Source organism: Janthinobacterium darwini (assembly GCF_051380905.1).
Lineage (GTDB): Bacteria > Pseudomonadota > Gammaproteobacteria > Burkholderiales > Burkholderiaceae_D > Janthinobacterium.
Genome location: NZ_JBNYXX010000001.1, coordinates 56,673 through 513,777, shown reverse-complemented (window position 1 = coordinate 513,777; position 457,105 = coordinate 56,673). Strand labels below are relative to the sequence as shown.

The window sequence follows — 457,105 nt, the reverse complement described above, 5'->3', positions numbered from 1 at the left end:
GAGCAAATGCAGCGAGAGGAAGACACAGATGCGGTCGCTGCCGCTGCCGATACGCGACATCAGGTCGCCCGTGCGCTTGCCGCCGAAAAATTCCAGCGACAGTTTCATCAGGTGTTCATACGTGGCCGAGCGCAAGTCAGCGCCCATGCGTTCGGACACCAGGGCCAGCACATAAGTCTTGCCCCAGCCCAGCAGCCAGGCCAGCAGGGCCGAGCCCAGCAAGCCGCTCATGTAGTACACCACCAGCCACGGGTCGATATGCTTGCCGTTTTGATACGGGATCAGCACATTATCCATCAGCGGCGCCGTCAGGTAAGGCGGAATCATGTGCGCGGCAGTGCTCAGCAACATCAGCATGAAGCCCAGGGCCAGCTGGCCACGGTAGGGATGGGCAAAGCGCCACAGACGGAACAGGGTCCAGGTCGATGGCGGCGTGTACAGTACCTTGGCACAGATCGGGCATTCTTCCTGCTCAGGCTCCAGAGGCGCCTTGCAGCTGGGACACACTTCCTGCTCCGCTTCCAGCACGGGCTGGCCCGTCAGGTGGCTGTCGAGGCGCTCGACGAACTGTTCCAGCACGCGGATCGCGTGCAGGTTCTGTCCCAAAGTGAAGCGCCACGAGGCCAGGCGGCCGTGGTCGTCGAACAATTCCAGGTGCCCGACACCGGCGTGGTCGTGGTGCGTCAGGCGCAATCCAGGGCGGAAAGACCAGCTTTTCCAGGCGGTATCGCCCGGTGAACGGGCCAGCAAACGCTTCTCGGTGACAACAATTATGCCTTTTGTGAAACGTAATCGCGCATCGAGGTCAACCTCAACGCTACTTAAAACGTTCTCCCCTGGAGAAAGGTTGCTCTCCACCTCCGCCAGCCAGTGTTCCGGCAGCGAGGTGAGGGGAATAGTTGTTGCAGGAACACTCAGTTCAGTTGTCATCGTAAAGCATACTCCGGCTCGAGGCCAAGCCCTTCAGGGCGGGATTTTGGGGATGGGGCAGACGCCCGATCAATGTTTGTGTACTGCGCGATGGCGAGGTAGATGCACCAGTGGCAATTTCCTGTATTGTATCGAATGGATGCCTGCCGGTAAGGATTGGATGGCAAAACGGAGCAAAAAATGACTGGCCGTCGCAGGAAGTGCCAGGCAGGCGCGGCGCTTTTGCAACGCGGCCCGAGTACAGGGGCAAGTATACAACAGCTCGTTGTTGCGCAAATGCTCCAGCTTGGCCCGGAGTCGGTATCTTTATAACAAGTAAGGCAACAATTAGTAACAATTAGAATGACAACACCAGCAGAATACGAGAAGCAAACGCGACAAAAGACCGCTAAAAGTGGCACACTGCGCATACCCGGGATAAAGAACCAAGCAAGAGCCTGAAAAGACTCTGTAGAGCCAACATAAAGTATCTGGCGCCCAGACGCCTGGCTTGTTATCAAGAAACCACTTACATGATCAAGAAGAAGAACATCGAATTTGCCCGCGTCACCCACTTGCGCGGCCCCAACATCTGGACGTATCGCCCGGTGATTGAAGCCTGGGTCGACATCGGCGAACTGGAAGATTATCCATCCAATACCCTGCCCGGCCTGTACGAGCGCCTGGTAGCGTGGCTGCCCGGCATGATCGAGCACCGCTGCGGCGTGGGCGAACGGGGCGGCTTTTTCGAGCGCCTGCGCGAAGGCACGTGGTCGGCCCACATCCTCGAACACGTGGTGCTGGAACTGCAAAACCTGGCAGGCATGCGCACGGGCTTCGGCCAGACGCGCTCGACCAGCCAGCGCGGCGTCTACAAGATGGCCTTCCGCACGCGCGAAGAACACGTGGGCCGCGCCGCCCTGGCCGCCGCGCGCGAACTGCTGATGGCCGCCATCAACGATGAAGCCTACGACCTGGAAGCGGCCTTGGCGCCCCTGCGCGACATGGTCGACTCGCGCTGCCTGGGCCCGAGCACGGCCAGCATCGTCGATGCGGCCACCGAGCGCCGCATCCCTTCGCTGCGCCTGAATGACGGCAACCTGGTGCAACTGGGCCACGGCGCCGCGCAGCGCCGCATCTGGACGGCCGAAACGGACCGCACCAGCGCGATCGCCGAAGGCATCGCCAGCGACAAGGACCTGACCAAATTCCTGCTCAAATCGTGCGGCGTGCGCGTGCCCGAAGGCAGCCTGGTGCGCAGCGCCGAGGCGGCCTGGGAAGAAGCGCAAGACATCGGCGTGCCTGTCGTGGTGAAGCCGTATGACGGCAACCATGGCCGCGGCGTGTCGCTCAACCTGATGACAGAAGCCGACGTGAAAGCGGCCTACGAACTGGCCGCGCGCAAGGGCGACAGCGCGGCCGTGCTGGTGGAAAGCTTCATCACGGGCGACGAACACCGTCTGCTCGTCGTCGGCAACAAGCTGATCGCGGCCGCCAAGGGCGAGTCCCTGTGGGTCGATGGCGACGGCGTCTCCAGCGTACTGGAACTGGTGAACACGCAGATCAATATCGATCCGCGCCGCGGCGAAGGCGAAGACTTCCCGCTGGGCACCGTCAAGCCGCATGAATCGGGCGAAATCGTGCTGGAGCTGCAACGCCAGGGCATGACCGCCCTGTCCGTGCCGCAGGCGGGCCAGAAAGTGCTGATCCAGCCGAACGGCAACGTGGCCATCGACGTCACGGACGACGTGCACCCCTCCGTCGTGCATGCAGCCCTGCTGGCAGCCAGAGTCGTGGGCCTCGATATCGCCGGCATCGACCTGGTCACCACCGACATCACGCGTCCGCTGGAAGAGCAGCGCGGCGCCATCATCGAAGTCAATGCCAGCCCTGGCTTGCTGGCGCACATCAAGCCGGGCGTAGGCCAGCCCCGCCCTGTGGGCGCGGCCATCGTCGACCACCTGTTCGCGCCCGAGGAAACGGGCCGCATTCCGCTGATCGGCGTGACGGGCACGCGCGGCGCCAGCCTGATCGTGCGCATGCTGTGCAAACTGCTCAACCTGTCGGGCCTGCACACGGGCGCCGTCTGCAGCGAAGGCATGTACCTGGACCAGCGCCGTGTCGTCAGCAGCGATTGCGTGAACTGGGACGCGGGCCAGCGCCTGCTGCTTAACCGCACCGTGCAGACGGCCCTGTTCGAGAGCAATCCGCGCATGATCCTGGCCGAAGGCCTGGCCTACGACAAATGCCAGATCGGCATCGTCACCGACATGGGCAGCCTCGATAGCGTCAAGGATTTCGACGTGCTCGACGAAGCAGGCCTGTACAAGGCAGTGCGCAGCCAGGTCGACGTAGTCGTGCCAACGGGCGTGGCCGTGCTCAATGCCGCCAACGCGCACGTGTTGGAACTGGCCGAACTGTGCGATGGCAGCGTGACCCTGTATGCGCAGGATGGCAGCTTGCCGGCCATCGCGGCGCAGCTGGCCGCCGGCCAGCGTGCCGTGTTCGTGCGCGGCAACCACATCGTGCTGGCCGAAGGCGGCAGCGAAACGGTCTTGCTGTGCCTGGACTTGCTGAAACCGGCCACGGCCGGCAATGTCGATAGCGTGCTGGCCGTCGCGGCGGCAGCCTGGGCCCTGAACCTGCCCGTCGACCTTATCTGCGCGGGCTTACGCACCTTCGACGCGGCACCCGGCTGCATCGGGAATTAAGACAGCACTCAAGCCCGGCCAGGACGGCCGGGCCCACAAGAACACAACAGGATTACGGTTTAATTATGGAAGTATCTCGCGTACGGGCCTTGCGGGGCCCTAACATCTGGAGCCACGACACTGCCGTGGAAGCCATTGTTTCCTGCACCACGCAGGAACTCGACATCGCCCAGCTGCCAGGCTTCGAAGCCCGCCTGCGCGCGCGCTTTCCGCAACTGAGCCCGCTGCAACCGCTGGGCAACTACAACGCCGCGCCGATGGCGCAGGTGCTGGAACTGGCGGCGCTGGGCCTGCAGGCGCAAGCCGGCTGCCCCGTCACCTTCAGCCGCACCACGCCGACCCTGGAAACGGGTATCTTCCAGGTCGTCGTCGAATACTCGGAAGAAGCCGTCGGCCGCCTGGCCCTGGAACTGGCGCAACAGCTGTGCCGCGCAGGGCTCGACGATGCACCGTTCGACCTGGCCGGCGCCCTGCACCAGTTACAGGAACTCGATGAAGACGTGCGCCTGGGCCCCTCCACCGGCGCCATCGTCAACGCCGCCGTGGCCCGCAACATCCCGTTCCGCCGCCTGACCGAAGGCAGCCTCGTGACGTTCGGCTGGGGCAGCAAGCAGCGCAAGATCCAGGCTGCCGAAATGGACGGTACCAGCGCCATTGCCGAAGCCATCGCGCAAGACAAGGAACTGACGAAAAAACTGCTCGATTCGGCCGGCGTGCCGGTGCCGCAAGGCCGAGTCGCCGTCGACGCCGACGACGCCTGGGCCGCCGCCTGCGAGATCGGCTTGCCGGTCGTCGTCAAGCCTAAGGATGGCAACCAGGGCAAGGGCGTGACCGTCAATGTCACCACGCGCGAACAACTGACGGCCGGCTTCCTCGCGGCGCAGGAATTCCGCGACGACATCCTCGTCGAGCGCTATCTGCCGGGCCACGATTTCCGCTTGCTCGTCATCGGCAACAAGATGGTGGCAGCAGCCCGCCGCGACCCGCCGCAAGTCGTGGGCGACGGCCAGCACACGGTGCGCGAACTGGTTGACCAGGTCAACCTGGACCCGCGCCGCGGCAGCGGCCACGCCACCTCGCTGACGAAAATCCGCTTCGACGACATCGCCCTGGCCAGCCTGGCCAAGCAGGGCTATGTGGCCGAATCCGTGCCGCCCGTGGGCCAGCGCGTGATTTTGCGCAACAACGCCAACCTGTCGACGGGCGGCTCGGCCACCGACGTTACCGTCGACGTGCACCCGGAAGTGGCGGCGCGCGCCGTCGCGGCCGCGCACATGGTGGGCCTGGACATCTGCGGCGTGGACGTCGTCTCCGAGAGCATCTTGAAACCGCTGGAAGAGCAAAATGCAGGTATCGTCGAGGTGAACGCCGCGCCGGGCTTGCGCATGCACCTGGCGCCGTCGTTCGGCAAGCCGCGCCCCGTAGGTGAAGCCATCATCGCCGCCATGTTCGCCGAGGGCGACGATGGCCGCATTCCCGTTGTCGCCGTCACCGGCACCAACGGCAAGACCACCACCGTGCGCCTGATCGCCCACCTGCTCACCACCTCCGGCCTGCGCACGGGCATGACCAACACCGATGGCGTGTACATCGAAGGACGCCAGATCGACAGCGGCGACTGCAGCGGTCCGCGCAGCGCGCGCAACGTGCTGCTGCACCCTGACGTGGACGCGGCCGTGTTCGAGACGGCGCGCGGCGGCATGCTGCGCGAAGGCCTGGCGTTTGACCGCTGCCAGGTCGCCGTGGTGACGAATATCGGCGCGGGCGACCACCTGGGACTGAACTACATCACCACCGTGGAAGACCTGGCGGTGCTGAAACGGGTGATCGTGCAGAACGTGGCCGACAGCGGCGTAGCCGTCCTGAACGCCACCGACCCTGCCGTGGCGCGCATGGCCAAGAATTGCAGCGGCACGGTGACCTTCTTCGCCGCCGACAAGACGCACCCCGTGATGGCCACGCACCGCGCGCAAGGCAACCGCGTGGTGTACGTGGAAGACGGCAAACTGGTCGCCGCCCAAGGCAAGGAACGCCATGAAATCGCCCTGTCGCAAGTGCCGATCACGCGCAACGGCGCCATCGGCTTCCAGGTCGACAACGTCATGGCTTCTCTGGCCGCCGCCTGGGCCGTCGGCCTGGACTGGAAAACCATCGCGCTGGGCCTGAAAACCTTTGCCAATGAAGCCGACAATGCGCCGGGCCGCTTCAATGTGTTTGACTACAAGGGCGCCACCCTGATCGCCGACTACGGCCACAATCCGGACGCCATCCTGGCGCTGGTACAAGCCGTCGAAAGCATGCCGGCCAAGCGCCGCCTTGTCGTCATCAGCGGCGCCGGCGACCGCCGCGACGAAGACATCCGCCAGCAGACGGAAATCCTCGGCGCCGCCTTCGACGACGTGCTGCTGTACCAGGACCAATGCCAGCGCGGCCGCGCCGACGGCGAAGTGGTGGCCTTGCTGCGCCAGGGCTTGAACGGCGCCAAGCGCACCAGCCATATCGATGAAATCAACGGCGAATTCGTCGCCATCGACAAGGCCCTGGCGCGCTTGAACGAAGGCGATCTGTGCCTGATCCTGATCGACCAGGTGGAAGAAGCGCTGGCGCACATCGCCAAGCGCGTCGCCGAAGCGTAAGCGCAGCCTCACGGCATGCAAGGGCGGCCTGCGGGCCGCCCTTTTTATTGCCTTGTGAAATCTATCCGGCAGTGGAGTGATCTGGCACAAAGTGGCGCCGCCGGCGCGCTTTTATGCTGGCAGCCTGACTAGCGAACCCGGCGGGGACAGCATGCGTGATGCACAGCAGGTCGATGCACAGTTATTTCAACCCGACATCCCGGTGCGGCTTGACATGCGCACGGCGGCACTGGTCGAGCATGCACTGGCCTTGCAGGAAATGGCTGGCACGGGCGCCGCCGCCCTGTTCCTGCATTGCCACGACGTGCCGCTGCCCACCGCCTTGCGTGTGCTGACGACGGGACCGCGCCGCCAACCGGCCGGGCCGCACCTGTTTGCCCGCCTGCGTCCGCGCACGGCTGCCCTGGTGCAAAGCTAGCAGCTACCGGCGCGCTGACGAATCCTGTACCATCGCCGCAAGCTATTAATCTGAGGCACGACGATGCAGGCAGCGACACCCCACGACCCCTATGCGGCACTGATGGCCCTGATCAAGGCGCGCCATGCGGAGCTGAGTCCGCAATTCCAGGCCGGCGCCCGCTACCTGGCCGACCATCCGGACGAGGTGGCCGTGTCATCGATGCGCAGCATTGCCGCACGTGCCCAGGTGCAGTCGGCCGCCCTGGTGCGCCTGGCGCAGCAACTGGGATTTGCCGGCTGGCCGGAACTCAAAGCCATCTTCGTGGAGCGCCTGCGCGCGGGGCCAAGCGGCTACGCGGCAAAGGCCGGTGCGCTGGCCGGCAAAGAAGGGAAAGTGCGCGACCTGGTCACCGAAGTGTTCACGGTGCAGCAGCGCAACCTGGCCGCCACGGAAAGCGCCAACCACGCCGCACTGAACGCGGCCGCCAATCTGCTGCAGGCGGCGCCCCGCGTGCACGTGGCCGGCTTTCGCGCCGCCCACCCTATCGCGTATACCCTGCACTACCTGTACCGGCTGCTGCGCCCCAGCGTACAGCTGCTGAGCGGCCAGGGCGGCACCCTGGAAATGGACTTGCGCGCCCTGCAGGCGGGTGAAGCCGTCGTCGTCGTCAGCTTCGCGCCGTATTCCAGCGAAGCGCTGCTGGTGGCGCAGATGGCGCGCCAGGCCGGCTGCCAGGTGCTCGCCATCAGCGACAGCGCCATGTCGCCGCTGGCCCTGCAGGCCGACGCCAGCATCGTCATCGCCGTCGACAGCCCCTCGTTCTTCCCCTCCATCGTGGCCGGCGTCGCGGCCGTGGAAAGCCTGGTGGAATTGCTGGTGTCGCGCGGCGGGCCGGATGCCGTCACGGCCATCGGCGCGGCGGAAAGCCAGTTGCGGGCGCTGGGTGCTTACGCAAAAACATCAACTGATGTAATTTCATAAAAAATACATCGAACGTTGCAATTCGGTGCGGCGCATCCTATAATCGGCCCTCTCCCCTTGCCGATAAGAAAGCGATGCCATGAGCCATGTCTTCCACCGCAGCTTGAGTAGCAGCTATCCCGTCGCCATTGGCGGCGATGGCCCTTACCTGATCGATGCGGATGGCAAGCGCTACCTGGACGCCTGCGGCGGCGCGGCCGTGTCTTGCCTCGGCCATTCGGATGCAGCCGTGATCGCCGCCGTGCAGCAGCAGATTGCCAGCATGGCGTACGCGCACAGCTCCTTCTTTACCAGCGAACCGATGGAGCAGCTGGCCGATTTCCTCGTCGCCCGGGCACCAGCCGACATCGACAGCGCGTATTTCGTCTCGGGCGGCTCGGAAGCGGTGGAAAGCGCGCTCAAACTGGCGCGCCAGTATTTCGTCGAGCGGGGCCAGCCGCAACGCCGCCACATCATCGCGCGCCGCCAGAGCTACCACGGCAACACCCTGGGCGCCCTGGCCACGGGTGGCAACGCCTGGCGCCGCCAGCAGTTCGAGCCGCTGCTAGTCGACGTGATGCATGTGTCGCCATGCTACGCCTGGCGCGACCAGCGAGCCCATGAAACGGATGCTGACTACGTTGCGCGCCTGGGCCAGGAACTGGAAGACAATATCGCCGCACTGGGCGCGGACAAGGTCATGGCCTTCATCGCCGAACCCGTCGTCGGCGCCACGGCCGGCGCCCTGCCCGCCGTCACCGGCTACTTCCAGCGCATGCGCGAGATCTGCCAGCGCCACGGCATACTCCTGATCCTCGACGAAGTCATGTGCGGCATGGGACGCACGGGCAGCCTGTTCGCCTGCGAGCAGGAAGGCATCACGGCCGACCTGATCTGCGTCGCCAAGGGCCTGGGCGCCGGCTACCAGCCCATCGGCGCCGTCATGGTATCCAAAGACATCCGCGACACCCTCCGCGCCGGCACGGGCTTCTTCCAGCACGGCCACACCTATATCGGCCACGCCACCGCCTGCGCCGCCGCCCTGGCCGTGCAGCGGCAAATCGAGGAACGCGATTTGCTGGCCAACGTGCGCGCCATGGGCGACTTGCTGCAAGAGCGGTTGCGCCAGCGCTTCGACGACCATGCGCACGTGGGCGACATCCGTGGCCGCGGCCTGTTCCTGGGCCTGGAACTGGTGCAGGAGCGCGCCAGCAAGCAGCCATTCGACCCGGCCCGCCGCCTGCACGCGCGCATCAAGGCGCACGCCATGCAAGACGGACTGATGTGCTACCCCATGGGCGGCACCATCGACGGCCAGCACGGCGACCACATCCTGCTGGCGCCGCCCTACATCATCAACGCCAGCCATGTCGATGAAATCGTCGACAAGCTGGGCGCGGCTATCGACGCCAGTCTGCGCTAACCGCGCCCGCTGTAGCCCACCGTGGACATGAGGCTGGCGCCGCAGCTGGTCTTGTGCCCGTCAAACGCCACGGGCACGCCATCGATCAGTACCTGCGGATCGCCCTCGGCGATCACGCAGCGCACATGACCTTTTATCGGACAAACGCAAGGGTCGCCCTTGCGCGCCACGGCCACGCCCAGCACCGTACTGTTCGGTGCCGCGCCCACCACCTTGCCACCATGGCTGGTGGGGTCGTTCAAGCGAATCACGCCACGCATGTTTTTCTCCCTGGATAACTAAAGCACTTCATTGCGAAAACCCCTGGTAATACTCGCGCGCATCGTGGCGCAAGCCCCACCAGGGCAAATACGCATGGTTGCCGCCGCGCGCGCGGAACCACGGCTTGTCGGGCCGGATCGGCCGCACGACGGCGGGCGGCGCCACCACCAGCGCCACGGGAGCAAGCAGGTCGCTGGTGCCGGCCACCAGCACGGGCTTGCCGAAATGGTGCGCATAGGCGATGCCCAGCGCCACGTTCGTCAGGGCCGTGCCGGCGCCCGTCTCGCCCAGCACGGCGGTCAAATTGAAGCTTTGCTTGAGGAAATCGAATTCCGGCAATTGCAGGGTGAGCGTCTGCGCCAGCGCACCTAGGCGTTCAGACGAGTCCTGGTGCGTATTGCCGGCGTCATGGATGAGATAGCCGATGTCGGTATCGGGCCTGTTCGCCTTTGCGGCGGCATCCTCGATGGCCGCCGTCCACGCCTTCACCAGGCGCGGCGGTTCGCCCTTTTTGACTTCAAAATCGGCGACCTGTTTGGTACTCGGATACCCGAGCCACGCCAGTGGCGCCCGCTCCGACTTGTAGTCGGGACCGGCAAGCACCAGCAAGACAAGGTTCTCGTTGATCTGCCGGTCCAGGGGCCGGCTGGGCGCATCCCAGTTCATGGCCCAGACGGTTTCCTTGGGATGGGTTTGCAGGTAATCGAGCGCGGCGGAAAGTGAAGTAAAACCGGCGTTGGGACCGCCCATGGTGACGCGGACCTCGGGGAGCGTAGAACGCGTCCAGAGTGTAGGGAAGTTTGGGTTGCCGATGGTAAAGGTACGACGAACATAGTCCTGCACGAAGGCTCCAGCATCCGTCGGGTCGAGTTTCCCTTCAGGAATGGCGTATTCAATATGAATGCCAGCCAATTCACGCCAGCGTGAACGATTCTCGGCCGAATGAACGTTATAAAAGTATTCGGGGTCGGAATAGTAAATGTCGTGGAATAGATTCATAATTTCGCGAATATATTTTCGATGATAGCCACGAAATGTTTCTTCACCTTCATTACCTGCGACAACAGGTGACACAGCCTGCAAACTGGAGTACTTTTTGGAATTCGCCTTGACCATGTCATCGTCAGAGTTTGGCTGCACCAGTCCTAAAGTCCACAGCAACTGCCATTGAGTAGGATAGTCACGTCGCTGTAACGGATTCAGCCATTGGACGCCTACCACCTGCGCCATATAAGGTTGTTTTTCCGCTTCGGATATTGCTGTGACAGCATTTGACGACGTTGTAACGTTTGAACGCAAACGCACACAGGCCGCTAGGAAAATCAACGCCAGAAAAACCATCAATGCATACAGAAAAAAGGATTTCATCATATAGAATTCTCCATTTTTAATACATATTTTGAATAGCGGCATCTGATTCATGACTAGAAAAAACAAGCAACGCAAAGTCACCCATGAGCGCGCTCACCTGACGTTGGATTGAGGTGCCGTGGCGGATTTTCACGTTTGTCGATTATTGAACTCGGCATGCAAGTTGGACCGCCCTCACACCGCGCCCAATCGCTTATCGTTAATTCGTCGATAGTGGCACTTGCAAAATACTGTTCAAAAGCCTTTGCAGAATCTGTTTCATCCAACCACTTCACCAACCTCCAATCCGCCGCCACCCTCAACCTGCGCAGCGCCTCCGGCTTGATACGGCACACGCCCACCGCCACGTCATATGCGAGCGCCCGCTCTGCGTGCATGGGGTTGGTCAGGATGGTGGAATGGTCGGTGGCATAGGCGCCGGCCTGGCCGGACATCATTTCGCCGATGCGCGTGCTGCGCCACTGCTGGTAGTCGGCGTCAGGCGTGGCGTTGGGCATTTCCTGCTGCACTTTTTGGCCCGCGGGACTTTTGCCTTCCCGTACCGCTTGCGCGCGTATCACTGCGCGCTGCTCGAACCGCAGACGCGCCTCGTCGTCGGCCGTGCCCCTGGCAATGTCCATGCGTTTGGCCTCGTCTTTTGCCGCCTGCCCCTGCAAGCCGCCGGGCGGGATGGCATGATCGGCAAGATAATCGTCGCCGGCAGTACGTTGTTTGCCCGCTTGGCGCGATTCGCCGGGCGGATCGTAGCCCTCGTCGAATTCATCGCTTTTCTGGCCAAAGCGCAAGGACTGCGGCTTGAAGGGCAGCAGCAAGTCGGGCGCGTTCAGTTCGATTTTCCAGTCTTTGTGGGGCGAAGCATTGCAGGGACTGCGGGCCAAGCCCGTTGCCACGATAAACAAGGGCGCAAACCCGACCGTCAGGATGGTGGAAAAGCGACTCTCCTGGCTGGCCTCGACGCCCTGTTTGATGGAATACATCGCAAATTTCTGCGCCGGAAACCAGAAGTCCTTGCCGTCCGGCGCAGGCTTGCGCCAGTGATCGCTCCAGTAGTGATAGCTGCCCTGCTTGCCCACCTCGAATCCCTGGGCAAACACGCGCTGCACGCACACGCCTGCGGCCTCGGTGGCAGCCAGCTCGCCGCCGTCCTTGCTGTCCTTGGCCAGCGAACCCGACAGACCGCGCCAGCCGATGCCCTCGATGGCGACGGACGACACCACCACATCGTGCGGATTGCAATAGATGGTTACCCTGCCATACGATGATTTCTTGCCGCCGCGCGCGGCGCCGGCAATCCCGTATTGCTCGCGGTCCGCCGCAGCCGAAAAACCGTGCTGCACGTTCGCCATGCAGCGGTCGATTTCCTCGTCTGTCTGCGCCTCGCCCAAGCTGGCGCGCTGGCGGATGATGGCAAAGAAATTTTTCAAGGTGGCTATGCGCGCCTGCACCGTCACCCTGCCCGTGCTGCCGTCCGCCGCGCGTAGATTGCTGGCCACCCAGTTCTCGGCGCTATTGCGTTTCGCCAGGCTGTACGGGGAATTGCAAATGACATAGTTGTCGGCCACGCAGGGAAAGCTGTTCTTCACCTTGGGCAGGCGCGCGCCGAGAAAAGCCGCCGCCATCGCCACCATCGTGCCCTGGCTGTGGCAGACGATGGTGACCGGTACGTCGGCCTGCTGTTGGCGGATGGACTCGACCAGCCTGGCCAGACGATAGGCGGCCAGCACGAAATACGGGCGCGGCGGACAGCTGTACACTTGCCGTTCCGAAAAGGGATTCATGTGCTGGATGGTGTTCCACAAAAATAGATCCTCGCTCAGCCCTTCCTTCCACAAGTCCGCCAGCGCGCTGCAGCCATTGGCAAACGGCCCGCCGCCCCAGTAATCCTGTTCGTTCAGGTAGATGCCCTTGCCGTATTTTTGCAGTTCCTCGCCCGAAGCCTTGTAGCCCCAGCGAAAACGGATCACGGGAGAAAAAGTGCCGGCATCGCGGATCAAGGTATCGGCCGACATTTCTGGATGGAGAAAGCCTTCGGCCGTGATCTCGGCGCCATAATTGACCGCCTTCAGTTCGCCGCCCTCCACGCCACGGTGGTGCATATGATGGCAGGAACGTTTGAGGCGCTCGTTGAGGCCGTTGCACAGCCCCTCTTCGGCTGCCGCGTACCACTCGCCATCGGAATTAACGCCGTGCACGAAAATAATGACGCCGGGCAGCGGCAACTGCTGCTGCACTTCATAATCGCTGATCTGGAAATTGGCGTTGCAGGAAAACTGGCCGAGGATATCGATGTCAGGGTCGTCGCACAGCGGAGGGTGGGGGTCAAACAGCATGGTGTGCTCTCCAATGTCGGGGGTCAGGAACGGCGGCGGAAGAAAAATCCCTTCAGCCGCTGCAGGTGATCGGTCGCCACCTTCGGCCCGCGCCCGTCGGCACCGGTGACACCCGTCAGCGGACTGTCGCCTTCGCGCTCGATGTGCACTTCCACGCCCTCGACGGGCAAGCCATCGGTGGGACGCAGCAAGCGCGGCACGCGCCCCAAATCGCCGTCGCCGAAGGTGGGAAGTTCCGCCTTCATGCTGGCCGGGCCGTTCCAGTGGTGGCCGTTGGTCTTCACCGTCAGGGCGCCCGGACCGCCCAGTTCCACAGCGCCGCCGGACAGTTTCAGGTAGGCGCCGCCCGCCGTCATGAAGGTGATTTCATCCTGCGCCACGCCGACCAGGCGCGTGCCGGCCGTCAGGCGGATCTCCTTGGCGGCATCCGCCTGCAGCAAGTCGTGCTGGCTTTGCAGCAAAAACTTGCCGAAGTGGGCCACCTGCACGATGCCGTCCTTGTGCGCGAACAGGGAAATTCCCTTGCCCGCGTTGACGTTGCAGCGCTGGGCCGCGCTCAGTTGCAGATGCTGCTGGGCCACCAGGTCAATGTTCGTGCCCGCATTGCCGGCGATGGTCCTGGGCGTGCTCAGTGCCACGCCCTCGGGTGCCGCGATGCTGACGGCGGGCTGGTCGGCCGCAATGGCCGCTCCCAGCGCCTTGCTGCCGGCCGCGTCCAGCGCCAGCGCCTGGTGCTGCGCGGCAAACTCGCCCAGGGAACTAAATAATTCCAGGCATTCCTGCATCACGGCGGCATGTTCGCTGCTATCGAGTTGCTTGCCGCTGGCGCCCAGCTGTTTCCAGGCCGAGATCAACAGCGAGCGGGCCGTGCGAACGCTGCCGCTGGCGTCGCTGCGCAATTCAAAGCCGTCGCCGCGCTGCAGCCCTGCACCGTCGCTGCGCGGCTCGGTCAGATAGCCGAGGTTCAATTGCGTGGCCGCCTGATCGCTGGCCAGCTGCGCGCTGATTTGCGACGGCGTGTCGTCAAAGCACAGCTGGTTGCCGCGCCCACCCCGCACTTCGCGGCTGCGCATGCCGGACAGATAACGGTTGCCCGGCAAGGCGCCGCGGCTGCTCAAGCCGGGCGGCACGCCCACGGCGTTGTACAGCTGGCCGACGATGATGGGCCGGTCCGGGTCGCCGCCGAGAAAATCGATCAGCACTTCCGCGCCGATGCGTGGCAAGCTCAAGGTGCCGCATTGTTTGCCGCTGCCCGGCCCATTGCCGGTCCAGCTGGATGCCACGCGCACCCAGGCCGAGTCGCGCTCCGTATCGGAGGCGCCGGAACCGTTGGCATGCGCGTGGTCCGGCGCGCGCGTGGAGCCAAAACGCACCTTGACACGTCCCAACGCATCGCAATGCATTTCCTCGCCGGCCGGCCCGACGACCAGCGCGCTTTGCAGGCGGACGACGGGAAAATCGCTGCGCGGATCGAAGGCAGGCACGATGGCGATGCCGCGCCGCACGCAGGTAAAACGGTTACGGTAGCGCAAGGCCGGCTGGCCATCGGCGCCCGTGCCTTGCGCCAGGCCGGCATCGCACTGCCAGCCGCTCTGTGCAAACAAGCGCCCGACCCGGGCATCCAGGCCTGTCGGCAAGTTATTGCTGGCCGCAACGCTCAAGGCCGTGATGACGAAACTGCGCTCGGCCACAGGGTGGCTATCGATGTCGGCATGCCCTTCCAGGCTGAACCACTGGCCCGCGCAAAAGTCGCGCACGCAGCCTTCCCCCTGGAAACACTTGCTGCCCATATCGTGACGCGCCATCGCCAGCTGGCCCAATTGCCGCAATTCGTCATTGCTGCCAGCGGCCAGCGGAGGCTCCACGATATAGTCGTCGAGACTGGCCGCCAGACGATTGCCATGACCGCCCTGATCCACGCCGCCGAGGGACTGCGTGACCATGAACTGCGGGCTGTGCGGGTGGCCATCGTCCCAGCTGTAGCGCTCGGACTTTCCGGGCTGCAATCGGCGCACGGCGCTCCAGGCCGTCACAGCATCCCTTTCCTCGGTGGCGTCATCTCGGTGATAGCGCACCATGCCGGCCGCGTTTTGCGCCAGGCGGCTGGCGTCATCAAACAACAGCAGGGTATGTACGGGCACGTCCGAAGCGTTCGCGCTGGCTGGCGCTCCCGCCTGGAAACACCAGGCAATGCTGCGGCGCCTGAGCAGGCGGCGGATAAAGGCAGCATCGGATTCATTGTGCTGCATCGTGAATTCGCGCACGGGCAAGCTGCGCGCCGCCAGCGCCGCATCGATGGCGAGATCCAGGCTGGCGGCGAGTACGCCATTGCCCTACCGCCACTCGTCAAACAGCAACTGCACGATCTGCAATTCGTGCTTGTTGCGAAACACGCGCGTGTTAATGCGCTTTTCCAGCAGCGCCAGGCCGTCGCGCAGCACCAGCTGATAAGTGGCCAGGCCGCCGTCGGTCTGCCCGGCACACGCTTCGGCGACGATGCCGCAGACCCTGCGCAAATGCCCCTGGTCGGTAACGATCTGCAATTCGGCCGGCACGGCGATGAACTGTTTCAGCGGCAGATGCGCCTCGGTGGCCACGCATAGGATGCGGTACTCAATCGCGCCGCAGATGGCCTCGCTGCCGCTGATGCGCTGCGGTAGCAAGACATCCTCATTGATGCCTTCCGGGTAAGCGAGGCGCAGTCGCAGAGCGCGGTTGTCGGCAGTCAAGGCTTTGTCCACGGCCAGCCATTGCGCGAAGTCTTCCATGGTTTTCTTCCTTCCAGCATTTATCGGGGTACAGCATTTACGGCAGTTTCAGGCGGAACCATCGAATCGAATGTCGTAAAGCATGTCGTCACGGTCAGGGGTCGGCAACTTGTCGACCAAAAAAGCATCCTCGGACAGGCAGGCGCCCATGCCCAGGACGCAGGTGCGCACGTCTTCCCGGCGCAGCACCAGGCGTATTTCAAAACTCATGCCAGGCAAGCCAAACAGCGCCAGCATCTGGCGCAGGGCCAGCGCGCCTGTCCGGCCGGGCAAGAAATCCTCGTAGACATGGCGCGCCAGCGGCCCCAGCACCAGGCGCACGCGCAAGTCGGCGCGCCGGCAGCGCTCGCCCAGCATGGCGCCCTTCCCTAGTCTGGCATGCGCGGAGGCCAGCAAGGTACGCTCCTGTGGCGCGCGCCGGAACCAGGCGCCAACAAAACGCTGCAAGCGCACGGGCACGCCGAAATACTCGGCCAGCACCGCCTGCATCACGTCGGCCGCCACGGGCCGATGCCGCAGCAAGGCCGCATAATGGGCCAGCACATGCGCAGGCAAACCATCGTCCTGCCTGGCCACCTCGGCAGGCCAGGCACCCGCGAGGGCCAGTTGCAAGGGCAGGAAATCGCCGCCGTCGGCGTCTTGCTGGCATTCGATGCGGTAGCGGGCCCAGGCCTGGTAAAACAGGACCAGCGCGCGGTGCGACAGCGTATCGAGCCAGGCCCGGGGACCTCCATCGCCCGTTTGCCGCTCGTGGTGGGCGAGCGTGTCCGTATAATGCAGCGGCAAGTTGCCATACACGCCCAGGAAACCCAGCATCGCCGCTCGCACATGCACTTGCATATCGCCGTCCGCCTGCGGCTCCAGCCAGAGCTGTTCGATTTCGCCCGGCGCAAATGACAGCGACGCGCTGCCATGCAGGCGCAGGCAATCCTCAAACACCTGCTCCTGCGAAATGCCCTGCTGCATCAGCCAGGCAGACAGCAGGCGCACCGCCTGAAAGAAGCCTGTGCCGGACGGATCGGCCAGCAGGCGCGCGACTACACCAGCGTCTGGTTTCCATTGCGTGGCAGGCAGCACAGCAACTCCTTTCCAGTCTTTTGCGACAAGACGATCAGGCGGGTAAACGATGCCAGGTGCACATACAGCCCGAGAAAGCGTTCGATGACTTGGGCAAAGGCATGCAAGCCGCTGCCGACAAAGGCTTCTTCGTCGACGGACAGCAGGACGTCGATGCCGAAGACCAGGCTGCCGCCCGCCTCATCGTGCAGCCAGGTACTGGCGGCGCGCTGGCGCAGTCCGGTCATGCCCGCGATCTGGCGCGCGGCACTGGCCGAACCCGGCAAGTTGTACAACTCGAGTATTTGCTTGAAGAGCGGCAAGCCCTGTTCATTCAGCGACTGATGGTTCAAGGATAATTGCGCGATCAAGCGCCAATGCGACGCCGCACCCACAGGAAAACGGCACGGCGCGCCGGGTTTGCGCAGCATGCGCACCGGCAAGGCGCTGGCGACGCCGTCATGGTGCAAATCACCCGCGGCATTGCCGAACACCAAACGACTTGGCAAATCACGGTTGCTGCAGGTCATCATGATGGAGACCGTTTGCGTCGCGTCGCGCAGCGGCTGCATGGCGCCGTCGACAAAGGCGATGCGCATGTCGTAACCGGGATTGGTCAGCGCCATGTCTTCGTCGCGCCGCATCACCCAGTAGCGCCCCTGGCGCCCGCCCGCTTCGCCATGGCGCATGGAATAGAAAGGGTGAAACGCATCGAGTGCGCCACCGCTCTCCGTTTCACTGAGGACATGCACGCTATCGACCTTGTAAATATCGTAGCAATGCGCCTGCCGCACCGATGGCAGCAGCACATGCTCGGCGCTCGCGTGCGTCAGGCGAATGGGATTGGCCGCCTGGCGGAACAGGTTGACGACGGGAGTGCATCCCGTCAGCAGATGCCTGGCGGACAGGGGCCGCAGGATGCGCGCGATATCTGCATCGGCCTGTACGTCGGCCAGCAGCAGGTGTACGGTGCAGCGCCGGCAGGCTGGGGGCAGGCGCTGCTGCAGCGCGGCCAGGTCCAGGTCGACGAAATTGAATTTATCCGGAAAGGCAAACCATTCGCCCAGCAGACGGTAGGCGGGGTGCGAGGCAGCCATGGCCGGCATCAAGGCATCCTCGGCGGCAAAGCCGACCGGATGCAAGGGCACTGCGTCCAGCGCATGCCAGACGCCATCGACTTCCACATAGGCACAACGCGCAAGCAGGAACAGGCTGTCGCGCAAAGTGGCGCAAAAGGAAGGCTCGCCGTCGAGGAACAGGCGCAGCGCCGGCAGCGGCAGCCTGTCCAGAGTGGACGTGGCGCCCGTCGCTTCGAGCGTGATGCTGATCGCCGCCCCCAGATCCGGTGGCAGGCGCACTGCGGGCGGCGCCGCCACGATGGACTGGAAGCGCACCTCAGCCAGACGCAGCGGCGCCACAACGACATCGTAGGCGGTGGTGAACTTGCAGGCAACGCCCTGATGTTCCGCAGCATGCATGACCGTGCCGCGCGCAATGGTGGCCAGCTCGCTCACCGTGGCAGCGTCGTTATCGATGCGGGCAATGGCGCAGGCAGGAAACGGGCGCAAATAATGAGGAAAGTTCACTTCCAGCAAGGTTTCGCTGAAGGTGCCGAAGCCATCGGCCAGCCGCTTGGCCGTGCGCGCATTGAACATGGCAAACGCCTGCAGCATGCGCGCCAAGTGCGGATCGTGGGTGCTGCCCAGGTCACCGCCCACGATGCCCAACGCGCCGGCGATGGCCGGATAGCGCCGGGCAAACGCCTGATTGTGCGCATGCAAGGCGCCCAGTTCGCGCTCGTAATATTGCAGCAACTCATCCATGCCCGCTCCCATCGCCTGATCAGCACATGCCGAGACAGCCCCATCTGCATTATTGAGGAAGCGCGAAAGAGGAATGTGAGTTTGAACAATATTGCGCGCATGCGTCGGCAAGAAATGTTATTCCGGCGCTGGTACAGCACTTTTGTTCACTCCTTGTCAATATTAATTGACTTATTCTAAACAATAGTTTTAAATCAGGAAGTTACTCAAAATCAATCATCTTGAGCATGCAGCCATCGCATTGAGCCTCTCGATGCTGGATGCCCACGCTGATGCACTCTGAAGCCAAGGTATATGGAACTGCTCGACCCCCTGCGTCAGACCCCGTCGCAAGACGACACTATCAGCGGGCACTACGAAGTGCGCCGCTTGCTGGGCGAAGGCGGTTTCGGCCATGTATTCGAAGCCTGGGATGCCAAGCTGTGCCGCAGCGTGGCGCTGAAGCGGCTGAAACCGCAAGCCGACGTGCTGCATCCGGAAAAACTCATCAATGAAGCGCGCCTGGCCGCCTCGCTCAAGCATGCGGCCTTCGTGCGCATCTTCGCCATCGAGGGCCAGGGCACGAGCCAGTCCATCGTCATGGAACTGGTCGAAGGCCAGACCCTGGGCCAGTTCATGCACAGCGGCAAGGCCGACCTGCAGGCGGCGCTCGACATCGCCTACCAGATCGCCGACGCGATGGACGAGGCGCACGCCATGGACCTGGTCCACGGCGACCTGAAACCGTCGAACCTGATGCTGGAGGCAAGCGGCAAGGTGCGCATCCTCGACTTCGGCCTGGCCCGCCACATCGACCCGCAAGCGACGCAAACGACCACCCTGTGCGACTTGCAGGGCACGATCGCCTACATGGCGCCCGAACGCCTGATGGGCCGCCTGCCCGACACGCGCGGCGACGTGTATGCCTTGGGCGCCATGCTGTACGAAATGCTGGCCGGCCAGCGCCACTTCGCCCACCTGAACGGCCTGGCCCTGGCCGCCGCCCACATGCAGGCGACGGAAGCGTGGCCCGATCTGCCCGACTCCGTCCCGCCCGCCATCAACGCCCTAGTGCGCGCGATGACGGCGCACGACCCGGCCGAACGGCCACGCACCATGCGCGATGTGCGCGAGGCGATCGGAAGGCGAGACGGGGAAGCAGCGACATTGACGCCACCGATCGTAGCGGTGCCATCAGGAGAGGTGGCACCCACGTTGTCCATTCGCCTGCCGATACCGCGCAAGCGCACCTTGCAAACGGGTGCAGCGGTCGTCCTGCTGACGGTGGTAGCGGCTTGGCAATGGCCAACTATAGTGCCCACTTTAAAGTCTTTTGTCACCGGAGAAGAAGCGCCGGATCCATATTCCGAAATTGCCAGCATCGCGTCTGGAATGAAGGCGTTGCGTGCATTTGATCGTGATAGCAGCCAAAAGCAGGCGATCGAAGATTTCAGCACCGTACTTAAACACAATCCTGAACATGCAGCTGCCAATGCAGGCCTGTCGCTGGCTTTCACGCTACGCTATATGGGTACCAGCCGCGACGAAACCTGGTTGCAACGCGCGGATGTCGCTGCGAAACAGGCATTGACTACAGACGACCAATTAGCTTTGGCCCATGTGGCGCAGGCATGGGTTCTTGAACACCATGGCGAACGTGCGCAAGCACTGCAAGAGATCACCACCGCATTGAATCTGGACCCAAGCAATGCACTCGGCATGTACGGCAAGGCGCGCTTGCTTATCCAAGCACAAAAATTTGACTTGGCGCGGGAGGTAATCGATAAGGCTCTCACACTTTATCCCAAAGATACCCCTTTCATTTCGATGCTGGGCAGAATGCACTACAACCTCGGCAATTACACCGAAGCTGAAAAACTGTTTCGAACGGTGATAGAGATGACTCCTCAGGTGGCGGAGACATATGCCCAGCTCAGCGCCACGCTTGAACGCCTGAATCGTAGCGATGAGGCCCTGCATGTTCTGCAACAGGGACTGCAAGTGCATCCCGACTGGGAGCTATACACCAACCTGGGCAACGCTCTGTTTAATCGGGGCGACTATCTGGGGGCGGTACAGGCATTTAAAAATGCCGTATCGGAAAACAAAGGCAATCCTGGCAACTACCTGCTATGGGCAAACCTGGCAGATGCTCAACGCTGGGTTCCCGGCCAGCTTGAGTTGTCGCGCGACTCATATCGTCGTGCGATCACTTTGATTAAAGTCGTCCTGAAACGCATGCCTGACGACCCGAAAGCCCACTCGCGCCTCGCGCTGTATTCAGCCTATGCGGGCTTGCGAGACGATGCGCTGGAGCACTTAGCACAAGCAATCCGGCTTGCTCCCACCTTGCCAGATACGTTTTTCAGGGCGACGCTAACCTATGAGCTGACAGGTAGGCGCAACGAAGCGATCGCAACACTAAGACAGGCCATAGCGCTTGGCTACCCTCTCAACCTGATCGAATCTTCCCCTGATCTGTTGACACTCCGGCGAGATGCTCGCTACCAGAAGCTACTTATTGACATGGAAAGAAAGCAGAAAACATGACGTACGAAAAACCCTGGATGAAGTTATCTATCCACTTTGATGCAGACCAGATCACCAACCAACTCGACTATGCATTTACGTCCTGCGACGGCAGCGCTGACCCGCGCCACGGCCCCTACATGGGTGGAGTACACTTCCAGCAGGGCCAACACGTTTATCTGGAAGTCAATTGCTGTGGCAGCAAAGACAGTGGTTTCACATCCTTCCAGATTGTTGATTGTTGCCTAATCAGCGTACCTCAGCTGACCCAAATCGGCCCCGATGTCCCTACACGCTACTCCCTGCCATCACCCTTCCTGCAATCGATCGGCGCCACGTATCAGGTGCCATTGGATTTCGAGTCCCATTTATTACCGCCTGATCCAGCCCTGCCCGATCTACGCCGCATTCGCCAAGAGTGGAAACACAATCTTGACGTCGGCCAGAGCAAGGGTCGCTGGGAACTCTCGTTCGTATTGACAGTACGCATCATCCGCGGCGAACAAGACTTGCCAGAATTGCGCGTATTCAGTTTTGATCCTGAGGCTTCGGTAGGTGGGCGAGTCGAGATGTAATCTCTACAGTCCCAGACAAACGATTTGCCTCCAGCCGTGAGTGAATATCGAATAACGGCAATTCAGGTTCAGAAAATCTGGGGCGTACGACGGCAACAGCTACTGGACCTAAGCCTGAAGCCCGTCAATATGCAAACTTTCAGTTCTACCATCAGCTAGATACCCGAAGCCGCGCCCCCTCCACCGGCGCGGCTTTTTCACATCCGCACGCAATACGCCGCCCCGCCTGCCGAAAGCGGTAAAATGACGGCCTTGGACTCAAGCATCGCCTGACAGCGCGGCCTTGAACGCACACAGCACCGCCCACAGCCCGGCAGGCACGCATTCCCTGCCGCCGGACCAACGACAAAGAACACATGACCACCGTCCCAAAAGAAATCAACGCCGCCGCGGCAAAGAAAAATTCGGCTGAAAAGCTCACGCCAATGATGCAGCAATATTTAGGCATCAAGGAAAATCACCCGACGATGCTGGTCTTCTACCGCATGGGCGATTTCTACGAGCTGTTTTTTGAGGATGCAGAAAAAGCCTCGCGCCTGCTGGGCATTACCCTGACGGCACGCGGGGTGGCCAGTGGCAACCCGATTAAAATGTGCGGCGTGCCGTTTCATTCGCTCGATGGCTACTTGGCCAAGCTGGTCAAGCTGGGCGAGTCGGTGGCCATTTGCGAGCAGATCGGCGATCCGGCCACCAGCAAGGGCCCAGTCGAGCGCAAGGTCATGCGCGTGGTCACGCCCGGTACGCTGACCGATGCGGACTTGCTGCCAGAGAAGGCCGAGCGCCCGCTGCTGGCCATGTGCAGCATCACGCAACGCAAGACGGTCACCACGGGCCTGGCCTGGCTGTCGCTGGCCAGCGGTGCACTAAAACTGATGGAGTTTTCCGGCGACAGCAGCACCGTGGCCGCGCGCCTGCAGCAGGAACTGGAACGCATCGTGCCTGCCGAAATCTTGAGCGGCGACAATGGCAACCTGTTCGACGACTACGCGGGCACGCACATCAACCGCGTGCCGGACTGGCATTTCGACGTGGTCGGCGGCCACAAGGCCCTGCTCGACCAGCTGGGCGTGGCGACCTTGACGGGTTTTGGCGCCGATGGCCTCGGCGCCGCGTTCGGCGCGGCTGGTGCGCTGCTGCGCTATGCGCAGTCGACGCAGGGACGCGGTCTGCAGCACGTGCGCTCCCTGACGACGGAAACGGAAAGCGAATTCATCGGCCTGGACGCGGCCACGCGGCGCAACCTGGAATTGACGGAAACCATCCGCGGCCAGGAATCGCCTACATTATTTTCCCTGCTCGACCATTGCCGCACGGCCATGGGTTCGCGCATGCTGCGCCACTGGCTGCACCATGCGCGGCGCGACCAGAACGTGGCGCGCGCGCGCCATGAAGCGATTGCCGCGCTGGCGCAAAGCGAAGCGGCGGGGCCACTGGCTGCCACCTTGGCGCAAGTGCCCGATATCGAACGCATCACCACGCGCATCGCGCTGCTGTCGGCGCGTCCGCGCGACTTGGCCGCCCTGCGCGACGGTTTATTGCAACTGCCGGCCCTGCGCGGCGACGTCGTGCGCTGCTATGGCCCTGGCCAGGGTGGAGAAACCGGTTTGCTGGCCGCCATCCACGCGGCACTGGCGACACCGACCGCCTGCCTGGACTTGCTGGTGCGCGCCGTGGCGCAGGAACCGGCTGCCATGGTGCGCGACGGCGGCGTGTTTGCCACCGGCTTCGACGCCGAACTGGACGAACTGCGCGCCCTGTCGGAAAACGCGGGCCAGTTCCTGCTCGACCTGGAAACGCGCGAACGGGCGCGCACGGGCATCGCCAACCTGCGCGTCGAATACAACAAGGTGCACGGCTTCTATATTGAAGTTACGCACGGCCAGACGGACAAGGTGCCGGACGACTACCGCCGCCGCCAGACCCTGAAGAACGCCGAACGCTACATCACGCCCGAACTCAAAGTATTCGAAGACAAGGCCCTGTCGGCGCAAGACAAGGCCTTGGTGCGCGAAAAGCTGCTGTACGACCTGCTGCTGGCCGAACTGGCGCCGCACATCGGCACCCTGCAAACGATTTCGCAGGGCCTGGCCCAGCTCGACACCCTGAATGCGCTGACGGAATATGCGCAGCAGCACAACTGGGCCGCGCCGCAACTGGTCGACGAGCCGTGCATCAACATCGTCGAAGGCCGCCACCCCGTGGTGGAAAAGCAGATCGAGCGCTTCATCGCCAACGATTGCCGCCTCGTCAACGAACGCCGGCTGCTGCTGATTACCGGCCCGAACATGGGCGGTAAATCGACCTTCATGCGCCAGGTGGCACTCATTACCCTGCTGGCCTACGTGGGCAGCTACGTGCCGGCCGCTTCCGCAACCATCGGCCCCATCGACCGCATCTTCACGCGTATCGGCGCCACCGACGACCTGGCGGGCGGACGCTCGACCTTCATGGTGGAAATGACGGAATCGGCCGCCATTTTGAACGGCGCCACCGAACACTCGCTGGTGCTGATGGATGAAGTGGGTCGCGGCACCTCGACCTTCGACGGCCTGGCCCTGGCGTGGGCCATCGCGCGCCATCTGATCGACAGCAGCCGCAGTTTCACCCTGTTTGCCACGCACTACTTTGAGCTGACGCAACTGCCGGACAGTCATCCGAGCGCCGCCAACGTGCATCTGTCCGCCGTCGAACACAAGGACAGCATCGTCTTCCTGCACGCCGTGCAAGCCGGTCCCGCCTCGCAAAGCTACGGTTTGCAGGTGGCGCAGCTGGCCGGCGTGCCGCAGCCCGTGATCAAGGCGGCGCGCAAGCACCTGGCGCGCCTGGAAGCGCAGGCGCTGGACGCCACGCCGCAGCGCGACCTGTTCGCCGCGCCGGCAGCCGATCCGTATGCGCAAGAGGAAGAAGAGGAAGCCGCGCCACTAGCCGCGCTGAACGCGGCGCAGCAAGCCTTGCTCGACGCCATCGCCGACCTCGATCCCGATGCGCTCACGCCGCGCGACGCGCTGGAACAGTTGTATCAGTTGAAACGGCTGGCCGCCGCATGACCATACGGCGCAGCATCGCCAGCCTGCGCCTGCTGGCTGCCGGCCTGCTGGTCGCCAGCCTGCCATGGCAAGCGGCGCTGGCCGCCCCAAGCGAGCAGGCCGGCTTCGAGTTTGCCGTGCTGGGCCATTCCTTCAATACGGGGCCGGACGATGGCCCCCTGAAAAAAGCCATCGCCGACACTAGCGCCTTCAATGCCTCCTTCGTGGTGGCCACCGGCATCAAGGCCGCCAGCGAATCGTGCAGCGACAAGCTGTACAGCCAGCGCAAGGACGTGCTGGACGCGAGCGGCCCGCCCCTGATCGTCTCGCTGTCTGCCAGCGACTGGGCCAACTGCCGCAATTCGCGCGGCAGGGTCAACGCCATCGAGCGCCTGAACCGCCTGCGCGACGTGTATTTCGCCGACGACCAGAGCCTGGGCCAGCGCAAGCTGACCCTGTCACGGCTGTCATCGACGGCGAAGTTCCGCAGCTATGCGGAAAACGCCCACTGGGAATACGGCGGCGTGCTGTTTGCCACCATCAACCTGCCCGCGAATAACAACCATTTCCTGCCGGAAGCGGGACGCAACAGCGAATTCGAAGACCGCCTGGTCGCCAACCGCTCCTGGCTGCAGCGCCTGTTCGCCATGGCGCAGCGCAAGCAGCTCGACGGCATCGTGCTGTTTTCCGATGGCGACGTGGGCGTGCTGGACGAAGACGACAATTCGCTGCTACCCAGCTTCAGCTCGAAACAGGATGGCTTTGCCGGACCACGCAAGCAGATCCGCACCCTGGCGAAGAAATTCAGCGGCAAGGTCTTATTGGTCGATACGCAGCGCGATGGCGAAGCGGACGGCAAGGAAGGCAAGAGTAGAAAGGCCGCAGCCAGGACAGGCGGGCCGAAAATCAGCTGGAAAGGCAACCTGGGCCACGTCAGCATCGACAACGACTGGTCCGCCATCGCCGTAAGACCAGGCAAGACGCCGTTCTTTGAGGTGCGTCAACGTGCCGTCAGGCCATCGGCGCAAGCAAGAGCCAAGGCGTCGACCGTGCGCCGATAAACGTGCGCCGCAATAGATAAAGGCCGACGCAAAGTCAGCCTTTATCTATCCAACTACAGACGTCACGACGCCTGACAAAACCGTAGCGAGCGGCAGTGATTTGTGGCCGAGAAGCGCAACCGTACTCTAGTACGGTGAGCATCGCCGGCCGCAAAGCGCGCCGCGCAGTAGGTTTGGTCAGGCGTCATCAGATCAGTGGATAGGGTGGGTGCGGAAGTGGTCGCCCTCGTCGCCTTCATCATCTTCATCGCCATGGTCATGGCCGTGTGCGCCATGCACGTGGCCATGGGCGATTTCTTCGTCGGTGGCTTCGCGCACGTCAGCGACGGTCAGCGAGAAGCGCAGCGCGATGCCGGCCAGTGGATGGTTGCCGTCCAGCACGACTTTGTCGTCGGCGATATCGGTCACCGTGAAGATCATCGCTTCTTCGTCCGGCGAATCGCTTTCCGGCATGCCTTCGAACTGCATGCCCACTTCCAGCGGCTCAGGCAGGCGATTGCGTGGCTCGACCTTGACCAGGGCTGGATCGTATTCACCGAAAGCATCATCCGGTTCGATCTGGATCGTGTTGGAATAGCCAACTTCCTTGCCGTCGAGCTCTTCTTCGATCTTCGGCAGGGTGTTTTCATAATCACCGTGCAGGTAGACCATAGGCTGGCGGCCGTCTTCGATCAGATTGTCTTGCGCGTCTGACAGTTTGTAGTTGACAGTCACGACCGTATTTTTGGCAATCTTCATTATGCTTCCTTTCATTGTATAAGCTGGCAAATTATACCTTCACGCCGCCAACGGCAGGCGCATTCCTGCATTTCCGGTTGTTATAATGGGCGCATGAAAAAATTAACTCTCCTCGGCGATATCACGCCGGCGCAATTCCTGCGCGACTACTGGCATAAAAAGCCCTTGTTGATCCGTCAAGCCGTGCCTGGCTTCAAGGCACTGTTCGATTTCAAGGCCCTGGCCGAGCTGGCCACCCTGGACCACGTCGAATCGCGCCTGGTCAGCCATGCGGATGGCCACTGGAACATGCAGCAAGGTCCGTTGACCAGCCTGCCATCGCTGAAACAGAAGGAATGGACGCTGCTGGTGCAGGGCGCCAACCTGCACAGCGCCAAGGCCGACGCCCTGCTGCGCCAGTTCCGCTTCCTGCCGGACGCGCGCCTGGATGACCTGATGGTCAGCTTCGCCACCGATGGCGGCGGCGTGGGCCCGCATTTCGATTCCTACGACGTGTTCCTGCTGCAGGGCCAGGGCAAGCGCCACTGGCGTATCGGCGCGCAGAAGGACCTGAGCCTGATCGACGGCTTGCCGCTGAAAATCCTCAGCAACTTCACGCCTGACGAAGAATTCACCCTGGAACCGGGCGACATGCTGTACCTGCCGCCCCACTACGCGCACGACGGCGTGGCCATCGGCGACTGCCAGACGTATTCGATCGGCTTCCGCTCGCCAACCTTCCAGGAACTGGGCGAAGCTTTCCTGCAATTCATGGCCGACTCGATCGACTTGCCGGGCATCTACAGCGATCCCGACTTGAAAGCGTCGGGCAAACCGGCGGAAATCCCCCGTGAAATGCTCAGCACCATCACGGAAGAAATGAACAAGGTACGCTTCACGGAAGAAGACGTGACCATTTTCCTGGGCGAACACCTGTCGGAACCGAAACACAATGTGTTTTTCACGCCGCTGTCCAAGCCGCTGACTGTAGGCCGCTTCGCGGACGCCGCACAGAAAAAGGGCGTCGTGTTGTCGCGCAAGACGCTGATGCTGTATCGTGGCAAGAATGTCTTCATCAATGGTGAATCGTTTGCCATAGGCAAGGCCGACAAAGCGGCCCTGGAAACCCTGGCCAACGAACGCGCGCTCGATGGCACCGCCGTGGCCCAGGCTTCCGATGATGTGATGGATGCGCTATATACCTGGTATCAGGATGGCTGGATCGAACTGGCCTGAATGATGGTGGCGTAGCAAAGTGGTATGGCACGAGCAGAAATGACAGCATCTGCGCTAGCGCAATGAAACATATTATTTTTATATCGTTTTGTCGTGCTTTCGCAAATCGCTTACACTTGCTTGCAATTTGCTTCGGCAAATATTGCGATATCACAAAATAGTTGCGAATTTGCCTCTTGCTCCTATTGCGACGCACCAAAAATCGCTATAATATTCGGTTAGGAAGTTTCCGTTGTCTGGCAGGCACCACCTGGTACGAAAAGCCTTCGAAGACGACCTAACGAGCGATAATTACCGGTAATTATTCATCGCAACAATATTGATTTATTTTTTGAAATAATTAAGGAAAACAAATGAAAAAATCCCTGCTGATCGCCTCCCTGATGGTTGTTGCTCTGGCTGCTTGCAGCAAAAAAGAAGAAGCTCCTGCACCAGCACCAGTAGTTGAAACCCCAGCAGCTGCACCAGTAGTTGAAGCTGCTCCAGCTGCTGCTGCTGACGCTGCTGCTTCGGCCGCTACCGACGCTGCTGCTGCTGCTTCGGCTGCCGCTTCGGCCGCTACCGACGCTGCTTCGGCTGCTTCGGCTGCTGCATCGGCTGCTAAGTAATTTAGCACCCAGCACTAGAGAAAGCCGGCCTTAGGGCCGGCTTTTTTATTGGGTAAACGCCCAAGCAAACCTGCTGCGCGCCGCGCTTTGCGCGCCTGCAATGCTCACCGGCTCGGCGCCCCCGTACTACAGGACGGTTGCGCTACTTAGCCGCACATCACTGGCGCTCGCTACGGTTTTGTCGGGCGTTGCCGCGTTAAGGTGCATGCGAAATAAAAAAGGCTGGCCCCGTTTCCCGGGCCAGCCTTTTTAATGCGCGGCAGGTTTTACGACCTGCCGCTATCACCCTGCTTATTTCAACTGATCGTTCAGCAGACCCAGGATCTTCTCGGCCACTGGCGAGACGTCCGGCTGGCCTTCGTTGCTGAGGATGCTTACCAGGCTGGTCGAGCCGTTGCCGGCCTTGACCAGGACGCGGTAGCGCTGCGCTTCCTTGTCCTTGTCGGACGACGAGCCCCAGCTGAACAGTTTCGAGAAGAAACCATCTTTCTTGACCACATCCGGATCGACGTAACGCACGAAATACGTGCCTTGCGTGCGGTCGCGGTCTTCCACGGTGAAGCCAACGCGGTCCAGCGCCAGGCCAACACGGCGCCAGGCGCGGTCGAAACCTTCATCGACTTCGATTGCGCGCGCCGGCGTGGCGGCGTCGCCCACCAGCTTGGCGTGCAGCGGCTGCACAATGGCGGCATCCACGGCTGTCTTCGCCTGCGCTTCGTCGCCGGCCGCGCCCAGGCGCGTCATCAGCTTGGCCAGGAATTGCGCTTCCAGGCCCGGATCGTTGGGACGCGCGGTCCAGGTGGTGGTTTCCTTGTCGCGACCCGTGACAACCTCTTCTACGCCACGGTGGCTGATGTAGATCTCGGTCGAGCCATCGGCCAGGCGTTCCACGCGGGTACGGAACTTGTCTTTTTCACCCGTCGAATACAGCGAATCGAAGGCCTTGCCAATGGTGCTGCGGATAAAGTCCTGCGGCACTTTGGCGCGGTTTTCATTCCATTCAGTTTCCATGATGCCAGCCGTCGGCTGGTCGATGGCGACGGTAAAGCCCGAATCTTCCCAGAACTGCTTAAGTTGCGGCCACAGCACTTCAGGCGACTGCTTGACGACCAGCCAGCGCTGGTTGCCCGCGCGCTCGACCTTCACGCCACCGGCCGTGACAGGCACGACGCCCACCACGCCGTCGGCGCCCACGACGACAGGCGTACCTGCCGTGGCGTTGCGCTGCGCGTTGTAGCCGGAAGCCGTGGCCACGCCGTTCTTCGCATCCGGCAGGGAGTAGCGGTTGTCCTGCTGCAATTGCGTCAGGTCAGGCGGCACGTCCAGAGTGCTGGCTTTCTTGACCGACTTGTAGTCGACCTTGTCGCCGCCGACTACCGAACTGATCATGCCGCAGCCCGCGAGGCTGGCTGCGATGGCGCCGATGACGATGCCGCGGACGGCGATGGTGGCAGGCGCCGATTGGTTTTTCTTGCAATTAGTCATGTCGTAACTGGATAAGAAGCTAAGTAGCAGCTGGAATCAGGGAAGGTCCGGACTGGTCAAGTCCGGGCTTGAGGTTCGGCCTTAAGACAGGATGCCGGCGTCGCGCAAGGCATCGCGCACGGTAGCATGGCAATTTTCAGCCAGTGGCACCAGTGGCAAGCGTATGCCAGCCGGCATCAGGCCCATTTCGGCCATCGCCCATTTGACGGGCACCGGGTTGGGCTCGACAAACAATTTCTGGTGCAGAGGAAAAACTTTGTTATTGATGGCGATCGCCGTTGCGCGATCACCCGCCATGGCCGCAACGCACAGTTCGTGCATGGCGCGCGGCGCCACGTTGGCTGTCACGGAGATGTTGCCGTGGCCGCCGCAGAACATCAGCGCCATGGCCGTCGGATCATCGCCCGAGTACACGGCGAAACCGGCTGGCACGAGGCGCAGCAGGTCGATGCCACGGCCGATGTTCCCGGTCGCATCTTTCACGCCGACGATATTCGGGATGGCGGACAGGCGCACGATCGTTTCGTTGCTCATGTCGGCAACCGTGCGGCCTGGCACGTTGTACAGGATCACGGGAATGTCGACGGCTTCGGCGATGGCCTTGAAGTGCTGGTACATGCCTTCCTGGGTAGGACGGTTGTAGTACGGCACCACTTGCAAGACAGCATCGGCACCCGCTTCTTTCGCATAGCGCGTCAGTTTGATGGCCTCGGCCGTGGAGTTGCCTCCGGCACCGGCGATGATAGGAATGCGTCCCTTGGCATGTTCGACGGTCAACTGGATCAGTTCGCAGTGTTCTTCCACGCTGACTGTTGCCGATTCGCCCGTCGTGCCAACGATGACGATGCCGTCCGTACCCTCGGCGATATGCCAGTCGATCAGCTTGCGCAGACCTGGAAAGTCCAGACTGCCGTCTGCGTGCATCGGGGTGACGATTGCTACAATGCTGCCCTTGATCATAGTAAGTTTATAGCGCCGATAAATAAAACAACGATTGTAGCGGATAGCCCGCGCCTGTGGTGCATTCTGACATAGTATGGCCGCTCAAAACGTCGGCAGCAAGGCTGCCAACCGTGGAAAATCCGGCCGGACGGCACAAATTCGTTGCACCAAAGCAGCTTTTGGCTGTTCCACGCGCCCATCCTCGTACGCTACCACACGCAAGCCGTGCTGCACCGCCCAGCTCAGCATTTCGCCTTCCTTCAGCAGGAATTTCGGATTCGACGGCTTGCCGAACTGCTCGTTACCCTCGGCGAAAGTTTCAACCAGCAGCACGCCATCGGGCGCCAGGCTGGCCACCATCGCTTCGAGCAAAGGCCGGTGCAGATAATTGGTGACGACGATGCCGGCAAAGCGGCCGGGCGCGAAGGGCCACACGGCGCCCTGCGCCTCCAGATCCACCAGCGAGGTGGTGATGGCCGTGCCGGCCGCCTTTTCCAGCATTTCCGGATCGTGGTCGAGCGCGATGACGGGATGGCCAAGGCTGACCAGGTGGCGCGCATGGCGGCCCGCGCCGCAGGCCAGGTCCAGCACTTCGCCGCCCGGGATCAGGGGCGCCCAGCGGCGCACCCAGCCAGAAATCGCTTCAGTTTCTATTGTTGGTTCAGTTACTTGCATCGGTACTTCCATCAATTATTTGCGACCATTCAGTTGCTTGTTTCAAGTCAATATGGCCGTCAGGGGCGTGACCAGGGTGACAAAAATGCCAATCACAAATTCGATCGCCGTCAGCAGGGCGCGGTTCAAGATACCCGTGTACATCAGCAGCACCAGGGCGCCGAACACATACAGGCCGTAGCGCTCGATGCTGGCGTAAGGACGCGCCAGCTGCATCGGCAGCAAGCCCGTCATGATGCGCCCACCATCGAGGGGCGGCACGGGAATCAGGTTAAAGACAAACATGGCCGCATTCACGCTGACGCCGGCGCCGGCCATCTTGCGGAAAAACATGCCCATCTCCGTCGGCGGCATCACGCTGAGGACGACAAAGGCGATCATCCAGCCCAGGCCCATGACGAAATTGGCGCCAGGACCGGCAAACGCCACCCAGGCCATCTGCTTCTTCGGATTACGCAGGCGGCTGAAATCGACAGGCACCGGCTTGGCATAGCCAAACGGTACCTGGATCGTGAAATACAGTATCAAGGGCAGCAATATCGTGCCGAAAGGATCGATATGCCGGATGGGATTGAGGCTCAGCCGGCCCTCGTTCGAGGCCGTGGGATCGCCGAAATAGCGGGCGGCGTAGCCGTGCGCCGCCTCATGCAGGGAAATGGCAAACAGCACCGGTACCAGGTACACCGCAACGGTCTGGACTATCGTATTGAAATCGCTCATGACCGCGATTCTACCAGAGGCGTCCCAGGCACTTTCTTATGTTGCCATTAAAGATAGGTAAATCGAGCGCCCTGCGCCAGCCGCTACAAGCCCAGCACGGCCGGGTCGCCCCGTCCCACGCGCACCACTTCCGGCTCCGGCCCCGTCAGGTCGATCACGGTACTGGGGCCATGCGCGCAAACGCCGCCATCGACGATCAGGTCGACCAGCTTTTCCAGCCGTTCGCGGATCGTGTCGGCATCCGTCAGGCTGTCTTCGTCGCCAGGCAGGGTCAGGGTCGCACCCAGCAGGGGCTGACCCAGTTCTTCCAGCAGGCTTTGCACGATGCGGTGCTGCGGCACGCGCAGGCCGATGGTCTTGCGCGAAGGATGGCTGAGGCGACGCGGCACTTCCTTGGTCGCCTCCAGGATGAAGGTATAGGCGCCCGGCGTGCCCGCCTTGAGCAGGCGGAACTGGCGGTTGTCCACGCGGGCATACAAGCCCAGTTCGCTCAAATCGCGGCACAGCAGGGTCAGGTGATGCTTTTCATCCACGCCACGGATGCGGCGCAGGCGCTCGACGGCGCCCTTGTCGTCGAGCTGGCACACCAGCGCGTAGCAGGAATCCGTAGGCAAGGCCACGACGCCGCCGGACTGGATGATCTGCGCCGCCTGCTTGATCAGGCGCAATTGCGGATTTTCAGGGTGAATATGGAAAAATTGACTCATGTGTAAGCGTTCTGGCGAACCAGCTTGTTAAGTTAGCATTATTGTACGCCGCGCAGCGCGGCGATGCGTTGTTCGAGGGGTGGATGGGTGGCGAACAGCGCGCCCCAGCCGCCATTGCCGCCGCTGATGCCCAGCGCCTGCATCGATTGGGGCAGTTCGCCCGGCGGCACGCCGCCCAGGCGGGCCAGCGCATGCATCATCGGCGTCGGGCTGCCCAGCAGCTTGGCGGAACCGGCATCGGCGCGAAATTCGCGCTGGCGCGAGAACCAGGCCACGATGATGGAAGCGAGCAAGCCGAAGATGACTTCGCACACCATGACGGTGACGAAATAGCCGATGCCCCGTCCACCGCCTTCGCGGTTGTTATTTTTCAGCAGCACATTGTCGACAAAGAAACCAACAACGCGCGCCATGAAGACGACAAAGGTATTGACCACGCCCTGGATCAGGGTGAGCGTCACCATGTCGCCATTGGCGACGTGGGCGATTTCATGGCCCAGCACGGCCTCGACTTCATCGCGGTTCATGCTTTGCAGCAAGCCGGTGGAAACGGCCACCAGCGCCGAGTTTTTGAAGGCGCCCGTGGCAAACGCATTCGCGTCGCCTTCGTACACGGCCACTTCCGGCATGCCGATGCCGGCCCGTTCGGACAAGGCGCGTACGGTATTGACCAGCCACAACTCGGTCGACGAGGTCGGATTGTCGATCACGCGCGCGCCCGTGCTCCACTTGGCCATGGGTTTGCTGATCAACAGCGAAAAGATCGAGCCCGTGAAGCCCACCACCAGCGAAAACACCAGCAGGCTGCCCAGGTTCAGGGTACTGCCCCGCGCCGGATTGCCCACGCCCAGCAAGCTGAGGACGAGCGACAGCACCAGCATCACGGCCAGGTTGGTGGCGATAAAGAGGACGATACGTTTCATGGGCGATGGCTCCGAAAAACAATAATAACTAAAAGATAAGTATGCGGTCGCGACTTTTCAAGCCCTGCGCGGCAGGCGCAGGCCAGCCGTGCCTTAAAACCAGTCGTGCCAGATGGGTGTCACGTTGGCAGGCAGCGGCGGCAGCTTGGCAAAATCCACGCGCGACTCGCCCGGCGCATGGAAATCCGTGCCGCGCGAGGCGAGGAATCCATAAGCGTTGGCCAGCTGCGCGTATTCGGGATACTGGTCCGGACTGTGGCTACCCGTGACGACTTCGATGGCCACGCCGCCGAGCTGCTTGAATTCATCGAACAGCACGCCTTGCGCCATGTCGCTGAAGCGGTAGCGGCCCGGATGGGCGATGACGGCCACGCCGCCCGCGCCGCGTATCCAGCCCACCGCTTCGGCCAGGGTCGCCCAGCGGTGCTCGACATAGCCCGGCTTGCCTTCCGACAGGTATTTCTTGAACACGTCAGGGATGTTTGCGCACTTCCCCGTTTCCACGATGTAGCGGGCAAAGTGCGTGCGCGACATCAGATCCGGGTTGCCGACAAATTTCAAGGCCCCTTCATAGGCATCGGGGATGCCGGCCAGATCCAGCTGGCGAGCGATCTCCCGGCCCCGCGCGTCGCGCCCGGACCGTGTCTGGTGCAAGCCCTGTACGAGACCTGGATTGTTTTCATCGACTTGCAAGCCCACGATGTGCACGGTCTGGCCGGCCCACGTGATGGATATTTCCACGCCGGCCACGAAACGCATGCCCAGGTCCAGCGCGGCCGTACGCGCGGCGGCGACGCCGGACACTTCATCGTGGTCCGTCAGCGCCCACACATCGACGCCGGCCTTGCGTGCGTAGGCGGCCACGGCAGCGGGCGCGAGCACGCCGTCGGAAATATTCGAATGACAATGCAGGTCGACTTTAAGCATACGAAAACAATACCCTGCACGGGCTCAGCATGAAAGAAGTTTTCATTGTACGCTGCTTGCCCGATATGGAAGTCGCGTTAGCGACACAGTTGCGCCAGCGCATTACTGCGCAAGGAAGGTTTCCACCAGGCGCGCCAGCTCCGCCGGCTGGTCATGGTGCAGCATGTGGCCCGCGTCCAGCATCATCTCGCAGCGCACATCCTTGATGCAGGCCAGACGCCGGTCGATTTCGATGCGCGCCTCTTCCTTCGGCCCCATCCACTGCCACATATTTGTGTCAATCGCCTCCACCCACAGCACGGGCGCCGTGATGCGGCGCCAGCAAGCCATCACTTCTTCCACCTGGTACAGGATGGGATTGACGCGCTTGTGTTGCGGGTCGCCCATGATGTCCCACTCGCCCGCCTCGTTCTGCGCCGACCAGTGCTCGGCCAGGAAGGCGGCGCGGTCATCCGGCAGGCGCGGATTGGTCTTTTGCAGGCGCTCGGCCACCGCGCGCTGCGAGGGATAACTGCGCATGACGGGCGGCTCGCGCAATTCGTCCAGCCACTTGGCGTAGCGGCCAGGGGCTTGCTCCGGCTTCGTCGCCATCATGCCAAAGCCTTCCAGATTGATGAAACGGCTGATGCGCTCGGGCCGCACGCCCGCATACAGGCCGGCCACATTGGCGCCCATGCTGTGACCGAGCAGGTTGACGGGAGAGTCCGGCGAATAGTGCAGCAGCATGGCGTCCAGGTCGGCCAGGTAGTCGGGGAACCAGTAGGTGTCCGATTGCGTGTAGTCGCTCACACCAAAGCCGCGCCAGTCGGGCGCGATCACGTGCCAGTCACCAGCTAACTCGTCGACGACGAACTGGAACGAGGCGGCCACGTCCATCCAGCCGTGCACCATGAACAGGATGGGCGCGCCGTCGCGGCCCCAATGGCGTACATGCGTGCGGGCGCCGCGGATGTTGATGAATTCGGAACGGGAAAGTTTCATGGGTTTCATCTCATTGCCTGCCTTGAAAGTGGCGCGGATGGCGCCACATGCTGTGTCTGTAGATAGTGCGGCATAAAAGTACGACCGTTCGATAATTATACCGGATTAGCGCACGGCGTCAGGACTTGCCCTGCAACAGCGTAAAATAGCGTACATAGTAGCTAAGCAAGTAAGTAAAACTCCCGCGTCCGGCCCAGCCCGGCGCTTCCACCACCGCCACAGGCTAACGATGACACTCTACCAATTGGGCGCCGATGCGCCACAGATTGACGCTTCCGCTTTTGTAGCCGACACGGCCAACGTGATCGGCAAGGTGACCCTGGAAGCGAACACCTCCGTATGGTTCGGCGCCACCATCCGCGGCGACAATGAACGCATCACCGTGGGCGCCAACAGCAATGTGCAGGAAGGCGCCGTACTGCACACGGACCCGGGCTACCCGCTGGACATCGGCCAGAACGTGACCATCGGCCACCAGGCGATGTTACATGGATGCACGATTGGCGATGGCGCCCTGATCGGCATCCAGGCCGTGATCCTGAATGGCGCGAAGATCGGCAAAGGGTGCCTGGTCGGCGCAGGCGCCCTGGTCACGGAAGGCAAGGAATTTCCCGACAATATGCTGATCATCGGCTCACCGGCAAAAGCCGTGCGGGTCCTGACGGCAGACGATATCACCAAGCTACAAGGCAACGCCGTGAACTATGTGCAGCGCGGCCAGCTATTTAATACGCAACTCAAGAAGATTGGATAAGAGAATGACGACTGAAACCACGGGCGCAGTCAGCGCAGCCGTTAGCGGCCAGGATACCCTGCAAAAATTTATTTTCGACAACGCCGCCGTGCGCGGCCAGTTCATCGACGTCTCCCACACCTGGCAGGAAGTGGTGTCGCGCCACGCCTACCCGACTGCCGTGAAAAAAGTGCTGGGCGAAATGGTGGCTGCCGCCGCCCTGCTGTCGGCCAACCTGAAATTCAACGGCTCCATCATCATGCAAATCCATGGTGACGGTCCCGTGCGCCTGATGGTGGTCGAGTGCGATTCCGACCTGCGCCTGCGCGCCACGGCCAAGCTGGACCCGGACGCCACCATTGCCGAGGTCGCCACCGTGCCGCAATTGCTCAACGCCACGGGCAAGGGCCGCTTCATCATCACCCTGGACCCGGCCGACAAGGTGCCGGGCCAGCAACCGTACCAGGGCATCGTGCCGCTGGACGGCGATGACATGGCCACCGTGATCGAAAACTACATGTTGCGTTCGGAGCAGCTCGACACGCGTTTGTGGCTGGCCACGGACGACAGCGTCTCGCGTGGCCTGCTGCTGCAAAAGCTGCCCCACCATGGCGGCAAAGCCGAAGCGACGCCCGTCTCGGAAGAAGATGCACTGGACACGTGGCACCGCGCCGTGATGCTGGCGTCGACCCTGAAAGAGGAAGAAATCCTGGCCACCGACATCGATACACTGATGCAACGCTTGTTTTGGGAAGAAACGGTCCGCGTCTTCGACCCGCTGCACCCGAGCTTCCATTGCAGCTGCACGCGCGAAAAAGTGGGCAATATGCTCAAGATGCTGGGCGAGGAAGAAGTCAACAGTACCCTGGACGAAGTGGGTCAGGTGGGTGTGAACTGCGATTTCTGCGGCCAGCACTACGAATTCGACAAGGTCGATTGCGCGCAGCTGTTCATCACGGATGCGCCGGCCGAAGTCTTGATTCCTCCGGCAGCGAGCATTAACTAAGCTCAAGCAAGCATTACAGTTTCGCCATCATCCTTCCGCGCCGCCTTTCAGGCGGCGCAATTGTTTCCACTGTCATCGTTCCGTCATCAGTTAGTCATCAGCCCGTCACGCGCCGCCGTTACGCTGCGCAGCTTGTATTACTTTCCACTTTCCACAGGCTGATGATGAATACCCACTTGACGCTGGCCCTGCGCCGCCATTCCTTCCATGTTTTGCTGGGCGCGTGCGCCGCAGGCCTCTCCCTGCCGGCGCTGGCCCAAACGGCCGCGGCCGCAGCCGTGGCGTCCGCCGCCGCCGACATGGCCGCTGCAACGGCTGCTGCAGCCGACGACAATGCCCCCATGACCACCGTGGAGATTTCCTCGCGCAAGACGCGCTCCTCCGTGGCCTTGAGCAAGAATGAAATCCAGAAAATCCTGCCAGGCACGAATCCCCTGAAAGCCCTGCAAACCTTGCCTGGCGTCAGCTTCCAGACGGCCGACCCATGGGGCAACAACGAGCAAAACCTGTCGCTGTTCGTGCATGGTTTCTCCGGCCAGCAACTCGGCTACACCATGGATGGCGTGCCGCTGGGCGACCAGCAGTACGGCAACTACAACGGCCTGTCGCCGCAGCGCGCCGTCATCAGCGAAAACGTGCGCAGCGTCGTGCTGTCGTCGGGCGCAGGCGACCTGGCCACGGCCTCGACCAGCAACCTGGGTGGCACCATCGAAACCTATTCCAGCGACCCGCTGGCCACGCAGGGTGCCAGCGTGCAGCAAACGGTGGGCAGCCACCGCACTTCGCGCACGTTTGCCCGCTACGACACGGGTGCCTTCGGCGACGGCAGCAGCGCCTACTTTTCCATCCTGCACCACGAAGCACGGGCCTGGGACTTCGATGCGCGCCAGGGCGGCGATCAGTTCAATGCCAAATACGTCAACCGCAGCGACGCGGGCAAGCTGACCCTGTTCTTCAATTACTCGGACAAGATCGAGCCGAACGAAGACAGCACCGTGCACGTGGCCGGGGAGAAGAGCGCGCCGTACACGCGCCCCTTCCTGTACCCGGACTTCAAGGCGGCCCTGAATTATTTGTCGCCGACGGGCGCCACGCCTGCTGCCGACGGCAACAATTACCGCAATTACTACAGCGATGCGCAGCGCACCGATTACCTGGCCTACGCCAAGTTCGACGCCAACCTGGGCGAAGGCACGACCTGGGCGAACCAGGTGTATTACCACAAGGATGACGGCGCGGGCGTAGTGGCCGGTCCCATCGGCGTGGCCGGCTTGCCTGGCCTGTTCAGCGTGTACTACCCGAAACAGAACCTGAAACAGGTGTTCGGCAACTCGGGCTACGCCGTGCGCACCACGGAATACGACATCAAGCGGGGCGGCTTCATTTCCACGCTGCGCAAGGAAATCGGCGAGCATCAATTGGAAGCGGGCCTGTGGCTGGAGCAGAACCGCTCGTCCGCCTACCGCCGCTGGTATGCGCTGGACGTCAACAATCCCACTTCGCCGTATGACCGCCCCAGCAATCCTTTGATCACGCAGTACGGCAGCGAGATCGACAACAAGGTGGTGCAGCTGCACTTGCAGGATGAGTGGCGCATCCGTCCCGATATCGCCCTGCAGGCCGGCTTCAAGTCCAGCCTGCAGTTTGCCGATGGCCAATTTCCCGTGCAGCCGGCCCTGGGCGCCATTTCCGGTGGCTCGACGGCCTTGCCGGTCGGCACCATCAACACGAAAAAATGGTTCTTGCCGCAAGTGGGCGCGCGCTGGGACTTCACGCCGCAAGACCAGCTCTACTTCAATATCCAGAAAAACATGCGCCAGTTCGTCACCTATGGCGGCGGCGGCGCTTCGCCATGGAGCTTGTCGAGCCAGGCCGCCTTCGACCTGTTCAAGCGCGACGCCAAGCCGGAAACGGCCCTCACCTATGAAGTGGGCGTGCGCGGCAGCCATGCCCTGAACCTGGGTGCCATCACGGCCATCGATGGCCAGGTCAATGTGTACCACGTCGATTTCAGCAACCGTTTGCTGCAAATCAGCCCGACGCCCGTGATTTCCTCCATCATCGGTGGCAACCCCGTGCTGGCCAACGTGGGCAGCGTGCGTACGGACGGCATCGACATCGCTGGAACCGTGCACTTTGGCAACAATTTTTCGTTCTACAATGCCCTGTCGTACAACCGTTCGCAATACGCGGACAATTACAGCAATGGCGCCGCGCTGGTATTGACGGCCGGCAAGAACGTACCCGGTTCGCCGGAATGGCTGAACAAGTTCGTGGCCTCGGCCACCTTTGGCGATATCGAAGTGCAACTGACGGGTGACTATGTGGGCAAGCGCTACGCGACATACACCAATGATTTGTCCGTGCCCAGCTATTTCCTGATGGGACTGGGCGTGTCGGGCAAGCTGCCGGCCATGGCCAGCTGGCTGAAAAACCCCCGCTGGCGCTTGAACGTCAGCAACCTGGCCAACCGCGAAGGTTCGCTGAACGTGGTGGTGGGTGCGGCCGACAAGACCTACAACACCTTCCCCATCGCCCCGCGCCAGGGCTTTTTGACCCTGACGGCGGACTTCTGATGCGCGAGCCTATCCTCCCGCATCGGCACTTTTCCCGCCGCAACTTCGTCCAGGCGGCCGTGGGCGGCCTGGCCCTGGCCGCCGCGCCCGGCTTTGCCGCCGGCCTGCTGGCCACGCCCCCCAGCCGCCCACTGGTGTTCGCCCACCGGGGCGCCAGCGCCCTGCGCCCCGAGCATACGCTGGCTTCGTACGCCAAAGCCATCCTCGACGGCGCCGACTATGTCGAGCCGGACCTGGTGGCCACGCGCGACGGCATCCTCGTGGCGCGTCACGAAAGCAATCTGATCGACACCACCGACGTGGCGCGCCGTCCTGAATTTGCCAGCCGGCGCGGCAAGAAGATGGTCGATGGCGAATGGCACGAGGGCTGGTTCGTCGACGACTTCACGCTGGCGGAACTGAAAACACTGCGCGCCATCGAACGGTTGCCGAAAGTTCGCACCGGCAACACCTTGTACGATGGACAATTTCAGATCCCCACCTGGGAAGAAATCATCGATTTTGTTGCAGCGCAATCTGCCGCCAGCGGACGTATCATCGGCCTCGTGCCGGAGCTGAAAAGTTCGACGTATTTCCGCGATGCGGGCCTGGCGCTGGAAGACCGTTTCCTCTCGACGATGCTGGCGCACGAATACACGCGCCGCGCGCCCATCGAGATCCAGTCCTTCGAAGTGGCGAATCTGAAATATTTGCGCGAAAAGCTGGGACGGCGCGCCAACGTGCGCCTGATGCAACTGGTGGTGGGCGGCGATGTGCGCCCGATGGACGTGGTCAAAGCCGGTGGCAAGCTGACCTTCGGCCAGATGACGACGCCGGCCGGCCTGCGCGACATCGCCGCCTACGCGGACGTGGTGGCGCCGCCCACGCGGGGCGTCATCCCGCTGGGCGCCGACCAGCGCCTGGCCGCGCCCACAACCATCGTCGACGATGCGCACCAGGCCGGCTTGCTGTTGCACACCTGGACCTTCCGCCCGGAAAACCGTTTCCTGGCAGCCGATTTCCGCGATGGCAATGGCGAAAATGCGCGTAATGAAGCGGGTTCCGTGGCGGAAATGCGGCGCTATATCGAAACGGGACTGGACGGCTTTTTCAGTGATGATCCGGGCCTGGGACGCATCGCCGCCGGATAAACATTTCGTAACAAATTCATTTTGAGGGCGTGGCCGGCGGCGACGCCCTTATTATGCGTTTCTTGAATTACTGAAATTGGAATTTGAAATTAGACATATATCGCGAACTCCATTATTGTGCAATGCAACAACAGACCATTCATGGAGGGCATATGTCCACTTTTACCAACACCTACAGCAACGACGACAACTATTTCAGCAACCTGGGCCGCGCCACGCGCGCCTTCCTGGGCGCCCTGCTCGCTTCCAAGCCGTACAGCGAACTGGCACAGAAGGAAGTCATCGCCACGACCACCAACCATACCGAAGAACAGCGCTATGTGCGCCCAAGCAAGCGCGACATCGCCCTGCTGAACTCGGAAGCGGCCCGTCACGAAAACCTGATGCCGAATCTGGCCTCGGAACTGCGCTTCCTGGCTTCGCGCGGCTAAAAAACGTTCATGGCGGCGTTGCCTGCGCCTTGCGGTACGTTCGTACTGCCTGCAGCTTGGCGCCTTGCCCTGGACGTTTTTTAAGCTATTCAGGCACCACCAATTTAAAAGGAACTTTGATGATATTTCTCGAAACCGCACTGATCGCCGTGGCCGTCGTGGTCACCGGCATCCATTTCTACCTGATCTCGACCGGCAAAGCCCGTTTCTGATCAGCAAACAGCAAGGCAAAAGCAGCACGCCGCGCCATGCGGCCAGTCGTGTGCAGCAGTACAGAGTAGCAATACAAGGTAGTAATGATATGTCAGCCTGGCAATCGGTCCAGGCTGGCAAGTGGGAAAGTTAGTACACCCTTAGTGTGGCGCAGCAGCGTCCACCGGCGTTTCCAGCAGTGGCGGGGTTTGTCCCTTGCGCACGATCTGCACGAAAATCTCATTCTGTTTGACCATGCCCAACTCATAGCGGGCACGCTCCTCGACGGCGCCCGTGCCATCTTTCAGGTCGCGCACTTCGGATTCGAGCTTGGCGTTTCGCGCCTTCAATTCCATGTTCTTCTTATTGGCCACCGCCACTTGGGCTTCCATGTCGGCAACACGCAGCCAGCCGCCTTTACCCAGCCAGAGGGGAAATTGGATCAGCAGCAGCAGGGCTGCCAGGGCGAGCGTAATCAGGCGCATGGGACATTCAGTTAAAAAACCGGCCGGATATCTCCGGCCGGCCAGTGGGTTTTACATCAGCTTACTTCAGATTATAGAACGCATCGCGGCCAGGGTAGCTGGCGATATCGCCCAGGTCCTCTTCGATACGCAGCAGCTGGTTGTACTTGGCCATGCGGTCCGAACGCGACATCGAGCCGGTCTTGATCTGCAGGGCGTTCGTGGCCACGGCGATATCGGCGATAGTCGAGTCTTCCGTTTCGCCCGAGCGGTGCGAAATGACGGCCGTGTAGCCGGCGCGCTTGGCCATTTCGATGGCGGCGAAGGTTTCCGTCAGGGTGCCGATCTGGTTGATCTTGATCAGGATCGAGTTGGCGATACCTTTCGAGATGCCTTCTTTCAGGATCTTGGTGTTGGTGACATACAGGTCGTCGCCGACCAGTTGCACTTTCTTGCCCAATTCCGCCGTCAGGATCGCCCAGCCGTCCCAGTCGCCTTCGTGCATCGCGTCTTCGATCGAGATGATCGGGTACTTGTCGCACCAGGTTGCCAGCAGGTTGGTGAACTCGGCGGCCGTCAGGCTCAGGCCTTCGCCTTCCATCTCGTACTTGCCGTTCTTGTAGAACTCGGACGCGGCGCAATCGAGACCGATGGCGATCTGCGTACCTGGCTCGTAGCCCGCTTCTTCGATGGCCTGGATGATCAGCTTGATGGCTTCTTCATGATTGGCCAGCGATGGCGCGAAACCGCCTTCGTCGCCCACGTTGGTGTTCAGACCCTTCTTGTGCAGGATCTTTTTCAGCGTGTGGAACACTTCCGCGCCGTAGCGGACGGCTTCCTTGAACGACGGGGCGCCCACGGGAATGATCATGAATTCCTGGATGTCCAGGTTGTTGTCGGCATGCGCACCGCCGTTGATCACGTTCATCATCGGCACTGGCATCTGCATGGCGCCCGAACCGCCGAAATAGCGGTACAGCGGCAAGCCGGCTTCTTCGGCGGCAGCCTTGGCAACGGCCATGGAGACGGCCAGGATGGCGTTGGCGCCCAGGCGCGATTTGTTTTCCGTGCCGTCCAGGTCGATCAGGGTACGGTCCAGGAAAGCCTGTTCATTGGCGTCCAGGCCCATGATGGCTTCGGAGATTTCGGTGTTGATGTTTTCGCATGCTTGCAACACGCCTTTGCCGAAGTAGCGCTTGGCATCGCCATCGCGCAATTCCACGGCTTCACGCGAACCGGTCGAGGCACCCGACGGCACGGCCGCACGGCCCATCACGCCCGATTCCAGCAACACATCGCATTCGACGGTCGGATTGCCGCGCGAGTCCAGGATCTCGCGACCGATAATATCAACAATAGCACTCATGTCATTCTCCAAAGTTAAGCGTAACAGGGGCTGCACACTGCGTACTGATGCGCAATTGCACAAAGGGGGCAAAGAAACTCCCGGCGGGAACCATCTGGCCGGGAGCTGTCTTACGGGTAATACTGTCGCAATCGACCCGCGTTATTCCGCAGCGGCGTTGGCTTCCTTGTGCGCCAACGCTGCCTTGATGAACGAGGTAAACAAGGGATGGCCGGTGCGTGGCGTCGACTTGAACTCAGGATGGTATTGCACGCCCATATACCATGGGTGGGCATTGTCGCCCGTACGTGGCAATTCCATGATTTCGCACAAATCTTCGCTCGGCGTGCGGGCCGACACGATCATGCCAGCCGCTTCGACACGGGCCAGGTAGTGATTATTGGCTTCGTAGCGATGGCGGTGACGCTCGGTCACCACGCTGCCGTAGATCTCGGCAGCGAGGGTGCCCGGATTGACGGCACAGGTCTGCGCGCCCAGGCGCATGGTACCGCCCAGGTCCGAGTTTTCATCGCGCAACTCGACTTTACCATCGTGGTTTTGCCACTCATTGATCAGTGCAACGACAGGTTGATCCGTATCAAGGTCGAACTCGGTCGAATTCGCGTTCGGCATGCCAGCCTTGTTGCGCGCGTACTCGATCAGGGCCACTTGCATGCCCAGGCAGATGCCCAGGTAAGGGATCTTGTGCTCACGGGCGAACTGAGCCGCCTTGATCTTGCCTTCCACGCCGCGCTTGCCGAAGCCGCCCGGTACCAGGATGGCATCGTACTTGGCCAGGTTGTCGCAACCCGTCGTTTCGATTTCTTCCGAATCGATGTACTCGATGTTGACGCGGCTTTCCGTGTGGATGCCGGCGTGGCGCAGCGCTTCGATCAGCGACTTGTACGACTCGGTCAGCTCGACATACTTGCCGACCATGCCGACGGTCACTTCCGCCTTCGGGTGTTCCATCGTATAGATCAGCTTGCTCCAGATCGACAGGTCGGCCGGCGCAGGATCGAGGTCCAGCGCGTCGCAGATGATCTTGTCGAGGCCCTGGTCGTGCAGCATCTGCGGCACTTTGTAGATGGTGTCGACGTCCCACACGGAGATGACGGCCTGCTCTTCGATATTCGAGAACAGCGAGATTTTTGCACGCTCGTCTTCCGGGATGGCGCGGTCGGCGCGGCACAGCAATGCGTTTGGCATGATGCCGATTTCACGCAGCTTTTGCACCGAATGCTGGGTCGGCTTGGTCTTCAATTCACCGGCCGAGGCGATGTAAGGCACCAGGGTCAGATGGACGAAGGCCGTGTTCTTGCGGCCGGCGCGCAGGCTCAGCTGACGCGCCGCTTCCAGGAATGGCAGCGATTCGATATCGCCGACGGTGCCGCCGATTTCGCACAGGGCCACGTCGTAGCCTTCGGCGCCACGGCGGATGTAATCCTGGATTTCATTGGTGATGTGCGGAATCACCTGCACGGTCTTGCCCAGATATTCGCCCCGGCGTTCCTTGCGGATCACCGATTCATAGATCTGGCCAGTGGTGAAGTTATTCACCTTTTTCATGCGGGTGGAGATGAAGCGCTCGTAGTGACCGAGGTCGAGGTCGGTTTCGGCCCCGTCATCGGTGACGAATACTTCACCGTGTTGCATAGGGCTCATCGTGCCAGGATCGACGTTGATATACGGGTCGAGCTTGAGCATGGTGACTTTAAGGCCGCGCGATTCGAGGATCGCGGCGAGGGAGGCGGCGGCAATCCCTTTTCCAAGGGAAGACACAACGCCACCAGTGACGAAGACAAATTTGGTCATTGCAGATGGTGCCGAACGGCACGTGCGGGAAATTGAAATTATACACTAAAGCCCGCCTGCGGCGCTCCCCACGCGTGGAAATTTGCGCCAAATGCCGACTATCGCCCCGCTCCTGCGGTCTACGCACCACAAAATTACCCAATGGCAATAATTGAAATATTTCCAACTCCATACTTTGTGTGGGAGAGCGAACAGACCCTGCCGCGCTCCGGCCGCAAACTGGGATTTTTCAACGGAGGTACATCATGAGCTACGAAGAACGCGACGCCTACGGCATGTATGTCAACCGCGGCCACAAAGGCCCCGGCCCTGAACTGATGGGCGCCGACACCCTGATCGGCGACCATGTGCACAACGCCAAGGATGAACACCTGGGCGAAATCAAGGAAATCATGATCGACATGCGCAGCGGCAAGATCGCCTATGCTGTCATGTCGCACGGCGGCGTCTTCACCATCGGCGAAAAGCTGTTCGCCGTGCCCTGGGAAGCGCTGCTGCTCGACACCGTCAACAAGCGCTTCACCCTCAACGTCGACAAGGAACGCATCGAAAACGCGCCCGGCTTCGACACGGATAACTGGCCGAACATGGCCGATACCACGTGGGCCAATTCCATCCATAGTTACTACGGAACGACACCACGCGAGTATTAAACGCTGGCCTAATTTGGGGTCAGACCCGCCGGGTCTGACCCCAGCGTTAAATTAGAACCGGTACTCCAGCCCCGCCACATACGTCCTTCCCCGCGCCGTACTCATCGGCGTATTGTCGTTCGACTGCGACGGCATCGAATTCAGACGGTTCAGCGCTTCCAAATAATTCTTGTTTATGGCGTTTTGCACCGACAGGCGCAAGATACGTGCTGGGCAGCTCACTGATGTCGCACGCGCCAAACCACGCGCTGGCGATCGCGGTAGGCTGGCTGGTCTTTTCGCGCGTGTACGACAGGCGCGCATGCGCATGCAAAAAATCGGACGAACTACCTGGCTGTTATGGCGGAGCTTGCTGGGGGAGAGTGCCGGACAGTACGCCCGACGGAAATACAAGGAATTATTTGGCACTGGCGATGGCGGCAGTTGCCACTGCCGGCGTGAACCACACAAAGTCCGCCTGGGACGCCAGCACCGTGGCGCCGCGCTGCGCCAGCACCAGCACGAGCGGCGCGGGGCCGCCCGTCAAGTCCTGCACGTGCAGCGGCACGCCCAGGTCCTTGTGCGCATGGTAGGCGCCGGCGATCAGCACGGCTGGCGCGGGCGCGGCCAGCAGGCGCTCGGCCATGCGGCGGTCGCGCTGCTGCTGCACCGACAACATGGCAGCCAGGCGCGGTGCGTCAATCTGGTTGTCATGCATGACGCGGATGATGTCTTTCAGTTTGTCATGCACCTTGCCATCGTTGGCCAGGTTGGAGTGCTTGCCCTGCACGGCCGGCCGGTCGACAAACAGTTGCTTGATTTCGCTGCGGTCCAGGTTGGCCGACCAGACGGGATACGGCGCACGCATCACCGTCATCACCAGCTCGCCATATTGCTCCCATTTCCAGCTCGGTTGCCAGGCCAGCATCTCGGTCACGTGTTCGGGACGCACGACCGGGTCCGTCTGCAGCCACGGCTTGAGCTTGTCCACCCTGGCTTGCTGGTCCGGGTTCAGCATTTCCAGCAGCACGCTGCCTTGCGGACGCTGGCCCTGCAATTGCTGCACCAGCCATTGCTCGATCTGGTGATGGCTGAGCTGGTCATGCTGTTCGCCGATGATGAGCCGTGGAGCGGCGGCCAGCTGGGACAGCAATTGTTCGGCGCTCAGGCGCTGGCCGCTGCGCAGGTCGACGATCTCCCCCAACTGGCGCACGTCTTGCGCAGAAGCGGACGCGGCTGTCGTGTTGGCCAACGGTGCGACGCTGCTACAGGCGCTCAGCGCCAGCACGCAGGCGGGCAGGACAGCGGCGAGGGACAGGGGGAATTTCATGGCATGGCCTTTCGGGTTGAAGCTCGCATTGCAAAATAACTACTGGCGGACATTTTAATAGAAATGATTCTCATTTACAATCAATGCACGGCATACCCTGCAATTTTTTTACGCCAGGCAAAAAATCAATATAGTGCCTCGGTGGAATCCCCGGCCGCGGAGTAGAATAAAAAAAACGGAGGACTCGCGTGAATCAAACTGACCAGTTGGCGGTACTGAAAAAACCGCTGCCCGCATCCCTTGCTGCCGTACTTTCCCTGATCTTTGCCGACCGCTTTTCCATGACGCAAGCCATGCGCGAGCACCATGGCCGCGACGAGTCCAGCTATCCCCCCATGTTACCGGACGCCGTCATCTTCGCCCATTCCACCGAAGAAGTGGCGGCCGCCGTCAAGCTGTGCAGTGCGCACGACGTACCCATCATCGCCTATGGCAGTGGCACCTCGCTCGAAGGCCACGTGCTGGCCCTGCATGGTGGCGTGACGATTGATCTGTCGCAAATGAACGCCATGGTGGCCGTGCATCATGAAGACTTGACGGCCACCGTGCAGGCAGGCGTGACGCGCAAGCAGCTGAACGAGGAAATCCGCGACACGGGCCTGTTCTTCCCCATCGACCCGGGCGCCAATGCATCGCTGGGCGGCATGGCGGCGACGCGCGCCTCGGGCACGAACGCCGTGCGCTACGGCACCATGCGCGAAAACGTGCTGGCCCTGACGGTGGTGACGGCCGATGGCCGCATCATCAAGACGGGCACGCGGGCGAAAAAATCGTCGGCCGGCTACGACCTGACACGATTGTTCGTGGGCAGCGAGGGAACGCTGGGCATCATCACGGAAGTGACGGTGAAACTGTATCCGCTGCCGGAAGCGATCTCGGCGGCCGTCTGCTCCTTCCCCGGCACGGGCGAAGCCGTCAACGCCGTGATCCAGACCATCCAGATGGGCGTGCCCGTGGCGCGGGTCGAGTTTCTCGATGAAAATGGCGTCAAGGCCATCAATGCCTACGACAAAATGGCGCTGCCGCAAAAGCCACTGTTATTGTTTGAATTCCACGGCACGCCAGCCAGCGTGGCCGAGCAGGCGCAACTGGTGCAAGCCATCACGGCGGAGCACGGCGCCAGCGATTTCGAATGGGCCAGCCGCCCCGAAGAGCGCTCGCGCCTGTGGGCCGCGCGCCACAACGCGTATTTCGCCCTGCTGCAGATGCGCCCCGGCAGCCGCGCCATTTCCACCGATTGCTGCGTGCCCATTTCGCGCCTGGCCGAATGCATCCTGGCCACCAAGGCCGATTGCGAAGCGCAAGGCCTGGTCTACGCCATCATCGGCCACGTGGGCGACGGCAATTTCCACGTGCAGATGCTGGTCGACCCAGATGATCCCGCCGACATCGCCCGCGCGGAAAAAGTCAACAGCGACATGGTCACGCGCGCCATTGGCATGGACGGCACCTGCACGGGCGAACACGGCGTGGGCATGCACAAGATGGCATTCCTGGTGGAAGAACATGGCGAAGGGGCCATCGACACCATGCGCGCCTTGAAACACGCGCTGGACCCGAAGAACATCATGAATCCGGGCAAGATCGTGCGCTGGTAATAAGCCCGCAAGCAAAAACTGGGGTCAGACCCGCCGGGTCTGACCCGGCTTTGGCCTCGGGCTTATTTTTACAGCTCCATGCGCATCGGCACAAACGCGATGCCGCCCGTCTCCACCTTCGGTCCCGTGGCGACAAAGCCCAGGCTTTCATACAGGGGCAAGGCGTAGGCCGATGAATTGACGGTAAATGCCGTCACGCCGCCCCTGGCAAGCGACGCAGCGCGGGCGGCCTGCCATAGGCGGCGCGCCATGCCGCGCCGGTGCAGGGCGCGCGGCACGAACATGTGGAACAGGTGCGTGTTGTCGCGCATGGCCACCACGCCGGCCAGCGCGCCATCGATATGCGCGAGCTGGTAATGGTAATTCGGTAGCGACAAATAGTTTTCGATAGCCGGCTGGCGGCAGTGTTCGATGAACTTTTCCGCCCCTGCGCCATCCGGGTGCAGAGTCAGAAAGGGCATCAGGTCATCGATCAGGGCAACGATGGCGGGCGCATCGGCAACCAGAGCGGGACGCAGTGTCGGTTCGGGTAAAGTAGTCATGATGATAATCATGCCACCGTCTGGACGATATTGACAAGTATCAACAGAAATCGCGGCTGCTGGTGCGCAAACGCCCCAACAGATGCGACATGTCGACCAGGCGCTTGGCCACCAGGTTGCACACCTGCCCTTCGCGCTGCCACACGCCGTACACCCCCAGCAGGGGCGCGCTCAACACTTCACGCCGCTGGCTTTCCACCAGGTCGGGCCAGACGATGACGTTGACCGTGCCCGTCTCGTCTTCCAGGGTCATGAAGATCACGCCCTTGGCCGTGCCCGGCCGCTGGCGCACGGTGACGATGCCGCAGGCGCGCGCCAGCTGGCCATTCGTGTAGCTGGCAAGCGTCGCGGCGGGCAGGAAACGCTGCTCCAGCAATGACTTGCGCAGCAGCGCCAGCGGGTGGCGGCCCAGGGTCAGGCCTTGCGCGCGGTAGTCGCTGACGATGCTCTCGCCTTCCGTGGGCGCGGCCAGCACGGGCAAGTCTTCCTCTTGTGTGGTGGCGCGCAGCAAGTCCCTGTCGGGCACCGCGCCGGCCGCCTGCCACAGCGCCTCGCGCCGGTGGCCAGCCAGCGCGTGCAGCGCGTTGCCGGCAGCGAGCACCTGCAAGTCATGACGGTCCAGGCTGCCACGCCGGGCCAAGTCGGCCACGTCAAGAAAGGCGGCGATGGAACGCGCATCCTCGATGCGCCGGGCCGCCTCCACGCGCATGCCGAACAGACTGTTCAAGCCCAGGCGCACGGCGGGCGCGGCGCCCTGCCCTCCCTGTCCTTCCCGCTCCTCCAGCGCCGCCTCCCAGCCGCTGACGGCCACGTCGACGGGCAGCACTTGCACGCCATGCCGGCGACCATCCTGCACCAGTTGCGAGGGACTGTAAAAGCCCATGGGCTGGCTGTTGAGCAAGGCGCACAGGAAGGCAGCCGGTTCGTGGCATTTCAGCCAGGAACTGGCGTACGTCAGCAGGGCAAAACTGGCCGCATGCGACTCGGGGAAACCGTATTCGCCGAAACCCTCGATCTGGCTGAAGATGGCCTCGGAAAATTCTTTCTCATAGCCATTGTCCACCATGGCATCGACGATGCGGTCATGGTAATTGTTCATGCCGCCCTTGCGTTTCCAGGCCGCCATGGCGCGCCGCAACTGATCCGCTTCGCCGGGCGTAAAATCGGCGGCGATGATGGCCACCTGCATCACCTGCTCCTGGAAAATCGGGATGCCCAGGGTGCGTCCCAGCGCCTTTTCCAGGCCCTTCGGAAACTCGACCGCTTCCTTCTGCTGGCGCCGCTGCAGATACGGATGCACCATGCCGCCCTGGATGGGGCCGGGGCGCACCAGCGCCACCTCGATGACGAGGTCGTAGAATTCACGGGGACGCAAGCGCGGCAGCATGCTCATCTGAGCGCGCGACTCGATCTGGAACACGCCGATGGTGTCCGCCTGACACATCATGTCGTAAGTGGCGGGGTCTTCGCCGGGAATATCCTGCATCCGGAATTCCTCGCCGCGCCGCGCACTCACCAGTTCCAGGGCACGGCGCAGGGCCGACAGCATGCCCAGCGCCAGCACGTCGACCTTCATCAAGCCCAGCTCCTCGAGGTCGTTCTTGTCCCACTCGATGACACTGCGCTCGGCCATGCTGGCGTTTTCGATGGGCACCAGGCGCGACAACTTGCCTTGCGCGATGACAAAGCCTCCCGGATGCTGGGACAGGTGCCGGGGAAATCCCAGCAACTGCTGCGCCAGGCTGGCCCACTGCTGCGACAATTCCGCCTCCGGGTCCAGCCCGCATTCGGCCAGGCGCTCCAACAGATCGCGCTTGCCGTCGAACCAGCGATGCGCTTTGGCCACCTTTTCCACGATGGCCAGGTCGATCCCCAGCGCCCGGCCGCTGTCGCGCAAGGCGCTTTTCGGCCGGTAGCTGATCACCACGGCCGCCAGCGCGGCCCGCTCGCGGCCATATTTCCCGTAGATATATTGAATGACCTCTTCACGTCGCTGGTGCTCGAAATCGACGTCGATATCGGGCGGCTCGTTGCGCTCGCGCGACATGAAGCGCTCGACCAGGCAATTACCGCGCGCAGGGTCCACTTCCGTGATGTGCAGGCAATAGCAGACAGCCGAGTTGGCGGCCGAGCCCCGGCCCTGGCACAGGATGTTTTGCCCCCGTGCAAAGCGCACGATGTCGTACACGGTCAAAAAATACGGCTCGTAAGAAAGGTCGGCGATCAGTTGCAGCTCGTGCTCGATCTGCTGCTGCACGTTCGCCGGGATACCCAGCGGAAAGCGGATGCGCGCGCCCGCATACGTTTCCTCGCGCAGATACGTCGCCGGCGTGTGCCCGTCCGGCACCAGTTCGTCGGGATAGTCATAGCGCAAGCTGTCGAGGGAAAATGTGCACATCCTGGCGATGCGCACGGTTTCCGCCAGCGCTTGCGGCGGATACACATTGGCCAGGCGCAAGCGCGCGCGCAGATGCTGCTCGGCATTTTGCGCCAGCGCATAGCCGCACTCGCCCACCGGCTTGCCCACGCGAATCGCGCACAGGGTGTCGAGCAAAGGCTTGCGCGAACGCACATGCATGCACACATGGCCGACGGCCACCACGGGCAAGCCCAGCGCCTGCGCGGTGTCCTGCACGGCGCTGCGGTGGGCGTCATCCTGCGCCCGCTGCAGCAAATTCAGGCCGATCCAGCTGCGCTCGCTGCCAAAGGTGGCCACCATCCACTCTCCCTGTGCGCGCACGGCTTCCGGCTGGGCCGGATAGCCGGGCAGCAAGATCATCAGACAGCCGGGCAAACCCTGCAAATGGGCAAACTCGGGCGAGGGCACGGCGAAATCTTCGGGCGTCAGCAAATATCGCCCCTTGGCCGCCCGCGTGCGCGCCATGGTGATCAGTTCCGACAGATTGCCGTAACCGTCACGATCCTGCACCAGCGCCAGCAAGGAGAGCGCCGCACTACCGTCGGCCTGCGTCAAATGAAAATGCGCGCCGATAATCAGGGGAAAACCGGCCCGCTTGGCCGTCGCATGGGCGCGCACGACGCCCGCCAGCGAACATTCGTCCGTGATGGCCACCGCCTTGTAACCGAGCTGTACAGAGCGCGCCACCAACTCTTCCGCATGCGAGGCCCCATGCAGGAAGCTGAAATTGCTCAGGCAATACAACTCAGCATACTCGGGTAAGACTGCGCCCCACATGATCCACCTCAATACTGTATATAAACACAGTATATTATACGCATCTTGGATCGGGCTTATCGTTTATGCTGATGTTTTACCTTGCATCGTCTCCACCATGATCGCTCATCTCTTGAAATGTTTCGGCGCGGCCCCCGGTGGCGGCAATACGGCGCTGGTCGTGGAAAACGACCATGGCAGCGAAACGGCGCGCCAGCAGTTCGCCCGCGAACGCCAGGTCAGCGCCTGCGTCTTCATCGACCGGCAAGCGGACGGCGGCATCGTGCTCGACTATTTTTATCCGCACACGCGCAGCCCCCTGTGCCTGCATGCCACCCTGGCGGCCGCACATGTGCTGCTGACGGCGCCCGGCGCCCCGGCAACCCTGACGGTGAGCACGGCCATGCGCGGGCAAGCCTTGCAGCTGGTGCGCCGCGCGGAAGGTATGTCGCATGGATTATTTATTGGCCTGGCGCCGCAACCCTCGCCTGCCGTCATGGTGGAAAAGTATATCCCGTCAGAACTCATGGGCCAGCACATGCACTTGCTGTCGCCGCCCGTGATCGCCTCGGTCGGCAGTCCGAAGCTGCTGCTGGAAGTGGCTGACCGCACCACCCTGCGCGCGCTGCGGCCGAACCTGGAACTGATCGCCGACTGGAGCGCCTTGCACAAGGTCAACGGCTGCTATGCGTATTGCCGCACGGGCGAGAACACATACGAAGGGCGCAACTTCAACCACCTCGACCCGGCGTTGGAAGACAGCGCCACGGGCGTGGCGGCGGGCGCGCTGGCAGCGTATTTGCAACAGTCGCTGCGCCTGCATCAGGGCCACGTGACGCAGCAACCCTGTTTGATCGACGTGCAATACAGCCCCGGGGAAATCCTGGTGGGCGGCATGGTGCAAGCGAGCACCTGAACGGGGCATCGCGCACCAGCGCAAGGCAAGCCAGGCGCTGAACAAAAGATAGTCAACCAGGAAACAACAGTTACAACAGATTTGTAATAACAAAACAAAGTATCGCTGGTGGAGGATGAAATGATGGCACTAAAATCAAGTCACAATACCACTTGGAGACACCGCGTGCCGACCCTCACCACCTTGCGTAAAGCCATTCTCATCAGCCTGTACGGCAGCACTGCCCTGGCCGCGTTCAGTCCCGCCGCCATGGCCCAGACCACGGAAGCGGGCGCCACCGATGGTCCCGTGCAAACGGTCAGCGTGGTCGGCTCGCGCCGGGTCACCAGTTCCGCCACCGACACCATGGTGCCGGTCGATATCATTCCGATTTCCAGGGTGGCCGAGCAAGGCGGTCAGTTTGACCTGGCGCAATCGCTGCAATACATCTCGCCCTCGTTCAACTCCACGCGCCAGACGGGCGCCGACGGGGCCGACCTCGTCGATTCGGCCGCCCTGCGCGGTCTCGGTTCCGATCAGACACTGGTGCTGGTGAACGGCAAACGGCGCCACACGACGGCCCTGGTCAACCTGTTCGGCGCGCGCAACCGCGGCAACACGGGCACGGACATGAATGCGATTCCTTTGCTGGCGATCAAGAACGTGCAAGTACTGCGCGACGGCGCCGCCGCCCAGTACGGCTCGGACGCCATTGCCGGCGTGATCGACATCGAACTGAAGAAAAGCCTGGGTTGCGAAGCGGTGGCCGGCTACAGCCAGTACTCGGCCGGCGACGGCAAGAACTACATGACCTCCGCCTACTGCGGCATCGCGCTGGGCGACAAGGGTAGCTTGGCCATCACGGGCGAATACCTGGACCGGGGCCGCTCGAACCGGGCCGACGCGGACAGCATGCGCATCATCGGTGACACCAAGGCCAAGAACAAGACCCTGTACATCAATGGCGACTACGCCACCAGCGCCACGGGAAAACTGTACTTCACGGCCGGCGCGCAGACGCGCGATGCATCCAGCGCCGCGTTTGGCCGCGGCGGCATCGGCAGCGACGACATTCCGTCGCGCAATTCGGCCGCCATGTATCCGGACGGTTTCGTACCGTTCATTAACGGCAAGATCGACGACCAGTACGCCACCATCGGCCACCGCAGCCAGATCGGCGAATGGCATGCTGACTTTTCGCAAACCTATGGCTACAACAAGATGCGCTACGACATCAGCCATACCTTGAACGCCTCGATTGCCAACCTCGACTTGATGAACGGCGGCAAGGGGGTCAGCGCCAGCAGCTACGACGCAGGCGGCTTCTCGTTCCAGCAGCTGACCAGCAACGCCGATTTCAGCCGCTTTTACGATACGGTAATGAGCGGCATGAACGTGGCTTTCGGCGCCGAATACCGCAGCGAGGAATACAAGATCATGGCCGGAGAACCGGGCTCCTACATCGACGCCGACGGCGTGGGCATGGGCGGCAATGCGGGCAGCCAGGGCTTTCCCGGCTTCCAGCCAGGCGATGCCACCAAGGCCAAACGCCACAGCATCGCCGCGTATGCCGACGTGGAACTGGACTGGACGGAACGCCTGAAAACCCAGGCTGCCCTGCGCTATGAAAAATTCAGCGATTTCGGCTCCACCGTGACGGGCAAGCTGGCCGCCAGCTATAAAGTGGCACCGAATGTGCTGCTGCGCGGCTCGGCCAGTACGGGCTTCCGCGCGCCATCCTTGCAGCAAGTGTATTTCTCGTCCACCTTCACCGACTTCATCGGCGGCGTGCCCACGGACGTGGTGCTGGCCCCCAATGGCGGCACCGTCGCCAACGCAGCCGGCATTCCCAAGTTGAAAGAGGAAAAATCCACCAGCTTCACGTTTGGCACCACCTGGACGCCGACACAAGCCATTTCCGTCACGGCTGACTTGTACAATATCAAGATCAAGGACCGCATCGTGCTGTCGGGCCGCTTCAATGCCGACAACTATCCGGACCTGGCGGCACGCCTGGCGCTCTTGGGCGTGGGCGAGGCGCAATTCTTCGTCAACTCCATCGACACGCGCACGCGCGGCCTGGACCTGACGGCCTCGCACAAGGGCGAACTGGCCGGCAACCGCCTGAACACCTTCCTGGCCTTGAACCTGAGCAAAACGGAAGTGACGAAGGTCAAGACGCCCGCCTCACTGACGGGCTTCGAGGATGTCTTGCTGTCCGAGCGCGAACGCCTGTTCATCGAACAGGGCGGCCCCCGCGCGAAAGCCACCGTGGGCTTCGACTACATCACGGGCAAGCTGGAATCGGACTTGCGCATCATCTATTTTGGCCCGCAAACCCTGGGCACCTTCAGCGGCACGGCCGCCGGCGTGCCCAACGCCCACTACGCAGCCAAGACCTCGGCCGACCTGAGCTTTACCTACAGCATCAACAAAAATACCAAGCTCACTTTCGGCGGCAACAATATCTTCAACGTCAAGCCGACCACGCAAAACGCGGATGAAACGGACAACGGTTTCAAATACGACAGCGTGCAGTTCGGCCTGAACGGCGCCTCGTATTTCGGACGGCTGTGGGTGAAGTTCTGATCACCGTGCCCGCCTGAAGAAACAGCGGCTGCGCCAGCATGGGCAGCCGCTGTTTTTTATGCGGGCAGCAATACGCTTGATCCGATGGCAGGAGCTTGATGAAAGGTGGCTGCTACCCTCGTCAAGGCAATTCAGGGCGCACAGTTCAGCATCCACTGCACCCCGAACTGGTCGGTCAATTTACCGAAATAATCGCTACAGTTTTTGCACAAAATCACGTTCCCGGCTATCCCACAGGCATTTCTGGCATCGACCTGCGTTAAATACGTGCTCGCACCCTGGCAAACCATTAATGACCGAGGCGCATTCTGGACACAAGTCGGCCATGCCCCCGGCGTCATCATGGTATCGGCTGCCACATTCGTCACAAGTTTTCACAGCGCACCATCACAGTTCATACACTCCCATGCTCCAGTACCGGCTGCCTTGCCTGTTGCGGGCAAGCCAACCCAGTGCCTGCAACTCCTTGCCGATCAGGCGATTCATGATGCCATGTCCGACAAGCAGCACAGGCCCCTCGGCGGCTAGCGCAACAAGCCGCTCGGCGGCAGCCCTGGCGCGCCGCCGGCTTATCGTTAACGAGTCGGCTCCGCGCGCATAACCGAACAACCAGAGTATGCGAAAAATCACTGCCCAGGCTCCGGGCGGCAGCCAGGGTGCACTCCACAGGGCAAAGGGAAGCTCGGCCTCCGTGAAAATCGCCTCTTGCATGAACGGCAAGTCGCCCAGTGCCCTGGCCGACGAGCACGCCCTGGGTGCCGTACTTGCCACGATGGTCGACGCGGAAAGCGCTGCCGCAGGGCACTCTGCCGGTACGTCACCCTCTTTGATGAGCGATTGATTGTAGCGCTCAATCCACTGTCCCATTTGCACCGGCGCTATCCAGCGCCCCTTGGCGATCTGGGGCTCGCCGTGTCTCATTAATGTTATTCGCAATTCAGTCAGATCGCCTCCCACATTTATCAGTCCGCTGCATGGGGGAACTTGCCCCTTGTCTGCCCTGCCGGCCTGCTCCTGCGCCTCCCGGCAGGTACGAGCGCAGTGAACAATCTTTGCCCTGCGGCGGAAAGAACGGATAATAGCGCCTAACTCATCAGCACAGTATTGGATTACCTCATGGAAATTAAAGTCAACTTTCTCGACAAGCTGCGTCTCGAAGCCAAGTTCGACGATTTCACCGTCATCGCAGATCAGCCCATCCGCTACAAGGGCGATGGTTCGGCACCTGGCCCGTTCGATTACTTTTTGGCATCATCGGCACTGTGCGCAGCGTACTTCGTAAAGTTGTATTGCGATACGCGCAATATTTCCACCGAAAATATCCGCCTGTCGCAAAACAATATTGTTGATCCGGAAAACCGTTACCAGCAGATTTTCAAGATCCAGGTCGAATTGCCGGCCGATATCTCGGCCAAGGACCGCCAGGGCATCCTGCGCTCGATAGACCGTTGCACGGTGAAAAAAGTGGTGCAGGCGGGGCCAGAATTCGTCATTGAAGAAGTCGAGAACCTGGACGCCGATGCGCAGGCCTTGCTGACCTTGAATCCGGATCCGGGTGCGAGCACCTATATCGTCGGCAAGGATTTGCCGCTGGAACAGACCATCGCCAATATGTCGGGCCTCCTGGCGGGCCTGGGCATCAAGATTGAAATCGCCTCGTGGCGCAACATCATTCCAAATGTATGGTCGCTGCACATCCGCGACGCGCACTCACCCATGTGCTTTACCAACGGCAAGGGCGCGACCAAGGAAAGCGCGCTGGCGTCGGCCCTGGGCGAGTATATCGAGCGGCTCAGCAACAACCATTTCTACGCGGGGTCTTTCTGGGGTGTCGACATTGCCAATGCGCCATTCGTGCATTATCCGAACGAACGCTGGTTCAAGCCGGGCCGCAAGGATGCGCTGCCGAAGGAGATTCTCGATGCCTACTGCCTCGATATCTACAATCCCGATGGCGAGTTGCGCGGCTCGCACCTGATCGACACCAACTCCGGCAATGCGGAGCGCGGCATCTGCTCGCTGCCGTATGTGCGCCATTCCGATGGCGAGGTCGTGTATTTCCCGTCGAACCTGATCGAAAACCTGTACGTCAGCAATGGCATGAGCGCCGGCAATACCTTGGTCGAAGCGCAGGTGCAATGTCTGTCGGAAATTTTCGAACGGGCCGTCAAGCGCGAAATCCTCGAAGGTGAAATCGCCCTGCCCGACGTGCCGCAGGAAGTGCTGGCGAAGTATCCGGGCATCCTGGCCGGCATCCAGGGCCTGGAAGAGCAAGGCTTTCCCGTGCTGGTGAAAGATGCGTCGCTGGGCGGCGTGTACCCGGTGATGTGCGTTACCCTGATGAACCCGCGCACGGGCGGCGTGTTTGCCTCGTTCGGCGCGCACCCGAGCCTGGAAGTGGCGCTCGAGCGCAGCCTGACGGAATTGCTGCAAGGGCGCAGTTTTGAAGGCTTGAATGACTTGCCGCAGCCGACGTTTGCCAGCGAAGCCGTCACCGAGCCGAATAATTTCGTCGAACACTTCATCGATTCGAGCGGCATCGTCTCGTGGCGCTTCTTCAGCGCCAGGGCCGATTACGATTTTGTCGAGTGGGATTTTTCCGGCCACGGCGAGAACTCGAATGCCGAGGAAGCGGCGACCCTGTTCGGCATCCTCGCCGACATGGGCAAGGAAGTGTACACGGCCGAATATGACCAGCTGGGCGCCACCGCCTGCCGTATCCTCGTGCCCGGTTATTCGGAAGTGTATCCCGTCGAGGATTTGATCTGGGACAACACCAACAAGGCGCTGCTGTTCCGCGCCGACATCCTGAACCTGCATAATCTGGACGATGCCAGCCTGGAAGCGCTGCTGGAGCGCCTGGAAAACAGCGAGCTCGACGAGTACGGCGACATCGCCACGCTGATCGGCATCGAGTTTGACGAAAACACGGTGTGGGGCCAGCTGACGACGCTGGAATTGAAGCTGCTGATTCAGCTCGTCCTGCAGCAATTCGAGGAAGCGAAAGAGCTGGTAGAAACCTTCCTGCAGTACAACGACAACACGCTCGAGCGCAAGCTGTTCTATCAAGCATTGAACGTGGTGCTGGAAGTGGAACTGGACGACGAGCTGGAGCTGGATGATTACGTGGTCAATTTCCGCCGCATGTTTGGCGACGCCCGCATGGACGCGGTGCTGGGCTCGGTGGACGGCAGCGTGCGCTTCTTCGGCCTGACCCCGACCAGCATGCAGCTGGAAGGCCTGGACAGGCACCAGCGCCTGATCGACAGCTTCAAGAAATTGCACGCGGCGCGCGCCAAGGCTGCGGCCCGCTAGGGTGACTAGCCAGGGATGGACTTGCAACAGTTCATCCCTGGCGACAACAAGCTGACGACAATCAGCCGGCCAGCGCCGCGATCTCCTTCTGCATGTTTTCAATGGCCCGCTCGTTGTACTGGTCGGCGAAATACGCATCGCCAAACAGCTGTCCCGCCTGTGCCTTGGCGCACAGATGCTGCAGCGCCAGGCCCCGCTGCTCGTTGAAGCGCACGGGGTCCACATGCGCGTATTCACGGCCGATGGCTTGCGTGTAGGCGTGGTACACCTCTTCATCCTGACCGAGGATGGCCAGGTCGGCGCTGAGCATGGCGTCCTTCAGCGCGTGGCTGATGCCGGGTCCCTGGAAATGGTCGGTCACGCGTATCAATTGCGCCACATCAAGGTTGTCGCCCGCATCGAGGCCGCTGGCCAGCCACAGCTGGGCGCTGGCCTCTTCGCTCGAATACAGGGCGTCTTCGTCGTGGCTGTAGACGGCGTCATGGAACCAAAAGGCTTTTTTGACCAGCGCGCTGTCGCGTTTGGGCGCATAGGTATTGTCGGCCCATACGCGGATTTCCGACAGGCCGTGCACCAGGTGGTCGAGGTTGTGATAGTGGCGGTCCGTGCCGCCATACGCCTGCGGTCCCGTCAGGTACGCGAACCAGTGATCCGCCAGCGCGATGTCGGCTTGCGAGGCGCTGGCGTAATTCCACAGCGCTTCCCACTCCTTGCGCAGGCAGTCGAGTATCCACGCCTGGTAGGCCGGGCCAGGGACGAATTTTTTCATGGTCCAGTTCCAGCCCACGGGGCCTTCCAGCGCCTTGACGAAGCTGGAGCTGACGGAGCCGAGGTCGCGCGGCGGCATGACGAAAATCGTCTTGGCGCCAGCAAGCACGTCCACATTGGTTTGCTGGATCAGGTTTTCATAGTCGAAATCGGCCGTCGTGCGGATGCCGCGTATCAGATAATCACAGCCATGCTTTTTCGCCGCGCGCGCCGTGTAGTCGCCCTTGACGATGACCACCTGCACATTGTCCCAGCCGCACTCGCGCGCGCTCTGTTCGATGATGCGCTTGCGGTCTTCGGCAGGGAATTGAGGGCGCTTGGCGGGGTTTTGCGACAAGAAGACGATCACCTCGTCGGCGAGCGAACGCGCTTCGCCGATCACCCACATATGGCCGTTGGTGATGGGGTCGAGGGTTCCTGAAAATCCGATTCTCTGCATGCTGCGCTCCGTGGTCTGGTTCTGCTTGTTTCGCAGACAATATAGGGCCACGGCGCGCACGTCAATGCACCAGGTTAAAGATCCGCCTCATGCAAGGGCGAAGTGGAGGGAAATCTGCCTCATTTTTTCGCCACCAGGGGGAATTCCACGCGCACGCACAGGCCGCCCAGGCGCTCGGATTTATCCAGCACCAGACGCGCGCCATGGCGTTCGGCGATGGCCTTGATGATGGCCAGCCCCAGGCCGCTGCCGTTGGCGTCCGTGCCGGGCACGCGGTAGAAGCGGCTGAAGACGCGCTCGCGCTCTTCGGGCGGGATGCCGGGACCGCTATCTTCCACGGACAAGGTCACGCCGACGGGGCTGGCGCGCAGGTCGATATCGACAGTGCCGCCCTGCGGCGTGTACTTGATGGCGTTGTCGACCAGGTTGCGCAGCATGATATTGAGCGCATCGGCCTGCCCCGCCACCTTGGCCGGGTCCATGTGGTGCAGGCCCAGGTCGATCTTGCGCGCTTGCGCGATGCCGGCCATGTCGCCCAGCGCCCGCTTGACGACGTCGTTCAAGTCCACCGCCTGCAACTGGTCGCCGCTGGCGGCGCTCGCTTCCTGGCGCGCCAGCACCAGCAATTGCTCGACCAGGCGCGTGGCCCGCTCGATGCCGGCACTCACGCGGGAAATCGCCAGGCTGCGTTTTTCCTCGGATTCGGCCCGTTCCAGGCTCAACACCTGCAGTTTCAGGGCCGCCAGCGGCGTGCGCAATTCATGCGCGGCGTCGGCAACAAAGTGCTGCTGCGCGTCGAACGCCGTTTTTACGCGGCCGAACAGCAGGTTCAATTCATGTACGAGGGGGCGTACTTCGTCGGGCAAGCCCGCTTCCGAGACGGGCGACAGATCGTCCGCCTGGCGCGCCGCCACCTGCTTGCGCACGCGCGAGACGGGCGCCAGCGAACCGCTGACGACCCACCAGACGACCAGCATCAGAATCGGCGCCATCAGCGCGATGGGCCCCACCGTGCGCAGGGCCAGGCTGCCGGCCATGCGCTTGCGCACGGCCATGTCCTGGGCGATCTGCACGGTCTGGGAACTGGTTTGCACGGAAAAGATGCGGTAGGTGGTGCCGTTCGCCTTGACATTCGAAAAGCCCAGCACGGCGCGCTGCGGCAGTTCCGCGCGCGTGATCGAGCGGAATACCTGCACGCCGTCCGGCGTCCACACCTGCACCACCATGTCGTTGTTGACGGGGTCGGCCGGCAAAGCTTGCGCATGGTTGGCCAGCGGCGCGCCGGAGCGCAGCGACAGGGCCATCTGCTGCATGTGGTAGTCAAAAATCTGGTCAGCGTCGTACAGGGCGCTGCGGTAGGCGATCGACGCCTGGGCCAGGGCCGCCATGATGATGGCCGCCAGCAAAAACCACAGCAGGCGGCCGCGCAGCGAGTGCGTCACCGTGACCTTCATCCTCATGCCTTGGGCACCATATAGCCGAGGCCGCGCACGTTCTGGATCAAGTCGCTACCGAGCTTCTTGCGCAAGCCATGGATATACACTTCCACTGCATTGCTGTTGACTTCATCCTTCCAGCTGTACAGTTTTTCTTCCAGCTGCGCGCGCGACAGCACGATGCCGGGGCGCGCGATCAAGGCTTCCAGCACGGCCCATTCGCGCGCCGACAGGTTGACGGGATGGCCCTCGGCGATCACTTCGCGCGTCAGCGGATTAATACTCACGCCCTGGTGTTCGAAGATCGGTTCCGGCCGCCCCGAGGCGCGCCGCAGCAGGGCACGTATGCGCGCCAGCAATTCATCGAGGTCATACGGCTTCAGCACGTAATCATCGGCGCCCGCGTCGAGGCCCGCGATGCGCTGCTCGACGGCGTCGCGCGCCGTGGCCACCAGCACCGGGGTGTCGAGTTTGCGCAATCGCATCGAGCGCAGCACGTCAAGACCATCCTTGCGCGGCAAGCCCAGGTCCAGCAGCACCAGGTCATAGGTTTGCGTCTGCAGGGCCGTGTCGGCCATGTCGCCATCCTTGACCCAGTCCACCGCGTAATGCTCGGCGCGCAGCAAGTCAAGCACCACCTCGCCGATCATCGTGTCGTCTTCTACCAGCAATAAGCGCATGGCTTGCCTTTCTGTTTCGTTATGCTCGCTTTCACCCCAAAAGATGAAAGGCTGGGGTCAGACCCGGCGGGTCTGACCCCGGTGCTAATGAGTTAACCTAATCGCACGGGAATAAAAATCTTATCCGGTCCCCGCTGTATCAGCAAGGCCACCGACTTGGCGGATTTTTCCACCACGTCGCGCACCTGTTCGACCGTGTTGACGGGACGGCCATTGACCGACAATAGCACGTCGCCCGGCTGCACTCCGGCATTCGCGGCGGCACCGCCAGCGTCTTCCACCAGCAGGCCGGCGCTGATGCCCGCCTCGCGTTTTTCATCCGATTGTAACGGACGCAGCGCCAGGCCCAGCTTTACCTTGCCGGCCGCGCTGTCGCTTTTCGCCACCTCGGCCACCTTGTCGGCGGCATTGCCCAGGGTTGCCGTCAGGCTGACGATCTTGCCGTCACGCCAGACATCCAGGCTGATCTTGTCGCCTGGCAAGGACGTACCCACTAGAGCCGGCAAGTCGGCCGAGCCGATGATGCGCTGGCCATTCACCTTGCGCACCACGTCGCCCGACTTCAGGCCTGCCTTGTCGGCCGGGCTACCCCGCTCCACGTTGGCGACCAAGGCGCCTTCCGGCGTGGCCAGCTTGAACGAGTCGGCAAAACCCTGGTTCACTTCCTGCACCGTCACGCCCAGCTTGGCATGGCTGGCCTTGCCCGTGGCGACGATCTGGTCCTTGATGCGGCCGGCCAGGTCGATCGGGATGGCGAACGACAAGCCCTGGAAGCCTCCCGTCTGGCTGTAGATCTGCGAATTGATACCCACCACTTCGCCGCGCGTATTGAATAGCGGACCGCCCGAGTTGCCGGGGTTCACTGCCACGTCGGTCTGGATGAAGGGTACATTGCTGTCGTCAGGCAGGGAGCGTCCCTTGGCGCTCACCACGCCCGCCGTTACCGTACTGTCGAAACCGTACGGCGAACCGATGGCCAGCACCCACTCGCCCACTTTCAGGTCGCTCGAATGACCGAGCGGTACGACGGGCAGGTTGTTCGCGTCTATCTTCAGCACGGCGATATCGGTCTTCGGATCCGTGCCCAGCACCTTGGCGCGGAATTCGCGGCGGTCGTTGAGCTTGACGGTCACTTCGCGCGCATCACGTACCACGTGGGCATTCGTCATGATGACGCCATCCGGGCTGACGATGAAGCCGGAACCGAGGCCGTGCGTGGGCACGTCGCGGCCACCGCGCTGCCCGCCTTGCGGCCCCTGGAAGCGGCGGAAAAATTCGAAGAAGGGGTCGTTGCCGAAATCGTCGTTGCCGGCCTGGGCCGAGGGGTCGTAAGCCACCTTGGTGCTGCCCGTGACGCTGATATTGACCACGGCCGGGCTATTGCGCGCGGCGATCTGGCTAAAGTCGGGCAAGGCCACCAGCGGTGCGGCAGCGGCAGGCGCCACGGCGGCGGCCACCGGGGTGGCGGGCGCGCTGGCGGCGGCATTCGCGCCTGCATTGTTCTGATGGATCACCATGGCGCCGCCGGCACCCAGCACACCGATCGCGGCCAGCGCGGCTACGGTGCGTTTGATTTTCAGCGATGCGGTATTGGTTTGCTGTTCCATGAATTGCTCCTCATTCAATGAGATTTTGATGTATGCAATAGTGGGCCACGAGTCTTAGGCTGTGCTTAACATTTTTCTATTTGGAAACAGGCGCTGGCGCCTTTAAGCAGGGTTTAATCTTGCGTGCTGCGCACACCTCGCATGGCGGGCGATGAAGGGCCCGAACGGGCTCTGGACGTGACACTGGCCGGATCAACCGGCCAGTATTTTACTGCATGGGGAGCGGCTAGCCCCTCCCGGCTATGCCAGCGCGTGGCGCCGACATCAGCTCAGCTCAGGCTGCCTGGCGCTGTTCCAGCGCATTCACGTTAGCGGCGGTGGCGTAGGTGTCGCTGCCGGTGCCGATCTCGATCTTGCGCGGTTTCAGCGCTTCCGGCACTTCACGCACCAGGTCGATGGTCAGCATGCCGTTTTCAAACGTGGCGCCCGTGACCTTCACATGGTTGGCCAGCTGGAAACGCTGTTCGAAATCGCGGGCAGCGATGCCGCGGTGCAAGAACGTGCGCTCGACGCCATCTTTCTGCTTGCGGCCCGTGACGTGCAGGGAATCGCGTTCGGTGATGATGTCGATCTCTTCGCGCGAGAAGCCAGCCAATGCCATCACGATCCGGTATTTATCTTCCGACACCAGTTCGATGTTGTAGGGTGGATAGCTCGGTTGCGCATCGGCGCGCTGTTCATTGAGCAGTTGTGCCAGGCGGTCAAAACCAATGGCGGAACGATACAGGGGGGCAAGGTCAAAAGTACGCATGATAAATATCCTTTTCAAATGAAGCGATAAGAGGGGCGGACCTCACCGTGAGCATCCGCCTGTTACCGATATACGGCCTGTCCAGCCCCTTTCAAGGCCTTGAAATTGGCGAAAAACGCCCCAGTCAGCCCCAAATTTGTAAGAAATTTTTACAGAATGCTAGACTCGGCCTTTGCCATCCAGCCCGCCGCCCCATGTCCCGCGCCTTCCTGTCTTTGTCCTTCTCCCTTCTCGTTTCCGCTGCGGCCCAGGCCGCCACGCCCGCCCCCATCGTGCTGCACGTCGATGCCAGCAATGTGGCGCAGCAACTATTCAGCATCCGCGCAAGTATTCCCGCCGCGCCCGGCAAGCTGACCCTGCTGTATCCACAATGGGTGCCCGGCAACCACGGCCCCAGCGGCCCCCTGAACCAGCTGGCCGGCCTGCGCCTGTCCGCCAACGGCCAGCCTCTGGAATGGCGGCGCGATCCCGTCAACATGTTCGCCTTCCACGTGGAGGTGCCGGCCGGCGCCGGCAGCGTGGAAGCGCAATACCAGTTCCTCTCGCCCGTCGACACCAGCCAGGGCCGCATCACCATGACGGGCGCCATGCTGGGCGTGCAATGGCATGCGATGACCCTGTATCCGGCCGGGCGCGCCGCGCGCGACATCTTCGTGCAACCGAGCCTGACCCTGCCGGCGGGCTGGGAATTTGCCAGCGCCCTGGAAGTGCGCGCGCGTACGGCCACGCCGGCCAGCCAGCAAGTCGATTTCGAACCGCTGGACCTCGACACCCTGGTCGACTCGCCCGTCTTCGCGGGGCGCCATTTCGAGCGCATCGACCTCGACCCGGGCGCGCAAGTGCCCGTACACCTCAATGTGATGGCCGACAGCGCCGACAGCCTGGAAGCGACGCCACAGCAAGTCGAAAAACACCGCGCCATGCTGCAGCAAGCCTACAAACTGTTCGGCGCGCGCCATTACCGCCACTATGACTTCCTGCTGGCCCTGAGCGACGAGTTCGGCGGCATCGGCCGCGAACACATGCAGTCGAGCGAAAACGGTGTCAAGCCCGGCTATTTCAGCGACTGGGACAAGAACGAAGCGGAGCGCGTGCTGCTGCCCCATGAGCTGACGCATTCGTGGAACGGCAAGTTCCGCCGCCCCGCCGGCCAGGACACGCCCGACTTCAACACGCCGCTGCAAAACAGCCTGCTGTGGGTCTACGAAGGCCAGACCCAGTACTGGGGCAATGTGCTGGCGGCCCGTTCCGGCCTGGTGGCCCCGGCCCACATGCGCGAGCTGTTCGCCGCGACGGCGGCCCATTACGACGTGATGCCGGGGCGCAGCTGGCGCACCATGCAGGACACAACGAACGACCCCATCATCAATGGCCGGCGCCCCATCGGCTGGAGCAGCTGGCAGCGCGACGAAGATTACTATATGGAAGGCGCGCTGGTCTGGCTCGACGTCGACACCACCATCCGCGAACTGTCGGGCGAACGCCGCTCGCTCGACGACTTCGCGCGCAGTTTCTTTGGCGTGCAGGATGGCAGCACCACACCCCTGCCCTACACGTTCGAGGACGTGGTCGCTGCGCTGAACGCCGTGCAGCCGCACGACTGGGCCGCGTTCCTGCGCCGCCGCCTCGATGGCCACGGACCCGGCGCGCCGCTCGATGGCCTGGCCCGCGCCGGCTGGAAACTGGTCTACCGCGACACGCCCACTCCCTTCCTGAAAGCCAATGAAGAGCGCAGCAAGAGCACGGACCTGACATATACACTGGGCTTGAGCATAGACAAGGACGGCAAGCTGGGCAAGCTGCTGTGGGATGGTCCCGCCTTCCAGGCTGGCCTGTCGGGCAACACCACCTTGCTCGCCGTCAATGGCACGGCCTACACGCCCAAGCTATTGAAGGCGGCCATCCAGGCGGCCAAGACCAGCCCGCAGCCGATCAACTTGCTGGTCAGAAAGGGCAAGCAATTCCAGACGGTGGCACTCGACTATCACGGCGGCTTGAAGTACCCGCAACTGGAGCGCATCGCCGGTACGCGCGACCGTCTGTCGGCCATTCTGCAGGCACGCTGAGGCGACGGTTCCGGGAGGATTTTGCGCCGCGCGCCCTATGCGGGGCCGGCTTTTGGTGTATGCTGGCGGCATGAATAATGACACCGACATCCAGCTCAGCGGCCCCTTCAAGGCCACCGACGGCTCCGGCCGTGCCCACGACATCAAGGCCATCCGCATCTTCGACGAAGGCTACGGCATCATCGACGTCTATGTCGATTTCGCCGCTCCGCTCGAAGCGGGCGCATACAAGGACAAGACCCTGGTCGGCCACATCCTGGCCCGCTTGCGCAGCCTCGGCTACGTCGGCCCGGACTTCGGCCATGGCGACCTGGGCTTGCAAGACAAGAAACTGATCGTTCTGGAAGCGCCCGAGGAATTTTCCGCCTTTGCCGTCAGCAAGGGCTGGAAGGATTTATCGGCAGAGTTTGACGAGGACTGAGCCTTCGCCACCTGAACACCATCATGCGCCGCGCCTGCCCCAGCAGGGGCGGCGTTTTTCATCGTCCCCTTGCTTTTTCCGTCCATGTTCCTGCTCTTTCTGCGCACCTGCGCCGTGCCCGCCCTGTTTTGTATGCTGGCCGGATGCCAGCAATCCGACCTGATCAAGGACTTTGAACAGAAGGTGCCGCTGCAAGACCAGCAACTGGCGCGGCATTACAGCGACTTGCTGCGTGAAAAACAGCTGGACTATGTGCGCATGGCTACCGAGCCGGGCAATAACGGCGATCAGATCCGCCAGGCGCTGCCCGCCTTGAGTGCCGCCTTCCCCGCAGGCGAGCCCCGGTACGTCAAGGTGGTGGGCTACCAGCGCATCGAGCAGCGCGATGCGCCTCAACTGCTGAGTGTCAGCTTCGAATATGCCTATCCTGAAAAATGGATCGTCAGCACCGTCGTGCTGAGAAAATATGGCACTGACGCCACCATCATGGGCTTGAGCGTGGCGCCGCAGAGCGCATCGCTGGAACAGCTGGCGACCTTCACGCTAGGCGGCAAATCGCTGCTCCACTACGTGGTGCTCGGCGCTGCCATCCTCTCCCCCTTGCTGATCCTGTCTACCCTGGTGTTATGCCTGCGCAGCAAGCTGACCGTCAGGAAATGGCCCTGGTTGCTGTTCATCAGCATCGGTTTCGGCCAGCTATCGCTCAACTGGGCGACGGGAAAGTACCTGTTTCTACCCATCGCCATCCAGCTGTTTGGCGTTGCCGCAGGCACCAGCGCCTACCAGCCCTGGACATTCATCGTCTCCCTGCCGCTGGGCGCCAGCGTATTTCTGCTAGTCAGGAAAAAACTGGCCGCGCCTGCAGGTAGCGCGCGCTCCACGCGGCGATGACGTTGGCGACATAGGCCGCATCATCGCGCCCCGTCAACAGATGGTCGGCATCGTCGAGCGAAACGAAACTTTTCGGGTGCTTCGCTGCCGTAAAAATATCCATCGCGTTCGACAGGCTCACCGTCGTGTCATTCGGCGCGTGCATCACCAGCAAGGCGCGGCGCAGGCCGGCGATGTCAGCCTTCAGGCTGTGGCTGCCAGCGTCGTCGACGAATTGCTGGCGGATGCGGAATGGCCGCCCTTCCAGCTGCACCAGCGCCTCGCCCTCGGCGGCGATTTGCTCCAGATGGTCGCTGAACATGCGCGTCACGTAGGCGGGCGTGCTGGGGGCGGCCAAGGTCACCACGGCCGTGGCTTCCGGCACTTGCGCGGCAGCGGCCAGCACGGCGGCGCCACCGAGGCTGTGGCCGATCAGCAATTGCGGCGCAGCATGTCTGGCCCGCAAAAAGTCGGCGGCGGCAAGCAGGTCGTCCACGTTCGACGAGAAATTGGTGGCGGCAAACTCGCCCTCGCTGGCGCCCAGCCCCGTAAAATCGAAGCGCAGCACGGCGATGCCGTGTTCCGTCAAGCCTTGCGCAATACGCCGCGCGGCCAGCACATCCTTGCCGCAGGTAAAGCAATGGGCGAACAGCGCATAGGCGCGGATGGCGCCGTCGGGCGCGTCGAGGCGCGCCGCCAGCACATGGCCATGCGCGCCGGGAAAATCTTGCCGGGTGGATTTCATTGTCTCAGATCAAAGCTGCCGCGCAGCGCGGCCGATGGCGCATTGTAGCGCCGCCCGGCCGCCGCCGCAGTTGGCCAACCTTAATCGCGCTTCGGTATGTCCAGGCCCTTGATGACGCCAGGCCGGGCCAGGAACGCTTGCAGCGCGCGCTGCACATTCGGAAAGTTGTCGAAGCCGACGAGGTCGCCAGCGCCATAGAAACCCACGAGGCAGCGCACCCACGGGAAGATGGCGATGTCGGCAATCGTGTACTGCCCGCCCATGATCCAGTCGCGGCCCTGCAGGCGCTGCTCGAGTACGCCCAATAGCCGCCTGGCCTCGCCGAGATAGCGCTCCAGCGGACGTTTGTCTTCATAGTCCTTGCCGGCGAACTTGTGGAAAAAGCCCACCTGGCCAAACATGGGGCCGATACCGCCCATCTGGAACATCAGCCATTGTATCGTTTCGTAGCGCAAGCCCGCGTCCTGCGGCAGGAACTTGCCCGTCTTTTCGGCCAGGTACAACAGGATGGCGCCCGATTCGAACAGGGCCAGCGGCTTGCCAGCGGGACCGTGCGGGTCGATGATGGCGGGAATCTTGTTGTTCGGATTGAGGGACAGGAATGCGGGCGACATCTGGTCGTTCTGCTCGAAGCTGACCAGGTGCGGCTCGTAAGCCAGGCCCAGTTCTTCCAGCAGGATGGAAACCTTGATGCCGTTCGGCGTGGGCAGAGAATACAGTTGCAGGCGCTCGGGATACCGGGCAGGCCATTTCTGGGTGATGGGAAAGTCGGAGAGTTGGGACATGGAAATCCTAATTGAGGTGTGCGACACGGCGCAAGAAAGCAAGTATAGCCAAGCATGGCAATGTGCGTTGCTTGGCCAGCACGTCCTGCCACCAGCAAGACCATGGGCTAACTGCGTGTAAGCGTGGATAGCGCCACTGGGCGGCCCGGAAATCGCCACGATTGGCATCACTGCTTGCGCTGGTTCAGCAGGCTCACCGCCTTGTTCAGCACAACATCCTCGCCTGCGGCCAGACTTTCTCTGGTGGCACGCACCTCGACATCGGGAAAAATACCGATACCCACGAATTCCCGCCCATCGGGATAGGTATCGCGCTTCGCGCAAATCCGCCCATGGCCGCCGCCCGGCAAATACACCAAGATGGGCTGGCCCGTACTGCCTCCGGTCGCCTCGCCTATCTTTAATCCTCTCTGCAATGTATCGAAGGAAACAAGAAAATCTTCCGCCGCCGAAAACGTTGCTGCGCCTGTCAGCACAGCCACCGGACCGTCAAAAACACGCTTCCGCGAATAATGCGCTTCACTGCCCTTTCCTCCGATGACTTTCCATACGATATCTGCACCGTCACTCCGGGAATAACCATTGTCACTCCGAACGTAACTCTTCGAAAACGGGATCGGCTGCCGGGTCAGATAACTGAGAATATCTGCACCAAACTGTGTAGAACCTCCACCATTTTTCCGGATATCGAGGACGAGCGCCTTGGCCTGCAGGATGTCAGGGAAAACCTTTTCCAATTTTCTGACGCCTTCATCACTCTCGAAATGGTCGAGGGAGAGATAGGCTATTCGCCCGGGCAACATCTTGAATATAAATGCTTCTTTTTTTTCAATATCGGCATGCCCCGACCTGGCGATGACTTCACTACGCTCCAGCCCGGACATATTGCGCAAGCCAAGCGTGATCGGCCTGTCCGCATCGCCCGCCAGGAGCTGATAACCATACGTGCGCAATTGACGATCCTGCTCCGTTGAACTGCTTACCAAGGGCAAAATGTATTGTTTCGCATAGTCCTGAACCGGTATGCCATCGATGCTGAGCACTTCATCGCCAACTGCAAGCCTGGCCTTCAGCGCAGGACTAGAAATTGCCTCTATGATTACTTTGTTGTCCAGCATGGCCGTGCGCAACGGTGGCCGGGCATACAATTTCTTGCTGAGTTCTGGCGGCGCATAAATATTCGTGTGGCCATCCCGGAGCAAGGGCGCCAGTTGCGACAGCACTCGGTAATATTCTTCCGTCGTTCCGGCTGCGATCACCTTGCCCAGGTATTCCAGGTAGACCTTATTCCAGTCGAGCTCCGGCACGTTGTCGAAATAGACGAAACTTTCCCTGACCTGGTGCCAAAATTGCGAAAGCCCCGCCACCCGCTCCTCGACGCTCAAGGTGGCGGCGTAGGGATACGCCGCCTCGGATGGCCATAGCTGCCTGGGGATAGCGGCAACGGACAGTATCTTTTGCACGCGTGGATCATCTGCCATCTTTGCCAGGCCGGGCCTGTCTTTCATCACTTTCAGCAGTATCGGCGTCCAGCTTATGTCGTTGATTTCCTGCAAGGTCTTGACCGCCTTGTCTTGCTGCTTCAGTTTGCCATACGTTTCGGCCAGGTCCAGCCTCAGATTAAATCCGCAAAATTTCAGATAAATATCACCAGCCGCCAGATCACGGATCTCCGGCCTGTCAAGATACACGAGGATGGTTTCCAGCGCCTGCGCATATTTTTTCAGCGCCGCCTGGTCATCCCTGGCATTGACAATGATGTTGAAAGCGGCTTTCCGCAGAAACTGTACGTGCTCGTAGCTTGCCATGGCAGTATGCGGAGGCGGCTGATGAGCGGCATGCGCCGGATTCCGACACAACATGAGTCCCAATACCAGCAGCAATAGCAGTTTCATATTTCCCCAAAGATATCGTACCGCGCCCTGGCCAGACATCCTGCATCCATCACACAAGATGCAGGCAGGCGGTCTGGCCATAAACAGGAGAAGCATCTTACAGGAGCAGGTCATGTCAATTATCTCCGTTTGTCACGGGACGCCGAGCGCAAAACAGGCAAGCATGGCGCGCAGGAACGGCTGCCCCACTCAGCCAAACAAGCCATGCAAAAACCAGCGCGGCGCGGCCTCTTCACCGCTGCCGGCGATGCGTTCGCGGTAGACCCAGTAATGGGCGTGGTCGAGGCCTTCGGCGATGAAATAATCGCGCGCCTGCGACTGGCCCCACCAGCCCGCCTCGATGCGCTCGGCGACGGACACCATTTTCAGGGGCGAGCCATAGAAGGGCCGGTGTTCGCGCATCAAGAGGGCAATGGGCTGGGCCAGCAGCCAGCCGGGACGGGGCATGCCGGGCAAGCCGGGCGGCAAGTCGGGCAGCGCGCTTTTAGCACCGGGCTTGGCAGGCAGCGGCAGCCACTGGTTCGCCGCTTCGGGGCGGTAATCGGCGCGCGGCACTGCCTGCAAGACATTCTCGGCGCCCAGGCGCGCCACCAGCAATTCCATCAGGCGCTGGCGCTCCTGCGGCGTGCCGCCCGGCTCGGGAAACAGGCTCTCGCTGGGCGGCGCCATGGGCTGCACCTGCAGCGCTTCCAGGGTGAGACCGATCACGGGCGCCTCCAGCACCAGCTGCGCCAGGCGCTCCTTGAGCAAACGCAACAAGTGTTCGTCACGCCAGACGGCGACACCCAAAGCCAGCTCGATGACAGTGGGCGGGCGCGCCACCCTGCCCCGCTCGTGCGCCAGCAGCAGTTGTATGCGCTCGACAGCAAATTGCCGCGCGCACAGCCAGCCCGTCATCTGCTGCAGCAGGCGGCGCGCGCCGAACAGCAGCGCGTCCGCGTGCTCCACGCGGTCGAACAATTCCAGGCTGGCGCGGAACGTGGGCGGCGCTTCGATCCACAGGTACAGTTCCGTGCTGTGGCCATGCGCGTCGTCGAGCATGTCCAGCAAGGCCCTGCCGCAGCGGCGCTGCAAGCCGGGCCGCGGCAAGTGGCGCAGCTGCCCCAGGTTACGGCAGCCGATGCCCTCCAGCCAGTCCAGGTAGGGGCGCGCGGGCGGCAGCAGGGCGCACGGCAGGCGGTCGAGGCGGCGCACGAGACTGGCCATGCTTAATGTCCGGCCCCGGCGCGTACCGGCGCGCGCCAGCAGCCAGGCGCCCCGCGCCGTGGGGGCACACGACAGCTGGGCCGTGTAGCCGAGCGCGCGCAAGCTGGCCGCGATTTGCCGGCACAGGGCGCGCACACCGCCAAACAGGCGCAGGCTGGCGCCCGCGTCGACCAGCAGGGTGGCTTCTTCGCCCTGCGCCACCAGCGGCGAGTATTGCAGCAGCGCCAGCGCCACCGCTTGCAAGGCTTGCGCTTCCAGTTCGTGCGAGCGTTCATGCAGGCGTGCCTGCGGCGCCAGCATCAGCGCGCCCGCGCGGCGCATGCCCGGCCGGATGCCAGCCGCCTGCGCCAGCGGCGACAGGACCATCACTTGCTCCTGCTCTAGCACCACGCTCAGGCGGTCAGCCGACCAGCGCGGGCAAAACACTTCGAGCGGAAGCAGGGGCAGGCACAGGCCGATCCAGAGTCGCATGACGCAGCAGTAAAGAAGGAGGTTGCAGGGGCAGGAACAGGGGCGCGTCGCGCTGCGGTCCCCGGCGCTTGATGAAGCCGATCTCGATGCCGCCGGCGGCCGGGCGCACGGACAGGCGCAGCGGCGCCGGCGACGCATCCTGCGCGCCGTGCAAGGGGCGCAGCATGCAGAACAGGGTGTTACCGCCTTGCGCGGCCAGGTGCAAGCGGCGCAGGCTGTCGGCGCGCACGTGCGACTGCCAGAACAGCAAGGCGCCGCAACTGCCGCTGCGCAAGATGTTTTCCGCCGCCCACAAGGCATCCTTGCTGCTGGCGCTCTTTAGCCACAGCAGCTGCGACGACACCAGTCCCTGCGCGGCCAGGGCCAGCGCCTGCGGCGGATGGGGCGGCTGCAGCAGCACAATGGGCAAGCCCGGCAGCTGCGCCAGCGCGGGCGCCAGCAGGCGCAATTCGCCGCTGCCCGGCTGCTGCACCAGCAGATCGATGAGGCTGCCGCTGGGCCAACCGCCGCCTGGCAGCTGCGCGGACAGGGCGGCAAAGCCCGTCTCCAGGCAGCGCGTGGCGCCCTGGCCCAGCTGCGATGCACGCCATAAAGAAGGGTGCAAGGCTTCCGGCGAGGCCATCAATTCGGAATGTTGCATAATTAGATATGAAGATGAATACTGTATGCATATACAGTACTATCCGACCCTCCTTTTGGCAAGGCTTATCTGCTTATTCTCTGTGCATCGCCGCTGCCCGGGCCGCTCCGCCATGTCCGAAAAACCCCGTTTCCGGCATCGATTGCTGTACCATAAGCACTCTCCTTACCGCCTGGCAAAGTACCAGTCGGCTCCCTCCGTCCATAAGGAAACGCATTTGACCACCATCCAAATCATCAGCGCCATCGTCTTCGGCCTTGCTCTCATCCACACCTTCGCCGCCAAATCGTTTGAAACCCTGGCGCAGCGCCACCCCCGTCATGCAGGCATGCTGCACTTGCTGGGCGAAGTGGAAGTCGTGTTCGGCTTCTGGGCCTTCATTTTGATCATCATCATGGCCTTTGTCTCGGGCGGCGAGGCGGCCATCGAGTATGCCGAATCGCGCCAGTACACGGAACCGCTGTTCGTCTTTGTCGTCATGGTGGTAGCCGCCTCGCGCCCCGTGCTCGACGCCGTGCAGCGCCTGTTGAAAAGCGTGGCGCGCGTCATGCCGCTGCGTACGGAACTGGCCCTCGTCTGGCTGGGACTGGCGCTCGTGCCCCTGACGGGCTCGATGATCACGGAACCGGCCGCCATGACCCTGGCTGCGCTGATGCTGGCGCCACAAATCTTCCGTCCGGGCATACCCGAATGGCTGAAATACGGCGCGCTGGGCGTGCTGTTCGTCAACGTGTCCATCGGCGGCACCCTGACTTCATACGCGGCACCGCCCGTGCTGATGGTGGCCACTACGTGGAACTGGGACAGCGCCTTCATGGCCAGCCATTTCGGCTGGAAAGCGGCCATCGCCGTGCTGATCAATGCCACGGGCGTGAGCATCCTGCTGCGCAAATATCTGCACAGCAACACGTCCGACATCAAGCCGAAAGCGGGTGACGTGGAAGCGCCGAAAGTGCCGCTGACCGTCAGCCTGGTGCACCTGGCCGTGCTGGCCGGCGTGGTAGCCCTGGCGCACCATCCCGTGCTGTTCTTCGGCCTGTTCCTGTTCTTCCTTGGCTTCGTGCAGGCGTATGAGCGCTATCAAAGCCCGCTGATCCTGAAAGAAGGTTTGCTGGTCGGCTTCTTCCTCGGCGGCCTGGTGGTACTGGGCGGCATGCAGCAATGGTGGCTGCAGCCCATCGTCTCCAGCCTGAAGCCGCTGGCCCTGTTCTTCGGCGCCCTGGGCTTGACGGCCATTACCGACAATGCGGCCCTCACTTACCTCGGTTCGCTGATCGTCGGCATGACGGACGAAGCGAAATACATGCTGGTGGCCGGCGCCGTGGCCGGTGGCGGCCTGACCGTCATCGCCAACGCGCCGAATCCGGCCGGCGTGGCCCTGCTGCGCCGCGGCTTCAAGGATGAGTCGATCGGCGCCGTCGGCCTGCTGGCCGGTGCCCTGCTGCCGACGGCCGTGGCCGCCCTGGCCTTCCTGGCCCTGTAAGCATGCACTGGGGCGGCTGCCGGCCGCCCCAGCTCCTCTCGGTTTCCCTCCTCAATTTCCCTCCTCAGTTGCCTTCGTACACCAGGAAGTGCAGGCGGTCATAGAACAGGCTGTAGGCATAGTCGAACGTGCCCACGCTGCGAAAACCCTTGTGCAGATACACTTGCAAGGCGTCGCTCTTTTCCCACACCGTCAGGGTGATGCGCGCACAGCCCTTGCGGCTGGCCAGGTCGCGGATTTCATGGAACATCTGCCGAAACAGGCCCTGCCCCCGGTATTTCTCGTCGATGGCCAGACTACTGACGAAACAGTCGTCGGCGCGCGCATGCGCGAGCACGAATGCGTCATAGGCATCGTCGAGCGCCTTCATGTCATCGCGGTAATACGAGACGGCGCCGCAAGCCTGGAACTCTGCCATCGTGGCGGCCGTGAAAAAGCCGATGAAACGGTCGTCCTCGTCATGCAGGCCGTGGATATGCGTCAGGTAAGGGTCGATGTTCTGCTGCCGCTGCAATTCGACGAACTGCAGATTGAGCTTGTTTCCAAACGAACAGTATTCAAGGTAACTGGTGGCAAACAGCAGTTTCGCCATGCGGTTCTTCGCCTCGTCGCCCAGCAGCTCACCTGGCACCAGCCTGAGCGGCGCATGCGACAGCAAGCCCGCCTGCGCCTCGTCGCCGGACGGGGCCGCATCGCCGATGGCCGGCATGCGGCTGCCGTGGCGGCCCACGGTGGGGCGCCAGAAATTGCCGGCGGAAATATGCTGCGAACGGTGGGCCAGCAGGTAGCGGCAAAAAACCGCATTCACGCGGTCCAGTTGCGGGTCCTCCGACAGCACCGAGTAATAGTGAAAATGCTCGATGTCCGCCCGCAACTGGGCCGCATACGCCATGCGCGGCACTTCCTCGATATCGAACACATCGACGATATTGACCAGGCGCAAAGGATCGTCGAGTTGCCAGTCGATTTCGGCTAGCCGCGCCACGCAGCGCGCATACGCGCGATGTTCCTCGTCGCTCAAGGGAATGTGCATGTCGGTAATGATATCGTCCAGCAGCCGCATGCCTCGGATGCCGCCCGTCACCGCTTCCCGCGCGCCGTCATACAGCACGCAATAGCGCTGGTAAAACTCGGCATGGCTGAGCAGGGTCACACCCAGGTTCTTCTTCCATTCGGCATAGAACTGGCCAAACAGCTGCGCCTCGAATTGCGGGCAAGAACGGGGGATTTCCCCATCGATGCCCGCATAAGCAAGGTTCACATTGCGCTGGATCACACGCAGCGCGGCATCGTTCTTCTTGGCGATCAGCATGCCCGTTTCATCGAGAAACAGATTCATCCAGCTGACATGCTGGCGCGCTTCGTCCTCGCCCTCCTTGCGCTGGAAATAATCGGGCACTTCCGGCTTCATCAGGAAAATCGTCGCCGGCTTATGCGGGATCGTATCGACATCCATATACATGCCGCCGTATTCGCACATGATGAGGATGCGGAAATAATCGGACAAGGTGGCGAAGTAGCGCTGCGCATGCAGGGTATCGAGGATATCGAAGCGGGCAGGAGCAAAGTCCAGCGCCAGCGCACGCAGCGAGTTGATATGCAGGGTCGTGCCACCGATGGCGTAGCGGCCTATCGTGTAGCGCCCTGCGCCACCCGTGGGGCTGAAGCGCTCGTCATGGCGCAATTGTTGCGCATCCCAGGCCCACAGGATGGAGACATATGGCGCACCGCCGTTGTGCCGCACCTCTTCCAGCGCCGCGCCCCACTGCTGGATCGCTTCACAGGCGACGGCCGGCAAGGGTCCGCCCATCCAGATGCGGTGCAGGTAGCGCTCGTCGTCGCCCAGTGCGCGCGTGGGGATACAGCTCAGCGAGGAACAGCTTGCCGCATTGAAATACGTAAAATTGCCGGCGACAAAGCTGCGCAGGGCGGCGATGCCTGCCTGGTGCTCCGCGGCCAGTTGCTCCAGGTCGCTTCCGGCCGGCCGAATATCGGCCAGAGTGATGTAATCAAGTTTCAGCCGGTGAATGCGAAACTCGTATTCCAGGTTGAAAATCTTTGCTTGATCGTGTTTTGAGGCCAGGTCATCTATTTTCATGGGCGCACCATTTTCCGCTGGAGGGTGTCAATAAACGTCGCAGGAGGTAACTCAAGGTCGGGAACATGCGCATCGTTGCGCCATCAGTGCCGGGCCAGCCGCACCTCGCTTTCCCGGCGCACCGCCATGCCGCGCGTAAACAACAGCAGGCAGCCGGCGATGACCACGATGACGGGGATATTGAGCAGCGCATACGTTTCCAGCGCATAGCCGAAGCGCTGGCACAGCACGTTGTACAGCTGCAGCCAGGCGGACAAATAAATGCAGTACAGCAAGCTCATGGCAGCCGTCGTCAGTGTCATCGATTCCTTGCTGGCAGTGATCGCGCTACGGATCAGGGCGCCATTGAACAGGCCGAAGCCGATGGAATAGACAAACATGCAGGCCGCAAACACGTCGACGTGATGGCGGCCCACGCCCGCGCCCAGCATGCCGGCGGCCGCGATCAGTCCGCCCAGGCGCAGCAGATGCCCGAGCGGGAAATCCTGGCGCAGGCGCTGGATGGCGATGCTACTGAAGACAAAGCCGGACAAAATCACGCATTGCAGGGCGATATACGTGGCGTAGGAGGCGCCCATCTCCTGCAGCACGAAGATGGGCGAAAAGCCGATCCAGGCCGTCAGGGGCACGGTGGCCAGCCCGGCCGTGAACATGCCGAACATGAAGCGCCCGTTGCTGAAAATGGCGACATAGCTGCGCACGATGGCGCGGCCATCCAGGCGCGGCTGTGCCGGCGCCGTGCGCGGCATGGTCTTGAACAGGCCCAGCAAGGACAGCAAGGCCAGCAGGCCGGAGAGGAAAAACACGTAGCGCCAGTCCAGCCGGCTGATGATGGCGCTGCCGAGGATGGGGCCGGCCAGGGGGGCGAGGATGGTGGTGCTCGACAGAATACTGCTGAGCTTGACGGCCGCCATGTCATCGAACAGTTCGTGGATCATGGCATAGCCGACGAAGATGAAGCAGCAGCCCATGCCCTGAATGAAACGCGCGACGAGAAATTGCTCGATCGAGGTGGCAAACGGCACGGCAAGCGTGGCCAGCAAGAACAAGGCATTGCCGCTCAGCATCAGCTTGCGCTTGCCGATGGTGTCGGCCAGCGGGCCCAGGAAAATCTGCAGCGAACTGCCGCCCAGCAGGTACAGACTCAGGGACAGCGGAACGAACGTCTTCTCCGCCTGGAACTCGTCGACGATGCCCAGCATCGCCGGCATGATCATGTCGTTCGATAGATAAATATTCAGTTCAAAGACGAGGAAAAACGCAAAAAACCACAGCAATTGCCTGGACTTGATGGACATGGCGCATTCCGTAACGTGGGTGGCTGCCGTCAGTGCGCATCGGCCGTCGGGGCATGGGACGGCGAACACAGCTTCACACTGAAAACGTGTACCAATTGTATACCAGTTAGTATTTTTAGCGCCTTTTTTTGTGAATTTTAAATACCGCAGCAATACCACTCGGACAAAATCCATGGTACTGCGGCAAAGGCATCTGTGCGGAAAAGGCGCGGCCAGCGTGCCGGCGCGCTGGCGCGGCCCTGCGGGGGCGTGGAAGAACGATGCATACCAGTGCCTGGCGCCGTTGCGGCGTTCGGCAGGCTGGCTTACAGTCGGCGGTGGCTGGAGAAGAAATCGAGCAGCATCTTGCTGGCGTCGGGCTTGGCCTTGTCATTGAACGGCAGGCTGGCGTCGCCACCGCTCCACGCGTGTTCAAGGTGATCGACCTGCGCCACGCGCAGCAGCACATCCTTGCCCACCTGATAATCGTGCAGGGCATATGCATGGGCCGGGGTGCGCCCGCCCGCCGCGCCGCCGGGCAGGCGCTGCGCCGTCACCAGCGTATCGGCTGGCAGGCGGTTGACGCGCACACTCTGGCGCACCAGCTGGGTCTGGTTGATCGGCCGCACCACCTTGTCAGCCTGCCCTTGCAGCAGGATGGTGGGCAGGCGGGGAAACGCGGGGTGGCGTGCCAGCACTTCATCGATGGCCACGTCGGCACGGGCGGCAGCGCCATGCTGCATCACCTGCAGCGCACCGATCAGACTATGCCCGGCGCCAAACACGGGCCCGGAATGCAGGCCCAGCGCGGCAAACAGATGGGGATGGTTCAGGGCCACGATATGGGCCATGCCGGCGCCGGCGGAGATGCCGCAGATATAGATGCGCGTGCGGTCGATGGCATAGCGGGCCGCCACCTGCTCGATGGCGCCGACGATCAGGCGTACGTCGCCGCCCCCCTCCTGCGTCAGCTTGTCATACCACTTCCAGCAGCGGCGTGCATGCGAACGCAACGATTGCTGCGGATACAGCACGGCATAGCCCTTGCGTTCAGCCAGGCGGTTCATGCGTGTGCCTTCGGCAAACTGCGTGGCGCTCTGCTCGCAGCCGTGCAGCATCACCAGCAGCGGCCGGCCCCGGGTGCGCATGGCGGCGCTCGGCGCCTTCTCGGGCAGGTACAGGAAATACGGCAGGCGCCGGCCCGGCAATGGCGCATAGTGGGCGGCCAGCCACTTGCCCGGCGGGGGCGCCGTTCGCTTGCGCACGCGCGGGGGCGACAGGGGCGTGGCGAAGGGCGCCAGCGCGGCTGGCGCATCGCTGGCGGGCCTGGCACGCGCCTTGGCGACGGTTTTCACCACCGCCTTGGCGCCGGCCTTGTGCACGACCTTGTTCACTGCCTTGCGAGGCTTGGGCTTGGCCGGCACGGGTCCGAACAGTACCTTGGCCAGCTTGGTCGCCGTGCGCTGCTGCGCCTTACCGGCACGCAATAGCCCGCGCAGCCATTTGGTGGCGGGCTTCACCATGGAAAATCTCGCGCATGTGGTCGTGGAGCGTACCGCAAGTTCATCCCTCTGCATCGTTGCATCGTCAGCATGTGCGGCCTCCTCCTTAGAACGCATAGGGTACCGCAGTTGGCGGACAACACCGTACGTTTGCGCACCGATAAAAGTGCCGCTAAGTAATCCTCAGGAAATTATTGTGAATTTGTGCCAAACAGAACCGGATGCTATGCAAGGCGCCCATTGCGACGCAGTGCGAGCACTGCTAGCAGTGGGCAACGCCGCAGAGCGCCGGTTATGGAAGTCAGAAATCATAATAATTTATTGGGGGTTACTTAACACCATTGAGGCAGATCAAGCGCGACCTTGTACGCATGCGTAATCTGGGGACTCGATCAGCCCTTCACGAGGAGAGAACACCATGAGCTATCTGGACCGCGACATCCTGGGCATGTACCGCGACCACGACAGCCCTGAGCCGGACCTGCTGGGGGTCGACACCCTGATCGGCGACGATGTCTACAATTACGGCGACGAGGAACTGGGCAACATCAAGGAAATCATGCTCGACATGCGCACCGGCCAGATCACCTATGCCGTGCTGTCCTTCAGCGGCATTCCGGGCATGGGCGACAAGCTGTTTGCCGTGCCCTGGGAACGCCTGATGCTGGACCCCGTCAACAAGCGCTTCCTGCTGAATGTGGAAAAAAACCGGCTGAAAGATGCGCCCGGTTTCGACAAGAACAACTGGCCCGACATGAGCAGCGATGCGTGGAACCAGCAGATGGAAGCGTTCTATGGCGGCGGCGCCATGGCAGCGGGCCGCATGCAGTCTGGCAGCGACCTGGGCTCACGTTCCTCGCTCAGCGATGATGAGAGGTAGAACCTGGGTCGGGTAGGTCGGATTAGCGGCGTAGCTGCGTAATCCGACACCACCAGCGACACCGCACCACCGTCGCGCCAACGATGGCGTCGGATTACGCGTGGCTTCGCCCCGCTAATCCGGCCTACCGCTGCATCGATTCCCATACCTTTTGCAACCGTTTCGCCGACACCGGCATCGGCGTACGCAATTCCTGCGCAAACAGGGACACGCGCAGCTCTTCGAGCATCCAGCGGAACTCGACCAGTTTCGGGTCCGTGTTCTTGCCGGCCTGGCGGTCCTTGGCCTGGCGCAAGTATGGTGCGGCCGCCGATTGCCATTCGGCCATGAGCTTGGTGTCGCGCGCGGGGTCGGCGCGCAGCTTTTCCAGGCGCACGTTGATCGCCTTCAGGTAGCGGGGGAAATGCGCCAGCTGCGTGTACTCGTTTTCCGTCAGGAAGCGTTTATGCACGAGTCCCTGCAGCTGCGACTGGATATCGGTCGCCGCAGCAGGGGGAATATTCTGCAGGCGCTTGGGCAAGCCGTGGAATTCCGTCAGCACTTGCGACAGCAAACGGGCGATTTCATTGACCAGCAACACGAGGCGCGACTTGCCCTCCGCCTGGCGCTTGGCGAACGAGGCGGCGTCCAGCGGCAGCGGATCTTGCAAGCAAGCAATATCAAGCGCCTTGTTGATGATTTGCTCGCGCAACTCTTCCTGCGAACCCAGGGCCATGAACTGCATGCCCATCTGCTGCAAGCCGGGAATGCTTTTCTCGACGTACTTGATCTGCTCCTTCATTTGCAGCGCAAACAATCGGCGCAAACCGATCTTGTGCGTGCGCGCGGCCACGGTCGGGTCGTCAAACACTTCCAGGTCGCAATGCGTGCCCTTGTCGACCAGCGCCGGGAAGCCGATCAAGGTCAGCTTGCCCTGCACGATTTCCAGCAGTTCCGGCAATTCGCCAAAAGTCCAGGCCGTCAAGCCCATGTGCTGCGAGACGGTGGCATTCGGGGACGCCGGCGCCGCAGCGGCAGCCGCTCCCTTGGCCGGCGCGCCGCCCTTGCCTGTTGCAGCGTTGGCGGCGGCACCCTGGGCTTGCGCCTGCAGCCGCGACGCCACTTGCGCGCCCGCCACCTTGGCACCGGGCGTGCCCGTGCCGGAAACGCCCGACACTTCGGCCAGTTTCTGGAAACTCTGGCGCGCCTGGCCGCCGAATTCCGCCTGCAGGGTGGCCAGGTTACGGCCCATGTCCAGCTGGCGGCCATGCTCGTCGATCACCTTGAAATTCATGAAGTGATGGGCAGGCAGGGTTTCCGGCTTGAAGTCCGTCGTCAGCACATTGATCGTAATTTGCGTGCGGATGTCGAGGATGATGGCGTCGATCAGGTCACCCCGGCCAAACACGCCCGCCTCGTGCACGCGCTCGCAGAATTTCGCCGCATAGTCAGGCAAGGGCACGCAGTGGCGGCGCAGCTTTTGCGGCAAGGACTTGAGCAGCAGATGCACTTTTTCCTTCAGCATGCCCGGCACCAGCCATTCGCAGCGCTCGCGCGGCAACTGGTTCAGCGCATACAGCGGCACGCTCAACGTCACGCCATCGCGCACGCTGCCCGGCTCGAAGTGGTACGTCAGGCCCATTTCCAGGCCCGTCACGGACATGGTTTTCGGGAACAGATCCGTCGTCACACCGGCCGCCTCGTGGCGCATCAGCTCTTCGCGGTTCAAATACAGCAGCTTCGGATTGTCGCGCGTGGCGTCCTTGTGCCATTTTTCGAAACCGGCGCCATTGCACACGTCGGCCGGCAGCAGCTTGTCGTAGAAGGCGGCGATCAGTTCATCGTCGACCAGCACGTCCAGGCGGCGCGATTTGTGCTCAAGGTTTTCGATGTCCTTGATCAGCTTGTGGTTGTGCGCAAAGAATGGCGCGCGCGTGTCGAAGTCGCCGCCGACGAGCGCATCGCGGATGAAGATTTCGCGCGCTTCCGGCAAGTTGAAATTGCCGTAATTGATGCGGCGCTGGCTGTACACCACCAGCCCATACAAAGTCGCCCGTTCGGACGCCGTCACCTGTGCCGAACGCTTTTCCCAACGCGGCTCGCCCCACGATTTCTTCAGCAGGTGCACGCCCACTTTTTCCAGCCACTCGGGCTGGATCTGCGCCACGCAGCGCGCGTACAAACGCGTCGTGTCGACCAGTTCGGCCGCCATGATCCACTTGCCCGGCTTTTTCAGCAGCGAGGAACCGGGCCAGATGTGGAACTTGATGCCGCGCGCGCCCAGATAGCCCGCACCCGGCTCGTCCTCGCCCTTGAAACCGATATTGCCCAGCAAGCCAGTCAGCAAGGCCATGTGCAAATTATCATAGGTAGCAGGTGCTTCGTTCAGGCGCCAGCCCTGTTCCTTGACGATGGTCAGCAACTGCGAGTGCACGTCGCGCCATTCGCGCAAGCGCATCTGCGACAGGAAATTCGTGCGGCAATTGTCCTGCAACTGGCGGTTGGTTTTCTTGTGCTCGATGGCAGACTCGAACCAGCGCCAGATTTTAAGATAGCTCAAGAATTCCGACTTTTCATCGGCAAACTTCTTGTGCGCCTCGTCAGCCGCCTGCTGGTGCTCCATCGGGCGGTCGCGCGGGTCCTGCACCGACAACGCGGAGGCGACGATCAGTACTTCCGTCAGGCAGGCGTTATCCAGCGCGGCCAGGATCATGCGGCCCACGCGCGGGTCCAGCGGCAGCTTGGCCAGCTTGTTGCCCAGCGGCGTCAGTTTATTGACGTCATCGACGGCGCCCAGTTCCTGCAGCAACTGGTAGCCGTCGGCCACCGCACGCGCCAGCGGCGGCTCGATGAAGGGGAAGGTTTCCACGTCCGTCAGGTGCAGGGATTTCATGCGCAGGATGACGGCCGCCAGCGAGGAGCGCAGGATTTCCGGCTCCGTGAATTTGGGCCGCAGCAAATAATCCTGCTCTTCATACAGGCGGATGCAGACGCCATCGGCCACGCGACCGCAACGGCCAGCGCGCTGGTTGGCGGCCGACTGGGCGATCGGCTCGACCTGCAGTTGCTCGACCTTGTTCCGATAACTGTAGCGCTTGACCCGCGCCAGGCCCGCGTCGACCACATAGCGGATGCCGGGCACGGTCAGCGAGGTTTCCGCCACGTTGGTCGCCAGCACGATGCGGCGCGCATTGCTGGTCTTGAACACGCGCTCCTGCTCTTCGGCGGACAAACGGGCGAACAGGGGCAAAATCTCCACATGCGGCGGATGGTGTTTGCGCAGCGCTTCGGCGCAGTCGCGGATTTCGCGCTCACCGGGCAAGAACACCAGCACGTCACCCGAGCCGATGCGGCACAGCTCTTCCACGCCATCGACGACGGCATCCATCAGGTCGCGCTTTTCGCGCGCGGCGGCGGTGCGCTGGCCCGGCTTGTCGGCATTGCTGCCTGCGCCCGGCATGGCTACCTGCTCGCGTTCCACGGGGCGGTAGCGCACTTCCACCTGGTACAAACGGCCCGACACTTCGATCACGGGCGCCGGCTTTTCCGGCGTGCCGAAATGGCGCGAGAAGCGTTCCGCATCGATGGTGGCCGAGGTGATGATGATTTTTAAATCGGGGCGGCGCGGCAGCAGCTGTTTCAGATAGCCGAGCAGGAAATCGATGTTCAGGCTGCGTTCGTGCGCTTCATCGATGATGATGGTGTCGTAATTTTTCAACAACGGGTCGGTCTGCGTCTCGGCCAGCAAGATACCGTCCGTCATCAGCTTGACGGAGGCGCCACGGCTCAGGGTATCGGTAAAGCGCACCTTGAAACCCACCGTTTCGCCCAGCGGCGTTCCCAGCTCCTGCGCGATGCGCTTGGCCGTCGAGGAAGCGGCGATACGCCGCGGCTGCGTATGGCCGATCATGCCCTTCTGGCCACGTCCCAGTTCCAGGCAAATCTTCGGCAACTGCGTCGTCTTGCCGGAACCCGTCTCACCCGAGACGATGATGACCTGGTTTTCCATCAGGGCCTTGGCGATTTCGGCGCGCCGGCCCGAAACGGGCAAGTCTTCCGGATAGGTAATCGGCGGCAGCGGATTGCGGAATGCCTTTTCCGCCTCGCGCGCGGCGCGGGCAGCGTCACGGCTCTCGCGACTCTCGCGCTCTTCGCGGCTAGCCTGGTCATTGCGCGGCGCCTGCCCCTCGCGCGGCGGGCGCGGCGCGCGCTGCTGCTGTTGCTGTTTCTGCTGTTCCGTGCGTGGCGCCTGCGGCCTTTGCTGGCTCACGGGCGGGCGCTGGCGGCCCTGCGCAGGCGCGGCGGCAGGCGTGGAAACATCCCCGCTGGCGGGCACATTTGCAACGGAGGAAGGAGGGGAAGACTTATTGCTGGCTGAAGACATTGTTTTTTTACAGGTATTTTAAGCGCGCACATCGCGCAGCGAATTATAATGCGCTTAATGGAAAACCCTACCCAATTCGTCCAATGGCTGCGCTCGGTCGCGCCCTACATCCACGCCTTTCGCGGCAAGACCTTCGTGGTCGCCTTCCCCGGTGAACTCGTCAGCGCCGGGGCGCTGCAGGTGCTGGCCCATGATTTGTCCCTGCTACATGCGCTGGACATCAATGTCACCGTTGTCTACGGCTCGCGGCCGCAGGTGGCGGAACAACTGGCCTTGCGTAACGTCGAAGGCCGCTTCCACAATGGCGTGCGCATCACGGACATCGCCGCGCTGGAATGCGCGAAAGAGGCCGCCGGCGAGCTGCGTCTCGATATCGAGGCCGCGTTCAGCCAGGGCTTGCCGAACACGCCCATGTCGCATGCGGCCATCCGTATCATTTCCGGCAACTTCATCACGGCGCGCCCGCTGGGCGTGATCGATGGCGTGGATCTGGAACTGACGGGCATCACGCGCAAGGTCGACGCCGAAACCATCCATTCCATCCTCGGTTCGGACGGCCTGGTGCTGCTGTCGCCGCTGGGATTCTCGCCCACGGGCGAAGCGTTCAACCTGACCATGGAAGACGTGGCCTGCAGCGCCGCCATCGCCCTGCACGCGGACAAACTGATTTTCATCACGGAAACGCCGATGATGGAAGACGCCACGGGCGTGGAAATCCGCGAACTGTCGTCGCACCAGGCCGAAGCCGTGCTGATGGCCGGTTTCCTGCCGGACGCCACGGCGTTCTACCTGAAACATTGCGTCAAGGCATGCCACAACGGCGTCGAGCGCTCGCACATCGTGCCGTTCTCGATGGACGGTTCGGCCCTGCTGGAATTGTTCACCCATGATGGCGTGGGTACCATGATCAGTCATGAAAACCTGGAAAGCCTGCGCCAGGCCACCATCGAAGACGTGGGCGGCATCATCAAGCTGATCGAACCACTGGAAGCGGACGGCACCCTCGTCAAGCGAGGCCGCGAGCTGATCGAGCGCGAAATCGATTATTTCTCCGTCATCGAACATGATGGCGTGATCTTCGGCTGCGCCGCCCTGTATCCCTTCCCCGCGCAAAAGATGGCGGAAATGGCATGCCTGACCGTCAACCCGGAAGTGCAAGCCCAGGGCGACGGCGAGCGTATTCTGAAACACATGGAGAACCGCGCGCGCGCCGCCGGCCTGAACAAACTCTTCGTGCTGACCACGCGCACCTCGCACTGGTTCAAGAAACGGGGCTTCGTACCGGCCACCGTCGACGATTTGCCGAAGGACCGCCAGCATATGTATAACTGGCAACGTAAATCCCAAGTGCTCATCAAGACACTGTAAAACTGAAAAAGCCCGGCATGCCGGGCTTTTTCATTACTTAAACAGGATTACTTGATATTCAGCGGTGCGAACGATTTCACCAGGTCGTCGAGCGCCTTCAATTGCGCCAGGAATGGTTCCAGCTGGTCCAGCGGCAAGGCGCTCGGGCCGTCGCAGCGGGCGTTGTCGGGGTCCGGATGGGCTTCCAGGAACAGGCCGGCGATGCCGACGGCCAGGCCGGCGCGGGCCAGGTCCGCCACTTGCTGGCGGCGGCCACCCGAGGCGGCGCCACCGGGGTCGCGCTGCTGCAGCGCGTGCGTGACGTCGAAGATGATAGGCAAGTCGTCACACGTTTTCTTCATGACGCCAAAGCCCAGCATGTCGACCACCAAGTTATCGTAGCCCAGGCAGGTGCCGCGGTCGCACAGGATCAATTGGTCGTTGCCCGCTTCCTTGAATTTCTCGACGATATTGGCCATCTGGCCAGGGCTCAAAAACTGCGGCTTCTTGATATTGATGACTTTACCGGTTTTCGCCAGGGCCACGACCAGGTCCGTCTGGCGCGCCAGGAAGGCGGGCAATTGCAGCACGTCCACCACTTCGGCCACTTGCTGCGCCTGCCATGGCTCATGCACATCGGTAATCACGGGCACCCCAAACGCCGCCTTCACATCCTGGAACATGCGCATGCCTTCTTCCAGGCCCGGACCGCGGTAGGAATGAATCGATGAACGGTTGGCCTTGTCGAAACTGGCCTTGAACACATATGGAATGCCCAGTTTTTGCGTCACGCGCACATATTCTTCGCAGGCGCGCATGGCAAGATCGCGCGATTCGAGCACGTTAATGCCGCCAAACAGCACGAAGCTGCCTGTATTGCTGACATCGATGCCATGGACTTTCACTGAGGTCATAGGGATTCCATATTGGTTAATTGTTATTACTTACTGTGAAGAGGCGCAGCCAGCGGCTGGCGCGATAAGGCATCTTACTAGCTGGGGCGGCGCAGATCAAATTTGATCCAGCGCAAGGGACCGGCAAACGGCGCGTGGCCTGGCCGCGACGGCCCCGCGAGGGCAGGCGCAAAGTGCCTTATAATCACGCTTTATCTCTATACTGATTCAGGAGCACAGATGGCCCGCACGATCCACTGCATCAAACTCAACAAGGAAGCCGAAGGACTGGATTTCCCACCGTACCCGGGCGAACTGGGCAAGAAGATTTACGAATCGGTGTCGAAAGAAGCGTGGGCCGCCTGGCTCAAGCACCAGACCATGCTGGTCAATGAAAACCGCCTGAACCTGGCCGACGCGCGCGCCCGCAAATACCTGGCCACGCAAATGGAAAAACATTTCTTCGGTGATGGCGCCGATGCGGCCATGGGCTACGTGCCACCAACGGAATAAGTTTGATCGCTTGCCCGTGACCACGTCACGGGCAGTTTTACCTTCGTTTCACGCCCTCCCCCGCCGTTTCACGGCACCTCATCCCCGTTTCGTCGCAAGCGCCTCGCCGACCCTGCCGCCGGCTGGCACAGTACGTCCATCGACAACTTCATTCCAGGGCGGACACCATGTTGCAGCAAATCTTCAGCCACACTCCCCTCTACGTCTGGGTCATCCTGGGCTTTCTCGTCTACCGCGGCGTGCTAGCCAGCCGCGCGCGTGAAGTGACCTTGCGCAAGCTGTGCATCATTCCCCTGGTCATGCTGGCCCTGTCCCTGAGCGGCGTGTACGGCAGCTTCGGCCTGGCCGGCATCGCGCCATTCGCCTGGACCGCCGGCGCCCTGGCCGGTGCGGCGCTGGCCTGGACGCTGGTCGATACAAACAAGATCGTGCCCATTACCGAGCGGGGCAGCGTGCGGCGCCCTGGCAGCTGGGTACCATTGATCTTGATGATGAGCATCTTCTGCATGAAATATGCGGTTGCCGTGACCCTGGCCATCGCCCCGGCGACTGCCCATGCGACCGGCTTCGTCGTGCCAGTCTGCCTCGCCTACGGCAGCTTCAGCGGCATCTTCCTCGGCGGTTTGCTGCGCACCGTGGCCGTGTACCGGGCGGTGCAAACGGAAGGCTGGGGTCAGACCCGGCGGGGGAATGCGCCCCAGTGGGGCGCATTCCGATCACGCGGTGACTGACCCCGGATTTCTGCTACGTATCAGTATGCCAACGTCCGCACGCCTTCCGGCGTGCCCAGCAGGCAAACGTTGGCGCCGCGCACGGCGAACAAGCCGACGGCGATGACGCCGACGATCTGGTTGATCTGCTGTTCCAGCGCCACCGGGTCGGCGATCTGCAAGCCCAGCACGTCGATGATTTCGCCACCGTTGTCAGTGATGAACGCTTCGGTGCTGCCGGCCTTCAGGCGCAAGCGGGGCGTGCCGCCCAGCGCAGCCAGCTGGCGTGATACGGCGGCGCGCGCCATCGGCACCACTTCCACCGGCAGCGGGAAGGCACCCAGGGTATCGACGAGCTTGGAGCCGTCGGCGATGCAGACGAACTGCTTCGCTACGGAAGCCACAATCTTTTCACGCGTCAATGCTGCGCCGCCGCCCTTGATCATGGCGCCGCTGGCCGTGATTTCATCGGCGCCGTCGATGTAGACGGCGATCGACTCGACGTCGTTGAGGTCGAAGACGGCAATACCATGACCGGCCAGGCGGGCGGCCGTCGCTTCGGACGACGCGACGGTGCCCTTGATGGTGTCCTTGATCTTGGCCAGTTCATCGATGAAAAAATTGGCGGTGGAACCGGTGCCGACACCGATGATTTCACCCTCAACCACATAGGCTATGGCGGCGCGGGCTACGGCTTGCTTCAATTCGTCTTGGGTCATGACATTCAGGCTAAAGTGGGGAATGGCGCTATTTTAACGGATTGCCGGCCCGGCTAGCCGGCCATGGTGACCGGCCATTCCATTTGATACAACAGGCAAGTGGGAAAACCTTGCCATAGGGCAATTCCCCATTCAATTACTCTCTATGGCCCTTAAAATATGCGAAAATGGAACGATAGCCCGATATGACGTTTCAGGAATAGCCAATGAATCACAGTAAGCAGGTACTTGTTGTCGATGACAGCAGGGTTTCACGTTTGATGTCGCATCAGTTCATCCTCAGTAAACATGCCGACTGGCAAGTGATTGAGGCGGCGACGGGTGAAGAAGCCCTGGAAAAAGTCAAGACAGCCAGCCCTGCCCTGATATTACTGGATGTCAACATGCCCGGCATGGGCGGCGTGGCGGCGGCGGAACAATTGCGCGCGCTGTGCCCGAAAACACACATCATTCTCGTCACGGCGAATGTGCAAAACGCCATCCGCAACCGCGCCAGCGAACTGGGCGTGGGCTTCATGGAAAAACCCATCACGGAAACCCGCATCCATCAGCTGATCGAATCACTGGGACTGTGAGCATGGTCAATCTCTCCGAACTCGAAAACGATGCCCTGGTAGAGATATTCAACATCGGGGTAGGCCATGCGGCCGCCTCGATGAGCGAGATCGTCAACGAAGAAGTCACCATGTCGGTGCCGTCGATCACCTTCCTGAACCGTGCCGACGCGGCCGCCCTGCTGGGCAGCAAGAAGGATGGCGAACGCATCTGCGGCGTCAGCCAGCATTACGATGGCGCCTTCGCCACCGAGGCCATCCTGATGTTCCCGGAAGACAAGAGCCTGGAAATCGTGCGCCTGATGGTGGGCGACGCCATGCCGCTGCAGGAACTGACGGAGATGGAACAGGAGGCGATGAGCGAAATCGGCAACATCATCCTCAACTCCTGCGTGGGTACCCTGGCCAACCTGTTCGACAGCGAACTGCATGGCTCGCTGCCCCTGTACCACGTGGGCACCAGCGCAGAAATCCTGTCATCTTTCGGTGGCCACGATGACGACGCCGTCGTGCTGATGCTGCATATCGACTTCGTGCTGTCCCGGCACCAGATCCACGGCTATGTCGCCTTCGTGCTCGACCTGTCCGCCTTGCACGACCTGAAGCAGCAGGTCAGCCACTATCTGGCCAAGGTACTGGGACAGGCGTGACGATCATGCCGGATGCCTTACACCGACTCGCCCTGCTCGAGAGCATCATTGGCGCCGTGAACCTGGGCGCCATCGTGCTCGATGAGCAGCACCGCATCGTGCTGTGGAACCACTGGATGAAGCGCCACTCGGCGTGCCCGGCCGACGCAGTGCTGGGCCAGGACTTCTTCACCGTCTATCCGGAACTGCGGCACAAGCGCATCGATTCGGCCATCACCCAGGCCCTGCGCGACAATTTCCAGTCTCTGCTGTCGCAAACCCTGCACAAAGCGCCATTTGCCCTGTACACGCATGGCGCGGCCGCTGGCACGGTGGAAGGCCAGGAACGCATGCAGCAAGCCATCGCCGTCACCCCGATCAATTTACCCGGCTCACCGCGCCACTGCCTGATCCAGATCAATGATGTCACCATCGCTGTGGGCCGCGAAAAGCTGCTGCGTGAACAGGCCATGGTCTTGCGGTCGCAAACCTTTTCCGACGGCTTGACGGGCATCGCCAACCGCCGCCACTTCGACGTGGCGATCGAGAAGGAAATGCGGCGCGCCATGCGCACGGGCAGCCCCCTGTCGCTGCTGATGATCGATATTGACCATTTCAAGGATTACAACGACCATTACGGTCACCAGCAAGGCGACGACTGCCTGATCCGCGTGGCAGCCGAACTGGCCGCCATGCTGCAGCGCCCCACCGACCTGCTGGCGCGCTATGGCGGCGAGGAATTTGCCGCCATCCTGCCCGACACCGACGCCGCGCAGGCGCTGCGCATGGCCCAGGCGATCCGTGAACGGGCGGCAGAGCTGCGTATTCCGCATGCCAAGACGGGCGATGAGGTCAAGCACATCACGGTCAGCATCGGCATCGCCACGCAGCACCCGCAGCAGCAACTGGCCACCTCCGCCCTGATCGGCGCCGCCGACCGCGCCCTGTACCTGGCCAAAGGCGCCGGGCGCAACAGGGTCATGGTACAGCCACTGTAGGAAAGCAACGCCGTTACGCAATTCCAGTAGACAACTTTACGGCGGATGCGTAGACTCATATGTGATTGCAGCAAAAACAACAAGAGTTTATCTGCGGTATCCATTCAAGCGCATGCGCCGCTCCTGCGCGGATACGCCCAGGAGTGCTTGTGAACCTCGACCTGCCCCTCAAATCCCGTCTGCCGGGCACCGGCCTGGATACGACCATGGTCAATGGCATGCGCCTGCTGTTGTCCAGTGCCACCTTGCTGACCCTGTTCATCGACCCCGAAAGCGCAGGCAAGCTGAGCAAGATCACCTGGCTGATCTTTTCCGCCTACACCATGCACAGCCTGCTGCTCTACGTGCTGGCCCTGATGAACTTCAGCCTGCCCCAGGACATCTTGCTGTACTGGCTGGACGTGGCCTGGTATGCACTGATCGTATTCTCCAGCAGCAACCACAACAACCTGTTTTTCCTGTTTTTCTTCTTTGCCATCCTGACCTCGTCGTTCCAGCGGGGCTTCGAGGAAGGCGCGCGCATCACCCTGGCTTCGGCCGGTCTGTTCGCCGCCACCGCCCTGTTTAGCGAAACGAATGCGGAACTGTCGCGCCTGCTGCTGCGCACCACATTCTTGCTGGCACTGGGCTACATGATCGCTTACTGGGGCGGCTCGGCCATCACGCAGCGCAGCCACCTGGCGCTGCTGCGCGATGTCAGCCAGCTGTCCAATCCGCGCTTCGGGGTCGACCAGACCATTAGCTCGGTGCTGGAAAAAACCCGAAGCTATTTTCATGCCCGCAGCTGCCTGCTGGCGATGCAGGACAAGGGGGGGCCGCACTGGTCGCTGCGCAGTGCCGTGCATACGGGAACGGAGCTGGTCACGACCAGCGCCATCCTCAGCGATGAGGCGGCCAGCCCCTTGCTGGCATTCCCGCCCGAAAAGATCGTGCTCTACAACCGCCCCCTGTCCAGCTGGCTGCCGTGGACAGGCGGCGTGCGTACGCTGGACGCGGACAGCGGGCGCTGGCTGCGGCATGGCGATATGGCCGGCGCCAGCCTGGCCGAGCTGCTCGAAGCGCATTCTTTCATCAGCGCGCCCTTGCCTTTGCGCAATGGAACGGGCCGCCTCTACATCGTTTCCAAGACCAGCCTGAGCAAGACCGACGCCCTTTTCCTCAGCCATATCGGCGCGCAGGCGTTTCCCGTCATTGAAAACATCGAACTGCTCGACCGCCTGGCATCGCAGGCAGCCTCGCGCGAACGCGAAAAGATCGCGCGCGACCTGCACGACACCGCCATCCAGCCGTATATCGGCTTGCGCCACGGCCTGGCCGCCCTGCGCAATGATGCCCTGCCAGGCAACCCCCTGTTGCCTGAACTGGAAAAACTGATCCTCATGTCGGGCCAGGTGATCGCCGACCTGCGCAGCTATGCGCGCACCTTCAAGAACGGCCAGGTGCAAAGCGAGCCAGAACTGCTGGTGGCGCTGCGGCGCCAAGCGGCGCAGATCCACGAATTCTATGGCATCGACATCACCCTGCATATCGAGGGCGACCTGCGCATCAACGACCGCCTGGCAGCCGAGGTATTCCAGATCGTCAACGAAGGCATGAGCAATATCCGCAAGCATACGTCGGCACGCCACGGCGCAGTCAAGCTGACGTGCGCGCAAGGCGCGCTGCACATCAGCATCGACAACGAGTGCGCGGCCGCGCACGTGCCCGATTTCCTGCCCGACTCGCTGGCCGAACGCGCCGCCGCCCTCGGTGGCAGCGCCAGGGTCACGCACAACACCTTGGGCAACACCTCCGTACAGATCGAGATCCCCATATGAATGAATTACGCCACATGCCACCGGCCAGCCATACCATCAGCGTCATGCTGGTGGACGATCACAAGACCATGCTCTGGGGCCTGGAGCGGCTGATCGGCGGCGAGCACTCGGGCATGCGGGTGGTCGCCACGGCGTCCGACAGCGCCGAGGCGCTGGAGCAGGCGAAGGCGCTGCAACCGGATGTGATCGTACTGGATCTGGACCTGGGCGGCGTCAGCTCGCTGGCCATCCTGCCTGCGCTGGCGCAGTGCGGCAGCACGCGCGTGCTGGTGCTGACGGCCAGCCACGATCAGGCCGTACTGGACCAGACGGTACTAAAAGGCGCGCGCGGCATCGTCAGCAAGGATGCGCCGGCAGAAATGGTGCTCAAGGCCATCGAAAAGGTGTATCACGGCGAGCTGTGGCTGGAACACGCAATGCTGGGACGCATGCTGACGCAGCTGACCCAGCCCGGCGGCGGCTCGGCGCAAGCCATCGCCGTCGCCAGCCTGACCCTCAAGGAAAGAAAGATCATCGCCGCGCTGGTGCACGGCAGCGGCACGCCGGCCAAGCTGCTGGCGGACCAGCTGTTTATCTCCGAACACACCTTGCGCAATCACCTGACGTCGATCTACCGCAAGCTGGGCGTGTACAACCGCCTGGAACTGTACGCCTACGCCACGAAGCACCAGCTGGGCGAATTGCCGCCCGGCGCCTGACGCCGCAATCCCCCAGGACGGCCACAGCACGGCCGCGCACTCCCTCCCCGCCGCCCCCTTCGCCAACCACCGGCACGGCCGTTGCCTGCGCGCGCCAAACTCAACCATGACAATTGTCACGAAAAAAACAAGCAGTTCCTCCTTGCAATAAAAGGAGGTTCTTCTGATGTAGATCAAGCTGCCAACTTCTATAGTGATCTTACCGGAGTGCAAATCACCGCGCGGCCCACCACGACACGGAGCACAGCATGCGCCTTGACAAGTTTCTTCCGGCAGCCCTGATCACCTATTTGCAGGGCAAGCAAAAGGCTGCGTTCTACCGCTATGCACTGGTAGCGGCCCTCATGGCGGTGGTCTGCATCATCGGACTGCTGGCACTGGGCGAAAGCCCATGAGAACGCCTAATCGAAGCAACAGGAAGCAACGCTGCCATGTCGTTTTACCCACCGCTGTACCTTAACCACCACCAGGAGTTGTCATGAACCTCATCAAAAACTTTATCCGCGAAGAAGATGGCGTCACTGCAATTGAGTACGGCCTGATCGCAGCCCTGATTGCCGTGGTGATCATCGGCGCCGTCACCATCGTCGGCACGCAGCTGAAAAAGACCTTCAGCACCATCGGCACCAAGCTCACCACCGCCAACGGCTGATGCAGCGCAGTCCGGGCTTGCCCAGCGCCAGCCCGGACATACCGCCCCCGCCACACTCCAGCAAGCCCACCTTGATGACGCATAGCGAGGCCCATCGTGAAATCTCTCTTCAGCCGTTTTTCCGATGAATCGGCAGTCACGGCGATCGAATACGCGCTGCTGACGAGCCTGATAGCGGCAGTGCTGGTAGTCACGATCACCCTGCTCGGCGACCAGATCAAGCTGCTATTTGTCTACGTCAAGGACCAAGTGGTCCTGGCCCTGTCATGAATACCCTGCGCGCCTCGCTGCGCACCCACCGCGCCCTGCTGCTGATCGTGCTGCTGTACGCCGCCGCGGCAGCGCTGCTGGCCGGCAGCCTGCCCAGCCCATCGGACATCCTCAACGTGCTGGCAGGCTTCCTCTTGGCCATCCTCACGGGTCCCATCTTCATCCTGTGCGGCTATACCATTCGCGTCATGGTGATGCAACGTCCGCACCGCCTGTGCCACTACCTGTACCACGACCTGCGCCGCTACCTGAGCAACGAGCGCCTGCTGCACGCGCTGCCGGCCATGCTGCTGATCCCCGTCTTCGCCTCCAGCTTCACCGTCTTCAAGGCCGCCATCCCCCGCCTGCACCCCTACACCTGGGATGCCACCCTGTCCGCCTGGGACATCGCGCTGCATGGCGGCAAGGCCCCATGGGAAAGGCTGCAGCCGCTGCTGGGCCACCCGCTCGTCACGGGCCTGCTCAACTTCAGCTACCACTTCTGGTTCTTCCTGTTCTACGCCGTGCTGTACTGGCTCATCCTCGATACGCGCCGCCCGCTGCTGCGCATGCAGTTCCTGCTCAGCTTTGCGCTGACCTGGATCGTCCTGGGCAGCATCCTGGCCGTGCTGTTTGCCTCGGTCGGCCCCTGCTACTACGGCCACCTGCATGCCAGCGATCCGTATGCGCCGCTGATGGCCTACCTGCATGACACCAACCAGCACGTCCCCGTGTGGGCCCTGCAGGTGCAGGACATGCTGTGGCAAGGCTATCAAAGCAAGGGAACAAACGGCGATCTGGGCATCTCCGCCATGCCCAGCATGCATGTGGCCACGGCCGTGCTGATGGCCATCATGGGCTGGAATGTGAGCCGCGCCGCAGGCATCTCGCTGTCCGCCTTCGCCGTGCTGATACTGCTCGGCTCCATCCACCTGGGCTGGCACTATGCGCTCGACGGTTATGTCGGCGCGGCCGGCGCGGCGCTGGTGTGGCACCTGGTGGGACGGATGCTGGGCAGCCAGGCAGCGGCACCCGCCATGAGCATGGCCACGGTGCCCTGCATGAGCAAGGAAGGACTGACATCATGAACGCCCACCTGCCCATGCTGCTGTGCCTGGCCGTACTGGCCACCCTGCTCGCCGCCGCGCTGTGGCACGACCTGCGCACGCGCCGCATCCCCAACCTGCTGGTGCTGTGGGGCATGCTGGCGGGACTGATCCTGAACAGCTTCGTGCCGTCCGGCGCCGGCCTGTTCGACGTCGACTTCGGCGGCCTGGGCCTGCTGCAGGCGCTGGCTGGCGCCGCTGCCGGATTGGCACTGCTGCTGCCCATGTATCTGCTGCGCGCCCTGGGCGCCGGCGACGTCAAGCTGATGGCCATGTGCGGCGCCTTCCTCGGCCCCGACGCCGTACTGGAAGCGGCCCTGCTGACCTTCCTGTGCGGCGGCGTGCTGGCCCTGGCCGCCGCGCTGGCAGGCCGCCGCCTGCGCCTGGTGCTGCGCAACACCTACCACATGATGCTAGGCGCGCTGCTGCACAGCCTTGCCGGCGGCGCCGCCACGATCGCCGAACCGCCGCCCGCCACGGGCAAGCTGGCCTACGCCTTCGCCATTGCCAGCGGCACCCTGCTGCAGGTGTTCCTGCAATACAACCATCTGTGGAGCTTGCGCTGAAACGAAACGCGCCGCTCCGACGACCAGCCACCACAGGACCCGACCATGGACACCCTCGCCACTCTCTGCCACTCGCGCCGCGCCAGCCTGCTCACCAGCATCGCCATGGCCGGACTGTGGGTATTCTTTGCCAGTGCACACGTGGTGGGCTATTTGCACAGCGACGACTGGAGCTATTTGCTGTTCTGCGCCGCCGAAACCCTCGCCGCCCTGTTCTTTGTCGTGCGCTCGGCCCCCGTCAGCATTTCCACCGATGCGGGCGACTGGCTGCTGGCCATCGGCGCCACCTTCGCCCCTTTCCTGCTCTCGCCTGCCGACATGGCCATCTGGCCCGGCGCGCGTTACCTGCTGGCCATCGGCAGCCTGCTGCAGATCGCCGGCCTGCTGTCGCTGAATCGCAGCTTCGGCCTGGTGGCGGCGCAGCGCGAGATCAAGACGGGCGGCGCCTACCGCGTGGTGCGCCATCCCCTGTATGCCAGCTACCTGATTTCCCTGAGTGGCTACCTGCTGGCCAATACCTCGCCCGCCAATGCTGTGACCTACTTCGCGACAATCGCCATGATGGTTGCGCGCCTGCTGCGCGAGGAGCGCTTCCTGTCCACCGACGTACGTTACCGCGTGTACATGCGGCAAGTGAAATACCGGCTGCTGCCGTTCATCTTCTGACCTCACCATCCGGCAAAAGGAGCGATCATCATGCCCGATACCTACCCAGAAGCGCCTGCCGACGGCAGCATCATGCCGGCCATGCAGCGCGCACCACGCAACGTGGCCGAAACGGGCCTGCCCTTCCTGTTCCTGGTGGAACTGTTGGTGAAGGTCATGTTCCTGCGTGGCCAGATCGGCTTGCCGGCCCTGTCGTCGCACGTCAAACTGGGCGCCGGCGTGCTCGAACCACTGCTGACCTTCATGCGCGCCGAAAAACTGTGCGAAGTGCAGCGCAACGGCTACAGCGGCACGGATGCCGACCAGCACTACCACCTGGTCGACCAGGGCCGCCTGCGCGCCGCCGACTATTTGCGGCGCAATGCCTACAGCGGCCCGGCGCCCGTCACGCTGGCCCACTATAGCGCGCAGGTGCTGGCGCAAAGCGTGGCGCACATGCACGTCACGCGGGAAAGCATGATGCAGCAGTTTCACGACGTGGTGGCCAGCACGTCGGTGCTCGACCAGCTGGGCGCGGCCATGAATTCGGGCCGCGCACTGTTCCTGCACGGCCCCGCCGGCAGCGGCAAGACGTATCTGGCCGAGCGCCTGCATGGTTTGCTCAGCGGCACCATCGCCCTGCCGCACGCGGTCATGGTCGATGGCGAGGTGCTCCCCTTCCTCGACCCCATGCTGCACACGCTGGCCACCGGCGTGGCGCCGCCGGCCGACCCGCGCTGGGTACGCGCCTGGCGCCCCACCGTGCTGACGGGCGGTGAGCTGACGCTCGACATGCTCGACCTGCAATTCGATCCCGGTGCCCGCCTGTACCAGGCACCGCCGCACCTGAAGGCCAACAACGGTATCTTCATCATCGATGACCTGGGCCGCCAGCGCTGCTCGCCCGTGGAGCTGATGAACCGCTGGATCGTGCCAATGGCGCGCCGCGTCGATTATCTGTCGCTGCACACAGGCTACAAATTTCCCGTCCCCTTCGACGTGATCGTCGTATTTTCCTCGAACCTGGCGCCGCAGCAGCTGGCCGACGACTCCTTCCTGCGCCGTATCGGCTACAAGATCCATGTCGGGGAATTGAGCGGCTACCACTACGAAGCCGTGTTCCGCCACGTCTGCGAACAATTCGGCATGACCTTCAACCATGCTGCCTACCACTACCTGCTGCAGTTGCACGGCCAGCACGCAAGGCCCCTGCTGGCTTGCTATCCCCGCGACATATTGGCCCAACTGTGCGACGTGGCCCGCTATGAGGGCCGCCCGCCACGGCTCGAGGCCGAGGCGTTGCACTGGGCCTGGAACAATTATTTCGGCGCCGCCGACGGCTCCGCCGGCATACAGAACGGACCGGCTGCGGTCCTGGATAAAGGAGTATCAAAATGAGAAACGCACGCGCTCTGACAATGATGGCCTTCGCGGTCATCCTGGCGTTCGTGGCCGTCATCGTGGCCGCGCGCTGGATCAATGCCCAGGCCTCGGGCAATACCAACAAGGTCGCTGTCGCCCTGATCGACATCAGCCTGGGCGCGCGCATCGCGCCGGAAATGGTGCGCATGGTCGACTGGCCCAGCAGCGCGCTGCCGCCGGGCGCCATCAACGACCCGAAACTGCTCGATGCGCGCGTCACGCGCACCAGCATCCAGCACGGCGAACCGATCATGGAAAGCAAGCTGGCGCCCCCCGGCACCCAGGGCGGCCTGTCGGCCGTGGTGGGCGAGGGCAAGCGCGCCATGACGGTGCGTGTCAATGACGTGGTCGGCGTGGCAGGCTTCGCCCTGCCCGGCAACTATGTCGACATTCTCGTCAACACGCAGGACGATGCGGCCAAGACGGGCACCGGGCGAGATCCCAGCATCTCCAAAATCGTGCTCGAACGCATACTCGTGCTGGCCATTGCGCAGGAATCGAACCGCGACGACACCAAGCCCAAGGTGGTCAATGCCGTGACACTGGAACTGACACCCGACCAGACGGAAAAGCTCGACCTGGCGCGCAGCGTGGGCACCCTGTCGCTGGTGCTGCGCAACCAGATCGAAGACAAGCCCGTCAACACGGATGGCGCCACCAAGACCAGCCTGCTGGATGCCAAGGTCGCCGCCCAGGTGGCCGCCCCCGCCCCCCGGCCAGTCATACACCGCCGCGTGGTGCAAGGGCCAGCCGGGCCGCAAGTCGATGTCATCAAGGGGCTGGAACGCAGCTCCCAACAATTCTGAACAACGCTACGCCGATCGTCATCCGATCCGCACCACGAGGAGCACGCCATGAGCACCATGAGCAAACTGAGCACAGCAAACGGAGGCCGCATCCTGCGCATGGCCCTCGCCATCGCCACCATCGGCGCCCTTATCCCGGCAGCCCATGGCGAAGCGGGCGCACCTGCCACCTCGCCTGGCCTGTCGACCACGCCGCCCGGAGCCACGCCAGCCCCTGCATCAGCATCGGCTGTGGTCTCCGCGCCGCCCCCCAAGGTGGTGCGCCGCGTGCCGCGCGTGAAACCGGTGGCGCAGCAAGCCATGCTCGATACGGCGGGAGGACGCACGGAACTGTCGCGCAACATGGCGCTGGCCGAAGGCAAGTCCACCCTGATGCACCTGCCGTTTCCTGTCGCCCGCGTCTCGGTAGGCGACCCGCGCATCGCCGACGTGATCCTGCTCAACACCACCGATGTCTATCTGTTGGGCAAATCCGTGGGCACGACCAACCTGATCGTATGGAACCGCAATAATGAAGCGAGCATCATCGATCTGTCCGTCAGCATCGACGCCAGCCTGCTGCAGACGCGCCTGAGCGAACTGTTGCCGAACGAAAAAGAGCTGCGCGTGACGGTGGCCGGCGACACACTGATACTGTCGGGTGTCGTCAGCGACACCGTCAAGGCCGACCAGGCAATGTCGCTGGCCAACGCGTATGCACAACGTGGTTCCCGCCCCGCCGCTGGCGCCGCAGTTGCCGGTGCGGCACCCGCCGCCGCCGGCGCCGCACCCGACCCTTCGGGCGGCCCGTCAGCCTCGCCACGCGTGATCAACCTGATGGCGATCGCCGCGCCACAGCAGGTGATGCTGGAAGTCAAAGTGGCGGAAGTGTCGAAAACCCTGGTCGACCAACTGGGCGCCAACCTGGGCCTGAGCAAGACTATCGGCGGCTGGACCTATTCGCTGCTGTCGAACTTGCTCAGCAATAATCCCAGCGGTTTCAACGCCAGCAACAGCCGCAACGGCAACTTCCTGGGTCTCGATGCGCAAAAGCGCGATGGCTTGATCAAGGTACTGGCAGAACCGAACATCATGGCCATCAGCGGACAGGAAGCCAGTTTCCTGGCTGGCGGCAAGATCTTCATCCCCGTCAGCCAGACCAACAATGGTGGCACGCCCACCATCACGCTGGAAGAAAAAGAGTTTGGCGTGGCCGTGAAATTCACCCCCACCGTGCTCGAAGGGGGACGCATCAACCTGAAAGTGTCGCCGGAAGTGTCCGACCTGAACAAGGAAGGCATCGGCATCACGGCCACCGGCATTTCCACCACCGCCATCCTGCCCTCGTTTACCACGCGGCGCGCCACCACCACCGTGCAGCTGTTCGATGGCCAGAGCTTCGCCATCGGCGGCTTGATCAAGAACAATGTGACCAGCAACATCAAGGCCTTGCCGGGCCTGGGCGAAGTGCCCGTCCTGGGTGCCCTTTTCCGCAGCACGGACTTCCAGACAGACCGCTCGGAACTGGTCTTCATCATCACGCCGCACCTGGTCAAGCCGCTACCGCCCGACTACAAGCTGCCTACCGATCCGTATGTGCAACCTACGCGCGGCGACATGTTCATGCAAGGCAAGATGGAAGGCACGGCGCCCGCACCAGCGCCAGCACCACTGCCGCAGCCAGCGCCGATGCCGCTACCTGCCGCCGCGCCGCCGGCAGCCATGGCCGCGCCCGTGCCGCCTTCCATGCCGGTGGCCATGCCCGTCGCCACGCCGACGGTGAGCACCAACGACCTGCCGCAATACCGCGCCGTACCGAAAGCCGATGCGGCCACGTCATCGGCCAGCATTATCGATGATCTCAAATAGGAGCATCTCCATGAAAACCTTCGCAACCACCCTGCCCCGCTGCCTGCTGTGCGCTGCGGCAATCGGCGCGTTGGCCGGCTGTGCCGCCACCACCACCCCCGTGCTCGACAGCCATTTCGGCGAGTCGGTGACCTTGCTCAAGCAGCAGCAAATCCTGTATCCGGACGCGGCCTACAACAGCAATCCCGTGCTCGGTCTCGATGGCAAGGCCGCTATCAGTGGCTACAAGCTATACCAGAAATCCTTCAGCGCGCCCGATCCAATTCCCGACGTGCTGACGATCGGCGTCAGCAAACGCTGAACCGTACCCCATCCACCCAGCCACTGCCGGAGCTTGCCGTGAAAATCTTCATTATTTCCAGTAACGAAAAACAACTGGCCGCCATGACGGCGCTGTTGCGCGAGCGCCACGCGGGCGACGATATCGACAGCGCCGTCGGCAGCCTGGAACGGCTGGCCGGCACGGCTGAAATGGCCGTGCCTGACGTGCTGCTGCTGGCGCAGCCCGTCATCGACGATGCCGACCTGGTGCGCATCGAACGTCTGGCCAGCCGCCAGCCCGCCATGGCCATCATCCTGCAGTGCCAGCAGCAGGGCAGCGACTTCCTGCTGCAAGCCATGCGCGCGGGTGTGCGCGAGGTGCTGCCGCAAGCCGACAACGGCGCCGCCCTGAATGCGGCGCTGCAGCGTATCGAGGACAAGAGCGCGCGCCACGTGCGGCGCGATGGCAAGATCATCGCCTTCGTCTCGTGCAAAGGCGGCAGCGGCGCCACCTTTCTCGCCGCCAACCTGGCATACGCGCTGGCGCAGGACAACCAGCGCGTGGCGCTGTTCGATCTGAACTTGCAGTTTGGCGATGCGGCGCTGTTTGTCTCGGACCAGAAGCCGGCCGCCACGCTGTCGCACGTGGCGCAGCAGATTCATCGCCTCGACCCCTCCTTCCTCGCCGCCAGCATGGTGCAAGTGACGCCGAACTTCAGCATCCTGGCTGCGCCCGAAGATCCCGGACACGCGAGCGACATCAAACCCGAGCACATCGACCAGCTGTTGCACCTGGCGCGCCACGAGTATGATTTTGTTGTGCTCGACACGGGCCGCGGCCTCGATGCCATCAGCGTGCGCGCGCTTGACAACGCCGACATGATTTGCCCCGTGGTACAGGCAACGCTGCCCTACATCCGCGACGGCAAGCGGCTGCTGCAGGTGTTCCAGTCGCTGGAATACCCGACCAGCAAGATTCACCTGATCCTGAACCGCCATACGAGCGCCGATGAAATCCGCGGGCGCGACCTGGAAGCGGCCTATGGCCAGCAGATCTTCCACGCCATGCCGAATCATTACGCGGTGGCGGCGGCATCGGTCAACCAGGGCGTACCCGTGCTGAAGCTGGCGCCCGGCAGCCCGCTGGCCAAATCACTGCAGGAGTGCGCGCGCAAGCTGGGCGGTACGCGCGCGGCCAGCACGCCTGGCCTGTTTTCACGCCTGTTCCAGCGCAGCCGGCCCATCCAACTTCGAGGGGAAACAGCATGAGCATCGACATCAATGGTGCAGGCCCCAGCCTGCGCGAACGCCTCGGCAGTGCCCCGGCCTCGAACGGCAATTCGGCCTTCGGCGCCGTGCGCGGCGGCAGCATCGACAATCCCGCCTACCAGGAACTCAAGCAGCACGTGCACCAGTCCCTGCTCGACCGCATCGACCTGGAAGGCATGCAACGCCTGTCCCAGGAGCAGATACGCGACGACCTGAAGGTCCTGGTGGGGCGCCTGCTGGATGAAGACAGCGTCGTCATCAACGACCTTGAGCGGCGCACCCTGGTGCGCGACATCCAGGACGAAGTATTGGGCTTCGGCCCGCTCGAACCGCTGCTCAACGATCCCAGCGTCTCGGACATCCTCGTCAACACGCACCGGCAGGTGTATGTCGAACGCCATGGCCAGCTCGAACTGAGCGACATCCGTTTCAACGACGATGCGCACCTGATGAAGATCATCGACAAGATCGTCTCGCGCGTGGGCCGCCGCATCGACGAATCGAGCCCCATGGTCGATGCGCGCCTGCCGGACGGTTCGCGCGTCAACGCCATCATCCCCCCGCTGGCCATCGACGGACCCGTGATGTCGATACGGCGCTTTTCGGCCCAGCCGCTGCGGCTTTCCAACCTGGTCGAACATCACAGCCTGACGGCCGAAATGGCACAAATCCTGCAGGGCCTGGGCAAGGCCAAGATCAATATCCTGATCTCGGGCGGCACGGGCAGCGGCAAGACCACCATGCTCAACGCGATATCGGGCTTCATCAGCGGCACCGAGCGCATCGTCACCATCGAGGATGCGGCGGAACTGCAAATGCAGCAGCCGCACGTGGTGCGCCTGGAAACGCGGCCCGCGAACATCGAAGGCAAGGGCGAGGTGACGCAACGCGCACTGGTACGCAATGCCCTGCGCATGCGGCCCGACCGCATCATTTTGGGCGAGGTGCGCGGTGCCGAGGCGCTCGACATGCTGCAGGCGATGAATACGGGCCATGAGGGTTCAATGGCCACCATCCATGCCAACACGCCGCGCGATGCCCTGACGCGGCTGGAAAACATGATCAGCATGGCCGCCTCCATGTTGCCGGGCAAGGCCATGCGCCAGCAGATCAGCGCAGCCATCGGCGTGGTGGTACAGGTGGCGCGTCTGACGGACGGCAAGCGCAAGGTGGTGTCCATCCAGGAGATCACGGGCATGGAAGGCGAGATGATCACCATGCAGGAAATCTTCACGTTCCGCCAGACGGGCGTAGCCCAGGATGGCGCCGTCAGCGGCCACTTCCAGGCCAGCGGCGTGCGCCCCCGCTTCCTCGACCGCCTGCGCGCCTTCGGCGTGGTCGTGCCGGAAAGCCTGTTCGATCCCGACCGCCAATACCATTGAGGAGCCGCGCCATGGACACCAGTTTTTACGTCTTCGGGGCCCTGATCTTCATCGCCGTGGTGCTGCTCGTCACGGGCATGTACCAGGCCTGGAACAATGTGCGCGGGCCGGAATCGGAACGCGTGGCGCGGCGTCTGCGCGTGATGTCGGCCGGCGCCCACGCCGGTGAGCAGAACACGTCGATGATCAAGCAGCGCCTGCTCAGCGACACGCCGGCGCTGCAGAAATTATTATTGGAAGTACCGCGCGTGCATGCACTCGACCGCCTGCTGGAACAGTCAGGGCTGACGTGGAGCGTGGCGCAATGGGCCTTGCTGGTGCTGCTGACATTTCTCGTTGGCCTGGTCGGCGCCAGCCTGTTCGACCTGCCCTGGCTGCTGCGCCTGGTGGCAGCGGCCGCCTGCGCGCTGCTGCCCCTGTACTACATCGAGCGCGCCAAGTCGCGCCGCCTGCAGCGCATCGGCCAGCAGTTGCCAGACGCACTGGAACTCATGAGCCGCGCCCTGCGCGCCGGCCATGCCTTTCCCACGGCCCTGAAAATGGTCGGCGAGGAAATGAACGCGCCACTGGGCGACGAATTTCGCATCGCCTTCGACGAAGTCAACTTCGGCATCGCCATGCCGGACGCGCTGATGAACCTGGCCACGCGCGTGCCCAGCACGGACGTGCGCTATTTCGTCATCGCCGTGCTGATTCAGCGCGAGACGGGCGGCAACCTGTCGGAATTGCTCGATAGCATCAGCCACATCATCCGCGAACGCATCAAGCTGCTGGGGCAGGTGCGCGTGCTGTCGGCCGAGGCGCGCCTGTCGGCGTGGATCCTGGGGCTGTTGCCGTTCGGCGCGGCAGCCATGATCCAGCTGACCAACCCCACCTTCCTGGAGCTGCTGTACCGCGATCCCGGCGGACAGAAAATGCTGGGCGGCGCGCTATTGCTGATGCTGCTCGGCGTCATCTTCATGCGCAAGATCATCCATATCCGGGTGTGAATTTTTGAGGGGAACGACATCATGACTACCATGCAAATGGGCTTTCTCGGCTTGCTGTTCGTCGCCGTCTTCGCCGGCGCCATGTTCGTGCTGCTGCTGGCCATACCTGACCCGCTGCGCCAGCGCCTCGACAGCGTGGGCGCCGCCGGGACTGGCGGCGCCCGCCACTGGCTGGCGCACTTCGTCAAGCTGAGCAAACCACTAGCGCGTTTGTCCCTGCCCGAAGATGGCTGGGAGACGTCGAAAACACGCCTGCGCTTCATGCATGCAGGACTGCGTCACCCATCGGCGCCGCTGCTGTACTTTGGCGCCAAGACGGCCTTCGCCGTGGGCCTGCCCGTACTGCTTTTCCTGGGCCTGAGCGTGGCCGGCGTGCATTACAGCGGCACGGCATTACTGCTGTGGCTGCTGCTGGCAGCCGCATTCGGCTACTACCTGCCGAACGGCTGGCTGAACCGCCGCATCCGCCTGCGCCAGCGCGACATTTTTGAAAGTTTTCCCGATGCGCTGGACCTGATGACGGTCTGCGTGGAAGCTGGCCTGGCCATGGATGCGGCGCTGGCGCGGGTGGCCTCCGAAATCACGCTGAAAAGCGCCGTGCTGGCCGAGGAACTGCACCTGCTGACGCTGGAACTGCGCGCCGGCAACTCGAAGGAACGGGCCTTGCGCAACTTGGCCCTGCGCACGGGCGTGGAAGATGTCGATGCCCTCGTTGCCATGCTGATCCAGGCCGAACGGTTCGGCACCAGCATCGCCGCCTCCCTGCGCGTGCAATCGGACCAGTTGCGCACCAAGCGGCGCCAGCTGGCAGAAGAGCAGGCAGCGAAAATTGCCCTGAAACTGCTGTTTCCGCTGATCTTCTTCATCTTCCCTTCCCTGCTGGTGGTGCTCATGGGACCAGCCTTCCTGCAGATCTACCGCGTGCTGCTGCCTGGCATGGCCGGCGGCAATTAAAACCGCAGCCCTCCCACATGCTCCTGGCGGTCAACGCTGCCGGGAGCCAAAGATCTCCTCCGCAACACCCCGTCCCGCCCTTTGCCTGCTCTCCTGCCGGCTACCCGCATTGCCCTGCTCCGGCCTGAACACAAGCGCATTCCACATTGCCTGGCGCCTCTGCCGCTGCGCATGCCGCATACGTGAAGGGCGGCACAGGCACGCCGCCCGATTCCAGCCTTTTCAGGTCTCGACATCTGCGTTATGAATGGCTTCGGGATGTGCCCGCCCCCCCTGTCAGCGATCACTGGCCACCCACCAAGTACGGTACGCCCTTCGGATCATGGGTTGCCGGACTTGGCTGGCTAAAATATCGAGGACCGAGCTGTGCATATACTAGCGGGGCAATCCGCCATGCGGCACGAAGATCCCGCTACATGCGACATCGACTCCTCGGCGAGCGGAAGCTTGAGCGGCACTGCGGCATGGTGTGCTGTCCGCAGCCTAAGTGCACAGGCAATAAAAAAGGGCCGGAGCGAATATCCGGCCCTGACCATCTGTTTTCCGTATCTACATGCTGATGCGCAAAATGGCCGAGGCGAGTTTCTCGAAGCAGGGCTTCAACTCGTTGGAGTTGGCGGCGTGGCAATAAATGCCGACGGGTTGGCCGGCGCCCGCGTTCACGCAGCGCGACAGGGCATCGGGCGTGTTGGCCATGCACTTGAGGATATCTTCGCCCTTGTCGCTGGGCGCGGGGCCGTTCGCTTTCGTCAGCTCGCTGCCCAGGCCCAGGGTAAACACGTACATGCCCTCGCTGCGGGCCTTGGCGGCCACCGCTTCGAGCAGGTTGCGCGAGGCCCGGTTGACATTGATCCAGGTGGCCGAATTGCTGCTGGTATCGTTGGTGACCGAACGCGGCGTAGCCGTGATGATGGGGAACTCCTGCAAGGCCGGCAAGTTCGTGGGATTGTGCGCGTTATACCACTGCGGCAAGGCGGCCGCATCGAGGTTCTTGACGATGTTCGTATCCTGGTCGCACTTGCCGGCCGCCGTCGTGTCCTGCTTGTCGATCCGCCACAGGCCGGCCGGCGTGCCGGTGCTGGTGCCGTCGCCCGTCACCAGCGATCCAGGCGTAGTGCAGTCGGCCGGCTTCTTGAACTTGAAGACGGACGAAATGGTATTGGGCGATCCATCGGAAAAAAACACGATGACGCGCAGACTGGAACGGTTGGCCAGGGCGATGCTGTTGAGCTGGTCGCGACCATTCCACATGCCTTCGACCGAATTCGTCAAGCCGTCAAACGAATAGTTGCCAATGGTGGTCTTCATGCCCGCCTGGTCGAAACCGCGCGCCACCTTGTTGATCGGCTTATCGACTTCGGCGCCGTAGGAGAAATGGATCAGGGCCATGCGGTCCAGCGCCGGATTGAATTTGCTGAGAAACAGCTGCGCGCTGCTGATGACGGTGGAGCCGACAGGCGACAGCGAGCCCGAGGTATCCATCACGAAGGCCAGGTCCAGGTCCTTGCGGATGGTCTGCGCCGAGGCGCTGACCGACAGCAAATTGAAGCCTAGCACGCGCATAAGGGTCACGGGCACGGAGGCCGTGGCCGCCGCATCGATCGTCACCTTGCCGGCATCAAAGGTCACGGTGGGATTGTTGAAGGTGGGCGTGGCCCCCAGGTAGCCCGTGGGGAAATTCGCGGCAAAGAATTTTTGCGCCGCCGCCTGGGCGCTGGCCCGCTGCGCCGCCTCGCCCACGCCTTGCGTCACGGCGCGCGCGGCGGCGATGCTGGCCGAATCGACGGCCGCATTGAGCTTGGAACGGATGATGAAGCCCAGGCCGGAATCGATGGCCAGCCCCACCGCGCCGATCAGCACCACCATCGACAGAGCGATGACGATCAGCACTTGCCCCTTTTGTTTTCCGGTCTGCCTGCGTATGCTTTTCATGATGTTCTCCCGGCGCGTGCACGTGCGCCTGCGCAATAATGACAGCGTGTCTAAAAAATAGTCTTGGCGTACAGATTGCCGCTCAGCTGGGGCGTTTGCGCTCCAAAACCCAGGCTCATGCCGGCAAACAGGATGTTGGCGCGATACAGTCCCTCGACGACATAAATGACTTCGCCATTGGCCAACTGGTTGCTCATGGCATCGTTGATGGGCGAACCACCGCTGGGAATGCTGGTGCACTTGCCCGTGCCGTCGCTGGCCCAGTTGCTGCAGTTCCACACCTTGCTAGCCTGCTGCGGCCCTTGTGTCCAGCGGTAATGTTCAAGAATGACGTTTTGCTTGCCGGGGCCATTGCCCATGATCTTGCTGATGTACATGCTGCCATTGCTGGCCATGTCCAGCGGCGGCGTCGTCATCGCCAGCGCCGTCATGATGGTTTGCGGGTCCTGCGAGGAGCGCGAGGCCAAATTGGCCCCTTCGCGGCTCAGATTGGTCAATATCATGTCGCCTTGCACGATGCGCGCCAGATCGAAGACGGGGACGGCCATCATCAGCAAGAAGGGCAACACCAGGGCGAATTCCACGGCAGCCACGCCTTGCAGGCGGCGCGCGCGCATCAATGCCAATTGTTTGGATGGTGTCATCAGAAGGCCTCGTTACGCATGGTGGCCGCGACGCTGAAGGCATACTGGCCGGGCGCACTGGTGGAAGTTTTGGGATTGAGCAAGGCCATCAAGCGCCATGCGGGGGTGATGACGGGCCAGGTGCAGTTCACCTGCAGCACAACGATATCGCCGGCCGAGCCGAACATATTGTTGTTGTAGGCGGAGGGCGCTTGCGATACGCCATTGACCACCACCACGGGACTGACCATGGCATACAGGCCCAGCGAACTGTCGTTGATCTTTTGTAGCACGGCCTCGTAGCGCTGTTTGTTGGCGCTGGCCGGATCAAGGTTGTTTTGCCCCGTGATGGAGTAGCGGGCCCCTTCGCGCACGGCGTATTGCATCGTCAGGTTGACCCAGAACATGATCCCCAGTTCCATGATCATGGCGATAAGGAAAAAGAGGATAGGGGCGATCAAGGCAAATTCCACCAGCGCTGCGCCACGTGGGCGTTTTTTCAGGCACGACTTTCCTCTACAGCTGTTTCTAATCTGCATGATTTACTCGCTTGGACAGGTTGCTCTCGATCTCGCGCCGAGGTTGCAATTAAAACAAAGAAATTGTTCTTTGTATAATTTAATTTAGGTAATGCTGAGATGAATGTCAAGGTCTGAATACATGCAAATTAAATATATATGCACGCGTACATGAAATAACGATAGGAAACGAAATTAGCGCGGCAGCAAGCTGCAGTCGGCGGGGTCGAGCAGGAAGCCTTGCAGGATGTCCTGCAGCTGCGGCAGTTGCGCCACGTAGGCAGCAATGCCCAGCTGGCGGGCGCCGAAATAGTGGGCGATGATGTCGCCCTGCTGCTCCATGTTGAAGTCGGACAGGATACCGCCGGCTTGCGCGTCGTAGCGATAGGCGCGCTGCCGGATGTAGCCGCCGCACAGCGCCAGCCGCACGCCATGCAGCAGCACGCAGTAGCCGAGCTGGTACTGCCACACGTGCACCATTTCGTGGATGAAGAATAGCTTGCCGCCGTTGCCTTCACGCGAAAAATCGTCGCGGTACTGGGCCGGCATGAAGTGCAGGCTGCCGCGCGGCGTCATCGCCGTGTTCTGGTCCTGCAGGCCGAATGGTAAAAAGGAGCCGCGCACCACACGCACGCGCGCGTAATCGATGGCGCCCTGAAAGACGCTGCGGGCCATGGCGGTTTCGCCGATGGTCAGGGGGCGGCGCAAGACTCGCATGCAGAGGAGGGAGGAAAGCGCGGCAGGCACGCAAGCCTGCCGCGCCGGTACCGCTTACGCTGAGCGCAAACCGCTGGCAGCCTTGGCGATTTCCGTGATGCGGTCCCAGTTGCCGGCCGCGATCGCGTCTTTCGGCGTCAGCCACGAACCGCCCACGCAGGCGACGTTCTTGCACGCCAGGAACTGCGACGCCGTCTCTTGCGAGATGCCGCCCGTCGGGCAGAACGTGATGTCCGGCAGGGGGCCGTAGATGGCGTTGAGCATGCCGATACCGCCGGCAGGCACGGCCGGGAACAGTTTCAGCTGCTGGAAGCCGTTTTCACGCGCCGCCATCACTTCACCGGGCGTCATCACGCCTGGCAGCAGGGGCAAGCCGCTGCTTTTCGCCGCCGCCACCAGGGCCGACGTCAGGCCTGGCGAGACGCCAAACACGGCGCCCGCATCGCGCGCCTGGACAAATTCCTCGGGACGGGTCAGGGTGCCGACGCCGACGATGGCGCCCGGTACAGCCGACATGGCGCGAATCGCTTCCAGGCCATGCTTGGTGCGCAGGGTCACTTCCAGCACGCGGATGCCGCCCGCCACCAGCGCGCGCGCCAGCGGTACGGCGTGTTCAGGATCGTCGATCGCAATCACGGGGATCACGCTCGATGTGCGCATAATTTCCAGTAGTGTCATGGTCATCTCTTATTTCCTAGCCAAAAAGTCTTCATCGGAACCGGGTACAGTATCACCGACATTGTCGGCGTCGTGCAAGGCGACGGTGGTGGGAATCGGCGACGGCAGGCCGAAGGTGGTGGCACCCTCTTCCGCCGCGCTGACGGTGGAACGGAACATGGAAAACAGCTCGCGGCCCATGCCGACGTGGTTCGGCGACAGGTCGGCAGTTACCAGCGAACGCGCGTGCCAGACGTCGGCCGGCACCAGCGCTTCGAGCACGCCCGTAAAGGCGTCAAGGCGGATGATGTCGCCGTCGCGCACCAGGCCCAGGGCGCCGCCGGCGAGGATTTCAGGCGACACGTGGATGGCGGCCGGCACCTTGCCCGACGCGCCCGACATGCGGCCATCGGTAACCAGCGCCACCTGGCGGCCCGCATCCTGCAGGTTGGCCAGCGCGGGAGTCAGCGCATGCAGTTCCGGCATGCCGTTGGCGCGCGGGCCCTGGAAGCGCAGCACGGCGACAAAGTCGCGGTCCAGGGTGCCGGCCTTGTAGGCGTTCATGAACTCTTCCTGCGAATTGAACACCAGGGCAGGCGCTTCCACCGTGCGGTGCTGTGGCTTGACGGCCGAGACTTTCATCACGGCGCGACCCAGGTTACCTGCGACGAGGACCATGCCGCCGTCCGGCGCGAACGGATTCGAAGCGGGACGCAACACGTTTTCATCGGCGCTGGCGGCCGGAGCATCTTTCCAGAAGACCTTGCCGTCTTCACCGAGGAACGGTTCCATGCAGTGCGCGCGCAAGCCATGGCCCAGGATGGTGTTGACGTCTTCGTGCAGCAAGCCCGCGTCCAGCAGTTCGCGGATCAGGTAACCGGTGCCGCCGGCCGCGTGGAAATGGTTCACGTCGGCGTCGCCGTTCGGGTAGATGCGCGTCAACATCGGCACGATGGCCGACAGTTCATTGAAATCGTTCCAGTCGATGACGATGCCGGCCGCCTTGGCGATCGCCACCAGGTGCAAAGTGTGGTTGGTCGAGCCGCCCGTGGCCAGCAAGCCCACGACGGCGTTGACGATACATTTCTCGTCAACGATATGACCGACTGGCAAGTAGCTGGCGCTTTGCGCCGTGATGCCCGCAGCACGCTGGGCGGCAGCTTTGGTGAGCGCATCGCGCAGCGGTGTGTTCGGCGTGATGAAGGCGGCGCCCGGCAAGTGCAGGCCCATCACTTCCATCAGCATCTGATTGCTGTTCGCCGTACCGTAGAAGGTACAGGTGCCGGCGCCATGGTAGGCTTTCGACTCGCCTTCGAGCAAGTCTTCGCGCGTGGCCTTGCCTTGTGCATACAACTGGCGCACCTTGGCTTTTTCCTGGTTCGACAGGCCCGACGTCATCGGACCTGCCGGCACGAAGACGGCCGGCAGATGGCCGAAGTGCAGCGCGCCGATCAGCAGGCCCGGTACAATCTTGTCGCACACGCCCAGGTACAGGGCGGCATCGAACATATTGTGCGACAGCGCCACGGCCGTCGACATGGCGATGGTATCGCGCGAAAACAGCGACAATTCCATGCCCGGCTGGCCTTGCGTCACGCCATCGCACATGGCGGGCACGCCGCCGGCGAACTGGGCCACAGCACCCACTTCGCGCACGGCTTGCTTGATGATTTGCGGAAAGCCTTCGAAGGGCTGGTGCGCCGACAGCATGTCATTGTACGAAGACACGATGGCCACGGAAGGCTTCTTGTATTCCTTCAGCGACAGCTTGTCGTTGGCGGGAAAGGCGGCAAAACCGTGCGCCAGGTTGGTACACGACAGGGCGCCGCGCTGCACGCCCTGGATGCGGGCAGCATCCAGATGCGCCAGGTAGGCGCCGCGCGATGGCCGGCTGCGCGCGATGATGCGCGCTGTTACGGATTCGACTACTGGATGCAGCGCCATATGAATTTCCTTAAAAATGAGTATTTCGTGAAATTTTACTACAAAATGGTGAAGAAGAAGCACTCTCGCATGGGCCAACAACAGAAATAAGCCACAAATTGCGGCGTATCAAAGCCAACCCAGGCAATATCGCGTATCCACAGCTGCCAACATATCCCTTATATACGACTGCTGCAATCGCTAAAAAAAGCACAACAAAATCGGCTTCACGTTACAAACTGTAGTGAAATTACGTTTTTCTGATGTATTATTCTCATACCAACGCCGGATCCGCTGTTCGTCACGACGAACGCGCCGCGCTCCTTTCAACCGAGACAAGCACCCGAGCCGACCGCCATGCGCCAGCCAGCACCTACTCCTGCCATCACCGCCACCGCCAGTTTCCAGTCCCTGCAAGCGCATAGCGCCAGCCTGCGCGACGTACATCTGCGCCAGTTATTCGCTCTAGATCCAGCGCGTTTTTCCAGCATGACAGTCGATGCGGCAGGACTGCTGCTCGATTACTCGAAGAACCGCGTCGACGCCACCGCCATGGCACTGCTGATGAACCTGGCCCGCGAGCGCGGCGTGGAAGCGCAGCGTGAAGCGATGTTTACGGGCGAGAAAATCAATCTTACCGAACATCGGGCAGTTCTGCATACCGCCTTGCGCGCGCCGCGCGGCACCGCCCTGGTAGTTGATGGCCAGGATATCGATGCCGACGTGCAAGATGTGCTGCAGCGCGTGAAGGCATTTACCGACAAAGTACGCAATGGCAGCTGGCTCGGCTATACGGGCAAGCCGATTTGCGACATCGTCAACATCGGCATCGGCGGCTCGGACCTGGGACCGAAAATGGCCTGCCTGGCGCTGCGCTCCTACGCCAACCCGGGCCTGGAAATGCACTTTGTGTCCAACGTCGACGGCCACGACATGGAAGCGACCCTGTCCAAGGTTGATCCGGAAACGACCCTGTTCATCGTGGCCTCGAAAACCTTCGTCACGGCCGAAACCATGCTTAACGCCAACACGGCGCGCGCCTGGTTCTTGCTTGAAGGCGAAGAAACTGACCTGGCGCAGCACTTCGTGGCCGTCTCGACCAACACGCAAGCCATCGTCGATTTCGGCATTTCGCCAGAAAACATGTTCCCGTTCTGGGACTGGGTCGGTGGCCGCTATTCCGTCTGGTCCTCGATCGGCCTGGCCGTGGCGCTGTCCGTGGGCTTTGAGTACTTCAGCGACTTCCTGGCCGGCGCGCACGCGATGGACCAGCATTTCCGCCAGGCGCCACTGGAACAGAATATGCCCGTGGTGCTGGCCATGGTGGGCTTCTGGAACCGCCAGTTCCTCGACTGCGGCTCCGTCTCCATCGCGCCCTATCACCAGGACCTGAGCCGCTTTGCCGCCTACTTGCAACAGCTGGACATGGAAAGCAACGGCAAGCGCGTCACCAAGGATGGCGTGCCCGTCGACGTACCGACCGGCCCCGTCATCTGGGGCGATTGCGGCACGAATGCGCAGCACGCGTATTTCCAGCTGCTGCATCAGGGCACGGACATCACGCCCATCGATTTCATCGCCGCCCTGCGCGCCACGCACGATTTGCCGGGCCACCACGACGCCCTGCTGGCGAACTGCTTCGCCCAGTCGGAAGCCTTCATGACGGGCAAGACGGGCGAGGAAGTGCGCCTTGACTTGCAGGCACAAGGCTTGCCGGAAAACGAGATCGAAGCGCTGGTGCCGCACAAGACTTTCCCGGGCAACCGCCCCAGCAATACCATTTTGATGGACCAGCTGACCCCGACCACCCTGGGCGCGCTGATCGCGCTGTACGAACACAAGACCTTCGTGCAGGGCGTCTTGTGGAACGTCAACAGCTTCGACCAGTGGGGCGTGGAACTGGGCAAGGTGCTGGCCAAGAAAATCCAGGCCGAACTGACGGGCGAAGCCCGTCCCGACCACCACGACAGCTCGACCAATGGCTTGATTGCCCTGGCCAAGGCCGCCAAGGCCGCATACTAATAACGAATAACTAAACCTGCTGCGCGTCGGTTTTGTTAAGCGTTCTCCACATTAAGAATAAATGAATATTTACGAAATCAAGGTAGTCAGCGACAAAGCCATGCAAGTGGGTGAATGCCCGCTGTGGCATGGCAAGGAAGCGGCCCTGTACTGGGTCGACATCGATGGCCGCGCCGTGCACCGCGTGCATCCGGCCAGCGGCCAGCATGAGCAGTGGAGCATGCCGACGGAACCGTCGGCGCTGGCCATCAACGCCGGCGGCGGCCTGATCGTGGCCTTGCGCAGCGGCTTTGCCCACCTCGACACCAAGACGGGTAGCCTGGCGGAAATTGCCCCCGCTCCGTTCGACATGGCCACCACTCGCTTCAACGATGGCAAGGTCGACCCCGCAGGCCGCTTCTGGGTCGGCACGATTTTCGAGCCGCGCAGCGCTGATGCGGCGGAAATGTTCGTGCTGGAAAAGGGACAAGTGCGCAAGGTCTGGTCCGGCGGCATGACGGTATCGAACGGCCTGGGCTTCAGTCCTGACGGACGCACCATGTACCACTCGGATACCACTACGCACCGCATCGACCGCTTTGATTTCGACGCAGCCACGGGAGCCATTTCCGCGCCACAACCATTCCAGCGCTTTTCCACGGACAAAAAAGCGGCGGACTACGGCGGACGCCCGGATGGCGCGGCCGTCGACAGCGAAGGCAATTACTGGTCGGCCATGTTTGAAGGCGGCAAGATTCTACGCTTCGCCCCTGATGGCCATTTGCTCGGTGAAATTACCGTGCCCGTGCGCTGCCCCACCATGGTGACGTTTGGCGGCCCCGACCTGCGCACCCTGTACATCACCAGCGCCAGCCACAACCGCTCGGCCACCGAGCTTGCCGACTATCCGCTGACGGGCCACGTGCTGTCCGTGCGCGTGGACGTGGCGGGCCAGCCGGAACACCTGTATCAGGCCTAAAGTATCAGGCCCAATAATACCGGGGTCAGACCCTCAATGCCGCCAACTCAGGGGCTTGTGCTGTCGCCCCCGGGGGTCTGACCCCAGCCTTTCATTTACGCATGCGGCCGCGCAAATCAGCGGGCCAGCACCTTGCGTATCGTCTCGGCCAATTCCGCCGCTACAAACTTGGCCACATAACCATCGGCGCCCACGCCCTTGACATGGTCTTCGTTGGTCGAGCCTGTCAGCGACGAGTGGATCACCACGGGGATGTTGGAAAAGCGGCCATCGTTCTTGATGTTGCGCGTCAGGGTGAAGCCATCCATTTCCGGCATTTCCAGGTCGGTCAGCACCAGCGCGACCTTGTCTTTCGCCGTCTTGCCTTCGGTCGCCGCCTGGGCCGAGATCGCCTGCAGGCGCTCCCACGCTTCCTTGCCCGTCTTGGTCATGATGAAGGGCACGCCCATCGCTTCGAGGCCCTTTTCGATCAGCGAGCGGGCCAGCGAAGAATCGTCGGCCGCGAGGATCACGGCGCCGGCCGGCAAGCGCACTTGCGGGCCGATGCTGTTCTCGTCCACATCAGGATCACCCGACGGCAGCACGTTGCGCAGGATTTGCTCCACGTCCAGCACTTGCGCCAGGCGTGTCTTGTCCGTGTCGCCATCGAGGCGCGCGATACTCGTGACGAGTCCGCCGCCGACGCTCGATTCGGCCGACAGCACCTGATTCCATTCCAGGCGTACGATTTCATCGACCTCTTCCACGGCAAACGCCTGTGTCGAGCGGGCGAATTCCGTCACCATCAGGATCTTCAAGCCATTGCTCTTGCAGCCGACCGCCATCGGCAAGTCGATCACGGGCACGATCTGGCCACGGATATTGACCACACCCAGCATGTGCGGGTGCGAACCGGCCACCGCCGTGATGGCCGGCATTTCCATGATTTCACGGACTTTGAACACATTGATGCCGAAGAGTTCGCGGCTGGTCGAGTGATCACTGGTGCCCAGCTTGAACAGGAACAGTTCGAATTTATTATTGCCTGTCAGGCTGGTGCGTTCATCGACATCTTGCTGCATTGAATTCATTGTGTCCCCTTGAGCCGTCTTGTAAAGTTAAGTCGCCTGCCCTGATGCTGCGGGCAGTGCGGACTGCACGTCGCATGGACGTCGGATGGCGGGTTCGGGGCATGGCCGGCGCTAGCGGTGCAGTGTATATCGTACAATTTCTTACAACCAATAGTTGCTATCGATTCGAGCTTGAATTATACGGTTTTTTACTTTCCTCAAAGCTACTTTACGCTGCCAACGGCGATCCTGACAGCATTTCTTGATTTGCTTGTTGCTACAGCGCAAATGATGACGCAGAGAATTGAAAATTTCCCTGGCAACCATGGTTGCTTTGAAAAGCGCTCTGCAAGGCGTGACGGCGTACCTGCGCCAGCGAACGGCATATAATGACCATGGCGGCATCGCTGGCAGGCATACCGGGCAAAACTGCGACGACAGGGGATGGAATGTAGTAAAATTTCTTGCAATTGCCTGTTCTACGTAGTAAATTTACACCACCGATTATAGTAGCGACAGACTGGCACTTCCGGTCGGCTTCCTCCCCGCTCCGGCCCTTTTACTTTTGCGACGACACTCACTTATGGCACTTACCGATTTTGACCTGGTCCTGTTTGGCGGCAGCGGCGATTTAGCAATGCGCAAGTTGTTGCCTGCAATGTATGCGCGCGACGTCGCGAACGATTTGCCGCCGACGGCGCGCATCATCTGTGTGGGCCGCCAGGATAGCGGCCAGGATGCATTCCTGAAGATGGTAGAAACCAACTCGCGTCCCCACATCAAGGCCAGCACGCTGAACGCCGCCACCTGGAGCAAATTCTGCGCGCGCATCGTGTATGTATCGCTCAACGCCAGCGATGCGGCCACGTACGCGCCACTGGTCGAAGCGCTGCGCGGCGATGCCGACCTGACGCGCGTGTACTACCTGGCGACGCCGCCGCACTTGTTTGCCTTGATCTGCGACAACCTGGAAGACAATGGCCTGGTCACGCCGAATTCGCGCGTGGTGCTGGAAAAGCCGCTGGGCCGCGACCTCGCCAGCGCCAAGCAGATCAACGCCGAAGTGGGCAAGGTCTTCCAGGAATCGCAGATCTACCGTATCGACCATTACCTGGGCAAGGAAACCGTGCAGAACTTGCTGGCCCTGCGCTTCGGCAATATCCTGTTCGAGCCGCTGTGGCGCCGCGAATGGATTTCCGACGTGCAGATCACCATCGCCGAGAAACTGGGCGTAGGCAACCGCATGGGTTACTACGATACCTCGGGCGCCCTGCGCGACATGCTGCAAAACCACTTGCTGCAACTGCTGTGCATCGTCGCCATGGAACCGCCGACCTCGATCGCGCCGGACGCCGTACGCGATGAAAAGCTGCAAGTGTTGCGCTCGCTGAAAAAATTCACGCCCACCACCCTGGCGCAAAACATCGTGCGCGGCCAGTACCGTGCCGGCCACGTGGACGGCGTCACCGTGCCGAGCTACCGCGACGAGCCGGATGCACCCGAGCATTCGCGCACCGAAACCTTTGTCGCGCTGAAGGCGGAAATCGATACCTGGCGCTGGGCCGGCGTGCCGTTCTACCTGCGCACGGGCAAACGCATGGCCGACAGCCTGGCCGAAATCGTCGTGCGCTTCAAGCAGATCCCGCACTCGATCTTCAACCAGCCGACGTCCAGCTTCCAGCCGAACTGCCTGGTGATCCGTTTGCAGCCGGACGAAGGCTTGCGCATGAATTTGATGGCAAAAACCCCGGGCGACGGCATGCGCTTGAAACCGGCGGAACTGGAACTCGATTTCCGCGAATCGTTCAAGACACCGCGCATGGATGCCTACGAGCGCCTGCTGCTCGACGTCCTGCGCGGCCAGCTGACCCTGTTCATGCGCGGCGACGAACTGGAAGCGGCCTGGGAATGGGTCGAACCGATCCTCGACAACTGGGAACAGAACGACAGCGCGCCGATTCCGTACACGGCCGGCACCTGGGGCCCGGCCGCGGCCAGCGCCCTGATCGGCCGCGATGGCTTGCAGTGGCGTGAAGAAGCATTACCTGAGGATTAACAGGCAAGACAAGGGCCTGCCCTCATATGGGCAGGCCATTTATCTATTATCCCCACACTCCTGAACACCTACCAGAAGACTACCCTGATGCTGCTTGATTCCATCCGCACCCAGCTCGATTCGCTCTCCAAGTCGGAGAAGAAGGTCGCGCTGGCCGTGCTTGACCAGCCTAACCAGACGGTCAGCCAGAACATCACGGCGCTGGCGAAAAGCGCGCAGGTGTCGGAGCCGACCGTGGTGCGCTTTTGCCGCACCCTGGGCTACGACGGCTGGCATGAATTCAAGCTGAAGCTGGCGCAGGGCCTGGCCCTGGCCATGCCGGGCGCGAACGAGCAGCCGGCGCAGGACGACCTGGCGGCCGACCTGGTGAATAAAATCTGCAGCCGCTCGATCAATACCCTGCTCGACCTGCGCAACAACCTGAACCCGGAAGCGATCCAGCGCGCGCTCGACATCCTGTCGCGCGCCAGCAAGATCGAATTCTATGGCCAGGGCACGTCGGGCATCGTGGCGGCCGACGCGCAGCACAAGTTCTTCCGCTCGGGCGTGCCGACGGTGGCCTACAGCGATCCGAACATCCACAGCATCGCCGCAGCCCTGCTGCGCGGCGGCGACTGTCTGGTGGCTATCTCGCAGCGCGGCAACAGCCCTGCCCTGGTGCGTTCCGTGAAACTGGCGCGCCGCGGCGGCGCCGACGTCGTCGTGCTGGCCCCATCGGGTACGCCGCTGGCCGACCTGGCGACGGTCCTGATCCCGATCGACCTGGTCTTCAACACCGACCCCTACACCCCGATTTCAGCCCGCCTGGCCTACTTGGTGGTGATCGACGTGCTGGCCGTGGGTCTGGCCCTGCAGCGTGGACCTGAATTCCGCAAGAAGATGCAGAATGCGCAAAAAGCGCTGCAAGAGTTTGATATGCAGTTCGACTCCTTCATCGGTTGATCCCCTGCCGGCGCCAGCCTCGCTGACCGGCGCAGCCGCTTTGCCCGTCCCTCATTCCAGATGCGCCTTGCGGGGGATGCCATAGAAAGGATTCTCAATTTCCTGCCTGCAGAACTGCCCCTGTGGAAGGCGCGTGGCATGCAATTTCACCTCTGCGGCAGCAAGCGGCGTATCCGTCTTGAATGTTCCCAGCCGTGCCTGAACCGTACCATCGGCAAGAAAGTGCAAGAGCACGGCGGTCGGGCGGTCGGGACCTGTCGCGGGAAGAATGTCAACAATGGCCTGGCACCAGCGGCTGCCAGGGGAACTCTGCCTGGAAGTGCGCTCATCATAAGAAATACTCGATTTTCCATCGTGGTAGCTCGTATCGAACACCACGCTCCACACCACACGCACTCTCAGCGGCTTGTCGACCGGTCGGTCCCAGCTTAAACAGCAATTGCCACTGCTGACGGCAACTTTTTCACCATTATCGAGTTCCCTCCCGCTTGCGTCGCGAAAAAAAATGGAGCCGCCGCTGGGCGCGTCATCGATATTGAAGGGTAGCGAGATTTCCTTGTACGCAATGGAATACAGGTCGAAAGGCGTGTAGTTATAGGAGGTGGTCGTGAAAGTTTGCTCACTTAACTCTGCTTGCAATCGATCGTCGTTCTCCCTGGCATTGCAGGCGGCCAGAATGGCCAGGGACAAGATGATGAGGATGATTTTTTTCATGATCAGAAAAATGTAAAAAACAGACAAGTCCTGGCAATTATGCGTCCATTTTCAAAAAACAAGATTCAATTAAGCAAGCAGGACCTGGGCTAAGACAATAGTGGATCCCCACATGCAATGGATTCGGTACAATACTCCGGCAAGCCCTTTCACTCTTTCCCGTGCAGCCATGAACCAACTCGAACAACTGAAGCAATTTACTACCGTGGTGGCCGACACCGGCGACTTCCAATCGATCCAGGCCTACACGCCGCGCGACGCGACGACGAATCCTTCGCTGATCCTGAAGGCCGTGCAGAAGGATGAATACAAGCCGCTGCTGGAAAAGGCCGTGCGCGACCATCCGAACGCCTCTACCGCCGAGATCATCGACCGCCTCTTGATCGCGTTTGGCGTGGAAATCCTGCAAACCATCCCCGGCCGCGTCTCCACCGAAGTCGATGCGCGCCTGTCGTTCGACACGGAAGGCACGGTGGCCAAGGGCCGCGACCTGATCGCCCTGTATTCAAACGCGGGCATTGCCCGCGAACGGGTGCTGATCAAGATCGCCTCCACCTGGGAAGGCATCCGCGCCGCCGCCATCCTCGAAAAGGAAGGTATCCGCTGCAACATGACCCTGCTGTTCTCGCTGGCCCAGGCCATCGCCTGCGCCGAAGCGGGCGCGCAGCTCATTTCTCCCTTCGTCGGCCGCATCTACGACTGGTACAAGAAATCAACGGGTATCGATTACATGGGCGCGGAAGACCCGGGCGTGCAGTCGGTCCGGCGCATCTACAATTACTACCGCAAGTTCGGCTACAAGACCGAGGTGATGGGCGCAAGCTTCCGCAACACCTCGCAAATCCTCGAACTGGCCGGCTGCGACCTGCTCACCATCAGCCCCGACCTGCTGCAAAAGCTGGCCGACAGCGATGCGCCGGTGGAGCGCAAGCTGAGCGCCGAAGCGGCGCCATCGACCAACATCGTGCAAATGTCGCTGAACGAAGAAGCCTTCCGCTTCATGATGAATGAAGACGCGATGGCGACGGAAAAACTGGCCGAAGGCATCCGCGCCTTCTGCGTCGATTCCGGCAAACTGAAACAGATGATCGCGGCGCTGCGCTAATCACAAGGCGCGAAAAAAAGCGGCGTCCGTGCAGTGCACGGCGCCGCTTTTTTACATGGCAGCGCGCTCAGGCCCAATGGCGCTACAATAAACCACTGCCACCAGCCGCCCACGCATGTCTCTTACTTCATCCGCCATCACCATCCGCCTGGGCCGCCGCGCCCGGGCGCGCATCGCCGAAAATGGCATGCGCGCGCTTGACGTCGCCATCGTCCCTGCCGCCGCAGGCGGGCCGAAAGGCTTGATCCTGCACCAGCTCGATTGCTGGCTGTTCGGCAACTTCCTGGCGCAGGCGCCGCGTCCGCGCCATTTCGTCGGCGCCTCGATCGGCGCCTGGCGCATGGCTGCCGCCGTATTCCCCGACCCGGTCGCCGCGCAGCGCCGCCTGGTGCGCGAATACGTGGGCCAGCGCTATCCCGACAAACCCGATGCCGCGCACGTCAGCCGCACTTGCCGCGCCCTGCTCGACGCCGTCCTCGATGGCCAGGATGCGCTGCTGCAGCACGAGCACCACAGCCTGTCGGTGCTGGCCGTGCGCGGCATCGGCGCGCTGGCGCAGCCGGGCAAATGGCGCGACCGGCGCGGCTTCCTGCTGGCTGCCGCTGGCAATGCCGTGGCGCGCGCGCGTCTGGCCACCTCGCTGGAACGCGCGGTGTTCCATGCCGGGCCCGATGGCGCCAGCTGGCTGCGCTCGCGCTTCGACGCCTTTCATTCCCATTTCGTGCCGCTGGCGCAGGACAACCTGCGCGACGCGCTGCTGGCCTCCGGCTCCATCCCGCTGGTACTCGACGCCGTAACGGACATCGCCGGCGCGCCGCCCGGGCGCTACTGGGACGGCGGCCTGGTCGACTATCATCTGCACCTGCCGTACCAGCGCGAACCGGACCTGGTGCTGTACCCGCACTTTGCCGACCATATCGTGCCTGGCTGGCTGGACAAGGCCATGCCGTGGCGCCGCGCGCGCAGCGGCGATAGCGCGCTCGACAACATGATCCTCGTCTCGCCCTCGCCTGCCTTCGTAGCCAGCTTGCCCAACGGCAAACTGCCGGACCGGCGCGACTTCCCCCATTACGGGCAAGACCACGCGGCACGCATGCGCGACTGGCGCTGCGCCATCGCGGAAAGCGAGCGCATGGCGGCGGCCTTCGCCCGCTGGGCAGAGCAGCCGGACTTGCGCCAGGCGGGCAATCTGTAGCACGGGCGTGGCTGCAACAGTCAGCAAAACAGCTTCTTTTTTCGCTTACCTCTTGGTCACTTATCAGTGCATACTATGTCGCACAGGCAACTTAAATCCCTCTGCGACAGGAGTTACGACCATGCACGCCCTCTCCCACCTTCGTATCGGCACCCGCCTGGCTGCAGGCTTCGCGCTGGTGCTGCTGCTGTCCGTGATTTCCACCTCGTACGCGCTGTACAGTGCCAGCGTGAATGCCGAAGCGACGCGGCAAATGATGGAAAAACCGCTGGCCAAGGAACGCCTCGTGTCGGACTGGTACGTGCTGATTTACTCGGCCATCGCGCGCACCTCGATGATCGCCCGGAGCACGGACGAAACCCTGTCGAGCGTGTTTGCCGAGACCATCGCCGACAGCACCAAGCAAGGCAGCGAGCTGCTGAAGAAAATCGAGGCGCTGCTCGACAGCGACGAGGAAAAGAGCATTTTCAAGGCGTCCATTGCCGAGCGCATCAAGTACCAGGATGCCAAGACCCTGGTGATGAATGCGCGCAAGGCCGGCAACGCGGCCCAGGCGGAAAGCACCTACCGCGACAGCTTCGCGCCGGCCGCCGCCAAGTACCAGAACAACGTCAAGGCCCTGCTGGCGCAGCAGCGCCAGGCCATCGACGCCACGGCGCACGCCATTGAGGTAGCCAACGGGCGCAGCTTCACCCTGCTGCTGACCTTGTGCGCGCTCGTGGTGGCGCTGGGCAGCGTCTGCGCCTGGCTGATCACGCGCTCGATCACGCAACCGTTGAAGGCCGCAGTGAAGGTGGCGGAAACGGTAGCCGACGGCGACTTGCGCACGCAGTTCGGCAAGCCTGCCAGCGATGAAATCGGCGACCTGATGCGCGCGCTGCACGGCATGAACGAGGCACTGCGCAAGGTGGTGTCGGAAGTGCAAACGGGTACCAACGCGATCGCCACGGCGTCGGGCGAAATCGCCGCCGGCAACCAGGATTTGTCGGCGCGCACGGAGCAACAAGCCAGTTCGCTGGAAGAGACGGCGTCGTCAATGGAAGAATTGACCAGCACCGTGAAGCAGAATGCGGACAATGCACGCCAGGCGAACCAGATGGCAGTCGCCGCTTCGGGTGTGGCCGAACGGGGCGGCAGCATCGTCAGCCAGGTGGTCGATACCATGGGCGCCATCGACACGGCGTCGACGAAAATCGTCGACATCATCGGCGTCATCGACGGGATCGCCTTCCAGACGAATATCCTGGCATTGAACGCGGCCGTCGAAGCGGCGCGCGCGGGCGAACAGGGGCGCGGCTTTGCCGTCGTGGCCACGGAAGTACGCAGCCTGGCGCAGCGCTCGGCTGCTGCGGCGCGCGAAATCAAGACCCTGATCGGCGATTCGGTGGAACAGGTCAACAACGGCACGCGGCTGGTACAACAGGCTGGCAGCACCATGAGCGAAGTGGTCGACAGCGTGCGCCGTGTCACCGACATCATGGCCGAGATCACCGCCGCCAGCGCAGAGCAAAGCATGGGCATTGATCAGGTCAACCAGGCCATCGCGCAGATGGATCAGGTGACGCAGCAAAATGCGGCCCTGGTGGAAGAAGCGGCGGCGGCGGCCGAGAGCATGCAGGACCAGGCGGCGCGCCTGGCGCAAGTGGCGGCCGGCTTCCAGCTCGAACACGTGGCCACGGCAGCGCCGTTACGCACTGCACGGCCGCTCAAGGCCGCCATTGCCACTACACAAAAACTCGCGCAGCGCCCGCCCCAGGCCACGGCCAGCAAACCGGCAGCGCCCAAGGCGGCCAGTGCCGCGGCGCGCAAAACGCCATCGCACGTCGCCGGCGACCAGGATTGGGAAGAGTTTTAAGCCCGGCTTCAAGCGCCGTGCCGGCGGCGGCAAGGCGCCTGAAACTATTTGACAGCGGCGCCAGGCGCGCCGATACTGGTTTCAGGTGGGACTGGCGCGCCACCGCGACATGAGACAGCCGGCGCCTCCAGGGAGAGACCATGCGTCCCTATCTTGTTTTCGCCTCTTGCTTCAAGCGCCTGGGCGCCGCCCTGCTCTGTGGCGCTTTGGCGGCCTGCAGCGTCGCACCGCCCGCCAGCCTGCCCCCCATCTTCAACGACAGCGATTTTGCGCCGGCCGCCGCCATCGACGCCAGCCAGGTCTTTGCCATCGACGAGACCATGCGCCAGTATGTGCGCACGCAAGTGCGGCGCGAGGCGCGCAACAAGAATGACCGCGCGGCCCTGTATGACGCCCTGTACGACAAGAGCAGGCTGAAACTCGAGTACGATGCGGCCATGACGCGCAATGCGCGCGAAACGTTCTCCGCACGCCAGGGCAACTGCCTGTCGCTGGTGATCATGACGGCGGCGCTGGCACATGAAATGGGCTTGCAGGTGCGCTACCAGGAGGTGCTCGGTGAAGAAAGCTGGAGCCGCAGCGGCGACATGTATTTTGTCGCCGGCCACGTCAACCTGGTGCTGGGCCAGCGGCTGGACGACACATCCGGCAGGTACGATGCCAAGGGCGTGATGGTGATCGATTTCCTGCCGTCCGCGGAGATGGGCGGCTACCGCACGCGAGAACTCGACGAAGTGACCGTGCTCGCCATGTACATGAACAACCGCGCTGCGGAAACCATGAGTGAAGGCCAGCTGGACCAGGCGTATTGGTGGGCCCGGGCAGCGCTGCTGCAGGACCCCTCGTACAGCGGCGCCTACAACACCCTGGGCGTAATCCAGTTCCGCCATGGCGACCTGGCGCAAGCACGGCGCACTTTCGCCCATGCGCTGACGCGCACGCCGGACAACACGGTGCTGCTGTCGAACCTGGCCCAAGCGCTGGAAGCGGCCGGCCTGCCGGATGAAGCGCTGCCGCTGCGCCGGCGCCTGCTGGCGCTGCAGCCGCAACCGCCTTTCCATTACTTCAACCTGGGCAAGGCGGCCATGCAGAAAAACGATTACGTGCGGGCGATACAGCTGTTTTCACGTGAAATCGCGCGCGACCCGTACTACCACGAATTCCACTTCTGGCTGGCGCAAGCCTATGCGCGCCTGGGCCAGCTGGAGCAGGCCGGCAAGCAGCTGGAACTAGCGATGAGCAACAGCACCACACGCAGCGACCACACTCTCTATGCGGCCAAGCTGCAGCGCCTGCGCGCCGTCCCCACGCATTAATCTTCCAAAAACATCTGCTGCAGGTCATTCAGGAAGCACAAGCCCAGCTCCGTCGGACGGATGACCTGATGGTCGCGGTACAGCAAGCCCTTCGCTTCGGCCGCATTCAGCGGCTGCTCGATGGCGTTGATGGCCAGGCCTGTGCGCTCGGCGAACAGGTTGGGCGAGAAACCCTGCGTCAGGCGCAAGGTGTTGAGCATGAATTCAAAACCCATCTCCTCGCGCGCCAGTTCGCGCTCTTCCTGCACCGGCGCGCCGGCCAGTACCGCGTCCATGTAGGCGCGCGGCTGCTTGTAGCGGGCCTGGCGCAGGACGCGGTGCGGAAACGATATCTTCGAATGCGCGCCGGCGCCGATGCCCAGGTAGTCGCCAAACTCCCAATAATTGCGGTTGTGGCGGGCCTGACGGCCCGGCTGCGCGTAGGCCGACACTTCGTAACGGCCATAGCCGGCCTGGGCCGCGCGCGCGGCCACCATGTCGGCAATGTCGGCGCTCTCGTCATCGTCCGGCAGCACGGGCGGATACTTGGCGAACAGGGTGTTGGGTTCGAGCGTCAGGTGGTACAGCGACAAATGCGGCGGCGCGAACGACAGCGCCGTTTCCAGGTCCTGCTGCGCTTCGGCCAGCGTTTGCGTGGGCAGCGCGTACATCAGGTCGAGATTGAAATTGTCGAAGTTGGCGTGCGCGATGTCCACCGCGCGGCGCGCTTCATTATCGTCATGGATGCGGCCCAGCGCCTGCAAATGGCGGCCATTGAAGCTCTGGATGCCGATCGACAGGCGGTTGATGCCGCTGGCCCGGTAGGACTTGAATTTTTCCGTCTCAAAGGTACCCGGATTGGCTTCCATGGTGATTTCGCAATCGGGTTCCAATGGCAGCAAGGTGCGCACGTCCGACATCAGGCGGTCCAGCCCCGCCGCCGACATCAGGCTGGGCGTGCCGCCGCCGATGAAAATGGTGTGGATCTTGCGGCCCCAGATCAGCGGCAGCGCCATTTCCAGGTCCAGGCGCAGGGCCGCCAGGTATTCATCTTCCGGAAAGCTGCCACGCACCTCGTGCGAATTGAAATCGCAATACGGGCATTTTTTCACGCACCACGGGAAATGGACGTACAGCGATAGCGGCGGCAGGGCCGTCAGGTTCAGCGCGCCCGGCTGCAGATACTTCAGCGCAGCTCCTGCCGCGCCGGAAATACCCTCCTGCGGCACGGGCGAGGGGCCGGATTTCACTGCTGATTTGGCAACAGCGCCCACCAGTTTGATCGGAATCATCGCAGGGTCCGCAGCTTGTCAACCAGCGCGCGCAGGGCCTGGCCCCGGTGCGACAGCGCGTTCTTTTCATCGGACGTCAGTTCGGCCGCGCACTTGCCCAGCGCAGGAAGATAGAAATGCGGATCGTAGCCGAAGCCGCCCTGGCCGCGCGGTGTGGCGATCATCTCGCCATTCCAGCGGCCGTCGGCGATCACCGGTTGCGGGTCGTCCGCATGGCGCACATAGACCAGCACGCAGTAGTAATACGCGGACTTGTCGGCATGCGCATCGAGGTCGGCAATCAGCTTGGCGCTGTTGGCGGCGTCCGATTTCGGCTCGCCAGCATAGCGGGCCGAATACACGCCGGGGGCGCCGCCGAGCGCGTTGACGCATACGCCGGAATCATCGGCCAGCGCCGGCAAGCCAGTCAGGCGGGAAGCGTGGCGCGCCTTTTGCAAGGCGTTTTCCACGAAGGTGTGGAACGGTTCGTCGCTTTCCGGCACGGCGTACTCGCCTTGGGCGTGGACGGAAAAACCGATGGTCGAGAGCAGCACATTGAATTCCTTGAGCTTGCCGGCGTTGTTGGAGGCGAGAATGAGGCGTTGGGTCATGTCAGTAGTCCGATTGAAGTGCCGACATTGTAAACCTTTTGCGCTCCCCTCACCTTGGCCCACTACCGCGCTCAACGGCGGCAGGTGTGGGCTTTTTGCCCGGCGCGGCGGGCGACAGGATGTAAATCCAGGTAAAGATTAAAGGCCGAGCGCCTGCTTCTGCATGACGATCAGGTCGGCGATGCCACCCTGCGCCAGATCCAGCAAACGGTTCATGCCGGCGCGGTCAAAGGCGGCGCCTTCGGCCGTGCCCTGCACTTCGATGAAGTGACCCGCTTCCGTCATCACCACGTTCATGTCCGTGTCGCAGCCCGAGTCTTCCACATAGTCCAGGTCCAGCACCGGCATGCCCTGATAGACGCCCACGGAGATGGCGGCGACGAAGCTTTTCACCGGGATGGCGGCGATGGCGCCGCGCGCCTGCAGTTGGGAAAACGCATCATACGCGGCCACCATGGCGCCGGTAATCGAGGCCGTGCGCGTGCCGCCATCGGCCTGGATGACGTCGCAATCGAGGTGCAGGGTGCGTTCGCCGAAGGCTTGCAGATCAAAGGCGGCGCGCAGCGAGCGGCCGATCAGGCGCTGGATTTCCTGCGTGCGGCCGGACTGCTTGCCGCGCGCCGCTTCGCGATCCATGCGTGTGTGCGTCGAGCGTGGCAGCATGCCGTACTCGGCCGTCAACCAGCCCTGCCCCTTACCTTTCAGGAAACCCGGCACCTTGTCTTCGATGCTGGCGGTGCAGATGACCTTGGTGTCGCCGCACTCGATCAGCACCGAGCCTTCGGCATGCTTGGTGTACTGGCGGGTGATGCGGATGGCGCGCAGCGCGTCGACGGAGCGGCCGCTCGGGCGGGATTCAAATGTCATGGGGGTATCCTGTGTGATTGGAGTTGCGGCAGCGATTTTACCACCGCGGCGCCATGACACGGCGCCTGGCGGCATGCGCACAAGATCCATACAATCCTGCCCCGCCAAACACAATTTTCTTTACAATGCCGTAAAACGCACACTATTCAGCAATTTTCAGGCCATCGCACTCTTCGGTCCTGTTTTGCGGCGCGGACGGTATTGCCTGCGCTGCCTGATTAAGTGTATAAGTGACTGTATATAAGACCAAATCGGGGAATCCTTTGAGCATTTCAAGCATGACAGGCTACGCGGTTGCCACCAGCGAAGGTGCTGCAGGCACACTGACAATTGAAATCAAGAGCGTCAACTCGCGCTTTCTCGACCTGCAATTCCGCATCAACGACGATCTGCGGGCGCTGGAGCCTGACTTGCGCGCCGCCGTCATGTCCGCCATCACGCGCGGCAAAGTCGAGGTACGCCTGAGCTTTGGCCGCAAGGCCGCGACGGCCGGCACGCAGGCGCTGAACCTGCCCCTACTGGCCGAACTGGCGCGCCTGCAAAACGAAGTGGGCCAGCATTTTGTCTCCGCCCCCGTCATGACGGTGGCCGAACTGCTGCGCTGGCCAGGCATCATCGAAGAAGCGCAAGTGGGGCAAGAGTCATTGCAGGCGGACGTAGGCGCGCTGACCAAACGCACCGTGGCTGCCTTCGTCGACAGCCGCAAGCGCGAAGGCGCGGCGCTCGAAGCGGTGCTGGTGTCGCGCATCGAAGCGATGGAAGCCATCGTCAAGCGCATCACCCCCTTGATACCGCAGGTGGTAGCGGCCTTCCAGCAAAAAGCCATCGAACGCATGCAGGACGCGCTGGGCCTGGCCAGCCAGGGATCGAATTCGGCCCTGTCGCGCCAGGACGCCATGGAGCGCATCCGCCAGGAAGTCATTTTGTATGGCATCCGCATCGACGTCTCGGAAGAACTGGCGCGCCTGTCGGCCCACCTGGGCGAAACGCGCCACATCCTCACCAAGGGCGGGCAAGTGGGCAAGCGACTCGACTTCATGATGCAGGAACTGAACCGCGAAGCCAACACGCTGGGCGCCAAGGCGTCCGTCAAGGAACTGGCCGATGCCTCGATGGACTTGAAGCTGCTGATCGAGCAGATGCGCGAACAGGTGCAGAACCTGGAATAATCCCCCGGCTTCAGGCCAGGCGCGTTGCGGCGCGCCCCCTGTCGCTGGCGGCGATGACGACGCAGGCCACAAACAGCACGATGCTGTATTCCACGCCGCCAGCGCCATGTTCGCCCACGAACCATCCCTTGGCCGCATGCACGATGACGATGCCGCCGACGCAGATCACCATCAGCCCAGCCGCCGCCCAGCGCGTGTATTTGCCGACGATGAGCAAACTGCCGCAAACGATCTCGACAACAGTAATCGCCCACACCACGGCCAGGCCGTAGATGAATCCCTTGTCTTCCAGGAAGCCGGCAAAACGGGGGATCGTGCCGTTGGCAATGCGCGTAATGGCGTGCGCCATGAACATCACGGCAATGGCCACGCGCAGCAAGAGCATGGCCTGGGCAGCACTGAGGAAGGGGAAATTTTTCATGCGCGCATCCTGTCCGCAAAATAGTTATCAAGAAAAAACCATTCCAAATTAAATAACCATTTGCAAAAGATAACAAGCAAAATATGCGCAAGCGCGGCGGCAAGGCGCATCGCGGGACTGGCTCGCCGCCCTGCCTCTTGGTAAAATACCGAATTGGGCGGCGCGCACGCAAGCGCACACGCCGCCATCACACGCATATGGAAAGATCCGCATGAGCCACCCTACCGCCTTCTCCGGCAGCCTGTTCGTGGTCGCCGCGCCCTCGGGCGCCGGCAAATCGACACTGGTCAATGCATTGCTGGCGCAAGAGCCCGGCATCAAATTGTCGATTTCGACCACCACGCGCGCGCCCCGTCCCGGAGAGCAGCACGGCCGCGAGTACTACTTCACGACAGCGGAAGACTTTGTCGCGCGCGCCGACCAGGGCGAATTCCTGGAATGGGCGGAAGTGCATGGCAATTACTATGGTACTTCGCGCATCATGGTGGAACAGCAAATGCTGGCCGGCACCGACATCCTGCTGGAAATCGACTGGCAGGGCGCGCGCCAGGTGCGCAAGCAATTCCCCCGCGCGGCCGGTATTTTCATCCTGCCGCCATCGATCGATGCGCTGGAAGAGCGCCTGAACAAGCGCGGCCAGGACGAGCCGCATGTGATCACCCGCCGCCTGCTGGCGGCCGGCGGCGAAATCGCACACGCTCCCGAGTTCGAGTATGTTATTATCAATGAAGAGTTTACGGTCGCTTTGTCCGAACTGAGCGCGATCGTGAGAGCGGCCCGTTGCCGGTTTGCGCAACAAGCGGCCCGCAACGCATCGCTATTCGCCCAGCTGGGCCTGCACGCAGAATAATCATCCCTGCACGCCAGTTCACACAGCGCCACGCACCACTATTAGGAGTTACTATGGCCCGTATCACCATCGAAGATTGCCTGAAACAGATCCCTAACCGCTTTCAGCTGACCCTGGCTGCAACCTACCGCGCACGTCAGTTGTTGCAAGGCCACACCCCTAAGGTGGAAGCCAAGGACAAGCCTACCGTTGTCGCACTGCGTGAAATCGCTGCCGGTAAAGTCGGTATCGAAATGCTGAAAAAGGTCCCGATGTAAGTGGGAAGCCGCGTGCCGGAACAGTGCTGACCCCTGGTTCTACCGTATCCTTATTCACACTGTAAAGCAACGCGACGTTTTATGAGTCTGACTCCAGCCGACACGACTTCCGCAGCACTGCCGCCTCCGGCCCCGCGCCAGGCGGCAAAATCGCAGGGCGCTTCCGCGTCCGGCACTGGCACGTCCACCGGGAATGCCTCCGCCACACCGCCAGCACCCGCCTTGGGCGTGGCCTCCGTCAGTCACCTGGCCGACAAGCTGGCCGAATATCTTTCCCCCGCCGACCTGAAAAAAGTCAAGGAAGCCTACCGCTTCTCCGACGAAATGCACCTGGGGCAGATGCGCCGCTCGGGCGAGCCGTATATCTCGCATCCGATCGCCGTCGCCGAAATCTGCGCCGACTGGAAACTCGACGCGCAAGCCATCATGGCCGCCCTGCTGCATGACGTCATGGAAGACCAGGACGTCAAGAAGGAAGAATTGATCGAACGCTTCGGCGCGCCCGTGGCGCACCTGGTCGACGGCCTGTCGAAGCTGGAAAAGATCGAATTCCAGAGCCAGATCGAAGCGCAGGCGGAAAACTTCCGCAAGATGCTGCTGGCCATGGCGTCCGACGTGCGCGTGATCCTGATCAAACTGGCCGACCGCCTGCACAATATGCGCACGCTGGACTTCATGACGGCGGCAAAAAAACGCCGCATCGCCAGCGAGACCATGGAAGTGTACGTGCCGATCGCACACCGCCTCGGCCTGAACAATATTTATCATGAGCTGCAGGACCTGTCTTTCTCGCACCTGTACCCCATGCGCTACCGCACCCTGGCGAAAGCCGTCAAGGCGGCGCGCGGCAACCGGCGCGAAGTGGTCAACAAGATCATGGATGCGGTGAAAAGCACCTTGTCCATGGCCGAACTTGAGGCCGACGTCACGGGCCGCGAAAAGACCCTGTACGACATCTATAAAAAGATGCGCAGCAAGCACTTGTCGTTCTCGCAAGTGCTGGACGTGTACGGCTTCCGCGTGGTGGTGGGCAGCTTTGCCGACTGTTACGTGACCCTGGGCACCCTGCACAGCCTGTACAAACCCATGCCTGGCAAGTTCAAGGATTACATCGCGATCCGCAAGCTGAACGGCTACCAGTCGCTGCACACGACCGTCATCGGTCCGTATGGCACACCCGTCGAATTCCAGATCCGCACGCAGGAAATGCACCGCACGGCCGAATCGGGCGTGGCGGCGCACTGGCTGTACAAGAGCGGCGAATCGAACCCGTCCGACCTGCAGCAGCGCACGCATGCGTGGCTGCAATCGCTGCTCGACATCCAGCAGCAGACGGGCGACTCGGCCGAATTCCTCGAACACGTCAAGGTCGACCTGTTCCCCGATTCCGTCTACGTGTTTACGCCGAAGTCGAAGATCATCGCCCTGCCGCGCGGCGCCACGGCCATCGACTTCGCCTATTCGATCCATACGGGCATCGGCGACCAGACCGTGGCCGTGAAGATCAACAACGAAACCTCGCCCTTGCGCACCGAGCTGCATAATGGCGACATCGTCGAGATCATCACCGATTCCTCGTCGCGCCCCAGCCCGACGTGGCTGTCGTTCGTGCGCACCGGCAAGGCCCGTTCGGCCATCCGCCACCATTTGCGCACGATCAACCTGCCAGAATCGATCGCCCTGGGCCAGCAATTGCTGTCGCAAGCGCTGCAAACCTTGAACATCGACGCCGACCTGCCAGCCCCACTGGTCGAACGCCTGCTCAACGAATCGAGCGCCAATTCCATGGACGAGCTGTACGCGGACATCGGCATCGGCAAGCGCATGGCCACGCTGGTGGCGCGCCACATTTTTGGTTTGATCGGCGGCGAAGCGGCCAGCATGCCTGTAGAACACAATAGCGGCAGCGAACTCGACCCCGTTACCATCTGTGGCACTGAAGGCGTCTCCGTGCAGCTGGCACCCTGCTGTTTGCCGATTCCCGGCGACCAGATCATCGGCCAGCTGCGCCGCGACCAGGGCTTGCTGGTGCACACGAGCGACTGCTCGCAAGCGAAACGCCAGCGCACCAAGGAACCGGACCGCTGGATCGCCGTGCGCTGGGGAACCGAACTGAACCGGCGCTTCGACTGCCGCATCAAGGTGCTGATCAACAGCGAACGGGGCATCCTGGCCCGCGTGGCCGCCGAAATCGGCGAGTCCGACGCCAACATCATCTATGTGGGCATGGACGAAGACAAGGACAACGTTCTCGACCAGCTGCGCTTCACCGTGCAAGTCAAGGATCGCGTCCACCTGGCCGCCCTGCTGCGCAATGTGCGCCGCGTCGCTGGCGTGAACCGCATCCTGCGCGAACGCAACTAAAATTGTTAGTAAAGAGCCGGGGTCAGACCCGTCGGGTCTGACCCCGGATCTCCGCTGCGGACTACCGGCTCAGTTCCGCAACTCGCCTTAAAAACACTTGGTCGCCTACCGCAAATTCAGCATCGACTGCTTTTCGCAGTTGTCCGATGCAGCGCTCCCCCAATTTATCCTGAAATAACGATTGGTATGTTTTTTGCCGTTCAAGCTCATCATTTCCAAGCATCAAATACAAGGAATGCGGAGACAGCAGATCATCATGCCTGCCCTGCGCATTGCTCCGATAACTGGACCAGCAATATTGCCCGGGCAATGCCACAATACCGGCCCTGACGGGATTGAGTTCGATATAGCGCTGGCAAATCAATAAATAGCGCTCGCCCTGCACCAAACAGGATTTGTAGCGGCCTTCCCACAAGCTGCCGGTGCGACCATAACGCCAGTTGAAATATTGTACATAACGCTGGTTCAGCATTTTCATCAGCGACGACAGGGAGGCTGTGCTTTGCGTAGAGAGCAAGAGATGAACATGATTGCTCATCACCACATACGCATGCAGAGAGCATGGCGCAAGCGCTAAACAACTACGCAGATAGTCAAGATAGCGCTGCTTATCCTGCCCATCAAGAAAGCATGCTTGGCGGTTCAGTCCACGCTGCACCACATGCAGCGGAACACCTGGCAAAACAAGCCGAAGGCGGCGGGGCATAGCAACTCCTGCTACCGACTAAATGGTCAGTGTACCCGCGCGTGCCTCAGGCACCCTGCGTCAACGCAAACTACCCCTCCCCCGGCGCCGGATACGTCACTTCCAGCAATTCCAGTTCCTGCTCGCCCAGCGGCGTGTTGAGGGTGATTACGTCGCCTTCGCGTGCCTTGGTGATGGTGCGGGCCATGGGCGAGACCCAGCTGATCTTGCCGTTCAGGGGGTCGAATTCGTCGATGCCGACGATGGTGATGGTATGCGTTTCGCCGTCGCTGGTGCGGTAGGTCACCGTGGCGCCGAAAAATACCTGGTCATTGCCATGGTGCACGCTGGGGTCGACGATGGCGGCCAGGTCCATGCGCTTGGTCAGGAAGCGGATGCGGCGGTCGATTTCGCGCAGGCGCCGCTTGCCATAGATATAGTCGCCATTTTCCGAACGGTCGCCATTCGACGCCGCCCAATGGACGATACGCACCACCTCCGGACGGTCGACGTCGATCAGTTGCAGCAGCTCTTCCTTGATGCGCTGGTAGCCGGCCGGCGTGATGTAGTTCTTGGCGCCAGCGGGAATGGCCAGCGCCAGCGCGGCCGCTTCTTCATCGTCGTCGTTGTCGGATTCTTTTACAAAGGCTTTATTCATCTGCCTATTGTAGCCCCGTCAGGGAGCGACAGGCACACCGGATACGGGGGCAGGCAGGCTTTTTTGACGTATCATCGGGGCAATCGCGGCAAACCTGCGCCGAACACGGAGACGGATGAAAAAATTCTACAGAGTCAGGCGCTGGCTGTTCGCGCCGCTGGTCTATTTGGCCGCCATCTTCCTGCTGATCGAGGAATGGCTGTGGGCGACGGGTGCGCGCATCATGCAGGTGGTGGCGCAGTTTCCGCCCCTGCATGCGCTGGAAGCGTGGATCAAGCGCCTGCCGCCGTACTGGGCGCTGGCCGTCTTCGTGCTGCCGGCCGTGCTGCTGTTTCCCGTCAAGCTGCTGGCCCTGCTGGCGATCGCGCGCGGCCATGCATTTTCCGGCATCGGCGTAATCGTCATTGCCAAGCTGGGCGGTGCGGCCGCCGTGGCCCGTCTGTACAGCCTGACGCGCCCTACCCTGCTCACTTTGCCGTGGTTTGCGCGCTGGCACGGCCTGTTCATGGAAACCAAGGACCGCTGGATCGCCCGCCTGCGCGCCACGCGTCCGTGGCGCCGCGTCAGCCGCCTGTCGGCCGCACTGGGCCGCGCCCGCCGCGCCTGGTGGCAACGCTTGCGCAAGGGTACGCCAGGCCGTCATAATTCCCGCCCAGCGAGAGTGCTGCGCCGCTTCGCCGCCTTTTGGCGCGCCCGCCGCTGATGAAGAAAGGCCATCCCATGCACGACACTCCCCGGCTGGCGCCCGCCATGCGCGCGGCAACGCCGGAAATCTACCTGTACGATGCGGCCAGCTTGCAATTGCTGGATGCCAACGATGCCGCCTGCGACAACTTGCAGTACGCGCGCAAGCAATTGCTGGCAATGACGCCCTTTACCCTGGCGCCGCAGCTCGACGCGCAGCACCTCGCTGCCGTGCTGGCCACCCTGGACGACAGCATCGGCGCGCAGGCCCTGCTGCATCTACAGCAGCGCCGCCGCGATGGCAGCCTGTATTCGCTCAGCCTGCACCTGTCGCGCGCCAGCCGCCAGGGCCGCGCCCTGCTCCTGGCCGAGGGCGAAGACTTGCGCACGCCACAGGCGACGGCGGCCGCCCTGGCACAGGTGCAGTCGCGCTTCAACGCCATCGTCTCGAACACGCCGGGCCTGGTGTATCAGTTCTGCCTGCATGCGGATGGACGCGCGTCCTTCGCCTACCTGAGCGACGGCTGCCAGGCCCTGCTGGGCCTGGACCCGGCACAGCTGCACGCGCGCCCGGAACTGTTCTATCAATTGATCCTGGCCGACGACCGCGCCTCGTATCTGGAGTCGATGCAAGCCTCAAAAAACGCCTTGTGGAGCTGGAACTGGGAAGGCCGCATCTGGATCGATGCCTGGAAGGATGTCAAATGGATCAATCTGCGCTCCACGCCGCGCGCGCTGGCCGACGGCACGGTGCAGTGGGAAGGCATCATGACGAATATCACCGAAAGCCGGCTCGAACAGATCGAAGTGCGCCAGTCGCGCGCCCGCCTGGCCGAACTGACGGCGCATATCGACAAGGTCAAGGAACACGAACGCACGCGCCTGGCGCGCGAACTGCACGATGACCTGGGCGGCAATTTGACGGCGATCAAGATGGCGCTGGCCATGCTGGCGCGCCGCCTGCCCCCGGACGACCCGCTGCTGCAGGAAAAGGCCAACTATGTCGACGCCCTGGTCGACCGCAGCATCGACGCCGTACACCGTATTTCGCTGGACCTGCGCCCTTCCATGCTGGACCTGGGCCTGGTTGCCGCGCTGGACTGGCAGGTGAAGGAATTCGCACGCCAGGCCGGCATCGAATGCCAGTTCATTTCCAACCGCCAGCATATCGAGCTGGAGCTGGACCTGGCGACCAGCCTGTTCCGCATCGCCCAGGAGGCGCTGACGAATATCGCCAAACACGCGCAGGCCAGCAAGGTCAGCGTGCGCCTAGCCCGGCAGCGCCAGCATATCAGCCTGTCGATCGCCGACAACGGCGTCGGCATGCGCCTGTCCGACCGTGCCAAGCCACAATCGTTCGGCATCCGCGGCATGGCCGAACGCGCCAGCGCGCTGGGCGGCACCCTGAGCCTGATAGATGGGCCGGACGGTGGCACCATCCTGAGCATAAAAATCCGGCTGACCACGCCGCGAGAGGCGATAATAGCGGCTGCAGCCAGCGCACCAGCGCAAAGCGGAGCGCCGTAAGGCCACAGGGTCGCCGCCGGGCGCAGGGATTCAGATAGGAAACAACGCAGTCATGAAAGAAAAAGCCACCATCCGGGTATTCATCGCCGACGATCACGCGATCGTGCGCGAGGGCTTGAAACAAATCCTCGCCGACACGAAGGACATCATCGTCGCCGGCGAGGCTGAAAATGGCCACGACGCCATCAAGCTGTTCCGCGGCTCGAAATGCCAGGTGTTGCTGCTCGACATCTCCCTGCCCGACCGCAGCGGCATCGAGGTGCTCAAGCAGATCAAGAAGGAAAAGCCGGAACTGGCCGTGCTGATGCTCTCCATGCACCGCGAAGACCAGTACGCCATCCGTTCGCTCAAGGCGGGCGCGGCCGGCTACCTGACGAAACAGAGTGCGCCGCGCGAACTGGTCACGGCCATACGCCAGGTGGCGCAGGGATTAAAATACATCAGCGCCTCGCTGGCGCAGGAACTGGCCAACACGGTGGGCGAAGACCACGAAACGGCATTGCACGACACCCTGTCGGACCGCGAATACCAGACGCTGGTGATGATCGCCTCGGGCAAGGCGGTAGGCGCCATCGCCGAAGAGCTCAAATTATCCGTGAAAACCGTCAGCGAATACCGCTCCCGCTTGCTGGTCAAGATGAAACTCAAGAACAGCGCCGAACTGACGCATTACGCCATCCGCAACCAGCTGGTGGATTGACGGCAAAGCGGCATGCGCGCTGGCATCGGGCGAATTGACAGGACTTCTCCTTGCTTCTCGCACAATAAGTTCTTTGCCAACTCGCCTATCATGAGGATAATGAGAAATATCTAAAAAGGCTGTGTCTACATGTCCAGTAAATTGCCATCTTCACCAGCAAGCGCTCCCGCTGGCGCCACGAATACCGCCTCCGGTGCGGCGATGAATCCGGCTGAGATCGCGCGCGAAGCGTTTCGCCGCCTGGCCACGCGCCGCATCGCCCCCACGCCCAGCGCCTACCGCGAGATCTACAATGAAATCGCCGGCATCAGCGAACCGGCGGACAGCCCTGCCGTGCCTGCAGCCGTGCTGGCCGCCAGCGCCCCCACAGAAAGCGGCGCGGAAAACGTCCTGACGCAATTTGCCGCCAAGATGAGCGAATCGACGGGGGAACTGGGCGACTTTGGCCGCCGTTTCCAGCGCGCCCTGAAAGCACGCGACTGGGACAGCTATGCGCGCACGCTGGCGCAACTGGCGGAAAAACAGGTCAAGAAAGGCGGCATCGAATTGCCGCCCCTGCCGGACGGCGAACAGACGCGTACCCTGCGTGAGTTGCTCAGCCGCACCCTGGGCTTTGCCGTCGCCACCTTGCTGACAGGCACGCCCGCGCTGGTGGAAGAAGCAGAATCGCTGGGCGCGGCCATCAAGCTGGCGCACACGGAAGAGGCGCTGAACGAAGCGGCCCTGCGCCTGAAGCAGCTGTGCTACCAGATCGAACTCAAAAGCGGCGACACGGCCGAACAGCAGGAATTGCTGCTGCGTCTGTTCAAGTTGCTGCTCGATAACGTCAGCCAGTTGCTCGACGACGACAGCTGGCTGCGCGGCCAGGTCGATGCCGTGCAAAATCTGATCGCCGGTCCGCTCGACCAGCGCGCGCTGGAAGACGCCACCCGCAGCCTGAAGGAAGTCATCTACAAGCAGAGCCAGCTCAAGCACAGCCTGTCCGACGTCAAGCTGACGGTGAAGAACATGATGATGACCTTCATCGACCGCCTGGGGCAAGTGGCGGCCAGCACGGGCGACTTCCATGAAAAGATCGGCGGCTATTCGGAAAAAATCAGCCAGGCGGAAAATATCAGCGAATTGAACAACGTTCTCGACGAAGTCTTGCGCGAAACGCGCATGGTGCAGAACGAAGCATTGCGCGCACGCGACAAAATGGTGCTGGCGCGCCAGGAAGTGCAGGATGCGGAACAGCGCATCCACACCCTGGAAGCCAAGCTCCAGCATATGAGCGAACTGGTGCGGGAAGACCAGCTGACAGGCAGCCTGAACCGCCGTGGCCTGGACGATGTGTTCGAGCGCGAAACGGCCCGTTCCGACCGCCGCGGCACGCCGCTGTGCATCGCCATGCTGGACCTGGACGATTTCAAGCGCCTGAACGACACCTACGGTCACCTGGCCGGCGATGCCGCGTTGAAACACTTGGTAAAAATCGTCAAGGAAACCCTGCGCTCGATGGACGTCATCGCGCGCTTCGGCGGCGAGGAATTCCTCATCCTGCTGCCGGAAACCACGGTCGATGCAGCCTCGTCGACGATGACACGCTTGCAGCGCGAGCTGACCCGGCATTTCTTCCTGCATGACAATGAAAAAGTCTTGATTACCTTTTCCGCCGGCGTGGCCCTGCGCCTGCCGAACGAAGACCAGGCCGAGCTGGTCAAGCGCGCCGACCGCGCCATGTACCAGGCCAAGCAAACGGGCAAGAACCGCGTGGTGGTGGCGGACTGAACCCCGCCCGCTTCGCCTATGCCGTCCCGCCACCCGGCCGGACGGCATTTTTTATTTCAAAACAACAACATTCGTTCCTCTTCCCGCGCTTCACCAGCATCCACGCGACATGAAAATAAAACTATTTTTACCCTCAAGTTTCGTTAAATCATGTCGTCTAGCGCGCGGCCAGCGGCAAACTGAAGGGCTAAAAATTAAAATTTAAAGCACTTTCCGCCATAAATTTTCCCGCAGAGCAACCGTTACCCTAAATAACAGCGGCTTGATTGTCCCGGAACAGCGGGGCAGGCCAAAGTGACTAGCATATAGCGCAATGTAGTACCTGTCTGGAGAATTATCATGGCTGCAGTAATTAACACCAACATCGCTTCCCTGAACTCGCAACGCAATCTGTCGACCTCGCAGTCGGCCCTGACCACCTCGCTGCAACGTCTTTCTTCCGGTATGCGCATCAACAGCGCCAAGGACGACGCCGCAGGCCTGGCAATTTCCGACCGTATGACGTCGCAAATCCGCGGCATGACGCAAGCCACCCGCAACGCCAACGACGGCGTCTCGCTGGCCCAAACGGCCGAGGGTGCACTCTCGAGCTCGGGCGACATCCTGCAACGTATCCGCGAACTGGCCGTACAATCGTCGAACGCCACCAACTCGGCCAGCGACCGCCAGGCGCTGCAAACCGAAGTAGGCCAACTGGGTTCGGAACTGAACCGTATCGCCACCACGACCTCGTTCAACGGCCAGGCGCTGCTCGATGGCACCATGGGTACCGCTAACTTCCAGGTCGGCGCAGATGCCAATCAGCTGATTTCCGCCAGCGGCGCGAACTTCCTGACTAGCACCTACGGCAATAACCGCGTGGAAAATGATGCGACCGCCGTCCTTGCAACCTCGGCAACAGCCACGGCCGGCTCGGTAGTCGTCGCCGGCGCACGCGGAACCTCCACTGTCACCACCAAAGCCAACGACAGCGCGCAAACCATCGCCGCCAGCGTCAACAAGGTAAGCGCCGATACGGGCGTAACAGCAACGGCCAAGACCACCACCAGCCTGAAACTCGGCTCGACCGAAGCGTATTCGTTCACCCTGGTGGGCGACAATACGGCCACTGGCAAGGAAGCGCAGATTTCCTTCTCGGTGGGCGCAGGCCAGTCGGCTTCCGACTATGCGGCAGGCATCAATGCAATCAATGCGCAAACGTCGAAAACCGGCATCACCGCCGAATACGATGCATCGACCAGCAGCATGAAACTGACGCATGCTGACGGCGCGGACATTGCCATCAAAAATACCTCCGCTACCGCCAACGCCGTCTTCAATATCGATTCCTACAAGGCTGACAAAACCTTGACGGGTGCCGCGTTTGACGCAAAAGCTCCTGCCGCAGTCGCTGTCGCCAACGGCACGGTCACCTACGATGCGCCGGGCAGCTTTGCCATCACCGACACGTCGGGTTTGAAGGCCACGAACAAAACATCGGACTTGAAATCGGTGGCTTCGCTGGACGTGACTTCGTTTGACGGCGCCCAACTGGCACTGAAAATTGCCGATGCAGCACTGGCAACGGTGAACGGCCAACGCGCCCAGTACGGTGCTTTGCAATCGCGCTTCTCGTCGGCGATTTCCAACCTGCAATCGACCACGGAAAACTTGTCCGCCTCGCGTAGCCGCATCGTCGATACCGACTTTGCATCGGAAACGGCCAACATGACCCGCGGCCAGATCCTGCAACAAGCTGGTACGGCCATGCTGGCGCAAGCGAACTCGCTGCCAAACGGCGTCCTGAGCCTGCTGCGCGGCTAATCTCCGATTAGTCAGGCAACAGCGTAGGACTCTGATTCCCCTGCCGGATTTTTTCGGCAGGGGAATTTTCACTAGGAGAGCACCATGACTATCGACACGATAGCGGCCGCCTCCGCGGCCAGGATAGACAAGAGTTACGCGTCTGCGGACACGTCGGCAGCGCGCCCGGCAACGCCACGGGCCGCCACGGAAAATGGCGCGATTGCGCCACAACAAACCAGCAAAGAGCCCAGCCGCGAGCAATTGAACAAGGCGGTATCGGAACTGAACCAGTCCTCGCAAATGAAAACGCAAGGCATTGAGTTCTCCATCGACGAGGACAGCCAGCGCACTGTGGTCAAGGTCGTCGACCAGGAAACCAAGGAAGTACTGCGCCAGATACCCACCAAGGAAGCCCTGGAACTGGCCAAGTCCTTTGACTCGGCCAAAGGGTCGCTGATCAGTCAAAGCGCCTGATAATGGCATGGCACACGGGGTGCGACATCGTGGCAGTTTGCATCTGAATAACCAGGGGGGGCCGATAGCCTGACTATCCGGCCCGTCTTTTTATTGAAAACATAACAATACTTTCCTATCTCTCCCCCGATTTTCTGCGCTCGCTGAAAACAGCGCTGTAAATCCCCCTCTCAAGTCCTGATTGATTCTGCCGATAACAGCTTATATTAGCGTTTTCCTAGGAGTCTTCAGTGGCCATTACCCCTACAATATCATCCGTTGGCATCGGCGCCGGCGCCAGCGGCCTGGACGTGGGCGCCATCATCGACAAGCTGATGACGGCCGAAGCGGTGCCGCTGGGGACTTTTGACAAGAAAACGGCTTCCTACCAGGCCAAGCTCAGCGCGCTGGGCGCCCTGAGTGGCGCCGTCAGCACTTTCCAGGGCTCATTGTCAGCGCTCACCAATTCGAGCAACTTCCGCGCTGTCAGCGCCACGCCATCCGATCCGCTCGTGTTCTCGGCCAGCGCTGGCGCCAAGGCTGTCGCAGGCAGCTACAACATCAACGTCTCCCAGTTGGCCCAGGCGCAAACGCTCACGTCGGTCGGCATGGCCAGCAAACTGTCGACTATCGGCAGCGGCGCCAAGACCACGGTTTCCTTCCAGCTGGGCTCAGTCGCTGGCGGCACCTTTGGCGTAACTGGCACGGCACTGAGCGGCAGCACCCTGCTCACGGGCGTGAGCAACGGCTCGCTGGTCATCAATGGCACGGCCATTCCGACGGACGCCAGCACCAAGAGCGCACGTGCGCTGGCGGACGCCATCAACGCCAAGAGCAGCACTACAGGCGTGACCGCTACGGCGCAACCAACGGCCAGCAACGCCAGCATGTTCAACGGTTTCGGCAATATCGAAACCGGTGCGGACGGCACCTATTCGTTGTCGGTCGGCGGTATCGAGATCGTTACCCAGGGTAACGGCGTCACCGCAGGCAATGGCATCACGGCTGCCTCGCTGGACACGACGCTCGAGGGCCCGAATGCCGTGTCGAATGCGCTGGCCGCAGCCAACATCACCGTCACCGGCAAGGCTGCCGACGGCACTTTGATGTTTACACGCGCCGATGGTTCGAACCTCAATATTGAAGAAGTGGTAACAGGCTCTGTCAAGGGCGGCATCGGCCACGCCTCGAACTCGGTCAATGACGGTTCGAACGTCACGCTTGCCAGTTCGATCACATTAGCCTCGGGCAACGCCAGTCCCATCGTCATCGCGGGCAGCAACCCTGCGGCAGCAGGATTGACCGCAGGAACGGGCGGCAGCTACATGAACACGGGCTTCACCCAGGATGGCACGCAAGCCACGGGTTCGGTGGTGATCGATTCCACCAACAACAGCTTGCAAGGCATACGCGACGCCATCAATAACGCTGGCCTGGGCGTCACCGCCAGCATCGTTTCCGACGGTAGCGACAAGCCGTATCATCTGGTGCTCAGTTCGACCAAGACGGGCGCCAACTCGGCCATGAAGATTTCGCTCAGCGGCAGCGATGGCCAGCCTGCCGACAGCGCCCTCAGCAATCTGCTGTCCTATGACGCCGGCGGCACACAAAACCTCAAGCAGAACAGTGCTGCGCAAAACACCATGTTCAGCGTCAACGGCATCGCCATCACCAGCAGTTCGAACAGCGTCGATACGGCCATCGAAGGCGTTACCTTGGGCATTACCAAAATAGGCACGTCCAGCCTGTCGGTGGCCAAGGATACAACGACGGTCAAGACCAGCATCAGCGCCTTCGTCAAGGCCTACAATGAATTGAACACCTCGATCGGCAAGATGACCGCCTACAACCCCGACACCAAGACGGGAGGCGTCTTGCTGGGGGACTCGACCGTCCAGTCGATACAGAGCCAGCTGCGCAGGCAGCTGGGCGCGCCGATTACTGGCTTGAGCAGCGGCATGAGCAATCTGAGCCAGGTGGGTATTTCATTCCAAAAAGATGGCAGCCTGGCCTTGGATACCAGCAAGCTCGACAAAGCCATCAGCGCGAATTTCAACGATATCGCAGGCCTGTTTTCAGCGCTCGGAAAGGCCAGCGACAGCAACGTCGCCTTCACCAGTTCGACGGCCGCCACCAAGCCCGGCACCTATGACCTGAGCATCACCACCATGGCCAGCCAGGGTTCGCTTACGTCCGATGGCGTGCTGGCGGCCAGCACCACGATTGCCAGCGATACCACCTGGAATATCACCCTCAACGATACGGAACCCAGCTCTGCCAAAAATACAGCCCAGGTGTCGATACCGGCTGGCACTTATACGCCGGCGCAGATGGCATCGCTGATGCAATCGTCGATCAATGGCGTGAAGGCCTTTTCGGACGTCGGCTCCACTGTTTCGGCCTCCATCGATGGCACGGGCAAACTGGTCCTGGTGTCGAGCCGCTATGGTTCGGTGTCGAATCTGGCCTTGAGCAATGGTACGGGGACCGGTGTAGAGACCCTGTTTGGCGCAGCCAAGCCCGTCAAGGGCGCCGACGTGGCCGGCACCCTGGGAGGACAACCCGTTATCGGCTCCGGACAGACCCTGACGGGCGCGCCAGGCTCGCCAGCCGACGGCTTGAAGATCGAAGTGACCGGCGGTGTCACCGGCTCGCGCGGCACAGTCAGCTTCTCGCAAGGCTATGCCTATCAGTTGAACAATTTGGCCACGTCCTTCCTGGGCACAAAAGGCATGATCACCGGGCGCACGAGTGGTATCAACGAAACCCTGAAATCGATAGCGGCGCAGCGCGACAAGTTCAGCGAAAAGCTGACCGACATCGAAGCGCGCTACCGCGCCCAATATTCGCGCCTCGACGTGACGCTGAGCAAATTGACGTCCACGCAATCCTATTTGACACAGCAGCTGGCTTCCATCGCCGCCAACCGTTAAGCGCTATCATCAGGAGAATTAAATGTTTGGAACCCAACAACGCGGCGTCAATGCCTATGCCAAAGTAGGCCTGGAAACGGGCATCGTTTCGGCCTCGCCGCACAAGCTGATCGTGATGCTGTACGACGGCGCCCTGGTGGCTGTGCTCAGCGCACAGATGCACATGAAATCGGGCAATATTCCGGAAAAAGGCAAGTCCATCTCGAAGGCCATCCAGATCATCGACAATGGCTTGCGCGCCAGCCTGGACAAGGAAGCGGGCGGCCAGATCGCCGAAGGCCTCGACGCCCTGTATGAATACATGGGCGCGCGCCTGCTGACGGCCAACATCCACAACGATCTTGGCATGCTGGAAGAAGTGCAGCGCCTGCTGACTGACTTGCGCGAAACCTGGAACGCCATAGGCACCACCCCCGCCGCCATCGCCGGCGCCGATTTGAAACGTATGCCCAGCCTTGCGAGTGCCTGACCCATGATGACCAATCAAGAAGTCCTGACCACCTATGAAACCATGCAGTCCCTGACGGGCAAGATGGTCACTGCCGCCACCAACGCCGACTGGGACGAGCTGGAAGCGCTGGAGCAGCAAGTGAGCGCGCATGCGGAAGCGCTAAAGGCGAATGAAGCAAAAGTCGTGCTGGAAAGCGCCGGCCGCCAGCGCAAGGTCGCCCTGATCAAGCAGATACTGGAAGACGACCGCAAGATCCGCGACCTCACCATGCCGTGGATGGCGCAATTGTCCAAGCTGATCAACAGCACGGGCACCGAAAGGCGCCTGGCCAACGCCTACGGCGTCTAAACGCACACGGGGGCGCCATGTTGCCGAAGATGGACGCGATCGGCATGACGCCCCTGACCCCGGTCAAGGGCACGCGCCCGGCCGACGCCGTCGCCGACCCGCGCCAGGCCGAGTTCCAGCGCTCGCTGCAGGGACTGATCGGCAAATCCATGCAGGGACAGGTGCTGGCCCGCATGGGCGATGGCAGCTTCCTGGTGCGCGTGGCCGGTACGCCGGCCCGCATGCAGCTGCCCGCCGGCGCCCAGCCGGGCACGGAAATCCCGCTGACCTTGATCGGCATCAATCCCCGTCCCTCTTTTCAAATCGGCACTCACCGCGACCAGCCCGCGCGCACCCTGCTGACGTTTGCGGACGCAGAAGCCGAGCCCGAGGCTGCCGACCTGCGCGGTCCCCAGCCAGGCGCCGCCCAGGCGGGCACGCGCGCCAGCAGCACGGCCGCCACCCTGCTCAGCCGCGCGCCTTTGACGCCAGCCAATTTGCTGCCCGCCCTGGCAGGCGACACGCCAGCGCCCGAGCTGAGCACCACCGCGCGCGCCATCAGCACTGTGCTCAGCCAGGCGGAAAGCGTGCCCGGCGCGCCCCTGTCCCTGGTCGGCAAGACGCCGCTGATGACAACGCCTGGCGCCGCCCCGGCCCAGGTGGCCCAGAAACTGCAGGATGCGGTCGGCAGCAGCGGCTTGTTCTATGAATCGCACGTGGCCGAATGGGCCGAAGGCAAGCGGTCGCTGGCGTCGCTGCTGCTGGAGCCGCAAATGCAAAAAGCCGCGCAGGGCGAGACGCCCAGGACGGGCACCGACCTGGCCTCGGCGCAACTGATCAATTTGCAGCTGCATACGCACGAACAGGCGCGCGTGCAGTGGCAGGGAGAAGCTTGGCCCGGCCAGAAGATGCAGTGGGATATCAGCCAGGATGCGCCGGAAGGACAGCAGCACGCTGGCACGGAGGCCGACGAGGAGGCGATGGCCTGGCGCAGCAATGTGCGCTTCCAGTTCCCCCTGCTGGGCGATTTGGCCGCGCACGTGGTCTTGCAGAGCGGCCGGGTGGCCATCCAGATGCAAGCGGGCAGCGAGGCCAGCGCCGACACCTTGCGCCAGCATGCGGCGCGGCTGGAAGCGTCGCTCGAGGCGGCCGGATGGCCATTGTCTTCCCTCAGCATCGCCGGCAAGCCGGAGGCGGCTGGAGAAGATGATGCTTGACGACACCAAGCGCAAGGTGCCGCAGACGGCCGTCGCCCTGGCCTACCAGAGCGGCACGCCGGCGCCCAAGGTAGTGGCCAAGGGCAGCGGTCTGATCGCGGACCAGATCATCAGTACGGCGCGCGAACACGGCGTCTTCGTGCATGAATCGAAGGAGTTGGTGGCGCTGCTGATGGATGTCGACCTGGACCGCCAGATTCCGCCCGGCCTGTATCGGGCGATTGCAGAACTGCTGGCCTGGTTATATCATATTGAATCTGCGAATGGCGGACCCATCCCGCCGCCGCCCGACACCAGCGTCAATCTCACCGATACATAGACAGGCATCAATGCAAGCACATATTATGGATTCCGGCCTCGAAAACTGGCATGACTTTGAAGTGGAATCACGGCGGGAAATCATCGCCTTGCTACGCAGCATCGGCGAAAAGAACCAGCTGATCCGCATGCTGATCCACGGTGAATCCGATGTGTGCGTCACCTCCATCCTGGAAGTCGATGCCGAACGCGATACCGTCATTCTCGACCGTTCCGTGAACGCCGACCAGAACCGGCGCATGGTGGCGGCCACCGGCATCTCGTTTGAAACCTCGCTCGACAAGATCCGCATCCTGTTTGCCAGTGCCCTGGTCGAAGAGTGTAATTACAAGGGCACGCCCGCCTTGAAAATTGCCATTCCAGAAACATTGATCCGCCTGCAGCGGCGCGAGTATTACCGCATGACCACGCCCGTGAGCAATCCCGTGCGCGTCTCGATTCCCTTGCCGCCCTCGCTGGGCGGCACCGACACCCTGTTTCCGCTGGCCGACATCAGCTGCGGCGGCATCGCCATCCTGGACAATAAACTGATCTTGGGCGAGACCATCGGCAGGGACTATCCCGGCTGCCGCATCGACTTGCCCGACGTCGGCATCGTCACCGCCACCTTGCAAATTCGCAATTCGCTGGACATGACCCTGCTGAACAACAAGCTGAACCGCCGCCTGGGCTGCCAGTTCGTCGACCTGCCGCGCAGCATGCTGGCGCATGTGCAGCGCTATATCACGCGACTCGAACGAGAACGGAATGCCCGCATGGCGGGGTTGGGCTAATAACCCAAAACGAAAGCTGGGGTCAGACCCGGCGGGTCTGACCCCGGAATTTGCCGTTGGGGTAGCTAAAACTTAAACCTGCATATTCATGATCTCGTGATACGCCGACACTAATTTATTTCGCACCTGCACCGTCGCCTGGAATTCGATGCTGGACTTTTGCATCGACACCATCACGTCCGACAGGCTGACCTTTTCGTCGCCCATGGTAAAGCGCTGGCCCATCGCCGACGAAGCCTGCTGGGAACTGCTTACGGAGTCCAGCGCGCTCTTGAAGGCATCGGCAAAATTCACCTTTGCCGCCGGCGCCTCGGTCTGGATCGCCGGTATTTTCGCCTCCGGCCGCGTGGCCGCCGACTTCAGTTGCGCGATCATCGCCTCGATCCTGCCGCTATCGATACCGCCTGTTTTCACTTTGCCTCCCGATTCTGGTCTGCTGCATAACTGTTCCTTGCCTGTTGCACCCAGAGAACAAAACCCTGGCTTGCAAGGCAACGACGGGTACAATAACTTCCGTCACATGTTGCCAGGGTTCCACAATACCAGCGCGAACGCCAACCGCTCGGCCGAGCAGGCGGCAAAAGCACCTTCTGTTTGGACGATTGAAGCGCGTGACAGTGGCGGATAATTCTGCATATCGCCCCCTCCTCATGAGGAAGCGGCCCCCACGCATCACCCAATACCCGTCAATAACACGCGCCCCGGAAGGCAATCATGGCTGTAGCCGAAGAAATCGATGTGAACCGCATACCGCCGGAACCGGCGCCTGCCCGCTCGCCCGTGGAGTCCGTGCAAGCGTTCGCCAAGACGCCGATGGGCAAGAATTTCCTGCGCGGCCTGGGCGTGGCGGCACTGATTGCCATCGGCGTGGCCCTGTATATGTGGAACCAGCCACCCGAGTACAAGGTCCTGTTTTCCAACTATACGGACCGCGACGGCGGCGCCATCACCGCGTCGCTGGACCAGCTGGGCATCAAGCACAAGTTTTCCGAAGGGGGCGGCGCCATTCTCGTGCCGTCCGAGCAAGTCCATGACGCGCGCCTGAAACTGGCCGCGCAAGGCTTGCCCAAAGGCGGCAACGTGGGCTTCGAGCTGATGGAAAACCAGAAGCTGGGCGTCTCGCAATTTCTGGAACAGGTCAATTTCCAGCGCGCGCTGGAAGGCGAACTGGCGAAATCGATCGAATCGGTGTCCGCCGTCGATACGGCCAGAGTCCACCTGGCCCTGCCAAAACCGTCCGTCTTCGTCCGCGAACAGCAAAAACCGACGGCGTCCGTGCTGCTGAACCTGCATCCCGGACGCGGCCTCGACCAGCTGCAAGTGAGCGCCATCGTGCACCTGGTGGCGTCCAGCGTGCCGGAACTGTTGCCCGTGAATGTCACCGTGGTCGACCAGGCCGGCAACCTGCTGTCGAACCAGGAAAAGGACAAGGATCGTGCCAACGGCATCAAGAGCCTCGATCCGAACCAATTGAAGTACGTGCAGCAATTGCAACAAAGCGTGATCAAGCAAGTCGAATCGATTTTGCTGCCCATCGTCGGCGAAGGCAATGTACGCGCCGAAGCGACGGCCGACGTGGATTTTTCGCAAAGCGAGCAAGCGGCCGAAACCTACAAGCCGAACTCGCCGCCGGAAGCGTCCACCATCCGCAGCCAGCAAACGAGCGAATCGACGGGCGCCGGCAATGCCAATCCGTCTGGCGTGCCGGGCGCCCTGTCGAACCAGCCGCCCGGCGTGGCCACGGCGCCATTGACGGCGGAGGCACCGGGAGCGGCAGCTGGCGCACCGACGGCACCGACGCAAAAGGAATCGACAACGAATTATGAAGTTGACAAGACTGTGCGCTACGAGCAGAAATCCATGGGCGGCTTGCGGCGCCTGTCGGTAGCCGTCGTCGTCAACTACCGCCGCAGCTTCGACAAGGATGGCAAGGTGACGGTCAAGCCGATTTCTCCTGCCGAAATGGTGCAGATCAATAATCTGGTCAAGGAAGCGATGGGCTACAACAAGGAGCGCGGCGACAGCTTCAGCGTGGCTAATTCGCCCTTCGACGGCATCGAGCGCGCGCCGGAAGGCAAGCTGGAGTGGTGGCGCGACCCGGCCAACTTGCCGCTGGCCAAGGAACTGGCGAAATTCCTCATCACGGCCCTGATTTTGCTGTATATCTTCATCAAGATCGTGCGCCCGATGCTGCGCCCCGTGATGCGCAAGATCGACGATTTCGGTGCGCCACCGCCCGTCATCGAGCCGGAACTGGCCAAGGACGGCGAAGAAAACGAAGTCCTGCTCAGCGAAGCCGAGCTGGAAGAACTGGAAGAAGATACGGCCCGCGGTTATCGCGAAAACCTGGCAATGGCCCGGAAACTGGCACAGGAAGACCCGCGCGTGGTGGCCAACGTAATCAAAGCATGGATAGGCAATAATGACTGAGACAACGGGACTGCAAAAAGCATCCATCCTGATGCTGGCACTGGGCGAGAGCGAAGCGGCCGAGGTCATGAAATTCCTCGGCCCGCGCGAAGTGCTGAAACTGGGCGCCGCCATGGCCACCATGAAGGGCATCGCGCACGAGCAGGTAGTCGAGGTGCTGGACGACTTCCGCTCGCAGACGGAACTCAATTCCACCGTCGGCCTCGATTCGGACGAATACATCCGCCAGGTGCTGACCAAGGCGCTGGGCGACGACAAGGCGTCCGTGCTGCTGTCGCGCATCCTGGGCGGCAAGGATGCGTCCGGCATCGAATCGCTGAAGTGGATGGATTCGCAATCCGTGTCCGAGCTGATCCGCAACGAACACCCGCAGATCATCGCCACCATCCTGGTCCATCTGGAACGCGACCAGGCTTGCGAAATCCTCGGCCATTTCACGGACCGCCTGCGCAACGACGTGGTGCTGCGCATCGCCACCCTGGACGGCGTGCAGCCGGCCGCCTTGCGCGAACTCAACGATGTGCTGACGAAACTGCTGTCGGGTAACGAAAACATCAAGAAATCGTCGCTGGGCGGCGTGCGCGCTGCGGCCGAGATCCTCAACTTCATGAGCGGCGAGCAAGAAGGCTCCGTCATGGACAATATCAAGAACTACGACAACGACATGGCGCAAAAGATCATGGACGAAATGTTCGTGTTCGACAACGTGATCGACATCGACGACCGCGGCATTCAATTGCTGCTGCGCGAAGTGCAGTCGGAAATGCTGATCATCGCCCTGAAAGGCGCCTCGCAAGAGCTGCGCGACAAGATCTTCAAGAACATGTCGCAGCGTGCCGGCGAGATGATGCGCGAAGACCTGGAGTCGAAAGGCCCCGTGCGCCTGTCGGAAGTCGAATCGCAACAGAAACAGATCCTGCAAATCGTGCGCCGCCTGGCGGACGAAGGGCAGATAGTACTGGGTGGAAAAGGCGAGGATTCGTTTGTCTAATTTAATACCCAAAGAGCAACAAACCGCTTACCAGCGCTGGGAAATGACCTCGTTTGGCGACGAGCGCCCCAGCGTAGTGGCGGCGCGCAAGCTGCTCGAACCGGAGCCGGCACCGGAATTCGACCCGGAAGTTGATCCTTACGGCGAACTGCAGGAAGAAGAGCTGGCCCCGCCGCTGGAATATCCGACGCAGGAAGAACTCGACGCCATCCGCGAGGAAGCGCGCGCCACGGCCTTCGACGAGGGCCGCGCCGCCGGTTATGCGGAAGGCCACGCGGCCGGGCATGCCGATGGCCATGCGCAATCGTATGCGGAAGGCAAGGCGGCATCCAGCGTGGAACTGGCGCATCTGCAAACTATCGCCGTCGACTTCGGCACGGCCGTGCACCAGGCCGATGAACTGATCGCCAACGAAGTCATGGAACTGGCCTTGCAACTGGCCAAGGCCATGCTGAAGACAGCCTTGCCCGTGCGCCCCGAGCTGATGCTGCCGGTGGTGCGCGAAGCCATCGAATACTTGCCTGTGCTGCAACAACCAGCCTTGCTGATGCTCAATCCGGAAGATGCGCAAGTGGTACGCGACGGTATCGGCGATGAGCTCGACAAGGGTGGCTGGCGTGTCATCGAAGACCCGAGCGTGGAACGCGGCGGTTGCAAGATCGACACGGCCAGCAACCAGATCGACGCGCAAAGCTCCACCCGCTGGCAGCGCCTGACGCATGCGCTGGGCAAGGACCTGGACTGGCTGGCGCCGTGAGCGAGCCCGTCAAAGGCCCGAATGCCCATGCGGCGCGCTGGCGCGCCTACCTGAGCGACTGTTCGGCCGTGGTCGGCTTTGTCGAACCGATGCAAATTTCGGGGCGAGTCACGCGCGTGGCCGGCCTGGTGATGGAAGCCGTGGGTCTGCGCCTGGCCGTGGGCGCCGCCTGCACTGTGCCGCTGCCCAATGGCGGGCGGGTCGAGGCGGAAGTGGTGGGCTTTGAAGGCGAGCGCCTGTTTTTGATGCCGCAAAGCGACGTCGAGGGCATCGTGCCCGGCACGCGCGTGTTTTCCGTCGAACCTGCCATTCCACGCCCAGGCAGCGTGGCACACCCGCGACGCCGCCCCAGCGACCGCGCGCGCCACTTGCCCGTGGGACCGCAACTGCTGGGCCGCGTGCTCGATGGCGCAGGACGGCCGCTTGATCAGCTGGGCCCGCTGCATACGACCGATAGCGCTCCCATCAATGTACGCCCCGCCAACCCCCTGGGCCGCGCGCCCATCGTGGCCACGCTGGACGTGGGCGTGCGCTCGATCAATGCCATGCTGACCGTGGGCCGTGGCCAGCGCATGGGTCTGTTCGCCGGTTCCGGCGTAGGTAAAAGCGTGCTGCTGGGCATGATGGCCCGCTACACGGAAGCGGACGTGATCGTCGTCGGCCTGATCGGCGAACGGGGACGCGAGGTGAAGGAATTCATCGAGCAAATTCTCGGCCCGGAAGGCTTGGCCCGCTCCGTCGTCGTGGCCGCGCCGGCCGACACGCCGCCCCTGATGCGCCTGCAAGGGGCCGCGTATGCGACGGCCATTGCCGAGTATTTCCGCGACCAGGGGCAAAACGTGCTGTTGATCATGGATTCGCTGACCCGCTACGCCATGGCGCAGCGCGAAATCGCCCTGGCCATCGGCGAACCGCCAGCCACCAAGGGTTATCCGCCGTCCGTCTTCGCCAAGCTGCCCGTGCTGGTGGAACGGGCCGGCAATGGCGAGGAAGGCGGCGGCTCGATCACGGCCTTCTACACCGTGCTGACCGAGGGCGACGACCAGCAGGACCCGATCGCCGACTCCGCGCGCGCGATTCTCGATGGCCACATCGTGCTGAACCGCCGCCTGGCCGAGGCAGGCCACTACCCGGCCATCGACATCGAGCAATCGATTTCACGCGCTGCCCACTCGATCACCACGCATGAACACCAGCAGCAGGCGCGCAAACTCAAGCAACTGTATTCGCGCTATGAACGCAGCCGCGACCTGATCAGCGTGGGCGCCTACAGCGCCGGCACCGATCCCGTGCTGGACCAGGCCATCGCGCTGCATGAAAAAATCGAGGCGTTTTTGCAACAGCAAATCACGGAGCGGGTCAGCATGGACGAGAGCTTGGGGCAACTTACCGCTCTATTCGACTGATTAGGGCTTGCACAGCGGGAATATAATCAAGTATGGCTTCTCCTTCCCAACTTGCAACCCTGATTGACCTTGCCCAGCGCGAAACGGACGATTGCGCCAAGCGCCTGGGCGCGGCCCTGAAAGCGCTGGACGATTGCCGCCAGAAGCTCGAGATGCTGTCCGGTTACCGCGATGACTATGCCAAGCGCTTCGAGGCGAGCATGAGCAACGGCATTACGCCCATGGCCTACCGCAATTTCCAGGCCTTCATGGTCAAGCTCGACAGCGCCATCCTGGGCCAGCAGCAAGTGGTCAATCACGCGCAGGCACGCAGCGACAATGAAAAACAGCACTGGCAGAACGCCGAACGCAAGCGCATGTCTTACACCACCCTGAACAACCGGGCGCAGGAACAGGCGCTGAAGCTGGAAAACAAGCGCGACCAGAAAGCAATGGATGAGCACGCGGCGCGACAAGCCTATTACAAACGCTAAGCAACACTGAGGCAGCATCATGCAAACCCTGCAAAACCCGATTTCCCAGATTGTCTCGCCGAACGCCACGCCGGGCACTGCCAACCGCAGCCAGCCGCCCACCAGCGGCACGGCGGGCGACTTCCAGCGCACCCTGAACCGCCAGATCGAGCAACGCCAGGCCAGCCGCAATATGGAGCAAGCGGCAGCACCGGCGGCGGCCCGCCCCGCCAGCCCTGCCGCCACGCAAGCACCCGCTCAGGCACCAAGCCAGGCGCCGGCCAAGGAAACGAAGTCCGCGCAAGCGGGCACCGAACAGGCCGCCACCAGCGAACAGCCATCCGCGCCGGCCAGCGAAGCGGCCGCGCCCGCCACTAGCGACAGCGCCACGGCCGAGGCAAACGTGCCCGCCGCCCCCGCCGCAACAGTCACGCCGCCAGCCGATCCGGCCGCCGAGATGCTGGCCCTGGTGGGCAGCATCCAATTGGCGATCCAGCCGCCAGCCGCCAAGGCCGTGCCGGAACTGCCAGCGCGCGCCAGTGTCAAGGCCGACGCCAAGGGCGTGACAGCAGCGCCATTACTGGCAGCCGGCCAGGGCAGCGGCAAGACCGCCGCCACCGCCGCCACTGCGCAAGCCGACAGCGCCGACTTCGCCGACAGCCTGGGCCTGGCCCAGGGCAAGACGGCCACCACGCAAGGCAACAGCGTGCCGACCGGCAAGGGCGAGCCGGGCAAACTGGCCATCGACGCGCAACTGGCGGCCACCGCCAGGGCTGGCACCGCCGTGGCCGAACCGATTATCAAGGAAGCTCCTGCCGACCTGAGCCGCCTTGCGGCCCAGCTGCAGCCAGGCGCGCTGCAGCAGGCCGCCGCCGCTGTGGCCGTGCCGGCAGACAAACTGACGGGCCGGGTCGGCACGCCGGCCTGGGACCAGCAACTGGGGCAAAAGGTCGTGTGGATGGCGGCCGGTGGCGACCAGAGCGCCACCCTGACCCTGAATCCACCCGACCTGGGGCCTGTGCAAGTGGTCCTGACGGTCACCAATGACCAGGCCGATGCCGCCTTCATGTCGGCCCAGCCCGAAGTACGCCAGGCGCTGGAAGCGGCCATGCCGCGCTTGCGCGAGATGATGAGCGAAGCGGGCATCGCCTTCGGCAGCGCGACCGTCTCGGCCGGCACGCCGGAACAGAAAAACAATGGCGAGCGTGCCGCCTCGGGCGAACGCCGCGGCAATGGCCAGGGCGGCGGCGTCACCGGTGGCGAGATCGCCATCGCGCCGGCGACAGGCGGTCGCAGCCGGCCCAGCCTGAGTGCCGTGGATACCTTTGCCTGAGGCCAATTCGTCGTCCACGGGCCACTGGCGCGCCTCACAGCGTAACTTTTCGTATAAAAACAGCGAGTTGAGGGCGCTTCCGCCCTCTTTTCACTGCATCCTTCTGCGCAGAATTTGCCGATAATGACATAATGGCGTCGTGATCCACTTCCATGCACTCGAGTACCATTGAAAGCAAATCCAAAAATGAAAGCAGATCCGAAAGCAGATGCAGGCCTGGCCCCCGCCGGCGCCTCGAAAAAGAAGCTTCTGATCATCGTGCTGGCCTCGGTGCTGGTGGCTGGCGGCATCGGTGGCGGTGCCGCCTGGTACTTCCTGCATGGCAAGGCCGATAAAGAAGAATCGGCACCCAGCAAGAAAAAACATGCCGCTTCCAAGGCAGGTCCGCCCGTCTTCGTGCCCATCGATGCCTTCACCGTCAACTTGCAGCCGGAAAATGGCGAGCAATACCTGCAAATCGCATTCACCTTGCAAGCGAGCAGCCCGGAAGAAATGGACTTGATCAAGGTCAACATGCCGAAGGTGCGTAGCCGCTTGCTGCTGCTGCTGTCCGGCAAAAAAGCATCCGAACTCAATACCGTGGAAGGCAAGCAGCAACTGGCGGCCGAAATCATCAATCAGGTGAACCAGCCGTTCGAGGACAAAGGGCCGGAGCAGGACGTGACGGACGTATTATTTACCGCATTCATCATTCAATAAGCAGCCATGGCCGATAATTTCCTCTCCCAGGAAGAAGTCGATGCCCTTTTGAAGGGCGTCAACGGAGACCAGGACGACGCGCAGGCGCCGGAAGATGTCACGGGAGTTCGTACCTACAACCTGGCAACCCAGGAGCGCATCGTGCGCGGCCGGATGCCAACGTTGGAAATTATCAACGAGCGTTTCGCCCGCCTGCTGCGCGTGGGCCTGTTCAACTTCCTGCGCCGCAGCGCCGAAGTGTCAGTAGGTTCCGTGCGCGTATCGAAATACAGCGAATTCATCCGCAATCTGGTGGTGCCGACCAATCTGAACCTGGTGCACATGAAGCCGCTGCGCGGCACGGCCCTGATGGTCTTCGATCCGGGCCTCGTATTCTTGCTGGTTGACAATCTGTTCGGCGGCGACGGACGTTTCCATACGCGCGTCGAAGGGCGCGATTTTACGCAGACGGAGCAGCGCATCATCTTGCGCATCCTCGACATCGTCTTTGAAGCCTATACCAAGTCGTGGGAGCCGGTCTTCCCCGTCGAGTTCGAATATATTCGTTCAGAAATGAACACGCAGTTCGCCAACATCGCCACGCCGAACGAAGTGGTGGTTGCCTCCACATTTACGGTGGAACTAGGCTCCGTTTCCGGACAAATTCACTTCTGCATGCCATATTCGATGATCGAGCCGATCCGCGATTCGCTGACCTCGAGCCTGCAGGGCGAGGCGCTGGAAGTGGACAAGCGCTGGATCCGCCTGATGACGCAGCAAATCCAGATCGCCGAAGTGGAACTGGTGGCCTCGCTGGGCACGGCGCGCGTCTCGTTCGACGAAATCCTGAACATGAAGGTGGGCGACATTATCCCGCTGAATATTCCCGAACTGATCGCCGCCACCGTCGACGGCGTGCCCGTGATGGATTGCACCTACGGCGTGTTGAACGGACAATATGCGCTGAAAGTCGAAAAGTTATTGGCAAACACCGATAACATGAACAATCACTAAATAATTACCCGGGCCGCGTTGCGGTCCGTATCTGTACAACAGGAGAAACACATGTCTGACAACCAAGACGACCAAAGCGCGGAAGACGATTGGGGCGCGGCCATTGCCGAGCAGGCCAAGGCGGAAGCGGAAGCGCTGCAAAACCAGGCCGCCAATACGGCCAGCGCGGCCAGTGCCGCCGTGTTCAAGGATTTTTCCAAGCAGGCGTCGAAGTCGGAAACGCACAACGATATCGATTTCATCCTCGATATCCCCGTGCAGCTGACGGTAGAGCTGGGCCGCACCAAGATCGCCATCAAGAACTTGCTGCAACTGGCGCAGGGTTCCGTGGTCGAGCTCGACGGCCTGGCCGGCGAACCGATGGACGTGCTGGTGAACGGCTGCCTGATTGCCCAGGGCGAAGTGGTGGTGGTGAATGACAAGTTTGGTATCCGCCTGACCGACATCATCACGCCTTCCGAACGCATCCGAAAATTGAATAAATGAAGCCTGGCCTGTTGATTTCCACCCTGCTGCCGCTCATGGCGGCATGCAGCATTGCGCTGGCGGCGCCAGCTTCGGCGCCCGTACCCGCTTCGGCCCCGGCTGAAACGGCAGCGGCCAGCGCACCTGCCGAAGTTGCAACTGAAAAACCCGCTGCCGCCGCTGCCGCTGCATCGGCGCCTGCCACCGCCCTGCCCGCCATGCCGGCAGGCGCGCCCATGACGATGGCGCCGACGAGCTCGGCTGGAAGCTTGCTGCAAACCATCTTCGCACTGGTGTTCGTGCTGGCCTTGCTGATCGGCCTGGCCTGGTTCATGAAGCGCTATGGTCCCAAGGTCATGGGCGGCAACAACAAGATGCGCGTCGTCAGCTCGCTCAACCTGGGCGGACGCGAACGCATCGTCCTCGTCGAAGTGGCCGACCAGTGGATCGTTGTCGGCGCCTCACCCGGCCGCATCAACGCGCTGGCCACCATGCCGCGCCAGGAAGGCGAGTTGCCGCAACTGGCAACGGCGCAAAACGGCCCTGCGGCCGCCAATTTTTCCGAGTGGCTGAAACAGACCATCGAAAAACGCAATGGGAAATAAGCAGCAGATGGCGTGGTCCAACGTAAAGACTCCCCTGACCTGGCTGCTGGCGGCGGCCGCCCTGGCCTTGCCGCTGTGGGCCATGGCCCAGCCGGGCATCCCCGCCTTCAACAGCACGCCAGCGCCGGGCGGAGGACAGAATTACTCTCTGCCGGTGCAGACGCTCATCCTGATGACGTCGCTCACCTTCTTGCCGGCGGCCCTCTTGATGATGACCTGCTTTACGCGCATCATCATCGTACTATCCCTGCTGCGCCAGGCCATCGGCACGCAATCGGCGCCGCCTAACCAGGTGCTGGTGGGGCTGGCCCTGTTTTTGACCTTATTCGTCATGGGCCCCGTGTTCGACAAGATTTATACGGATGCCTATCTTCCTTATCAGGAAAATAAGATCAGCATGCAGCAAGCCATGGACAAGGGTGTCGATCCCCTGAAAACCTTCATGCTCAAGCAAACGCGCCAGGCTGACCTGGCCCTGTTCGCCAAGATGTCGCGCTCGCCGGCCTTGCAAGGCCCGGAAGACGTGCCGCTGCGTATCCTCGTGCCCGCCTTCGTCACGAGTGAACTGAAAACGGCGTTCCAGATCGGCTTTGCCATCTTCATCCCGTTTTTGATCATCGACATGGTGGTCGCCAGCGTACTGATGTCGATGGGTATGATGATGATGTCGCCGGCCACCATTTCGCTGCCGTTCAAGCTGATGTTGTTCGTGCTGGTCGATGGCTGGCAGTTGCTGCTGGGCTCGCTGTCACAGAGTTTTTACTAGGGGAAATACAATGACACCCGAAAGCGTCATGACCCTGGGCCGCCACGCGATGGAAATCACCCTGATGGTGGCCGCGCCCATGCTGCTTGTCGCCCTCATCATCGGCTTGATCGTGAGTATCTTCCAGGCGGCCACGCAGATCAACGAGGCGACCCTGTCTTTCATCCCAAAGCTGGTCGGCATCTTTGTCGCGCTCGTCGTGGCCGGCCCGTGGATGCTGTCCGTCATGCTCGACTACATGCGCCAGGTATTTACGGGCATTCCGAACCTGGTGGGCTAGTGCAGCAACCGTTGCCATGCTGACCCTGTCCAGCATCGAACTGAACACGTGGATCGCAGCACTGCTGTGGCCGCTTAGCCGCGTCCTCGGCCTGATCGCGGCCGCCCCCCTGTTCGGCAACGCTGCCGTGCCGGCCACCGTCAAGGTGACCCTGGGCGCGCTGCTGGCCATGATCATCGCCCCCACCGTACCTGCCTTGCCGGCCGTCAACCCGATGTCATTGCCCGGTTTGCTGATCCTCACGCAAGAGATGCTGGTGGGGCTCGCCATGGGCTTTTCCATCCGCATCGTGTTTTCCGCCATCGAAATGGCCGGTGAGCTCAGCAGCCTCACCATGGGTCTGGGCTTCGCCTCCTTCTTCGACCCGCAAACCAAGGGCAGGTCTTCCGCCATCAGCCAGTTCCTCGTCATGCTGGCCACGTTGATGTTTCTCACTGTCAACGGCCATCTGGTCTTGCTGGCGGCGCTGGCGGAAAGCTTTGTCAGCCTGCCCATCTCATCGAGTCCCATCAGCGGCGGCGGTTTCCAGCAATTGGCGGCCTGGGGCGGGGAAATCTTCCGTTCCGGCCTGCAAATTTCGCTGCCCATCATCGCTGCCTTGTTGCTGACCAACGTGGCCCTGGGCATCTTGACCCGAGCCGCGCCGCAGCTGAACATTTTCGGTATCGGCTTCCCCGTCACCCTGGGAGTGGGCTTGCTGGTGATCAGCATGGTCCTGCCCTACCTGGCCACGCCCTTCCAGAACATGTTCCTGCGCGGCATAGAAACGGCGCGTTTGCTGCCGCGCGGCTTTGCCACGCGCGACCGCCCGCCACCACCCGCGCCGCCGAACCCCTTGCGCCCGGCGACGCCGGTACCGCAGCCGCCCGTACGCTGATCAGGGCTAGCAGCCCAGCGCGTGGCACAACAGCAGTGCGGACAGCACGAACATGCTCACGCCAATCAAGCCATCAAGCACTTGCCACGCCTTGGGCCGCGCAAACCAAGGCGCCCGCCATCGCCGCCTTCGGGGCCGAGCACCCGGTGCTGCTGCAAGTGGCCGTCGACGACCAGGACCATACGGCCGAGTGGCTGCGCAGCGGCGCTGTGCTGGCGGCCGTTAGCGCCACGGCCCGCATCGGGCTGCAACAGCCGCCCCTTGAGCGCCATGCGCTATCTGGCGGCCGCCAGTCCGGCCTTCATGCACCGGCATTTTGCCCAGGGCGTGGGCGCCGCCAGCCTGGCACTGGCGCCCAGCCTCATAATCAATGCCAAGGACGAGCTGCAATCTCGCCGGGTGCGGCGCCTGTGCCACCGGCACGTGGAACTGCCGCGCCATGCCCTGCCTTCCTCGCATGCCTTCGTCACGGCAGGCCTGGCCGGCATGGGCTGGGGCTTGCATCCGCAGGCACTGATCCAGCCCTGTCTCGACAATGGCAGCCTGATCGAACTGCTGCCCGACACGCCTATGGATGTGCCCCCTGCACTGGCATACGCCACGCGCCGCGTCCGGCCCGCTCGACGGCTTGAGCGGGGCCATCCTGGCCGCCGCCCGCACGGGCTTGCTGCCGCCCTGACTTGTCGCTTCAGTGCTGGTCGCTGCTGAGCGCAAGGCGCCAGCGCCGCAGATCCAGATTCAGGCGCAACTGGTGATATTTGACCAAGTAGCGCACGCCGACCAGGGCTGCTGCCAGGCCCGACAGGGCGCCGATGCCCAGCGCCCAGCGCGGGCCGAAAGTGTCGGCCACCCAGCCCACCACGGGCGCGCCCAGCGGCGTGCCGCCCGCCGAGATCGCCAGCAGGATGGCCATCACGCGGCCCCGCATGGCGGGCGCCGTCGACAGTTGCACGCTGCTATTGACGCTGGTGGTAAACGTTTGCGCGGCGATGCCGATGACCACCAGCATCATGCCGAACAGCCAGTAATTGGGCATCACGGCGGCCAGCGCGCAGGCCAGGCCGAACAGCGCGGCCGCCCCCAGCAGCAAGGCCAGCGTGGGCTGGCCGCGCCCCGCCGCCAGCAGGGCGCCGGCCACGGAGCCGCAAGCCATCACGGAACTGAGCACGCCATACTGGCCGGCGCCCGCCTGGAATGCCGTGACCGACATGGTCGAGAGGAAAATCGGGAAATTCAGGCCAAAGGTGCCGATCAGGAACAGCATCAGCAGGATGGCCATCAGGTCGGGCCGCTGGCGCACGTAGCGAAAGCCCTCGCCCAGGCTGGCGCGGGTGGCCTTGATACGCGGCGCGCGGCGCAGCAACTCCACGCGCAGCAGCAACAGTGAACCGATCACGGCCGCAAACGAGGCGGCGTTGATGATAAAGACCCAACCGCTGCCGACGCTGCTGATCAGCAGCCCTGCTGCCGCAGGGCCCAGCATGCGCGCCGCATTGAACGAGGTGGAATTGAGCGCCACGGCATTCGTCAGGTCTTCCTCGCCCACAATTTCGGAAACAAAGGTCTGGCGCACGGGCGAATCGAAGGCCGTCACGCATCCCAGCAGGAAAGCAAACACATACACATGCCACAGTTGTACCAGGCCGCTGATGCACAATATCCCGAGTCCCAGCGCCAGCAAGCCCATCGCCGCCTGCGTGCACAGCAGCAATTTTCTCCGGTCGAGCAAGTCGGCCGCCATGCCCGTCAGGGGCAGCAACAGCAGTTGCGGGCCGAATTGCAAGGCCATGACGATGCCGACGGCACTGGCTTTGTGCTGCGTCAATTCGCTCAGCACCAACCAATCCTGCGCCGTGCGCTGCATCCAGGTGCCGATATTCGACACGAGGGCGCCGCCGGCCCAGATACGGTAATTGGGAATGCGTAGCGAACGGAATGTGTTGTTCATCTGGGCGTGCGGGCTCCTTGCCGGGGTCGTGGTGAAAAATTCAGCGGGTCATTCCGCCAAGCGTTTGAGTAATGCCACCGCTTGGTTCAGTTCGGTGACTTCGGCCGGCGTGAGCCGGTTTTCAATGGTGCGCGCCAGCCAGTCTTCGCGCGCGGCGCGGCTGGTCGCGATCCAGGCCCGGCAACTATCCGTCAGGGTCAACAGCGTCTGCCGGCCATCCAGCGGGTCGGGCGAACCCGTCACCATCTGCGCTAGCGTCAAGGCTTGCACGGTGGCAGCCATCGACTGGGGCCGCATGCCTTCAGCGCGCGCCAGGCTGCTGGCGGTGGCCGGGCCGTCGCGCTCAAGGCGGCTCAGCACGGATGCCTGCGACATGCTGACATCGCCCAGGTGCGCTTCTTCGCGCAGGCGGCGGCGCAGCTTGCCGATGAGAATGCGCAATTCGCCAGCCAGTTGCAGCACCTGCTCGTGGTCTTCGTGTTCTTCTTGCTGGGTGGTCATGGTAGCCGTGGGGTGGATCAACGACCTCCACTATAACAGATAGTCAGGTAGACTGCACAGTTTGCCTGTGTATATTGCAAGAATGGCCAGATTGCAGGCGCAAAAAAAATGCCGGGGCGGGAGATGCACTCCCTGCCCCGGCTTGCCGGTCATCCTGCGATGCTGGCCGCTTAACTGATGTAATTGAACAGTGACAGGCCTGAAATCGAGGTAAACGATTTTTGCGCCGCCTGCAGGGTCACCTGCTGCTGGCTGAAAGTGGAAATGGCCTTGACCATGTCCAGGTCTTGCAGATCCGACAGGGTGGTGGCGTACTGGATATCGAGGTCGTCGCCTGCGCTGTCGAGATAATCGAGTTCCTTCATGCGGGAACCGACTTCCGCGCGCACGGACAGGACATTGTCATAGGCCGTGTCGAGAATATTATGCGCGGCGTTCAAGCCGTTCGTCAGGCGCGCCTGGCCCGCATCGCCGCTGCCCGGCTGGCGCAGCACGCCGATCAGGTTTTTCACGGTGGTAAACAGCGATTCCTTGGCGCTAGGCTCCAGCGTAAAGCTGTCCTGGTCGGCCGGTTTGCCCGTGATGTTTACCTGCTGGCCGTCGAAGGTAATGGCGTCGCCCGCCTTGTAGGGAATGGGCACGGCGGGATTCGGCACCGTCTGGCCCAAGGTGGCGTCCGTGACGGTGTACGTGGTGACGGCGTCGGTGCCCGTGCCAGTGACCTTGAAATCGATAGAATACTTGTGCCCCGTCAATAGCGACGGGTCCGTCACCGTGCCGCCCGACACGATGCCCGAGCCGCCGCGCGTAAAGTTCGCGGTGGCCGCCGCCGTGGTGAACTTGCCGTTGCCGGTCAGGTTATTTTCGAAGACGGTGGCGCCGGAATCGCTGGTAGCGAGGTAGCGCGCCGAACCCACCTGCAATTCGCGCTGCCCCTGGTCGCCCACATAGGTGGCGCCCGTCGGCGTCTGGCTGAATGGCTGGGTGGTGGATTTATAGCCGGAAAACAGGTAGCCGCCGGCGCCATCGGCCGTGTTGGCGATGCCCAGCAAGTCGGTCAGCCGGCCTTCCAGCTCCTTGGCCAGGGTATCGCGGTCGACATCCTTGAGGGCAGGATTACCGGCCTTCAGGACCAGGTCTTTCACGTCGGCGATCAGCGAAGTGGTGCTGGCCAATGCCAGCTCTTCCTGCGACAGGAAATTCTTCGCGTTCGAGCGGTTCGTCACGAACTGGGTATTGATCGATTGCGACTGCGTCACTTCCAGCGCGCGCGCCGAGGCGATCGGATCGTCGGCCGGCGTCAGGTTGCGGCGGTTCGCCGACAGCTGCATCTGCGTACGGTTCAAGGCGCCCTGCAGATTGTTCAGCTGCGAGCTGCCCTGGTCATAAATCATTCGTGTACTGATGCGCATGATGCTGCCCTTCCAGAAAGCCGCCGCGCGCTAGGTCGCGGCAAAAATTGATTAACGTCCCAGGCCGATCACCACGTCGAACAGGGTGCTGGCGATCTGCATGACCTTGCCGCACGCCTGGTAAGACTGCTGGTAACGCAGCAGGTTGGCCGCCTCTTCATCGAGGTTGACGCCGGAAACGGCCTGCTGCTGGGTGCTGACCTGCTGCAGCAAGGCCAGGCTGGCCAGGCCGCTGACCTGTACTTCACGTGTCTTGTTGCCCACGAAGCTGACGGTTTGCGCATACGAACCCTGGAACGTGGCATTGCCGCCATCGAGGATGTTCTTCGTCTGCAAGCCCGCCAGCAGCGCCGCGTTGCGGTTGTCGCCCACGCCGCCCGAGTTCGGCGCAATGGTGAATTTATCGCCCTGTGCGGGCGTACCCGTCATGCTGACATTGATGCCGCCAAAGCTGAAGTTGTCGCCTTCCGTATACGGGATGTTCGCCGTGCCGGCCGGATAGGTCGTGGTGGCGCCATTCAAGCCCTTGACCGTCACCGCCTGGCCCGGCGGGAAACCCGTCAGCGAGGTGGTCGCCTTGTCATATGTCAAGGTCAACGGCCCCGTCAGGGCATTGCCCGGGGTCAGGTATGCCTTGTCGACGGAGCCGGCGCTGAGCTTGCCCGAGCCCGTATTGGCTACCGGCGCCGAGGTGGCGATGGGCGCGGCGGCGGCGATCTTGTTGCGGTCGGTGATCAGCACGTTCAGGCCGGCCGCGCCATTCGCCGTCGGCCTGATGACGTAGTTGTCACCTTGGGCGGCCGTGCCCGAGATCGAAAAATCGACGCCGTCGATGGTTTGCGGCCCCGTTTGCGGATAAGGATTGATGATGGTGTGCGCACCGTCGGATTCGCGCGTCACCACATAGTTGCTGCCGTCGTACTTCAGGCTGTAATCGCTGGCCGTCAGCTTGGTGGGGTCGCTGACCTTGGCCGACAGCACGGTGGTGCTGCTGGCGTTGTTGCCGCGGTCGGCGCCGATCACGGGGTCGGGTATCTTGAAGAAGTCGCCGCCCATGGCGCCATTCAAGTCCTGGCCCAGCTTGTGCTGGTCATTGAAGGTGCTGGCCAGCGCGATGGCCACCTTGCCCAGGGAGTTCTGGACATTGTCCAGGGTGCCGCTGCGGAAATCCAGCAAGCCGCCCAGCGAGCCGCCGGTCAGGGAGCTGTCCGGCAATACGGTGACGGTACTGCCAGTGACATAGCCCACCTCGATGCGGTTCGGGTCTGTCCGCGAAGGCGTGGCCGCCAGTTCGAAGCTGCGGTCCGCCACCACCAGCGGCTGGCCCGCGCCGATGGAAATGGTGACGGTATTGTTGGCAGCGGGCTGCACCGTCGCCTTGACATATTTGTTCAATTCCGTGATCAGCTGGTCGCGCTGGTCCAGCAGATCGTTGGGCTGGTTGCTGGCATCGACCGACAACTGGGAAATCGATTTGTTCAGCTCGGCGAGCTGCTTGGCGTAGGTATTAATCACGGTCACGTTCGACGTGATCTGCGAATTGACGCCATCGCCGATCTCCGTCAGGCGCGCGCTCAAGCCCTGGAAACGGGAAGCGAGCGAACCGGCGCTCGACAGCAGCGCCTGGCGCGAGGCGACCGAGGACGGATTGGCGCTGAAATCCTGTACGCCCTTGAAGAAATCCTGCATGGCGGGCGACAGGCCCGCCGTGGGATCGGCCAGCAAATTGTCGATCTGGCTGATCTGCGTGTAATAGCTATCGAGGGCGCTGGTGGCGCTTTGTGCGGCATTGACCTGGGTGGCCATGAAGCTGTCGTACTGGCGCTTGATCTGCGACACCTCCGTGCCCGTGCCGACGAAGCCATAGCCGGCATAATTCGACTGCGAAGTCTGCTGCAGCACCGTCTGGCGATTGTACCCGGGTACATTCGCATTGGTGATGTTATGCCCGGTCGTCGACAGGCCCACCTGCGCTGCAAGCAAACCGCTCTTACCGATGCTGAGTAGATTCGAAGTCATGGTGTCTTATTGGTTACCGTCAAATGTATTTACGGCAGCCGCAGCGAAAACTTGAAGCGCGCGGCCTGCACATGGGTGGGGACGCGCCTTAACCGACCAGCGAATTCTTGATAATTTTTGTCAATTTGGCAGCGTAATTCGGGTCCGTCGCGTAGCCGGCCTTTTGCAAGCCCTGGGCGAACGTGCTGGCATCGCCCGCGCTGGCCAGCACTTTCTCGTAGCGCTTGTTGCCGGTAATCAACTGCGCATAATCCTTGAAGCTGTCCGCATAGCTGTCATAGGCGCGGAACTTCTCCACCTTGCGCTGCGCCTTGCCATTCACATATTCGGTCGTGACGGCTTCCGTGACCTTGCCCTTCCAGTCGGCCGAGGCTTTGATGCCGAACAGGTTATGGCTGCTGCTGCCATCGCGGCTGATGATTTCGCGCTTGCCCCAGCCCGTTTCCAGCGCCGCCTGGCCCAGCATGAACTTGGCCGGGATGCCGGTGGCACGGCTGGCTTCCTCCGCATGCACGCCCAGTTTTTCCTGGAAGGCGCGCACATGCGGTGCTTGCGTGGCGTTGGCCTTGTCGCTGAGGGTCTTGCCGGTGCCGGTGGCATTGCTTGCACCCTCGGTGAGGGCGCCCTGCTGCTGGCGGAAGGCGGCCAGCGCCTGCGCCATGCTCGACGAGCGGGGTGACGGCGCTTCCGCGCCGTCGGCAGCCAGCGCCTGGTTCGACGACGACAGTTGGCGGATCAGCACGTCCGCCAGGCCCGTGCCTCGCTTGGCCAGATTCTGGCTCGTCTGCTGGTCCAGCATCGAGGTGTACATCTTGCTTTGCTGGCTATCCATGATGCCGTCCTGCGGCGTGGCGTCGCGCATGCTTTTCATCATCATGTTGATGAACATGGCTTCAAATTGCGTGGCCGCCTCTTTCAGGGCGGCGGGGTCTTTCGCCTTGGCGGATTGGCGCAAGCCATCCATGCCCTTGACGTCGTAGGCGGCGGTATTGCTGAGGTCGGTTTGGCTGATCATGGCGTGCCCATCAAATGATTTCAAGTTCGGCGCGCAGCGAACCGGCCGCCTTCATCGCCTGCAGAATGGCCAGCAAGTCTTGCGGCGAGGCGCCGATGGCATTCAAGGCTTTCACCACGTCGGACAGCGAAGCGCCGCCCTTGACCAGCATGACCTTGCCCGGTTCTTTCTTGATATCGATCTGTGCCGTCTGCGTGACCACCGTGCGCCCGCCCGACAAGGGCGCCGGCTGGCTCACCTGCGGCTCGACATTGATGGTGACGGACAGGTTGCCGTGCGAAATGGCACATGTTTCCAGGGTCACGGACTGGTTCATCACGACGGAACCGGTGCGCGCATTCATGATGACCTTGGCCGCCAGGCGGGCCGGATTGACTTCGATGCTTTCCAGCTGGCCCAGGAAGGTCACACGCTGGTCGCTGCCGCCCGGCGACTGCACCTGGATCACGCGCCCGTCCAGCGCGGCTGCCGTACCGGCGCCGTAGCGGCTGTTGATGGCGTCGACCACCCGGCTGGCAGTGGCGAAATCGGTAGCATTCAATTCCAGGCGTATCGTGTTGTTGGCGCCCAGCACCGAGGGCACGGTGCGCTCGACGGTGGCGCCGCCCGAGATGCGTCCCACGCTCAAGTGATTGATGACGATGGAGCTGCCGGCCGCCTGCGCGCCCACGCCGCCCACCAGCACGTTGCCCTGCGCCATGCCGTACACCTGGCCGTCGGCGCCCTTCAATGGCGTCATTAATAAAGTGCCGCCGCGCAAGCTTTTTGCATTGCCCATCGACGACACCGTCACGTCGAGCAGCTGGCCGGGCTGGGCAAACGCGGGCAAGGCCGTCGTCACCATCACGGCGGCCACGTTTTTCAGCTGCAAGCTGGTGCCTTGCGGCAAGTTAATGCCCTGCTGCTGCAGCATCGCCGCCACGCTCTGGATGGTAAATGGTGTTTGCGTGGTCTGGTCGCCGCTGCCATCGAGGCCGACGACGAGGCCATAGCCCATCAGCTGATTCTGGCGCACGCCGGCGATGCTGGCCAAGTCCTTGATGCGCTCGGCTTGCGCCATCGGCGCCAGCAGGGCGCAAGCCAGGCCGGCAATGGCCAAACAGCGGGGGAAGGTAAAAGTGGCCATGATCAGAACGGCAACAGGCTGAGGAAGAAGCGCGAGGCCATCGAGGCCATTTCGGCGCGGTCGATCTGGCTGTTCGTGCGGTACTCGACGCGCGCGTCAGCTACCTGGGTCGAGGGCACGACGTTGCCCGTGCCGATGGTGTCCGGATTGACCATGCCCGAGAAGCGGATGAATTCCGTGCCCTTGTTCATGGCGATTTGTTTTTCGCCGGCGACGATCAAGTTACCGTTTGGCAATACCTCGATCACCGTCACGCCTATTGTGCCGCTGAAGGTGTTGCTGGCGGACTGGTTGTCGCCATCGGCAAATTTCGTTGCGCCAGTCGCCGAGACGGTGCCGCCGAAACGGCCCTGGGCGATGCCGGGCGTGCTGAAACCCACGCTGCCGGACTTGTTGCCGGAACTGGCGCCCGCCTTGACGGCATTCGTGCGCTCGGTGATGGCAATCGTCATGGTGTCGCCCACGTGGCGCGCGCGGCGGTCTTCGAAGGCGGGACGGTAGGTCGACGGCTGGTAAATGGAACCGTTGCTGACGACCACGGGTTCGGGCATCGGCGCGCGCGTGGTGGTCGGATATTGCACGATCGAGGTGGGCGTGATGGCGCAGCCGGACAGCAGGACTGCGGACAACAGGGCGATGATGGGGTATTGCATGACGAACCTCCGCTGCCATCCGGCTGCGGATGGCATGACGACTATGAACATTAAAGTTGCGACAATTTCTGCAGCATTTGATCGGATGTGGTGATGGCCTTGCTGTTGATCTCGTAGGCGCGCTGCGTCTGGATCATGTTGACCATTTCCTCGGCCACGTTGACGTTCGAGCTCTCAATATAGCCCTGCATCAGCACGCCGGCGCCATTCGTGCCCGGGGTGTTCGTCTGCGCCACGCCGGAGGCGCCCGTTTCCATGTACAGGTTTTCGCCCTTCGATTCCAGGCCGGCCGGATTGACGAAGGTGGTCAGCTGCAGGGAGCCGATCTGCGATGGCGCCACGGTATTGGGCAAGGTGACGGAGACGGTGCCGTCGCGCGCGACGGTCAGGCTCAGCGCATTGGTCGGCACGGTGATGGCAGGCTGGATGACGAAGCCTTCGGAGGTCACCAACTGGCCGTTGGCATCCGTCTGAAAGGAGCCGTCGCGCGTGTAGGCGGTGGCGCCATCGGGCAGCAGCACCTGGAAGAAACCGGTGCCGTTGACCATCACGTCGCGCGAATTGCCCGACGCCTGGGGATTGCCCTGCGTATGGATGCGTTCGGTAGCTACCGTGCGCACGCCCGTGCCGATCTGCAAGCCCGACGGCAGCTGGGTTTGCTGCGACGATTGCGCGCCCGGCTGGCGCACATTTTGATACAGCAAGTCTTCAAACACGGCGCGCGACTTCTTGAAGCCGGTGGTGCTGACGTTGGCCAGGTTATTGGCGATCACGTCCATCTGCGTCTGCTGCGCTTCCAGGCCGGTCTTGGCTATCCAAAGGGAACGAATCATGTTTTTTCTCCAATAACAGCGCTTGCCAGCCCTGTAGACTATTTCTATGTGACCATTATGCGACCGGCTCTATCAATTCAAAGCGAGGATCTGGGTGGCTTTCGCCGCGTTATTCTCGGCATTCTTCAACAAGCTCATTTGTGTTTCGAACTGGCGCGCCAGGGCGATCATGCTGACCATCGAGTCGACGGGGCTGACATTGCTACCCTCCAGCGCGCCTGTGGTCAGTTTGACGGCCTGGTCGGCTTGCGCCACCGTGCCATCCTTCAGGCGGAACAGGCCGTCGTCGCCGCGCACCAGTTGCTGCTCGGGCGGGTTGACCAACTTGATGCGTCCCAGCACCGTGGACGGACCCGGCGGCACATCCGTGGAAATCGTGCCCACCGTGCCATCGCTGGCGATGGCCACCGTGACGCCCGGCGGAATGGCCAGCGGTCCCGTATCTCCCTGCACCATCAAGCCCGATTGGGTCTGCAACATGCCGTTTTCATTGAGTTTCAAGGCGCCGTTGCGCGTATAGGCTTCTGACCCGTCGGCCGACTGCACCGCGATCCAGCCCGCATTTTCCACGGCCACGTCGAGCGCGCGGCCCGTGTGCTGCATGGGGCCTTGGGTGAAATCGGAACCGACCGTCGAATCGACGACAAAGGCGCGCGTCGGCATCATGCCGTCAGCCACCACGGGCACGGCGCGAAACGAGTCGAGCTGGGCACGGAAACCCGTGCTGGTGGCGTTCGCCAGGTTATTCGCCGTGGTCGCCTGCTTGTCCAGGATGTGCTTGGCGCCCGAGCCGGCGGTGTAGATGAGACGGTCCATTTTTTATTTCTCCTGTTGCCTTCAACCCAAGGCAGAAAGCTGGGGTCAGACCCGGCGGGGGAATGCGCCGCAATGCGGCACATTCCGGTCACGAAGTGACTGACTCCCTGATTATTAACGCAGGTTGACCAGGGTCTGCAAGACCGAATCCTGCGTCTTGATGGTCTGCGCATTCGCCTGGTAAGCGCGCTGCGCCGTGATCATGTTGACCAGTTCGGCCGTCAGGTCCACGTTCGACACTTCCACGGCCGAGGCGCGCAAGTCGCCCAAGCCGCCCGAGCTCGGCTCGCCCGTCATGGGGCTGCCCGAGGTCGAGCTTTCCGCCCAGGCATTGTTGCCCAGCGGCTCGAGGCCATTCGGATTGGCAAATTTGGTCAATACCACCTGGCCCAGGTCCCGTGTCTTGCCATTGTTATACTGGCCCTGGATCACGCCATCGGTGCCCACCACGAAACGGCTCAGCTGGCCGGCCGCATAGCCATCGGCCACGGTCCGCTTTTCGCTGGTCGACGAACTGAGCTGGGTGGAATTGGTGAAGTCGACCTTGATCGCCAGGTTCGCGTTCGCGCCCGTGGCGGGGAAGACGGGCAGGTTGACCGTCACCGGCAAGGTTTGCGGCGGCGTCAGCGCCAGCATGGCTGCCTTGTCCAGGCTGCCGACGCTGTTGAACACCAGCGAAGCCGACTTCACGGCGGGCACTTCCGTCACCGAGGCGATATTCTTGTCGATCTGGTCTGGCGTCAGGCTGGAATTGACGCCATTGGGCACGGCGCTGCCATAGGTGGCGCTGATGGCGGCCAGTTGGGCGGGGCTGGCGCCGGCCGCGGCGGCGGCAGTGCGCACGGCGGCGCCGGCCGCATTGCCATAGGCCACGGCGGCTGCCGTGATATTGGCTGGCACCAGCGGCACGGCCGTGACAGCGGACTGGTAAGCGGCGCGCGCGGCGACCGAGGCGGCATCGGTCTGCGCCGCCGCCGCCACTTTCGCGCTGGTAATTTCCTTGCCGTCAGTGGCCGAGTAGACATCCCAGGTATTGGTGCCCGTCTTGACGTAGAAATTGGACATGGTGTGCGAATTGCCCAGCGAATCGAAGACCGGCACGGGGAATTGCTTGGTCCACGACTTTTGCTCGCCCACGCTGAACGGCACCACGGTCGGCATGGCCGAGTTGGAATCGAGGTTGACCTGGGTATCGACCTTGGTAGTCGCCTGCGGCGCCATGTCGGACGGGTCGATCTGCAGCGGCACGGTGGCGCCGGCCAGGATCTTGCCGTTCGCATCGGCCGGATAGCCCGTCAGCTGGGCTTTCTGGGCGTTGATGATAAAGCCGCTCTTGTCAACCTGGAACTGGCCATTGCGCGAATACTGGATGGCGCCGTTCACGCTGGTGCGGAAGAAACCGCCGCCATTGATGGCGATATCGAGCGGATTGGACGAACTCTCCAGGTTACCCTGGTTGAACAGCTGCGCCACTTGCGACACGGCCACGCCGATGCCGGGCTGGTTGCCGCCCACGCCATACAGCGAATTGGCATAGATGTCGGCAAACTGCGCCTGCGACTGCTTGAAACCCACGGTGGCCGAGTTGGCGATATTGTTGCCGATGACGTCCAGCGATTTGGCGGCGCCATTCAAGCCGCTCAGGCCTTGTTGGAAAGACATTGTGTTCTCCTGGTAGAAATTAGGGGTAGAGGGTCTACGCTACAAATGAGCGGCTTACAAAATCTGTTTCACATCGGCCATGGTAATGCTGCCCACGCCCGGTACATTCAACTTCACGCCACCCGCCCCCGTCGACACGCTGGCGACCGAACCGAACATCAGCGCCGCTGCATCCGTGAGCTTGGCACCGCCGCGCGTGGCTTCCACCGAGAAGGTGTACGCGCCGTCGGCCAGCACGATGGGCTTGCCATCCTTGTCGAGGTCGGCGGTGGAACCGTTCCAGCCCAGCGGCAAAGTACCCGCGTCCTGCGGGCCCAGGTCGATGGAATGGACTTGCTTGCCCAAGCTGTCGTAGATGATGACCTTGACGCTGTCGGCCGGCGTCGCCAGGTCCACGCCCAGCAGGGCCGCACTCTTGCTCAGGGTGATGTTCTTGCCTGCTGTCAGCACGCCGTGGCCGATAATATTGGCCGCCTGCATGGATTCAGCCTGCTGGTAGCTGGTTTTCAGCGTTTCCAAAGTGGTATTGAGCTTGTTGACGCCCGTCACCGTGGACAGCTGGGCCAGCTGGCTGGTCAGCTGCGCATTGTCCAGCGGGTTCATCGGGTCCTGGTTTTGCAGCTGGGTCACCAGCAGGGTCAGGAATTTGTTCGTTTCCTCCTCGACGCTGCCCTTCGCGGCCGTCGTCTTCTTCGGATTCATCGTCGCCATCAGGTCGGTGACGGGGCTGGTGCTGGTATCGATGGTTGCCATAATAGTCAGTCAGCCTTATTGGCCGAGCGTAAGGGTTTTCAGGAGCAGCGACTTGGCCGCATTCATGGTTTCCACGTTGGTCTGGTAGGAGCGCGAGGCGGACAGCATGTTGACCATCTCGTCGACCGTATTCACGTTCGGCATGGTGACGTAGCCCTTTTCGTCGGCCAGCGGATTCTTCGGATCGTAGACCAGCTTCATCGGCGACGGATCTTCGATCACCTTCTGCACCTTGACGGCCGTGGCGCCGTTGGCCATGGGCACGGCTTCGAACACCACCTGCTTGGCGCGGTAGGCTTCACCCGTGGCGCTGGTGGCGCTATCGGCATTGGCCAGGTTGCTGGCCACCGTGTTCAAGCGCTGCGCCTGAGCGCTCATGGCCGAACCGGACACATTGAAAATATTAAACAGCGACATGATTATTGTCCTCCCTGAATGGCCGTCAGCATGCCCTTGATCTGCGAGTTGAGGAAGGTCACGGCCGCCTCATAGCGGATGGCGTTGTCGGCAAAGGCGTTGCGTTCGAGATCCATATCCACCGTGTTGCCATCGACGGCGCCCTGGGCCGGCGCGCGGTACAGCAGCGGCGTGCCGTCGGCCAGGGACTCGACCTTGCCGCCTGCGCCGGCAACTGCAGCCACACCCTTGCCCGGCATATGCTGCGGCGCCGTGCCCTTCAGGGCCGGCTGCACGCCATCCTTGCGCGCCATCGCGCCCTTCAGCGCGCTGGCGAAATCGACATCGCGTGCCTTGTAGTTGGGCGTATCGGCATTGGCGATATTCGAGGCGAGCAATTCCTGGCGCGTCGAGCGCAGGCTCAGCGCCGTCTCGTTGAAGCGCATGTAATCGTCGAGTTTCCCTATCATGTCAGGCTCCGGAAAGATCTGCCACTGGCGCCTGAGATGGCGAAAGGATGGCGGTATAGTGATGACAGGAAACATAGTACGGCGGCCACCGGTAAGGCCATCGCCGGATCAGACTGTACTTTTACCCCTTAATCGGGGCTTCGAACGGGGCGACGCGCACTATCATGGCAGTATTCCAGAGGCCTATCACCATGAAAACACCGCTTGCACTCCTTCTCGCTCTAGCCACCCTGCCAATGCTGGCCCAGGCGCAAAACGCCGGCCGGCAAACGCCGGAAGCGCTGCGCAACAGCGTGGAACAGTTTCTGCAAGTGCAAAGCAATGGCTTGCCGGGAAAAGTAACGATCAGCGTCGGCGCCGTCGATCCGCGCCTGAACCTGGCGGCCTGCCCCGCACCGCAAGCATTCATGGCGCCGGGCGCCCGCGCCTGGGGCAAGACCACGGTGGGCGTGCGCTGCACGGCACCAAGCAACTGGACCATCTATTTGCAAGCCAACGTGGCCGTCGTGGGCGACTACGTGGCCAGCGCCGTGCCGCTGGCGCAAGGGCAAGCCATTGATGCCAGCCAGCTGGTGACGATGCAGGGCGACCTGGCCGCATTGCCGGCAGGCATCGCCACCGACATGGCCCAGGTGGTGGGCGCCAGCACGAATATTTCCTTGCCGCCAGGCACGCCAATGCGCCTCGACACCCTGCGCCGCAAGCCGGTGGTGATGCAGGGCCAGCTGGTGCGCGTCGTTTCCAGTGGCAATGGTTTCCAGGTAGCATCAGAAGGACGCGCCATCGGCAGCGCCGGCGATGGGCAGACGGTACAGGTACGCACGCAGAGCGGCCAGCAGATCAGCGGCGTGGCGCGCGCGGGTGGCATGGTGGAGGTCGCCTTTTAACACGGATAGATAGCGATATTGTAGTCTGGTGCACTAAAGTTCCTGGATAAGATGCCGATAAGAAGTCATATCCCGGAGTTTTTTGACTTCGACCAGACGAGGATCACGCTGTGAAAATTACCGATAACACCATTAAAAGCAATCCCGGCCTGCCGGTGGCGCCCCCGAGCACCTCCGGCGCCCGGAATGCCGAGAAAGCCCAGGCAACACCGACGACGTCGGACAATGTACGCCTGTCGCCGCAAGGACAGGCATTAGCGGCCAGTGCAACTGCCGGCAGCGGCGCCGTGTTCGACACGAAAAAAGTCGAACGCATCAAGCTGGCGATCGCCGACGGGCAGTTCCAGGTCAACTCTGAAAAAGTGGCAGACGGTCTCCTCGACACAGTCAAGGACTTGCTGCACTCACGAAATAGATAGGTTCCCTCATGCAATCAGTGACTCCGTTTTCCAGCCTGCGCGACGAGCAACAGCTCATGACCACATTGCTGGCATTGATGAAAGAAGAACAGCGGCATCTGGTTGCGGCTGACATCGATGCAATCACGGAGCTCACCGCGCGCAAGACGGCACTCGTCGGACAATTGAGCCAGCTGGCGGCGCAACGCCACCAGGCGCTGGCGGCGGCCGGTTTCACGGCCGCCGAAGCGGGCATGGAAGACTGGCTGGTCGGTGCCAGCGAAGCCGAGGCGGCGCCCCTATGGAAAGCCCTGCTCGAGACCACGCGCGAAGCCAAGGAACAGAACCGGTTGAATAGCCTGCTGGTCAACAAACACATGTTGCACACGCAAGGCGCCCTGAACGCCATGCGCCCCACGGCCCAGAGCGGCAACTTCTACGGCCCCAGCGGCCAAGCAATGACGAACACAGCCAGCCGGCGCGTCGTCATCGGCTAAGTTTTCACGCGACGCTCACGACGCCAAACCCGGAAACAGCAGCGACAAGCACAGCAATAAACCATTGCTGCAAGCATGCGCCGCGGCGGCCGCCACATACGCGGGCGCCGGGCCCATGCTGCGCGCCGTCAGGTAGCTGGCTGCGAACGTGCATCCGCCAATAAAAGTGATGGCCGCGTGCAAGATCCCGGCGCCGTTCACGACATGGAGCAGGGAAAAAAGTGCCGCGCTGGCCAGCAGGCTGACCGCAGTGCGCACTTTGTAACGGCGTAATATCTCCAGCGGCAGCCACTGCCCGATGAGCGTCTCGAACAACGGCGCCCAAACGACGGCTATCCAGAGTATCGTCGCCGTGCTGGCGTCTTTCAGGGATGCCGCAGCGGTACCACCCAGTTGCTGCGAGGTAAACAGGGCCACGGCAGCCAGCGCCAACGGTACGAAGATGAGAAAGTTGATGGCGCCCACGGTCACCCCCAACATCAAAGCGCCCCGCATGGGGTGCGCTGCCATGCGCACCCGCAAGGCGGCCAGGCTGGCAGCCAACTGCGGCAGCGGAAAATTCCTCGCCTTCAGCATCCGTGGATGTCTCCTCATGGCGCATCCGCCCCTCAGCCAGGCGTGCGGCCATCATAGCGCGGCGGCATGGCGTCAAACAAGGCTAATTATTGCAAAACATGCATGCTCTCCACACCTCAGCCATGCGCGGCACGCCCCGTATGCTGGCGAAATTTCGCCGCGATGGCTTGTCCCTTCGCTGCCGCGGCGGCCTGCTGCGCCGGCGTCAGCTCGTTTTGCAGCCAGTGCCAGTATTCATCCTGATACGGATTGGTGGTGCCGGGCGCCAGGATGTCGTCGTACACCATGCGCAGGGCCAGCAGGTAGCCATACGCTTGCGGGGCATCCTTCTGCACCACCTCGCCATCGCGCAGGTAGGCCATCATCAGGGTAGCCACGCTGCTCAGTTCAGCGTCATCCGCCTGCGCCGTCAGCTGGGCAATGGCTTGCCGCTTCCATGCCTGCACCAGCGGATCGTCAGGACGGTTGCGCAGCGCGCTGCGGTCGCCGAACGGCCCTTCCGACAGGAACAGGGTGGCAGCGCCCGGCACACCCGCCTTGGCGGCGGTCGCCAGGTAGGCCAGGCGGTCCTCGCGCTGGCGTTGCGTCAGGCCCCCGCACAGCTGCTGCTGGGCGGCTTTTTCTTCCGCCGTCATCTCGCGTCCCAGCTCGAATTCCAGCCCCGGCAAGCGGCTTTCGCGCTGGAAAACAATGCAGTCGTCGATCAGGTTGAAGGCCGCATACGCGTCTTCCGCCCTGCCGCTGGCAGCCAGGCGTTCGAGCCGCTGTGTCAGGGACACGACAACGGGCGCGGCATCGGCGACGGGGCTGGCATCGATACTCAAATACGATGCCAGGCTGCGCCCCGGTGGTGCGCTGGCAGCAGCGATGGCCACAGATTGCGGCGCGCCGCCGTCGGGCGCGGGCCAGTACACGAGCGCCAGTACTGCCGCGATGGCAGCGGCAGTGGCGATGCCGGTCAGCTTGCTAATCATGATGAGGTGGCGCGCGTGGATGGGAAACGCACGTTACCACAGGCGCGCTGCGGCGGGCCGCACGCCTCCACACTCTCAGCCGCCGGCCTTTTTCGCCTGGTGGCCCAGCTTGGCCAGCGCGGCCATCACCGTCTCGACATGGTCGCCCTGCACTTCGATCACGCCATCCTTGACGGTGCCGCCCGAGCCGCACTGCGTGCGCAACTGCTTGCCCAGCAGCGCCAGGGCGATGGCGTCCAGCGCCAAGCCTTTCACGACGGTGACGCTCTTGCCGCCACGGCCCTTGGTCTGGCGCGACACGCGCACCACGCCATCGCCCGCAGGCGCCGCCTTGGCCTGCGCCTTGCACGCGCATTGCGCCAGCGGCTGGCGGCAGGCAGGGCACATGCGGCCCGTTTCGGTGGAATACACTAGACCGCCCAGGGAGCTGCTTTTCATGATGGATAGCTAAAAAGGAAGAAGGCAGCGATTGTACCAAGCGGCGAGGGTCAGTTGGCCGGCGCCGGCGCAGGTGCGACGGGCGACGTCGGCACTTCCGTCACCGTCTCGGGGATGCCCGACAAAATCGTCACGGCGACCCTGCGGTTGCGCGCGCGCCCTTCCGGCGTGGCATTCGGCGCCACGGGGATATTATCGGCATGTCCCACGGCCGTCAGGCGCGACGCTTGCACGCCGCTGGCGATGAACAGGCGCACCACGGCGCTGGCGCGCGCGGCCGACAATTCCCAGTTCGAGGCAAAGGTCGAATTGCTGATGGGCTGCACATCCGTATGCCCTTCCACCTGCACGTCGTGCGTGTCATCCTTGAGCAGCACGGCCACGGCGCGCAAGGCCTGGTCCGACTCGGCCGTCAGCCCTGCGGCGCCCGGGTCGAACAGCACACTGGCATTGATTTCCACGCTCACGCCGCGGCTCGTCTGCGTGACCCTGACCTTGCCTTCCTTGACCAGCGGCGCCAGGGTGGACGTGAGATCCTGCGCCAGGCGCGTCATGTGTTCGCGCTCGCGGCGGAGGGCTTCAGTGCGGCGTTTCAGGGCGGGATTCGGCAGCGCAATGGCTTGCGGTGCTTCCATGATGATGGGCGGCGCGCCCTTTTCCAGGCTGAAAGCCTGGCCGATGGCATTCTGGAAGACGCGGTACTTACCTTCGTTGACTTGCGAAATCGCATACATGACGACGAAAAAGGCGAACAACAAAGTGATGAAGTCGGCGTACGAGATCAGCCAGCGGTCCTGGTTGTCCGGTTCCTCGTCATACTTCCTGCGCGCGCGCCGCATCATGGTCAGTGCTCGTGCAGCAGGCTGGCCACGCGCTCTTCGATGATGCGCGTGTGGTCGCCCGTGGCGATGTCGTACAGCACGGCGGCCGTGATTTCATATTGCAGCACCCGGCGCGAGACGATGGCCTTGAGTTTATTGGCCACCGGCAAGAACAGCAGATTGGCCAGGCCCACACCGTAGATGGTCGATACAAACGCCACGGCGATGCCGCTGCCCAATTTACTCGGGTCGGTGAGGTTTTCCATGACATGGATCAAGCCCAGCACGGCGCCCAGAATACCGATGGTGGGCGAATAGCCGGCCGCCGACTCCCACACCTTGACGGCCTGGCGCTCGGCCATTTCGTAGGCAGAGATCTCCACGTCGAGCAACTGGCGCAGCTTGTCGGGGGCGATGCCGTCGACGATCATGCGCAAACCCTTGGCGTTGAAACGGTCGGCCGTGTTTTCCATCAGGCGTTCGAGCGCCAGCGTGCCATCGCGGCGCGCAGTCAAGCTCCATTGCCCGATGTCGCGCGCCAGCGCGGCGCGCGTATCGGCCGGCGGCAAAAACACCCAGCGCAGCATTTCCAGGCCGCGCACGAAAGTACGCAGCCGCGTTTGCAGCAGCACGGCGCCGAAGGTGCCGACGATGACGATGGCAAAGGCGGCCGGCTGCAGCAGGGAGGCCATCTTGCCGCCTTCCAGTGCCTGGCCGACCAGAAGGCCCGCCAGCGCCAGCGCCAGCCCGATTACGCTGGACCAGTCCACGCCAGCTCCCTCAAGGTTGCCCGCAGGCGTGCGACGGCCTGGGTATGCAGCTGCGAGACACGCGATTCGGACACGCCCATCACCGCGCCGATCTCCTTCAGGTTCAGCTCTTCTTCGTAGTACAGGCCCATGAGCATTTTCTCGCGTGGCGGCAGCGCGTCGATGGCATCGATCACGGATTGCCGGAAATCGGTATCGAGCAGGGACCGCAAGGGGTCGCTGTCCTCGTCCACGCAATGGCGGTCGAGAAAGCTGTCATTGCCGTCCGGGTCATGAAAGTCTTCGTAGTACAGCAACTGGTGGCCGCCGCCGTCGCCCAGCATTTCCTGGTAATCGACGAGCGACATTTTCAGCAATTTCGCCACTTCCGATTCCGTCGGCGGGTGTCCCAGGCGCTGCTGCAGGATGCTCATCGCCTCTTCGATCTTGCGCATGTTCTGGCGCATGCTGCGCGGCAACCAGTCGCTGGTGCGCAATTCGTCGAGCATGGCGCCGCGGATGCGCAGCACGGCATATGTCTCGAACTGCGCGCCATGCGTCTCTTCATAGCGGCTGATGGCGTCGAGCAGGCCGATCATGCCGGCCTGGATCAGGTCATCGACCTCGACCGAAGGCGGCAATTTCGCCTTCATATGGTGCGCCAGACGCTTCACCAGCGGAATGTGCTCCGTCAGCAAATAGTCCTTGTTCGATTTCCCTTTGACCGTGTACATAGGCTGCTTATTGTTTTAACTGCTATCGTGTGCTGATGATGGATTCAGACGCTGAACTGGTGCGGGCTCCCCGTCTGGTACAAGGTGCCACCGAGCACCGGCGCCGCCGAACGGGCCAGCCGCTCGGCCAGTCCGCGAAACGCCACCGAAGCTCCCGCCAGCGGAAAGGCATCGACCACGCTGCGGCCCAGACGCGCCGCGCGGTGCAGATACTCATCGGCAGGCACCGACCCCATCGAGGTCAGTTTCACGGCCAGGTAACGGCTCGCCGCCTGCGCCATATTATCGTATACCACTTTTGCCTCGGATTCGGAAGCGCCGGTGACCAGAATGCCAAACGGACGGCGTCCCAGTTCCTGGCTCAGGCGCTTGATCAGGCAGTATGCCGCCTTGATCGAAGTGGCGCTGGTCGACACTTGCACCACGATATCGGACGAGGCCATCAGCGGCACGGGAAAGCAATCGCCCTCGTCGGCCATGACGCCGTCGACCAGCACGATGCCGCTCTGGCGCGCCATCACCTCGAAGGTCTTGCCCAGGCGGCGCAGTTCTTCCTCGCCCGCATAGTCCATGCTGTCCATCAGGTGGTTGCGCGCACCCAGGCTGGCTACGCCGAAGCCTTGCGGCACCTGGTGGATGACCTGGTTCAAGGCGCACTGCTGGCGCGCCACGTCGCGCAGGCTGGCGCCGTGCGCCAGTCCCAGGCGCGCAGCGACGCCATCGCTGCCGCCGCTGGCGTCGAGCAGCAGCACGTCATTGCCGCCGTAGACCAGCGAGGCGCCCAGGTTGACCAGCATGGCCCCCTTGTCGTCCTGCGGCGTGGCAGAGAGAAAAGTCATCACCCGCGGCTGCGGGCCGGCCAGCATGCGGCGCAAGCCTTCAGCCTGGTCGAAATCGAAATTAGCCAAGACGCACCCCGCGCGCTTCATTGTTGCGGGCAGCTGCCTGCGCCATCAGCAGCGGCAGTTCGGCATCGGAAAACTGCGTCGCCGCCGCATCGCGCTTGAGCTTGAAGGCGCGGTCGATCAGGTAGCCGCGGTCGGCCAGGTACAGATCTTCCGGCACGCGCTGGCCGTTCGACACATAAAACAGGTTCAGTTTCTGGCGGATCACCACGTCGAGCACATTGCCGATCGAGGCCGCTTCATCGAGCTTGGTCATGATGCAGCCGGCCAGGCCACTGCCCTGGTAGGCGCGCACCACTTCGTTCAAGGTTTCCTGCGTCGCCGTGGAGTTCAGGCACAGCAAACGTTTCACGTCGGCGCCGGCGCCCGACAACATGGCCACCTGCTCCGTCACCATCTGGTCGCGCTGGCTCACGCCCACCGTATCGATCAGCACCGTGTGCTTGTTCTTCAATTCCTTCAGGGCGATGCGCAAGTCCGCTTCATCCTTCACCGAATGCACCATCACGCCGAGGATCTTGCCGTAGATGCGCAGCTGTTCGTGCGCGCCGATACGGTAGGCGTCCGTGGTGATCAGGGCCAGCTTTTCCGGGCCGTGGCGCATCACGCAGCGGGCCGCCAGCTTGGCCGTGCTGGTGGTCTTGCCGACACCGGTCGGGCCTACCAGGGCAAACACGCCGCCCTGCTCCAGCATGGCGTCTTCATTGGCCACCGTATTCAGGTTACGGCTCAGGACGGTCTTGATCCAGCGCATGCTTTGCGCGCCATCGAGGCCGGCGGGCAGCTTGTCGATCAGGTAGCGCGCCAGGCTGGCCGAAAAACCTGCTGCCAGCATTTCGCGCAGCACCACGGCTTTTTGCGGCTCGCGCTGCTGCGTCGAGCCCCACGAGATTTCCGCCAGCTGGGTTTCCATCATGCCGCGCATGGCGCGGATTTCATTCATCATGCCGCTCATCTCGGCGGCGGCGTTCTCTTTGACGTGCGCCAGTGCGCTGGCCATCATCTGCTGCATGCGGGCCATGTCCACTGACTCGCCGGCTGCCTGGCGCGGCGCGGCAGGACGCGGCACAGCCGGGCGCTGGGCCGGGGCGGCCGGACGCTGCGGCGTGGCGAACTGGGTCTGCAACTGGGGACGGGGCTGGGACATTTCGGACGCGGCCGGCGGCGAGGCCAGCGAAGCGGCATCGTCATTGGCCAGCGCGAGGATTTCCACCACGCCATCGGCCTGGCGGTTCGACAAGATCACGGCATCGGGGCCCAGCGCTTCGCGCACCTTGCGCAGCGCATCGCGCGACGAGGCGCCCGTAAATTTCTTCACATTCATGACCGGCCTCCCAGGGCGGGGGTGGCGCAAAATTGGCTGAACTGTGTGACCATCATGGACTCCTGTTGCTTGAGTGCTGTCTTCCACATGGACACAGATCACCCGGACAGTTTCCATTATTAGCGATGCTTGGAGGAAATGATCGAAGGAACAGGACGGGAAAGTACCCGTTATTCAGTTTGCCAGCAGGAAATTGATGAAAAAATAAGCAAAAAGAGGCAAAGGGGCCGTCGCTTGGGGTCAGCCCCCCCAACACCGCCGACGTTAAGGTCATCGGCAACGTGTATGAGGGTCTGACCCCGGTATTGACTGTGCCAACTATTGCGCGCCCACCAGGCTGGTGACGCGAATGGTCTTGGTTTCCGGCACTTCCGCATGCGACAGCACTTTCAGCTGCGGCAGGGCGCGGCGCAGGAAGCGCGACAGCAGGGCGCGCAGCGGCGCCGGCACCAGCAGCACGGGCGTCAGGCCCAGCGCTTCCTGCTGCTGCGCGGCCAGGCCCGCCTGGTGGGCGATGGTATCGGCCAGGCCCGGCTCGATGCCGGCGCCATCGCCGCCATTGCCCATGGCTTGCATCAGCAGGCGCTCCAGGCGGCTGTCGAGGGTCATCACGGACAGTTCGGCGGCGCCGGGGAACAGTTGCTGCACGATGGCGCGGCCCAGGGACACACGCACCAGCGCCGTCAGATCGTTCGGGTCTTGCGTATTGACCGTATGCTCGGCCAGGGTTTCGATGATGGTGCGCATGTCGCGGATGTGCACGCCCTCGGCCAGCAGGTTCTGCAGCACTTTTTGCAGGGTCGACAGCGACAGCATCTTCGGCACCAGGTCTTCCACCAGGCGCGGCGCATCCTTGCCCAGGTGATCAAGCAGCGATTGCACTTCGGCACGGCCCAGCAGCTCGGAAGCGTGCGAGGTGATCAGGTGATTCAAGTGCGTGGCCACCACGGTGCCCGCATCGACGACCGTGTAGCCCATCGATTGTGCCTGGTCGCGCAAGCTGGCGTCGATCCAGGTGGCGGGCAAGCCGAACGCGGGGTCGCTGGTAGCCAGGCCCGGCAAGCTACCGCTGGCCATGCCGGGATTGATCGCCAGGAACTGACCATTGAACGCCTCGCCCACGCCCACTTCCACGCCCTTGAGGGTGATGCGGTAGGCGGACGGCTTCAATTCCAGGTTGTCGCGGATATGCACGGGCGGCGCCAGAAAGCCCACTTCCTGGGCAAATTTCTTGCGGATGCCTTTGATGCGCTTGAGCAATTCTCCACCCTGCGTCTTGTCGACCAGGGGAATCAAGCGGTAGCCCACTTCCAGGCCCAGGGTATCGACTGGCATGATGTCTTGCCAGCTTGCCTCTTCCTGCTCGGGCGCCACGGTCGCTTGCGGCACTTCGGCCGGCTTCTCGGCCGCCGCCTTTTCCTGCGTGCGTTTCTTGCTGATCAAATAGGCGGAGCCGGCCAGCAATGAGGCCAGCAGGATGAAGACCATGTTCGGCATGCCGGGAATCAAGCCCATGCCGCCGATGATGCCGGCGGTAATATATAGCACTTGCGGTTTCGCAAACAATTGGCCCACCAACTGGGTGCCGATGTCCTGGTCGCTGGCCACGCGCGAGACGACGATACCGGCTGCCGTGGAAATGATCAGCGAAGGAATCTGTGCCACCAGGCCGTCACCGATGGCCAGCAGGGTGTAATTCTTGAGCGCATCGGCAAAGCCCATGTCGTGCTGCAGCAAGCCCACCAGCAGGCCGCCAACGATATTGATGACGGTGACCATGATGCCGGCGATGGCGTCGCCGCGCACGTATTTGCTGGCACCGTCCATGGCGCCATAGAATTCCGCTTCCTGCGCCACTTCCGTGCGGCGGCGGCGCGCTTCGTCTTCGCCGATCAGGCCAGCGTTCAGGTCGGCATCGATGGCCATCTGTTTACCGGGCATGGCGTCCAGCGCGAAGCGGGCACCCACCTCGGCGATACGGCCCGCACCCTTGGTCACCACGGTAAAGTTGATGATGGTCAAAATGATGAACACCACGATACCGACCGTATAGTTGCCACCGATCAGGAAGTGGCCGAACGCTTCAATCACTTTACCGGCCGCGTCGGCGCCCGTGTGGCCTTCCGTCAGCACCACGCGCGTGGACGCCACGTTCAGCGACAGGCGCAGCATGGTCGACACCAGCAGAATGGTCGGGAACGCCATGAAGTCGAGCGGCTTGACCGTGTACAGCGCCGTCAGCAGCACGATGATGGACAGCGCGATATTGAAACTGAAGAAAATGTCGAGAATGAAGGCCGGCAGCGGCAGCACCATCATCGCCAGCAGCATGATGATGATGACCGGCGCAGCGATGCCCTTGCTGGCGTTGCTGCTCATACCGCTGAGCCAGGCTGGCAATCTCAGGCCGTTCATGGTGTATTTCCTTTATTCTTGTCTGCCGCGTCTGCTGCGGCTTTGGTCTGCGATGCGGGGTCCAGCGGATCGAGCTCGGGCGGCACGTCGAGTTTTTTCGGCTTGTCGGGGCGCTGGCCGTGGCCACTGCCGTAGCTGCGCAGCTGGAACACATACGCCAGCACTTCGGCCACGGCGCCATACAAGGCCTCGGGAATCTCGTCGCCGATGTCCGTGTGCTTGTACAGCGCACGCGCCAGGGCCGGCGCTTCCAGGATGGCAACCTTGTGCTCGCCCGCCAGTTCGCGGATCTTCGCCGCCACCTCGTCGATGCCCTTGGCCACCACCTGCGGCGCGCCGCGCGAATTCTCGCCATACTTCAAGGCCACCGCGTAGTGGGTAGGATTGGTCACCACCACGTCGGCTGTCGGCACGTCGGCCATCATGCGGCGGCGCGACATTTCATGCTGCATCTGGCGGATCTTCGCCTTGATCTGCGGATTGCCGTCCGACTCCTTCGACTCTTGCTTGACTTCCTGCAAGGACATTTTCATCTTGTTAGCGTAGTGCCACATCTGGTAGGGGCCGTCGATGGCGGCGATCAGGCCCAGCGCGCCCACGATCAGCAAGAAGGCCGTGATCAGCAGGCTGATCAGATGGGCCGAACCGGCGCGCAGGGATTCCACCGACAGGCCCAGCACGGCATCTTTCTGGTGCTGCATCACCATCCAGGCAACGACGCCGACGACGATGGTCTTGGCGACGGCCTTGAGCAACTCCACCAGCGCATTCTTCGAAAACATATTTCCCAGGCCGCGAATCGGATTGAGCTTGCCAAAATTGGGGGTAAATGCCTTGGAACTGAACAGCCAGCCGCCCACCAGCACGGGCGAGGCCAGGGCGACGAGCATGATGGCTGCGGCGTACGGCAAGCAGGTCAGCAAGACGGAGCCCACGTCGTAGCCGATGCGTAACATCATCGCGTCGGGATTGAGGATTTGCTCCCGGTCCAGGGTCAAACCGGAGACCATGACCGCCGTCAGCCGGCGCACGATGGCGTCGCCGGCAAACCACAGGCAGCAGCCGGACGCCATCAGCACCGTAAACGTTGCCACTTCACGCGATCGCGGAACGTCGCCTTCCTCACGCGCCTGCTCGAGGCGCTTCGGTGACGCGGCTTCGGTCTTTTCTGCGTCGCTGTCTTCCGACATCAATCAACTCCGGTGAAGTCCTGCAGCCTGGTTAGGCGCAATACGGACTGGGCATGACGCATTATCGGTTCAATCACCACAACGCCATCAAGGGAAAAGCGGGGCGAATCCCCTGCTTTTCCTTTGCTCCCCAGTAACCTTAGCGGGACTTGCGCGCTTCGGCCTGCTTCACTGTCTGCTCGATGGCGCCAAACAGCGACTTGCCATCGTCACCCAGCATTTCCAGTCGAACAACATCACCGAACAGCAAATAGGGCGTACTGGCGACGCCATCAGCGATCATCTCCTGGTTACGTCGCTCAACAATACTGGAAAAACCCTTCTTGACTTCCTTGTTGGCGACGCCGCCCGCACTCACCACGCTGCCGGCACGCGCGTTGCGCGTCTGACACAGATGCGCCAGCAATTGCGGATAATTAAAGGCCATGTCGGCACCCGCGTGGGGCTGGCCCGTCAATTTGCCATTCAGGCTGCAACGCAAGGCGTAATGCACCTTGCCGCCGCGCCAGGCGTCGCCCAGTTCATCGGGTGTGATGGCGACAGGAGAGCAGGCCATGGCCGGCTTCGCCTGCAGGAAGCCGTAGCCGCAGGCCTGCTCGTCGGGCGCCAGGTTGCGCAGCGTAATGTCGTTGACCAGCATCAACAGCTTGATGTTCAGGTGCGCCTGGTCCGGCGTGGAACCCATGGCCACGTCGTCCGTGATGGCGGCGATGCCGGCCTCGTAATCGATGCCCCACTGCTCGTGCGCCAGAGTGATGTCGTCGTGGGCACCGAGGAAATCGTCGCTGGCGCCCTGGTACATCCGTGGCGCCTCGCGCAGATTGGCAGGCGCCTCGCTGCCTGCCGCCTTGCAGGCACGCTCGATCTGCTGCAGGTAGGACATGCCGCCCACACGCAGACTGCTGCGCGGCAAGGGCGCCATGCAGTTGGCGGGATCGAACTCGAAGGCCCGATGGCCACGGCCACTATTGATGGTCTGGTACAGCAGGTCCAGCTGGGGCGCGATGAAACTCCAGTCGTCGAGCGCCTTTTGCAGGGTCGAGGCGATGCCATCGGCCAGATGGGCCGTTTTCAGGTCGCGCGAGACGACAGCCAGCTGGCCGTCACGCGTGCCATCCTTCAGGGTAGCTAATTTCATGTGCGGGAAACTTCATCAAATGCAGGCAATGGGGACTAAAGACGCCAAAAAGCCGGGAAGTCCCCGGCTTTGGCGGTCAGCAGGAGGTTCAGGCCAGCAATGTCAGCTGTTCTGCGGTCAGATAGCACCATTCGCCTTCGGCGATGCCCAGCGACTCCAGGGTCAGGCTGCCGATCGCGGAACGGTGCAGCGCGCTGCAATGGTTGCCGGCGGCGGCAAGCATGCGCTTGACCTGGTGGTACTTGCCTTGCTCGAGCACGATTTCAAGCTGGAATTCTCCGCGCTTGACGCAGACGAGGGCTGCCAGCGGGGCCGGCTCGTCGTGCAACTGCACGCCAGCCAGCAGCAGGGCCACCAGCTCATCGGTCACCGGCTCTTGCGTGGTGGCCTGGTAAATCTTCGGAACGTGACGCTTCGGCGACGATTGCGCATGGATAAATGGGCCATCGTCGGACATCAGCAGCATACCGGTCGTATCGTGGTCTAGCCTGCCGACGGGCTGCACTTCGCGCCAGGTGAACTGTTCCGGCAACAGGGTCAGCACACCAGGATGATGGCTGGGTTTGCGCGAGCATTCGAAGTTGGCAGGCTTGTTCAGCGCCAGGTACAGGTGCGCGCGGTATACCCACTCTTCTTCAAAAACGTGCAACACCAGGCCTTCGGTCTCGACGGTAGTGCGGTAATTGGTCTGGGTGACGCCATCGATGACGACATCGCCATCTTCGATGAGGGAACGACAATATTTACGGGTGCCAAAACCCTGCGATTGCAGGATGCGGTCTAGGGATAATTTACTCATGGGCGTGACTTTACCAGAAGCGGCTGGCAGCGTGAAGCGGCGGCGCGCGCCGCCCGCGCCAGGCGCAGGAGCGCGCGCCAGCGTGGCGCAGACACATATAAGGCGAAGCACAAGGTGAGATTTCGATATAAATGGCCAATTCCTTTGAGATATATCAAGCGCTCGAAATATCGCATTGATAGACTGAAACTTCGTTAGGAATCCGCCTAACGCACTTTAGGAATCGTGGCAGTCGCCACCCCTTACAAGGACATCGTATGAAGCATACCGATACCATCGCCTTACAAGGCAGCATCGCCGACATGCGCGAGCGCATCGCCGCGGAACAGGCATCCATGCACAAGGTCAGACTCGGCGTGGCGCGCTGGCGCAACACCCCTGCGCCGCAGGAGGCGGACGTGCCCCCATCACCAGCGAGCCAGACGCACTGGCATGCCGAGGCGCAATGCCATTTCATGTGCTGGCTGGAACGGGGTGGTTTTGCGCACGCGGATGCGGACGTGAGCACGCCCGCCATGGCGGACACGCCGCCGGACATCAGCTCCAACGCCAGCAGCACCGCAGCGGCGCCGGCCCGGCAAGCAACCCTGCCTGTGCACTGTAACGGCTGCGCCGCCTGAGCGCACGGCCATCGAACCCGCCATGCCCCGCCCCCGCATGCCAGCCTTGCTTCTGCCTTGCCAGCCAACCCAGACCAAATATCGCGCGATGCCGGCACACCCGGTACGAACGACGCACAAAAGGAAACGGCGGCATTGCGCCGCCGTTCCCAAGCCCCAACGGGACTTCAGTGAGGAATGTAAATTCACTCAAAACCACATCTGCGATGCGGCGAGTAGTTCCAAGACCTACCAATCAAGTTAGTACTGACAACATAGTTGATATATCGCCCCTCCTTGAAAAGAACTACGCCTTCACTATAGCCCAAGCAGCCCGTTTTTCAAGCCAAAATACCACCTTATTGAAAATCATTCTCGACTGGCTTGCCAGCCAGTCAAGAGTCATGTCCTCAGCGCAACGCCGGTTGTGACTGCTGTACGGCCGCCTTCATGGCACCGGCGCCCATGGCGGCGCCAAATTTCTTCAGCACCCGTTCCGGCAAGCCTTCATGCTGCGTGTAGTCGACGATGTCTTCCGCCTTGACGACGTCGCGCGCCACGCTGTCGACCGTGCCAAAATCGTCGGCCAGGCCCATTTCCACGGCTTTCGCGCCCGTCCAGTACAGGCCGGAAAAGGTATCAGCCGTTTCCTTCAGGCGCTTGCCCCGCCCCGTGCGCACCACGTCGATGAATTGCTGGTGGATTTCATTGAGCATGCCTTGCGCATACGCCTTGTGTTTTTCCGTCAGCGGGCTGAAAGGGTCCATGAAACCCTTGTTCTCGCCCGCCGTCAGCAACCGGCGCTCGACGCCCACCTTTTCCATCACGCCCGTAAAGCCGAAGCCGTCCATCAGCACGCCGATGGAACCGACCACGCTGGCCTTGTTGACATAGATGCGGTCGGCCGCGGCGGCGATGTAATAGCCGCCCGAAGCACACATTTCATCGACCACCACATACAAGGGCTTGTCCGGATAGCCCTTGCGCAGGCGCTGCATCTCGTCGACGATCATGCCAGCCTGTACGGGACTGCCGCCCGGACTATTAATATGCAGTACCACAGCCACGGAACCGGCGTCGGAAAACGCCTTGTCCAGCGCAGGAATGACGACGGCGGCCGAACCGCTGCCTTCAGACTCGATGGCACCGCTGATGTCGATCAGGGCCGTGTGGCGGCCCAGGGTTTCGCTGTCGTCGGCCGTGTTGTAGTCATAAAACACCCACAGGGCAAACAGCACGATCAGCAGGCCGAACACCTTGAAAAAGATGCTCCAGCGGCGGTGCGCGCGTTGCTCTTGCAAAGTGGCAAATACCAGCTTCTCCAGCACGTCGCGCTCCCAGTTCCCGGCAGGGGCGCCGTAGCCGGGGGCTGGCACGCTGCTGTCCACCTTGTCATTCGTGTTATCGCTCATGGTTCACTTTGTTTAAATTGCAATAATTCCTGCGCCCGGCTTCAGGCCGGCAGCGGCTGGACATACTCATCGGGCTGCCAGTACAGTTGGCCATCGCGCTCGGTCACGGGAATCGGACGCAAGCGGCCGCCCTTGCAGGGACCGCCCGCGCAGTAGCCGCTTTCCGGCACATAGATGGCGCCATGCGTCGAACACATCAGGTACAAGCCGCTGGATTCGAAAAACTCGCCCTCGGCCCAGTCCAGTTCGATCGGCACGTGGGCGCAGCGGTTCAGATAGCCGTACGCCTTGCCGCCATGGCGCACGACAAAGCCGGTGGTCGCTTCGCCACCGGCCGAAACGGGAAAGCGCACGCCCTTGCCGCCATCGGCCACCGCGTCGGCGGCACAAATCAATACTTCCGCAACGTCGGTCATCATGCGTGCTCGCTCAGCCATTGGTGCAGATCGGCCACCGTGGCGGCCGAATACAGCGGATTGCAGGCCTGCAACTGTTCCACAGGATGCGCCCCATACTCTACGGCAATACCAGCCGCGCCTGCATTGCTTGCCATCAACAAATCATGACTGGTGTCGCCGATCATCACGGTACGGCGCATATCCTGCCCCAGTTCGCGCGTCAGCTCCTGCAGCATGGCCGGATGAGGCTTGGAGAACGTTTCATCGGCGCAGCGCGTCGCATCGAACAGCGACAGCAGCTTGACGGCATTCAGCGAACGGTTCAGGCCGACACGGCTCTTGCCCGTGGCGACAGCCAGAAAGTACGCTTGCTGCGACAATTCCTGCAGCATTTCGTGCACGCCGGGAAACAGGGTCAGCTCATGGTCGCGCGACAGATAGTGATAGCGGTAGCGTTCGGCCATGCGCGCATGGTATTTCGGCTCGACATCGGGCATCACCAGCCGCATCGCTTCCTGCAAGCCCAGGCCGATCACATGCGAGGCCAGCAACTCGGTGGGAATTGGCAAGCCCAGGTCTTTCGCCGACGCCTGGATACACTTGACGATGGTCGAGGTACTGTCTATCAGGGTACCGTCCCAATCGAAAACGATCAGATCAAATTGCTTTCTTGCCATGTTTCCCGACGGCAAAACCGCCGGCTCCTTGAGAATGAATGATGGCGACTGACTACCTTGTGAGTAGTCTTGCGCCCACGCGATGGATATTTATCGTGCGGCAACGGCCAATGGTTTGCCCAAGCTTACCAAGAAACGCTCGCATTCAGCAGCCAGCGGCGCATTCAGGGTCATCGTCTTGCCCGTCTCCGGATGCGTAAACGTGATCTGGTGCGCGTGCAGGAACATGCGCTTCAGGGCGCCGCGCGTACTGTCGGCTTTCAACAGGGCACGGTTGAGGGCAAAGTCGCCATATTTATCGTCGCCCGCGATGGGGAAACCGGAGGATGACAGATGCACGCGGATCTGGTGCGTGCGTCCCGTCTTCAATTCCGCTTCCAGCAAGGCGAAGTTGTGATATTTATGCAACAGTGAAAACACCGTGTGCGACGCCAGGCCATCGGCCTGCACAGCCACCCGGCGCTCGCCTTCGGCCGTCGTATATTTATGCAGCGGCAACTTGATATGCTGGCGCGCATTCTTCCAGTCGCCAGCCACCAGTACCAGGTAGCGCTTGTCGGTGACGCCGTCGCGCATCTGCTCGTGCAAGTTCGTCAAGGCGGTGCGCTTCTTCGCCAGCAACAACAAGCCGGACGTGTCGCGGTCCAGGCGGTGCACCAGTTCCAGGAACTTGGCGTCGGGGCGCGAGGCGCGCAATTGCTCGATCACGCCGAACGAGACGCCCGAGCCGCCATGCACGGCCACGCCGGCCGGCTTGTCGATGACGAGCAGCTGCGCATCTTCGAAGATGATCTTGAATTCGGCGGCCGGCGCGCCCGTGGGCGCCTTTTCGGCCACGCGCACGGGTGGAATGCGCACCACGTCGCCGGCGGCGAGACGGTACAGCTGATCGATACGGCCTTTATTAACCCGCACTTCTCCCGATCGCAAGATCCGGTAGATGTGGCTTTTAGGCACTCCCTTGCACACTCTTAATAAGTAGTTGTCGATGCGCTGGCCTGCTTCTTCCTCGGCGATCGTTACGAATTGGGCTTGCGGCTGAACCGGGGGTGTTGAAGGGGGAACAACATCATTTTGACTCTTCATTTACTATGTCTTCCCAGAAATCTCTCTAAGTCCTTCATTTTGAATATATAATTGTTTTTGCTGCGGCCCTGGCTGCTGCGAGTGTAAGAATAAAAGCACATTTTACACAGGGGCGTCTCCACCGGCCTCGCCAAATTGCAAATTCGGTGGAAAAAAATGTATATGCACCATCCCTGCGCGAATCAAGGTTGCACCGTAGTTGTAATCGGATAACGCGTGGAGATGCTGAAGTGAGTGTATTGGATTATAAGGATAAGTACCCGTTAGCGCGACTTATCGAGTCGGGCTCGCGGGTTGATGAAGTTGATAACGCTTGCCGTTTTCGCCAAACCCCGTATGAGGCCACAATACTGAGGGTTGTCGATGAATAGGCTGAGGCCAAGCCTCGCCATCGCGATCCCTGTAATGAGCCGGCTTACGATTTGGCTCTGAATTTGCTGACCACTTGCATTCTCTGCCCCCCGACATTCGGGCTGTTTCAGATGAGTTGCAAGTGTCCTGTGCACTCGGCATGACGATTGACCTCACCGCGCCTGTTGCGGCCGTAACGTATACCTCGTACGCGTTGTTGCTCCGCACGCTAAGGCATTTCCCCCGCCAACACTCCCGTTCTCGCATATATCCCTGTACTTTCGCCGCTTCCCCGGAAGCGGCTTTGAGATGGCCTACGGGTCGCGGAGTTATAAAAATGAAACGCATGTTGTTTAATGCCACGCAGCAAGAAGAACTGCGCGTAGCGATTGTCGACGGACAGAAACTGATCGACATCGATATCGAGACAGCCGGGCGCGAACAGCGCAAATCCAACATCTACAAGGGCGTCATCACGCGCATCGAGCCATCGCTCGAAGCGTGCTTCGTCAGCTATGGCGAAGACCGCCACGGCTTCCTGCCTTTCAAGGAAGTTGCTCGCACGTACTTCCGCGAAGGCGTGGACGTCCGTAACGCCTCCGTCAAGGAAGCGCTGCGCGAAGGCCAGGAAATCATGGTCCAGGTGGAAAAGGAAGAGCGCGGCAACAAGGGCGCCGCCCTGACCTCGTTCGTCTCGCTGGCCGGCCGTTACCTGGTCTTGATGCCGAACAACCCGCGTGGCGGTGGCGTATCGCGCCGCGTGGAAGGTGAAGAGCGCCAGGAATTGCGCGAAACCATGGATAAACTGGACTTGCCTGCTGGCATGTCCGTCATTGCCCGCACCGCCGGCATCGGCCGCAACGTCGATGAACTGCAGTGGGACTTGAATTACCTGATGCAACTGTGGCGCGCCATCGAAGGCGCCGGCAAGTCGGCCAACGGCGCTTTCCTGATCTACCAGGAATCGTCGCTCGTCATCCGCGCCATCCGCGACTACTTCCAGCCAGACATCGGCGAGATCCTGATCGACACCGACGAGATCTACGACCAGGCGCACCAGTTCATGAGCCACGTGATGCCCGACATGGTGCACCGCGTAAAACGCTACAGCGACGACGTGCCGCTGTTCTCGCGCTTCCAGATCGAACACCAGATTGAAACGGCGTACAGCCGCACCGTGCCGCTGCCATCGGGCGGCGCCATCGTGATCGACCATACCGAAGCACTGGTGTCCGTCGACGTCAACTCGGCCCGCGCCACGCGTGGCTCGGACATCGAGACGACCGCCTTCAACACCAACTGCGAAGCGGCCGAAGAAGTGGCCCGCCAGCTGCGTTTGCGCGACCTGGGCGGCTTGATCGTCATCGACTTCATCGACATGGAAGTGGCAAAAAATCAGCGCGAAGTGGAACAGCGCCTGAAGGACGCGCTGCACCATGACCGTGCCCGTGTACAGATGGGCAAGATTTCCCGCTTCGGCCTGATGGAACTGTCGCGCCAGCGCCTGCGCCCTTCGCTGTCCGAAGGCTCGCACGTGACGTGCCCGCGCTGCTCCGGCACCGGCCACATCCGCGATACCGAATCGTCCGCCCTGCAGGTGCTGCGCATCATCCAGGAAGAAGCGATGAAGGAAAACTCGGCCACCATCCACGTGCAAGTACCTGTGGACGTGGGCGCCTTCCTTCTGAACGAAAAGCGCGGCGAAGTACTGAAGATCGAAAACCGCCACCGCATCGCCGTGATCCTGATCCCGAACAAGCATCTGGAAACGCCGCACTACAAGCTGGAACGCATCAAGCACGACGATCCGCGTCTGGAAGACAGCCAGGCCAGCTACAACCTGGCGGAAAGCGCTGAAACCGACATGGCTTACAGCAAGCGCCAGAAGGAAGAAGCCAAGCCGCGCCAGGAAGCCGTCGTCAAGACGATCACCCCTGACCAGCCGGCACCGCTGGTCGAGCGCAAGCCCGTCGAAGCGAAACCAGCTCCGGTGGCCGCGCCTGTCGCACCACAAGGCCTGATCGCCAAGATCATCAGCTTCTTCACCGGCGCCCCGGCACCGGTGGCGCCAGCGCCCGCCCCTGTCGCACCAGCCAAGCCGGCCGGCGCCGACCGCGGTGACCGCAACAGCCGTGGCCCGCGTGGCCGTGGCCGCAACGGCAAGCCTGGCCGCGAAGAACGCGAACCAGGTCAGGGCCGTCCCGCCCAGGACGACGCGACCAAGGAAGCCGAAGCACTGGAAAAGGCGGCCCGTCCGCCACGCCCACCACGTCCGCCACGCGAACCGCGCGAAGCCGGCGATGCAACGGCAGCACCACGCGAGCGCGGTGAGCGCGGTGAACGTCCTGAACGCGCCGAGCGTCCGGAACGCGCGGAGCGTCCAGAGCGCGCCGAACGTCCGCCACGCCAGCCACGCGAAGGCCGTGAACCACGCGCCGACAAGGCCGTTGTTGCTGAAGTGAAAGCTGACGAACTGGCCCTGTTTGGCGCCAGCGCCAGCGCCGTGAATGTCGTCGTGCCGTCAAACGGCCCTGAATCCGACGCCGCACCAACGAGCTTGCTGAAAGCACCGGCGAATGCCGGTCCTGAAGGCGAAGAGACGGAAAACGACGTGGAAGGCGAAGAACCGCGCCGCCGCCGTCGTCGTGGCGGCCGCAACCGCAACCGCCGCGACCGCGAAACGGGCGAGCTGATCGAATCGGCAAACGGCGAGAACGAAGGTCAGGACGCACCCGTGATCAGCTTTACGGTCGCTCCGGCGCCGGAAGCTGCTGCCGCTGTTGCTGCTGACGCGGCCCCGGTCGCCGTCGTGGCTGCCGCCGCTGTCGTCGCCGTTGCTGCACCAGTGGAAGCTGCCGTCGTGGAAGTGGTCGACGTGGTGGAAGTGGCCAAGGTCGCGGACATCGCCAAGGTCGAAGAAGCCGCTCCTGCCGTTGAAGCCGCACACCCTGCTGAAGTGATCGTGCCGGAAGCTCCTGCCGAAGCCATCGTTGCAGTAGCGCAAGCGGAACCAGCCGCTGCCGAACCAGCACCGGCTGCCGAGTACAGCTTTGCCGAGAAAGCGGAAGCCGCACCAGCGCCAGCGCCAGTTGCAGCGGAAATCATCGTCGAAGCCGCGCCAGTGGTGGAAGCCGCACCGCTGGTCGAAGCCGCCGCCGTGATCGAGGAAACGCCAGTCGCTGAAGCAGCACCTGCCGTGACGGAAGCCGCCCCGGTGGTTGCTGCTCCAGCTCCAGCTCCTGCTCCAGCGCCAGCTCCTGCTCCAGCGCCAGCGCCAGCACCGGTCGTTGCTCCTGCCCCGGCAGCTGCCGCGCCAGTCGCCGCGCCGCTGGACTTGAGCGCAGTGCTCGGTTCGGCCGGCCTGACCCTGGCTGCCACCGATCCGGAAAAACTGCGCCTGGCGCAGGAAGCGGCCGCCAAGGCTGTCGCTCCGGTACGCAAGCCGCGCGAACGCAAGCCATTGCCGCCGCAATCGGATGAGCCGTTGATTCAGGTCAACACGCAACGTCCATAAGCAGGCCGGGTTCGCCCTGCCGCCAATGATGAAAGGGGGAGCTCAGGCTTCCCCTTTTTTACGTCCACTCTCTTTGCCAGCCAGCCGCCATGCACGAGAACACCCATCTTGCCCGTCCCGACCCCGTCAGCCTGCGCAGCGCCTTTTGGTACTGGCTCAAGCTGGGCTGCGTCAGCTTTGGCGGCCCGGCTGGGCAAATCGCCATGATGCATGCGGAACTGGTGGAAAAGCGGCGCTGGATTTCCGAGCAGCGTTTCCTGCACGCCCTCAATTACTGCATGCTGCTGCCCGGGCCGGAAGCGACCCAGCTGGCCATCTACATCGGCTGGCTGATGCACCGCACGCGCGGCGCGCTGGTGGCGGGCCTGCTATTCCTGCTGCCCTCGCTGCTGCTGCTGATCGTCCTGTCCTGGCTCTACATGGCGTATGGCCACGTGGGCGCCATCGCCGGCGTCCTGTACGGCATCAAGCCGGCCGTCGTCGCCATCGTGCTGGCGGCGGCCTGGCGCCTGGGCCGGCGCACCTTGCGCAGCCCCGGCCTGATCGCCATTGCGGCGGCTGCATTTGTCGCCATCGCCGTGCTACGGCTGCCATTTCCGCTGATCGTGCTCACCGCAGCCCTGCTGGGCATGGCTGGCGGTCGCTGGCTGCCGACCCACTTCCATGTTCGCGCCACCTCGCATGGCGGCGCGGCCGGCTTTGGCCCCGCCCTGATCGATGACGACACGCCCACGCCGCTGCACGCGCGTTTCGGATGGCCGCGTCTGCTGGCCACTTGCGCGCTGGGCCTGGCGCTGGCTTTCATCACCTGGCTGGGCCTGGCGCTGGCGGGCGGGATGGATCAGCCACTGGCGCAGATGGGCGTATTTTTCAGCAAGGCGGCCCTGCTCACGTTCGGCGGCGCGTATGCCGTGCTGCCCTACCTGGTGCAGGGCGCCGTCGACCACTACCACTGGATCAGCAGCGCGCAGATGATGGATGGCCTGGCGCTGGGCGAAACCACGCCCGGCCCCCTGATCATGATCGTCGCCTTCATCGGCTTCGTGGGTGGCTGGAGCCATGCCGTGGCGGGTGAACACCTGTGGCTGGCAGGCGTGTGCGGCGCGCTCATCGCCAGCTGGTTCACCTTCCTGCCGTCGTTCATCTTCATCCTGGGCGGCGCGCCTCTGGTGGAAGCTTCGCGCGGCAATTTGCGCCTGAGTGCGCCCCTGACGGCCATCTCGGCGGCCGTAGTGGGCGTGATCGCCAGCCTGGCCCTGTTCTTTGGCCGCCATGTCTTCTGGCAAGCAAACCCGCTGCCGCACTGGGACTGGCTGGCGATCGCCATCGCGCTGGCGGCCGGCGTGGCGCTGATCAAGTTTCAAATGGGAACCATCAAATTGCTGCTCGCCTGTGCCATCTTCGGCCTCGTGCTATCGTATCTGCCTTGAACGACTTTACGTAAGTGGCACCACCTTTTATGGCTGACAAGATTATCTACCTCGCCGAAGCCCGCAATGGGGCACCGGCGATCCCCGCGCGGCTGGAAAGTCCCAGCGGCAACGTGGCCGACAGCCTGGGCCGGCCCCTGCACGACCTACGCATCTCGATTACCGACCGCTGTAATTTCCGTTGCGTGTACTGCATGCCGAAGGACGTGTTCGACAAGAACCACGTGTATCTGCCGCACACGGATTTGCTGTCGTTCGAGGAAATCACGCGCATCGCGCGCCTGTTCGTGGCGCATGGTGTAGAAAAGATCCGCCTGACGGGCGGCGAACCGCTGCTGCGCAAAAATATCGAGAAGCTCATCGCCATGCTGGCCGAACTGCGCACGCCGTCGGGCCAGCCGCTGGACCTGACCCTGACGACCAACGGTTCCTTGCTGGCCAAAAAGGCGCAAGCGCTCAAGGATGCAGGCCTGAACCGGGTCACCGTGTCGCTCGATTCGCTCGACGACGCCACCTTCAAGCGCATGAACGATGTCGATTTCGCCGTGGCCGACGTGCTGCACGGCATAGCCGCCGCGCATGCGGCGGGCCTGGGCCCCATCAAGATCAACATGGTCGTCAAGGCTGGCATGAACGAGCAGGAAATCGTGCCCATGGCGCGCCACTTCAAGGGCACGCCCTACATCTTGCGCTTCATCGAATACATGGACGTGGGCGCATCGAACGGCTGGAACTTGCAGGAAGTCATCCCTTCGGCAGAGGTCGTGCGGCGCATAGCCTCGCACATGCCCCTGCTGCCAATCAACCCCAACTACACGGGCGAGACGGCGGCGCGCTGGCGCTACGCCGATGGCAGCGGCGAAATCGGCCTCATTTCCAGCGTCACGCAAGCATTCTGCGCCGACTGCAGCCGCGCCCGCCTCTCGACCGAGGGCAAGCTGTACACCTGTCTGTTCGCCAGCAGCGGCCACGATTTGCGCAGCCTGCTGCGCGGCGGCCACAGCGACACGGAAATTTCCTCGGCCGTAGCGCAACTATGGCGCGGCCGCGGCGACCGCTATTCGCAATTGCGCACCAGCCAGACGGATTTGACGGGCGGCGCGCTTGAGCAGGGTAAAAAGAAAGTGGAAATGTCGTATATCGGCGGCTGAATCGGGCGTGGTGCAGGCCCGCCGCTGCTACCATGGCGCATGCATCCATTTCACTACCTGACATGATCAACAAACACGACATTACCGGCCTGATCCTGGCCGGCGGCCTCGGCACGCGCATGGGCCAGCGCGACAAAGGCATGCAGCCCCTGCATGGCCAGCCTCTGGCCCGCCACGTTCTGCAGCGCCTGGCGCCGCAAGTGGGCCAGCTGGCCATCAGTGTCCACGCCGATGCCGGCGACTACGCGCGCTTCGGCTTGCCCGTGTGGCCGGATGCACTGCCGGGACAGCTGGGTCCGCTGGCCGGCTTGCACAGCGGCATGCAGCACGCCACCAGCCCTTACCTGCTCTGCGTACCGTGCGACTCGCCCCTGCTGCCGCCCGACCTGGCAGCGCGCCTGGCGGACGCCTTGGTCCAAAACAATGCCGACCTGGCCATCGCCGTCACCGAAGAGATCGATCCGGCGACGGGATCGGCAGTGCGCCGCCCCCATCCCGTCTTCTGTCTCGTCAAGACTTCGGCCCTGCCCCAGCTGGACGCCTACCTGGCCACCGGCGAACGCCGCATGCGCACCTGGCACGGCCCCTTGAAACTGGCCGAGGTGCTCTTCGAGAACCATGGCGCGTTCGGCAACATCAATACCCCAGACGAGCTCGCCGCCCTGCAGGCGCAGGGACTGTCCGTGCCGATGGCGCAAGCCATCCTGGCCGACACCGTCGCCCCCGTCGCCGAGATCGAAACATTGCCGCTGCCGCAAGCGTTCGAGCGCATTTTGGCGGCCGACATCATCTCGCCCATCAGTGTGCCCGCGCACGACAATTCCGCCATGGATGGCTATGCGCTGCATGGAGCCGACCTCGGTGGGAGCGTTCCGCTGACCCTGGCCGTGGTCGACACCATCCTGGCGGGCCGTCCCGGCACGGTCAACGTCGGGAGCGGGCAATGCGCGCGCATCATGACGGGCGCCGTCATGCCGGACGGCTGCGACAGCGTGGTGCCGCAGGAACTGGTGCAGCAGGCCAGCGCAAGCAGCATTACGCTGGCACCGGACTGCATCCGCCCCGGCGACAACCGCCGGTTCAAGGGCGAAGACTTGATGCAAGGCCAGCCTGCGCTGCTGCAGGGCAAGATACTCGGACCGGCCGAACTGGGTCTGCTGGCCTCGCTGGGCATCGCCATGGTGCCCGTGCGCCGGCGCCTGCGCGTGGCTTTCTTTTCCACGGGCGACGAATTGCGCTCGATCGGCGAGCCACTCGACGCGGGCTGCATCTACGACAGCAACCGCTACACCCTGCTGGGCATGCTCACCCGCCTGGGTTGCGAGGTGCTCGACATGGGCATCGTCAAGGATGCGCCGCAAGCGCTGGAAGCGGCCCTGCGCGGCGCCTGCGCCTCGGCCGACGTCATCATCACCTCTGGCGGCGTGTCCAGCGGCGCAGCCGATTTCACGCGCGACATCCTGGCGCAACTCGGTGACGTGGCCTTCTGGCAAATCAATATGCGCCCCGGCCGTCCCATGGCCTTTGGCCGGATTGCCAGCGAGGGCGACACGGCCTTGCTGCTGGGCTTGCCCGGCAACCCGGTGGCCGTGATGGCGGCGTTTTACTTCCTCGCGCGCCCCACCTTGCTGCGCCTGATGGGCGCCGATGCTGACACTTCCATCCTGCCCCTGCTGCAGGTGGCGGCGCAGGCACCCATCCGCAAGAAACGGGGACGCACGGAGTACCAGCGCGGCATCGTCGAACGGGCCGCGGATGGCCGCCAGCACGTGCGCGTGACGGGTGCGCAAGGCTCCGGCATCCTGCGCTCGATGACGCAAGCCAATTGCATGATCGTGCTGCATGAGGGGCAAGGCCACGTGGCGGCCGGCGATCTCGTCGATATCGTGCTGTTCCATGGACTGACCTGATGCTGCACCACCGGCCAGGCTGACGCGCTGGCCGGGGCGCATACAAAGCGCCACCATCTGCTTCCCCTTCCTCTTCACGACGGCCCGCCCTGCGCGGGCCGTTCGCATTGCCCCTTCCAATCAATTTTCGTCTACGGCAACTGTCAGCCCATCAAGATAAAAATCTTGATTACCTCCCTAAAAAAATATAAATAAACACAACAAAATTGTAATAATTTTATTTATTTGTTGATATCAGAGTTTCTTCGGTGATAACATCTCAACTCGCATAAAATTCAATTTTGATATTTTTTTTCACCGGGATACTAATAATGAGACACCGCTCATGGATCGCAGGCGCCAGCATGCTGGGGGCCGCAAGCCTGCTTGGCATGCTGTCACTGGCACCGCTGCCCGCCTATGCCAAAGGGGCCCCACGGGCCGACGTGCTGGAGCATTGCAGCTGGAACCGTCCCGGCGCCGACCCGTTCATGGGCGATGTCGTGGCAGCCGTGGACAGATACCCGGACATCGCGCCGCAGGTGCGCGAACAATTGAAGGCGCGCATGCGCGCGCGCCAGTACGATGAAATCGTCGTGATCAGCCGCGACGCGATCCGCGGCAAGGGCAATTACGATGCACGCATCAGCGACATGCATTTCGGGCCGGGCCGCGTGTGCCGCAATGTCACGCGTGCAGGTTGGAGCGAGCAGATGCAGGAAAGGGGGCTCGTGTACTGCGTGCAGGGCGCATGCATCCTGGTGCCCACCGTGTGCCGCAATGTCAGCCGCATCACGCAGGTGGCGGCGGCCGGGCCGCGCGGCGCAGGAGCGGCGCCAGCTGTGGCAGCCGCACCTGCGGCGGCGCCATACGCTCCCGTCATCGACAATCCCGGCACCGCGCATGGCGGTTCGCTCACAGGTTCGGCGCCGCCGGCCGTGCTGGCCAGCCTGCCCGTACAGGCCTTCGATGTCGTACACACCAGCAGCAACACGGTGTGGCCATCGAGCATAGGCGATGGGCGCAACGGCGGCGGACCGCCACCGCGCGGCAGCAGCATCATCGAGTCGCTTGTGCCGCCCCCCGACCTGTCCGTCCTGCCGGCCGTGCCGGAACCGCACACCTGGGCCATGCTGCTGGCGGGACTGGCGCTACTGGTCTGCGGCGCCAGAAAAACCGTGCCCACAAGCATGGCGCCTGAGGCGTAGCCACCCGCGTGCGGACTTGCTACTATGGTGCATTCCAGACAAGGATCGCCATGCCCGACATCGATAACCGTTTGACACGCATGTCTGCGCTGCGCAGGGAAGGCCGGCATGCGGAAGCGCTGCCGCTGTTGCAGCAACTGTTCGCCGATGCCGGGCAGGCAATGAAGCCGGCAAGGTCTAGCCATTTCATCATCATGCTGGAGTGGAAGTTTTTGGCCGATGCCTACGCGCCGGCGCGTGCCGCACTGCAGGCTGAACGTGATGGACAAATACGGCTGCTACTGGCAGGCGAGCATGCGTTCGGACGCCACGACAGCGGCATGCCGCAGGCCGGGGACATGTCGCGCTTCTCGCTCATCGTCGAGATGAACGACACCTTGGGCGAGGCCCGTTCCACCGCCGACCTGTTCGCCCAGCTGGACAGCAGCGCCCCCGAACTGGCGCGACAGTACGCTTGGCAAGCCCTGCCAGCCATCGTCGAGGCGGGCAATTTCGTGCTGGCGGACCGCTATCGCCGCGCCCCGCTGGAACACCTCGAAACGGTCAATGCCCTGGCCGCCAGCCAGCCCCTGTTTCCTGCGCCGGGCATGGCACCGCGTCTGGCGACGGAGTTGATGAATCTGGTAAAAGACGTGCGGATCGCCGCTGCCGTACTGCGCGGCCGGGAACAAGCCGCCGAGGCCGACGCGCTGTACGCCACCTTGCTGGCCAGCCTGGCAAATGACGCCATGCGCGCATTGGCGCTGCGCGAGCTCGATGTGCCAGGCAGCATCACCGCTGACATCGTCAAGCGCCAGATGGAGCAGGAACAGCTAAGCTAGCCGGCAGTGACGGCAAACAAGGCGGCCCTAGTCGCCGTCCGCCTCGGCGGACGATCCCGCGTCCGCTGCCCCCAGCAGCAAGGCGGCCGCCTCGCCCGGCAAGGCTTCCACGGATTTCAGCTTGCGCGCCATCTGCCGGCTGCGCACTTCCGCGCTTTCGATATTCTTTGCCGCTTTTTCCAGGGTCAGCCGGGTTTGCGACAGCACGTCGCCAAACTTGCCGAATTCCGTCTTGACAGCGCCCAGCACCTGCCACACTTCCGACGAGCGCTTTTCCAGCGCCAGGGTGCGGAACCCCATCTGCAGGCTGTTGAGCAAGGCCGTCAGGGTGGATGGACCGGCGATGCTGACGCGGTGCACGCGCTGCAATTCGTCGGCCAGGCCCGGCCGGCGCAGCACTTCCGCATACAAGCCTTCCGTGGGCAGGAACAAAATGGCGAAATCCGTGGTCTGCGGCGGCGCCAGGTATTTCTCGGCAATGGTTTTCGCCTCGCCCCGCACGGCCCGCTCCAGCTCGCGGCCGGCCAAGGCCACGCCGTCGGCATCGGCCCGCTCGGCCGCTTCGACCAGGCGCTCGTATTGTTCTTTCGGAAATTTCGCATCGATAGGCATCCACACGGGCGGCCCGCCGTCGCTCATGCCCGGCAACTTCAGGGCGAATTCCACGCGTGCGCCGCTGCCCGGCGCCGTTTCCACGTTCTTTGCATACTGGTCGACAGTGAGTACCTGCTCGAGCAGCATTTCCAGCTGCACTTCACCCCAGGTTCCACGTGTCTTGACGTTGGTGAGCACTCGCTTCAGGTCGCCCACGCCCAGCGCCAACTGCTGCATTTCGCCCAGGCCCTGGTGGACTTTTTCCAGCCGCTCCGACACTTGCTGGAACGAGGCGGAAAGCCGCGTTTCCAGGGTAGCGTGCAGTTTTTCATCGACTGTTTTGCGCATCTCTTCCAGGCGCGCGCCATTGTCAGCCTGCAAATCGCGGATCTTGTTTTCCAGCGTGGCGCGCACTTCCAGCATGCGCTGCGCATTCGATTCCGTCAGCTGGGACAGGGTTTGGTTCGTGCTGTCGGCAAAGCGCGCCAGGCTTTGCGCCTGCTCTTCGCGCCCGACTTTCCCCTGCGCCTGCATCTGCGTGCGCAGGCTGTCGAGCTGTTGCAATGTCGCTGCCTGGAATTGCGCCAGGCCGGCGGCCAGGTCCTGCCGCGTGGCTTGCGCCGACGCCTGCAACTGCAGCCGCACTTCCCGTTCGACGCGGTCGATGCGTTCCAGGCTTTGCTGCTGGTGCTGCTGCACCAGCGCCAGCGTGGTGGCGCCATCGCCGGCAGCGCCACGCGGACGCACCAGGATCAGGATCAATAGGACGATGGCGACGGCAGCGGCGCCCAGCAGGCTATAAAACTCGATTGGGCTCATGGGATCAGTCAGGTTTGTTGCGCATCCAGTCGGCTGTCTGATAGAACGATTCCATCAGGCGCACGCGCAGGGACTCTTCGATGCCCGTGTCTTCCATTGCCCAGGCCATGGCGCGCAGCCACTGGTCGCGCTCGCTGGTGCCGATGGCGTAGGGCAAGTGGCGAGCGCGCAGGCGCGGGTGGCCGAATTTCTCGATATACAGGTCCGGGCCGCCCATCCAGCCCGTCAGGAAGAAATACAGCTTGTCGCGCGAGCCGTCCGTCGAGGGAGGATGCATGACGCGGATGCCGGCGAACTCGGCTTCCAGTTCCATCAAGTCGTAAAAACGGTCGACCATTTCACGCAGCACGGTAGCGCCGCCGATGGTCTCGTACAGGGTAGGGGCAGTGGTATCAGTCATGGCCGCCATGATAGCGCAAGCGTCGGCGGCCCACGCAGCCCCCGCTGCCGATGCCACAATAAATGGCAATATACTTGACTACTCAAGCTTATCTCAACTAGCATGCCAATTTTAAACACGGACAATACGACCATGCCAACCACGACAGAGACTCCTTTGCTGCGCAATAGCAACTTCCGCTGGCTGCTGGGCGGCGGCCTGGTCTCCATGCTGGGCGACCAGTTCAGCATGCTGGCCCTGCCCTGGCTAGTGCTGAGCCTGACCGGCGATAGCCTCAGCCTGGGCATCGCCGTGGCCCTGATGGGCGCCCCGCGCGCCGTGTTCATCTTGCTGGGCGGCACCATCGCCGAGCGCTATTCACCCCGACGCGTAATGCTGCTGAGCAAATATGCGAACGCCGCCATCCTGCTGTTGCTGGCAGCACTACTGTTGCTTGACTACGCCAGCCTGGCGCTGGCGTATGCGGCCGCACTGGCGCTGGGCATCGCGTCCGCTTTCGGCATCCCGGCCGGCACGGCCATTCTGCCGCAGGCTGTGCCGCTGCAATCGTTGCAAAAAGCCAATGGCTTGCAGATGGGCGCGCGCCAATTGTCCTTGCTGGCCGGCCCCCTGCTGGCGGCGCTGGTCCTCAGCGCTCACGATGGCGCGCAGCAAACCGGCATGGCGGCGCTGGCTGCCGCCTTTGCCATCGATGCGTTGACGTTTCTGTTCTCCGCCTGGACCTTGCGGCAAGTCAGCCTGCGGCCACTGGCAGCGGCCGGCGCGGCACAGGGCATCTGGCGCGACACGGCGTCGGGCCTGGCCATGGTGTGGCGCGACATGCCCTTGCGCAGCTGCTATGCCTACTGGGCGGTGGTGGCGTTCTTCGTCATGGGACCGCTGCAGGTGGCCTTGCCCGTGCTGGCCAGCGAACGCCTGCACGGTGCCGCAGCGCTGGGCCTGCTGATGGGCGCGCACGGCGCCGGCACACTGGCCGGCATGCTGGCATCAAGCCTGGGCGGCGCCTGGCTGCAGCGGCGTTTCGGCGCCACCTTGCTGCTCCTCGACGCCATCGTGGGCTGCCTGTTGATGGCGCTGGGACAAATCAGCACAGCCTGGCAAGGCGCAGCCTTGTTGGCCGTCACAGGCATGCTGGGCGGCTACTTGCAGGTCGCCATCTTTACGTGGATACAACGGCGCGTGGCGCCCGCCATGCTGGGCCGGGCCATGGCCCTGTTCATGGGCATCTTCCTGGGCCTGGCTCCTCTGTCCGCAGCGGCCACGGGGGCGCTGCTACGCCACCTGAGCGTGGGTGAGCTGTTCTGCGGCGGCGGCGCCCTGCTGCTGGCGGCAGCCGTGGTGGCCGCACTTTTCAGCGCCATCCCGCGCATCGTCGGGCCAGAAACGATTTAAACAAACGACAGGAGAAATACAATATGAACAAGACACGACAGGCAACATTGAAAGCCCACTACCGGCAACAGCCGCCGCCGCTGGGCATCATCGCCCTGCGGCACCTGCCCAGCGGACGGACCTTGCTCGAATACAGCCGTAACGCGCCCGGCTCGCTGAACCGGCACCGTTTCGAGCTGAACCTGGGCAAGCACCGCAATGCCGCGCTGCAGGCGGATTGGCGGCGCGACGGCGCGGCGGCCTTTTCCTGCGAAATCATCGACACCGTCAGGCCGTCCGACGACCCCGCCTTCGATGCGGACGCCGAACTGGAAGCCCTGCTGGCACTGCACCGTGTACTGTGGCAGGAACAGGGGCAGCCACTGTATTGAGCACGATTGCTTTACACTTGCGCACTCAAGCACTTCGCAGCGAATACAATGGCAGCCATGAACGATCACACTCCCCCGTCGCCGGACAGCGATGGCGCGCTGGACTTTTGCCTGCGCCTGGCGCGCGCCCAGGCACTCATCGTGCGCCGCTTCGACAGCGCCCTGGGCAATTTGCATGGCCTGAGCTTCAGCGATTATCAATTGCTGTATCAGCTGCAGCGCGCACCCGGTGCGCGCCTGCGCCGCATCGACCTGGCCGAACGCCTGGCGCTGACAGCCTCGGGCGTCACGCGCTCCCTGATGCCGCTGGAAAAAATCGGCCTGGTGGCGCGCCAGGCGGACCAGCGCGACGCGCGCGTCGGCTATGCCGTGCTGACTGCCGCCGGCCAGCAATTGCTGGACCATGCCAGCGCCACCGCGCATGCGGTGGGCCGCGAATTGCTGCAGGACGCACCGGCAGAGCAGCTGGGAGCGCTGTCCGCCGTCCTGGGCAGGCTGGCCGGCTGACGCTGCCCGACGGCTGGCGCCGGCCCGCGTACCAGCCCTACACCAGCGCCAGCTTGCGCAGGCGCCGCGTTGACGGCCAGTGTTCCACACCTGCTTCCGCGCGAACCGCCGCGCAAGCGGCCAGCAGCCGGGCGATGCCCGTCTCGTCGAGTCCCGCGTTGAGGGTCAGACGCACGAGGGCGCGGTTCTTCGCTGTCGCCGGGGCACAAAACATGGCGCCATAAATGCCGTGCCGTTCCAGCGCCTGGCGCAGCGCCAGGGTGGCAGGTTCGCCGCCCGCTTCCAGCGCCACGATCTGTTCCGTGCCATCGCTGACGTTATAGCCGAGCGCGCTCAATCCCTCGCGCACCTGCACCGTGTGGCGCCGCAAAATGGCGCGGCGCGCGTCGGCGGCCATGATGAAGTCGAGCGCCGCGTCCAGCCAGGCCAGCTCGTGGGCCAGCAGGCAGGAGCTGAAGATGGCGGGACGTGATTCGGACAAGTAATACCCCTTGAAGCGGCTGGAACAGCTGATGAAACCAGCCCGGCCCGCAAACGCCTTAGCCAGCGACGCCGTGCGGAAATGCACGCGGTGGCCCAGTCCCCAGGCTTCCACCAGGCCGGCGCCCTGCGGGCCATGCGTGCCCAGCGAGTGGGACTCGTCGACCACCACCACGCAGTCGCTGCGCTCGGCGATATCGAGCAGTTCCAGCAGCGGCGCCAGGCTGCCGTTGGTACTGTAGAGGGCGTCGACGACAATCACGCCGCGGCCCTGCTTTTCCACTTGCCGCCGCAGGTGCGCCATGTCGTTGTGCAGGAAGGCGACGGCCTGCGCTTGCGCCGACAGCACGCCTTCCCACAGCGAGGCGTGGGCCTGCATGTCCAGGTAGACGGGGATGCCGGGGCCGGCGATGCACTGGATCAAACCCACGTTGGCGGCCATGCCGGACTGCGCCAGGATGCCATCTTCGCAGCCCATGAAGCGGGCCAAGCGGCTTTCCAGCCGATGCTGTTCGCTGCCTTCCTGCAAGTACACGGCCGACATCAGCATGCCGCCCGCGGTCGCCTGCAGGGAAGCCACCTGGGCCGCCACCAGCGCGGGTTCGGCGGCGATGGAAAGATAGTCATTACCCGCCAGAAAAATGGCATGGGCAGGTGTCGGTTGCCAGGCATGGGGATGCTGGCCGCCCAGCAGTTTTTCGATGCGCGTGATGTGATGCGCATCCATGCGCCGCGCGATGTAGTCTGGCAGGCGGTGTTCGGCGCGGCCGAAGGATGGGGTGTGCAAGCTGGTAGCGATGGTCATGAGTTTTCTCCTGGGGAAAGGTTTGTTGCAAATTAAAACCTTGACCGTGTCGCTAACCCATCCATTGACGTATATCAATGTCCGGCGAGATAACCGTTCAACCAGGAAAATTTACGCGATGATCGTGTTCTGAAGAGGATCAGGGCAGAGTCATGACGCAGCAATGGCAAGGACGATGGACACACTGGCGCAGGCGCCTGCTCCATTCGCTGCTGCATGAGCGCGTGCCCCATGAAAACCTGGCGGGCAGAGTCGCCATGCTGGCCGCCGTGGGCACGGTGGCGATGCCGCTGTACTACCTGCTATGGCAATTTTTTTTTCCGCAGTCTTATGAAAACCTGATCCTGCGCCTGACGGGCGTGGGCATCTGCGTGGCGGGCCTGTTTGCGCGCCGCTTCTCGGCCCGCTGGCTGTCGCGCTACCTGCTGTTCGCGCTCAGCTACATCCTGCCCTTCTTCTTTACCTTCATGTTTCTGATGAATCATGCCTCGTCCATCTGGAGCCAATCGCTGCTGATCGGCCTGGTAGTGCTGTTTCATTTCGAAACGGGACTGGCTTGCCGCGCTTACCTGATCGGCACGGGCGCCGCCTGCCTGGCCGTCATCCTGCAAGGGGAAGGCGCTTACGTGCTGCAGCGTGAAGTGCTGCAGCAATTGCCCGTGCACTGGTTCACCATCGCCGCGCTATCCGTGGTGAAAGTGGGCAGCAAAGTGCTGGAACGGGAACGGCTGGCGGGCATGGCGGCCGGGCTCGGTTCCGTGGCGCACGAACTGCGCACGCCGCTGACCAGCGTGGAAGCGAATGTGCGGGGCATGCGCCGGCTGCTGCCGCAGCTGGCCGGCCAGGCGGACACCATACCGCCGCTGCAGGATGCCCTGTCGCGCATCCAGTTCGAAGTGCGCCACATGCAGCACATGATCGATTTGTTCCTGATGAGCGCCAGTGCCGTGAACCGCAACCTGCAGCCCAGCCAGTCGCTCTCGATGCTGGCGATGGTGAACGCCGTGCTCAAGCGTTACCCGTTTACCGGCAAGCTGCAGCGGGTCAGCGTCACGGTGGATGTGCGCGCCGACTTCCAGTTTGCTGGCCAGGACGAACTGTGCGTGGTGATCCTGCTGAACCTGCTGAGAAATGCGCTGAAAGCCATCCAGCGGGCCGGCAAGGGCCGCGTGCGCATCATCGTCGACGGCGCCCGCCCCACGCCCAGGCTGCTGTTCATCGACACGGGCTGCGGTATCGCGAAGAATCGCCTGCCGCTGATCTTCGAGCGTTTCTATTCCTATCCCGTGCATAACGGCAGCGGCATCGGCCTGGCACTGTGCCGGCAGATCGTCACCGCCTGGCAGGCGCACATACGCTGCGTGTCGCGCGAACATGCGTATGCGATTTTCATCCTGGAGTTTCCCCAGCCCTGCCTGCCCGCTTCCACCCCTCTTCTCCCGCAAGGTGATGCATGCAACTGCCCGTCTATACCCATCCAACCCTGACCGTATTGATCGACGACAGCGATTCCTTCCTGAAAAGCCTGGCGTTCCAGCTCGATCCCGGCTTGGCGCGCAAGACTTTCCACGACACCAGCAGCGCGCTGCACTGGCTGCGCCACAGCACGCAGCCGGGCGAGACGCCGCTGCACGTCAATTTCGACACGCAAAACCTGCCGTCCGACCAGTGCAACGTGGCGCTCGATCTCGAACGCATCTGGCGCATCAGCGGCCAGGCGCAGCGCTTTGCCGTGCCTTCCGTGCTGGTGGTCGATTACTCGATGCCGCAGATGAATGGCCTGGAATTCTGCCAGGCCGTGCGTGACTTGCCCTGCAAGAAGATTTTATTTACGGGCGCAGCCGATGAAAAAGTGGCCGTGACGGCCTTCAACCGGGGCTTGATCGACCGCTACATCAAGAAGAGCGACGACGATGCGCTCGATATCCTGGAACAGGAAGTCCATGCCCTGCAACGCGAATTCTTCCTGCAGCAATCGGACACCGTGCGCGACTTGCTATTGCTGCACGACTATCGTTTCCTGCAAGACGAAGCCTTGGCCACCGTCGTGTACGAGCTGTGCCAGCGCCAAGGCTACGTCGAGTTTTACATCTTTCCCAATCCCAGCGGCATCCTGTTCTTCACGCGCGACGGCCACGCCAAGCTGATGATCATCGAAACGGAACGCAGCCTGCACACGCAGTACGAAATGGCGCGCGACAGCGACGCACCGGCGTCCTTGCTGCTGGCCCTGCTGGAACTGCGCGTGATCCCGTACTTTTCCGACGCCGACAGCGACGGCATGTATGCGGCGCACATCGGCGAAAACTGGTTCCGCTACTGCGCCGCGCCCACCATCTGCCTGGGCCAGGTGACGTATTTCTGGGCCTTGTTCGACGTGCCGCCGCACCAGCTGGGGCAGCCGGTCATGTCCTACGCGCAATTTTTACGCGCCCAGGCGGGCGAGAGCGTGGGCGCTTAGCTTTCGCGCAGCGTTTGCAGCGGCGGATGTTTCAAGACATTGCGCAAGCCCAGCCAGCCGCCGGCGATGGCGCACAGGGCGCCGGCCAGTAAACCAAAGGCCCACACGCCCGGCGCGAAGCTCCAGGCGAACTTGAACTGGTACGTGGCCAGGGCCCAGCCCATGGCGGCCGCGCCCGTGGCCGCCAGCAAGCCGGCCAGCGCGCCCACGAGGGAAAATTCGATCAGCTGCGCCTGCGCCAGCTGGCGCCGCGTGGCGCCCAGCGCGCGCAGCAGGCCCGCTTCGCGCGTGCGCTCGTCCTGCGAACCCATCAAGGCCGCATACAACACCAGCAAGCCCGATGCCAAAGTGAACGCGAAGAGAAATTCGACAGCCGTGACCACCTGGTCCAGCACGCCCTGTATCTGTTTCAGCACGCCGCCCACGTCGACCACCGTCAGGTTCGGGTAGTCGCGCAGCAAGGCATTGCCCAGGTCGGCCTGCGCGGGCGGCAAGTGAAATGCCGTGATCCACGTCTGCGGCGCGTCCGCCATGGCGGCCGGGTTGATAATGACAAAGAAATTGACGCGCATCGAGCCCCATTCCAGCTTGCGCAGGCTGGTGATCGCCGCTTCCACGGGCTGGCCGGCGATGTCGAAGCGCAGCTTGTCGCCCAGTTTCAGCTTCAGTGTCTTGGCGATGCCCTCTTCCACCGACGCTTCGGCCGGCGCACCGGGCGCATTGCCGAACCACTTGCCCGCCACCAGCTTGTTTTCTGCCTGCATGGTGAGCATCGTCGACAGGTTGAATTCGCGGTCAGCCAAGCCCTTGGCGCGGTCATCCTCGTAGGTGGTTTCCGTGATGGCCTTGCCATTCACGGCCACCAGGCGCCCCCGTATCATCGGATACAAAGGTGCGTTGGCCACGCCGGCCTGCGCCAGGCGCGCGGCGATCGGGTCTTTCTGTTCCGGCAGGATATTGATCATGAAGCGGTTCGGCGCGTCCGGCGGCGTAGCGTTGCGCCAGGCCACCATCAAGTCGCCGCGCACCACCGTCAGCAGCAGCAAGGCCATCAGGCCCAGTGCCAGGGACACCACCTGGATGACGGTGGCGCCCGGACGGCGCTGCAAGGACGTGACGGCAAAGCGCCAGCCTTGGTGCTTGAAGGCGCCACGCAGGCTTTTCAGCGACTTGATGCCCAGCCAGCCGGCCAGGCCGAACAGGGCGAAGCCGCCGAGGAAGCCGGCCGCCGTCAGCAGCGCCAGTTTCACGTCGCCCGCCTGCCACAAGAGCAGCACGACGAAGGCGACGATGCCCAGGCCATAGGTCGCCAGGGCCAGCGCCTGCGGCGGTTCCTGCTCACGGCGAATGACGCGGTTATGGGGAACATTGCGCAGTTGCAAAATCGGCGGCAGGGCAAAGCCCAGCAGCAACAGCATGCCGGTGGCCACACCCTGCAATGCGGGCAGCATGGACACGGGCGGCAAGTCGCTCTGCACCAGCTTGCCCAGCAGTTCCAGCAGCACCAGATGGCCAGCGAAACCGACGGCAACGCCTATCAGGCTGCCGGCCAGGCCGACGAGCAGGAATTCGATCACGTACATGGCCGTGACCTGGTTTTGCGTCAGCCCCAGGCAGCGCAGCATGGCGCAGGCATCCAGGTGACGCAGCATGAAGCGGCGTGCCGCCATCGCCACGGCGACGGCGGCCAGCATGGCCGACAGCAAGCCGACCAGCGACAGGAAACGGTCGGCCCGGTCCAGGGTCGATTGCATCTGCGGGCTGCCCGATTCCAGCGATTCGATGCGCACGCCCTTGATGGCCTGCGTCTTGATCTGGCTTTCCAGCCAGGCTTGATATTGCGCAAGCTCGGCCGCCTTGGCGGGTGGCGCCGACAGCAGCAAGCGGTACGATACGCGCGAGCCGTTCTGCACCAGCGCCGTGGCAGCCAGGTCGCTCAAGGGCAGCATCACCCGGGGGGCGAAATTGAGGAAGGAGGCACCGCGGTCCGGTTCGCTGGCGATCAGTTGCGTCACCGTAAATGCCTTGTCGCCCAGTGTCAGGGTGTCGCCCAGCCTGGCATTCAGGCTGGCCAGGATCGCCGCATCGACCCACAGGGTGCCCGGTGCCGGCACCTGGCTGGTTGGCTGGCCCACGGCATCCTGCGCCTCGCTCAGTTTGGTCGTGATTTTCAGCTTGCCCCGCTGCGGGTAGCCGGGCGAGACTGCCTTGATGGACGCCAGCTGCGACAGCGATTGCTCGCCCTCGCCCGCCTGCGCCATGCTGGGGAAGGTCACCGTATCGGCCAGGGTAAAACCGCGCTTGACGGCTTCGGCGCGCCAAACGGCATTGACGGGCTGGTCGGCGCTGATGACCAGGTCGGCCCCCAGCAGCTGGTGCGCGTCGCGGTTCAGGCCCGCGCGCAGGCGGTCGACAAAGAAGCCCACGGCCGACAGGGCCGCCACGGCCACGATCAGGGCGACGAGCAGGAAACGCAATTGCCCGGCGCGCCAGTCGCGGCCGGTCATTTTCAGGGAGAGGCGGAGCATGGGCGGCGGGTCTTTATGCGAATTGATTGTGATGCGTTATTGCGCGATGCCATGGGCGGCCGCGTGCTGCGCGAAATACGCATCGACGGTAGCGAGGAAGGCATCTTTTTGCGCCTGCGGCAGGAAGGCGGCGATGAAACCGTTGCGCGCCAGGCGCTGCGCATGGGACAGGCCCAGCGGCAAGGCATCGAAAATGGCGTCGAAGTTGTCGTTCATGTAGCCGCCGAAATAGGCGGGATCGTCCGAGTTGACCGTCACCAGCAGGCCCGCGTCGAGCAATTGCACCAGGTTATGGTCATGCATCTGGTCAAACACGCGCAGCTTGGTGTTCGACAGCGGGCAGACCGTGAGCGCAATCTGTTCGCGCGCCAGGCGGGCCGTCAGTTCCGCGTCTTCCAGGCAGCGCACGCCATGGTCGATGCGTTCAACCTGCAAATCATCGAGCGCCGTGCGGATGTAGGCTGGCGGGCCTTCTTCGCCCGCATGGGCCACCAGGTGCAGGCCCAGCTCGCGGCAACGGGCAAACACGCGCGAGAATTTCTCGGGCGGATTGCCCACTTCCGAGGAATCGAGGCCGATGCCGATGAATTTGTCGCGGTGCGGCAAGGCGTCTGTCAGGGTGTCAAATGCTTCTTCCTCGCTCAGGTGGCGCAGGAAACACAGGATCAGGGTCGCGCTGACAGGGCTGTCCTGGCAGGCGCGGTGTATGCCATTAATAACATCAGCCATCGCCACGCCGCGCGCCGTATGCGTTTGCGGGTCGAAGAAGATTTCCGTGTGCAAGACGTTATCGGCTTCGGCGCGGCGCAGGTAGGCTTGCGTCATGTCATAGAAATCCTGCTCTTTCAAGAGCACGCTTGCGCCAGCATAATAGATGTCGAGAAAAGACTGCAAATCCGTAAAGGCATAGGCGCTGCGCAAGTGTTCCACCGATTCATAGCCCAGCGGTACGCCATTGCGCTCGGCCAGTGCGAAAATCAGTTCGGGTTCCAGCGAACCTTCGATATGGATATGCAGCTCGGCCTTCGGCATGCCGCGGACGATCGCGCGCAATTGGGGGTTCATCATGGGTGTTCCTTATAGGGTGACGATAAAAGTGCTGGCACGCACACGCGCGGTGCGCAGGGCCATCAGACATGCAGGCATCTTAGCGCAAGATGGCCGGCCTCACCGGCGCCCGGCCGCCACGGCGCTGGCGGGTGCGGCGCCATGGCCCGCACCGGCACGCGCTGGCGAATTGTCGTATGATGATTTAAAAGGTACAAAAAGGCGCATTGAAATGGATCAAAAATTTGTTGATTTATTTAATTAAATCAAAAACTTACAAACAAGTATTAAGGATATGCTGACATATCTTTTGACTTCCTGATCCTTTAGAGCAATAATTAATTTCATGGGGTAAAGGTAGGTGCAACAAGCGCTATCAACAGTGAAAAAAAAGCCGGCTGGTCACGTCAGCGTACGGCATCAAGCGCCAGTTTTTTGGTCCGGGCAATCCGGACTCGCAAAGACAGCCGGGCTTGAAACAACAATAAAAATCGGTACGGGGTACAGGAAAAGTTCAGACGGCAAGCCCAGGCGAGTGCCAGGCGGGCGGCCATGGTGACTGGCAGTTCAGGTTTACATTAAAGGACATTGACATGACCATTTTTGATAACTATGCAGCACGCTACGAGCGCACCCGTGAAGAGGAAATGTCGCTCACCGAATACCTGGCCCTGTGCAAGAAGGACAAGCTGACGTATGCCAGCGCACCCGAACGCATGCTGGCCGCCATCGGCGAGCCGCAACTGGTCGACACGCGCAACGACACGCGCTTGTCGCGCATCTTCGCCAACAAGGTCATCAAGATCTATCCCGCCTTCCGCGAGTTCTACGGCACCGAGGAAGTGATCGAGCAAGTCGTCTCGTATTTCCGCCACGCAGCGCAAGGATTGGAAGAGCGCAAGCAGATCCTGTATCTGCTGGGGCCTGTCGGCGGCGGCAAGTCGTCCATCGCGGAAAAACTCAAGTCGCTGATGGAACACGTGCCTTTCTATTGCCTGAAAGGCTCGCCCGTCAACGAATCGCCGCTGGGCCTGTTCAACGAGGAAGAGGACGGCACCATCCTGGAAGAGGATTACGGCATACCGCGCCGCTACCTGCGCAACATCCCCAGTCCGTGGGCCGTCAAGCGCCTGCATGAATACAATGGCGACATCAACCAGTTCCGCGTCGTCAAGCGCTATCCGTCCGTGCTGAAGCAGATCGCCATCTCGAAAACGGAGCCGGGCGACGAGAACAACCAGGATATTTCCTCGCTCGTGGGCAAGGTCGACATCCGCAAGCTGGAAGACTACGCACAAGACGATCCGGACGCCTACAGCTATTCGGGCGGCCTGTGCCTGGCCAACCAGGGCCTGATGGAATTCGTGGAAATGTTCAAGGCCCCCATCAAGGTCTTGCACCCCTTGCTGACGGCCACGCAGGAAGGCAATTACAAGGGTACGGAAGGTTTCGGCGCGATTCCGTTCGACGGCATCATCCTGGCCCACTCGAATGAGTCGGAATGGAAGACCTTTAAAAACAACCGCAACAACGAGGCCTTCCTTGACCGTATCTATATCGTCAAGGTGCCGTACTGCCTGCGTGTGACCGATGAAATCAAGATCTACGACAAGCTGGTGGCCAATTCCTCGCTGGTCAAGGCCCCGTGTGCGCCCGGCACCCTGCGCATGATGGCGCAGTTCGCCATCCTGTCGCGCCTGAAAGACCCGGAAAACTCCAGCATTTTCTCGAAGATGCTCGTCTACGATGGCGAAAACCTCAAGGATACAGACCCGAAAGCCAAGTCCATGCATGAATACGTGGATTACGCGGGCGTGGACGAGGGCATGAACGGGCTGTCGACGCGCTTTGCCTTCAAGATCCTGTCCAAAGTGTTCAACTTTGACAATTCCGAAGTGGCCGCCAATCCCGTGCACCTACTCTATGTACTGGAGCAGCAGGTCGAGCGCGAACAGTTCGCGCCGGAACTCGAACAGCGCTACTTCTCCTATATTAAAGAGCACCTGGCGCAGCGTTATGTGGAATTCATCGGCAAGGAGATCCAGACAGCTTACCTGGAAAGCTATTCGGAATACGGTCAGAACATTTTCGACCGCTATGTGACGTTTGCCGATTTCTGGATACAGGACCAGGAATACCGCGATCCTGACACGGGCGAAAGCTTCGACCGCGAATCGCTGAACAATGAACTCGAGAAGATCGAGAAGCCGGCGGGCATTTCCAATCCGAAGGATTTCCGCAATGAAATTGTGAACTTCGGGCTGCGCGCGCGGGCGTCGAACGGCGGCAAGAATCCCGCCTGGACCAGTTATGAAAAGTTCCGCACCGTGATCGAAAAGAAAATGTTCTCGAATACGGAGGAATTGCTGCCCGTGATTTCCTTCAATGCCAAGGCCAGTGCCGACGACGCCAACAAGCACGCCGACTTCGTGGCCCGCATGGTGGAAAAAGGCTATACGGCCAAGCAGGTACGCCTGTTATGCGAATGGTACTTGCGCGTACGCAAGTCGTCATAGCGCGGACAGCAAAGGCGCGCTCCCGCCCGGTGACTGGCGGGGCGCGCAAGACGAGAGGCAAGGAGGCACCCTTTGACATACCTCATCGACAGGCGCTTGCAAAGCAAGAATAAATCCGCCGTCAACCGCGAGCGTTTCCTGCGGCGCTACAAGGGCCAGATCAAGGATGCCGTGGGGCGCGCCATCAAAGGGCGCTCGATCACGGACGTCGAGAATGGCGAGAAAGTCAGCATCCCCGTCAAGGATGTGGGCGAACCGTCGTTCGGCCACGCGCATGGCGGCGTATGGGAAGTGGTCAATCCCGGCAACAAGGAATACCTGAAGGGCGACCAGATTGCCCGGCCGAAAGGCGGTGGCGGCGGACGGGGCAAGGCGGGCAATAGCGACGAGACGACGGAAGACGACTTCATCTTCGAATTGTCGCGCGAAGAGTTCATGAATTATTTCTTCGAGGACCTGGAATTGCCGCACATGGTGAAAACCCAGTTGACGGCCACCACGGAATTCAAGAACCAGCGCGCCGGCTACAATATGTCGGGCACGCCATCGAACATCCATGTGCTGCGCTCCCTGCGCGGCGCGCTGGGACGTCGCATCGCCGTGGGCGGCGGCGCCCGCAAGCAATTGGCGCAGGCCGAGGAAGACCTGGCGGCCCTGCTGCTGGAAGGCGTGCCCGAGGACGACATACTGGTGCAGGAACTGCGTCGCCAGATCCACCACATCCACACGCGCCTGCTGGCCATTCCCTTCATCGACCCGTTCGACTTGCGCTACAGCAATCGCATCAAGGTGCCCAAGCCGATGACGCAGGCGGTGATGTTCTGCATCATGGACGTCTCCGGTTCCATGGACGAGTCGCGCAAGGACACGGCCAAGCGCTTCTTCATCCTCTTGTATCTGTTCCTCAAGCGCGCCTACGACAAGATCGAGGTGGTCTTCATCCGCCACCATACGGCGGCGGCGGAAGTGGACGAGCATGAATTCTTCAATTCGCGCGAGTCCGGCGGCACCGTGGTGTCTTCCGCCCTGCACTTGCTCAATACCATCATCGACGAGCGCTATGGCGCGGGACAATGGAACAGCTATGTTGCGCAGGCGTCCGACGGCGATAACTGGGACAACGATTCCGTGCTGTGCCGGCAGTTGCTGATCAATACCATCATGCCCAAGGTGCAGTACTACACCTATGTCGAAATCACCGATGGCCCGCAGCAAAACCTGTGGGAGCAATATGCGGGCGTGCTCGACCATCACGCCCATTTCGCCATGCAAAAGATCGTCACGCCGGCCGATATCTACCCGGTCTTCCGCGAACTGTTCAAGAAACAGGTGAAATGATGAGTGCAGCCTTTGACCGCGCCAGCAACACCCCGGGCGAACCGTTCGTGCGCCTGCGCCACCCGAATGCCCTGCCCGAGCAGTCGGAATGGACGTTCGAACTGATCGAGCAAATCCACGAGGAAATTCGCCGCGTGGCGAAGCAGTTTGGCCTGGACACCTATCCGAACCAGCTGGAAATCATCACGGCGGAGCAAATGATGGATGCCTACACCTCGGTGGGCATGCCCGTTTCCTATAACCACTGGTCGTTCGGCAAGCATTTTTTATCGACCGAGAAAAGCTACAAGCGCGGGCAGATGGGCCTGGCCTACGAGATCGTCATCAACTCAAACCCGTGCATCGCCTATTTAATGGAGGAAAACAGCCTGACCATGCAATCGCTGGTGATCGCGCATGCGGCCTACGGCCACAACTCCTTCTTTAAAGGCAACTATCTGTTCCGCGCCTGGACGGATGCCGACGCCATCATTGACTATATGGTGTTTGCCAAGAATTACATCGCCGAATGCGAGCAGCGCCATGGCGTCGATGCGGTGGAATTGCTGCTCGACTCTTGCCACGCCATCCAGAATTATGGCGTGGACCGCTACAAGCGCCCGGCGAAACTGTCGATGGCGAAGGAATATGCGCGCCAGAAAGAGCGTGAAGCCTATGTGCAGTCGCAAATCAACCAGCTGTGGCGCACCCTGCCCCGGCGTGACGAGGACGAGGACGAGGACGACCAGCGCAAAGCCAGTCCCCGCTTTCCGCCCGAACCCGAGGAAAACCTGCTGTACTTTATAGAGAAGTACGCGCCGCTGCTGGAACCATGGCAGCGCGAGATGGTGCGCATCGTGCGCAAGATTTCCCAATATTTCTATCCGCAGCGACAAACCCAGGTGATGAACGAGGGTTGGGCCACCTTCTGGCACTACACCATATTGAACCAGCTCTACGACGAAGGCGTGGTGGGCGACGGCTTCATGATGGAATTTCTGAAAAGCCATACCAACGTGGTCTATCAGCCGCCCATCGACAGCCCCTATTACAACGGCATCAATCCGTATGCGCTGGGTTTTGCCATGATGAGCGACATCCGCCGCATCTGCGAGCATCCGACCGAGGAAGACCGGGCCTGGTTCCCCGACATGGCCGGCACCGACTGGCGCAAGAGCCTGGACTTTGCCATGCGCAATTTCAAGGATGAAAGCTTCATTGCCCAGTATTTGTCGCCGCAGCTGATCCGCGAATTCCATTTCTTTGCCGTGCTCGACGACGACAAGAATGAAAAACTGGCCATTTCCGCCATCCATGACGATGCTGGCTACCGCTACGTGCGCCAACAGTTGGCCGAGCAGTACAACCTGGGCAACCGCGAGCCGAATATCCAGGTCTGGTCCGTCAATACGCGCGACGACCGCGCACTGACCCTGCGTCACACGCAATTCCAGCGCCGCCCGCTGAACCAGCAGGCAGCCGAAGTGCTCAAACATGTGGCACGGCTATGGGGCTTCGACGTGCACCTCGACACACTCGATCCGCAGGGCGTCGTCCTGGGTACCCTGAATTGCCGGCGCGAGAAGCGCAATCGGCGCGACGATGCGCCGGCACGACCATAAGTGATATTATTGATAATTATTTTAGCAAGAACATAAGCGCATCCTATGCCACCATAGGAATTCCGTATGGCCTGGCGACGTCGAAACAGCCTCCAGGACCGCCTTTTTTGACCTGGATTAAGCACCTTTCGCACCCGATTGGTGCGCGCGCACGGCTAAGTGGTCTGGTTCCGAGGCAAAACATTTCCAAAAGGAAAGATTTTCCTCCAAATTTAGCGGTTTCCATATTGAATATCACGAAATATAATTCCGCCATATGGGCACATCGGAGAACTTAGCAGTGGTAGCCCAAAACGGCTGTAAAAAACCGATAAGACCGCCTTTTTTTATGTCCGAAAGCGTGCAAAGATGACATAAGCAAGTACGTTTTCAGGGCGCAAAAGCGCCAAAAATTTAACCGGTTTTAGGCGTTAAAAATCTGTGTAAAATAAAGAATTCGTATGTATAATTCGGCGACGTCCCGGATACGGCTGGAGCTTTGTGTCGTCATTTTGGGGTTCAGTTGCAAGACAAGAGATGGTATTTGGAGAAAGCAGGCATGAATTTTTCGAACGAGAAAAGTCCCAAGAACTACACAGGCATAACTGTCGTTGTCCTGCTGCACGTTCTCGCGGCTTACGGGATCGCGACGGGCTTGGGCAAGCGGTTAGTTACCAAAATGATGGAACCGGTTGAAACCAAGATTATCGAGGAAGTCAAACCGCCTCCACCGAAGGATCTTCCACCGCCACCACCGCCGCCAGAAATGAAGGCGCCACCGCCGCCATTCATTCCGCCAGTCGAGGTGAACGTGCAGCAGCCGCCACCACAGCAGAACGTGATTGCAAATGCGACTGCCGTGAAGCCAGCCACGAATGTATTGGCACCGCCAGCAGCGCCTGCACAGCCTTCGCCAACTCCTGGACCAGCCAAATCGGTGCGCACACCGGCCGTGGTTGACTTCAGTGTCTGCGAAAAACCGGCTTATCCAAAGTCGTCGCAGCGCAATGAGGAAACCGGTGTGGTGACACTGTCGTTCCTGATCGGTGTAGACGGCAAGGTCGCTGATTCGAAGATCGTGAAGTCCAGCGGCTTCAGAGACCTGGACAAAGCTGCAGTGCAAGGTATCAGCCGCTGTACATTTAAGCCGGCAACAGTTGACGGCAAGCCGGAGCAAGGCTGGCAGCAAATGCAATACGTTTGGTCGCTGGATTAAAACCCGAGACAGTTATCCCCTGTCTCACACTATGATTTCGTTGTCATTACGTTCAGCGATCTGTTATTTTTAATTTTGGAGGAAGCATGTTTAAGAATACCCGTTTGTCCGCATTTTTTGCCGCGGTTCTGTTGTCCGTCACCGCCACTACCGCTCTGGTAGCAGCACCGGCATTCGCTGACGCGCCAGCATCGGCTGCCGCTTCGGCTCCTGCGGCAGACGCTGCACCAGCACCAGTTGCCGCAGATGCAGCAGCTCCAGCAGCAGACGCAGCAGCTCCAGCCGCTGACGCAGCCGCTCCAGCCAAAACCGAAGAAGTGCACAACCCGTTCGGCCTGTCCGCAGTATGGGACGGCGGCTTCGTGCCACGCGCTACCCTGATCATCCTGTCCATCATGTCGATCGGCAGCTGGTACATCATCATCACCAAGCTGCTGGATCAAATGAAGATCTTCAAGCAAGCTAAAGAAGCCGCTTCCAAATTCTGGAAAGCTCCTTCGATCGCTGCTGGTTCGGCAACCTTGAGCGATGGCTCGCCATTCCGCTTCATCGCTGAATCGGGCACCAAGGCAACCGCACACCATGACGGCGCCCTGCTGGAACAAATCGATCTGTCGACCTGGGTGACGATGTCGATCCAGCGCGCTTCGGACAAAGTTCAATCGCGTCTGCAAGATGGCCTGTCGTTCCTGGCAACCGTTGGTTCGACCGCACCGTTTATCGGTCTGTTCGGTACCGTTTGGGGTATTTACGGCGCGCTGACCGCTATCGGCATGACCGGTAACGCATCGATCGATAAAGTTGCAGGTCCAGTTGGTGAAGCACTGATCATGACCGCTTTCGGTCTGCTGGTCGCCGTTCCTGCTGTTCTGGGTTACAACTGGCTGGTTCGTCGTAACAAATCCGCAATGGAAGACATCCGCTCGTTCAGCGCCGACGTTCACTCGGTTCTGGTTTCCGGCGTAATGTCGACCAGCGAAGCTGGCCGTGCTGCCGGCGCTAAAAAGATCGGATAAGAATCATGTCGATGTCCGTCGGCTCCGACAGCGGAGATGAAGATCAAGTAATGTCAGAAATCAACACGACGCCGCTCGTCGACATCATGTTGGTTTTGCTGATCATTTTCTTGATTACAAGTCCAGTTGTCCTCAAGCTGCAGAAAATCGATCTGCCGATTGAGGCCAATCAAGCCCTGCAAACCAAGCCAGAGAACGTTAACATCGTTGTTAACAAGGACGGCGAGATTTACCTGGGCCAGACCAGACTGAAAGACACGAACGAACTGTTCGATTATCTTAAAGTTGAAGCAGTGAAAGTACCGCAGCCGGAAGTACACGTTCGTGGCGACCAAGAAGCACGCTACGAATCGATCGGCCGGGTTATTTACACGACCCAACGTGCCGGGATCCAGAAGGTCGGCTTCATCACCGAACCGCCTGACAAGGGCTGATAGCGGCTGGCAGCGGCGTCCCGGCAACATGGGGATGCCACTGCCGGAAGCTGACCGGGCGGCAGTTTCGCCCGGTGCTTCGTTGGACTTCTTAAAGGAAACACTATGAGTATGAATGTCGGTTCGGGAAGCGCAGCAGGCGCGGATCCGGAACCAATGATGGAACTGAACATGACGCCCCTCATCGACGTGATGCTGGTGCTGATTATCATGTTGATCATCACGATTCCTAAGCAAAACCACTCGGTGAACCTGAACATGCCGGTCGGCACCCCGCCGCCACCGACAACCGAACCAGTGGTCGTCACGATCGATGTCGATTTTGATGGCACTATCTTGTGGGACAATCAGGTAGTACCTGATCGTAATACGCTGGAAGCCAAGCTGAGCAACGTTGCTGCGCAAGCAGACCAGCCAGAAGTGCATCTGCGTCCTAACAAGCTGGTGGAATACAAAGTCGTCGCCGGTGTGATGGCGTCGGCACAGCGTCTGGGCGTGACCAAAATCGGTCTGGTCGGCAACGAGCAATTCCAGTAAGCTGTAGCAATCAGGTTATCTTTACATCCGAATAGGCAGGACTTCCTGCCTATTCGCTTTTTACTGAAAGACTTTCTCATGTCCAAGTTTCGTCTCGCTCATCTCGGCCTCGTCATGGCCGCTATCGGTTTTACCGCAGCAACTCCCGTAATCGGCCTGGGCTCGCTGGCATACGCCGCGGACACCGTGCGTGCCGAAGTGGGCAAGCCACTGCAAGAAGCGCAAAAACTCGCTAGCAGCGGCAAAAACAAGGAAGCACTGGCCAAGCTGCGCGAAGCTGACAGCGTCGGCGGCAAGACCGCCTTTGAAAGCTACCAGATCGAGCGCGTGCGCGCCTCGGCCGCAGCTGCCGCCGGCGATAACGGCACCGCCATCAAGGCTTTCGAAGCCGTCATCAATTCCGGCCGCCTGAGCGCCGCCGAAGCCCCCAAATTCACGCAAGCGCTGGCAGGCATGTACTACCGCGCCAAGGACTGGCCAAATACCATTACCTGGATCAAACGCTCGCTGAAAGACCGCGACGATGCGCAGATGCGCGAATTGCTGATCCAGACCTACTACGTCAGCGGCAACTACGCCGAAGCGGCCAAGGAACTGCAAGCGCGCGGCGGCAACTCGGAAGCGAGCCTGCAAATGCTGGCCAACATCCAGATGAAGCAAAATGACAAGGGCGGCTATGTGGCCACCCTGGAAAAACTGGCCGCCAGCTATCCAAAGACCAGTTACTGGGCTGACCTGCTGAACCGCGTCTCGGGCAAACCTGGCTTCTCGCAGCGCCTGGGCCTGGATGTCCAGCGCCTGCGCCTGGCCAACGGCCTGTTCACCAAGCCGTCCGAATACATGGAAATCAGCCAGCTGGCCCTGCAAGCAGGCAATCCTGGCGAAGCTTTGGCCATCATCGACCAGGGCTACAAAAAAGGCGTGCTGGGTACCGGCACCGATGCCGCCCGTCACCAGCGCCTGAAAGACCTGGCCCTGAAAACCCAGGCTGACCTGAAGGCCAGCGCCGCCAAGTCGGAAGCGGAATACGTCAAGAACAAGGACGCTGACAGCTTGAACAAGCTGGGCTTTGCCCTGGTCTACGATGGCCAGACCGACAAGGGTCTGGGGCTGATGAATGACGCCGTGAAAATGGGCACCGCCAAGTACGCGGAAGAAGGCAAGCTGCATCTGGGCATTGCTTACATGCACGCCGGCAAGAAGTCCAATGCAACGACGGCATTCAAGGCCGTCAAGGGCACGGATGGCGCGGCTGACCTGGCCCGTTACTGGACTTTAATGAACAAGTAATTGACATCGAACCCAAGCTACTGCGCGTCGCGCTTTGCGGCCTGTGATGCTCACCGTACTACGGTACGGTTGCGCTTCTCGGCCACAAATCACTGCCGCTCGCTACGCTTGGGTTCGACGTTGAGAGTGTATTGAATCAATACTAAAGCGTTGCCAGCACACCCGCCGGCAACGCTTTTTATCATTTCAGCAGGGAAATTACCCCTGTGCCCACCCTGCCGGGTGTGCATCCCCGAAACAGTCCGTATAATCCCCCTTTTGGCACAGTTTTTCATCAGATTCCTATGAAGGTATTCCGCGGACTTCCCAATGCCCAGGCACGAGCGCCTTGCGCTCTGACCATCGGCAATTTTGACGGTGTCCACATCGGCCATCAAGCCTTGCTGGCGCGCGTGCGCGGCGCGGCGACCGAACTCGGCATTGAAGCGGCCGTGATGACGTTCGAACCGCACCCGCGTGAATTCTTCGCGCAGCGCGCGGGCGACCTGTCGAAGGCGCCGCAGCGCATCGCCAACCTGCGCGACAAGCTGCAATCGCTGGACGACGCCGGCATAGACAGAGTCGTCGTCGAGCACTTCAGCGCGCAATTCGCCGCCTTGACGCCGCAGGAATTCACGGAAAAAGTCCTCGTCAGCGGCTTGCATGTGAAATGGCTGATGGTTGGCGACGATTTCTGCTATGGCGCCCGGCGCGCCGGCGACGTCGCCATGCTGCAGGAAGCGGGTCGCGAATACGGTTTCCATGTGGAAACTTTGCCGACGGTGATGAATGGCAGCACGCGCATCTCGTCGTCCGCCGTGCGCCTGGCCCTGGCCGCCGGTGATTTCCCCCTTGCCACGCAGTTGCTGGGCCATCCGTACGCCATTTCCGGCCACGTCATCCACGGCCAGAAGCTGGGCCGTACCCTGGGCTTCCCCACCTTGAACCTGCGCGTGGCGCACCGTCCCGCCCTGTCCGGCATCTTCATCGTGCAAGTGCACGGCCTGGGGCCGCTGCCGCTGCCGGCCGTGGCCAGCCTGGGCGTGCGCCCTACCGTCGACGACAGCGGCCGAGTCTTGCTGGAAGTGCATCTGTTTAATTTCAATCTATCCTGCTACGGCAAGCTGGTACGCGTGGAGTTTTTGGAAAAGCTGCGCGACGAAGAAAAGTATGACGACTTGCCCACCCTGACGGCCGCCATCGAGCGAGACTCGAACCAGGCGCGCGCCTATTTTGAGAAGCGCAGCGGCGCCATTACCGCCACCGACCGAATTTGACGCCGGCCAACTCCGCCGCCTGGCGGCGCCTGTCGCCGCAAACCCGCTGCAAAAATATACTCCACACCATTAAAGAAGATTATGTCCGATCAAAACAAGCCAGCCACGCCCAAGCAAAACAAGAAGCCTGAAAGCAAATACCCGGTCAACATGACGGAAACCCCGTTCCCGATGCGCGGCGACATGGCCAAGCGCGAGCCGCAATGGGTACAGCAATGGCAAGACAAGAAGATTTACGAGCGTGTGCGCAAGGCTGCTGCCGGCCGTCCGAAATTCATCCTGCATGACGGTCCGCCGTACGCGAATGGCGACATCCACCTGGGCCACGCCGTCAACAAGATCCTGAAGGACATGGTCGTCAAGTCGCGCTCGCTCGCCGGCTTCGATGCGCCGTATGTACCTGGCTGGGATTGCCACGGCATGCCCATCGAGATCCAGATCGAAAAACTGCACGGCAAGAACCTGCCGACGGCCGAAGTATTGGAAAAGGCCCGCGCCTATGCGAATGTGCAGGTCGAACGCCAGAAGAAGGATTTCATCCGCCTGGGCGTGCTGGGCGAGTGGGACAACCCGTATCTGACCATGGCGCACGGCAATGAAGCCGACGAATTGCGCGCACTGGGCAAGCTGCTGGAAAAAGGCTATGTCTACCGCGGCCTGAAACCCGTCAACTGGTGCTTCGACTGCCAGTCGGCGCTGGCCGAGGCGGAAGTGGAATACGCGGAAAAACGCGATCCCGCCATCGACGTCGGGTTCAAGTTCGCCGAGCCGGAAAAACTGGCGGCCGCCTTCGGCCTGCCTTCCCTGCCGACGGATAACGGTTTCATCGTCATCTGGACCACCACGCCGTGGACCATCCCGTCGAACCAGGCGCTCAACGTGCACCCGGAAGTGAAATATGCGCTGGTGAAGACCGAGCGCGATGGCCAGCCGCTGCTGCTGATCCTGGCGCAAGACCTGGTCGTGGCCAGCCTGGCGCGCTTCAAGCTCGATGGCACGACGATCGCCACCTGCGACGGCGCGGCCCTGGCCGGCATCAGCTTCCGCCACCCGCTGCATGCCAGCGATGCCTTCTATGACCGTTTGTCGCCGTTGTACCTGGCAGAATACGTGACCACGGAAAGCGGCACCGGCGTGGTGCACTCGGCGCCAGCCTATGGCCTGGACGACTTTATCTCGTGCAAGGCGCACGGCATGAAGGACGACGACATCATCAAGCCCGTCATGGGCGACGGCAAGTTCGCATCGACCCTGCCCCTGTTCGGCGGCATGACCATCTGGGAAGCGTCGAAACCGATCTGCAACGCCTTGCGCGATGCAGGCGCGCTGTTCGAAGTGAAGATGTTCGACCACAGCTACATGCATTGCTGGCGTCATAAGACGCCGATCATCTACCGCGCCACGTCGCAGTGGTTCGCCGGCATGGACGTGACGCCGAAGGACGGCGGAGCGACCCTGCGCGAGACGGCCTTGAAAGGCATCGCCGACACCGAGTTCTTCCCGGACTGGGGCCAGGCGCGCCTGCACGGCATGATCGCCAACCGCCCTGACTGGACCCTCTCGCGCCAGCGCCAGTGGGGCGTGCCGATGGCCTTCATCGTGCACAAGGAAACGGGCGACCTGCATCCGCGCACGCCGGAATTGCTGGAGCAGGTGGCCAAGCTGATCGAAAAGAACGGCATCGAGGCATGGCAGGCGCTGGACTTGCAAGACCTGATCGGTGACGAAGCGGCCATCTACGCCAAGAACAAGGACACGCTGGACGTGTGGTTCGATTCCGGCGCAACGCACCAGACGGTGCTGGGCGGCCCGCAAGGCCACGGTTCGCACTCGACGCAGCTGCAATTCCCGGCCGACCTGTACCTGGAAGGCTCGGACCAGCATCGCGGCTGGTTCCACTCGTCCCTGCTGGTGTCGTCGATGCTGAATGGCCGTCCGCCATACAAGGCCCTGCTGACGCACGGCTTCACGGTCGATGGCGAAGGCAAGAAGATGTCCAAGTCGCTGGGCAACACGCTGGCGCCGCAAAAAATCTCGGACACCCTGGGCGCGGACATCCTGCGCCTGTGGATCGCCTCGACCGACTACACGGGCGAACTGTCGATCTCCGACGAGATCCTCAAGCGCGTGACCGAATCGTACCGCCGCATCCGCAACACGCTGCGTTTCCTGCTGGCGAACACCTCGGATTTCAATCCGGCCACGGACGCCGTGCCGACGGCGGAGATGTTCGAGATCGACCGCTATGCGCTGGCCAACATGGCCTCGCTGCAAACGCAGATTGAGAACAACTACGCGCGCTACGAGTTCCACCCGGTGGTGTCGAAGCTGCAAACGTACTGCTCGGAAGACCTGGGCGGCTTCTACCTGGACATCCTGAAGGACCGTTTGTACACCTCCGGCCTGACGTCGCACGCGCGCCGCTCCGCGCAGACGGCTCTGTGGCACATCACGCAAAGCCTGCTGCGCCTGATGGCCCCGGCCCTGTCGTTCACGGCCGAAGAAGCGTGGGCCGTCTTCGCCGGCAGCGAAGCGTATGCTGCCAGCGATGAAACCATCTTCACGCAAACCTGGTGGCAACTGCCGGAAGTGTCGGATGCCGCCGACCTGCTGGAGAAATACACGGCCCTGCGCGCAGTCCGCACGGACGTCACAAAACAGCTGGAGGACTTGCGCACCTCGGGCGCCATCGGCTCCTCGCTGCAGGCGGAACTGACAATCAAGGCCGCGCCGATGAAGTACAAGCTGTTGACCACCCTGGGCGACGACTTGAAATTCGTCTTCATCACCTCGCAGGCAACGGTAGCCGAAGTGGCCGACGAAGCGGCCGAAGAGGTGGTCGTGACAGCGTCGACGGCGCAGAAGTGCGAGCGCTGCTGGCATTACCGCGCAGACGTGGGCACGGACGCCGCGCATGCCACCCTGTGCGGCCGCTGCGTCAGCAACCTGTTTGGCAAGGGCGAAGTTCGCCGCTTCGCTTAAAACGGTGCGGGGCGGGAATTCTTACCCGCTCCCGCACCGCTTCCCACCGCCGCTGCCCGCAAGAGTATCGGCGGCTTTATCTTCCCTGGAAAAATATGGCCACTAAAAACCGTTTTTCATCGAAATCGTCATCCTCTTCGTCGCTGGTGCCCTGGCTGGGCATTGCCGCCATCGTCATCCTGTTCGACCAGATCACCAAGATCACGATCCTGAAGACTTTCCGCTATGCGCAAGAGATGGTCATCACCTCGTATTTCAACCTGGTGCTCGCGTATAACAAGGGCGCCGCGTTCAGCTTCCTGTCCGACCAGGGTGGCTGGCAGCGCTATTTCTTCACCGGCATCGCCCTCGCGGCGGCCATCTACATCATTTATTTGCTGAAAAAGCACGCCGGCCAGCGCATGTTTTGCTGGGCCCTGGCGCTGATCCTTGGCGGCGCACTGGGCAACGCCATCGACCGCCTGATCTACGGCCATGTGGTCGACTTCCTCGACTTCCACTGGAAAAGCTGGGGCCACTTCCCCGCCTTCAATATCGCCGACAGCGCCATCTGCATCGGCGCGGCCCTGTTCATCATCGATGAACTGCGCCGGGTAAACAAATAAACAAGCAGGAGAACGGCATGGAATTGTCCGGCAAAAAAATCGTCCTGGGACTTTCGGGCGGCGTCGCCTGCTACAAGGCGGCGGAACTGTGCCGCGCCCTGACCAAGGCAGGCGCCTCGGTGCAGGTGGTGATGACGGATGCGGCCAGCCATTTCATCACGGCCGTGACGATGCAGGCCCTGTCGGGCCACCCCGTGCACACGAGCCAGTGGGATGCGCGCATCGACAACAACATGGCGCATATCGATTTGACGCGCCATGCGGATGCCATCCTGATCGCGCCGTGTTCGGCCGATTTTCTGCGCAAGCTGGCGCATGGCGTGTGCGACGACCTGCTGTCGACCCTGTGCCTGGCACGTCCCTCCCACCTGCCTTTGCTGGTGGCGCCGGCGATGAACGTGGAGATGTGGCAGAACCCCGCCACGCAGCGCAATGTGCAGCAGCTGCGCGACGACGGCATCAAGCTGCTCGGCCCGGCCGCTGGCGAACAGGCGTGCGGCGAAACGGGCCTGGGCCGCATGCTGGAACCGGAACAGCTCTTGACGGAGCTGATCGCCGCCTTCCAGCCGAAAGTGCTGGCGGGCAAGCGCGTGCTGGTCACGGCCGGTCCCACCTTTGAAGCCATCGACCCTGTGCGCGGCATCACCAATCTGTCCTCGGGCAAGATGGGCTATGCGGTAGCGCGCGCGGCGCGCGAAGCGGGCGCCGAAGTGCTGCTCATTTCCGGCCCCACAGCCCTGGACGCGCCTTTCGGCGTGCGCCGCATCGATGTGCAAAGCGCGCAGCAGATGCATGATGCGGTGCTGGCCCACGTCGACGGCCAGCATGTCTTCGTCGCCGTCGCCGCCGTGGCCGACTGGCGCGTGGCCAACGCCAGCGAACAGAAGATGAAAAAGCAGGCTGACGGCTCCGTTCCCGAACTGAAGTTTGCGCAAAATCCCGATATCTTGGCCACTGTAGCGGCACGCACCAACCTGGCCGGCTATCCCTACTGTGTGGGCTTTGCGGCCGAATCGGAAAACCTGGTGGAATTCGGCTCGACCAAGCGCGAAAAAAAGGGCATCCCCTTGCTGGTCGGCAATATCGGCCAGAATACCTTCGGCCAGGACGACAACACCATTATCCTGTTCGATGAAGATGGCCATACCGTGCTGCCGCGCGCCTCGAAACTGAACCTGGCGCGCCAGCTGATTTCGGAAATCTCGAAACGCCTGGCAAAAAATTCGCTCCTCAAGTAACCCTTTATACGACTTAGCTTAGTTAGTTAGATTAATGAAAAATATCGACATCAAGATCCTCGACGCCCGCATGAAAGAACTGCTTCCAGCCTACGCCACGCCCGGCAGCGCGGGCCTGGACCTGCGCGCCTGCATAGACGAGGCCATCACCATCGAAGCGGGACAGACGGTGCTCATTCCCACCGGCCTGGCCATCCACATCGGCGACCCGTCGTATGCGGCCATGATTTTGCCGCGCAGCGGCATGGGCCACAAAAACGGCATTGTATTGGGGAATCTGGTAGGCTTGATCGACTCCGATTATCAGGGCCAGTTGATGGTATCGACCTGGAACCGGGGCCAGAGCGCTTTCACGCTCAATCCCATGGAACGCCTGGCACAGCTGATTATCGTGCCAGTGCTGCAAGTGGGCTTTAACGTCGTCGAGGAATTCGGCGACAGCGAACGCGGTGTTGGCGGTTTCGGCAGCACCGGCAAACATTAAGGATTGTCTTATGCCAGGTTTTCGCCATCTGATCCCAGTCACGACTTCGCTGCGCCATCTGGCCTCGCCATTGCTGGTCGCTTGCGTTGCGCTTCTTTCTGCCTGCACCACGCCGACGACGAATGGCAACGGCCCGTTCAACGTCGTGCCGGCACCCGATGCGCCGGCCCTGACGGCGCAGCAAAGGGCGGCGCAGGAAGAACTGGTGAAGATGGTGGCGCTGCAGGACCGCCTGTCGAAAGTCTCGGCGCCCCTGCTGATCAACAATGCGGACCTGTGCAAGACGTATGCGCGCAACCTGCTGGGCTTCACGGCGCAGAATAAGTATTCCTACCCGGGCATCTATGCCGACGCGGCACAGGCAGCCCTCGGCTACGGCGAACAGATGCAGGTTTCGGGCGTGCTGCCAGGCAGCGGCGCCGCGCGCGCCGGCTTGCGCAAGGGCGACGGCTTGCTCGCCGCCGAAGGCAAGCCGCTGCCCGCCGGCCCGAAAGCGGAAGGCCCGTTCGGCGCCATCGTCGGCCCGCTGGCCTCCAAGAGCGCCAGCCTGAACATGACCATCGCCCGCGACGGCCAGCAGCAGGATCTGAAAATTCCCGTCACGCGCGCCTGCGCCTTCCGCGTCGCCCTGGGCAATGCGGACAATATCAACGCGTATTCGGACGGTGCGCGCATCATGCTCACGCGTGGCATGGTCAATGCGGCGCAAAATGACGAAGGCATCGCCTTCGTCATCGCCCGCGAAATGGCGCACAACATCCTCGACCACCCGCGCAGCCAGCGCACGGCAGGCACGGCAGGCAGCATCATCGACAGCCTGGGCGCCGTGCAGCCCGACGTATCGATGCTGACGGGCGCCGCCGGTATCAAGGCCATGCCGCAGGAACTCGACGTGCAAGCCGACACCCTGGCCATCTACCTGCTGGCGCGCGCCGGCTACAACGTCGACAACGCCGCCCGCTTCTGGCAGCGCATGGCCACGCAAGTGCCTGCCTCGGTCGCCAACGGCTACACGGCCCTGCATCCGGGCACCAACTCGCGCATGGCTGCCATCAACCGCGCCGTCACCGACGTGCGCGCCAAGCAGGCGGCAAAGAAGCCGCTCAAACCTTAAGCACGGAGGCGCCTGACAAAACCAAGTTTGCTCAGGCGCCGGGGAAATTCGGGAAGTAGGTGCCCATAATCCAAGTAAGGGCGCCGCAGAACACCACGGCTAAAAACAGGACTATGAGCAGCTTGCCGAACTTGGGAATACCCTCTTCTTGCGTCTTGACTTCATTTGACATGAAAATTCTCCGCAGGGTGGTGGAACAGGTAGTATATCCACAATCTTGAATACTATTCCATACTTTGCCGCAAACATGCGGCATCACTCTCGCGGCCCATGGACAGCATCGACCTTGAAGTTCTGAAAACCAGCGCCGCCTGGCTCGCCGCCGGCCACCGCTGCGAACTCGTCACCGTCATCAAGACCTGGGGCTCCAGCCCCCGCCCCGTGGGCGCCACGCTAGCCATCTGCGACGATGGCACGGTGGTCGGTTCCGTGTCCGGCGGCTGTATCGAGGATGACCTGATCGATACCGTCCGCGTGCACGGCATCGTGCGCACTCTGCCGGACGTCGTCAGCTACGGCATCAGCGCCGACGAGGCGCACCGCTTTGGCCTGCCCTGTGGCGGCACCATCGAACTGGCCATCGAGCCGCTGCATGCGGGCAGCGGCGTGGCCGAACTGCTGGCGCGCCTGGAGGCGCATGAACTGGTCGAGCGCCGCCTCGACTTGCGCAGCGGCGCCGTCACCCTGCAGCGCGCTACACCGGGCGCCGTGCTGGCCCTGGAAGATGGCATACTCACCACGCAGCACGGCCCGCGCTGGCGCTTGCTGATCATCGGCGCCAGCCAGCTGTCGCGCTTCGTGGCGCAAATCGCCACGGCCATGGATTACCACGTCATCGTCTGCGACCCCCGCGAGGAATACAGCGGCGGCTGGAACGTGCCCGGCGTACCGCTGCTGCACGCCATGCCTGACGACCTCGTGCTGGATTTGAAGCTCGACAGCCGCAGCGCCGTCGTCGCCCTCACGCACGATCCCAAGCTCGACGACCTGGCCCTGATGGAAGCACTCAAATCCCCGGCCTTCTATGTCGGCGCCATCGGCTCGCGCGCCAACAACGCCAAGCGCCGCGAGCGGCTGCTGCAGTTCGACGTCAGCGCGGAACAGCTGGCGCGCCTGCACGGCCCCATCGGCCTGTATATCGGCAGCAAGACCCCGGCCGAAATCGCCATTTCCATCCTGGCCGAGCTGACTGCAGTCAAAAACGGCGTGCCCGACGCCCTGCAGATCCAGCACGCGGCGGCCTTGACGCCACCCGGCACCGATATCTGTGCGCGCTAAGGCAGAAAGCAAGAAACGGGATGCCCCAGCATCGCCCTCCTGATACCGTCCCTGACTTTGGCCCACCATGACCCTGCTGCACTGGACCCACCCCCTGCCCGCCGGCTACCGCCGCGACGATGTCATCGCCTTCCACAGCCGTGACACGGAAGCCGTGGCCGAACAGCTCACGCCGACAGGACTGCGCAAGGGCATCCTGCTGCAAGGGGTGCCTGTCGTGCTGGATGTGGCGTTCACGGACGATGCCGCCGTCTGCCAGGCCGAGATCGACGACAACGACAATACCGTCGCCGATCGTCGAACGCCCCTGCACGGCGCGCTGCTCAACATCCTCGGCCTGCGCATCGATCCGCAGCCATTCGCCCAACTGGCCGCCAGCGATCCGCTGCTGGCGCCTTTGATCCGCGTCAACCCAGGCTTGCGCATCGTGCAGTCGGCCAGCCCCTTCGAGGCGCTGACCTGGGCCATCATCGGCCAGCAGATCAACCTGTCGTTCGCCATTTCCCTGCGCCGCACCTTCATTTTGCAGGCGGGCCGCAGGCACGGCAGCGGTTTGTGGTGCTACCCGGAGGCGCGCGACGTGGCGCAGCTATCCGTCGAGGACTTGACGAGCCGCAAATTTTCGCGCGCCAAGGCGGAAACCGTGCTGCGCCTGGCGCGCCTGGTCGACGAGGGCGCACTGTCGCTTGAGTTGCCGGCGTCCGGCGACGTGGCGGCGATCTCGCAGGCACTGCTGGCCGTGAAGGGCATTGGCCCGTGGACCGTCAATTACGCGCTGCTGCGCGGCTACGGCTACGCCGACTGCTCGCTGCATGGCGACGTGGCCATTCGCGCTGCCCTGCAAAAGCTGCTCGGCGAAGAGAGCAAGCCGGACATGGCGCGCACGGAACAATGGCTGCGCCAGTACGCGCCGCACCGCACCATGGCCGCGGCCCACCTGTGGGCCAGCCTGCATACGCCGGAAAAAAATAATTCACCAGAGCGGGAATAAACGGCGAGCGGCCAACGTCTATCCCTTGCAAGCCCTCAAAACCTCAAGGAGTCCATCATGCGCTTTACTACTTTTGCCGCCACCGCCCTGTTTACCGCCTTGTCCGCCCCGCTGGCTTTCGCCGCCGACGTCATGCCCGCCAACGGCATGCTGGTCAACGCCACAGGCATGACCGTGTACGTCTTCGACAAGGATGTCGCCGACAGCGGCAAGAGCGCCTGCAGCGGCGGCTGCCTGGTCGCCTGGCCCGCCGTCATCGCCACCGACGCGACGCCCGCCGCGCCGTATGGCAGCATCAAGCGTGAAGACAACGGCGCCATGCAGCTGACCTACAAGGGCAAGCCCCTGTACCTGTACAAGGAAGACAAGAAGCCGGGCGACGTCGCAGGCGACAATTTCAAGAACGTGTGGCACGTCGTCAAGCCTTAAGCTACCCGCCCCCTCTCCACGATGACCATGCAAGAGGACAGCCGCCAGCTGCAAGGGTGCCTGCCAGGCCTGCGTCGCTATGCGCGCGCGCTGGTCGGTCCCCTGCACGCGGACGACCTGGTGCAGGACACCGTGGAGCGGGCCTGGCGCAGGCTGGCACAGTGGCAGCGGGGCAGCGAAATGCGCCCCTGGCTATTCTCCATCATGCACAACCTGCACGTGGATCACTTGCGCCGCCCCGGCCTGGCGCTGCAGGAGCTGGACGATGACACCGTGCTGCACGCCCCGGAGCACGCGCCGGGGCAAGCGATCGCCATCGGTGAAATGGATGCGGCGCTGGCTCGCTTGCCGCTGGGGCAGCGCGAGGTCATCCTGCTCGTCGCGCTCGAACAGATGCCGTATGAGCAGGTGGCGACTACGCTGGACATCCCCGTCGGCACCGTGATGTCGCGCCTGTCGCGCGGACGCGACAAACTGCGCACCCTGCTCGATGGCCGCCCTGCAGGCAGCCAAGGCAGCGGCCCACCCACCCTGAAAGTCGTGAAATGACAACGCAAGCCATCAGCGAAGCGCAATTGCACGCCCTGGCCGACGGCGTCCTGCCCGAAGACCAGCGCGCGGCCATCGACGCCCACCTGCGCGCGCACCCCGAGGACGCCGCCAGGGTGGACGCCTGGCGTGAACAGAACCAGCAATTGCGCGCCCTGTTCGACCCGGTGCTGGAAGAAACCTTTCCGCCGGCCTTGCTGCAAGCAGCGGCCCCGCCGGCGGCCAACCAAGCCTGGTACAGCCACGCCATGCAGGCGGCAGCAGCCATCGTGCTGGTGTTCGCTGGCGGCATGGGCGGCTGGCTGCTGCGCGGCGATGGAGGCGACATGCGGGTCGCCAGCGCCAGCCCCCTGACCCTGGCGCGCAGCGCCGCCATCGCCCATGCCGTCTACACGCCCGAGGTGCGCCACCCCGTGGAAGTGGGGGTGGAGCAAGAGGCGCACCTGGTGCAATGGCTGTCGAAACGCCTGGGCAGCACCTTGCGGCCGCCTGTGCTGTCGCCGCTCGGCTATCACCTGATCGGCGGCCGCTTGCTGCCCGGCGATGGCGACGGCCCCGTGGCACAATTCATGTATGAAGAGGGCACTGGCAAGCGCCTGACCCTGTACGTGGCCAAGGAGCGGGCCGGCAAGCAGGAAACGGCTTTCCGCTACACGCAAGAAAAGGACTTGAGCGTTTTTTACTGGATTGACGGCCAGCTCGGTTATGCCCTCTCGGCGAGCCTTCCCAAACAGGCGCTGGGCAAGATAGCCGACGCCGTGTATACGCAGTTGGAACAGCCTCGATAAGTACAGGTTAGCCCTTATGACAGCACCGGCGCGCGCCGTTGTGCGCGTGCGCCGGCCAGGTGGATGCAGCCGGCCACCAGGCCCAGTACGACACCAAACACCGCCACCCCCATCCAGCCATAACGCTGCATCAGCCAACCGCTGGCCGCGACGCCGGCGGCGCCGCCGATGAAGGTGGCCGTCATGTACAGGCTGTTGATGCGGCCCTGTGCAGTCGGATCGACGGCAAAGGCGCGCGTCTGGTTCGCTACCAGCGCAGCCTGCACGCCGATGTCGAGCACGATCACGCCGATCACCAGCAAGGCCAGCGACGAGGCGGCGCCCGCCAGCAGCAGGTAGGACAGCGTCACAATGGCGATGCTCAGGCCGATGACCGTGCGCGAACCCAGTCTGTCAGCGGCCCTGCCACCGAGGGTGGCGGCCAGCGCGCCGGCCGCGCCGATGATGCCGAAGGCGCCGGCCCAGGCGCTGCCCAGGTGCCATGGGCCGTTGGCCAGCAACGACGCCAGGTTGACCCAGAACGCATTGAAGCATGCCCACAACAGCGCCTGGATCAGCATGGCTTCGCGCAGGGGGCGATGGTCGCGCGCCAGTGGCCACAGCGATGCCAGCAAGCGCCCGTAAGACAGGTCCGTGCCGGGTTTCCCGCGTGGCAGCAAGGCGGCGGCCGCGATCCACACGGGCACCATGAACGCTGCTTCCATGGCGTACACGACGCGCCAGCCCCAGGCATCGCCCACCACGCCGGCGACCGTGCGTCCCAGCAGGATGCCCACCATGATGCCGCTGACCACCGTCCCGACGGAACGGCCGCGCTCACCGGGTGGCGACATGCTCGCGGCGAGCGGCACCAGTTGCTGCGGCACGCAGCTGACGATACCCAGGCCAAACGATGCAACGATCAGCGCCCAGATGCCGGGCGCCAGCGCCGCCGCCAGGGCGCAAACGAAGGCCAGCGCGATCTGCCCCAGTACCAGGGTGCTCCGGTCGAATCGGTCGCCCAACGGCAGGAGCAGGGCCAACCCCGTGGCAAAGCCCAGCAGCGCCGCGCCGGCGACCAGATTGACGGCCGCCAGGTCGACGCCCAGGCCGGACTGGATCAGGGGCAGGATAGGCTGGGTGCAATAGATGTTAGTGATCACCGCGCCGGCGATCACCGCCATCATGAGGATCTTGCCGCGCGGCGCGGGCGTCACAGTGTGTACATTGGGCGGGGGATTGGGCGTGGGGCGCATGGCGCTGTCCTTTCTAATTGCCGCGGCAACATGCCGCAGCGAAGGAGACCAGCTTATCTACTTGCACCTGCAAAGAGAATCCCATAAGATTGAGAATCATTCTTCCAAATATTGATAGGCTGTCTATGAGAACAGGATGAGAACAAACCATGGATAGGTTGGAATCGATGAGCATCTTGCTGGCGGTGGTGGACGCGGGCAGCCTGTCGGCCGCCGCGCGCCGCCTCGGCATGCCGCTGGCCACTGTCAGCCGCAAGGTGGCGGCGCTGGAAACGCACCTCAACACGCGCTTGCTGCACCGTACGACACGCCAGTTGTCGCTGACGGAGGCCGGCCTGTCCTACGTGGCCGCGTGCCGCCGCATCCTCGAAGAGATCAGCGAAGCGGAGCGCACGGCGACGGGCGAATATGCGGCCCCGAAAGGCGAGCTGACGATCACGGCACCCGTCGTATTCGGACGCCTGCACATCGTGCCCGTAGTGGCGGCGTTTCTCGCCCACTATCCGGATATCGAGATCAAGCTCGTACTGACCGACCGCGTCCTGCATCTGATGGAAGAGCAGGTCGACGTGGCAGTGCGCATCGGCGACCTGCCCGACAGCAGCTTCATGGCGACGCGGGTCGGCACCGTGCGCCGGGTCGTCTGCGCCAGTCCCGGCTACCTGGCCACGCATGGCGCGCCAACTGCGCCGGGCGACCTGGCGGCGCATGCCTGCATTAGCTTCGAGGTGCTGGAATCGCGGCGCGCCTGGGTCTTCGGCACGGGCAAGGCTACGCAGTCCGTGCCCGTGCACTCGCGACTCGCCGTCAATACGGTGGACGCGGCGATTGCCGCAGCCACCCTGGGCGCGGGCGTGATCCGCGTGCTATCGTATCAGGTCATGGACGCCCTGCGCGACGACAGGCTGCGCATCGTGCTCGCACCGTTCGAAGCGGCGCCCTTGCCCGTCAGCCTGCTGCACAAGGGACAAACGCCGCTGCCGTTGAAATTGCGCGCCTTCCTCGATTTCGTCACGCCGCTGTTGCGCGCGGTGGAACTGAACTTCAGCCCAGCGCGCGTTTGAGTTCCGCATACGCGTCGACCAGTCGCTCCTTTGAATAGCAGCGATTGAGGCCACTGGGATTGGGCAATATCCACACGCGCGCTCCGCCGAAGCGCTCTGGCTGTTCGCCCCACTCCAGCTGGCGTTTTCCCGTCATCGCCGCGTAGGCAGCCTTGCCCAGGAAGGCGATCCACTGCGGCTGCATCAATACCAGTTTATGCTGCAGGCCCGCCGCCGCTTGCGCGAACTCCTCCACCCCCACCTGGTCCGCGCGGCTGGTCGGGCGCCCGACGGCCGCAGTCAAACCCAGTCCGAAACCGAGCACACTGGCATCGTCTTGCGGCGACACCAGGTGCGGCGTGAAGCCGGCCAAGTGCAGCACGGGCCAGAAGCGGTTACCACGGCCGAGAAAATGGTGGCCGGCCGCCGCCGCGTCCACGCCGGGATTGAGGCCGCAAAAAACCACTTGCAAGCCGGGCGCCAGGATGTCCGGCAATCCTTGCGCCGGTGTCATGTGTACCATAGAAAATTCCAATATCAGGAGCCGCAGTATAGAAGACCTTGCGCCGGCATGTGCCAGCCTGGCCTGCCGCCACCGGTCCCACGCCCTGCAGCGCAGGACGGCTGGTGCTACCATCCCGTACTGATGCGCTCATCCGTTTGGCGGATGGCCGTCGCGCTTCCCCGTACCATCCCCACCCCGAGGAATAAACATGACGACCCTGACCATCAATGGCAAGCAGCACGATCTTGCCCTGCCTGACGACACGCCCCTGCTGTGGGCCCTGCGCGACGAACTGGGCATGACCGGCACCAAATTCGGCTGCGGCATGGCCCTGTGCGGCGCCTGCACCGTGCACCTCGATGGCGACGCCATCCGCTCCTGCGTGACGCCCGTATCGGCCGCTGCAGGCAGGAAGATCACCACCATCGAAGCGGTGGGCGAAGACAAGGTCGGCCTGGCCCTGCAGCAAGCCTGGCAGGAACACGGCGTGCCTCAATGTGGCTACTGTCAGGCTGGGCAGATCATGTCGGCCACGGCCCTGCTGCACAAGACGCCAGCGCCGAACGACCGGCAGATCCGCGAAGCGATGAGCGGCAACATCTGCCGCTGCGGCACTTACACGCGCATCCACGCGGCCATCAAGCAGGCCGCGACCAGCATCAATGCGAAAGGAGCGGCCAAATGAGCATCCTTGAGAATATCTCCGTCCCCGCTTCGCCTGCGCGGCGCAACTGGCTCAAGGCCGCTGGCGCGCTGGCCGGTTTGAGCCTGGTGGCCGGCCCCTCCGGCCTGGTGATGGCGGCCGACGCCGTCAAATACGGCGGCGACAATATGGCTGGCGGCGTGGTCGACGACACCCTTGTCTTCCTGTCGGTCGGTGCCGACGGCATTGTCACCATCGTGGCGCACCGCTCCGAAATGGGCCAGGGCATCCGCACCAGCCTGCCCATGGTCGCTGCCGACGAACTGGGCGCCGACTGGGCGCAGGTGCGCGTGCAGCAGGCGCCCGCCGACGAGGCGCGCTACGGCAGCCAGGATACGGACGGTTCGCGCAGCATGCGCCACTCGTTCCGCGCCATGCGTCACGTGGGCGCCACGGCGCGCCTGATGCTGGAAACGGCGGCGGCCGTGCGCTGGGACGTGCCCGTGACGCAAGTCAAAGCCGCCAACCACGCGGTCGTGCATGCGGCCAGCGGACGCTCGCTGTCCTTCGGCGCGCTGGCCGAAGAAGCGGCCAAATTGCCAGTGCCGCCGCGCGCGCGCATCAGCCTGAAAACGGCGGGCGAGTTGCGCTACATCGGACAAACCAGCACGCGCGGCATCGACCTGCATGACATTGTCACAGGCAACACCCACTTCGGCATTGACACGCGCCTTGATGGCATGGCGTATGCCGTCATCGCCCGTCCTCCCGTATTTGGCGGCAAGCTGAAAAGCGTGGACAAGACGGCGGCGCTGAAAGTGCCTGGCGTGCTGCGCATCGTCGAACTGGCGGGCAGTCCGCCGCCGGCCATGTTCAATCCGCTGGGCGGCGTGGCCGTCATCGCCAGCAACACCTGGGCTGCCATCAAGGGCCGCGAAGCGCTGGTGCTGGAATGGGAGGATGGCCCGAACGGCAGCTACGATTCAAAGGCATTCCGCAAGACGCTGGAAGCGGCCGTGCGCCAGCCGGCCAACCCCGCGCGCGACCAGGGCAAGACTGTGGACACCCTGGCCGCCGCTCCCGCCGCGCGCAAATTCAGTGCCGAATACTATCTGCCACACCTGGCCCACGCCACCATGGAGCCACCCGCCGCCACCGTGCGCATCGCCAACGGCAAGGCCGAAGTGTGGGCCTGCGTGCAGGCGCCGCAGGCCACGCGCAGCAACGTGGCCAAGGCACTGGGCCTGGCGTACGACGACGTGACCGTGCACGTGACCCTGCTGGGCGGCGGCTTCGGGCGCAAGTCGAAACCCGATTTCGCCGTCGAGGCGGCGCTGCTGTCCAAGGCCATGGACGGCGCGCCCGTCAAGCTGACGTGGACGCGCGACGACGACCTGCAGCATGACTACCTGCATACGGTGTCCGTCGAACGGCTGGAAGCAGCGCTGGACGCCAAAGGCATGCCGACGGCATGGCTGCACCGCACGGCCGCGCCCACCATCACCTCGACCTTTGCCGCCGGCGCGAACAAGCAGGCGCCGTTCGAGCTGGGCATGTCGGCCATCAACGTGCCGTTCGCCATTGCGAACATCCGCGTCGAAGTGCCGGAAGTGCCGGCCCACACGCGCATCGGCTGGTTCCGGTCCGTGTCGAATATCCCGCACGCGTTTGCCATCCAGTCGTTCACGGCCGAACTGGCGCATGCGGCAAAGAGGGACCACCGCGACTACCTGCTGGCATTGCTGGGCCCTGCGCGCAAGATCAACCCGGCCGACCTGTCCGATGCCTGGAACTATGGCGAAGACCCGGCGAAGTATCCGGTAGACATCGGCCGCATGCGCCACGTGATCGAGCTGGCGACAGCCAAGGCGGGCTGGGGCCGCAAGCTGCCCAAGGGACGGGGACTGGGCCTGGCCGTGTCCTACAGCTTTGTCACCTATGTGGCGGCCGTGATCGAAGTGGAGATCAACGCGGCCGGTGAAGTCATCGTGCCCAGGGTCGATATCGCCATGGATTGCGGACCGCAGATCAACCCTGACCGCGTGCGCTCGCAGATCGAGGGGGCCTGCATCATGGGCCTGTCCCTGGCCATGAGCGGCGAGATCAGCTTCAAGAATGGCCGGGGCGAGCAAAGCAATTTCCACGACTATAGCGTGCTGCGGGCCGCCGACGCGCCACACGTGATCCACACGCACCTGGTACCGGGCACCCTGGACATGGAGCTGGGCGGCGTGGGCGAACCGGCAACGCCGCCCATCGCGCCCGCCCTGTGCAACGCCATCTTCGCGGCCACGGGCAAGCGCATCCGCGCCCTGCCCGTGGGCATGCAGCTGGCGAAGAAAGCCTAGGACCTAGACGCGCCGCGCGGCGGGCAACTGCAATAACAGCGCTAGGGCGGCGACAAAAGCGGCGGCCGCCGCCAGCAGCCACATGGGCCAGTCCAGCAGGAGCAGCAAGCCGCCTGCGGCGGCGCCGATGGCGCTGCCGAGGTACAGGGCCGATTCATTGAGGGCGATGGCCAGGTTGCCATCGCCCTGCCGCGTGCGTGCGGCCAGCAACTGCTGGTTCTGCGGCACTTGCAGGGCCCAGCCAGCCGCGCCCCACAGCGCAATCGGCGCCAGCATCAGCCACGCCGACCAGCCGGCCGCCAGCGGGAGCGCGCACAGGGCCAGCGCCAGCAGCAGCAAAATGAACCAGCTCAGCTTCGGCGCCGCCATCTTGTCCGCCCACGGCCCCACCAGCACGCTGCCCGCGATGCCACCCGCGCCCCAGGCCCACAGGAAGGGCGTGGCGGAAATCGGCGCACCGTGCGCGGACCATGCCAGCAGCGGCGCAATAAACGTGTACATGCCCAGGCTGGCAATGGCCGCCAGCAGCGACACGAGCAGGATGGCCAGCACCTGCCCGTCGGCAAGCAAGGCCAGCTTGCGGCGCAGCGAGATTGCCGGCACTGCCGGCAACGCGGGCAGCTTCCACAACAAGCCCGCCAGCGCCAGCGCACCGAGGATGGCGACCAGCCACAGGGCCGCGGCCCAGCCCAGCTGCTGCGCCAGCAACAAGCTCAATGGCACGCCCAGCACCGTGCCGCCCGCCATGCCGCCCATGATCACACCGATGGCCTTGCCCCGCTGCTGCGGCGCCGACACGCCCGCCGCCGCCGCGATGCCCAGCGCCAGATAGACGCCCGCACCGATGCCGGCGATGGCGCGCCATGCCAGCAAACCGCTGAAACCAGGCGCCAGGGCGCTGGCACCGTTCGCCAGCACGAACACGGCCAACGCCCACAACAGGCCGGCGCGCTGCGCGCGCGCCGGCAGCAGGGCCACGGCCAGGGGCGAACCGAGGCCATAGGCCAAAGTAAACGCCGTCACCAGTTGCGCGGCCATCGCCAGGGAGACTGAAAATGCGCTGGCAAGCATCGGCATCAGGCCCGCCGTCACATACGACGCCATGCCCAGCGCGAACGCGCCCATGGCAATCAGGTAGACGGTGGCGGGCAGCGCGGTGGTGGCAGGCGCTACGGCACCGGAGGAGGAAGAATCAGACATGGGCACGCTTTCAGGAAGAAAGCTGGCATTCTGGAATACAATATAAACAATTACAATTTAACTGTTTATGCTATTACTGATAGCAACAGGCTCACAGGAAAGACCGCACCATGCGCACTTTGGCCCGCACCCGCCACGAACTGGCCGCCTACCTGCAGGCGCGGCGTGCGCGGCTGTCGCCCGAAGATGTCGGCCTGCCCGGCGGCGGGCGGCGCAGGACGCCAGGTTTGCGCCGCGAAGAGGTGGCGGCGCTGGCCGGCGTGGGGCTGACCTGGTACACCTGGCTGGAGCAGGGGCGCGACATCGGCGTCTCCAGCACCTTCCTCGACAAGCTGGCGCAGGTGCTCAAGCTGGATGCGGGCGAGCGCCGCCACCTGTTCCTGCTGGCGCATGCGCGTCCACCGGCAGAAGAGGGCAAGACATTTTGCGTGGTGCCACCGCTGGTGCGCCGCTTGATGCACGAACTGGCGCATCCGGCCTATGTGCTCAACTTGCGCTGGGACGTGCTGGCGTTTAACGGGGGAGCCGATGCCCTGTTTGGCTTCGGCGCGCATGCTGCCTCAGGCCGCAATCTGCTGTGGCTGCTGTTTACCGATCCGCTGCTGCGCTCTCGCATCGCCGGCTGGGAAGAGCAGGCGCCGCTGATGCTGTCGAGCTTTCGCCGCGACTACGCGCGTGCCACGCAGGAAGCCGATATCCACGCGCTGGTGGAAGACCTGGAAAAAGTGTCGCCCGAGTTCAAGCTATGGTGGCGCCGCCACGACGTGCACGCGCCGTGCGCCGGCGTGCGCCAGCTGAACATCGACGGCGAGGAGCTTGCCTATGAGCACACTTCGCTGACCATCGATGCGGACCGCCATTTGAGGCTGGTGGTGTATGCACGCCAGGCGCAGGAGTAAACACTAGCGCACAACGAAAAAACCGCTGACCCTCTTGCGAGGAGCCAGCGGCTTCGAATTGGTTGCGGGGACAGGATTTGAACCTGTGACCTTCGGGTTATGAGCCCGACGAGCTGCCAGACTGCTCCACCCCGCACTTGAATTATATACCAGATTGTTGCGCGGCGTAAAGGGCATGATTTGACAATGTCATTCCTGCCCCGCCTCGCAGAGTGTGGCTTGGGCTAGAAATGGAAAAAGCCGCTGATCTTTTGCAAGAGTCAGCGGCTTTCCGATATTGGTTGCGGGGACAGGATTTGAACCTGTGACCTTCGGGTTATGAGCCCGACGAGCTGCCAGACTGCTCCACCCCGCACTCGAATTATAAGGGCAAACGGGCGGCTTAGGCAATAGCTATCTCACCTTGGACTGCAATAGAGCCATTAAATTAAAAGTGCGTGAAAAAATCTGGCCAATTGCCCGTTGGCATTGTGTCCGCCCGCCACGCCACGGCGCGCGCAATCGGTGTACAGTAAGCGTTACACTAGCGTCTAAGCCCATGCCATCCCTTTTCCAAGCCAGCCCATGAAATTCTGCTCCGAATGCGCCCATCCTGTCAGCCTGTCCATTCCGGAAGGCGACAACCGTCCGCGCTATGTCTGCACCAACTGCGACGCCATCCATTACCAGAACCCGAAAATGGTGGTCGGCTCGATTCCCGTATGGGAAGAGGATGGCCAGCTGCAGGTCTTGCTGTGCAAGCGGGCCATCGAGCCACGCCTTGGTTACTGGACGCTGCCGGCCGGCTTCATGGAAAACGATGAAACGACGTCCGACGCGGCCGAGCGCGAAACGGTGGAGGAAGCGGGCGCCAATATCGAGCTGGGTCCCCTGTTTTCGCTGCTCAACGTGCAGCGCGTGCACCAGGTGCATTTGTTCTACCTGGCGCGTTTGCGCGACCTCGATTTCGCACCGGGCATCGAAAGCCTGGAGGTGCAGCTGTTTACGGAAGCGCAAATTCCCTGGGATGACCTGGCCTTCCCCACCATCCGCGCCACCCTGGAACTGTACTTTGCCGACCGCGTGAAAATCCGCGAAGGCGGCAGCTACGGTGTCCATACAGGCGACATCACGCGCCCGATGGCGCGTACGGATGCCGAGTAAGCCTCCACCAACTGCCACCTTTATCGCCGCATGATTCCCTGGCTCGACATCCACACCCCGTTCCCCGACGTCTCGCGCGCCCTCACCGATGAAGCGCCCGGCCTGCTGGCGGCCGGCGCCGACCTGTCGCCCGCGCGCCTGCTCGACGCCTACCGGCACGGCATCTTCCCCTGGTTTTCCGAAGGCCAGCCCATACTCTGGTGGAGCACCGATCCGCGCATGGTGCTGAAGACGGAGGATTTCAAGGTCTCCGACAGCCTGCACAAGGCCATCCGCAGGGTCGAGCGCAGCGCCGCCACGGACGGGCGCTGGCAGCTGCGCTTCGACGGCGATTTCGACGCCGTCATGCGCGCCTGTGCGGCGCCGCGCAAGGATGGCCCGGGCACCTGGATTTCCGAAGAGATCATCGCCGGCTACACGGGCTTGCACAAACTGGGTTACGCGCATTCGTCGGAACTGTGGCTGGACGGCGAACTGGTGGGCGGCGCCTATGGCGTATCGATCGGGCGCATGTTCTATGGCGAATCGATGTTCGCGCGCGTCTCGGATGGTTCGAAGATTGCGCTGGCGCAACTGGTACGCTTTTTAAAAGCACGCGGCGTGACCATGATTGACTGCCAGCAAGAAACAAAACACCTGGCCTCGCTGGGCGCAGCACCCATTTCGCGCGCGCGCTTCCTGGCTCATGTACGCGTCGCCATTGAAGCAGCGCAAATCACCGACTGGCATGCTGCACCACCGGCATAAAAAAGTTATGATAGCTTCACACAGACATCCATTGCTGCGGCCAGACCAGACAGGATCAGCATGACGCACCTGAACGAACTACCGTTTGCCACCTTGCAGTTCTACACGACGGCGCCCTACCCGTGCAGCTACCTGGACGACCGCCAGGCCCGCTCGCAGGTGGCCACGCCTTCGCACCTGATCAACAGCGACGTGTATTCGGAACTGGTGCGTAACGGCTTTCGCCGCAGCGGCATTTTCACCTACCGCCCGTATTGCGACGGCTGCCAGGCCTGCATCCCCGTGCGCGTGGTGGCGCAATCCTTCACGCCCAACCGCAACCAGCGCCGCGCCTGGAGCCGGCATGCCGACCTGCAGGCGGGCGTGGCCACCCTGTCCTTTCTTGACGAGCACTACGAGCTGTACCTGCGCTACCAGAGCACGCGCCACGCGGGCGGCGGCATGGACCAGGACAGCCGCGACCAGTACGCGCAATTTTTGCTGCAAAGCCGTGTCAACACGCGCCTGGTGGAATTCCGCGAGCCCGATGGCACGCTGCGCATGGTCAGCATCATCGACGTGCTGGCCGATGGCCTGTCGTCCGTCTACACTTTTTTTGATCCCGACGTGCCGGGTGCCTCATACGGCACCTACAACGTACTGTGGCAAATCGCCCAGGCGCGCGAACTGAACCTGCCGTATATCTACCTGGGTTACTGGATCGCGCAAAGCCCGAAGATGGCCTATAAAATCAACTTCAAGCCACTGGAAGCGCGCATCAAGGGGCAGTGGGTAATCCTGTAACCCAGGGGTCAAGCAATGGTGTCGGATTACGCTTCGCTCATCCGACCTACAGGGTGAATCGAACAGTGCAAGGCAGGTCGGATTAGCGCAAGGCGCGTAATCCGACACATTGTTGGCGGCACACGTCGGATTACGGTGCTTCGCGCCTAATCCGACCTACTTGCTCTTGTCCGAAAACGCCGGACGCTTGGGCTGCACGGGCGGGTTCTTCGCCAGTTCGGCCTGGATCACCTCGATCGCCATATCCAGCTGCGGATCGCGGCCGGCGATAACGTCGGCTGGCGTCTGCTCGACTTCGATATCGGGTGGCACGCCTTCGTTTTCCACGCCCCAGCCGTTTTCGCGCGTCCAGAAGGCAAGGTTGGGTGCAGTGATGAAGCCGCCGTCCATCAGCACGGGAAAGCCCAGCACGCCCACCAGGCCGCCCCAGGTGGCCTTGCCGATCAGCGGGCCCATGTTGTTTTTGCGGAACATCCACGGCAGCAGGTCGCCGCCCGAGCCGGCCGTCTCGTCGATCAGCATGGCGCGCGGCCCCTGGATGGAGGCCGACGGCGTCTTCATGTCGGCGCCGTAACGCATGGTCCACCATGCGATTTCCTTCTTCTGCAGGATCTCGATATAGTAATCGGCCACGCTGCCGCCGCCATTGAAACGCTCGTCGACGATGATGGCCTGCTTGTCCGCCTGCGGGAAGAAATAGCGCTTGAAGTAGGTGTGGCCCAGGCCTGCCGTATTGGGTACGTACACGTACGCCACCTTGCCGCCGGTTGCCGCATTGACCTTGCGCATATTGCCTTCGATCCAGTCGCGGTTGCGCAAGGCATCCTCCGTCGGCACGGGCACCACGGTAATCGTGCGCGCGCCCTTGCCGTCGGCCGATGGCCCCACCGTCAGGTCGATGGCTTTGCCAGCCGTGTTTTCAAACGCGCTGTACAGATTGGTAGGCGGCAACAAAGGACGGCTATCGACGGCCAGCAGGTATTCGCCCGCCTTCACATTCAGGCCGGGCTCCGTCAGCGGTGCGCGCAGGGCCGGGTTCCAGTTCAAGCCGCCATACACCTTCTTGAAACGGTAATGGCCGTCGCTGACCTCGTAATCGGCGCCCAGCAATCCCCCCGGCACCTTCTTCGCCTCGATAAAATCGTCGCCGCCGCCACTGCGGTGGTGGCCCACGGCCAGTTCGCTGCACATCCACTGGATCAGGCGGTTCAGGTCGGCGCGGCTGGACAGCTCGGGCAGGAAGACGGCGTACTTGTCGCGCATGGCCTTCCAATCCACGCCATGCATGCCCGGATCATAGAAATAGTCGCGGTTGATGCGCCACACTTCATTGAAAATCTGCGTCCATTCGGCGCGCGGATCGGCTTTCACTTCGATGGCGTCGACCTTGATCTTGCCCTCCCCCGGCGCCAGCAGCTTGCCCGTGGCGGAGCCCATGGCCCAGTTGTCCTTTTGACGGTACAGCAGCTTCTTGCCGTCGGCCGACACTTCGAAATCGTCGGCCTCGGCCACCACAGTTTCCGCCTTGCGCTCCTTCAAATCAAAACGCTGCACGGCCTTCTTGCCGTCGCTTTCGCGAAGCAGGAATATCTGCCCCGCAGCGCCAGCGGCCAGGCTGGAGAACTGCGCGGCCGGCAGCGGCAGATCGACGATGCGCGTGGCGATGCCGTCAAAATCGATGGCTATCGGCGCCACCGGCGCCACGGCCACTTTCGGATCGTCGCGGCCCGTCTTCGGATCGACCTTCGGTTCGCTCTTCGCTTCCGGTTCCGCCTTCGCCGTGTCTTTTTTACTCTCTGCGCTGGCGGCTTTCTCTTCGTCGCTTTCCTTGATCAGGGGCGACGGCAAGTCGCGCCGCAGCACGGCCATCCACACGGTGCGCGTCACCAGGTTGTCTTCATTCTGCTGCGAGAACCAGTTGTTGCTGGGGCCTGCATTCGTCGAAGCGAAGAAGTACAGGTATTTGCCGCTCTTGTCGAACACGGGTTCGGCCACGTCGGACAGGCCATCGGTCACAGGCATCGACTTGTTCTGCTCCACGGAATAGATATACGCGCTGCGCGTGTAGGTAGGCGAATTGAGCGTGTAGGCCAGCCAGCGCGAATCGGGCGCCCACGAGGCGCGCATGCTCTTGTCGACGCCATACATCGGTTCTGTGGCGACCTTTTGCAGCTTGCCCGTGCCGACGTCGATCACGTACATGCTCCAGCCATTGTCGGCAAAGGCGATCTTCTTGCTGTCGGGCGACCAGACGGCGTTGTCGTAAAAGCCGCTGCCATTGAGCTTGAATTTTTTCACCGCGCCCTTGCCGTCCTGGGGCCGCACATGCAGCGCGTATTCGCCCGACTCGTCCGAGAAATACGCGACAGAGCGGCCATCGGGCGACCAGATGGGCGTGCGCTCGTGGGCGCCGGCCGTCTGCGTCAGGTTGCGCACGTCGCCCTTGTCGGCGGGGATGGTGACGATCTCGCCCCGATATTCAAAGGCGACCCTGGCGCCCGATGGCGAAATCGACGCGTCGCGGATGTATTTCGCGTTCTTGACCCAGCGGGGGCGCGTCTGCCCCAGGTCGCTGGCCACGGCGATACTCAGCTTGCGCGCCTGGCCGCTGGCGATGTCAAACGAGTGCAGATAGCCAGCCTGCTCGTAGACGATGGTGCCATTCGCCGCAGAGGCATTCAGTACGGGGAAATCCGCATGCTGCGTCAGCTGGCGCACGGCCTTGGTCTTCACGTCGTAGGCAAACAGGTTGAATTCGCCGTTGCGGTCGGAGCGGAAGTACACGGTGTCCTTGATCCACATCGGGTCGACGTCGTTCGAGCGCGTGGTCGGCTGGGGGATTTTCTCGATGGATTTATCGCTGGACGAAAACAGCCACAACCAGGAATTGGTGCCGCCCCGATAACGCTTCCACTGCTTGAAAGCGGGCATCAGGGGGTTGTACGCAATGCGCTTGCCGTCCGGAGAATACGTGGCGCGCGATGCGTTGGGGATTTCCAGCTGGGTTTCTACTCCGCCCGTCACCGGCACCGTAAACAGCTTCTGGAAGCGGTTGTTGAAGGCGGCGCGGGGCGAAGTGAACATTACGGCCTGGCCATCGGGCGTGAACGATTGCGCCAGGTCAACGCCTGGGTGGAAAGTCAGGCGGCGTGGCACGCCGCCCGCCGCCGCGATCACATACACGTCGACATTGCCGTCGATGTTCGCGCTATACGCGATCTGGCTGCCGTCGGGCGAGAAGACGGGATTGGACTTGTCGCCCAGGTCGGAAGTGAGGCGCCGCGCGCCGCCGCCGTCCAGGTTGGACAGCCACAGATCGCCCGCATAGATGAAGGCGATATGCCGGCTGGAAACGGCCGGTTCGCTCAGCATGCGGGTGTCTTGCGTATTGGGCAGGGCCAGGGCCGGGTGGCTCAGCAGCAGTGCGCTGGCGGCCGCGATGGCCGTCAAGATGCGTGTCTTTTTCAATCGATGTCTCGCTTATGAAGTCAACAGAACAGAGAAGAAACAGGAAAGTCCAAGGTCGAATGCAAATTATCAAGATCTCAATATTGCATTTCACCAACAGGAACTATACACCCGGCAGCCGCGCGGAACACGGTAAAATACGGCACTTATTTCGCGCGCAGCCAGCCCTCCCCGGTAGCCCGCACACCTACTCAAAGCGCCCCATGTCTGAAAAATTCCTGTACTCCCTCGCCCGCCCGCTGCTGTTTTCGATGGATGCCGAAGCGGCCCACCATCTCACCCTGCCCGCCCTGAAACGCGCTAGCGCGCTGGGCCTGACGAAGCTGGCCGGCAAACCTGCCGCCGACCCGCGCACGGTGATGGGCATCACCTTCCCGAATCCCGTGGGGCTGGCAGCCGGCTTGGACAAGGATGGCGCCTACATCGACGCGCTGGCCGACCTGGGTTTCGGCTCCATCGAAGTCGGTACCGTCACACCGCGCGCACAAGCGGGAAATCCGAAACCGCGCATGTTCCGCCTCCCGCAGGCGCAAGGCATCATCAACCGCATGGGTTTTAACAATGGCGGCGTGGACGCGTTTGTGGCGAATGTGCAGGCGTCGAAGTTTTACCAGGACCGCGCCGGCGTGCTGGGCCTGAACATCGGCAAGAACGCCGACACGCCCATCGAGCGGGCGGCCGACGACTACCTGCTGTGCCTGGAAAAAGTCTACCCCTACGCCAGCTATGTGACGGTGAATATCTCCTCGCCGAACACCAAGAATCTGCGCCAGCTGCAGGGCGCGTCCGAACTCGACGCCCTGCTGTCGCAACTGAAGGAAGCGCAGGCGCGCCTGGCGGACAAGCACAAGCGCTACGTGCCGCTGGCCCTCAAAATCGCGCCGGACATGGATGGCGAGCAGGTGAAAAGCATCGCCGAGTCGCTCACGCGCCACCGCATCGACGGTGTCATCGCCACCAACACGACCCTGTCGCGCAGCGCAGTGGAAGGCATGCCGCACGGTGCGGAAGCGGGCGGCCTGTCGGGCGCGCCCGTGTTTGAGCTATCGAACAATGTCATCCGCCTGCTGAAGGCGGAACTGGGCGACGCCCTGCCCATCATCGGCGTGGGCGGCATCATGCAAGGCAAGGATGCCTTGGCCAAGTTCGAGGCGGGCGCGCAGCTGGTGCAGCTGTACAGCGGCCTGATTTACGCCGGTCCGGCCTTGATCAAGGATTGCGCCCGCGCGCTGCGCGGCAAACAGCCAGCATGATGGATAAGGTCAGACTCGGCTCCAGCAGCCTGGAAGTCAGCAGGATCTGCCTGGGCACGATGACCTTCGGCGAACAGAATTCGGAAGCCGAAGCGCACAGCCAGCTCGATTACGCGCTGGAACGGGGCATCAACTTCATCGACACGGCGGAGATGTACCCGGTGATGGCCAGCGCGCAGACGCAAGGCAGCACGGAACGCCATATCGGCAGCTGGCTGAAGAAAAGCGGCAGGCGTGGCGACATCGTGCTGGCCAGCAAGGTGGCCGGGCCGAACTCGCGCATGCACTGGATACGCAAGGGCAAAACGGACCACGACGCGGTCAACATCCGCGCCGCCGTCGAAGACAGCTTGCGCCGGCTGCAGACGGAGCACATAGATCTGTATCAATTGCACTGGCCCAGCCGCAACCTGCCCATCTTCGGCGCCAGCGTGTATAACCCCCGCAAGGAACATGCCTCGGTGGCCATCGAAGACACCCTGGCCGTGCTGGGCAAGCTGGTCGAGGAAGGCAAGATCGGCCACATCGGCGTGTCGAACGAATCGTCGTGGGGCGTGTGCGAATACATCAAGCAGGCGGAACTGAAAGGCTTGCCGCGCATCGTATCCATCCAGAACCTGTACAACTTGACGGCGCGCCATTTCGAGACAAGCCTGCTCGACGAAACCTGCCACCGGGAAAATGTAAGCTTGCTGGCATACAGCCCGCTGGCGTTCGGTCAACTGACGGCGAAATACCTCGACGATCCACAGGCCAAGGGCCGCCTGACGCGCTTCCCGGCCGGCTGGAGTCCCCGCTACGTGCGCCCCGCTACCATAGCGGCAGCCAGCCAGTATGCGGCGCTGGCCCGCGCGCATGGCTTGAGTCCGGCGCAACTGGCGCTGGCCTGGTGCTACTCGCGCTGGTTCGTGGCCTCGACCATCATCGGCGCCACCAGCGTGGAGCAGTTGCAGCAAAATATCGATGCCCATCAAGTCACCTTGTCGCCGGAACTGGTGGCGGCCGTCGACGCCATCCACGCCAAAACGCCCAATCCGGGACAGTAAGCAAGCGCCCTCCGCCTGGCGGTGCATGCCGCCGCCAGACTACCCTCTCTCATCGCACATAGTCGTATTTATACAACAGCCAGCAATTTACTGCTGTGCAGCATTGCAGCCTTGCCATGCCCGGTCGTATGCTGGAAATGAGGCCATATGCGCTACTCGCGCCATTTCGACGTCTTTCAGATATTTATTACATATCGATAGACAGAACGATTCGTAAGCACGCCGCGTGCCCACTGTTAATCTGATTGCATCACCGGACCGCCATGGTTCGCGCAACCACCAACCGAAGAGATATTGTCGATGAGTTCAAGCACCGCCCGTTCCCAGCTTCCCGCCCTCCCCGTAAAAACCGTTATCGCCGCCAGCCTGATCGCCTGCTTCAGCCTGCCAATGCAGGCGCAAGCGCAGCAAGAACTGCCGGCCGAAGGCGAATTGCAATCGGTGGTGGTCACCGGCACCTTCGCCAAAAACCGCCGCACCATCGATTCCGAATCGCCGATCGACATCCTTACCTCGCGCGACCTGCAAAGCACGGGTTCGGGCGAGCTGGCCACCGTGCTGGCGCGCCTGCTGCCATCGCTGAACTTCGCCCGCGCCACGGGTGCCGACGCCAGCGACGCCGTGCGTCCGGCCCAGCTGCGCGGCCTGTCGCCCGACCAGACGCTGGTGCTGGTGAACGGCAAGCGCCGCTATACCTCGGCCGTCGTCAACGTCAACGGTTCCCTGGGCCGCGGCTCGGCGCCCGTCGACCTGAACGCCATTCCCCTGGCCGCCATCGACCACGTGGAAGTGCTGCGCGATGGTGCGGCGGCCCAGTACGGCTCTGACGCGATTGCCGGCGTGATCAACATCATCCTGAAAAAAGGCGCGGCCGGCGGCGATATCGAAGTAGGCTATGGCCAGACGCAGGAACGCGACGGCAAGCAAAAATCCATCAAGGGTTCGGCCGGCTTCGCCCTGGGCGACGACGGCTGGGTGCGTGTCTCGGCGGAAGTGGCCGAACGCGATCCGACCAACCGCGCCGGCGCCGATTTCCGCAATCCGCTGGAGCCGCGCTATGGCAAGGTCAACCAGCGCTATGGCGACCCGGAAAGCAAGCCGGCAACGATTTTCCTCAACAGCGAATACCACATCAATGATAATGTGGACTGGTACGCCTTTGGCAACTTCGGCAAGCGCGACACCTCGGCCGCCGCCACCTGGCGCACGGCCCTGATCCAGGACCCGAATAATTCGAAGCTGTTCGTCCAGCGCACGCCGCTCTTCCCGGAAGGCTTCTTGCCGTTGCAAAACAGCACTCTGACCGACCAGTCCATCGTCACGGGCTTGCGCGGCGAGGCGGCCGGCTGGCGCTGGGATGCCAGCATCAATTACGGCAGCAACAAGTTCGAACTGGACCTGGACAATACGGTCAACCAGTCGCTGGGCGCAAACAGCCCCACGCATTTCTATGCCGGTTCGCTGAAAAATGAACAGACCGTGTTCAACCTCGATGCGGCGCGCGAATTTCCCGTCTCTTACTTTACGGGACCGCTGACTGTAGCTGTCGGTGCCGAAGCGCGCCATGAAAAGTACAGCATCGGTGCCGGCGACGAAGCGTCGTACACGGGTGGCGGCTCGCAAGGCTTTGCCGGCTTCCGTCCTGCCAACGCAGGCAGCCACTCGCGCCACAACGAGTCGATCTATGTAAACCTGGAAGCGGAAGCGACGAAAAACCTGTCCGGTGGCGTAGCCCTGCGCCATGAGCGCTACAGCGACTTCGGCAGCACCACCTCGGCCAAGGGTTCGGCGCGCTACGCGTTCAGCGATGCCCTGTCGCTGCGCGGCACCGTGTCGAGCGGTTTCCGCGCGCCATCGCTGGCGCAGCAGTACTACACCATTACCACCACCAACTTCCAGGTCGTCAACGGCGTCAACACGCCGATCGAGACGGGCACCTTCGCCGTCAACACGCCGCAGGCGCGCGCCCTGGGCGCACAGGATCTGAAACCGGAAAAGGCCCGCAACTACAGCCTGGGCCTGCAGTTCCAGCCTAGCCGCAACTTCACGACGACAGTGGACGCCTACCGCATCGACATCGACAACCGCATCCTGTTCTCAGCCAATCTGGTCCTCAGCAATGCTTTGAAGAACATCCTTGCTGCGCAGGGCACGCCGGTGGGTTCGGGTCGCTATTTCACCAACGCCGTCGATACGCGCACGGAAGGCGTGGACATCGTCAGCACCTACCGCATCGACCTGCAGGACAAGGACCGCCTGGACCTCACCGTGGCGTACAACCATAACAAGAGTACGGTACAGAAAATCGCCGACAATCCGGCCATCCTGACGGCCAACAACCTGAAACTGATCGACCGCCAGAGCATCGACCGCATCACGGTGGCGTCGCCAAAGGACAAGTTCAGCCTGGCCGCCGACTACGGCTTCGGCATCTGGAATGCACACGGTGTCGTGACGCGCTACGGCAGTTTCACCGTGCCGCAAAACGATGTCAAGCTGGACCAGACGTATGATCCGCAATGGGTGCTGGACGTGTCCGGTTCCGTGAAACTGGGCAAGAACTGGCGCCTGGTGGCCGGCATCGACAACGTCACCAACCGCTACCCGGCGCAAGTGACCAGCAACGGCAACCTGAACGTCAACGGCACCCAGCCCTACAGCATCTTCGCGCCGAACGGTTTCAACGGCCGCTATTACTATGCCAAGGCGGGTTATAGCTGGTAAAAGCTGCTGACAGCAACGCAGCATATAGAACGGGAGGCATTTGCCTCCCGTTTTTTATTGCGGCCTATGACATCAAATAAAGCACTGGCGTACGGGTGGCCATCCTGGCAGGCAATCGGCTACCATGGACATTCCCCCAACTCTGACGACGGAATACCATGCCCAGCTGGCATCTGACCGACGCCGCCGATCTGGCAGCGCGCCACCCTTACACCTTCTATAAATCGCCGCCCGAGGCCATCGCCCAGGTACGCCCCGGCGACGTGGTCAAGCTGATCTTCGCCTTCCACAGCGACGATCCGCAGGCACCGGGCGCCGAGCGCATGTGGGTGCTGGTGGAGACGATCGAGCCGCATGGGCATTTCACGGGCAAGCTCGACAACATGCCCGGCTACATCGCCGATTTGCACGCCAAGGACCCCGTCGATTTCGAAGCGCGCCACATCATCAATACGCAGCACGACGATGACGATAACCTCGTCAACCGCTATGCGGGCCTGTGCTTCGTCACCAAACGCGTGCTGGAAGATGGCGCGCCCGTCGGCTATCTGTACCGAGAAGACCCCGACAACGACGACGACAGCGGCTGGCGCTTCACGGCCAACGACGAAAGCGATGACTACATCAACGACAGCGCCAACGTGGCCCTCGTGTCGCTGGGCGCCGTGCTCAGCGTGGACGACCGTTTCATCCGCCTGCTGGATTCTCCGGCCGGGTCAGCCTATGCTTTCGACCACAAGACGCAACAATTCATGGCGGTTGACGAATGACTAGCGATGAACTGAAAGATTTTTGCGCAGCCCTGCCCGGCGCGCAAGCCGTGCTGTACGGTGCGCCGTCGAACATCCTCGTGGTTGAAGTGGGCGGCAAGAAGTTTGCCTATTTCAAGACCAGCATGCCCGAGCAGTGGCGCTTCAGCCTGCGCGTCAGCGCGGAGCGCTTTATCGAACTGACGGACATGCCCGGCGTCAAACCGGCCCGCTACATGGGCCGCTTTCACTGGGTCACGATCGTTGATGTAGTGCGCTTCCCGCCTGATTACCTGGCGGAACTGGTACAGGCTAGCTATGCGCGCGCCGTCGCCAGCCTGACGCGCGCGCAAAGGGCGGCGATCGCCTAGAGGGCGTCTTCTCCCGCCATGGCGCGGTCGATATCTTCGCGCGTCAGATCCGGCGCCAGCTGCAGGATAAACTCGTAGGCATAGGCGCGCAGATAGGCGCCGCGGCGCACGGCCAGGCGCGTCGTGTTGGTAGCGAACAGATGCGACGCTTCCACTGCCCTTAAACCCTTGTCGCGGCCATGGTCGAAGGCCATCGAGGCCACGATGCCCACGCCCAGGCCCAGCGCCACGTATTGCTTGATGACGTCAGAATCCATGGCCGTCAGGATGATGTCGGTGGCCACGCCCGCCTTGGTGAACGCATCGTCGATATGGCCCCGTCCCGTGAAACCCTTGTCGTAGGTAATCAAGGGATATTTCGCCAGGTCTTCCAGGCGGATGGGCGAGTGCTCGAGCAGCGGGTGGCCGTCCGGCACGACGATCAAATGGCTCCAGCGGTAGCATGGGAACGACACCAGGTCGGGGAACTGGCTCAGGCCTTCCGTCGCGATGCCGATATCGGTCTTGCCCGACAGCACCCACTCAGCAATGTGCTCGGGCGCGCTTTGTTGTAGCGCAATACGCACGTCGGGGAAGGCGGCACGGAAGCCCTGCACCACTTTCGGCAGCGCATAGCGCGCCTGCGTGTGCGTGGCCGCCACGGACAAAGTCCCGCTGGTCTGGCCGCTGTATTCGAGGCTGGCCTGCTGCAGGTTTTCCGCCTCGATCAAGAGACGGTCGACGATTTTCAGAATGCCCTTGCCCGGCTCCGTCAAGCCAGTCAAGCGCTTGCCGTTGCGCTCGAAAATCACCACGCCCAGCTCATCCTCGAGTTCGCGGATCTGCCGGCTCACGCCCGGCTGCGACGTGAACAGGGCGTTCGCCACTTCCGTCAGGTTATAGCCGCGGCGGGCCGCTTCGCGGATCGATCGCAGTTGTTGAAAATTCATAGTGTTCCAGCCTCTTAGGTTCTTGTCGGTTCAACGAACACGTGTAATCGTTTCGGGCGCACGACCAGGGTCTCGCCCTCTTTCAGCTGCAGATGGGTGAAGCGCTCGTTCGACATCACCGCTTCGATCAGTTCGCTGTTATCGATGCGCTGCAAGTCCAGCTGGGCCAGCGGGCCGATGGCATGCGCGCGGCTCAGCTTCACGACGATGCCTTCGGCACCCTGCGTGTAGCGGTCGATTTCCAGGTCGTGCGGACGCACATAGGCCGTGCCCTTGCTGTCGCTCACGCCCGCGTAATCAGGCACCTCGAAGCTGGCGTCGCCCGTGGCCATCACGCCGTCATGCACGCGGCCGTGGAACAGGTTGACGTTGCCCAGGAAGCCGTACACGAAAGGCGACGCCGGGTGGTTGTACACCTGCTCAGGGGAACCCAGCTGCTCCACGGTACCCTTGTTCATCAGCACCACCTGGTCCGCCACTTCCAGCGCCTCTTCCTGGTCATGCGTAACGAAAATGCTGGTGACATGCAAGTCGTCATGCAGGCGGCGCAACCAGCGGCGCAATTCCTTGCGCACCTTGGCGTCGAGCGCGCCGAACGGTTCGTCCAGCAGCAGCACACGGGGCTCGACGGCCAGCGCGCGCGCCAGGGCGATACGCTGGCGTTGCCCGCCCGACAGTTGCGGCGGATAGCGGTCGGCCAGCCAGTCCAGCTGCACCAGTTCCAGCAAATCTTTCACCTTGCGGCGGATCTGGTCTTCCGACGGGCGCTCGCTGCGCGACTTCACGCGCAAGCCGAAGGCCACGTTCTCGAACACCGTCATGTGCTTGAACAGCGCATAGTGTTGAAACACGAAACCGACTTGGCGCTCGCGCACGTGGCGGTTCGACGCGTCTTCCGCATCGAGCAGCACCTGGCCGCTGTCCGGATGTTCCAGGCCGGCGATGATGCGCAGCAAGGTGGTCTTGCCGCAGCCGGACGGGCCCAGCAGGGCCGTCAGTTCGCCGGCGGGAAAGTCCAGCGAGATATTATCGAGGGCGACGAAATCGCCGAAACGCTTGTGGATGTTTTTAACTGCGATGGTCATATCAGTGCTCCGTGGAACGTAAGGCGGAATCGTCGGCGTCGCTCTCGTTCAAACGCCACTCAATGAAAGCTTTCAGGGCCAGGGTCACCAGCGCCAGCAGGGCCAGCAGGGAGGCGACGGCAAACGCGGCGGCGAAGTTGTACTCGTTGTACAAAATCTCCACCTGCAGCGGCATGGTGTTCGTTTCGCCGCGGATATGGCCGGAGACCACGGACACGGCACCGAACTCGCCCATGGCACGGGCATTGCACAGGATCACGCCGTACAGCAGACCCCACTTGATGTTTGGCAAGGTCACTCTGCGGAAAGTATTCCAGCCCGACGCACCCAGCACGAGGGCGGCCTCCTCCTCTTCGCTGCCCTGCGACTGCATCAGCGGGATCAGTTCGCGCGCCACAAACGGGAAGGTAATGAAGATGGTGGCCAGCACGATGCCGGGCACGGCAAACAAAATCTTGATGTCGTGTTCCTGCAGCCATGGTCCGAACCAGCCCTGGGCGCCAAACATCAGCACATAGATCAGGCCGGAAATCACGGGCGAGACGGAAAACGGCAAGTCGATCAGGGTCAGCAGGATGCTCTTGCCGCGGAATTCGAACTTGGCGATGCACCAGGAGGCGGCCACGCCAAACACCAGGTTCAGCGGCACGGCGATGGCCGCCGTGATCAGGGTCAGCTTGATGGCGGAAATCGCGTCCGGATCGATGATGGCGGCGATATACGCTTCCCAACCCTTCTTGAACGCTTCCGCAAACACGGCCACCAGGGGCACGATCAAAAAGGTCGTCAGGAACAGCAAGGCGATGGTGATCAATACCGTGCGCACCCACAAAGGTTCCAGCACGACGGGACCGACATTCGGCTCAAAACGGCGCGCTGTCGGCCGTGCATTGTCCACGCCAGCGACGGCAGTCGTATTCGTACTCATGATTTCTTCGCCTTTCCGCGCGTCCATGCTTGCAGCAGGTTAATCGTCAACAACAGCAGGAAGGACACCACCAGCATCACCACGGCGATGGCTGTGGCGCCTGCGTAATCGTATTGCTCCAGCTTGGTAATAATGAACAGCGGCGTGATTTCCGACACCATCGGCATATTGCCGGCGATAAAGATCACTGAACCGTACTCGCCCGTGGCACGGGCAAAGGCCAGCGCAAAGCCCGTCAACAAGGATGGCAGGATGGTCGGGAAGATGACGCGGATAAACGTTTGCAATGAATTGGCGCCCAGGCTGGCGGCCGCTTCTTCCAGTTCCTTTTCCGCGTCTTCCAGCACCGGTTGCACGGTGCGCACGACAAACGGCAAGCCGATGAAGGTCAGCGCCACCACCACGCCCAGCGGTGTGAACGCCACCTTGATGCCCAGCACGCCTTCGATGAACTGGCCGAACCAGCCGTTCGACGAGTACAGGGCCGTCAGGGTGATGCCGGCCACGGCCGTCGGCAAGGCAAACGGCAAGTCGACCAGTGCGTCAATGATGCGCTTGCCGGGGAATTTATAGCGCACCAGCACCCAGGCCAGGATGCCGCCAAACACCACGTTCAATAGCGCGGCGATCAGCGAAGCGCCAAATGTCAGCCTGTATGACGCCATCACGCGCTCGGACGTGACGGCGCTGAAGAAGGCGTCCCATGTCATGGTGAAGGTTTTCAGGAACACCGACGACAGCGGAATGAGGACGATCAAGGCCAGGTAAAAGAGCGTGAAGCCCAGTGACAGCTTAAACCCCGGCATGACCCGAAACGGCGCTCCGCGCGCCTTGAGCGGTGCTGCTGATGCTGCAGACATAGAAACTCCTTCTTATTACATTTTTGAGTTATAGGGCGCAATAATCACATGCAATCGTTATAAAAAGAACTAACCATTTCTCATTTGCTTAGATGGATTTTGCATACTTGCTGGCAGAATCGACTGGCCAAAAAAAACGCACCGATGAGGTGCGTTTTTGCTTCTTAGACATATTTATACCCGAGACAAATGCTGGGGTCAGACCCGACGGGTCTGAGCCCGGAATTACTTGTTGGGCTGCGGCGTCAAGCGCAAGTATGGTTTCGCGGCCGTAAAGCCCTTCGGGTATTTCTGCTTGATCACGTCCGGGTCTTGCACGGTCAAGGGAATGATGACGTCGTCGCCATCTTGCCAGTTGCCGGGCGTGGCGACCGTATAGCCGTCCGTCAGTTGCAGGGCATCGATGACGCGCAGGATTTCATTGAAATTGCGGCCCGTGCTGAGCGGATACGTGAGGATCAGGCGTACTTTCTTGTTCGGGTCAATGATGAAGACGGAGCGCACGGTAGCCGTGACGGATTGCTCCGGATGGATCATGTCGTACAGCACCGACACTTTCTTGTCGACGTCGGCGATGATGGGGAAACCCACCACCGTGTTTTGCGTCTCTTCGATATCCTTGATCCAGCTCTTGTGCGACTCGGCAGCGTCCACGGAGAGGGCGATGGCCTTCACATTGCGCTTGTCAAATTCCGGCTTGAGCTTGGCTGTCAAGCCCAGTTCCGTGGTGCACACGGGGGTAAAGTCGGCCGGGTGGGAAAACAGCACCACCCAGGAATCGCCAGCCCACTCGTGGAACTTGAGCGTGCCGATCGAGCTGTCTTGTTCAAAATCAGGGGCGACATCGCCCAGGCGTAAGGTCATCGTAATCTCCTTGAAAAGTTATGTGGCAGGATGTTCGTCGTGTCAGGCTGCCTGACGGTGGCGTTTGTCGCTTTGCGCCAGATCAAACAGTGTCTGCAGTTGCGCCTGGCCGTAGACCCAGTCCCCCAGGCGCGACTCGGCGTTGATATGGCCCAGCGCACCGCCATCAATATACTTGCAATTCCAGCGCCGTGCCCACTGCGCCGCGTGTTCGGCCGTCATCCACGGGTCGGTCTGGCTGGCGATCAAGATGCCGGGGCAAGGCAATCGCTTTTGCGGCAAGGCTTTCGCTACGCCAAACTTGTCCGGATCGGCAGGCCCCACCAGCAGCACGCCGGCCACGCCCTGCGGGTCGCGGGCCAGGCTGTGCGCCGTCGTCAGGCAGCCGAAGCTGTGGGCGACGATCAGGATGGGGCGCGCATCTTGCCGCCGCACCTGATCCAGACGCGCCGACCAGGTGGCCAGGTCGGGCTCGTTCCAGTTGTCCTGCTCGACCCGCTCAAATTGCGGATACAGGCGCTGCCAGCGGCTCTGCCAATGCTCGGGGCCGCTGTTATGCAAGCCCGGCACGATCAGTACCCGGTAATCGGAAAAGCTGCGCAGCGCCATGATGGATCCCTTTTGGTAGCAGTCTGGCAATCGTCTCCGATTGCCATCCGACATTACTTGGGTTGGTAGATCTGGTCGAAGATGCCGCCGTCGGCAAAGTGCGCCTTCTGTGCTGCCGTCCAGCCGCCTGCCACTTGCTCGATGGTGAACAGGTTGACCTTGGCGAACTGGGACGCGTATTTCTTCGCCGCCTTGTCCGTGGCTGGACGGTAGTAGTTCTTGGCGATGATATCCTGCGCTTCGTCCGTGTACAGGTAGTTCAGGTAAGCCTCGGCCACCTTGCGCGTACCGTGCTTGTCGGCAAACTTGTCGACGACGGCGACGGGCGGTTCGGCCAGGATGCTGACGGACGGCGTGATGATGTCGAACTTGGTCGGGCCCAGTTCCTTGACGGCCAGGTAAGCCTCGTTTTCCCAGGCGATCAGCACGTCGCCGATACCGCGCTCAACGAAGGTGGTGGTGGCGCCGCGCGCACCGGAATCGAGCACGGGCACGTTTTTATACAGTTTGCCGAGGAAATCCTTGGCCTTGGCTTCGTTGCCGCCCGGCTGGCGCAAGGCGTAGCCCCAGGCAGCCAAATGGTTCCAGCGGGCGCCGCCCGAGGTTTTCGGATTCGGCGTGATGACGGACACGCCCGGCTTGATCAAGTCATTCCAATCCTTGATGCCTTTCGGGTTGCCCTTGCGCACCAGGAACACGATGGTCGAGGTGTAAGGCGAGCTATTGTGCGTCAAGCGCTTTTGCCAGTCGGCGGCCAGCAGCTTGTGTTCGGCCAGCGCGTCGATGTCATAGGCCAGGGCCAACGTGACGACGTCCGCTTCCAGGCCGTCAATGACGGCACGCGCCTGCTTGCCGGAACCGCCGTGCGATTGCTTGATCTTGACGTTGTCGCCTGTCTTGCCTTTCCACTCCTTGGCAAATGCCGTGTTCACATCCTGGTACAACTCGCGCGTCGGGTCATACGACACGTTGAGCAGGGTGATATCGGCAGCTTGCGCCGTTTGCAGAACGGCAAACGCGCTGAGGGCGGCGGCAATGATGATTTTTTTCGACAGCATCTAAGATCCCCGTATGGTTGAACTTTCAGAGCCACCAGATTACGGCGCAACGGCCGCAAAGAGAACGAAGCGTTTCGTCGTTTGATATGCGTTTTTCGCATATGGGCGGTGCGCAACGGGGATATAACGCTTAATAAAAGCGGTTGAACAATACAACGGCCCAGGTAGCAAAGGCCAGGATGCAAGTCAGCAGCACGGCGGCGCTGCCGAAGTCCTTGGCGTTTTTCGACAGAGGATGAAGCTCGAGCGAGATGCGGTCGACCACGGCCTCCAGCGCAGAGTTAAGCAATTCTATGATCAATACCAGCAGCAGCACGCCGATCAGCACCAGTTTTTCAAAGGCGGAGATGCGCAGCAGCAAGGCGATCACCGTGCCGACGACGAACAAGCCCAGCTCCTGGCGGAATGCATGTTCATGACGCCAGGCCGCCTTCAAGCCGTCGAGCGAGTAGAAAAAGGCGGAAAAAATCCGTTTCAAGCCGCTCTTGCTCTTGAATTCATTGACAGGTTGCATAGTTTTCCATGGTTCAAAGTACATCCAGCCGCCAATTATGACGGCCAATATGAGAATTGTGACAATTTATTCGCTGAATATCTCGGAACATTTCACTATTTTTTCACATCATGGTATAAAGAAGCATGAATACTGCATTGCACCAAATCCATCATGAAAATTGAACCGGTCGCAGCCCCGAAGACGACGATCCAGGTCATCGAACGCATGGTCGCCCTGCTCGATGCCCTGGCCAAATATTCCGACCCGGTCAGCCTGAAGGAATTGTCCAAGGTTTCCGGCCTGCACCCGTCGACGGCGCACCGCATCCTCAACGACATGGTGCTGACGCGCTTTGTCGACCGCATCGAACCGGGCACGTACCGCCTGGGCATGCGCCTGCTGGAACTGGGCAATGTGGTGAAAAGCCGCCTCAGCGTGCGCGAAGCGGCGCTTGACTTCATGCGCCAGCTGCACAAGAAAACCCAGCAAACCATCAACCTGTCCGTGCGCCAGGGCGACGAGATCGTCTACATCGACCGCGCCTTTTCCGAGCGCTCTGGCATGCAAGTGGTGCGCGCCATCGGTGGCCGCGGCCCGCTGCATCTGACTTCGACCGGCAAGCTGTTCCTGTCAGTCGATGAGCCGAAAGCCATCCGCGCGTACGCCACGCGCACGGGCTTGGCCGGACACAACAAAAATTCCATCACGGATCTGCAAAAACTCGAGCGCGAGCTGAGCCTGGTGCGCGAGCGCGGCTATGCGCGTGACAATGAAGAGCTGGAACTGGGCGTGCGCTGCATGGCCGCCGGCATCCGCGACGACTCTGGCAAGCTGATCGCCGGCCTGTCGATCTCGGCGCCAGCCGACCGCCTGCAAGATGAGTGGCTGGTGGACCTGGTCGAGACGGCGAACCAGATTTCTGTCACCTTGGGATTTATACCGCAGGACTAGACCACTGCCGCATAAAAATGTTCAGGGCAAGGCGCACTAACGAAGACAGTACGACTAGTACGGCGAGTTAGTGCAACGCTGCCATGGGCATTCGCATTGAAACTTAATTAACCGCCAGGCAAGCTCATGTTGGCAGGCTTGAGTGCTTCCAGCCACTTTCGCATGCGTCCCGCATCGGCCGTACGTGACTGTTTCCCTTTGGAATCGAGGAAGACCATGATCACGGCTCGTCCCTCGATGACGGCCTGCATCATCAGACAACGTCCCGCTTCATTGATGAAGCCCGTCTTTTGCAAGCCGATTTCCCAGCCCGGATTGGCCACCAGGTGATTCGTATTGCCAAACTGCATGGGCTGGCCACTGGCCTCGACGATGGCTTTCGGGTCCGTCGAGTACTCGCGCAGCAATGGATGGCGGAAAGCGGCCATGGCCAGCTTGCCCAGGTCGCGCGCGCTGGCCACGTTCATTTTCGACAAGCCGCTGGAATCGACATAATGCGTATCGAGCATGCCCAGCTGGCGCGCCTTGCTATTCATGGCGTCGACAAAGGCCGGCAAGCCGCCCGGATAATTGCGGCCCAAGGCCGAGGCGGCGCGGTTTTCCGAGCTCATCAGGGCAATGTGCAGCATATTGCCACGCGTCAATTGCGAGCCCACTTTCAGGCGTGAGCTGCTGAACTTGGCACGGTCGACATCCTCGTCCGTGATCGTCAGCACTTCATCCATGTCCTGGCGCGCTTCGACCACCACCAGGCCCGTCATCATCTTGGTGATGGAGGCGATGGGCAAGGCCACATTGGAATTCTTTTCAAACAGCACTTCCGAATTGTTCTGGTCCAGCACCAGCACCACGCTGGACTTGAGGTCGAGCGGATCGCGCGTCAGGTTCAGGCCGGCCAGGTCGCCCATGGTGGGCATCGGTGCGGCCATGGGCACGGCCACGCTGCTGACTTTTTGATAGATAACCTTGCGTTTGCCACGCACCATGACGACCCGGCGCACGGTCTTTTCGCGCGGCGCGGCCGTCGCACCCTTGCGCAGCACGACTTTGACTTTCTTGGTGTTGTGTTTCTTTGCGGCTGAGGATTTGCCGTTCGCCTCCCTGGCGTGCACGGCCGCAGCCGGCGCCAGCGCAAACAGCAGGGAAGCCAGGATACCCAGCGCAAGTTTAAACTTAGCCATTCGATAATTCCCCGTGAAGCTGTTGCCTTATTGCAGTGTAGCGAAATGCAGAGTAATCGCAAGCCTATTTAACAGTTGGAACAGTATTTATTGCAGTAACGAAATACAAATAGTTATCTATCAGCAAACAAACCTCTCCTTAATCAGCTGATTGCTTGTGCAAATCGCCAGAGTGTCTATTTATCCATGAATTTAACAAAGCCCGCCAGCGGCTCGCGTTCCGTGTTCAAGCGGTTCTCGATCTTGTCCGGGTCGGCATAGCCGAGAGCCATGCCGCACACCACCATTTCGCTGGCCGGCACGCCCAGTTCCTCGCGGATGATGTCATGGTAGTGGATGAAGGCCGCTTGCGGGCAGGTATCGAGTCCCCGCGCGCGCGCCGCCAGCATGATGTTTTGCAAGAACATGCCATAGTCGAGCCAGGACCCCTGTTCCAGCACCCTTTCGATGGTAAAGATCAGGCCCACGGGCGCATCGAAAAACTGGAAATTGCGTCCATGCTGGGCCGCCATGCCGGCCGTGTCGCCGCGCTCCAGGCCCAGCAGCTGATACAGGTCCAGGCCGATCTTGCGGCGGCGCTCGATGAACGGCGCCGTCCACTGGCGCGGATAATACGTATACGACGCCGTGCGCGCGGGAGCGTCGGGCGCCTTGGGTGCGGCATAAGCGTCGAGGATGCGGCGCGACAGGCGCAGACGCGCTTCACCCGACAGCACATACACTTTCCACGGCTGCATGTTGGCGCCCGACGGCGCGCGCGCCGCCACCTCCAGGATGCGCGCAATATCGTCTTGCGCCACCGGCGTGGGCAAAAAGGCGCGGATCGAGCGACGCGACACAATGACGGCGTCCACGGCTTGCTGCGCCGACGGTGTTTCAGATACTTGTTTGCTCACTGCCCTGCTCTCCTGCTATTTCTTGACAACAAAAACCACGCCGACCACGGCTACCAGCATGCCGGCGATGCCCAGCATATTAAATGCTTCGCCAAACATCAGCCAGGCCATCACGGCCGTCGTGGGCGGCGTCAGGTACAGCAAGCCCGTCACCTTCGTCGCATCGCTGCGGCGGATCAGGGCGAACAGCAGGAATATGGCGCCGATGGACAGGACGAGTACAGACCACAGCAAGGCGCCAACAAAATTCGCCGTCCATTGGACGTTGCTGAAATGCAGGTCCAGACCTTCGTAATACAGGGCAAACGGCAACACGACCACGATGGAGGCGGCAAACTGCACCACTGTGCCCGTGCGCAAGTCGAATTGGGGACAGTGGCGTTTTTGATACATGGTGCCGGCCGTCATCGACAGCAGAGCGAACACGCACAGCAGCACGCTTTCCACGGTCAGGCCCACGAGATTGATCTTGGCATACACGACCAGAGCCACGCCCAGCAAGCCAAAGAATAGGCCCAGCCACTGGCGCGGGCGCACGGATTCGCCGATCAGGGGCGCGGCGCAGGCCGTCAGCACAGGCTGCATGCCCACGATCAGGGCGGACAGGCCGGCTGGCATGCCCAGCTTGATGGCGCACCAGACGCCGGCCAGATAGCCAGCCTGCATCAGGATGCCGGCCACGGCGATCTGGCGAAACTGTCCCACGGGCCACGGCGCACGCAACAGCAGCACCAGCGGCAGCAGGATCACCAGCACGCCCAGGAAGCGCAGCAGCAGGAAGGTCAGCGGCGGCGCGTACGGCAGGCCGAACTTGGCGACAATAAAACCTGTGCTCCATAACAACACAAAGAAACCGGGCAAGGCCATCGGCGCCAGGGTCGTCAAGAAAGGGGCTTTGGGGGCTTTGGGGGCTTTGGGGGCTTTGCCGCTGGCGGCGGCTGCGGCGGGAAGATTGGACATGGTATCAACTCGGGAAACGGGATCGGCACCGGGGCGCTTCGCCAGTGCGGGAGGCAAAGTCTAGCATGCTGCGCCGCAATCGTCCCCGCAGCCACTGGAAACGATAGTTTAAGTCCAAACTATTAACACACAGAAAGCAAATATTTCTCTTTAGAAACAAAGACTTTTGACGCAAATCTATTCAATTGTTGCATCGCACAAGAATCGCTTGACTTACGTTTTTTTCGCCGTAGAATAGGGTTTGTTGCGTTGCACAATTCTTGTTCAGCTTGAAAATTTAGATTCACCTGCTTTCCCAAACGGTACACGCAGCATCAAATTAACCAGATTTCGATTTTTTGGAGATTTATATGTTTTCAATTCCTGAGCAATTTTCGTCCGCTACCAAAGCCAACCTGGAAGCCCAATTCGCCCTTTTCTCGTCGCTGACGGGCAAAGCCTTCGAAGGCATCGAAAAGATCGTCGAACTGAACCTGACCGCTGCCAAGGCAACGCTGGAAGAATCGACCGCCGCCGCCAAGCAATTGCTGTCGGCAAAAGATCCACAAGAATTCTTCTCGCTGAGCGCTGCTCAAGCCCAGCCTAGCGCCGAAAAGGCCATCGCTTACGGTCGTCACCTGGCTGCCATCACGTCCGGCACCCAAGCCGAGTTCAGCAAAGCAGCTGAATCGCAAATCGCTGAAACCAACCGCAAAGTCCTGTCGCTGGTGGAAGAAGTGACCAAGAACGCGCCAGCCGGTTCGGAAAACGCCGTTGCCATCCTGAAAAGCGCCATCGGCAACGCCAATGCAGGCTACGAGCAATTCTCGAAAACCAGCAAGCAAGCCGTTGAAGCCATCGAAGCGAACCTGACTTCGGCCGTGAACCAGTTCACGCAAGCGGCTGAAAAGGTCGCGCCACGCACGGCTGCCAAGTAATTCTTGCGCGACCGCTACGGCGGTCCGCTGTTACCGGCTCCTCCAGGCATCCATCCTGCACTTCCCCGACGGATGCCATTATGCCCCAGCCTCGCTGGGGCATTTTTTATGCCTGAGCACTTCCTGAGCGCGATTACTCCCCCAGATACGCCGCCTTCACGCGCGGGTCGTCGAGCATGGCGGCCGCATTGCCGCCCATGGTGACCAGCCCGGAATCCATCACATAGCCGCGGTGCGCCGCCTGCAGTGCCAGGCGGGCATTCTGTTCGACCAGCAGAATGGTGATGCCTTCGGACGAGACCTTGCGGATCACCTCGAAGATCTTTTCGACCATGATGGGCGACAGGCCCATCGATGGCTCGTCAAGCAGCAGCAGCTTCGGATGGCTCATCAGCGCGCGCGCCATGGCCAGCATCTGCTGCTCGCCGCCGGAGAGGGTGCCGGCCATCTGCGCCGCCCGTTCCTTCAGGCGCGGGAATACGTCGAACCATTTCTCGATATCGGCCTCGACACCCGCCTTGTCCGTGCGCGTATAGGCGCCCATCATGAGGTTTTCGCGGATCGACATGCGGGTAAACACGCCCCGCCCTTCCGGCACCATGGCCAGCTTCCTTTCCACCAGGTGAAATGATTTCGTGCCCTTGAGCGATTCGCCCAGATAACTGATCGTACCTTCGATCTTGCAAGCAGGCAAAGTGCCCGTGATGGCTTTCAAGGTCGTCGTCTTGCCGGCGCCGTTCGCGCCGATCAGGGCGATCAGCTCGCCCTCGTTGACTTCCAGATCGATGCCTTTCACCGCCTTGATGCCGCCGTAAGCCACATGCAGGCCCGCGACCTTGAGTACGCTGTTGTTCAAGCCATTGTTACTCATGCGTGCGATCCCCCCAGATAAGCCTCGATAACGGCCGGGTTTTGTTGTATTTCTGCCGGCAAGCCTTCCGCGATGCGCTTGCCATACTCGAGCACCGTGATGCGGTCGCACAATCCCATCATCAGTTTCACGTCGTGCTCGATCAACAGCACGGTCTTGCCTTCGGCCTTGATTTTCACCAGCAACTCGCGCAGGGCCAGCTTTTCCGTGGCGTTCATGCCCGCCGCCGGCTCATCGAGGGCCAGCAGGGTCGGGTCGGTCGCCAGCGCGCGGGCGATTTCCAGGCGCCGCTGGTCGCCATACGACAAAAAGCGCGCCGTGCGGTTGGCGAACTGGGCGATGCCGACGAAATCGAGCAGCTCCATGGCCCGCTTGCGGATGGACGCCTCTTCCTCGCGCGCCGCCTTGTGGCGGAAGATGGCGCCGAACACGCCTTGGTGCGAGCGCACATGGCGCCCCACCATGACGTTTTCCAGCGCCGTCATGTCGCCAAACAGGCGGATGTTCTGGAAGGTGCGTGCAATGCCTGCCTTGGCCACCTTGTGCGGCGCGGAGGGTGAATACGGCTTGCCGGCCAGCTCGAAGGTACCCGTGTCGGGCTGGTACAGTCCCGTGATGACATTGAAAAACGTGGTCTTGCCGGCGCCGTTCGGGCCGATCAAGCCATAAATCTGGCCTTGCCGGATGGTAATGCCCACGTCGGTCAGCGCCTGCAAGCCGCCGAAACGTTTATTCACGCCGGCGATGTTGAGAATGATCTGTTCGCTCATGCTATCCCTCCCTTAAGCGGACACGACGCCGGTGGACTTGTTCGGCTGGTCCACATCGTGGTCGGGCCGGTCTTCGTGCTTCGGCGATGGCCACAGGCCGGCGGGACGGTTAAGCATGATCAACACCATGGCCAAGCCGTACAGCAACTGGCGCAGCACTTCCGCCTCGATCACCACGTGGCCGAACAGCGCCTGCTGGGCCGGCTCCACCACGTGGCGCAGTACTTCGGGTATCGAGGCGAGGATCACGCCGCCGAGGATCACGCCGGGGATATGGCCGATACCGCCAAGCACCACCATGGCCAGCACAGCGATCGATTCCGTCAGCGAGAACGATTCCGGCGAGACAAAGCCCTGGAACGAGGCAAACATGGCGCCGGCCACGCCGCCGAACGAGGCGCCCATGGAAAAGGCCAGCAATTTCACGTTGCGCGTATTGATACCCATGGCCTTGGCGGCAATCTCGTCTTCGCGGATGGCCACCCAGGCCCGGCCCAGGCGTGAATGCTGGAGGCGCTTGGTGACGAACACGACGGCGATGCACAGGAAAAGGAACAAAAAGTAATACGCATTCACGGACGGCATGGAAAAACCGCCCACCACGACGGTGCTGTTGGTGCCCGCCTCGCCCGCCAGGTTGACGCCAAAGATACGGATGGGATCGATCAAATTGATGCCTTGCGGCCCATTCGTGAAATTAATGGGATCGTTCAAATTGTTCATGAAGATGCGGATGATCTCGCCAAAGCCCAGGGTCACGATGGCCAGGTAGTCGCCGCGCAGTTTCAAGGTGGGCGCGCCCAGCAAGGCGCCGAACAGGCCGGCAACAAAGGCGGCCAGCGGCACGATGAGCCAAATCGACAGGTGGATGCCGTTTTCGCGGATTTCCGGCCCCATCAGCTGTACCAGAGTTTCGCCCAGCACGGGATACTGGTTCACCACCGATTCTAGCAGGATGGCAAACTGCGGCGACGCCAGCAAGGCCGTCAGGTAAGCCCCCACGGCGTAAAAGGCGATGTAGCCGAGGTCGAGCAGGCCGGCAAAGCCGACGACGATGTTCAAGCCCAGGGCCAGCATGATGTACAGCAAGGCCATGTCGATGATGCGCACCCACGAATTGCCGAACTGCGCGGCAAAAAACGGGAACACTATCAGCAGCGCGGCCAGGCCCAGCATGCCGGCGTAGGCTTTGGTCGGATTTTTCTTAGCGTCAAAATCGAGTAGTGCCATGATTTAATCTCCCAGTTTCACATCAGGCACGGTCGGCCACTCGTTCGCCCATGATGCCGGACGGGCGCAGGGTCAGCACGATGATCAGCACGACGAAGGCAAAGATATCCTGATAGTGGCTGCCCAGGAAGCCGCCCGTGATGTCGCCGATATAGCCGGCGCCCAGGCTCTCGATAATGCCCAGCAAGATACCGCCCAGCATGGCGCCGTAGATATTGCCGATGCCGCCCAGCACGGCCGCACAGAAAGCTTTCAAGCCGGGAATGGCACCCATGGAAAATTGTATGGAGGCATAGTTGGCGCCCCACATCACGCCCGCCACGGCCGCCAGCGCGGCGCCGATGGCAAAGGTGGCCACGATGACCTTGTCGGAATCGACGCCCATGAGGCCCGCCACGCGGGGGTTTTCCGCCGTGGCGCGCATGGCGCGGCCCATTCTTGTTTTTTCCACCAGCAACACCAATCCTCCCATCGACAAGGCGGCCAGGGCCAGCAGCAGCACTTGCGATTGCGAAATCACGGCGCCGCCCACATTGATGGGGTCGGTCGACAGCAATTGCGGGAAGGGCAAGGGATTGCGCGTCCAGATCATCATGGCAAAGGTTTGCAGCAGGATGGAGACGCCGATGGCGGTAATCAGGGGGGCGAGGCGGGGGGCGTTGCGCAGGCGGCGGTAGGCGACCCGCTCGATGATGATATTGACCAGAATACAGATGGGAATGGCGCCGAGGATGGCGGTGGCCAGTTTCAGATAGCCGGGCCAGTCCGGCACATAAATGCCCAGCAGCTTGAGGATGGTCAAGCCCACCATGGCGCCGATCATGAGCACATCGCCGTGGGCGAAGTTGATCAGGTTCAAGACGCCGTACACCATCGTGTAACCGAGGGCGACTAAGGCGTACATGCTGCCCAGCACCAAGCCGTTAATGATCTGCTGGATGAATGTATCCATGATTGCCCTATCAAATATGCATTTTTCGGGAACAACTTCCGCCAGAACATGTCGCTGATACAAAAACGGCACCGGAGGAAGAATTCCTGCAGTGCCATCCCTGGATCGTTCTCACCAGCATGGTGCACGCACTCAAAACGGGCGTGACATCACTTAGTCATAACGACAACACATTCAAGCTTGAGGCAATCATAACGATCTTTTGCAAAAACTAAACTTGGAATAAATCAATCATTTCCGAATTAAATTCGGTTTTGAAGTGACTATTTCATCGATACTCAAGAACCATACAGGCTCAGGCGACGTCGCGCTTGATGCCATCGAGGCCTTTCGGCATCGGGAACGTCACGGCTTCCTGCACCCCGTCGAGGGGGCGCACGCTCTTCACGCCACATTCTTTCAAGCGATCGATGACGGCTTGCACCAGCACCTCGGGCGCCGAGGCGCCAGCCGTCACGCCCACGCGCAGCTTGCCTTCCAGCCAGGCGGGGTCGATTTGCGAGGCATTGTCGACCATATAGGCTGGCGTGCCCATCTTCTCGGCCACTTCGCGCAAGCGGTTCGAATTCGAGCTGTTCGGGCTGCCGACGACGATCACCACTTCCACTTGCGGGGCCATGAATTTCACCGCTTCCTGGCGGTTCGTAGTGGCGTAGCAAATGTCGCCTTTTTTCGGCTCGGCAATGTTCGGATATTTCGCTTTCAAGGCCGCAATAATGTCGCTAGTGTCGTCAACTGACAACGTTGTTTGCGAAACATAGGCCAGGCTCTCCGGATTGGCGACCTGCAATGCCGCCACATCTTCGAGCGTTTCCACCAGATGCATGCCCATATCGGCCTGGCCCATCGTGCCTTCGACCTCGGGATGGCCATCGTGGCCGATCATGATGATCTCGCGGCCTTCGCGGCGCATCTTGCCTACTTCCATGTGCACCTTGGTGACCAGCGGGCAAGTCGCGTCAAAAATGCTCAGGCCACGCGATTCCGCCTCGGCGCGCACGGCTTTCGACACGCCATGCGCGGAAAACACGAGCGTATTGCCAGCAGGTACGTCATCGAGGTCGTCGATGAAGATGGCACCCTTGTTGCGCAAGTCGGCCACCACATAGGCGTTGTGGACGATTTCATGGCGTACATAGATCGGTGCACCAAATTGCTGCAAGGCACGCTCGACGATTTCGATCGCCCGGTCGACGCCAGCGCAGAAACCGCGGGGCTGGGCCAGTAACAGTTCTTTATCCATCGCTATTCCCTTTTACAGCACCGAAATGAGCTTGACTTCAAAGCGCAGCGGCTGACCGGCCAGCGGATGATTGAAGTCGAACAGGGCGGAGTCCTCGCGCATTTCGCGCAGCACGCCGGCAAAGCGGCCGCCGCCCGGCGCGGCAAAGTCGACCAGGTCGCCAATCTTGTAGTCGGCGCCCGGCACGGAGTTTTCGTCCAGCGTCGCGCGCGACACCGACTGCACCAGCTCGGGATTACGCTCGCCAAAGCCTTCGCCGGCGGCCAGCTCGAACGTATGGTGCGTGCCCTCAGGCAAGCCTAGCAGGCGCTGCTCGAGGAATGGCGCCAGCTGGCCCTGTCCCAGCATCAAGGTAGCAGGATTTCCGCTAAAGGTAGTGACAATATCAGTACCGTCAACAGTAGCAAGACGATAATGCAGGGTGAGGTAAGCCGCTTCGGTGACGACTGCTGGTTGCTCGATGGACATAGTGAGTTTTCAAGTAGCTGATGCAAAACGATATTGTAAGCCACACTGGCCGCGCCTGCCCCATGGCTTCGTCAAAGAAGGCCATGCTGGGGCTCGCGCCGGTGACAAACAGGAGAACAGCATGGGCATCAAGGACTGGCCGGCCAGAGAACGGCCGCGCGAACGCCTGATCGAGGATGGCGCACACTCGCTGTCGGATGCGGAATTACTGGCCGTATTCCTGCGCACTGGCGTGCGCGGCAAGAGCGCGGTGGAGCTGGCGCGCGATACGGTGGAACACTTCGGCTCCCTGCGGGGCCTGTTTGGCGCCAGCCTCGTGAGTTTTTCCGCCGTGCATGGCATGGGCAGCGCCAAGTTCGCCCAGCTGCAAGCAGTCATGGAACTGGCGCGGCGCGCCATCATCGAGGATTTGCAGGAGGGCCAGGCCCTCAGTTCGCCGCACGCGGTAAAAGACTATTTGCGCCTGACCCTGGGCAGCCTGGCGCACGAAGCGTTTCACGTGTTGTTTTTGGACGTCAAGAACCGCCTGATCACCACCCGCGAAATGTTTCGCGGCACCCTCACCCACACCAGCGTGTACCCGCGCGAAGTGGTCAAGCAGGCGCTGCTGCACAACGCGGCCAGCGTCATGCTGGCCCACAACCACCCGTCCGGCACGCCGGAACCAAGCGAATCGGATTTATTGCTGACGCGCACGCTGGTGCAGGCCTTGTCGCTGGTGGACGTGCGCATCCTCGACCATTTCGTCGTGGCCGGGCGGCAAGTGCATTCGTTTGCGGAACACGGCCAGATCTAGGCCAGCGCCGCTCTGGTCGCAGTTAACCATGTGTAAACAAGGACGTACGTGACAGAGCCGAAACGCTTATCTAACAGTAAACAGCACTGTTTACCAGTGCTTTTCCCTATGGGGAAAAGGGAAAGTCAAATTGTTAAATTAATTCACAACAACATGACACAATTGTTTTTCGCAAGTCATTGATAAATCTGCTTATTTTAGATATACTCTCGTTTTTCCAATTTGGAATATCTTTAAGGAGTGCGCCATGGCACGTGTTTGCCAAGTCACTGGGAAGAAGCCGATGGTCGGCAACAATGTTTCCCATGCAAACAACAAAACCAAACGTCGTTTTTTGCCTAACTTGCAGAATCGTCGTATTTTTGTTGAATCTGAAAACCGCTGGGTCTCCCTGCGTTTGTCCAACGCCGGTCTGCGCGTCATCGATAAAGTCGGCATCGACGCCGTATTGGTCGATATGCGCGCTCGTGGCGAAAAAGTCTAATTAGCAGAATAAGGGAGCTATCATGGCAAAATCAGGCCGCGACAAAATCAAGTTAGAATCGACCGCCGGTACGGGTCACTTCTACACGACTACCAAAAACAAGCGTACGACGCCTGCGAAAATGGAGATCATGAAATTTGATCCTAAAGCACGCAAGCACGTAACGTACAAAGAAACCAAAATCAAGTAATTGATATTGTGTTCTGTAAAAAGAGCCGCTCCAATGAGCGGTTTTTTTTCGCCCTGATTTTCAGCCGGCTGCCCTTCCCTTTTGCCGGGACGAAAAAAAGGCCCTGAAATCCAGGGCCTTGATATGGCGCAGTCTTGATTATGCGTAGCTACGCAGGCGCAAGGAAAAATCTTGTAGCGACTTGATGCCCGACGCTTCGGCGCGCGTGCACCAGTCTTGCAGCTTCTGCAGCAACTGTTCGCGCGTAAAGTGCGAACGCTCCCAGATGGCGCCCAGTTCCACGCGCATGTGGTGCATGGTTTCCAGCGCCTTGCTGTGCTGGAACAGTTCCGACAACTGCTCGTGATGCGCATCGGCCAGTTTGCCCGGTTCGCGCTGCATCAGCTTGCGCGACGATTTCAGGAAGCGCTTTTCCAGTTCGGCCTTGTGCTTCAGGTGCTCAAGCTCTTCTTTCCAGGCATGCTTGATCGATTTGGCGTACTTGGCCATCACGTCGTAGCGGTTGGCGATGACCGATTGCAAGGTCTCGAAATCCGCTTCCAGCTTGCCGTGCGAGAACTTCGGTTCCGGCGCCAGCTTTTTCACCTTGGCCAGGCCCAGCATTTCCAGCGCGCGGATATATGCCCAGCCAATATCGATTTCATACCATTTCGACGACAGCTTGGCCGACGTCGCATACGTATGGTGGTTGTTATGCAACTCTTCACCACCGATCAGGATGCCGAAGGGAATGATGTTGGTGGCCGCGTCGGCGCAATCGTAGTTGCGGTAGCCCCAGTAGTGGCCGATGCCATTGATGATGCCGGCTGCCGTAATCGGGATCCACATCATTTGCACGGCCCACACGGAAATGCCGATCACGCCGAACAACACGAAATTGATGACGAACAGCGACACCACGCCCAGCCAGCTGTATTTGGTGTACAGATTGCGTTCGATCCAGTCAGTCGGCGTGCCGTGGCCGTACTTGGCCATGGTTTCCATGTTCTTCGATTCGGCGCGGTACAGCTCGGCGCCTTCCCAGAACACTTTCTTGATGCCGCGCGTCACAGGGCTGTGCGGATCTTCTTCCGTATCGCACTTGGCATGGTGTTTGCGGTGGATGGCAGCCCATTCCTTGGTGACCTGGCCCGTCGTCAGCCACAGCCAGAAACGGAAGAAATGGCTGGGGATGGCGTGCAATTCCAGCGCCCGGTGGGCCTGGTGGCGATGCAGGTAAATCGTGACGCTGGCGATCGTGATATGCGTGACCACCATGGTGTACAGGAAAACTTGCCATGCGGACAGATCGGTAACGCCAGTTGCCATGAACTGCAAAACGTCGTGTAAAACGGAACTCAATGTCATTACTACTACTCCAAGTGGACAGGCATGCGCACGGTCGCTCCAGTGACTCTGGAGGTCCGGCCGAGTTAATTTTAGGCGTAATTGTACGCCCTAATGGGTGCTATCAGGCAAAATCGGAGGCAGGCAGCGAGGTTAAGGCTGGGTGCCGGACGGCGGGGACTCACCCTCTGCCGCGCCCGCGAGCGGGGCAGGAGGCGTACCAACAATACGCAATTCGCGTTGCGGAAACGGTACAGTGACCTTATGTTCCTGCAAGGTGCGCCAGATGGCGCGGTTCACATTCGACTTCACGCCGCCGGTGCCGTTTTCCGGGTCCGCGATCCAGAAGCCGATCTGCACGTCAAGGCCGTCGGCGCCGAAACGCACGAGGGTGGCCGATGGCGGATTGCTTTGCGACACACGCGGCACCTTGGCCGTCGCCGCTTCCAGCAAGGGGAAGATGACATCGAGATCCGTTTCATAGCCTACTGACACGGCCGTCGACAGCCAGACCATGCGGTTGCTCAACGACATGTTCTGCACCCCGCCGGAAATCAGCATTTCATTCGGTACGATGGATTCAACGCCATCGCCACCCAATAACACAGTATAGCGCGTATTGATCTGCGTCACCTTTCCAGTAAATTGGCCGACGGTGATCATGTCGCCAATGGTCAGGCTGCGGTCGAGCAGGATAATGAAGCCGGAGACAAAGTTCGCGGCGATCTTTTGCAAGCCGAAGCCCAGCGCCACGCCAAAGGCGCCGCCAAACACGGACAGCACCGTCAGGTCGATACCCACCAGCGACAGGCTGACGAGCACGGAAACGAGAATCAGCACGGCGCGGCCCATGCGCGACAGCACCACGCGCAAGGAGGTGTGCAAGCCCTGCATTTTCATCAGGCGTTCATCGAGCGAGGTGCCGGCCCACATGGCCAGCACCAGTAGCACGGCAACGGAAATAGCGGCTTGCAAGATGGCAGCCACGGACACCTTGTTGCGTCCCAGCGGCACGACGATGCTTTCCAGGAACTCATGCAGTTCCGGCCACAGGCCCGTGATATACAGGGCCATGCCAGCCCACACCACCACCGTGAAAATCTTTTCCAGCAACAACATGGTGGGGCTGATATCGCCATGGCGGGCAAAAATGCGGCGCAGCACATAAAAACCGAAGCGCACCAGCGCCATCGACGTGCACAGGGGGATGGCAATGCTGAGCAGGTTCACCGACTGGAACTTGACCAGGAAATGTTGCGCAATGCCCAGCAGCATGGCCGCCAGCACGGGCGTCAGGATACGGATGAAACTATCCGTGCGCTGCAAGGTTTCCGGCGTGGCCGGGACAGCAGCCGCTTCCGCCCGCTGATGCAGGAAGACGCGCAACTGCCGCACCAGCAGCCAGCTCAGGGCCAGGCAGGCAACAATGACCAGCGCCTGCCACAGGATGGCCGGTTGGCGGAAATCATTGACAAAATCGGTGATCAGGTTGAGCAGCGGGGTTTCGTTCATGGCAGATGGGGTCTGGAAGGTGGGACAGAAGTGGTACGGATGGGCATCGCACCCATGCAGCCAGGCGGGCTGGCGGCATTGAAAGCCGCCACTGCAGGGTGCAGCGGCGGCCCGTGACAGGCTTACTCGGCTTGTTCAGCGTCAACGTCGTCGGCCGGTTTTTCATCGGCGTAGACTTTTTTCGGCATGACCTTGCGCTCGAACACGGCGGCGAAGAAGCCGTCGGTCTGGTGCAGATGCGGCAGCAATTTCAGGTAGTCACCCATTTCCAGGTCGATCTTCTGTTCAGCCAGCACCTTGCTCATCGGCACCAGCGTGAAGTCCGGATGGGCCGCCAGGAATTGCTCGGCGATAAAATCGTTTTCTTCGTTCAGGAAGCTGCAGGTAGCGTACACCAGGCGGCCGCCGCCCTTGACCAGGCGCGCCGCGCCGGCCAGGATGGCTGCCTGCTTGGCTTGCAGTTCGACGATGGAGTTCGGTTGCTGGCGCCATTTCACGTCCGGATTGCGGCGCAGGGTGCCCAGGCCGCTGCAAGGGGCATCGACCAGCACGCGGTCGATCTTGCCGGCCAGGCGCTTGATCTTGGCATCGCGCTCATGCGCGATCTGCACCGGATGCACGTTCGACAGGCCGCTGCGGGCCATGCGTGGCTTCAGCTTGGCCAGACGCTTTTCCGACACGTCGAACGCATACAAACGGCCCGTGTTGCGCATCAGCGCGCCCAGTGCCAGGGTCTTGCCGCCCGCGCCGGCACAGAAATCAACCACCATCTCGCCACGCTTGGCGCCGACGATTTGCGACAGGATCTGGCTGCCTTCATCTTGCACTTCGATGGCGCCGCTCTGGAACAAAGGCATGTTTTGCAGCGAAGGCTTCTTGATCACGCGCAAGCCCAGCGGCGCATAGGGCGTCGGGGTGCTGAGGATAGGTGCTTCGGCCAGAGCCAGCATCACGTCTTCGCGCGTCGCCTTGAGCGAATTGACGCGCAAGTCCAGCGGCGCCGGCGCGTTCAACGCATCGGCCAGCTTCATGGTTTCCGCTTCGCCGAACTGGGCGATCAGCTTGTCGAACAGCCAGGTTGGCATGTTGGCGCGCATGTTCGACGGCATCAGGCTGCGGTCGATCTGTGTGATGCGCTCCAGCCATTCCACTTCTTCTTCCGTCAAGCCGCCCAGCGAATCGGCGCCGACGGCTTCGGCCAGGCCGAGGATGGTCAAACGACGCATGGTGGGGCCACTGCCCGCTTCGGCGAAATCGGTAAAGAACGATTTGTTGCGCAGTACGGCATAAATGCCTTCGGCGATGGCGCCGCGTTCGCGCGAACCGAGGCGCGGATGGTCGCGGAAATAGCGCGACAGGGTCGTGTCGGCCGGGGCCGTGAAACGTAAAATTTCGCGCAATACTTCTTCAGCATTGGCAAGTATCGCTGGTGGCAATCTCATTGTTATTCTTCCTGTAATATTTTATTGAGGGTCCACGCGGACCTGGCCATGCTCGACTGACAGTTTATCGTCAATGAACAGGCGGATGGCGCGCGGGTAAAGCAGATGTTCCTGTACCAGCACGCGCGCCGATAAGCTGTCTTCTGTGTCGCCTGGCAAGACTGGCACCACCGCACTCGCCACGGCCGGGCCATGATCGAGCTCGGCAGTCACGAAATGCACGGTCGCGCCGTGTTCCGTCACACCCGCCTCGAGCGCCTGGCGGTGCGTCGCCATGCCCGGGAACAGCGGCAGCAGCGACGGGTGGATATTGAGCATGCGCCCCGCGTAATGGTCGACGAAAGGCGGCGTCAGGATGCGCATGAAACCGGCCAGCACGACCAGGTCGGGGGCGAAGCCGTCGATCACGGCTTGCAGCGCCGCATCAAACTGCTCGCGGCTGGCATAATCCTTGTTGGCAACGACTGCCGTCGCTATCCCATGTTCCGCGGCAAAAACCAATCCCTGGGCGTCGGCCCGGTTACTGATGACGGCGGCAATACGGGCTGGCCATTGCTCGGCTTGCGCCGCGCGTACGACCGCTTCCATGTTGCTGCCGCGTCCGGAAATGAGGATAACGATATTTTTCATAGCGCGCATTGTACCCGCTATGGCGATGCGAATCTAGAAAGGCCGGTATTATTGTTGCGGCGCAACATGAGCGCCGGCGCGCCGCAGCCGCCCCGCAATGCCGATTACCATTTGCACGAGAGCCCGGTTTTACGGCGCCGCGGCAAGAGTAAGTATTTACTCGAACGAATAGAAGACGCGGAACGGCACTTTCTTCTCGGCCCAGTAGTCGGCCGCGTCGCGGAACACGTCGAGCAGGATCTCGCGCGCTTCCTTGTCAAATTTTTGCGTATTTGGCAATTGCTCCAGCACCACCAGGAAGCCCGTTTGCGTGCCGGCCTTGTGCATGGTATCCGTCAGGCACAGACGCAGGGCATCGAAATTCTTCGCCAGGTTCTTCGGGAACAGGAATGCTTCTGCAATAATGCCGATGACTTGTTGTTTGGTCTGTCCAGCGTGGCAATGCGCATATAAAAAGTGCTGCCCGAGACGGATCGCCTCGTCTTGTAACTCGGTCACGCGAAAGGCACGGATGGACTGGACAAGGTTGGGCGGCACGGTTAGTAACAAACTCATTTTTCCCTCAAATCGACCTGTTATGTATGGATTTGTTCTATCTGCTCTTCTTATTGCATCCCCGCACGCGGGTCAATGCGCACGCGGTGATTCGATCTGTATCAACTTTTATGCGATTCAGTGCGATTTTATATAAGCCATACGCGTATTAGGGTAACGTGTTGTCCTGTATGAATCAACCCGAATATGATGTCAAACGCAAGATTTGTTACAAACCGCTAGTTTCAAGTCATTCAACATCATGTATCGATTGAAAGTGCATGTTACAGACTGTGGGGCAAGGGGCTTGGGCTGTTACATTTTGTTGCCATGCGAAACACTTGCCTCTTGCTGGCGGGATTACTATAGTCCCAAGTTGTAAAAAATACCCTGAAAGATTCTCTACATAATGAGGTTACAAATGAACTTGCAAGCCAAATTGATGATGTCAGCCCTTTGTCTCGGCGCATTGCCACTCGCTCAGGCTGCCGACTTTGAAGATTTCGGCAAAGTCGTGCGCGTTGTGCCGCAAGTGGAACAGATCAATCGTCCACGCCAGGAATGCCGTACGGAATACGTGCAAGTGCAGGCGCCGCCGCAACAGCGCAGCGCTGGCGGCTCCATCGTCGGCGGTATCGCCGGTGCCCTGCTCGGTAGCCAGGTCGGTGGCGGCAATGGCCGCACGGCCGCCGCGGCGGCTGGCGCGATTGCCGGCGCCGTCGTCGGCGACCGTGTCGACAACCAGAACAACTACCAGGGCGGCATGCAGGAACAAGCCGTCAAGCAATGCCGCCAGGTCGACCATTGGGAATCGCGCAACAATGGCTATCAGGTTACTTACGACTACCGCGGCCGCAACTACACGAGCATCATGTCCTATGATCCGGGCGAAAGAGTTCGTCTGCGTGTCTCGATCGAGCCAGCACAACAGTAAGCGCGATAACCGGCCTGTACCATGCCAGCCCCAGCGGCTGGCATTTTTTATGGCGCCTCGGCACGGGCTATAATGCGGCACACTTTCAGGCCGCCTTATGCTTATCAAACGAAAATCCATCGAACAAGTCGAATCCTCGCGCCCCGCGCGCAAGCCCCGCTATGCCCCTGTCACCCTGTCCGAAATGGATGGCGTGCGCTATCTGCATTTCGGCACGGAATGGGTGCAGGGCGCCATGCGCATCCGCAAACCGGACTGGCCTGAGCTCGAATACGCGCAACAGATGATGGCGTGGATGCTGTGGATCGAACAACCTCAGCGCCTGGCTCAGTTGGGCCTGGGCACGGCCGCGCTGACCAAGTTCTGCTACCGCCAGTTCCCGCAGGCGCAAGTCGAAGCCATCGAACTGAACCCGTCCGTCATCACCATCTGCGCCTCGATGTTCAAGCTGCCGCCCAACGACGAGCGCCTGCACGTGCGCGAGATGGATGCGCTCGACTACGTCAACGACGACGCCAACCACGGCACCCTGGACGCCCTGCAAGTGGACCTGTATGACGCCACGGCGCGCGGTCCCGTGCTCGACAGCGCCGATTTCTATGCCGCCTGCTGCGCCTGTCTGGCGCCGCACGGCATCATGACGGTGAACCTGTTTGGCGACCACCCCAGCTACGCGAAGAACATCAAGGCGATGAAGTTTGCGTTTGCACAGGTGATCTGCCTGCCGGAAGTCCATGATGGGAACGTGGTCGCGATCGCGTTCAAGACGAAAGTGGCGCTCGATGCGGAAGCGCAAGCGGCCCTGCTGGAACGCGCCAAGCAGATCGTCGCCGAGACCAAGCTGCCCGCCAAGACCTGGGTCAAGGGCATCGTCAGCACCCTGTAACCGCCGGCAAGGCCGGCAGCCTGGAAAGGCGCCGGCCATGCCAGACTCCGCTCCTCTTCTCCCTCCTCCGGCTGCGCCGCTGGAACTGACGCAACTTCTGGCCTGGCTGCAGCACGACGGCTTGCTCGACGCGGCGCAAGCGGCCGCCATCGACGCCCAGGCCGCCCAGCTGCCGGCGCCTGCCTTGCATCCGCTGTGCAGCATCGCGCATGGCGCGCTGACGCTCGATATCCTGTGCGCATGGCTGGCGCGGCGGGCCAGCCTGCCGTACATGCGCATCGATCCCTTGCACATCGATTTCAGCCAGGTGGCCGATGTCATGACGGCCGGCTATGCGGCCCGCTTCAACATCCTGCCCGTGGAAAGCACGCCGGAGCGCATCGTCATCGCCACGGCCCAGCCCTACGCGCTCGCCTGGCAGGCGCAGCTGGGAAAGCTGGCGCCCCGCAAGCTGAGCCTCGTCATTGCCAACCCGCTGCACATTGCCGATGCCATCGCGCAATTTTTCAGTCTGGCCAGTTCCGTCAAGGTCGCCCGGCAAGCGTCCACGCAAGACCTGGCCCTGCGCCAGAATGTCGAGCAACTGGTGGAGCTGGGACGCAACAAGACCAGCCTCGACGCCAACGACCAGCACGTGGTGCGCATCGTCGACTGGCTGTGGCAATACGCGTTTGCCCAGCGCGCCTCCGACATCCATTTGGAACCGAAACGCGACGCGGGCTTCGTGCGCCTGCGCATCGATGGCCGGCTTTACCAGGCCTACCAGTTGCCGCCCGTGGTATTGCTGGCCATGACGGCGCGCATCAAGTTGCTGGGGCGCATGGACGTGGTGGAAAAGCGCCGCCCCCAGGACGGCCGCATCAAGACGCGCAATGCGCAGGGCCAGGAAATCGAGCTGCGCCTGTCCACCTTGCCCACGGCCTTCGGCGAAAAGCTCGTCATGCGCATCTTCGACCCGGAAGTGGCCGTCAAGAGCCTGTTTGACCTGGGCTTTCCGCCTGCAGATGCCGAACGCTGGCGCCAGCTGACGGCACGCACGCACGGCATCGTGCTGGTCACGGGTCCCACCGGATCGGGCAAGACCAGCACCCTGTACAGTACCTTGAAGGCGCTGGCCAGTAGCGAAGTCAATGTGTGCACGGTGGAAGACCCCATCGAAATGGTGGAACCGGCCTTCAACCAGATGCAGGTGCAAACCCAGGCTGGCATCGAACTGTCGTTTGCCGATGGCGTACGGGCGCTGTTGCGGCAAGACCCCGACATCATCATGGTGGGAGAAATCCGCGACCTGGCCACGGCCGAGATGGCCATGCAGGCGGCGCTGACGGGCCATTTGGTGCTGTCGACACTGCACACCAACGACGCTCCCTCGGCGGTCATGCGCCTGCTGGAACTGGGCTTGCCCGCCTACCTGCTGGAAGCGTGCCTGGCCGGCGTGCTGGCGCAGCGGCTGCTGCGCTGCCTGTGCCCGGACTGCAAGCAGCTCGATGCCACCCCGGGCGCCGCGCCATGGCAGCGACTGACGGGCGGCCAGCTGGAACGGCCCGACGCCATGTACCGCCCCGTCGGCTGCGCCCAGTGCCGGCACAGCGGCTACCTGGGGCGCGCCGGCATTTATGAGCTGCTGAGCGTGACGGAAACATTCGGCCAGCTGGTCAAGGCGGGCGCCGACCTGCATGCCTTGCGCCGCCAGAGCATCCTCGACGGCATGACGCCGCTGCGCATCGCCGGCGCGCGCAAGATCATCGATGGTACGACCAGCATCGACGAAGTGCTGAAGCTCACGGCAGCCCTGCCTTAGCAGGTCAGCACTTTCTAACAGGAATGCTTTGCATTCTTTTTCAACTGATATATAATGCGGCCTCTTTCGGGTCGTTAGCTCAGCTGGTAGAGCAGCGGACTTTTAATCCGTTGGTCGCAGGTTCGAATCCCGCACGGCCTACCACGAATGCGCAGTACTAAAAAGCCCATCCTCACGGATGGGCTTTTTTCGTTTCAGCCCCCCAGGGTTATACTGGCTCTTCGTCTTGCCAGCCCTGAAAGAAACGCATGAAACTTGCCGCCGCCCTCCTCCTGGTCACCGCCTGCCTGCCTGCGCAGGCACAGCCGCCCATTGTGCTCGACGGCCAGTACAGCGCGCGCACGGACGAAATGAGCCTGGAAATCATCGGCAACCGCGTCTGCTTCGCGCCCGACAAGGCGCAATGGGGCCGATTGCCCCGGCCGGCGGCTTCGCACGCTGCATGGTTTTGTTTCAGCAACGATGCCGAAGCGCGCCGCCAGCTGCGCGTACCCGCGCGCCAGGCCGACAATTGCGGCTGGCAAGCGCGTGCGCGCATCGTCATTGATACGTATCAACCGTACGTGGAACAGGGCGACGGCAACGACATGGCGCGCCTGGCATCGGTCATCAAGGTGGCGCAACCGAACGCCATCGCCTGCGAATAGTTTTAATCGAGTTCGTATTCCTGCAGATAGCGCGCGAACAAGTCGCCATCAGCCAGCGGACAGACAAAACCCGCGCCCCAGTCGGCCAGCAGCAACTGTTCTTTCAAGGGCAGCAGCAACAGCTCAGGCATGCCATCGCTGCACCACAGGTCGCACACGATGCCCTTGTCATCCAGGCCGGCAAACAAGGTCTCCGTCTTGTCGCCGCCAAAGGCGAGCACGTTCTTGCATTCCACCCGATAACTGCTGTAGCCCGTGTAGACGGCGTCATACGGCGGCAAGGTGTCCGCCAGCGCCAGCCGCAGCTGATCGGCCGTGATGCCCAGTACGCGCACCTGCGACGGCGGCGCCTCGGGCACGTACATGGCCGTCCAGCCGGCGCCGCTGCGGTGCGCGTCGGCGAACGCCTGCTGTTCGCCCATCTGCGTCAAACAGTGCTGTAAATTATCCAGCGGCAGCAGTTCGATCATGCAAAAATCGTCTTCGTGATAATACGCTTCGCGCATGCTTCAATTCTCCAACAAATCTTGTAACTGGGCATTGCGCCGCACCGTCAACAGGCCGGCCCAGGTCTCGCTCGTCACGGACGGATAGCGCACGGCGCCGAAATTCATCCAGGCATCGCGGTAAGCCAGCCACAGGCGCTGGGTGGCGCGGATGCCATCCTTGCCCACGGCGCCCGCATAGGTTTCCGCCGGTTTTTTCATGAGCTTGCCGTAGATGACGTTGAGTTCCTTGTCGAGCGCCGCCGCCCGCTCCCTGGACATGCTTGGCGGCAGCTTGCCCGCTTCGTACTCGCGCAAATCGTGCGCCAGCTGGTCGAGCTCTGCCGTGCGGGCGGCGATGCTCAGGGCGGCGCGCGCCGTGCCGCTCAAATCCGTTTCATTAGCGGCGCGCGCATCGGCAAACTTGCTTGTTGCCGTCTGCAGCTTTTGCAGTGATGCTTGCGCCACTGCCGGCATGCCCGCACTGACTTTGTCTGTTGCCTGCGCGCGCACGCGCTGCTTTTGCCGCGCATCGATGGCGCTGCACACGCCCATCATGTAGCCGCTGGTGATGTCGTCGCACAAGTCGATCATGCCGCGCCCGCTGGCATTGATCTGCTGCAAGTGTTCGATGCGCCCCCGCATCTCGGCGGGCGCAGCATCGATGCTGCACGCATACTTCAGCGCCAGCAACGGGTCTTTCTGCACGCCCTGTCCATTCTGGTACAGCATCATCAAGACGGCGCTGTTCTGCGTTGCCATCGCGCAATGACGCACGGGACGCCAGTCGGCCGGCTTGGGCGAGGACATACTCTTGGTATCGTAATACAGGTCTGTTGCCTGGCACTGCTGCAAAGCAGCCACGGCGGACGGCGCCGGCAGGTCGGCAGGCGGCGGCGCCGCATCCTTGACCTTCAGGCAGCCCGCATACCAGGCCGTGCTTTCCGCCTGGCCCACGCCCATGGCGCTGGTATTCGGGTACGGTGCGGCGGCAGCGGCAAAACCCGGGCTGGCGAGCAGCGTGCCGGCACCCAGCAATAGCGTTTTCAATAAGGATAGACAAGTTTTCATGTTCAAGCAGCGCCAGCGTGAGTAAAGCGGCAAGTTTAACTGATCAGCCAAGCTGCGCCCGCCCGATACACGCCCATCGCGCCTGGTAAGTAACGGTACTCAGCCTTGGCAGGGCAGGAAGCCATGGGCAATAATGTTGCCCGCTATACTTTTTTCACTTCCCGGACCACGCCCATGACCTTACCCCGTCTTCGCCGTTCCCTCGGCTCCCTGCTGATCGCAGCAGCCTGCGCCTCGCTGGCAATGACCGTCCACGCCGCCGATACCACGACGGCTATACCCGTTGCCACCACGCAAACGCAAGTCAAACATGCCATCACGCACGAAGACGTGTGGCTGATGAAACGGGTGGGTGCCCCTGTCGCCAGCCCGGATGGGCGATGGGCTGTGTTTTCCGTCATCGACAGCGCCTACGATAGCAAGGAGCAATGGTCGGACCTGTGGATCAAGTCGCTGCTAGACGACAGCCCAGCGCGCCGCCTGACCTCTTCCAAAGGCGGCGAAAGCGCCGTGGCCTGGTCGCCGGACAGCCGCCAGCTGGTGTTCGTCGCCAAGCGCGATGGCGATGAAGCGGGTCAGATCTACCGCCTCGACGTGGCCGCTGGCGGCGAAGCGCAACGCCTGACCTCGCTCACCTTGGGCGCACGCATGCCGAAATGGAGCCCGGATGGCACGCAATTGCTGTTCATCAGCGACATCTATCCAGGCAACAAGACGGAAGCCGACGTCAAGCAAAGCGCGAAAGAACGCAAGGAGCGCAAAGTCAGCGCCCGCTCGTATGAAACGACGGCGCCCCGCTATTTCGACAAATGGCTGACCGACAAGCAGGTGCGCCTGTTCATCGTCGACGCCAACGCTGCTGCCCGAGGTGAAAACACAGCGCGCGACATCCTGTCGGGCACGCAACTGGTCACCCTGCCGGGCTTTGGCGGGGGCCAGGGCGACGAGGGACAATCGCTGGACGCCGTCTGGACGCCGGATGGCAAGGCCGTCGTTTTCAACGCGGCCACCAACCGCGATGCCGCCCAGCGCGAAGCCGTCTACTCACAACTGTATTTGCTGCCCTTGGCGGGCGGCGAAGCGCAGCGTTTGACGCAGGACAAACATAGCTACGGTTCCCTGAAATTCGCTGCCGATGGCAAGACCCTGTTCGCCTTGAGCGACGCGCAAACACCGGGCAAGGTCTATGACGTGAAGCGCCTGGCCAGCTTCGCCTGGCCGATGAGCAACCCTGCACCGACCATCCTGACGGCCAAGCTGGACCGTTCGATTTCGCGCTATGTGCTGCCCGAGGGCGGCAAGCGCGTCATCTTCAGCTATGAACACGCGGGCCTGGAAAAGCTGTACTCGATCGACACCAGCGGTGGTGACGTGCGCGAGGAGCCATCCTTGCCGACGGGCAGCATCAATTCGCTGAGCAGCGGCGGCAAGGCCCTGGTCGGCGTGTGGGAGTCAAGCATCAACCCGCCGGAAATCTATGCCTTCAACGGCAAGCAGCCGAAGCGGCTGACGTCCTTCAACACGGACAAGGCAAGTAAAATCGACTGGCAGGCGCCCGAGCACTTCTGGTTCACCACGGCCGACGGCCGCCAGATCCACAATATGCTCGTCAAGCCGGCCAACTTTGACCCGAACAAGAAATATCCGCTGTTTACCGTCATCCATGGCGGCGCGGCCAGCATGTGGCGCGACCAGTTCGTGCTGCGCTGGAACTATCACTTGCTGGCTAAGCCAGGATATGTCGTGCTGCTGACCGACTACAAGGGTTCCACCGGCTATGGCGAGGAATTCTCGCGCTCGATTCAATTCGACCCATTGAAAGGCCCGGGCGATGAAGTCAACCAGGGCGTCGATGAAGCCATCAAGAAATATGCCTTCATCGACAGCACGAAACTGGCCGCCGGCGGCGCCAGCTATGGCGGCCACCTGGCCAACTGGCTGCAAGCGACCACCACGCGCTACAAGGCCATCGTCTCGCACGCAGGCGAAATGGACTTGATCATGCAATGGGGCACCAGTGATGGCGGCTTCGGCCGTGAAACCAATGCGGGCGGACCCGTCTGGTCGAACCTGCCCGTATGGCGCGATCAAAGCCCCGTCATGCAGGCAGGCAACCACGAAAAAGGCACGGGTTTCACGACACCGATCCTGATCACCGTGGGCGAGCTCGACTACCGCGTGCCGGCCAACAATGCCTTGATGAACTTTGCCGTACAACAGCGCCTGAACGTGCCGGCAAAATTACTAGTGTTCCCGGACGAAAACCACTGGATCTTGAAGGGCGAGAACAGCCGTTTCTTCTATAGCGAAGTCGAGGGCTGGCTGGCGAAGTATTTAAAATAATCCTGCTGCGCGCTGTTTGAAGAGCCAGGCTCCGCGCACGCGGGCCTGGCTTTTTTCATGCGGGCTGGACTGTGGCCACGGCCGCCGTCTGCCGTCGTATCGCCAGCACCAGCAGCGCGGCCAGCAGGCAGGCGGCGCCGGCCGCGAACAGGGCCGGGTTGTAGGTCAGCATCAGGGTGCGGATGCGGCCAGCCCCATAGGCGGCCACGGCGGCGCCCAGCTGGTGGCCCGCGAAGATCCAGCCAAACACCATGCCCGCGCGCTCCCGGCCAAACGTGGCCCCCACCAGTTTCACCGTCGGCGGCACGGTGGCGATCCAGTCCAGGCCGTAGAACATGGCGAACAGCGACAGGCCATACAAGGTGAATTCCGAATACGGCAGCCAGAACAGGGACAAGCCCCGCAAGCCGTAGTACCAGAACAGCAATTTGCGGTTGTCATAGCGGTCCGACAGCCAGCCGGACAAGATCGTGCCGAACAGGTCGAAGGCGCCCATCATGGCCAGCACGGAGGCGGCCGGCACGGCGGACAGGCCCGAATCGCCGCACAGCGAGATGAAGTGCGTCTGGATCAGACCGTTGGTGCTGAGGCCGCAGATGAAGAAGGTGCCGAAGAGTATCCAGAAAGTGCGGTTTGCCGCCACGCTGCGCAAGATCAGGAACGGCGTGGCAAACGTCATTGCTGGCGCCGGCGCCACCACCAGGGGCGTGTCGGGATCGGCGCCATAGGGCCGCAAGGCAAGGTCTTGCGGCCGGTTGCGCATGCACAAGAAGGCCAGCACGGCGACGATGGCGCAGGCGGCAAACACGGGCATGACGGCCGTGCGCCAGCCGAAGTGCTCGATCAGCCAGGCGCCCACGGGCAGGAACAGCAACTGGCCCGTGGCCGAGCTGGCCGTCAGCACGCCCACCACCAGGCCACGGTGCGTCTCGAACCAGCGGTTGGCCACCACGGCACTCAAGACCAGGGCCGTCATGCCCGAGCCCAGCCCCAGCAGGATGCCCCACAGCGCCACCAGGTGCCAGAACTGCGTCATGCGCGTGGCCAGCAGCATGCCAGCCGCGATCAGCCCCAGCGCCACGCAGATGATATTGCGCAAGCCGAAGCGCTCCATCAGGATGGCGGCAAACGGCCCCATCAGACCGAACAGCACGAAGCGCACGGCCAGCGCCGAGGAAATCTGCTCGGCATCCCAGCCGAACTCGCGGCTCAAGGGTTGCATCAGCGCCCCCGGCAAGCCCAGCGCGGCAGACGAGGTCAAGGCGGTGAGGAAGGTAATGGCGACGATGACCCAGGCAAAGTGCATGCCGCGGCGCGCCAGCCATTGCGAAAAAGGATAGGAAAGCATGCAGTCCTCATGAGAAAAAGTGGATGCCGATCATTGCCATCTGGCGGCATTTTTCTCATGTTATATTATGATCGTAATTTATACAATCGAAAAAAACTGGCGCGACACTGCTGCGTGCGGCTCCAGTCCTGGCTGCAAGCTTGTGACATGGAGTCAGACCCGGCGGGTCTGACTCCATACATTACTTCACCTTCAAGCCATTCTTCACATCCGTCACCCCTTCCACGCCACGCGCCAGGTCGGCGGCTTTTTTCACTTGCGCCTGGGAAGGCACGAAGCCGCTGAGCATGACGACGCCGTTCACCGTTTCCACGTGCACGTCGAGCGCTTTCAAGTCACTGTCCTTGACGAGGTCCGCCTTGATCTTGGTGGTGATGACAGAGTCTTCCACTGCCACCTTGGTGCTGCTGGCCGCATTGCGCGTCATGCAGGCGGCCTTGGCCGTCGCATCCATGGCGTCACAGTTTTCCTTCATGGCGGCAGGCGGATTCTGCGCCACGTTGGTGCCAGCCGTGGCGCCCGTGTTGGCGTCGGCCAGCGCGGCCGTTTTTGCCGTCTTGGCATCGTTCATGCACGATGTCTTGTCGGCGCCCGTGCGGTCGCCGCACTTGGCCTTGGCCAGGTCATACTCGGCATTGGCGACATCCTTGCGGGCCTTGCCCAGTTCGCGCGGCGTGTTACGGTACTGGGCCACGGCGTCCGAGTCGGCCTTGGTGCGCGCCACCCTGGCTTCTTCCACGCAGACTTTTTTCGCATTGCCGCTCTGGCTGTCGCAAGCGGCCTTGGCCTGCTTGTAGTCGGCCGATGCCTTGTCCGTCAAACTCTTGTACGAGGCATCCTGCGCATACGCGGGCGTGGCGGCAAGCAGTGCGCTGGCACTGGCGGCCAGCATGAGTGCGATCATTTTGTTCATGATGGTTCCTCTCTGGTTAGTTGATGCCCAGATTAGACCCCTGCCGGACGCAAAGCTCCGTGCGACAGCACACGCTGACTAGCCATCTGCGCAAAATTCACCGTTTATTTGTCGCCGCTCAAGCCCTTTCGCCACAATACTTGCGCCTGTTCAAATGATGAAGCGGTCCCATCAAATGCAGCTGCACCATCCGCCAGCGCCAGCCATGCCTGCGTGGCGTGCGAACCGCCCGCGCTGTCGCCGCCGGCGCGCACGCCGCGCATCCATGCCAGTACCTCCTGATACTGCCCGGGGTGGCGTTCATGCATCCAGGCCAGGGCCACCAGGTCTGCATAAGCCTCTTCACGGCGCGTCTCGCGCAGCTCCTGCGCCAGCGATGTCAGCTTGTCCTGCTGCCTGCCGGGCGGCTCGACAAAACCGCGTGGCAAGACGTGCCAGTCACCCTGGGCATAGCGCTGGCAATGGCCGATTTCATGCGCCGTCATCGCTTCCATCATCATGCCTTGGCGCGCAACTGGCACGCCCTGCAAGACACTGTCCGCCTGTGCATTGCCGCGCAGCGACAAGACCAGCTTGCAGCGCCCTGCTTCGTAGCCCAGCGCCAACGGCACGGCGCCGGGCGCATCCTGGGGCTGCACGATGATATCGATGGGTAAGCCTTGCGCGCGGGCAAAGGCGATGAGGGGCTGGCCAGCCTGCAGCCAGCGGCTTTCCAGATCGGTGAGCTGAGCATGCGCCATGGCAGGTGCGGCACTAAGCAAACTCAACAGCGAAATCAGTTTCAACATGGGATCAACGGCAAGAAAGGAATGCAACCACTGCAGAGTAAGCGGTGAAGATATTTCCACAAGGAAAAACTGGCAACTATTCACAAATAAAGACGAAAAAAAACCGGTGCAGCAGCACCGGCTTTTCACACTGACAATCGTCAGGGCGGATTTATTTCTTCGTCGCTTTATCCAGGGCGCGGGCCGTGACGAATTCCGGACGGATATCGTTCGGCACGGCTTTCATTTTGTCGAGCGCCACTTGCACTTCCGGACGAATCACCACGTACTTGCTCATCAACGCTTGCGCGCGCGCATAGTCGCCCGTCGCCTCGATAGTCAAAAATTCGCGGTCCAGGTCGATCACGGCCTGTTTGATCTTGCCAAAATCAACGCCAAACTTGCCGTCGCCCAGGGAAACAAAACCGCCCTTGTCGAGGATGTAATTCATCTGGATGGCCATGCCACGCGCATGCGAATCCGTCAGGCCGAAATGCAGGGTGCGGAAACCGGAGGCGAGAAAAGTGCTGTACAGCTTGCGCTCGGCCGCCTCGCCCTGGCCCAGGGTGTCGTTCAGTTGCCCCTTGTCCATCATGTAGCGCAGCGCAAACAAGCCCGTGATATCGGCCTTGGCTTCTTCGATGGTCGAATATGCTTCCTTCAAGTCCTGGCGTGGCGTGGAGGGCTTGCCGTCGACGACGGTGGCGTGCGGGCCCAGGCCGTGCATGATTTCATGCGCGAGGATGTGCGTGAAAAAGGAATTGAAGTCGACGTCCTGCTGCGCGTCGGCGGTCAGCACCAGTTTCGAGATCGGCGTCAGGGTGGCCTTGAACTTGGCTTCCTGCACGTTTTTCAACATCACACGCTTGGAACCGCGCGCGCTGATGATGCGCTCGTCGTTGGGCAGGTTGTAGGCGGCTGTCTGCACGGCCATGTTGCCGTCGCCCGCGCCATACACCTGGTTGACCACCACCATCGGTGCCAGCGCGCCCACTTTCGGGTTGCGGTACTGGGCGTCGAGCGGCAGGTTGTCTTCCAGCTCCTGCATGTGCTTGGCGAAGAAGTTCAGCTTCTGCGTCTCGGCCTGGTCGCGGATGTTCACATAGGCTTCGAAGGCCGCCTTGTAGCCGAACAGCTCGTCGTTATACGTTTCATACGGGCCGATGGTGATATCGACGGGCGAGTCGAGGTCCATCCAGGCGAAGTCGGACGGCAGATAGTCGTTGTCGAGGAAAGCCTTGGCGCGCAAGGTGAGGAATTTCTTCAGGGACGCGTTGTCCGTGGCGGCCGCCGCCTCGTCGAGCAGCCTGGCCAGCTGCTTGAGTTCCACCTTGTACTCGTCCGAATACTTGACGGTCTGATATTTGCCATCCTTGCCCGCGCGAATCGTCGTGAAGAACCATTGCGCCTGCTGCTTGTCGTCCGCCGACAAGCCACTCATCCACGCTTCCAGGCTGGCCTTGGTGGCGCCCTGCGGATAGAAATTACCCGCTTCCGGCTTGTGCGCGGGAATGGCGATGCCCGCATAGCTGGCGGGCATGAACGAGGCGTGCGCGTCGAGCACCGACCATGGCCCCTTGTTGATCCAGAAATAATTCAGGCGCGCCTGGCCCAGCTTTGATTTATCCTTCTTCAAGGCCGCCCACAGCGCTTCATTGCCGGACCAGCGCTGGCGCAGTTGCAGCACGTCAACCAGCTTGGCCGCTTCGACCAGCTTGGCGATGGCCTGGCGGTCGCCAAAGGACAGGTGTGTGACATCGGCGGTCAGTTCAACGGGCGCATAGCGGGCGCTCATGGCCGTCAGTTGTTGCGCCGTGGCCGGGCTTGCTGGTGCGGCGGCTGGCGTTGCGGCGCAGGCGCTGCCGACGGCGGCGGCCATCAGCAGGGGAATCAGGAGTTTTTTCATGGGGGTCTCGGTTAGATTTTTCTCAGAAAAAAAAGCGGCTGGCGCGGATGGCGCGCTACCGCTTTCTTGCTCAGACTGCGATTGTCCCACCTGCCCCATGGCATGGCAAGCCGCTTACCAGACCTTGTACACCTGCCCCGTCTGCGCCCCTTCCACACTGCGGCTGTAAGCCAGGGCCACGCGGCTGGCGGCGGCTGGCTCGAAGCCGTAGAAGAAGGGACCGTAAGCTTCCAGCGATTCTGCCAGCACCGTGGGGCTGACGACATTGATGCGCACGCCGCGCGCCAGTTCGATGGCGGCGCCCCGCACGAAGCCTTCCACGGCCGCATTCGTCATGCTGGCGGCCGCACCGAAGCGGATCGGGTGCTCGGCCACGATGCCGCTGGTCAGGGTGATCGAGCCACCGTCGTTCAGGTATTCCTGCGCCACCAGCGCCACGTTGACCTGGCCCATCAACTTGCTGTCCAGGCCCAGCTGGAATTGCTCGGGAGTAAATTCGGCCAGGGGACCGAAATGCAGCTTGCCGGCCGTGACGACGACGGCGTCGACCTTGCCGATGCGCTTGAACAGGGCGCGCACTTGCGCAATGTCGCCCATGTCCGCCTGGTGCGTGCCGCTGCGGCTGCCCACTTCGATGATTTCATGGCGTTGCGCCAGTTGTGCCGCGACGGCCGTGCCGATGGTGCCGCTGGCACCGATGATGACGATTTTCATGCTGCTTCCTTGTCTGGGGTTGAACGATGAAGCCAGTATGCACCGCTTCCAAAAAGGAATAAATACGCTAGAATTTATAAGATTACCAACTCACAGTTTGCAATCAAGGTGTATGGATAAATTGCGCAGCATGGAAATCTTTGTCGCCGTCGTCGACCAGGGCAGTTTTACGGCCGCCGCCGACACCTTCCACATCTCGCCCGTGATGGTGGGCAAGCACATCAGGCAGCTCGAAGAGCGGCTGGGCACGCGCTTGCTGGCGCGCACCACGCGCCGGCAAAGCCTGACGGAAATCGGCCAGCAGTATGTGGAGCAGTGCCGCCAGATCCTGGCGCAGATCGCCGCAGCCGAAACGGGCGCGGAAGCGATGCAGGCCACGCCGCGCGGCAAGCTGAAAATCACGGCGCCCGTTTCCTTCGGCAGCGAACGCATGGCGCCGCTGCTGGCCGAGTATCTGACGGCCTATCCAGACGTGAGTCTGGAGCTGAATCTGAATGACAGGATGGTGGATCTGGTGGAGGAAGGTTTTGATGCGGCCATCCGCATCGGCGCGCTGGACGATTCCGGCATGGTGGCGCGCCCCTTGCGGCCTTACGCGATGGTGATCTGCGCCTCGCCCGACTACCTGGCCAGGCACGGCACGCCGCGCTCGCCGGAGGACCTGGCGCGGCACGAGTGCGTGGATTTCATGCAGTGGTCGCGCCACATGCGCTGGCGCCTGAGCGGCAAGGAAGCGCGCCACGATGGCGCGGCGGCCGAGAGCCGCTTCCGCTCGAACAATGGGCAGGCGCTGCGCATGGCGGCCCTGCACGGCTTCGGCATCGTCATGCAGGCGGAAATCCTGCTGGCCGACGATATCGCGGCGGGCCGCCTGGTGCCGCTGCTTCAGGATTATGTGCCGGCGCCGCGCCTGATGCATGTGCTGTATCCGCGCGACCGCCAGCCCACGCCCAAGCTGACGACCTTCATCGACTTTCTGCTGGAACGCTACGGGCCAGCGGCGACACCGCCGCCGGCCACGCTCACGTAACTGAGAACTTAGTTGGCCTTTGCCAGCTTCGCCAGCTCGCCATCGGGCTGCCAGCCGGCACCTAAAGAGCGGGCCACGGCAACGGTCGCCAGCAAGCGCTGGGTCTTGATCTGCACGGCGGCACGGTCAGCTGCCAGCGAGCTGCGCTGGGCATCGGTGACATCCAGGTAGGTAGAAATGCCGCGCTCGTAGCGCGTGCGCGCCACCAGGTAGGCGCGCGCGGCCGCTGCCTGCGACAGGGCCTGGGCGTCGCCCTGCAACTGGCGCTGCTCCACGTCGGACAAGGCGTCTTCCACTTCGCGCAAGGCCGTCAGCAGCTTCGTTTCGTGATTCGCCACGGCTTCCGCATAGCGCGCCTTGGACAAGTCCAGGTTGGCCTGGTTGCGGCCACCGTCGAAGATGGGCAGGGACAAGGCCAGTGGGCCAAAGCTGAACTGGCGCGAACCGCCTTGCGCCAGGTCGCGCAGTTTTTCGGAGGCGTAGCCGAAATTGCCCGTCAATTGCAGCGAGGGGTAAAACGCGCCTTCGGCCACGCCCACTTGCGCGTTCGCCGCGCGCAGGTTCGCCACGCTGGAGACCAGGTCCGGGCGGTGCGCCAGCAGGCTGGCAGGCAAGCCGACAGGGATACCTGGCGGCAGCGGCAAGATGGAAGGCTCGGCGGCCACCGGCAATTGCAGCGCCGACGGCGGCTTGCCCGTCAGGGTGGCCAAGCTGTTTTCCAGCTGGTTGCGCTGGCGCTTGACTTCATGCAGGTCGGCTTGCGCATTCGACAGTTCGACTTTTGCGCGCGCCAGGTCCAGCTCATTCGTCAGGCCCGCATTGAAGCGCGCTTCGACCAGCTGTGCCGACTCGCGGCGCGTGTCGAGCGCACCGTTCAGTATCGCCATTTCCGCATCCAGTCCCCGCAGTTGCCAGTAATTGCTGGCCACTTGCGCCGACAGCATCAGCAGCACGCCGTCACGGTCTGCCTGCGCCGCCAGCGCCTGCGAGTCAAACGCTTCGACCATGCGTTTCACGCGGCCCAGCAAGTCGACTTCATACGACAGCGAGCCGCCCACGGAAAAATTGTTGCCGCTGATGGAGCGGTTGCCCAGGGCCAGACCCTGCGAGGTGTTGGCCGAAGTGCGCGAATTCGAGATGCCGGTGCTGACGTTGACGCTCGGCCCCTGGTTGGCGCGCGCCGTGCCGCTTTGCGCCAGCGCCTGCAGCAGGCGCTCACCCGCCGCTTTCACGCTGGGATTATCCTGCAGCGCGCTTTGCTCCAGGCGGTCCAGGGTAGCGTCGCCATAAATGCTCCACCACTCCTTGGGCAGCTGCGCTGCATCCGCTGCGGCAGCGCCGTGGCGGAAAACACCGTTGTCGATGCCGGCCACATTCGCCGGGGCGGTGAAATCCTGGCCCACTGTACCGCAGGCGGAGAGCGCCACGGCAAGGGAAGCGGCCAGCGCAATTTTCGTCAATACTGTTTGCATGGTGTATACCTTCTTGTTCTTTAAGGGCTTGCGTCGGCGGTCAATGACCGCCGCCACCGCCACCGGGAGCTTTGAGTTTGTCGGCCAGCCACAGGGGCAAGATGCAGGCCAGCAGGATGGCGCCGATCAGGAAAAAGCCATCGTTGTAGGCCATCACATACGCTTCGCGGCGCACGATGCCGTCGATCGCCTGCAAGGCCTGGTTGCCGGCCGTGACGGCGTCATAGCCCTTGGCCATGAAAGAGGACGTCAGCTGGTCGATGCGCAGCTGCGTGGCGCTGGAATACGCATTGATCGCTTCACCCAGGCGCTGCGAGTGGAAATGCTCGCGAGTGCTCAGGGCCGTGGCCAGCAGGGCGATGCCGATCGAGCCGCCCAGGTTGCGCGTCATGTTGAACAGGCTTGATGCGGACGGCATGTCCTTCGGCGCGATGCCCTTCATGGCGAAGTTCGACAGGGTCAGCATGACGAAGGGCTGGCCCAGCGCGCGCACCACCTGCGACCACAGCAGCTGGTCGTAGCCGGTGGAAGCGTCCATGTAGGCATTCATCATGCACGAGCCGCCGAACAGCAGCAGGCCGAACGAGCACAGGATGCGGTTGTCCACCACGGACGACAGCTTGGCGACGAAGGGCATGATGAACAGCTGCGGCAAGCCTACCCACATGATGACTTCACCGATCTGCATCGGGGAATAGCCGGCGATCTGGCCCAGGAACAGGGGCAGCAAAAAGGCCGAGCCATACAGGCCCATGCCCGTCACTGCCGACAGCACGGTGGCGACCAGAAAATTTCGCTGGCCGTACAGGGCCAGGTTGACGAACGGTTCGGCGCGCGTGGCGCTGGTGACGACCCAGCCCAGGATGCCCGTCAGCGCCAGCGCGGCAAAGGCAATGATGAAACCGGAGTCGAACCAGTCCTTCGAATTACCCTCTTCCAGGAAGATGGTCAGGCAGCCCAGGCCCAGGGCCATGAAGAAGATGCCCAGCCAGTCGGCTTTCCAGAACATCTCCAGCTTCATCGGCTCCTTGTCCAGGCCGTAGATCATGCCGGCGATCAGCAGCACGCCTGGCACCCAGTTGATGTAGAAGATCGAGGGCCAGCCATACAGCTCGGAGAGGTAGCCGCCCAGGGTCGGGCCCATGGCCGGCGCCAGAGTGGCTGTCAGGCCGAAAATGGCCATGCCGACGGCGCGCTTCGACGGCGGCAGCTTGAGCATCACCAGGGTGAACGCCATCGGAATCAGCGCGCCGCCCGTAAAGCCTTGCAGCATGCGGAAGACGATCATGCTTTCCAGGTTCCAGGCCGTACCGCACAGGGTGGAGAACAGCAGGAAGAAGGCGGTGGTGCCGATCATGTAGGTGCGCAAGCCGAACACGCGCGCCAGCAGCGCGGTGAGGGGAATGACGATAATTTCCGCCACCAGGTAGGCCGTGGAAATCCACGAACCCTCTTCCTGGGTGGCCGACAGCGAGCCAAGGATATCCTTGAGCGAGGAGTTGGTGATCTGGATGTCGAGCACCGCCATGAAGGCGCCCAGCATGCCGGCGGCGACCGCCAGCCAGGTGCGCCCGGAGACTTTCTCGCTGATCACGGGGAACGCCGGCGATGCCGCCGGTGTGGTGGAAGGGCTGCTCATGAAAACTTAGCGGGCGGCGGTCTGCGCGGCGGGAGCAGCTGGCGCAGCGGCATGGCGCGGCGCCTTGTCCTGAGACGACACGGGCTGGTTGACTTCCACTTCGGCGATCACCGACATGCCCGGCACCAGGCGGCCATTCATGGCCTTGATGTCTTCCGGCTGGAAGACGATTTTGACCGGCACGCGCTGGACGATCTTGGTGAAGTTGCCGGTGGCGTTATCTGCAGGCAGCAGGGCGAATTGCGCGCCCGAGGCAGGTGCGAAGCTGTCGACCGTGCCCACCAGTTTCTTGCCTGGCATGGCGTCGATGGTCACGTGCACGCTCTGGCCGCGGTGCAGGTCGGCCAATTGGGTTTCCTTGAAGTTGGCGGTGACCCAGACGTTGTCTTGCACGATGGCCGTCAATTGCTGGCCAGGCTGCACGCGCATGCCCGTTTCCACGTTGCGCTTGCCGATGCGGCCGGCAACGGGGGCCAGGATGCGGTTGTATTGCAGCTGCTGTTCCGCGTCCTTCAATTGCACGCGCAGCACGGCCACTTGCGCCTTGGCCACGTCGCGCGCAGCTTGCGCCGCACCAATCTGCGCCTTGGCAGCCGAAGCGCTGTCGCGGCGGGCGGCCAGGTCGGCCACGGCGCTGGAGCGGGCCGCATTGGCCGCATCGAGTTCCGCTTTCGAGACGGCTTTCATCTGGCTCGTGTACAGCTGGCCATAACGGTCTGCATCCTGTTTTGCGCGCAGCAGCTGTGCATCGGCCTGCGCCACTTGCGCCTGGGCGGCGCTCGCTTGCGCCTGCACTTGCGCGATTTGCGCGTCGGCCTGCAGCACTTGCTGCTCGGCGCTGGCGATCTGCGCGGCGATCTGCTCGGTTTTCACGCGCTGGTCGAAGGGATCGAGTTCAGCGATCACGTCGCCCTCTTTCACCATTTGATTATCGTCAATGAAGACCTTGGTGACGACGCCGGAAATGCGTGCCGAAACGGGATGCACGTGGCCGGACACATAGGCGTTTTCCGTTTCCACGAAATAGTGGCTGCGATACCACATGCGCGCGCCAGCGCCCAGCGCAACGAGGACGATCAGGCCGGCGATGATTTTTACGCGGTTGTTGGGTGGTGCGGAGCTGGCGGAAGCGGCGGGCATGGAAGGTGCGGCAGGGGCCGCGGGTGGGACGGCGCTAAGCACCTTGTGCTCTGCTTGGCCTGGCTGGTTGGACATACTCGCTCCGAAAATGAAATGATATAGGTTCATTATTGGACAAAGAAAAGCCAAAGTCAAGAAATGAAACGATTGCATTTCATTTTAATTTGCACTACAGTGTAAGCCATCACTTACCTTCCAACTTATAAAGAGACCCAGACCATGTCCGATCCCGGCCTCAGCAATACCTTAGCCACCGATACAGAATCCGACGACGCCCCACAGGAACTTTCCTGCTGCGGCAAACCGGCCGGCCGGCCGCGCGCGGCCGACATGGAAGCGCGCATGGAAAACCTGCTGCACACGGCTGGCTGCCTGTTTCTGGAAAAAGGGTATGGAAAGGTCAGCCTGGAAATGATCGCCCGCGAAGCCCATGTGGCCGTACGCACGATTTATGTGAAATTTGGCGGCAAGGCGGGCTTGTTCAACGCCGTGGTGGAGCTGCGCCGCGCCGCCTACTTCTCGACCATGCCGGCGCTGGAAACGGATATGCGCCCCCTGCCCGCCATCCTGGGCGAGTTCGGTCTGCTGTTCGTACAACTGGTCACCATGCCGGCGGCCATTCGCCTGAATCGCATGGTGGTGGCCGAAGCGGCCACGCACCCGGAACTGGCGGAAACGTTTTACAAAGTGGGACCGGGTCAGACGCGCGAGATGCTGATCAAGTTTTTCAGCCGTCCCGACATCGCGCCACTGTTTCGCGCGGAGTTGACGCCGTCCATCCTGGCGCTGCACCTGCTCAATTGCCTGTTGGGCGACCAGATGTCGCGCCTGCTGTTTCCGCCGCAGCAGCAGCCGGATGTGGCACAGTTGCGCACCAAGGTAGCGCTCAGCCTGGACCTGTTTCTACGCGGCACCTTGCACCAGCCGCTCGCGGCCTGACGCGCGATTCAGCCAGGGCAGCGGCCCTCTTCCTGCATCGCTGATTCGGCAGGCTCATCGTTCAAGCCCAGCGCACGCAAGAAAGGCTGGGCCGCCGACGGTCCGTCAAGACTCAGTGACGACTCAATTCCATCAAGGCGTTCCGGGCCATAGCGCATCAGGTCGAACGAGGTTTCAAAGCGCTGCGCCAGGAAATAAGTGCGGAAGTAATCGAAGGAAAACGCCACCTGGCCATCGGCCAGCAGCAGCAAGCCATGCGCATGCAGTGGCGCCAGCCAGTCCCCTGCGGCCATGCTCCAGCCCTTCACGCCGCAATAGTCGCTGGCAAAACGCTGCAGTTCCGCTTCGCCGAGGAACAGGGTCTTGGCTTCGAACATCACGAACGCCAGCTCGATCAGGAATTCGCGCGCATCGGCAGCCACGCCAGCACCCTCACGCTGCCGCGCGCCCGCCTTGCCCAGCAAACCATCGAGATAAACGCGTTCGCTCGCCAGCTGCGGCAGCAAGGTAGCAAACACATACTCGGCATCCATCTGCCCCGTTTCCTGGCCGTTCGGCGTGTACAGTACCGACAGGGCGAAGTTCTTGCTCACGTCGTCGAACTCGCGCAACGACACCGTCCACTGCGTGCCTGGCGCGTCGCCCTCGGCCCCGCCCGTGCCGAACTCGAGCACGGAAAACGCCGCCATCTGGCCATGCGCTCCGTACAGGCTGCCGGGATTGCTCTTGAACAGGATGCCCAGCGACTTCATCAGTGAACTGGCGTCGCCCGTATGCTGGTGGCCGTGGAACACGGCGTGGATATTCTTGTAGTGCGCGCGCTGCTCGGCACTGGCGTGCTCATCGGCGGAGAAAAAACTGAAGCCGGCATTGCCCAGCGCCACAGCCGCAACACCCTGCACGCGGCTGCCCGGTACCAGGTAGTAACGCGCACCGGGCAAGCTGGCCGCCTGCAGCAAGGGACGCAGGAAGTATTCGTAGACATACACAGGCGTCGTGCCGGCACAGGCGTCCGGCGCCACCAGCTGCCCCGTGAAGAAAATCGCATCGATCTGCTTGCCCGCCGCCAGAATGGCAGCCACATCCTGGTACAAGGCATGCAGCATCACGGCTTGCTCTTGCTCATCAGCCCGACGCAAACGGACATCGGCAATATGAAGGGCGGTAAATTTTTTCATTGTTGCAAAACTTTCTTAGAGCCTATCCCAGTAGGGAGCGTCTTCTGCTGGTCGTTCATCAGGAGCGCGGACAATGCCGTGAGGAGATCGCATGGCGAGCCACGCGACGACGAGCAACGCAGTCCCCGCTTCTGAGGGGCGCCAGCAGGGGATGTATTCATCTACTGAGACAGGCTCTCAGTACAGCGGAACTTGAGCGACCCACACGCTGGCAGCATTCCTGGAAAAATCACACGCTTCTATTGAAGCAAAAGCAAAACATGGTTACAGACCTCTATTCTGCCATTTTTTCCACAAGGCAATACTCACCAATTTTCACAAGACATAGACGCGCCACGTTTTACCATGCCAAAGGTCAAGGGAAATAAAAAAACCGGGAACAAGTCCCGGTTTTTTATACTGAAAGTTAATTTTTTATCAGCGCTTGCGCGGTGGCGGCAAGTCCGTGCAGACAGCGTCGGGGGCGGGTGGATGGTCTTGCCGATGTCGGTGCCGTCGCAGCCCATTTCGATGGCCAGGGCGATTTCGCCGCTTCATCGTTCACCTGTCGCCCGCATGCGTGCCGACGATGGTGCCGCCGATGATGTGATTAATCGTTGCTGGATAATAAAAAACCCCGCAATCGCTTGCGGGGTTTTTAGTGTTACAACACAGCGCTACAACATCAGCGCTTGCGCGGTGGCGGCAAGTCCGTGCAGACACCTTCGTAGACTTCAGCGGCCATACCGATCGACTCGCCCAGGGTCGGGTGCGGGTGGATGGTCTTGCCGATGTCGGTGCCATCGCAGCCCATTTCAATGGCCAGGGCGATTTCGCCGCTTCATCGTTCACCCGTCGCCCGCATGCGTGCCGACGATGGTGCCGCCGATGATGTGTCTCATCGTTGCTGGATAATAAAAAACCCCGCAATCGCTTGCGGGGTTTTTAGTGTTACAACATCAACGCTTGCGCGGTGGCGGCAAGTCCGTGCAGACACCTTCGTAGACTTCAGCGGCCATACCGATCGACTCGCCCAGTGTCGGGTGCGGGTGGATGGTCTTGCCGATGTCGGTGCCGTCGCAGCCCATTTCGATGGCCAGGGCGATTTCGCCGATCATGTCGCCCGCATGCGTACCGACGATGGTGCCGCCGATGATGCGATGCGTTTCTGCGTCGAACAGCAGCTTGGTAAAGCCTTCTGCGCGGCCATTGGCCACGGCGCGGCCCGAGGCGGCCCACGGGAAGTGGCCCTTCTCGACCTTGATGCCCTTGGCTTTCGCTTCGTCTTCCGTGATGCCGGCCCATGCCACTTCCGGGTCCGTGTAGGCGACCGACGGGATCACCTTGACATCGAAGTGCGACTTCTGGCCGGCGGCAGCTTCCGCTGCCACGTGGGCTTCATGCACGGCCTTGTGCGCCAGCATCGGCTGGCCCACCAGATCGCCGATGGCGAAGATATTAGGCACGTTGGTGCGCATCTGGCTGTCGACGTTGATGAAACCGCGGTCCGTCACTTGCACGCCGGCCTTGTCTGCGGCCAGCTTCTTGCCGTTCGGACTACGGCCCACGGCGACGAGCACCAGGTCGTAGACTTGCGGCGCTGGCGCCGTGGCGCCCGCTTCGGCTGCTTCGAACGTGACCTTGATGCCTTCCGGCAACGCCTCGACGGCCACCGTCTTGGTCTTGGTCATGATGTTGTCGAAGCGCTTCTCGTTGAACTTCTGCCACACCTTGACGGCGTCGCGGTCGGCGCCCTGCATCAGGCCATCCATCATTTCGACCACGTCGATGCGCGCGCCAAACGTGGAATACACGGTCGCCATTTCCAGGCCGATGATGCCGCCGCCGATGACCAGCATGCGTTTCGGGATCTGGCGCAATTCCAGCGCACCCGTCGAATCGACGATGCGCGGGTCTTCCGGCACGAAGGGCAGTTTCACCACGGACGAACCGGCAGCGATGATGGCCTGCTTGAACTGCACGACTTTTTTCGAGCCGTCGTCTGCCGTCACTTCGATGTGGTTGGCGCTGAGGAACTGGCCCACGCCGGTAACGATTTGCGTCTTGCGTGCCTTGGCCATGCCAGCCAGGCCGCCCGTCATGTTCGAGATGACGCCTTCCTTGTACTTGCGTACCTGGTCGATGTCGATCGTCGGCTTGGCAAACGTCACGCCCGTATTCGACATGTGCGCCGTTTCATCGATGACGGAGGCGACGTGCAGCAGCGCCTTCGACGGGATGCAGCCCACGTTCAGGCACACGCCGCCGAGGGTGGCGTAGCGCTCGACGATGACCGTCGACATGCCCAGGTCGGCCGCGCGGAACGCCGCCGAGTAACCGCCAGGACCACCGCCCAGCACCATCATGTCGACGTCGATGTCGACCTGGCCGCTGTAATTGCCGGCCGGGATGGCGGCAACGGCCGCAGATGCTGGTGCGGCAGCGGCTGCCGGAGCGGCTGCAACCGGCGCAGGAGCGGCCGCTGGCGCAGCAGCCGCCGCGCCTTCAGATGCTTCCACCACCAGCAGCGCGCTGCCTTCGGCGATCTTGTCGCCGACCTTGACCTTGATTTCCTTGACGACACCCGCATGGGTCGAAGGAATTTCCATGCTGGCCTTGTCCGATTCGACCGTGATCAGGGACTGGTCCACCTTGATGGTGTCACCCACCTTGACCATCAGTTCGATGACTTCGACTTCCTTGAAGTCGCCGATATTCGGTACTTTTACCTCTACTGTGCTCATCAATCGCTCCTTACAGCAGAATTTTGCGCATGTCGGCCAGGACTTCGCCGAGGTACACGGAGAATCGCGCGCCCATCGCGCCATCGACCACGCGGTGGTCGTAGGACAGCGAGGTGCCCATCATCAAACGTGGCTGGAAGGCCTTGCCATCCCATACCGGCTTGATCGAGGCTTTCGACAGACCCAGAATCGCCACTTCCGGCGCATTCACGATAGGCGTGAAGTGCGTGCCGCCGATGCCGCCCAGGGACGAAATCGTGAAGCTGGCGCCCTGCATGTCGGCCGGTTTCAGCTTGCCTTCGCGCGCCTGCAAGGACAGTTCCGTCATTTCGCGGGCGATTTGCGAGACCGACTTCTGGTCCGCGCCCTTGATCACAGGCACCACCAGGCCATTCGGCGTGTCGGCCGCGAAGCCGATGTTGTAGTACTGCTTGAGGATCAGGTTTTCGCCCTTGGCGTCGAGCGAAGCGTTAAACGCCGGGAATTTCTTCAGCGCGGCGACGGAGGCCTTGATGACGAAGGCCAGCATGGTCAGCTTGGCCGCATCCTTGTTCTTCGCGTTGGCCGCGTTGGTATCGACGCGGAACGCTTCCAGGTCCGTCACGTCCGCTTCGTCGAATTGCGTGACGTGCGGGATCATGACCCAGTTGCGGTGCAAATTCGGACCCGAGATTTTCTTGATGCGCGACAACGGCAGCAATTCGGTCGCGCCGAACTTGCTGAAGTCCAGCGACGGCCATGGCAGCAAGTCCAGGCCCACGCCCGAACCGGCCTTCGCCACTGGCGCGTTCGGCGCAGCGACGGCGCCCGACATCACGCCCTTGACGAAATTCTGCACGTCTTCCTGGGTGATGCGGCCCTTCGGGCCGGAACCGCCCACGCGGGCCAGGTCCACGCCCAGTTCGCGCGCGAACTTGCGGATCGAAGGCGACGCATGTGCCAGCTTGCCATTTGCGGCAGGCGCGGCGGCAGGGGCAGCAGCAGCGACCGGTGCCGAAGCGACGGCGGCGGCTGGTGCGGCGGCGGCTTGCGCGGCAGGTGCAGGAGCGGCGGCAGGTGCAGCAGCAGGAGCGGCGGCGCCGCCGGTCGTTTCCACGACCAGTACCAGCGAACCCTTGGCAACCTTGTCGCCAACCTTGACTTTCAATTCCTTGACGATACCGGCGTGGCTCGATGGAATTTCCATGCTGGCCTTGTCCGATTCGACCGTCAGCAGCGACTGGTCGACCTTGATGGCATCGCCCACCTTGACCATCAATTCGATGACTTCGACTTCCTTGAAGTCGCCGATATCGGGCACGGTCACTTCGACCAGGGCTGGCGCGCCGGCGGCGGGTGCCGGTGCGGCAGCAGCGGGGGCGGCTTCAGCGGCAGGTGCTGCTACTGGAGCAGCAGCGGCGGCAGGCGCAGGCGCCGAGGCGTCGTCCGCCACTTCCAGCAGCAGGACCAGCGAACCTTCGGCGATCTTGTCGCCCACGTTGACTTTCAATTCCTTGACGACACCGGCGTGGCTCGATGGAATTTCCATGCTGGCCTTGTCCGATTCGACCGTGATCAGGGACTGGTCTACCTTGACCGTGTCGCCTGGCTTGACCATCAGTTCAATGATCTCGACTTCCTTGAAATCGCCGATATCCGGGACTTTGACTTCCACAATGCTCATAGCTTGCTCCGTTATTTTATTTGTCAGATGGACCCGCACACACGCCAGGGCGGCACTTTCGCACCGCCCTGGCATCATCGGGTCCGCACAACGATTACTGGGTCACCGGATTCGGTTTGTTCGCGTCGATGCCGTACTTGGCAATCGCCTGCTCCACCACCGACACGTCGATCTTGCCTTCGTCAGCCAGCGATTTGAGCGCGGCCACGGTGACATAATAACGGTTCACTTCGAAGAACTCGCGCAGCTTGGCGCGGCTGTCCGAGCGGCCAAAGCCATCGGTGCCCAACACTTTGTAAGTGCGGCCCTTCGGCATGAAGGCGCGGATCTGTTCTGCAAACGCGCGCATGTAATCGGTCGTGGCGACGATCGGGCCATCCGTGTCCTGCATCAGCGACGTCACGTACGGCACGCGCTGCTCTTTCGACGGGTTGACCATGTTCCAGCGCTCGGCATCCTGGCCATCGCGGGCCACCAGGGTCAGCGACGGCGCCGACCACACATCTGCGGCCACGCCCCAATCGTTTTGCAGCAATTCGGCAGCGAAGATCGATTCGCGCAGGATGGTGCCGCAACCGATCAGTTGTACGCGCAGCTTGGCGTCGGCCTGGCCGTCCTGCAGCTTGTACATGCCTTTCAGGATGCCTTCTTCCTGGCCTGGCTTGATGCCTGGCTGGGCGTAGTTCTCGTTCATGATCGTGATGTAGTAGAACACATCTTCCTGATTGGCGATCATGCGGCGCAGGCCGTCCTGGATGATGACGGCGACTTCATGGCTGAAGGTCGGGTCGTACGGCATGCAGGTCGGGATGGTTGCGGCGAAGATATGGCTGTGGCCATCTTCGTGCTGCAAGCCTTCGCCGTTCAGGGTCGTACGGCCAGCCGTGCCGCCCATCAGGAAGCCGCGGGCGCGCATGTCGGCAGAAGCCCATACCTGGTCGCCGATGCGCTGGAAGCCGAACATCGAGTAGAAGGTGTAGAACGGGATCATGATGCGGTCGTTGGTCGAATACGACGTCGCCGCGGCGATCCACGAGCTCATGCCACCCGCTTCGTTGATGCCCTCTTGCAGGATCTGGCCAGCCTTGTCTTCGCGGTAGTACATGACCTGGTCTTTGTCGACTGGCTCGTACAACTGGCCTTTCGGGTTGTAGATGCCGATCTGGCGGAACAGGCCTTCCATGCCGAAGGTACGCGATTCATCGACCAGGATAGGCACCACGCGCTGGCCCAGATTCGGGTCTTTCAGCAGGGTCGAAATGACGCGCACGAAGGCTTGCGTGGTCGAGATTTCACGGCCTTCAGGCGTGGCTTCCAGCACGTTCTTGAACGCGTCCAGGCCAGGCACAGGCAGGGTTTCTTCCGACTTCTGGCGACGCTGCGGCAGGTAGCCGCCCAGGGCCTTGCGGCGCTCGTGCAGGTAGACCATTTCCGGCGCATCGTCGGCAGGCTTGAAGAATGGGATGTCGGCCAGCTTGTCGTCAGGAATAGGCAGCGAGAAGCGGTCGCGCATTTCGCGGATGGCTTCATCGTCCAGTTTTTTCGTCTGGTGCGCCGTGTTGCGCGCTTCGCCCGACTTGCCCATGCCGTAGCCCTTGATGGTTTTCACCAGCAGGACGGTTGGCTGGCCCTTGTGTTCCTGGGCGATCTTGAAGGCCGCGTAGATCTTGTGCGGATCATGGCCGCCACGGGTCAGGCGCCAGATGTCGTCGTCCGTCATGTTGGCAACCATTTCCAGCAGCTTCGGATGCTTGCCGAAGAAGTGCTTGCGCACGTAGGCGCCGTCTTTCGCTTTGTAGTTCTGGTATTCGCCGTCGACGGTTTCCATCATCACGCGCTGCAGGATGCCTTCCTTGTCTTGTGCCAGCAAGGCGTCCCAGCCCGGGCCCCAAATGACCTTGACGACGTTCCAGCCGGCGCCGCGGAATTCGCCTTCCAGTTCCTGGATGATCTTGGTATTGCCCCGCACAGGGCCGTCCAGGCGCTGCAGGTTGCAGTTGACCACGATGACCAGGTTGTCGAGCATGTCGCGTGCGGCCAGGCCGATCGCGCCCAGCGATTCCGGCTCGTCCATCTCGCCATCGCCGCAGAAGGCCCAGATCTTGCGGTTGTCGGTTTTCGCGATGCCGCGTGCGTGCAGGTATTTCAGGAAGCGCGCCTGGTAGATCGCCATGTGCGGGCCCAGGCCCATCGACACGGTCGGGAACTGCCAGAAGTCAGGCATCAATTTAGGATGCGGGTACGAAGACAGGCCCTTGCCGTCAACTTCCTTGCGGAAGTTCAGCATTTGCTCTTCGGAGAGGCGGCCTTCGAGGAAGGCGCGCGCGTAGACGCCGGGCGAGGAGTGGCCCTGGATGTACAGCAGGTCGCCGCCGTGGTCGGCCGTTGGCGCGTGCCAAAAATGGTTGAAACCGATGCCCAGCATGTTCGCCAGCGAAGCGAACGAGGACAAGTGGCCGCCCAGATCGCCGTCGGCGCGGTTGGCCTTGACCACCATGGCCATGGCGTTCCAGCGCATCCACGAGCGCAGGCGCTCTTCATATTCCAGGTTGCCGGGACAGTGTGCTTCTTGTTTGGTGGGGATGGTATTGACGTAGGCGGTGGTGCTGGAGAACGGGATCTGGGCGCCACGGCGGCGGGCCAGGTCAACCATGCGTTCCATCAGGTAATGCGCACGTTCCGGACCTTCATTTTCCAGAACGGCTTCGAGCGCGTCCAGCCACTCCTTGGTTTCCTGCATATCCGGGTCGGTGCCGATCTGTGTCGTTACCTGGTTCAGTTGAGCTGACATCTGTTGAGTCTCCTTTGTGAACGCCCCACCCCGATTTTCCGGATCGCTGTCGGACGGTATTTCGCTGATTATTTACTATTAAGTCGGTTTAGTGTGGGGATTCTAACAGCGTATTTACTATTTTTCAAATTACGATATAGCATTTCGCATTGTGAAATTACCCTATGAAATTTATGCTGCAGTGCCGCAAATTCTGCCCGGAAATTAGGGTGAGCAGAGTAGCAAAAGGATTGAACACCCCAGTCGCCCGCACAGGCTCCCCGGGCCAAGCGGGCCTGAAAAATGTCGAAGGCTAGGCGCAGCGACGCAGACAGTACGTCAGTACGGCAAGGAGCTGCAACGCCGCCATCGGCATTTTCTCAGGCTCGCGTCTCTGGCCCGCTGTTGTTACGCCTTTGCATAGCCAAAACCGCCCCTTTGCGCCGCCCGGCTTTATAATCTGTCTTTTCCCTCCCACCAGCTCTCAGCCTCCCTACTATGCCAGCACAACTGATCGACGGAATCGCCCTTTCCCAAAAACTGCGCAGCGAGATCGCCACGCGCGCCGCCGCCCTCACGGCCAAGGGCATCCAGCCCGGCCTGGCCGTGATTCTCGTCGGCGAAGACCCGGCCAGCCAGGTGTATGTCCGCAACAAGGTCAAGGCGTGCGGCGACGTGGGTTTTCACTCGGTGCTGGAAAAATATGAAGCGGACCTGTCCGAAGCGGACTTGCTGGCACGCATCGCCAGCCTGAATACCGACCCGGCCATCCACGGCATCCTCGTGCAAATGCCCTTGCCCAAGCACATCAACCCGCACAAGGTCATCGAAGCGATCGCCACGACGAAAGACGTGGATGGCTATTCCGTCCTGAGCGCCGGCGAACTGATGACGGGCTTGCCCGGCTTCCGCCCGTGCACGCCTTACGGCTGCATGAAATTGATCGAAAGCACGGGCGCGGACTTGCGCGGCAAGCACGCCGTCGTCATCGGCCGTAGCAACACCGTCGGCAAGCCGATGGCCCTGCTGCTCTTGCAAGCGAACGCTACCGTCACCATCTGCCATAGTGCAACCCCGGACCTGGGCCTGTACACGCGCCAGGCCGACGTCGTCGTGGCCGCCGTCGGCCGCCGCAACACCCTGACAGCCGACATGGTCAAACCAGGCGCCATCGTCATCGATGTGGGCATGAACCGCGACGATGACGGCAAGCTGTGCGGTGACGTGGATTTTGCGGGCGTGAAAGAAGTCGCCTCCCACATCACGCCCGTGCCGGGTGGTGTTGGCCCGATGACGATCACCATGTTATTAATGAACACGGTAGAGGCTGCCGAGCGCATCTAAAGAATCACCCCGGGGCGGCGTTGCCGCCCTATTAATATGGAACCGACGATGAATACCAATCCCCTGCTTGATTTTTCCGGACTGCCACGCTTCGACGCGATCACGCACGAACATGTCACGCCTGCCATCGATACCCTGCTGGCCCAGGCGCGCGCCACCGTGGCGCAGCTGGAAGCGCCGATGGAAGAAGTGAGTTGGGAAAACTTCGTCGCCCCCCAGGACCAGATCGCCGAAACCCTGGGCCGCGCCTGGAGCATCGTCAACCACCTCAACAGCGTGGTCGATACGCCCGAGCTGCGCGCCGCCTACAATGCCAACCAGCCCAAGGTGACGGAATTCTGGACCGAGCTGGGCCAGAACGAAATCCTCTTCGGCAAATACAAGCAGCTGCAGTCCAGCGCCGGCTTTGCCAGCCTGTCGCCGGCGCGCCGGCGCATCGTCGACAATGCCGTGCGCGACTTCCGCCTGGGCGGCGCCGAATTGCCCGAAGACAAGAAAGAGCGCTTTGGCGCCATCCAGGAAGAACATGCGGCCGTCTCCACGCGTTTTTCCGAAAACGTGCTCGATGCCACGAATGACTACAAGTTGCTGGTCGACAATGAAGCGGATCTCGCAGGCTTGCCCGACGACGTGAAGGCCGCCGCGCGCGCCGCCGCCGAGAAGGCGGGCAAAGCGGGCTATGAATTCTCGCTGCACTTCCCCTCTTACTACCCGATCCTGCAATTTGCCGACAATCGCGCGCTGCGCGAAACCATCTACCGTGCCAACGCCACCAAGGCCTCGGACCAGGGCGAGGTCTTCAGCAAGAAGGACGAGTGGGACAACACGCACAACATCGTCACTTTGTTGAGACTGCGCAACGAAGAGGCAAAACTGCTCGGCTACGGCAATTTTGCCGAAGTGTCGCTGGTCTCCAAAATGGCCACCTCGCCCGCGCAAGTCATCGCTTTCCTGGAAGACCTGGCCAAACGCGCGCGCCCGTTCGCAGAGAAGGACCTGGCCGAATTGAAACAATTCGCGCGGGAAGAACTGGGCATCGCCGAGCTGCAAGCGTGGGACGTGCCATACGCTTCCGAAAAGCTGCAGGAACGCCGCTACGCGTTCTCGGCCCAGGAAGTAAAACAGTATTTCCCTGAACACAAGGTGATCGACGGCCTGTTCCGCCAGATCCAGAATCTGTTCGCGGTCGCGATCAAGCCCGATACGGCGCCCGTCTGGCACCCGGACGTGCGCTTTTACCGCATTGAGCGCGACGGCCAGCTGGTCGGCCAGTTCTACCTGGACCTGTATGCGCGCGCGGGCAAGAGCGGCGGCGCCTGGATGGACGATGCGCGCGGTCGCCGTGCCGATGCCAGCCAAGTGCAAACGCCGATCGCCTACCTGACCTGCAACTTCACGGAACCGGCCGTGGTCGACGGCCAAGCCCAGCCTGCCCTGTTCACGCACGATGAAGTGATCACCCTGTTCCACGAATTCGGCCACGGCCTGCACCATATGCTGACGGTGGTCGACGAACTGGGCGTGTCGGGCATCTCCGGCGTCGAATGGGATGCCGTAGAACTGCCCTCGCAATTCATGGAAAACTTCTGCTGGGAATGGGAAGTGCTCGAACACATGACGGCGCATGCCGTCACGGGCGAGCCGCTGCCGCGCGCGCTGTACGACAAGATGCTGGCGGCCAAGAATTTCCAGTCAGGCTTGCAAACCCTGCGCCAGGTAGAATTTTCCTTGCTCGACATGCATTTGCACTATGACTACGATGCCAGCACGGGCCAGAGCGTACAGCAGCTGATCGACGGCGTGCGCGCCAAGTTTTCGCTGCTCATCCCGCCTCCGTTCAACCGCTTCCAGAATGCCTTCGGCCATATCTTTGCCGGCGGCTACGCGGCCGGCTACTACAGCTACAAATGGGCCGAGGTGCTGTCCGCCGACGCCTATGCAGCGTTCGAGGAAGCCAAGGCGCTGGGGCAGGCCGCCACCACCGCGGCTGGCAAGCGCTACCTGCAAGAAATCCTGTCCGTCGGTGGCTCGCGCCCCGCGCTGGAATCGTTTACGGCCTTCCGTGGCCGTGAACCATCGATCGACGCGCTGCTGCGCCACAGCGGCATGGCAGCCTGAAGGGTGATATGAGCAGCACCATGAACCGCGTCGATTTTCACAGCAACGTGCCGGACAAGCTGGCCTACGCCTGCCGCCTGGCGCGCAAGGCCTATATGGCCGGCAACAAGGTCGTCGTGCTGGCGCAAGATGCCGCCCAGCTCGACGCCTTGAACACGGCCATGTGGACCATTTCAGCCACGGATTTCCTGCCGCACGTGCTGGCCGGCGACCCGCTGGCGGCGCAAACGCCCATCATCCTGACCGATGACGCGGCCGCGGAGCTGCCGCACCACGACATCCTCGTCAACCTGTCGCAGTTGCCGCCGCCCAACTATGCGCAGTTCCAGCGCGTCTTCGAGATCGTTTCCATGGAGGAGCAAGATGCGCAGGCGGGCCGCCAGCGCTTTTTGCACTACCGCAAGCTGAACGTGCAGCCAACGCACTTCGTGGCGGGTAAAGCATGAACGAACAGCCATTCGACCAGGGCATTCCGCTGCTGACGGAAGTACTGTCGGGGCCGGAAGCCTTGCATGAGACGACGGCGGAGCCGGAAACCGTGCCGAGCATCGGCAGGACCGACATGATCGAAGTGGCCGATATTGCCGAGATGGAGGCCGCACCTGCTCCCGCCATTGCCCAACCCGACTGGGACGCCATCGAACAGCGGCTGACCCAGCGCATCCTGCACCAGGTGCAGGGCAAGATCGATCATCTGCTGGAAGAACGCATCGCCCACGTGCTGCAAACGGCCCTGCAAAACGCGCTGATCGGCATGCGCGGCGCCCTGCGCGCAGACTTGCAGCAATCGCTGGAGCAGATCGTGGCGCATGCGGTCAGCCATGAGCTGGGGCATTTGCATCCACCTGCGCAGTAAGCACACGCCTGTCGTTGACACCATGTCACCTGCCGGCAAACATCCGGGGGCAGACCCGACGTGACTCGGCGTCCCCGTCTGACCCCGGCATTCAAGCCTTTGGGATAAATGACCGTCACTGCATTCGCGCTCTACACCCTTCCCCCTCCCAACGCCATTCTTTGGTGCGCTCGTGCCTGCGAAATCGGTGCATCGCGCCTCACTTTGGTGATTGTTGCGACAAAATGCAAAAAGCCCCAAAAGCGGCTTTGCGCGGCCTGTTTTTTGTTGTAACGTACTTCACACGTACCGCCATTCGAAGCGGTTTCACGAGACGCCGCCGTATCTTTATCCATTGGAGAATGTTTATGCTGCTCAAGACCAAAGTCCTTCCTTTCGCCATCGCCCTCGCCTTTGCCGGCCATGCGGGCGCGCAGGAAATCATCAAGATAGGCCACGTCGCCCCGGTCTCTGGCGCCAGCTCCCACCTGGGCAAGGATAATGAGAACGCGGCCAAGATGGCCATCGAGGATTTGAACGCCAAAGGCTTCAAGATCGACGGCAAAGCCGTGAAATTCGTGCTGGTGCCAGAAGATGACGCGGCCGATCCCAAACAGGGCACGGCCGTGGCGCAAAAACTGGTCGACGCCAAGGTCAACGGCGTCGTCGGCCATTTGAACTCGGGCACGACGATACCCGCCTCGCGCATTTACTTCAATGCCGGCATTCCGCAGATTTCACCGGCCGCCACCAACCCGACGTATACCCAGCAGAAATTCAACACGGCCTTCCGCGTGGTGGCCAATGACAACAAGCTGGGCGGTACCCTGGGTGCATATGCCGTGGGCAAGCTGCAGGCGAAGAAAATCGCCGTCATCGATGACCGCACGGCCTACGGCCAGGGCGTGGCGGAACAGTTCGTCAAGGGCGCCAAGAAGGCGGCGCCTGGCGTGCAAATCGTCGGCAAGGAATTTACGAATGCCAACGCGACGGACTTCAATGCCATCCTGACCAGCATCAAGTCGAAAAATCCCGACCTGATCTTCTTTGGCGGCATGGATTCCGTGGGCGGGCCCATGCTGCGCCAGATGAAGGCGCTGGGCATCAAGGCCAAGTTCATGGGCGGCGACGGCCTGTGCACGGAACCGCTGGGCAAGCTGGCGGGCGACGCCGTGGGCGAAGACATGGTCACCTGCGCGGAAGCGGGCGGCGTGACGGGCGCACAGCAAAAAGGCATGGACGATTTCCGCGCCCGCTACAAGCAGAAATACAATATGGAAGTGCAGCTGTACGCGCCGTACGTCTACGATGCCGTGATGACCATGGCCACCGCCATGGCCGACGCGAAATCGTCGAAGCCGTCCGTCTACCTGCCGTTCCTGGCGAAGGTGCACTACCAGGGCGTGACGGGCCCCATCTCGTTCGATGCCAACGGCGACATCAAGGATGGCGCGCTGACCCTGTTCACCTACCGGGATGGCAAGAAAACCAAGATGGAAGTGATTAAATAGGCGGCTGCTCGGCCACGTAAGCGAGCAAGCCTTCGACCAGCGCGTCGAAGGTGGCGCGGCAGCGCAGGCTGCCGCGCAAGTCTGCATGCATGGTGACCCAGGTTTCCATGGGCAGCGAAAACGCTTGCGGCAACACGCGCCGCAGGGCCGGGTCGCGCGCCGCCAGCGCCGCCTGGCATACGCCGATGCCGGCGCCCGCGCGTATCAGGGCCAGTTGCGCCAGGTCGCTGTCGCTGCGCCAGGCAAAGTTTTCCCGCGTAAATCCCTCAAAGGCCGCGCCCGCGTTGCGCACGAAGGGACTCGCCTCGTCATAGCCGATGATGGCATGGCGCGCCAGATCGGCCAGTGCCAAAGGCATGCCATGCTGCGCCAGATAGTCCGCGTGCGCATGCAGGCCCAGTTCGATATCGCCCACCTTGCGCGCCACCAGCTGTTCCTGGCGGGGCCGCAGCATGCGCACGGCAATATCCGCTTCCCGGCGCAGCAAGTCCTGCACCTTGTTACTCAATACCAATTCAATAATCAAGTCCGGATGGCGCGCGCGCAGGCGGGCCAGTATCGCCGGCAGCACCTCCACGCCCACCACTTCGCTGGCCGCGATGCGCACGACGCCGGCCACGCCCTGCCCTTGACTGCTGGCGGCGCGCTGCATCAGGGCCGCCGTATGCTCCATGGTTTCCGCGTGGGGGCGCAGCGCCAGCGCCACTTCCGTGGGCAGCAGGCCCTGCTGGGAACGCGTAAACAGGGTCGCGCCCAGCGCCTGCTCCAGCGCGGCGACATGCCGGCCGACGGTGGGCTGCGTGATGCCCAGCGCGCGGGCCGCGCCGGACAGCGAACCATGCTTCAGAACGGCCAGCAGCGAACGATAGTATTCCCAGGCAATGGAGGTAGTCATACATAAATGTATAGCCTGTCATCGATGTTCGTCAATTCTCAATTAGCCTTGCGTGGCAGATACTGGCTCCATCAACCACAGGGAGGCCATGATGGAGAACACGAAAAACACGAAAGCGGTATTGGTGCTGGGCGCCACGGGCGGCATCGGCGGCGAAATGCTGCGCCAGCTGGCGGCGGCGGGCTGGCAGGTACGCGCCTTGACGCGGGGAGAAACGCCATCGCCGCGCGGCGACGGCGTTGCATGGCTGCGCGGCGATGCGCTGTCGCGCGCGGACGTGCTGGCGGCAGCCAAAGGTTGCGCCGTCATCGTGCACGCCGTCAACCCGCCCGGCTACCGCCACTGGGGCCGGCTGGTGCTGCCCATGCTCGACAACACCATCGCGGCCGCCATCGCCGAAGGCGCCACCATCGTGCTGCCTGGTACCGTGTACAACTTTGGCCCCGATGCCTTCCCCAGGCTGGCCGAGAACGCGCCGCAGCACCCGCAGACGCGCAAGGGCGCCATCCGCGTGGAACTGGAAGCGCGCCTGGAGCGGGCAAGCACGCAGGGCGCCAGGGTCCTGATCGTGCGGGCGGGCGACTTCTTCGGCCCCCGTGCCGGCAATAACTGGTTTTCGCAGGGTCTCGTCAAGCCGGGCCAGAGCGTGCGCAGCGTGCTGTATCCGGGCGCACCCGGCGTGGGCCACCAGTGGTCCTACCTGCCCGACGTGGCGCACACGATGCTGCAATTGCTGGCCATGCGCGCCACCTTGCCCGCGTTTGCGCGCTTTCACATGGCTGGCCATTGGGACCACGACGGCCGGCAAATGACGGGCGCGATTGCCCGCGTGCTGGAACAGGCCACGGGTACGCCACCGGCCATCCGGCGTTTTCCGTGGTGGCTGGTGGCACTGGCGTCACCGTTCGTGGCGACCCTGCGTGAAATGCGCGAAATGCGCTATTTATGGCAAACCCCGCTACAGATGGACAATGCGCAGCTGCTGGCCGTACTGGGCCGGGAGCCGCATACGCCGCTCGACGAGGCGGTGCGGGCGACATTGCAGGGAATGGGCAATCTGCAAAAGGCAGCGGGCAAAAAAAACGCGCCGGGATTGCCGGCGCGTTAATTGCAGGTACTGCGGCACAGATTATTTCTGTGCCAGTACCCATTTGACCAGGGTGTGGGCTTCCGCATCGCTCACCTGCGGGTTGGCTGGCATCGGGATCGCGCCCCAGGTGCCGGAACCGCCCTTCATGACTTTCGCCACGAGCTTGGCTTCCGCATCTTTTTGGCCGGCATACTTGGCCGCCACGTCTTTATACGCCGGACCCACCAGTTTCGTGCTCACCGCGTGGCAAGCCATGCAGTTCTTTGCTTTCGCCAGGTCCGGATTGGCCAACGCTGCTTGCGATGCCAGAGCCGACACGGCCAATACACTCACCAACATAAAACGTTTCATTGTCTTTTCTCCAAAGTTACTTCCTGCGGCATTTTACTGTGTTTCCGCAGATGCACCACGAGCCCAGATCAAGCGTTTCAATGTAGTAACGCAATGTAGTAGCGATTAGGCACTCATATTCTGCCCCATCTGCGCGCGCCTGACCATGTTGTTTGTAAGGCGATGTAACGACAAGCGGCCCCGCACGGTCAAATGGGGCCTGCCGTCGCACTTACACAACAAATCAGCGTTTCTTCAGCTGCGACAGATCGCGCACGGCGCCGCGGTCGGCCGATGTCGTCAGGGCCGCATAGGCCTGCAGCGCCTGCGATACATAGCGTTCGCGGTTGACGGGCAGCCAGGCATCGTCACCCTTCGCTTCCATGGCGGCGCGACGCGCGGCCAGTTGCGCATCCGTCACGCGCAGGTTAATGCTGCGCTCGGGGATATCGATGTCGATGAAGTCGCCCTCTTCCACCAGGCCGATGGCGCCCCCTTCGGCCGCTTCCGGCGACGCGTGACCGATCACCAGGCCAGAAGAACCGCCCGAGAAGCGCCCGTCCGTGAACAGCGCGCATGCCTTGCCCAGACCCTTCGATTTGATATACGAGGTCGGGTACAGCATTTCCTGCATGCCGGGGCCACCTTTCGGGCCTTCGTAGCGGATGATGACGACATCGCCTTCATGCACGGTGTCTTCCAGGATGGCCGCGACAGCCGCATCCTGGCTTTCGAACACGCGCGCCTTGCCCGAGAATTTCAAAATGCTTTCATCCACGCCCGCCGTCTTGACGATGCAGCCCTTTTCGGCCAGGTTGCCGTACAAGACCGCCAGGCCGCCATCCTGCGAATAGGCGTGGGCCTTGTCGCGGATGCAGCCCGTGGCACGATCCGTGTCGACGGCGGCGAAGCGCTCCGATTGCGAGAACGCCGTCTGCGTCGGCACGCCGCCCGGGGCGGCGCGGAACAGTTCATGCACGGCAGGATTATCCGTGCACATGATGTCGTTTTGCGCGATGGCGTCGGCCAGGGTAGGCGCGTGGATGGTCGGCAAGGTGGTGTTGAGCAGGCCGGCACGCGCCAGTTCGCCCAGGATGCCCACGATGCCGCCCGCGCGGTGCACGTCTTCGATATGGTATTTGTCCGTCATCGGCGCCACCTTGCACAGGCAGGGCACCTTGCGCGAGATGCGGTCGATGTCAGCCATCGTGAATTCCACTTCCGCCTCGTGCGCGGCGGCCAGCAAATGCAGCACGGTGTTGGTCGAGCCACCCATGGAGACGTCGAGCGCCATGGCGTTTTCGAAGGCGGCCTTGGTGGCGATCGAGCGCGGCAGCACCGAGTAATCGTCCTGCTCGTAATGGCGCTTGGCCAGGTCCACGATCAGACGTCCCGCGCGCAGGAACAGTTGCTGGCGGTCGGAGTGCGTGGCCAGGATGGTGCCGTTGCCAGGCAGGGCCAGGCCCAGCGCCTCGGTCAGGCAGTTCATCGAGTTGGCCGTAAACATGCCGGAGCAGGAACCGCAGGTCGGACAGGCCGAACGCTCGATTTCCGCCACGTCGGCGTCGGACACGCTGCTGTCGCCCGCCTTGATCATGGCGTCGACCAGGTCCAGTTTGATGATCTTCTGCGTGCCGTTGACGACCTTGACGACCTTGCCCGCTTCCATCGGCCCGCCCGAGATGAAGACGACGGGGATATTGATGCGCATGGCGGCCATCAGCATGCCCGGCGTGATCTTGTCGCAGTTCGAGATGCACACCATGGCGTCGGCGCAGTGGGCATTGACCATGTATTCGACGGAGTCGGCGATCAGGTCACGCGACGGCAGCGAATACAGCATGCCGCCGTGGCCCATGGCGATGCCGTCATCGACGGCGATGGTGTTGAACTCCTTGGCCACGCCGCCTGCCGCCTCGATTTCGCGCGCCACCATCTGGCCCAGGTCTTTCAGATGCACGTGACCGGGCACGAACTGGGTGAACGAGTTGACGACGGCGATGATCGGCTTGTCGAAATCGCCATCCTTCATGCCGGTGGCGCGCCACAGGGCGCGGGCGCCAGCCATGTTGCGGCCGTGGGTGGTGGTGCGGGAGCGGTATTGCGGCATGATGGACCTTCCAAAAGTGTTGGTGCCTGACTGTGCGGGCCTGTAGTAAAACCCTGCGTACAGTGGGGATACGTCAGATTGCCTTGCGCGCGCCCCACTGTCAAATATATGATGCACGTGTCTGTGAGTCGTTTTACATATCACAGCACTTATTCCACATGGAAACGCATATGAATCTCGAACTGCGCCAGTTGCGCTATTTCGTCACCGTCGCCGAGGAATTGCACTTCGGTCGCGCCGCCGCGCGCCTGCACATGACGCAGCCTCCCCTGTCGCAAACCATCATGGCCCTGGAAGAGCTGCTGGGTGCGCCCCTGTTCGTGCGCACGCGCCGCGAGGTACAGCTGACGCCGGCAGGCAGCGCCCTGCTGCCCGAAGCGCGCCGGCTGCTGGCACAGGCACTCGATTTGCCGGCGCTGGTACGGCGGGCCGCGCAGGGCGAGGCGGGGCGTTTGAGCCTGGCGTTTGTCTCCTCGGCCGACTACAGCGTGCTGCCGCCCTTGCTGCGCGCTTACCAGACGGCCTATCCGCAGGTGCAGATTGCACTGCAGGAAGCCACCTCCGATTTGCAGCTCGATGAATTGCTGGCCGGGCGCACGGATGCGGGCCTGTTGATCCCGCCCCTGCCCGAGAAGGCGAAAGGAGAGCTCGATTACCTGCCAGTGCTGGCCGAGCCGCTGGTGCTGGCTGCGCCGTCCGGCCTCGACATCCTGACTGCGCCAGGGCCCGTGCACCTGCGCGACGTGCCGGCCCTGCCTTTGATCATCTTCCCGCGCGCGATATCGCCCGCCCTGCATGACGCGATCCTCGGCGTGTTCCGCGCGGCCGGCATCACGCCGCAGATCGGCCAGGAAGCGATCCAGATGCAAACCATCGTCAGCCTCGTCTCGGCTGGCATGGGCATCGCGCTTGTGCCACAATCGGTATCGAATCTGATGCGCCCCGGCGTAGAATACAGGCCGCTGCAGGACGCCACGCCCCTGGTGGAAACGGGCCTGGCCTGGCGCCGCGACAATCCGTCCGCCGTACTGCAAGGCTTTTTGGCGCTGCTGCGCAAGCAGATCAGCGCGACCGCCGATTAAATTAAGTGGCCGCTAAGGCAAAAAACCGCAAGCGCCCCCATACTACGCAACCTTAGCTTTAAACAAAGAAAGAAACCCCATGCTGATACACCCGATGCCCGACCCGATCGCCATACAAATCGGCCCGCTCGCCGTGCACTGGTACGGTCTGATGTATGTGCTGGCCTTCGCCCTGTTCATTATCCTTGGCCGCGTGCGCATCAAGCAGCCGCATATCGCCGTGCTGGGCTGGAAGAAGGAAGACCTCGATGACATGCTGTTCTACGGCATGCTGGGCGTGGTGATCGGCGGGCGCCTGGGCGAAGTGCTGTTCTACCGTCCCGAATACTTCATGCACAATCCGCTGGAGATCTTCATGGTCTGGCATGGCGGCATGTCCTTCCATGGTGGCTTCCTCGGTGTCATCCTGGCCATGTACGTGTGGAGCCGCAAGGCGGGCCGCAACCTGTTCGACGTGCTCGACTTCATCGCGCCGCTGGTACCGCTCGGTTATGCGGCGGGCCGCCTGGGCAACTTCATCAATGCCGAACTGCCGGGCCGCATCGCCCCGGAAAGCCTGCCGTGGGCCATGCAATGGCCAGGCATCCCCTACCCCGTGCATCCGTCGCCGCTCTACCAGATGCTGGTCGACGGCATTTTGGTCTTCATCATCCTGTGGCTGTATGCCCGCAAGCAGCGCCCGCGCATGGCTGTCGGTGCCATGTTCACCCTGCTGTACGGCTGCGCGCGTTTCTTCACAGAATACTTCCGCACGCCGGACTGGGAAGTCGTGTGGCTGGGCGTGCCGATCACGTCAGGCCAGATGCTGTCGCTGCCGATGATCGTCGGCGCCATCGCGCTGCTGGTGTGGGCCCATAAAAGCCAGGTGATCGGCACGCCGCCTACCAAGGCCCGCCCGGCAAATACGTAACACCGCTTTCCCTCGGTGGCGCGCCAGGCAGGCGCGCCACACCTCCGTCTGCAACATTTCTCTAAAAACAGCAAAATTTCCTGGTGGAATAGACTTGCTGTTGACATCTGGGTATCATCGTTTTCAGTGCAGCCATACTGGCGGCACGCCACGACGCCACGATACCGATGCCACCGGGGAGTGCCTTGCCATGCCGCCTGCCGGGCGAAAACTGACATGCTGGATCGCGCTGGGCACCTGCTACGTGCTGGCCCAGCTGGCCCTGACGGCCTGGGCCGGCACGCGCGCCCCTTGGGTGAGCTATGCATTCAGCATTGTCTCGCCCCTGCTGGCGATGGCCGCCTGTTGCCGCTGTGCCTACATCAGCGCGGCAGGCGCCGCCAGGACAGGCTGGGCCCTGTTCGCCGTGGCCATGCTGTTCTGGAGCACGGGCATGATATTGTCGGCCTGGCAAGACCTGAGTGGCCAGGTAGCATCCGACGCCACGTATTTTTCCGATTTTGCCTATTTCATGTATGGCGCGCCTCTGCTGCTGGCCATGTCATCCGTGACGCACGAACATCCCTCGCGCACCCTGCGATGGCACGACGCCGTGCAGGTGTTGCTAGCGACTTACCTTGCCTATTTAGCCATCTTTTCCGTGACGCCCTTCGACCAGCGCTCCATCGCGCCGATTCCCGCCAGTCTGCTGGTGCTGACCTATAACGTGGAAAATCTGGCCCTGGCCTGCTGCGCTTCGCTGCGCCTGCTGGCGCACCGCCGCGATGGCGGGCAAGGCCGCTTTTACCTGCTCCTGACGGTATTTTTATGGTGCTATGCGGGCTGCGCGGGCGCGTATAACTATCTGACCCTGCACGGCGTGACGGAGCAATGGAGCGAAGTGCTGCCGGGCCTGCCGTTCCTGCTGCTGGTGCTGCTCACTACGCGCGTCCCGGCGGCGCAGGCGGGGATGGAAAGTACACAGGCGCAGCGGGCCCCGCAAAAGCTGACCCTGCTGATCGACAATTTCAGCCCCATCTTCTTTACGGCCGCCTTGCTGGGCCTGGGTTTTGCCGTCATGCGCACGCATTTCTACCTGGCGGCGGCATCGCTGTTCGTCGCGCTGTTGCTCCACGCGCTACGCTCGGCCACCCTGCAAAGCCGCTACATGCAAAGCGAACTGGCTTTGCGTGCGGCGCATGACAAGCTGGAAAAACTGTCGCTGACGGATGGCTTGACGGGCATCGCCAACCGGCGCTGCTTCGACCAGACCTTGCAGCTGGAGTGGCAGCGCGCCGCGCGCAACAATCACCCACTGGCGCTGCTGATCATCGATATCGATTTCTTCAAAAGCCTCAACGATACCTTCGGCCACCCGTATGGCGACGCCTGCCTGGTGCAGATCGCGGCAGCCCTGCATTCCGCGCTGCCGCGCGCCAGCGACCTGGCGGCCCGATTCGGCGGCGAGGAGTTTGCCGCCATCCTGCCCGCCACCGACGGCGCTGGCGCGCTGGCGGTGGCGCACAAGATACAGGAAGCGATCGCCGCTGCCGCCATCGTCCACGCGCCGTCGCGCGGCGGCCTGGTCACGGCCAGCATCGGCCTGGCGCTCAATAGCGAGGGGCAGACGCCGGAACAATTGCTGGCCGCCGCCGACCAGGCCCTGTACCGGGCCAAGCAGAATGGCCGCAACCGGGTCGAAGAGCAGGCGTAGATCAGGCCTTCAACTTGCCGGTAATGACTTTCCATTGCGCCGGCGTCACGGGCGTGATCGACAAGCGGCTGCCCTTCTTGAGCAGCAGCATGTCTTCCAGTTCCGGCATCTGGCGCATTTCGGACAGAGGCAGCAGCGCTGTCTTCTTCACGCCCCGCACGTCGACACTGATCCAGCGCGGCTGGGCCAAGGTGGCCTTGGCATCGAAATATTTGCCACCCTCTTCAAACTGGCTGTGATCGGGATACGCGCCGCTGGCCACTTCGGCGACGCCCGCCACGCCTGGCTGCGGGCAACTGGAGTGATAAAACAACACGCCATCGCCCACCTGCATGCCGTCGCGCATGAAGTTGCGCGCCTGGTAGTTGCGCACGCCGAACCACGGCATGGTGTGCTGCGGCGCGGCCATCAGGTCGTCTATGCTCACGTCATCGGGTTCGGATTTCATCAGCCAATATTGTTTCATCTAGACTCCGTATCAAAGCGACAGACGTAAAAAAACGGTTGCGCATGATGCGGCAACCGTTTTCAGTGGTAATGCAAATTGGGCCCCGCCGGTGCCGCTATGCCGGCATCCCGAACCAAACGGTTCAAGGTGGTCACGTTAGTTCAATTTCGGGTTCGTCGAACGAGCGACGCTCACTCCCATCAAACAAAATTCGCAACCGATGCGCATAAATGGTTCAAGGAATATATGGCAATCGCGAACACCGCAGGGTAGACCCAAGTTTACTCCTTTGATCGCGCATCGCAAAGACAAATCGTACTGTGTCCGCTTAAAATCCAATTAATAACACTGACCAAAACCGTAGCGAGCGGCGATGAATTGTGGCCAAGAAGCGCAGCTGTGCTTGAGCACAGCGAGCATCGCAGGCCGCAAGGCGCGACGCGCAGCAGGTTTGGTTCGGTGTTTAAAAAAGATTTTCCTGGGGCGTCAACGCACTATCGAGCACAGTATGCATGGCCGAGATTTTTTGCTTCACTTCCAGTATCGTCAGCTCCGACAGCGGACCTTGCGGCGACTTCACGGAGAGGAATTCTGCGGCCACGCCCAGAGCGGCCAGCACGGCGATGCGGTCATTGCCCTTGACCTTGCCCGCGTCGCGGATGGCTTTCATTTTGCTATCGAGATAGATTGCCGCTTCGCGCAGCGCACGCTCTTCACCGTCGCGGCACACCATGCTGTAGGACTGGCCCATGATATTGACATCGACACGCGGCATTACGCTTCCCTCTCGTTTTCGGCAATATAGGCGCCCGCTTCCGAAGCGGCTTGCTCCAGGCCAGCTTGCACCAGTTCGGGAATTTTTTCCAGCAACGCTTCCACCCGCTCCTGCGCCTCGCGCATGCGTTGCACATACAGGGCGTTCTCGGCGGCCAGCGCGGCATTGTCCTTGCGCAATTGCGCGTTTTCACGGCGCAGCGCATGGGTCATTTCGGCCAGCAGGCCGATCTTGTCGGATAATTCGTTGAATTCGGAAATCATCCCGCCACTATAGGGCGGACGCTCCATGGGCGTCAATCGAATCACGCCGCTGTCACACATATTTACATCAATGCAGGGCAGTTGGCGGACAATACACACTTTTTCCGGCGCTTTTCGCCAAGTGCGCGCATCTTCCAGCGCCCCGATGGCAGCGTTTACTCGTCGACGTAATCAGGTTCGATATCGAGTCCGCCATAGCGGTTTTCGCAAGAGCGGCGCGTCAGCGTCTGTTGCCCACCCTTGCCGTCAAGCACCATCGTCAAGTCACGGCAAGTGCGGCTGTAGCTGCCAGGTTTGGCGTCCGTCCGCGAGGGCGTCAGGCGCACTGCCAGCGGCACCGCATTGCCCAAGCCCTTGTTGCTCCACTGGCGCGTCTTGCCATCCTCTTCATCTTTCAAAGTGCGCACGGCGGCCGTCAGCAGCGCTTTCTGTTCCTTGGCATTGAGCCTGGCGATGGTGACGTCCGACAGGAACGGCGGATATACGATAGGTGCCGGATCCTTGCCCTGCACGTCCCACTTGCCGCTGTTTTGCGAACAGGTGCGCCGGCTCAGGTCCTGCGACTTGCCGCCCGCCGTGACGACGAATTTCAGGTCGCGGCAGACGTGCGCCTTCAGGCTGTGTTCCGTCATGCCGGAATTGCTGAAGTTATACGTCACTTTCACCAGCACGCCACTGTCGCCGCCGTTGTCCCATACATGTGCTTCCTGGTCGTCGTCATCCTTGTTCAAATCGTTGAACAAGTCGTTCAGCAGCATTTCCTTTTCCAGCGGTGTCAGGGTCGCCACGGTGATCTCGTCGACGATGGTGGGCGTTTGCGCGGCGGCATTGCCCAGGCAGGCCAGGCCGATGAGGGTGGCGCCCAGCAGGCGTAGGGCGGGATGGGAAATCGGGAATGGCATGGTGTTCTTTCTGATGCAAGTAGTGATGTGTGGCGATATTGATATGCAATTACAATCATCTTATCAAATTCCATAGTAAAACTCTGTATCCTGCGCGTACAGGAACGCCCCCCATGCGGACGGCATGCTAGAGTCGCTGCTGTTGCTGACGCCCGGGAAGTTGGCTTGCGCCAGCGCAAACCCAGTGCAGATGCAGGCTCTGCTTATCGTGTATGTATATATTCCTCTTGAATAAGCCCTTGAAGTTGACCCATACCGTCCCTATAATTAGCACTCGTTAGTAGAGAGTGCTAACAAACTCTTTCGTAGCAATCCTCAGGACTGATGGTGCTTGCCAGACCACTGCAGGGAACGCTACGCGGCGGGCGACGCCGCGATGCACCACTGCCGGATACAGGCAAGGACAGGATGACTTGGGGTTTGCTTGACCGTTGCGGGCTGCTTTCAACGGCGGTCACTGAAAGCACGTCTGGCGCTGTGCCGGACATGTATTCATTTAGCAACACTTATCCATTGAACTTTAAGGAGTTTTGTATGAATCTGCGCCCATTGAACGATCGCGTCATCGTCAAACGCCTCGACCAGGAAACCAAAACTGCGTCCGGCCTCATCATTCCTGATGCAGCTGCTGAAAAACCGGATCAAGGCGAAGTCCTTGCCGTAGGCAATGGCAAGATTCTCGACGACGGCAAAGTCCGTCCTCTGGATGTCAAAGTAGGCGACCGCGTCCTGTTCGGCAAGTACGCCGGCCAAACCGTCAAAGTTGACGGCGATGAGCTGCTGGTCATGCGCGAAGAAGACATCATGGCGATCGTCGTCAAGTAATTGTTTCCACGTTGTAGACAGATACATCCCGAAACTCAGGAGAATTGAACATGGCAGCTAAAGAAGTAGTATTCGGCGACGCAGCGCGCGCCAAGATGGTCGAAGGCGTCAATATCCTCGCCAACGCAGTCAAAGTAACGCTGGGCCCGAAAGGCCGCAACGTGGTCCTGGAGCGCTCGTTCGGCGCCCCTACCGTCACCAAGGATGGTGTGTCGGTAGCGAAAGAAGTTGAACTCAAAGACAAGCTCATGAACATGGGCGCGCAAATGGTCAAGGAAGTTGCTTCCCGCACCAGCGACAACGCCGGCGACGGCACCACCACCGCCACCGTACTGGCACAAGCCATCGTGCGCGAAGGCATGAAGTTCGTTGCCGCCGGCATGAACCCGATGGACCTGAAGCGCGGTATCGACAAAGCAGTTGCTGCAACCGTCGAAGAACTGGCGAAAATCGCCCGTCCTTGCACCACGACCAAAGAAATCGCCCAAGTTGGCGCGATCTCGGCAAACTCGGACTACTCGATCGGCGAGCGTATCGCTGAAGCGATGGAAAAAGTCGGCAAAGAAGGCGTGATCACCGTTGAAGACGGCAAGTCGCTGAACGACGAGCTCGATATCGTTGAAGGCATGCAGTTCGACCGCGGCTACCTGTCGCCATACTTCATCAACAACCCAGAGAAACAAGTTGCCGTACTGGACAGCCCATTCGTCCTGCTGTGCGACAAGAAAATCTCGAACATCCGTGACCTGCTGCCGGTACTGGAACAAGTCGCTAAAGCTGGCCGTCCACTGCTGATCATCGCAGAAGACATCGAAGGCGAAGCACTGGCGACCCTGGTTGTGAACAACATCCGCGGCATCCTGAAAACTTGCGCAGTGAAAGCACCTGGCTTCGGCGACCGCCGCAAAGCCATGCTGGAAGACATCGCTGTCCTGACCGGCGGCCAAGTGATCGCTGAAGAAGTCGGCCTGACCCTGGAAAAAGTGACCCTGGCCGAACTGGGCCAAGCGAAACGCATCGAAGTGGGCAAGGAAAACACCATCGTTATCGATGGCGCCGGCGAAGCTGCCTCGATCGAAGCACGCGTGAAACAAGTGCGTGTACAGATCGAAGAAGCGACCTCGGACTACGACCGTGAAAAACTGCAAGAGCGCGTGGCCAAACTGGCTGGCGGCGTTGCCGTGATCAAGGTTGGCGCTGCCACCGAAGTCGAAATGAAAGAGAAAAAAGCCCGCGTTGAAGATGCACTGCACGCTACCCGCGCTGCCGTGGAAGAAGGCATCGTGCCAGGCGGCGGCGTAGCCCTGCTGCGCGCACGCGCCAACATCACGGTCAAGGGCGACAATCCTGATCAAGATGCCGGTATCAAGATCGTCCTGCGCGCAATGGAAGAGCCACTGCGCATGATCGTGCAAAACGCAGGCGAAGAAGCTTCGGTCGTCGTGGCAGCCGTATTGGCTGGCACGGGCAACTACGGCTACAACGCTGCCAACGGCACGTATGGCGACATGGTGGAAATGGGCGTTCTGGACCCAGCCAAAGTGACCCGTTCGGCGCTGCAAAACGCTGCTTCGATCGCTTCGCTGATGCTGACAACCGACTGCATGGTCTGCGAAATCGCTGACGACAAAGCAGGCGGCGGCATGGGCGGCGGCATGGGTGGTATGGGCGGCATGGGCGGCATGGACGGCATGATGTAATCCCGGCGGCCCCGCGCGCAGGCGACGGCACGCGGGGCCGCACACGCCGGGACAGGACAGGCAGACCAAAAGCTGTTTGCACCTGCCCGGCAGCCCCGAAAGCTATCTTCTACGGAAGGTAGCTTTTTTTTCGCCTATAGATTTTTTGGCAAACCCGTTTGGCGAGCCTGTTTGACAAGCCCGGCGATTGCCCACCCGCGCGTTTTGCTTTAGCATGGCCGCCATCGTCCTTCTTTCTCACGCCACCATCATGCCGCCACGCGCCTCTTCTTCCAAAACCACCATCATCGCCGGCATCCTGGCCGGTTTGCTGGCCGCCGGGCTAGGCGCTTTCTACCTGCACCAGCAATCCGCGCCGCACGCTGACAATGGCCCGGCCGCGAGCAGCCAGGCGGCGCAGGAGCAGAACGCGCGCGCCGTCGATGCGCTGATGGCATTGCCGGAAATCAAGGCATGGTCGGCGCATATCGAAAAGGCTACCGGCGGCCGCGCCCATGGAGCCGTGATGGAAACGTCGCCCGAGACGCGCCTCGTCGATGGCGTCGCGTGCTATCAGCTGAGCTTTTTCGAAAGCACGCCGGACGCGGCCCACCGCTGGGAAAGCTTTGTCGTCACGCCCGACGGCAAGCGCATCCTCGTCGACGACATCGTCACAGGCGACCTGCTGAGTCTGGAACAATGGCGCAAGGACAACGCGCCCATGCAGCGCATCGCCACCCAGTAATTGCCCCTACGCCGGCGCCCCTTGCGGCGCCGCGCCGCGCACGCGCGCCACCCACCACACCGTCCACAGCGACAAGCCTGCCGCCAGCCAGCCATTCATGCCATAGCCGCTGATATGGCCGGCCGCATCCGTCTGCAGGGTCAGGCCTCCCATCCACGCGCCCAGGCCGCTGCCCAGGCTTTGCAGGGCCGAATTGGCACTTAGAAACGCACCGCGCTTGTGCGGCTCCGGTATCGTCGTCAGCAGCGCCTGCAGCGGTATCGTGCGGCCCGAGACGAGGGCCATAAAAAACGGAAACACCAGCATCAGCGCCAGCAGCGGCAACTGAGGCAAATGCGTCATGAACAGCAGCGGCGCGATCGACATCAGGGAGACCCAGCGGTACACCTGCTGCTTGCCGGCCCGGTCCGCCCAGCGGCCGATCAGTCGCGCCGTGAAGATCGTGGCGCAGCCGCCCGCCAGATACACCCACGTGACGTCGGCCGGCGCCAGCCCCAGATTGCCCACCAGCACGGGCGAGATGAAGGGAATGACCAGCATGCCCGCCGTCATGTTGACGATGGACAAGGCAAACGCTTCCAGGTGACGCCGTTCCCGCAGCAGCGCCAGCAGGTTGGGCAGCACCTGACGCAGCGGCGTGGGAGCCGCGCCCATATGCGCCGTCAGCGAGGGTAGCACGCGCGCCGCGCCCAACCAGATCAGCAGCGACAGCACAACCAGCAGGAAAAACGGCGAGGCCCAGCCAAAGTGGGCGGCCAGCACCACGCCGGTGGGCACACCGCCCACGGCCGCCATGGCAAACGAGGTCATGACAATGCCCGTGGCCGCGCCACGCCGCTCGGCGGGAATCACGTCACCGATGATGGCCATGACGATGGCGCCCAGCACGCCGCCCGTCAGCCCCGCAAAGGCGCGCGACCACAGCAGCACATGGAAGTTCGGCGCCAGCGCACAAGCCAGGTTAGACACGGTAAACAGGCAAAACATGGTCAACAGCAGCTTCTTGCGGTCGAAGCGGTCGATATACGTGGCCGCCAGCAAGCCGGACAGGCCCGCGCACCAGGCATACGCGGAAACGGCGCCCGAGACGGCAGCGGGGCCGATATGGAACGCCTGCATCAGCTGGGGCGCCAGCGGCATCATCACCATGAAATCCATGATGACGGTAAATTGCGTGAGCGCCAGCAGCCACAGCATCGCGCGTTCGCGCGCCGGGGTCAGCATGGGAACAGGCGCGACCTTCGATGCGGCCATCATGCCAGCGCCTCGATATCGGTACGGGCCTGGCGCAGGATGGCGCGCACGGCATCGAGGCGACGGGCATCGGGCTCGCCCGCGCGCCCGCGCGCCAGCACGGCCGCCTTCAATTCGTGCATCAGCTGGCGCAGATCGTCTTCCGCGCCGGCCGGCGCATCGACCCTGGCGGCAATCGCGTCGACATAGGCGCGGTTCGCTGCCAGGAAGGCCAGCCCCTCGGGCGTGATGCTGTGCAGTTTCTTGTTGCCATCGAGGCTGACGACGACATAACCATGGCCCACCAGGCCATGCATGAGCGGATAGATGGCGCCGGGACTGGGCGCATACGCGCCGCCGGCGCGTTGGGCTATGGACTTGATGATGTCGTAGCCATGGCGCGGCTTGTCGGCGATCAATTGCAGCACCAGATAGCGCAAGGTGCCCGCATCGAACATTTTGGGTCCGCGGGCAAGCTGACTGCCAAGCGAGCCCGGCGTGTCTCCCTGAGTGTGGATTGCCGCGCGCACGGGGTGTGCCCCGCGCAAAAGATGGAACATGGTGCATCCTTAAGATATATCGCAATAAGATATATCTTAAAATTGAAAATGGCACATTGCAAGGTTTACTTTCCGGCATCGAAGACCGATACTCGCCCACATGCCCGCCACCTCTGTCCGCCCCCTCGCGCCAGACGACGCCAGCGCCTACCGCGCGCTGCGCCTGGCCGTCATCGCCGAACTGCCCGCCACCTTCTGCACCACGCACGCGGCGGAAAGCGGCTTGCCGCTGGCACAGATAGCCCAGCGCTTGCGCGCCACTCCCCACCAAATAATATTTGGCGCTTTCGACAAGGAACAGTTGATCGCCATTGCCGGCCTGCGCCGCGAACCGATCGCCGTCGTGCATGACAAGGCCAGCCTGTGGGGCGTGTACGTGGCGCCGCAGGCGCGCGGGCGCGGCGCGGGACGGCAACTGGTGCAGGCCGCCATCGACCATGCCTGCGCCATTCCCGAACTGGGCCGCGTTCGCCTGGCCGTGGCGCAGGACAACCATGCGGCGTTGACCCTGTACCTGGCTTACGGTTTTACCCTGCAGGACTGTCCCGTATCGGAGGGCATGCTGCAAATGCAGCTGTTGCTGCCCCGCCCGGCGCGTGCAAGTACAAGTGCAAGTGCCGAAAGTAATGTCTTTATGAAAATCAATACCTTACAAATCCCTGCGAAATAGCGGACAGGCCGTTTTTTCTGTTGCAAGCAAACGCGGCAGGCCTTAGCATCGCGGCTTACAAAAAAAACTTGGGGAGAGCCAATGTCATCGGCCGAGACACAAACCGCCACGGGCAAAATGCCCCGGCAAATACCGTACATCATTGCCAACGAAGGCTGCGAACGCTTCAGCTTTTATGGCATGCGCAATATCCTGACGCCATTCCTCATCAGCACCTTGCTGCTGATGATCCCGATCGACCAGCGCACGGGCGAAGCCAAGCACGTCTTCCATACCTTCGTCATCGGCGTGTACTTCTTCCCGCTGCTGGGCGGCTGGCTGGCCGACCGCTTCTTTGGCAAGTACAACACCATCTTCTGGCTCAGCCTCGTGTATTGCGCCGGCCATGCCTGCCTGGCCCTGTTTGAAAACAGCGTCAACGGCTTCTATTTTGGCCTGTTCCTGATCGCCTTCGGCTCCGGCGGCATCAAGCCCCTTGTCGCCTCGTTCGTCGGCGACCAGTTCGACCAGACCAACAAGCACAAGGCCAAGCTGGTCTTCGACCTGTTCTACTGGATCATCAACTTCGGCTCCTTCTTCGCTTCGCTGCTGATGCCGATGTTCCTGCGCGACTTCGGTCCATCGATCGCCTTCGGCATCCCCGGCCTGATGATGCTGGCCGCCACCCTCGTCTTCTGGATGGGCGCCAAGAAATACGTGCACGTGCCGCCGGCGCCGCCGAATCCCGATTCGTTCACCCGCGTGGCCCGCACGGCCCTGCTGGCGCGCGTCGATGGCGGCTCGCGTCCCGGCCTGTATGTGGCCTACGTCGGCGTGATCGGCGCCCTGTATGCGTTCTACAGCATTCCCGAATGGGGCTTCGTGATTTCGGCATGTACGGCACTGGTATTGCTGCTGGCCTTCGGCAGCATCGGCACGGCCATGCAGCTGGAACGCGCACGCGGCATCCACCCCGACGAAGCCGTCGAAGGCGTGCGCGCCGTGCTGCGCATCCTCGTCATCTTCGCCCTCGTCACGCCCTTCTTCTCGCTGTTCGACCAGAAGGCTTCGACCTGGATCGTGCAGGCGAACACCATGGAAAAACCAAGCTGGTTCCTGCCGGCGCAGATGCAGGCGCTGAACCCGATGCTGGTGATGCTGCTGATCCCGTTCAACAACCTGGTGCTGTACCCGATGCTGAACCGCTTCGGCCTGGAAGCGACAGCCCTGCGCCGCATGACGGCCGGTATCGGCTTTTCCTCGCTGGCCTGGATCGTCATTGGCCTCTTGCAGCTGGCTCTCGACAGCGGTAACGCCGTCTCCATCATGTGGCAGATCCTGCCATACGCCTTGCTGACGTTCGGCGAAGTGCTGGTCTCGGCGACAGGACTGGAGTTTGCGTACAGCCAGGCGCCCGTCTCGATGAAGGGCGCCATCATGAGCTTCTGGAATTTGTCTACCACCGTCGGCAATCTGTGGGTGCTGATCGTCAACCGCAGCGTCATGAACGAAGGCGTGATCGGCAAGATCGCCGAAAGCGGCATCAGCGTGACGGCCTTCCAGATGTTCTTCTTTGCCGCCTTTGCCGCGGTGGCCATGCTGGCCTTCGGCCTGTATGCAAGGCGCTACAAAATGGTCGACAACTACCGCCAGGCGGTCATCCCGGCAAAAGCCTGATGCCTGTTTGAACTGTCGCAATGAAGAAGGGCGCCCTCGGGCGCCCTTCTTACGTCGTCACCGTCGGCGCGTCGCGCCCCGTGCGCTCGCGGATCTGCGCCAGCTGCTGCGCCACCGCGATCAGTCCCGCCAGCGCTTGCTGGGTCGGGATGTCATGCTGCGCCGGATCGGCTTCATAGCGCTCCAGGTACAGGCGCAGGGTGGCGCCTTCGGTGCCCGTGCCGGACAGGCGCAGCACGATGCGCGCGCCATCCGTCATGATGATGCGGATGCCCTGCTGCGTCGCCACGGAGCCATCGACGGGGTCCGTGTAGCTGAAATCGTCGGCCAGCGCCACCGTGCAGCCGCCCAGCGTCTGGCCCGGCAAGGCGTCCAACTGACCGCGCACGGCATCCATCAGTTGCTGCGCGCTGGCGCTGTCGATGTCTTCGTAATCGTGGCGCGAGTAATAGTTGCGGCCATAGGTGGCCCAGTGCGCGCGCACGATATCTTCCACCGATTGTTTTTTCTCTGCCAGCAGGTTGAGCCAGAACAGCACGGCCCACAGGCCATCCTTTTCGCGCACGTGGTTCGAGCCCGTGCCGTAGCTTTCCTCGCCGCACAAGGTGGCCATGCCGACGTCGAGCAGGGTGCCGAAGAACTTCCAGCCCGTCGGCGTCTCGTAGCACGGTATGCCCAGCGCGCTAGCGACCCGGTCGGCCGCGCCGGATGTGGGCATGGAGCGGGCGATGCCTTTCAAGCCGGCGCGGTAGCCGGGCGCCACGGTGGCGTTGGCGGCCAGGATGGCCAGGCTGTCCGACGGCGTCACGTCGAAGCGGCGCCCGACGATCATGTTGCGGTCGCCGTCGCCGTCCGAGGCGGCGCCGAAGTCGGGGGCATCCTCAGCGGCCATGATGGCGATCAACTCTTGCGCGTTGACGGGATTCGGATCCGGATGGCCGCCGCCGAAGTCTTCCAGGGGCACGCCGTTGATGACGCTGCCCTTCGGCGCGCCCAGCATGCCTTCCAGAATGGCCGTCGCATACGGGCCGGAGACAGCGTGCATGCCGTCAAAGCAGATGCGCAGGCCGCCCGCGAACAGGGAGCGGATGGCGTCGAAATCGAACAGCTGCTGCATCAGCTCCGCATAGTCGGCGACGGGGTCGATCACTTCGACCGTCATTTGCTCGATGCGCACCGAACCCGGTTTGTCGAGGTCGATGTCGGCAGCGTCGCTGATGCGGTATTCGGTGATGGCTTGCGTGCGGGCGTAGATGGCTTCGGTGACCTTTTCGGGCGCCGGGCCGCCATTGGCGATGTTGTACTTGATGCCGAAGTCGCCATCGGGGCCGCCCGGGTTATGACTGGCCGACAGGATGATGCCGCCGCTGGCGCCATGCTTGCGGATCACGCAGCTGACGGCCGGCGTCGACAGGATGCCGCCCTGCCCCAGCAGCACGCGCGCATAGCCGTGCGCGGCCGCCATGCGCAGCACCGTCTGGATGGCCGCGCGGTTGTAAAAGCGGCCATCGCCGCCCAGCACCAGGGTCTGGCCATGGCAGTCGCCGAGCGTATCAAAAACACTCTGCACGAAGTTTTCCAAGTATTGCGGTGCGCTGAAGACAGCCACCTTCTTGCGCAAACCTGAAGTGCCGGGCCGCTGGCCGGCAATCGGCGCCGTATTGATAATTTGAATAGCCATCTTGTCTCCCTATCAACTTCCGATGGTAACGCATGCCAGGCACGCGGCAAAGCGTTGTACGTCTGCCACGGTGCGGTAAACCGCTTAGCGCGACATCCCGGCATGCCATATAATGAGAATCATTCTCATATGCGGCATTCCTGGCTGCGGACTTATACATCGGACGCCGTGGTTGCACGCTATTACCAAGAACTGTTGAACTTTTGCTGGCGCGGCTTGCGCAACCGCGAAGCTGCTGCCGACCTGGTGCAGGAAAGCTATGCGCGCGTGCTGGGCGAAGCGGCCGTGCGCGAACCGCGCGCGCTGCTGTACCACACGGCGCGCAACCTGCTGATCGACCAGCACCGGCGCGCCACCTTGCGCCAGCACGAAGCGCTCGACGCCTTGCCCGATACGGCGCATCCGGCCGCGCCGCGCCATTTGCAGCCGGAACAGGCGCTGGAAAGCAGCCAGGACTGGCAAGCCTGCGTGGCCGCCATCGACGCCTTGCCGCCCCGCTGCCGCGACGCCTTTGTGCTGCACGTCTTCGAGGAATTGCCGCACGCGCAAATCGCCGCGCGCATGGGCATTTCCGTGAGCATGGTGGAAAAGCATATCGCTCGCGGCATGCTCAGTTGCCAGGCGCAGTTGCGTTCTCTGCGGGAATGCGCATAATGCCGTCCATGACCGCCCACCCGCCACGCCATGATTTCGGCCCCTCTGCCCAGGAGCAGGCGGACTTGCGCGAGCATGCCGCTTTTGCCGCCACGCAGGATGGCGTGGCGCTGGCGGCCGCCACCTGGTTCAGCCGGCGGGGCAACCTCGATGCACAGCAACAGGCCGACTTTGCCGCCTGGCTGGCGGCCGATGCGCAGCACGCGCAAGCGTATGCGCAGCTAAAGGATACGCACCGCGCAGCGCGCAAGATTCCCGCGCAGGTGGCCGCCCGCTGGGCAGTGCCACCGGCGGCGCCAGCGCCATTTCCCCGCCGCCCGCTTCTGCGCTCCCTGCGCGTGCTGCCGTATGCGGCCGCCGCCATGCTGCTGCTCAGCGTGGGCGCGGGCGGCTATCAGTGGTGGCAGCAACAAGCCGTGTTCAGCCAGGCGTATGCCACCATGCGCGGCCAGCGCCTGGCCGTTGCCCTGCCAGACGGCAGCAGCGTGCAGCTCGATACGGCCACGCAGCTGCACGTCACCCTGTACCGCCAGCGCCGCGAAGTGCGTCTGGCGCACGGTGAAGCGCTGTTCCAGGTGCAAGCGAAGCAGGGCCAGCCCTTTGACGTGCTGAGCGGTCCTTTGAAAGTGACGGTGGTGGGCACGCAGTTTTCCGTACGCAACACCGTGGCCCACGACGGCCAGCTGCGCGTGGCCGTACAACATGGCCAGGTGCGCGTGGCGGGCGCAGGAAAAGATCTGGTCGACCTGCGGGCCGGCCAGGGCATCAGCAGCGATGCCGGCGGCCGCCTGTCGGCCATCGCCAGCCTGGCCCCAGGCAGCGTGGCGCCCTGGCGCGACGGCCGTGTCACCTTCGACAATGTGCCGCTGGACGCGGCGCTGGCCGAATTCGAGCGCTATGGCGACACGGGCCTGGCCGTGCGCGATCCCGCCGTGGCCAGGCTGCGCATCGGCGGCAGTTTCAGCCTGACACAGCTCGACCGCTTCGCCTCTGCCTTGCCGCAGCTGCTACCCGTACACGTCGTACGCGATGGTGCCGTCAGCGAGATCCGCATGGCGGAAAAAATGCATGCGCAAGCCCCTGCGATGCGGCTGCCTGAAAAATAAATGCAAATAGTTCGCATTCTCAGGTGAGGATTTGGCTCGCTACCGCGTCTACCAAGTTAATCGACAACAAATTAACCTGGAGAAATGCAACATGTGGTCCCCCCGCCTCAATCTGACACCCGCCCCGCTCGCCCTGGCCGCCATGCTGGCCCTGGGCAGCATTTCCCTGGCAAAGGCGCAAACGGCGCCCACCGTCAAACTGGCCATCGCCGCCCAGCCGCTGGGGCAAGCCCTGAATGAGCTGGCGCGGCAAGCCAATTTACAACTGCTGTTCGCGCCGGAACTCGTGGCCGGCAAGACGGCGCCCGCCGTCAGCGGTACTCTCAGCGTGGCCGACAGCCTGGAACGCCTGCTGGCCGGCAGCGGCCTGGCAGCTGCCATTGACGGCAACAGCGTCATCATCCGCCCCACGCCTGCCGCCACGGGCAAGGTGGCGACCCTGGCGGAAATCACCGTCAGCGCGCGCCAGGAGGCGACGACCGATACCGAGCTGACCAAGTCGTATGCGGCGCAGGCGGTCAGCATCGGCAAGGGCCGGCAAAGCCTGCGCGAGATTCCCCAGTCCGTCTCCGTGCTGACGCGCCAGCAACTGAACGACCAGAATATGCTGAGCCTGGACGACGCCATGCGCGGCGTGACGGGCATCACCGTCGAAGCGAGCAGCACGGGCGGCAACCACGGCAACTTTTATTCGCGCGGCTATGCGCTCGACGCGGTGCAAGTCGATGGCGTGATGACGCCGGCCAGCACGGGCAACGACCTGTCGGCCGGCTTCGGCCTGGCCATCTATGACCGTGTGGAAGTGTTGCGCGGCCCCGCCGGCCTGTTCCAGGGCGCGGGCGACCCGGGCGGCACCATCAACCTGGTGCGCAAGCGCGCGCGCGACACCTTCGCCGCCAGCGGCGTGCTCAGCGCCGGTTCCTGGGACCGCTACTATGCGGAGGCGGACGTCACGGGCCCCCTGAGCGCAGACGGCAGGTTGCGCGGCCGCCTGGTGGCCGCCTATGAGCACCGGCGCTCCTTCGTCGACCACGTGTATGCAGAAAAACCGCTGTTGTACGGCACCGTTGCCGTCGACGTGGCGCCTGGCACCGTACTGACGGGCGGCGTCACCTACCAGGAATACAAGGGCCGCCCCGCCTTCGGTCTGCCCGCGTATGAAGACGGGCGCCTGCTCGACGTGCCCCGCTCCACCTATCTCGACCCGGCCTGGAACCACATCACGGAAAAGGTCACGGAGTACTTTGCCGAATTCGAGCATAAACTGGACAACGGTGGCCAGTTCAAGGCGACTGCCCTGTACCGTGAGCAGGACGAACCATCGCGCAATTTCGGCTGGTCCGACTGTTCGGCCGATCCTGTCACGGGCGACAGTTGCCTGGTCAGCTGGAACTACCGCAGCCACTGGAAGACGCAGGGACTCGATGCCTGGCTGGCCACGCCCTTCCAGGCGTTTGGCCGCAGCCACGACCTGATCGTGGGCGCCGACTACCGCCAGGTGCACAAGAATTTCCAGTATGGAGGCGGAGACAATGCGCCGATCAATATTGTTCATCCTGACAATAATATCGCGCAGCCCAGCTACACTTTTTCCAACGGCAACGACAACCGCACCAAACAGTTCGGCCTGTATGCGCGCACCCGCCTGCAGGCGACGGACCGGCTGGCCGTCAACCTGGGCGGACGCCTGACGCATTGGGACAACCACACCGTCAATCGCAATGCGTATTTCAATCAGTTCACCGATGTCAGCAACACCATCAATGCGAAATTTACGCCGTACGCGGGCCTGGTCTACGAGCTGGACAAGCAAGTGTCGGCCTACGGCAGCTACACGCGCATCTTCACGCCCCAGTCCACCACGGACGCGGCCGGCCAAACCCTGAAGCCACGCACGGGCCAGCAGTTCGAGCTGGGCCTGAAGGCGGAACTGTTTGACAAGAACGTCAACGCGCATGCGGCCCTGTTCCGCATGGAAGATGAAAATCGCGTCATGCCCGATCCGGCCAACCCGCTGTTTTCCATCGGCGCGGGCAAGATGCGCAGCCAGGGCATGGAAGCCGAACTGAGCGGCAGCCCCCTGCCTGGCTGGAACATCACGAGCGGCTATTCCTACACCAGCACGCGCACCCTCGAAGGCAGCGACGACCAGAAGGCCCAGCTGTACACCTTCATCGCGCCGCGCCACAATGTCAACGTGTGGACCAATTACCGGCTGGCCGGCGCGCTCGATAAAATCAGCGTGGGCGGCGGCTTGCGCAGCGTCAGCAGCATGTACCGCCTGAATGGCCCTGTGAAATTCGAGCAGGGGCCCGTCACCACGGTGGGCTTGCAGGCTGGCTACCGCCTCAGTCCCAAGCTGGAGCTGTCGCTGACGGTGAACAACCTGTTCGACAAGAAATACTACACGCGCGTGTGGGCCGCCTATGGTTCCAACTTCTATGGCGAACCGCGCAACGCCATGCTGACCCTGCGCGGCCAGCTGTAACCCTTGCACCGCAGGACGGCTGCCGCCAGGAATGAGGCGGCCGTCCTCGCTTGCAACATCGCACTCTTGCATGTCTCACAACTCCGAACTATAATAAGAATAGTTCTCATTCACATTTAGACTCCTCCAGAGCCTGCGCGCAGTCGCCTGACCGATGCGCGGCTGGATGACACGCTGCGCCAGCCAGGCACCACCGCCAAGCAAGCCTCCCACACCAAAAAAACGCCAGCCGCTCGACGGTGGGCACACGAGAAGAAGGTTGTTTCATGGCGCAAGCACGTTCGTTGGCCGGCATGGTTGCCGGCCCGTTTTCCCCACATATTGGCAACATCAACCTGCGTCCGCTGGTCGTCGCCGTGCATTCAGCCTTGCTGACGGCGGCGCTGGGCGCAGGTGCAGCCCTGGCAACGGAGGTGCCTGCCAAGCCCGAGGAAGCCACCCTCAGCGAGATCAAGGTGCAAGCCCAGCAAGACAAGGCATCGACCGAGCACACAGGTTCCTACACGACAAAACAGATGGCCACGGCCACGCGCATGGGCTTGTCGATCCGCGAAACGCCGCAATCGATTTCCGTGGTGACGCGCCAGCGCATGGATGACATGGGGCTGAACAGCCTGGCAGAGGTGCTGGTGCAGTCGACGGGCGTGACGGTGCAGGAAAATGACAGCGAACGCACCAATTTTTCGGCGCGCGGCTTTTCCATCGGCAATTACCAGATCGATGGCGTGGCCGTCAATTCCGGGTCCAATGCACTGTTCGACACGGCCATCTATGACCGCATCGAAATCGTGCGCGGCGCCACGGGCCTGGTCAGCGGCAATGGCGACCCGTCGGCCACCATCAACATGCTGCACAAGAGTCCCGGCAAGGAGTTCGCCGCCTCGGCCGGCCTGACGCTGGGTTCCTGGAGCAAGGTCCGGCTGGAAGGCGACATCAGTGCGCCGCTCAATGCCGATGGCAGTATCCGCGGGCGTGTCGTCGTGGCGGGCCAGAACCGCCATTCCTATATGGACCTGTACCAGGAACGCAAGCTGGTGGGCGCCGTCATCGTCGAGGCGGACCTGACGCCGGACACCCTGCTGACGGCCGGTATCGACTACCAGAAAAATACGCCGAAGGGCACGAGCTGGGGCACCACGCCCCTGTTCTTCTCTGATGGCACGCCCGCCAACATGCCCCGCTCGTTCAACATGGCGGCCAAGTGGAGCAGCTGGGAGCGCGAGTTCCAGAACAGCTATGTCTACCTCGAGCACCGCTACTCCAACGACTGGAAGATCAAGGCCGCCTATGGGCGCCTGGACAGCTCCTCGAACGGCAAGCTGTTCTACGGCGGCAGCGGCTATCCGAAACGCGACGGCAGCGGCCTGGAAGTCTGGAGCGGCGCCTTCCCCTACGATGAAAAGCAGGACAACTTCGACCTGTCGGCCAACGGCACCTTTCCCCTGTTCGGCCGCCAGCACGACCTGGTGCTGGGCGTGAACGGCTGGAAGCGCGTTGGCACGACGAATGAAACCTTGCTGCCCGATCCGCTGCCATTTGCCACCACCATCCCCGACTTCCGCAACTGGACGGGCGACGTGCCCGAACCCAGCCTGACGCGCACGGGTGCGCGCGACGTCGCCACCACCAAACAGTCGGGTGCCTTCATCGCCACCCGCATCAATGTCACGGACAGCTTCAAGGTGCTGGCCGGCGCGCGCGTCTCCAAATGGGAAACCTACAACGACCGCTACGACACCCAGGGCCGTTTTGAGAAGCGCAGCTCGGCCTACAAGACGGACGATGTCGTCACGCCATATGCGGGCATGGTGCTCGATGTGAGCAAAAGCACTTCGCTGTACGCCAGCTATACGGACCTGTTCAAGCCGCAAAACCTGAAGGACAAGAGCAACGCCTTTCTGGACCCGATCACGGGCAGCAACGTGGAAGCGGGCGTGAAGAGCGAATTCCTCGACGGCGCCGTGAACGCCTCGTTCGCCGTGTATGAAGCCAGGCAGGACAACCTGGGCGAGGAAGACAGATCTGTGCCACTGACCTTTGTGCTGCCGGACGGCAGCCGTCCCTATGTCTCGACGGGCAAGGGCACGAAAAGCCGCGGCTACGAGGCGGAAGTGTCGGGCAGCCCCTTGAGCGGCTGGCAGCTGTTCGCCGGCTACACGCACAGCAAATCGAAGACGGGCAAGGGCGTGGTGACCAACACCATCCAGCCGACCAACATGCTGCGCGTCTCGACCACCTACCGCCTGCCGGGCGAGCTGCAAAATCTCACCATCGGCGGCGGCTTGAACTGGCAGAACGAGATTTACACGACGGCCACCCTGCCAAATAAAAGCAAAATCCGTGTCAGCCAGGGCAGTTACGTGCTGGCCAACCTGATGGCGCGCTACCAGATCAGCCCGAAACTGTCGGCCAGCCTGAATGTCAACAACCTGTTCGACAAAACGTATTTCCGCCGCGTGGGTTTCTATAACGGAGGCTATTACGGCGAACCGCGCAACGTGGCGCTGAACCTGCGCTACCAGTACTGATGCACGCAGTCCTTGGGAACCCGGCCGATTTTCCATTCACATAAAAAGATAAGGGATACACCATGCACATACCTTCCATCGCGCGCCTCAGCGCCCTCGCCACCGCCCTGCTGGGCGCGGCCATCGCCTGCAGCAACGCCAGCGCGCACCAGATCTGGCTGCAGCAGGACGGCAAGGCGGCCAGCGTGTATTTCGGCGAATTCGGCGACAACCTGCGCGAAGCGTCGCCCGGCCTGCTGGACAAGTTCAGCATCAAGAACGTGACGTGGCTGTCGGCCAAGGGCGCGCAGCCGCTGCAGGCGAGCAAGACGGCCGGCGCGTTCATCCTGAATGGCAAGGTGGGCGCCGGCGAAAGCATCATCGTCGAGGAAGACAACTACCCGTCATGGGAAGAGAAAAAGGATGGCAAGGCCACGCGTACCGTGTGGATTCCCGCCGCGCGCCTGGTCGCCGACGGCAAGGCGCAGGCGCCCGCACTGACGCTGGACCTCGTGCCGACAGGCAAACCAGGCCAGTTCCAGGTCAGCTACCAGGGTAAGCCGCTGGCGCAGGCCAAGGTCAACGCCGTGGTGCAATCGGGCTGGGGCAAGGAAGCGTGGAGCGATGCGCAAGGCCTGGTCAGCTTCCCGCTGCCATGGAAGGGAAGCTATGTGCTGGAAGTCCAGCACACGGACAAAACGGCTGGCCAGCGCGGCACGCAAGCCTATGACAAGGCCATGTTCGTGACAACACTGAGCCTGGTGCAGCCGCAAGGCGTGACGCCGCTGCCGGCCGGCCCTGCCCTGCCACCGAGCAAGGATCACGACTGACCATGCAAGCGCCTGCCAATACTGAAATCACTGAAAAAATGGCGCGTCTGCGGCTCTCCGCCGGCGCCGTATACCGCCTCGGCGTGGCTACGCGCAGCGTGGCGGCCATCGTTGGCGGCTACGTGCTGGCAGCGCTGGTCACCATGCTGCTGTCGGTGAGCCTGCCCATGGCCCGTTCCGAAGCCGTCATGACAGCCACCCTGCTGTCGTTTGCCATCTACACCTGCGCCGTGATGTGGGTCTTCGCCACGCGCAGCGCCCTGCGCGCCTGGCTGGGCCTGGCGATCCCCGCCGCCGTCATCGCCGCCATCCTGCAGTGGATGGATGCACTATCCTGGAGTCTCGCATGAAAGAAGGTTTCCGCCAGTCGATGGCATGGCTGCACACCTGGTCCGGCCTGCTCGTCTGCTGGATCTTGCTGCTGGTGTTTTGCGCCGGCACGGCCAGCTACTACCGCAATGAAATCACACTCTGGATGCAGCCCGAGCTGCATGGCGCCGCCGCCAGCCGGGTGAGCACCGAGGAAGCGGCCACTGTCGCGCAAAAAGCCATGCAGGAGCGGGCCACGGGCGCCACGCGCTGGTTCATCAGCCTGCCCGGCGAGCGCAGCCCCGCCACGCAGCTGGGCTGGAGCAAACCGTCGCAACCCGGTGAAAAGAAACGCGGGCGGCGCGGCAATTTTCATAGCGAAAAAGCCGACCCGGCCACAGGCGAGGTGCTGTCGAAGCCACGCGACACGCGGGGCGGCGAATTCCTCTACCGCCTGCATTTCGACCTGCACTACATGTCGGCCATCTGGGGCCGCTGGATCGTGGGTTTCTGCGCCATGTTCATGTTCGTCTCCATCATCAGCGGCATCGTCACGCACAAGCGCATCTTCAAGGACCTGTTTACCTTCCGGCCGAAAAAAGGCCAGCGCTCGTGGCTCGACGCGCACAACGTGACAGCCGTGCTGGCCCTGCCCTACCACATCATGATCACCTACACGGGTCTGGTCACCCTGATGTTCCTGTACATGCCGTCCGGCGCCACGGCCGCCTACAAGGGCGACCAGGACGCCTTCTTTGCCGAAGCCTTTCCCGGCCGCTCGGGCGACAGCAAGCCGGCCGGCGTGGCCGCGCCCCTGACGCCACTGGCACCCCTCGTGCGCCAGGCGGAACAGCAGTGGGGCGGCAAGGTCGAACGCATCTCCGTCAACCACCCGGGCGACGCCAACGCCACCATTTCGCTGACGCGTGCCGGCGGACGCGATATGTCGTCGAAGCAGCCATCGATGGAATTCGATGGCGTTTCCGGCAAGCTGCTGTCCACCGATGGCGCCGCGCAGCCTGGCGCGGCCGCCACGCACGGCGTCATGGTCGGCTTGCACATCGCGCATTTCGGCGGACCGCTGCTGCGCGCCCTGTTCTTCCTGTCCGGCCTGGCCGGCTGCGCCATGGTCGCCACGGGCGCCTTGCTGTGGGCCGTCAAGACGCGCCAGAAGCAAGCCAAGGCGCTGGCCGCCGGCAAGCGCGCCAGCGTCGGCCTGCGCCTGGTCGAAGCGCTCAACATCGGCGCCATCGCCGGCATCCCGATCGCCTTCGGCGCCTACTTCTGGGCCAACCGCCTGCTGCCGGTGACGATGGAAGACCGGCCGAAGGAAGAAATCGCCTGCTTCTTCGGCGCCTGGGCCCTGGCCGCCATCATCGCCCAGCTACGCCCGTCGCGCGCCATGTGGCGCATGCAGCTGGACCTAGGCGCCTTCCTGCTGGCGGCCCTGCCCGTGCTGAACGTCTTCACCACCAATTCGCACCTGGGCGTGACACTGTTCCTGGGCCGCGGCCCGGTAGCGGTGGCCGCCTTCGACCTGGTGGTGCTGGTGCTGGGCCTGGGCCTGGCGTATGCGGCGTTCAAATTGAAACCGCTGCCAGTGAAGGCGCCCAAACCCGCACCCATCGCCAAGCCGGCGTCAACGATGGAGGCCGCGTGATGGAGCTGTTAGCCAATTTCCTCGTCTTCGCCCTATGCTATGCGGGCCTGTCTTCGCTGTGCCTGGCCATGGACCGCCACTACGCCGACCTGCACGGACGCGGCGCCGAACCGCCCGCGCCGCTGCGCCGCCGCCTGCAGTGGACGGGCTGGCTGGCGCTGGCGGCCGGACTTGCCTGGGCCATGCACATCGCCGGCGGCGGCTACGGCCTCGTCTACTGGATCGGCAGCCTGACGGGCTGTGGCTTGCTGCTGATCTGGCTGCTGCCCTACGCGCCTCACCAGGCCATGCGTCTGGCGCGCATGATCGGCGTGGCGGCCATGCTGGCCGCCAGCGCGATGGCCATTCTGTAGAGATAGTCCTGTGCCGCCACGGCGTGGCGGCAAGCGCGTGGCGGCACAGCAACAGCGCATTGCGCCAGCACGCTCACCGCGCTAAAATGAGAATAATTCTTATTTGCATTAAGGCCTTCTCCACCATGCCAGGCAGTCCGTTCGCGCCCTCCCCCATGCTTCCCACGCAACTTGAAAGCCATTACCGAGCACACCACGGCTGGCTGGCGCACTGGCTGCAGCGGCGCCTGGGTAATGCTGCCGAGGCGGCTGACCTGATGCAGGATACCTTCACACGCCTGCTGGCCGGCCCCACGGGGCAGCCGCAAACGCCGGCCCTGCGCACGCCGAAGGCCTATCTGGCGACAGTTGCCAAGCATTTGCTGATCAATCATTTACGGCGCCAGTCGCTGGAACGCGCCTGGGCCGATGCGCTGGCCGCGCAGCCAGAGCAGTACCAGCCCTCCGCCGAGCGGCGCGCGGAAATCCTGCAGGCGCTGCAAGCGGTCGACGCCATGCTCGATGGCTTGAAACCGAAGGTGCGCGCCGTCTTCATCCTGGCGCAGATCGAAGGCCATGCGTATGCGGACATCGCCGCGCAGCTGGGCATCGGCGAACGCTCCGTGAAGCGTTACATGGCCGAGGCGCTGACCGAATGCGTGCTGCTGGTGCCGGACTTGCCGGCATGAGCGCCGCTGCTCCGCTTTATCCTCCTCTGTCGCGCAAGGTGGCGCGCCAGGCCGTCGAATGGTATTTATTGGAGCAATCGGGCCAGGCCACATCGGATGACCTGACGGCGTCGGCGCAATGGCGCGCACTCGACCCGGAACATGCGCGCGCCTGGAGTAAGGTACAGCAAGTGAGCCAGACGGCCGGCCTGCTGCCGCCGGAGTTGGCCGTGCCCGTATTGCGCCGGCCGCAGCGACGCGCGGCCATGCAGATACTGCTGGCGCTGATGGCGGCACCCGCCACCTGGCTGCTGGCGCGCCATGAACTGCTGGCCGACTACCGCAGCAGCGTGGGCGAACGGCGCGAGGTGTCCTTGCCCGATGGCGGCACCCTTGTGCTCAACACGGAAAGCGCCGTCGACCTGGCGTATGGCGCCGACGAACGCCGGCTGACGCTGCGCCACGGCGAAGTACTGATACAGACGCGCCCCGACCACGCGGGCAGCCGCCCCTTCATCGTCGCCACCTGCCATGGCCGCATCCGCGCGCTGGGCACGCGCTTTACCGTGCGCGTCGACGACGACAGCAGCCGCGTGACGGTGCTCGAACACGCGGTGGAAATCACGCCGCGCGCGCCCTCGGCCACCGTGCGCACGCTCATGGCGGGACAGCAAAGCCGCTTCGACGCCAGCCACACCAGCCTGCCCGCGCCGGCGCCGCCGCAAGCCGATGCATGGGCGCGTGGCATGCTGGCGGCGCAGGACATGCGCCTCGATGCCTTCGCCTTTGAGCTGTCACGCTACCGCCCCGGCCTGCTGCGCGTGGAACCGCAGGTGGCTGGCTTGCGCCTGACGGGCGCCTTCCAGCTCGACGACACGGACGCCGTGCTGGACAGCCTGGCGCGCATGCTGCCCGTCGACGTGCTGTACCGCACACAATACTGGGTCACTCTCGTGGCCCGCAAAAAATAGTTTATAAAAGATGGCCCTTTTTTTCGGCATGGCCTGTCCTGAGGGTATTGCAACGATATCTTCAACGACACTCCACCGGAAAGGCCAGACCATGCACCCACCCCGTTTGACTCCCCTCGCGCGCACCATCGGCAGCGCCGTGATCTTGCTGTCGCTGGCGCAGGCGCCGGCCCTGGCGGCAGCTTCCGCCACCGCCCCAGCCAGCACGCAAATCAGTTTCAGCGTGCCGCCGGGCGAGCTGTCCGCCGCCATCGCCAGCTTTGCCATCGAAGCAAAAGTGAGCGTGGGCGCGGCGGCCGAACTGCTGCAAGGCATGCGCACGCCAGGCCTGAACGGTAGCTACACGGTGCCGCAGGCACTGGCCCGCCTGCTAACCGGCACAGGACTGGAGGCGCTGCCCAGCGGAGAGCGCAGTTACGTGCTGCGCAAGGCGGGCGCTGCATCGCACGGCGCGCCGATCGCCGCCACGCTGGACGAAGTAGCCGTCAGCTCCAGCGCCCTGCGCGACGGCACCACGGAAGGCAAGCGCGGCTACGCAGGCCTGACCAGCGCCACGCGTTTGAACCTGTCGCTGCGCGAAACGCCGCAGGCGGTCAGCGTCATCACGCGCCAGCAGATCGACGACCAGGGCTTGCGTACCTTGCAGGACGTGCTGGTCCAGGCGCCCGGCATCACGGTCGACCATTCGTCGAGCACGCGCGAATACGACCAGGTGTTTTCACGGGGATTTGAAGTGACGTCGTACATGTTCGACGGCATCCCGACCAGCAAGAACCTGGAAGCACGCACCTACGACATGGCCATCTACGACAGGGTCGAAATCATCCGCGGCGCGACGGGCCTGATCAGCGGCACGGGCAGCCCGTCGGCGGCCGTCAACCTGGTGCGCAAGCGCCCGGGCCGCAGCTTTGCCGCCACGGCCGGCGCGCAGCTCGGTTCGTGGGACCGCTACCGCGTCGAAGGCGATGTCTCGACACCATTGACGTCGGACGGCAAGGTGCGCGCGCGCGTCGTCGCCGCGCATGAAGACCAGCGCTCGTTCATCGACCGCTACCAGCAGAAGAAGGACGTGCTGTACGCCATCGTCGAAGCGGACCTGACGCCATCGACAGTGCTCAGCGCCGGCATCAACTATCAACAGGAAAAGCTCAAGGGCGCGGGCCGCGACTTCCCCATGTTTTATGCCGACGGCTCGCAGACGCGCTTCCCCCGCTCGATGAACGGCACGGCCGCGTGGAGCACGTACGAGCGCGAACAGAGCATGCTGTTCGCCACGCTCGACCACTATTTCGACAACGACTGGATCGCCAAGGTCGCAGTCAGCCGCAGCAGCAACCAGTACGATGCCTTGCAGGGCTTTTCCGGCAATGGCTACCCGGACCGCGTGACGGGCGGCGGCATGCGGCTGTGGCTGGCCAACTGGCACAGCAAGCCGCAACAGACCTCGCTCGACGCCTATGTCAGCGGCCCGTTCCAGGCCTTCGGCCGCCAGCATGAACTGGTGCTGGGCGTGAGCGCCTCGGAACTCAAGACGAACAGCCCCATCTATCCGGGCTGGCGCCTCGATGGCTATGACTACACGGTGCCAGATATCCACGCCTGGAATGGCGATATGCCGGTGCCCGACTACAGCGGCACGCGTCTGGGCAGTTCGTACGACAAGGAACGGGAAAGCGGCCTGTATTCGACCCTGCGCCTGCGCCCGACGGATGCGCTGTCGGTGATCCTCGGCGCGCGCCTGTCGTACTGGAAGCGCGACATCCGCAGCGACCATTTCAATGACACGGACCTGTACGATGCGATGCGCGAAAACGGCAAGATCACGCCGTATGCAGGCCTCGTCTACGACCTGGGCCAGCACTGGTCGGCCTACGCCAGCTACACCAGCATCTTCACGCCGCAAAGCCAGCGCGACGTCAACAGCCGCTTCCTGGCGCCGCTCGAAGGCAAGAACTACGAAGTGGGCGCCAAGGGCGAATTCTTCGGCGGCAAGCTCACCACCAGTGCCGCCCTCTTCCAGCTGAAACAGGAAAACCTGGCCGAAGCCGATCCGGGCAATGTCTGGATCATCGGCACGGGCGGCGGTTCCTACGCCTATCACACGGTCAAGGGCGCCACCACGCGCGGCTTCGAAGCGGAAGTCTCGGGCCAGCTGCGCCCCGACTGGCAACTGACGGCCAGCTATGCCTACAGCCGCATCCGCAATGCTGCCGGCGCGCGCATCCAGACCAGCCAGCCGCAGGGCATGGCCAAGCTGTGGACCATCTGGCGCCTGGCGCAGGGCGTGCCTGGCCTGGTGCTGGGCGGCGGCGTGAACTGGCAGAGCGATATCTACATGGATGACCGCGGGCCGAATGGCGAACGCTTCACGCAAAAGGCGTATGCGGTGGCGGGACTGATGGCGCAGTACCAGGTCAGTGCGCAGCTTGTGGCGACCCTGAACGTCAATAACGTCTTCGACAAAAAGTACTACTCGACGGGCATGGGCGGCTATTACGGCGATCCGCGCAACGCCATGCTGTCGCTGCGCTATCAATTCTGAATGACTTCACTACTTTTGAGCAGCGCCTCGATGCCCTTGGGCGCCATGGCGCGGCCGAGAAAATAGCCAAACGCCTCGTCGCAGCCCATCCCGGCGAGCAGTTCCAGCTGCGCGCCGCTTTCCACGCCGCTGGCGATGGTACGCAATCCGAGCGTGCGCGCCATCGCGACGATGGCGCGCACCATGGCGCTGTCGTCGCCCGGCTTGCCCAGGTCGTCGACGAAGCACTTTTCGATCTTCACGGCATCCGTGGGAAAGCGTTTCAGGTAGTTGAGCGACGCGTCGCCCGTGCCAAAGTCGCTGATGGCAATCGCCATGCCCAGCTGGCGGAACTGGCGCAATATCAGTTCGCAGTTCTGGTTGCGGTCGATCAGGATGCCGGCGGCGATTTCCAGCTCGATGCAGTGTCCCGGCACGCCGGCCGCCTCCAGCGCGGCGGCGAAATTGCGCGCAATATCGCGCTGGTAAAACTGGCGCGCCGACAGGCTGACGGACACCGTTAACACTTGCCCCTGCGCCATCCAGCTGCGTGCCTGTTCCACCGCCGTGGCCATCACCCAGGCCCCCACCGGCAGGATCAAGGCGCTTTCTTCCAGCACCGGCAAAAAATCGAGCGGCATCATCAGTCCAAGTTCCGGGTGCTTCCAGCGCAGCAACGCCTTCACTCCCGTGATCCTGCGCGTCTTCAGGTCCATGCGCGGCTGGTAGAACAGGGCGAATTCCTTGCGTTCGAGCGCATGGCGCAGGGCCGTCTCGAGGATGGTGCGCGAATACGACTGCGTCTGCATGCGCACGGCGTAACGCAAACAAGTACCCGGCGCATGGCGCTTGGCCGCGTACATGGCCAGGTCGGCCTTTTCGATCAGTGCATTGACGTCGTCGTCATCTTCCGGGTAGAGGGCCACGCCCACGCTGGCCGCCACCGACAGACTGTATTCGCTGATGACGAAGGGCGCGGCGATGGCGGCGACGATTTTTTCGGCCACCCGCTCGGCATCGTGCGCCGTGCGCAGTTCCGTCAGCAGGATGATGAATTCATCGCCGCCCTGGCGCGCCACCGTATCGACCTTGCGCACGCACTGCTGCACCCGACGCGCGAACTCCGTCAGCACCTGGTCGCCCACGTCGTGCCCCAGACTATCGTTGATGGATTTGAAGCGGTCGATGTCGATGAACAGCACGGCCAGCAAGCCCTGGTGGCGGCGCGCGTAGGCGATGCCGTGCTCAAAGCGGATCTGGAAATGCAGGCGGTTCGGCAAACCCGTCAGGCCGTCGTGGTGGGCGATGAATTCCAGTTGCTGCTCGGCGCGCCGGCGGGCCGATACATCGTGCAGCAGCAGCACGGCACCCCGCTGCGCCAGCGGCGCGCAACTGTACTGCACGTCAATGCGCTTGCCATCGAGATGGCGCAGCAGCACCGCGCCGCGCGCCACTTCCAGCACTTCCTGCTGCGCCACGCACTCGCGCACCTGGCGCGCCGCATCGATGGGCGTGCCGTCCTGGAACAGCGGCAGCAGCTCCGTCACGGGCTGGCCCAGGCCATCGCCGCCCAGCAGCCCACCGATGGCGCTGGCGCGGGGATTCAGGTACTGCACCACGCCGTCGTGGTCGGTGCCGATGACAGCCGCCGGCAGCGCGTGCAGCAGCGCCAGCGCATCTGCCATGGGCTGCGCCTGCGCCGCCTGCAGCACTACGCCATTCGCCTGGTGCATGCGCCAGGCGCGCGCCGCATGCCACTGGCAGGCCAGCAGCACGCTGAGCACCACGGCAAGGGCCAGGCACAGCGCCAGCAGCAGCGCCGTCATGCGTCACCCGGCAGACGGAAAGTGAGGAACATGGTTTTCCTTTGCAACGCGCGCCATGCGGCCGGGCGCAGATCCATGCGGAAAGGAAATAGTATAAGAATTTCGCCGAATTTTTTGCCTGATCGGGCACCGCTTGACTGGCATCAAGCGCTGCGGGACGGGCCAGCGTCAGCTCAGCGAAAGCCTCCGGGCCGGCGCAGCGACGCCGGGAACAGCATGCAGTTTGAAGATGCTGACAGCGTCAGCCAGGCTGGCTGCCTGCTGCTGCAGCGCGTCCGCAGCGGCGGCAGCCTGCTCCACCAGAGCCGCGTTCTGCTGCGTCACGCCATCCATCTGGCTGATGGCGATGCTGATCTGCTCGATGCCATCGCGCTGCTCCACGCTGGCCACGGCGATCTCGCCGATGATGGCGTTCACGCGCTGCACGCTACTGACCACGTCATCCATCGTGCGCCCCGCCTGGCCGGCAAGCACGCTGCCCTCTTCCACCGTGCGCACGGATTCGCCGATCAGCTGCTTGATTTCCATGGCCGCCGCGGCCGACCTGTGCGCCAGGCTGCGCACTTCGGTGGCAACGACGGCGAAGCCGCGTCCCTGCTCGCCCGCGCGCGCTGCTTCCACTGCCGCATTCAAGGCCAGGATATTCGTCTGGAAAGCGATGCCGTCGATGACGGCGATGATGTCGACGATGCGCTTCGACGAGGCATTGATATGGCTCATGGTCTGCACCACCTGCGCCACGGCCTCGCCACCGCGCTGCGCCACGTCGGACGCGCCGCCGGCAAGCTGGCGCGCCTGGTCCGCGTTGTCGTTATTCTGCCGCACGGTGGAGGTCAGCTCGATCATCGAAGCGGCCGTTTCTTCCAGCGAACTGGCCTGTTCCTCCGTGCGCGAAGACAGGTCCATGTTGCCGCTGGCAATTTCGCTCGACGCCGTGGCGATGGCGTCCGTACCGGCCCGTACCCGTCCCACGATATCGGCCAGGTTGCCGCTCATTGCCTTCAAGGCACGCAGCAGGTCGCCGATTTCATCACGGCTGCTGTCGGCCACGACGGCGCGCAAGTCGCCAGCCGCCACTTGCTGGGCGATGCCGACGGCCGCACCCAGCGGCACCGTGATGCTGCGGATCAGCCACCACACGGTGATAGACCCCACGACCAGGGTCACCAGCACGGTTGCCAGCATGGCGATGCTGGCGCTGCGGTGCGCGGCCGTATCCTGCTCCTTCATCTGCGCCATCAGGCTGTGCGACTGCTTGCCGATCGTGGCGACGATGGCGTCGATCTGGCGCGTCGGTTCGCGGTCCATGCCCTTGACCAGCGCATCGACCGTGTGGGCGCTGTCGGCGCGCGCGCCGTCATACTGCTGCAGCGCCGCCAGGTAGCTCACGCCCAGCGCGTCGTGCGCCTGCATGGCTTGCGCCACGGGCGCCGTATCGAGATGCAACGCGGCCATCATCGCCTGCAGGCCGGCCAGTTCCTTGCGCGTCTGCGCGCCGCTGGCCACAAACGCTTCGCGGTAGCGCTGGAAGGCGGCCGCATCGCCGCCGCGCAACAGGATGTTTTTCCATTCCTGCACCTGGATCTTGAATTCCACCTGCGCGCTGCGCGCCGCGTCGACCGCTTCCGTCAGGGCCACGGAGCGCTGCATGGCATCCGCACTGCGCGCGCTGGCCGCGTCGAGCGCGCTCCAGCCGCGCACGCCAACGAACACCAGCGCAAGAAAGAAGAAGGCGCCCAACAGACCCAGGCGGACGGAGATTTTCAAATTCGCAAGTTGCATGTGTTTCTCCAAACGACAAGAACAGGATGGCAACAACGGCGCTGCCAAAAACTATCCAATTCTCACCAAATGGGGAAATCATGCAGCGTGCCCCGTGAAAAACCAAGCGGCGCTTTCGCTAGAGAAACACTTTCAGCATAGAAACAACAAATTACATGAGAAGGTTGACTGTCTGGCCATATTGCAGGACGCGCAGCATGGCCGGGCCGGCAATCTTGCCGGTTACGCTAGCGCGCCACGGCCGCTCCCGCGAATTCCTCGCGCAGCAGCGGGTATAACCGCCGGTAGCGCGCCAGCCTATCGTCCAGCAAGGCGGAGGCTTGCGGCGCGATCGTTTCCTGCACGGGCGGACGCGTGCACACCTGCGCGGGAGGCAAGCCCGTCACCGCCATCTGCGCCAGGCGCGCCGCGCCCAGGGTGCCGCCGGCCACGCCATGGTCGTGGCGCAGCACGTTCAAGCCCGAGGCATTCGCGCACAACTGGGCCCAGAAACGGCTGCGCGAACCGCCGCCCACGAACGACGCTTCTTCCAGGAGCGTGCCGGCGCTGCGCAGGGCCGCATTGCCGTCGGCCATGGCAAAGGCCACGCCTTCCATCACACTGTAGGCCAGTTCCGCGCGCCCGTGTTCCGTCGACAAACCGAAGAACACGCCGCGCGCCGTGGCGTCGTTGTGCGGCGTGCGTTCGCCGCTCAAATACGGCAGGAAGATGGGGGCCATGCGCGCCTCGACGCCTTCGGCAAGGGTCGCCAGTTCACCGATGTCGGACGACTGCGTCAGCCGCGCCACCCAGCTCAGGCTGGATGCGGCGCTGAGGATCACGCTCATCTGGTGCCAGCGCTCGGGCAGGCAATGGCAGAACGCGTGCACGCCCTGGCCCGGATTGGGCGCAAAGCCATCGCTGCCGGCGAACAGCACGCCCGAGGTCCCCAGCGACAGCAGTCCGGCGCCCGGCTCCACCACGCCCAGGCCCACGGCGGCCGCCGCGTTATCGCCCGCGCCGCCGGCCAGCACTACCGTGTGCGCGATGCCCCATTCCTGGCACAGGGCCGGGCGCACCTGCGCCGCGGCGGCGCTACCCTCGACCAGGCGCGGCATATGCTCGCGCGTCAGGCCCGTGGCGGCCAGCATGCGTTCGGACCAGTCGCGTTTGGCCACGTCCAGCCACAGTGTGCCGGAAGCGTCGGACATGTCGGACACATACTCGCCCGTCAGGCGCAGCGCCACGTAATCCTTGGGCAGCAAGACCTTGGCCGTGGCACGGAACAGCGACGGCTCGTATTTTTGCAGCCACAGCAGCTTGGGCGCCGTGAAACCCGGCATGGCCTGATTGCCCGTAATGGCGCGCGACTCGGGCACCAGCGCCTCGAGTTCCACGCATTCGGCAAAGGCGCGCGTATCGTTCCACAGGATGGCCGCGCGCAGCACGTGCTGCTGCTTGTCGAGCAGGGTGGCGCCATGCATCTGGCCCGACAGGGCAATGCCGCGCAAGCCGGAAAACGCCACCGGCTGCGCGGCGCGGATGGCGGCGATGACGTCCAGGGTGGCGTGCCACCAGTCTTCGGGATTTTGCTCCGACCAGCCGGGATGGGGACTCGACACGCGCAGGGTCACGCCGGCGCTGGCAAGGATGGCTTGGGCGTCATCGGTGAGGATGGCCTTGACTTCGGAAGTGCCGATATCGATACCGAGATAAGTCATTTGATTCCAAGAGAAAGTTAAGAATGGCCGTCGCCGGACGGCTCGGGCATGTTCATCAGCAGGCAGGAGCGGAATTTCGACGGCGACATCTGCTTGTGGGCCAAGAACTGACGGTTGAAATTGGAAAGGTTGTTGAATCCCGTGCGGTAGCAGATATCGGTGACCTTCATGTCCGTGTTCATCAGCAGCTCGCAGGCCAGCGCGATGCGCTCCTGATTCACGTATTGAATGAACGAGGTGCCCGTATGCTTGCGGAAGAAACGCGTGAACTTGAGCGTGTTCATCTCCGCCACGTCGGCCACATCCTGCTCGCAAAAATCGAGCGTGATGTTCTGCTTGATATAGGCCAGCACCAGGTTGATGGTCGATGACATATAGCGGCCCGCCTGCGCCAGGTAAGTGACGCTGGCCAGGGGCCGCCGCTCGCGGCAGTCGCACAGCTCGCCGAACAGGCGCGTAAACAGTTCGACCCGGCGCAAGCCCTGCGCCGTCGTCAATTCCTTCATCAGCGGCACCAGGCGCAGGCCAAGCGCATCGGGAAATTGCAAGCCCCTGCCAGCCTCTCCCAGCAGGGTTTTCAGGGGCGCCATTTCCGGGAACAGCAGCGCGCAACGTTCGATGAAGTCGCCGGAAAACTGCAGCACCAGGTCGCGCTCGGGCAAGACCACGCCTTCCGGAAGTTCGCTGACCCAGTTGTGCGGCAGGTTCGGACCTGTCAAGATTAGATTGCCCGCCCCGTAACTGCCGATATGGTCGCCGATAAAAAATTTGCCGTTCGACGTGATGATGAAGTGCAGTTCGTATTCAGGATGAAAATGCCATTTCGCCACGGTATGCGGAAAGCCGTGCGCCCATGCGCGAAACGATTCGTGGATCGGTTTGTGGATCAGTTCCAGGTCAGGCGTCACGGCAGTTCCCTTGCACAGTCTCGGTGCCAGCTATTCTAACCACTTAGTTGAGCACTGAGCGCAACTGCCAGCCCGCTGTCGGCATCGAACAGATGCACGTGCTCTTCATCGAAGGCCAGCGCCAGGGTCTGCCCCACCTGCGCCGCGCTGTTGGCCGCATTCGCCGGCAGCAGCGCCGACAGGCTCAAGGCGCCGCACTGAAAGCTGATCAGCGCTTCGGCGCCCAGCAGCTCGACCAGGTCAATCACGCACGACAGGCCATGCGTGCCTGCCTGCTCTTGCGCCAGCGCCGCACGCAAGTGGTTCGGGCGCAGGCCGAAGACCACGCGCGTGCCTGTCGACAAAGCCGCGAAGCGTGACGAAATCAATGGCCAGCGGTAGCCGGCGCACACCAGCACCGTTTGCCCGCCGTCTTTTTCGACGACGCCATCGATGAAGTTCATGGCTGGCGTGCCGATGAAGCCTGCCGCAAACAGGGTGCGCGGATGGTTGTACAGTTCCGCTGGCGTGCCGATCTGCTCGATATGCCCGCCCTTCATCAGCACCACCCTGTCGGCCAGGGTCATGGCCTCGAGCTGGTCGTGCGTGACGTACAGGGTGGTGGTGCGCAGGCGTCGGTGCAGGCGTTTGATGTCGGCGCGCAGCTGCGCGCGCAGCTTGGCGTCCAGGTTAGACAGCGGTTCATCGAACAGAAAGACCTGCGGCGTTTTGATCATGGCGCGCGCAATCGCCGTGCGTTGCTGCTGGCCACCCGACATGGCGCGCGGCTTGCGCTCGAGCAGGCTGTCCAGGCTGAGAATGGCCGCCACCTCGCGCACGCGGCGCTCGATCTCGTCGTTCGGCACCTTCAGGCGGCGCAGGCCGAAGGCGATGTTCTCGTACACCGTCATGTGCGGATACAAGGCGTAGTTCTGGAATACCATCGCCACGTTGCGCGCACGAGGCGGCAAATCGTTGACGATGGTGCCGCCGATGTGCAGCTCGCCGCCGCTGATGTCTTCCAGTCCGGCGATCATGCGCAGCAGGGTCGACTTGCCGCAGCCAGATGGCCCCAGCAGGACGATGAATTCGCCGTCGGCTATCTCCAGGTCGAACGGCTGCAGCACGGCCGTTTTCTCATCATAAGTCTTGTGCAGCTGCCTGCAAGCGATGTTTGCCATGGTGTTGTCTCCAGTGTACTGAGTGACTGGCTCAAGCCAGTTCGATCTGAATCTTGACGTCGTGCGGATGGCCCTTGGCCGCTTCCTCGAACGCCTGCACGCCATCGGCAAAGCCGAAGGTGCGCGATATGAAGGGCTTCACGTCGATCTTGCCGGAGGCCAGCAAGGCGATGGCGCGCGGGAAGATGTTCGCGTAGCGGAAGACGGATTCAATACGCACTTCCTTGGCCTGGATGGCGACGATGTCGAAAGGCACGTTCTCGGGCGGCATGCCGACCAGCACCAGGCAACCGTTCGGGCACAGCAGGTCGACGATATTGTCGTAGGCGCGCATGCTGCCGCTGGCCTCGAAAACGATGTCGGCGCCCCAGCCTTCCGTCAGGTCGCGCACCGTGTCGGCCAGGCTGGCCTGGCGCACGTCGACCGTAGTCACGGCAGGATTGCCGGCGAACAGGGCCAGTTTTTCCGGTACCAGGTCGGCCAGGATGACGCGCGAGCAGCCGCCTGCCAGCGCGGCCAGCGCATTCATGGCGCCGATGGTGCCGGCGCCAATCACCACCGCCACGTCACCCGGTTTGATGGCCGCCTTCTTGGCTGCCTGCAAGCCGATGGCCAGCGGTTCGACGATGGCGCCTTCGCCAAAGCTGACGCTGTCGGGCAGCTTGAAGGTAAATGCGGCCGGATGCACGACATAAGGCGTAAGGCAGCCGTGGATGGGTGGCGTGGCCCAGAAGCGCACGGCCGGATCGAGGTTGTACAGGCCGCGCATGGTGGCTGGAGAATCGAACTGCGGCACGCCCGGCTCCATGCAGACCCGGTCCCCCACTTTCAGGTGCGTCACCTCCTGTCCCACTTCCGCCACCACGCCGGCAGCCTCGTGACCGAGCACCATCGGCGCTTCGACGGCGAAGGGACCGATCTTGCCGTGTTTGAAATAATGCACGTCGCTGCCGCAGATGCCCACCGTGTGGATCTTGATTTTCACATCGCGCGGGCCGACCGCGAGCGGCAGGTCGATATCGCGCAGGGTGATGGAATGCGCTTGTTCCAGGACGAGTGCTTGCATGATTGATTTCCTTATTTATGTTTGAGCATGGAGTTGAGCAGGCGTCCCAGGATGCCGACGAACAGCAGCGGCGGCAGCGCCAGCAGCACGGTGGACGCGTTCACCACGCCCCACGGCACTTCCTGGCCCATCGAGGTAAAGGCCGATGCCACCACGGGCAGGGTCATGCTTTTCGACGAGGTGAGCGCCAGCGCGATCATCAGTTCATTCCAGACCAGCACGAAGCTGAAGACGATGCCGCCCATCAGGGACTTCGACGCCACCGGCAGGGCCACATACCAGAACACCTGATAAGGGCCGTAGCCATCGAGCGCGGCCGCTTCCTCGATCTCCTTCGGGATGCGGGCAAACGCGGGAATCGACAGCCAGATGATGGTCGACAGGGTCACCAGCAGATACGTCACCACCATCGACAGGCGCGAGTCGTACAGCCCCAGGTCGATCCAGATCGAGATCAGCGGAATGGCGACGGCCACGGGTGGCAGAAAGCGCAGGGACAGCAGGAAGAACTGGATATCCTTCTTGGCCGGAATCGGATAGCGGGCAAGCGCATACGCGGCCGGTACGCCCAGCACGGCACCCAGCAGCACGGCCACGCCGACGATGGCCACGCTGTTACCCAGTCCCGTCAGCACTTCCGGACTGGCCAGCACCTGCTGGTAATTGGCCAGGGTGGGGCTGAAGAAAAAACGCGGCACGGGCGTGACGATGTCCATCAGCTCCTTGAAGGAATTGAGCACGGCCCACAGGATGGGGAACAGCGCCACCAGCACGATGGCGGTGGTAATGGCCGTGGTGGCGGCATGGTCCACGCCGCGCCGGATAGTCAGTTTTCCCATTTGGCGACCCGCTTCCAGAGTAAAGTGAAGATGACAGTCGTGGCCAGCATCATCAGCACGGCCATGCTGGACGCGTACGACACCTTGCCCATCAGGCCGATGCCTTGCGCATACGCGTACATATCCAGGGTTTCGGTGGAGATGCCGGGGCCGCCCTTGGTCATCACGTAGATCAGGTCGAACGAGCGCAGCGACTCGACCATCTTGATGAACACCAGACTCATGATGGGTACCTTCAGCATCGGCAGCGCGATGTACGCATACACCTGCAGGGTGCTGGCGTAATCGAGACGCGCCGCTTCCAGCGGTTCGCCAGGCAGGGTTTCCAGCAGCTTCAGGATGACGGCGCCGAAGAACAGGCCCCATTGCCAGATGTCGACCAGCGCCACCGCGTACAGGGCCGTGGCGGGGTCGGACAGCAAGGCCGTGCCGCCCAGGCCCACGCAGTCCAGCAACCAGTTGAGGATGCCCATCAGCGGCGAATACATGAACTTCCAGATAAAGGCGGCCGAGACGCGCGGCAGCAGCACGGGTACGATCAGGAGCAGCGCGATGACATCGCGGGTACGTCCCTTGATTCTCTCGAACAGGAACACGGCCAGCAGCACGCCGACGATCAGCGAGCCGACCACGGTCACCACTTCCCAGATGGCCGACACCTGCACGGCATTGACGAAGCGGCGGTCGCCGAAGAGGCGGATGAAATTGGCAAAACCGACATAGTCGCTGTCGCTGTAGCGCAGCACGCGGTTTTGCAGGGCCAGGTTGATGGCGGCGATGCTGGGCACCAGGCCCAGTATCAGCAGGACCAGCAGCGGCAGCGTCAGAAAGACGGCCGGCAGCCAGGTGTGGCGTTTTTTACGGATGATATGCGGCATAGGAGAGACTCTCGCAACGGACTGTCAGGCACAGGGAAGCTGGCCGCCGCCTTCGCGGGCGGCGGCTGAACGGCATGCGGCTTACTTTCTCTTGCTAGCCCGCTGCATCACTTCCGTGGCGTACTCATTGGCCTCATCGAGAGCGCTCTGCACGTCGCCGCGCGTGCCCGTAAACACCTCCTCTAAAACGACGCCCAGGTTGTCGCCAATGTCCGGCCATTCGGGACTAGGCCAGATGGTGACGCGCGAGACTGGCGTGGTGTCCGTCAGGCCCGCCTGGATTTGCGGCTTGACGTGCTTGCGGAAGTAGTCGCTGGCGATGGTGCTGCTGCGGTTGTAGTCGCTGAAGACATTGTCCTTCAGGCGCGCCTGCTCCTGTTCCTTGCCCGTGGCCCACGCGATGAACTTGCCGGCCGCCTGGCGCGTGCATTCATCCTTGGCGCCCGTGGCGGAAATGGCCAGGCCGTGGCCATATGCGGCCGATGCCAGCGGCGCGGGCGGACGCACATAGCCCACCTTGTCGACCACCGAGGATTTTTTCGGGTCTTCCATCCAGTCGGCGAACGGCGTCGACTCGATCATGAAAGCCACCTTGCCCGACCTGAATGCTTCGAGCGCATTGCTCCAGTCGTAGGTGGCGCCACCGGGAGGCGAATACTTGAACAGGTCGCGGTACAGGGTCGTCGCCTTGACGGCCTGCGGCGAATTGAAGGTTGGCACGCCATTGTTTTCCCACTTGCCGCCGGCGGCAAGCATGAACGGAGCCCAGCGCCACACATTCATGCCCGAGCCGCGCTGGCCGCGCGCCGCCCAGCCATACACGTTCGGCGGGCTGTTGAGTTTTTTCACGGCGGCGACCAGTTCGTCGAGCGTCTTCGGCACGGCGATGCCAGCCTTTTCCAGCAGGTCGCGGCGGTAGAACAGGAAGTCGCTGCCGCCGATCAGGGGGGCGAAATACGCCACGCCCTTGTACGAGGCGACGGCGCGGCGGCCCGGCAGGAAGTCGTCGTAGTCGGCGTCCTTGGGCAGGTATTTGAGCAGGGGCACGACCCAGCCTGCCGTAGCAAACTCGGCCACGTTGGCTTCGTCGATGTAATAGATCTGGTAGGAGCCGGCCTTGGTGGAAGCGTCCAGGCGGGCCTTGGAGCGGCGGTCGTTTTCGCCGAAATAGCTGATTTGTACCTTGGTGCCGTTTTTCTTTTCATACTCGGCCAGGGTCTTTTCCATCACGGTCAGGCCCAGGCTTTTTTGCGCCAGCACCTTGAGGACGGGCACCGAGCAGCTTTGCGCCGAAGCGTCGGCAAACCCGGCGGACATGAGGGCGCCCCATGCAATAGCAGTCATGATTTTCATAACACGTCTCCATTTTTATAGTCCGGCGGTTTTCCACCGGTATGCCAACTATAAAAACAAAGACGGCGCGCCACCACTACAAAAGGCGCGGGTTTCTAAATACTTTTTTTCACTTTCCCGATACGGATTTGCCGCGTCAATCCAGGCGAAAATCTCTGCGATAGACATTCGTATCCTTGCCATCCGGCTGGCGGCGCGTAAACCGCTCGAAGCGCAGCCCCAGCTTGTTAAGCAAGTTGATCGAGGCCTGGTTCTGCAGCGAGGTGATGCCGTACAGAGTGGGCAGGCGCAGCACGTGCTGCGCATGCTGCACGATGGCGGCCGCCGCCTCCCAGGCATAACCCTGACCCCAGTAGGCGGGACGCACGGCATAGCCAATATCGGGGCCGGGCAGGCTGTCGCGGCGAACCAGCCCGGCCATGCCTACCAAGGCGCCATCGCTGAGACGTTCGAGGATGTACAGCGAATAGCCATAGTCGCGGAACTGCGCCATGGGTCCCGACTCCAGCGCGGCACTGGCCGCTTCCACGGTGTGAATATTGCGCTGGCCGATGTTGGCGATCCACGACGGGTCGTTGACCAGTTCCATGTAGAACGCCGCGTCGTCCAGGGTGGCTGTGCGCAGACGCAAACGGGGTGTCTCGATGACGGTGACCGGCTCTGTCGTGGCGCCACTCATGCCGGCCACTGCATCGGGTCGGTCAATAGCTGGTACATCACGTAGGCGTCGACATAGCCCAGCTGCGCGTGGCGGTAGGCCAGCGGCAGGGTGGCGACAACCGTGAAGCCCAGTTTTTTCCACAGGGTGACGGCGGCCAGGTTGGTGCTGACGACGAAGTTGAACTGCATCGCCAGGTAGCCCGCGCGGCGCGCTTCTTCCATGCAGTGCACGCCCAGCAGGCGCCCCACGCCCACGCCCTGCGCGGCGGGATCGACCATGAACGAGGCATTGGCCACGTGCGATCCATGGCCCGGCTGGTTCGCCACCAGCTTGTACATGCCCAGCAGGCGCTCGCTGCCCATCACGGCGACAAAGCTTTGCACGCCGGGGCCGAACCAGTAGGCGTGGCACTCTTCGCGCGAGGTGTCGGCGGGGAAGGTGTAGGTGTCGCCAGCGGCCACCAGTACCTGGAAGATGGCCCACATGGCGTCGAAATCGGCTTCGTTGGCCGGACGGATATCAATTTCTTTCAAGGCGGTGCTCCCGATAACAAGTGATGGCTGATTGTATCAGCGCCCCAGGCGGAAATTGACCGTTTCGGGCCGGCCCGGCAGTTGCAGACGCGATTGCGCGCGCGGCGCCTCGCTGATGATTTTCCCGCGACGCAGCACCAGGCGCCGCGCCGCGCGCAGGCGCAGCGCTTCCACCGTGGAGCTGCAATCGAGGATCAGCAAGTCTGCATGGCAGCCGGGTGCGATGCCATAACCATCGAGCCCCAGGATGCGCGCCGGCGTTTCCGTCACGGCCAGGAAGCAGTCGTGCATGGCTTGCTGGCCCGTCATCTGCGCCACGTGCAAGCCCATGTGCGCCACTTCCAGCATGTCGCCCGAACCGAGGCTGTACCACGGGTCCATCACGCAGTCGTGGCCAAAGGCGACAGGAATGCCGGCGGCCAGCATCTCGGGCACGCGCGTCATGCCGCGCCGTTTCGGATACGTATCGTGGCGCGCCTGCAGGGTAATGTTGATGAGGGGGTTGGCGATGGCCGCCACGCCCGCCTCGCGGATCAGGGGCAGGAGCTTGCTTACATAATAATTGTCCATCGAATGCATGGACGTCAGGTGCGATCCCGTTACCCTGCCCTGCATGCCAAGGCGCTGGCTGTGGAAGGCCAGGGTTTCGATATGGCGCGACAGCGGGTCATCCGACTCGTCGCAGTGCATGTCGACCATCAGGCCCCGCTCGCAGGCGAATTCGCACAGCAGGCGCACGGATTCCGCGCCATCGGCCATGGTGCGCTCGAAATGCGGGATACCGCCCACCACGTCGACGCCCATGGCAATCGCGCGTTGTAAATTATCGAAGGCGCCGGGACTGCGCAGGATGCCATCCTGCGGGAAGGCTACCAGTTGCAAATCGAGATACGGCGCTACTTGCCGCTTGACGTCGAGCAGCGCCTCGACGGCCAGCAGGCGCGGGTCGCAGATATCCACGTGCGAGCGGATGGCCAGCAAGCCGCGCGCCACGGCCCAGTCGCAATACTGCAGGGCGCGCTCCACCAGGGCGTCCTGCGTCAGTTGCGGTTTCAGCTCGCCCCACAAGGCGATGCCTTCGAGCAGGGTGCCGGACGCGTTCACGCGCGGCAAGCCATAGCTGAGCGTGGCGTCCATGTGAAAGTGCGCATCGACAAACGGCGGCGTGACCAGGTCGCCGGCGGCGTCGATTTCCTGCGCGCCCTGCACAGGCAAGGCGGGGCCGACGGCGGCGATGCGGCCATCCTCGATGGCGATATCGATGGCGCGGCGCCCATCGGGCAGGCTGGCATTGCGGATGACTAGGTCCATGCGGAAACTCCTTCGGTAGACTACGGTGCCTGGTGCTTCAAATTAATTGCCATTTCATACATCTTTTGTGGAATGCTGCAGTGCACGAACGGAGCCACTCGCAAAAGCATAGCCATAGATTCGCTTGCAACACCTTGCGCATGCGCAAACTTCCCGCAAATGCTGCCAGGCGCATGAATAGGGCAAGCATGCGCCGCACGGGCTGAATAAAATAGCTTTCAACTAACTCGAATCACCGCTAGAATATTCATATTGCGTTGCATCATAATCAGGCTCTGATCAGTTACTCAGCACGCTACCCACTTTACAAAACGCGGCCAACTCTGGTTTTCGGGATTTTGCAGAGCGTTTTGCCAGCATTTTAATCCGTACAAAGGAGTAAATATGTTTCCGCTTCCAGAACAAATTTCCAGCGCCGCCAAATCGCAACTGGAAAGCCAGCTGCAAATCTTCAGCACAGTGACCAGCAAAGTCTTCGAAAGTGCCGAGAAAATCATCGCCCTGAACCTGAACGCAGGCAAGGCCGCCCTGTCGCACACGGCGGAAACGGCCCAGCACCTGCTGGAAACGCAAGACCCGCGCGACTTCTTCAGCTACAGCACCAGCCAGGCGCAACCGAATATCGCCAGCCTGCTGGCCTACAGCCGCCAGCTGTTCGGCATCGCCTCGAGCACCCAGGCTGAATTGCTGGCCTCGGCCAAAGCCCGCCTCGATGCGGCCGCGCCTGCAGCCATTCCAGCCCCGCCAGCGGCCAAGCCGGCGCTGGCCGTCGCCGCCCCCGTTGCTGTCCCTGCACCAGCGCCTGCACCTGCGCCAGCAGCGGCACCTGCGCCCGTTGCCGCCAAGCCTGCCGAAGTAGCCAAGCCTGCCGCCAAGGTAGTGCCCGCCCCCGCCGCTGTTGCTGCGCCAGCAGCCAAGCCAGCGGCAGCGCCTGCAAAAGTTGCCGAGAAGGTTGCCGAGAAGGTTGCCGACAAACCCGCAGTTAAAGCGGTCGAAGCCAAGCCAGCGGCCAAGCCTGAAACGGCCAAGCCCGCACCGGCGCCTGCCGCCGCGCCAGCGAAGGCCGCCGCCCCCGCCCCGGCCAAGCCGGCTGCCAAACCATTTCCATCGAGCAAACCGGTCGCCAAACCGGCCAGCGCCGCCGGCAAGACTGTGGCCCAAGTAGCCGTCAAGCCAGCCGCCAAGCCGTTGGCCAAGGTTGCACCCAAGGGCATGCCATCGAAACAGCTCGATATGCTGCGCGGCGGCAAAGGCAGCGGCCGCAAGTAAGTCTCGCGCAAGGCAGTGACGCAGCAAAACAACGGGCTACGGCCCGTTTTTTGCGTGCCCGTCCACAGCGCGCTTTTCCGCCTTGTTGTATCCTACGCGTACTTTCCGTCCGCGTGCCCGTCCTTCCGCCCCGCGACACCCCATTACTAAAAACAAAAGGTAACCATGAGTTTATCGAGGCTCATCGCCGGCTTCGTGCGTCAGCATTGGCCGGCGTATGCCGCTGCCGCCGTCATGCTGACCGGCGTGGCAACACTGACCGTCTGGATCCCCCGCCGCGTGGGCGCCATCATCGACGCGCTGGCCGCACACCGCATGACGACGAACGAACTGTGGCTTGAGCTGCTGACCCTGCTCGCCGTGGGCGTCGTCATCTACTTCCTGCGCGTGGGCTGGCGCATCACCCTGTTCAAGGCGGCCTACCAGCTGGGCGTGATGCTGCGTACGCGCTTCTACACGCGCATGTCGCAGCAGGGCGCGGCGTTCTACCAGAACCAGCGCACGGGCGACCTGATGGCGCTGGCGACGAACGACATCGACGCCATCGAAATGGCCGCCGGTGAAGCCATGCTGGCCGGCTTCGACGGCACCTTGACCTTGCTGATGGTGCTGGGCGTCATGCTGCTGGGCGTGGACTGGCGCCTGGCCTGCATCGCCCTCTTGCCCTTCCCCCTGATGGGACTGGCCTTCTGGCGCATTTCCAGCCATATCCACACGGCGTCCACGGATTCATTACAGCGCTTTTCCGCGCTGAACGACCATGTGCAGGAATCGCTGTCGGGCGTGCGCACCCTGCGCGCGCTGGGCCTGGAAGAGCGCAGCAGCAAGCAGTTCTCCACCCTGGCCGGCCATGCAGCCAACGCCAGCCTGACGGCGCAGCGCTGGGAAGCGGCATATGAACCGGCCGTCGGCCTGACCCTGACGGCCGCCACGGCGCTGACTCTGGGCCTGGGCGGCTACCTCGTGTGGCAAGACCAGCTGACCATCGGTGCGCTGACGAGCTTTTCCATGTACCTGGGCCAGTTGATCTGGCCCATGTTCGCCGCCGGCTGGGTGCTCTCCCTGATCGAACGGGGCCGCGCCGCCTGGCAGCGCTTGCAGCCCATGCTCGACGCGCCGCTGGCCATCGACGACCATGGCAGCATCGCCACCCTCACGCCCGGCCCACTGCAGCTGACGGACATCGGCTTCGCCTACGCGGGCCAGACTGCGCCTGCGCTCTCCGGCATCTCGCTGCGTTTGCAGCCGGGCCAGACCCTGGGCCTGGTTGGCCCCACGGGCAGCGGCAAGTCGACCCTGCTGCGCGTGCTGCTGCGCCAGGTGACGCCGCAAGCGGGCACGGCCACGTGGAATGGCCAGCCGCTGGACGCCTACACCTTGCATGCGTTGCGCGCGGCCATCAGCTGGGTGCCGCAGGAATCGTTCCTGTTCTCCGCCACCATCGCCGACAATATCGCCCTGGCCCGCCCCGGCGCCACGCGCGAGGAAGTGGAACGGGCGGCGCAGCTGGCCGACATCCATGCCGATATTTTGCAATTCCCCGATGGCTATCAGACGCACGTGGGCGAGAAAGGCATTACCCTGTCCGGCGGCCAGCGCCAGCGCGTGGCGATTGCCCGGGCCCTGCTGGCCGACAACGGCTTGCTGCTGCTCGACGATGCCCTGTCCGCCGTCGACACGGGCACGGAAACGCGCATCCTGCAGCATCTGGAAGAACTGCGCGCGCGCCGCCCCGAGCGCAGCGCCATCATCGCCAGCCACCGGCTGAGCGCCGTCGTCAACGCGGACCTGATCCTGGTGCTGCGCGATGGCCACGTCACGGAAACGGGCAACCACGACGCGCTGATGCAGCGCGACGGCTGGTATGCCAGCCAGTGGCGCTATCAACAACTGGAGGCCAGCCTCGATGCCATCTAAGACCGACCAAGCCACCACCACCGCCACGCAATCCGTGCGCCGCCAGGCCGTGCAAGCCATCGGCCTGCTGCGCCGCGCCGCCGCGCCCGACCTGCGCCATTTGTACTGGGCCACGTTCTGGCTGATCCTCGCCGCCGCGCTGGAAGTGACGGGCCCCATCCTGGGCAAGGCCCTGATTGACCAGCATCTGCTGCCGCGCCACCTGGACTGGACGCGCATGGCGCTGCTGCTGGGCGGCTGCCTGCTGACGGGCTGGGTCGCCTCCGGCCTGCGCTACCTGCAGCTGGTGCGCCTGTCCGGCCTGGCCATGCGCTCGGTGCAGCGCCTGCGCGAAACCGTCTACCAGCACGTGCTGCGCCTGCCCATGGCCTTCTTCGACCGCGCCATCACGGGCCAGCTGGTCAGCCGCGTCACGAATGACACGGAGGCGGTGAAATCGCTGTACGTGCAGGTGCTGTTCGTCATCCTCGACAGCTCCATCGTCCTGGTCGGCACCATGGCTGCCATGGCCTTCCTCGACTGGCGCTTGATGCTGATCGTGCTGGCCCTGCTGCCGGCCGTGCTGGTCATCGTCTTCCTGTACCAGCGCTGGAGCGCGCCCGCCGTCACGCGCGCGCGCGCCCTGCGCAGCGAGATCAATGGGCAGATCGCCGAATCGATCGGCGGCATGAGCGTACTGCAGGCGAATAATGCGGAACGCCGCTTCGGCACACGCTTCACGGGCATCAACCAGGACCACTACACGGCACGCATGCAGGAATTGCGCGCCAACGCCTGGCTGCTGCGCCCCGCGCTCGACATGCTCAACATCGTGCTGCTGGCCGTGGTCATCTTCAGCTTCGGCCGGCGCGAGATGGGCGCCGTGGAAGTGGGCGTGCTGTATGCGTTCATCAGCTACATCGCGCGCGTGATCGAGCCCTTGATCCAGATCACCATGCAGTTCAGCCAGTTGCAGCAGTCGGTGGTGGCCACGGCGCGCGTCTCGGCCCTGCTGGATGAAACGCAGGCGCTCGAACATGCACAGGGAAGGGAAACACCGGCCCTGCGGCAGACGAAAGCGGACATCGACCTGCCCGCCGTCGACATCAAGAACCTGACCTTCGCCTACGTGGAAAACCAGCCCGTGCTGCACGACCTGTCGCTGAGCATACCGCAAGGCGCTTTCTTCGGCATCGTCGGCCACACGGGCAGCGGCAAGTCGACTTTGCTGTCACTGCTGCTGCGCTTTTACCCCGTCACGCAGGGCAGCATCGCCATCAATGGCGTCGCCCTCGACAGCATCGACAACGAGCATTTCCGAGCCGACGTGGGCCTGGTGCCGCAAGATCCCTTCCTGCTGGCCGCTTCGGCGCGCGAAAACATCGACATGGGGCGCGGCTACACGCAGGCGCAGATCGAAACGGCGGCGCGCGCCGCGCATGCGCACGACTTCATCGCCGCGCTGGAACACGGCTACGATACGCCGCTGGGCGAAGGCGGCTCGCGCCTGTCGTCGGGGCAGAAGCAGCTGATCGCGATTGCCCGCGCGCTGGCCGGCCAGCCGCGCATCCTGCTGCTGGACGAAGCGACGTCGCGCATCGATAGCCAGACGGAACAGATCGTGCAGCTGGCCCTGAATGAATTGCGCGGCAAGGTCACCATCATCGCCATCGCCCACCGCCTGTCGACCATCCGCGAGGCCGACCGGATCATCGTACTCAACCATGGCCGCATCACGGAAGCGGGGCCGCACGAGGCCTTGATGCAGATCGATGGCGGCTTGTACCAGCGCCTGTATCTGCTGCAGCAGCTGGCGCAATAGGGTGTGTTGTCCATGCCCGCCGTGTGCACTTCCGCACATTTCTGCGCCCCGCATGATATTTCTTGACTGCAACAGAATATAATCGTTGCGAAGAGTAGTTCATTGTGGGGGGACGGGGCGTTGGCAGGCAGACAGAGACGGGCATCGTGGCGAAAAGCGCATTGGCTGCTGGTATTGGCCTGCCTGCTGGCGCCTGCCGCCCAGGCCCAGGTCCAAGTCCATGTCGGCAACCTTGAGCAGCATATTGCCGCCGTGCGCGAAGATGGCCGCTTCGTGCCCACGCGCGCCCTGCAGCGCCTGCAAGAGGTGGAAACGCAGGCGCGCAGCGCGCCCCTGCCAGTGCGCGCGGAATTCCTTACCCAACTGAGCACCGTGCGCATGCGCCTGGGGCAGAATGACCTCGCCATGCAGCTGGCCGAGGAGCTGATCGCCTACGCCCGCCAGAACAAGAACGACGTGGCGCTGGCCAAGGGCATACTCAGCAAGGCCTACATCACGTTTGCCCTGAACGAACGCCGCGCCTCGCACCTGCTGGCCTTCGAAGCGGAAAAGATCGCCAACCGCACGGACGACCTGCCCGTACGCGTGCAGGCCACCATCAGCGCGGGGCAATCGTGGGCAGAGGAAGGCAATTTCCCTTTTGCGCTGGCCAAACTGCAGGCAGCCGTGGACCTGGCGCGCCAGAGCAATTCTCCCTCCAGCCTGGCCGCCGCCCTGAATGCCCTCACCCTGCTGTACACGCAGATGCGCGAGTACGACAAAGGCTTCGAAGTGCTCGACGAGCTGCTGGCCGTATCAAGCACCCTCGAATCGCCGGGCCGCATGGCGCAGGCGAAAAATACGGAATACGGGCTGGCGCTCGACGCGCGGCAGCCGCAACGGGGCCAGCGCGCCCTGCTGGCGGCCCTGGCGCTGGAACGCCAGCTGGGCGCCAGCGGCATGGTGGCCGTTACCCTCGTCAACCTGTCGGACAGCTACCTGAAAGAAGGCGACTACGCGCGCGCCCTGCGCTATGCGTATGAAGCCATCACGGCGGGGCGCCTGGTCAACAATGAACAGGTGGAGGCGACGGCGCGCCTGAACATCGGCCAGGCCCTGATTGGCCAGGGACGCTTGCAGGAAGGCAAGCAAAGCGTGGCCACGGGTCTGGCCTACTACGAACGCACGGCCAACCAGCCGGACATGCAGGCCGTGCTGCTGGAATACGGCATGGCGCTGGAAAAGGCCGGTGACATGCGGGGCGCCGTCACGGCGTATCACCGCGAGCGGGGCATTTCCAACCTGCTGTTCGAGAAGCAGCGGCAAAAAGCCGTGTACGAATTGCAAGAAAAATATGAGGCGGAAAAGAAACAGCGCCAGATCGAACTGCTCAGCCGCGAGAACCAGCTCAAGAGCACCGAGATCGACAACCGCCGCCTACAGCAGCGCGTATGGTGGCTGCTGGCGCTGGTGCTGGCCATGGCGTCCGTCATCGTCGGCTTGCTGTACCGCAAGGTGCGCCACGCGAACGTGCAGCTGAACGTCAAGAACCAGGAACTCAAGCGCCAGAGCTCGCGCGACCCGCTGACGGCCTTGTACAACCGCCGCCATTTCCAGGAATTCATGCGCAGCCATGCGGGCAAGCCGCTGCCTGCCTATGGCGACGCCGATGTCGTGGGCGCGCTGTTCCTGCTCGATGTCGACCATTTCAAGCACATCAACGACCGTTACGGCCACGCAGCGGGCGACCTGGTGCTGACGACGATCGCCGAAACCTTGCACGACGTGTTGCGCGAAACGGACATGATCGTGCGCTGGGGCGGCGAGGAATTCCTCGCCTTCCTGCCAGCCGTCTCGCGCGACGGACTCGACGATATCGCGCGGCGCATCCTCAACGGCATGGCGGCACAGGTCATCCATTACCAGGGACAGGCCATCCAGGTGCACGTGTCCGTGGGCTTTGCGCCCTATCCGCTGGCGCCGCTGGGAAGACCACTCACGTGGGAACGCAGTGTCAACCTGATCGACATGGCGCTGTACCTGGCCAAGGCGCACGGGCGCAACCGGGCGTATGGCTTGCGCGGTTTCCGGCAGGTGGAAAGAACGACCCTGGAAGCGGTGGAGCAAGACCTGGAACGCGCGTGGCGCGACGGCTATGTGGATTTGAGCGTGGTGCTGGGGGGAACGGACGGGATGGATAGTACAAGTACGGGAACAACGGCGCATGGCAGGCCAGCTGGCGCCAGCGATGGCGTGGCCGCAGCTGCCATCACCTGACGACAGCCGCGGGGACCGGGCCGGCGCTGGCCGGACCTGGCGCGATTACTTGTGCGCGGCGTCCTGCATCTTTTCACCGGCTTTTTCCACTTTCTTGCCAACGGCATCGGCCGCTTCGCTCATTTTCTTGTCGGCGTCAGCGGCGACCTGGTCCATCTTGGCGCCCGTGTCGGCAGCGGCCTGGCTCACGGCGGCGTCAGCCTTGGTAGCGGCGGCCTTGATGTCGGCTTCAGCCTTGGCAGCGGCCGCATCGATCTTTTGGCCAGCCTGTTCCGCAGGACCGGCGGCAACATCGCTCTTCTTCTGGCAGGCAGCCAATGCCACGACCATCATCCCGGCGGCGCACACGGTCATCCAATTTTTGCTTACTTTCATGATATTCCCTTTCATTGTTATCAAAAGACACAGATCAGTTCGCAATATACACCTGCCTAAAATTTTCTAGCGTGCGCTAACGCACATAAAAACATGCTTTTGTGGCGTAGTTGTAAGCAATGGTATCTTGATATCTCTCAGCCACTCTTTCCCTGCGCCGGGCGCGGCAGCGTATAGCCATCGGTCAAGGTATGCAGGAAAACAATCACGTCGGCGATCTCCCCTTCGTTCAGGGCGGGCGCCTGGCCCGGCTGGCGGTCGAACGGCGCTTCCACATTCACATTCGCTGCCAGGCCGGGCGGCAGATCGTTGTACTTGTGCACCTTGCCACTGCTGTCTTTCGGATACCATTTTTGTGGCGCCGTGTCGCGCTGCACGTAAAAACGCAACACCTGCTCCAGGCTGTCAAAGCTGCCGTTGTGGAAGAACACCTTGCGCAGGGCGACATTGCGCAGGGACGGTGTCTTGAAACTGCCGCAATACTCCTTGTGCTCCGTCAAATCGGTGCGGTCCGGGCCGCACAATCCCAGGTCAAAGAACGCCGGGTCCGCATTCGCCGGCAGTTTGGCATTGCGCGGCACGCCGATATTGATCAAGCCATAGTCGGTAAATTGGGGAAAGGCGCCGCCTGAGCTCACCTGGCTGATGTGGCAGGACGCACAATTGCCCTTGCGTTCATCGTTGAACAGGGCCAGGCCCCGCGCTTCCTGCGGCGTCAAGCTGGCCTGCTTGCGCAGGAAGGCGTCGTACTTGCTGGTGTACGGATAGAAGTCCAACGGGCTTTCCTGGAATACTTCCAGCGACATCAGCGCCCAGCGCAGCGCCTGGCCAGGCTGCTCGAAGATATCCGCGCCATACGTCTGGCGGAACTGCGCCGCCAGCGGCCCCGCCTGCAGCTTGGCGACCACGGCGGCCGCATCGCGGTTGCCCATCTCTCGCCTGGATAACAGGGGCGCAAGCGCCTGTTCGTGGCCAGACTGGGCGCGGCCGTCCCAGTTGCGCCCGCCCGTGGGACCCGCGTCGACGCTGTCGTCGCCATCGTCGTCGTGGTAATGCTCGGTAAACGGGGGGGCATTCTGGAGATAGCGCAGCGACGGCGCGGCGCGCGGGCCCGCATCCTTCAGTTCCGGGCCGCCCAGCTGCACCGCCAGCGCGTTCGGCGGACCGTAGGCGTGTTCGGGACTGTGGCAACTGGCGCAGGCCAGCTTGCCCGACACGGACAGGCTGGGCTCGAAAAACATGGCGCGGCCCATGGCCGTCATTGCCGCCACCGAAGGCTGGCGTTTCAGGGTGGGTGCATACGCGCCCGCCAAGTGGGCGGCGTGCACGGCGGGTGCGTCTTTTTGCGGCGCGGGCTGGCAGGCGGACAGCACGCAAATGGCGAGCAGCAGGGCAGGTATCGTTTTCATCATGGGCTGGCAGCGTAGCAACGGCATGTGACAACTGCGTGACAAGTCCCTGCAAAACGTCATGTATCAAGTCCGTACATTACGTCATGTAACAGACGCTGACATGTCACGCAGCTGACATATTGCCTGCCTAGCATGCGACGTTTTCCACCCAGAAGGCATGAACATGAACTTGCACGCCAACACCGCTTTACGTCCCGTTTTACATCCCTCTTTACGGCCCCTGCCGCTGCTACTGTCGCTGGGCCTGGCCGCCTGCGGCAGCAACTACGCCGTCACGCCCCACGTCACGGGCCAGGTCATCGGCAGCTACTATGAAAACGCCCAGGTATGCCTGGAAAGCAGCACGAGCAAGCTGACCTGCGACAGCGGCTCGGCCGCCGTGCGCACGGCCGCCGACGGCAGCTATACGCTCGACGGCCAGGGCGCCGTGCTGGCGACCATCGGCACGGACGCGATCCGCCATGAAACCATGGGCGACGCGGGCAGCAAGGTCACGCAAAAGCTGCTGCTGCGCGCCCCCGCCGGGCACAGCGCCTTCGTCAGCGCCCTGTCGACGGAACTGGCGCAAATCATGGACGGCAACGGCGGCGACTTTGCGGCGGCCAGCAGCAAGCTGGCCGCGCGCCTGGGCGTGTCGGAAGCGGGCCTGGCGTCGGACTTCAACAAGGCCAGCGGCGACGAGTTGACAAAACTCAAGGCGGAAAACGCCAGCGTGACGGCCTTGGTCGCCAGCGCCAGCACACAGGCGGCGCCCGCCGATGCGCTGGCCGCCCTGAACGGCGCCCTGGCGCTGAACAATATTCAGACCATCGTCGTCATCTACGCGGAAAACCGTGGCTTCGACAATCTGTACGGCCTGTTTCCGGGCGCGAATGGCGTACCGGGCGTCAACCCCACCTCCAGCACCGCCTACGTGCCGCAGAAAGACGTCGACGGCAGCACCCTGCCCGTGCTGCCGCCCACCTGGGGCGGCATGACGGCGGCCGGCCAAAGCACCGTCATCACGCAGGCGCAATCGGCCAATTTGCCCAACAAACCGTTCCAGATCGACGATGCCAGCAGCCCCCTGTACCTGCCGCAATCGGTCATCACGCGCGACCTGGTGCACCGCTTCTACAATAACCAGATGCAGATCAACGGCGGCGCCAACGACAAGTTCGCCGCGTATTCCGATGCGGGCGGCCTGTCCATGGGCTATTACGACGGCAGCAAGATGCAGCTGTGGGACATCGCCAAACAATATGCGCTGGCCGACAATCTGTTCATCGGCGCCTTCGGCGGTTCCTTCCTCACGCACCAGTACCTGATCTGCGCCTGCGCCCCTACCTATCCGAACGCGGACACCTCGGTGGCGAAAGGGTCGATCGCGAAGATCGACGTCGATGCCAAGGGCAACTTCCTGCGCCTGACGCCATCCGCCACGGCACCGACCACCGTGCTGAACGGCGCGCCCGCCTATGCCAACGACGGCGCGCTGACGCCGGCCGACAGCAGCGGCATGTTTTACGCCGTCAATACCATGCAGCCAGCGTTCCAGCCCAGCAGCAACGCTCCCGCATCCGGCGACAGCAGCAAGCTGTATGCGGACACGGGCAAGGCCAACACCCTGCCGCCGCAGACGCAGACGAATATCGGCGACTTGTTATCTGGCAAGAACATCGACTGGGCCTGGTATGCGGGCGCCTGGAAGGATACGACGGCCCTGGCCACGGCCAGCGCGCGCGCCAGCAGCTTCCCGAACCCGCCGAACTTCCAGTTCCACCACCAGCCGTTCAATTACTTTGCCAACATGGACCCGGTGAAGGCGCCCGCCTACCGCGCCGCCCACCTGCGCGACTTCGACAGCCAGTTCCTGAGCGATGCCAGCGCCGGCAAGCTGCCGCCCGTGGCCTTCTACAAGCCGCAGGGCAATTTGAACCAGCATGCGGGCTACGCCAGCGTGGCCGACGGCGACGCGCATATCGCCGGCGTCATCGCCCAGCTGAAAAAGAGTCCGCAGTGGAAAAACATGCTGGTCATCGTCACCTACGATGAAAACGGCGGCTTTTACGATCACGCCGCGCCGCCGAAGGGCGACCGCTGGGGTCCGGGCACGCGCGTGCCGGCCATCCTCATCTCGCCGTACGTGAAAAAGGGATTGGTTGATCATACGCAATACGATTCGGCGTCCATCCTGCGCGCCATCACGCACCGCTTCGCCCTGCCGGTGCTCGACGGCCTGAGCACGCGCGACAAGGCGCTGGTGGCCAACGGCGGCAAGCCGATGGGCGACTTCAGCGCGGCGCTGGCCCTGGTGCCGCAAGAGTAAGCGTCGATTCAAACGGCAAGATGACGCCCGCCCGGCTTGGCCGCGGCGGGCGTTTTTCCTGCTGGTGCTACTGGTCCGGGGCAGGGCTTGGAATCGCGTCGAGTAGCGAGCGTTCAAGCAATTGCGACAGCGACGCGCGCAGCGCCTGCGTGCGCGCCGCCAGTTCCGGCCGCTTGTAGCGCTCGGCGGCGATCAGGCTGTTTTCCAGGCAGACCCGGTCGCCCTTGGCCAGACAGGCGTCGGCCAGGTCGAGCTGGGCGCTGGCTTGCGCCACTTTCACCCTGGCATCGAGTTCCAGGGTGTCGGGATCATCGCCCCAGCGCTTCACGTAGATGGCCAGGCGCGTGGCGGCGAGCTCCGGCTTGCCCGCATCAAGCGCCTGCTTGACGCTGTCTTGCAGCGCCGTCCATGCCTGCGCCCGCTGCTGTTGCCGGTCGCAGGAGGCAGCGGACTTGGTGATGCTCGCCTGCAAGCGCTTGATCTGCGCCGCCGGCGCCTTGGCGCTTTTCAGCACGGCCAGCGCACTGCGCGCCCCGTCCAGGTCGCACTGCGCTGCCAGCGCAGTGGCAGCCTCGACCTGTTCCGCCACGCTGGCCGGCTTGTCGGCGGGCTTGTTGAAGAACCAGATACCGGTCAGCACCACGGCCGCGGCGATCCACGTGCGCAAGCGCACGGGCGGGCGCGGTGGTGGCACCGAACCCCTGGCGGCCGGTTTCGCGGGCGGCACCTTGGCTGGCGCTGGCGCTGCTGCGGCAGCCGGTGGCGGGACGGGCTTGGGAGCGGGAGCAGGCTGCGGCGCGGGTTGCGGCGCTGCTTGCGGAATAGGAATGGGCGGGGCAACGGGCACCGGCGGCGGCATGCGCGGCACCGGCGGCGGCGCTGGCACTTTCTCCAGAACAGGCGCTGCAGCCACCTGGCGCGCGCCGCAAAACGGGCAATGCACCACGCGCAGCGGCAAGCTCCGGCCGCAAGCGGCATTGATGCAAACATCATTCACTGTTTCAAGCACATTCCAACCTTTTCCTGGAGTCATTCCACTGCGTTCTGCCGCAATATTACCTTACGCGCGTACCGCAACGGCGCACCCGCAGCGAGTTCCACTGCCTTGATACCGATCAAAAAAAAGCTCTGTCTCCGGCAAGCAGGGAACAGAGCCAATATTATCGTGATATCAAAGAAGTAGCCGAAACGGCAGAGCAAATGCCCAAGGGCAGGCAACAACGCCAGGGGGATTTATCAGGGTCTCTTACACCTTGACCGCATCAACTTTTGCAATCACCGTGCGCGCAATGATATCCGTTGCCGGACAAGTCTCCATCGCGTCCGAATAAGCAAGCCAGCGCTGCAGGCTTTCCATGCGGCGGATGGTGATGCCCTTGCCATTGATGTAGCCGATCTGCTCGAAATTGGCAGGGCTGGTGGTCAGCTTCGAGACGGTGGGCGCATTGTCGACCAGGCGGTCGTAGGCCTTGCGCGCCTTGTGCTCCCACTTGGCCAGCACAGGGTCGTCAAAGCGGTTGCTTTCAAAATACACGGTGATAGTGCGGTCGTGATTGGCAAAGCCGACGATCGCCGCACCCTTGCGTATGGTCAGCAAGACATCTTCCTTGACGCCCGTGACGGGAACGAACACGGCAGCGCGCCCATCCGTATCCGGCCGCTCCATGGGAATATCTTGTCCGATTATGCTCATCACATCACACTCTTAGTCATCGCCTGTTGGCTTGTTGTCCCTGCATCACTGAAAGCGTGGCCTGCACATGCTTGCCTTTGCCGCTGCGACGGGCCACTCCCAGGCTGTTTATCAAATAATACATTGCCGGAAAGCACTACACAAGACAATCAGAGGCACGGCAGCCACAGCGCCTCCGCCGGATGGGGAATGGTATGCCCTGCGGCAATCACTTTATAATGCTGCGATTACTTCACGCCAGATACCTCCGCACCATGACGCTTCCCGAGAATGACACCAGCCGGCTCGACGCCATCAGCGCCGCCGCCACCGAAGTGGCCGCGCAAAACGTGGCCGACCTGCTGGCCATGGCCATCTGCCACCGCCCGGACGAGCCGGCCCTGATCGTCTGCGACAAGCGCAGCTGGCTCAACGTCGTGTTGACGGAAGCCTATCGCCAGGCCTTGCCGGACGCGAGCTTCATCGATTTCGACGAGGTCACGCCCGACGCCGTGCTGGCCGCGTTTGCCGAGCTGCCCGCCGGCAGCCTCGTCGTGCTGATCCAGTCGACCAGTTTCCGCCTGGAAGCGTTCCGCATCCGCATCGAGCTATTCAAGCGGGGCCTGAAAGTGATCGAACACGTGCACCTGTCACGCATGCCCGGCGTGCAGGGACTGCACTACATCGCTTCGCTGGCCTACGACCCGGCGTACTACCGGGGCGTGGGCCATGCGCTCAAGGCGCGCATCGACCGCGCCCGCCACGGCATGGTCGACAGCGGCGGCGAGCAGCTGGTATTCGCCTCGCCGTTCGAATCGGCCAAGCTGAATATCGGCGACTATAGCGGCATGAACAATATCGGCGGCCAGTTCCCCCTGGGCGAAGTATTTACGGAAGCGCAGGATCTGGAAGCGGTGAACGGGCGGGTACGCATCTTCGTCTTTGGCGACACGCACTTCATGGTCAACCGCCCCGACACGCCGATCACCCTGATCATCGAAAAGGGCCGCGTGACGGGCACCGAGCACGCCACGCCCGAATTTACCGCCATGCTGGAGATCATCCGCGCCCATGAAGGCGAAGTGTGGGTGCGCGAACTGGGCTTCGGCATGAACCGCGCCTTTTCGCGCGAGCAGCTGGTCAACGACATCGGCACGTATGAACGCATGTGCGGCATCCATTTGTCGCTGGGCGCCAAGCATGGCGTCTATACCAAGCCCCAGTTCAAGCGCAAGGATGCGCGCTATCACGTCGATATCTTCGCCGTTACCGAAGCCGTCTACCTGGACGACGAACGCGTGTATGCCGATGGCGCCTGGACGGTGGAACCCGTCGCTTTCACCTGAAAAATCCAGCCGCTTCCAGCTCGCGGTCCCAGGGCGGCACGGGCTGGTATTCGGCCACCAGGAAATCGATCAGCGCGCGCACCTTGGGCGACGGCTGGCGGCTGGCCGGGTACAGCGCGCTCAGGTGATTCAGCGGCAGCTCCCAGTCGGACAGCACGGGCAGCAGGCTGCCATCGAGCAGATTGCGCCAGGCGAGAAACGTGGTGCTGTAGACGATGCCCAGCCCCCGCTGCGCCGCCTGGTGCAGCACCAGCCCGTTATTCGCCGTGAAACCCGCCTGCACGCGCACGCTGGCCTCCTCGCGCTGCTCCCCTGCTCCACGCTGGAAATGCCAGTTCGTGCCGTCGGTCAGGTGGCTGAAATGCAGGCACTGATGCTGCAGCAAGTCTTGCGGCGTCTGCGGTACACCCCATTGCGCCAGATAGGCGGGACTGGCACACAGCACGGCGCGGCATGGCGCCAGCGGGCGCATCGCCAGCGCGCTGCTGTCCGGGATGCCGCCCACGCGGATAGTCAGGTCAAAACCATGGCGTATCGGGTCGAGCAGCGCATCGTCGACAAACAAGTCGGCCTGCACCTGCGGGTGCAACAGGCTGAAACGGGCGACGGCATCGGCCAGCCACGCGCTGCCGAAACTCGATGGCGCCTGGATGCGCAGTGGCCCGGCGAGCTCCGCCCCCGCTCCCGCCTGCGCCACGTGCGCCACCATGCGCGCCGCTTCCTGCGCCTGGCTAACGGTGGCCATGCACGGCGCCAGGTAGGCGCGGCCCGCGTCCGTCAGGCTCACTTCGCGCGTGGAACGGTGCAGCAGGCGCGCATGCAGGCGTTCCTCCAACTGCATGATGGTCTTGCTGACCATGGCCCGCGTCAGGCCCAGGCGTTGCCCGGCCAGCGTGAAGCTGCGCTGGCGCGCCACCTCGACAAAGATTTCCATTGCTTTTAGTTGATCCATGTCAAAGATTGTCTTCGCTTTGGCGACAATCTGTCAACCGCAGGAAGATTGTCTGCCGCCCTCGCCCATCCTACAATGACGCTTTCCATTGACCTCCGGAGCCGCCGCCATGCTAACAACTGAACAACAGGAACAATACCAACGCGACGGTTACATCATCCTGCCCGGCTTCAAGGGGGCGGACGAAATCGCCGCCTTGCGCGCGCGCGCCGAGCAGATTGTCAACGAATTCGATCCCAGCGTCAGCCAGTCCATCTTCACCACGCGCGACCAGGCCAAGAACACCAACGATTATTTCCTCGCCTCCGACAACACCATCCGCTGCTTCTTTGAAGAAGAGGCCTTCGGCCCGGACGGCCAGTTAAAGCAGGCCAAATCCCTGTCGATCAACAAGATCGGCCACGCCATGCATGACCTGGACCCCGTCTTCCGCAGCTTTTCCAGCGACCCGAAGCTGGCCGAAGTGGCGCGCGACCTGGGCCTGGCAGACGCGCAGGTCTGGCAATCGATGTACATCTTCAAGCAGCCCGGCATCGGCGGTGAAGTGCGCTGGCACCAGGACGCCACGTATTTCGAGACCACGCCGATCAGCGTGACCACCTTCTGGTTCGCACTGGAAGACGCGACCCTGGACAACGGCTGCCTGTGGGCGGAACCGGGCGGCCACCGCGGCCCCCTGCGCGAGCGCTTCATCCGCAACGGCGACCAGGTTCGCGTGGAAAAACTCGACGCCATGCCCTGGCCCGACGACAGCACGGCCGTACCCTTGGAAGTGAAGGCGGGCGCCCTCGTCTGCTTCCACGGCTTGCTGCCCCATTACAGCGCGCCGAACCGCTCGTCCGTCTCGCGCCACGCCTATACTTTGCACGCCACCGACGGCCAGACGGAATATGCCGCCCACAACTGGATACAGCGCGATGCAGCGTTCCCCGTGCGGGGCTTCGTCTGATGCGCATCGAAGTCTACGCCGCCCACTGGGGCAATAACGAGCTGCCGCCCGAGGTCTTCATCGACAAGGTACTGGAGGCCGGCTTCGACGGCATCGAGATGTCGCTGCCGCTGGATGCGGCCCTGCGCGAGGAATGGACGGACCGCATCGCCAAGTCTGGACTGCAACTGATCGCCGCGCAGTGGGAAACCGTGTTCCACAGCGACTTCGAACTGCACCGCGCCGCCCTGGCGGAATTGCTGGAAAACGCCTGCCTGGCGCGGCCCGTGCTGGTCAACACGCACACGGGCAAGGATTACTATAGCCAGGCGCAGAACGCGCAACTGCTCGACCTGGCCGCCGCCATCTCGGCAAAGCACGGCGTGCCCATCGTGCATGAAATTCATCGCAGCCGCTTCAGCGGCCACCCGATGCTGCTGCTGCCTTACCTGGCGCAGTATCCCGCGCTGCCATTGACGGCCGACCTGTCGCACTGGTGCTGCGCCTGCGAATCGCTGCTGGAAGACCAGCCGCAGACCCTGGCGCAGGTGCTGCCGCTGGTGCGCCATGTGCACGCGCGCGTGGGCCACGCGCAGGGTCCGCAGGTAGCCGACTTCCGCGCGCCGGAAGCGAAGGCGGCGCTCGACGCCCACCTGGCCTGGTGGGATGCCATCGTCGCCCTGCGCCGCGCGGCCGGCGCCGAGCGCATGACATTCACGCCGGAATTCGGCCCCGCGCCGTACACGCAAACCCTGCCCTGGACACAGCAACCCGTGACGGATGCCTGGGAACAGAACGTCGCCATGCTCAATGTGCTGCGCGCGCGCTACGCCGGATAGGTAGCCGCGATCCGGCGCCGGATCGCAGGTCCGGCGCCGCGCATTGCTATTAAGTAGCGCACTATATATACTGTGCCCATGGATACCACCACCGCCCCCAACCCTTTGCACCAGGTGCCGCGCCTGGACGGCCAGCTGTGCTTTGCGCTGTACTCGACCTCGCTTGCCATGAACAAGCTGTACCGCAAGCTCCTGCGCAAGCTGGGCCTGACCTATTCGCAATACCTGGTGATGATGGTGCTGTGGGAGCGCGACGGCCTGACGGTGTCGGAAGTGGGAGAGCGCCTGTTCCTCGACTCGGCCACCCTGACACCCTTGCTCAAGCGCATGGAACAATCGGGCCTGTTGACGCGCACGCGCGCCGCCAGCGACGAACGCCAGGTCATCATTTCCCTCACGCAGCAGGGCGACCAGTTGCGCCACGAGGCGGCACTGCTGCCCGAGGCCATCCTGGCGGCCAGCCACTGCAGCGTCGAACAGCTTGTGGACATGAAACAACAACTGAACCAGTTGCGCGACAGCCTGATGAAAAGTGAGTAAAAGCCCCGCTTTTCCGAGCAAAATCAGGCAAAGCATCCCCCTCACAGCGCCAGGCAAAAGCTGGCGCAAAATCTGCCTTTCTTTATTACAAATCGATACAAGGATGGCCTCACCCTGCGTATAGAATAGTTGCCACTATTTCCTTACAACAACATCAGGGTGAATATGCGCTTACCTTTCGGCTCCGTAGCCTCGTTGGCTCTCTGCTTTACCGTGTCGGCCTTCGCTGCCGAACCATTCGACGACAAGTTCCGCCAGCTCGAAGAGGTGCTGCCCACCCCGAACACCTACCGCACCGCTTCCGGCGCGCCAGGCCACGCCTACTGGCAGCAACGCGCCGACTACAGCATCCGCGCCACGCTGGATGAGGCCAAACGCGAGATCGCCGGCAGCGGCACCATCACCTACCATAACCGGTCGCCCGACACCCTCGCTTACCTGTGGGTGCAACTGGACCAGAATATCTACAAGCAGGACTCCGACGCGCGCCGCATGACCACGGCGCCATCGCGCCAGGCGTGGGCCAGGACGACGGGCGAAGAGACCATGAAATTCGAAGGCTTGCGCGGCATGCTGGCGCGCGGCGACTTCCAGGGCGGCTTCAATATCCGCGCCCTGAAGGGCGCCGATGGCCAGCCCTTGAAATATGTAGTAAACCGCACGATGATGCGCATCGACCTGCCCCAGCCCCTGAAGCCGGGCCAGGACTTCGTCTTCCAGATCGACTGGGATTACCGCATCAATGAACAGAAAGTGCTGGGTGGACGCGCCGGCTATGAAGTCTTCGACGACAAGAACGCCCTGTTCGAAGTGGCGCAGTGGTTCCCCCGCATGGCGGCCTACTACGACGCGGCCGGCTGGCAGCACAAGCAGTTCCTGGGATCGGGCGAATTCACGCTGGAGTTTGGCGACTACGACGTGCAGCTGACCGTCCCCGCCGACCATATCGTCGCCTCCACCGGCGAGCTGCAAAATCCGCAGGACGTGCTGTCTTCCGCGCAGCGCGAGCGCCTGGAAAAAGCCCGCAGCAGCGACAAGCCCGTCATCATCGTCACGCAAAAAGAGGCCGAAGCGGCCGAAAAATCCGTCAGCCGCGCGCAAAAGACCTGGCACTTCAAGGCGTCCAACGTGCGCGACTTCGCCTGGGCCTCGAGCCGCAAGTTCATCTGGGATGCGCAGGGCTACAACAAGGGCGGCAGCAAGCTGATGGCCATGTCCTACTATCCGAAGGAGGGCAATCCGCTGTGGGAAAAGTACAGCACGCAAGCCATCGTGCACACGATAGAACAGTACAACAAGTACAGCATAGCCTACCCGTACCCGACGGCCATTTCCGTCAACGGCCCCGTGGGCGGCATGGAGTATCCGATGATCTCGTTCAACGGCCCCCGTCCGGTGAAAGACAAAAAGACGGGCGAGCTGACCTACTCCAAGCGCACCAAATATGGGCTGATCGGCGTGATCATTCACGAAGTGGGCCACAACTACTATCCGATGATCATCAACTCGGACGAGCGCCAGTGGACCTGGATGGATGAAGGCTTGAACACCTTCGTGCAGTACCTGGCGCAGCAGGCGTGGGAAGAAAACTACCCGGCCTCGCGCGGCGAGCCACGCGAGATCGTCGACTACATGCGTAGCCGCGACCAGGTGCCCATCATGACCAACTCCGAATCGCTGCTGCAATTCGGTAACAACGCCTACGCCAAGCCGGCGGCGGGCCTGAATATACTGCGCGAGACCATCCTCGGGCGCGAATTGTTCGACTACGCCTTCAAGGAATACGCGCAGCGCTGGAAATTCAAGCGCCCCACGCCCGCCGACTTTTTCCGCACCATGGAAGACGCCTCCGGCACGGACCTGGACTGGTTCTGGCGCGGCTGGTTTTATACCACCGATCCGGTCGACATCAGCATCGACGGCATCAGCGAATATGGCGTGAGTTCCAAAAATCCGGAAACGGAAAAAGCCTGGAAAAAGGCGCAGAAGGACGCCCAGCCGGAGTCCGTTACGAGCCGCGCCAACAAGGGCATGCCGCGCCGCGTCGACGCGCATCCGGAACTGAAGGATTTCTACAACCAGCACGACGACTTCACGGTGACCAACAAGGACCGCAACGCCTACACCGAAGCGCTGGCTGGCCTGGAACCGTGGGAAAAGGATTTGCTGAAACAGGGCAAGCACCTGTACCTGGTCGACCTGTCGAACCTGGGCGGCATGGTGATGCCCCTGATCCTGGAAATCGAACTCAAAAGCGGCAAAAAGTACGTCGAGCGCGTGCCGGCCGAAGTGTGGCGCTACTCGCCGAAAAAGATCACCAAGGTCGTCATCACCGATGAACCGATGGTGGGCCTGGTGCAGGATCCGTACTGGGAAACGGCCGATATCGACACCAGCAACAATGCCTGGCCGAGAAAAATCACGCCCTCGCGCCTGGAACTGTTCAAGAGCGAAAAATCGCCCAAGGATAACCTGATGCGCGACTTCAAGACGCCGTTGAAAGGCAAGAACGGCGGCTCCGACAAGGGCGACGAGGCGTGATGCGCTGGCGCACGTTCGCGGCAAGCCTGCTGGCCTGCGCCAGCACGGCGGCTGGCGCCCACAACTTCCACATGGGTATCGCCGACATCAGCTATAACGCGGCCAGCGGCAGCACGGAGGTGGTGCACACCTACACGGGCCATGACGTGGAAGCGCTGCTGACGAATCTGTACCAGCGCCAGTTCGACCTGGGCCAGGAAAACAGCGAAGCGGCGCTGCGCCGCTATGTCGAAAAACAGTTCTACCTCGTGGGGCCGGATGGCAAGCGCCTGCGCCTGAACTGGGTCGGCATGAAGGTCAACGCCGACAACGTGGTGATCTTCCAGGAGATCGAACGTACGCGCCTGGCCCCCGCCACGCGCATCCACAACCAGTTGCTGATCGATTTCCTCCCCAGCCAGAGAAATACCCTCAACGTTCAGGACAGCGGCAAGATCCAGACGCTGATTTTCGACAGCCAGAATACGGAACTGCCGATCCGTTAAGCACTGGCGGGACACTACCCTTCCCCGCCACACCCATATACCCATGACGCCACGCTATCTCCCACTCCTCCTCGCCGTCCTGTTTCCAGGCGCCGCCCACGCCGACGACATCTTCCAGCGCGTGCTGGTCGACGGTTCGCGCATGAACCAGCTGGGCGTGGCCGATTCGGCCAACGCGGGCAGCGTCACGCAACAGCAGCTCGCGGCGCGCACCAGCTACCGGCCCGGCGAATTGCTCGAAGCCGTGCCGGGGCTGATCGTCAGCCAGCATAGCGGCGAGGGCAAGGCCAACCAGTTCTACCTGCGCGGCTTCAACCTCGATCACGGCACGGACTTGCGCACCACCGTCGACGAGATGCCCGTCAACCAGCGCAGCCATGGCCACGGCCAGGGCTGGACGGACCTGAATTTCCTGATCCCCGAACTGGCCATGCGCCTCGATTACAAGAAGGGGCCGTATTCGGCGGCGCAAGGCGATTTTTCCTCGGCCGGAGCGGCATCCGTCGTCTATGCGAACCGCCTGACGCAGGGCATCGCCAGCGTGGGCGTCGGACAAAACGGCTTTCGCCGCGCCCTGATGGCCGATACACTCGATGCGGGCGACGGCAGCTTGCTGTACGCGCTCGAAGCGCAGCATAACGACGCGCCGTTCACGCAGCCGGACCGCTACCACAAGCTCAATGGCGTGCTGCGCTACAGCGAAGGCTATGCCAACAACGGTTTCAACGTCACGGCCATGGCGTACGACGCCAGCTGGCATGCCACCGACCAGATTCCGCTGCGCGCCGTGCAGGACGGCACGCTGGGCCGCTTCGACGCCATCGATGCCAGCGACGGCGGCAAGGCGCAGCGCTACAGCCTGTCGGGCGCCTGGCGCCAGACGACGGACGACGTGTCGTCCAAGGTCAGCGCATATGTCATCGCCAACCGCCTGGCCCTGTTCTCGAATTTTACGTATGCGATGGACGACCCCGACAACGGCGACCAGTTCGCCCAGCCCGACCGGCGCGTCACCGCCGGCCTCGATGCCAGCCACACCTGGCACCGCCATACTGACAGGGGCAGCAGTGACACCACCATCGGTCTGCAGCTACAGAACGACAATATCTACAATGGCCTGTACAACACACGCCAGCGGCAGATCGTATCTAGCACGCGGCAAGACCATATCGTCGAAACCAGCATCGGCGTCTATGCCGAAAACAGCACCCGCTGGTCGCGCTGGCTGCGCAGCGTGGCCGGCCTGCGCGCGGACGCCTACCGCTTCGACGTGCGCAGCGACCGTGCAGCCAATTCGGGTACGGCCAGCGACCATTTGTTCAGCCCCAGCCTGAGCGTGATCGCCGGACCGTGGCGCGAGACGGAAGCGTATGTCAACATAGGCAATGGTTTTCACAGCAACGACGCGCGCGGCACGACGATCACGGTCGACCCGAAGACGGGTGCAGCGGCCGACAAGGTCACGCCTTTGGTGCGCTCGCGCGCGCTGGAACTGGGCTTGCGCAGTGCCGCCATCGCCGGCCTGCAAACGTCGCTGTCGCTGTACCGCCTGGACTTCGATTCCGAACTGCTGTTCATCGGCGACGCCGGCGCCACCGAGGCGGGCCGCCCCAGCCGGCGCTACGGCGTCGAGTTTTCCAGCTACTACAAGGCGGCCAGCTGGCTGTCGCTGGACCTGGACCTGGCATATGCGCGGGCACGCTCGCGCGGCAGCGACCCGGCGGGCGACTTCATCCCGGGCGCCATCGAAGGTGTGGCCCAGCTGGCCATGACGGTGACGCCGCCAGGGCCATGGTCGGGCTCTTTGCGCCTGCGCTACTTCGGCCCGCGGCCCCTGATCGAAGATAACAGCGTGCGCTCCGCAGCCAGCGTGGGCTTGAACGGGCGCGTCGCCTACCAGATCGACAAGACCTTGCGCGTGGAGCTCGAAGGCTACAACCTGGCCAACCGGCGCGACTCGGCCATCGATTACTACTATGCCTCGCGCCTGCCAGGCGAAGCGCAGCCGGTCGACGATATCCACTTCCATCCGGTGGAATCGCGCTCGCTGCGCCTGACCCTGGTAAAGAATTTTTAACGCAACAAGCATAATTCCTGGCGGACATAACACAGGAGTCGCCGCGAAGTCGTAGAATGCCAGGCTGGATAAACTGATACAGGCCGCGTTCCGGCCCGCACCGCCATGAGCACTTCCGCACCGATCTTTACCGACCCGTCCCATCTCAAGGACGCCTTGCGCGATGACGGCTATGCCGTCCTGCGCCCGCAGGACGTGGCGGCGCTGGCCGGCTGCCCGCTAGCCGCGCTGCGCGCGCTCGAACCCAGCTGGAACACGCTGGCGCTGGACAATTACCTGAAAGATGGCGGCCGCTATCGCCGCCGGCGCCACTCGTGCTTCGTGCAGGATGGCGCGCGCCTGACGCAGACGGCGCACCGCCCGCACTGGCAACCGGTCGAATACAACGCCCTGCACGGCGGCATGCACCGCCTGTTCGAGCCGATCGAGCCGGCCATCGTCGCACAGCCAGCCTGGCAGCAGCTGATCCGCGCGCTCGGTGACGCCTGCTCGCAGGTCAAGGGCAGCCAGCCGTGGTTCATCGAGGCGCACCAGTTCCGCATCGATACGACCGATGGCATCGGCCGCCCCACGCCGGAAGGTGCGCACCGCGACGGCGTCGATTTCGTCGCCGTGCTGCTGATCGGGCGCGAACAGGTCAAGGGCGGCGAGACGCGCATCTTCGAAGCCAATGGTCCGAACGGCAAGCGCTTTACCCTGACGGAGCCGTGGTCTCTGCTGCTGCTCGACGATGCGTCTGTCATCCACGAATCGACGCCGATCCAGCCCATCGGCGGGCATGGCCACCGCGATACGCTGGTACTGACATATCGCGCTGGCCAGTTCCAGGGCGAGAATTAAGCGTTGGCCACAGCATTCCCTGTGGCCAAAATAGTTACTTGCAAGTTACTTTTGCAGACCTAAATCCGATATAGTCACAGGATGTCGATATTGCGCGCTCACCGCGCCCAGCATCACCACACTGAAATTCTAGGAGAGGTCTGTGGACTCCAACAATCAAATCAAGCCTGACGAAATCGAGATCCTGATCGTCGAGGACAGCCCGACCCAGGCGGAGCGCTTGCGCCGCCTGATCCAGTCGCTGCACTACAATGCCCGCGTGGCGGCGAATGGCCAGCTGGCCCTGGCCGCGATCCGCGAGCGCAAGCCACACCTGGTACTGTCCGATATCGTCATGCCTGAAATGAATGGCTACGACCTGTGCCGCGCCATCAAGTCCGACCCGACCCTGCGCGACATTCCCGTGATCCTCGTCACCTCACTCAACGACCCGAAGGACATCATCCGCGGCATCGAGTGCGGCGCCGACAATTTCATCCGCAAGCCCTACGCGGAAGACTACCTGCTCAACCGCATCAGCCACATGCTGATGAACCAGAAGCTGCGCAAGAACCAGAACGTGGAAATCGGCATCGCCCTGTACCTGGGCGACCAGAAGCACTTCATCAATGCGGAGCGCCAGCAAATCCTCGATTTGCTCATTTCCACGTATGAACAGGCGGTGCAGGTCAACGGCGAACTGCAGGCGCGCGAACGCCAGGTGATCGAACTGAACATGCGCCTGGCGCACCATGCGGCAGAACTGGAAACCATCAACCGCGAAATCGCCCTGAAAAACCTGGAGCTGGCAGAAGCGAGCCGCATGAAGTCCGCCTTCATCGCCAATATGTCGCATGAACTGCGCACGCCGCTGAACGCCATCATCGGCTTCACGGGCGCGCTGCTGATGAAACTTCCCGGCCCCCTGACGTCCGACCAGGACAAGCAACTGAACACCATCCGCGCCAGCGCGCGCCATCTGCTCTCGCTGATCAACGACATCCTCGACGTGGCCAAGATCGAAGCGGGCAAGCTGACCCTGTCGATCGAGCCCGTGCACTGCCAGGAACTGATGGCTGAAGTGGCCGACACCTTGCGCCCCCTGGCCCAGCAAAAGGGCCTAGCATTGGAAATGGCACTGGGAGAAGCAGGCCGCCCGCCCGCCATCATCGACACGGACCGCCGCGCGCTGACGCAAATCCTCATCAACCTGCTCAATAACGCCATCAAGTTCACGGAACAGGGTACGGTGCGCATCAGCCTGGCCCAGCGCGAGGAAGACGACGTGCTGGTGACGGAAATGAGCATCGCCGACAGTGGCGCCGGCATCAAGGAAGAAGACCAGGCCAAGCTGTTCCAGGCCTTCTCGCAGCTCGATTCCACCTCCACTCGCCACGTGGAAGGCGCGGGACTGGGCCTGTACCTGTGCCAGAACCTGGCCAACGCCATCGGCGGCGCCCTGTTCTTCAATAGCGACTATGGCTCGGGCAGCACCTTTACGCTGGCCCTGCGCAGCAAACGCTGAGCTTCTGTGCGACGCAACATAAAGTTTGATTTTTTGCCATCCATGACAAGTTCATACAGTAGTTTTACGGTATTGCACCGCACCATTTTTAGCGCTATAGTGGAACTGTCTCCTCCAATTCGTTCTCCGAACATTGGATTCAGCCCGCGCTAGTACGCGGGCTTTTTTTTGCCTGCGTTTTCCACGCATCTTCATCTTTCCTTAACTAAATCAACCGATTTAGTTATATCAATCGTTTGAGATATATGATTAAATCTCCGGCATGATTGAAAAAAACATTTCCCATACCGTGCCCGCCGACGACGGGCGCAAGCCCCGCTCGGACGGCGAGCAATCGCGCGAGCGGCTGCTGCATAGCGCCATCCGCCTGTTTGCCGAGCAGGGCTACGCCAAGACGTCCACACGCGAACTGGCGCAGGCGGCCGGCACGAACGCGGCGGCCATCAGCTATTATTTTGGCGACAAGGCGGGCCTGTACCGCGCCGCCTTCTCCCATCAACTATCGAATCCCCAAGACAATATCGCCCTGTACGAGCAACCCCATTTCACCCTGCGCCAAAGTCTGGAAGGCTTTTATGCGCAATTGCTCGCCCCCATGCAGCAGGGAGAAATCGCGCGCGACTGCATGCGCCTGTGGTGCCGCGAGATGCTCGAACCGACGGGCCTGTGGGCGCGCGAGGTCGACCAGAACATCCGTGCCGAACACGAGGCGCTCACCCGCGTGCTGGCGCGCCACCTGGGCGCGCCCGACGACAGCGACGACATGCACCGCCTGGCGTTTTCCATCGCTTCGCTGGCCCTGCAACACATGGTGGGCGCCGAAGTGCTGCACACCTTGCGTCCGCAACTGATGGAATCGCCGCACGCCATCGATACCTGGCTGTCGCGCATGACCGACTACGCACTGGCCATGGCCGAAGTGGAACGCCAGCGCATGGGCCTCCCCACTTCTACCACTACCGCTCAACGACAAGCAGAAGGACCAGCATGACGACTATTCGATGCACCGTTCAACGCGCCCTGGCCGCCAGCATCGTGCTGGCGCTGGGTGGCTGCGCCCTGCAGGGTCCGCCCGCAGTGGTGGCCGCCAGCGCACCCGCGCAGTGGCAGGCGCCGCTGCCGCACAATGGCAAGCTGACGGACCTGGCCAGCTGGTGGCAGGGCCAGGGCGACAGCCTGCTGGTGCAATTGATCACCGACGCGCAACAGGTCAGCCCCACGATCGCCGCTGCCAGCACGCGCATCGTGCAGGCGCGCGCGGACAGGGTCGCCAGCGGCGCAGCGCTGGCGCCCGCCCTCGACGCGACGGGCAGCGTGGTACGCACCAGCCAGCAATCGGCACAGCCCAGCGGCACCACCTCGCAGGCGGCCTTGCAAGCCTCGTGGGAAATCGATGTGTTTGGCGCCAACCGTGCCACGCGCGATGCGGCGCAGGAGCGCTACGACAGCGCCCGCGCGGGATGGCATGAGGCCCGCGTCTCGGTGGCCGCCGAAGTGGCGAACCAGTACTACGCCTTGCGCACCTGCCAGCAACTGCAGGCCGTGGCCGAACAGGATGCCGTCTCGCGCCGCGATTCGTCACGCCTGACGGAACTGAGCGCAGGCGCCGGCTTCCAGCCCCCCGCCAACGCCGCCCTGGCCCGGGCCAGCGCTGCCGAAGGCGCCAGCCGCGCCATCGAACAGCGCGCCGCCTGCGATGTGAATATCAAGGCGCTGGTGGCCCTGTCGGCCATGCCGGAAGAGACGCTGCGCCAGAAGCTGGCGACCAGCCCCGCCGTCCTTCCCTCGCCCGTGGCGATTGCGGAACTGCCGGCGCAAACCCTGGGCCAGCGTCCCGACATTTACAGCGCCGAACGCGAAGTGGCGGCAGCCAGCTTCGAAGTACGCGGCGCGCAGGCGCAGCGCTATCCTCGTCTGAGCCTGGCCGGCTCCATCGGCAAGGGCAATATCCGCGCCGGCGGCACCAGCATCACGGCCAGTACCTGGAGCATCGGCCCGCTGGCCGTCAGCCTGCCCATCTTCGACGGCGGCACCCGCCGCGCCCAGGTCGATGCAGCCACGGCGCGCTACGACGAAGCGGTGGTGAAATACCGCGCCGGCGTGCGCCAGGCCGTGCGCGAAGTGGAAGAAGCCTTGGTCAACCTGGCCAGCACGGACGAGCGCAGCGGCCACGCGAAAACGGCACTGGAAGGCTACCGCGTGTCGTTCGTCGCCACCGAGGACCGTTACAAGAATGGCCTGGCCAGCCTGATCGAACTGGAAGACGCGCGCCGCACGCGCCTGGCCGCCGAAAACACTGTGGTCAACCTGGAGCGCGAACGCAGCGCCGCCTGGGTAGCGCTGTACCGCGCCGCCGGCGGCGGCTGGAACAGCAGCAGCCCCAATGCCCTCGCCAACAACGCCCCCTGACGGATACGACAATATGAAAAAAATGACCTTGAAACCCGTGGCACTCGCCCTTGCCGCCCTTTGCGTGATGCTGGGCGCGGGCGTGGCCCTGTACCCCTCGGCTTCCACTGCGGCCAACGATGCCAAAGACAAGAACGCAGCGCAAAAACCTGCCCTGACCGTCACCACGGCCAAGCCGCAAACGGCCAGCCTGCCCATCAAGCTGAGTGCCAACGGCAACGTGGCCGCCTGGCAGGAAGCCGTCATCGGCAGCGAATCGAACGGCTTGCGCCTCACGGAGGTTCGCGTGAATGTCGGCGACGTGGTGCGCGCCGGCCAGGTGCTGGCCGTCTTCTCGAACGACACGGTGAACGCCGACGTGGCACAGGCGAAAGCGGCGGTACTGGAAGCGGAAGCAAATGCGCTTGAGGCGGCCGCCAACGCGCAGCGCGCCCGCTCGCTGCAAAGCACGGGCGCCATCAGCGCCCAGCAGATCAGCCAGTACCTGACGGCCGAACAAACGGCCAACGCGCGCATCGCGTCGGCCAAGGCGCAGCTGGCGTCGCAGCAGCTGCGACTGAAATACACGCAGGTGGTGGCCCCCGACAGCGGCATCATCTCCTCGCGCTCGGCCACCGTCGGTTCCGTCGTGGGCACCGGAACGGAGCTGTTCCGCATGATCCGCCAGGGCCGCCTCGAATGGCGCGCCGAAGTGACGGCCACCGAGCTGCTGAATTTAAAACCGGGCACCCTGGCGCAGGTCAAGGCAGCCAATGGCAGCGTTTTGACAGGCAAGGTGCGCATGATCGCCCCTACCGTCGATCCGCAGACGCGTTCGGCCCTCGTGTATGTGGACCTGCCGGCCAGCACGGGCAACAATGCGCCATTCAAGGCCGGCATGTACGCCAGCGGCGAATTTGAACTGGGCACATCGGGCGCGCTGACGGTGCCGCAGCAGGCCATCGCCGTGCGCGATGGTTTCAGCTATGTCTTCCGCCTGAATGCCGACCAGCGTGTCAGCCAGATCAAGGTGCAGGCCGGACGGCGCCTGAGCGACCGCATCGAGATTGTAGGCGGCATCGCGGCCGACACCACCATCGTCGTCAGCGGCGCAGGCTTCCTCAATGACGGCGACCTGGTACGGAATGTACAAAACCCGGTCGTGCCACCAGCAGCCAAGACTGCGGCAGCATCTGCCGTGAAAAAATAGGGGGAGGCCATGAACTTTTCCTCCCTATCGATCAAGAACCCGATCCCGGCCATCATGCTGTTCGCGCTGCTGACCCTGGCCGGTCTGCTGGCCTACAAGGCCAATCCGGTGCAGGATTTCCCTGACATCGAACTGCCCATCGTCACCGTCAGCGCGGTGCTGCCGGGCGCGGCGCCGGCCCAGCTGGAAACAGAGGTGGCACGCAAGATCGAAGACTCCGTCGCCACCCTGCAAGGCGTGAAAAACATCTACACCAAGGTGCTCGATGGCGTCGTCACGGTGACCGTTGAATTCATCCTGGAAAAGCAGATTGCCGAAGCCGTCAACGATGTGCGCGACGCCGTCGCCCGCGTCAAGGCGGACATGCCGGCCGAACTGCGCGACCCTACCGTCACCAAGGCGTCCACCGCCGGGCGCGTGGTGCTGACCTTTATCGCCACGGCGAAACCCGGCGTGGACAACCCGCTCGACGCTCCCGACCTGTCCTGGTTCGTTGACAACACGGTGGCCAAGCGCCTGCTGACCGTGCCCGGCGTGGGCGCCGTCAACCGCGTGGGTGGCGTTTACCGCGAAATCCAGGTGGAGCTCGACGAAGCGCGCATGGCCGCATTGAAAGTGTCGGCCCTCGACGTCTCGCGCCAGCTGCGCCTGGTGCAGCGCGAAGCGCCTGGTGGCCGGGGCGACATCAGCGGCGCCGAGCAGTCGGTGCGCACCATCGCCACCGTCAAGACGGCCGAAGAATTGTCACGCGTGGAAGTGCCGCTGCCGGACGGCCGCCATGTGCGCCTCGACCAGGTGGCCACCGTGCGCGACACGATCGCCGAACCGCGCGCGCTGGCCGAGCAGGATGGCAAGACCGTGGTCGCCTTTGAAGTGTTCCGCACCAAGGGCGCCAGCGAAGTGGCCGTCGCCAAGGGCGCGCGCGCGGCCATCGCCGATCTGCAGAAGGAAAACCCTAACGTGGTGCTGCAGCAGTCGATCGACAATGCCTTCCCCGTCGAGGAAAACTTCGACGGCTCGATGGAGCTGCTGTACGAAGGCGCGCTGCTGGCCGTGCTGGTAGTGTGGTGGTTCCTGCGCGACTGGCGCGCTACCCTGGTGGCCGCCGCCGCGCTGCCCCTGTCCGTGATGCCGGCATTCCTCGGCATCTACTGGTTCGGCTACACGCTCAATACCGTCACCCTGCTGTCGCTGGCCCTGGTCGTCGGCGTGCTGGTCGACGACGCCATCGTCGAAATCGAAAATATCGAACGCCATCTGCGCATGGGCAAGTCGCCCATGGAAGCGGCCATGGAAGCGGCCGATGAAATCGGCATGGCGGTCATCGCCACTACCTTCGCGCTGGTGGCCGTGTTCCTGCCAACGGCCTTCATGAGCGGCATTCCCGGCCTGTTCTTCAAGCAGTTCGGCTGGACGGCCGTGCTGGCCGTGCTCGCCTCACTGGTAGTGGCACGACTGCTCACGCCGATGATGGCCGCCTACATCCTGAAACCCCTGCCGCACAAGGAAGAACAGGATGGCTGGCTGATGACGCGCTACCTGACGGTCATGCGCTGGTGCCTGAACCATCGCGGCATCACGGCTATCGCCGCAGCGCTGTTCTTTATCGGCGCCATCGCGCTCGTGCCGCTGCTGCCGACGGGCTTCGTGCCGGCCGCCGACCGCGCGCAGACGCAGATCAACCTGGAACTGCCGCCCGGTTCTACCCTGGCCGAAACGCAGGCCGTGGCGGCCATGGCACGCGACGCGGCCATGCAGACGCCGGGCATCAAGGGCGTTTTCAGCTCGATTGGCGGCGGCTCCAGCGGCGACGCCTTCGCCCCCGGCGCGGCGGCCGAGGCGCGCCGCGCCGTGCTGACACTGACCACCGTGCACCGCACGGAGCGCAAGGAATCGATGGCGGGCCTGGAAACGCAGCTGCGCCACAAGCTCGATACGATACCCGGCGCCCGCTTCACGGTGGGGCCGCCCGACACGGGCGTCAAGATGCAGCTGGTGCTGCGCTCGGAAGACCCGGTGGCACTGATGGCGGCGGCACAAAAGGTCGAGCGCGAACTGCGCGGCCTGAAAGGCATCGGCAACGTCAACTCCAGCGCATCGCTGGTACGTCCGGAAATCATCGTGCGTCCCGACTTTGCCAAGGCGGCAGACTTGGGCGTGACGGCGGCGGCCATCGGCGAGACGGTGCGCGTGGCCACGGCCGGCGATTACGACACGGACCTGACCAAAATGAACCTGCCCGAGCGGCAAGTGCCAATCCGCGTCAAGCTGCCCAACAGCGTGCGCGCCGACCTGGCCGCCATCGAGCGCCTGACCGTACCCGGCAAGAACGGCCCCGTGCGCCTGGCGAACGTTGCCACCGTGACGATGGAAAGCGGCCCGGCGCAGATCGACCGCCTGAACCGCAGCCGCAACGTGACGCTCGACGTCGAACTCGGTTCGCGCACCCTCGGCGAACTGAATGAAGAAGCGCGCGCGCTGCCGTCGATGAAGAATTTGCCGCCGTCCGTGAAGATCGCCGAACTGGGCGACGCGCAGGAAATGGCTTCGCTGTTTGCCAGCTTCGGTCTGGCCATGCTGATCGGCGTGCTGTGTATCTATTGCGTGCTGGTGCTGCTGTTCAAGGACTTCATGCAGCCGGTGACCATCCTGGCGGCGCTGCCGCTGTCCATAGGCGGCGCCTTCGTGGCGCTCCTGATCACGGGCAGCGCTTTGTCCATGCCGTCGATGATCGGCCTGATCATGCTGATGGGGATCGTCACCAAGAACTCCATCCTGCTGGTCGATTATGCGATCCTGGCGCGCCAGGCCGGCATGAACCGCTTCGATGCGCTGGTCGACGCCTGCCACAAGCGCAGCCGCCCCATCCTGATGACGACGATCGCCATGGGCGCCGGCATGATGCCGCTGGCACTGGGCTGGGGCGCCGACCCGAGCTTCCGTTCGCCGATGGCCATCACCGTCATCGGCGGCCTGATCACCTCGACCTTGCTCAGTCTGCTGGTGGTGCCGGCCGTGTTCACCTATATCGACGACCTGGAGCACCTGCTCAAGCGCGGCATGGCGAAGCTGCGCCGCCACAAGGCGCCGCTGCGGCGCGATGACAAGGTGGCGCTGGAAAAATAAGCGCCGCCATTGTTTGCAAAATCGCCCCCAGCGGGCAAGGAAGCGAAGGACCGGCCGGCAGGCCGCGCTCCCTCGCTTCCATCTATCTGGCATACTGCGCCCATTCTCCATGAACGCAATCTGCCCTGCCTATGAATTACCGCACCCCGCTCGTCCTGCTACTGGTATCCGCACTGCTCGGCGCCTGCTCGGACAAGACCGCCCCCGCCAGCGCCGACGTGGCAGCTGACGTGGTAGCCGATGTCCCCGCCGCCGCAGATACGGCATCGGCGGAGCACGTGCCGCCGCCGGCCGCCACCGCGCCCAAGACGGAAGAGATGAACACGCCGCAAGCACGCAAGCGCGAGGCGGGCATGATGCGCGCCGTGTTTGGCAAGGACTACCGTGGCGACAGCGACGATGCGCTGGCCGACCTGTCCGATCCGGACAACCATGTCGACAAACTCAGTTATGTGGTCAGTGCCATCAGCCACAAGCTGCTGCCCGATGGCCGCGCCATCCTGGTGGCGAATGCGGAAACGGCCAACACGGAAGGCACGGCAGAATCGGCGCACGCCTCGCCGGGCTTGTTGAATGTCTTTTTCCTGGCGCCCAAGGGCCAGCCGGAAGACGGCCAGTGGCAAGTCGTGAAGCGGTTGGAAAACATCGCCGCCCTGGGTTCATCAGGGCAGCTGGGTGAAGTCCACTGGGTCATGCTGGGCGCGAACAAGCCGGGACTGGCGATACGCCACGGCTATACGGGCCAGGGCTACACCATCACGCAGCTTGCCCTGTTTGAAATCGGCGACGGCAAGGTGACCGCGCTCGATGGCGGCATCGACCTGTACTCGGACAATATGGGCGCCTGCACGCCGGACATGGACGAGTGCTGGATGGTCGACGGCAAGTGGCGCTTCGCCCCCGCGCGCAACGGCGGCGCCTACGACGACTTGCTGCTCGATTTCACGGGCGCGTCCGAAAAGATCAAGCCCGGCGTCACGGTCAAGCCGGACGAAGACCCGCCGCGCATCGCCACGCCACTGAACGGTCGCGCGCGCTATGCTTTCGATGGCAAGGGGTACAAACTGGTTGAAGGCAAGAATACGGTGCCTGGCGTCTAATGGGGTCCGACCCGCCGGGTCTGACCCCACGCAAGCCAGCTATCGGCGTGCCGCTTCCAGGCGCACCAGCAGCGGCGCATACATGGCACGCGTATGGCTGCTCCAGCGGGCCATGGCGCTGTCGATATCGAGCAGCAGGCGCTCCGACAACACCTTGTCGCCCTGCTGCAGCGCCCAGATCGCGCACTCGGCGCGGCACTCGAAGCTGTTGTAGCGCGTCAGCGCCTCGTCGAACTCCGCCTTCGCTTCCGCCTGGCGCCCGCTTTGCGCCAGCGCGCGGGCCGTCAGCAGGGACACCATCTCGGGACGGAAATGGGTGTCGTTGCGGCGGATGAATTCCAGGTGCGTCAAGGCCTCGGTGCCGCGCCCGCATTCCAGGTAGGCGCGTGCCGCGCCCAGGCGAATTTCCAGGTCCGATGAAAACGCTCCCTGCAGGCAGGCTTCATACGTCGATGCCGCTTCCTGCGCATCGCCCGCTTCGAGCAGCGCACTGGCCAGGCGCATCTGGTTTTGCGCCGTCGGCGTGTACTCGAAAGCGGCCTTCGCCTCGCGCAGTTCGCGGTTCGGATCAAGCACCTGCACGGCCACAGACGCAACCTTGCGCGCGCCTTGCGGCAGGCGCGAATTGGGCAGGTAGATGGCGAAGAAATACACCACGCTGCCCAGCAGCGGGAACATGAATAAAATGAGCAGCCAGTACAGCTGCTGCCCGTTGCGCACCACGTGAATCGCAAAAAATACCGCGATCAGAATGTGGATACCTATGCCAAAAATTGTCATGCTGCGACCTCGTTCGTTCGTGACGGCAGCGGCTGGCACCATGCCGCCGCTTCTCCAGGCCAGATATTACACCGGCCGGTGGCACAGGCTGCGCCGGACACGCGGGCGCTACAAGTCGACCGAAGCGACGAGGATGCGCGCTTTCAGCTGCAGCAAGCCCGCGTCGGCGCTCCAGAGGGTAGGCTGCGCGTTCGCCAAGGCCGCCGCCAAAGCCTGCTTGTCAAGCACCACGGAATGTACGCTTTGCCGGGCAATGTCGAGTTTGGCCCGCACCGGCATCAGCAACAAGCAGCAAAAGCCAAGCAACAGCCAAGCAACAGCGAAACAGGCGCTGGCGGCACAAGAGCCTGACCATTGCCAGCCTTACATCGCTGCCACTTCCCGGAACAAGGCCGCGTAGACCCGGCCCAAGGCTGGCCCCGAAAACAGGGCTTCGTAGCGTGCTCTGGCGGCACATCCCATGCGATGCGCCAGGCCCTCATCGAGCAGCAGGGTCTGCATTGCGCGGCGCAGCGCATCCGGCGACTCGGGCTGCACGACAAAACCCGTTTCCTCGTGCGCGTTGACAAAGGAAGTCCCGGTGCCGATTTCGCAGGAAATGAGCGGACGCCCGAACATCGAGGCCTCCACCAGCACCATGCCAAACGCCTCCGAGCGCAAGTGCGAAGGCAGGACCAGGGCGCGGCAACGTTGCAGCAAGGCGACTTTTTCAGCATCGCTGACCTGGCCGGCAAACACCACATTGTCCGCGGCGGCCTCCCTGGCCTGATTGCGCAGGCTCGCTCCCATCGGTCCCGAACCGACAATGACGATCTTGGCGCCGAGGTTTTTGGCCGCCCGTATCAGGAACTCTAGGCCCTTGTAGTAGCGCAAGACGCCGATGAAGAGAAAAAATGGCTGATCCTCGGCCAGTCCCAGGCGCGAAAATATCTGTGAATCGCCGATTTTGGAATAGGAACTTTCCTCGATTCCCAGCGGAATGATACGGACCTTGTCGCGGATATCGCGATGCGACAGGATCGGGCTGGTTTCGGCATACACGGGCGCATTGGCCACGATCAGGCGCATCGAGCGCAGGGTACGCCACATCAGGGGCGCATAGGCCGGCCCCAGAAAGCGTTGTCGCACCACATCGGAAATATAGGTCATGACCGCCGGACGGTCGGGGCGCACGGCGGCATGCAGGACATCGGCAAACGGCCATGGAAACAGCAGATGCAGCACATCCGCCTCGCGCGCCAGCCGGGCGTAGGTGGAAAACGCAGCGGGACCGCCAAGGTCGCAGGAAGCCGGCGCCAGCCACGAACGGCAACGCACCACCCGCGCCTCAGGGGCTGCCAGCACGGCAGGCACCGGCTGTGGCGACAGGGTGAAAATCGTATTCTTGATACCTTGCTGTCCCGTGCAGAGGGCGATCTGACGTATCGCTTCTTGCAGGCCGCCGGGCGGATCAGGGAAATACGTGCGGTACACATGCAAAACTGCTGGGTTCAAACTGACTGCTCCTCTTACTTATCAATGGACGCGCGCGCCCTGTTCCAGCCTGGAGCCTGCTGCCTGGGCAGGCGCGGGCGGACCAAAAAGAAATAGCGCTCCCGGCGGCTCAGGCCTTTGCGCCCAGTACCTGGCGGTAAGCCGCGACGGTCTTTTCCGCGCACAGGTCCCAGGTGAACTGTTTGCTACGCGCCAGGGCCTTGGCCGACAGCACTGCCCGCAGCGCGTCATCTTCCAGCAATTCGGTGATGGCGTTTGCCAAGCCATCCACATCGCCCGGATCGATCGCCAGGCCCGTGTCGCCCACTACTTCAGGCAGCGAGGACACATTCGATGCGATCACCGGCACGCCGCAAGCCATGGCCTCCAGCGGCGGCAAGCCAAAGCCCTCGTAAATGGAGGGGTAAATCAGGGTTTTCGCGCCGGCCAGCAAGATGGCCAGATCCTCGCGCGACAAATAGCCCAGCTGGCGCACTTCCCCGGAACGCAGCAAGGGTGCGATCTGCTGTTCCAGGGCCGAGGTGTGCCAGCCCTTCATGCCGACCAGCAGCAAGGGATAACGCTTCCTCAAGGCGGGCGGCAGCAACATGAAGGCATGCAGGGCAGACTGCAGGTTTTTCCTCGGTTCCAGCGTCCCGACGGCAATCAGATACTCGCCGTGCTGCAAGCCATGGACTTGCAGCAGGGCCTGCGTTTCGGCTGGCGAGCGGGGGCGAAACATGGACTCGACGCCCAGCGCCACCGGCACGATGCGCTCCGGGGCGATCTGGAAGACATCGATCAGTTCGCGTTTGACGAAGGCCGAATCGGTGAGTATCAGGGCCACCTGGGACAGGCTTTTTTCAAAGAACTGGTTCATCGCCCGCACGCGCTTCACCGGATGCGTATGCGGATAGCGTATCCAGGACAAATCATGCACCGTGATGATCGATGGCGGCTTGCATTTGAACGCCAGGAAATTGGGCTCATGATAAACGTCAGGCTGCTGCGCCCGAATGCCGGACTGGAAGCGAATCTGCTGCACAAACCGCCCTACGGCATACGGGTTTGGCACGAAGCGGGTAATCAGGGACTTGATGGTCAGAATGCCCGGCGCCGCCTGGCTGCGCAACTGCCGGCTCCAGCCCGTGCCATAGAAAAAGTTCAGATCGACGTCGCCCCGCGCCTGCAGCGCCTGTGCAAGCTGATAGCTGTATTGCCCGATACCCGTCAGCGGCGACAGCAGCGCGGTTGCATTAAAGGCAACCCGCATCACACCCTGCCGCTGGCGGCATGCTCAAGCATCCAAACCAAGGTTTCGCGCAGGGGGGGCTGGCTGAGGCCGGGCGCAACGGCGTCCAGCTTGGCCGAGGAGCCGGACAGGCGGTGAATTTCGTTGGCGCGTACAAATGCGGGGTTGACGCTGACCTCCAGTTGGTGGCCGGTAATGTCGGCCAGCAGCGCCAACACCGAACGCAGGGTCGCCGGACGTCCTCCGCAAATATTGTACATTTCACCGGCTTGCGCATGGCCGAGCAATTGCAGATAGGCATCACACACGAAGCGCACATCGTTGAACTCGCGCTCGACGTCGAGATTGCCCAGCTCTATCCTGTCTGCCCGGCGGGCAAAGTGATCGACCAGCTTGGGGATCAGGAACGACGAAGCCTGGCCAGGGCCGGTGTAATTGAAGGGACGGGTAAAGAAGATCGGCAAACGGTCCAGATAAGTGCGCGCCATATGCTCCATCGCCAGCTTGCTGGTGGCGTAATGGTTCACCGGCGCCGGCGGCTGCGTCTCCGCTATTGGCGATTGCAGGCAATTGCCGTACACATTGGCACTACTGGCCAGCAATACGCTGCGCGGCGGCTGCGCCAGCCCGGCCAGGGCATCGAGCAGATTGAGCGTGCCGATCACGTTCACGTCATAAAAGCTGACGGGGTCGGCATGGCCGACAAAGCTGATGGCAGCCAGATGCACCACCGCTTCCGGCGCCGCCTCAGCCACTTCGGCTGCCAGGGCGGCCCGGTCATCGAGCTTGGCCCGCAGGGACACAATCTCGTGGCCACAAGCGCGCGCGCGCGCGACAAAATGCTGCCCCGTGAAACCGCTCGCGCCTGTGACTAGCAGCTTCAAAATGAAAAGCCGTGCGTATTGCGCTGTACATCGGCATGCACCATCATCTGGCACAGCTGTTCCAGCGTCGTCGTTGGCTCCCAGCCCAGTTTCTCTTTCGCCTTGAGCGGATTACCAATGAGCAACTCCACTTCGGCCGGACGATAGAACTTCGGATTGACGCGCATCACGGTCTTGCCGGTCGCAACATCGATTGCGACCTCATCTTCCGCGCTGCCCTTGAATTCAAGCGCGATGCCGACTGCCTTGAAGGCCATGGAGACAAAGTCGCGCACGGTTTCGGTGCGGTTGGTCGCCAGCACGAAGGTATCGGGCTCATCGACCTGCAGCATGCGCCACATGCCTTCCACATATTCCTTGGCATAGCCCCAGTCGCGCTTCGCGTCGATATTGCCCAGTTCCATGCAATCGAGCTTGCCCAACTTGATCTTGGCCACCGCATCCGTGATTTTGCGCGTCACAAACTCACGTCCGCGCAATGGGCTCTCATGGTTGAACAAGATACCGCTGGCGCCGAAAATACCATAGCTTTCGCGATAGTTAACGGTCATCCAATGCGCATACAGCTTGGCCACGCCGTAAGGGCTGCGTGGGTAAAATGGCGTGCTCTCGACCTGCGGCACAGCTTGCACCTTGCCAAACATTTCCGATGTCGACGCTTGATAGAAGCGGATCTTCGGATTCACCAGACGAATCGCTTCCAGCAAATTGAGTGCGCCGATGCCGGTGATATGGGCCGTCGCTGCCGGCTGATCGAAACTCACGCCGACGAAGCTCTGGGCGGCCAGGTTGTAAATTTCATCAGGCTGGACGCGCTGTACCAGGGCGATGTTGGAACCGGCATCCGTCAGGTCGTACTCCACCAGATGCAGATTCGGATGGTCCTGGATGCCCAGCTCTTCAATACGCCAGAAATTAACCGAGCTGGTACGACGATACGTGCCGTAAACGGTATATCCCTTTTCCAGTAAAAGCTGGGCCAGATAGGCCCCGTCCTGGCCGGAAATACCGGTGATGATGGCTTTTTTCAACTTAGGCACTCCAATTGTAATATATTTTCAGCAAATAATTGCCGTATTGCTAACAGGTAAAGGCAGGCGGCATTCAGGCGCCCATGACGACGCTGCGCCCGGCCTGCGGGCTACTGCCAGGGCCAGACAGTTTTCCGTCGGTGCGGCGCCTGCAAAGTGACGCGAGGTGCGATGGGGAAGCTTGCCGCAGCAGCTGCCGGTGGCACGCCTATGCTATCTCAGCGGACATTATACTGAAGGAAGCCCCGCACGATAAAAAATACTGGCAGGGTAGCAGCACGCCGCCTGGCAACTTCAATGTATTTCAGACACGTCCATAATTATCCTGGAAGCGGACGATATCGTCCTCGCCCAGATAATCGCCGCTCTGCACTTCGATCATGACAAGGTCAAGCACACCAGGATTTTCCAGGCGGTGCTTGTGGCCTGCCGGAATATAGGTGGACTCATTGGTGCTGACAAACAATTCACGCTCGCCGTTGACGACCTTGGCCATACCGCTCACCACGATCCAGTGTTCGCTGCGGTGATGATGCATTTGCAGGCTCAGGCTGGCGCCAGGCTTGACTTCGATGCGCTTGATCTTAAAACGCGTGCTGTCTTCCAGTACCGTGTACGTGCCCCACGGACGGTGCACGGTGCGGTGCAGCTTGTGAGCGTCATGCCCGCGCGACTTCAGGCTGGCATACAAGTGCTTGACATCCTGCGCATGGCGGCGGTCGGCCACCAGCAAGGCATCCGGCGTATCGACGATGATCAGATTATCGATGCCGACGGCGCCGACCAGGCGCTCCTTGCTCTGGATGAAACAATTACTCACGCCATGCAATTGCACTTCGGCATCGACACGGTTGCCATCGGCGTCCGGTTCGATCAGTTCACCCACCGCATTCCAGGAACCGATATCGCTCCAGCCTATGCTGCAGGGCACGACCGCGACCTTGCCCGATTTTTCCATCACGGCATAATCGATCGAATCGTCGGCCACCTGCTCAAAGGCCTGGGCATCGAGTTCAATCTGCTGGAAGTTCTTGCCCTGTGCCGTGCTCGACTGCTCCAGGCATAGGCGGGTAGCGGCCAGAATCTCGGGGCAGTGCAACTCCATCTCACTGATCATCGCGCCGGCGGCAAAGCAGAACATGCCGGAATTCCACAGGTAGCGACCGCTTTGCAGGTACTCCCTGGCCTTTTCCAGCGATGGTTTTTCAACGAAGCGCAGCACTTTATTGCCTTCGGCCTCGATGTAGCCGAAGCCGGTTTCCGGTGCTTCGGGCTGAATGCCGAAGGTGACCAGCAAGCCCTCGCGGGCCAGCGGCACGGCTTGCGCCACGGCAGCGCCAAACGCCGCCTCGTCATGTATCAAATGGTCGGCAGCCAGCACCAGCAGCAAGGCATCTGGCCCATGGGTCGCGGCCACATGCAAGGCGGCGGCGGCAATCGCCGGCGCCGTATTGCGTCCGCACGGTTCCAGGATATAACTATTATTGAGGGCCAGACCAGGCTTGCCGGCGACGGCACGGTATTCGTCGGCAGTCTTGAAAAATAATTCGCGATTCGTTACCGTGAGCACTTCTGCAACATCGGGCAATACGGCGCCACGCAACCAGGCTTTTTGCAGCAAGCTGTGACCGTCGGCCAGGCGGATGAAAGGCTTCGGATGCAGTTCCCTGGAGACTGGCCACAGACGCGATCCCGCGCCGCCGCATAATATAGTTGGTATGAGTTTCAATGATGCTCCCTTAATTGCATGCTCGCCGAAGCTTAAACCTCAAATTGTATCCATAACGGACAGAAAGGGGAATTGCTTCGGGCAATCAATTGTAACAATAACAAACACCGGGCATATAGCCCGGGAAATTAGAGTATTTGATCAGGCATCAATTAAATACCGGGAGACGGATGATTCGCCGCAATTATTTCATTTGCTGCTGGCGACGCCGCCTGTGACAGCAACTGGCGCAGCTTGTCCCGCCCCTTTGTCCATGCCCGATGTACCGTAGTTGCGGCGCATGCGCAGGAAGGGCTCTTCGATGGCGCTATAGCTCAGGGTGGCAAGCGCCCAGGTGGCAGCATAGCTCAGGACCAGCAGGATGGCCGCATTGAGCCACACGCCGGGCACGATGGAGACCAGGCCAAACCATTGCTGCAGCAGATGGATCAAGGCCATGTGCAAGAGATAGAACGAGTAGCTGACCTTGCCACCGTGGTTGAGCATGCGCTCCAGCCAGGCCGGCAACAGCGAGCGTTCGCGCGCCAGCCACGCGACGATGAAGCAGGCCCAGCCGCCGCTTTCCAGCATCGACCAGAATATCCAGAATGCCGACTTGGGCGCAGCGCCGAAGGCGGCATAGTGCGACTGCGCCGCACTGTTGCCAAACACCAGCACGGCTGCAGCCGGCAGCAGCCAGATGGCGTAAGCCTGCAACCTGGCGTGGTGGCGCTGGTAGAGCAAGGCCGCCAGCATACCAATCAGAAATTGATCGAAACGGCCGACGAAGGTGCTGAAATACATCAGCTCGCTATTCTCATTGACCGTATAGGCTGCCAGCTTGAAGAACAACATCAAGGCCAGCAGTTTAAGCAGATAGCGCGGCCCCTGCTCCATGGCAAAGCGGGCCAGGAAGGGGAAAACCATATAAAACAGGAATTCGAGCGAAATGCACCAGGCCGCCCCGGTAACAACCGTGCCCGACGTCGGCGACATGCCGAGGTTGGTGGTGAACAGGTACAAAATATCCTGCGGCTGAAATTTATCGCGGCCGATCGAGGTCGCCAGCAGGAAAATCGTCAGGAACAGGGGAAAAATGCGCAGCAAGCGGTTGCGCACGAAATGGCCATATTCGATGGTGCGCTGGTGCAGCGCGATTTGCATGAACAGGAAACCGGACAGCGTAAAGAACAGGCCGACCCCGGTATGCCCTTCGCTCACCAGGCCAAACCAGGAACTACCCAGCGCGGCACCGCCAGAGCCGCGATAGGCCAGATAGAAGTGGAACAGAAACACCAGCATGGCGGCCAGCCAGCGCAACTGATCGATGCGGGGATTATAGGGAAGATTCAGAGATTTCATCAGAACAATACCGGGCTGCTGGGGAACGTCATTATACGGCGCTGTCCACGCCAGCCAGCGAAAAAAACGACCGGCGCCGTCAGCATGGGCGCCGGTCGCTTTTTTCACTGTCTACGCCAGGTCCGGCTACTGGCTGATGCTGGGCATCAACGGAAATAGTTGGCGATTTCCGTCACGTCGGCGCCGTTCAAGGTACCGGCGGCGGCCTTCAGGCGCACCACACCGAGCAGATAGCTATAGCGCGCCTGCGCCAGGTCGCGCTGGCTGGTCACCAGTTGCTGCTGCGCATTCAGCAGGTCGAGGTTGATGCGCACCCCGCCCTTGATGCTTTGCTCGGTCGCCTTCATCAGCATGGTGCCCGAATCGACCGCCTTGAGCAGCGCGTCGACCTTGTCCATGCTGCTCACCACCACGCTGTGGGCCTTGCGCAGCTCTACCAGCATCCGGTTGGTGCGCACATCGAGCTCGGACTTGTAGCGCTCGGTCGTGGCAACTGCCTGGCGCGATGTCGCACTCACCTGCCCGCCGGAATACAGGGGAATATTCAACTGGAAACCAAGCGAGCGGTTCAGCGTACTCTGGTTAACCGTGGTGATGGAGTCGGAATCGCTGTTGCTGTAGGTCGCAACAAAGTCGAGGCGCGGCATGTGGCCGGCCCGCGCCTTCTGGATTTCCTGCTCGTAGATTTCCACGGTATGACGCGCCGCCCTCAGCTCCGGATTGTTCGCCATCGCGATGGTGCGCCACTCCTCGTAGCTGGCCGGCAGCAAACGCTCGACTCGGAAATTCGGCGCCAGCGGCGCAAGGTTATCCACTTCCATGCCGACCACGCCTTCGAGCGCGTTACGCGCGGCGGTCACGGCGTCGCGCCCTTCTATCACCTGGGCCTCCGCCAAATCCAGCCGGGCCTCGATTTCCAGCATGTCGGTCTTGGTCCCCTCGCCTTTTTCAAACATGCGCTTGGTGACCTTCCTGTGCTCTTCAAGTGCATCGCGCTGCGCCAGCACCAGCGCCACCTGGTCACTCGCAAACAGCATGTCGAAGTAGGCGCTCACCACACGCATGGCCACATCGCTGCCGCTGAGTTCGTACTTGGCCTCGGCTTCCTTGCTTTGCGCAACGCCCTGGCGATAGCGCGCCAGCGCGTCCATGGCAAACAGCGGCTGGCGCAGCTGCAGCACGGCGGAACGGCTGAGGTATTGCGGATGGCTCTCTGACTTATACGTGCCCAGGCCCTTGGGCAGGGTCTGGATTACGGTCTGGTCGGCACGATTGCGGCTGCCGCTGTAACTTGCACTCAAGCTGGGCAACAGGCCGGCGCGCCCGATGACGCGGCTCTCCTTGCCTGCCTCGCTTTCGTAAAAACCCATCTTGTAGGTCGGGTCGTTCTTCAGCGCCGCATCGTATGCCTGCTGCAGATTGAGCGCTGCGGCAGAGCCGGCCCCCATGGCCATCATGGCGCCAAGGGCACACGCCATGGCGCGCAGGCGAAACTGTTGAGTCGTCTTGGTCAAAATCGGCACGGTTATTCCTCGCTCAGCGACGACTTCGACCGGTCGAAGACAGGCTTCAACAGATAGTTCATCATCGTGCGTTCGCCCGTCTTGACGAACAGCTCCACCGGCATGCCGGACTGAATGGCCAGCTTATGCTTGGCGATCAGCACCGCACCTGCGGGCGTCACCTTGACGCGCACTTTATAGTAGGCAAAGCCGGTGCGCTCGTCGACTGTCCGGTCGGCGGCGACGTTGACGACCTGTCCCGGAATATGCGGCGTGCGGTTGGTATTAAAAGCCGAGAATATCAGCTCCACCGGCAAGCCGGCATGCACCCGGTCCACCAGGTTGACCGGCAATTGCCCCTCGACGACTAGGGGGGCGCCGCTAGGCACGATATCCATCATGCGAAAGCCCGAGGGCACGACGCCGCCGTTGGTGAATACATTCAGACCGACCACGATGCCGTCGACCGGCGCCTTGACATCCGCATTGGCCAATTCATATTCCTGCGCATCCATGCGGCTGGCCAGCGCTTCCGCTTCCCTCTGCACGTCGGACAGGGTGGTGCGCACTTCTTTTTGATAATCCTGTATGCGCTGGCTGCGGCGCAAGCCGTATTCGATGATCTGGTGCTGTACGCGGCCGATCTGGCCGAGATCGTCCGACACGGAAGCATTCACCTGGGCGTAGGTACGCTCGAGTTCGAGCAAGCGGTTGCGGGCCACATAGCCTTCCTTGGCCAAGTCGCGCATGCCGGCCAGCTGCTCCGTCAACATGCCCAGCTGAAGTTTCTTGTTTGCAAGAGATTCCTTGATGCCGGCCAACTGCAGCGTCAAGCCGGCGACGGTCTGGTCGAACGCGCCCAGCTCATTTTGCAGCGAAGACTGGCGCGAGCTGAACAACTGACGCTGCAAACCCATCACTTCCATGACCCGCGGATCGTCCTTCTTGGCCAGCAATTCGGCCGAAAAAGCAGGCTGCTTGGCGCCGTCGCGTTCGGCGACCAGGCGCGCCTCGGTGGCGCGCGCCGTCAGATACTGCCCGCGCGAGATGTCCGTCTGCGACTGCGCCGTCACCGGATTCATGCGCACAAGCACCTGGCCCGCCTTCACCACCGAACCTTCATGCACCAGTATTTCGCGCACCGTGCCGCCGGACAAATGCTGCACCGCCTGGCGGTTCGATTCGCTCGCCACCACGCCAGACAGGGGCACGCCCTTGTCGAGCGGTGCAAACAAGGCCCACAGCATGAAACCGCCAAAGCCGAACAGCACCAGGAACCAGCCGAATCTGGTGTAGCTCCTGGCATCGGTATCCACCGTGACCGGCGTGACTTCATGCGTGACGACCTCGGCCGCCTCTGTTTGTTGTTTCATCAAATTGCGCATTATTGATCCTGTTCCGTCGTTACTTCTGCCGCCGCCTGCGTGGCAGCCAGTTGCGCTGCAGCCAGTTGGGCCGCATGCCGGTGGGCCGCCTCCTGCTGCGCCAGCGCTGCCTTCTGCGCCTGCTCCGTCAATGCCGCCAGCACCTTGTCGGTGGGGCCGAACATCTGCACCTCGCCTTCACGCAACAGCAACAGCTTGGTGGTGGCGCCGATGATGTTGGTACGGTGGGTAATCATGATGATGGTCTTGCCGCGGGCCCGCAGGTCGGCAATGGCTTTCACCAGGGCTTGTTCGCCCACTTCATCCAGATTCGAGTTGGGCTCGTCGAGCACGATCACGGACGGATCGCCATACATCGCGCGCGCCAGTCCCAAACGCTGCTTCTGCCCGCCGGACAGGCCGGCGCCGCCGTCGCCCAAACGGGTGTCATACCCTTCCGGCAGGTGCAAAATCATGTCGTGCACGCCGGCGCGCTGGGCCGCAAGCACCACTTTTTCAGGATCGATGTCGCCGAAGCGGGCGATATTTTCGCTCACCGTGCCACCGAACAATTCAATATCCTGCGGCAGATAGCCCATGTTAGGGCCCAGTTCGGCCTTGTTCCACTGATAGATATCGGCACCATCGAGACGCACCTTGCCCAGCGCCGCAGGCCACACGCCCACCAGCAGGCGCGCCAGTGTCGACTTGCCCGAGCCGCTGGCGCCGATGACGCCCAGCACGTCGCCCGGCATGATCGCAAAGTTAATATTCCGGATCACCGCATTGCGGGTGCCTGGTGGCGCGGCAGTCACGCCTTCCACGCTCAGGGCGCCGCTCGGCTTGGGCAAGGGCATGCCCGCATCGCGTGCAGGGTTGTCGTTCAGCAGGCTGGTCAGGCGATCATAGGCGCTGCGGGTGCTGCTGAAGCTCTTCCACACGCCAATCACTTGCTGCACTGGTGCCAGCGCGCGCCCCATCAGGATGGAGGCGGCAATCATCATGCCGGCCGTAATTTTATTTTCAAGTACCAGCAGTGCGCCGAAGCCCAGCACCAGCGACTGCAAGGAAGTCTGCACGAATTTGGTGGTCGCCTGGATCTTGCTGGCCTTCTCGCTGGCCTCGGCCTGCAACTTCAGGAATTTTGAGTGCAGCTTGTACCAGCGCCCCATCAAATTGGGCAGCATGCCCATCGACTCGATCACTTCGGCGTTGCGCAAGTTGTTGGTGGCCAGGGTGCCGGCCTCGATCGCCATGCTGTTTGCAGCCGCGAGCGGGGCCTTGGTGACGCGCTCGTTAACATAGGCCAGCACCACCAGAATCGCCGTGCCACACAGGGCGAAGACACCCAGCTGGGGTTCAAAGAAGAAAATAACGATCAGGTAGACGGGGAACCAGGGCGCATCGAAGAAGGCGAACAGGGCGTTGCCGGTCAGGAACTGGCGCACGCTGGTCAGGTCCGACAGGGACTGGCCGGCATTGGCGCCTATCTGCTTCAAATTCTGCTCGAAGGCCGCCGTGTAGACGCGCTTGTTGAGCTGCATGTCGAACATGGCACCGACGCGCACCAGGATGAAGCTGCGCACCAGCTCCAGGCCGGCCACAAACAGATAGGCTCCCAGCATCAGCAGGGTGAGCATCAGCAGGGTGATTTCGTTGCGGCTGCCCAGCACGCGGTCATAGACCTGCAGCATGTACAGCGACGGAACAAGCATCAGCAGGTTGCTGATGGCACTGAAGACGCCGATCGTCATGAAGGTGCTCTTGAAACCCTGCAGCACACTCGCGAGTTCGGTCTTGGCGTGGGAAATTTTATTGGTCATTTTATCGTGGCAGGTCAGCGGTAAGATACGAGCCATCGGCTCGAAGTACCCAATCATGTCCGGCAGCCTGGCAGCCCGGCTTGGCTGGCCAAAGATTATTGAGCATTGCCATTATCGCTCAAAAATACAAAAATTTGTGATGCACATCACAAATTTTACCCATGAGCAATCGAAATGTCGCCTCTGGAAGACAAAAAACCCCGCCACCTTGCGGTAGCGGGGTTCAGGGATCAGCAAGCCGGCAGGGCCGGCCGCTGCTCGCCTACGGCATCACTTATACAGTGACGATGCCGTTTGCGAAATGCACGTCGGTCGAGTTCACACCTACCAGGGTGATGTGGATGACATCAGCTGTTTCGGAACCGTATGCCTTGGTTTCCACCGTGACGACGGTGTTTTTACCAGTTTGCTCCAGGAAGATTTCCAGAACTGCATTGTTGCCTGCAGCCAGTTTGCCGGTGTTCAGCTGGTAGTCGGTGCCCACGAACAGCACGTCTTTCTTGTCCATACCGGTAATTTGGCTATCGACCTTGCCTGCGACAAAAATGTCAGCTGCATCAGTAGCAAGAGCGGTGGCACCCAAAGTCAATGGCTTGACAAAATCGTGGCTCACGAAGGTGTTCTCGGCATCAGTAACACCATCCGTCAGGCCTTTCAATTGAGCAACCAGCGCATCGGCAGCACCCAGCTTGGTGACCAGCGTAGCCAGATCGGTGATGGTCTTGTTAGCAGCTGTCACTGCATCGTTTGCAGTAGCCAGGGCACCCGACAACGTATTGCCCGAATCCAGTGCAGTAACGGCAGCGGCAGCGGCCAGTTTTGCGGCAGCTGCATCGGTCGAAACCACATCAGCCGCTTCTTTGGCGATGCTTGCATTCAGCAGATCGGTGATGCCTGGGTTGGTCTTTTCGGTGATGCCAGTTACCAGCACCAGCTTGCCGCTAGTAGCGTCTACCTTGATCAGATCGGTAACGGTACCGTCTGCGCCAACGGTTGCGGTAGCACCAGCAGCTTTATTGTACGATGCCAGAGCACCTGCCAATTTGATATCAGTGGCGGTCACGCCATCAGTGGCAACCTTGTCGGCAGCAACGGCAGCGGCAGACGCAGCAATCGCTTGGCCCAGACCTGCGACTTTAGCAACAGCGTCGCTAGCGGTCTTGACGCTGGTTTTCGCGGTATCGAGAACCAGTTTGTTCGCTGCGACTTGATCAGCCATCAGCGCTGCTTTCAAGACGTCGGACGCAGCGGCGTACGAAGAACCACCGATCTTAGCATCCAGATTGTTCAATGCCGTGAGAGCATTCGTATTCAGCGTAGCGCTGTCGGTGGAAGTCTTGGCATCGTTGTCGCCATCGGCGGTAACCAGGAAAGCATCCACGGCAGCGTGCGCAGCATCCAGAGCGGCCAGGGCGCCAGTGACGGTGAATGGAACGCCAGCCTTAACTACTTTGGAAACTTGCGCATCCAGGGCAGCTGGTACGATCGCTGCGGTTGCGCCATCGGCGTCAGTGATGCCTTTCAGGAAGGTCTTGGCAGCATCGTTCGCGCCCTTGCCGCTGTAGCCAGCTTTTTCAGCATCGGTGTCCAGTGCAGCGGTGAAGCTGGTAGCGACCAGTACTTTGCTGTCGTAAGCAACTTTATCGGTACCTTGTGCGCCGGCAGCGATTTTGGTCACGGCTTGGTCGATGGTGAATACCTTGTTGTTGATTGCATCGATCCAGTATGCCAGGCCAGCATCATCAGGAGCGTGACCAAACAGGTTAGCGTAGATCTTCGAGATCACGCCGCCGGTGGTGATTTGAGCGTATTCGGTCTGGTATTCGGTCGACGCTGCGAATGCGGCGGAAACAGCCGAGGTATCGCCCTTAGCTGCAGCAACTACGCCTTCCCAGTAAGCCAGGCCAGCTGCATCAGCAGGACGGGTGAAGTAAGCGACGTACAGCTTTTGGATTGCATCGGTATAAGTTGCCATGTATTGCTCCTGAGTAGATCAAAAAGATCATTAAGTAAATCGATTCTGCAGCCACACACTGTGTCTTGCAGCCCAACGTTCCGCATCATGACAGAAGGCAATGCGCATTAATGTGACCACGATCACAAAATGGAAATAAATTTCTCTAAAACATTGGTTTTTTTCGATATTACTATTGGCAATATCAGTAGCAAAGAAAATTATTAATATTAATGCAACTATAGAGTAATCAACAAGGCTGCGAATAGATCAGGGGAAAATCCGCTTGTGACGTGCCATGCCCCAGGGAAACACTCAGCCATGTGACACCCATGCATGGAGGGGCAAGTGCGTGAGTCGCAACATAAAACACCCCGCAATGAAAAACCCCGAAAGTTGGCGTCCAACTTTCGGGGTTCGGTTCACATGCGCGGCATGCATAATCATGCCGCCGTATGCTGCTTATTGATTTTTAATGCGCCAAGACGTCCCGCCATTAATGGTTCGGCGGGCATCGATGCGCCCGTCAAAGATATACGCGGCGGTACCGCCCTTTTCATTGCTCAATACGCCATCGACATTCATATGGCCGGCGCGGCCGTTTGCATTCTCGCCGTACAGCCGGCCATCGGCCGACAGTGCGCCCTGCGCCTGGAACTTGAACGATTCATCCTTGCTGGTCAAATCGAAGGAGGTGGCAAAAGTCTTGCTACCGAAATTCACGTCCAGGCGGCCATTTGACAGGCTGGCGGTGGCCGTCGTCCGGTTGCCATAGCCGTAGTCGGTATACACATATGCATCGCTGGCGGCCATGCTGAACCCCACGCTGCCATTTTCGCGCGCCACGTATTCCTTGCCGGGCGTGCGGAACAGGGCGAAATTGCCTTTCACGGCCAGCAGTTCCGAGCGACTGCGCTCCTCGGTCAAGTCGATCATCGTGGGGGAAGGCCCAACGCTCTGCCAGCGCCCCCACAGGATACCGCTGTCCTTTTGCGGCACGATCACGGGCGGCACCACGGGTGGCAGCACTGGCGGCAGCACTGGATCAGGCTTGTGGCCCGAGTCGACCACCGGTGGCGGCGTCACGACGGGAGGCACAGGCTCCTGCGGCACGCGGGGAACCACAGCCTGGGCCAGGCTTTCGTTTTTCTTCGCATCCAGGTTCGGCTCGACCACGATGGCGGCAGGCGCATTATTCATGCCGCCGCTCTTGGCCAGCGGTTCATCGCTGCGCGGTGGAGCAATGTTGTCGGGGCCAACATTAGCACTCGACATCAATTGCGGCGCACCTTGGCCGCGCTGAATCTGCAGCAGCAGGCCACGCTGGCTGGCCGACAATTCGCGGCTGGCCATCCCCTCGCAAGGGCCGACGCCTTCCCGGCTGCAGGCGCCGGCAAAACCACTGACCACGATGCCGCCGGAAATGACGGCCACGCGCGAGGTGTCCTGGTCGGTAAAGACCGTGAAGTCGGTGCCGCGCACGCCAATCGCGGCCACCGGCGTGTTGAAACGGAAGTTCTGGCGCGCCAGCTTGACGGCGTCGCCCGACTTGCTGCGCGCAACGCCGCTCAGCAACTCCAGCTTGATGCGGGTGTTCTCGGGGGTCTTGGCGTCGATATGGTAAGTCACGATGCGCGCCCGGGTATTCGGGCGCAGGATGAACAGGCCATTGTCGAGCGTCTTGATATAGATAAAGCCATCCGCGCCGGTCGTCAGCAGCTCGCCTTCCTGCACGGCAGCGTCCTGCAGCGCCGGGCGGTCCACCACCTGCGCCATCCCGGCAACAAAGATGATCTTGCCCGCTTCCGCGGCGTGGGCTAGCTGCGCGCAAAGCGCAATGCTGGCTGTAACTAACAATTTACGCAACATGAGTTCTCCATTTTCCCCATTATCCGGCCTGCCGGGAATTAGATCAGTGATGAGGATCACATTTTATCGAATTCCCCAGGCCTGTGCCCGCAGTTACAATTTGTATCAACTGCTGCAACTGCTATGTGGCAGCGGACACAACACGATATACTTACTATTTATTCACTGCAAGTGTACCCGCACTTTCCCGGCCAGACGTGCTTGATCCCCGCCCACCTTCCCCTGCCATAAGACGCACCGCCCGCCCAGGCCTGGTCCGCTCGGCCATCGCCCTGCTGGCCATCCTGCTGACGATCTGGGCGCAATGGGGCAGCACACCCAGCGCCTCCGTGTTTGCCAACGAATGGGTGCGCGATGTTTTCGTGCGCCTGCAGGCCAGCAAGGCGCCCGAGCCGCGCATATTGGTGGTCGATATCGATGAGGCCAGCCTGGCCAAGCTGGGGCCATGGCCCTGGCCGCGCGACCGACTGGCCGAACTGGTCGAAACCTTGTTGACACATTACAGTGCGCGCGCAGTGGCGCTCGATATCGTCCTGCCCAAACCTTCGGAGGGCCAGGGCGACCAGCGCCTGGCACTCCTGGCCCAGCACGGCCCGCTGGTGCTGGCGCAGATGTTCGATTACAACTTTGGCCGTCCCGAGCCGGTGCGCGACGGCCAGCCAGCCGGCGCCAGCACCCGCTACCCCGGCGGCCAGGTGCAGGCTGCCGGCTACATCGCCAACCATGCAGGCCTGGCACAGGCTCGCCACGTCGGCAATATCGGCTTCATTCCGGACGCCGACGGCGCACTGCGCCGCGTGCCGCTGATGACCACCCTGGAAGGCCAGCACTACCCCGCACTGGCGCTGGCCATCGTCAACTGCTGCCAGGGCGGCGGCGCACTGGCGCTGCCGGACACCGGCCTGATGCGCGTAGCCTACAAGCGCGACTGGAGCGCCTACACCGTGGTGTCGGCCGCCGACATCCTCGACCAGGCGATCGATCCGGCCAGCGCCGCCGGCCGCCTGGTACTGGTGGGTTCCTCCTCGCTGGGCATAGGCGACCGCGTCATCACCCCCTTCCATGGCGACCGCCCCGGCCTCGGGGTACAGGCCGCCGCGCTTTCCACCTTGCTGGACCAGCAAGCCGGACTGGCGCCGGCGTCCTGGCCCGGTCGCCTGCTGGGCGTCCTGTTTGCCATTATCGTCACGCTGGGCGCCAGTTACGCCTTCCCGCGGCTGTCGGCAACCTGGAGCGTCGGCTTGCTGGGCGGCGCATCCGTGCTGTGGCTGGCGCTCGCGTATGTCATCAGCCCCCACGATCCGGACTTTTCAACCACCGGGCCGCTCGCCACGAATCTGTTCCTGCTGACGTTTGCCGTTCCCTACCATTGGCAGCTGAGCCAGCGCAAATCGCGCTACCTGCTCGATACCCTGCGACTCTACGTGGCGCCGAAAGTGGTCGAGCAGCTCATGCGCAGCGATGTGAAGGACCCGCTCAAACCGCGCCTGCTTGACGTGACCACCCTGATTGCCGACATGGAAGGCTACACCACCCACGTCGAATCGCTGCCGGTGGAAGAAGCGGCACGGCTGACGCGCGACTTTCTCGATTGCCTGACCGCTCCCGTGATCGACCAGCAAGGCACGCTGGACAAATACACCGGCGATGGCCTGGTGGCATTCTGGGGCGCACCCTTGCCGATCGAACACCACGCCGACCTGGCGCTGGACGCGGCGCACGAGATCCTGCGCCGCGTGGCAGGCCTGAGCGCCGAACGCTGCCTCAACGGACACCCGCCCCTGCGGGTGCGCATCGGCATCGAAAGCGGACGGGCCATGGCCGGCGATTTTGGCACCTCATTTCGCAGCATTTATACCGCGGTCGGCGACAGCGTCAACACCGCCTCGCGCCTGGAACAGGCGGCGCGCGACTTCAGCCATGACATCATCATCGGCACCGGCACGGTCGAGCGCGCACGGCGCCACCGTTTCATCGTGCTGGGTGAGCGCATATTGCGTGGCAAAGAAAAACCAATTACCTTATATACTCTTGATTTGAGCATGGCACCTGCCCTTCCCATACCCCCTGCCCCCCGTATTACCCAAGGCATCACGCCTGCCAGCAGCAGCAGCCTGGACGACGCAGCATGAGCCTTCGGCGCGGCGTACTGCCGTCCGTCCTGGCCTTGTTTTGCATGCTGCTTGCCGTCCCTGCAGTCGCGCAGGAGCCGCCGCCGGCCCACTCCGATCCGTATCAGGAAGCGCTGCAATCGCTGTCCGAGGGACGCAAGAATGATGCATTGAAGCAATTCCAACGTGCCATCGACGAAGAGCCGATGCACGCCGGCGCCATGCTTGAAATCGCGCTGATCCAGTGCAGCATGGGCAATATCAGCGAAGCAGAACGCCTGTTTCTGGAGATCGAACTGCGCTTCAGTCCGCCGCCCGGCATCATCGAACTGATCACCACGGAACGCCGTACCGGCTGCCACGGCAGGCCGGCGCTATCCTCGTCGTCGTTCATCTTCGGGCGCGGCTTCGACCAGAATGTTAACCAGGGCGCAACGAACCCCTATTACTCCAATGTGCAGGGCGAGTTGATGTTGCTGACCGATTTCCTGCCCAAGTCCGACCAGTACAGCTTGCTTGGCGCCGACTACATGCGCGAAATCACGCCCAACGGCAGCATCGGCTTCGCCCAGTTCCAGAGCCGCCGCAACGATACACTGCGGCAGTACGACAGCAATTCGCTGTACCTGGGCGTGGAGTCGCCCTACCGCCTCGGGAGCTGGACCGCCCGCAGCACGGCCATGCTCGGCCTCACTACCCTGGGCGGCAGCCTGTACCAGCGCCAGGCCCAGTTGCAGGCCCGCATCGTCCCGCCGCTGCCGCTGCCCGACAGCCTGCAGGTCACGCTGATGGGCGGCATCACGCATATCCAACACGTAACATTGGCCAACTTCGACGCCAACACCTTCGAGCTGCGCGGCCAGCTCAGCTACCGCAAAGACGATTTGTACGGCAACGCCAGCCTCGCTTATGTGCAGGACCGTGCGGTCAGCGACCGGCCGGGCGGCGACCGCCGCGGCATGGCGCTGAACCTGCTGGCGCGCCGCCTGCTGTGGGCCAGTTATATCGGCGAGATGGCATACGTCTACCAAAAGTGGGACAGCGAACTACCCTACGCGCCGGGCATGATCAATGAAGTGCGGCACCAGGCTACCCACGTCATGCGCGGCACGCTGATCTATCCGCTCGGCAAAAATCAGGCCCTGCAACTGGAAGCGCGCTTCGTGCGCAACAATAAGGATATTTCACTATTCCAGTACAACAACCGGCAACTGCAATTGAGCTACCAGTGGCAAAGTCCTTGAACGTATACAATCAGGCCTGTTCAACCTTTTGATCTGGAATGTAATGCACTGGGAATTGATGCTGTTCATCGCCATCGCTGCTGCCATGTCGGCAGGCTGCCTGGTGCCGAACCGCTGGCTGCCGCCTTTGCCTAACGATAAACTGATGCACTTCGCCGGCTTCGCCCTGCTCAGCGCGATTGCCGCGCGCATCGCCAGTGGACCGGGCGAAACGGCGCTGTGGCTGCTGGGCCTGCTCATCGCCGGCTGGCTCATCGAATGCCTGCAGGCGCTGGTACCGACCCGCGCCTTCTGCTGGAAAGACATACTGGCGAACACGGCCGGCATTGCCCTGGTGGCTTTCGTCGTCGCATGCAGCAGCCTGTTCGCGTAATGCGGCATGGCGCCTTGCGCCTGCGCCGCCCCTTTGATACCTGACACGACACCTATGACACTTCGGAAGCTGGATGCAAACGCACTGAACAATGAAGCAAGCGGCACTGCTGCGCCGGAAGAACAGCGCCACATTCAAATTCACCTGCGCAAGATCCCGCTGCTGGCCGAACTCAGCGAGGACGAAATCACGCTCGTCAAGAGCGAGGTGCGCATCCGCCACTATGCCAGGCGCGAAGTGGTGTTGCACAAGGGTGGCAGCGGCGATGGCCTGCTGTTCCTGCTGTCGGGCCAGCTACAAGTCATCGACGTGACCGAAGACGGGCGCGCGGTCGGCCTGCGCATGCTGGAGCCGGGCGACTTTTTCGGCGAAATCGCCCTGATCAACAATTCGACGCGTTCCGCCTCGGTGCTGGCGATGAGCCCGGTGCTGGTGGCCTTCCTGCCGGCGCCGACCGCGATGCACCTGTTTTCGCATTCGCCATCGGTGGCCAAGCAGATGCTGAAATACCTGGCGCAAAAAATCCAGCGCGACTCGGAATTTCGCGCGCTGCTGAGTATCAGCAACACGGCCAGGCGCATCTATGCCTACCTGGCACTGATGCAGACGACGCAGCCGGACGGCATCGTGGTGGAAAACCTGCCTACGCACCAGGACATTGCCAACATGATCAACACCAGCCGCGAAACGGTCACCCGCGCGCTGCTGATGCTGGTACAGCAAGGCATCGTGCAAAAAGAGGCGCACCGACTCTTCATCAAAGACCCCGAAGCCCTGAAAAAACTGGTGCAAGGAGGGTAATTTCTTTGCAAGAAGGTATTGCTCCGGTATTCGGGCCCTGGGGTGGGTACGGTATAATTCCGCTCTTATCAATTCTAGGGTGCTGCCTGCCGTAACGGTAGCGCAATTTTCTCCATGGTGACAGTTTTAGCGGCATTGCCGTCCAGCCGGCTGCGGGGCTGGGCATGATTCCCAGCACGATGCTGCGGGCCCTGTGGTCGTATCGCGGCTTCGTCATCGGCAGCGTAAAGCGTGAATTCCAGTCCAAATACCGTCAAGCGATGCTGGGTGCGGCCTGGACCGTACTGAGCCCACTGGCCCTGATCCTGGTGTACACCTTGATCTTCTCCCAGGTAATGCATAGCAGACTGCCCGGCGTCACCTCTGAATTTGGCTACAGCATCTATTTGTGCGCCGGCATCCTGACCTGGGGCCTGTTTTCCGAGATCGTCACGCGCGCCCAGAACATGTTCCTGGAGCACGCCAACCTGCTCAAGAAGATCAGTTTTCCGCGCATTTGCCTGCCCGTCATCGTGGTCCTCAATGCCGGCCTCAACTTTGTCATCATCTTCGCCCTGTTCGTCCTGTTCCTGATTTTCTCGGGTCAATTTCCAGGCTGGATTTTCATTGCCGTAGCGCCCGTGCTGCTGCTGCAGATCCTGTTTGCCATCGGCCTGGGCATGGTGCTGGGCGTGCTCAATGTATTCTTCCGCGACGTCGGCCAGTTTTTTGCGATCTTCATCCAGTTCTGGTTCTGGCTGACGCCTATCGTGTATCCGGCGTCTATCCTGCCACCGGAAATGCGCCATTACCTGGCCTGGAATCCGATGGCCGCGATCACCCAGGCTTACCAGACGATACTGGTGACAGGCCAGGCGCCCGATTGGGGCAGCCTGCTGCCTGCCGCCATCTGCGCCGTGCTGCTGTGCGTGCTGGGCATGCAATTATTCCGCAAACGTGCCGGAGAAATGGTGGATGAACTCTGATGGGCTCGATAAAAGTCAGTCACCTGGGCAAGGCCTACAAGCAATATCCCACGCGCTGGTCGCGCCTGGCCGAATGGCTGCTGCCGTTTCGCGGCCCGCGCCACCAGCTCAAGTGGATTTTACAAGACATTAATTTCCACGTTGCGCCGGGTGAAGCCGTCGGCCTGATCGGCATCAACGGCGCCGGCAAGAGCACGCTGCTGAAACTCATTACCGGCACCACCCAGCCGACCACCGGCAGCGTGACGATGCAGGGCCGCGTGGCGGCGCTGCTGGAACTGGGCATGGGTTTTCATCCGGACTTTACCGGTCGCCAGAACGTCTACATGGCCGGCCAGCTCCTGGGCATGTCGGTCGACGAGATCACCCGCTTGATGCCGGAGATCGAGGCCTTCGCCGAAATCGGCGACTATATCGACCAGCCGGTGCGGGTCTATTCCAGCGGCATGCAAATGCGGGTGGCGTTTTCCGTGGCCACCGCGCGCCGTCCTGATATTTTGATCGTGGACGAGGCCTTGTCGGTCGGCGATACGTATTTTCAGCACAAGAGCTTTGAGCGCATCCGTCAGTACCGGCGCCTGGGCACCACGCTGCTGCTGGTGTCGCACGACAAGCAAGCCATCCAGTCGGTATGCGACCGCGCCATCCTGCTCGATGGCGGACGGCTGGCGCGCGTGGGCAAGCCGGAAGAGATCATGGATTATTACAACGCCATGATCGCCGAGCGCGAGAACCAGACCGTGCGCGTCAATGAACGGGCCGACGGCAAGGTGCAGACCATTTCCGGCACTGGCGAGGCCAGCGTGGCCGATATCGCCCTGCTCGACGAGCATGGCGCGCGCGTCGAAGTGGTGGACGTCGGCAGCACCGTGACGCTGGAAGTGACGGTGCAGGCGCATGCCGATATCCCGCGCATGGTGCTGGGCTATATGATCAAGGACCGTTTGGGCCAGGCCATGTATGGCACGAATACCCACCTCAAGCAGATGCCGCTCGAAGAGGTCAAGGCCGGCGCGCGGCTGCGCTATTGCTTCGCGTTCGCGATGAACCTGGGGCCGGGCACGTATTCGGTCTCGACCGCCATCGTCAGCACCGACACCCACCTGGTCAACAACTATGAATGGCGCGACTTGGCGCTGGTATTTACCGTGATGAACATGCACCGGCCGCACTTCGAAGGTACGGCCTGGATAGACCCTACTGTCAATATCGTCCACCTATGACCTTCCTCACCTACGCTCAAAACTTCGAAGACGTGCTGCTGTGGCGCGCCCTGCAGCACGTCAAGAACGGCTTTTACATCGACGTTGGCGCCAACGACCCGGTGCTGCACTCCGTGACCAAGGCCTTTTATGACCATGGCTGGAGCGGCATCAACATCGAGCCGATGCCGTCCTACCACCAGGTGTTCGAACAGCAGCGTCCGCGCGACATCAACCTGGCCGTGGCGGCCGGCGCCGCAGCCGGCGAGATCACGCTGTTCGATGTGCCGGCCATGAACGGCTGGGCCTCGACCGACAGCGCCGTGGCGCGCGAGCATATCGCCGAAGGCTACGCCGTGGTGGAAACGGTGGTGCCGCTGCGCACCCTCAGCGATATCTGCGCCGAACACGTGCGCGGCACCATTCATTTCCTGAAAATCGATGTCGAAGGCTTCGAGGGCGAAGTGCTGCGCGGCTTCGACCTGCAACGCTGGCGCCCGTGGGTGCTGGTGATCGAGGCGACCCTGCCCGGCAGCCGCGTGAGCAACCACGCCGACTGGGAGGCACTGGTCACCGACCACGCTTACCATTACGCTTATTTCGATGGCTTGAACCGCTATTACGTGGCCGACGAACAGCGCGCCCTGCTCAACGTGCTCAATCTGCAGGCCAATGTCTTCGATGACTTCATCAGCTATCACCTGGACGCGGCCTGGAAGGAAAATACCCGCATTACCACGGTGGCGCAGCAGGCCCAGCTTGCAACAGCCGAGGCGGTGGCGCTGCGCGCGCAAGCCGAGCAGCAAGCGGCCGCGGCAATCCAGGCACAGCTCAGCGCGGGCAGCGCCATTGCCTCGCTTGGCCAGGCAGTCAATACGCTCGAGAGCGTGCTGTCACAGGCGCAGCAGCGCCTGGAGACAAGCGAACGCGAGGCTGAGCAGCTGAAGGCCCGTGTCGCCGCCTACCAGCAAATGGAACAGTGGGCCAACGGCCTGCAACAGCGTTTGGTGCAGATCGAAACGAGCTTGACCTGGCGCGCCATACTGTCCCTGCGCCACGTGACGCAACTGCCGCGCAAGCTGTATGCGCGCGGCCGTAACGGCGCCCGCCTGGTGCTGCGCCGCATCAGCAGCAATGAAAAAGCGCGGCGCTTGCTGATGCCGCTCAAGAAGCGTTTCCCCGCTGTCACCGAGCGCTTGATGCAAATCAGCCGCCAGCAGGCCTCGCCGCAAGTAAAAGTACCGACCCAGGCTGCCCATCTGGCCGTTCCAGCCGAACTGGCAGCACTGCCGCTGTCGGTGCGCGCCGTGCTGGCCGACTTGGCCTCGGCCATGCACTCTTCTTCACGATAATTCATTATGCGTCTCGTCATCGATTTGCAAGCCTGCCAGGACGGCAGCCATACCCTTCCATCCAGCCCGGCAGCGCAAGCGCTGGCCCAGGCGCAGGAACTGGCCCGCAGTGCCGGCACGCACGAGGTCTGGATCGTGCTGCAGGCAGGCCAGCCTGACCAGCTGGAACAATTGCGCGCCGCGTTCAGCGGCCTGTTGCCCTCCGGACAGGTGCGCACTTACGATGTGCCGCTGACGAAAGATGCCACGCCGTGGCAGCGCCGCGCAGCCGAACTGGTGCGCGACAATTTCCTGCTTGGGCTGGCCCCCGACCTGGTCTATACACCAGCCCTGTTCGAGTCCGACAGCGGCACGCCGGTGTGCGCGGCGCGTCCGCTGGCCGGCCTGCGGACCGTCTTCAGCCTGGAATCGGACACGCTGCTGGCCGCACCGAAGAACGCCAATGCGGCGCAGCTCGAATCCTGGCAGCGCCTGCAGACCAGTTTGCGCACAGCCGACTTGTTGCTCGCAGCCACGCCGGCACTGGCCCAGCGCTTGCAGACGGCTTGCGACAAGCAGCCGCAGCAGCTTGCAGTGCTGCCCGCCACGCCACAGCTATGGCAGTTGTTTGACGCCGTCGCCGCACAACCCTCGCCTGCCGAAGCTGCCACGCGCCGGCCGCGCCTGGCCTACCTGTCGCCACTGCCGCCGGAACGCTCCGGCATCGCCGACTACAGCGCCGACGTCATTCCGGCGCTGGCGCAATACTATGACATCGAACTGATTGCGGAACAGGACAGTATCAGTGACATAGCCCTGAGTGCCAACTTCCCGCTGCGCACCCCCACCTGGTTCGACGAGCACGCCCACGAATTCGACCGTATCGTCTACCACTTCGGCAACAATCACATGCATCGCTACATGTTCGACATGCTGCAGCGGCATCCGGGCGTGGTGATCCTGCATGACTTTTATCTGTCGGGCGTGGTCGACCAGATGGAGCGCGGCGGCTATCAGGACAGCGCCTTTTTCCAGGCGCTGTACCAGTCGCACGGCTACAAGGGCTTGCTGGAACAGCAGCGCCTGGGACGCAACGATACGATCTGGGCCTTTCCAACCAACAAGGCGGTACTCGACCAGGCCGCCGGCGTCATCGTCCATTCCGCGTTCGCCTGCCAACTGGCGGCACGCTGGTATGGCGCCGACTACCCTGCCCAATGGCGCACGGCGCCGCTGCCGCGCCGTCCGCTGGCACAACAGATAGGCGCCAGCGCTGCCGAACGCCGCGCTGCGGCGCGCAGCCGCCTGGGGCTGGGCCCGAACGACTTCGTCGTATCAACTTTCGGCATGCTGGGGGCGACCAAACTCAATGCGGAATTGATCGCGGCTTTCGAAGCGTCGCCGCTGGGCAGCGACGCGCATTGCCGCCTGCTGTTCGTGGGGCAGAACGCCAGCACCGATTACGGCTACGATATCGAACGGCAGATCGCCAGCAGCCCCGCCCGCGAACGCATCGGCATCACCGGTTTCGTCAGCGCCGAGCAGTATGCGGACTACGCCGCCGCTACCGACATCGCGGTCCAGTTGCGCAGCATGACGCGCGGCGAAACCTCGGCAGCCATCCTCGACTGCATGCTCTACGGCGCGCCGACTATCATCAACGCCCACGGCGCCGGCGCCGAGCTGCCCGACAGCGCACTGTTAAAGCTGCCGGACGCCTGTAGCGTGGCCGAGCTGAGCGCTGCGCTGACGCTGCTGCACGGCGATCCCGCCCTGCGCCAGCGCCTGGGCGAAGCCGCCGCCGGACTGATACGTAGCGACCATTCGCCGGCCGCCGCCGCACATTGCTACCACGAGGCGATAGAACATTTTGCCACGCAGCATACGCGCAGCCGCTACCGCGCGCTGACCCTGGCGCTGGCGCGCGTGGCCACACCTGCGCCGGGCCCGGCGGAGCTGCTGTCCGCCGCCCGGGCGATTGCCTACAATCAAGCACCGACGGCGCCGCGACAGCTCTTCGTCGACGTCTCCGCGCTGATGGATACCGACTTGAAAACGGGCATCCAGCGCGTGGTGCGCAGCGTGTTGCAAGTCTTGATCGATCAGCCGCCGCCCGGTTACCGCGTCGAGCCCGTGTATGGCAATGGCGGTAATCGCCCATATCGCTATGCGCGCCGCTTCACGCTGGAGCTGCTCGGCGTCAGCGAGTTGCAAATGGAGGATGCGCCGATCGAGGCCCGCCACGGCGATATCTTCCTCGGACTCGACCTGTTTACCAATGGCACGTCGCAGAATCGCCAGTTATTGCTCGACATGCGCAAGCGCGGCATCGCCGTGTATTTCGTGGTGTATGACATTTTGCCGATGCTGCGGCCGGAATGGTTCCCGCACGGCACCGAGGATTATTTCGGCATTTACCTGGACACCGTGACGCACGCCGCCAATGGCATTATCTGCATTTCGCGCGCCGTGGCCGACGAGTTGGCGGCCTGGACGGCAACGCGCCCGCAGCTCCGCCGCGCGCCGCTGCAGCTCGGCTATTTCCATCTGGGCGCCGACATCGATGCCAGCAAGCCCAGCTTTGGCCTGCCGCCGAATGCCGACCACGTATTTGCCAGCGTGGCGGCGCGCCCCAGCGTGCTGATGGTCGGCACGCTCGAACCGCGCAAGGGACACGCCCTGGCCCTGGCCGCCTTCGACCTGCTGTGGGAACAGGGCGAGCAAGTCAATCTGGTGATCGTCGGTAAGGAAGGCTGGATGGTCGACGCCCTGGCGCAGCGCCTGAAGCAGCATCCCCAGCGCGAACAACATCTGTTCTGGCTGCCCGGCGTGTCCGACGAAATGTTGCAGCGCCTGTACAAGGAAGCCTCCGGCCTGCTGGCGGCGTCCGAGGGTGAAGGTTTTGGCCTGCCGCTGATCGAAGCCGCACAGCAAGGCATTCCCATCCTGGCGCGCGACTTGCCCGTGTTCCGCGAAGTGGCGCAGGGACATGCCAGCTATTTTACGGCGGCGACACCGGCCGAACTGGCGGCCACCCTGCACCAGTGGCTTGCTGCACTACAAGCAGGCACGGCGCCGGATTCACGCGCCTTGCCCTGGCTGACCTGGAACGACAGCGCCCAGCAACTGCTGGACGTGGTGCTGCAGCAGCAATGGTATAAGGAGTTGCCAGGCGGCAGCGATACCACGCACTAGCGCTATGGTGCAGCCAATTGCGATTATACTTTCTCATTTAACAATATAAGCGTTCGGCTCCTGGCATCTCCGCCAGGCCGGCGCTCATTGCAAAGCCACATGTCCTCAAACGAATCAAGCACCCTTCCCGCCACCAGTTCCGCCACCTCCCCGCCGCTGGTGGTAGACCTGGACGGCACACTGATTTATTCCGACTTGCTGTGGGAAGCCATGCTGCTGTTCATGAAGCAGCATTTCTGGAAAATCTGGCGCCTGCCGTTCTGGCTGCTGCGTGGCAAGTCCGGCTTCAAGCAGCAACTGGCACTGCATATCGCATTTGATCCTGCCACGCTGCCTTACGACCAGGGCTTGCTGGCCACGCTGGCCGAACAGCGCCAAGCCGGCCGCCGACTGGTGCTGGCCACGGGTTCGCAGCGCCGCTTCGCTGAGCAGATCGCAAGCCATACTGGCCTGTTCGACGACGTGATGGCGACCGACGACGAAGGCGTCAACCTGACCTCGCACAACAAGGCCGACGCGCTGACGGCACGCTACGGTCCGCGCGGCTTCGATTACATCGGCAACTCGCCCGTCGACGTGCCGGTCTGGCAAGCCAGCCGCCAAGCCTACAGCGTCACCATGAAACCGTTCGCTCTGGGCGGGGGCACCGCCACGACGCATATGGGCACCCCGCGCAAGCCGGTCATGCGCGCGCTGCTGAAAGCCATGCGGCCGCGCCAATGGCTGAAAAACCTGCTGGTATTTCTGCCGATGCTGGCCGGCCATGCGCTGGACCTGCCCACATTCTTGCAATCGCTGCTGGCCTTTGTTGCGTTTTCGCTGTGTGCATCCAGCGCCTATCTGCTCAACGATGCGCTCGATGCCCACGACGACCGCCTGCATCCGACCAAATGCAAGCGCCCGATTGCCGCCGGCACGCTGCCATTGGCGCTGGCGATGATCAGCAGCCCGCTGCTGGCGCTGGCCGCGATACTACTGTGCGCCATCTTCAATCCGCTGCTGCTGGCCGTGGTGCTGGTGTATTTCGTCGCCACGCTTTCCTATTCCTTCGTGCTGAAGCGCTTGCTGATGATCGACATCGTCACACTGGCACTGCTGTACACGGTCCGCATCCTGGGCGGCGCTGCCGCAACGCAGATTGAACCGTCGTTCTGGCTACTGGCATTTTCCTTCTTCCTCTTTCTGTCCCTGGCGCTGCTGAAACGATATAGCGAACTGTTCAATCTGAAGCGCCAGGGCAAGGATAAAACCAGCGGCCGCGGCTACTCGGTGGCCGACAAGCCAGCCATAGGCGCCATGGGCATCAATAGCGGCATGTTATCGGTGCTGATCTTCATGCTGTACATTAATTCGCCGAACGTGCAAAAACTGTACCCCAGCCAGCACTGGCTGCTGGCTGTCGTACCCCTGCTGGTGTACTGGCTGGGCCGCCTGTGGACGCTGGGCTTTCGCGGCCAGGTCAATGAAGACCCGGTCCTGTATGTCAGCAAGGATGCGGTCTCACTGGTCGTGATCGGCCTGTGCATACTGTTCGTTGCCGGCGCCGCATTCTGACCTCCTCACTCACCATCGATTCCAACCATGTCCTCAAATCTGAACGGCTACCTGTGGTGCGGCTTGGCCGCCGTCGCCAGCGCCCTCGCCACCCTGCTGATCAAGCTGTCCGCCCATGCCGGCGTCGGCTGGACCCTGGCCCGCATAGGCTGGCTGGGCGGCGCCTGCACTACCTATGCGCTGGGCTTTGTCTGCTATTCGATCGCCCTGCAGAAATTACAGATCAGCCTAGCCTACCCGGTGATGACCGCCGCCACCATGTGCCTGGTGGCGCTGATCGGCGCCACGCTGCTCAATGAGCCGCTGCATGCCGGCAAGCTGGCCGGCATGGCCCTGATCGCGGCCGGCGCCTTCATTCTGACGCGCTAAACCGGCCGCGTTAACCTGTGCAGGCGTCGTCATGCCCCGCAATACCGGCATGGCCGCCTCGATTCCCGCCTGTACGATTGAAGACTGTCCGCGGCTGCCAAATTTACTGCCTGCATCGACATACATGCTATTTGTGCAATACACTGACGGCACCCTAACGACCGGGCCCGTCCCGACCTTTACTTTGGAGATAATGTGACGTTCAACAAATTGTCCGCCGCCTGGTGGCGTTTTGCTTTCCTGCTCGCCTTGCTGCTGAGTGCTTTGCTCATCAGCACCGAAGCTCAGCATCGTGGCGATGCGGTCGAGTATTCCCTTGTCACCGTTGCCCTGGCCACCCACGGTACGCCGGACGTGCGCCCGAGCGACATCACTCTGGCCAGGTCATTAGCACCCGCCCTGCAAGGCGTGTACGACCTCGTCGAACCCGGTCTGCGGCAAAACGGCAAGGATCTGTATCCCGCCTTTGCCATTGGCAAGGATGGCAAAGCCTATTCCATCCATTTTTTTGGCTATTCACTGCTGGCCGCGCCGCCGTTCAAATTGCTGCATGCGCTGGGCCTGCCTCCCTTCAAAGCCTACCAAATCATCAACCTTGGCATGGTCTTCGTGCTCGGTCTGAGCCTGTTCCGCCTGTTCGGCTCGGCGCCCAGGGCGCTGCTGGGTGTGCTGCTGTTCATGCTGTGTGGCGGCTGGCACTATGGCGGCTGGGGCAGCCCAGAATGCCTGAGCGCAGCGGCGCTGCTGGCGGCGCTGATACTGTATTGCGACGATGCGCCCATCGCAGGCGGGGTGCTGGCCGGCCTGGCTGCACTGCAAAATCCGACCATCGTATTTTTCTTCGCTTACGCTCCCCTGTTGCGCGCCGGCCTGCACTATCGCGCCGATGCTGGCTGGCGCGTCAGTCTGCGCGCCATGCTGCAGCGGCGGTATCTGCTGGGCCTGGCGATCGGCGTCTTGCTGGCCCTGCTGCCGGTGCTGTGGAATCTGTATCAATTTGGCGTGCCTAGCATTATTGCCCAGCGCGCCTCCGACCCAGCCCTGATCAGCTTGATACGCCTGCACTCCTTCTATTTCGACCTGAACCAAGGCATGATTATGGGCATCCCCGGCGTAATGGCCATGCTCTTGCTCTGGGGCTGGCGCAAGCTGGCAACCGGGCAAATAGTTCACCAGGCGCTGTTACTGTTGAGCTGCGTGCTGTTTACCATGGCGCTGGCGATACCGGCGATGGCCATACACAACTGGAATTCGGACGCTGCCGGCGTCATGCGCTACGCCTTCTGGGCCAGCATGCCCTTCCTGTTCGCCCTGTTCTGGCGTTTGCGCACGCTCCCTCGCTGGCCGGTGGCGCTACTGTTCGGCGTCGTTCTGGTGCAGGCCGTTTGCACTGCCGAGGCCAAACGCTATAACTATGTCGAACTGAGCCCGCTCTGCAAATGGATCATGCAGCGGGCGCCCGGCCTGGTGAATCCGGAACCAGAAATCTTTGTCGAGCGTAGCGGACATCTTGAGACCTACCTCCAGCAGGAGCTGATCTATACCTTCAATTTCGGCGGCCGCGCCATCAAGACCCTGTACAACCCGGCCAACACGAAAGTCGACGAGCAGCTATGCGGTACGGGCAATAGGCTGGCGAGCGACAATCATTACCATGATACGGATCGGCAGTGGCGCTACATCAATGGCCCTGTGCGTTGCCAGAATAGCGCAGTGTCGCATCACTGAATCGCCATTCAAACAGCACTGTTGCGATGACCGCTTGAACACACAGCAGTCATGGCTGGAAAGCGGCGCGGTCTACGGCTATCGCAAGGTATCCGTAGACCTGCGCGAGCGATGCGGCATCCATCGCGTTCCCGCATCATGCGCTCAGCGGAGCTGACGCTCTCAGACCGGATACGGCAAGCGCCAGTGGCAAGGCGGCGGCGTGCCAAGCATGAGCCGGCGTGGCAACTGCCATGATAATGCCGTCGCTGAAAGCTTTTCCAGCGTATCAAGCGCAAGACCCATGCAACCCGGGACGACGCCAGGCAAGGCATCTTCGACTATATCGAGATGTTCTACAATCCGAAGCGCCCTCATGGATTGCATGACAGGCTTTGGCCCGCAGAGTTTGAGCGTAGGCATTTTGAACGGCTCGCCAGTGTCTGGCAGACTCGTGGCGATCACCGGCCGGTGGCACAGGTTGCGCCGGACACGCGGGCGCTATCGTCCACCAGCGGACCAGCCGCCGCCCATGGCCCGGTACAGGTCGACCGAAGCGACGAGGATGCGCGTTTTCAGCTGCAGCAAGCCCACATCGGCGCTGTACAGGGTACGCTGCGCATCGAGTTCTTCCAGGTACGATGCGTAGCCATTGCGGTAGCGGTTATGCGCGATGCGCAGGGTATCAGCCGCCGTGGCGCGGCGCGCGTCGTTTTCCACGGCTTGCTGCTGGAGCCGATAGATGGCACCCAGGCTGTTTTCCGTTTCGGCGAAAGCATTCCTCACCACGTTTTCATAGGTATACACGAGCTGGTCGCGCTGCGCGCCGGCCGCATCCGTCTGCGCCTGCACCCGCCCGCCGTCGAACAGGGGGCCGGCCGCCAGCGCCGTCAGCCGCCACAGCGCCGTCGGCGCATGCAGGAAATCAGTCAAGGTGGTGGCTTGCCCGCCGCCGGTCGCCGTCAGCTTGAACGAGGGCAGCAGCTGGTCGCGCGTGGCTGCCAGGCTGGCATTGGCGGCCGCCAGATTGTGTTCCGCGCGCGCGATGTCGGGCCGCCGGCGCAGCAGTTCGGACGGCAGGCCGGCCGGCACGCCAGGCGCCGACAGTTCGGCCAGCGGCAAGCCGCGCGCGATGGGGCCGGGATTGCCACCGACGAGGACGGCCAGCGCGTTTTCCTGTTCAAAAATCTGCCGCTGCAGCTGCGGCACCTGTTCGGCCGCCGCATGGTATTCCGATTGCGCCTGCAGCCATTCCAGCCGCGAGCTGTAGCCCACCTCGAACTGCTTGCGCGCCAGCTCGCGCGACTGTTCGCGCAGCTGCAGGGTCGATTGCGTCAGCGCCAGCTGCGCGTCGAGTCCGCGCAGGTTCAGGTAGGCCGTGGCCACGCTGGCGGCGATCGACAGGGCCGCCGCATCGAGGCTGGCCTGCTCGGCGCGGTAGCTCTCTCCGGCCGCATCGCTCAGACTGGCCAGCCGGCCCCACACATCGATTTCATAGCTGGCCTGCAGTTCTGCCTGGAAGACATTCGTCACATACGGCACGCCGTTGTAGGCCAGCGTGCGCGTGCGCGTGGGCGAGCCGTCAAAGGCCAGGTTCGGCGCGCGGTTCGCATCGGCCTGCGCCAGGCGTGCGCGGTATTCCTGCATGCGGGCGCGCGCCACGCGCAAGTCGCCATTGCGCGCCAGCGCCTCTCCCACCAGATCACTTAAAACAGGATCGCCGAACGCCTGCCACCACAGCTGCTCCACCTGCGTGCCATGCGCGGACACTGCGCCGCCCTCGCCGTGCGCGCGCCAGCCGGACGGCAGTTGCAGGGCCGACGGGGGCTGCGGTGGCGCATTGGCGGCGCAGCCAGCCAGCGCCAGCACGCCGGTAATCAGCAGGAGGCGGCGCTTCATGGCTTGGCCTTTGCGGCCGCCTTTTTCGGTGCAGGCGGTGGTGCGGGATTGTCCGCCGAGTCGTTCAATACGGCGGAGGTGTCGACGCTGACCACCACCGACATGCCCGGCACGAGTCGGCGCGCATTCGCCTGCCCCGCATCGATGCGGATGCGCACGGGAATGCGCTGGGCAATCTTCAGGTAATTACCCGTCGCGTTATCGGCTGGCAGCACGGAAAACTCGGAACCGGTGGCTGGAGATATGCGTTCCACCTGCCCCGTCAGCACGGCGCCATCGAGCGCGTCGACGTGGAAGGTGGCGCTCTGCCCTTCCTGCACACCGTTCATCTGCGTTTCCTTGAAATTGGCGATCACCCACATCTGGCGCGGCACCAGCGCCATCAGCTGCGCGCCCGAATTCACGTAGGCGCCCTGGCGCACCGTCACCTGGCCCAGTTGGCCGTCGGATGGCGCGACGATGCGCGTGTTATCGAGGTCGATCTTTGCCGCCTTGACGGCCGCCTGCGCGTTTGCCACCGCCGCTTCCAGGGCCTGCTTGTTGACCACCACGCTATGTACGCTTTGCTGGGCGATGTCGAGATTGGCGCGGGCCTGCGCCAGCGCGGCCGCCATCTGCGCCTGCGTGGCGCGCGACTGGTCGTGTTCGCGCTGCGACAGCGAACCGTCGGCCACCAGCTGCTCCACGCGATTCAAGTCGGCGCTGGCCTTGCGCGCCTGCGCTTCCGCGTTGGCCAGGGCCGCCTCGCTGACCGAAATCCCCGCCTGCGCGCTGGCCTTCTGCTGCGCCCAGTTCGACAGCGCCGCCTGCTGCGCCGCCAGCTGCGCCTGCGCCTGCTCGTAGCGCTGCTGGTAGATGCGGTCGTCGATGCGCACCAGCAGCTGGCCTTCCTTCACATCCATGAAATCCTGCACAGTCACTTCCACCACATAGCCGGACAGCTGCGTGCCGATGATGGTCACCTGTCCCCGCACGGTGGCGTTTTCCGTCGTCACGATGGGACTGGTGAACGGCGGCAAACGCCACGCATACAGCACGATCAGCACGCCCACCAGGGCCACGGCGGCAAAGGCCAGCGCGGACAGCCACTGGTGGCGCCGGTCCGGTTGCGGTGGCGTGGTGGTAGCCGCGGGGACTGGCGCAGGAGGCGCTGCAGGTGCGGATGGCGGTACTGGCGGCGTGGTGTTATTTTCTGTCATTGCTCGGTTCCGAATTGGTAATGGGGACGATGGCCATGGCCGTCTGCGCATCGCGCACTGGGCCGACCAGCCGGCGCGCGCCGGTGGTGATGCGGGTCCAGGACTGGCTGACCAGCATCCAGATCAAGGTGGCGATGGCGACGCCCGCGATCATCAAAAAAACATCGTTATAGGCCAGCACATTGGCTTCGCGCGTGGCGATGGCGCCGAGGCGCGCCACGCCCTGGGCGCCGCGCAGGGCGGGGTCCATCAGCACGCCGCCGTAGCTTGCGGCACCGGACTGCACGCGCGCGGCCACCTGTGGGTCGAGCATGGTCAGGTGCTCGACCAGGTAGCTGGAATGGTATTTTTCGCGCGCCGTCTGGATGGTGCCGACGATGGCCGAACCGAGCAAGCCGCCCAGGTTCTGCGTCATGGTAAACATCACGGAAAAACTCACCAGGTTGCGCGGTTCGGCGATCACGGCGCCCATGCCGGCCACCATGGTGGGGCCGAGGAAATACGTGCCGCCAAAGGCCAGCAGGAACTGGCTGACATACATGTTGACGGGGCGCGTCTGGCTGGTGGTGTGCGCGTCGATCAACGCCCCGGCGGCGATCAGCAGCAGCGCGAACATCAGCGAACGGTGGAGGGTCGCCGGATTGATCGTCAGCGCGCTGACCAGCAGGCCCGCCACACTGCCCAGGAGCACCACGATGAACAGGTTCTGCATCTGGTCCGTATTCAAGCCCAGCGCCTGCAGGAAGCCGACCGCCCCCGTCGATTCGGACAGCACGATGCGAAACAGCAGCACGGATAAAAATAGCTTGGCGATCTTGCCCGTGGTGAGCCAGCGCGTGTTGAGCAGCGGGCGTGCGCGGTTATGCTCGATGGCCAGCGAGGCGGCGATCAGCACAATGGAGCACGCCAGGCACACGCCCACCCAATCGGATTCCATCCACCACGCCGTGCGTCCCTGCGCCAGCACCGCGCACAGCAGGGCCACGCCGGGCGCGAACAGGATGAAGGTGAGGAAATCGAGCGGCTCGAAGGTCTGCACGCGGTCGCCGGGCGGCAGTTTCAGGGCCAGCACGCAACCGAGCGCCAGCAGGGCCAGGCCCAGCTCAAACAGGTACAGGCCGTGCCATTCGCCGATCTGCAGCAGTTCGGAGGTAAAGATGCGCGCCAGCGGCAAGGCCAGCTGGGCAAAGCCCAGGCCCAGCACCACCCCCTTCAGGCGGTGCCGCGCGGGAAACGCCTGCAGGGTGTAGTACAGGCCCAGCACCCCCAGCGCGCCGCCCACCATGCCATGCGCGGCGCGCACGGCGATCGCCGACGGCAAGGTATTGGCATACAGGTGGGCGAACGTCACCAGCGCATACAGCACCAGGAACGCTTCGGTGAACAGGCGCAGGCCGAACTGCTGGCGGAACTTCACCAGCAGCAAATTCATGGACACGATGGTCATCACGTAGGCAGCCGGCAGCCACTGCATCTGGTAGGCATAGGCGGCCAGCGAACCTTGCAGGTTCAGCAAATTGGCAGTCACCAGGCCGTTGCCCAGCCCCCCCGTCAGCGCGACGATCAGGCCGACGATGAAATACGCGACACGCTTGGGCGTCGAATGTTCGGGCATCGATGGCGACCCGGGCAAGGTCGGGCGTTCGCCCGGCCCCCAGGTGCGAGGTGTGTACTTGTCCATGCAGTAATCGCGATCCGGTTTGCTGAAGCCGTTCTTCGCTGGTGTTATGGAAATGGTTGCAAATGAACAGTTCTAGTCAGCAGCATATCACCGCAGGACGTTTTTATTGTTTACATTGTTGCATGGCGTTGCGCATGCAGAGCAAACAGGGTATGCAACGGGACAGGCGGATCCGGCCCCGTTGCTGATCCAGCCACTCACACCCTTGGCGGATCCGTTTCGCGCGCGAATGCCCGGTGCGCCGCCAGCGCCTTTTTAAAGGCCGCCACGGCTTTCACCACGTCGCCGGACGGCGCGACGATGACGGCTGGATCAGGCTTGCCATCGGGCAGGGCCGCCGGCACACCAGCCTTGTCCAGCAAACCCTTGCCCGCGCCGACGGCAAGCATCGGCTTGCAGTGTCGGTATTGCAGGCGCAGGAAGTCGAGCGCGTTGGCGTCGTCAGCCAGTTGCTGCACGGCGCCCTGGCCATCGGGAAGCACGACGGCGTCGAACAGCACGGACGGTCCCGCTTCGAGCGAGATTTCCACGTCGAGTGGCGCACCGCCGCTGGTGTCGACTTTCCCCAGGAGGCTGCCCACCAGCCGTGGCACGGCGCCATCGGAGAGCAACGATGCATAGATGTTGCGCACCTGCGCGCCATCGCTGCCCGGCCCCACCAGGATGGCCACGCGCAGGGTATGGATGCCCGTCTTGCCGGGACGGAAAAAGAGCGACAGTGCCGGCGACGGCGCATACGCGGGCAGCGGCTGCAGGGAGGCGCGCGGCATGACGGGCGGCAGCGCCAGGCCCAGTGCATCAGCCAGGCGCTGTGCCAGGGTTTCGTCGACATTGCGCAGCATGGCGACGATGCGCTGGCGGATCACCACCGTCTGTACCTTGCTCAGTTCAAAGCGGAAGGCGTGCACGATATGGTCTTGTTCGACAGGCGTCTGGCTGATCCAGAACAAACGCGCCTGGCCATAGTGCTCGGCGAACTTCTCGGGCTTGCCGCGCACCTTGTCGCCTTCGGCGGGCGCGGGAAAACTGTTAAAACCCTTCGTACCCGCCTGGAACGGGCAGCCACCCGCCAGCGAATTGGGTTCGTAGGCCACCCGGCCACGGTTGATGGCCTGGCGGTGGATGCCGTCGCGCTGGTTGTTGTGCAGGGGCGCCAGCGGAGCATTGATGGGAATTTCATGGAAGTTGGCGCCGCCCAGGCGCGTGATCTGCGTGTCCATGTACGAGTGAATGCGGCCCTGCAGCAGCGGATCGTTGGAAAAATCGATGCCGGGCACGATGTGCGCCGTGCAAAAGGCCACCTGCTCCGTCTCGGCGAAAAAATTGTCCGGGTTGCGGTTCAAGACCATTTTGCCGACGGGGACAAGCGGCACCAGCTCTTCGGGGATCAGCTTGGTGGGATCGAGTACGTCGAAGGGAAATGCTTCGGCCTGCGCTTCCGTGAACACCTGGAAGGACAGCTCGTACTCGGGATACTCGCCGCACTCGATGGCTTCCCACAGGTCGCGCCGGTGGAAGTCGGAATCTGCGCCGCTGATCTTGACGGCTTCGTCCCACACAAGGGAATGCGTGCCGGCCATCGGCGACCAGTGGAATTTGCAGAAGACGGACTGGCCCTTGGCATTCACGAGACGGAAGGTGTGCACGCCAAAGCCCTGCATCATGCGGTAGCTGCGCGGAATGGCGCGGTCGGACATGGCCCACATCAGCATGTGCGTGATTTCAGGCGACAGCGAGGCGAAATCCCAGAAGGTGTCGTGTGCGCTGGCCGCCTGCGGCATGCCATGGTGCGGCTCGGGCTTGACGGCGTGGATCAGGTCGGGAAATTTCATCGCATCCTGGATGAAGAAGACGGGAATGTTATTGCCCACCAGGTCCCAGTTGCCCTCGTCCGTATAAAACTTCACGGCGAAGCCGCGCACATCGCGTGCCGTATCGGTCGAACCCCGTTCGCCGGCCACGGTGGAAAAGCGCACGAAGACGGGTGTGCGCTTGCCCGCCTTGGCGAACAGCGCGGCACGCGTCAGCTTGCCTTGCTCCTTGTAGCATTCAAAGTAACCATGGGCGGCCGAACCGCGCGCATGCACGACGCGCTCGGGGATGCGCTCGTGGTCGAAATGCGTGAGCTTTTCACGCAAAATGAAGTCTTCCATCAGGGTGGGGCCGCGCAAACCCGCCTTCAGCGAATTCTGGTTGTCACCCACGGGCACGCCCTGATTGGTCGTCAACACACAGCCGTTGTCGTCGCTGCGGGCGCCGTCCAGCGAGGCATTACGCGCATTCTCGCCCAGCGCTGGCTGGCCATCGCCCGTCTTCGCTGATGCTGTCGTTTCACCCGTGGTGCTGGCCGTTGCCAGCGGTTCACCCGCTGCCACATGCACGCCTTCGGCAGGCGTGCGCGCCGCCTCGCCATACTGGCCATCTTCCTTGGGATTGACAGCCATGGCGGCGGCCAGCTCCTGGCCGGCGGCCGTTTTTTGCAGCAGTGCGCGGGTCACGTCATTATCCGAGCCCAGGCTGTGCGGCGCCTTGCTGTCGGATGGACCGGACATGCTGCTTAAAACGGAACCCGCACCGTCCGTGGACGGCGTTTTCTTGTTGCTAGCCATGTCATCTCCTGTGAGAAATTCGCCCCGGGAGAACGCTACAACTCCCTCATTCAGCGCACGAACAGGGCAATCAAAATAAGGATGGGAATAGGTATGCCGATTAAACACGACAAAACGGAGCGCATCATCACGCCCCTTTACTGCTTGCTACTGTCTTGTGCGCGTGGGCGCTGGCCCGCCCCGCCATGACGGCGCAGGGAACAGCGCCCACGACAGCACCTTCCAGGAAGGCGTAAAACTTATTTACGCGAACCCAGCAGTTTCGACAGGCCATAACCGGCCGCTGCCGCAATCAGCAAGGATACGGCCGGACGCTCGCGCACATAGCCACGGCCCGTCTCGCCGGCGCGCTGGCAGGCAGCGCCCAATTGCTTGCCGCGGGCCATCAGGGTTTCGGAAGCCTTGCTGACGGTATCGCTGACCTGGTCGATGCGGTCGCCTACCTGATCCACGCCGTCATGCGCGCGCGTGGCCACCTTGTCGGCCAGGGGCTGGGCTTGGCTAGCCACCTTGTCGATGGTGCGGTGCAAATCCTGGCGGGTATCCTGGACGTTGCCATTCAAATCGGAGCTGGTTTTTTCAATCGCGTTCATGATGGTTTCCTTTAACAGTGAATAATTTCAACCATGCTCGATGCCGTGACCGAATCATGATTCTCCTCGCTTCAGGGGAAAAGAAGCGGCTAAACGCTGCCGGGCTGAGCCATATCAAACGGTGGATCAGCAGCAAGCTGTTAGCGCTACCTTAACCGCACCCGCCGCGCGCCACTGTGCGCTGCCACACCTTGAGGCACAGGCTTAAATTCCTGTTGGAAATAGCAATCCCCGCCGGCCAAGTGTGGCGGGCGGGGCGTCTTCCTCCTGCAATGGCAAGAGCTGCTCCGGAGGCGCGAGGTGGCTGAGATCCCGCCAGTGCAGGCTGGCGGCGACAAAGTTGCAGACGAAAAAAAACCACCGTTTGAGCGGTGGTTTTTTTCTACTGCGAATACTTGGTGCCGTTGGCCGGAATCGAACTGGCGACCTTCACATTACGAATGTGCTGCTCTACCAACTGAGCTACAACGGCGAAGACCCACATTCTACAAACAATGCACAAAATTTGCTAGTGTCAACGCGAACTTTTTTGCATTTTTTTTCGCGGCCCGGCTGCGGGCCGCTGAAATCCATGGAAAAGTGCGGCTTTTTACTCCGCGTGGTAAGCCGTGACGCGGGCCACTTCGTCTTTCGAGCCAAGGAAGACGGGCACGCGCTGATGCAGCTTGTGCGGGGCGATGTCCATGATGCGCTGCTGGCCATCGGTGGCCGCGCCGCCGGCTTGCTCGACGATGAAGGCCATCGGGTTCGCTTCGTACATCAGGCGCAGCTTGCCCGGCATCGAGGTGTCGCGCAGGTCGGCCGGGTACATGAAGATGCCGCCGCGGTTCAGGATGCGGTGCACGTCGGCCACCATCGAGGCGATCCAGCGCATGTTGAAGTTGCTGCCGCGCGGACCCGTGTCGCCGGCCAGCAGCTCGTCGACATAGCGTTTCACGGGCGGATGCCAGTGGCGCGCGTTCGACATGTTGATGGCGAATTCCTTCGTCGTCGGCGGAATCTGCATATTGCTTTGCGTGAGGACCCATGAACCCATTTCGCGGTCCAGGGTGAAGCAGTTCACGCCATTGCCGAAGGTCAGTACCAGCATGGTTTGCGGGCCATACACGGCGTAGCCGGCGGCAACCTGCTTGGTGCCTGCCTGCATGAAGTCCTGCTCCGTCGGCTGCCCCATGCCTTCCGGGGCTTTGAGCACCGAGAAGATGGTGCCGATGGAAACGTTGACGTCGATGTTCGACGAGCCATCGAGTGGGTCGAACAGCAGCATGTATTCACCCTTCGGATAGCGGTTCGGGATTGGGTGAATCGATTCCATTTCTTCCGACGCCATGGCCGCCAGGTGGCCGCCCCATTCGTTCGCTTCGAGCAGGATCTCGTTGGAGATGATGTCGAGTTTTTTCTGTACTTCGCCCTGCACGTTTTCCGTGTCGGCCGTGCCCAGCACTTCACCGAGGGCGCCCTTGCCGACAGCATGGCTGATGGTTTTGCACGCGCGCGCGACGACTTCGATCAGCAGGCGCAGTTCGGCCGGAATGCTGTTGTTCGAGCGCTGCTCTTCAACCAGGTATTGCGTAAGACTGATGCGTTTCATGAATTCCCTTTTGTTTTTGGTGATGATTTGCTGTGCTAGTTCGCTAAAGCCTTGCTGACCACTTCCATCACGTCATTCGACAGGCTGGCCTGGCCGGCGACTTTTTCCAGCGCGCTACGCATATGGCTTTGCAGCGCAGGCACGTAACGGCGCCAGCGGTCCATGGAGCGCGCCAGGCGGGCGGCCACTTGCGGGTTCAGGGCGTCGAGCGCGATGACTTGCTCGGCCCAGAATGCGTAGCCACTGCCATCTGCCGCGTGGAATTGCGATGGATTGGCGTTGGTGAAATTGAAGATCAGGCTGCGCGCGCGGTTCGGATTTTTCAAGGTGAACGCATGGTGCGTCATCAGCTGGCGCACGGCTTGCACGTCGGTCGTTGGTGCGGCCGCCTGCATGGCGAACCACTTGTCGATCACCAGCGCCTCGTTCTCGAAGTCGCGATAGAAACTGGCCAGGGCCGCCTGCGCGTGCGATGGCGAACCCGAATGTATCAGGGCGCCCAGGGCGGCCGCGCGGTCCGTCATGTTGCCGGCGCCGTCGAACTGCTGCTGCGCCAGCGCCAGCTCCGCTTCGCCCGGTGCGATCAGCAAATAGGACAGGGCCAGGTTTTTCAAGGCCCGCTTGCCGGCCGACAGGGCGTCGGGGCTGTAGTCGCCCGGCGTCTGGTTGGCGTGGTACTGCGCCAGCAATTCAGGTTTCATGGCTGCCGCGATAGTGCGGCGCATGAACTGGCGCGCCGCGTGGATCGCCTGCGGGTCGACTTGCGCCATGCGCTCGGCGATGATGGTTTCCGATGGCAGGATCAGGGCCAGCTCGCGGAAGGCAGGATCGAGCGTTTCGTCGGCCAGCAAGGCGCGCTGCGCTTCGATGAAGGTCTCATCCAGCGCCAGCGCTTCGCCAGCGGCCACGGCGCCGGTCAGTTTCAGCAGGCGTTCCATGGCCAGGCGCTGGCCCGCTTCCCATCGGTTCACCGGGTCGCTGTCGTGACGGAACAGGTGCAGCAGCTGCGCATCGGTATAGTCGTACTCCAGCACCACGGGCGCGGAAAAATCGCGCAGCAGCGAAGGCACGGGTGCTTGCGTCACGTTCGTGAAACGGAAGGTTTGCGACGCTTCGGTCAATTCCAGCACCACGCTGGTAGCGCCATTCGATGCCACGCCGTCCACGTGCAGCGGCAGGTCGCGGCCATCGGCAGCCAGCAAGCCGACGGTGACGGGAAGGTGGAATGGCAGTTTTTTCGGCTGGCCCGGCGTGGCGGGGCAGCTTTGCGCCAGCGTCAGTTCAAACGTCTGGCTGGCAGCGTCGTAGCACGTGGAAGCGGTGACGATGGGCGTGCCGGCCTGGCTGTACCAGCGCTCGAACTGGGTGAAATCACGGCCATTCGCGTCCGCCATGGCGGCGCGGAAGTCGTCGCACTGCACGGCCTGGCCATCGTGACGTTCAAAGTACAGGTCCATGCCCTTGCGGAAACCGTCGCGGCCCACCAGCGTCTGGACCATGCGCACCACTTCGGCGCCCTTTTCGTAGATGGTGACGGTATAAAAGTTATTGATCTCTACAAAAGAATCGGGACGCACGGGATGCGCCATCGGACCGGCATCTTCGGGGAACTGCGCCTGGCGCAGCGTGCGCACCTGATCGATGCGCGTGACGGCGCGGCCCGTGTCCGTACCGATCATGTCGGCCGAAAATTCCTGGTCGCGGAACACCGTCAAGCCTTCTTTCAGCGACAGCTGGAACCAGTCGCGGCACGTCACGCGGTTGCCGGTCCAGTTATGGAAGTACTCGTGGCCCACCACCGCTTCGATGCCCGCGTAATCGACGTCGGTCGCCACGCGCGAGTTGGCCAGCACGTACTTGGTATTGAAAATATTCAAACCCTTGTTTTCCATGGCGCCCATGTTGAAATCGCCCACGGCGACGATCATGAAGCGGTCCAGGTCCAGTTCCAGGCCGAAGCGCTCCTCGTCCCAGCGGATCGAGTTCTTCAGCGACTGCATGGCGTAATCGGTTTTATCCAGGTTGCCTTCTTCCACCCACACCTGCAGCAGCACTTCGCGGCCGGACTTGAGCCTGTAATGCTCTTCCTGGCATACCAGGCGCGCCGCCACCAGGGCGAACAGGTAAGACGGCTTCTTGAACGGGTCTTCCCACTTGGCGTAATGGCGTCCGTCACCGAGGTCGCCCTCTTCGATCAGGTTGCCATTCGATAGCAGCACCGGATACTTATCCTTGTCGGCGCGCAGCATGACGGTGTACCTGGCCATCACGTCCGGGCGGTCCGGGAAGAAGGTGATGCGGCGGAAGCCTTCCGCTTCGCACTGCGTGAAGAAGTTATGGTTCGACACATACAGGCCGGACAGCGAGGTATTGTCCTGCGGCGCCAGCACGGTCTCGATATCGAGCAGCACCTCATCCGGTGCCTTGGGAATGGTCAGCATGCTGGCCGTCAGCTTGTACTGCGACGGTTTCAGCAGCTTGCCGTTCAGGCGTACCTGCACCAGTTCAATGTGTTCGCCATGCAATTCGATGCTGCGGCTGCTGCTGGCCGGGTTATGGCGCATGCGGATCCGGCTCGCCACCACTGTGCGGGCGGGATCAAGATCGAAACCAAGTTCGACGCTGTCAACCAGGAAGCTGGGCGGCGTGTAATCTTTGCGGTAAATCGTCTGAGGGCTGTCTGTGCGCATAGGGATTTGGGTGGGAGCGGAGGCAAAAGCCTATTTTACCAACACCAGCCCCCCGATAGTCGCGATTCAACTCAGGAATGTTGGATTCCCTTACACGCAGACATACCAGGTAACATTCTGTAATAATGCATGGAAACAAATAGAACTATTCTTATAATACCAAGTGATGAATTGCGTCTACTATCAGGAGATCATGCAATGAAACGATATCTCACCATCATGATGGCCGCATTGACCGTGTTGCTGACCGGATGCGCCACCACCATACGCAGCGATGTGACCGTCTTCCATGAGTGGCCTGCGCAATTGCAGGACAAATCATATGCATTTGAAGCGCCAGCGGCGGAAAACGATACGCTGGAATACCGCAGCTATCAGAACCTGGTGCGCGCGGAACTGGCAAAACACGGCTTCGGCGAAGCTTCCGGCCCTGCGGCAGCCAATTTGCGCGTGGCGATGAATTTTTCCACCGTCGACTATCCTGAGCGCGTGCTGCAAGCCACCGATCCATTCTGGTATGGACCCGGCTACTGGCCTGGCCGCTACGGCTATCGCTACGGCGCATGGCCAGGCTATGGCCGCTTCGGTTACAACCCTTACTGGTATGGTCCGATGGACGTGGAAGAAAGCGTGCGCCATAAATACGAACGCGAATTGCGCGTGACGATCAATGACCGCAACGGCAAGAAACTGTACGACGTGACCGTGCAATCGACCAGCAACAAGCGCGCCACCTCGCAAGTGATGCCGGCCATGGTGGCCAGCGCCTTTGCCGACTTCCCCGGCCAGAGCGGCGTGCCCCGTAAAGTCGAAGTCAAGGTGGAATAACTGAAAGCGCCAGTCAAAACCTACTGCGCGTCGTGATCTACGGCCTGCGATGCTCACTGCCTCGGCGGCCACGTACTTCGTACAGTTGCGCTTCTCGACCGCAGCTCCCTTCCGCTCGCTACGGTTTTGTCAGGCGCGAGAAGTCTGGAGTATTTTTAAGAAACCGGCTTGTGCAGCGATGCGCAAGCCGGTTTTTTCATGTCTACGAATAATATGCCTCGGCGGCAAAAGTGAGCACGCCGATCAGGGCCACGGCCAATACCAACACGATCAACAGGCGGCCGAACTTCGGCGTGCCGTCGTTTTCGCTACCGCCGCTCATGGCACGATGATGGTCGAGCCGGTGGTCTTGCGCCCTTCCAGGTCTGCGTGCGCCTGGGCGACATGGGCCAGGCCGTAGCGCTGGTTGATCTCGATTTTGACTTCACCGCTGCTGACAACACCGAACAGCGAGGCAGACATCTCTTCCAGATTCGCGCGGTTCGATGCATAGCTGAACAAGGCCGGGCGCGTGATGAAGAGCGAACCGCGCGAGGCCAGCTCGCTGAGGGTGAACGCGGGCACGGGCCCGGACGCATTGCCGAAGCTGACCATCATGCCCAGCGGCGCCAGGCAGTCGAGCGAGCCCGTAAACGTATCCTTGCCGATGGAATCGTAGACCACGGAGACGCCCTTGCAACCCGTAATCTCGCGCACGCGCTCGACGAAGTTTTCCCTGTTGTAGTTAATGACGTGGGCCGCGCCATGCGCCTTGGCCAGCGCCGCCTTTTCATCGGAACCGGCCGTGCCGATCAGGTTCACGCCCAGCACCTTCGCCCACTGGCAGGCGATCAGGCCCACGCCGCCCGCCGCCGCGTGAAACAGAATGGTATCGCCCGCCTTCAGCGCCACCGTGCGGTGAAACAGGTATTGCACCGTCAAGCCCTGCAGCATCATGGCGGCTGCCGTATCGAAGCCGATGCGCTCGGGCAGCACCAGCAACAGGGCCGCAGGCAAGTTGCGCTGCTGCGCATACGCGCCATTGATGCGCGCCGCATAGGCCACGCGGTCGCCCACTTTCACTTCCGTGACGCCCTCGCCCACCGCCTCGACGATGCCAGCCCCCTCGACACCTAGGCCATTGGGCAGCGGCTGCGGATACAGGCCCGTGCGGAAATACACATCGATGAAATTGAGGCCGATCGCCTCGTGTTTCACGCGCGCTTCGCCGGGGCCGGGCGGCGGCAGTTCCACATCCACATATTCCATCACGTCCGGGCCGCCCACGCGCTGTACACGGATGGCTTTGGTGGTAATCGTTGCGCTCACAATATGCTCCTTGAAGAAGAATCGGGAAAACGTCAGTCGGCAGCAACGGCCTGCGCCTGCAGCTGCGACAGCACCAGGTGCGCCGAGGACAGATTCGTCGCGCACGCCACGTTGTGTACGTCGCAGGCGCGCACCAGGGCGTTGATGTCCGGCTCGTGCGGCTGCGGCGTCATCGGGTCGCGCAGGAAGATCACGCAATCGATCAAGCCTTCCACCAGCAGGGAGCCGATCTGCAAGTCGCCGCCGAACGGGCCGGAATGCTTGCGCTCCACTTGCAAGCCCAGCTCGTTGATCAGGCGGCCGCCCGTGGTACCCGTGGCCGACAGTTCGCAGCCCTTGAGAAAGTCCAGGTATTCGCCCGCCAGGGTAATCATGTCATCTTTTTTCTTGTCGTGGGCAATCAGGGCGATGCGTGTTTTCATGGTGAGGATCATTTCAGTGGGTGGAGGAATTATTTCTTTTTCGACAGCAAGTAAATACCGGCTAATACAAGGCTGGTGCCAGCCAGTTGCCAGTTGGTGATCGGTTCATCGAGGATCATCGCGCCCAGGAACAGGGTCGAGACGGGGCCGATCATGCCTGCCTGCGAAGCGACGGGCGCGCCGATGCGTTCGACGGCGATCATCGTCATGAAGACGGGCATCACCGTGCAAAAGATGCCATTAAGCAAAGACAAGCCATATACGGGCATGGGCTGGATCAGCAGCTCGACAGGGCGCAGGATGAAGAACTGGGCAATGCAGGCAAAGCTGGCCACGCACATCGCGTAGGAAACGAGCCGCATCGAACCGATGCGTTTCACCAGTTCGCCGGATCCCAGCAGATACACGGCATACGAACAGGCCGATCCCAGCACCAGGGTCGAGCCGAGCGCCACATTGCTGGCGCCACCCTGCAAGTCGTGCACGAAGACCAGCACGATACCGCAATACGAGGTGAGCAGCGCCAGCCATTGGAGGCGGCTGATGCTCTGCTTGAAGTACACGGTGGTAATCAGGAGCACGAAAGTGGGCGTGAGAAACAGAATCAGCCGCTCCAGCCCCACGGAGATATATTGCAGGCCCAGGAAATCCAGGTAGCTGGACAAGTAATAGCCGACCAAACCCAAACCGACGAGGCGCCAACGGTCGCTGGTCGACAGCGGCGGCTCCGTGCGCATCTTCCACCAGGCGATGACGGCGAACACGGGTAGCGAAAAGATCATCCTGAAGGCGATCAGGGTGACGGCGTCGATCTGGTAGCGGTACAGCAGCTTGGCGACGATGGCCTTGGTGGAAAACAACACCGCCCCGCCCACGGCGATGGCCAGGCCACCGAGATAGACGGAACGGGGAAGCGATGTAGGGGTTGCTTGCGGGGGACTGGAGCTCATGCCAAGATTGTAAGGCAAAAGCTGGGGTCAGATCCCCGCAAGCGACAGCGCAAGCCTCTGAGTTAGCGGCATTGAGGGTCTGACCCCATAAATTAGAAACAAATTTAAGACACCACCACCGCCGCCGCGCCCGCCGCCACCGTGGCCGTCGTCACGCGCGCAATCACGTTCGCCGGCGCCGCCGTGCCGATCAGTTTATTCACCTGCTTGAACTGCGCCACCAGCTTGCCCGGCGTCAAGGTGACCACCGTGTAACCCTGCGCATCCGTATTCAAATGCTTGATCCACGGATTGTTGCCCAGGCCGGACAATTGTTGTGCCAGGCCCAGCAGGGTGGTATTGAAGTCAGTGCTCGCTTTCAAGCCAGCCTGCACGGCCGCGACCGTTGCATCCAGTTGCGCCTCCGGCACGCCCTTGGCGGCCAGCGCGCCGCGCAGCTGCACGCGCAACTGCTCCAGCAGGCTGTCGACGGTGGGTACGGCTTTGCCCATGGTGTAGTCGAGCAGGTTGACGTCGAGATTGACGGTGCCCAGGCCCGTGACGGGAATCGCCAGCGGGTAGCTGACGAGGGTACCAATGTCGCCCATGCTGCCAGCCGCCGACTTCAGGTAGCTGAAGAAGGAATCCGAGCTGACGCCGGCCGACACCAGGTCCACCATGACGGGCGTGCCGCCGCCTGCCGCGTCGAAATCGTCGCTGACCGTACCGGCAAAGAAGGAGTGGATATCACCCGTGATGGCCACCACATTGCCGATGGCATTCGTTTTCAGGTGCGCCATCAGATTCTTGCGCTCGCTGTTATAGCCATCCCACTGGTCGCAATTAAGCAGGAAGCGCGTGAAGAATGGCGTCAGCGCGGCTTGCTGGCCCGATGCGGCGACAAAGCTCGATGCTGCGCCTTTGGCCTGCACGTCGGGCTTGATCCAGCCAAAGGCGATCACTTGCGCGGCTGCCGTCGGCGAGCCACTGTTGTAGGCGGCCACCGTGATGCCGGCCTGGGCCGCGCTCAAGCCGGCGCCCACGGCAGCGGCGCCCTGTGCGCTGGCATTGGCGGCGGCACCGGCAATGGCCATGGCCGCTGCCTGCGCCACGCTCGCTGAGGCGCCCGCCGTCGAGGCGGCCACGATGGCGCAGGCCAGCGGCACGCTGCCGCCGACCAAAGGCAGGGTGCTGGCAATGGCCTTGCCCACATTCGACATGGCGCTCAGGGCCAGCAAGGTGGCAATCGCATCCGTGCCATTCAAGCCCATGCGCAGCAAGGACACTTCATTGCCCCACAGCTTCCAGGTCGACGTGGCCGCCTTCATCTTGCTTTTCCACCAGTCGCGCTGCGTGCTGCCCAGCATGCCCACCGCTGCCAGCGGGTCGGCACCGGCCTTCGTGGCGGCCGCCATTTTCTGCCCTTCCACGCTGTCGAACAGCGCTTGCGGCACCAGGTAGCGGCTGCCGATGCTGCCCAGCGGCTTGCCCGTGGCGGGGTTGATGGTCGACTCGGCGATCGCATGGTCGGCGCGGTACAGCCGCTCATCCGTCATCACCAGCTGCATCAGTTTGCCGAACTGGAAATCGCGGTAAATCTGGATGTTCTGGAACGTTGTCGCGGCGGCATCGAAGGTGACGTCGGCCGGCATGTATTCGAACCAGGCCTGGTTGGCGCTGCGGCGACGATTTGGCTGATGCAGGTCGCTGCCATCGGCTGCCACGATGTTTTCATAGGTTGAGGCGTCCTGCCAGGCGTCGTCCGTGAATTCGTGGTCATCCCAGATGGCGATGAAGGCGAAGCGCTCGTGCACGGCTTGCAGGCGCGTGTCGGTACGGTACTTCTTGTACAGGTAGCGGTAGTCGGCCACCGTGGTCGCGTACTTGGCGCCCGCGCTGCCGCTTTTAAACGTGCCGTCCGGCAACTTCAGCTGGTCGTGCCGGCTTTCCACGGCGCCGCTCTGGAAGGCCTCGCCCACCGTTTCATAGATGTAATCGCCCAGGTGGACGATGAAATCGAGCGATTCGTTGGCGGCGATGTGCGACAGCGCGCCCCAGTGGTTGATGCTCCAGTCCTGGCACGTCAGGTAGGCGAACTGCAACTGGCTCACGTCGGCCGTGGCGGCAGGGGCCGTCTTGAAGCGGCCCACGTTCGAGCGCACGTCGCCGGCGATGAACTGGTAAAAATACACCTGGCCCGGCTGCAAGCCCGTCACTTTGTGGCGCAGGGTATTGTCGAAATCGGCTTTCAGCGGCAATTTCGCATCGACGATGGGTGTGCCGGCCAGGGCCGTATTGCTGCCCAGGGCGGCCGTATTGTCCGCCACGCTGACGATCAGGCGTACAGCGACCTCTTCCTTGCCGGCCACGGCGGGCGCGACGGCATCGAAGCTGGCGGGCACGACGCGCGTCCACAGCATGGCGCTGTCGGCGCGCGGATCGCCCGAGGCCACGCTTTGCGGGAATTTCCAGTCGCTGCCCGATGCCAGCGGCACGCCAGGATCGCTGTAATCGGTGCTGCCGCAGGCGGCGAGGCCGACAGTGGCGACAGAAACAGTGATAAAACCGCCCAATTTCAGAAATTGCCGTCTATCCATTTGACTTGCCATGATGTCGCGCCCTTAATCTTGATTATTGGAGTGGTGGGATGATGCATAACATGAAAGCGCATCACTTTAACAACAAAATGTGTCGGCTTGATGACGGGGCCATGCCGCTTCGCAGGGGGGCAATATGCTAAAATGTCGGCCACAATTGAACACCCGTCTAAGGAAGATTCGACATGGCAGGACATAGCAAATGGGCCAATATCAAGCATAAAAAGGCTGCCACCGATGCCAAGCGCGGCAAAATCTGGACGCGCCTGATCAAGGAAATCACGGTCGCGGCCCGCATGGGCGGCGCCGATATCGCGGCCAATCCGCGCCTGCGCCTGGCGGTCGACAAGGCGGCCGACGCGAATATGCCGAAAGACAACGTCCAGCGCGCAATCAACCGCGGCAGCGGCGGCGTCGATGGCGCCAACTACGAAGAAGTGCGCTACGAAGGCTACGGCGTGGGCGGCGCGGCCGTCATCGTTGAATGCATGACCGACAACAAGGTCCGCACGGTGGCCGAAGTGCGCAACGCCTTCAACAAGAATGGCGGCAACATGGGCAATGAAGGCTCCGTCGCCTTCATGTTCCAGCACTGCGGCCAGTTGCTGTTCGCGCCGGGCACCGATGAAGACAAGCTGATGGAAGCAGCCCTGGAAGCGGGTGCCGACGACGTCATCGCCGACGAGGAAGGCGGCTTCGAAGTGCTGACCCCCGTGCACGATTTCGCCACCGTCAAGGAAGCGCTGGAAGCGGCCGGCTTCAAGGCCGAAGTGGCCGAAGTCATCATGAAGCCGGCAACGGAAACCGTGTATGCGGGCGACGACGCCATCAAGATGCAAAAACTGATCGATGCGCTGGAACTGCTGGACGACGTCCAGGAAGTCTTCACCAATGCATTGATAGAGAATTAATCACTTCGCACACAAGGGCGGCACCGCCGCCCTGCAACCCACACTGAACGAACGGTCCCTATGAAAATTCTGGTAGTCGGCTCTGGCGGCCGCGAACACGCCCTGGCCTGGAAACTGGCCCAGTCCGAACGCATACAGATGGTGTATGTCGCGCCGGGTAACGGCGGCACCGCGCGCGATGCGCGCCTGGTCAATCTCGATATCAGCGACCCGCAATTGCTGGCCGACTTCGTTCAGCAAGAACACATCGGTCTCACGGTCGTCGGTCCGGAAGTGCCGCTGGCGGCGGGCATTGTCAACCTGTTCCGCTCGCGCGGCCTGAAAATCTTCGGCCCGACGAAAGAAGCGGCGCAGCTGGAGTCGTCGAAAGACTTCGCCAAGGCTTTCATGCAGCGCCACGGCATCCCGACAGCCGCCTACCAGACGTTCTCTGACGTCGCGCCAGCGCATGCCTACATCGATGCCATGGGTGCACCGATCGTCATCAAGGCCGACGGCCTGGCCGCCGGCAAGGGCGTCGTCGTTGCCATGACCCTCGAAGAAGCGCATCAGGCAGTTGACATGATGCTGTCTGACAATCAGTTCGGCGACGCAGGCGCGCGCATCGTCATCGAGGAATTCCTCGCCGGCGAAGAAGCCAGCTTCATCGTCATGTGCGACGGCAAGAACATCCTGCCGCTGGCCACCAGCCAGGACCATAAACGACTGAAGGATCACGACCAGGGCCCGAACACGGGCGGCATGGGCGCGTACTCGCCGGCACCGATCGTCACGCCGGCCATGCATGCGCGCGTCATGCGCGAGATCATCGTGCCGACCATCCAGGGCATGGCCAAGGATGGCATCACGTTCACGGGCTTCCTGTATGCGGGCCTGATGATCGACGACAAGGGCACGCCGAAGACGCTGGAATTCAACTGCCGCATGGGCGACCCGGAAACGCAGCCCATCATGGCGCGCCTGAAAACCGACCTGGTCACCGTCATGGAACATGCCGTGAACGGCACGCTCGACGCGGTGGAACTGGAATGGGACCGCCGCACGGCTGTCGGCGTCGTCATGGCTGCCGCCGGCTACCCGGACGATCCCGTCAAGGGCACGCCGATCGGCGACATCCCGGCCGAAACGGCCGACTCCGTCACCTTCCATGCGGGCACCCGCATCGAGGGCGAGCGCCTGGTCACCAACGGCGGCCGCGTGCTGTGCGTGGTGGGCCTGGGCGACAGCATCAAGATGGCGCAGAAGCAGGCGTATGAAACCGTGGAAAAAATCCATTTCGACGGCGCGCAGTACCGCCGCGACATCGGCTGGCGCGGTTTGAAGCATTGATCACCCCATAGTGATCACACGGCGGGCCGGCGCGGAATCATCCGCCCCGGCCCGTTTTCATTTTGATTGTCATTGCCCATCCCTCTCCTTGAGCACTGCTGCCGGCCTTGCCGCACCCGATAAGGATGCCCCGCTGAGTCCCCTGATCTGGCTGATCCTCGCTGCCGGCCTCGCCTGATACTGGTTCAGCAGCTATGCCTGGCCGGAAAGAACCCCAGGCTGCCTGGCCACCTCGCCTGGCATGGCGGCTTTGCGCAGCAGGGCCAGCCCATCGGGCGCGAGCGGTGAAATGGCAAGAACTGGCCAGTAATACCGCAGTTCAGGAAAGAACTGGATCAGGCACAGATTCAATAGTGCGCTAGGGAAAGGAGATTGCATTGTAAAGTTTATCATCTTGGTTCCTGATCACCCCCCTCCCGATGACAAGCAATCTACCTGTGTCCCCGCATACTTCTGTCGAGGCGCTGCACGTGCTGAAGCTGCTCACGCGCCGCCAGCGCGAGCAGGCGCTGGCGCATCCCGACTTGCCACAGCTCGCCATCGGTACGCCGCTACCCGACACCTTGATGTGGTTGTACCGGCGCCAGATCGTTACGTCCGAGGATGTGACAAGCCTGTCCTTGAGCGTGGCGCGCCACTTCAGCGGCGATGAGCTGGCACTGCGTTTGTCGATATTGCAGCAGCTGGTGGAAGTGCTCAATCGCGTATCGCTCGATCATCTGCGTGACGACATGCTGATCACGCCGGAGCTGTACCAGCGGGCACTGGCACACCTGCCCGGCGACGTTTTGCTGCCCACGCCGGGCGAGGCGCTGAACTGGATGCTGCATGTGGGACTGCTGCCGCGCGCAGAATTCAAGTCCATGGCCCGGCGCATCGAGTCCGGCGGCAGTGATGAGGCAAAGCGCGTGATCCAGCATGCGCAAGGGCGCCAGGATGAACATAAAAAGGCGGTACGCGGCGTGATCCTCGATGGCCTGTTTCCCGGTTCGCGCCTGACCTGGGTAATCGTCGCGCCGCTGGCGCTTGCCGGCATGGCCTGGTACCTGCTCAGCGGCAATTCTGTGCCCGAGTGCGACTCCACCAACACGATCACCACCGTGACGCGCATGCTCAACAAGGCGGCGCCGGAAGGCACGGGCAAAGCAAGCCTGCACGACGTGAAAGAAGCGGGTTACGCCTCGAAACAAAATATCCGTGGCTGCCTGGCCACGATAGCACTCGATGGCGAGAAGATGGACTATGCCTATACCGTCGCGCGCGACGACAGCAGCAGCAAGAGCCGCATCAGCTATGTGGGCGCGCAACCGTTGCTGGTCCAGGCGCGCTTTGGCAAAATCCAGGATGGCGACTTTGCCCAGCAAGCCAAGCCCCTGGGACGCGAGGCGATGGAAAAAGCGTTTCGCGCCGGCATGGATGGAGCGCGCATCATGCCCCAGCCACGGCAAGCGTTTTCGCTGACGCGATCGATGGAGCGCACGCGCGAAATCGCCGAAATCGAACCGCTGGCGCCATGCAAGGAAATCTCGCCGGGCGTATATTCCTGCCGCCTGCTGATCGAAAGCAATGACGCCGTGCTGAGCATGCTCAACGGCGGATCGGCGGTCATGCTGGAAGGCGACTTCACCTTCCAGCGCAGCAGCGCAGAAAGCGCCGGCAAGGGCTGGTCGGTGACGCCGCAATTTGCCGGCGAACTGCGCCAGGCCAAAGTAAAAGAGTAAGTCCATGCATATCGAACCGCCTCACGCATCGCTGGGCCAGCTGCACCAGCTTGGCCTGATCACCGCACAGGAACTGGACGAGGCCAATTCGGAACGCAATGTCGCCGCCCATGAGCGCCTGCACCCGCCCGAGGATCCGGTCGACATGCCGGAACTGGCGCAGGACGCCGATCTGGTCAGCACCCTGGGCTGGCTGCTGCTCACCGATCTGCTGCCCAAGAATGACTTCGACAAGCGCGTGGCCAGACTGCCACCCCGGCAACAGGCGCTTGCAGCTGAGGGGGTGCGGCACTACAACCGCCGCGAGGTCGACGCCCTGTACGAACTCGATTTGCTGAACCAGTTCCAGCGCGATGCGGCACACGCGGCGGTGCCAGCCGACCGCATGTTCTATTCAGCTTGGATCGCCATGCGCTGGCTGGTGGTCAACGGCGTCCTGCCGACGCCGCAGTTCGAGGCGCTCGAAGAGCGCGTGCGCACACACGGCAGCGAACTGGCGCGCGAAATCATGCAAGCGGCCAGGCTGCGGCACGGCCACGACATTATTCCTTACAAGCGCCCGCCGGCATGGAAAGGCGCCTTGATCGTGCTGGGCATGATACTGGTGATGTCGGTGATTTACCGCGCCGTCACAGGATGGCTAGCATGAGCAGCGATCCGCGCCTCAAGCCGCTCGGCGAACTCCAGCATCTGGGCCTGATCAACAGTGACGAATACGACGACACGCTGGCCGAGCTGCAAATCATCGAACTGCAGCGAGCGCACAATGCCGCCGAAGACATCGATGTACCCGAACTGGCGATGACTGCGGACCAGGTCAAGACGCTGGCTTGGCTACTGAGCACGGAACTGGTGCCCGAGAACCGTTTTTTCCAGATGCTGCACAAGCTGCCCGTCGGCGACCAGCGCCGGCAACTGGCCACCGCAGCGCTGCAGCAGGTGAACCGCGAGGCGGTCGACACGCTGTACGACGAAAACGTGATCAACCAGTGGCAGCGCGACGCTTTTCATGACTGCTTGCCGGACGACTGCCTGACCGCCTCGCCCGTGGCGGCCTTGCGCCATATGCTGAAACAGGGCACCTTGTCGCAGCAGGATTACCAGACGATGCAAACGCGCGTGCGTTCGCATGGCTCGGCACTGGCACGCGTGATCGTCGACGCCGCCGGCAAACCGCCGACCCGGTATGGCCGGCGCGCAGCGCGCCCCTTGCACGTGATGCTGGTGGCGGCCACGCTGGTGATGCTGATGGTCGTGGCGGTTGCGGGGCAGTTGTGGTTCAAGCGCGAGCAGCCAGCGCCGGCCGCGCAGCCGGCCGACACGGTCGAACGCACGGACTTGCAGCAGCGCGCCGCGGACGTCGTCGAAGGTGCCCGCCAGCCGGGCGCGGATGCGCCCCAGTTCGAGGTGCAGCTGATACAGGGCAAGGCGCCGCCAACCAGGCCCTGAATCCTCGACAGCAAGCCCATCGCCGGTTTTGCTATCACAAAAATCCGTTACAGGGTACAATCCGTCCTTACTTTTTTATTCCGGCCTCGTCGGCCCACGCGATGTCGTCAACTCCCTCTCCTTCGGCCGTCAAGGCGTATTTGCTCGATTTGCAAAGCCGTATCGTGCAGGCGCTCGAAGCGCAGGATGGCAAGCCTTTTCTGACCGATACCTGGCAACGTCCCGAGGGCGGTGGCGGTATTTCGCGGCTGATCGAGGAAGGCAATGTGTTCGAGCGTGGCGGCGTGAATTTTTCGCACGTCACCGGCGCCGCACTGCCGCCATCGGCCGCGGCCGCGCGCCCTGAATTGGGTGGCAAGGCATGGGAAGCAATGGGCGTGTCGCTGGTGCTGCATCCGCGTAATCCCTACGCACCAACGGTGCACATGAACGTGCGCTTTTTCAGCACGGTGAATGCCGATGGCGCCCCCGTATGGTGGTTCGGCGGCGGCATGGACCTGACGCCGTACTACGGCGACGCGGGCGACGTGAAGCACTTTCACCAGGTGTGCCATGATGCGCTGGCGCCGTTTGGCGCGGAGCTGCATCCGAAGTTCAAGCAGTGGTGCGACGATTATTTCTACCTGAAACACCGGCGCGAAGCGCGCGGCGCCGGTGGCATCTTCTTCGACGACTTCAATGCCCTGGGCTTTGACAACAGCTTTGCGATGCTGCGCAGCGCCGGCGATGCCTTCATCGACGCCTATGTGCCGATCCTGGCACGGCGCAAGGACACGCCCTACGGCGAACGCGAACGCGATTTCCAATGCTACCGGCGCGGACGCTATGTCGAGTTCAATCTGGTGTTCGACCGCGGCACCCTGTTCGGGCTGCAATCGGGCGGACGCACCGAGGCGATCCTGATGTCGATGCCGCCCGTGGTCAAGTGGCGTTACGACTGGCACCCGGAAGAGGGCAGTCCCGAAGCGGCGTTGTATACTGACTTCCTCGTGCATCGCGACTGGCTGCAGGCGTGAAGGAAAGTGGTACGGCATGCGTGGCGCTACTCGGTGGCAGCTACGACCCGGTGCATATGGGCCATGTCGCGCTGGGCACGCATTTTTCCTGCCTGCTGCACGCCGATGAACTGCGCGTGATTCCGGCCGGCGCGCCCTGGCAAAAGGGTAACTTGGGCGCCAGCGGCCAGCAGCGCGCCGAGATGGCCAGCCTGGCGTTTGCCGGCCTGCCCCTGCCGGTCGTGGTCGACCGCCAGGAAATCGAGCGCAGCGAACATGGCCAGGCCAGCTACACCATCGATACCTTGCGCCAGGTACGCGCCGAGCTGGGAGCGCGCGCTTCCATCGTTTTCCTGATGGGCGCCGACCAGCTGCAGCGGCTCGCGACTTGGCGCGAATGGCAGCAATTATTTGAATACGCGCATATCTGCGTCGCGGCCCGCCCCGGCTTCGCGCTGAATGACACCGCAGTGCCGCAAGTGGTCGCCGAAGAATTTTCGCGCCGCCTGGGGTCACTGGAAAGCATCCGCAACACGCCGCACGGTCTGACTTATCTGGCACAGGACTTCGCGGTGGATATCTCCGCCACCGAAATACGTGCGGCATTACAACGGGGGAATCGGGCAAACTCGCTTGTTTCCCCGCTAGTGCTAGACTATATTGAACAACACAATTTATACAAAAGCTAAATGGACATCAAAAAACTGCAAACTCTCGTCGTTGACGCCCTTGAAGACGTCAAAGGCCAAGACATCGCCGTATTCGAAACGAGTCACCTGACCAGCCTGTTCGACCGCATCGCGATCGTCTCCGGCACCTCGAACCGTCAAACCAAGGCGCTGGCCGCCTCGGTACGCGACAAGGTCAAGGACGCCGGCGGCCAAATCATCGGCATGGAAGGCGAGGAAACGGGTGAATGGGTGCTCGTCGATCTGGGCGACATGATCGTTCACATCATGCAAGCGCCTATCCGCGCTTACTACCGTCTGGAAGAAATCTGGGGCGACACCCCGGTCAAGCTGGGTGCCGCCAAGCGCGCGCCGAAAAAAGCGGCCGGCGACGAGCCGAAAAAGGTCAGCGGCCATCTGGCAGCGAGCAAGGCCAATGTGGAAGCTTCGCCCGTGATCGAGAAAAAGACACCGGCCAAGAAAGCCACGGCAGCCACCGCCGCCAAGAAAGCCCCGGCGAAAAAAGCCGCCGCTTCCAAAGCCGTCGGCAAGACCGTGAAAGTCGCGCCTACCAAGACCGAAGCAGCTGCAGTGAAAGCCTTGAAAGCACTGCCAGAGAAAAAAGTGCGCGCCCCACGCGCGGCCAAGCCGGCAGCCGATGCTGCACCGGCAAAAACCGTGATCAAGCGTATCAAAAAAGTCGAAGCGTAAGCCTCGATGCAGCTCATCATCGCTGCAGTCGGCCATAAAATGCCGGCCTGGATAGAGACGGGCTTCGCGGAATACGCGAAGCGCATGCCGCCGGAACTGCGCATCGTGCTGAAAGAAATCAAGCCGGTGGAACGTTCCGGCAGCAAGACCGCCGCCACGGCGATGGCGCTGGAACGCGAACGCATCGAAGCCGTCCTGCCCAAGGGCGTGCGCATCATCGCCCTCGACGAACGCGGCAAGGACCTGACCAGCGTAGGTCTGTCGCAGCAATTGATGGCGTGGCAGCAGGATGGCCGTGATACGGCCTTCCTGATCGGCGGCGCCGACGGCCTCGATCCGCAACTCAAGGCGCGTGCTGAAGGCATGCTGCGCATTTCCAGCATGACCCTGCCGCACGGCGTGGTGCGGGTGATCCTTGCCGAGCAGTTGTACCGCGCCTGGTCGATCACGCAAAACCACCCCTACCATCGTGTCTGACCCCCATGAAAACGGCTGATCACAAGATCTACCTTGCTTCCAAAAGTCCGCGCCGGCGCGAACTGCTGCGCCAGATCGGCATCGATTTCGAATTGCTGCTGCTGCGCAGCGACGGCCCGCGCGGCGCCGACGTCACCGAGGAAGTCCTCGCTGGCGAATCGGCGCTCGACTATGTCGCCCGCGTGTCGAATGAAAAAGCCGCCTTTGCCTGGGACCTGGTGCGCCGCCGCCACCTGACCCCGCGTCCCGTGCTGGCGGCCGACACTACCGTCACCATCGACGGCATCATCCTCGGCAAGCCGGCCGACCGCCTTGAGGCCGTGGCCATGCTGCAGCAACTGTCGGGCCGCACGCACCAGGTACTCACCTCGATCGCCGTGCACTACAAGGACTTCGCCGAGCAGCGCACGCAGGTGTCGCAAGTGCGCTTCGGCGCGTTGACGCCCGCCGCCATCGCCGCGTATTGCGCCACGCCAGAACCGTACGACAAGGCCGGCGGCTACGGCATCCAGGGCAGCGCAGCGCTGTTTGTCGAGCATATCGAAGGCAGCCATTCCGGCATCATGGGCCTGCCTCTTTACGAAACTGCACAGTTGCTAAGGCTGGCGGGTTTGCCCCTGCCCTGATCCCGGGTATGATGTCATTCGTTGCCTCCACTCCCCGCCTCCATGAACGAAGACATCCTGATCAATATCACGCCGCAAGAAACGCGCGTCGCCCTCATCCTGCAGGGCGCCGTGCAGGAATTGCACATCGAGCGCACGCTCACGCGCGGCCTGGCTGGCAATGTGTATTCCGGCAAAGTGGTGCGGGTGTTGCCAGGAATGCAATCGGCCTTCATCGACATCGGCCTGGAGCGCGCCGCCTTTTTGCACGTGGCCGACATCTGGGAAGCGCGCGGCCACGATGGCCAGAACGCGACACCGGCGCCGATCGAAAAAATCCTGTTCGACGGCCAGGTGCTGACGGTTCAGGTGATCAAGGACCCGATCGGCACCAAGGGGGCGCGCCTGTCGACGCAGATTTCCATCGCCGGGCGCATGCTGGTGTACCTGCCGCAAGACAAGCACATCGGTATCTCGCAGAAAATCGAAAAGGAAGCGGAGCGCGAGCAATTGCGCGTGCGTCTGCAAAGCCTGCTGCCGCCCGATGAAAAGGGCGGCTACATCGTGCGCACCATGGCCGAGGACGCTTCTGACGCGGACCTGAAGGCGGACGTCGACTACCTGCGCAAGACCTGGAGCACCATCACACACGGCGCGCGCACGCGTCCCGCCACCAGCCTGCTGCACCAGGACTTGAGCCTGGCGCAGCGCGTGCTGCGCGACTTCGTCGGCGATGAAACGGCCACCATCCAGGTCGACTCGCGCGAAAATTATGTGAAATTGCGCGAATTCGCGGAAATCTACACACCCAGCGAACTGACGCGTTTGCAGCACTACACGGGCGAGCGCCCCCTATTCGATTTATATGGCGTGGAAGAAGAAATCCTGCGCGCGCTGGGGCGCAGAGTCGACCTGAAATCGGGCGGCTACCTGATCGTCGACCAGACGGAAGCGATGACCACCATTGACGTCAACACGGGTGGCTTTGTGGGCGGGCGCAATTTTGCCGACACCATCTTCAAGACCAACCTGGAAGCAGCGCACGCCATCGCGCGCCAGCTGCGCCTGCGCAACCTGGGCGGCATCATCATCCTCGACTTCATCGACATGGACAACGCCGAGCACCGCAACGCCGTGCTGGCCGAGCTGAAACGCACACTGTCGCGCGACCGCACCAAGGTGTCGGTGAGCAATTTCTCGCCGCTGGGCCTGGTGGAAATGACGCGCAAGCGCACGCGCGAGTCGCTGGCCCACATCCTGTGCGAACCGTGCCCAGCCTGCGCCGGCAAGGGTCAAGTCAAGACCTCTCGCACGATCTGCTATGAAATCCTGCGCGAACTGTTGCGCGAGGCAAAACAGTTCAACCCGCGCGAGTTCCGCATCCTCGCGTCACAGGAAGTGGTCGATCTATTCCTGGAGGAAGAATCGCAGCACCTGGCCATGCTGGGCGACTTCATCGGCAAGAAGATTTCGCTGCAGGTGGAAAACGCCTACCACCAGGAGCAGTACGACGTCATTTTGATGTAGTCATGCCCGGCACTGCTTCCTTCTGGCGCGACCCGTTTTTACCCCATGTGGAGAGCCGGCGCGCCTGCCACAGCCGGGCGTGCTACAAGCCCCACAGCCATCCCACATTTTCCATCGGCGCCGTCGACGCGGGCGCCAGCGTATTCACGGGCAGCCATGGCCGCCAGAGCGCTCTCAGCGCCGGCAGCCTGGTGCTGGTACCAGCCGGCTGCGTACACGCCTGCAATCCCCTGCCTGACACCCTCTGGAGCTACCAGATGCTGCATCTCGATGCAGTATGGCTACAGGGCAAGGTGCCGCAGCTGTGCATGGACAACGCCAGCGTGCTGCATGCTCCCGTCCTGTACGCGCAATTCTGCAGCATGAATGCGCTGCTGTTTTCCAGCGCCGGCACGCACGCGAAAAACGCCGCACTGCTGGCATTCCTGCACGCTTGCGTCAACGCCAGCGAGACGACGCCCCTTCCCTCCGGGATGGCAGTCATACCTGCACAGCTGCGCCCCGTCCTGCAGCGACTCCAGGGGCAGCCGCCGGCCAGCCTGGAACACCTGTCGCAACTGGCTGGCATGAGCCGCTACCAGCTGATCCGCGCCTTCCGTGCCGCCACCGGCATGACGCCGCATGCGTATCAGCTGAACCTGAGCGTGAACCGCGCGCGCCATCGCTTGCATGCAGGCGTGGCGCTGGCCGATATCGCCTGTGAACTCGGCTTTGCGGATCAGAGCCATCTGCAGCGCGTCTTCAAGGCGCATGCGGGCACCACCCCAGGGCGCTATCGCGGCTGAAGCGCCTGCAATTTTCTTCAATACAGGCTGTAGCCAGCCCCTGCATACTCGCGCATCGCCATTGCCGGAGCCGACTTACATGCAGGATTTCTTCTTTATCGCCGCCGCCCACTTCCTGGCCCTGCTGTCGCCCGGTCCCGATTTTTTCCTCGTCGCCCGCAGCGCGCTGGCGCAGGGCTGGCGCGGCGCGGTGGGCGCCTGTGTCGGCATTACGCTGGCCAATGGTGTGTTTATCGTCGCAGCGTTTGGCGGCTTGTCGGTGCTGCAAGCGGACAGCAAAACCTTTGTTATGGTGCAACTGGCGGGTTGTGGCTATCTTTTCTACCTGGGCTGGCTGTTCCTGCGCCATGCAGGCAAGGGCAGCCTGGAAGCCGTGTCTGCCGCCGGCAAGGCGCACTGGCGCGGCGGTGTTGTGATGGGGTTTGTCTGCGCCATCCTGAACCCGAAGAATGCGCTGTTCTATGTCAGCCTGGCCACCGTGCTGGCCAGCAGGCAGACGAGCCACGGTGCGATGGTGGCGTATGGCGCCTGGATGGTCTTTGCCGTACTGGCGTGGGATATGGCGGTGGCGCTGGCGATCGGCAGCGCCACGCTGCGCCAGCGCTTTGCGCGCGCGCTACCGCTGCTGGAACGGTTATCTGGCGTCATGCTGATCGTGCTGGCGGTGGCGCTGCTGGCGAATATCGCCAGCAGCAGCGTCTGACGGGTCAGGCGGGCAGCGGGTCCAGATAAAACACGGCATACACTTTCAAGGGCGTGGTTTCCGTCGCCTTTTCCGAGCGCACGACGGAGCAGTCGTCGGCGGCCATGCTGCGCCAGTTCTGGATGCCGGCCTTGGCAAACATGGCGTGGGCCGGGGCATTCGCGGCCAGGTCCAGCACCAGGCAGGCGTTGCGCGGGCCGGCGCCGTAGTTGACGGCGCGGATCTCGATGCCGAAGGTCGTCATCCATGGTTCCCACAGGCCTTTTTCCTTGCCAGCGGCAATACGGTCCAGCATTTCGCCAAACGTCAGGCCTTTCTTGACGGTATCGCGCAATGCTTGTAACGACGGCGCCTGGCGC

The 457,105-nt window shown here is 62.4% G+C and carries 395 protein-coding genes, 4 tRNA genes, 1 other RNA gene and 6 pseudogenes (2 of these 406 only partly in view); 216 read left to right on the top strand and 190 right to left on the bottom strand.

All coding sequences use genetic code 11. The features are described from left to right. Window positions 1–930, bottom strand: partial view of a cyanophycin metabolism-associated ABC transporter gene (locus ACQ4WZ_RS02295; protein WP_101482302.1) — the 5' portion only. It extends 1,341 nt beyond the left edge of the window; the window shows 930 of its 2,271 coding nt (coding positions 1–930); its start codon is at window positions 928–930; the stop codon falls past the left edge of the window. Window positions 931–1,442: 512 nt separating this feature from the next. Between ACQ4WZ_RS02295 and ACQ4WZ_RS02290 the strand changes: the two genes are divergently transcribed. The 5 genes from ACQ4WZ_RS02290 to ACQ4WZ_RS02270 all read left to right on the top strand — a co-directional run bounded on the left by ACQ4WZ_RS02290 (window position 1,443) and on the right by ACQ4WZ_RS02270 (window position 9,039). Beyond that, window positions 1,443–3,620, top strand: coding sequence for a cyanophycin synthetase (locus tag ACQ4WZ_RS02290; RefSeq protein WP_436572479.1), 2,178 nt, complete (start codon window positions 1,443–1,445; stop codon window positions 3,618–3,620). Between the two features lie 65 nt (window positions 3,621–3,685). Then, complete coding sequence (cphA, locus tag ACQ4WZ_RS02285; protein WP_436572478.1) at window positions 3,686–6,256, top strand: cyanophycin synthetase; 2,571 nt, start codon at window positions 3,686–3,688, stop codon at window positions 6,254–6,256. Between the two features lie 151 nt (window positions 6,257–6,407). Beyond that, window positions 6,408–6,674: a hypothetical protein gene (locus ACQ4WZ_RS02280; protein ID WP_436572477.1), complete on the top strand. Its 267-nt coding sequence runs from the start codon at window positions 6,408–6,410 to the stop codon at window positions 6,672–6,674. A gap of 63 nt (window positions 6,675–6,737) precedes the next feature. Continuing rightward, a complete protein-coding gene (locus tag ACQ4WZ_RS02275) occupies window positions 6,738–7,637 on the top strand; it encodes a MurR/RpiR family transcriptional regulator (protein ID WP_133989901.1) in 900 nt (299 codons plus the stop codon). Between the two features lie 79 nt (window positions 7,638–7,716). Further along, complete coding sequence (locus tag ACQ4WZ_RS02270) at window positions 7,717–9,039, top strand: aspartate aminotransferase family protein (RefSeq protein WP_436572476.1); 1,323 nt, start codon at window positions 7,717–7,719, stop codon at window positions 9,037–9,039. On the opposite strand, the gene ACQ4WZ_RS02265 is transcribed toward ACQ4WZ_RS02270, so the two are convergent. From ACQ4WZ_RS02265 to tssF, 7 genes and pseudogenes are all read right to left on the bottom strand, one after another. Then, window positions 9,036–9,299: a PAAR domain-containing protein gene (locus ACQ4WZ_RS02265; RefSeq protein WP_436572475.1), complete on the bottom strand. Its 264-nt coding sequence runs from the start codon at window positions 9,297–9,299 to the stop codon at window positions 9,036–9,038. The genes ACQ4WZ_RS02270 and ACQ4WZ_RS02265 overlap by 4 nt on opposite strands. A 28-nt stretch (window positions 9,300–9,327) precedes the next feature. After that, window positions 9,328–10,671 (bottom strand): hypothetical protein, encoded by a 1,344-nt coding sequence (locus tag ACQ4WZ_RS02260; RefSeq protein WP_436572474.1) that lies wholly within the window; start codon window positions 10,669–10,671, stop codon window positions 9,328–9,330. Window positions 10,672–10,748: 77 nt separating this feature from the next. Then, window positions 10,749–13,001, bottom strand: a complete 2,253-nt coding sequence (locus ACQ4WZ_RS02255) for a T6SS effector phospholipase Tle3 domain-containing protein (protein ID WP_436572473.1) — start codon at window positions 12,999–13,001, stop codon at window positions 10,749–10,751. A 23-nt stretch (window positions 13,002–13,024) separates the two neighbouring features. After that, window positions 13,025–13,684 carry a DUF2345 domain-containing protein gene (locus tag ACQ4WZ_RS02250; protein ID WP_436573848.1) on the bottom strand — a complete coding sequence of 220 codons (660 nt, stop codon included), beginning with the start codon at window positions 13,682–13,684 and terminating at the stop codon, window positions 13,025–13,027. 69 nt (window positions 13,685–13,753) lie between these two features. Continuing rightward, window positions 13,754–15,769, bottom strand: a pseudogene (locus ACQ4WZ_RS02245) (type VI secretion system Vgr family protein); the annotation flags it as partial. A 48-nt stretch (window positions 15,770–15,817) separates the two neighbouring features. Next, entirely contained in the window at window positions 15,818–16,846 is a 1,029-nt protein-coding gene (gene tssG / locus ACQ4WZ_RS02240; protein ID WP_436572472.1) for a type VI secretion system baseplate subunit TssG, read from the bottom strand. Beyond that, on the bottom strand, window positions 16,807–18,648 hold the full coding sequence (gene tssF, locus ACQ4WZ_RS02235; RefSeq protein ID WP_436572471.1) for a type VI secretion system baseplate subunit TssF: 1,842 nt from the start codon (window positions 18,646–18,648) through the stop codon (window positions 16,807–16,809). The genes tssG and tssF overlap by 40 nt, the downstream gene beginning before the upstream one ends. 294 nt (window positions 18,649–18,942) lie before the next feature. Between tssF and ACQ4WZ_RS02230 the strand changes: the two genes are divergently transcribed. The 4 genes from ACQ4WZ_RS02230 to ACQ4WZ_RS02215 all read left to right on the top strand — a co-directional run bounded on the left by ACQ4WZ_RS02230 (window position 18,943) and on the right by ACQ4WZ_RS02215 (window position 25,818). Further along, window positions 18,943–21,177 carry a protein kinase domain-containing protein gene (locus ACQ4WZ_RS02230; RefSeq protein ID WP_436572470.1) on the top strand — a complete coding sequence of 745 codons (2,235 nt, stop codon included), beginning with the start codon at window positions 18,943–18,945 and terminating at the stop codon, window positions 21,175–21,177. Beyond that, a complete protein-coding gene (locus ACQ4WZ_RS02225; RefSeq protein WP_101482309.1) occupies window positions 21,174–21,731 on the top strand; it encodes a hypothetical protein in 558 nt (185 codons plus the stop codon). Before ACQ4WZ_RS02230 ends, ACQ4WZ_RS02225 begins: the two co-directional genes overlap by 4 nt. 356 nt (window positions 21,732–22,087) lie before the next feature. After that, a complete protein-coding gene (gene mutS, locus ACQ4WZ_RS02220; RefSeq protein WP_436572469.1) occupies window positions 22,088–24,778 on the top strand; it encodes a DNA mismatch repair protein MutS in 2,691 nt (896 codons plus the stop codon). Continuing rightward, window positions 24,775–25,818: a hypothetical protein gene (locus tag ACQ4WZ_RS02215; RefSeq protein WP_436572468.1), complete on the top strand. Its 1,044-nt coding sequence runs from the start codon at window positions 24,775–24,777 to the stop codon at window positions 25,816–25,818. Before mutS ends, ACQ4WZ_RS02215 begins: the two co-directional genes overlap by 4 nt. A gap of 192 nt (window positions 25,819–26,010) precedes the next feature. On the opposite strand, the gene ACQ4WZ_RS02210 is transcribed toward ACQ4WZ_RS02215, so the two are convergent. Beyond that, window positions 26,011–26,556, bottom strand: coding sequence for an FKBP-type peptidyl-prolyl cis-trans isomerase (locus ACQ4WZ_RS02210; protein WP_099762773.1), 546 nt, complete (start codon window positions 26,554–26,556; stop codon window positions 26,011–26,013). Between the two features lie 93 nt (window positions 26,557–26,649). Between ACQ4WZ_RS02210 and ACQ4WZ_RS02205 the strand changes: the two genes are divergently transcribed. Together ACQ4WZ_RS02205 and ACQ4WZ_RS02200 are read left to right on the top strand one after the other, a co-directional pair. Beyond that, window positions 26,650–27,771 carry a cupin domain-containing protein gene (locus tag ACQ4WZ_RS02205; RefSeq protein WP_101482312.1) on the top strand — a complete coding sequence of 374 codons (1,122 nt, stop codon included), beginning with the start codon at window positions 26,650–26,652 and terminating at the stop codon, window positions 27,769–27,771. Between the two features lie 353 nt (window positions 27,772–28,124). After that, a complete protein-coding gene (locus ACQ4WZ_RS02200; protein ID WP_096237298.1) occupies window positions 28,125–28,379 on the top strand; it encodes a hypothetical protein in 255 nt (84 codons plus the stop codon). Between the two features lie 291 nt (window positions 28,380–28,670). Here ACQ4WZ_RS02200 and bamC read toward each other — a convergent pair whose 3' ends face one another. The 8 genes from bamC to ACQ4WZ_RS02160 form a co-directional block, all read right to left on the bottom strand. After that, entirely contained in the window at window positions 28,671–29,864 is a 1,194-nt protein-coding gene (bamC, locus tag ACQ4WZ_RS02195) for an NlpB/DapX family lipoprotein (RefSeq protein ID WP_101482313.1), read from the bottom strand. Between the two features lie 81 nt (window positions 29,865–29,945). Next, window positions 29,946–30,824: a 4-hydroxy-tetrahydrodipicolinate synthase gene (dapA, locus tag ACQ4WZ_RS02190; RefSeq protein WP_101482314.1), complete on the bottom strand. Its 879-nt coding sequence runs from the start codon at window positions 30,822–30,824 to the stop codon at window positions 29,946–29,948. Window positions 30,825–30,908: 84 nt separating this feature from the next. Then, the gene (locus ACQ4WZ_RS02185) at window positions 30,909–31,481 is read right to left on the bottom strand and encodes a class I SAM-dependent methyltransferase (protein ID WP_436572467.1); all 573 of its coding nucleotides are present in this window, start codon (window positions 31,479–31,481) and stop codon (window positions 30,909–30,911) included. Window positions 31,482–31,523: 42 nt separating this feature from the next. Next, the gene (locus ACQ4WZ_RS02180) at window positions 31,524–32,201 is read right to left on the bottom strand and encodes a site-2 protease family protein (RefSeq protein WP_101482315.1); all 678 of its coding nucleotides are present in this window, start codon (window positions 32,199–32,201) and stop codon (window positions 31,524–31,526) included. Between the two features lie 83 nt (window positions 32,202–32,284). Then, on the bottom strand, window positions 32,285–32,908 hold the full coding sequence (locus tag ACQ4WZ_RS02175; RefSeq protein ID WP_101482316.1) for an L-threonylcarbamoyladenylate synthase: 624 nt from the start codon (window positions 32,906–32,908) through the stop codon (window positions 32,285–32,287). Between the two features lie 38 nt (window positions 32,909–32,946). Further along, the gene (gene htpX, locus ACQ4WZ_RS02170) at window positions 32,947–33,831 is read right to left on the bottom strand and encodes a protease HtpX (RefSeq protein WP_035821167.1); all 885 of its coding nucleotides are present in this window, start codon (window positions 33,829–33,831) and stop codon (window positions 32,947–32,949) included. Window positions 33,832–33,924: 93 nt separating this feature from the next. Further along, window positions 33,925–34,758, bottom strand: coding sequence for a 3',5'-nucleoside bisphosphate phosphatase (locus tag ACQ4WZ_RS02165; RefSeq protein WP_101482317.1), 834 nt, complete (start codon window positions 34,756–34,758; stop codon window positions 33,925–33,927). Window positions 34,759–34,860: 102 nt separating this feature from the next. After that, window positions 34,861–35,739 carry an alpha/beta fold hydrolase gene (locus tag ACQ4WZ_RS02160; protein WP_436572466.1) on the bottom strand — a complete coding sequence of 293 codons (879 nt, stop codon included), beginning with the start codon at window positions 35,737–35,739 and terminating at the stop codon, window positions 34,861–34,863. Window positions 35,740–35,968: 229 nt separating this feature from the next. Here ACQ4WZ_RS02160 and ACQ4WZ_RS02155 point away from each other — a divergent pair, with 229 nt between their 5' ends. The 5 genes from ACQ4WZ_RS02155 to ACQ4WZ_RS02135 all read left to right on the top strand — a co-directional run bounded on the left by ACQ4WZ_RS02155 (window position 35,969) and on the right by ACQ4WZ_RS02135 (window position 41,615). Continuing rightward, window positions 35,969–36,493 carry a gamma carbonic anhydrase family protein gene (locus ACQ4WZ_RS02155; protein ID WP_436572465.1) on the top strand — a complete coding sequence of 175 codons (525 nt, stop codon included), beginning with the start codon at window positions 35,969–35,971 and terminating at the stop codon, window positions 36,491–36,493. 4 nt (window positions 36,494–36,497) lie between these two features. Next, a complete protein-coding gene (hslO, locus tag ACQ4WZ_RS02150; protein WP_436572464.1) occupies window positions 36,498–37,478 on the top strand; it encodes an Hsp33 family molecular chaperone HslO in 981 nt (326 codons plus the stop codon). Between the two features lie 161 nt (window positions 37,479–37,639). Next, window positions 37,640–40,054: a TonB-dependent receptor gene (locus ACQ4WZ_RS02145; RefSeq protein ID WP_436572463.1), complete on the top strand. Its 2,415-nt coding sequence runs from the start codon at window positions 37,640–37,642 to the stop codon at window positions 40,052–40,054. Next, a complete protein-coding gene (locus ACQ4WZ_RS02140; RefSeq protein ID WP_101482321.1) occupies window positions 40,054–41,184 on the top strand; it encodes a glycerophosphodiester phosphodiesterase in 1,131 nt (376 codons plus the stop codon). The genes ACQ4WZ_RS02145 and ACQ4WZ_RS02140 overlap by 1 nt, the downstream gene beginning before the upstream one ends. Before the next feature lie 152 nt (window positions 41,185–41,336). Beyond that, entirely contained in the window at window positions 41,337–41,615 is a 279-nt protein-coding gene (locus ACQ4WZ_RS02135) for a hypothetical protein (protein WP_436572462.1), read from the top strand. A 353-nt stretch (window positions 41,616–41,968) separates the two neighbouring features. On the opposite strand, the gene ftsB is transcribed toward ACQ4WZ_RS02135, so the two are convergent. From ftsB to pyrG, 3 genes are all read right to left on the bottom strand, one after another. Continuing rightward, entirely contained in the window at window positions 41,969–42,292 is a 324-nt protein-coding gene (gene ftsB, locus ACQ4WZ_RS02130; RefSeq protein WP_035821182.1) for a cell division protein FtsB, read from the bottom strand. A 61-nt stretch (window positions 42,293–42,353) separates the two neighbouring features. Next, complete coding sequence (gene eno / locus ACQ4WZ_RS02125) at window positions 42,354–43,637, bottom strand: phosphopyruvate hydratase (RefSeq protein ID WP_436572461.1); 1,284 nt, start codon at window positions 43,635–43,637, stop codon at window positions 42,354–42,356. Window positions 43,638–43,778: 141 nt separating this feature from the next. Continuing rightward, a complete protein-coding gene (gene pyrG / locus ACQ4WZ_RS02120) occupies window positions 43,779–45,431 on the bottom strand; it encodes a CTP synthase (protein ID WP_101482323.1) in 1,653 nt (550 codons plus the stop codon). Window positions 45,432–45,676: 245 nt separating this feature from the next. Between pyrG and ACQ4WZ_RS02115 the strand changes: the two genes are divergently transcribed. Then, window positions 45,677–46,084 (top strand): PRC-barrel domain-containing protein, encoded by a 408-nt coding sequence (locus ACQ4WZ_RS02115; protein ID WP_099420585.1) that lies wholly within the window; start codon window positions 45,677–45,679, stop codon window positions 46,082–46,084. A gap of 397 nt (window positions 46,085–46,481) precedes the next feature. On the opposite strand, the gene ACQ4WZ_RS02110 is transcribed toward ACQ4WZ_RS02115, so the two are convergent. Continuing rightward, window positions 46,482–47,393: a ChaN family lipoprotein gene (locus ACQ4WZ_RS02110; protein ID WP_436572460.1), complete on the bottom strand. Its 912-nt coding sequence runs from the start codon at window positions 47,391–47,393 to the stop codon at window positions 46,482–46,484. A 188-nt stretch (window positions 47,394–47,581) separates the two neighbouring features. Here ACQ4WZ_RS02110 and ACQ4WZ_RS02105 point away from each other — a divergent pair, with 188 nt between their 5' ends. Then, window positions 47,582–48,991, top strand: coding sequence for an FAD-binding oxidoreductase (locus tag ACQ4WZ_RS02105; protein WP_436572459.1), 1,410 nt, complete (start codon window positions 47,582–47,584; stop codon window positions 48,989–48,991). Window positions 48,992–49,059: 68 nt separating this feature from the next. Here ACQ4WZ_RS02105 and ACQ4WZ_RS02100 read toward each other — a convergent pair whose 3' ends face one another. Beyond that, window positions 49,060–49,533: a GNAT family N-acetyltransferase gene (locus ACQ4WZ_RS02100; RefSeq protein WP_243857968.1), complete on the bottom strand. Its 474-nt coding sequence runs from the start codon at window positions 49,531–49,533 to the stop codon at window positions 49,060–49,062. 40 nt (window positions 49,534–49,573) lie between these two features. Beyond that, complete coding sequence (locus ACQ4WZ_RS02095; RefSeq protein WP_436572458.1) at window positions 49,574–52,729, bottom strand: error-prone DNA polymerase; 3,156 nt, start codon at window positions 52,727–52,729, stop codon at window positions 49,574–49,576. Window positions 52,730–52,826: 97 nt separating this feature from the next. Between ACQ4WZ_RS02095 and ACQ4WZ_RS02090 the strand changes: the two genes are divergently transcribed. Together ACQ4WZ_RS02090 and ACQ4WZ_RS02085 are read left to right on the top strand one after the other, a co-directional pair. Then, on the top strand, window positions 52,827–53,624 hold the full coding sequence (locus ACQ4WZ_RS02090) for a PhzF family phenazine biosynthesis protein (RefSeq protein WP_436572457.1): 798 nt from the start codon (window positions 52,827–52,829) through the stop codon (window positions 53,622–53,624). A 165-nt stretch (window positions 53,625–53,789) separates the two neighbouring features. Next, complete coding sequence (locus tag ACQ4WZ_RS02085) at window positions 53,790–56,192, top strand: TonB-dependent receptor plug domain-containing protein (protein WP_436572456.1); 2,403 nt, start codon at window positions 53,790–53,792, stop codon at window positions 56,190–56,192. Window positions 56,193–56,579: 387 nt separating this feature from the next. Here ACQ4WZ_RS02085 and ACQ4WZ_RS02080 read toward each other — a convergent pair whose 3' ends face one another. Next, window positions 56,580–57,113 (bottom strand): hypothetical protein, encoded by a 534-nt coding sequence (locus ACQ4WZ_RS02080; protein ID WP_436572455.1) that lies wholly within the window; start codon window positions 57,111–57,113, stop codon window positions 56,580–56,582. Window positions 57,114–57,308: 195 nt separating this feature from the next. Between ACQ4WZ_RS02080 and ACQ4WZ_RS02075 the strand changes: the two genes are divergently transcribed. Then, window positions 57,309–59,507, top strand: coding sequence for an OsmC domain/YcaO domain-containing protein (locus ACQ4WZ_RS02075; RefSeq protein WP_436572454.1), 2,199 nt, complete (start codon window positions 57,309–57,311; stop codon window positions 59,505–59,507). 61 nt (window positions 59,508–59,568) lie between these two features. On the opposite strand, the gene coaD is transcribed toward ACQ4WZ_RS02075, so the two are convergent. The 5 genes from coaD to ACQ4WZ_RS02050 all read right to left on the bottom strand — a co-directional run bounded on the left by coaD (window position 59,569) and on the right by ACQ4WZ_RS02050 (window position 65,188). Next, window positions 59,569–60,714 carry a pantetheine-phosphate adenylyltransferase gene (gene coaD, locus ACQ4WZ_RS02070; RefSeq protein ID WP_436572453.1) on the bottom strand — a complete coding sequence of 382 codons (1,146 nt, stop codon included), beginning with the start codon at window positions 60,712–60,714 and terminating at the stop codon, window positions 59,569–59,571. Between the two features lie 119 nt (window positions 60,715–60,833). After that, entirely contained in the window at window positions 60,834–62,168 is a 1,335-nt protein-coding gene (locus ACQ4WZ_RS02065) for an ATP-binding protein (RefSeq protein ID WP_133993291.1), read from the bottom strand. A gap of 2 nt (window positions 62,169–62,170) precedes the next feature. Next, window positions 62,171–62,830 (bottom strand): response regulator, encoded by a 660-nt coding sequence (locus tag ACQ4WZ_RS02060; RefSeq protein WP_010400558.1) that lies wholly within the window; start codon window positions 62,828–62,830, stop codon window positions 62,171–62,173. Window positions 62,831–62,922: 92 nt separating this feature from the next. Continuing rightward, a complete protein-coding gene (locus tag ACQ4WZ_RS02055; protein WP_436572452.1) occupies window positions 62,923–64,437 on the bottom strand; it encodes a Do family serine endopeptidase in 1,515 nt (504 codons plus the stop codon). Window positions 64,438–64,711: 274 nt separating this feature from the next. Next, on the bottom strand, window positions 64,712–65,188 hold the full coding sequence (locus ACQ4WZ_RS02050) for an Hsp20 family protein (RefSeq protein WP_101482331.1): 477 nt from the start codon (window positions 65,186–65,188) through the stop codon (window positions 64,712–64,714). A gap of 194 nt (window positions 65,189–65,382) precedes the next feature. Between ACQ4WZ_RS02050 and ACQ4WZ_RS02045 the strand changes: the two genes are divergently transcribed. The 3 genes from ACQ4WZ_RS02045 (at window position 65,383) to ACQ4WZ_RS02035 (ending at window position 68,566) form a co-directional block, all read left to right on the top strand. Further along, entirely contained in the window at window positions 65,383–67,254 is a 1,872-nt protein-coding gene (locus ACQ4WZ_RS02045; RefSeq protein WP_436572451.1) for a M61 family metallopeptidase, read from the top strand. A 70-nt stretch (window positions 67,255–67,324) separates the two neighbouring features. Then, a complete protein-coding gene (locus ACQ4WZ_RS02040) occupies window positions 67,325–67,675 on the top strand; it encodes a hypothetical protein (RefSeq protein WP_034783462.1) in 351 nt (116 codons plus the stop codon). An 84-nt stretch (window positions 67,676–67,759) separates the two neighbouring features. Next, the gene (locus tag ACQ4WZ_RS02035; protein ID WP_436572450.1) at window positions 67,760–68,566 is read left to right on the top strand and encodes a hypothetical protein; all 807 of its coding nucleotides are present in this window, start codon (window positions 67,760–67,762) and stop codon (window positions 68,564–68,566) included. Here ACQ4WZ_RS02035 and ACQ4WZ_RS02030 read toward each other — a convergent pair. The 5 genes from ACQ4WZ_RS02030 to imuA all read right to left on the bottom strand — a co-directional run bounded on the left by ACQ4WZ_RS02030 (window position 68,514) and on the right by imuA (window position 74,287). Further along, on the bottom strand, window positions 68,514–69,290 hold the full coding sequence (locus tag ACQ4WZ_RS02030; protein WP_101482334.1) for an alpha/beta hydrolase family protein: 777 nt from the start codon (window positions 69,288–69,290) through the stop codon (window positions 68,514–68,516). The genes ACQ4WZ_RS02035 and ACQ4WZ_RS02030 overlap by 53 nt on opposite strands. 80 nt (window positions 69,291–69,370) lie before the next feature. Continuing rightward, window positions 69,371–70,075, bottom strand: a complete 705-nt coding sequence (locus ACQ4WZ_RS02025) for a glutathione S-transferase N-terminal domain-containing protein (protein ID WP_436572449.1) — start codon at window positions 70,073–70,075, stop codon at window positions 69,371–69,373. A 167-nt stretch (window positions 70,076–70,242) separates the two neighbouring features. After that, window positions 70,243–71,970 (bottom strand): S41 family peptidase, encoded by a 1,728-nt coding sequence (locus ACQ4WZ_RS02020; RefSeq protein WP_436572448.1) that lies wholly within the window; start codon window positions 71,968–71,970, stop codon window positions 70,243–70,245. Window positions 71,971–72,159: 189 nt separating this feature from the next. Then, window positions 72,160–73,647, bottom strand: coding sequence for a Y-family DNA polymerase (locus ACQ4WZ_RS02015; RefSeq protein ID WP_436572447.1), 1,488 nt, complete (start codon window positions 73,645–73,647; stop codon window positions 72,160–72,162). Next, a complete protein-coding gene (gene imuA, locus ACQ4WZ_RS02010; RefSeq protein ID WP_101482338.1) occupies window positions 73,577–74,287 on the bottom strand; it encodes a translesion DNA synthesis-associated protein ImuA in 711 nt (236 codons plus the stop codon). Before imuA ends, ACQ4WZ_RS02015 begins: the two co-directional genes overlap by 71 nt. 217 nt (window positions 74,288–74,504) lie before the next feature. On the opposite strand from imuA, the gene ACQ4WZ_RS02005 reads away from it, so the two are divergent. Next, window positions 74,505–75,770, top strand: coding sequence for a putative Na+/H+ antiporter (locus tag ACQ4WZ_RS02005; RefSeq protein WP_101482339.1), 1,266 nt, complete (start codon window positions 74,505–74,507; stop codon window positions 75,768–75,770). A gap of 64 nt (window positions 75,771–75,834) precedes the next feature. On the opposite strand, the gene ACQ4WZ_RS02000 is transcribed toward ACQ4WZ_RS02005, so the two are convergent. The 3 genes from ACQ4WZ_RS02000 to ACQ4WZ_RS01990 all read right to left on the bottom strand — a co-directional run bounded on the left by ACQ4WZ_RS02000 (window position 75,835) and on the right by ACQ4WZ_RS01990 (window position 80,668). Beyond that, entirely contained in the window at window positions 75,835–77,868 is a 2,034-nt protein-coding gene (locus ACQ4WZ_RS02000; protein WP_436572446.1) for a GNAT family N-acetyltransferase, read from the bottom strand. Window positions 77,869–77,951: 83 nt separating this feature from the next. Then, window positions 77,952–79,166, bottom strand: coding sequence for an MFS transporter (locus ACQ4WZ_RS01995; protein ID WP_436572445.1), 1,215 nt, complete (start codon window positions 79,164–79,166; stop codon window positions 77,952–77,954). A gap of 305 nt (window positions 79,167–79,471) precedes the next feature. Beyond that, complete coding sequence (locus ACQ4WZ_RS01990; protein WP_436572444.1) at window positions 79,472–80,668, bottom strand: extracellular catalytic domain type 1 short-chain-length polyhydroxyalkanoate depolymerase; 1,197 nt, start codon at window positions 80,666–80,668, stop codon at window positions 79,472–79,474. 397 nt (window positions 80,669–81,065) lie between these two features. Here ACQ4WZ_RS01990 and ACQ4WZ_RS01985 point away from each other — a divergent pair, with 397 nt between their 5' ends. Beyond that, window positions 81,066–81,527, top strand: a complete 462-nt coding sequence (locus tag ACQ4WZ_RS01985) for a PRC-barrel domain-containing protein (protein ID WP_133989843.1) — start codon at window positions 81,066–81,068, stop codon at window positions 81,525–81,527. A 124-nt stretch (window positions 81,528–81,651) separates the two neighbouring features. On the opposite strand, the gene hrpA is transcribed toward ACQ4WZ_RS01985, so the two are convergent. Further along, the gene (hrpA, locus tag ACQ4WZ_RS01980; protein WP_436572443.1) at window positions 81,652–85,890 is read right to left on the bottom strand and encodes an ATP-dependent RNA helicase HrpA; all 4,239 of its coding nucleotides are present in this window, start codon (window positions 85,888–85,890) and stop codon (window positions 81,652–81,654) included. Window positions 85,891–85,947: 57 nt separating this feature from the next. Between hrpA and argA the strand changes: the two genes are divergently transcribed. Further along, window positions 85,948–87,258 carry an amino-acid N-acetyltransferase gene (argA, locus tag ACQ4WZ_RS01975; RefSeq protein ID WP_046685875.1) on the top strand — a complete coding sequence of 437 codons (1,311 nt, stop codon included), beginning with the start codon at window positions 85,948–85,950 and terminating at the stop codon, window positions 87,256–87,258. 47 nt (window positions 87,259–87,305) lie between these two features. Here the strand turns inward: argA and kdsA are convergent, their stop codons facing one another. Beyond that, a complete protein-coding gene (gene kdsA / locus ACQ4WZ_RS01970) occupies window positions 87,306–88,151 on the bottom strand; it encodes a 3-deoxy-8-phosphooctulonate synthase (protein ID WP_133989841.1) in 846 nt (281 codons plus the stop codon). Between the two features lie 219 nt (window positions 88,152–88,370). On the opposite strand from kdsA, the gene ACQ4WZ_RS01965 reads away from it, so the two are divergent. Continuing rightward, window positions 88,371–88,643, top strand: a complete 273-nt coding sequence (locus tag ACQ4WZ_RS01965; protein ID WP_034750797.1) for an oxidative damage protection protein — start codon at window positions 88,371–88,373, stop codon at window positions 88,641–88,643. 80 nt (window positions 88,644–88,723) lie between these two features. After that, entirely contained in the window at window positions 88,724–89,374 is a 651-nt protein-coding gene (locus ACQ4WZ_RS01960; protein WP_436573847.1) for a DUF6622 family protein, read from the top strand. 20 nt (window positions 89,375–89,394) lie between these two features. On the opposite strand, the gene rpiA is transcribed toward ACQ4WZ_RS01960, so the two are convergent. Continuing rightward, a complete protein-coding gene (gene rpiA, locus ACQ4WZ_RS01955) occupies window positions 89,395–90,072 on the bottom strand; it encodes a ribose-5-phosphate isomerase RpiA (protein WP_436572442.1) in 678 nt (225 codons plus the stop codon). A gap of 206 nt (window positions 90,073–90,278) precedes the next feature. Here rpiA and ACQ4WZ_RS01950 point away from each other — a divergent pair, with 206 nt between their 5' ends. The 19 genes from ACQ4WZ_RS01950 (at window position 90,279) to ACQ4WZ_RS01860 (ending at window position 106,917) form a co-directional block, all read left to right on the top strand. Continuing rightward, window positions 90,279–90,647: a response regulator gene (locus tag ACQ4WZ_RS01950; RefSeq protein WP_101482346.1), complete on the top strand. Its 369-nt coding sequence runs from the start codon at window positions 90,279–90,281 to the stop codon at window positions 90,645–90,647. 2 nt (window positions 90,648–90,649) lie between these two features. After that, window positions 90,650–91,276, top strand: coding sequence for a chemotaxis protein CheC (locus ACQ4WZ_RS01945; protein WP_101482347.1), 627 nt, complete (start codon window positions 90,650–90,652; stop codon window positions 91,274–91,276). A gap of 5 nt (window positions 91,277–91,281) precedes the next feature. Beyond that, entirely contained in the window at window positions 91,282–92,253 is a 972-nt protein-coding gene (locus ACQ4WZ_RS01940) for a GGDEF domain-containing protein (protein WP_436572441.1), read from the top strand. Between the two features lie 149 nt (window positions 92,254–92,402). Beyond that, window positions 92,403–94,070, top strand: a complete 1,668-nt coding sequence (locus tag ACQ4WZ_RS01935; protein WP_436572440.1) for a sensor histidine kinase — start codon at window positions 92,403–92,405, stop codon at window positions 94,068–94,070. After that, window positions 94,067–94,768 (top strand): response regulator, encoded by a 702-nt coding sequence (locus ACQ4WZ_RS01930; protein WP_243857966.1) that lies wholly within the window; start codon window positions 94,067–94,069, stop codon window positions 94,766–94,768. The genes ACQ4WZ_RS01935 and ACQ4WZ_RS01930 overlap by 4 nt, the downstream gene beginning before the upstream one ends. Window positions 94,769–95,016: 248 nt before the next feature. Beyond that, on the top strand, window positions 95,017–95,163 hold the full coding sequence (locus tag ACQ4WZ_RS01925) for a hypothetical protein (RefSeq protein WP_166674707.1): 147 nt from the start codon (window positions 95,017–95,019) through the stop codon (window positions 95,161–95,163). 83 nt (window positions 95,164–95,246) lie between these two features. Next, on the top strand, window positions 95,247–95,420 hold the full coding sequence (locus ACQ4WZ_RS01920; protein WP_101482350.1) for a Flp family type IVb pilin: 174 nt from the start codon (window positions 95,247–95,249) through the stop codon (window positions 95,418–95,420). A gap of 96 nt (window positions 95,421–95,516) precedes the next feature. Beyond that, window positions 95,517–95,690 (top strand): Flp family type IVb pilin, encoded by a 174-nt coding sequence (locus ACQ4WZ_RS01915; RefSeq protein WP_166674706.1) that lies wholly within the window; start codon window positions 95,517–95,519, stop codon window positions 95,688–95,690. Next, on the top strand, window positions 95,687–96,757 hold the full coding sequence (locus tag ACQ4WZ_RS01910) for a phosphatase PAP2 family protein (protein WP_133989837.1): 1,071 nt from the start codon (window positions 95,687–95,689) through the stop codon (window positions 96,755–96,757). Before ACQ4WZ_RS01915 ends, ACQ4WZ_RS01910 begins: the two co-directional genes overlap by 4 nt. Beyond that, window positions 96,754–97,341: a prepilin peptidase gene (locus tag ACQ4WZ_RS01905; RefSeq protein ID WP_208327691.1), complete on the top strand. Its 588-nt coding sequence runs from the start codon at window positions 96,754–96,756 to the stop codon at window positions 97,339–97,341. The genes ACQ4WZ_RS01910 and ACQ4WZ_RS01905 overlap by 4 nt, the downstream gene beginning before the upstream one ends. 45 nt (window positions 97,342–97,386) lie before the next feature. Then, a complete protein-coding gene (locus tag ACQ4WZ_RS01900; RefSeq protein WP_133989835.1) occupies window positions 97,387–98,007 on the top strand; it encodes a methyltransferase family protein in 621 nt (206 codons plus the stop codon). 30 nt (window positions 98,008–98,037) lie between these two features. Further along, entirely contained in the window at window positions 98,038–99,384 is a 1,347-nt protein-coding gene (locus tag ACQ4WZ_RS01895; protein WP_101482354.1) for an ATP-binding protein, read from the top strand. Continuing rightward, on the top strand, window positions 99,381–100,214 hold the full coding sequence (cpaB, locus tag ACQ4WZ_RS01890; RefSeq protein WP_101482355.1) for a Flp pilus assembly protein CpaB: 834 nt from the start codon (window positions 99,381–99,383) through the stop codon (window positions 100,212–100,214). Before ACQ4WZ_RS01895 ends, cpaB begins: the two co-directional genes overlap by 4 nt. Before the next feature lie 48 nt (window positions 100,215–100,262). Then, window positions 100,263–102,062 carry a type II and III secretion system protein family protein gene (locus ACQ4WZ_RS01885; RefSeq protein ID WP_436572439.1) on the top strand — a complete coding sequence of 600 codons (1,800 nt, stop codon included), beginning with the start codon at window positions 100,263–100,265 and terminating at the stop codon, window positions 102,060–102,062. 10 nt (window positions 102,063–102,072) lie between these two features. Then, window positions 102,073–102,363: a pilus assembly protein gene (locus tag ACQ4WZ_RS01880; RefSeq protein WP_101482356.1), complete on the top strand. Its 291-nt coding sequence runs from the start codon at window positions 102,073–102,075 to the stop codon at window positions 102,361–102,363. Between the two features lie 38 nt (window positions 102,364–102,401). Further along, window positions 102,402–103,592, top strand: coding sequence for a CpaE/TadZ family protein (locus tag ACQ4WZ_RS01875; RefSeq protein WP_101482357.1), 1,191 nt, complete (start codon window positions 102,402–102,404; stop codon window positions 103,590–103,592). After that, window positions 103,589–104,974, top strand: a complete 1,386-nt coding sequence (locus ACQ4WZ_RS01870) for a TadA family conjugal transfer-associated ATPase (RefSeq protein ID WP_436572438.1) — start codon at window positions 103,589–103,591, stop codon at window positions 104,972–104,974. The genes ACQ4WZ_RS01875 and ACQ4WZ_RS01870 overlap by 4 nt, the downstream gene beginning before the upstream one ends. Window positions 104,975–104,985: 11 nt before the next feature. After that, window positions 104,986–105,963 carry a type II secretion system F family protein gene (locus ACQ4WZ_RS01865; protein ID WP_436572437.1) on the top strand — a complete coding sequence of 326 codons (978 nt, stop codon included), beginning with the start codon at window positions 104,986–104,988 and terminating at the stop codon, window positions 105,961–105,963. A gap of 21 nt (window positions 105,964–105,984) precedes the next feature. Next, on the top strand, window positions 105,985–106,917 hold the full coding sequence (locus tag ACQ4WZ_RS01860) for a type II secretion system F family protein (RefSeq protein WP_101482360.1): 933 nt from the start codon (window positions 105,985–105,987) through the stop codon (window positions 106,915–106,917). A gap of 549 nt (window positions 106,918–107,466) precedes the next feature. On the opposite strand, the gene ACQ4WZ_RS01855 is transcribed toward ACQ4WZ_RS01860, so the two are convergent. From ACQ4WZ_RS01855 to edd, 6 genes are all read right to left on the bottom strand, one after another. Then, window positions 107,467–108,849 (bottom strand): TadE/TadG family type IV pilus assembly protein, encoded by a 1,383-nt coding sequence (locus ACQ4WZ_RS01855; RefSeq protein ID WP_436572436.1) that lies wholly within the window; start codon window positions 108,847–108,849, stop codon window positions 107,467–107,469. 50 nt (window positions 108,850–108,899) lie between these two features. Next, entirely contained in the window at window positions 108,900–109,493 is a 594-nt protein-coding gene (locus ACQ4WZ_RS01850; RefSeq protein ID WP_436572435.1) for a TadE/TadG family type IV pilus assembly protein, read from the bottom strand. Further along, window positions 109,493–110,011, bottom strand: a complete 519-nt coding sequence (locus ACQ4WZ_RS01845; RefSeq protein WP_101482363.1) for a TadE/TadG family type IV pilus assembly protein — start codon at window positions 110,009–110,011, stop codon at window positions 109,493–109,495. Before ACQ4WZ_RS01845 ends, ACQ4WZ_RS01850 begins: the two co-directional genes overlap by 1 nt. A 174-nt stretch (window positions 110,012–110,185) precedes the next feature. After that, on the bottom strand, window positions 110,186–110,698 hold the full coding sequence (locus ACQ4WZ_RS01840; RefSeq protein WP_436572434.1) for a Rhs element Vgr protein: 513 nt from the start codon (window positions 110,696–110,698) through the stop codon (window positions 110,186–110,188). A 63-nt stretch (window positions 110,699–110,761) separates the two neighbouring features. Then, window positions 110,762–111,391, bottom strand: coding sequence for a bifunctional 4-hydroxy-2-oxoglutarate aldolase/2-dehydro-3-deoxy-phosphogluconate aldolase (eda, locus tag ACQ4WZ_RS01835; protein ID WP_010400696.1), 630 nt, complete (start codon window positions 111,389–111,391; stop codon window positions 110,762–110,764). Between the two features lie 3 nt (window positions 111,392–111,394). Further along, a complete protein-coding gene (gene edd / locus ACQ4WZ_RS01830; RefSeq protein ID WP_436572433.1) occupies window positions 111,395–113,308 on the bottom strand; it encodes a phosphogluconate dehydratase in 1,914 nt (637 codons plus the stop codon). 336 nt (window positions 113,309–113,644) lie between these two features. Between edd and pgi the strand changes: the two genes are divergently transcribed. Together pgi and ACQ4WZ_RS01820 are read left to right on the top strand one after the other, a co-directional pair. Beyond that, window positions 113,645–115,309 (top strand): glucose-6-phosphate isomerase, encoded by a 1,665-nt coding sequence (pgi, locus tag ACQ4WZ_RS01825; RefSeq protein WP_436572432.1) that lies wholly within the window; start codon window positions 113,645–113,647, stop codon window positions 115,307–115,309. Window positions 115,310–115,370: 61 nt separating this feature from the next. Continuing rightward, on the top strand, window positions 115,371–116,267 hold the full coding sequence (locus tag ACQ4WZ_RS01820) for an SMP-30/gluconolactonase/LRE family protein (RefSeq protein ID WP_436572431.1): 897 nt from the start codon (window positions 115,371–115,373) through the stop codon (window positions 116,265–116,267). A gap of 116 nt (window positions 116,268–116,383) precedes the next feature. On the opposite strand, the gene ACQ4WZ_RS01815 is transcribed toward ACQ4WZ_RS01820, so the two are convergent. After that, window positions 116,384–117,337, bottom strand: a complete 954-nt coding sequence (locus tag ACQ4WZ_RS01815) for a chemotaxis protein (RefSeq protein ID WP_099379036.1) — start codon at window positions 117,335–117,337, stop codon at window positions 116,384–116,386. Window positions 117,338–117,899: 562 nt separating this feature from the next. Between ACQ4WZ_RS01815 and zwf the strand changes: the two genes are divergently transcribed. Together zwf and ACQ4WZ_RS01805 are read left to right on the top strand one after the other, a co-directional pair. After that, on the top strand, window positions 117,900–119,372 hold the full coding sequence (gene zwf / locus ACQ4WZ_RS01810; RefSeq protein ID WP_101482368.1) for a glucose-6-phosphate dehydrogenase: 1,473 nt from the start codon (window positions 117,900–117,902) through the stop codon (window positions 119,370–119,372). Window positions 119,373–119,459: 87 nt separating this feature from the next. Continuing rightward, complete coding sequence (locus ACQ4WZ_RS01805) at window positions 119,460–120,314, top strand: SIS domain-containing protein (protein ID WP_034750862.1); 855 nt, start codon at window positions 119,460–119,462, stop codon at window positions 120,312–120,314. Window positions 120,315–120,365: 51 nt separating this feature from the next. On the opposite strand, the gene ACQ4WZ_RS01800 is transcribed toward ACQ4WZ_RS01805, so the two are convergent. Then, window positions 120,366–121,028: a lipoprotein gene (locus ACQ4WZ_RS01800; protein ID WP_133989821.1), complete on the bottom strand. Its 663-nt coding sequence runs from the start codon at window positions 121,026–121,028 to the stop codon at window positions 120,366–120,368. Between the two features lie 169 nt (window positions 121,029–121,197). Between ACQ4WZ_RS01800 and tal the strand changes: the two genes are divergently transcribed. The 4 genes from tal (at window position 121,198) to ACQ4WZ_RS01780 (ending at window position 126,499) form a co-directional block, all read left to right on the top strand. Further along, complete coding sequence (gene tal / locus ACQ4WZ_RS01795; RefSeq protein ID WP_086146874.1) at window positions 121,198–122,133, top strand: transaldolase; 936 nt, start codon at window positions 121,198–121,200, stop codon at window positions 122,131–122,133. A gap of 115 nt (window positions 122,134–122,248) precedes the next feature. Then, window positions 122,249–123,328 (top strand): patatin-like phospholipase family protein, encoded by a 1,080-nt coding sequence (locus tag ACQ4WZ_RS01790; RefSeq protein ID WP_436572430.1) that lies wholly within the window; start codon window positions 122,249–122,251, stop codon window positions 123,326–123,328. 121 nt (window positions 123,329–123,449) lie between these two features. Then, a complete protein-coding gene (locus tag ACQ4WZ_RS01785) occupies window positions 123,450–125,183 on the top strand; it encodes a methyl-accepting chemotaxis protein (protein WP_133989817.1) in 1,734 nt (577 codons plus the stop codon). A gap of 140 nt (window positions 125,184–125,323) precedes the next feature. Then, on the top strand, window positions 125,324–126,499 hold the full coding sequence (locus tag ACQ4WZ_RS01780; RefSeq protein ID WP_436572429.1) for a tetratricopeptide repeat protein: 1,176 nt from the start codon (window positions 125,324–125,326) through the stop codon (window positions 126,497–126,499). Here the strand turns inward: ACQ4WZ_RS01780 and hemW are convergent. The 3 genes from hemW to rph form a co-directional block, all read right to left on the bottom strand. Further along, entirely contained in the window at window positions 126,496–127,770 is a 1,275-nt protein-coding gene (gene hemW / locus ACQ4WZ_RS01775; protein WP_436572428.1) for a radical SAM family heme chaperone HemW, read from the bottom strand. The genes ACQ4WZ_RS01780 and hemW overlap by 4 nt on opposite strands. Then, window positions 127,767–128,360 (bottom strand): RdgB/HAM1 family non-canonical purine NTP pyrophosphatase, encoded by a 594-nt coding sequence (gene rdgB, locus ACQ4WZ_RS01770; protein ID WP_436572427.1) that lies wholly within the window; start codon window positions 128,358–128,360, stop codon window positions 127,767–127,769. The genes hemW and rdgB overlap by 4 nt, the downstream gene beginning before the upstream one ends. A 138-nt stretch (window positions 128,361–128,498) precedes the next feature. Continuing rightward, window positions 128,499–129,227 carry a ribonuclease PH gene (rph, locus tag ACQ4WZ_RS01765; protein ID WP_101482375.1) on the bottom strand — a complete coding sequence of 243 codons (729 nt, stop codon included), beginning with the start codon at window positions 129,225–129,227 and terminating at the stop codon, window positions 128,499–128,501. A 278-nt stretch (window positions 129,228–129,505) separates the two neighbouring features. On the opposite strand from rph, the gene ACQ4WZ_RS01760 reads away from it, so the two are divergent. After that, on the top strand, window positions 129,506–130,396 hold the full coding sequence (locus ACQ4WZ_RS01760; protein WP_034787070.1) for a YicC/YloC family endoribonuclease: 891 nt from the start codon (window positions 129,506–129,508) through the stop codon (window positions 130,394–130,396). Window positions 130,397–130,406: 10 nt separating this feature from the next. Here ACQ4WZ_RS01760 and ACQ4WZ_RS01755 read toward each other — a convergent pair whose 3' ends face one another. Beyond that, a complete protein-coding gene (locus ACQ4WZ_RS01755) occupies window positions 130,407–130,817 on the bottom strand; it encodes a DoxX family protein (protein WP_436572426.1) in 411 nt (136 codons plus the stop codon). Window positions 130,818–131,028: 211 nt separating this feature from the next. Here ACQ4WZ_RS01755 and gmk point away from each other — a divergent pair, with 211 nt between their 5' ends. From gmk to ACQ4WZ_RS01740, 3 genes are all read left to right on the top strand, one after another. Continuing rightward, entirely contained in the window at window positions 131,029–131,667 is a 639-nt protein-coding gene (gene gmk / locus ACQ4WZ_RS01750) for a guanylate kinase (protein WP_077407781.1), read from the top strand. 53 nt (window positions 131,668–131,720) lie between these two features. Next, window positions 131,721–131,924, top strand: a complete 204-nt coding sequence (gene rpoZ, locus ACQ4WZ_RS01745) for a DNA-directed RNA polymerase subunit omega (protein ID WP_010400723.1) — start codon at window positions 131,721–131,723, stop codon at window positions 131,922–131,924. Between the two features lie 81 nt (window positions 131,925–132,005). After that, window positions 132,006–134,288, top strand: coding sequence for a RelA/SpoT family protein (locus ACQ4WZ_RS01740; RefSeq protein WP_133989809.1), 2,283 nt, complete (start codon window positions 132,006–132,008; stop codon window positions 134,286–134,288). A 61-nt stretch (window positions 134,289–134,349) separates the two neighbouring features. Here ACQ4WZ_RS01740 and ACQ4WZ_RS01735 read toward each other — a convergent pair whose 3' ends face one another. Next, window positions 134,350–134,994, bottom strand: coding sequence for a transposase (locus ACQ4WZ_RS01735; RefSeq protein WP_436572425.1), 645 nt, complete (start codon window positions 134,992–134,994; stop codon window positions 134,350–134,352). Between the two features lie 70 nt (window positions 134,995–135,064). Further along, entirely contained in the window at window positions 135,065–135,631 is a 567-nt protein-coding gene (gene greB / locus ACQ4WZ_RS01730; protein WP_077407784.1) for a transcription elongation factor GreB, read from the bottom strand. A 115-nt stretch (window positions 135,632–135,746) separates the two neighbouring features. Here greB and ACQ4WZ_RS01725 point away from each other — a divergent pair, with 115 nt between their 5' ends. From ACQ4WZ_RS01725 to ACQ4WZ_RS01670, 12 genes are all read left to right on the top strand, one after another. Beyond that, on the top strand, window positions 135,747–136,334 hold the full coding sequence (locus ACQ4WZ_RS01725; RefSeq protein WP_101482379.1) for a hypothetical protein: 588 nt from the start codon (window positions 135,747–135,749) through the stop codon (window positions 136,332–136,334). Between the two features lie 17 nt (window positions 136,335–136,351). After that, window positions 136,352–137,842 (top strand): sensor histidine kinase, encoded by a 1,491-nt coding sequence (locus tag ACQ4WZ_RS01720; protein ID WP_436572424.1) that lies wholly within the window; start codon window positions 136,352–136,354, stop codon window positions 137,840–137,842. Between the two features lie 52 nt (window positions 137,843–137,894). Next, a complete protein-coding gene (locus tag ACQ4WZ_RS01715; RefSeq protein ID WP_101482380.1) occupies window positions 137,895–138,542 on the top strand; it encodes a response regulator in 648 nt (215 codons plus the stop codon). Between the two features lie 201 nt (window positions 138,543–138,743). Further along, on the top strand, window positions 138,744–140,312 hold the full coding sequence (locus ACQ4WZ_RS01710) for a diguanylate cyclase (RefSeq protein WP_101482381.1): 1,569 nt from the start codon (window positions 138,744–138,746) through the stop codon (window positions 140,310–140,312). Window positions 140,313–140,651: 339 nt separating this feature from the next. Further along, window positions 140,652–142,115 carry a flagellin N-terminal helical domain-containing protein gene (locus tag ACQ4WZ_RS01705; RefSeq protein ID WP_133989805.1) on the top strand — a complete coding sequence of 488 codons (1,464 nt, stop codon included), beginning with the start codon at window positions 140,652–140,654 and terminating at the stop codon, window positions 142,113–142,115. 84 nt (window positions 142,116–142,199) lie between these two features. After that, window positions 142,200–142,571 (top strand): flagellar protein FlaG, encoded by a 372-nt coding sequence (locus tag ACQ4WZ_RS01700; protein ID WP_436572423.1) that lies wholly within the window; start codon window positions 142,200–142,202, stop codon window positions 142,569–142,571. Window positions 142,572–142,801: 230 nt separating this feature from the next. Continuing rightward, the gene (fliD, locus tag ACQ4WZ_RS01695) at window positions 142,802–145,483 is read left to right on the top strand and encodes a flagellar filament capping protein FliD (protein ID WP_436572422.1); all 2,682 of its coding nucleotides are present in this window, start codon (window positions 142,802–142,804) and stop codon (window positions 145,481–145,483) included. A gap of 22 nt (window positions 145,484–145,505) precedes the next feature. Beyond that, window positions 145,506–145,952, top strand: coding sequence for a flagellar export chaperone FliS (gene fliS / locus ACQ4WZ_RS01690; RefSeq protein ID WP_133989801.1), 447 nt, complete (start codon window positions 145,506–145,508; stop codon window positions 145,950–145,952). A gap of 3 nt (window positions 145,953–145,955) precedes the next feature. Continuing rightward, the gene (locus ACQ4WZ_RS01685; protein WP_133989799.1) at window positions 145,956–146,282 is read left to right on the top strand and encodes a flagellar protein FliT; all 327 of its coding nucleotides are present in this window, start codon (window positions 145,956–145,958) and stop codon (window positions 146,280–146,282) included. A 17-nt stretch (window positions 146,283–146,299) separates the two neighbouring features. Then, window positions 146,300–147,478 carry a flagellar hook-length control protein FliK gene (gene fliK, locus ACQ4WZ_RS01680; protein ID WP_436572421.1) on the top strand — a complete coding sequence of 393 codons (1,179 nt, stop codon included), beginning with the start codon at window positions 146,300–146,302 and terminating at the stop codon, window positions 147,476–147,478. After that, the gene (locus ACQ4WZ_RS01675; RefSeq protein WP_035821344.1) at window positions 147,471–147,797 is read left to right on the top strand and encodes an EscU/YscU/HrcU family type III secretion system export apparatus switch protein; all 327 of its coding nucleotides are present in this window, start codon (window positions 147,471–147,473) and stop codon (window positions 147,795–147,797) included. The genes fliK and ACQ4WZ_RS01675 overlap by 8 nt, the downstream gene beginning before the upstream one ends. Window positions 147,798–147,807: 10 nt before the next feature. Continuing rightward, window positions 147,808–148,569, top strand: coding sequence for a flagellar brake protein (locus ACQ4WZ_RS01670; RefSeq protein ID WP_243857962.1), 762 nt, complete (start codon window positions 147,808–147,810; stop codon window positions 148,567–148,569). A 72-nt stretch (window positions 148,570–148,641) separates the two neighbouring features. Here ACQ4WZ_RS01670 and fliE read toward each other — a convergent pair whose 3' ends face one another. Beyond that, window positions 148,642–148,944, bottom strand: a complete 303-nt coding sequence (fliE, locus tag ACQ4WZ_RS01665) for a flagellar hook-basal body complex protein FliE (RefSeq protein WP_257562501.1) — start codon at window positions 148,942–148,944, stop codon at window positions 148,642–148,644. 339 nt (window positions 148,945–149,283) lie between these two features. On the opposite strand from fliE, the gene fliF reads away from it, so the two are divergent. The 13 genes from fliF (at window position 149,284) to fliR (ending at window position 160,623) form a co-directional block, all read left to right on the top strand. Continuing rightward, window positions 149,284–150,999: a flagellar basal-body MS-ring/collar protein FliF gene (fliF, locus tag ACQ4WZ_RS01660; protein WP_101482389.1), complete on the top strand. Its 1,716-nt coding sequence runs from the start codon at window positions 149,284–149,286 to the stop codon at window positions 150,997–150,999. Next, the gene (gene fliG / locus ACQ4WZ_RS01655) at window positions 150,992–151,990 is read left to right on the top strand and encodes a flagellar motor switch protein FliG (RefSeq protein ID WP_101482390.1); all 999 of its coding nucleotides are present in this window, start codon (window positions 150,992–150,994) and stop codon (window positions 151,988–151,990) included. Before fliF ends, fliG begins: the two co-directional genes overlap by 8 nt. 43 nt (window positions 151,991–152,033) lie before the next feature. Next, the gene (locus ACQ4WZ_RS01650; protein ID WP_101482391.1) at window positions 152,034–152,747 is read left to right on the top strand and encodes a flagellar assembly protein FliH; all 714 of its coding nucleotides are present in this window, start codon (window positions 152,034–152,036) and stop codon (window positions 152,745–152,747) included. 89 nt (window positions 152,748–152,836) lie between these two features. Next, the gene (gene fliI, locus ACQ4WZ_RS01645) at window positions 152,837–154,153 is read left to right on the top strand and encodes a flagellar protein export ATPase FliI (protein ID WP_243858287.1); all 1,317 of its coding nucleotides are present in this window, start codon (window positions 152,837–152,839) and stop codon (window positions 154,151–154,153) included. Between the two features lie 32 nt (window positions 154,154–154,185). Continuing rightward, complete coding sequence (fliJ, locus tag ACQ4WZ_RS01640) at window positions 154,186–154,626, top strand: flagellar export protein FliJ (RefSeq protein ID WP_101482393.1); 441 nt, start codon at window positions 154,186–154,188, stop codon at window positions 154,624–154,626. Window positions 154,627–154,645: 19 nt separating this feature from the next. Next, window positions 154,646–155,938 (top strand): flagellar hook-length control protein FliK, encoded by a 1,293-nt coding sequence (locus ACQ4WZ_RS01635; protein ID WP_436572420.1) that lies wholly within the window; start codon window positions 154,646–154,648, stop codon window positions 155,936–155,938. Between the two features lie 186 nt (window positions 155,939–156,124). Next, on the top strand, window positions 156,125–156,637 hold the full coding sequence (gene fliL / locus ACQ4WZ_RS01630; protein WP_101482395.1) for a flagellar basal body-associated protein FliL: 513 nt from the start codon (window positions 156,125–156,127) through the stop codon (window positions 156,635–156,637). Between the two features lie 6 nt (window positions 156,638–156,643). After that, window positions 156,644–157,630: a flagellar motor switch protein FliM gene (gene fliM / locus ACQ4WZ_RS01625; RefSeq protein ID WP_101482396.1), complete on the top strand. Its 987-nt coding sequence runs from the start codon at window positions 156,644–156,646 to the stop codon at window positions 157,628–157,630. 51 nt (window positions 157,631–157,681) lie between these two features. Next, window positions 157,682–158,116, top strand: a complete 435-nt coding sequence (gene fliN / locus ACQ4WZ_RS01620; RefSeq protein ID WP_034754038.1) for a flagellar motor switch protein FliN — start codon at window positions 157,682–157,684, stop codon at window positions 158,114–158,116. After that, the gene (gene fliO / locus ACQ4WZ_RS01615; RefSeq protein WP_436572419.1) at window positions 158,113–158,700 is read left to right on the top strand and encodes a flagellar biosynthetic protein FliO; all 588 of its coding nucleotides are present in this window, start codon (window positions 158,113–158,115) and stop codon (window positions 158,698–158,700) included. The genes fliN and fliO overlap by 4 nt, the downstream gene beginning before the upstream one ends. Then, window positions 158,690–159,466 carry a flagellar type III secretion system pore protein FliP gene (gene fliP / locus ACQ4WZ_RS01610; RefSeq protein WP_071075858.1) on the top strand — a complete coding sequence of 259 codons (777 nt, stop codon included), beginning with the start codon at window positions 158,690–158,692 and terminating at the stop codon, window positions 159,464–159,466. The genes fliO and fliP overlap by 11 nt, the downstream gene beginning before the upstream one ends. Before the next feature lie 10 nt (window positions 159,467–159,476). Next, on the top strand, window positions 159,477–159,746 hold the full coding sequence (fliQ, locus tag ACQ4WZ_RS01605) for a flagellar biosynthesis protein FliQ (RefSeq protein ID WP_035821365.1): 270 nt from the start codon (window positions 159,477–159,479) through the stop codon (window positions 159,744–159,746). Between the two features lie 16 nt (window positions 159,747–159,762). Then, window positions 159,763–160,623 (top strand): flagellar biosynthetic protein FliR, encoded by an 861-nt coding sequence (fliR, locus tag ACQ4WZ_RS01600; RefSeq protein ID WP_436572418.1) that lies wholly within the window; start codon window positions 159,763–159,765, stop codon window positions 160,621–160,623. A 6-nt stretch (window positions 160,624–160,629) separates the two neighbouring features. On the opposite strand, the pseudogene ACQ4WZ_RS01595 reads toward fliR, so the two are convergent. After that, window positions 160,630–160,746 (bottom strand): annotated as a pseudogene (locus tag ACQ4WZ_RS01595) (amino acid transporter); the annotation flags it as partial. On the opposite strand from ACQ4WZ_RS01595, the pseudogene ACQ4WZ_RS01590 reads away from it, so the two are divergent. Then, window positions 160,734–161,302 (top strand): annotated as a pseudogene (locus ACQ4WZ_RS01590) (LysR substrate-binding domain-containing protein); the annotation flags it as partial. The pseudogenes ACQ4WZ_RS01595 and ACQ4WZ_RS01590 overlap by 13 nt on opposite strands. 9 nt (window positions 161,303–161,311) lie before the next feature. On the opposite strand, the gene ACQ4WZ_RS01585 reads toward ACQ4WZ_RS01590, so the two are convergent. From ACQ4WZ_RS01585 to flgB, 13 genes are all read right to left on the bottom strand, one after another. Beyond that, complete coding sequence (locus tag ACQ4WZ_RS01585; RefSeq protein ID WP_436572417.1) at window positions 161,312–162,571, bottom strand: MFS transporter; 1,260 nt, start codon at window positions 162,569–162,571, stop codon at window positions 161,312–161,314. Between the two features lie 48 nt (window positions 162,572–162,619). After that, a complete protein-coding gene (locus ACQ4WZ_RS01580; protein WP_101482400.1) occupies window positions 162,620–163,072 on the bottom strand; it encodes a MarR family winged helix-turn-helix transcriptional regulator in 453 nt (150 codons plus the stop codon). 170 nt (window positions 163,073–163,242) lie between these two features. After that, window positions 163,243–164,484 (bottom strand): flagellar hook-associated protein FlgL, encoded by a 1,242-nt coding sequence (flgL, locus tag ACQ4WZ_RS01575; RefSeq protein ID WP_180338518.1) that lies wholly within the window; start codon window positions 164,482–164,484, stop codon window positions 163,243–163,245. A gap of 51 nt (window positions 164,485–164,535) precedes the next feature. Further along, the gene (flgK, locus tag ACQ4WZ_RS01570; RefSeq protein WP_101482402.1) at window positions 164,536–166,503 is read right to left on the bottom strand and encodes a flagellar hook-associated protein FlgK; all 1,968 of its coding nucleotides are present in this window, start codon (window positions 166,501–166,503) and stop codon (window positions 164,536–164,538) included. 88 nt (window positions 166,504–166,591) lie between these two features. Beyond that, window positions 166,592–167,518: a flagellar assembly peptidoglycan hydrolase FlgJ gene (gene flgJ / locus ACQ4WZ_RS01565; protein WP_101482403.1), complete on the bottom strand. Its 927-nt coding sequence runs from the start codon at window positions 167,516–167,518 to the stop codon at window positions 166,592–166,594. A 10-nt stretch (window positions 167,519–167,528) separates the two neighbouring features. Next, the gene (locus tag ACQ4WZ_RS01560) at window positions 167,529–168,644 is read right to left on the bottom strand and encodes a flagellar basal body P-ring protein FlgI (RefSeq protein ID WP_436572416.1); all 1,116 of its coding nucleotides are present in this window, start codon (window positions 168,642–168,644) and stop codon (window positions 167,529–167,531) included. A gap of 2 nt (window positions 168,645–168,646) precedes the next feature. Continuing rightward, window positions 168,647–169,297, bottom strand: a complete 651-nt coding sequence (locus tag ACQ4WZ_RS01555) for a flagellar basal body L-ring protein FlgH (protein ID WP_166674704.1) — start codon at window positions 169,295–169,297, stop codon at window positions 168,647–168,649. A gap of 50 nt (window positions 169,298–169,347) precedes the next feature. Next, window positions 169,348–170,130, bottom strand: coding sequence for a flagellar basal-body rod protein FlgG (gene flgG / locus ACQ4WZ_RS01550; RefSeq protein ID WP_010400781.1), 783 nt, complete (start codon window positions 170,128–170,130; stop codon window positions 169,348–169,350). 72 nt (window positions 170,131–170,202) lie between these two features. Further along, window positions 170,203–170,946: a flagellar basal body rod protein FlgF gene (locus tag ACQ4WZ_RS01545; protein ID WP_101482406.1), complete on the bottom strand. Its 744-nt coding sequence runs from the start codon at window positions 170,944–170,946 to the stop codon at window positions 170,203–170,205. 114 nt (window positions 170,947–171,060) lie between these two features. After that, on the bottom strand, window positions 171,061–172,608 hold the full coding sequence (locus ACQ4WZ_RS01540; RefSeq protein WP_101482407.1) for a flagellar hook protein FlgE: 1,548 nt from the start codon (window positions 172,606–172,608) through the stop codon (window positions 171,061–171,063). Window positions 172,609–172,662: 54 nt separating this feature from the next. Continuing rightward, on the bottom strand, window positions 172,663–173,361 hold the full coding sequence (locus ACQ4WZ_RS01535) for a flagellar hook assembly protein FlgD (protein WP_101482408.1): 699 nt from the start codon (window positions 173,359–173,361) through the stop codon (window positions 172,663–172,665). Window positions 173,362–173,376: 15 nt separating this feature from the next. After that, window positions 173,377–173,778, bottom strand: a complete 402-nt coding sequence (flgC, locus tag ACQ4WZ_RS01530; RefSeq protein ID WP_071075845.1) for a flagellar basal body rod protein FlgC — start codon at window positions 173,776–173,778, stop codon at window positions 173,377–173,379. Window positions 173,779–173,780: 2 nt separating this feature from the next. Continuing rightward, a complete protein-coding gene (flgB, locus tag ACQ4WZ_RS01525) occupies window positions 173,781–174,227 on the bottom strand; it encodes a flagellar basal body rod protein FlgB (protein ID WP_101482409.1) in 447 nt (148 codons plus the stop codon). A gap of 191 nt (window positions 174,228–174,418) precedes the next feature. Here flgB and flgA point away from each other — a divergent pair, with 191 nt between their 5' ends. The 3 genes from flgA (at window position 174,419) to ACQ4WZ_RS01510 (ending at window position 176,009) form a co-directional block, all read left to right on the top strand. Further along, entirely contained in the window at window positions 174,419–175,114 is a 696-nt protein-coding gene (gene flgA / locus ACQ4WZ_RS01520) for a flagellar basal body P-ring formation chaperone FlgA (protein ID WP_101482410.1), read from the top strand. Between the two features lie 110 nt (window positions 175,115–175,224). After that, window positions 175,225–175,533, top strand: a complete 309-nt coding sequence (gene flgM / locus ACQ4WZ_RS01515; protein ID WP_101482411.1) for a flagellar biosynthesis anti-sigma factor FlgM — start codon at window positions 175,225–175,227, stop codon at window positions 175,531–175,533. An 8-nt stretch (window positions 175,534–175,541) separates the two neighbouring features. Next, the gene (locus ACQ4WZ_RS01510; RefSeq protein ID WP_101482412.1) at window positions 175,542–176,009 is read left to right on the top strand and encodes a flagella synthesis protein FlgN; all 468 of its coding nucleotides are present in this window, start codon (window positions 175,542–175,544) and stop codon (window positions 176,007–176,009) included. Between the two features lie 15 nt (window positions 176,010–176,024). On the opposite strand, the gene ACQ4WZ_RS01505 is transcribed toward ACQ4WZ_RS01510, so the two are convergent. The 12 genes from ACQ4WZ_RS01505 to ACQ4WZ_RS01450 form a co-directional block, all read right to left on the bottom strand. Continuing rightward, window positions 176,025–176,603: a CPBP family glutamic-type intramembrane protease gene (locus ACQ4WZ_RS01505; RefSeq protein WP_436572415.1), complete on the bottom strand. Its 579-nt coding sequence runs from the start codon at window positions 176,601–176,603 to the stop codon at window positions 176,025–176,027. 98 nt (window positions 176,604–176,701) lie between these two features. Then, entirely contained in the window at window positions 176,702–177,559 is an 858-nt protein-coding gene (locus tag ACQ4WZ_RS01500; RefSeq protein WP_436572414.1) for a hypothetical protein, read from the bottom strand. 75 nt (window positions 177,560–177,634) lie between these two features. Continuing rightward, window positions 177,635–177,997 (bottom strand): translation initiation factor Sui1, encoded by a 363-nt coding sequence (locus ACQ4WZ_RS01495; protein ID WP_101482415.1) that lies wholly within the window; start codon window positions 177,995–177,997, stop codon window positions 177,635–177,637. Between the two features lie 50 nt (window positions 177,998–178,047). Next, window positions 178,048–178,836: a flagellar motor protein MotD gene (gene motD / locus ACQ4WZ_RS01490; RefSeq protein ID WP_133993276.1), complete on the bottom strand. Its 789-nt coding sequence runs from the start codon at window positions 178,834–178,836 to the stop codon at window positions 178,048–178,050. 5 nt (window positions 178,837–178,841) lie between these two features. Further along, window positions 178,842–179,588 (bottom strand): flagellar motor protein, encoded by a 747-nt coding sequence (locus tag ACQ4WZ_RS01485; protein ID WP_101482416.1) that lies wholly within the window; start codon window positions 179,586–179,588, stop codon window positions 178,842–178,844. Next, window positions 179,570–180,301, bottom strand: coding sequence for an RNA polymerase sigma factor FliA (locus tag ACQ4WZ_RS01480; protein ID WP_071075839.1), 732 nt, complete (start codon window positions 180,299–180,301; stop codon window positions 179,570–179,572). Before ACQ4WZ_RS01480 ends, ACQ4WZ_RS01485 begins: the two co-directional genes overlap by 19 nt. A 44-nt stretch (window positions 180,302–180,345) precedes the next feature. Next, the gene (locus ACQ4WZ_RS01475) at window positions 180,346–181,209 is read right to left on the bottom strand and encodes a MinD/ParA family ATP-binding protein (RefSeq protein ID WP_101484688.1); all 864 of its coding nucleotides are present in this window, start codon (window positions 181,207–181,209) and stop codon (window positions 180,346–180,348) included. After that, window positions 181,202–182,530, bottom strand: coding sequence for a flagellar biosynthesis GTPase FlhF (flhF, locus tag ACQ4WZ_RS01470; RefSeq protein WP_436572413.1), 1,329 nt, complete (start codon window positions 182,528–182,530; stop codon window positions 181,202–181,204). Before flhF ends, ACQ4WZ_RS01475 begins: the two co-directional genes overlap by 8 nt. A gap of 318 nt (window positions 182,531–182,848) precedes the next feature. Then, a complete protein-coding gene (gene flhA / locus ACQ4WZ_RS01465; protein ID WP_133989771.1) occupies window positions 182,849–184,945 on the bottom strand; it encodes a flagellar biosynthesis protein FlhA in 2,097 nt (698 codons plus the stop codon). Beyond that, window positions 184,942–186,135 carry a flagellar biosynthesis protein FlhB gene (gene flhB / locus ACQ4WZ_RS01460; RefSeq protein ID WP_436572412.1) on the bottom strand — a complete coding sequence of 398 codons (1,194 nt, stop codon included), beginning with the start codon at window positions 186,133–186,135 and terminating at the stop codon, window positions 184,942–184,944. The genes flhA and flhB overlap by 4 nt, the downstream gene beginning before the upstream one ends. Before the next feature lie 139 nt (window positions 186,136–186,274). After that, window positions 186,275–187,273, bottom strand: a complete 999-nt coding sequence (locus ACQ4WZ_RS01455; RefSeq protein ID WP_101482419.1) for a fumarylacetoacetate hydrolase family protein — start codon at window positions 187,271–187,273, stop codon at window positions 186,275–186,277. Window positions 187,274–187,361: 88 nt separating this feature from the next. Further along, a complete protein-coding gene (locus ACQ4WZ_RS01450; protein ID WP_101484689.1) occupies window positions 187,362–188,072 on the bottom strand; it encodes a pseudouridine synthase in 711 nt (236 codons plus the stop codon). Between the two features lie 257 nt (window positions 188,073–188,329). Here ACQ4WZ_RS01450 and ACQ4WZ_RS01445 point away from each other — a divergent pair, with 257 nt between their 5' ends. Next, window positions 188,330–188,692 (top strand): hypothetical protein, encoded by a 363-nt coding sequence (locus tag ACQ4WZ_RS01445; RefSeq protein ID WP_436572411.1) that lies wholly within the window; start codon window positions 188,330–188,332, stop codon window positions 188,690–188,692. Between the two features lie 389 nt (window positions 188,693–189,081). On the opposite strand, the gene ACQ4WZ_RS01440 is transcribed toward ACQ4WZ_RS01445, so the two are convergent. The 4 genes from ACQ4WZ_RS01440 to ACQ4WZ_RS01425 form a co-directional block, all read right to left on the bottom strand. Then, window positions 189,082–190,083, bottom strand: coding sequence for a S49 family peptidase (locus ACQ4WZ_RS01440; protein WP_101482421.1), 1,002 nt, complete (start codon window positions 190,081–190,083; stop codon window positions 189,082–189,084). Between the two features lie 41 nt (window positions 190,084–190,124). Beyond that, window positions 190,125–190,502 carry a Rieske (2Fe-2S) protein gene (locus ACQ4WZ_RS01435; protein WP_180338519.1) on the bottom strand — a complete coding sequence of 126 codons (378 nt, stop codon included), beginning with the start codon at window positions 190,500–190,502 and terminating at the stop codon, window positions 190,125–190,127. Further along, window positions 190,499–191,158 (bottom strand): HAD-IIIA family hydrolase, encoded by a 660-nt coding sequence (locus ACQ4WZ_RS01430; protein ID WP_101482422.1) that lies wholly within the window; start codon window positions 191,156–191,158, stop codon window positions 190,499–190,501. The genes ACQ4WZ_RS01435 and ACQ4WZ_RS01430 overlap by 4 nt, the downstream gene beginning before the upstream one ends. A 90-nt stretch (window positions 191,159–191,248) precedes the next feature. Then, window positions 191,249–192,244 (bottom strand): RluA family pseudouridine synthase, encoded by a 996-nt coding sequence (locus tag ACQ4WZ_RS01425; protein ID WP_034754116.1) that lies wholly within the window; start codon window positions 192,242–192,244, stop codon window positions 191,249–191,251. A 688-nt stretch (window positions 192,245–192,932) separates the two neighbouring features. On the opposite strand from ACQ4WZ_RS01425, the gene ACQ4WZ_RS01420 reads away from it, so the two are divergent. The 6 genes from ACQ4WZ_RS01420 to ACQ4WZ_RS01395 all read left to right on the top strand — a co-directional run bounded on the left by ACQ4WZ_RS01420 (window position 192,933) and on the right by ACQ4WZ_RS01395 (window position 202,608). Next, window positions 192,933–196,109, top strand: coding sequence for an Rne/Rng family ribonuclease (locus ACQ4WZ_RS01420; protein WP_436572410.1), 3,177 nt, complete (start codon window positions 192,933–192,935; stop codon window positions 196,107–196,109). Between the two features lie 89 nt (window positions 196,110–196,198). Further along, window positions 196,199–197,539 carry a chromate efflux transporter gene (gene chrA / locus ACQ4WZ_RS01415; RefSeq protein ID WP_436572409.1) on the top strand — a complete coding sequence of 447 codons (1,341 nt, stop codon included), beginning with the start codon at window positions 196,199–196,201 and terminating at the stop codon, window positions 197,537–197,539. 29 nt (window positions 197,540–197,568) lie between these two features. After that, window positions 197,569–198,690, top strand: coding sequence for a GTP 3',8-cyclase MoaA (gene moaA, locus ACQ4WZ_RS01410; RefSeq protein WP_101482425.1), 1,122 nt, complete (start codon window positions 197,569–197,571; stop codon window positions 198,688–198,690). A 62-nt stretch (window positions 198,691–198,752) separates the two neighbouring features. Next, window positions 198,753–200,600, top strand: a complete 1,848-nt coding sequence (gene moeA / locus ACQ4WZ_RS01405) for a molybdopterin molybdotransferase MoeA (RefSeq protein ID WP_436572408.1) — start codon at window positions 198,753–198,755, stop codon at window positions 200,598–200,600. Window positions 200,601–200,944: 344 nt separating this feature from the next. Continuing rightward, a complete protein-coding gene (locus ACQ4WZ_RS01400; protein WP_101482427.1) occupies window positions 200,945–201,787 on the top strand; it encodes an MHFG family PEP-CTERM protein in 843 nt (280 codons plus the stop codon). 50 nt (window positions 201,788–201,837) lie between these two features. Next, window positions 201,838–202,608: a hypothetical protein gene (locus ACQ4WZ_RS01395; protein WP_436572407.1), complete on the top strand. Its 771-nt coding sequence runs from the start codon at window positions 201,838–201,840 to the stop codon at window positions 202,606–202,608. 27 nt (window positions 202,609–202,635) lie between these two features. Here the strand turns inward: ACQ4WZ_RS01395 and ACQ4WZ_RS01390 are convergent, their stop codons facing one another. Together ACQ4WZ_RS01390 and ACQ4WZ_RS01385 are read right to left on the bottom strand one after the other, a co-directional pair. Beyond that, entirely contained in the window at window positions 202,636–204,021 is a 1,386-nt protein-coding gene (locus ACQ4WZ_RS01390; protein ID WP_436572406.1) for a DNA recombination protein RmuC, read from the bottom strand. A gap of 4 nt (window positions 204,022–204,025) precedes the next feature. Continuing rightward, window positions 204,026–204,421: a group II truncated hemoglobin gene (locus ACQ4WZ_RS01385; RefSeq protein ID WP_101484691.1), complete on the bottom strand. Its 396-nt coding sequence runs from the start codon at window positions 204,419–204,421 to the stop codon at window positions 204,026–204,028. 132 nt (window positions 204,422–204,553) lie between these two features. Between ACQ4WZ_RS01385 and ACQ4WZ_RS01380 the strand changes: the two genes are divergently transcribed. The 3 genes from ACQ4WZ_RS01380 to ACQ4WZ_RS01370 are packed head-to-tail and all read left to right on the top strand — an operon-like array spanning window position 204,554 to window position 206,691. Further along, window positions 204,554–205,813, top strand: a complete 1,260-nt coding sequence (locus ACQ4WZ_RS01380) for an MFS transporter (RefSeq protein ID WP_436572405.1) — start codon at window positions 204,554–204,556, stop codon at window positions 205,811–205,813. Window positions 205,814–205,836: 23 nt separating this feature from the next. Further along, window positions 205,837–206,184 (top strand): GIY-YIG nuclease family protein, encoded by a 348-nt coding sequence (locus ACQ4WZ_RS01375; protein WP_436572404.1) that lies wholly within the window; start codon window positions 205,837–205,839, stop codon window positions 206,182–206,184. 57 nt (window positions 206,185–206,241) lie between these two features. Continuing rightward, the gene (locus ACQ4WZ_RS01370; RefSeq protein WP_436572403.1) at window positions 206,242–206,691 is read left to right on the top strand and encodes a MarR family winged helix-turn-helix transcriptional regulator; all 450 of its coding nucleotides are present in this window, start codon (window positions 206,242–206,244) and stop codon (window positions 206,689–206,691) included. Between the two features lie 37 nt (window positions 206,692–206,728). Here the strand turns inward: ACQ4WZ_RS01370 and cqsA are convergent, their stop codons facing one another. Then, window positions 206,729–207,976, bottom strand: a complete 1,248-nt coding sequence (gene cqsA, locus ACQ4WZ_RS01365; RefSeq protein ID WP_436572402.1) for an alpha-hydroxyketone-type quorum-sensing autoinducer synthase — start codon at window positions 207,974–207,976, stop codon at window positions 206,729–206,731. 152 nt (window positions 207,977–208,128) lie between these two features. Between cqsA and ACQ4WZ_RS01360 the strand changes: the two genes are divergently transcribed. Together ACQ4WZ_RS01360 and ACQ4WZ_RS01355 are read left to right on the top strand one after the other, a co-directional pair. Beyond that, entirely contained in the window at window positions 208,129–209,463 is a 1,335-nt protein-coding gene (locus ACQ4WZ_RS01360; protein WP_436572401.1) for a sensor histidine kinase, read from the top strand. Then, entirely contained in the window at window positions 209,430–210,437 is a 1,008-nt protein-coding gene (locus tag ACQ4WZ_RS01355) for a response regulator (protein ID WP_436572400.1), read from the top strand. The genes ACQ4WZ_RS01360 and ACQ4WZ_RS01355 overlap by 34 nt, the downstream gene beginning before the upstream one ends. Here the strand turns inward: ACQ4WZ_RS01355 and ACQ4WZ_RS01350 are convergent. Further along, entirely contained in the window at window positions 210,434–212,965 is a 2,532-nt protein-coding gene (locus ACQ4WZ_RS01350) for an ABC transporter permease (RefSeq protein WP_436572399.1), read from the bottom strand. The two genes, ACQ4WZ_RS01355 and ACQ4WZ_RS01350, sit on opposite strands and share 4 nt — an antisense overlap. Window positions 212,966–213,001: 36 nt before the next feature. Then, complete coding sequence (locus ACQ4WZ_RS01345) at window positions 213,002–214,033, bottom strand: adenosine deaminase (RefSeq protein ID WP_133989717.1); 1,032 nt, start codon at window positions 214,031–214,033, stop codon at window positions 213,002–213,004. Window positions 214,034–214,605: 572 nt separating this feature from the next. Between ACQ4WZ_RS01345 and ACQ4WZ_RS01340 the strand changes: the two genes are divergently transcribed. From ACQ4WZ_RS01340 to ACQ4WZ_RS01275, 14 genes are all read left to right on the top strand, one after another. Continuing rightward, complete coding sequence (locus ACQ4WZ_RS01340; protein ID WP_101482438.1) at window positions 214,606–216,528, top strand: PrkA family serine protein kinase; 1,923 nt, start codon at window positions 214,606–214,608, stop codon at window positions 216,526–216,528. A gap of 72 nt (window positions 216,529–216,600) precedes the next feature. Beyond that, entirely contained in the window at window positions 216,601–217,866 is a 1,266-nt protein-coding gene (locus ACQ4WZ_RS01335) for a YeaH/YhbH family protein (protein ID WP_133989710.1), read from the top strand. Next, the gene (locus ACQ4WZ_RS01330) at window positions 217,866–219,467 is read left to right on the top strand and encodes a SpoVR family protein (protein WP_101484692.1); all 1,602 of its coding nucleotides are present in this window, start codon (window positions 217,866–217,868) and stop codon (window positions 219,465–219,467) included. The genes ACQ4WZ_RS01335 and ACQ4WZ_RS01330 overlap by 1 nt, the downstream gene beginning before the upstream one ends. A 538-nt stretch (window positions 219,468–220,005) precedes the next feature. Beyond that, window positions 220,006–220,662: an energy transducer TonB gene (locus ACQ4WZ_RS01325; RefSeq protein ID WP_436572398.1), complete on the top strand. Its 657-nt coding sequence runs from the start codon at window positions 220,006–220,008 to the stop codon at window positions 220,660–220,662. Window positions 220,663–220,748: 86 nt separating this feature from the next. Continuing rightward, on the top strand, window positions 220,749–221,678 hold the full coding sequence (locus ACQ4WZ_RS01320; protein WP_166674703.1) for a MotA/TolQ/ExbB proton channel family protein: 930 nt from the start codon (window positions 220,749–220,751) through the stop codon (window positions 221,676–221,678). 5 nt (window positions 221,679–221,683) lie between these two features. Further along, entirely contained in the window at window positions 221,684–222,112 is a 429-nt protein-coding gene (locus ACQ4WZ_RS01315; RefSeq protein WP_101482442.1) for an ExbD/TolR family protein, read from the top strand. A gap of 105 nt (window positions 222,113–222,217) precedes the next feature. After that, a complete protein-coding gene (locus tag ACQ4WZ_RS01310) occupies window positions 222,218–222,649 on the top strand; it encodes an ExbD/TolR family protein (RefSeq protein ID WP_170840419.1) in 432 nt (143 codons plus the stop codon). A 78-nt stretch (window positions 222,650–222,727) separates the two neighbouring features. Beyond that, a complete protein-coding gene (locus ACQ4WZ_RS01305) occupies window positions 222,728–223,939 on the top strand; it encodes a tetratricopeptide repeat protein (protein ID WP_133989708.1) in 1,212 nt (403 codons plus the stop codon). A 284-nt stretch (window positions 223,940–224,223) separates the two neighbouring features. Next, on the top strand, window positions 224,224–225,195 hold the full coding sequence (locus tag ACQ4WZ_RS01300) for a bifunctional riboflavin kinase/FAD synthetase (protein WP_101482444.1): 972 nt from the start codon (window positions 224,224–224,226) through the stop codon (window positions 225,193–225,195). Window positions 225,196–225,276: 81 nt separating this feature from the next. Beyond that, entirely contained in the window at window positions 225,277–228,177 is a 2,901-nt protein-coding gene (gene ileS, locus ACQ4WZ_RS01295; protein ID WP_133989706.1) for an isoleucine--tRNA ligase, read from the top strand. Window positions 228,178–228,272: 95 nt separating this feature from the next. Then, window positions 228,273–228,782 carry a signal peptidase II gene (lspA, locus tag ACQ4WZ_RS01290; RefSeq protein WP_101482446.1) on the top strand — a complete coding sequence of 170 codons (510 nt, stop codon included), beginning with the start codon at window positions 228,273–228,275 and terminating at the stop codon, window positions 228,780–228,782. A gap of 17 nt (window positions 228,783–228,799) precedes the next feature. Further along, on the top strand, window positions 228,800–230,020 hold the full coding sequence (gene coaBC / locus ACQ4WZ_RS01285) for a bifunctional phosphopantothenoylcysteine decarboxylase/phosphopantothenate--cysteine ligase CoaBC (protein WP_436572397.1): 1,221 nt from the start codon (window positions 228,800–228,802) through the stop codon (window positions 230,018–230,020). A gap of 34 nt (window positions 230,021–230,054) precedes the next feature. Next, complete coding sequence (dut, locus tag ACQ4WZ_RS01280; protein WP_034785229.1) at window positions 230,055–230,504, top strand: dUTP diphosphatase; 450 nt, start codon at window positions 230,055–230,057, stop codon at window positions 230,502–230,504. A 10-nt stretch (window positions 230,505–230,514) separates the two neighbouring features. Continuing rightward, entirely contained in the window at window positions 230,515–231,618 is a 1,104-nt protein-coding gene (locus ACQ4WZ_RS01275; RefSeq protein WP_436572396.1) for a M48 family metalloprotease, read from the top strand. 31 nt (window positions 231,619–231,649) lie between these two features. Here the strand turns inward: ACQ4WZ_RS01275 and ACQ4WZ_RS01270 are convergent, their stop codons facing one another. After that, a complete protein-coding gene (locus ACQ4WZ_RS01270) occupies window positions 231,650–231,790 on the bottom strand; it encodes a hypothetical protein (RefSeq protein ID WP_162835767.1) in 141 nt (46 codons plus the stop codon). A gap of 98 nt (window positions 231,791–231,888) precedes the next feature. On the opposite strand from ACQ4WZ_RS01270, the gene ACQ4WZ_RS01265 reads away from it, so the two are divergent. From ACQ4WZ_RS01265 to ACQ4WZ_RS01245, 5 genes are all read left to right on the top strand, one after another. Beyond that, a complete protein-coding gene (locus ACQ4WZ_RS01265; protein ID WP_436572395.1) occupies window positions 231,889–232,896 on the top strand; it encodes an XdhC family protein in 1,008 nt (335 codons plus the stop codon). A 67-nt stretch (window positions 232,897–232,963) separates the two neighbouring features. Then, window positions 232,964–233,887 (top strand): DNA-3-methyladenine glycosylase family protein, encoded by a 924-nt coding sequence (locus ACQ4WZ_RS01260; RefSeq protein WP_436572394.1) that lies wholly within the window; start codon window positions 232,964–232,966, stop codon window positions 233,885–233,887. 57 nt (window positions 233,888–233,944) lie between these two features. Then, a complete protein-coding gene (locus ACQ4WZ_RS01255; RefSeq protein ID WP_133989693.1) occupies window positions 233,945–234,316 on the top strand; it encodes a COG4315 family predicted lipoprotein in 372 nt (123 codons plus the stop codon). A 27-nt stretch (window positions 234,317–234,343) separates the two neighbouring features. After that, window positions 234,344–234,865, top strand: coding sequence for an RNA polymerase sigma factor (locus ACQ4WZ_RS01250; protein ID WP_436572393.1), 522 nt, complete (start codon window positions 234,344–234,346; stop codon window positions 234,863–234,865). After that, complete coding sequence (locus ACQ4WZ_RS01245; protein ID WP_436572392.1) at window positions 234,862–235,653, top strand: anti-sigma factor family protein; 792 nt, start codon at window positions 234,862–234,864, stop codon at window positions 235,651–235,653. The genes ACQ4WZ_RS01250 and ACQ4WZ_RS01245 overlap by 4 nt, the downstream gene beginning before the upstream one ends. Window positions 235,654–235,667: 14 nt before the next feature. Here ACQ4WZ_RS01245 and ACQ4WZ_RS01240 read toward each other — a convergent pair whose 3' ends face one another. Beyond that, a complete protein-coding gene (locus tag ACQ4WZ_RS01240) occupies window positions 235,668–236,888 on the bottom strand; it encodes an MFS transporter (protein WP_436572391.1) in 1,221 nt (406 codons plus the stop codon). Window positions 236,889–237,037: 149 nt separating this feature from the next. On the opposite strand from ACQ4WZ_RS01240, the gene ACQ4WZ_RS01235 reads away from it, so the two are divergent. Further along, entirely contained in the window at window positions 237,038–237,952 is a 915-nt protein-coding gene (locus tag ACQ4WZ_RS01235; protein WP_180338520.1) for a LysR family transcriptional regulator, read from the top strand. Here ACQ4WZ_RS01235 and mug read toward each other — a convergent pair. Next, window positions 237,933–238,454 (bottom strand): G/U mismatch-specific DNA glycosylase, encoded by a 522-nt coding sequence (gene mug / locus ACQ4WZ_RS01230; protein WP_373918056.1) that lies wholly within the window; start codon window positions 238,452–238,454, stop codon window positions 237,933–237,935. The genes ACQ4WZ_RS01235 and mug overlap by 20 nt on opposite strands. A gap of 190 nt (window positions 238,455–238,644) precedes the next feature. On the opposite strand from mug, the gene ACQ4WZ_RS01225 reads away from it, so the two are divergent. Then, entirely contained in the window at window positions 238,645–239,121 is a 477-nt protein-coding gene (locus tag ACQ4WZ_RS01225; RefSeq protein WP_101482456.1) for a (2Fe-2S)-binding protein, read from the top strand. Continuing rightward, the gene (locus tag ACQ4WZ_RS01220) at window positions 239,118–241,427 is read left to right on the top strand and encodes a xanthine dehydrogenase family protein molybdopterin-binding subunit (protein WP_436572390.1); all 2,310 of its coding nucleotides are present in this window, start codon (window positions 239,118–239,120) and stop codon (window positions 241,425–241,427) included. The genes ACQ4WZ_RS01225 and ACQ4WZ_RS01220 overlap by 4 nt, the downstream gene beginning before the upstream one ends. Before the next feature lie 3 nt (window positions 241,428–241,430). Here ACQ4WZ_RS01220 and ACQ4WZ_RS01215 read toward each other — a convergent pair whose 3' ends face one another. After that, window positions 241,431–242,627 (bottom strand): MFS transporter, encoded by a 1,197-nt coding sequence (locus tag ACQ4WZ_RS01215; protein ID WP_436572389.1) that lies wholly within the window; start codon window positions 242,625–242,627, stop codon window positions 241,431–241,433. Between the two features lie 110 nt (window positions 242,628–242,737). Here ACQ4WZ_RS01215 and ACQ4WZ_RS01210 point away from each other — a divergent pair, with 110 nt between their 5' ends. Next, window positions 242,738–243,526, top strand: coding sequence for a helix-turn-helix transcriptional regulator (locus ACQ4WZ_RS01210; RefSeq protein ID WP_101482459.1), 789 nt, complete (start codon window positions 242,738–242,740; stop codon window positions 243,524–243,526). 59 nt (window positions 243,527–243,585) lie between these two features. Here ACQ4WZ_RS01210 and ACQ4WZ_RS01205 read toward each other — a convergent pair. Together ACQ4WZ_RS01205 and ACQ4WZ_RS01200 are read right to left on the bottom strand one after the other, a co-directional pair. After that, window positions 243,586–243,662 (bottom strand) — tRNA-Met (locus tag ACQ4WZ_RS01205). 142 nt (window positions 243,663–243,804) lie between these two features. Further along, window positions 243,805–243,881, bottom strand: a tRNA-Met gene (locus ACQ4WZ_RS01200). A 209-nt stretch (window positions 243,882–244,090) separates the two neighbouring features. Here ACQ4WZ_RS01200 and ACQ4WZ_RS01195 point away from each other — a divergent pair. From ACQ4WZ_RS01195 to ACQ4WZ_RS01185, 3 genes are read left to right on the top strand one after another with little or no spacing between them, the layout of a single operon-like run. After that, a complete protein-coding gene (locus ACQ4WZ_RS01195; RefSeq protein WP_101482460.1) occupies window positions 244,091–244,669 on the top strand; it encodes an NUDIX hydrolase in 579 nt (192 codons plus the stop codon). Between the two features lie 30 nt (window positions 244,670–244,699). Further along, window positions 244,700–245,416: a leucyl/phenylalanyl-tRNA--protein transferase gene (aat, locus tag ACQ4WZ_RS01190; RefSeq protein ID WP_436572388.1), complete on the top strand. Its 717-nt coding sequence runs from the start codon at window positions 244,700–244,702 to the stop codon at window positions 245,414–245,416. 60 nt (window positions 245,417–245,476) lie between these two features. Next, window positions 245,477–246,199 carry an arginyltransferase gene (locus ACQ4WZ_RS01185; RefSeq protein WP_101482462.1) on the top strand — a complete coding sequence of 241 codons (723 nt, stop codon included), beginning with the start codon at window positions 245,477–245,479 and terminating at the stop codon, window positions 246,197–246,199. Window positions 246,200–246,355: 156 nt separating this feature from the next. Here ACQ4WZ_RS01185 and ACQ4WZ_RS01180 read toward each other — a convergent pair whose 3' ends face one another. Continuing rightward, the gene (locus tag ACQ4WZ_RS01180; protein WP_436572387.1) at window positions 246,356–249,667 is read right to left on the bottom strand and encodes a S41 family peptidase; all 3,312 of its coding nucleotides are present in this window, start codon (window positions 249,665–249,667) and stop codon (window positions 246,356–246,358) included. Between the two features lie 203 nt (window positions 249,668–249,870). Here ACQ4WZ_RS01180 and ACQ4WZ_RS01175 point away from each other — a divergent pair, with 203 nt between their 5' ends. The 5 genes from ACQ4WZ_RS01175 (at window position 249,871) to ACQ4WZ_RS01155 (ending at window position 255,810) form a co-directional block, all read left to right on the top strand. Beyond that, window positions 249,871–250,920: a quinone-dependent dihydroorotate dehydrogenase gene (locus ACQ4WZ_RS01175; RefSeq protein WP_101482464.1), complete on the top strand. Its 1,050-nt coding sequence runs from the start codon at window positions 249,871–249,873 to the stop codon at window positions 250,918–250,920. Continuing rightward, window positions 250,920–251,966, top strand: coding sequence for an aldo/keto reductase (locus ACQ4WZ_RS01170; protein WP_436573846.1), 1,047 nt, complete (start codon window positions 250,920–250,922; stop codon window positions 251,964–251,966). The genes ACQ4WZ_RS01175 and ACQ4WZ_RS01170 overlap by 1 nt, the downstream gene beginning before the upstream one ends. Window positions 251,967–252,266: 300 nt before the next feature. After that, on the top strand, window positions 252,267–254,690 hold the full coding sequence (locus ACQ4WZ_RS01165; RefSeq protein WP_436572386.1) for a TonB-dependent receptor plug domain-containing protein: 2,424 nt from the start codon (window positions 252,267–252,269) through the stop codon (window positions 254,688–254,690). Window positions 254,691–254,848: 158 nt separating this feature from the next. Then, window positions 254,849–255,460, top strand: a complete 612-nt coding sequence (locus ACQ4WZ_RS01160; protein WP_436572385.1) for an immunity protein Imm33 domain-containing protein — start codon at window positions 254,849–254,851, stop codon at window positions 255,458–255,460. Next, window positions 255,457–255,810, top strand: coding sequence for an MmcQ/YjbR family DNA-binding protein (locus ACQ4WZ_RS01155; protein ID WP_101482467.1), 354 nt, complete (start codon window positions 255,457–255,459; stop codon window positions 255,808–255,810). The genes ACQ4WZ_RS01160 and ACQ4WZ_RS01155 overlap by 4 nt, the downstream gene beginning before the upstream one ends. Here the strand turns inward: ACQ4WZ_RS01155 and ACQ4WZ_RS01150 are convergent. From ACQ4WZ_RS01150 to ACQ4WZ_RS01115, 8 genes are all read right to left on the bottom strand, one after another. Further along, complete coding sequence (locus ACQ4WZ_RS01150) at window positions 255,807–256,739, bottom strand: CysB family HTH-type transcriptional regulator (protein WP_101482468.1); 933 nt, start codon at window positions 256,737–256,739, stop codon at window positions 255,807–255,809. The genes ACQ4WZ_RS01155 and ACQ4WZ_RS01150 overlap by 4 nt on opposite strands. A 14-nt stretch (window positions 256,740–256,753) precedes the next feature. Next, complete coding sequence (locus ACQ4WZ_RS01145; RefSeq protein ID WP_096237561.1) at window positions 256,754–257,824, bottom strand: sulfate/molybdate ABC transporter ATP-binding protein; 1,071 nt, start codon at window positions 257,822–257,824, stop codon at window positions 256,754–256,756. A gap of 1 nt (window position 257,825) precedes the next feature. Continuing rightward, complete coding sequence (gene cysW / locus ACQ4WZ_RS01140; protein WP_101484696.1) at window positions 257,826–258,752, bottom strand: sulfate ABC transporter permease subunit CysW; 927 nt, start codon at window positions 258,750–258,752, stop codon at window positions 257,826–257,828. After that, window positions 258,749–259,558: a sulfate ABC transporter permease subunit CysT gene (cysT, locus tag ACQ4WZ_RS01135; protein WP_070224513.1), complete on the bottom strand. Its 810-nt coding sequence runs from the start codon at window positions 259,556–259,558 to the stop codon at window positions 258,749–258,751. Before cysT ends, cysW begins: the two co-directional genes overlap by 4 nt. A 279-nt stretch (window positions 259,559–259,837) precedes the next feature. Continuing rightward, window positions 259,838–260,476 carry a peroxiredoxin gene (locus ACQ4WZ_RS01130; protein ID WP_133989673.1) on the bottom strand — a complete coding sequence of 213 codons (639 nt, stop codon included), beginning with the start codon at window positions 260,474–260,476 and terminating at the stop codon, window positions 259,838–259,840. Window positions 260,477–260,518: 42 nt separating this feature from the next. Next, complete coding sequence (locus ACQ4WZ_RS01125) at window positions 260,519–261,085, bottom strand: RBBP9/YdeN family alpha/beta hydrolase (RefSeq protein WP_101482471.1); 567 nt, start codon at window positions 261,083–261,085, stop codon at window positions 260,519–260,521. A 53-nt stretch (window positions 261,086–261,138) separates the two neighbouring features. After that, entirely contained in the window at window positions 261,139–262,143 is a 1,005-nt protein-coding gene (locus tag ACQ4WZ_RS01120; protein ID WP_436572384.1) for a sulfate ABC transporter substrate-binding protein, read from the bottom strand. 130 nt (window positions 262,144–262,273) lie between these two features. Next, on the bottom strand, window positions 262,274–262,657 hold the full coding sequence (locus ACQ4WZ_RS01115; protein ID WP_101482473.1) for a diacylglycerol kinase: 384 nt from the start codon (window positions 262,655–262,657) through the stop codon (window positions 262,274–262,276). Between the two features lie 153 nt (window positions 262,658–262,810). Here ACQ4WZ_RS01115 and ACQ4WZ_RS01110 point away from each other — a divergent pair, with 153 nt between their 5' ends. Continuing rightward, on the top strand, window positions 262,811–263,590 hold the full coding sequence (locus tag ACQ4WZ_RS01110) for an IclR family transcriptional regulator (RefSeq protein WP_046685991.1): 780 nt from the start codon (window positions 262,811–262,813) through the stop codon (window positions 263,588–263,590). Between the two features lie 107 nt (window positions 263,591–263,697). Here ACQ4WZ_RS01110 and ACQ4WZ_RS01105 read toward each other — a convergent pair whose 3' ends face one another. The 3 genes from ACQ4WZ_RS01105 to ACQ4WZ_RS01095 all read right to left on the bottom strand — a co-directional run bounded on the left by ACQ4WZ_RS01105 (window position 263,698) and on the right by ACQ4WZ_RS01095 (window position 266,534). After that, window positions 263,698–264,771 (bottom strand): serine hydrolase, encoded by a 1,074-nt coding sequence (locus tag ACQ4WZ_RS01105; protein ID WP_436572383.1) that lies wholly within the window; start codon window positions 264,769–264,771, stop codon window positions 263,698–263,700. Between the two features lie 176 nt (window positions 264,772–264,947). Beyond that, window positions 264,948–265,667 carry a nitroreductase gene (locus ACQ4WZ_RS01100; protein ID WP_101482476.1) on the bottom strand — a complete coding sequence of 240 codons (720 nt, stop codon included), beginning with the start codon at window positions 265,665–265,667 and terminating at the stop codon, window positions 264,948–264,950. A 15-nt stretch (window positions 265,668–265,682) separates the two neighbouring features. Then, window positions 265,683–266,534 (bottom strand): DMT family transporter, encoded by an 852-nt coding sequence (locus tag ACQ4WZ_RS01095; RefSeq protein ID WP_436573845.1) that lies wholly within the window; start codon window positions 266,532–266,534, stop codon window positions 265,683–265,685. 443 nt (window positions 266,535–266,977) lie between these two features. On the opposite strand from ACQ4WZ_RS01095, the gene ACQ4WZ_RS01090 reads away from it, so the two are divergent. Further along, complete coding sequence (locus ACQ4WZ_RS01090; protein ID WP_101482478.1) at window positions 266,978–267,544, top strand: phasin family protein; 567 nt, start codon at window positions 266,978–266,980, stop codon at window positions 267,542–267,544. Window positions 267,545–267,677: 133 nt separating this feature from the next. On the opposite strand, the gene ACQ4WZ_RS01085 is transcribed toward ACQ4WZ_RS01090, so the two are convergent. The 6 genes from ACQ4WZ_RS01085 to ACQ4WZ_RS01060 form a co-directional block, all read right to left on the bottom strand. Then, window positions 267,678–268,415, bottom strand: a complete 738-nt coding sequence (locus ACQ4WZ_RS01085) for an ABC transporter ATP-binding protein (RefSeq protein WP_373918065.1) — start codon at window positions 268,413–268,415, stop codon at window positions 267,678–267,680. Then, window positions 268,412–269,185, bottom strand: a complete 774-nt coding sequence (locus tag ACQ4WZ_RS01080; protein WP_070281341.1) for an ABC transporter ATP-binding protein — start codon at window positions 269,183–269,185, stop codon at window positions 268,412–268,414. The genes ACQ4WZ_RS01085 and ACQ4WZ_RS01080 overlap by 4 nt, the downstream gene beginning before the upstream one ends. A 12-nt stretch (window positions 269,186–269,197) precedes the next feature. Beyond that, window positions 269,198–270,415 (bottom strand): ABC transporter permease subunit, encoded by a 1,218-nt coding sequence (locus tag ACQ4WZ_RS01075; protein ID WP_101482479.1) that lies wholly within the window; start codon window positions 270,413–270,415, stop codon window positions 269,198–269,200. 22 nt (window positions 270,416–270,437) lie between these two features. Beyond that, window positions 270,438–271,367 carry a branched-chain amino acid ABC transporter permease gene (locus ACQ4WZ_RS01070; protein ID WP_436572382.1) on the bottom strand — a complete coding sequence of 310 codons (930 nt, stop codon included), beginning with the start codon at window positions 271,365–271,367 and terminating at the stop codon, window positions 270,438–270,440. A 295-nt stretch (window positions 271,368–271,662) separates the two neighbouring features. Then, window positions 271,663–272,610, bottom strand: coding sequence for a 4-hydroxy-3-methylbut-2-enyl diphosphate reductase (ispH, locus tag ACQ4WZ_RS01065; RefSeq protein ID WP_436572381.1), 948 nt, complete (start codon window positions 272,608–272,610; stop codon window positions 271,663–271,665). 12 nt (window positions 272,611–272,622) lie between these two features. Beyond that, complete coding sequence (locus ACQ4WZ_RS01060) at window positions 272,623–273,078, bottom strand: FKBP-type peptidyl-prolyl cis-trans isomerase (protein ID WP_101482482.1); 456 nt, start codon at window positions 273,076–273,078, stop codon at window positions 272,623–272,625. Between the two features lie 121 nt (window positions 273,079–273,199). Here ACQ4WZ_RS01060 and radC point away from each other — a divergent pair, with 121 nt between their 5' ends. The 3 genes from radC (at window position 273,200) to rpmG (ending at window position 274,548) form a co-directional block, all read left to right on the top strand. After that, the gene (radC, locus tag ACQ4WZ_RS01055) at window positions 273,200–273,874 is read left to right on the top strand and encodes a RadC family protein (RefSeq protein WP_436572380.1); all 675 of its coding nucleotides are present in this window, start codon (window positions 273,200–273,202) and stop codon (window positions 273,872–273,874) included. A gap of 247 nt (window positions 273,875–274,121) precedes the next feature. Beyond that, window positions 274,122–274,358, top strand: coding sequence for a 50S ribosomal protein L28 (gene rpmB / locus ACQ4WZ_RS01050; RefSeq protein ID WP_010400928.1), 237 nt, complete (start codon window positions 274,122–274,124; stop codon window positions 274,356–274,358). Between the two features lie 22 nt (window positions 274,359–274,380). Continuing rightward, window positions 274,381–274,548 carry a 50S ribosomal protein L33 gene (gene rpmG, locus ACQ4WZ_RS01045; protein ID WP_010400929.1) on the top strand — a complete coding sequence of 56 codons (168 nt, stop codon included), beginning with the start codon at window positions 274,381–274,383 and terminating at the stop codon, window positions 274,546–274,548. A 138-nt stretch (window positions 274,549–274,686) separates the two neighbouring features. Here the strand turns inward: rpmG and ACQ4WZ_RS01040 are convergent, their stop codons facing one another. The 5 genes from ACQ4WZ_RS01040 to ACQ4WZ_RS01020 all read right to left on the bottom strand — a co-directional run bounded on the left by ACQ4WZ_RS01040 (window position 274,687) and on the right by ACQ4WZ_RS01020 (window position 280,013). Further along, complete coding sequence (locus ACQ4WZ_RS01040; protein ID WP_101482484.1) at window positions 274,687–275,895, bottom strand: DesA family fatty acid desaturase; 1,209 nt, start codon at window positions 275,893–275,895, stop codon at window positions 274,687–274,689. Between the two features lie 132 nt (window positions 275,896–276,027). After that, window positions 276,028–277,386 carry a mechanosensitive ion channel family protein gene (locus tag ACQ4WZ_RS01035; protein ID WP_133989661.1) on the bottom strand — a complete coding sequence of 453 codons (1,359 nt, stop codon included), beginning with the start codon at window positions 277,384–277,386 and terminating at the stop codon, window positions 276,028–276,030. Window positions 277,387–277,508: 122 nt separating this feature from the next. Continuing rightward, window positions 277,509–278,828, bottom strand: coding sequence for an RsmB/NOP family class I SAM-dependent RNA methyltransferase (locus tag ACQ4WZ_RS01030; RefSeq protein WP_101482486.1), 1,320 nt, complete (start codon window positions 278,826–278,828; stop codon window positions 277,509–277,511). A gap of 21 nt (window positions 278,829–278,849) precedes the next feature. Continuing rightward, entirely contained in the window at window positions 278,850–279,458 is a 609-nt protein-coding gene (purN, locus tag ACQ4WZ_RS01025) for a phosphoribosylglycinamide formyltransferase (RefSeq protein ID WP_101482487.1), read from the bottom strand. 156 nt (window positions 279,459–279,614) lie between these two features. Then, the gene (locus ACQ4WZ_RS01020; protein WP_101482488.1) at window positions 279,615–280,013 is read right to left on the bottom strand and encodes a barstar family protein; all 399 of its coding nucleotides are present in this window, start codon (window positions 280,011–280,013) and stop codon (window positions 279,615–279,617) included. A gap of 400 nt (window positions 280,014–280,413) precedes the next feature. Here ACQ4WZ_RS01020 and ACQ4WZ_RS01015 point away from each other — a divergent pair, with 400 nt between their 5' ends. From ACQ4WZ_RS01015 to ACQ4WZ_RS00995, 5 genes are all read left to right on the top strand, one after another. Then, window positions 280,414–280,926, top strand: a complete 513-nt coding sequence (locus tag ACQ4WZ_RS01015) for a glycine zipper 2TM domain-containing protein (RefSeq protein ID WP_101482489.1) — start codon at window positions 280,414–280,416, stop codon at window positions 280,924–280,926. Between the two features lie 97 nt (window positions 280,927–281,023). Then, window positions 281,024–281,812 (top strand): class I SAM-dependent methyltransferase, encoded by a 789-nt coding sequence (locus ACQ4WZ_RS01010; RefSeq protein WP_101482490.1) that lies wholly within the window; start codon window positions 281,024–281,026, stop codon window positions 281,810–281,812. 37 nt (window positions 281,813–281,849) lie between these two features. After that, window positions 281,850–283,613 carry a GspE/PulE family protein gene (locus ACQ4WZ_RS01005; RefSeq protein WP_436572379.1) on the top strand — a complete coding sequence of 588 codons (1,764 nt, stop codon included), beginning with the start codon at window positions 281,850–281,852 and terminating at the stop codon, window positions 283,611–283,613. 68 nt (window positions 283,614–283,681) lie between these two features. Further along, a tRNA-Lys gene (locus ACQ4WZ_RS01000) sits at window positions 283,682–283,757 on the top strand. A 104-nt stretch (window positions 283,758–283,861) separates the two neighbouring features. Beyond that, window positions 283,862–284,260, top strand: a complete 399-nt coding sequence (locus ACQ4WZ_RS00995) for a hypothetical protein (protein ID WP_436572378.1) — start codon at window positions 283,862–283,864, stop codon at window positions 284,258–284,260. 2 nt (window positions 284,261–284,262) lie between these two features. On the opposite strand, the gene ACQ4WZ_RS00990 is transcribed toward ACQ4WZ_RS00995, so the two are convergent. Then, window positions 284,263–284,766 (bottom strand): hypothetical protein, encoded by a 504-nt coding sequence (locus tag ACQ4WZ_RS00990; RefSeq protein ID WP_436572377.1) that lies wholly within the window; start codon window positions 284,764–284,766, stop codon window positions 284,263–284,265. Window positions 284,767–284,769: 3 nt separating this feature from the next. Next, window positions 284,770–285,816, bottom strand: coding sequence for a lysozyme inhibitor LprI family protein (locus tag ACQ4WZ_RS00985; protein ID WP_436572376.1), 1,047 nt, complete (start codon window positions 285,814–285,816; stop codon window positions 284,770–284,772). Between the two features lie 174 nt (window positions 285,817–285,990). On the opposite strand from ACQ4WZ_RS00985, the gene ACQ4WZ_RS00980 reads away from it, so the two are divergent. After that, window positions 285,991–288,159 carry a prolyl oligopeptidase family serine peptidase gene (locus tag ACQ4WZ_RS00980; RefSeq protein WP_436572375.1) on the top strand — a complete coding sequence of 723 codons (2,169 nt, stop codon included), beginning with the start codon at window positions 285,991–285,993 and terminating at the stop codon, window positions 288,157–288,159. A 55-nt stretch (window positions 288,160–288,214) separates the two neighbouring features. On the opposite strand, the gene ACQ4WZ_RS00975 is transcribed toward ACQ4WZ_RS00980, so the two are convergent. From ACQ4WZ_RS00975 to ACQ4WZ_RS00955, 5 genes are all read right to left on the bottom strand, one after another. Further along, complete coding sequence (locus ACQ4WZ_RS00975) at window positions 288,215–289,507, bottom strand: MFS transporter (protein ID WP_436572374.1); 1,293 nt, start codon at window positions 289,505–289,507, stop codon at window positions 288,215–288,217. A gap of 181 nt (window positions 289,508–289,688) precedes the next feature. Continuing rightward, window positions 289,689–290,420: a BON domain-containing protein gene (locus ACQ4WZ_RS00970; protein ID WP_436572373.1), complete on the bottom strand. Its 732-nt coding sequence runs from the start codon at window positions 290,418–290,420 to the stop codon at window positions 289,689–289,691. Between the two features lie 104 nt (window positions 290,421–290,524). Then, window positions 290,525–291,208 carry a hypothetical protein gene (locus ACQ4WZ_RS00965; protein WP_436572372.1) on the bottom strand — a complete coding sequence of 228 codons (684 nt, stop codon included), beginning with the start codon at window positions 291,206–291,208 and terminating at the stop codon, window positions 290,525–290,527. 151 nt (window positions 291,209–291,359) lie between these two features. Beyond that, on the bottom strand, window positions 291,360–293,093 hold the full coding sequence (locus ACQ4WZ_RS00960) for a dipeptidyl-peptidase 3 family protein (RefSeq protein WP_436572371.1): 1,734 nt from the start codon (window positions 293,091–293,093) through the stop codon (window positions 291,360–291,362). A gap of 114 nt (window positions 293,094–293,207) precedes the next feature. Then, window positions 293,208–293,807: a short chain dehydrogenase gene (locus tag ACQ4WZ_RS00955; RefSeq protein WP_101482499.1), complete on the bottom strand. Its 600-nt coding sequence runs from the start codon at window positions 293,805–293,807 to the stop codon at window positions 293,208–293,210. A gap of 112 nt (window positions 293,808–293,919) precedes the next feature. On the opposite strand from ACQ4WZ_RS00955, the gene ACQ4WZ_RS00950 reads away from it, so the two are divergent. Further along, on the top strand, window positions 293,920–294,837 hold the full coding sequence (locus ACQ4WZ_RS00950; protein ID WP_101482500.1) for a LysR family transcriptional regulator: 918 nt from the start codon (window positions 293,920–293,922) through the stop codon (window positions 294,835–294,837). An 8-nt stretch (window positions 294,838–294,845) separates the two neighbouring features. On the opposite strand, the gene ACQ4WZ_RS00945 is transcribed toward ACQ4WZ_RS00950, so the two are convergent. The 3 genes from ACQ4WZ_RS00945 to ACQ4WZ_RS00935 are packed head-to-tail and all read right to left on the bottom strand — an operon-like array spanning window position 294,846 to window position 299,163. Continuing rightward, a complete protein-coding gene (locus tag ACQ4WZ_RS00945; RefSeq protein ID WP_436572370.1) occupies window positions 294,846–296,309 on the bottom strand; it encodes an efflux transporter outer membrane subunit in 1,464 nt (487 codons plus the stop codon). A 40-nt stretch (window positions 296,310–296,349) separates the two neighbouring features. After that, on the bottom strand, window positions 296,350–297,948 hold the full coding sequence (locus tag ACQ4WZ_RS00940; RefSeq protein ID WP_436572369.1) for a DHA2 family efflux MFS transporter permease subunit: 1,599 nt from the start codon (window positions 297,946–297,948) through the stop codon (window positions 296,350–296,352). A 6-nt stretch (window positions 297,949–297,954) separates the two neighbouring features. Next, window positions 297,955–299,163, bottom strand: coding sequence for an HlyD family secretion protein (locus ACQ4WZ_RS00935; RefSeq protein WP_436572368.1), 1,209 nt, complete (start codon window positions 299,161–299,163; stop codon window positions 297,955–297,957). A gap of 144 nt (window positions 299,164–299,307) precedes the next feature. On the opposite strand from ACQ4WZ_RS00935, the gene ACQ4WZ_RS00930 reads away from it, so the two are divergent. Further along, complete coding sequence (locus ACQ4WZ_RS00930) at window positions 299,308–300,027, top strand: TetR/AcrR family transcriptional regulator (protein ID WP_436572367.1); 720 nt, start codon at window positions 299,308–299,310, stop codon at window positions 300,025–300,027. Between the two features lie 8 nt (window positions 300,028–300,035). Here the strand turns inward: ACQ4WZ_RS00930 and ACQ4WZ_RS00925 are convergent, their stop codons facing one another. The 6 genes and pseudogenes from ACQ4WZ_RS00925 to aceE form a co-directional block, all read right to left on the bottom strand. Further along, window positions 300,036–301,205: a hypothetical protein gene (locus tag ACQ4WZ_RS00925; protein WP_436572366.1), complete on the bottom strand. Its 1,170-nt coding sequence runs from the start codon at window positions 301,203–301,205 to the stop codon at window positions 300,036–300,038. A gap of 417 nt (window positions 301,206–301,622) precedes the next feature. Continuing rightward, window positions 301,623–301,790: pseudogene (locus tag ACQ4WZ_RS27045) on the bottom strand (oxidoreductase dimerization domain-containing protein); the annotation flags it as partial. 79 nt (window positions 301,791–301,869) lie between these two features. Beyond that, window positions 301,870–302,077 (bottom strand): annotated as a pseudogene (locus ACQ4WZ_RS00920) (oxidoreductase dimerization domain-containing protein); the annotation flags it as partial. 66 nt (window positions 302,078–302,143) lie between these two features. Further along, window positions 302,144–303,928 carry a dihydrolipoyl dehydrogenase gene (lpdA, locus tag ACQ4WZ_RS00915; protein ID WP_436572365.1) on the bottom strand — a complete coding sequence of 595 codons (1,785 nt, stop codon included), beginning with the start codon at window positions 303,926–303,928 and terminating at the stop codon, window positions 302,144–302,146. A gap of 10 nt (window positions 303,929–303,938) precedes the next feature. Then, window positions 303,939–305,591, bottom strand: coding sequence for a dihydrolipoyllysine-residue acetyltransferase (gene aceF / locus ACQ4WZ_RS00910; protein WP_436572364.1), 1,653 nt, complete (start codon window positions 305,589–305,591; stop codon window positions 303,939–303,941). A 94-nt stretch (window positions 305,592–305,685) separates the two neighbouring features. Then, window positions 305,686–308,382 carry a pyruvate dehydrogenase (acetyl-transferring), homodimeric type gene (gene aceE, locus ACQ4WZ_RS00905; protein ID WP_436572363.1) on the bottom strand — a complete coding sequence of 899 codons (2,697 nt, stop codon included), beginning with the start codon at window positions 308,380–308,382 and terminating at the stop codon, window positions 305,686–305,688. A gap of 477 nt (window positions 308,383–308,859) precedes the next feature. On the opposite strand from aceE, the gene folD reads away from it, so the two are divergent. The 5 genes from folD to ACQ4WZ_RS00880 all read left to right on the top strand — a co-directional run bounded on the left by folD (window position 308,860) and on the right by ACQ4WZ_RS00880 (window position 314,169). Next, the gene (folD, locus tag ACQ4WZ_RS00900) at window positions 308,860–309,705 is read left to right on the top strand and encodes a bifunctional methylenetetrahydrofolate dehydrogenase/methenyltetrahydrofolate cyclohydrolase FolD (protein ID WP_436572362.1); all 846 of its coding nucleotides are present in this window, start codon (window positions 308,860–308,862) and stop codon (window positions 309,703–309,705) included. A gap of 48 nt (window positions 309,706–309,753) precedes the next feature. Next, the gene (locus ACQ4WZ_RS00895) at window positions 309,754–311,823 is read left to right on the top strand and encodes a M3 family metallopeptidase (RefSeq protein WP_436572361.1); all 2,070 of its coding nucleotides are present in this window, start codon (window positions 309,754–309,756) and stop codon (window positions 311,821–311,823) included. A 20-nt stretch (window positions 311,824–311,843) separates the two neighbouring features. Further along, window positions 311,844–312,269, top strand: a complete 426-nt coding sequence (locus ACQ4WZ_RS00890; RefSeq protein ID WP_101484699.1) for a DNA polymerase III subunit chi — start codon at window positions 311,844–311,846, stop codon at window positions 312,267–312,269. Continuing rightward, window positions 312,266–312,679, top strand: coding sequence for a DUF2486 family protein (locus tag ACQ4WZ_RS00885; RefSeq protein ID WP_101482511.1), 414 nt, complete (start codon window positions 312,266–312,268; stop codon window positions 312,677–312,679). Before ACQ4WZ_RS00890 ends, ACQ4WZ_RS00885 begins: the two co-directional genes overlap by 4 nt. 347 nt (window positions 312,680–313,026) lie before the next feature. Next, window positions 313,027–314,169, top strand: coding sequence for a branched-chain amino acid ABC transporter substrate-binding protein (locus tag ACQ4WZ_RS00880; RefSeq protein WP_101482512.1), 1,143 nt, complete (start codon window positions 313,027–313,029; stop codon window positions 314,167–314,169). Here ACQ4WZ_RS00880 and ACQ4WZ_RS00875 read toward each other — a convergent pair. Next, the gene (locus ACQ4WZ_RS00875; RefSeq protein WP_436572360.1) at window positions 314,162–315,064 is read right to left on the bottom strand and encodes a LysR family transcriptional regulator; all 903 of its coding nucleotides are present in this window, start codon (window positions 315,062–315,064) and stop codon (window positions 314,162–314,164) included. The two genes, ACQ4WZ_RS00880 and ACQ4WZ_RS00875, sit on opposite strands and share 8 nt — an antisense overlap. A 91-nt stretch (window positions 315,065–315,155) precedes the next feature. On the opposite strand from ACQ4WZ_RS00875, the gene ACQ4WZ_RS00870 reads away from it, so the two are divergent. Further along, on the top strand, window positions 315,156–316,172 hold the full coding sequence (locus ACQ4WZ_RS00870) for an NAD(P)H-binding protein (RefSeq protein ID WP_436573844.1): 1,017 nt from the start codon (window positions 315,156–315,158) through the stop codon (window positions 316,170–316,172). Window positions 316,173–316,193: 21 nt separating this feature from the next. Here the strand turns inward: ACQ4WZ_RS00870 and ACQ4WZ_RS00865 are convergent, their stop codons facing one another. Both ACQ4WZ_RS00865 and ilvD read right to left on the bottom strand, forming a co-directional pair. Then, on the bottom strand, window positions 316,194–316,505 hold the full coding sequence (locus ACQ4WZ_RS00865) for a c-type cytochrome (protein ID WP_086138918.1): 312 nt from the start codon (window positions 316,503–316,505) through the stop codon (window positions 316,194–316,196). A gap of 223 nt (window positions 316,506–316,728) precedes the next feature. Beyond that, entirely contained in the window at window positions 316,729–318,594 is a 1,866-nt protein-coding gene (ilvD, locus tag ACQ4WZ_RS00860) for a dihydroxy-acid dehydratase (RefSeq protein ID WP_436572359.1), read from the bottom strand. Window positions 318,595–318,764: 170 nt separating this feature from the next. On the opposite strand from ilvD, the gene ACQ4WZ_RS00855 reads away from it, so the two are divergent. The 3 genes from ACQ4WZ_RS00855 (at window position 318,765) to ACQ4WZ_RS00845 (ending at window position 322,279) form a co-directional block, all read left to right on the top strand. Continuing rightward, window positions 318,765–319,676, top strand: a complete 912-nt coding sequence (locus tag ACQ4WZ_RS00855) for a LysR family transcriptional regulator (RefSeq protein WP_133989623.1) — start codon at window positions 318,765–318,767, stop codon at window positions 319,674–319,676. Between the two features lie 79 nt (window positions 319,677–319,755). Further along, entirely contained in the window at window positions 319,756–320,586 is an 831-nt protein-coding gene (gene lgt, locus ACQ4WZ_RS00850) for a prolipoprotein diacylglyceryl transferase (RefSeq protein ID WP_101482516.1), read from the top strand. Between the two features lie 190 nt (window positions 320,587–320,776). Next, window positions 320,777–322,279, top strand: coding sequence for a GGDEF domain-containing protein (locus ACQ4WZ_RS00845; RefSeq protein ID WP_436572358.1), 1,503 nt, complete (start codon window positions 320,777–320,779; stop codon window positions 322,277–322,279). A gap of 1 nt (window position 322,280) precedes the next feature. On the opposite strand, the gene ACQ4WZ_RS00840 is transcribed toward ACQ4WZ_RS00845, so the two are convergent. The 5 genes from ACQ4WZ_RS00840 to ACQ4WZ_RS00820 form a co-directional block, all read right to left on the bottom strand. Continuing rightward, complete coding sequence (locus ACQ4WZ_RS00840; protein WP_133989619.1) at window positions 322,281–322,745, bottom strand: EVE domain-containing protein; 465 nt, start codon at window positions 322,743–322,745, stop codon at window positions 322,281–322,283. Between the two features lie 78 nt (window positions 322,746–322,823). After that, a non-coding RNA gene (gene ssrS, locus ACQ4WZ_RS00835) (6S RNA) lies at window positions 322,824–323,001 on the bottom strand. Window positions 323,002–323,190: 189 nt separating this feature from the next. Next, window positions 323,191–323,502 carry a cell division protein ZapA gene (locus ACQ4WZ_RS00830; RefSeq protein WP_034747344.1) on the bottom strand — a complete coding sequence of 104 codons (312 nt, stop codon included), beginning with the start codon at window positions 323,500–323,502 and terminating at the stop codon, window positions 323,191–323,193. Continuing rightward, on the bottom strand, window positions 323,502–323,792 hold the full coding sequence (locus ACQ4WZ_RS00825) for a DUF904 domain-containing protein (RefSeq protein WP_306821367.1): 291 nt from the start codon (window positions 323,790–323,792) through the stop codon (window positions 323,502–323,504). Before ACQ4WZ_RS00825 ends, ACQ4WZ_RS00830 begins: the two co-directional genes overlap by 1 nt. Before the next feature lie 128 nt (window positions 323,793–323,920). Further along, a complete protein-coding gene (locus tag ACQ4WZ_RS00820; protein ID WP_101482520.1) occupies window positions 323,921–324,667 on the bottom strand; it encodes a hypothetical protein in 747 nt (248 codons plus the stop codon). Window positions 324,668–325,201: 534 nt separating this feature from the next. Here ACQ4WZ_RS00820 and groES point away from each other — a divergent pair. The 3 genes from groES to ACQ4WZ_RS00805 all read left to right on the top strand — a co-directional run bounded on the left by groES (window position 325,202) and on the right by ACQ4WZ_RS00805 (window position 327,916). Then, the gene (gene groES / locus ACQ4WZ_RS00815; protein ID WP_010400979.1) at window positions 325,202–325,492 is read left to right on the top strand and encodes a co-chaperone GroES; all 291 of its coding nucleotides are present in this window, start codon (window positions 325,202–325,204) and stop codon (window positions 325,490–325,492) included. A gap of 50 nt (window positions 325,493–325,542) precedes the next feature. Then, a complete protein-coding gene (gene groL, locus ACQ4WZ_RS00810; protein WP_010400981.1) occupies window positions 325,543–327,192 on the top strand; it encodes a chaperonin GroEL in 1,650 nt (549 codons plus the stop codon). Between the two features lie 214 nt (window positions 327,193–327,406). After that, window positions 327,407–327,916 carry a hypothetical protein gene (locus tag ACQ4WZ_RS00805; protein WP_101482521.1) on the top strand — a complete coding sequence of 170 codons (510 nt, stop codon included), beginning with the start codon at window positions 327,407–327,409 and terminating at the stop codon, window positions 327,914–327,916. Between the two features lie 6 nt (window positions 327,917–327,922). Here ACQ4WZ_RS00805 and ACQ4WZ_RS00800 read toward each other — a convergent pair whose 3' ends face one another. Together ACQ4WZ_RS00800 and ACQ4WZ_RS00795 are read right to left on the bottom strand one after the other, a co-directional pair. Beyond that, window positions 327,923–329,173, bottom strand: a complete 1,251-nt coding sequence (locus tag ACQ4WZ_RS00800; protein ID WP_436572357.1) for an MFS transporter — start codon at window positions 329,171–329,173, stop codon at window positions 327,923–327,925. After that, complete coding sequence (locus ACQ4WZ_RS00795; protein WP_133989611.1) at window positions 329,170–329,607, bottom strand: PadR family transcriptional regulator; 438 nt, start codon at window positions 329,605–329,607, stop codon at window positions 329,170–329,172. Before ACQ4WZ_RS00795 ends, ACQ4WZ_RS00800 begins: the two co-directional genes overlap by 4 nt. Before the next feature lie 202 nt (window positions 329,608–329,809). Between ACQ4WZ_RS00795 and ACQ4WZ_RS00790 the strand changes: the two genes are divergently transcribed. Together ACQ4WZ_RS00790 and ACQ4WZ_RS00785 are read left to right on the top strand one after the other, a co-directional pair. Further along, window positions 329,810–330,379 (top strand): GNAT family N-acetyltransferase, encoded by a 570-nt coding sequence (locus ACQ4WZ_RS00790; RefSeq protein WP_436572356.1) that lies wholly within the window; start codon window positions 329,810–329,812, stop codon window positions 330,377–330,379. 117 nt (window positions 330,380–330,496) lie between these two features. Next, on the top strand, window positions 330,497–332,035 hold the full coding sequence (locus tag ACQ4WZ_RS00785; RefSeq protein ID WP_436572355.1) for a POT-type proton-dependent oligopeptide transporter: 1,539 nt from the start codon (window positions 330,497–330,499) through the stop codon (window positions 332,033–332,035). A 49-nt stretch (window positions 332,036–332,084) separates the two neighbouring features. Here ACQ4WZ_RS00785 and ACQ4WZ_RS00780 read toward each other — a convergent pair whose 3' ends face one another. Further along, on the bottom strand, window positions 332,085–333,716 hold the full coding sequence (locus tag ACQ4WZ_RS00780) for an alpha-D-glucose phosphate-specific phosphoglucomutase (RefSeq protein WP_436572354.1): 1,632 nt from the start codon (window positions 333,714–333,716) through the stop codon (window positions 332,085–332,087). Between the two features lie 129 nt (window positions 333,717–333,845). On the opposite strand from ACQ4WZ_RS00780, the gene ACQ4WZ_RS00775 reads away from it, so the two are divergent. The 11 genes from ACQ4WZ_RS00775 to ACQ4WZ_RS00725 all read left to right on the top strand — a co-directional run bounded on the left by ACQ4WZ_RS00775 (window position 333,846) and on the right by ACQ4WZ_RS00725 (window position 347,783). Then, complete coding sequence (locus ACQ4WZ_RS00775; protein ID WP_436572353.1) at window positions 333,846–334,370, top strand: sigma-70 family RNA polymerase sigma factor; 525 nt, start codon at window positions 333,846–333,848, stop codon at window positions 334,368–334,370. After that, complete coding sequence (locus ACQ4WZ_RS00770; RefSeq protein WP_436572352.1) at window positions 334,370–335,476, top strand: FecR family protein; 1,107 nt, start codon at window positions 334,370–334,372, stop codon at window positions 335,474–335,476. Before ACQ4WZ_RS00775 ends, ACQ4WZ_RS00770 begins: the two co-directional genes overlap by 1 nt. A 91-nt stretch (window positions 335,477–335,567) precedes the next feature. Then, entirely contained in the window at window positions 335,568–337,964 is a 2,397-nt protein-coding gene (locus ACQ4WZ_RS00765) for a TonB-dependent siderophore receptor (protein ID WP_436572351.1), read from the top strand. Window positions 337,965–338,230: 266 nt separating this feature from the next. Beyond that, window positions 338,231–340,492 carry a TonB-dependent siderophore receptor gene (locus ACQ4WZ_RS00760; protein WP_436572350.1) on the top strand — a complete coding sequence of 754 codons (2,262 nt, stop codon included), beginning with the start codon at window positions 338,231–338,233 and terminating at the stop codon, window positions 340,490–340,492. A gap of 62 nt (window positions 340,493–340,554) precedes the next feature. Next, window positions 340,555–341,301, top strand: coding sequence for a DUF4198 domain-containing protein (locus ACQ4WZ_RS00755; RefSeq protein WP_436572349.1), 747 nt, complete (start codon window positions 340,555–340,557; stop codon window positions 341,299–341,301). 2 nt (window positions 341,302–341,303) lie between these two features. Further along, entirely contained in the window at window positions 341,304–341,651 is a 348-nt protein-coding gene (locus ACQ4WZ_RS00750) for a DUF3649 domain-containing protein (protein WP_133989595.1), read from the top strand. Further along, complete coding sequence (locus ACQ4WZ_RS00745) at window positions 341,648–343,270, top strand: PepSY-associated TM helix domain-containing protein (RefSeq protein ID WP_436572348.1); 1,623 nt, start codon at window positions 341,648–341,650, stop codon at window positions 343,268–343,270. Before ACQ4WZ_RS00750 ends, ACQ4WZ_RS00745 begins: the two co-directional genes overlap by 4 nt. After that, window positions 343,270–343,623 carry a DUF3325 domain-containing protein gene (locus ACQ4WZ_RS00740; RefSeq protein ID WP_243858283.1) on the top strand — a complete coding sequence of 118 codons (354 nt, stop codon included), beginning with the start codon at window positions 343,270–343,272 and terminating at the stop codon, window positions 343,621–343,623. The genes ACQ4WZ_RS00745 and ACQ4WZ_RS00740 overlap by 1 nt, the downstream gene beginning before the upstream one ends. A 125-nt stretch (window positions 343,624–343,748) precedes the next feature. Beyond that, window positions 343,749–344,291, top strand: a complete 543-nt coding sequence (locus ACQ4WZ_RS00735; protein ID WP_101482534.1) for a sigma-70 family RNA polymerase sigma factor — start codon at window positions 343,749–343,751, stop codon at window positions 344,289–344,291. Then, a complete protein-coding gene (locus ACQ4WZ_RS00730; protein ID WP_436572347.1) occupies window positions 344,288–345,241 on the top strand; it encodes a FecR domain-containing protein in 954 nt (317 codons plus the stop codon). The genes ACQ4WZ_RS00735 and ACQ4WZ_RS00730 overlap by 4 nt, the downstream gene beginning before the upstream one ends. Window positions 345,242–345,332: 91 nt before the next feature. After that, the gene (locus ACQ4WZ_RS00725; protein WP_436572346.1) at window positions 345,333–347,783 is read left to right on the top strand and encodes a TonB-dependent siderophore receptor; all 2,451 of its coding nucleotides are present in this window, start codon (window positions 345,333–345,335) and stop codon (window positions 347,781–347,783) included. Here the strand turns inward: ACQ4WZ_RS00725 and ACQ4WZ_RS00720 are convergent. From ACQ4WZ_RS00720 to ACQ4WZ_RS00665, 12 genes are all read right to left on the bottom strand, one after another. After that, window positions 347,774–349,588, bottom strand: coding sequence for a putative bifunctional diguanylate cyclase/phosphodiesterase (locus tag ACQ4WZ_RS00720; protein ID WP_436572345.1), 1,815 nt, complete (start codon window positions 349,586–349,588; stop codon window positions 347,774–347,776). The genes ACQ4WZ_RS00725 and ACQ4WZ_RS00720 overlap by 10 nt on opposite strands. A gap of 168 nt (window positions 349,589–349,756) precedes the next feature. Beyond that, on the bottom strand, window positions 349,757–351,370 hold the full coding sequence (locus ACQ4WZ_RS00715; RefSeq protein WP_101482538.1) for a methyl-accepting chemotaxis protein: 1,614 nt from the start codon (window positions 351,368–351,370) through the stop codon (window positions 349,757–349,759). A 227-nt stretch (window positions 351,371–351,597) separates the two neighbouring features. Further along, on the bottom strand, window positions 351,598–353,070 hold the full coding sequence (xylB, locus tag ACQ4WZ_RS00710; protein ID WP_436572344.1) for a xylulokinase: 1,473 nt from the start codon (window positions 353,068–353,070) through the stop codon (window positions 351,598–351,600). A gap of 17 nt (window positions 353,071–353,087) precedes the next feature. Continuing rightward, window positions 353,088–353,978, bottom strand: coding sequence for an AraC family transcriptional regulator (locus ACQ4WZ_RS00705; RefSeq protein WP_101482540.1), 891 nt, complete (start codon window positions 353,976–353,978; stop codon window positions 353,088–353,090). A gap of 35 nt (window positions 353,979–354,013) precedes the next feature. Then, on the bottom strand, window positions 354,014–355,138 hold the full coding sequence (locus ACQ4WZ_RS00700; protein WP_436572343.1) for an ABC transporter ATP-binding protein: 1,125 nt from the start codon (window positions 355,136–355,138) through the stop codon (window positions 354,014–354,016). 31 nt (window positions 355,139–355,169) lie between these two features. Then, the gene (locus ACQ4WZ_RS00695; RefSeq protein WP_436572342.1) at window positions 355,170–356,204 is read right to left on the bottom strand and encodes an NAD(P)-dependent alcohol dehydrogenase; all 1,035 of its coding nucleotides are present in this window, start codon (window positions 356,202–356,204) and stop codon (window positions 355,170–355,172) included. 11 nt (window positions 356,205–356,215) lie between these two features. Next, a complete protein-coding gene (locus ACQ4WZ_RS00690; RefSeq protein ID WP_436572341.1) occupies window positions 356,216–357,043 on the bottom strand; it encodes a carbohydrate ABC transporter permease in 828 nt (275 codons plus the stop codon). Further along, window positions 357,031–357,921: a carbohydrate ABC transporter permease gene (locus ACQ4WZ_RS00685; RefSeq protein WP_436572340.1), complete on the bottom strand. Its 891-nt coding sequence runs from the start codon at window positions 357,919–357,921 to the stop codon at window positions 357,031–357,033. Before ACQ4WZ_RS00685 ends, ACQ4WZ_RS00690 begins: the two co-directional genes overlap by 13 nt. 81 nt (window positions 357,922–358,002) lie before the next feature. Beyond that, on the bottom strand, window positions 358,003–359,274 hold the full coding sequence (locus ACQ4WZ_RS00680) for an ABC transporter substrate-binding protein (protein WP_436572339.1): 1,272 nt from the start codon (window positions 359,272–359,274) through the stop codon (window positions 358,003–358,005). 136 nt (window positions 359,275–359,410) lie between these two features. Further along, a complete protein-coding gene (locus ACQ4WZ_RS00675) occupies window positions 359,411–359,953 on the bottom strand; it encodes a GNAT family N-acetyltransferase (protein ID WP_436572338.1) in 543 nt (180 codons plus the stop codon). Further along, a complete protein-coding gene (locus tag ACQ4WZ_RS00670; RefSeq protein WP_133989570.1) occupies window positions 359,950–360,468 on the bottom strand; it encodes a GNAT family N-acetyltransferase in 519 nt (172 codons plus the stop codon). The genes ACQ4WZ_RS00675 and ACQ4WZ_RS00670 overlap by 4 nt, the downstream gene beginning before the upstream one ends. 36 nt (window positions 360,469–360,504) lie before the next feature. Then, window positions 360,505–361,779 carry an amidohydrolase family protein gene (locus ACQ4WZ_RS00665; protein WP_101482548.1) on the bottom strand — a complete coding sequence of 425 codons (1,275 nt, stop codon included), beginning with the start codon at window positions 361,777–361,779 and terminating at the stop codon, window positions 360,505–360,507. Window positions 361,780–362,163: 384 nt separating this feature from the next. Between ACQ4WZ_RS00665 and ACQ4WZ_RS00660 the strand changes: the two genes are divergently transcribed. From ACQ4WZ_RS00660 to ACQ4WZ_RS00645, 4 genes are all read left to right on the top strand, one after another. Further along, complete coding sequence (locus tag ACQ4WZ_RS00660; RefSeq protein ID WP_436572337.1) at window positions 362,164–363,048, top strand: phasin family protein; 885 nt, start codon at window positions 362,164–362,166, stop codon at window positions 363,046–363,048. A 165-nt stretch (window positions 363,049–363,213) separates the two neighbouring features. Further along, entirely contained in the window at window positions 363,214–364,965 is a 1,752-nt protein-coding gene (locus ACQ4WZ_RS00655) for an ATP-binding cassette domain-containing protein (protein WP_101482550.1), read from the top strand. Further along, window positions 364,955–366,766 carry an ABC transporter ATP-binding protein gene (locus ACQ4WZ_RS00650; RefSeq protein WP_436572336.1) on the top strand — a complete coding sequence of 604 codons (1,812 nt, stop codon included), beginning with the start codon at window positions 364,955–364,957 and terminating at the stop codon, window positions 366,764–366,766. Before ACQ4WZ_RS00655 ends, ACQ4WZ_RS00650 begins: the two co-directional genes overlap by 11 nt. A 174-nt stretch (window positions 366,767–366,940) precedes the next feature. Next, a complete protein-coding gene (locus ACQ4WZ_RS00645; protein WP_436572335.1) occupies window positions 366,941–369,022 on the top strand; it encodes a sensor domain-containing diguanylate cyclase in 2,082 nt (693 codons plus the stop codon). A gap of 45 nt (window positions 369,023–369,067) precedes the next feature. On the opposite strand, the gene ACQ4WZ_RS00640 is transcribed toward ACQ4WZ_RS00645, so the two are convergent. Both ACQ4WZ_RS00640 and ACQ4WZ_RS00635 read right to left on the bottom strand, forming a co-directional pair. Continuing rightward, window positions 369,068–369,397, bottom strand: a complete 330-nt coding sequence (locus ACQ4WZ_RS00640; RefSeq protein ID WP_077408123.1) for a hypothetical protein — start codon at window positions 369,395–369,397, stop codon at window positions 369,068–369,070. 137 nt (window positions 369,398–369,534) lie between these two features. Beyond that, window positions 369,535–370,806: a cytochrome-c peroxidase gene (locus tag ACQ4WZ_RS00635; protein ID WP_436573843.1), complete on the bottom strand. Its 1,272-nt coding sequence runs from the start codon at window positions 370,804–370,806 to the stop codon at window positions 369,535–369,537. 166 nt (window positions 370,807–370,972) lie between these two features. Between ACQ4WZ_RS00635 and acpA the strand changes: the two genes are divergently transcribed. Next, window positions 370,973–373,117 (top strand): acid phosphatase, encoded by a 2,145-nt coding sequence (gene acpA, locus ACQ4WZ_RS00630; protein WP_101484704.1) that lies wholly within the window; start codon window positions 370,973–370,975, stop codon window positions 373,115–373,117. A gap of 67 nt (window positions 373,118–373,184) precedes the next feature. On the opposite strand, the gene ACQ4WZ_RS00625 is transcribed toward acpA, so the two are convergent. Continuing rightward, the gene (locus ACQ4WZ_RS00625; RefSeq protein WP_436572334.1) at window positions 373,185–374,126 is read right to left on the bottom strand and encodes an HlyD family secretion protein; all 942 of its coding nucleotides are present in this window, start codon (window positions 374,124–374,126) and stop codon (window positions 373,185–373,187) included. Between the two features lie 237 nt (window positions 374,127–374,363). After that, window positions 374,364–374,783 (bottom strand): hypothetical protein, encoded by a 420-nt coding sequence (locus ACQ4WZ_RS00620; RefSeq protein ID WP_101482553.1) that lies wholly within the window; start codon window positions 374,781–374,783, stop codon window positions 374,364–374,366. Window positions 374,784–375,064: 281 nt separating this feature from the next. On the opposite strand from ACQ4WZ_RS00620, the gene ACQ4WZ_RS00615 reads away from it, so the two are divergent. Beyond that, window positions 375,065–376,135, top strand: coding sequence for a M29 family metallopeptidase (locus ACQ4WZ_RS00615; protein WP_436572333.1), 1,071 nt, complete (start codon window positions 375,065–375,067; stop codon window positions 376,133–376,135). On the opposite strand, the gene ACQ4WZ_RS00610 is transcribed toward ACQ4WZ_RS00615, so the two are convergent. Then, window positions 376,128–377,087: a LysR family transcriptional regulator gene (locus ACQ4WZ_RS00610; RefSeq protein WP_436572332.1), complete on the bottom strand. Its 960-nt coding sequence runs from the start codon at window positions 377,085–377,087 to the stop codon at window positions 376,128–376,130. The genes ACQ4WZ_RS00615 and ACQ4WZ_RS00610 overlap by 8 nt on opposite strands. Before the next feature lie 109 nt (window positions 377,088–377,196). Here ACQ4WZ_RS00610 and ACQ4WZ_RS00605 point away from each other — a divergent pair, with 109 nt between their 5' ends. The 13 genes from ACQ4WZ_RS00605 (at window position 377,197) to ACQ4WZ_RS00545 (ending at window position 394,665) form a co-directional block, all read left to right on the top strand. Next, window positions 377,197–378,036 (top strand): phytanoyl-CoA dioxygenase family protein, encoded by an 840-nt coding sequence (locus ACQ4WZ_RS00605; RefSeq protein WP_101482556.1) that lies wholly within the window; start codon window positions 377,197–377,199, stop codon window positions 378,034–378,036. Beyond that, the gene (locus ACQ4WZ_RS00600; protein WP_101482557.1) at window positions 378,036–378,854 is read left to right on the top strand and encodes a sugar phosphate isomerase/epimerase family protein; all 819 of its coding nucleotides are present in this window, start codon (window positions 378,036–378,038) and stop codon (window positions 378,852–378,854) included. The genes ACQ4WZ_RS00605 and ACQ4WZ_RS00600 overlap by 1 nt, the downstream gene beginning before the upstream one ends. 78 nt (window positions 378,855–378,932) lie before the next feature. Then, window positions 378,933–379,394: a MarR family winged helix-turn-helix transcriptional regulator gene (locus tag ACQ4WZ_RS00595; RefSeq protein WP_436572331.1), complete on the top strand. Its 462-nt coding sequence runs from the start codon at window positions 378,933–378,935 to the stop codon at window positions 379,392–379,394. Between the two features lie 165 nt (window positions 379,395–379,559). Beyond that, window positions 379,560–381,935, top strand: coding sequence for a M1 family metallopeptidase (locus tag ACQ4WZ_RS00590; protein ID WP_436572330.1), 2,376 nt, complete (start codon window positions 379,560–379,562; stop codon window positions 381,933–381,935). Then, window positions 381,935–382,420: a DUF6702 family protein gene (locus tag ACQ4WZ_RS00585; protein ID WP_166674700.1), complete on the top strand. Its 486-nt coding sequence runs from the start codon at window positions 381,935–381,937 to the stop codon at window positions 382,418–382,420. Before ACQ4WZ_RS00590 ends, ACQ4WZ_RS00585 begins: the two co-directional genes overlap by 1 nt. Before the next feature lie 43 nt (window positions 382,421–382,463). Continuing rightward, window positions 382,464–384,497 carry a TonB-dependent receptor gene (locus ACQ4WZ_RS00580; RefSeq protein ID WP_436572329.1) on the top strand — a complete coding sequence of 678 codons (2,034 nt, stop codon included), beginning with the start codon at window positions 382,464–382,466 and terminating at the stop codon, window positions 384,495–384,497. 105 nt (window positions 384,498–384,602) lie between these two features. Next, entirely contained in the window at window positions 384,603–385,337 is a 735-nt protein-coding gene (locus tag ACQ4WZ_RS00575) for a 2OG-Fe dioxygenase family protein (protein ID WP_436572328.1), read from the top strand. Window positions 385,338–385,479: 142 nt separating this feature from the next. Further along, window positions 385,480–386,841 carry a hybrid sensor histidine kinase/response regulator gene (locus ACQ4WZ_RS00570; protein ID WP_133989548.1) on the top strand — a complete coding sequence of 454 codons (1,362 nt, stop codon included), beginning with the start codon at window positions 385,480–385,482 and terminating at the stop codon, window positions 386,839–386,841. Between the two features lie 262 nt (window positions 386,842–387,103). Then, window positions 387,104–387,832, top strand: a complete 729-nt coding sequence (locus tag ACQ4WZ_RS00565) for a CerR family C-terminal domain-containing protein (protein ID WP_436572327.1) — start codon at window positions 387,104–387,106, stop codon at window positions 387,830–387,832. Next, a complete protein-coding gene (locus ACQ4WZ_RS00560; RefSeq protein WP_436572326.1) occupies window positions 387,829–389,250 on the top strand; it encodes an efflux transporter outer membrane subunit in 1,422 nt (473 codons plus the stop codon). Before ACQ4WZ_RS00565 ends, ACQ4WZ_RS00560 begins: the two co-directional genes overlap by 4 nt. Before the next feature lie 13 nt (window positions 389,251–389,263). Continuing rightward, the gene (locus ACQ4WZ_RS00555) at window positions 389,264–390,439 is read left to right on the top strand and encodes an efflux RND transporter periplasmic adaptor subunit (RefSeq protein ID WP_101482565.1); all 1,176 of its coding nucleotides are present in this window, start codon (window positions 389,264–389,266) and stop codon (window positions 390,437–390,439) included. 9 nt (window positions 390,440–390,448) lie between these two features. Beyond that, a complete protein-coding gene (locus tag ACQ4WZ_RS00550) occupies window positions 390,449–393,565 on the top strand; it encodes an efflux RND transporter permease subunit (RefSeq protein ID WP_101482566.1) in 3,117 nt (1,038 codons plus the stop codon). A 131-nt stretch (window positions 393,566–393,696) separates the two neighbouring features. Further along, window positions 393,697–394,665, top strand: a complete 969-nt coding sequence (locus tag ACQ4WZ_RS00545) for a hypothetical protein (RefSeq protein WP_101482567.1) — start codon at window positions 393,697–393,699, stop codon at window positions 394,663–394,665. 39 nt (window positions 394,666–394,704) lie between these two features. On the opposite strand, the gene ACQ4WZ_RS00540 is transcribed toward ACQ4WZ_RS00545, so the two are convergent. From ACQ4WZ_RS00540 to ACQ4WZ_RS00490, 11 genes are all read right to left on the bottom strand, one after another. Continuing rightward, window positions 394,705–395,445 carry a tetratricopeptide repeat protein gene (locus ACQ4WZ_RS00540; RefSeq protein ID WP_436572325.1) on the bottom strand — a complete coding sequence of 247 codons (741 nt, stop codon included), beginning with the start codon at window positions 395,443–395,445 and terminating at the stop codon, window positions 394,705–394,707. Window positions 395,446–395,553: 108 nt separating this feature from the next. Continuing rightward, window positions 395,554–395,733: a hypothetical protein gene (locus ACQ4WZ_RS00535; protein WP_436572324.1), complete on the bottom strand. Its 180-nt coding sequence runs from the start codon at window positions 395,731–395,733 to the stop codon at window positions 395,554–395,556. A gap of 75 nt (window positions 395,734–395,808) precedes the next feature. Further along, entirely contained in the window at window positions 395,809–396,939 is a 1,131-nt protein-coding gene (locus ACQ4WZ_RS00530) for a glycosyltransferase (RefSeq protein ID WP_101482570.1), read from the bottom strand. Window positions 396,940–397,048: 109 nt separating this feature from the next. Beyond that, the gene (locus ACQ4WZ_RS00525; protein WP_133989539.1) at window positions 397,049–398,191 is read right to left on the bottom strand and encodes a glycosyltransferase family 4 protein; all 1,143 of its coding nucleotides are present in this window, start codon (window positions 398,189–398,191) and stop codon (window positions 397,049–397,051) included. Further along, window positions 398,191–399,054 carry an NAD-dependent epimerase/dehydratase family protein gene (locus ACQ4WZ_RS00520; protein WP_436572323.1) on the bottom strand — a complete coding sequence of 288 codons (864 nt, stop codon included), beginning with the start codon at window positions 399,052–399,054 and terminating at the stop codon, window positions 398,191–398,193. The genes ACQ4WZ_RS00525 and ACQ4WZ_RS00520 overlap by 1 nt, the downstream gene beginning before the upstream one ends. Next, window positions 399,051–400,085: a GDP-mannose 4,6-dehydratase gene (gene gmd / locus ACQ4WZ_RS00515; protein ID WP_101482573.1), complete on the bottom strand. Its 1,035-nt coding sequence runs from the start codon at window positions 400,083–400,085 to the stop codon at window positions 399,051–399,053. Before gmd ends, ACQ4WZ_RS00520 begins: the two co-directional genes overlap by 4 nt. A 304-nt stretch (window positions 400,086–400,389) precedes the next feature. Further along, a complete protein-coding gene (locus ACQ4WZ_RS00510) occupies window positions 400,390–401,814 on the bottom strand; it encodes a mannose-1-phosphate guanylyltransferase/mannose-6-phosphate isomerase (RefSeq protein WP_436572322.1) in 1,425 nt (474 codons plus the stop codon). 189 nt (window positions 401,815–402,003) lie between these two features. Continuing rightward, complete coding sequence (locus ACQ4WZ_RS00505; protein ID WP_133989535.1) at window positions 402,004–403,155, bottom strand: acyltransferase family protein; 1,152 nt, start codon at window positions 403,153–403,155, stop codon at window positions 402,004–402,006. A gap of 146 nt (window positions 403,156–403,301) precedes the next feature. After that, window positions 403,302–404,678 carry a TolC family outer membrane protein gene (locus ACQ4WZ_RS00500; RefSeq protein WP_436572321.1) on the bottom strand — a complete coding sequence of 459 codons (1,377 nt, stop codon included), beginning with the start codon at window positions 404,676–404,678 and terminating at the stop codon, window positions 403,302–403,304. A 2-nt stretch (window positions 404,679–404,680) separates the two neighbouring features. After that, entirely contained in the window at window positions 404,681–406,030 is a 1,350-nt protein-coding gene (locus ACQ4WZ_RS00495; RefSeq protein WP_243857950.1) for an HlyD family type I secretion periplasmic adaptor subunit, read from the bottom strand. 11 nt (window positions 406,031–406,041) lie between these two features. Further along, entirely contained in the window at window positions 406,042–407,844 is a 1,803-nt protein-coding gene (locus ACQ4WZ_RS00490) for a type I secretion system permease/ATPase (protein ID WP_436572320.1), read from the bottom strand. Between ACQ4WZ_RS00490 and ACQ4WZ_RS00485 the strand changes: the two genes are divergently transcribed. Continuing rightward, window positions 407,750–408,061, top strand: coding sequence for a hypothetical protein (locus tag ACQ4WZ_RS00485; protein WP_436573901.1), 312 nt, complete (start codon window positions 407,750–407,752; stop codon window positions 408,059–408,061). The two genes, ACQ4WZ_RS00490 and ACQ4WZ_RS00485, sit on opposite strands and share 95 nt — an antisense overlap. A 57-nt stretch (window positions 408,062–408,118) precedes the next feature. Here ACQ4WZ_RS00485 and ACQ4WZ_RS00480 read toward each other — a convergent pair whose 3' ends face one another. Further along, window positions 408,119–409,819, bottom strand: coding sequence for a DUF4214 domain-containing protein (locus ACQ4WZ_RS00480; RefSeq protein ID WP_436572319.1), 1,701 nt, complete (start codon window positions 409,817–409,819; stop codon window positions 408,119–408,121). 441 nt (window positions 409,820–410,260) lie between these two features. Continuing rightward, window positions 410,261–411,667 (bottom strand): FecR family protein, encoded by a 1,407-nt coding sequence (locus tag ACQ4WZ_RS00475; protein WP_436572318.1) that lies wholly within the window; start codon window positions 411,665–411,667, stop codon window positions 410,261–410,263. 197 nt (window positions 411,668–411,864) lie between these two features. Between ACQ4WZ_RS00475 and ACQ4WZ_RS00470 the strand changes: the two genes are divergently transcribed. From ACQ4WZ_RS00470 to ACQ4WZ_RS00415, 12 genes and pseudogenes are all read left to right on the top strand, one after another. Then, window positions 411,865–413,799, top strand: a complete 1,935-nt coding sequence (locus ACQ4WZ_RS00470) for a CHASE2 domain-containing protein (protein WP_436572317.1) — start codon at window positions 411,865–411,867, stop codon at window positions 413,797–413,799. Beyond that, window positions 413,796–415,022: a tetratricopeptide repeat protein gene (locus ACQ4WZ_RS00465; protein ID WP_436572316.1), complete on the top strand. Its 1,227-nt coding sequence runs from the start codon at window positions 413,796–413,798 to the stop codon at window positions 415,020–415,022. Before ACQ4WZ_RS00470 ends, ACQ4WZ_RS00465 begins: the two co-directional genes overlap by 4 nt. 43 nt (window positions 415,023–415,065) lie before the next feature. Next, window positions 415,066–415,395, top strand: coding sequence for a VanZ family protein (locus ACQ4WZ_RS00460; RefSeq protein ID WP_436572315.1), 330 nt, complete (start codon window positions 415,066–415,068; stop codon window positions 415,393–415,395). Window positions 415,396–415,449: 54 nt separating this feature from the next. Then, entirely contained in the window at window positions 415,450–416,196 is a 747-nt protein-coding gene (locus ACQ4WZ_RS00455) for a Crp/Fnr family transcriptional regulator (protein WP_133989521.1), read from the top strand. 164 nt (window positions 416,197–416,360) lie between these two features. Further along, window positions 416,361–417,161 carry an ABC transporter permease gene (locus tag ACQ4WZ_RS00450; RefSeq protein ID WP_101482582.1) on the top strand — a complete coding sequence of 267 codons (801 nt, stop codon included), beginning with the start codon at window positions 416,361–416,363 and terminating at the stop codon, window positions 417,159–417,161. Beyond that, a complete protein-coding gene (locus ACQ4WZ_RS00445) occupies window positions 417,161–418,384 on the top strand; it encodes an ABC transporter ATP-binding protein (RefSeq protein ID WP_436572314.1) in 1,224 nt (407 codons plus the stop codon). Before ACQ4WZ_RS00450 ends, ACQ4WZ_RS00445 begins: the two co-directional genes overlap by 1 nt. Then, the gene (locus tag ACQ4WZ_RS00440) at window positions 418,381–419,715 is read left to right on the top strand and encodes an FkbM family methyltransferase (protein ID WP_436572313.1); all 1,335 of its coding nucleotides are present in this window, start codon (window positions 418,381–418,383) and stop codon (window positions 419,713–419,715) included. Before ACQ4WZ_RS00445 ends, ACQ4WZ_RS00440 begins: the two co-directional genes overlap by 4 nt. Window positions 419,716–419,721: 6 nt before the next feature. Next, complete coding sequence (locus ACQ4WZ_RS00435) at window positions 419,722–422,889, top strand: glycosyltransferase (RefSeq protein WP_436572312.1); 3,168 nt, start codon at window positions 419,722–419,724, stop codon at window positions 422,887–422,889. Window positions 422,890–422,988: 99 nt separating this feature from the next. Continuing rightward, complete coding sequence (locus tag ACQ4WZ_RS00430; RefSeq protein ID WP_436572311.1) at window positions 422,989–424,443, top strand: UbiA family prenyltransferase; 1,455 nt, start codon at window positions 422,989–422,991, stop codon at window positions 424,441–424,443. 27 nt (window positions 424,444–424,470) lie between these two features. Next, window positions 424,471–424,812 (top strand): DMT family transporter, encoded by a 342-nt coding sequence (locus ACQ4WZ_RS00425; RefSeq protein WP_436572310.1) that lies wholly within the window; start codon window positions 424,471–424,473, stop codon window positions 424,810–424,812. A 195-nt stretch (window positions 424,813–425,007) separates the two neighbouring features. Next, complete coding sequence (locus ACQ4WZ_RS00420; protein ID WP_436572309.1) at window positions 425,008–426,540, top strand: hypothetical protein; 1,533 nt, start codon at window positions 425,008–425,010, stop codon at window positions 426,538–426,540. 205 nt (window positions 426,541–426,745) lie between these two features. Beyond that, window positions 426,746–426,963: pseudogene (locus ACQ4WZ_RS00415) on the top strand (integrase core domain-containing protein); the annotation flags it as partial. 57 nt (window positions 426,964–427,020) lie between these two features. On the opposite strand, the gene ACQ4WZ_RS00410 reads toward ACQ4WZ_RS00415, so the two are convergent. The 8 genes from ACQ4WZ_RS00410 to pepN form a co-directional block, all read right to left on the bottom strand. Continuing rightward, window positions 427,021–428,418, bottom strand: coding sequence for an efflux transporter outer membrane subunit (locus ACQ4WZ_RS00410; RefSeq protein ID WP_436572308.1), 1,398 nt, complete (start codon window positions 428,416–428,418; stop codon window positions 427,021–427,023). Beyond that, window positions 428,415–429,617: an HlyD family secretion protein gene (locus ACQ4WZ_RS00405; protein WP_243857948.1), complete on the bottom strand. Its 1,203-nt coding sequence runs from the start codon at window positions 429,615–429,617 to the stop codon at window positions 428,415–428,417. The genes ACQ4WZ_RS00410 and ACQ4WZ_RS00405 overlap by 4 nt, the downstream gene beginning before the upstream one ends. Beyond that, the gene (locus tag ACQ4WZ_RS00400; RefSeq protein ID WP_436572307.1) at window positions 429,604–431,298 is read right to left on the bottom strand and encodes an MFS transporter; all 1,695 of its coding nucleotides are present in this window, start codon (window positions 431,296–431,298) and stop codon (window positions 429,604–429,606) included. Before ACQ4WZ_RS00400 ends, ACQ4WZ_RS00405 begins: the two co-directional genes overlap by 14 nt. Before the next feature lie 197 nt (window positions 431,299–431,495). Further along, window positions 431,496–433,907 (bottom strand): catalase, encoded by a 2,412-nt coding sequence (locus tag ACQ4WZ_RS00395; RefSeq protein WP_133989505.1) that lies wholly within the window; start codon window positions 433,905–433,907, stop codon window positions 431,496–431,498. A gap of 239 nt (window positions 433,908–434,146) precedes the next feature. Further along, window positions 434,147–434,500 carry an ElaB/YgaM/YqjD family protein gene (locus tag ACQ4WZ_RS00390; protein WP_101482593.1) on the bottom strand — a complete coding sequence of 118 codons (354 nt, stop codon included), beginning with the start codon at window positions 434,498–434,500 and terminating at the stop codon, window positions 434,147–434,149. 396 nt (window positions 434,501–434,896) lie between these two features. Further along, window positions 434,897–434,972, bottom strand: a tRNA-Thr gene (locus tag ACQ4WZ_RS00385). Between the two features lie 117 nt (window positions 434,973–435,089). Continuing rightward, window positions 435,090–436,091: a class 1 fructose-bisphosphatase gene (locus ACQ4WZ_RS00380; protein ID WP_101482594.1), complete on the bottom strand. Its 1,002-nt coding sequence runs from the start codon at window positions 436,089–436,091 to the stop codon at window positions 435,090–435,092. A gap of 35 nt (window positions 436,092–436,126) precedes the next feature. Beyond that, a complete protein-coding gene (gene pepN / locus ACQ4WZ_RS00375; protein WP_436572306.1) occupies window positions 436,127–438,781 on the bottom strand; it encodes an aminopeptidase N in 2,655 nt (884 codons plus the stop codon). A 198-nt stretch (window positions 438,782–438,979) separates the two neighbouring features. Between pepN and ACQ4WZ_RS00370 the strand changes: the two genes are divergently transcribed. Then, the gene (locus ACQ4WZ_RS00370; protein ID WP_436572305.1) at window positions 438,980–439,609 is read left to right on the top strand and encodes a DUF4136 domain-containing protein; all 630 of its coding nucleotides are present in this window, start codon (window positions 438,980–438,982) and stop codon (window positions 439,607–439,609) included. Between the two features lie 318 nt (window positions 439,610–439,927). On the opposite strand, the gene ACQ4WZ_RS00365 is transcribed toward ACQ4WZ_RS00370, so the two are convergent. From ACQ4WZ_RS00365 to ACQ4WZ_RS00350, 4 genes are all read right to left on the bottom strand, one after another. Next, entirely contained in the window at window positions 439,928–440,857 is a 930-nt protein-coding gene (locus tag ACQ4WZ_RS00365; RefSeq protein WP_436573842.1) for a quinone oxidoreductase family protein, read from the bottom strand. A 92-nt stretch (window positions 440,858–440,949) separates the two neighbouring features. Beyond that, complete coding sequence (locus tag ACQ4WZ_RS00360; RefSeq protein ID WP_436572304.1) at window positions 440,950–441,339, bottom strand: methylglyoxal synthase; 390 nt, start codon at window positions 441,337–441,339, stop codon at window positions 440,950–440,952. A gap of 29 nt (window positions 441,340–441,368) precedes the next feature. Next, the gene (locus tag ACQ4WZ_RS00355; RefSeq protein ID WP_101482598.1) at window positions 441,369–442,289 is read right to left on the bottom strand and encodes a DMT family transporter; all 921 of its coding nucleotides are present in this window, start codon (window positions 442,287–442,289) and stop codon (window positions 441,369–441,371) included. A 104-nt stretch (window positions 442,290–442,393) separates the two neighbouring features. Further along, on the bottom strand, window positions 442,394–444,865 hold the full coding sequence (locus ACQ4WZ_RS00350; RefSeq protein ID WP_436572303.1) for an alkaline phosphatase D family protein: 2,472 nt from the start codon (window positions 444,863–444,865) through the stop codon (window positions 442,394–442,396). Between the two features lie 185 nt (window positions 444,866–445,050). Between ACQ4WZ_RS00350 and ACQ4WZ_RS00345 the strand changes: the two genes are divergently transcribed. Then, window positions 445,051–445,776, top strand: coding sequence for a YebC/PmpR family DNA-binding transcriptional regulator (locus tag ACQ4WZ_RS00345; RefSeq protein ID WP_101482600.1), 726 nt, complete (start codon window positions 445,051–445,053; stop codon window positions 445,774–445,776). Between the two features lie 60 nt (window positions 445,777–445,836). Next, on the top strand, window positions 445,837–447,105 hold the full coding sequence (gene purD / locus ACQ4WZ_RS00340; RefSeq protein WP_101482601.1) for a phosphoribosylamine--glycine ligase: 1,269 nt from the start codon (window positions 445,837–445,839) through the stop codon (window positions 447,103–447,105). 192 nt (window positions 447,106–447,297) lie between these two features. Here the strand turns inward: purD and ACQ4WZ_RS00335 are convergent, their stop codons facing one another. After that, window positions 447,298–447,498 (bottom strand): hypothetical protein, encoded by a 201-nt coding sequence (locus ACQ4WZ_RS00335; protein WP_436572302.1) that lies wholly within the window; start codon window positions 447,496–447,498, stop codon window positions 447,298–447,300. A 44-nt stretch (window positions 447,499–447,542) separates the two neighbouring features. Here ACQ4WZ_RS00335 and ACQ4WZ_RS00330 point away from each other — a divergent pair, with 44 nt between their 5' ends. The 11 genes from ACQ4WZ_RS00330 (at window position 447,543) to ACQ4WZ_RS00280 (ending at window position 456,746) form a co-directional block, all read left to right on the top strand. After that, window positions 447,543–448,826, top strand: coding sequence for a hypothetical protein (locus ACQ4WZ_RS00330; RefSeq protein WP_436572301.1), 1,284 nt, complete (start codon window positions 447,543–447,545; stop codon window positions 448,824–448,826). Window positions 448,827–448,830: 4 nt separating this feature from the next. Beyond that, a complete protein-coding gene (locus ACQ4WZ_RS00325) occupies window positions 448,831–449,475 on the top strand; it encodes a hypothetical protein (protein WP_436572300.1) in 645 nt (214 codons plus the stop codon). Further along, the gene (locus ACQ4WZ_RS00320) at window positions 449,472–450,275 is read left to right on the top strand and encodes a hypothetical protein (RefSeq protein WP_436572299.1); all 804 of its coding nucleotides are present in this window, start codon (window positions 449,472–449,474) and stop codon (window positions 450,273–450,275) included. The genes ACQ4WZ_RS00325 and ACQ4WZ_RS00320 overlap by 4 nt, the downstream gene beginning before the upstream one ends. A 101-nt stretch (window positions 450,276–450,376) precedes the next feature. Beyond that, window positions 450,377–451,291, top strand: a complete 915-nt coding sequence (gene hemF / locus ACQ4WZ_RS00315; protein WP_101482605.1) for an oxygen-dependent coproporphyrinogen oxidase — start codon at window positions 450,377–450,379, stop codon at window positions 451,289–451,291. Beyond that, a complete protein-coding gene (gene nadD, locus ACQ4WZ_RS00310) occupies window positions 451,288–451,959 on the top strand; it encodes a nicotinate (nicotinamide) nucleotide adenylyltransferase (protein WP_279587384.1) in 672 nt (223 codons plus the stop codon). The genes hemF and nadD overlap by 4 nt, the downstream gene beginning before the upstream one ends. Next, window positions 451,960–452,649 carry a ribosome silencing factor gene (rsfS, locus tag ACQ4WZ_RS00305; RefSeq protein WP_101482607.1) on the top strand — a complete coding sequence of 230 codons (690 nt, stop codon included), beginning with the start codon at window positions 451,960–451,962 and terminating at the stop codon, window positions 452,647–452,649. 6 nt (window positions 452,650–452,655) lie between these two features. Then, window positions 452,656–453,126, top strand: coding sequence for a 23S rRNA (pseudouridine(1915)-N(3))-methyltransferase RlmH (rlmH, locus tag ACQ4WZ_RS00300; protein ID WP_034747108.1), 471 nt, complete (start codon window positions 452,656–452,658; stop codon window positions 453,124–453,126). A 5-nt stretch (window positions 453,127–453,131) separates the two neighbouring features. Then, entirely contained in the window at window positions 453,132–453,752 is a 621-nt protein-coding gene (locus ACQ4WZ_RS00295; protein WP_436572298.1) for a Maf family protein, read from the top strand. Between the two features lie 42 nt (window positions 453,753–453,794). Further along, window positions 453,795–455,258 (top strand): ribonuclease G, encoded by a 1,464-nt coding sequence (gene rng, locus ACQ4WZ_RS00290; RefSeq protein ID WP_034747098.1) that lies wholly within the window; start codon window positions 453,795–453,797, stop codon window positions 455,256–455,258. A 2-nt stretch (window positions 455,259–455,260) separates the two neighbouring features. Continuing rightward, window positions 455,261–456,043 carry an AraC family transcriptional regulator gene (locus ACQ4WZ_RS00285; RefSeq protein WP_101482609.1) on the top strand — a complete coding sequence of 261 codons (783 nt, stop codon included), beginning with the start codon at window positions 455,261–455,263 and terminating at the stop codon, window positions 456,041–456,043. A 79-nt stretch (window positions 456,044–456,122) separates the two neighbouring features. After that, on the top strand, window positions 456,123–456,746 hold the full coding sequence (locus tag ACQ4WZ_RS00280; RefSeq protein WP_101482610.1) for a LysE family translocator: 624 nt from the start codon (window positions 456,123–456,125) through the stop codon (window positions 456,744–456,746). 4 nt (window positions 456,747–456,750) lie between these two features. Here the strand turns inward: ACQ4WZ_RS00280 and ACQ4WZ_RS00275 are convergent, their stop codons facing one another. Continuing rightward, on the bottom strand, window positions 456,751–457,105 hold the 3' portion of the coding sequence (locus ACQ4WZ_RS00275) for a hypothetical protein (protein WP_436572297.1). The gene runs 185 nt beyond the window's last position; only the last 355 of its 540 coding nucleotides appear in the window; its start codon lies off the right edge, out of view; its stop codon occupies window positions 456,751–456,753.

What these genes read in the sequence shown, in the direction of transcription:
- ACQ4WZ_RS02045 (WP_436572451.1), top strand. Translation starts at nt 65,383, where the DNA reads ATGTCCCGCGCCTTCCTGTCTTTGTCCTTCTCCCTTCTCGTTTCCGCT.
- fliJ (WP_101482393.1), top strand. Translation starts at nt 154,186, where the DNA reads ATGGCTTCTCCTTCCCAACTTGCAACCCTGATTGACCTTGCCCAGCGC.
- ACQ4WZ_RS00770 (WP_436572352.1), top strand. Translation starts at nt 334,370, where the DNA reads ATGCCGTCCATGACCGCCCACCCGCCACGCCATGATTTCGGCCCCTCT.
- ACQ4WZ_RS01540 (WP_101482407.1), bottom strand. Translation starts at nt 172,608, where the DNA reads ATGTCTTTCCAACAAGGCCTGAGCGGCTTGAATGGCGCCGCCAAATCG.
- ACQ4WZ_RS02185 (WP_436572467.1), bottom strand. Translation starts at nt 31,481, where the DNA reads ATGCAAGTAACTGAACCAACAATAGAAACTGAAGCGATTTCTGGCTGG.
- lspA (WP_101482446.1), top strand. Translation starts at nt 228,273, where the DNA reads ATGGCCACTAAAAACCGTTTTTCATCGAAATCGTCATCCTCTTCGTCG.
- ACQ4WZ_RS01635 (WP_436572420.1), top strand. Translation starts at nt 154,646, where the DNA reads ATGCAAACCCTGCAAAACCCGATTTCCCAGATTGTCTCGCCGAACGCC.
- ACQ4WZ_RS00925 (WP_436572366.1), bottom strand. Translation starts at nt 301,205, where the DNA reads ATGAAAAAATTTACCGCCCTTCATATTGCCGATGTCCGTTTGCGTCGG.
- rpiA (WP_436572442.1), bottom strand. Translation starts at nt 90,072, where the DNA reads ATGACCCAAGACGAATTGAAGCAAGCCGTAGCCCGCGCCGCCATAGCC.
- ACQ4WZ_RS01895 (WP_101482354.1), top strand. Translation starts at nt 98,038, where the DNA reads ATGCCCGATACCTACCCAGAAGCGCCTGCCGACGGCAGCATCATGCCG.
- hslO (WP_436572464.1), top strand. Translation starts at nt 36,498, where the DNA reads ATGACGACTGAAACCACGGGCGCAGTCAGCGCAGCCGTTAGCGGCCAG.
- ACQ4WZ_RS00965 (WP_436572372.1), bottom strand. Translation starts at nt 291,208, where the DNA reads ATGTTGAAACTGATTTCGCTGTTGAGTTTGCTTAGTGCCGCACCTGCC.
- ACQ4WZ_RS00865 (WP_086138918.1), bottom strand. Translation starts at nt 316,505, where the DNA reads ATGAAACGTTTTATGTTGGTGAGTGTATTGGCCGTGTCGGCTCTGGCA.
- ACQ4WZ_RS01090 (WP_101482478.1), top strand. Translation starts at nt 266,978, where the DNA reads ATGTTTTCAATTCCTGAGCAATTTTCGTCCGCTACCAAAGCCAACCTG.
- ACQ4WZ_RS02275 (WP_133989901.1), top strand. Translation starts at nt 6,738, where the DNA reads ATGCAGGCAGCGACACCCCACGACCCCTATGCGGCACTGATGGCCCTG.
- ACQ4WZ_RS01315 (WP_101482442.1), top strand. Translation starts at nt 221,684, where the DNA reads ATGTCGATGTCCGTCGGCTCCGACAGCGGAGATGAAGATCAAGTAATG.
- ACQ4WZ_RS00455 (WP_133989521.1), top strand. Translation starts at nt 415,450, where the DNA reads ATGACACTTCGGAAGCTGGATGCAAACGCACTGAACAATGAAGCAAGC.
- ACQ4WZ_RS00800 (WP_436572357.1), bottom strand. Translation starts at nt 329,173, where the DNA reads ATGATGGCCGCATCGAAGGTCGCGCCTGTTCCCATGCTGACCCCGGCG.
- ACQ4WZ_RS02270 (WP_436572476.1), top strand. Translation starts at nt 7,717, where the DNA reads ATGAGCCATGTCTTCCACCGCAGCTTGAGTAGCAGCTATCCCGTCGCC.
- ACQ4WZ_RS02140 (WP_101482321.1), top strand. Translation starts at nt 40,054, where the DNA reads ATGCGCGAGCCTATCCTCCCGCATCGGCACTTTTCCCGCCGCAACTTC.
- ACQ4WZ_RS02040 (WP_034783462.1), top strand. Translation starts at nt 67,325, where the DNA reads ATGAATAATGACACCGACATCCAGCTCAGCGGCCCCTTCAAGGCCACC.
- ACQ4WZ_RS01945 (WP_101482347.1), top strand. Translation starts at nt 90,650, where the DNA reads ATGGTCAATCTCTCCGAACTCGAAAACGATGCCCTGGTAGAGATATTC.
- ACQ4WZ_RS02225 (WP_101482309.1), top strand. Translation starts at nt 21,174, where the DNA reads ATGACGTACGAAAAACCCTGGATGAAGTTATCTATCCACTTTGATGCA.
- ACQ4WZ_RS02145 (WP_436572463.1), top strand. Translation starts at nt 37,640, where the DNA reads ATGATGAATACCCACTTGACGCTGGCCCTGCGCCGCCATTCCTTCCAT.
- ACQ4WZ_RS00620 (WP_101482553.1), bottom strand. Translation starts at nt 374,783, where the DNA reads ATGGAGCGGCCGGATACGGATGGGCGCGCTGCCGTGTTCGTTCCCGTC.
- rdgB (WP_436572427.1), bottom strand. Translation starts at nt 128,360, where the DNA reads ATGACCCAACGCCTCATTCTCGCCTCCAACAACGCCGGCAAGCTCAAG.
- ACQ4WZ_RS00975 (WP_436572374.1), bottom strand. Translation starts at nt 289,507, where the DNA reads ATGCTTTCCTATCCTTTTTCGCAATGGCTGGCGCGCCGCGGCATGCAC.
- ACQ4WZ_RS01390 (WP_436572406.1), bottom strand. Translation starts at nt 204,021, where the DNA reads ATGAGCCCAATCGAGTTTTATAGCCTGCTGGGCGCCGCTGCCGTCGCC.
- ACQ4WZ_RS00595 (WP_436572331.1), top strand. Translation starts at nt 378,933, where the DNA reads ATGGATACCACCACCGCCCCCAACCCTTTGCACCAGGTGCCGCGCCTG.
- ACQ4WZ_RS02115 (WP_099420585.1), top strand. Translation starts at nt 45,677, where the DNA reads ATGAGCTACGAAGAACGCGACGCCTACGGCATGTATGTCAACCGCGGC.
- ACQ4WZ_RS00870 (WP_436573844.1), top strand. Translation starts at nt 315,156, where the DNA reads ATGGAGAACACGAAAAACACGAAAGCGGTATTGGTGCTGGGCGCCACG.
- ACQ4WZ_RS01110 (WP_046685991.1), top strand. Translation starts at nt 262,811, where the DNA reads ATGAAAATTGAACCGGTCGCAGCCCCGAAGACGACGATCCAGGTCATC.
- ftsB (WP_035821182.1), bottom strand. Translation starts at nt 42,292, where the DNA reads ATGCGCCTGATTACGCTCGCCCTGGCAGCCCTGCTGCTGCTGATCCAA.
- ACQ4WZ_RS00775 (WP_436572353.1), top strand. Translation starts at nt 333,846, where the DNA reads ATGCGGCATTCCTGGCTGCGGACTTATACATCGGACGCCGTGGTTGCA.
- ACQ4WZ_RS01080 (WP_070281341.1), bottom strand. Translation starts at nt 269,185, where the DNA reads ATGAGCGAACAGATCATTCTCAACATCGCCGGCGTGAATAAACGTTTC.
- ACQ4WZ_RS01255 (WP_133989693.1), top strand. Translation starts at nt 233,945, where the DNA reads ATGCGCTTTACTACTTTTGCCGCCACCGCCCTGTTTACCGCCTTGTCC.
- ACQ4WZ_RS02035 (WP_436572450.1), top strand. Translation starts at nt 67,760, where the DNA reads ATGTTCCTGCTCTTTCTGCGCACCTGCGCCGTGCCCGCCCTGTTTTGT.
- ACQ4WZ_RS00845 (WP_436572358.1), top strand. Translation starts at nt 320,777, where the DNA reads ATGCCGCCTGCCGGGCGAAAACTGACATGCTGGATCGCGCTGGGCACC.
- ACQ4WZ_RS01650 (WP_101482391.1), top strand. Translation starts at nt 152,034, where the DNA reads ATGACCTCGTTTGGCGACGAGCGCCCCAGCGTAGTGGCGGCGCGCAAG.
- ACQ4WZ_RS00930 (WP_436572367.1), top strand. Translation starts at nt 299,308, where the DNA reads ATGTCCGATCCCGGCCTCAGCAATACCTTAGCCACCGATACAGAATCC.
- ACQ4WZ_RS00880 (WP_101482512.1), top strand. Translation starts at nt 313,027, where the DNA reads ATGCTGCTCAAGACCAAAGTCCTTCCTTTCGCCATCGCCCTCGCCTTT.
- ACQ4WZ_RS01885 (WP_436572439.1), top strand. Translation starts at nt 100,263, where the DNA reads ATGAGCACCATGAGCAAACTGAGCACAGCAAACGGAGGCCGCATCCTG.
- ACQ4WZ_RS00745 (WP_436572348.1), top strand. Translation starts at nt 341,648, where the DNA reads ATGAAAGAAGGTTTCCGCCAGTCGATGGCATGGCTGCACACCTGGTCC.
- ACQ4WZ_RS01240 (WP_436572391.1), bottom strand. Translation starts at nt 236,888, where the DNA reads ATGCGCCCCACGCCCAATCCCCCGCCCAATGTACACACTGTGACGCCC.
- ACQ4WZ_RS00785 (WP_436572355.1), top strand. Translation starts at nt 330,497, where the DNA reads ATGCCCCGGCAAATACCGTACATCATTGCCAACGAAGGCTGCGAACGC.
- ACQ4WZ_RS02200 (WP_096237298.1), top strand. Translation starts at nt 28,125, where the DNA reads ATGAAAAAATCCCTGCTGATCGCCTCCCTGATGGTTGTTGCTCTGGCT.
- ACQ4WZ_RS00525 (WP_133989539.1), bottom strand. Translation starts at nt 398,191, where the DNA reads ATGCGGGTTGCCTTTAATGCAACCGCGCTGCTGTCGCCGCTGACGGGT.
- ACQ4WZ_RS00380 (WP_101482594.1), bottom strand. Translation starts at nt 436,091, where the DNA reads ATGAAACGCATCAGTCTTACGCAATACCTGGTTGAAGAGCAGCGCTCG.
- ACQ4WZ_RS01270 (WP_162835767.1), bottom strand. Translation starts at nt 231,790, where the DNA reads ATGTCAAATGAAGTCAAGACGCAAGAAGAGGGTATTCCCAAGTTCGGC.
- ACQ4WZ_RS01245 (WP_436572392.1), top strand. Translation starts at nt 234,862, where the DNA reads ATGACAACGCAAGCCATCAGCGAAGCGCAATTGCACGCCCTGGCCGAC.
- ACQ4WZ_RS00935 (WP_436572368.1), bottom strand. Translation starts at nt 299,163, where the DNA reads ATGTCCAACCAGCCAGGCCAAGCAGAGCACAAGGTGCTTAGCGCCGTC.
- ACQ4WZ_RS00665 (WP_101482548.1), bottom strand. Translation starts at nt 361,779, where the DNA reads ATGGACCTAGTCATCCGCAATGCCAGCCTGCCCGATGGGCGCCGCGCC.
- ACQ4WZ_RS00740 (WP_243858283.1), top strand. Translation starts at nt 343,270, where the DNA reads ATGGAGCTGTTAGCCAATTTCCTCGTCTTCGCCCTATGCTATGCGGGC.
- cpaB (WP_101482355.1), top strand. Translation starts at nt 99,381, where the DNA reads ATGAGAAACGCACGCGCTCTGACAATGATGGCCTTCGCGGTCATCCTG.
- ACQ4WZ_RS02075 (WP_436572454.1), top strand. Translation starts at nt 57,309, where the DNA reads ATGGAAATTAAAGTCAACTTTCTCGACAAGCTGCGTCTCGAAGCCAAG.
- ACQ4WZ_RS01155 (WP_101482467.1), top strand. Translation starts at nt 255,457, where the DNA reads ATGACTAGCGATGAACTGAAAGATTTTTGCGCAGCCCTGCCCGGCGCG.
- ACQ4WZ_RS01500 (WP_436572414.1), bottom strand. Translation starts at nt 177,559, where the DNA reads ATGATTAGCAAGCTGACCGGCATCGCCACTGCCGCTGCCATCGCGGCA.
- hemW (WP_436572428.1), bottom strand. Translation starts at nt 127,770, where the DNA reads ATGATTCCGATCAAACTGGTGGGCGCTGTTGCCAAATCAGCAGTGAAA.
- ACQ4WZ_RS00295 (WP_436572298.1), top strand. Translation starts at nt 453,132, where the DNA reads ATGAAAACGGCTGATCACAAGATCTACCTTGCTTCCAAAAGTCCGCGC.
- flgC (WP_071075845.1), bottom strand. Translation starts at nt 173,778, where the DNA reads ATGTCGCTGTTTAATATTTTCAATGTGTCCGGTTCGGCCATGAGCGCT.
- ACQ4WZ_RS00545 (WP_101482567.1), top strand. Translation starts at nt 393,697, where the DNA reads ATGAATTACCGCACCCCGCTCGTCCTGCTACTGGTATCCGCACTGCTC.
- ACQ4WZ_RS00765 (WP_436572351.1), top strand. Translation starts at nt 335,568, where the DNA reads ATGTGGTCCCCCCGCCTCAATCTGACACCCGCCCCGCTCGCCCTGGCC.
- ACQ4WZ_RS00725 (WP_436572346.1), top strand. Translation starts at nt 345,333, where the DNA reads ATGCACCCACCCCGTTTGACTCCCCTCGCGCGCACCATCGGCAGCGCC.
- ACQ4WZ_RS02255 (WP_436572473.1), bottom strand. Translation starts at nt 13,001, where the DNA reads ATGCTGTTTGACCCCCACCCTCCGCTGTGCGACGACCCTGACATCGAT.
- ACQ4WZ_RS00960 (WP_436572371.1), bottom strand. Translation starts at nt 293,093, where the DNA reads ATGAAAAAACTCCTGATTCCCCTGCTGATGGCCGCCGCCGTCGGCAGC.
- ACQ4WZ_RS01805 (WP_034750862.1), top strand. Translation starts at nt 119,460, where the DNA reads ATGCTGCTTGATTCCATCCGCACCCAGCTCGATTCGCTCTCCAAGTCG.
- ACQ4WZ_RS00795 (WP_133989611.1), bottom strand. Translation starts at nt 329,607, where the DNA reads ATGTTCGATGCGGGCACCTTGCGCTATCTGGTGCTGCAATTGATCGCC.
- ACQ4WZ_RS01250 (WP_436572393.1), top strand. Translation starts at nt 234,344, where the DNA reads ATGCAAGAGGACAGCCGCCAGCTGCAAGGGTGCCTGCCAGGCCTGCGT.
- ACQ4WZ_RS00600 (WP_101482557.1), top strand. Translation starts at nt 378,036, where the DNA reads ATGCGCATCGAAGTCTACGCCGCCCACTGGGGCAATAACGAGCTGCCG.
- ACQ4WZ_RS01305 (WP_133989708.1), top strand. Translation starts at nt 222,728, where the DNA reads ATGTCCAAGTTTCGTCTCGCTCATCTCGGCCTCGTCATGGCCGCTATC.
- flgL (WP_180338518.1), bottom strand. Translation starts at nt 164,484, where the DNA reads ATGCGCATCAGTACACGAATGATTTATGACCAGGGCAGCTCGCAGCTG.
- ACQ4WZ_RS02095 (WP_436572458.1), bottom strand. Translation starts at nt 52,729, where the DNA reads ATGTGGGGCGCAGTCTTACCCGAGTATGCTGAGTTGTATTGCCTGAGC.
- ACQ4WZ_RS01010 (WP_101482490.1), top strand. Translation starts at nt 281,024, where the DNA reads ATGCTTATCAAACGAAAATCCATCGAACAAGTCGAATCCTCGCGCCCC.
- ACQ4WZ_RS00350 (WP_436572303.1), bottom strand. Translation starts at nt 444,865, where the DNA reads ATGGATAGACGGCAATTTCTGAAATTGGGCGGTTTTATCACTGTTTCT.
- purD (WP_101482601.1), top strand. Translation starts at nt 445,837, where the DNA reads ATGAAAATTCTGGTAGTCGGCTCTGGCGGCCGCGAACACGCCCTGGCC.
- ACQ4WZ_RS01375 (WP_436572404.1), top strand. Translation starts at nt 205,837, where the DNA reads ATGAACAAGACACGACAGGCAACATTGAAAGCCCACTACCGGCAACAG.
- rph (WP_101482375.1), bottom strand. Translation starts at nt 129,227, where the DNA reads ATGACATTTGAATCCCGCCCGAGCGGCCGCTCCGTCGACGCGCTGCGC.
- ACQ4WZ_RS01860 (WP_101482360.1), top strand. Translation starts at nt 105,985, where the DNA reads ATGACTACCATGCAAATGGGCTTTCTCGGCTTGCTGTTCGTCGCCGTC.
- ACQ4WZ_RS01325 (WP_436572398.1), top strand. Translation starts at nt 220,006, where the DNA reads ATGAATTTTTCGAACGAGAAAAGTCCCAAGAACTACACAGGCATAACT.
- moeA (WP_436572408.1), top strand. Translation starts at nt 198,753, where the DNA reads ATGATCAACAAACACGACATTACCGGCCTGATCCTGGCCGGCGGCCTC.
- ACQ4WZ_RS01075 (WP_101482479.1), bottom strand. Translation starts at nt 270,415, where the DNA reads ATGGCACTACTCGATTTTGACGCTAAGAAAAATCCGACCAAAGCCTAC.
- ACQ4WZ_RS00690 (WP_436572341.1), bottom strand. Translation starts at nt 357,043, where the DNA reads ATGGGAAAACTGACTATCCGGCGCGGCGTGGACCATGCCGCCACCACG.
- ACQ4WZ_RS02055 (WP_436572452.1), bottom strand. Translation starts at nt 64,437, where the DNA reads ATGGAACAGCAAACCAATACCGCATCGCTGAAAATCAAACGCACCGTA.
- ACQ4WZ_RS00755 (WP_436572349.1), top strand. Translation starts at nt 340,555, where the DNA reads ATGCACATACCTTCCATCGCGCGCCTCAGCGCCCTCGCCACCGCCCTG.
- ACQ4WZ_RS02160 (WP_436572466.1), bottom strand. Translation starts at nt 35,739, where the DNA reads ATGAAACTTTCCCGTTCCGAATTCATCAACATCCGCGGCGCCCGCACG.
- mug (WP_373918056.1), bottom strand. Translation starts at nt 238,454, where the DNA reads ATGGTACACATGACACCGGCGCAAGGATTGCCGGACATCCTGGCGCCC.
- ACQ4WZ_RS01725 (WP_101482379.1), top strand. Translation starts at nt 135,747, where the DNA reads ATGAAAAAATTCTACAGAGTCAGGCGCTGGCTGTTCGCGCCGCTGGTC.
- ACQ4WZ_RS01355 (WP_436572400.1), top strand. Translation starts at nt 209,430, where the DNA reads ATGCAACTGCCCGTCTATACCCATCCAACCCTGACCGTATTGATCGAC.
- ACQ4WZ_RS01195 (WP_101482460.1), top strand. Translation starts at nt 244,091, where the DNA reads ATGAAATTCTGCTCCGAATGCGCCCATCCTGTCAGCCTGTCCATTCCG.
- ACQ4WZ_RS01535 (WP_101482408.1), bottom strand. Translation starts at nt 173,361, where the DNA reads ATGGCAACCATCGATACCAGCACCAGCCCCGTCACCGACCTGATGGCG.
- fliO (WP_436572419.1), top strand. Translation starts at nt 158,113, where the DNA reads ATGAAGCCTGGCCTGTTGATTTCCACCCTGCTGCCGCTCATGGCGGCA.
- ACQ4WZ_RS01395 (WP_436572407.1), top strand. Translation starts at nt 201,838, where the DNA reads ATGCCCGACATCGATAACCGTTTGACACGCATGTCTGCGCTGCGCAGG.
- ACQ4WZ_RS00540 (WP_436572325.1), bottom strand. Translation starts at nt 395,445, where the DNA reads ATGACAATTTTTGGCATAGGTATCCACATTCTGATCGCGGTATTTTTT.
- zwf (WP_101482368.1), top strand. Translation starts at nt 117,900, where the DNA reads ATGGCACTTACCGATTTTGACCTGGTCCTGTTTGGCGGCAGCGGCGAT.
- ACQ4WZ_RS00790 (WP_436572356.1), top strand. Translation starts at nt 329,810, where the DNA reads ATGCCCGCCACCTCTGTCCGCCCCCTCGCGCCAGACGACGCCAGCGCC.
- ACQ4WZ_RS00555 (WP_101482565.1), top strand. Translation starts at nt 389,264, where the DNA reads ATGAAAAAAATGACCTTGAAACCCGTGGCACTCGCCCTTGCCGCCCTT.
- cysW (WP_101484696.1), bottom strand. Translation starts at nt 258,752, where the DNA reads ATGAGTACGAATACGACTGCCGTCGCTGGCGTGGACAATGCACGGCCG.
- fliQ (WP_035821365.1), top strand. Translation starts at nt 159,477, where the DNA reads ATGACACCCGAAAGCGTCATGACCCTGGGCCGCCACGCGATGGAAATC.
- ACQ4WZ_RS00495 (WP_243857950.1), bottom strand. Translation starts at nt 406,030, where the DNA reads ATGAAACAACAAACAGAGGCGGCCGAGGTCGTCACGCATGAAGTCACG.
- ACQ4WZ_RS01580 (WP_101482400.1), bottom strand. Translation starts at nt 163,072, where the DNA reads ATGACCACCCAGCAAGAAGAACACGAAGACCACGAGCAGGTGCTGCAA.
- pepN (WP_436572306.1), bottom strand. Translation starts at nt 438,781, where the DNA reads ATGCGCACAGACAGCCCTCAGACGATTTACCGCAAAGATTACACGCCG.
- ACQ4WZ_RS02175 (WP_101482316.1), bottom strand. Translation starts at nt 32,908, where the DNA reads ATGAGTCAATTTTTCCATATTCACCCTGAAAATCCGCAATTGCGCCTG.
- ACQ4WZ_RS00575 (WP_436572328.1), top strand. Translation starts at nt 384,603, where the DNA reads ATGAGCACTTCCGCACCGATCTTTACCGACCCGTCCCATCTCAAGGAC.
- ACQ4WZ_RS01130 (WP_133989673.1), bottom strand. Translation starts at nt 260,476, where the DNA reads ATGACCTTACGCCTGGGCGATGTCGCCCCTGATTTTGAACAAGACAGC.
- ACQ4WZ_RS00410 (WP_436572308.1), bottom strand. Translation starts at nt 428,418, where the DNA reads ATGAAGCGCCGCCTCCTGCTGATTACCGGCGTGCTGGCGCTGGCTGGC.
- ACQ4WZ_RS01495 (WP_101482415.1), bottom strand. Translation starts at nt 177,997, where the DNA reads ATGAAAAGCAGCTCCCTGGGCGGTCTAGTGTATTCCACCGAAACGGGC.
- fliE (WP_257562501.1), bottom strand. Translation starts at nt 148,944, where the DNA reads ATGATCGCGCAACTGAAGTCGGCGGCCACGCGGCCGGAGGCGAAAATA.
- fliM (WP_101482396.1), top strand. Translation starts at nt 156,644, where the DNA reads ATGGCCGATAATTTCCTCTCCCAGGAAGAAGTCGATGCCCTTTTGAAG.
- ACQ4WZ_RS01320 (WP_166674703.1), top strand. Translation starts at nt 220,749, where the DNA reads ATGTTTAAGAATACCCGTTTGTCCGCATTTTTTGCCGCGGTTCTGTTG.
- ACQ4WZ_RS01300 (WP_101482444.1), top strand. Translation starts at nt 224,224, where the DNA reads ATGAAGGTATTCCGCGGACTTCCCAATGCCCAGGCACGAGCGCCTTGC.
- ACQ4WZ_RS01020 (WP_101482488.1), bottom strand. Translation starts at nt 280,013, where the DNA reads ATGAGTTTGTTACTAACCGTGCCGCCCAACCTTGTCCAGTCCATCCGT.
- coaD (WP_436572453.1), bottom strand. Translation starts at nt 60,714, where the DNA reads ATGCAGAGAATCGGATTTTCAGGAACCCTCGACCCCATCACCAACGGC.
- ACQ4WZ_RS01070 (WP_436572382.1), bottom strand. Translation starts at nt 271,367, where the DNA reads ATGGATACATTCATCCAGCAGATCATTAACGGCTTGGTGCTGGGCAGC.
- flhB (WP_436572412.1), bottom strand. Translation starts at nt 186,135, where the DNA reads ATGTCGGAAGACAGCGACGCAGAAAAGACCGAAGCCGCGTCACCGAAG.
- ACQ4WZ_RS00940 (WP_436572369.1), bottom strand. Translation starts at nt 297,948, where the DNA reads ATGAGCAGCCCTTCCACCACACCGGCGGCATCGCCGGCGTTCCCCGTG.
- fliI (WP_243858287.1), top strand. Translation starts at nt 152,837, where the DNA reads ATGCAAATTTCGGGGCGAGTCACGCGCGTGGCCGGCCTGGTGATGGAA.
- ACQ4WZ_RS01880 (WP_101482356.1), top strand. Translation starts at nt 102,073, where the DNA reads ATGAAAACCTTCGCAACCACCCTGCCCCGCTGCCTGCTGTGCGCTGCG.
- ACQ4WZ_RS00700 (WP_436572343.1), bottom strand. Translation starts at nt 355,138, where the DNA reads ATGGCAAACATCGCTTGCAGGCAGCTGCACAAGACTTATGATGAGAAA.
- dapA (WP_101482314.1), bottom strand. Translation starts at nt 30,824, where the DNA reads ATGATCAAGGGCAGCATTGTAGCAATCGTCACCCCGATGCACGCAGAC.
- ACQ4WZ_RS01145 (WP_096237561.1), bottom strand. Translation starts at nt 257,824, where the DNA reads ATGACCATCGCAGTTAAAAACATCCACAAGCGTTTCGGCGATTTCGTC.
- fliN (WP_034754038.1), top strand. Translation starts at nt 157,682, where the DNA reads ATGTCTGACAACCAAGACGACCAAAGCGCGGAAGACGATTGGGGCGCG.
- fliG (WP_101482390.1), top strand. Translation starts at nt 150,992, where the DNA reads ATGACTGAGACAACGGGACTGCAAAAAGCATCCATCCTGATGCTGGCA.
- ACQ4WZ_RS00945 (WP_436572370.1), bottom strand. Translation starts at nt 296,309, where the DNA reads ATGCAAACAGTATTGACGAAAATTGCGCTGGCCGCTTCCCTTGCCGTG.
- ACQ4WZ_RS00680 (WP_436572339.1), bottom strand. Translation starts at nt 359,274, where the DNA reads ATGAAAATCATGACTGCTATTGCATGGGGCGCCCTCATGTCCGCCGGG.
- ACQ4WZ_RS00685 (WP_436572340.1), bottom strand. Translation starts at nt 357,921, where the DNA reads ATGCCGCATATCATCCGTAAAAAACGCCACACCTGGCTGCCGGCCGTC.
- ACQ4WZ_RS02230 (WP_436572470.1), top strand. Translation starts at nt 18,943, where the DNA reads ATGGAACTGCTCGACCCCCTGCGTCAGACCCCGTCGCAAGACGACACT.
- ACQ4WZ_RS01755 (WP_436572426.1), bottom strand. Translation starts at nt 130,817, where the DNA reads ATGAAAAATTTCCCCTTCCTCAGTGCTGCCCAGGCCATGCTCTTGCTG.
- ACQ4WZ_RS00400 (WP_436572307.1), bottom strand. Translation starts at nt 431,298, where the DNA reads ATGGACAAGTACACACCTCGCACCTGGGGGCCGGGCGAACGCCCGACC.
- motD (WP_133993276.1), bottom strand. Translation starts at nt 178,836, where the DNA reads ATGCGGCGCGCGCGCAGGAAGTATGACGAGGAACCGGACAACCAGGAC.
- ACQ4WZ_RS02050 (WP_101482331.1), bottom strand. Translation starts at nt 65,188, where the DNA reads ATGCGTACTTTTGACCTTGCCCCCCTGTATCGTTCCGCCATTGGTTTT.
- ACQ4WZ_RS01095 (WP_436573845.1), bottom strand. Translation starts at nt 266,534, where the DNA reads ATGGCCTTGCCCGGTTTCTTTGTGTTGTTATGGAGCACAGGTTTTATT.
- ACQ4WZ_RS01685 (WP_133989799.1), top strand. Translation starts at nt 145,956, where the DNA reads ATGATGACCAATCAAGAAGTCCTGACCACCTATGAAACCATGCAGTCC.
- ileS (WP_133989706.1), top strand. Translation starts at nt 225,277, where the DNA reads ATGTCCGATCAAAACAAGCCAGCCACGCCCAAGCAAAACAAGAAGCCT.
- ACQ4WZ_RS01930 (WP_243857966.1), top strand. Translation starts at nt 94,067, where the DNA reads ATGAATGAATTACGCCACATGCCACCGGCCAGCCATACCATCAGCGTC.
- ACQ4WZ_RS01340 (WP_101482438.1), top strand. Translation starts at nt 214,606, where the DNA reads ATGACCATTTTTGATAACTATGCAGCACGCTACGAGCGCACCCGTGAA.
- ACQ4WZ_RS01940 (WP_436572441.1), top strand. Translation starts at nt 91,282, where the DNA reads ATGCCGGATGCCTTACACCGACTCGCCCTGCTCGAGAGCATCATTGGC.
- ACQ4WZ_RS00610 (WP_436572332.1), bottom strand. Translation starts at nt 377,087, where the DNA reads ATGGATCAACTAAAAGCAATGGAAATCTTTGTCGAGGTGGCGCGCCAG.
- aceF (WP_436572364.1), bottom strand. Translation starts at nt 305,591, where the DNA reads ATGAGCATTGTGGAAGTCAAAGTCCCGGATATCGGCGATTTCAAGGAA.
- ACQ4WZ_RS01030 (WP_101482486.1), bottom strand. Translation starts at nt 278,828, where the DNA reads ATGAGATTGCCACCAGCGATACTTGCCAATGCTGAAGAAGTATTGCGC.
- ACQ4WZ_RS01445 (WP_436572411.1), top strand. Translation starts at nt 188,330, where the DNA reads ATGAAGCATACCGATACCATCGCCTTACAAGGCAGCATCGCCGACATG.
- ACQ4WZ_RS00990 (WP_436572377.1), bottom strand. Translation starts at nt 284,766, where the DNA reads ATGCGCGAAGCGTATTATCACGAAGACGATTTTTGCATGATCGAACTG.
- tssF (WP_436572471.1), bottom strand. Translation starts at nt 18,648, where the DNA reads ATGGATGAGTTGCTGCAATATTACGAGCGCGAACTGGGCGCCTTGCAT.
- ACQ4WZ_RS01360 (WP_436572401.1), top strand. Translation starts at nt 208,129, where the DNA reads ATGACGCAGCAATGGCAAGGACGATGGACACACTGGCGCAGGCGCCTG.
- ACQ4WZ_RS01710 (WP_101482381.1), top strand. Translation starts at nt 138,744, where the DNA reads ATGAATCCGGCTGAGATCGCGCGCGAAGCGTTTCGCCGCCTGGCCACG.
- folD (WP_436572362.1), top strand. Translation starts at nt 308,860, where the DNA reads ATGCCAGCACAACTGATCGACGGAATCGCCCTTTCCCAAAAACTGCGC.
- eda (WP_010400696.1), bottom strand. Translation starts at nt 111,391, where the DNA reads ATGACCATGACACTACTGGAAATTATGCGCACATCGAGCGTGATCCCC.
- ACQ4WZ_RS00280 (WP_101482610.1), top strand. Translation starts at nt 456,123, where the DNA reads ATGCAGGATTTCTTCTTTATCGCCGCCGCCCACTTCCTGGCCCTGCTG.
- edd (WP_436572433.1), bottom strand. Translation starts at nt 113,308, where the DNA reads ATGGCGCTGCATCCAGTAGTCGAATCCGTAACAGCGCGCATCATCGCG.
- ACQ4WZ_RS00445 (WP_436572314.1), top strand. Translation starts at nt 417,161, where the DNA reads ATGGGCTCGATAAAAGTCAGTCACCTGGGCAAGGCCTACAAGCAATAT.
- ACQ4WZ_RS01800 (WP_133989821.1), bottom strand. Translation starts at nt 121,028, where the DNA reads ATGAAAAAAATCATCCTCATCATCTTGTCCCTGGCCATTCTGGCCGCC.
- flgA (WP_101482410.1), top strand. Translation starts at nt 174,419, where the DNA reads ATGAAAACACCGCTTGCACTCCTTCTCGCTCTAGCCACCCTGCCAATG.
- ACQ4WZ_RS00950 (WP_101482500.1), top strand. Translation starts at nt 293,920, where the DNA reads ATGGATAAATTGCGCAGCATGGAAATCTTTGTCGCCGTCGTCGACCAG.
- ACQ4WZ_RS00820 (WP_101482520.1), bottom strand. Translation starts at nt 324,667, where the DNA reads ATGCCATTCCCGATTTCCCATCCCGCCCTACGCCTGCTGGGCGCCACC.
- rlmH (WP_034747108.1), top strand. Translation starts at nt 452,656, where the DNA reads ATGCAGCTCATCATCGCTGCAGTCGGCCATAAAATGCCGGCCTGGATA.
- ACQ4WZ_RS01715 (WP_101482380.1), top strand. Translation starts at nt 137,895, where the DNA reads ATGAAAGAAAAAGCCACCATCCGGGTATTCATCGCCGACGATCACGCG.
- xylB (WP_436572344.1), bottom strand. Translation starts at nt 353,070, where the DNA reads ATGACTTATCTCGGTATCGATATCGGCACTTCCGAAGTCAAGGCCATC.
- ACQ4WZ_RS01330 (WP_101484692.1), top strand. Translation starts at nt 217,866, where the DNA reads ATGAGTGCAGCCTTTGACCGCGCCAGCAACACCCCGGGCGAACCGTTC.
- fliP (WP_071075858.1), top strand. Translation starts at nt 158,690, where the DNA reads ATGGGAAATAAGCAGCAGATGGCGTGGTCCAACGTAAAGACTCCCCTG.
- ACQ4WZ_RS01060 (WP_101482482.1), bottom strand. Translation starts at nt 273,078, where the DNA reads ATGTCCATCGAGCAACCAGCAGTCGTCACCGAAGCGGCTTACCTCACC.
- ACQ4WZ_RS01455 (WP_101482419.1), bottom strand. Translation starts at nt 187,273, where the DNA reads ATGAAATTAGCTACCCTGAAGGATGGCACGCGTGACGGCCAGCTGGCT.
- flgB (WP_101482409.1), bottom strand. Translation starts at nt 174,227, where the DNA reads ATGATAGGGAAACTCGACGATTACATGCGCTTCAACGAGACGGCGCTG.
- flhF (WP_436572413.1), bottom strand. Translation starts at nt 182,530, where the DNA reads ATGAATGTGAAGAAATTTACGGGCGCCTCGTCGCGCGATGCGCTGCGC.
- ACQ4WZ_RS00485 (WP_436573901.1), top strand. Translation starts at nt 407,750, where the DNA reads ATGGCACTGAAGACGCCGATCGTCATGAAGGTGCTCTTGAAACCCTGC.
- ACQ4WZ_RS01510 (WP_101482412.1), top strand. Translation starts at nt 175,542, where the DNA reads ATGCAATCAGTGACTCCGTTTTCCAGCCTGCGCGACGAGCAACAGCTC.
- aceE (WP_436572363.1), bottom strand. Translation starts at nt 308,382, where the DNA reads ATGTCAGCTCAACTGAACCAGGTAACGACACAGATCGGCACCGACCCG.
- ACQ4WZ_RS00735 (WP_101482534.1), top strand. Translation starts at nt 343,749, where the DNA reads ATGCCAGGCAGTCCGTTCGCGCCCTCCCCCATGCTTCCCACGCAACTT.
- ACQ4WZ_RS02020 (WP_436572448.1), bottom strand. Translation starts at nt 71,970, where the DNA reads ATGAAACTGCTATTGCTGCTGGTATTGGGACTCATGTTGTGTCGGAAT.
- dut (WP_034785229.1), top strand. Translation starts at nt 230,055, where the DNA reads ATGAAAAATATCGACATCAAGATCCTCGACGCCCGCATGAAAGAACTG.
- ACQ4WZ_RS00780 (WP_436572354.1), bottom strand. Translation starts at nt 333,716, where the DNA reads ATGGCTATTCAAATTATCAATACGGCGCCGATTGCCGGCCAGCGGCCC.
- ACQ4WZ_RS00560 (WP_436572326.1), top strand. Translation starts at nt 387,829, where the DNA reads ATGACGACTATTCGATGCACCGTTCAACGCGCCCTGGCCGCCAGCATC.
- ACQ4WZ_RS02080 (WP_436572455.1), bottom strand. Translation starts at nt 57,113, where the DNA reads ATGAGACACGGCGAGCCCCAGATCGCCAAGGGGCGCTGGATAGCGCCG.
- lgt (WP_101482516.1), top strand. Translation starts at nt 319,756, where the DNA reads ATGCTGATACACCCGATGCCCGACCCGATCGCCATACAAATCGGCCCG.
- aat (WP_436572388.1), top strand. Translation starts at nt 244,700, where the DNA reads ATGATTCCCTGGCTCGACATCCACACCCCGTTCCCCGACGTCTCGCGC.
- ACQ4WZ_RS01985 (WP_133989843.1), top strand. Translation starts at nt 81,066, where the DNA reads ATGAGCTATCTGGACCGCGACATCCTGGGCATGTACCGCGACCACGAC.
- fliR (WP_436572418.1), top strand. Translation starts at nt 159,763, where the DNA reads ATGCTGACCCTGTCCAGCATCGAACTGAACACGTGGATCGCAGCACTG.
- pyrG (WP_101482323.1), bottom strand. Translation starts at nt 45,431, where the DNA reads ATGACCAAATTTGTCTTCGTCACTGGTGGCGTTGTGTCTTCCCTTGGA.
- ACQ4WZ_RS01585 (WP_436572417.1), bottom strand. Translation starts at nt 162,571, where the DNA reads ATGAACAACACATTCCGTTCGCTACGCATTCCCAATTACCGTATCTGG.
- ACQ4WZ_RS01160 (WP_436572385.1), top strand. Translation starts at nt 254,849, where the DNA reads ATGCCCAGCTGGCATCTGACCGACGCCGCCGATCTGGCAGCGCGCCAC.
- ACQ4WZ_RS00505 (WP_133989535.1), bottom strand. Translation starts at nt 403,155, where the DNA reads ATGAAATCTCTGAATCTTCCCTATAATCCCCGCATCGATCAGTTGCGC.
- ACQ4WZ_RS02060 (WP_010400558.1), bottom strand. Translation starts at nt 62,830, where the DNA reads ATGCGCTTATTGCTGGTAGAAGACGACACGATGATCGGCGAGGTGGTG.
- purN (WP_101482487.1), bottom strand. Translation starts at nt 279,458, where the DNA reads ATGAAAAATATCGTTATCCTCATTTCCGGACGCGGCAGCAACATGGAA.
- ACQ4WZ_RS01675 (WP_035821344.1), top strand. Translation starts at nt 147,471, where the DNA reads ATGCTTGACGACACCAAGCGCAAGGTGCCGCAGACGGCCGTCGCCCTG.
- ACQ4WZ_RS01925 (WP_166674707.1), top strand. Translation starts at nt 95,017, where the DNA reads ATGCGCCTTGACAAGTTTCTTCCGGCAGCCCTGATCACCTATTTGCAG.
- ACQ4WZ_RS01165 (WP_436572386.1), top strand. Translation starts at nt 252,267, where the DNA reads ATGAGTTCAAGCACCGCCCGTTCCCAGCTTCCCGCCCTCCCCGTAAAA.
- ACQ4WZ_RS01555 (WP_166674704.1), bottom strand. Translation starts at nt 169,297, where the DNA reads ATGCAATACCCCATCATCGCCCTGTTGTCCGCAGTCCTGCTGTCCGGC.
- mutS (WP_436572469.1), top strand. Translation starts at nt 22,088, where the DNA reads ATGACCACCGTCCCAAAAGAAATCAACGCCGCCGCGGCAAAGAAAAAT.
- hemF (WP_101482605.1), top strand. Translation starts at nt 450,377, where the DNA reads ATGTCGTCAACTCCCTCTCCTTCGGCCGTCAAGGCGTATTTGCTCGAT.
- ACQ4WZ_RS01275 (WP_436572396.1), top strand. Translation starts at nt 230,515, where the DNA reads ATGCCAGGTTTTCGCCATCTGATCCCAGTCACGACTTCGCTGCGCCAT.
- ACQ4WZ_RS01480 (WP_071075839.1), bottom strand. Translation starts at nt 180,301, where the DNA reads ATGTACACGGTCAAAGGGAAATCGAACAAGGACTATTTGCTGACGGAG.
- ACQ4WZ_RS01350 (WP_436572399.1), bottom strand. Translation starts at nt 212,965, where the DNA reads ATGCTCCGCCTCTCCCTGAAAATGACCGGCCGCGACTGGCGCGCCGGG.
- flgG (WP_010400781.1), bottom strand. Translation starts at nt 170,130, where the DNA reads ATGATTCGTTCCCTTTGGATAGCCAAGACCGGCCTGGAAGCGCAGCAG.
- ACQ4WZ_RS00465 (WP_436572316.1), top strand. Translation starts at nt 413,796, where the DNA reads ATGAGCCTTCGGCGCGGCGTACTGCCGTCCGTCCTGGCCTTGTTTTGC.
- ACQ4WZ_RS01720 (WP_436572424.1), top strand. Translation starts at nt 136,352, where the DNA reads ATGCACGACACTCCCCGGCTGGCGCCCGCCATGCGCGCGGCAACGCCG.
- ACQ4WZ_RS00840 (WP_133989619.1), bottom strand. Translation starts at nt 322,745, where the DNA reads ATGAAACAATATTGGCTGATGAAATCCGAACCCGATGACGTGAGCATA.
- ACQ4WZ_RS00355 (WP_101482598.1), bottom strand. Translation starts at nt 442,289, where the DNA reads ATGAGCTCCAGTCCCCCGCAAGCAACCCCTACATCGCTTCCCCGTTCC.
- ACQ4WZ_RS00450 (WP_101482582.1), top strand. Translation starts at nt 416,361, where the DNA reads ATGATTCCCAGCACGATGCTGCGGGCCCTGTGGTCGTATCGCGGCTTC.
- kdsA (WP_133989841.1), bottom strand. Translation starts at nt 88,151, where the DNA reads ATGACCTCAGTGAAAGTCCATGGCATCGATGTCAGCAATACAGGCAGC.
- ACQ4WZ_RS02090 (WP_436572457.1), top strand. Translation starts at nt 52,827, where the DNA reads ATGATCGCTCATCTCTTGAAATGTTTCGGCGCGGCCCCCGGTGGCGGC.
- ACQ4WZ_RS00695 (WP_436572342.1), bottom strand. Translation starts at nt 356,204, where the DNA reads ATGCAAGCACTCGTCCTGGAACAAGCGCATTCCATCACCCTGCGCGAT.
- ACQ4WZ_RS01170 (WP_436573846.1), top strand. Translation starts at nt 250,920, where the DNA reads ATGGATAAGGTCAGACTCGGCTCCAGCAGCCTGGAAGTCAGCAGGATC.
- ACQ4WZ_RS00760 (WP_436572350.1), top strand. Translation starts at nt 338,231, where the DNA reads ATGGCGCAAGCACGTTCGTTGGCCGGCATGGTTGCCGGCCCGTTTTCC.
- ACQ4WZ_RS00855 (WP_133989623.1), top strand. Translation starts at nt 318,765, where the DNA reads ATGAATCTCGAACTGCGCCAGTTGCGCTATTTCGTCACCGTCGCCGAG.
- ACQ4WZ_RS00480 (WP_436572319.1), bottom strand. Translation starts at nt 409,819, where the DNA reads ATGGCAACTTATACCGATGCAATCCAAAAGCTGTACGTCGCTTACTTC.
- ACQ4WZ_RS01005 (WP_436572379.1), top strand. Translation starts at nt 281,850, where the DNA reads ATGCCAGACTCCGCTCCTCTTCTCCCTCCTCCGGCTGCGCCGCTGGAA.
- ACQ4WZ_RS01900 (WP_133989835.1), top strand. Translation starts at nt 97,387, where the DNA reads ATGGACACCCTCGCCACTCTCTGCCACTCGCGCCGCGCCAGCCTGCTC.
- ACQ4WZ_RS00360 (WP_436572304.1), bottom strand. Translation starts at nt 441,339, where the DNA reads ATGAAAACACGCATCGCCCTGATTGCCCACGACAAGAAAAAAGATGAC.
- ispH (WP_436572381.1), bottom strand. Translation starts at nt 272,610, where the DNA reads ATGGATAAAGAACTGTTACTGGCCCAGCCCCGCGGTTTCTGCGCTGGC.
- coaBC (WP_436572397.1), top strand. Translation starts at nt 228,800, where the DNA reads ATGGAATTGTCCGGCAAAAAAATCGTCCTGGGACTTTCGGGCGGCGTC.
- ACQ4WZ_RS00580 (WP_436572329.1), top strand. Translation starts at nt 382,464, where the DNA reads ATGACGCCACGCTATCTCCCACTCCTCCTCGCCGTCCTGTTTCCAGGC.
- ACQ4WZ_RS00285 (WP_101482609.1), top strand. Translation starts at nt 455,261, where the DNA reads ATGCCCGGCACTGCTTCCTTCTGGCGCGACCCGTTTTTACCCCATGTG.
- ACQ4WZ_RS01950 (WP_101482346.1), top strand. Translation starts at nt 90,279, where the DNA reads ATGAATCACAGTAAGCAGGTACTTGTTGTCGATGACAGCAGGGTTTCA.
- ACQ4WZ_RS01225 (WP_101482456.1), top strand. Translation starts at nt 238,645, where the DNA reads ATGACGACCCTGACCATCAATGGCAAGCAGCACGATCTTGCCCTGCCT.
- ACQ4WZ_RS02135 (WP_436572462.1), top strand. Translation starts at nt 41,337, where the DNA reads ATGTCCACTTTTACCAACACCTACAGCAACGACGACAACTATTTCAGC.
- rpmG (WP_010400929.1), top strand. Translation starts at nt 274,381, where the DNA reads ATGGCAAAATCAGGCCGCGACAAAATCAAGTTAGAATCGACCGCCGGT.
- bamC (WP_101482313.1), bottom strand. Translation starts at nt 29,864, where the DNA reads ATGACTAATTGCAAGAAAAACCAATCGGCGCCTGCCACCATCGCCGTC.
- ACQ4WZ_RS02215 (WP_436572468.1), top strand. Translation starts at nt 24,775, where the DNA reads ATGACCATACGGCGCAGCATCGCCAGCCTGCGCCTGCTGGCTGCCGGC.
- hrpA (WP_436572443.1), bottom strand. Translation starts at nt 85,890, where the DNA reads ATGTCTTCAGCCAGCAATAAGTCTTCCCCTCCTTCCTCCGTTGCAAAT.
- imuA (WP_101482338.1), bottom strand. Translation starts at nt 74,287, where the DNA reads ATGCAACATTCCGAATTGATGGCCTCGCCGGAAGCCTTGCACCCTTCT.
- groES (WP_010400979.1), top strand. Translation starts at nt 325,202, where the DNA reads ATGAATCTGCGCCCATTGAACGATCGCGTCATCGTCAAACGCCTCGAC.
- ACQ4WZ_RS01310 (WP_170840419.1), top strand. Translation starts at nt 222,218, where the DNA reads ATGAGTATGAATGTCGGTTCGGGAAGCGCAGCAGGCGCGGATCCGGAA.
- ACQ4WZ_RS01995 (WP_436572445.1), bottom strand. Translation starts at nt 79,166, where the DNA reads ATGTCCATCAAGTCCAGGCAATTGCTGTGGTTTTTTGCGTTTTTCCTC.
- ACQ4WZ_RS01150 (WP_101482468.1), bottom strand. Translation starts at nt 256,739, where the DNA reads ATGAATTTTCAACAACTGCGATCGATCCGCGAAGCGGCCCGCCGCGGC.
- rpmB (WP_010400928.1), top strand. Translation starts at nt 274,122, where the DNA reads ATGGCACGTGTTTGCCAAGTCACTGGGAAGAAGCCGATGGTCGGCAAC.
- ACQ4WZ_RS01430 (WP_101482422.1), bottom strand. Translation starts at nt 191,158, where the DNA reads ATGGCAAGAAAGCAATTTGATCTGATCGTTTTCGATTGGGACGGTACC.
- ACQ4WZ_RS01215 (WP_436572389.1), bottom strand. Translation starts at nt 242,627, where the DNA reads ATGTCTGATTCTTCCTCCTCCGGTGCCGTAGCGCCTGCCACCACCGCG.
- ACQ4WZ_RS01085 (WP_373918065.1), bottom strand. Translation starts at nt 268,415, where the DNA reads ATGAGTAACAATGGCTTGAACAACAGCGTACTCAAGGTCGCGGGCCTG.
- ACQ4WZ_RS00565 (WP_436572327.1), top strand. Translation starts at nt 387,104, where the DNA reads ATGATTGAAAAAAACATTTCCCATACCGTGCCCGCCGACGACGGGCGC.
- ACQ4WZ_RS01965 (WP_034750797.1), top strand. Translation starts at nt 88,371, where the DNA reads ATGGCCCGCACGATCCACTGCATCAAACTCAACAAGGAAGCCGAAGGA.
- ACQ4WZ_RS01260 (WP_436572394.1), top strand. Translation starts at nt 232,964, where the DNA reads ATGACCCTGCTGCACTGGACCCACCCCCTGCCCGCCGGCTACCGCCGC.
- ACQ4WZ_RS01220 (WP_436572390.1), top strand. Translation starts at nt 239,118, where the DNA reads ATGAGCATCCTTGAGAATATCTCCGTCCCCGCTTCGCCTGCGCGGCGC.
- moaA (WP_101482425.1), top strand. Translation starts at nt 197,569, where the DNA reads ATGGCTGACAAGATTATCTACCTCGCCGAAGCCCGCAATGGGGCACCG.
- ilvD (WP_436572359.1), bottom strand. Translation starts at nt 318,594, where the DNA reads ATGCCGCAATACCGCTCCCGCACCACCACCCACGGCCGCAACATGGCT.
- ACQ4WZ_RS00430 (WP_436572311.1), top strand. Translation starts at nt 422,989, where the DNA reads ATGTCCTCAAACGAATCAAGCACCCTTCCCGCCACCAGTTCCGCCACC.
- ACQ4WZ_RS01920 (WP_101482350.1), top strand. Translation starts at nt 95,247, where the DNA reads ATGAACCTCATCAAAAACTTTATCCGCGAAGAAGATGGCGTCACTGCA.
- ACQ4WZ_RS00335 (WP_436572302.1), bottom strand. Translation starts at nt 447,498, where the DNA reads ATGATAAACTTTACAATGCAATCTCCTTTCCCTAGCGCACTATTGAAT.
- chrA (WP_436572409.1), top strand. Translation starts at nt 196,199, where the DNA reads ATGCACGAGAACACCCATCTTGCCCGTCCCGACCCCGTCAGCCTGCGC.
- ACQ4WZ_RS00805 (WP_101482521.1), top strand. Translation starts at nt 327,407, where the DNA reads ATGGCCGCCATCGTCCTTCTTTCTCACGCCACCATCATGCCGCCACGC.
- ACQ4WZ_RS00440 (WP_436572313.1), top strand. Translation starts at nt 418,381, where the DNA reads ATGACCTTCCTCACCTACGCTCAAAACTTCGAAGACGTGCTGCTGTGG.
- ACQ4WZ_RS02265 (WP_436572475.1), bottom strand. Translation starts at nt 9,299, where the DNA reads ATGCGTGGCGTGATTCGCTTGAACGACCCCACCAGCCATGGTGGCAAG.
- argA (WP_046685875.1), top strand. Translation starts at nt 85,948, where the DNA reads ATGGAAAACCCTACCCAATTCGTCCAATGGCTGCGCTCGGTCGCGCCC.
- ACQ4WZ_RS02165 (WP_101482317.1), bottom strand. Translation starts at nt 34,758, where the DNA reads ATGCTTAAAGTCGACCTGCATTGTCATTCGAATATTTCCGACGGCGTG.
- ACQ4WZ_RS01265 (WP_436572395.1), top strand. Translation starts at nt 231,889, where the DNA reads ATGGACAGCATCGACCTTGAAGTTCTGAAAACCAGCGCCGCCTGGCTC.
- ACQ4WZ_RS00750 (WP_133989595.1), top strand. Translation starts at nt 341,304, where the DNA reads ATGCAAGCGCCTGCCAATACTGAAATCACTGAAAAAATGGCGCGTCTG.
- ACQ4WZ_RS00490 (WP_436572320.1), bottom strand. Translation starts at nt 407,844, where the DNA reads ATGACCAATAAAATTTCCCACGCCAAGACCGAACTCGCGAGTGTGCTG.
- ACQ4WZ_RS01705 (WP_133989805.1), top strand. Translation starts at nt 140,652, where the DNA reads ATGGCTGCAGTAATTAACACCAACATCGCTTCCCTGAACTCGCAACGC.
- flhA (WP_133989771.1), bottom strand. Translation starts at nt 184,945, where the DNA reads ATGAACGGCCTGAGATTGCCAGCCTGGCTCAGCGGTATGAGCAGCAAC.
- ACQ4WZ_RS01370 (WP_436572403.1), top strand. Translation starts at nt 206,242, where the DNA reads ATGAACGATCACACTCCCCCGTCGCCGGACAGCGATGGCGCGCTGGAC.
- greB (WP_077407784.1), bottom strand. Translation starts at nt 135,631, where the DNA reads ATGAATAAAGCCTTTGTAAAAGAATCCGACAACGACGACGATGAAGAA.
- ACQ4WZ_RS00605 (WP_101482556.1), top strand. Translation starts at nt 377,197, where the DNA reads ATGCTAACAACTGAACAACAGGAACAATACCAACGCGACGGTTACATC.
- ACQ4WZ_RS01175 (WP_101482464.1), top strand. Translation starts at nt 249,871, where the DNA reads ATGTCTGAAAAATTCCTGTACTCCCTCGCCCGCCCGCTGCTGTTTTCG.
- flgK (WP_101482402.1), bottom strand. Translation starts at nt 166,503, where the DNA reads ATGACTTCGAATCTACTCAGCATCGGTAAGAGCGGTTTGCTTGCAGCG.
- ACQ4WZ_RS01990 (WP_436572444.1), bottom strand. Translation starts at nt 80,668, where the DNA reads ATGGTGAAGCCCGCCACCAAATGGCTGCGCGGGCTATTGCGTGCCGGT.
- ACQ4WZ_RS00660 (WP_436572337.1), top strand. Translation starts at nt 362,164, where the DNA reads ATGTTTCCGCTTCCAGAACAAATTTCCAGCGCCGCCAAATCGCAACTG.
- eno (WP_436572461.1), bottom strand. Translation starts at nt 43,637, where the DNA reads ATGAGTGCTATTGTTGATATTATCGGTCGCGAGATCCTGGACTCGCGC.
- ACQ4WZ_RS00615 (WP_436572333.1), top strand. Translation starts at nt 375,065, where the DNA reads ATGACGCTTCCCGAGAATGACACCAGCCGGCTCGACGCCATCAGCGCC.
- ACQ4WZ_RS01670 (WP_243857962.1), top strand. Translation starts at nt 147,808, where the DNA reads ATGCAAGCACATATTATGGATTCCGGCCTCGAAAACTGGCATGACTTT.
- ACQ4WZ_RS00985 (WP_436572376.1), bottom strand. Translation starts at nt 285,816, where the DNA reads ATGAAAACTTGTCTATCCTTATTGAAAACGCTATTGCTGGGTGCCGGC.
- fliS (WP_133989801.1), top strand. Translation starts at nt 145,506, where the DNA reads ATGTTTGGAACCCAACAACGCGGCGTCAATGCCTATGCCAAAGTAGGC.
- ACQ4WZ_RS00980 (WP_436572375.1), top strand. Translation starts at nt 285,991, where the DNA reads ATGACCTTACCCCGTCTTCGCCGTTCCCTCGGCTCCCTGCTGATCGCA.
- ACQ4WZ_RS01845 (WP_101482363.1), bottom strand. Translation starts at nt 110,011, where the DNA reads ATGCAGATTAGAAACAGCTGTAGAGGAAAGTCGTGCCTGAAAAAACGC.
- ACQ4WZ_RS01820 (WP_436572431.1), top strand. Translation starts at nt 115,371, where the DNA reads ATGAATATTTACGAAATCAAGGTAGTCAGCGACAAAGCCATGCAAGTG.
- ACQ4WZ_RS01185 (WP_101482462.1), top strand. Translation starts at nt 245,477, where the DNA reads ATGACGCACCTGAACGAACTACCGTTTGCCACCTTGCAGTTCTACACG.
- ACQ4WZ_RS01040 (WP_101482484.1), bottom strand. Translation starts at nt 275,895, where the DNA reads ATGACATTGAGTTCCGTTTTACACGACGTTTTGCAGTTCATGGCAACT.
- ACQ4WZ_RS01035 (WP_133989661.1), bottom strand. Translation starts at nt 277,386, where the DNA reads ATGAACGAAACCCCGCTGCTCAACCTGATCACCGATTTTGTCAATGAT.
- ACQ4WZ_RS02100 (WP_243857968.1), bottom strand. Translation starts at nt 49,533, where the DNA reads ATGACTACTTTACCCGAACCGACACTGCGTCCCGCTCTGGTTGCCGAT.
- ACQ4WZ_RS01125 (WP_101482471.1), bottom strand. Translation starts at nt 261,085, where the DNA reads ATGGCGCTGCGCAGCTTTTCCGATTACCGGGTACTGATCGTGCCGGGC.
- ACQ4WZ_RS01870 (WP_436572438.1), top strand. Translation starts at nt 103,589, where the DNA reads ATGAGCATCGACATCAATGGTGCAGGCCCCAGCCTGCGCGAACGCCTC.
- ACQ4WZ_RS00325 (WP_436572300.1), top strand. Translation starts at nt 448,831, where the DNA reads ATGCATATCGAACCGCCTCACGCATCGCTGGGCCAGCTGCACCAGCTT.
- ACQ4WZ_RS01385 (WP_101484691.1), bottom strand. Translation starts at nt 204,421, where the DNA reads ATGACTGATACCACTGCCCCTACCCTGTACGAGACCATCGGCGGCGCT.
- gmk (WP_077407781.1), top strand. Translation starts at nt 131,029, where the DNA reads ATGAGCCACCCTACCGCCTTCTCCGGCAGCCTGTTCGTGGTCGCCGCG.
- cphA (WP_436572478.1), top strand. Translation starts at nt 3,686, where the DNA reads ATGGAAGTATCTCGCGTACGGGCCTTGCGGGGCCCTAACATCTGGAGC.
- ACQ4WZ_RS01700 (WP_436572423.1), top strand. Translation starts at nt 142,200, where the DNA reads ATGACTATCGACACGATAGCGGCCGCCTCCGCGGCCAGGATAGACAAG.
- ACQ4WZ_RS01380 (WP_436572405.1), top strand. Translation starts at nt 204,554, where the DNA reads ATGCCAACCACGACAGAGACTCCTTTGCTGCGCAATAGCAACTTCCGC.
- rpoZ (WP_010400723.1), top strand. Translation starts at nt 131,721, where the DNA reads ATGGCCCGTATCACCATCGAAGATTGCCTGAAACAGATCCCTAACCGC.
- cqsA (WP_436572402.1), bottom strand. Translation starts at nt 207,976, where the DNA reads ATGACCATCGCTACCAGCTTGCACACCCCATCCTTCGGCCGCGCCGAA.
- ACQ4WZ_RS00640 (WP_077408123.1), bottom strand. Translation starts at nt 369,397, where the DNA reads ATGAAAGTAAGCAAAAATTGGATGACCGTGTGCGCCGCCGGGATGATG.
- ACQ4WZ_RS02065 (WP_133993291.1), bottom strand. Translation starts at nt 62,168, where the DNA reads ATGAAGGTCACGGTGACGCACTCGCTGCGCGGCCGCCTGCTGTGGTTT.
- ACQ4WZ_RS02015 (WP_436572447.1), bottom strand. Translation starts at nt 73,647, where the DNA reads ATGCGACTCTGGATCGGCCTGTGCCTGCCCCTGCTTCCGCTCGAAGTG.
- ACQ4WZ_RS00955 (WP_101482499.1), bottom strand. Translation starts at nt 293,807, where the DNA reads ATGAAAATCGTCATCATCGGTGCCAGCGGCACCATCGGCACGGCCGTC.
- ACQ4WZ_RS02280 (WP_436572477.1), top strand. Translation starts at nt 6,408, where the DNA reads ATGCGTGATGCACAGCAGGTCGATGCACAGTTATTTCAACCCGACATC.
- ACQ4WZ_RS01850 (WP_436572435.1), bottom strand. Translation starts at nt 109,493, where the DNA reads ATGACACCATCCAAACAATTGGCATTGATGCGCGCGCGCCGCCTGCAA.
- ACQ4WZ_RS00970 (WP_436572373.1), bottom strand. Translation starts at nt 290,420, where the DNA reads ATGAACAAAATGATCGCACTCATGCTGGCCGCCAGTGCCAGCGCACTG.
- ACQ4WZ_RS01785 (WP_133989817.1), top strand. Translation starts at nt 123,450, where the DNA reads ATGCACGCCCTCTCCCACCTTCGTATCGGCACCCGCCTGGCTGCAGGC.
- ACQ4WZ_RS00425 (WP_436572310.1), top strand. Translation starts at nt 424,471, where the DNA reads ATGTCCTCAAATCTGAACGGCTACCTGTGGTGCGGCTTGGCCGCCGTC.
- ACQ4WZ_RS02110 (WP_436572460.1), bottom strand. Translation starts at nt 47,393, where the DNA reads ATGAAATTCCCCCTGTCCCTCGCCGCTGTCCTGCCCGCCTGCGTGCTG.
- ACQ4WZ_RS01790 (WP_436572430.1), top strand. Translation starts at nt 122,249, where the DNA reads ATGTCTCTTACTTCATCCGCCATCACCATCCGCCTGGGCCGCCGCGCC.
- fliK (WP_436572421.1), top strand. Translation starts at nt 146,300, where the DNA reads ATGTTGCCGAAGATGGACGCGATCGGCATGACGCCCCTGACCCCGGTC.
- ACQ4WZ_RS01560 (WP_436572416.1), bottom strand. Translation starts at nt 168,644, where the DNA reads ATGGCCACTTTTACCTTCCCCCGCTGTTTGGCCATTGCCGGCCTGGCT.
- ACQ4WZ_RS01815 (WP_099379036.1), bottom strand. Translation starts at nt 117,337, where the DNA reads ATGAATTCAATGCAGCAAGATGTCGATGAACGCACCAGCCTGACAGGC.
- fliF (WP_101482389.1), top strand. Translation starts at nt 149,284, where the DNA reads ATGGCTGTAGCCGAAGAAATCGATGTGAACCGCATACCGCCGGAACCG.
- ACQ4WZ_RS01235 (WP_180338520.1), top strand. Translation starts at nt 237,038, where the DNA reads ATGGATAGGTTGGAATCGATGAGCATCTTGCTGGCGGTGGTGGACGCG.
- cysT (WP_070224513.1), bottom strand. Translation starts at nt 259,558, where the DNA reads ATGCCGGGGTTTAAGCTGTCACTGGGCTTCACGCTCTTTTACCTGGCC.
- ACQ4WZ_RS00550 (WP_101482566.1), top strand. Translation starts at nt 390,449, where the DNA reads ATGAACTTTTCCTCCCTATCGATCAAGAACCCGATCCCGGCCATCATG.
- ACQ4WZ_RS00635 (WP_436573843.1), bottom strand. Translation starts at nt 370,806, where the DNA reads ATGAAAACGATACCTGCCCTGCTGCTCGCCATTTGCGTGCTGTCCGCC.
- ACQ4WZ_RS01905 (WP_208327691.1), top strand. Translation starts at nt 96,754, where the DNA reads ATGAACGCCCACCTGCCCATGCTGCTGTGCCTGGCCGTACTGGCCACC.
- ACQ4WZ_RS00460 (WP_436572315.1), top strand. Translation starts at nt 415,066, where the DNA reads ATGCACTGGGAATTGATGCTGTTCATCGCCATCGCTGCTGCCATGTCG.
- ACQ4WZ_RS01855 (WP_436572436.1), bottom strand. Translation starts at nt 108,849, where the DNA reads ATGAAAAGCATACGCAGGCAGACCGGAAAACAAAAGGGGCAAGTGCTG.
- ACQ4WZ_RS00365 (WP_436573842.1), bottom strand. Translation starts at nt 440,857, where the DNA reads ATGGAATATGTGGATGTGGAACTGCCGCCGCCCGGCCCCGGCGAAGCG.
- ACQ4WZ_RS00590 (WP_436572330.1), top strand. Translation starts at nt 379,560, where the DNA reads ATGCGCTTACCTTTCGGCTCCGTAGCCTCGTTGGCTCTCTGCTTTACC.
- ACQ4WZ_RS01425 (WP_034754116.1), bottom strand. Translation starts at nt 192,244, where the DNA reads ATGAAGAGTCAAAATGATGTTGTTCCCCCTTCAACACCCCCGGTTCAG.
- ACQ4WZ_RS01105 (WP_436572383.1), bottom strand. Translation starts at nt 264,771, where the DNA reads ATGGCTAAGTTTAAACTTGCGCTGGGTATCCTGGCTTCCCTGCTGTTT.
- ACQ4WZ_RS02290 (WP_436572479.1), top strand. Translation starts at nt 1,443, where the DNA reads ATGATCAAGAAGAAGAACATCGAATTTGCCCGCGTCACCCACTTGCGC.
- ACQ4WZ_RS00720 (WP_436572345.1), bottom strand. Translation starts at nt 349,588, where the DNA reads ATGACGGCGCTGCTGCTGGCGCTGTGCCTGGCCCTTGCCGTGGTGCTC.
- ACQ4WZ_RS00475 (WP_436572318.1), bottom strand. Translation starts at nt 411,667, where the DNA reads ATGTTGCGTAAATTGTTAGTTACAGCCAGCATTGCGCTTTGCGCGCAG.
- rng (WP_034747098.1), top strand. Translation starts at nt 453,795, where the DNA reads ATGAACGAAGACATCCTGATCAATATCACGCCGCAAGAAACGCGCGTC.
- ACQ4WZ_RS00390 (WP_101482593.1), bottom strand. Translation starts at nt 434,500, where the DNA reads ATGAACGCGATTGAAAAAACCAGCTCCGATTTGAATGGCAACGTCCAG.
- ACQ4WZ_RS01120 (WP_436572384.1), bottom strand. Translation starts at nt 262,143, where the DNA reads ATGCTGTCGAAAAAAATCATCATTGCCGCCGCCCTCAGCGCGTTTGCC.
- ACQ4WZ_RS01760 (WP_034787070.1), top strand. Translation starts at nt 129,506, where the DNA reads ATGACAGGCTACGCGGTTGCCACCAGCGAAGGTGCTGCAGGCACACTG.
- pgi (WP_436572432.1), top strand. Translation starts at nt 113,645, where the DNA reads ATGCGCCAGCCAGCACCTACTCCTGCCATCACCGCCACCGCCAGTTTC.
- ACQ4WZ_RS01865 (WP_436572437.1), top strand. Translation starts at nt 104,986, where the DNA reads ATGGACACCAGTTTTTACGTCTTCGGGGCCCTGATCTTCATCGCCGTG.
- ACQ4WZ_RS01735 (WP_436572425.1), bottom strand. Translation starts at nt 134,994, where the DNA reads ATGCCCCGCCGCCTTCGGCTTGTTTTGCCAGGTGTTCCGCTGCATGTG.
- ACQ4WZ_RS01505 (WP_436572415.1), bottom strand. Translation starts at nt 176,603, where the DNA reads ATGAGGAGACATCCACGGATGCTGAAGGCGAGGAATTTTCCGCTGCCG.
- radC (WP_436572380.1), top strand. Translation starts at nt 273,200, where the DNA reads ATGGGCATCAAGGACTGGCCGGCCAGAGAACGGCCGCGCGAACGCCTG.
- ACQ4WZ_RS01440 (WP_101482421.1), bottom strand. Translation starts at nt 190,083, where the DNA reads ATGAGCGATAACACGAATGACAAGGTGGACAGCAGCGTGCCAGCCCCC.
- ACQ4WZ_RS00370 (WP_436572305.1), top strand. Translation starts at nt 438,980, where the DNA reads ATGAAACGATATCTCACCATCATGATGGCCGCATTGACCGTGTTGCTG.
- ACQ4WZ_RS02025 (WP_436572449.1), bottom strand. Translation starts at nt 70,075, where the DNA reads ATGTCCCAACTCTCCGACTTTCCCATCACCCAGAAATGGCCTGCCCGG.
- ACQ4WZ_RS00715 (WP_101482538.1), bottom strand. Translation starts at nt 351,370, where the DNA reads ATGCAACTTGCGAATTTGAAAATCTCCGTCCGCCTGGGTCTGTTGGGC.
- ACQ4WZ_RS02205 (WP_101482312.1), top strand. Translation starts at nt 26,650, where the DNA reads ATGAAAAAATTAACTCTCCTCGGCGATATCACGCCGGCGCAATTCCTG.
- ACQ4WZ_RS00405 (WP_243857948.1), bottom strand. Translation starts at nt 429,617, where the DNA reads ATGACAGAAAATAACACCACGCCGCCAGTACCGCCATCCGCACCTGCA.
- ACQ4WZ_RS01345 (WP_133989717.1), bottom strand. Translation starts at nt 214,033, where the DNA reads ATGATGAACCCCCAATTGCGCGCGATCGTCCGCGGCATGCCGAAGGCC.
- fliL (WP_101482395.1), top strand. Translation starts at nt 156,125, where the DNA reads ATGAAAGCAGATCCGAAAGCAGATGCAGGCCTGGCCCCCGCCGGCGCC.
- ACQ4WZ_RS00650 (WP_436572336.1), top strand. Translation starts at nt 364,955, where the DNA reads ATGCCATCTAAGACCGACCAAGCCACCACCACCGCCACGCAATCCGTG.
- acpA (WP_101484704.1), top strand. Translation starts at nt 370,973, where the DNA reads ATGAACTTGCACGCCAACACCGCTTTACGTCCCGTTTTACATCCCTCT.
- ACQ4WZ_RS01545 (WP_101482406.1), bottom strand. Translation starts at nt 170,946, where the DNA reads ATGGACCGTCTCATCTACACCGCCGGCTCGGGCGCCAAGCACATCCTG.
- ACQ4WZ_RS01210 (WP_101482459.1), top strand. Translation starts at nt 242,738, where the DNA reads ATGCGCACTTTGGCCCGCACCCGCCACGAACTGGCCGCCTACCTGCAG.
- ACQ4WZ_RS02030 (WP_101482334.1), bottom strand. Translation starts at nt 69,290, where the DNA reads ATGAAATCCACCCGGCAAGATTTTCCCGGCGCGCATGGCCATGTGCTG.
- ACQ4WZ_RS00345 (WP_101482600.1), top strand. Translation starts at nt 445,051, where the DNA reads ATGGCAGGACATAGCAAATGGGCCAATATCAAGCATAAAAAGGCTGCC.
- ACQ4WZ_RS02260 (WP_436572474.1), bottom strand. Translation starts at nt 10,671, where the DNA reads ATGATGAAATCCTTTTTTCTGTATGCATTGATGGTTTTTCTGGCGTTG.
- ACQ4WZ_RS00895 (WP_436572361.1), top strand. Translation starts at nt 309,754, where the DNA reads ATGAATACCAATCCCCTGCTTGATTTTTCCGGACTGCCACGCTTCGAC.
- ACQ4WZ_RS00585 (WP_166674700.1), top strand. Translation starts at nt 381,935, where the DNA reads ATGCGCTGGCGCACGTTCGCGGCAAGCCTGCTGGCCTGCGCCAGCACG.
- ACQ4WZ_RS01015 (WP_101482489.1), top strand. Translation starts at nt 280,414, where the DNA reads ATGAACTTGCAAGCCAAATTGATGATGTCAGCCCTTTGTCTCGGCGCA.
- ACQ4WZ_RS00395 (WP_133989505.1), bottom strand. Translation starts at nt 433,907, where the DNA reads ATGGCTAGCAACAAGAAAACGCCGTCCACGGACGGTGCGGGTTCCGTT.
- ACQ4WZ_RS00885 (WP_101482511.1), top strand. Translation starts at nt 312,266, where the DNA reads ATGAACGAACAGCCATTCGACCAGGGCATTCCGCTGCTGACGGAAGTA.
- ACQ4WZ_RS01435 (WP_180338519.1), bottom strand. Translation starts at nt 190,502, where the DNA reads ATGATGACCGACGTTGCGGAAGTATTGATTTGTGCCGCCGACGCGGTG.
- ACQ4WZ_RS02180 (WP_101482315.1), bottom strand. Translation starts at nt 32,201, where the DNA reads ATGAGCGATTTCAATACGATAGTCCAGACCGTTGCGGTGTACCTGGTA.
- ACQ4WZ_RS00730 (WP_436572347.1), top strand. Translation starts at nt 344,288, where the DNA reads ATGAGCGCCGCTGCTCCGCTTTATCCTCCTCTGTCGCGCAAGGTGGCG.
- ACQ4WZ_RS00825 (WP_306821367.1), bottom strand. Translation starts at nt 323,792, where the DNA reads ATGGAGCGTCCGCCCTATAGTGGCGGGATGATTTCCGAATTCAACGAA.
- ACQ4WZ_RS00320 (WP_436572299.1), top strand. Translation starts at nt 449,472, where the DNA reads ATGAGCAGCGATCCGCGCCTCAAGCCGCTCGGCGAACTCCAGCATCTG.
- ACQ4WZ_RS01780 (WP_436572429.1), top strand. Translation starts at nt 125,324, where the DNA reads ATGCGTCCCTATCTTGTTTTCGCCTCTTGCTTCAAGCGCCTGGGCGCC.
- tal (WP_086146874.1), top strand. Translation starts at nt 121,198, where the DNA reads ATGAACCAACTCGAACAACTGAAGCAATTTACTACCGTGGTGGCCGAC.
- ACQ4WZ_RS00830 (WP_034747344.1), bottom strand. Translation starts at nt 323,502, where the DNA reads ATGCCGCGTGTCGATGTCAATATCATGGGCCAGTCCTACAGCATGGTG.
- ACQ4WZ_RS01115 (WP_101482473.1), bottom strand. Translation starts at nt 262,657, where the DNA reads ATGCAACCTGTCAATGAATTCAAGAGCAAGAGCGGCTTGAAACGGATT.
- ACQ4WZ_RS02000 (WP_436572446.1), bottom strand. Translation starts at nt 77,868, where the DNA reads ATGAAAATAGATGACCTGGCCTCAAAACACGATCAAGCAAAGATTTTC.
- ACQ4WZ_RS00675 (WP_436572338.1), bottom strand. Translation starts at nt 359,953, where the DNA reads ATGAGTGGCGCCACGACAGAGCCGGTCACCGTCATCGAGACACCCCGT.
- ACQ4WZ_RS01400 (WP_101482427.1), top strand. Translation starts at nt 200,945, where the DNA reads ATGCTGGGGGCCGCAAGCCTGCTTGGCATGCTGTCACTGGCACCGCTG.
- lpdA (WP_436572365.1), bottom strand. Translation starts at nt 303,928, where the DNA reads ATGAGCACAGTAGAGGTAAAAGTACCGAATATCGGCGACTTCAAGGAA.
- htpX (WP_035821167.1), bottom strand. Translation starts at nt 33,831, where the DNA reads ATGAAACGTATCGTCCTCTTTATCGCCACCAACCTGGCCGTGATGCTG.
- ACQ4WZ_RS01740 (WP_133989809.1), top strand. Translation starts at nt 132,006, where the DNA reads ATGAGTCTGACTCCAGCCGACACGACTTCCGCAGCACTGCCGCCTCCG.
- groL (WP_010400981.1), top strand. Translation starts at nt 325,543, where the DNA reads ATGGCAGCTAAAGAAGTAGTATTCGGCGACGCAGCGCGCGCCAAGATG.
- ACQ4WZ_RS00655 (WP_101482550.1), top strand. Translation starts at nt 363,214, where the DNA reads ATGAGTTTATCGAGGCTCATCGCCGGCTTCGTGCGTCAGCATTGGCCG.
- ACQ4WZ_RS01910 (WP_133989837.1), top strand. Translation starts at nt 95,687, where the DNA reads ATGAATACCCTGCGCGCCTCGCTGCGCACCCACCGCGCCCTGCTGCTG.
- ACQ4WZ_RS00995 (WP_436572378.1), top strand. Translation starts at nt 283,862, where the DNA reads ATGAAACTTGCCGCCGCCCTCCTCCTGGTCACCGCCTGCCTGCCTGCG.
- ACQ4WZ_RS00875 (WP_436572360.1), bottom strand. Translation starts at nt 315,064, where the DNA reads ATGACTACCTCCATTGCCTGGGAATACTATCGTTCGCTGCTGGCCGTT.
- flgJ (WP_101482403.1), bottom strand. Translation starts at nt 167,518, where the DNA reads ATGATCAGCCAAACCGACCTCAGCAATACCGCCGCCTACGACGTCAAG.
- rsfS (WP_101482607.1), top strand. Translation starts at nt 451,960, where the DNA reads ATGGACATCAAAAAACTGCAAACTCTCGTCGTTGACGCCCTTGAAGAC.
- ACQ4WZ_RS00890 (WP_101484699.1), top strand. Translation starts at nt 311,844, where the DNA reads ATGAACCGCGTCGATTTTCACAGCAACGTGCCGGACAAGCTGGCCTAC.
- ACQ4WZ_RS01450 (WP_101484689.1), bottom strand. Translation starts at nt 188,072, where the DNA reads ATGAGTAAATTATCCCTAGACCGCATCCTGCAATCGCAGGGTTTTGGC.
- ACQ4WZ_RS02155 (WP_436572465.1), top strand. Translation starts at nt 35,969, where the DNA reads ATGACACTCTACCAATTGGGCGCCGATGCGCCACAGATTGACGCTTCC.
- ACQ4WZ_RS01420 (WP_436572410.1), top strand. Translation starts at nt 192,933, where the DNA reads ATGAAACGCATGTTGTTTAATGCCACGCAGCAAGAAGAACTGCGCGTA.
- ACQ4WZ_RS02210 (WP_099762773.1), bottom strand. Translation starts at nt 26,556, where the DNA reads ATGAAGATTGCCAAAAATACGGTCGTGACTGTCAACTACAAACTGTCA.
- ACQ4WZ_RS00435 (WP_436572312.1), top strand. Translation starts at nt 419,722, where the DNA reads ATGCGTCTCGTCATCGATTTGCAAGCCTGCCAGGACGGCAGCCATACC.